The sequence below is a fragment of the Nonomuraea sp. NPDC004354 genome (assembly GCF_053602555.1).
In genome coordinates this window covers 115344-562951 of the sequence record NZ_JBSGDV010000001.1, presented here as the reverse complement: position 1 = coordinate 562951, position 447608 = coordinate 115344, and the positions used below count along the sequence as shown (strand labels likewise).

Below are 447608 nucleotides of genomic sequence, written 5' to 3'. Positions count from 1 at the left end.
TCCTCGACGGCCACGAGCACGACGGGTACGCCGTACGGCCGCTGGCCGGTCTGCACCTGGCTCGTGGCGAGGCGGAACGCGCCGCGACGGTACTCCGCCGCGGGCTGGCGGTGGACGGCCGGAGCGCCGAGAACCAGGGAGACCACGAGGACGGGGACCAAGGGGACCAGGGGGACCAAGGGGACCAAGGGGACCAGGGGGACCAGGAGGGCACAGACCAGGACGCGGACCAGGGGGACCACGAGGACGGCGGCCCCGAGGGCGAGACGTTGCGGGCGCCGCTGCTGGCGCTGCTGGTGGAGGCCGAGGCGGCGGCCGGGCACCTGGCGGCCGCCCGGCTGGTGTGCGCCCGGCTGCGCGCCCTGCCGGAAGCCGCCCGCACCCCGCTGACCAGGGCATTCACCGAGTATGCCGCCGCGCTCGCCGGCGAGGGCGAGGTCCGCGGCCATCTCGAGGCGGCTCTGGCGGGCTTCGTCGCGGCCGGCCTCCCGCTGGAGGAGGCCCGAGCCAGGCGGGCGCTGGCCGAGGCCCTGCGCCCGTCCGCGCCCGAGGTGGCGATCGCCGAGGCCCGGACGGCGCTGGCCGTCTCCGAACGGCTCGGCGCCCGCGCCGACGCCGACGCGGCGGCCGCGCTGCTGCGCTCGCTGGGGGTGCGCGGCAGGACCGGGCCCAAGCAGGTCGGCGTCCTGTCGAAGCGGGAGCGGGAAGTGCTCCACCTGATGGGGCTCGGGCTGTCCAATCCCGAGATCGCCGAGCGGCTGTTCATCAGCCGCAAGACCGCCTCCCACCATGTCAGCAACGTGCTGGCCAAGCTGGGCCTGCGCAACCGCGCCGAGGCCGCCGCCTACGCGACGGCCCGGGCGCGGGGCGAGGATCTCGACAGACCCACTTCAGGTAAGTAGCTTCATCTCAGTAAGGGCGCCGCCCTCGCGTCCGGAGGGCACACTCCACCGGGAGACGACCATGAACCACAGCCCCGCGGCGTGCCGGGCCCGCGAGATCCTCGACCGCGTGGGCGGGAAGTGGTCGCTGTCGGTGATCCATCAGCTCGGCTCGGGCACCAAGCGCTTCACCGAGCTCAACCGCGGCATCGACGGCATCAGCCACCGCATGCTGGCCGTCACGCTGCGGGAGCTGGAGCGTGACGGCATCGTCTCCCGCACCGTCCGCGCGGTCATGCCGCCGCATGTCGAGTACACGCTCACCGCCATGGGCCGCGCCCTGCTCGACACCATGGGCGGCCTGGTCGTGTGGGCGGAGGACCACCTCGGCGAGATCGACGCCGCCCGCGCCGCCTTCGACGCCCGGACGGCGACCGGGGGTGACCGTCCCTGAGCCAGGGGCCGGCGGACGCCGTCCACGAAGGTGATCCCGTTCGGTGCGTTCGTCGGGGTGGCGGATGGGGTCGAGGGGCTGGTCCATGCCTCGGAGTTCCCTCTCGACGTAATGACATCAGAACAAGAAGGATCTTGCGGAGAGAAGCCGCGCGGTGAGAACTGCGCTACTGCGCGACGCTCAGGCACGCCGGCCTGTCCGCCTCCTGGAAGGGGCAGCCGACACATTGTCGATCAACAGGAGCCCTCAATACACTGCTGGTCATTTGGGGCTGCGGCCGAGAGAAGGCGGAGCCTGGGCGGACCCACCCTGGTCGTTGGAGGGGCGTTGAAGCTGGGCTATTGGATGCTGGGCATCGGGGCAGTGGTGCTACTGGTCTGGCTTGTGGTGTCGAAGGACGCGCAGGAGCCCAGGTGCGGCGGCGAGAGGATGAGCAGCGGCGATTATTGCTCGAACCGCCGGACGGGGCCCGACAGCTATGAGGAGAAGAAGGAGGATGCCGCGGCGGTCGCCTTCGGGATGGGGCTGGTCGGCGGGACCCTCGTGGTGGGTGGCGCCCTCCTGGTGGTCGGCGAACGCGCGACGCGTAGCTTCCGAGACGGCAGCAGACAATGGGCCAGGATCCAAAGGCGGCGGGCTCAACTGGTGTTGGACATTCGCGCCACTGAACTCCCGCTCGTATCGGGGCGGGGCTACAACCAGCGAGAAGTCGATGCCTACATCGAACGGATCATTGCGGGCCTCGAAGGAAGGGAGCCCGCCGTTCGCAGGGAGAAGAACCATCCGAGCGGGATCTCGATCCTCCATGGCTTCTCGATGGCCTCACCCGGATACGACATACGTCACGTCGACGCCTTCCTAGACCATCTCTACGGCCTGCTGGACCGGGTTGACGGCAATTGACCTGGGCCAGCCAACCCCTCGCGTTCGAGGAACGTCGTCACGGCCGCGACCTAGTTGTCGTTGACGACAGCAACAGCCAACCCCCTCCCCTGGGCACGCTCCATGACGTCAGCCGCGCCGTACCGGGCCCCTTCGTCTCCATCTCGACGAGCGTGCTCAGGGCAAGCCGCCGTACGTCCGCCCTCCTGTGCCACGAGGTGCAGGAAGTCTGCCGCCCGCACGTCGACCAGCTGGACCGCAGCCCCGCCCACCGCGCCGGCCGCCGGCGTGGCACGCCGCCTCCGGCCGCGCACCGAACCGGGTCCCCATCCCGCCCATATCACTCCGCTAGCCAGGAAGAGCAGTGAGCGATCGCGACCACGGGTACCGGGGGAGCACAGCCGACCGGGAACCGGCGGAAGACAGGCCCCAGGCCCTCAGACTGCCCGACGACGTGGATGACGACGCCGGGCCAAGGGCGATGGCTGAGGGCGGCGGCCGAGATCAGGGCGTACGGCGGGAAAGGGCTACGGCCAGGGCGCCGATGAGGCAGCAGAGGGCGGCTGTCAGGTAGGCCAGGTGGTAGCCGTGCAGGCGATCGTGTTGCCCGCCGGTGGCGGTCGCGACCATGACGAGGACGGCGACGCCGACGCTTACATACGGCTCGAACAAGGGCAGAGCAGGAACGCCTCCGACGGCGTGCTCGACGCGCTCGCCCGCGCGCTGCGGCTGGACGAGACCGCGCGCCTCTACAGCCTGGCGAGGCCGACCAAGGCGCGGCGCAAGAAGATCCGCCCCGAGCGGCTCCGCCCCGGTCTCGCGGTCATGATCGAGTCGTTCGGGATGGTGCCGGCGTACGTCATCGGGCGCAGGAGCGATGTGCTCGGCTGGAACCGGATGGCGCACGCCCTCCTCGCGGGGCATCTCGACTTCGACGCGCCGCGGCTCGCGGAGGACAGGCCGAACATCCCCGCCGACGCGGGCCGGCGGCTGGTCGTGATCAATGCGAGGCCGGGCTCCTCTTCGGCCGCCGCCCTTCGTCTGCTGGCCGACCTGCACCCCCTACCTCCGGAACGCTCTTCCTGGTCTCCGAAGCCCGGCATGCCCCGGTCTGCTCCGGACGAAGCCTCGGGGAGAACCCCGCCCGGGGTAGACGGCCGCCGCCTGCCCCGGGGTCGAGGAACGCAGGAACAGCCATGAGCGGTGAGAAAGATCTTGCAAGTCAACGACGAAGGGCGTCGCTTCCGCGGAGGACGCCCTTGAGGCGGGTCAGGGGCCGTCCACGTAGGCGCGGAAGTCGAGGATGGACAGCGGTGGCACCGGCTCGTCCTCCGTGCCCGGCGCGGGGCTGCGTTCCAGCAGCTGGGTGCCGACCACGGAGCCGCCGAACACCGCGTGCAGCCGTACCGTGCCGCCCGACAGGTTGCGGAACCCGTGGGACACGCCGGGCGGCACGAGGATGACCGACCCGGGCCCCACCGGCTGCCATTCCCCGTCGTAGAACGCCTCCGCCTCGCCGTCGTCGATGATGAGGACCTCCTCGCTGGTGTGGAAGTGCACGGGGATGATCTCGTCCGGCGCGAGCTTCTCGAAGTTCAGCACCAGGTTCTTCACGTAACGACCGTCGGGACGGGCCGGGTCGAGCACCAGGGAGTGGCGCGAGTTCGGCTTGTGGTTGTGCGGGTCCGGAGGGAAGGGCTGGTAGTCCATGCGAGTCACGATGCTCATGGCAGCAGTCTGGTTCCGCGTGCCCGGCGCAGGAAGATCGCACTTTTCGGGAACCCGGTGACCCCGAGGTAACCGCCGAGCCCGCGCGGCTATCGCATCCGCAACGCGAGCAGGAAGTCCACCCGCTGGTCCCAGGAGTTCAGCGACCGCCCGGTCAGCTCCTCGATCCGCTTCAACCGGTAGCGCAGCGTGTTGACGTGCACGTGCAGCCGGTCCGCCGTCGCCGACCACGACCCCGACTCCTCCAGGAACGTCTCCAGCGTCTCCAGCAGGTCCGTCTGGTTCGTGGCGTCGTAGGACTCCAGCCGTCCCAGGAGGCGCGCCCTGAACGAGCGCCGCAGCGGGTCGGGGATCGCCGCCAGCAGCGTCCGGTGCGAGCTGACGTCGTCGCCGGTCACCACGCTGACCCGCTCGGCGCCGAGGGAGGCGAGCGAGCGGGCGTGCCTGGCCTCCTCGATCAGCCCGCTCAACCCGGCGGGCCCGGTGGTCACGCTGCTGACGCCGAGCGCGATCCGCTCGTCGCCCAGCCCCGCCTCGAGGATGCGGGCGCCCTTCACCAGATGGTCGGTCAGCTCAGCCGCGCTGTTGCCCGCCAGCGGGACCAGCGCGACGGCCTCCTCCCCCGCCGCGGTCACGATGCCGGGCGCGAGCGGGCGCAGCAGCTCGTCGAGGACGGCGACGCCGACCTCGGGCCCCGCGGCCGTCAGGGCGACGACCAGCAGACCGTGCTCGGTCTCCACGTGGAGGGTGTGCAGGCGGGAGACGAGCCCCGGCAGGGACGCGTCGCCCGACTCCAGCAGGCGCAGCAACTGGTCGAGGACGCGGCGTTCGATGCGCTGGGCGGCCTCCAGGCGCGAGCGTTCGAGCGCGACGAGAGCGGCCAGCTCGACCAGGACGTCCTCGCTGTCGCCCTGCGCGCCCTCCCCCTGGTAGGCGAGGAACCAGTTGGCGATCCGGTGCGGGGCGCCCTTGCTGATCGGGAAGACCGACAGGCGGTCGACCATGCCGGGCAGGAAGCGCGCGGTGAGGAAGGTGTGGGCGAGGCGCGCCCTGGAGTCCTCGTCGAGCGGTTGCGAGCCGACGATCACCCGTCCGGTCGCCGACATCACCCAGCACGGCACGTCGAGCTCACCCGCGACCGTGTCGACCAGCTTGGTGAGGCTGCCGCCGTCCACCAGGGTGCTGGCCAGGCGCCGGCGTCCGCCGGGCGGCCGGCGGGGCGCGGCGCCCAGCTCGGCGATCAGCGCCCGCAGCACCTGCTCGGTGACCTGGCTGAACGGCACGTCCACCGGCAGCGTGAGCAGCGGCAGCCCCGCGGCGGCGCAGGCGTCGATGAGGTCGGACGGCGGGACCTTGAGCGCGGTGCCGCACACGAGCGCCGCCACATCGCCCAGGCCGCGCACGAAGGCGGTCGCGGACTCGGCGCCGGTGTGCCAGGTCAGCTCGGTCAGCACCAGCTCGCCCGGCTTGACGAAACGGGACGGGTCCGGCAGGTCGGTGGTGGCGACGCCGCGCACCCTGCGGTCGAGCAGGTCGTGGCCGGTCAGCACCTTCAGCGCGAGGTGGTCGTCGTGGACGAGGTCCCTCAGCCGCATGGCCAGCTCTCCTGGCGCCAGGCCGCGTCCCAGTACATCCACTCGAACCGGGCGGTGGTGATCGCCCGCTCCACCAGCCGCTCCCGCTCGTCGGCGGTCAGCGTCAGGCCGTCGAGCAGGTCGAGCACGCCCGCGACGGTGTCCTGGTAGTCCTCGCCGCCGTAGGTCTCGATCCACCACGCGTAGAGCGGGTCGGGCGACGACTCGGCCAGCAGCTTCTCCCCGACGCGGGCGTAGATCCAGTAGCAGGGCACGATCGCGCCCAGCGCCTCCGGGAAGGTGCCCAGCGAGCAGGTCCGCACCAGGTACGACGCGTAACCCACTGTGGTCGGTCCGGCGGGCGACTTCAGCGCCTCCGCCTCGTCGAGCCCGAACGCCGCCAGCAGCTCCAGGACGAGGCTGTGCTCGACCTCGACGGTCCTGGCGGCGTCGGCGGCGAACCTGTGCACGGCTGACGGCTGCGGCGACCTGGCGGCGCAGGCGGCCAGCGCCCTGGCGTAGTCGGGCAGGAAGTGCGCCTCCTGCATGACGTAGTGGCGGAAGGCCTCGCGCGGGAGCGAGCCGTCGGTGAGCCCTTCGAGGAAGGGATGCCGCAGGATCTGGCGATAGACACCGTCCATCGCCCGCCACAGTTCGTCGCGAAACCTCACACTACGGGACGGTACATCACTATCCGTGGCGCGAGTTCGATGCCGAGCTCCCGCTCGTGCCGGACGATGGCGCGCAGCTCCGGCCCCGGGTCGTCCATGACGGCGAAACCGTGCCGCTCGTACCACGGCCCGTTCCACGGCACGTCGCGGAACGTGGTCAAGGTCACCCCCGGCGCGCCCACGGCCAGCGCGTGGTCGGCCACGGCCGCCACGAGCCTGCCGCCGATGCCCTGCCGCATGCTGTCAGGATGGACGGCCAGCTGGTCGAGATGGACGTTGCCGTCGACCATGCTGATCATGGCGAAGCCCCTGCCCTCCACCAGCACCCTGCCCGGGTCGTCACACTCCTCGACCATCGTGGTGCCCGGCGGGAAAACGATTCCGACCTGCGCGAACAGGCCATCGGCCGCACGCTCGACATCGGCCAGCCCCGCCAGCTCGTCCTTGTCCGCCCAACGCACCATCGACACGCACGCACCTTTCCCTGGATGGTGTGCACTGGCATTAGTGTGATGATCGTGTGCCGGCTGTGCGGAGCCGGAACCCCTCCACAGAATGTGCCCATGCTTCGGCATGGGCACATTCATTTTCACGGGTGGAGCCGGGTCGAGCCGGTTGGCGCCGGTGGTTCGAGCCGGTCACGCCGACGGGTCGCGCCGGCGGTTCGCCGGTTGGCGCCGGTGGCTCGGGCCGGCTACAGGTCGAGCAGGGCCTCCAGGCCCACCGTGAGCCCCGACAACTCGCCCACCCTGCGCACGCCGAGCAGCACGCCCGGCGTGAACGAGGCGCGGTTCATCGTGTCGTGCCTGATCGTCAGGATCTCGCCGGCGCCGCCGAGCAGCACCTCCTGGTGGGCGATCAGCCCGGCCAGCCGTACGGAGTGGACGTGGACGCCGCCGACGTCGGCGCCGCGCGCCCCGTCGAGCGCTGAGCTGGTCGCGTCGGGCATCGCCGCCATGCCCGCCTTGGCCCGCGCCTCCGCCACCAGCTCCGCCGTCCGGCGGGCGGTGCCCGAAGGGGCGTCGGCCTTGTTCGGGTGGTGCAGCTCCACGATCTCGACCGAGTCGAAGTATCGGGCCGCCTGCTGGGCGAAGTGCATCATCAGCACCGCGCCGATGCCGAAGTTCGGGGCGATCAGGCAGTTGGTGCCGGGAAAGCGCTCCAGCCAGCCACGCACCGTGGCCAGCCGCTCCTCGTCGAACCCCGTGGTGCCCACCACCGGGTGGATCCCGTGGGAGATGGCCCACTCGAGGTTGCCCATGACCACGTCGGGATGGGTGAAGTCGACGACCACCTGCGCGCCCTCGAGCGACTCGATCGGATCGTCCTTGTCGACGGCCGCCACGAGCTCCATGTCGGTCGCCGCCTCGACGGCCCTGCACACCTCGACGCCGACCTTGCCGCGCGCCCCGAGCACACCCACTCTCATCACGCCCCCACCCTATCGGGCCGCCTCCGCCCGTACGGCCCCGGCGCGTCCTTCTCCCCGTACGGCAAGCGGGCCCACGCCCACCCCAGGCACGGGGCCGGTCCCTGTCCAGGGTGACGCCACTCCAGCGCACGGGGCCGGCCACCGTTACGCGACACCCCCGACCGACCCACGGGGCCGGAGCCATGGGCCTCACGGGCCCGAGGGTCCGCCGTCACAGCATCCACCGCCCCGCAGCCACGGCCAGGGCCCCACGCGCCCCACAGGCGCGGCGGCGCGGCGGGCAGTGCCGGCCCGCTGGAGTGGCCAGACAAGCGAAAAGGCCACCGAGTGACCCCGGTGGCCTTGACCCCGCTGTGCCGTCAGGAGATCGCCGAGGAGAAGTCCTTGTCCGCGTACGGGCCGATGACCGCCAGGGTCAGCGGGCGGTTCAGCACGTCCTTGGCGACCGCCGCGATCTCCTCGGGGGTGACCGCGTCGATACGTCCCAGCACTTCGTCCACCGACATCAACTCGTCGTAGACCAGCTCGTTCTTGCCGATCCGCGACATCCGCGAGCCGGTGTCCTCCAGCCCCAGCACCAGCCCGCCGCGCATCTGGCCCTTGCCGCGCAGGATCTCCTCCTCGGTGATCCCGTCGGAGACCACCCTGGCCACCTCGTCGCGGCAGATCCGCAGCACGTCGTCGATCTTCGAGGGCAGGCAGCCCACGTAGATCCCGAACTGCCCCGTGTCGGCGTAGGCGGAGGTGTAGCTGTAGGCGGAGTAGGCCAGGCCGCGCTTCTCCCTGATCTCCTGGAACAACCGGGACGACATGCCGCCGCCCAGCGCCGCGTTGAGCACGCCGAGGGCGAAGCGCCGGTCGTCGGTGCGCGACATGCCGGTGGTGCCCAGCACGAGGTTGGCCTGCTCGGTGGGCCGGTCGAGCACCCTGACCTCCGACCGGCTCGGCGCACCGGGACCGCTGGTGCGCGGCGGCGCGCACTCGCGGGGTCCCTCCAGCGCGCCCGCCCGCTCGTAGGCCCGCGCCACCAGCTCCACCACGTGCTCGTGCTGGATGTTGCCGGCGACGGAGACGACGGTGCGCGGCGGCCGGTAGTAGGTGCGGTAGTACTCGACGATCCGGTCACGCCCGAGGGCGTTGATGGACTCGACCGTGCCGAGGATCGGCCGCCCGATCGGCGAGTCGCCGTACAGGGCGGCCGAGAACTGCTCGTGCACCACGTCGGAGGGGTCGTCGTCGTGCATGGCGATCTCTTCGAGGATCACGCCACGCTCGGACTCGACGTCCTCCTCGGTGACGAGCGAGGAGGTGACGACGTCGGCCAGCACGTCGACGGCCAGCGGCAGGTCCTCGTCGAGCACCCGCGCGTAGTAGCAGGTGTACTCCTTGGCGGTGAAGGCGTTGATCTCGCCGCCGATGCCCTCGATGGATGCGGAGATCTGCATGGCGTCACGCGTCGGCGTGCCCTTGAACAGCAGGTGCTCGAGGAAGTGCGTGGCCCCCATGTGCTCGGGGGCCTCGTCACGCGAGCCGATGCCGACCCACATGCCGACCGCGACGGAGCGCACGGTCGGCATGGTCTCGGTCACCACACGCAGCCCACCGGGGAGGACGGTGCGCCTGACCACCCCGGCACCGTCCCTACCAGGATGCAGCGTGACAGTAGTCACGAGGCCTCCTTCGTCGGCCCCGTGACCACGGTGCTGTGTCTACTGGTGCCCTCGCTTCGCTCGGTCACGAGTTCCGGTCTTCTCCGTCGGTCGCGGCGGGCTTGCGGACCCTGGTGCGGGTACGGCGGGGCTTGTCCTCGCGCGGCTTGTCCTCGGCGGGGGCGGCGGCGGCCGGAGCGGCCTCCTCTTCCGGCGCGGCGGCAGCGGTGGCCTCCTTGGCGGCGGCCTCCTTCTCGATGACCTCGACCGGCACCAGCGACAGCTTGCCCCGCGAGTCGATCTCGGCGATCTCCACCTGGATCTTCTCGCCGACGCCCATGACGTCCTCGACGTTCTCGATGCGCTTGCCGCCGTGCAGCTTGCGGATCTGCGAGACGTGGAGCAGGCCGTCCTTGCCCGGCATCAGCGAGATGAAGGCGCCGAAGGCGGCGATCTTCACGACCGTGCCCAGGTAGCGCTCGCCCACCTCGGGCATGTGCGGGTTGGCGATGGCGTTGATCGCACTGCGGGCGGCCTCGGCCGAGGGGCCGTCGGTCGCGCCGATGTAGATCGTGCCGTCGTCCTCGATGGTGATCTCGGCGCCCGAGTCGTCCTGGATCTGGTTGATCATCTTGCCCTTGGGGCCGATGACCTCGCCGATCTTGTCGACCGGGACCTTGATGGTGATGATGCGCGGCGCGGTCGGGTTCATCTCCGCCGGGGAGTCGATCGCCTCCTGCATCACGTCGAGGATCGCCAGGCGGGCGCCCTTGGCCTGCTTCAGCGCGGCGGCCAGCACGGAGGCCGGGATGCCGTCGAGCTTGGTGTCGAGCTGGAGGGCCGTGATGAGGTCCTTGGTGCCGGCGACCTTGAAGTCCATGTCGCCCATGGCGTCCTCGGCGCCCAGGATGTCGGTCAGGGTGACGTAGGTGTCGCCCTCGCCGATCAGGCCCATGGCGATGCCCGCGACCATCTCCTTGAGCGGGACACCGGCGTCCAGCAGCGCCATCGTGCTGGCGCAGACCGAACCCATCGAGGTGGAGCCGTTGGAGCCGAGCGCCTCGGAGACCTGGCGGATGGCGTAGGGGAACTCCTCGCGCGACGGCAGGACCGGGATCAGCGCCCGCTCGGCCAGCGCGCCGTGGCCGATCTCGCGGCGCTTGGGCGAGCCGACGCGGCCCGTCTCACCCGTGCTGTAGGGCGGGAAGTTGTAGTTGTGCATGTAGCGCTTGGTGCGCTCGGGGTTGAGCGTGTCGACGACCTGCTCCATGCGCAGCATGTTCAGCGTGGTGATGCCCAGGATCTGGGTCTCGCCGCGCTCGAACAGCGCCGAGCCGTGCACCCGCGGGACCACGTGGACCTCGGCGTTGAGCGCGCGGATGTCCTTCGGACCACGCCCGTCGATGCGGACGCCCTCCTTGATGACCCGCTCGCGCATGAGCTTCTTGGTCAGGCTGCGGAAGGCGGCGCTCAGCTCCTTCTCGCGACCCTCGAAGTCGGGCAGCAGCTTCTCGGCCACCAGGCCCTTGACCCTGTCGAGCTCGGCCTCGCGCTCCTGCTTGCCGGCGATCGTCAGCGCCGCGGCGAGCTCGGACTTGACCGCGCCCTCGACGGCCTCGAGCGCGTCGTCCTGGTAGTCGAGGAAGACGGGGAACTCGGCCGTCTCCTTGGCCGCGACCTTGGCGACCTTGGCCTGCGCCTCGCACAGCACCTTGATGAACGGCTTGGCCGCCTCGAGGCCCTGCGCGACGCTCTCCTCGGTCGGGGCGGCGGCGCCCTCGCCGACCAGCTTGAGCGTGTGGTTGGTCGACTCGGCCTCGACCATCATGATCGCGACGTCGCCGTCGTCGAGGACGCGACCGGCCACGACCATGTCGAAGGTCGCGCGCTCCAGCTCGGGGTGGGTCGGGAAGGCGACCCACTGGCCGTCGATCAGCGCGACGCGGACGCCGCCGATCGGGCCGGAGAAGGGCAGCCCCGCCAGCTGGGTCGACAGCGAGGCGGCGTTGATCGCGATCACGTCGTAGAGGTGGTCGGGGTGCAGCGCCATGACGGTCGCCACGACCTGGACCTCGTTGCGCAGGCCCTTGACGAAGGACGGGCGCAGCGGCCGGTCGATCAGGCGGCAGGTGAGGATGGCGTCCTCGGAGGGACGGCCCTCACGGCGGAAGAACGAGCCGGGGATGCGGCCCGCGGCGTACATGCGCTCCTCGACGTCGACCGTCAGCGGGAAGAAGTCGAGGTTGTCCTTGGGACTCTTGGACGCGGTGGTGGCGGACAGGACCATCGTCTCGCCGTCGAGGTAGGCGACGGCGGAGCCGGCCGCCTGCCGGGCGAGCCGGCCGGTCTCGAACCTGATCGTGCGCGTGCCGAACGAGCCGTTGTCTATGACGGCTTCGGCGGTGTGGACACCCTCCACGGGGGACCTCCTTGATGGTTGGTCACCCGCGCCCTCTTTCACCGGCACCCTTCGTAAGGTGCAGCGCCGGTCTTCGATCGAAGCGCCCGGTCACGATGACCGGAAGCCACTACCGAGGACCGGCCCGCAGGCGTCGCGGGTCGCATGGTGCTGTAGCGGACGCGGGGGCTTTCAGTGTGTCTCGGATATTCAGTTGTCCGACACTAGGCGCGCCGGATGCCATATGCGAAGGGAGCGGCGCCGAGCGCCGCTCCCTTCCTACTCTATCGGCGCAGGCCCAGCCGCTCGATGAGCGAACGGTAACGCGCGATGTCGTTGTTCTGCAGGTACTTCAGCAGGCGACGCCGGCGACCGACGAGCAGCAGCAGGCCACGACGGCTGTGGTGGTCGTGCTTGTGCGTCTTGAGGTGCTCGGTGAGCTCGCTGATGCGCTTGCTGAGCAGCGCGATCTGCACCTCGGGCGACCCGGTGTCGCCCTCGGCCGTCGCGTACTCGGCGATGATTGCCTTCTTGGCAGCGGTGTCGAGGGACACGGCTCTCCTTCGATCTACGGACACGCGTCGATGAGATGAGATTGCGAGCGACCGTGCGTGCCTACAGTCGCCGCGAGAAGGCACTTCAGGGCAGCGCACAGCGCCACCGTTACAGAGCCGACATGCAAGGTTACCATTGCGGTCCGCTCCCTGACACATCGTTCTTGCCGGGCCGCGGCCGAACCGTCCGTACGCCGCCCGTGGCGATCACCCCCGTCGCCAGTGTCCCGGGCGGCTGAGCGACGGCGGGATGCGCGTGGCCGCGTCTCCCCTGGCGGCGTCGAGCTGCGACTGGGTGAGGAACAGGCAGCCGCGCAGGTCGGCGCCGCTCAGGTCGGCGTTCCTGAAGTCGGCGCCGATCACGTCGGCTCCGCGCAGGTCCGCGCCCCGCAGGTCGGCGCCGATCAGGTAGCCGCCCCGCAGGCTCGCGCGGCGCAGGTCGGCCCCCTTGAGCCTGGCGCCCATGAGATCCGGCTTCATCGTGCGCCCGAGCCGCTGCCCGCCGTGGCCGCGCACCAGCTCGCCGGCCTGCCGCAGCAGGGGCGCGACCGCCGCGCGCAGCGCCCCCGTGTCGGCCTTCACCAGGACGTCGGCGTCACCGCCGATGAGCTCCTCGATCTCGTCGGCGGCCCGGCCCAGCTCCCCGTGGACGGCCTCGGCCGCCGGCCAGCCCAGCGCCTCGGTGACGTAGTAGAGCAGCTCGTGCAGGTCGCGCATGACGGGGAAGACCTCGCCTGCCCGGCCCGCCAGACCCGCCTGGGTGACCTGCTGGCCGGCGCCGAAGCAGTCGTAGACGGTGCAGCCGGGGAAGCCCTTGTCCCGCAGCTGGGCGTGGATGCCGCAGCGGTGGTCGGCGCGCAGGTTCGGGCACGCCGTTCCGGCAGGCTTGTCGATCGCGAAGTCGGCCGAGGCCGCGAACGCCGGCACGACGCAGCACAGGCCGGCGCAGCTCGCGCAGTCGGCACGCAACGACGCCAGGGCCCGGCGGCCGCCGGCTCCCTCGTCCACATGGTGTCCCACAGATGTTCCTCAGGTGCTCAGGCGGGGTGCGGCCGTCCGCCGGTCAGGCGGCGGACCTCGGCCACGTCGGCATGGATCTGGTCGATGAGCGCCTCGATGGAGTCGAACCTGGTGTTGCCGCGCAGGCGCGCGCCGAAGTCGACGGCCACGTGCATGCCGTACAGGTCGAGGTCGTCCCGGTCGAGCGCGTAGGCCTCCACCGTCCGCGGCACGCCCTCGAAGGTGGGGTTGGTGCCGACCGAGATGGCGGCGGGCCAGACGCAGCCGTCGTAGCCGGCCGGCAGGTTGCCGACCGCGACGCACCGCAGCCAGCCCGCGTAGACGCCGTCGGCGGGGATGGCGGTGTTGGGCGCGGTCTCGACGTTGGCCGTGGGGAAGCCGAGCTGGCGACCGCGCTGGTAGCCGCGCACGACGACGCCCTCCACCCGGTGCGGGCGGCCCAGCGCCTCGGCCGCGGACTCGACGTCGCCCGCGGCGACGAGCTCGCGGACCAGAGTGGATGAAACACCGGACACCAGGGGGATCTCCTCGACCGTGAAGTCGTACTTGTCGCCCAGCTCGCGCAGGGTCGCGGGGTCACCGGCGGCCTTGTGGCCGAAGGCGAAGTTCGCGCCGACCACGACCGCCGCCGCGCGCAGCCGTTCGGCGAGCACGCTCTGGGCGAAGTCGGCGGGGCTGAGGCGCGACAGCTCCATCGTGAACGGCACCACAAGCACCTCGTCGACGCCCAGCGCGGCCAGCAGCTCGGCCCGCTGCCGCGCGGTGGTCAGCCGGGGCGGCTGGGTGCCGGGCCTGACGACCTCGGCGGGATGCGGCTCGAACGTCAGCGCCACGCACGGCAGGCCGAGCGAGCGGGCGACGGCCACGGCGCGCTCGACCACCCGCCGGTGACCGAGGTGCACGCCGTCGAACACGCCGACCGTGACGACGGATCTTCCCGACTCCTGCACGCCCGCGCCCCATTCGCTCTCGTGGCGGATCAACCACCCTCAAGCGTGCCATGCCTCGCGGGGTGTTTCGCAACGGGGTGACGGCGGGTGCCGGTGTTCCGACCGGGAGCAGGCGAAACAGCCCAGGCGGTACCATCCGCTGCATGTCCCGATACGCCTTGTTGATCCTGCCCGCCTTCAACCGGGTCTACGGCGAGAGTGCCGTCCGCCTGACACGCAGCGAGCTGGAGGTCTTCGCGGCCGTCTCCGATGTGGAGGAGACGCGGATCGGCGGCGTGCCGTACGTGACGTTCGAGGCCGACGAGCCCGACCTCGGGCTGCTGTCGAACCTGTCGTCCGTCTACGCGATCTTCGGTATCGAGGGCGACCTGCTGCGGCCCCTGCAGATGCGCCCGCTCGACCGGCTCTCCAGCGACCTCATCACCATCCAGAAGTACGCGGGCAAGACCAACGAGCACTTCACCAAGCTGCTGCTCAACGTCACCGTGCTGGCCTCCGACTTCCCGCTGGACGGCCATCTGTCGGTGTTCGACCCGATGTGCGGCCGTGGCACCACGCTCAACCAGGCCCTCATGTACGGCTACGACGCCTACGGCATCGACGTCGACGGCAAGGACTTCGACGCCTACAGCGGCTTCCTCAAGACGTGGCTGAAGAACAAGCGGCTCAAGCACACCGCCGAGACCGTGCCGGTCAGGCGGGAGCGGGCGCTGATCGGCCGGCGGCTCAACGTGTCGTTCGGGCTGTCGAAGGAGGCGTTCAAGGCGGGCGAGACGCAGCAGGTGGCCGTGGTCAACGCCGACACCCTGCGCGGCCGCGAGTTCTTCAGGCCGCGCTCGTTCGACGTCGTCGTGACCGACGCGCCGTACGGCGTGCAGCACGGCAGCAAGGGCGCGACGGGCCTGTCCCGCAGCCCGCTCCAGCTGATCGCCAAGGCGGTGCCGGTGTGGGCGGAGCTGCTACGGCCGGGCGGCGCGATCGGCATCGCCTGGAACACCTACGGCGGGTCGCGCGACGACCTCGCCGCCATCCTGGCCGCGCACGGGCTCGAGGTGTGCGACTACCCCGACTTCGCCCACTGGGTGGACCAGGCGATCGTCCGCGACATCATGGTCGCCCGCAAGCCGTAGCCCCGCCGGGGCCGCCCGCCCGCCGGAGAGCGGGCCAGCCGAGGTACAGGCCCAAGCCGGGCAGTTGGTCAGCCGGCTGCCGGGGAGCCGGTCAGCCGGCGAAGACCGCCAGGGGGCGAGCGGTGCGCCCCTGCTCCTCCACCAGCGCCAGCAGCTCCCCGTCCGGCCCGAACACCCCGATCGGCCCCTTGCCGAGCCCGGCCGACGGCAGCCGCCCGCCGTGCGAGATCACCCGCGCCTCCTCGGCGGTCACGTCCCGCCGGGGGAAGGCCGCCGACACGGCCGCGCCGATCGGCAGCACCACGCATTCACCGGCCAGCTCCTCGATCGTCCTGGCGAGGGACAGGTCGTACGGCCCCACCCTGGTGCGCCGCAGCGACGTCAGGTGACCGCCGACCCCGAGCGCCGCCCCCAGGTCCCTGGCCAGGGCCCTGATGTAGGTCCCGCTGGAACACCTGATCGTCGCCCTGATGTCGGGCCCGTCGATGGACTCGACGGCGAAGTCGTACACGGTGACCGGCCGGGCGGCCAGTTCGACCTCCTCGCCGGCCCGCGCCCGCTTGTAGGCGCGCTCGCCGTTCACCTTGATCGCCGACACCTGCGGAGGCACCTGCATGATCCGTCCGGTCAGCGCCTCGATGCCCTTGCGCACGGCCTCGGCCGTCACACCGTCCGTCGCCGCGGTGGCGATGACCTCGCCCTCGGCGTCGTCGGTGTTGGTGGTGACGCCCAGCCTGATCGTCGCCTCGTAGACCTTCTCGGTCAGCGCGAGGTGTCCCAGCAGCCGGGTCGCCTTCTCCACGCCGATCACCAGCACGCCGGTGGCCATCGGGTCGAGCGTGCCGGCGTGCCCGACCCGCCGGGTGCCCGCGATGCGCCGCATCTTGCCGACCACGTCGTGGGAGGTCCAGTCGGCGGGCTTGTCCACGATGATCAGACCGCTCTCGGCCATCTACTCTTCCTCAGCAGTTCTCGAAACCGGTCCATCGTCACGTCAACGCCGTCGTGGGAGGTGAATCCCGCCGCGTACCGGTGGCCGCCGCCGCCGAGCGCCGTGCAGATCGCGCCGACGTCGACCCCGCCCTTGGAACGGGTGGACACCTGCCACACACCGTCGTCGTCCTGTTTCAGCACCACCGCGACGTCGGCCTCGTCGGTGCGGCGGATCACGTCGATGATCGCCTCCACCTCGGAGTACGGCAGGCCGTAGGCGGCCCTGTCGGTGTGGGTGACGTACGTCCACACCAGGTCGTCGTCCAGCACCACGCGGTCGAGGGCCGCGCCGAGCACCTTCAGGTACCCGAACGGGGAACGGTCCCACAGCTCGCGGGCGATCTCGTCGGTGCGCAGCCCGGCCGCCACGAGCCTGGCCGCCATCAGGTGCGCGGCAGGCGTCGTCGAGGAGTGGCGGAACGAGCCGGTGTCGGTCACCAGCCCGACGTACAGCAGCGTCGCCATGTCGCGGTCGAGCGGCTGCCCGAGGCGCCGGATCAGCTCCTCGGTGAGGACGGCCGTCGCCGCCACGCCGGGATCGATGAGGCTCACGGTGCCGAAGCCGTGGTTGGAGGCGTGGTGGTCGACGACGATCACCTCCCGCGCCTTGCCCGCGTTGGCCGCCAGCAGCCCGAGCCGGTCGAGCGTCGAGGAGTCGAAGGTGATCATCACCTCGGGCTCGGCGGGGAAGGCGGAGGGGACCGTGAGCAGATCCTGCGCGGGCAGGAACCGCAGCAGCCTGGGAACCGCGAACCTGCGCTCGCCGAAGGAGGCGACCACCCGCTTGCCCATCGCGACCAGCGCCTTGGCCGCGGCCAGCATCGAGCCGAGCGCGTCGCCGTCGGGCGAGATGTGGCAGGCCAGCGCCACCTCGTCGGCGTCGCGGATCAGCTCGAGCGCCCGGTCCCACACCGTTTCGGGGATCGCCTGCGGTGCTCCCGCGACCGGACCGCCCGCCTGCGTGCTCAGGCCCGCACGTTCGGGGGCGCCGGCGGACGCGGGGCGCGCCGAACCGCCGCCCGCCGTACCCGGAGGAGGTCCGGCGGACCGGCGGCGGGTCTCGTCACGCACGTCCGGCGTCACGTCGCGGAGTATCCCGCGCGATCGGAGACTTCGTCCTCGTCCTCGTCCTCGTCGAGCTCCGGCTTCTTGTACGGGTCGGCCTCACCCGCGTAGGCGGCGCCCTCGGCCCGCCTGGCCACCTCCGCGTCACGCTCCTTCGCCGCCGCGAACAGTTCGTCCATCTGGCGGGCGCTGTCGGGCAGCGGGTCGTGCTTGAACGTCAGCGTCGGAGTGAAGCGGACGCCGGTCTGCCTGCCCACCTCCGAGCGGATGATCCCCTTCGCGCTCTCCAGCGCCGCGGCGCTGTCGGCGCGCTCGGCCTCGGAGCCGAACACCGTGTAGAAGACCGTCGCCTCCCGCAGGTCAGCGGTGATACGTGTGTCGGTCACGGTCACGAAGCCCAGGCGCGGGTCCTTGATCCGGCGCTCCAGCATCTCGGCGACGACCTGCTGGATGCGGTCGGCGAGCTTGCGTGCCCGTGCGGCGTCCACCATCTTGATCCCCCTAGTGTTCGGTCAGTCTTCGTCGTTGTAGAGCCGCTGCCTGGCCGACAGCAACTCGATATCGGGGCGGTAGGCCACCAGCCGCTCGCAGGCGTCCATCACCTCGCCGCAGTTGCCCGCGGTGGCGGAGACGACGGCGATGCCGATCTCCGCCCTGCGGTGCAGGTCGAGATGGCCGGTCTCGGCGACGGCGACGCTGGGGAAGCGCCGCTGCACCTCGGCGACGATGGGACGCACCACGGATCGCTTCTGCTTCAGCGAGTGCACGTCGCCGAGCAGGATGTCCAGGGTCAGGGCACCGACATACATCGTTGGCAACCACCGCAGGTCCGATGTCCGGTCGCGGGCGAGGCCGTCCGGGCGGGCCGCGGTGGAGAGCCCTGTCCGGTTCCTCGCACGCTCCGCGCGCCCGGGCCGTCCCCTGGCGTGCGGCGGTGCCGTCCGTGCGGACACGATCGGCACCAGTATCGACAACGTACCCGTACGAGCGGTTAGTCCGGTTCGTAGGGGTGAGACTGCACACCTCGCCGGCTCGTCCGGCTTCCGCCCTCGGGCGACGCCCGCCGCGGAGCGCGGCGGCCGCGTCGGGTCCGTCTGCGGCCCGGCGGCACCGAGCACGGCGGCCCGGACCCGGGCCGCACCCTGCCGGCGGGCAAGCCCCGCGGCCGGCCCCGGAGGGGACCGCCGCGCGGCCCCGGGAAACGCTCGTCCACGACGGCCGCTCAGGGCCGTGGCGCCCGGGAACAGGTCCCGGGGCCAGGGTGGGAGAGCCGCACGAACGCCGGCGTGCGAGGGGCGCCCGGCGAAGGCCTCGCCGGGCGCCCTACCGTGCGTCACACGCGCGGCTTCTCCCGCATCTCGTACGTCTCGATGACGTCGTCGAGCTTGATGTCGTTGTACCCGACACCGATACCGCACTCGAAGCCCTCGCGGACCTCGGTCGCGTCGTCCTTGAAGCGACGCAGCGACGACACGGTGAGGTTGTCGGCGATGACGACACCGTCCCGGATGAGCCGGGCCTTGCTGTTGCGCACGATCGTGCCCGTGCGGACCAGCGAACCGGCGACGTTGCCGATCTTCGGCACCTTGAAGACCTCGCGGACTTCGGCGGTGCCCATCTGGACCTCTTCGAACTCGGGCTTGAGCATGCCCTTGAGCGCCGCTTCGATCTCCTCGATCGCCTGGTAGATGACCGAGTAGTAGCGGATGTCGACGCCCTCGCGCTCGGCCAGGTCGCGGGCCCGGGGCTCGGGCCTGACGTTGAAGCCGATGATGACCGCGTTGTCGTCGGCGACGGCCAGGTTGACGTCGTACTCGGTGATCGCACCGACGGCGCGGTGCAGGACACGGAGCCTGACCTCGTCGCCGACGTCGATCTTGAGCAGGGCGTCTTCCAGGGCCTCGACCGAACCGGACACGTCACCCTTGATGATGAGCTTGAGCTCGTCGACGCGGCCCTTCTCGAGGTCGCTGAACAGCTCCTCGAGGGTGCGGCGACGGCTCGACTTCGCCATGTCGGCGCTGCGCTTGCGCGCCGCGCGCTGCTGGGCGATCTGCCTGGCCATCCGGTCGTCGGAGACGACGATGAAGTTGTCTCCGGCGCTCGGCACGGCCGTCAGACCCATCACCAGGACGGGGAAGGACGGCGTGGCCTCGTCCACCGGGTCGCCGTTGTCGTCGAGCATCGCCCGGACGCGGCCGAAGGCCTCGCCACAGACGATCGAGTCGCCGACGCGCAGCGTGCCGCGCTGGACCAGGACGGTCGCGACGGGGCCGCGGCCCTTGTCCAGGCGCGCCTCGATGGTGATGCCCTGGGCGTCCATCGACGGGTTGGCCCGCAGGTCGAGCTCGGCGTCCGCGGTGAGCAGGATGGCCTCGAGCAGGTTCTCGATGCCGGTCCCGTTCTTGGCGGAGATGTCGACGAACAGGGTCGAGCCGCCGTACTCCTCGGCCACCAGGCCGTACTCGGTGAGCTGGGCCCTGACCTTGTTGGGGTCGGCGCCCTCCTTGTCGACCTTGTTGACCGCGACCACGACGGGCACGTCGGCCGCCTGGGCGTGGTTGAGCGCCTCGATGGTCTGCGGCTTCACACCGTCGTCGGCCGCCACCACCAGGACAGCGATGTCGGTGGCCTTGGCACCACGGGCACGCATGGCGGTGAACGCCTCGTGACCGGGGGTGTCGATGAAGGTGATGCGCCGGTCTTCGCCCTCGTGCTCGGTGGCGACCTGGTAGGCACCGATGTGCTGGGTGATGCCACCGGCCTCGCGCGCCACCACGTTGGTGTTGCGGATGGCGTCGAGCAGCTTGGTCTTACCGTGGTCGACGTGACCCATGACGGTCACCACCGGCGGACGCGCCGCGAGGTCGCCCTCGTCGCCCTCGTCCTCGCCGAACTCGATGTCGAAGGCCTCGAGAAGCTCGCGGTCCTCCTCCTCCGGGCTGACGACCTGGATGTTGTAGTCGAGCTCGGCGCCCAGCAGCTGCAGGGTCTCCTCGTTGACCGACTGCGTGGCGGTCACCATCTCGCCGAGGTGCAGCATGATCTGCACCAGCGACGCGGGGTTGGCGCCGATGCGGTCGGCGAAGTCGGACAGCGACGCACCACGCGGAAGCCTGATCGTCGCGCCGTTGCCGCGCGGAACCTGCACGCCGCCGATCGACGGCGCCGACATGTTGTCGAACTCCTGGCGCCTCTGGCGCTTGGACTTGCGACCACGCGCCGGACGGCCGCCGGGACGGCCGAACGCGCCTGCGGTACCGCCGCCGCGACCGCGACCGCCACCACCGGGACGGCCGGCGAAACCACCGCCGCCACCGCCACCACCGGTGCCGGTGCGCGGGCCTGCGCCGCCGCCACCACCGGGACGACCGGCGAAACCACCGCCGCCACCGCCGCCGGGACGACCACCGCCGCCACCGGGACGGCCGGCGAAGCCGCCGCCACCACCGGGACGCCCGCCACCGCCGCCGGGACGGCCCGCGCCGCCACCGGGAGCGGCAGGACGGCCCTGCGGCATCATCATCGGGTTGGGACGCGGACCACCGGGACGGGGACCACCCGCACCGGGACCGGGACGCGGACCACCGGCACCAGGACCGGGACGCGGTCCGCCGGCGCCGGGAGCGCCCTGGCCACGACCGGCGGGCGGACGCGGCATCGCGCCGTCGCGCGGACCGCCGTCACGCGGGCCACCGGGACGCGGGCCGCCCTCGCGGGGACCGCCGTCACGCGGGCCACCCGGACGCGGCGGGCGCTGGCCCATGCCGGTCGCGTTGGACGAGAACGGGTTGTTGCCGGGACGGGGGCCGGGACGCGGACCGGGCTTGGGACCGGGACGCGGGCCACCGTCACGCTGGCCGCCGGGACCGGACTGACCGCCCGGACGCGGCGCGCCCTGCTGCTGGCCACCAGGACCGGCGGGACGGCCGCCCTGCTGGCCGGGACGCGGACCGGGACGCGCGGCGGGGCCGGGACGAGGACCGGGCGTGGGGCGCGGACCCTCGAAGCGAGGCGCCTGCGGGGCCTCGCGCGGCTGCTCGGTGCGCGCGGCCTCCGGCTGCGTCTGGTGAGGCATCGGAACCGGCGGACGCGGGGTGCCGCCGGCGGGACCGGGGCGCGGCCCCGGCTTCGGAATCGGGCCCGGACGCGGGCTCGACGAGACAGGCGCCTCAGGGGCGCCACTGCCGGCCTGGGCGTCGCCCGGCCGGGGGGCAGCCCTCGGCGGCTGCGGCTTGGACGGCGAACCGCCGCCCTTCGTGGGCTTGGATACGCCCAAAGCTTCGGTGAGCCTGCGGACTACCGGCGCTTCTATGGTCGAGGACGCCGAACGGACGAACTCTCCCATCTCCTGGAGCTTGGCCATCACGACCTTGCTCTCGACGCCGAACTCCTTAGCGAGCTCGTATACCCGGACCTTCGCCACTGCACTCCCTTACTCGGCCCGGGAGGCTGGCAGTGCCGTCCGGACCGTCGTTACCTTGACGTCTTCATCGCCGCGTGCTCATCAGGCGCTCATAGCAATCTGACTCCGCCCATCAACTCGGCGTCCTACATGACATGTGGTTCTCCCTCCAGGTGCGCTCGCAGTCGCGAGACGTCAAGCGGCCCCGGCACGCGAAAAGCGCGCGGAAACGCTCGGCGACGCTCGGCGAGCTCCAGACAGCTCAGGTCAGGATGCAGCGATGCACCCCGGCCAGGGAGCTGTCCGCGCAGGTCAGGGACCACATGGCCCTTGACCAGCACCAGACGGAGCAGCTCGGACTTAGCCGTGCGAACCCTGCAGCCCACGCACGTTCTCAGCGGGGCCGCCTGGCCACCATATTCCAGCTTACCGCTTGGACGCATCTACGGAACCGGCGGGATCATCCGCCTGGGGTCCGGACGGATGTCGATCCGCCATCCCGTCAGCCGTGCGGCGAGCCGGGCGTTCTGCCCTTCCTTGCCGATGGCCAGGGAGAGCTGGTAGTCGGGCACGGTGACCCGCGCCACCCTGCCGTCCAGGTCGAGAACCTCGACATGAGAAACGCGCGCCGGCGACAGGGCATTCCCGACGAAGTCCGCGGGGTCCTCCGACCAGTCGATGATGTCGATCTTCTCGCCGTGCAGCTCGGTCATCACGTTGCGCACGCGTGAGCCCATCGGACCGATGCACGCGCCCTTGGCGTTGACGCCCGACTTGCGGGAACGCACCGCGATCTTGGTGCGGTGTCCCGCCTCGCGGGCGACCGCCGCGATCTCGACGGTGCCGTCGGCGATCTCGGGCACCTCCAGCGCGAAGAGCTTCTTCACCAGGCCGGGGTGGGTGCGCGACAGCGTCACCGAGGGGCCCTTGTGACCCTTCTTCACCTGCACCACGTAGGCGCGGATGCGCTCGCCGTGGACGTAGTCCTCCCCTGGCACCTGCTCGTTGTGGGGCAGCACGGCCTCGATCTTGCCGAGGTCGACGAGCACCACGCGCGGGTCCTGGCCCTGCTGGATCACGCCGGAGACCAGCTCGCCCTCGCGGCTGGCGAACTCGCCGAAGTTGATCTCGTCTTCGGCGTCGCGCAGCTGCTGCAGGATGACCTGCTTGGCGGTGGTGGCCGCGATGCGGCTGAAGTTGCCGGGGGTGTCGTCGTACTCCCTGACGATGTCGCCGTCGTCGTCGAGCTCGGCGGCGTAGATCGTGACGTGCCCGGTGGCACGGTCGAGCTCGGCCCTGGCCTTCGCCGCGGCGCCCTCCGTGCGGAAGTAGGCGATCAGCAGCGCGTCCTCGATCGCCTTCACGACCAGGTCGAAGGAGATGTCCTTCTCCCGCTCAAGGCTGCGCAGGACGCTCATGTCGATGTCCACGAGGCTCCCCCTTAGCCCTCGTCGCCGTCGTCGTCGAGGTCGTCTTCCTCGTCCTCGAACCGGCGGAATTCCACCTGCACCCGTCCTCGGGCCAGGTCCTGATAGTCGATCCTGCGCAGCGCGCCCGCGACGTCGATCTCCACACCGTCGTCGTCGGCGCCGAGGACGCGGCCCTCGACCAGGCCGCCGTCCCGCAGCTCCGCCTTGACCAGGCGTTTGGCCGCGCGGCGCCAGTGGCGCGGCTCGGTGAGCGGGCGGTCGACGCCCGGCGAGGAGACCTCGAGCGTGTAGGGCGCCTGGCCCATCGTGTCGTCGCCGTCGAGCGTGTCGGACACGGCCTGGCTGACCTCGGCGATGTCGTCGAGCGTCACCCCGCCGTCCTTGTCGACGACCACGCGCAGCACGCTTCGCCTGCCCGCGCGGGTGACCGTCACGTCCTCCAGGTCGAGACCTGCGGTGGCGACGACGGGCTCCAGGAGCTTCATCAGGTGGTCGCGGGATGATGCGCTGCCCATATCGACCTCCCTATTGTGTTGCGATCCATGACCGCCCGTGGTGGCGGCCGCTCAGTCGACGACTGCTCATACCCTATCCGCACCAGGGCACGGAAAGAGCGCCACTCGACACGCTCGAGCGGCGCGGGCTCACGAGAGCGAGACCCTACCGCACCTCGGCATCACACCTCGGCATCGCATCACGGCACGACAGGCGGAACGCGCCAACGGCCCGCCCCACCCCTTACGATGCACTGTGCCTTCCTCATCCGACCGGAGGTCGTCCTCACCTCCCCTGTCCCGGCGCGCCGTGCTCGCCGGGAGCGCGGCGATGGCGGCGCTCTCCGGCTGTACGGCCGGCACCCCCGAGCCGGCCGCCCCGAAGGCGCCCGACCCTGAGCATCTCCTGCTGCGCGAGCTGATCGCCGGCAAGGAGCGCACGATCGATCTCTACACCGTCCTGGTGAAGGCCGGCGAGACGAAGCTGGCGCCGTTCCTGGCCCGGCACGAGGAGCACCTGGTCGAGCTGCGCAGGCGGCTGCCCGCCGAGCCGGCGCCCGCCGTCTCGGCCACCCCTTCGGCGCCGCCGTCGCCGTCGAAGAAACCGGCCAGGGTGTCGCTGAGCAGGCTGCGCGAGGCCGAGCGGAAGGCGGCCGCCACGCGCGCCCGCCAGCTCGGCACCGCCTCCCCCGCCCTGGCCCAGCTGATCGCCAGCATCGGCGCCTGCGAGGCGCTGCACGCGCAGGCGCTGCCGAGGTCGCTGTGAGCGCCGCCGGATCCCCCGGAGGCCCCGTCCCCGGCGCGGCGGGGCGCATGCGGGCTCCGCAGGCGGGGCGCACGGGGCCTCTTCCGGCGGGGCTCACGGGGCCTTTTCCGGCTAGGCACACGAGGGCTCCGCAGGCGAGGCGCACGGAGGCTCTTCAGGTGGGGCTCATGGGGACGGCAGGCGAGGCCGGAGGGAGTCCGCGGTGACAGACGTGCAGGCCGTGAACAAGGCGCTGGCCGCCGAGCACGCGGCCGTCTACGCCTATGGCCTGATGGGCGCGCGCACGACGGGCGACCTGCGTGACAAGGTGACGGCCGCCTTCGACGCCCACCGGGCCAGGCGCGACCAGTTGCGCGCGCTCGTCTCGGCCGCGGGTGGCAAGCCCGCCGAGCCGGAGGCGGCCTACACGCTGCCCTCCGTGCCCGGCTCCGCGGCGGCGGCCGTCCGGCTGGCCGTCCAGGTGGAGGCGGGGATCACGGCAGCCTACCTGGAGCTGGCCGCCGCAAGCGAGCCGGCGACGCGCCGCCTGGCGGCGCTGGCCATGCAGGAGTCGGCCGTCAGGTCGTACGGCTTCCGCCCCGCGGTCAGCACGGCCTTCCCCGGCATGCCCCCGCGCGCCGGTGCGCCGCAGGCGACCCCGGCGCCGGCGCCGAGCCGCTGACACCCCGCTCGCCCCGGGCGGGCGGGTGGCCCTCTCACCCTCGGGACAGGTTGGAAACGATCGTCATGGGTAGCCGAGGCGGGTCATATTCCCCCCGATGGAGGCATTCATGGGCTGGAGCTTCAAGAAGTCCATCAACATAGGCCCGTTCCGACTCAACCTGTCCCGTGGCGGGGTCGGCCACAGCTGGGGCACCAGGGCCTTCCGCCTGACGAGGACCGCCGACGGGCGGCGGACCTTGTCGGTGAACCTGCCGGGCGGCTTCCACTGGCGCAAGACCCTGGGGCGCAGTGGTCACCGCTGACCTGGGAACTCTGCCGTGGTGCCGGTCGTTTTCCCGGCACCACGGACTTTTCCCCTAGGAGGATCGATGGGCTGGCACTACCGCAAGTCGATCAAGGTGGGACCGTTCAGGATCCACCTGTCTCGGCACGGGGTCGGGCACAGCTTCGGCAACCACAGGTTCCACGTGAGCACCACTCCTGACGGCCGCCGCCACCTCACGCTCCGGCTGCCGGGCGGCTTCCACCTCAGCAAGTCCCTCGGCGGTCGCCGGCACCGCCACTACCGCTACTAGCGCGGCAGGCGGGCCAGGAAGTCGCGGGAGAGGGCGACGATCTCCGTCAGGTTCGTCTCCAGCGCCCAGTGCCCGCCTTCCAGCAGGTGTAGCTCGGCGTCGGGCAGGTCGCGCAGGTAGGCGCGGGCCGCGCCCTCGGGCATGTAGCCGTCCTGCGGCCCCCAGACGATCAGCGTCGGGGGCCGGTGCTCCCCGAGATAGGCCTGGTAGCGGGGGAACCATTCGAGGCTCTCCTTCAGCCCCTCCATGAGCCCCACGGCGATCTCGCGCCGTGTGGGCGTGTCCATCAGCGGCCACGACAGCCGCCACAGGTCGGGGCTGATCCGCTCGACCAGGTGGTCGGCCACCTCGCCGACGAACTCGTCCATGAACCCCTCCTGGCTGACCGCCTGGCTGAGGCGGGCGCGGCCGGCTGGGGTGGGGTTGGCCCAGTGGTCCTGGAGCGGCTTGTACTTGGGGCCGAACTCGTCCTCGTAGATGTCGCCGTTCTGGATGATCAGACCAGTGACGCGCCCGGGCGCCGTCATGGCCAGCCGCAGGCCGATCTGCGAGCCGTAGTCGTGCAGGTAGAGGGCGTAGCGCCGGAGGTCCAGGAGGGTGGCGAACCGGTCGAGGAAGGCCGCGTAGCCGTCGAAGGTGTACGGGAAGTCCGCGGGCGTGGCGCTGTAGCCGAAGCCGGGATAGTCGGGCGCGACCAGCCGCCACCGGTCGGCCAGCGCGGGCATGAAGTGCCGGTACTGGAACGAGGACGACGGGTAGCCGTGCGGGAGGAGCACGACAGGGGCGTCCTCGGGGCCGTCCTCGCGGTAGAAGGTCCGCACCCCGTCCACGTCGATGTGTCGATGCTTCACGGGGACACAGCTGCCCGTGAGGCGGTGATGTAACGGCGGACGCCGAACTCGCGCCAGGGCGGGCGAGCCGGACAGGCGGCCACCGGTGGTACGGCGGGCGGCCGCCCGCCGTACCGTCAGGGGCGGCTCAGCCGCGGCAGGCGGCGAGCACGCGCTCGGCGGCCTCGGCCAGCGGGATCTCCTCCTTGGTCCCCGACGCGCGGTCGCGCAGCTCGACGACGCCCTGGGACAGGCCGCGGCCGATGACCAGGATGGTGGGCAGGCCGAGCAGTTCGGCGTCCTTGAACTTGACGCCGGGCGAGACCGAGGGCCGGTCGTCGACCAGGACGCGCAGCCCCCGCGACTCGAGCTCCTCGGCGAGCTGGACGGCCACCTCGACCTGGTTCTCCTTGCCCGTGCCGACGATGTGGACGTCGGCGGGGGCCACCTCGCGCGGCCAGACCAGGCCGAGCTCGTCGTACTTCTGCTCGGCGATCACGGCCACGGCGCGCGAGACGCCGATGCCGTAGGAGCCCATCGTGATCCTGATCGGCTTGCCGTCGGGGCCGAGGGCGTCGAGCCCGGCGGCGTCGGCGTACTTGCGGCCCAGCTGGAAGATGTGGCCGATCTCGATGCCGCGGTCGATGGACAGCTCGTTGCCGCAGCGGGGGCAGGCGTCGCCCGCGCGGACCTCGGCGGCCTCGATGGTGCCGTCGGGGAAGAAGTCACGGCCGGCCACGACGTTGGCGGCGTGCCTGCCCTGCTCGTTGGCGCCGGTCACCCAGGAGGTGCCGGTGACCACGCGCGGGTCGACGAGGTAGCGGATGCCGAGGTCCTTGAGCACCTGCGGGCCGATGTAGCCGCGCACCAGGCCGGGGTGCCTGGCGAAGTCGTCGGCTTCGAAGATGGCGGGCTCGCCGGGGGCCAGGGCGGCCTCCAGGCGCTTGAAGTCGACCTCGCGGTCGCCGGGCACGCCGATGATCAGCGTCTCGGCCTTGTCGGAGCCGGGGGTGGTGACCTTGACGACGACGTTCTTGAGGGTGTCGGCCGCGGTGATGCCGAGGCCGTGCTCGGCGTTGACGAACGACACCAGCGTCTCGATGGTCGGGGTGTCGGGGGTGTCGAGCACCTGCAGCGCGGGCTGTCCCTCGAGCGGCCTGACGGCGGGCGCGGGCGTGACGACGGCCTCGGCGTTGGCCGCGTAGCCGCAGTGGTGGCAGTTGACGAAGGTGTCCTCGCCGGTGGGCGTGGGCGCCAGGAACTCCTCCGACGCCGAGCCGCCCATCGCACCCGAGGTGGCGAAGCAGATCTTGTAGTCGATGCCGAGGCGGTCGAAGGTGCGGATGTAGGTCTCGCGGTGCTGCTCGTAGGAGCGCTTGAGGCCGTCGTCGTCGAGGTCGAAGGAGTAGGAGTCCTTCATGAGGAACTCGCGGCCGCGCAGGATGCCCGCCCTGGGCCTGGCCTCGTCGCGGTACTTCGTCTGGATCTGGTAGAGCGTGACGGGGTAGTCCTTGTAGGAGGAGTACTCGCCCTTCACCATGTCGGTGAACAGCTCCTCGTGGGTGGGGCCGAGCAGGTAGTCGCCGCCCTTGCGGTCCTTGAGGCGGAAGAGCGTGTCGCCGTACTCGGTCCAGCGGCCCGTCGACTCGTAGAACTCGCGGGGCAGCAGGGCGGGGAAGAGCACCTCCTGGCCGCCCATGCGGTTCATCTCCTCGCGGACGACGCGGGTGACGTTCTCCAGGACGATCTTGCCCAGCGGGAGCCAGGAGTAGATCCCGGGCGCCACGCGGCGGACGTAGCCGGCACGGACGAGGAGCTTGTGGCTCGGGACCTCCGCGTCTGCCGGGTCGTCCCGCAGGGTGCGAAGCAACAACGACGACATGCGCAGCAACACGGCTACTCCTCGTTAGGGACTGGAGGTGAAGACCTACAGGCTACCGACTTTCCCCCGCTACAGGGCCAGGAGCGCGCCCGCCAAGGCTCCCGTGACCACGCAGGCGACCACGGCGGCGCGCAGCCTGCCGGCAGTGGTGCGCCGGAGCGCGATGAGGCTGAGGAGGGCGAGGCCGGCGAGGCCGAGGGCGGGAGCGGGCCAGAAGCCGGCGTGCCAGTCGAGCCCGCCGGGGGTGGCACGGTCGATGATGTCGCCGAGCAGCAGTCCCGAGATGATGCCGGTGGCCAGGTCGCCCCACAGGTCGCGCCTGCGGGTGACGTAGGCGAGCAGGCCGAGCACCACCAGGTGGGCGACCAGGATGTTGAGCCCCACGGCGGTGTCGCCGATGGCGTCGAAGCCCAGGTCGCCGCGCAGCGCGCTGCCTCCCATGGCCGCCACCAGGGTGGTGACGACGGCGAGGAAGGTGGCCAGCAGAGCCCACCCGAACCCGCTCGCGGTCGCGCCCACCAGGATGGGCAGCGCGAAGTAGACGTAGGGGTCGTAGATCCCCGGGTCGATGGGCGCGACGAGCGCGCCGATGAAGCCGACCACCACTCCCCCGAGGAAGGCGGCCAGCACGTGGCGCTGAATGGCGCGCTGTCGCCGGTCATATTCGGCGAAATCAGCGTAATCAAGAACAAACTTCTCCATAGTGCACTAATCAGACTATGCGGACTTACAGCCAAAGTAAATTTCGGTCAACCAGAGGTCACTGGCATAGCAAGCAATTGCTTGGTTAGCATCGGCTTTCGTGAGCCTTTCCGAGCTGCGGGCGACCGTCCGGTCCTTTCTCGCCGCCCATCCGCACGCGCCGTGGGCGCGCTTCGCGGGCGAACTCGGGACGGCGGGGCTCGCCGTCCCCGAGACGTACGGCGGAGCGGGATGCGGCATCCGCGAGCTGGCCGTCGTGGCCGAGGAGATCGGCAGAGCGCTGTCGCCGCACCCCTTCCTCCAGACGGCCGTCATGGCCGCCGCCGCCACCGACGATCCGGCGCTGCTCGGGGCGATCGCGGAGGGGACGCGCACGGCCACCGTCGTGCTGCCCGGCGAGCACTCCTGCGTCCTTGAGGGCGAGCGGCTCACCGGCCGGGCGCCCTACGTGCTCGACGCCGAGACCGTGCTCGTCTACGTGGGAGGGCGGCTGGTCGAGGCCGAGCCGTCGGAGCGCGTGCCGTACGCGACGATGGACGAGAGCCGCCCGCTCACCGCGCTGTCCTTCGACCACGTCCCCGTACGGCGGGCAGGCGACGGCGCGACCTGGGAGCGGGTCCGCGACCTGGGGGTCGTCGCGCTGGCCGCCGAGCAGGTGGGCGGAGCGAGCAGGTGCCTGGAGGAGGCCACCGCCTACGCCAAGCTGCGCCACCAGTTCGGCCGCCCCATCGGCTCCTTCCAGGCGATCAAGCACCGGCTGGCCGACCTGCTGCTGGTGGTGGAGTCGGCGCGGTCGGCGGCGTGGGCGGCGGCGCGGGAGCCGACGAGGGAGAACGCGGCGATCGCGGGCTCCTACTGTTCGGAGGCCTACCTGAAGGCGGCCGGCGACAGCATCCAGATCCACGGCGGGATCGGCATCACGTGGGAGCACGCGGCCCACCGCTACTTCAAGCGCGCCACCTCCGACGCCCAGCTGTTCGGCCCGCCCCGCGCGCACCGGGCGCGCCTGGAGATCGGCTAGCCGCCGAGCAGTTCCTCCCACGGCCGCCTGGCGTTGCCGCTGCGGGTGGTGTCGAGCGCCTCGGCCAGCCGCCAGAACTGCGGCCGCGCACCGGCCCTCGACCTGCCGAGCGGATCGACGGCGCGCAGCTCGAAGCGCACCCCCATCACCTCGAGCACGGCCGAGGAGCGGGCGCCGGTACCGGCCGGGCCGACCAGGTCTCCGGCGCGGCCGTAGGCACCCAGATGCTCGGCCACGTCCTCGCCCACGTCCTCACCCACATGCTCGGCCAGGAGCGCGGCGACCTCGCCGGCGTAGGGGCCGTCGCGCCAGGAGATGTGCCAGCTGTGGTCGGCGCCGCGCCACCAGGTGAGGTCGCGGCACGACTCGATGAACTCCGCCTCGCTCGCCAGCGCCGCCATCACCCTGCCGAACGCCTCGAACCTGCGGGCCTCGACGAAGGCCGGCTCGTCGGAAGCCTCTCGGGCGCGACGCGTTCTCATCTCCGGGTGCGTGCCGTCCTTCGACCGCCTCAGCCCCTGCTTTCGCCGCTTCTCCGCGCTCACGGACACTCACTCTGATCTCCCCGCGCCCTTCCCGCAAGTCCGGGTCGGCTGCTACGCTCAACCAAGCGAGCGCTTGGTTATCAATCGGGAGGCGTGGATGCGGATCAGCCTGGGATACGAGCTGGAGGTCCGCGGGCGGACCCGCGAGGTCGAACAGCAGGCGTTCGAGAACGTGATCGAGCAGGTCGTCCTGGGTGACCGCCTGGGCTTCGACACCGCGTGGTTCGTCGAGCACCACTTCACCCGCGGCTTCTCCCACTCCTCGGCGCCCGACCTGGTCCTGGCGGCGATCTCCCAGCGCACCACCCGCATCCATCTGGGGCTCGGCGTGGTGCTGCTGCCGTTCCAGTCGCCGATCAGGACGGCCGAGCGCGTGGCCACCCTCGACGTGCTGAGCGGCGGCAGGGTGGAGTTCGGCACCGGACGCGGGGCCTCGCCGCTGGAGTACCAGGCCTTCCAGCGGCCGTTCGAGAAGTCGCGCCAGATCTGGGAGGACAGCCTGGCCGCGACGCTGGACATCTGGCGGGCCGACGGCGAGCCGATCAGCAGGTCGAACGAGTACTTCGAGATCCCCGACGTGGCGGTCTACCCGCGCCCCGCCCAGGTGCCGCACCCGCCGGTGTGGGTGGCGTCCACCTCGCTCGACGGCTATCTGGCCGCGGCCAGGCACGGCTACAACCTGCTCGGCATGACCATGCTCAAGGGCGTCGACGACGTGGCCGCCGACATCGCCCGCTACAAGGAGTGCCTGGCCGACAACGGCTTCGACCCCGCCACGCGGCGCGTGGCGCTGATGATCCCGTGGTACGTCGGCACCGCGCGCGACGAGGCCGCCGACGCGGTCCTGTGGTACATCCGCCGCCAGGTCAACCTGGTCACCCCGCCCGACTACTACGACGCCCGGCACGCCACCCACCGCGTGCTCGGCCAGCTGGCGGCCGGGATGCCACCCGAGGAGGCCATGGCGACGCTGCGCGAGCACCTGATGGTCGTGGTCGACGACGTGGAGGGCTCACGCAAGGCCGTGGCCCGCATCGCCGAGGCGGGCGCGACCGACCTGATCCTGCAGTGCCAGGTGGGCGGGCTGGCCCACGAGCTGGTCTGCGACTCGATGAACGTCTTCATGACCGAGGTGATGCAGTGACCCGGTGGCTGACCCGCGACGACCTGGCGCCGCGGAGCGCCACAGGGCTGCTCCACCTCGCGCCCGACGCCTCCTTCGCCTTCCCGCTGCGGCCCGAGCTGACCGCGCAGGCGCTCAGGGCGGCGGGCGTGGGAGAGCGCGACAGGGTGGTGGTGGCGCTGGCCGAGCCCGCGGGCGGGCTGTGGGCCGCGGCCGCCGCCGGCGTGGCCGAGGCCGCCGCCTCGGTGGGGCCGCGCGGCAGGATGCGGCTGCACCACGCGCTGCAGGCGCTCGGGGCCACGGCGCTGGTGGCCACCCCCACGGGCGCGATGGACTTCCTGGCCAGGCTGCACCTGGAGTTCCTGCTGGACCCGCTCGACCTGGGCCTGCGGACCATCGTCCTGACCGGCGAGATCGCCGGCCGCCGGACGCTCGGCCACCTGGCCGCCGAGTTCGCCGCCGAGGTGAGCGAGGTCTACTCCAGCCCCTTCTCCGGCGGCGCGCTGGCCTGGCGGGCCGGCGAGGCCGAGCCGCTGGTCCCGCTCGCCGATGGCGTGCTGGCGTTCGGCGCGCTGGACAAGGACGCCACGGTGACCGCCGGCCGTGCCGAACTGGTCGTCCCGTACGGCGAGACCGCGGTCCGCACCGGGCACGTCACCGTCGGGGGACGGCTCGCCCACACCGTCGGCGACCACGTGCTGGTGCGCGGCGTCTGGGTCTCGCTGCCGCGCGTCGAGAAGGCGCTGTCGAAGGTCGACGGGGTGTCGGGCTGGGAGCTGGCCGTCAGCAGGCAGGGCACGCTCGACTCCGCCACGCTCACCGTGACCTTCGCGCGGCAGAGCCTCGTCGCCAACCCGATGTGGCGCGCCCGCATCCAGCAGGCCCTGGCGGCGCTCACCCCCGTCTCCATCGCCGTCGAGGTCTCGCCCGAGGCGGTGGAGACCGCGACGCCCGGGATCCTCACGGACCACCGCGGCCACCACCTCGGCAGGGACCGCGCCCTCGTCTAGCAGCACTCGTGTAGGAGCACGTCATGCAGTGGGAAACCATCCCCCGGATGCTGCGCGAGCGGGCGAGGGAGCGTCCCGACGCGCCCGTCACCCTCGAGTTCGGCATGGCCGCGCTGCGCGAGCGCGCCCGGACGGTGGCCCGCGCGCTCATCGCCCAGGGCGTGCGGGCGGGCGACAGGGTGGCCGTCTGGGGGCCGAACGACCTGTCGTGGGCGGTCCACGCCTTCGGCGTGTGGGACGCCGGCGCGGTCCTGGTGCCGATCTCGGCCCGCGCGAAACGGCTGGAGGCGGCCGAGCTGGCCCGCAGGACCGGGGTGTCGATGCTGATCGGCGAGGACCGTCTGCCCGACGTACGGCCCTTCGAGGGTGTCCGGGGCGCGCTGGCGAGCGTGGCGGAGACGGAGGCCAGGGCGCTGGCCGTCCGGGGGGACGACCTGTGCGAGATCATGTCCACGTCGGGCACGACGGGAACCCCCAAGGGCGTCATGCTCGACCACGCCCAGGTCCTGCGCGGCTACTGGGACTGGTCGGAGATCGTCACGCTGCGCGAAGGCGACCGCTACCCGGTGATCGCCCCCTTCGCCCACGGCTTCGGTCTCAACGCGGGGCTGCTGGCGTGCGTGATGCGCGGGGCGACGATGATGCCCGTCGCGGCCTTCAGCCCCGACGCCCTGACGACGCTCGTCGAGAGTGGCGGTATCACCATCCTGGCGGGGCCGCCGACGCTCTTCGCCCGCCTCCTGGAGGAGCTCGACCGGCGGCCGTGCGACGTGAAGTCGCTGCGGGTGGCCATCTGCGGGGCGGCGGCCGTGCCCGCCTCGCTTGTCACCCGGCTGGTCGAGCGCGTCGGTCTCGAACGCATGATCAACGCCTACGGCCTCATGGAGGGCACCGTCGTCTCGATGACCAGGCACGACGACCCCGTCGAGGTGATCGCGGGCTCGGCGGGACGGCCGGTGCCCGGCATCGAGGTGAAGATCGTGGACGCCATGGGCAAGGAGGTGCCGCAGGGCGAGCGCGGCGAGATCCTGCAGCGGGGCTACGGCGTGATGCGCGGCTACTGGGGCGAGCCCGACAAGACCGCCGAGGTGATCGACGCCGGAGGATGGCTGCACACCGGCGACATCGGGGTGCTCGACGCGGCGGGCAACCTGACGATCGTGGACAGGAAGAAGGAGCTCTACATCGTCAACGGGTTCAATGTCTCGCCCGCGGAGGTCGAGTCGCTGCTGCTGCACGAGGGGTCGCTGGCCCAGGCCGCGGTGATCGGCGTGCCGGACGACAGGTCGGGCGAGGCGGGGTGGGCCTACGTGGTGCCGAGGGCGGGCGCCGAGGTGAGCGAGGAGCGGTTACGCGCGTGGGCCAAGGCCAACATGGCCGATTACAAGGTGCCCCGCCGCGTGTTCGTCCTCGACGAGCTGCCGGTGAACGCCACCGGCAAGCTGGACAAGATCGCCCTGCGTGAGGCGGCACGGGGCGGGTAGGAATCTCGTGCGCCTTTTCGTCAGGAGTCGCCATGTTGCGCCTGCTGGCCGGGGAGGCCGCGCGCAGGTTCGGGGGGCGTGTGGCGGTCGACTCCGGCATCTCCCGACTGTCCTTCTCCGATCTCGACCGCCTCTCCGACCAGGTGGCCGCGGGCCTGGCCCACCGCGGGACACGCATCGGCGACGTGGTCGCCCTCGTGCTGCCCGACGGTCCCGAGTACGTCGTCTGTTACGTGGCCGCCGTCAAGATCGGCGCGGTCGCCGCGGGCGTCGACCCGCACCATCCCCTGAGGGTGCGCCTGCTCGCCCGGCTCGATCCGCTGATCGTCGTCACCGTTCCCGGCCTGCTGCCGGCCCTGCCGGGGCTCGACGTCGTGACGCTGGCCGGCACCGGGTTCGGCGGGCTGGCCAGGGACGAGGCGCCGCCGCCCCCGCTGCCGCCCGACCCCGGGCGGCCCGTCGTGATCACCCACACCTCGGGCAGGACCGGCCCGCCCAAGGCGGCGGTCTTCGGGGAGCGGCAACTGGAGGCGATCAGAGCCCACGGGGCGGGTGCCCGCTGGGGCCAGGGCGACTCCCGCCTGCTGTGGCACCCGATGGGCCACATGGCCTTCGCCACCCGGCTGCCGGCGTTCCTGCAGACCGGCAGGACGACGCACGTGCTGCCGCGCTGGGACCCCGAGGCGGCGCTGCGCCTGATGTGCGAGCGGCGGCTGCGGGTGCTGCACGGCACGCCCGAGCAGCTGGCCGCCATCCTGGAGGTGCCGGGCGAGCCGCCCTCGCTCGACCTGGTCCTGTCCAGCGGGGGACCCGCCGAGCCCGAGCTGATCAGGCGGTTGCGGACGCGCTTCGGCGTGCCCGTCTGCAACCGCTACCTGTGCACGGAGGCGGGGCTCGGGCTCGGCACCCGCCCCGACGACCCGCCGCAGGACGCCGAGCTGACCGTCGGCAGGCCGCGCCCCGGCGTGGACGTGTCCGTCCGCGACCCCGCGGGCCACCCGCTTCCCGCCGGGGAGAAGGGCGAGGTGCTGCTGCGGTCGCAGGCGGTCATGAGCGGGTACGTCGGAGACGGGGACGCGAGGGTGTTCGCCAAGGACGGGTTCGTCAGGACGGGCGATACGGGATTCCTGGACGAGCTTGGCCGCCTGCGTCTGGTCGGTACACAATCACGAACATAGCGTCGCCACCGAGGAGGCAGCGTGTCGTTGCGCGTGGCAGTCGTCGGATCGGGCCCCGCCGGCATCTACACGGCGGAGGCGCTGGTGAAGCAGTCGAGGGAACCGGTCGAGGTCGACGTGCTCGAGCGGCTGCCCACGCCGTTCGGGTTGGTGAGATACGGCGTCGCGCCCGACCACACCTCGATCAAGTCGATCGCCAACTACCTCAGGCGGGTCCTCGAGGACCCGCGTATCCGGTTTCTCGGCGGGCTGACGCTCGGCGCCGAGGTCTCCGTCGAGGACCTGCTGGCCTGCTACGACGCCGTCGTCTACTGCACGGGCGCGATGGTCGACAGGAAGATGGGCATCCCGGGCGAGCACCTGCGCGGCAGCGTCGCCGCCACCGACTTCGTGAACTGGTACTGCGGCCATCCCGACGTCTCGCCCGACATGTTCGAGCTCGACAGCCCCGAGGTCGCCGTGATCGGCGTGGGCAACGTGGCCGTGGACGTGGTGCGTGTCCTGGCCAAGACGGCCGACGAGCTCAGCAGTACCGACGTGCCCGACGAGGTGCTGGCCCGGCTGGCCGACAGCCAGGTCAAGGCGATCCACATGATCGGACGGCGCGGGCCCGAGCACGCCAAGTTCACCCTGAAGGAGCTGCGGGAGCTGGGCGAGGTCGGCAACGCCGACGTGTGCGTGCGGCCGGACGAGGCGGTGGTGCTGGGCGCCGACTTCCCTCGCCAGATCAGGGGCAACATCGAGGTGCTGCGGTCGTGGTCGGAGCGCCCGCCGGTGGGCCGCCCCCGCAGGCTGGACGTGCGCTTCTGGCTGCGTCCCGTCGAGATCCTGGGCACCAGCCGGGTGGAGGGCCTGCGCCTGGAGCGCACGCGCCTGTCCGAGGAGGGCAGAGTGGTGGGCACGGGCGAGTTCGAGACGCTGCCGGTCGGGATGGTGCTGCGCTCGGTCGGCTACCAGAGCGTGCCGCTGCCGGGCGTGCCGTTCTCCACCGAGACGATGACCGTGCCGAACGTCGCCGGCCGGGTGCACGAGCGCGAGTACGTGGCGGGCTGGCTCAAGCGCGGGCCGACCGGCGTCATCGGCACCAACAAGTCCGACGCCGCCGAGACCGTCCGTACGCTGCTGGCCGACGCCCCGTCGGGCGCGGTCGCCCGCATCGACGACCTGCTGGCCGAGCGCGGCGTCAGGCCCGTCACCTACGAGGACTGGCTGGCCATCGAGGCGGCCGAGGTCGCCCTCGCCAGGACGCTCGGCAGGGGGGAACGGGTCAAGCTGGTCGGCCTGGAGGCGATGCTGGCCGCCTGCGGCCGGTCGGCCCCCGTACCGCCGTGACCATGACGCTCGGCGCTCGGTAGCGTGTGACGATGCGCATCACCGTCGCCGGTTTCGCGGACGTCCACCGGGTCCAGCAGGCCCGCTATCCCGCGCCGAAGCCGGGCTGGCAGCCCGTGCACACGGTCTACGTCCCCGCCGACCTGTTCTCCTCCTCGACGCCCTCCTCGTGGGGCGGCCAGGCGCTCGACCTGATGAAGGACCACCTGCCCGACGCCGCCGCCATGGCCGAGGTGTTCGGGCTGCCCCCGGCGCTGGCGGCCGACGTGCACGCGCGGGTGGCCGCCAAGCTGGCCGCCGAGCCCGTCGAGGACCTGCGCGTCGACTTCGAGGACGGCTACGGCGTGCGGCCGGGGGCCGAGGACGGCGACGCGGTCGCGGCCGCGGCGGCGCTGGCCCGCCTGCACGCCGAGGGCGGCCTGCCGCGCCGGTGGGGGCTGCGGGTCAAGTCGTTCGCCGACGGCGACCCCGACCGCTCGATCCGCACGCTGGAGCTGTTCCTCGCCGAGCTGCTCGACCGGGCCGGCGAGCTGCCGCCCGGCTTCACGGTCACCTTCCCCAAGGTGCTGATGGAGGAGTACCTGCGGCAGTTCGCGCAGGTGCTGGCCGCTCTGGAGAGCGAGCTCGGCCTCGCCGCCCCCCTGCGCTTCGAGATCCAGGTGGAGGCCCCGCAGACCGTGCTGTTCCTGCGCTCCGACCTGGCCGAGTCGCTCGGCGGACGGCTCGCGGCGGCCCACTTCGGCGTCTTCGACTACACCGCCGCGCTCGGTCTGCCGCCGCACGAGCAGCGCCTGGACCATCCCGCCTGCGACCACGCCCGCCACGTCATGCAGACCGCGTTCGCGGGGACGGGGGTCGAGCTGTCGGACGGCTCGCTGGCCGCCTCGCCCGCCTCGGCCGCGACGGCGGACGTGCACGCGCTGTGGCGCAGGCACGCGGCCCTGGTCAGGCACTCGCTGGCGCACGGCTACTACCAGGGGTGGGACATGCACCCCTCGCACCTGGTGTCCCGGTTCGCCACCGTCCATGCCTTCCACCTGGCGCACTACGACGCGTACGCCGCCCGGGTGCGGGCCTGGGAGGAGCGCAGCGCGGCCGGCGGCGGCGTGATGGACGAGCCGGCCACGATCAAGACCCTGGTCGCCGCCCTGCACCGGGCGGACTCGGCGCTCGGCTGACCGGCGCCGCCGTCAGCGGTCCCTGTCGAGTCAGCGGGTCCTGTGGGTTCAGAGGTCCCTGTCGATGTGGGAGCGCCACTGGGCGACGCGGCGGGCCTCGACGGGGGCGGTCCACGAGGGGCGCACCGCGCTGCCCACGTGGAAGGCGCGCACGCCGTAGTCGAGCAGCGTGGGGATGTGGGGCAGCTTGAGCCCGCCGCCGGCGAGGATCAGGCCGGCGTCGCCGGCCTCCGCGCGCGCCTTGAGCACGGGCAGCCCCTCGGCGACGCCGGCGGGCACGCCCGAGGTCAGTACGGTCGCCAGGTTCGGCAGCAGCCGTACGGCCCGCCAGGCGGCCTGCACGTCGGCGGCGTGGTCGACGGCCCGGTGGAAGGTCCACGGCAGCGGCGAGACCGCGTGGATGAGCGCCTCGGTCGCCTCCAGGTCCACGGCGCCCTTGGCGGTCAGGAAGCCGAAGACGAACCCGGCCGCGCCCGCTTCGGCCAGTTCCTTCACCTTGGGGACGAGCTTGTCGAGCGACTCGGAGGTGAAGTTCGGGTCGGTGCGCAGCATGACCATCTGGGGCAGCGAGCACGCTCTGGCGATCGCCGCGACCGTCTCCGTCGCGGGGGTGAGACCGTCGGCCGCCATGTCGGCGACGACCTCGACACGGTCGGCGCCACCTTCTTCCGCGGCCACGGCGTCGCGCGCGTCGAGCGCGATCACCTCGAGCAAGGATCCGGTCATGAAAGAGAGGTTATCGCCTAATCTGCCCTCCTCTTGGCACAGAGGAGGGCAGCGGTCATATCTGACAAATCATGTCAGGCATCGACAAGATCCAGGGTCCGGAACAGGTCGTCGGCGACGCTGGTGCGCATGCCGGCGGGACGCTGGAACAGCGCGCCCGATGCCCGGTGCGGCAGGTCCACCGTGCGGAGGTGGCGGAAGCCGCGCCGCCGGTAGTACTGCTGGAGCCGCGGGTTGCCCTTCGCGCAGTCGAGCCTCAGCCAGTGCCGCCCCGACGCCGCGACGGCGCTTCCCGCCCAGTCGAGGAGCGCGTCGCCGAGACCCGTTCCCGCGGCGGCGCGGGAGACGGCGAGCTTGTGGACGTAGAGGGCCGAGCCGGGATCGTCGGCCGGGGTCCAGAACTCCTCGTCCGCGTGACCGTCGAGGGCGATGGTCGCGACGGTTTCCCCGAAGTGGCCTTCTAGCAGGTAGAGGACCTCTTCCTCGATCAGCGGCACGATCCGCTCGGGGCCGAAGCCGCCGCGCGGCCACTGCCGTACGCCCTGCGCGTGGAGCCACTCGGCGGTGTCGGCGAGGAGGGAGAGGACGCCGGGAAGGTCGTCGGGTACAGCACGCCGGAGGGTCAGCGGGGGAAGCAGGGTGTTGGAGTGCATGTTTCTGCCCTTCGTTCCGATGGGTGACGGAGTGAACACGGAGCGTGTTCGCCCGGTGGCGCACGGCTTTCATGGCGATATTTCAGGGAAAAATGCAATTTGGGGGAGTATGCACAACTCCACCGTGCCCAGCGCGGAACGACGACCCGCGCCGCACGGACGGGATCACCCCCAAGCGAGCGTGGTCCTAGCGGAGGCCCAGCTCGTAGCGAATCAGGTGCTTGTCGGCCGGGAGCACCGAGACGGCCACGCGCACCGGCGTGTCGGCGCTGTCGTAGCCGACCCTGATGTAGACGACGACCGGGGTCCCCAGCTCCAGCTGGAGGCGCTCGGCCTCCTCCTGGTTCGGCATCCGCGCCATGATGTCGTCGACCACCCGCACCTGCTTGTGGCCGAGCTCCTCGAGCACCCTGTTGGCCCCGCGGGCGATGTCTCCCGGCCTGGCGATCTCGGAGTCCTGCACCAGCGTCCGCGGGAAGTAGGAGTCGTTGGTGTTGTACGGCTGGCCGTCGACGAAGCGCAGCCGGCGCCTGACGACCGCCAGGTCGCGGTCGCCCAGCTGCAGCCGGCTGGCGATCTCCTCGACCGGGCTCACGATCTGCACCTCGATCGTCTGGCTCGGCTCGCGGCCCTCCTGGGAGACGGCGTAGGCGAAGGCCTCGCGCACCTCGCCGCGCGGCTGCGCGGCGAGCTCCCGCTGCGGATACATCAGCAGCGGACGGCGGTCGCGGACGATCGTGCCGCGCCGGGGCGCGCGCGTGACGAGGCCCTCGTTCACCAGCTCGCCGAGGGCCAGCCTGACGGTGTTGCGGCTTACGCCGTACTGGTCCTGAAGGTGGGCTTCTGTGGGCAATTGCGCCCCGGGGCCGAGGTCGCCGGAGTAGATGGCCCTTCGCAGATCCGAAGCCACCTGCTGATACAGCGACGACCGAGCCACTTTCACCCCTTTTGTTCCAACAATTTAGACGATCTGGTTCTATCTAGCTACAACCCCTTGACCGGACGGCATTGACAGCCGCATCATCCATTCGTTGGTACAAATCCATCGAAAGGTCGGGCGAGGGGGTGACGGCCGGTGCTGCCGGTCCGCGCGGGTACGCCGTACCTGCCCTGGCACGACCCCCGCGAGGCAACACGTTTACTGCGTTACGCGTTGCACCGCCAGGGGTTCACCCACACCTACCAGAGCAATGGGAATGGCATGTCCGTGCTGTCCGTACTGACCGAGTTGACCGTGTGGTGCAGGGACGGCTCGTTCGAATGGCACGAGGAGGGATCGACCGTCACGCACCCCATCGACGACCCGGTAGGCGCGGCACTCCGCATCGCCGAGCGCTACCGGCACCCCACGACAGACGGTCACTCCCCCACCGGCTCCGTGCGCGAGCACTCGGCGTAGGACCCCATCCCTCGCCGGGGTCCTGGGTCGACGCGCACGGTACGGAGGCGCGTCCTGGCGGGTCCCCCACGCCCGCCAGGGCGCGCTCTCTTGGTAAGAGCGCGCTCTCGTCGTCAGGCGGGGTCCGCCTCCCGCCACGCCGCCCACGCGGTCGGCGTCCCCTCAGGCGGTCCACTCGATCAGCGGCCCGTCCGCGAACAGCGCCCGCACCCGCTGTCCCCGCCGCGGCTCTCCCTCGCCCCGCCAGCTCCCGTACAGCACGCACCGCGGCGCCTCGGCCAGCCGTACGCGCACGACCGTGAAGGGCGCCGCGGCCCGCCAGTGGCTCACGATCCAGCTCTCCACCAGCCCCTCGGGCGCCACGGCCGTCCACGACCACCCCTCGGTACGGCACGCCGCGCAGAACGCCCTGGCCGGGAACCTGGCCAGGCCGCACGAGGAGCAGCGCTGCACCGCCAGAACGCCCTTGGCCACCAGGTCCCACCACTCGGCCGAGTCCCTGTCCACGCTCATCCCTTCCGCAGGATCAGTGCCGACGTGGCGGCCAGGATGTGCCCCGGCTGGGCGGTCGACAGCGCCACCTCGGCGCCCGGAACCTGCCGCTCCCCCGCCTCGCCGCGCAGCTGGGAGACGGCCTCGGCGACGTGGTTGAGCCCGTGGACGTACCCCTCGGACAGGAAACCGCCGTGGGTGTTGACCGGCGGCCCCTCGCCCGAGGCCGCGAAGGGCCCGCCCTCTCCCTTGGCGCAGAAGCCGTAGTCCTCCAGCTGGACGATCACCGAGTAGGTGAAGCAGTCGTAGAGCTCGGCCACGTCGATGTCGGCGGGGCCGACGCCGGCCATGCCGTACAGGCGGGGGGCGAGGGCGGCGGCGGCGGTCACGGTCGGCTCGCCTGGCGCCAGGAAGGAGTCGCCGCCGCCCCAGGCGGCGCCCGAGATCAGCACGGGCGGCCTGCGCAGGTCGCGGGCGCGTTCGGCGGTGGTGACGACCACCGCACAGGCGCCGTCGGTCTCCAGGCAGCAGTCGAGCAGCCGCAGCGGCTCGGCGATCGGGCGGCTGCCCAGGTAGTCGTCGAGGGTGATGGGGGTGCGCATCAGCGCGCGCGGGTTGGCCGCCGCGTAGGAGCGCTGCCGGACCGCCACCTGCCCGAAGTGCTCGGGCAGGGTGCCGTATTTCAGCATGTGGGTCCTGGCGTACATGGCGAACTGCTGGACCGGGGCGCCGTAGCCGTACGGGGCCAGGTACTGGGTCTCGGGGCTCGGGTTCGGCGCGGTCCCCATGCGGAACTCGGACCTGGCGTTGATCGCGCGGTAGCACACCACCGTCTCGGCCAGGCCCGCCGCGACGGCGAGGGCCGCCTGCCCGACGACCGCGTGCGAGACGCTGCCGCCGCCGAAGTGGTCGAGGTACCAGGTGGGCGCGGCGATCCCGAGCGCGGGGCCGACCACGGAGGGCACGGCCGAGTCGCCCACCCGGTGGGTGGCCAGGCCGTCCACGTCGTCGGCGGTGAGGCCCGCGTCCTCGAGCGCGGCCAGTACGGCCCGGCACGCCAGGGTCAGCGTGCTGACGCCCGAGTCCTTGGAGAACGGCGTGTAGCCGACGCCCGCGACGGCCGCGGCGTCCCTGAAATCAAGCAAGCGCTTGGCCACACAAACGACGCTATGCCGGGCCGGAAACGGCTGTCAACGCGTTGACAGCCTTCCGGGGAGACGCCTACCGTCCAAGCAAGCGCTTGGTAAGATAGAGTGGTGGACGAGGAGGCGCCCATGAGCACACACGCTGCCCGGCTGATCGCGCCGGACGGCTGTGACGGCAGGCCGCATGTCGCGCCGTACCAGCCCGGCACCGCCAACGGCACCCGCGAGCACCCCGCCGACCACGGAGCCGACCACGGAGCCGACCACCCCGCCGGCAACGCCGCCAAGCACTTCAGGTCGGTCCTGAGCAGGTTCGCCACGGGCGTCGTGGCCATCACCGCCCTGGACCCCGACAGCGGCGCGCCGAGCGGCCTGGCGGCCAACTCCTTCACCTCCGTCTCGCTCGACCCGCCGCTCGTGGCCTTCTGCGTCGCGCACACCAGCACCAGCTGGCCCCGCCTCCGGGCGGCCGAAACGCTGACCGTCAACGTACTGGCCGAGCACCAGCAGCAGGTCTGCGCGCAGCTCGCGGCCAGGGGCGGCGACAAGTTCGCGGGCCTGGCCTGGAGCCGTTCCCCCGGCGGCAACCCGTTACTCGAGGGCGCGCTGGCCTGGCTCGAGTGCTCGATCGAGGCCGAGCACCCCGCGGGCGACCACGTGATCGTCGTGGCGCGGGTGCACCAGCTCGACGCCCACGCCGACGGCGGGCCGCTGCTCTTCTTCCGCGGCGGCTACGGGCGATTCGCCTCATGACGCTCAGGCACGAGATCAGGGACTGGCTGGAGTCGGCGCTGTCGGGCGAGTTCGCGCACGCCCGCGGGCTGGGCGGCCCCGGCCGCGAGCACGAGGGCCACGACGTACGGCACGCGTGGGAGCGCCACCTCGGCAGGGCGGGCTGGACGTGCCTGGCCTGGCCGAAGGAGTACGGAGGCCGCGACGCCTCCCTCGAAGACCAGATCGCCTTCCACGAGGAGTACGCGAAGGCGGACGCCCCCGCCCGGGTCGGCCACATCGGCGAGGGGCTGATCGGTCCCACGATCCTCGACTTCGGGACGCGGGAGCAGAAGGACCGCTTCCTTCCGCCCATCCGGCGCGGCGACGAGTTGTGGTGCCAGGGCTACTCCGAGCCCGAGGCCGGCTCCGATCTGGCTAACGTCCAGACCAGGGCCGTGCTCGACGGCGACGCGTGGGTCGTCACGGGGCAGAAGGTGTGGACGTCGCTGGCCCACGTGGCCGACTGGTGTTTCGTGCTGTGCCGTACCGAGGAGGGCTCCCAGCGGCACCGGGGCCTGTCCTACCTGCTGGTGCCGATGCGGCAGGCCGGTGTGGAGGTGCGCCCGATCCGGCAGCTCACCGGCACCGCCGAGTTCAACGAGGTGTTCTTCGACGGCGCGAGGACCGCGAAGGGCAACATCCTCGGCGCGCCGGGCGAGGGCTGGAAGGTGGCGATGGCGACGCTCGGCCACGAGCGCGGCGCCTCCACACTCGGCCAGCAGATCGGTTTCCAGCGCGAGCTGGCCAAGGTCGTCGCGGCCGCGCGGCGGACGGGCGCGCTCGACGACCCGCTGATCAGGGACGAGCTGGCACGGTCGTGGCTGGAGCTGCGGATCATGCGGTTCAACGCGCTGCGGCCCGGCGCCGAGCCCTCCGTCGCCAAGCTCTACTGGTCGCAGTGGCACCAGCGGCTGGGCGAGCTGGCCCAGGCGGTGCTGGGCAAGGAGGGGCTGGTGGGCGAGCTCGGCGACCTGCAACGGCTCTACCTGTTCAGCCGCGCCGACACCATCTACGCGGGATCGAGCGAGATCCAGCGCACCATCATCGCCGAACGCACCCTGGGGCTGCCCAAGTGAAGTCACACGGCCTGCTCGAAGGAAAGGTCACGCTGGTCACCGCCGCCGCGGGCACCGGCATCGGCTACGCGACCGCCCGGCGGTGCGCCGAGGAGGGCGCGACCGTGGTCGTCTCCGACCGGCACGAGCGGCGGCTGCGGGAGGCGGCCGAGGCGCTGGCCGCGCTGACCGGGGTCGAGCCGCTGGCCGTACCGTGCGACGTCACCTCGGAGGACCAGGTGCGCGCGCTGGTCGAGGCGACAGTGAACGCGCACGGGCGGCTCGACGTGCTGGTCAACAACGCGGGCCTGGGCGGCACCGCGGAGCTGGCCGAGATGACCGACGAGCAGTGGCACGCGGTGCTCGACGTGACGCTGACCGGCACGATGCGCTGCACGCGCGCGGCGCTGCGGCACATGATCCCGCGTGGCGCGGGCGTGGTGGTCAACAACGCCTCGGTGGTGGGCTGGCGGGCGCAGCGCGGGCAGTCGCACTACGCCGCGGCCAAGGCCGGAGTGATGGCGCTGACCAGGTGCGCCGCCGTCGAGGCCGCCGAGCACGGGATCAGGGTCAACGCCGTCGCGCCCTCGCTGGCCATGCACCCGTTCCTGTCCAAGGTCACCACCGAGCAGGTGCTGGCCGAGCTGGTGGAGCGGGAGGCGTTCGGCAGGGCGGCGGAGCCGTGGGAGGTGGCCAACGTGATCGTCTTCCTGGCCAGCGAGTACTCCGGCTACATGACGGGAGAGGTCGTCTCGGTCTCGAGCCAGCGCGCCTGATATCTTGTCAGGCATGTTATGTTGAGTTCATGAATATGACGGAGCCCATGTTCCTGGCTCTGACGGCACTTCTCGACGAGCCGCGCCACGGCTACGGCATCGTCCAGGAAGTGGAGCGCCTGTCCGAGGGCAAGGTGCAGCTGAAGATCGGCACGCTGTACGGCGTGCTCGACCGGCTCGCCGCCGAGGACCTGGTCGAGCTCGACCACGAGGAGGTGCAGTCGGGGCGGCTGCGCCGCTACTACCGCCTCACCGACGCCGGCGAGGGCGCGCTCCAGACGGAGGTCGCCAGGCTGTCCGGCACCCTCCAGGCCGCCACCGCACGGCTCGACGCCCGCAGGCGCGCCTTCACCCCCCGACCGTCGGCCGCCGGAGGTCTCGCATGACCCTGCTGGAGCAGCGCTACCGCTTCGTGCTCAGGATGCTGCCCGCCTCCTACCGGGCCGAGCGCGAGGAGGAGATGGTCGACGCCTATCTCGACAGCGCCGGCCAGGTCCCGGACGAGGACAACCCGCGGCCGAGCTGGCGCGAGGTCGCCTCCGTGGCCGCGCTGGCGGTCAGGGCCAGGGCCGGCGGGCTGGGCGCCGCTCCCCGCTACCGGGCGATGGGCGACGCGGTCCGGCTGGTCGCCCTGCTCGGCCTGGGCTTCCATGCCGTGCTGGGCTGGTACGGCCTCGTCGGCACGCTGTTCTCCCTCGGTGTCGTCGGCTCACTCCCCGCCGAGTTCCTGATCACCGATCCGGCCGGGCGGGCGTGGCAGCTCGTGTCCGCGGCGGCGGATCTCGTCGGGATCGCGGCCTTCGCCACGCTCGCGCTCGGCCGCGTGCGGGCGGCGAGGATCCTCACCTACGCCGGCCTGCTGTTCCTCGGGGTCACGCTCGCGCAGGAGCTGTTCGTCTGGGAGCGGCCGGCCGTCGACGAGCTGTCCTACCTGCTGGTGACGGCGGTCCCCGCCGTGGCGCTCCTGCTCGGCCAGCACCGGGACGCGCCGGTGCGCCGCTCGTCGCTGCTCGCGGTCCTGCCGCTGGGGCTGGTCGTCCTGTACGTCGCCGCCGGATTCGGTATCACCCGGGACCTGGCCTTCTACACCGGCGCCGGTCTGGACTGGATGGCCGGGTGGATCGACCCGCACGGCCTGAGCGCGGTCGCGACCGTGGTGGCGGGCGTGGTCTGCCTCGCCCGGAAGGCCCCGCCGGCCTGGAGCCTGGCCCTGGCCGTCGTCGCGGCGCTGCTGGGCGTGCTGCGGGCGCCTGTCCGCTACGACGTCGAGGGCGTCTTCACGCAGCCCCTGGTAGCCACCTGGGCCGGTCAGGCCGCGGGGCTGCTGCTGCTGGCCGCCGCGCTCGCCGTCGTCAGCGTGCGGGCGCTGCCGCGCGCGACCTAGCCTGGAGGGGCGCGCGGGACTACGGTGAACTATGGCGACACAGAGCCGCGCGTCACACCTCCTCGAGGTGCTGACCACCGAGTTCGGCCCCTCCATCGAGCGTGACCCCGCCGCGTTCCTGCGTAAGTTCAGGAAGATGGCGGGGTCGGCGTTCGCCTTCTACCGCGGCAGCGCGGCCGTCTTCTACGCCGACATGACCGGCGACTTCGCCGACGACTCCTACCTCGACGGGCCCACCCGCCGGGTCTGGATCCACGGCGACCTGCACGCCGAGAACTTCGGCACCTACATGAACGCCTCCGGCGCCCTCGTCTTCAACGTCAACGACTTCGACGAGGCCTACGTCGGGCCCTACACCTGGGACCTGAAGCGCTTCGCGGCCAGCGTCGCCCTCATCGGGTACGGCAAGGCCCTGTCCGACGAGGCGATCTCCCGCCTGGTGAGCGACTTCGGCACCGCCTACCTGACCGAGCTGACCGCCATCGCCAAGGGCGGCGACGACGCGATCGGCTCGCTGACGCTGGGCACCACCACGGGCGTGCTCCACCGGGTGTTGCAGTCGGCGCGGTTGCACACGCGCGTGGCCCTGCTCGACGTCGAGACCGTGGTCGACGACTACGACCGGCGCTTCGCGCTCATCGACGGACGCGAGCCGGTCTCGGAAGGGACCAGGGCGGCGGTGGTGGCCGCCTTCGACGACTACCTCACCACGCTGCCCGGCCTCGCCGGCCCCGTGGAGCACGTCATCAAGGACGTGGCGCTGCGCAAGGGCGTCGGCATCGGCTCGGCGGGGCTGCCGTCCTACAACCTTCTGCTGGAGGGCCGCACCCAGGCGCTGGAGAACGACGTCATCCTCTACATGAAGCAGGCCCAGGTGCCCGCCGTGGCCAGGCACATCCACGACGAGAAGATCGCCGCCTACTTCAGGCACCAGGGGCACAGGACCGCCGAGTCGCAGCGCGCCCTGCAGGCCTACGCCGATCCGTGGCTCGGCTACACCACGCTCGACGGGATAGGGCAGCTGGTGGCGGAGGTCTCGCCGTACTCGGCCGACCTCGACTGGGACGACGTCAACGAGCCCGGCGAACTGCGCTCGATCGTGCGCGATCTCGGGCGGGCGGTGGCCAGGATGCACTCGGTCGCCGACGACGAGTCCGCGCACGACCTGGTCGACTTCTCCACCGAGGAGGCGATCGTGTCGGCCATCGACGGTGACACGACCGGGTTCGTCAGGATGCTGGTGGACTTCGCCCACGCCTACGGCGCGCAGGCCCGCCAGGACCACCAGACGTTCGTCGACCTGTTCAGGAACGGCCGCATCCCCGGCCTGTGACCACCCTGGAAACCGACTGGTCGGTATGGCATGCTTCCCCACCATGACGCTGTTCTCGGTGGAAGGCAAGAAGGTCGTCGTCACGGGCGGCTCCAGGGGCATCGGGCGGATGATCGCGGCGGGGTTCGTCGCGGCCGGAGCCACGGTCCACATCTCCGCGCGCAAGACGGCCGAGGTCGCCAAGGCCGCCGACGAGCTGGGCTGCGTGGCCGTGCCGGCCGACCTGTCGACGCCCGAGGGCGTCGACAGGCTGGCCGAGGCGGTCGAGGGGCCGCTGCACGTGCTGGTCAACAACGCGGGGGCGACCTGGGGCGCCCCGCTGGAGGAGTATCCCGAGCACGCCTTCGACAAGCTCTGGGGCATCAACGTGAAGGGCGCCTTCTTCCTCACTCAGCGCTTCCTCCCCCAGTTGCGCGCGGCGGCGGACGCCGACGACCCGGCCCGGGTGATCAACATCGGCTCCGTCGACGGCATCAGGGTTCCGGCGATGGAGAACTACGCCTACTCCGCGGCGAAGGCGGGAGTCCACATGCTGACCAGGCACCTGGCCAGGCAGCTCGCCCCCCAGCACATCACGGTCAACGCGATCGCCCCAGGCCCGTTCGACTCCAGGATGATGGCCTTCGCCCTCGACGATCCCGCCACCCGCGAGCTGGTCGCCGCCGGCGTGCCGCTGGGCCGGATCGGCCGCCCCGACGACATGGCCGGGGCGGCGATCTTCCTGTCCTCGCGGGCGGGCGCCTACCTGACGGGCGCGGTGATCCCGGTGGACGGGGGCATCACCGCCTGAGGCTCAGAGGCGGGCGAACCAGTCGAGCGGGAAGGGCGGCTGCGCGAGCGGGGCGACGGCCAGGCGCATCAGCGTGAGCGGGTTGTCGTCGCCCGCGATGCGGTTGGCGTCGAGCTCGCCGCAGAAGGTGCAGCGGTGGATGATCTGCCACTCGCCGCCCTGGCGGACGTGGATGGCGATGGGCGCCATCCCCGCCGCGCAGTCGGCGGCGCGGTCGCCGGGGGTCCTGTCGACGTGGCGGGACCACAGGCAGGTCGGGCAGTGGTTGCGGTGACGGGTGCCGGGCGCGTCCATGGGGACGTCGAGCCGGCAGTTGACGCAGCGGAACGAACTCTTACGAGGCAACGGAGTAGCACTTTCGAGGCGTTGCGGACGGGACACCTGTGCCGCCGTCACGCCAGGCGGGATCAGCCCCGCGGGCCGCTCCGGCCAGGGGATGAGTCCGCTCGAGGGCGCGCGACGGCGACCTCGGTGGCCGCGGGCATCAACATTCCCCCTCGCGTCGCTCGTGTTCCTGCTCGTCGTGCGCAGTCAACCAACCCGCCGCCGCACCGCGCAACGGGTTTTCCGCCCCTCAGAGCAGCTCGGTGAGCGCTTGGGCGAGCCGGTCGGCCGCGCCGTCCATGTGGCTCAGATAGAGGTAGGGCTCGGTGAGCTCCAGCTCCATCAGGGCGGGGCTGCCGTCCGGGAGCCTGATCAGGTCGACCCTGGCGTAGAGCAGGTCGCCCGGCACCGCCGCGAGCACCTTCTCGGCCAGCTCGACCAGGTCGGGGGCCGGCGTGCGCGGGTCGGCGCGGCCGTTGTCGGCGAGGGTCTGCCCGCCGGCGAGCATCGCGTTGCGCCGGACGGCGTGGCTGAAGGTCCTGTTGAAATAGAGCAGCGACGTCTCGCCCTCGGCCTCGACCATGTCGAGGTACGGCTGGACCATCGGCGTACGGCCCGCGTCCACCAGCGCCTGCGCGTGCGCCCTCGCCACCGCCCTGTCGGTGGTCCTGATCGTGTCGCGCGCTCCCGCCGAGACCGCCGGCTTGACGACGTACTCGGCCCAGTCCGGCAGGTCGTCGGCCGACCAGTGCGTCGGCACGGCCGGCAGGCCCAACTCGCGCAGGTAGGTCTTGTCGGTGTTGGCGTCGAGGATCGGCGCCGGGTTGAGCAGCCGGGTCACGCCGGCGGTCGCCTTCGCCCACGCCAGGAACTCCGGGCGCCTGTCGACGTAGTCCCATACGGAACGGACCACGGCGGCGTCGAACACGCTCCAGTCGACACCGGGATCGTCCCACCGGACCGCCCTGCCCTCGATGCCTGCCGCGCGCCAGGCGGCCAGCACCGGATCACGCTCGTCGTCGCGGGACTCAGCGCTATCACATGTCACATATGCACAGATCGTCACCCGACGGATGTTACGCAACAGGCGCGAGCCGGGTCGTCGCCGACCCGGCTCGCACGCTGATGAGGCCGACTAGTCGACCCAGAACCTGACGCCGACGCCGCTGCGGTTGGTGGCGGTGATGGCGTTGCCGTTGATGTTGTTGACGTTGGTCGCGCCACGGGTGCCGAAGTTGCCCGCGAACACGTTGCCGAAGTTGTTGCCCGACTGGACGGCCCCGTGGTTGTGGCTGCTGTTGCGGATGTAGGTGTCGGCGCTGGCGGGGGCGCTCATGAGGGTGGCGCCCGCGGCGGCGACGACGATTCCGGTGACGCAGAGCTTCTTGAGCATGTCGGCTACCTTCCAGGTCAGGTTGTTGTGGAACGTTCCATCCGTGGGGGAGGACGTGGTGGCTAGTAGAAGATGTACGTCACCACGATGCTGCCGTTGGAGGCCGTGTTCGCGATGCCGTTGATGTTGTTGACGTTCGTGGACCGACCGGCGCCGACGTTGGCGGCCCGCACGTTCCCGAAGGTGTTGCCCGACAGCCAGGCGTCGCTGTTGTGGCTCCAGTTGCTCGTCCACGTGTCGGCGTGTGCGGGGGGCGCCAGCAGCGTGGCGCCCGCGGCCGCTGCCACGAGGGCACCGGTTGCGCACAGCTTCTTGATCACTTCAGCTCCTTCGCCAGTTGGGGTCGCGGACGGCGGCACGCATGGGCCCGTAGCGCGCGGCCATCCCGTTGACTCCGCTTGACCGGGTGGGTCAAAGCCAAAGCGATCATATAGCTGAGTGCAGTTGATGGGTAGCTCTTAGTAATCAGAAGATTGTTCTGCTCACGAGCCGTAGACCGGCTCGGGTTCGGGCGCCTGGGCCAGCAGAGCGTCGACCGCCGGGCCCACTTCGGCGGGATCCCACCGGCCGCCCTTCTCGACCGCGGGCCCGTGCCGCCAGCCGGTGGCCAGTCCGATCCGCCCGCCCTCCACCTCGAAGACCCGGCCGGTCACGTGGCCGGAGGCGACCGAGCCGAGCCAGGCCACCAGCGGGGCCACGTTGGCCGGGTCCATGGGGTCGAATCCGTGCTCCGGCCTGGCCATCGTGGCCGTGAACACCTCCTCGGTCATCCTGGTCCTGGCGGCGGGCGCGATGGCGTTGACCGTCACCCCGTAGCGGGCCAGTTCCGCTGCCGCGACCTGGGTGAGGGTGGCGATGCCGCCCTTGGCCGCCGCGTAGTTGCCCTGCCCGACGCTGCCGAGCAGGCCCGCCCCCGACGAGGTGTGCACGACGCGGGCCGCGACCCGATCGCCGGCCTTCGACCGCTCCCGCCAGTGGGCGGCGGCGTGCCGTAAGGGGAGGAAGTGGCCCTTGAGATGGACCCTGATCACCTCGTCCCACTCGTGCTCGGTCATCGAGACGAGCATCCGGTCGCGCAGGAAGCCCGCGTTGCTGACCAGCACGTCCAGCCTGCCGAAGGCGCTGACCGCCATCTTGACCAGCCTGGCCGCGCCGTCCCAGTCGGCCACGTCGTCACAGTTGGCCACGGCCTGGCCGCCCAGGTCGCGGATCTCCTCGACCACCTCGAGGGCGGGGGCGCCCGACCTGCCGCCGCCGTCGCGCCCCGTGCCGAGGTCGTTGACGACGACCTTGGCACCCTGCCGGGCGAACTCCAGCGCGTGCGCCCTGCCGATGCCGCGCCCGGCACCCGTCACGATCACGACCCGGCCTTCACAGATCCTCGCCACGCGACCTCCTTGGGTTATCGGGAGATTTCATCAGATGCCAGCCACTTCCAGGCAGGGGTCTCGCCGCCCCCGTGCACGAGAACCTGCGCCCCCGTGACGTAACGGGCACCCGCCAGCCAGAGGCACACCTCGCCGACGTCGTCCGGCTCGGCCATCCGCCCGGCCGGGATGGTCGCGCTGAGGAGCTCGATCCTGTCCCTGTAGTGCTCGCCGGCGTTCTCGGTCCTGGCCAGGCCGACCACGATCGTGTTCACCCTGACCTCGGGGGCCCACTCGGCGGCCAGGCAGGCGGCCAGATGGTGCAGGCCCGCCTTGGCCGCGCCGTACGCGGAGGTTCCAGGGGACGGGCGGGTGCCGCTCGTGCTGCCGATCATGATCACCGCGCCGCTCGTGGCGGCGAGCAGCGCGTGCGCCCGCTGGGACACCAGGAGCGGCGCGGTCAGGTTGAGCTCGATGACGCGGGCGTGCAGGCGGGGCGAGGTGCCGGCGACCATCGCGTACGGCGCGCCGCCGGCGTTGTTGACCACCACGTCCAGCCGGTCGAGCCCGCCGAACAGCCGTTCCAGGTCCTCGGGGTCGCGCACGTCCGCCCGGACGAACCGGACACCGGCCCCGTCGACGGGTTCGTCCGGCGGGGTCCTGGCACAGACGACCACCTCGGCGCCCGCCGACCGGAAGGCGCGGGCGATCCCCCGCCCGAGCCCCTTGGTGCCGCCCGTCACCAGGACCACCTTGCCGGTGTAGTCGTAGGAGATCACGGATGCTACGGTACCAAGCAAGCGTTAGGTAACAACAGGAGCGTCATGGGAATCACGCTGCGGGCGGGACCGATCGCCGAGGTGGTCGTCGACGTCCCCCCGGTCAACGCGCTGCGAGTGCGGGACTGGCACGACCTGGCGCGGGCCGTCCACGCCGCGGGGCAGGACCCCGGGACCAGGGTCGTGGTGCTGAGAGCCGAGGGCCGCGGGTTCAACGCGGGCGTGGACATCAAGGAGATGCAGCGGAGCGCGGGCCACTCCGCGCTCGTCGGCGCCAACAGGGGCTGCTACGAGGCGTTCGCCGCCGTGTACGACTGCGCGGTGCCGGTGGTCGCCGCGGTGCACGGCTTCTGCCTCGGCGGCGGCGTCGGCCTGGCCGGCAACGCCGACATCGTGGTCGCCAGCGACGACGCCTACTTCGGCCTGCCCGAGGTCGACAGGGGCGCGCTCGGCGCGGCCACCCACCTGGCCCGGCTGGTGCCGCAGCACCTCGTGCGCGCCATGGTCTACACGTGCAGGAACGTCACCGCGCAGGAGCTGCACGCCTTCGGCTCCGTGCTGCGGGTGACGGCCCGCGACAAGCTGCTCGAGGCCGCCATGGAGGTGGCCGACGTGATCGCCGGCAAGGATCCCTACGTCATCAGGCGCGCCAAGGAGTCGCTCAACGGCATCGACCCGGTGGACGTCAAGCACAGCTACCGCTTCGAGCAGGGCCTCACCTTCGAGCTGAATCTGATGGGCACGGGCGACGAACACAGGGAGAGGTTCCTGCGGTGAGCAAGGTGATGACGGCCGACGAGGTCGCGGCCAGGATCGAGAGCGGCATGACGGTCGGCGTCGGCGGATGGGGGTCGCGCCGCAAGCCGATGGCGCTGGTCGGCGCCCTGCTCAGAGCACCCGCCACCGACCTGACGATCATCTCGTACGGCGGCGCCGACGTCGGCATGCTGTGCGCCGCCGGCAAGGTGCGCAAGGTCGTGGCCCCCTTCGTGACGCTCGACACCATCCCCCTCGAACCGCACTTCAGGACCGCCCGCCAGCAGGGCGCGATCGAGTTCACCGAGTACGACGAGGGCATGTTCATGTTCGGCCTGCTCGCCGCCGCGCACCGGCTGCCCTTCCTGCCGACCAGGGCGGGGCTCGGCTCCGACGTCATGCGCGTCAACCCCGAGCTGCGGACCGTGCGCTCGCCGTACACGGAGGAGGACCTGGTCGCGGCGCCCGCGCTGACCATGGACGTGGCGCTGGTGCACCTCAACAGGGCCGACAGGCGCGGCAACGCGCAGTATCTCGGCCCCGACCCCTACTTCGACGACCTCTACGCCAAGGCCGCCACGAGCTGCTACGTCTCCTGCGAGCGGCTCGTCGACAGCGCCGACCTGCTGAAGGAGGGGCCGGTGCAGTCGCTGCTGATCAGCAGGTCGTTCGTGACCGGCGTGGTCGAGGCGCCAGGAGGCGCGGGATTCACCTCGTGCGAGCCCGACTACGGCAGGGACGAGACCGAGCAGCGCCGTTACGCGACGACCCCGTGGCAGGAGTATCACCATGAGCAGGGCTGATGTGTGCGTGGTCGCCTGCGCCGAGGCGTTCAGGGGCGACGGCGAGATCGTGGCTGCCGGGATCGGCGGGCCGATCACGATGCTGGCCGCGCGCCTGGCCAGGATGACGTTCGAGCCCGACCTGATCACGACCGACGGCGTGTGCCTGCTGACCGGCGACGCGCCCGGCGTGGTGGAGGGCTGGCTGCCCGTCCGCGACCACCTGTGGCTGGTGCTGAACGGCAGGCGGCACGTGTTCCTCGGCGCCTCGCAGATCGACAGGCACGGCAACACCAACATCTCCTGCATCGGCCCGTGGGAGCGGCCGAAGGCCCAGCTCCTGGGCGTGCGGGGGGCGCCCGGCAACACCGTCTGCTGCCCCACCAGCTACTGGATCCCCCGGCACGGCCCGCGGGTGTTCGTCGAGAAGGTCGACATGGTCTCCGGCGTGGGCTGCCCGATGGTCCGCAGAGTGGTGACGAACCTGGCGGTGCTCGACCTGGGCGCCCCCGACGGGTCGATGCGGCTGATCTCGGTCCATCCGGGCGTCAGCGTGGCCGAGGTGGTGGCGGCGACCGGCTTCGAGCTGGCCGTTCCGCCCGACGTGCCGACGACCCGCCTGCCGACCGACGAGGAGCGCCGCATCCTGGAGACGCTCGACCCCGGCGGCCTGCGCGGCGAGTCGCTGTGAGAACCGCGCTCACCGACCTGGTCGGCTGCCGGTACCCGATCGTGCAGACCGGCATGGGCTACGTGGCGGGTGCCCGGCTGGCCGCGGCCACCTCGGCGGCGGGCGGCCTCGGCGTCATCGCCGCCTCCACCATGTCCCTGGGCCAGATGACGACCGCGATCCGCGAGGTGAAGGAGCGCACCGACGCGCCCTTCGGCGTCAACATCCGCTCCGACGCCGCCGACGCGGACGAACGCGTCGAGGTCATGATCCGCGAGGGTGTCAGGGTCGCCTCCTTCGCCCTCGCCCCGCGCCGGGAGCTGATCGCCAGACTGAAGGAGGCGGGCGTCGTCACCGTCCCGTCCGTCGGCGCGCGCCGCCACGCCGAGAAGGTCGCCGCGTGGGGGGTGGACGCGGTGATCGTCCAGGGTGGCGAGGGCGGCGGGCACACCGGGCCGATCCCCACCACCCTGCTGCTGCCCCAGGTCGTCGACTCCGTCGACATCCCCGTCGTCGCCGCGGGCGGCTTCTTCGACGGCCGCGGCCTGGTGGCGGCCATGGCGTACGGCGCGGCGGGCATCGCCATGGGCACCCGATTCCTGCTCACCTCCGACTCCCCGGTACCCGACCAGGTGAAGCGGCTCTACCTGGAGGCCACCGACACGCTCGTGACCCGCAAGGTCGACGGGGTGCCGCACCGGGTGCTCGCCACGCCGTTCGTCGCCTCGCTCGAACGCGCCCGCCTGCTGCGCGCGGTCGTCAACGCCGCCCGCTTCAAGCGGCTGTCGGGGCTGTCCTGGCCGCACCTGCTGGCCGAGGGCCGCGGGATGCGGAAGGGCAGGGACCTGACCTGGTCCCAGGTGCTGCAGGCGGCCAACACCCCGATGCTGTTGCGGGCGGCCATGGTCGACGGCCGTACCGATCTCGGCGTCATGGCGGCGGGGCAGGTGGTCGGCGTGCTCGACGACCTGCCCTCGTGCGAGGAGCTGATCGGGCGGATCATGGCCGAGGCGGACGAGACGCTGCGGCGGCTCACACCGCGCTGAGCCGGCACGGGCTCACGCCATCCGGTGCCGGGGGCGGGCTCGCACCACGGTGAGCTCGCACGGGCGCATGCCATCCGGTGCCGGGGGCGGGCTCACACCACGGTGAGGCCGCGTGCGGCGAGGATCGCGTTGGCCTGCGCCTGGTTGATGATCGCCCCGGACAGGGCGCGCAGCTTGGCGTCGTCGGGCTGGCCGAGGTCGGCGCCGCGCAGGTCGGCCTTGGCGAAGACGGTCTGGAGCACCCTCGTGCCGACCAGGCGGCAGTCGCTGAGGACGGCCTCGGTGAAGTCGCACCCCGACAGGTCGGCGTCGTCGAACCTGATGCCGTCGAGCCGCTGACCGCGCAGGGAGCAGCCGCCCAGGTTGGCCATGGTCAGGTTCGAGCGGGCGAGGGTGAACCCGGTGCCCCTCGAGCCGGTGAGCGACGCGCCGATCATCCGGCAGCCGGTGAAGGCGGCGTCGGTGAGCAGCGCGCCGCCGAAGTGCGCCGAGGACAGGTCGACGTCGGTGAAGACGGCGTCGAGCAGGTCGGCGTCGGCGAACCTGGTCCGCAGCCCTCCCCCACCGGTGAACACCGCGCCGTCCAGGTCGGCCTTGCGGAAGTCGGTCTGCTCCAGCACGCACGACTCGAACCTGGCCCCGGCCAGCGACGCGCCCCAGAAGTCGGTCGCGGTGAGGTCGCAGTCACGGAAGACGTGCGGCTCGTCCGCGGGGAGGCGGTCGGTCATCGAGAGGTGGGAGAGGTCCTCGCCGTCGAAGTCCACGACGTCAGAGGGTACCGGTGATCACCTCCGCGGCGGCCTGGCCGCAGACCCTGGCCGAGCCGTACGTCGCGATGTGGACCGCGCCGAGGTCGGCGCGTTCGGGCAGGCCCATCTCCACCACCACCGCGTCGGCACGGGCGGTGAGCAGGTGGCTGATCGCCTCGGCCTGCCACGGGTGGCGGTGGGCGTCGCGGGCGACGATCACCAGCGGGCGGTCCGTGGCGGCCCTGATCAGGTTCTCGAGGACGGCGGCGCGCGACTCCTCGGCGGTGAGCCTGGTGACGGTGGTGCCGGGCAGGAGCTTGCTCAGCGGCTCGCCCACGCCCCACGGCGTGCCCTTGTCGATGGCCAGGTTCATCTCCGGGGAGAACTCGACGACCTGCGGCGCGACGGTCAGCGGCAGGACCCGCGCGGCCGTCCTGCGGGTGACCCTGACGGCGCGGCGGGCGGCGATGAGGCCGATCTCGCCCTCGACCGCGTGCCCTTCCTCGGCCCCACTGCGGGCGCGCTGCGCCGCCCTGGTCGCGGCCGACCACGCGCCGAGGCCCGTGACCCTACGCGCGGCCTCGGCGAGGCGGTCCTCGGGCAGCCTGCCCTCCAGGACGGCGTGGGCGATCGCGTCGCGCACCTCGACGGCCGTCGCCTCGTCCGACCGTTCCCCGCCGACGCAGATGGCGTCGGCGCCCGCGGCGATCGCCATGGCCGACGCGCCGCCGACGCCGTACGCGCCGGAGACGGCCGCCATCTCGATCCCGTCGGTGATGACCACGCCGTCGAAGCCGAGTTCCTCGCGCAGGAGAGCGGTCAGCACGTGGGGGCTGAGCGTGGCGGGCCGCTGGTCGTCGTAGCGGGGGACGAGCAGGTGGCCCGTCATGATCGCCCGCACGCCCTCGTCGATGGCGGCGCGGAAGGGCGACAGGTGCTCCTCGATCTCTCCGGCCACGACCGGCACGCCGTAATGGGAGTCGACGGCGGTGTCGCCGTGGCCGGGGAAGTGCTTGGCGCAGGCGGCCACGCCGGTGGCCTGCAGCCCTCTGACGAAGGCCCGGGTGTGCCTGGCCACCAGCTCGGGGTCAGCGCCGAAGGCGCGCAGGCCGATGACGGGGTTGCCGGGGTTGGAGTTCACGTCGGCCGAGGGGGCGAAATCGATCGTGATCCCCGCCGCGGCGAGGTCACGCCCGAGGTCGCGGGCCAGTTCCTCGGTGAGCGCGACGTCGTCGACCACGCCGAGCGCGTAGCTGCCAGGCCGGCTGCTCCCCTGGGCGACCTCGAGCCTGGTCACCTCGCCGGACTCCTCGTCCACGCCCACCAGCGCCGCGGGGTTCTCGGCGTGCAGCGCCGACGTCAGCGCCGCCACCTGGGCGGGGTCGGCGATGTTGCGGGAGAAGAGCACGACCCCGGCCAGGCCGCCGGACAGCCGGCGGCGGAGCCAGTCGGGGGGCGTCGTCCCCACGAATCCGGGGAGGATGACGGAGTCGGCAAGGCGAAGCAAGTCGCGGCCAGGGTTGGGCATGACTCGAAATCTAATAGGAAAGTTTCCTATTTTCTAGAGTCATTTTCGGACGTCAGCACGCCCGGCCCCACGACCCTCGGTAACGAACCCGGCAAGTGTACGGACCACTTCCGGCCGGCGGGATCCGCCCCTGTCGAACGCGGCAACCCTGCGCGCAGGCCTCACGCCGCGACGGTCTCCTTCCGGCGCTGCCACAGGCCGTCGGCCGCGAGCACTCCCCCGCCGGTGAACGCCAGCGCGAGGCAGGCCGCGCCGAGGACGAGCGGGAGCTCGATGCCGCCCTTGTCGGCGAAGAAGCCGTTGGGCAGGTGGACGAAGACGATCGCGCCGACCATGTCGAGGGCCAGCAGGACCCCCACCACCGGCAGCGCGGCGCCGGCGATGAGCGCGACGCCGCCCGCCACCTCCAGCAGGGCCACGGCCGGGGCGGCCAGGGCCGGCAGCGGGACACCGGCCTGTTCGAACATGGCGCTGACACCCGAGATGCCGATGGAGGTGAACTTCGCCCAGCCGTGCAGCAGGAAGGTGACCCCGATGGCCAGCCTGGCGAGGAGCAGCGTGATCGATCGGGCCATGGTGGATGCCTCCGTCATTGTTGTTCGGATTTGAACAATCCCATCCTAAGCAGTCGTTCAAATCCGAACAACTCATAGACTGGCGAACGTGAGCGAAACACGATGGCTGAAGGCGAAGGAGATGGCCGCCTGGAAGGCCTTCCTGGTCGCCTCGCACCTGCTGGAGAGGCGCATCGAGGAGCAGCTGAAGAGCGCGGCGGGCCTCACGCATCCGCAGTACGAGATCCTCACCCTGCTGGCAGCCACCCCCGAGCGGCGGATGCGGATGACGGAGCTGGCGCGCGGGGTGGTGGTGTCGAAGAGCGGGCTGACCTACCAGATCGCCCAGCTGGAGAAGCGCGGCCTGGTGGAGCGCACCACCTGCCCCGCCGACGAGAGGGGCGTGCTCGCGGTGCTCACCGAGGCGGGCGCGGGGCTGCTCGAGGAGATCGCGCCAGGACACGTCGAGGTGGTGCGCAGGTTCCTCATCGACCTGCTCACCCCCGAGGAGCTGGAGGCGATGACGGCGGCCATGGGCAAGGCCCGCCAGGCGATGCGCGGGCCCTCCCTGCCCTCCTAGAGGCGCTCGACGATGGCGACGTTGGCCTGGCCGCCGCCCTCGCACATGGTCTGCAGGCCGTAGCGTCCGCCGGTGCGCTCCAGCTCGTGCAGCAGCTTCACCGCCAGCACCGCGCCCGTGGCGCCCAGCGGGTGACCGAGGGCGATGGCGCCGCCGTTGGGGTTGACGATCGCGGGGTCGGCGCCGGTCGCCTTCAGCCAGGCCAGCACCACGGAGGCGAACGCCTCGTTGATCTCGACCGCGTCGAAGTCGCCGATGGACATGCCCGCCCTGGCCAGCGCGTGCTCGGTGGCGGGGATGGGCGCGTCGAGCATGACGACGGGGTTGGCGCCGCGTACCGACAGGTGGTGGACGCGGGCGCGTGGCCGCAGCCCGTGCTCGCGTACGGCCCGCTCGGAGGCGACCAGCAGCGCGGCGGCCCCGTCGGAGATCTGCGAGGACAGGGCGGCCGTCAGTGACCCGTCGGGCAGCAGCGGGCGCAGCGCCGCCATCTTCTCGGGCGAGGTGTCCCTGCGCGGGCCCTCGTCCACAGCGACGCCCTCGTACGGGACGATCTGCCCGGCGAACCGTCCGGTGTCGATGGCGCGCAGGGCCCGCTCGTGCGAGGTGAGGGCGAAGGCCTCCATCTCCTGGCGGGTGATGCCCCACGAGGCGGCGATCCGCTCGGCGCCGGCGAACTGGGAGATCTCCTGCGAGCCGTACCGCGCCGCCCAGCCCTTCGAGCCGGAGAACGGCGTGTCGAATCCGGGGAAGGTCATGGCCGATGAGATCGGGACCATGCTCATGTTCTGCACGCCGCCCGCCACCACCAGGTCGGCCGTGCCCGAGAGCACCGCCTGGGCCGCGAAGTGCAGCGCCTGCTGCGAGGAACCGCACTGCCGGTCGACGGTCACCCCCGGCACCTCCTCCGGCAGACCGGCCGCGAGCCAGCAGGTGCGGGCGATGTCGCCGGCCTGGGGGCCGACCGTGTCGACGCAGCCGAAGATCACGTCGTCGACCGCCGCGGGGTCGACGCCGGACAGGACCGCGGTGATGACGTGGGCGCCGAGGTCGGCGGGATGCGCCCCGGCCAGGCCGCCGTTCTTGCGCCCCACGGGGGTCCTGACCGCGCCGACGATGTAGGCCTCGCTCATGGCAGAATCCTAGCAAGCGCTTGGTTCGCATAGGAACCGCCGGTGAGCTGCGGGTGTTCGGTGAACAAGCGATTGCGCAAAGGCCCATAATGGAGGCGTGACAACGCGAAAGAACCCGACCGCCGCGCCGCCGAAGACCAAGCGCGCCGCCGCGTCGGGATCGGCCTCCGAGCGCCGTGACCACCTCGTGAAGCTCGCCGCGGAGATCTTCGCACGCAAGGGCTTCCAGGCGACGACCGTTCGCGAGATCGCCAACGAGGCCGGCATCCTCTCAGGAAGTCTCTACCACCACTTCGACTCCAAGGAGACGATCGTCGACGAGGTGCTGTCCACCTTCCTCGACGACCTGATCGCCCGCTACCGGGCGGCCCAGGAGAGCGGCGGCGACCCGCGCACGGTGCTGTCGGAGATGGTCCGCATCGGGTTCGGCACGCTGGAGCCGCACCGGGCCGCGATCACCGTGATGCAGAACGACTGGAACTACCTGCGCCAGTTCCCCCGCTTCAACTACCTCGTCAAGGCCGAGGACGACGTGGAGCAGATGTGGGTGCGGCAGATCAAGGCGGGGCAGGCGGCCGGGCAGTTCCGCGCCGACGTCGACCCGAAGCTGACCTACCGCATGATCCGCGACACGATCTGGGTGGCGGTGCGCTGGTTCCGGCCTGGGGGCAGGCTCAACACCACGGGCCTGGCCGAGCACTACATCACCGTGCTCTTCGACGGCCTGGCCACCGGCGAGCGGACCACCCAGTCCAAGGCATGAGCCTCGCCAAGGCGGTACGGCTGGCGCTGCGGGAGATCGCCGAGCCGGACAAGGCTCCGGCCATGCAGGCGTACATGAAGTCGGAGATGCCCTTCCTCGGCGTGCAGTCCGTGCCGAGGAAGGCAGCGCTGAAGCGGGTCTTCGCCGAGCACCGCGTCGAGAGCGCGCCCGAGTGGCGGCGCGCGGTGCTGGAGCTGTGGCGGGAGGCGGAGTTCCGCGAGGAGCGCTACGCGGCGATCGAGCTGTCGGGCTCCCGCCACTACCGGGAGTACCAGACCCTCTACACCGTCCCGATGTACGAGGAGATGGTCGTCTCGGGGGCGTGGTGGGACCTGGTCGACGAGATCGCCACCCACCGGGTGGGCGGGCTGCTGGCCGCCTACCCCGGCGCGATGCGGTCGCTACTGCTGGAGTGGGCGCACACGGAGAACCTGTGGAAGCGCCGCACCGCGATCCTGGCCCAGAACAGGTTCAAGGAACGCACCGACACGGCGCTGCTCTACGCCTGCATCGAGCCGAGCCTGTCCGACATCGACTTCTTCGCCCGCAAGGCGATCGGCTGGGCGCTGCGCGAGTACGCCAAGACCAACCCCCGTGAGGTCGTCCGTTACGTCGAGGCCAAGGGCATCAGCGGCCTGAGCCGGCGCGAGGCGTTGAAGAACGTCACCGCGTCCACAACGCCTGCTGCACCGCCTGGACGAGGGCCATCAGCTCCGGCGTGACCGCCTCCCCCGCCCACGCCAGCGTGTAGGTCAGGCGCAGCTCCCCCGCCTCCAGCGGGACGAACCTGATGTCGTCGCGGCGCACGGTCCTGGCGACCAGTTGCGGGATGGGCAGCAGCCCCGCTCCCGCGGCGACCAGGTCGAGCGCCGCGGCGAAGTCGTCGTCGGCCACCTGCCGGTGCCTGCCCGGCAGTCCCGTCCAGCGCCCGCCGGGGATCAGCACGTCACGGCCGCCCAGCTCGGCGGCCGTGACCCTGGACCGCCACGCGTGGTCCACCGGTACGGCCAGCCGGTCGACGCTGACGTGGAACCGGGCGCCCGTGACGAACCTGGGCGGCGCGGGAACGGCCACGATGGCCGCCGACGCCTCGCCCGCGTCCAGCGCCTTCGCCGCCGCGCCGCGCCCGGCCGCCAGGAGCTCGACCGCGATCCCGCGTCCCGCGAGCCTCCGGGCGATGCGCGCCACGAGCGGCCCCGCCAGCGGTGGATAAGCCAGATGGATGACCGGCCTGGCCAGCCGGGCCGCCTCATGGCCGAACGACCGTACGCTGTCGAGCACCTGATGCGCGGGGCCGAGCAGCGCCGTGCCCTCGGGAGTCAGCCGTACCGCCCGGGCCGACCGGTCGAACAGCCGCATGTTCAGCGCCTTCTCCAGGCGGGTGACGGCCTGGCTGACCGCGGGCTGCGACATCCCCAGCTCGGCGCCCGCACGGGAGAAGCTCCGCAGCGCGGCGACGCGCTCGAAACACTGGATCTCCCGAAGCATAAGCAGCATCAATTCATGATGCACCCGGGCCGGCCGCCCGTGTTCGGTGGGCCCATGACTTCTTTTCCTTCGTCCACCGTCCTGGGCTATCCGCGGATCGGGCCGAACCGCGAGCTGAAGCGGGCCCTCGAGGCGTACTGGGACGGGCGCACCGGCCGCGCGGAGCTGGAGCGGGTGGGCGCCGACCTGCGCGAGCGGACGTGGCGGCGGCTGGCCGAGCTCGGGCTGGAAGGGCTGCCCTCCAACACCTTCTCGCTGTACGACCAGGTGCTCGACACGGCGGTGCTGCTCGGCGCGGTGCCCGAGCGCTACAGGGACGCCGAGGACCCCTATTTCGCGATGGCCCGCGGCACCCGGGACCTGGCGCCGCTGCGGATGACCAAGTGGTTCGACACCAACTACCACTACATCGTGCCGGAGATCGGGCCCGGCACCGTCTTCAAGCTGGACGCCGCCAAGCCGCTCGGCGAGGTACGGCAGGCCAGGGCGCTCGGGTTCGAGACGCGGCCCGTGGTGGTCGGCCCGGTGACCTTCCTGCTGCTGGCCGGCGCGCTCGACCGGCTCGACGAGGTGCTGGACTGCTACGAGGAGCTGCTGTCGGCGCTGGCCGCCGAAGGGGTGGCGTGGGCGCAGCTCGACGAGCCGGCGCTGGTCGGCGACCGGACTCCGGCCGAGCTGGCGGCGGTGCGGGCCGCCTACGACCGCCTCGGGTCGACGGCGGCCAGGCCTGGCCTGCTGGTGGCGAGCTACTTCGGCGACCTCGGCGAGGCGCTGCCCGTGCTGGCGGCCACGCCCGTCGAGGCGATCGGGGTGGACCTGGTACGCGGCGGCCGGGTGCCCGCGCTGCCGGGCAAGACGGTCGTGGCCGGCGTGGTGTCGGGGCGTGACGTGTGGCGGACCGCTCCCGCTGGGGCGCTGGAGGCGCTGCGTGCCGTACGGGCGGAGCGGGTGGTGGTGAGCACCTCGTGCTCGCTGCAGCACGTGCCGTACACGGTGGCGGTGGAGGACGAGCTGGCGCCCGAGCTGCGCGAGCGGCTGGCGTTCGCCGAGGAGAAGGTGGCCGAGGTGGTCACGCTGGCGCGGCTGTTCGCCGAGGGCGCCACCCCGGCGGCCGAGGAGAAGGCGGCGCCGCCGCGCCGGGAGAGCGCCCCGCCGCCCGCCCGCAGCCCCTACCCGGTGCGGGCCAGGGCACAGGCCGAGCATCTCGGCCTGCCGCCGCTGCCGGTCACCACGATCGGCTCCTTCCCCCAGACCGGCGAGCTGCGGGCGGCCCGCGCCGACCGGACGCTGCCGGTGGCCGACTACGAGGCACTGGTGGAGAAGGAGATCGAGCGCGCGATCAGGCTCCAGGAACGGCTCGGCCTCGACGTGCTCGTCCACGGCGAGCCCGAGCGCAACGACATGGTGCAGTACTTCGCCGAGCACCTCGACGGGTTCGCCGTCACCAGGCACGGGTGGGTCCAGTCGTACGGCTCGCGCTGCACCAGGCCGCCGTTGCTGCACGGCGACGTGCGCCGGCCCGCCCCCATCACCGTGCGGTGGGCGGGCTACGCGCAGTCGCTGACCGGCAAGCCGGTCAAGGGCATGCTGACCGGGCCGGTCACGATCGTGGCGTGGTCGTTCGTCCGCGACGACCTGCCGCTGCGCGAGGTGACCTGGCAGGTCGCCGACGCCATCGCCGAGGAGGTGCGCGACCTGGAGGCGGCGGGCATCTCCGTCATCCAGGTGGACGAGCCGGCGCTGCGCGAGCTGCTGCCGCTGCGCGCGAGCGGCCAGGCGGACTACCTGGAGTGGGCGGTGGCCGCCTACCGCAGGGCCACCTGTGTGGCCGCCGACCGCACCCAGATCCACACCCACCTGTGCTACTCGGACGCCGACCAGATCCTGGCCGCGATCGACGGCCTGGACGCCGACGTGACCACGATCGAGTCGGCCAGGTCGGGAGCGCGCATCCTGGGCGGCGTGGGTGGCTACTCCCGCGGCCTGGGGCCGGGCGTGTACGACATCCACTCCCCTCGCGTGCCGGCCGAGGACGAGGTGGCCGCGCTGCTCAGGGCCGCGCTCGACGTGCTGCCCGCCGAGCGGCTGTGGGTGAACCCGGACTGCGGCCTGAAGACCCGCACCTACGAGCAGGTCGAGGCGTCGCTGGCCAACGTGGTCAGCGCGGCCCGCGCGCTGCGCCGGACCGGGTGACCGGCAGCGGCCCGACCACGTCGAGCCGCGAGACCGCCCGGGTGAGGGCCACGTAGAGGCGGTTCAGGCCGCGCGGCTCCGCGGCGACGATGGCCTCGGGGCCGACGACCACCACGTGGTCGTACTCCAGCCCCTTGGCCATGCTCGCCGGCACCGCCGTAACCCTCGCGCCGGGCTCGTCGACCGGCGCGAGGTCCACGCCCGCCGCGCGCAGCCGCGTCACCAGGCCGGGCAGGTCTCGGTCGGCCGCGATCACCCCGATCGAGCCCTCGTGCGCCATGGCCGCGGTGACGGCCGCCGCCGCCTGGCCGGCCGGCCGCAGCAGGAGCTGTCCCTCCGTCCGGAAGGAGCGGGTGCGCGGCACGTCGGCGCCCAGGTCGTCGAGCAGCCCGTTGGCCAGCTCGACGACCGCGGCGGGCACCCGGAACCCGGTCGTCAGCGCGATCACCGTGGCGTCCGGCTTGCCCAGGTTCTTCAGCTGGTCGGCCCAGTCGGCCGCGGCCCACGGCGTGGTGCCCTGGGCCAGGTCGCCGAGCACGGTCAGCGAGCCGTACTCGCTCCTGCGGGCGATGGCGCGGCACTGCATCGGCGACAGGTCCTGCGCCTCGTCCACGATCACGTGCCCGTAGCCCTTCGGACGGTCGAGCAATCCGTCGAGCTCGTCGATCAGCACCGCGTCCGCCGCCGTCCAGCGCGTGCGCGCGCGGGTGATGACCTGCTGCTCCCCGGCGGTGAGGATGCCGTCGGCGGGGCCGCTCGGGTCGGCGAGCAGCCCGGCCAGCACCTCCTCGGCCTTCACGTTCGGCCACACGGCGTCGATCGCGGCCGTCACCCCTCTGGTCATCGCGCGCGTCCAGGCCGCGGTCGCGGTGCGGCCGCGCAGCTCGGCCTGGCGTCTGACCAGCGCGACCGTCTGCGACAGCACCCGCTCCCGCCCCGTCCGGTACGGCAGCGCCGCCCGCCGCGCGTCGTCGACGATCCGCCGCAGGTCCTCCTGCTGGACCCGCCACACGAAGGCCCCGTCGCGCACCGCCACCGGCTCGGCCGGCTTGGCGATCCGCCCGTACAGCGCCTTCCTGAGCACCGCCGCCATGCGCTCGTCGTGCTTGACGGTCGCGGCCTCGACGGAGTCCGTGCCCGTCACGCGGACCCGCTGGAGCAGGTCGTCCACCGTCGTCTGCTCGACGTCGACCTCGCCGAGGGCGGGCAGCACCGCGCCGATGTAGCCGAGAAAGGCCCTGTTGGGGCCGAGGACGAGCACGCCGTGCCGGTCGAGCCGCTGCCGGTGGGCGTAGAGCAGGTAGGCGGCCCGGTGCAGGCCGACGGCCGTCTTGCCGGTGCCAGGGGCGCCCTGCACGCAGATCGACCGGTCCAGCTCGGCCCTGACCAGCTCGTCCTGCTCGGGCTGGATGGTGGCGACGATGTCACGCATCGGCCCGACCCTGGGCCGCTCGATCTCGGCGGCGAGGATCGCGCTGGCGGCCTGGGGGCGGCCGTCGAGGTGCTCGTCCTCGAAGCCGGTGAGGGTCAGGTCGGCCCAGCCGTACCTGCGGCGCATGCGGACGCCGCGCCTGTCGCCCGCATGCGCGCGGTAGAAGGCGGTGGAGACCGGCGCCCGCCAGTCGATCACGAGCGGCGGGTGGCCGGTCTCCCCCGAGATGTGGCGGCGGCCGATGTGGTGGCGGCGGCCGTCCTCGAGGTCGAGGCGGCCGAAGAAGGGAGGTCCGTCGGGGGCCTCGCTCAGCTCCTTGGCCAGGCTCTTGAGGTGGCGGCCCAGCCGCTCGGCGCTGTAGCGGTCGCCCGCGACGGTCTCTCCCACGATGACGGTGTCGCGGGCGCCCTCAAGCATCCGCTGGAGCCCTTTCCTGCAGTCGCCGACATAGGCGCGCTCGGTCTCGAGTTCGGTCATCCCATAAGTGTAACTCAGTTACATTTTTAACTCGGTCACGGTAGCCAGGGGCCGCCCTGCGGAAGCGAGAGGAGCGTGAAGGCCTGTGCCGGGGCGAGCCCGAAGGAGCGGAAGAAACGGAGAACCATGCCCTCCAGGCTTCCGCCGAACCGCACAGGGCGTCCAACACCTTTGCCGTCCGGATTAACGCCTTTCTGTGGTTAATCTTGGGCGGTGGACATCAACCCCCGGCTCCTGCGGGTGTTCGTCGCGGTCGCCGAGGAGCTCCATTTCGGCCGTGCCGCGGCCCGGCTCTACCTGGCGCAGCAGGCGCTCAGCCGCGACGTCCGCCGCCTGGAGGAGCACCTGGGCGTGGTGCTGTTCACCCGGTCGACCCGGCAGGTCCAGCTGACCGAGGCGGGCGTCAGGCTGACGCCGCTGGCCAGGCGGCTGCTGGCCGTCCACGACGAGCTGGTCAGCGCGATGCGCGGGGCCGCGGGGCCGCTGCTCGTCGACCTCAACAGCCCCGGCGCGGCGCTGCCTCGCTACCTGGTCAGGGCGCGCGAGCTGGCGCCCGAGGCGGAGATCGTGGCGCGCTTCCACGGCGGGCTGTCCGCCGGGGCGGCGGCGATCCTGGCGGGCGCCGCCGACGTGTCGTTCGGCCGCTTCGCGGGGCTGGCGGCCGAGACGCGGGCGCGCCTGGTCCAGGTGCCCGTCAGGCTGCACCCGATGGCGGTGATCCTGCCCGAGGGGCACCCGCTGGCGCGGCTGGAGCAGGTGCCGCTCGGCGTGCTGGCCGGCTACCCGCTCGACGTCATGGGCGGCAACCCCAACACCACCGAGTGGACCGACCTGGGCAGGCTGCTGGCCGAGGAGTTCGGCCTGACGGTCGCCGATCCGCACGCGCCCCCGATCGGGCTCGAAGAACTGCTGGTCTACATGCGGCGGCACGGCGAGGCGGTGCTGACCAGCATGGGATGGGGCGAGATCGACGGCGTCACGGTCCGGCCGCTGGTCGACCCCGTGCCGCTGTCGCTGGTCAGCCTGGTGCACCGGCCTGGGCTGCGGCATCCGGGGCTGACCGCGCTCTTCCGGGCCGTCGCCGAGGAGGAGGGGTGGATGCACCGCCCGGCGGGCTCCTGGCTGCCCGCCGCCGACGAGGCGCTGCTCGGCGCAGGGCGGTGAGCGGCGCGGGGCGGTGAGCGGCGCGGGGCGGTGAGCGGCGCGGGGCGGTGAGCGGCGCGCTCCTCTGGATCGCGCCGAACGCCTGTCAAGGCGGCGCGAAGGCGATCACACTGGGGAGCGGCTCCCGGCGGGGAGCCTTCCCCTGCCAGGACCGTCAGGAGCGCACATGGACCTCAAGCTCGAACTGATCCCCGTCCCCGTCTCGGACGTCGACCGTGCCAAGGCGTTCTACGTGGAGAAGGCCGGGTTCGTCTGCGACCTCGACTTCTCGCCGAGCGATGAGTTCAGGGTCGTGCAACTCACGCCGCCGGGTTCGGCCTGCTCCATCGCGATCGGGACCGGCCTGGTCGACACCGCGCCCGGCGTGGTGCGCGGGCTGCACCTGGTGGTCTCCGACATCCACGCCGCGCGGGCCGCGCTGGTGTCCAGAGGGCTGGAGATCGGCGAGGTGGAGGACATGACCGCGCCGGGCAAGCCGACGGTCTCCTACGCCTGGTTCAGCGACCCCGACGGCAACACCTGGACGCTGCAGCAACTGCCGTCCTGAATCCGCGTCGGGGTGATGGTGTTTCATCCGGTTGGTGGGTAGCTGCACCGTCATGAGCGAGACACCTGATCCCAGGTACACGGGGGAAGAGGCGGCCGAGCGCGTGGACCGGGCGCTGAACGACGACGACTACCCGGACGAGGTGGACCAGCGCGACGCCCAGGTCGTGGCCGAGGCCGAGGCGGCGCCCGTCCGCCCCGGTCACGGCGAGGGGGCCGCCGAGGGCGACCCCGAGCAGGCCGCGCACCGGGAACGGCTGTGGGACGGATCGACCGCGCAGTCACGCGTGGACGAGCAGATCGAGCCGCCGGACTGAGCGCGGCGCGGCACCGCTACTTGAGCGCGCCCGCGGTCAGGCCGGTCTGGATCTGCCGTTGGAAGACGGTGTAGACGACGAGCATGGGGAGGATGGCGAGGGTCAGCGCGGCGAACAGCGCCGACCAGTCCTGGTCGTAGCCGGCGGCCGTGGAGATGTCGGCGATGCCCTGGGTGAGGACCCACTTGTCGCGCTCCTGCAGCAGGACCAGCGGGAGCTGGTACTGGTTCCACTGGCCGAGCACGTTGAAGATCGTGACGCTCACGATTCCCGGCCTGGCCATCGGCAGCATGATCTGGAAGAAGACCCGCGTGTGCGAGGCGCCGTCCACCAGCGCCGCCTCCGCGACCGCGGTCGGCAGGGTGCGGAAGAAGGCGGCCAGGAAGAACACGGTGAACGGCAGCGAGTAGGCGATGTACACCAGCGCCAGGCCCGCGTGCGTGTTCAGGCCGACGAAGGGGATGACCCGGCCCATGTTCTGCACCACGAAGAACAGCGGGGTCAGCGCCAGGTAGACCGGAAAGGCCAGGCCGGAGACGAACAGCAGGTAGAAGGCGCGGTTGCCGCGGAAGGGGTAGCGGGCCAGCACGTAGGCCGCCATGGACCCCAGCAGCATCGTGCCGAAGGTGCTGAACGACACCACGATGACGCTGTTGAGCATGTACTGGCCGATGTGGGCCTGCTCCCACGCCCTGGCGAAGTTGTCCCACCGGACGGCGGCCGGAAGCGACCACGCGTCACCGAAGATCTCGTCCTCGCTCTTGACCGACGCCAGGAAGGTCCACAGGATCGGCACCACCACCAGGACCGTCCAGACCAGCAGGGCCACGTGCGTGAGCACCGACAGCGGCCCGAGCCTGCGGCGCCGCTCGACCGCGAGACGCTTGCGCGAGAGGTACATCAGTACTCGATTCGTTCCCGACGCGAGAGGCGCAGGGCCAGGATCGCGAAGCCGATGGTGAAGAAGAACATGACGACGCCGAGCGCGGAGGCGTAGCCGAAGCGGAAGTACTGGAAGGCGTTGCGGTAGATCTCGGCGGCCATGACGGTGGTCGAGAAGTCGGGCCCGCCGTGCTGGTCGGTCATCACCCAGACGATGGCGAAGACGTCGAGGGCCAGGATGCCCAGGTACACCCACGCGACCTGGACGGTGTCCCACAGCAGCGGCAGCGTGATGCGGAAGAACAGCGAGAGGCGTCCCGCGCCGTCGATCTGGGCGGCCTCGAACATGTCGCCGGGGATCGAGGCCAGCCCGGCGGAGAACAGCACCACGTAGAAGCCGACCGCCTGCCAGACCATGACGCCCAGCACCGACCAGAACGCGATCGACGGGTCGGACAGGAAGCCCACCGGCGGCAGGCCGAGCGCCATCAGCGGGCCGTTCAGCATGCCGCTGCCGTCCGGCCGGAAGACCTGCTGGAACAGCACCGCGACCACGGCCACGGCCAGCACCTGCGGGAAGAAGAACACCACGCGGTAGACCTTCGACCCGGCCACTCCTGTGATGCCCTTGCCGCCCACGTTCAGCAGGAAGGCGAAGAACAGCGCCACGACGATCGTGATGAGCGGCAGCAGCACCAGCAGCAGCGCGTTGTGCGACACGGCCTTCCAGAAGATCCCGTCGTCGAGCAGCCGCCGGAAGTTGTCGAGGCCGACGAACCGCGGCGCGGCGGACACGCCGCGCCAGTCGGTCATCGCGATGTAGAAGGCCTGCAGGTACGGCGCGATCACGTAGACGAGGTAGAGCGTGACCGGCGCCGCGAGGAAGGAGGCGATGAAGAGGCGACGGCGCAGCATGTCAGCGCGAGTACTTCTTGATCGAGGAGTCCTTCTTGATCTCGTCGGCCTTCTTCTGGATGCGCTCCAGGTACTTGTCGGCGGTCAGCCCGCCGCTCATCAGCTGCCCCGTGGCGGCGATGGCCTCGTCCTTGAGCTGGGCGTACCAGCGCTCCCAGCGCCAGTAGACGGTGTTGGCGCCCGCGGCGGCCACGGCGTCGGAGGCGCTCCTGACGCCCGGCGACAGCGCCCGGCCCTCGCCGGCGCCCTTGACCACCGAGACGGTCCTGACCAGCTCGCTGAAGTCGCCGGCGGCCTTCTTCGACAGCATGGCCCTCAGGTATTCCATGCCGCCCTGCGGGTTGGCCCCCTTGGCGGGCACGATGAAGTTCTCGCCCGGCTGGGAGTGCAGCGTGCCGTACGGCATCTTGTCGGAGCCCTTGACGTCGGGGATGGCGAACATCTGGTAGGCGAAGTCGGCCGGTGTGGTGTCCTTCTGCTCGTTCTCCAGCCAGGAGCCGGAGGGCAGCATGGCGACCTCGTACTTGTTCTGCGCGGTCTGCGTCTGCACGTGGTCGAGGCCCGCGGTGCCCTCCATGAGGTACTTGGCGCCCACCTCGGCCCACCGGGTGGCCGACTGCTTCATGGCGTCGGTGGTCCACGCGCCGTCCTCGAGGTTGTCGATGTTGACCAGGACCTCGTTGCCGCCGATCTTGGCCGCCATGGTCAGCAACGCCTCGTACAGGTACTGGGGGAACTTGCCCGCGTAGGTGAAGGGCGCCATCTTGCCGGACTTCTTGATGGCCTCGCAGAGCGCGACGAACTCCTCCCACGTCTTCGGCGCCTGCCAGCCGTTCTCGTCGAAGGCCTTCTTGGAGTACCAGATGCCGAAGATGTAGTTCACATAGCCGAGCACACTGAACTTGCCGTCATAGGTGCCGATGTCGATCACGGCGGGGTCGATGGCGTCGCGCACCTTGACCGCGGGGTCGTCCCATGTGGGCGCGTCGAGCAGCGGGGTCAGGTCGAGGAGCTGGCCGTCCTGGGCGAGGGCGCCGAAGTCCATGGCGTTCGCGCCCGAGTTGTCGATGACGTCGGGCGGGTTGCCGCCGGCGAAACGGGGCTGGAGGACCTTGGTGATCTCTTTGGTGGTGTTGTGCTTGATCTGCGCCTTGGGGTACTTGGCGGCGAACAGCGGCTGGTGGATGTCCTTGGCGTACGCGCTGCCGAAACCGCCGTCGAAGATCCAGACTTCCAGCGGCTTGTCGGCCGCGACCCCGAACGGGTTGGCGGCGCTGGTGGGCACGGCCGCGGCGGGGGCCGAGGTGGCGGCCGGCGGGGCGGGCGTGGCGCAGGCGGCCAGCGCGCCCGCGGCGGGGACGAGGACGGCACTGCGGAGAAGCTGACGGCGAGTGATCTGGGGGGTGTTCTGGGAGGTGAACTGGGGGGTGTTCGGCATGGGCTACTCCAGTCGATGACTCTCCACGGCCTTGATGGTCAGTTCGAAGGCCTGATTGGTGCGTTCGTAGGTCTGCTGGGCGACCGCCACGTAGACGGCGTCCAGCACGAACAGCTGCGAGTGCACGGCGGCCAGGCCGCCGAGACGGAACGTGGTCTCCCTGCTGGCCGTGGTGAGCACCAGGTCGGCCAGCTCGGCCAGGGGTGAGCGGGCGAAGGAGGTGACCGCGACGCAGATCGCGCCGTGGGTACGGGCCTCGGCCAGGGCCTCCATGACCTCGCGGGTGCGGCCCCGGTGCGAGATGCCGATCGCGACGTCGCCCTGCCCGAGCAGCGCCGCGTCCGACAGGGAGACGTGCGCGTCGCCCGAGCTCCAGCACGGAACGCCGATGCGGCGCAGCCGTCCCTCGAACATCGTGGCCACCGCGCCGCTGGTGGAGACGCCCACGAGCAGCACCCGGCGGGCGGCGACGATCGCGTCGGCGACCTGGCCGACGACGGCCAGGTCGAGCTGGGCGGCGGTGTCCTGGATCAGGCGTGCGTCGGCGGCGGCCATCACCTCGACGGCGGCGTCGAGCGGATCGTCGGGGCCGATGTCCTGGCCGACCCCGGCACCCCAGCCGGCCTGGGCGGCCCTGCCCGTCTCGGTCGCGAGCACGACGCGGAGCTCGGCGTAGCCGGAGAAGCCGAACGCCCGGCAGAACCTGGTCACGGTGGCGGGCGAGCTGCCCGCCCGCTCGGCCAGCTCGACGATCGTGGACCTGGCGGCCTCGGCGGGATCGTCCAGAATCACCTCGCCCACCCTGCGCAGGGCTTCCGGCAGACCGGGCAGTTCCGTCTCGACGCGGCCGAGGGCACCAGATGGCACGAATATTCCTTCCGAATACCGGACCTTGCGGCGAAAATTATTCTTGCAATGAGGTCGCGTCAAGACCCAGGATGTGACACGTGCGTAACGGCTTCCTGTGACGAAGTCCTGACCGGTGCCCGATGGCGGCGAGAGCGAGTAGGTGGGTGGGCCGTGAAACACGGTGACGTGGTGGTCGGTGTCGACGCGGGCGCGACGTCCTCCCGGGTGGCCGTGCACACGCTCGACGGCACCAGGCTGGGCTACGGCAAGGCGGGCGGCGGCAACCCCAGCGCCCACGGCGTCGAGGCCGCGGCGGCCGCGATCGGGGCGGCGCTCGCCGAGGCCCTGGAAGGCGTCGACCCCGCGCGGGTGTCGCGCTCGCTGGCGGGCGTGGCGGGCAACGTCACCGACTTCGGCGCCGCCCTCGGCAAGCTGTGGGCCGGCCACGGGATCACCGCGGGTCCCCGGCTCGTCAACGACGTGCCGATCGCCTACGCGGCCGGCTCGGCGGCGCCGTCCGGCACGCTGCTGCTGTCCGGCACCGGAGCGGTCGCCGCGCGCGTGACCGGGCACGAGCTCGACGCGCTGTCCGACGGGCTCGGCTGGCTGCTCGGTGACGCGGGCTCCGGCTTCTGGATCGGCAGGCAGGCGGCCAAGGCCGTCGTCCACGCGCTCGACCGCGGCGACCGGGGCGGGCTGCTGTCCGAGCTGGTCGTGGCCCGCTTCCTCGGCGACGACCGCGGGCCCACCCCCCGCAGGGAGGCCGAGCGCCTCGTCAGGCTCGCCCAGGCCGACCGCACCTCGCTCGGCCCGCTGTCGGCCCTGGTCAGCCAGGCCGCGAGCGCGGGCGACCCGATGGCCGTCGAGATCGCCGAGCGGGCCGCCGCGCACCTCGCCGAGACCGTGGCCAGGGTCTACGACGGCGGGCCCATCGTGCTGGCGGGCTCGGTGCTGACCAGCGAAGGCCCGGTACGGCACGCGGTACGGGCGGAGCTGGAGCGGCGGTGGGACGCCGAGATCAGCACGGCCCGCGACGGGGCGGGAGCCGCCGCATGGCTGGCCGCCCTGCCGCTGCTGTCGGCCGCCGAGGCCGCCGACCGGCACGCCGCCTTCACCGGCTGATCCGCCCCACGCCCTGTTCCGCCCCGTACCCTGGTACGCCCCCGCCCTGCCTTGGTCCGTGCCCGGTTTCCGGCCCGGACACCCCCTGTCCGTGTCGGGAGACGCCCAGCATTTCAGCCGGCCCGTGCGGGGCCGGTCAGGCGGTGAGGAGGGCGGCGCTGCCGTACGAGCCGCCGAACCCGGTCACCAGCGCGACCTCCGCGCCCGCCCGCACCTCCCGGACGGCCTGGGCCACGTTGTTGAGCCCGTGGACGTACCCCTCCGACAGCAGCCCGCCGTGCGGGTTGACCCACGCGTGCCGCCCGGCCAGCAAGTAGGCGCCGAGGTCGGGCCGTCCCACCAGGCCGAAGTCCTCCAGCTGGCGCGGCACCAGCCACGAGTAGGCGTCGTAGAGCAACGCCGCCTGCACATCGGCGGGCCGCATGCCGGACGCGGCCCAGAGCATGGGGGCCACGTACGCGGAGAAGACGGCCGTGACGTCCGGCGAGCGGTCCATCGCCGAGCAGCCGGGCCCGCCGCCGCGCACCACGGCGTGGACGCGCGGCCCCGGCAGCGCCGCGCTGACGACCAGCGCGCAGGCGCCGTCGGTCTCCTGGCAGCAGTCGACCGTCCGCAGCGGGCTGCAGACGAGCGGCGCGTCCAGGTACGCCTCGAACGTGAGCGGGTCGCGGCGCAGCGCCCGCTCGTTGGCGGCGGCGTTCCCGCGGGACTGGGCGACGACGGCGTGCAGGTGCTCCGCCGCGAGACCCGTGTCGTGCAGGTAGCGGGTGGCGGCCATGGCGAACATGGGGATGGGGCCGGCCATGCCGTAGGGGATGGTGAAGCGCTCCTGCGGGCCGGTCGAGACGGTGTTCATGCGCCTGCCCGAGCGGCCGTTGAGCGCGCGGTAGACCAGCACGTGTCGCGCCAGCCCCGACTCGATGAGCATCGCCGCGTCGCCGAGGACGGAGGCGGCCTGGGTACCGCCGCCGGAGATGTCGTTGTGCCAGCCGAGGCGGTCGATCCTGAGCGCCCTGGCGACCTGCACCACGGGCGCGGAGTCGTTGAGGTGGTAGCTCAGGAGGGCGTCGATCTCGCGGGGGTCGAGTCCCGCGTCGGCGCAGGCCAGCTCGGCCGCCTCGACCGCCAGCGCCAGCTCCGTCCGGCCGGAGGCCCGGCTGAGGGACGTCATCCCGATCCCGGCGATCCTGCCGCGCATGCTCCTCCCGATCTGCCGTGGCCCGTCGCGTGACCCGCCGCCGTGACCCGTCGCCTTGGCCCGCCGCCGCGTCCTCCCGCCGTGCTCCGCGCCCGCCGTGCTCCGCGCCCACCGCGCCCCGCCGCCGGCGCCCCGGTCGGCGGGGAATGCCGCCCGCCGGCGGGGCGCGATCCGGACGGCGGGCGGCGGTCCCGTGGTCCGGTCGCGGGTGGCGTCGCGACGGGAGATCGCCCCGCCCGTCACGCTAGTGCGGCCCACCAAGTTAGGCAAGCGCTTGTTAGGTTCACCGGACAGGAGGTGAGACGCCGCCCCGATCCGGGCATGATGGGAACGGATGTGGCCATGTTGGGTAGTAGTACTATCCAAGTATGCGGATGTCCCAGCTGAGCGCCGAGTCGGGCGTGCCCATCGCCACCATCAAGTACTACCTGCGGGAAGGCCTCCTCCACCCGGGCGAGCAGGTGGCGGCCACCCGCGCCGAGTACGACGAGTCGCACCTGCGCAGGCTGCGGCTGATCAGAGCGCTGCTGGAGGTGGGCCGCCTGCCGATCACCTCGATCAAGAAGGTGATCGACGCGGTCGACGACGAGAGCCTGCCCGTGCACTACATGCTCGGCACCGCGCACTACGCGATCAGCCCCACCGTCGAGGCGGGCGAGGGCGAGGAGTGGAGCGCCGCCCGCGAGCAGGCCGACCGCATGATCGACGACCTCGGCTGGCAGGTGTCCATGACCGCCCCCGGCCGCGACGAGCTGGCCCAGACCCTCGTCAAGCTCCGCCAGCTCGGCCTCAGCACCGACCTGAGCCCCTACGCCCGCGCCGCGCACCAGCTGGTCACCGAGGTCGAGCTCGACACCATCCCGCTGGACGGCCCGCGCGACGCGGCCGTGGAGGCCCTGGTCCTCGGCACCGTGCTGTACGGCAAGGCCTTCGACGTGCTGCGCCGCCTGGCGCAGGAGTCGGAGTCGGCCCGCCGGCTGAAGGTCAGTCCCCCAGCACCAAAGGGCGCTTGAGCAGCCACAGCGCCGCCCGCTTGAGCAGCGTGCGGTGCACCTCGTTGTCGTAGGAGCGGGTGTCGTGGCCGAGGGCGTCGTAGACGACCCGGCCGCGCCGTACCGGGCGGGCCCAGACCATCGGCTGGCCCAGCGCGGAGGCCAGCGGGTGGACGTCGGGCAGCACCTCCAGGTCGCTGTAGACCTCGTCCACCAGGTCGAAGTCGCGCAGCCCCTCGACGATCGGGTGACCGCCGAGGACCCGGACGCTCTGCCAGCCGAGCGGCGGGTGGTGCGAGGCGCCCCAGACCCACCGGGCGCCGAGCACGCGCGGCCAGCCCTGCCAGTCGTCGAAGCAGACGGAGGCGGCGTGCATGCACAGCAGGCCGCCGCCCCGCTCCAGGTGGTCGAGCAGCGTGGTGCGAGCCTCGGCGGGCAGCGTGAAGCCCTTCTGCCGCCAGCGCAGGGCGTTGACCGTGATGAGCTGGTACTCCGACGGCTCGCCCAGCGCCCCCGCGATGTCGTCGGTGATGTCGGACTCCACCCCGACGTCGGCCAGCACTCCGGCGAGCGCGGCCGACGTGGCGTCGAAGTCGTGGAACAGGCCTCCTGAGAGAATCAGATTTCTCGCCACATCACGACTTCATCACGGATCGCCGAGGGAAATCCATGGCCGTTCGCTGGCCGGGGGAAAACTCGATCTTGGGCACCATCCCGGCATGAGATTCGTCAAGATCGCGGCACTCGCCACCGCCGCCCTGATCGCCACCTCCGCGACCGCCTCGGCCGCGCCCGCCTCGTCCTCGCGAGCGCTCTTCATCGTCCAGGTCACCGTCCCCAACGGATGGACCCGCGTGGTGAGCCTGACCTGCGCCCCGGAGGGCGGCGCCCATCCGCAGGCCGCCACCTCCTGCGCCCTGCTGGAGACCGTCGAGGGCGACCTGGCCCACCATCCCGCCGAGCAGGGCATGTGCACCAGGGAGTACGACCCGCGCGTGGCCGAGCTGACCGGGTGGTGGGAGGGCTCGTCGGTCCACTTCGAGCGGACCTTCGGCAACCGCTGCGAGATGCTCCTGGCCACGGGGTCGGTGTTCGACCTGTAGCCGAGGGCCTGCCTTCGCGCGCAGGATCGGCGCCCCCGTCGCCCGCGCCTCCGGGCACCTCCGGGGAGACGATCCGCGTAGGGACGGCCCGTGATGGCCGGACGGCCGCGGAGAGACGACCCGGCATGATTCGAACCGTGGATTTCGCGACATACCGCCCGATGCTGCTGGGGCTCGCCTACCGCCTGCTCGGCAGCATGTGGGACGCCGAGGACATCGTCCAGGAAGCCTGGCTGCGCTGGAGCGGCACCGACCAGAGCAGGGTCGAGGAGCCGCGCGCCTTCCTCGTGACCATCGTGTCCCGGCTGGCGCTCGACCAGCTCAGGTCCGCGCGGGTCAGACGGGAGGCCTACACCGGTCCGTGGCTGCCGGAGCCCGCGCCGACCGCCGAGGTGGGCCCGCTGGACACGGCCGAGCTGCGCGACACCCTCTCGTACGCCACCATGCACCTGATGGAGCGCCTGTCCCCGCCGGAGCGGGCGGTGTTCGTGCTCAGGGAGGCGTTCGACCTGCCCTACGAGGAGATCGCGGAGATCGTCGGCGCCAGCCGGGCCAACTGCCGTCAGATGCACCACCGCGCCTCCGTACGGCTGGCCGAGGGCCGCGGACGCTTCCAGCCGAGCACCGAGGAGCACGCCAGGCTGCTGCGCCGCCTCCTCGACGCCGCGCAGGGCGGCGACCTGTCCGCGCTCACCTCGATGCTCAGCGACGACGTGGCGATCTGGACCGACGGCGGCGGCAGGGTCCGCGCCGCGCTCAGGCCGATCCACGGCCGCGACAAGGTGCTGGCCTTCCTCACCGGGCTCACCGACCGGTACGCCTTCGAGGGCGGGATCGTCGAGGCCAACGGCGCTCCCGCGCTCCGGCTCACGGTCGGGGGACGGGACCAGGTGGCCTTCGTCGACGTCCGCGACGGCCTGGTCCACGGCATCTACACCGTGATGAACCCCGACAAGCTCCGCGGTTTCCCACAGGGCGACCAGGAGGAAAACCGCATTATCGGGGCACCACCTCCTTCCCTACCGTCTTCCACATGATCTCTTTGATGAACCTGCTGATGGCGGCTGTGGTGACCCTCCCTGGTGCGGCGGTGCAGGAGCGGCTGGAGGCGTTGCCGAAGACGGCCGCCCTCGTGCGGCTGAGCGACGAGCGCACCGCGTGGGCGGGCGCCGCCGGAGTGCGCGACCTCAGGTCCGGACGGCCCGCCGCCCCCGAGGGCCACTTCAGGATCGGCAGCGTCACCAAGACCTTCGTGGCCACGGTGATCCTGCAGCTGGTGGACGAGGGGAAGGTCGCGCTGGACGACCCGATCGACCGGTACCTGCCGGGTCAGGTGCCTGACGGCGGGCGGATCACCGTGCGGCAGATCCTCGACCACACCAGCCACCTCCACGACTACATGAGCGAGCCCGGGTACTCCACCAACCGCTGGCGCGGGAAGGACCGCTTCCGCCACTACTCCCCCGCCGCGCTGCTGAAGGTGGCCTTCGCCAGGAAGCTGCCCGACGACGGCAGATGGCACTACTCCAACACCAACTACGTCGTGGCCGGGCTGCTGGTGGAGAAAGTGACCGGCCGGCCGTACGGGGAGGAGGTCGCGCGCAGGATCCTGCGGCCGCTCGGGCTGCGGCAGACCAGCGTGCCAGGCGACCGGCCGGGCCTGCCGGAGCCGCACGCCCGCGGCTACGAGCCGCTGCCGGGCGGCGACCTGGTCGACGCCACGCTCATGAACCCCTCGCTCGACTGGGCGGCCGGCGAGATGATCTCCACGGCGCGTGACCTGGACCGCTTCTTCGACGCGCTGCTCACCGGCAAGCTCACCAGCGCCGCCTCCCTGGCCGCGATGCGCACCGCGGTGCCCACGGGCGCCGGCTTCGACTACGGCCTCGGCCTGCAGGCCTACCGGCTGCCGTGCGGCACGAAAGTCTGGGGGCACAGCGGCGAGCTGATCGGCTACCTCACCTTCGCCTTCCGCTCGGACGACGGCCGCTCGCTCACGCTGTCGATCAATCCAGCGGCCCGCAACCCGTCGACCGAGCAGGTGATGGAGATCGCGGCGACCCAGTTCTGCGATCGGTAGTCTCGCTGTCATGGATCTCGGCATCTCGGGCAAGGTCGCACTGGTCACCGGTGGTAGCGCGGGCATCGGGCTGGCCGCCGCCAAGGCGCTGGCGCGGGAGGGCTGCGACGTGTGCGTCTGCGCGCGCAGCCCCGAACGGCTCGCCGACGCGGTGGTGGCGCTGCAGGAGTTCGGCCACGTGGTGCACGCCGTCCTCGCCGACGTCGAGGACCCCGCCGCGGCCGAGCGGGTGGTGGCCGAGACGCGCGAGGTGCTGGGGCCGATCGACATCCTGGTCGCCAACGCGGGCGGGCCGCCCGCGGGCACCTTCGTCGAGGTGAGCCTGGCCGACTGGGAGGTGGCCGTGCAGCGCAACCTGCTGGGCACGGTGCGCCTGATGCGGGCGGTGCTGCCCGACATGCGCTCGCGCGGCTGGGGCCGCATCGTCGCCGTGACGAGCAGGTCGGTGCGCGAGGTGATCGACGGGCTGGCGCTGTCCAACGCCACCCGCACGGCGGTCGCCGGCGTGGTGCGGTCCCTGGCCAGGGAGGTCGGCGAGGACGGCGTCCTGGTGAACAACGTGTGCCCGGGCCCGATCGACACCGAGCGGCTGCGCTCGCTCGGCCACACCGGCAGCACGCCCCTCGGCCGCATCGGCCGCCCCGAGGAGGTCGGCGACGTGATCGCGTTCCTGGCCAGCGACAGGGCGTCCTTCGTCAACGGCGTGTCCCTGCTGGTCGACGGCGGGGAGAGCAGGGTGGTGGCCTGACGGCAGATCCAGCACCCGCCAACCCATGACATCCTTCGTGTAGAAGCGAAAGGGAAGGACGGGGGCATGGACAAGCCGGTCATCGTGACGGTCGACGACGACCCGGGCGTGTCGAGGGCGGTCGCCCGCGACCTTCGGAAGAAGTACGGCCAGCAGTACCGCATCGTGCGCGCAGAGACGGCCGAGCAGGGCATCGAGGCGGTCCGCGAGATGCGCCTGCGCGGCGACGAAGTGGCCGCGATCCTCGCCGACTACCGGATGCCGCAGATGAACGGCGTGCAGTTCCTCGAGGCGGCGATGGACATGTTCCCGTTCGCGCGCCGGGTGCTGCTGACCGCCTACGCCGACACCGACGCCGCCATCCAGGCGATCAACGTGGTCGACCTCGACCACTACCTGCTCAAGCCGTGGGATCCGCCGGAGGAGAAGTTCTACCCGGTGATCGACGGCCAGCTCGACGCGTGGCAGCGCACCGACCGGCAGGTCAAGGCCGAGCTGCAGGTCGTGGGCGACCGCTGGTCGGCCCACTCCTACCGGGTGCGTGACTTCCTGTCCCGCAACCACGTCCCCTACCAGTGGATGCTCGCCGAAGACCCCGAGGGGCAGCAGCTGGTGGCGGCCGTCGGCGGCGACTGCCACCTGCCGCTGGTGATCACCGCGGAGGGCGAGCAGCTGCAGGCGCCCGACCAGTCGACGCTGGCCTCGGCCGTGGGCCTGTCCACGACGCCGTCCACCGACTTCTACGACCTCATCGTGATCGGCGGCGGGCCCGCGGGCCTCGGCGCCGCCGTCTACGGCGCGTCGGAGGGGTTGCGCACGGTGCTGGTCGAGGCGCACGCCTCGGGCGGCCAGGCGGGGCAGAGCTCGCGCATCGAGAACTACCTGGGCTTCCCCGACGGCGTCTCCGGCGCCCAGCTGGCCGACCGGGCCCGCAGGCAGGCGCTGAAGTTCGGCGCGGAGCTGCTGACCGCGCGCAAGGTCATGAGCCTGGAGGCCAAGGGCCAGGCCAGGGTCGTCGGCTTCAGGGACGGCGGCCAGATCGCGGCGCACGCGGTCATCCTCGCCACCGGCGTCACCTACCGCAGGCTGGAGGCGCCGGGGCTCGACGACTTCGTCGGCAGGGGCGTCTACTACGGCGCCGCGCTCACCGAGGCGCCCTCCTGCCGCGACAGCGAGGTCTTCATCGTCGGCGCGGCCAACTCGGCCGGGCAGGCGGCCGTCTACCTGGCGGGATTCGCCAGCAAGGTCCACTTGTTGGTGAGGGGTGACGGTTTGGAGAAGTCCATGTCCCACTACCTCATCGAGCAGATCGCCGCGATCCCCACCATCGAGGTCCACTACGAGACCGAGGTGACCGCCGGCTCCGGAGACGACCACCTCGAACGGCTGACGCTGACCACCAGGGGCGAGGAGTGGTCGGCCGACGCGCAGTGGCTGTTCGTCTTCATCGGTGCCGAGCCGTACACGACCTGGCTGGGCGACGGCATCGAGCGCGACGCCAAGGGGTTCGTCATCACCGGGCCTGATCTGGTGGCGTCCGGCGAGCGGCCGCGCAACTGGCCGCTGCGGCGCCAGCCGTACTTCCTGGAGACCAACGTCCCCGGCGTGTTCGCCGCGGGTGACGTGCGCGCGGACTCGATCAAGCGGGTCGCCTCCGCCGTGGGCGAGGGCGCGATGGCCGTCGCTCTGGTGCACCGCTACATGGAGAAGCAATGATCGACATAGACGAACTGCGCAAGCTCTTCCTCTTCGAGCGGCTGACCGACGAGCAGCTGACCCTGCTGGCCACCAAGGGCGAGGTCCGCTCCTACGACAGGGACTCCTTCGTCCTGCGGCAGGGCGAGCCGTCCGAGCACTTCTTCGTCCTCATCGAGGGCGAGGTGCAGATGCTGACCGACACCAGCGCGGGGCCGGTCGCCCAGCCGCGCACCTCCCAGCCCGGCGTCTACGCCGGTGCCGTCCAGGCCTACCTGGGCAACCGCGCGCCCGACGTCTACCAGCACTCGCTGCGCGCCACCGCGCCGTCTCGCCTGTTCGTGCTGCCGGCCAAGAAGTTCGGCCACATCGTCACCGAGTGGTTCCCCATGGCCTTCCACCTGCTGGAGGGCATGACGTACGGCGGGCGGGCGGCGCGCGAGATCATCGACAGGCGCCAGCGGCTCACCGCGCTCGGCACGATCACCGCGGGCCTCACGCACGAGCTGAACAACCCCGCGGCGGCCGCCGTGCGCGCCGTGAGCGAGCTGCGGACCAGCATCAGGGCCTCCCGCGTCCAGCTGGCCGAGCTGGCGGCCCACGGGATACCGCCGCAGAAGCTGCTGCACCTGGTCGAGCTGTCCGACGCCTGCGCGCAGGCGGTCGGCACGCTGCCCCCTCGGTCCCCGCTGGAGATCTCCGACGCCGAGGACACCGTGGGTGAGGCGCTGGAGGAGATGGGCGTCGACGACGCGTGGGAGCTGGCTCCCTCGCTGGTGAACGCCGGGTTCACGCTCGACACGCTGGACAAGATCCGCACCAAGGTGGGCGACGAGCACGCCGGCGTGGCGCTGCGCTGGCTGTCGCAGGCCACGGAGATCTCGCAGATGCTGAGCGAGGTGACCGAGGCCACCGAGCGGATCACATCGCTGCTCGACTCCGCCAAGCAGTACTCCCAGATGGACCGCGCGCCGTACAGCGTGCTGAACGTGCACGACCTGCTCGACAGCACGCTGGCGATCTTCAGGGGGAAGATCCCGCCCGGCGTGTCCGTGGTCACCGACTACGACCGGACCCTGCCGGACATCCCCGCCTACGGCGGCGAGCTCAACCAGGTGTGGACGAACCTGATCCACAACGCGCTCGACGCCATGGGCGAGGAGGGCACGCTCACGATCCGCACCGCCCACGACGAGGACGAGGCCATCATCGAGATCGGCGACACCGGTCCCGGCGTGCCCGACGAGATCAAGGAGCGCATCTTCGAGCCGTTCTTCACCACCAAGACGGTGGGCAAGGGCACTGGGCTCGGGCTGGACATCTCCTACCGGATCGTGGCGGGCCGCCACAACGGCGAGCTGAAGGTGCGATCGGTGCCCGGCGACACCTGGTTCGAGGTACGGCTACCGCTCCGCGAGACCCCCGCCTAGCCCTGGCACCGACCGGCGATCATGTCCGTCAGCCGCGGCACCACGCGGTCGGCGGCGACCCTGAAGCCGTCGTGCTCGAACTCGTTGGTCACCCACGCGCGCGTGTTGCCGACCCGGCTTGCCGTCTCCAGCGACAGGCCGGCGTCGACGTACATGTCGTCGTGGTAGACGACGGCGGCGACGGGCACCTGGTTGCCGGCCAGCCGCTCCGGGTCGTAGAGGGCGGGCCAGTCGGTGTAGGACGCGAGCCGCTCGGCCGCCTCCTTGAACGGCCGCAGCGAGCGGATCTCGTCGAACATCCAGGGGTAGATCATCTCGCCGGTGAACATCTCGGGGGCGGCGAAGTCCTCCGGCATCACCCTGGCCGCGGCCCACGAGGTGGCGGCGCCCTGGGCGTAGATCGGCTCGTGCAGGACCGCGTACAGCGGGTTGCCCACGAAGCCCGTCGCGGTCATGACCTCGTACAGGAAGGCGTCGGACAGCCGGCCGCCGGCCCAGGCGTCGTCGAGCAGCCAGTGCAGCGAGGCGGCGCCGTCGCCGGTGCCGAGGCGCAGGCCGAGCGTCCTGAAGCGCCTGGAGGTGAGGCGGTCGCCGTCCGGCAGCAGCACCTCGGACTCGTCGAGGTGGGCGACGATCCGCCGCACCTTCTCGGCGTCCTCGGGGAAGCTCCGGTAGTAGCGGGTGACCTTGTCGCGCACCCGCGCGTAGGTGCGGGTGTAGACCTCGTCGGCGGTCGCCTCCAGCCCCGGCAGGCCCCCGGTGATGTGGCAGGCCCTGAGCGCGGCGGGCGCCTGCGACAGGTAGGTGAGGGTCACGAAGCCGCCGTAGCTCTGCCCCCACGTCTCCCACTGCTCGATGCCGAGCTGGGCGCGGATGTGCTCGCAGTCGGCGACGATGGCGTCGGCGCGGAAGTGCCTGAGATAGGCGGCCAGGTCGTCGGGCTTCTCGGGTGAGGAGGCGTCGGCGGGGGTGCTGCGGCCGGTGCCGCGCTGGTCGAGGAGGAGCACCCGGTGGGTCTTCAGGATGTGCGCGAAGTGCGCGGGCCCGGTGGGCCTGGGCGACCGGCCGCCGGGCCCGCCCTGCAGGAACAGCGCCCACGGCAGGCCCGAGCGGGCCGGATCGGCGATCTCGCGGGCGAAGACCGTGATGGTGGGGCCGTCCGGGTCCGCGTGGTCGAGCGGGACGGTGAACTCGTGATCGGTGGCTCGCAGGCCCGGCAGAGTGACATTCACTCCCCTATGATCACATTTCATGGATGAGGCTCCCCCTGGCATCAACCCTCACATTCCCAGCGTGGCCCGCATGTACGACTACTACCTCGGCGGCAAGGACAACTTCCGGGCCGACCGGGAGGCCGCCGAGAAGGTGCTCGCCGTCGTCCCGGAGACGCGGCAGGCCGCCAGGGAGAACCGCGCGTTCATGCAGCGCGCCGTCCGGTTCCTGGCCGGGCGGGGCATCAGGCAGTTCCTGGACATCGGCACCGGCCTGCCGACCCAGGGCAACGTGCACGAGGTGGCAGGGCCGGACGCTCGCGTGGTCTACGTGGACAACGACCCCATCGTGCTGACCCATGCCAGGGCCATCCTGTCGGGCGCCGAGGGGGTCGACGTCGTGCAGGGCGACCTGCGCCTGCCCGAGGCCGTCCTCGACAGCCCCGAGGCGCGCCGGCTGCTCGACTTCGACGAGCCGGTCGCGATCCTGGTCGTGGCCGTGCTCCATTTCGTGCAGGACACCGACGACCCCGAGCGCATCATCGGCAGGTTGAAGGAGCGGATGGCGCCCGGCAGCTACCTGGTGCTCTCGCATGCCTGCCCCAACCGTCCGGTGGAGTCGGAGGACATCGCCTCGGTCTACGACCTGGCCACCGCGGGCATCAGGCTGCGCGACCGCGCCGAGGTCACGCCGTTCTTCGACGGCCTGGAGCTGGTCGAGCCCGGACTGGTCAACGTGGCCGAATGGCGGCCGGAGGTGGCCGAGCTGGCGCCGCTGCAGGGCGTGGGCGACTACCTGCTCGGCGGGGTGGGCCGCAAGGGCTGACCACCCGCCGGCGAGCGCCGAGGCGCCCGCCGGCGGAGACGTCAGCCGTCCAGGGCCGTCAGGTCGAGCCGCTGGAGCCGCTCGGGGTCGGACAGCACGTCGATGGCCACGATCCGCCCGCCCGTGACGGTGAAGCCCATGACGGACAGCGGCCGGCCGTTGGCGGCGACCACGACGCCGGCCGTCCCGTTGACCAGCGCCGGGCGGGCGAACGGCGACAGCTTCCCGAACGTGACCGCCTGCTCGGCGACGGTCCGCGCGCCGGTGAACACGACGGTGTGGCGGGCCCGCGCGAGGCCGCCGTCGGAGCGCAGCACGACGTCGGGGTGGAGCACGGCGACGAGCGCCTCGAAGTCGCCGTCGCGGGCGGCGGCGAAGAAGGCGTCGACGACGTCACGCTGGCGGCCGAGGTCGGGGTCGGGAGCCGGGGCCTGCCCCTGGACGCGGCGGCGGGCGCGGCTCGCGAGCTGCCGTGCCGCCGCCGGCGACCGTTCGATCATCGGGGCGATCTCCTCGAACGGCACGGCGAACATGTCGTGCAGCACGAACGCCAGCCGCTCGGCCGGTGACAGCGTCTCCAGGACCACCAGCAGCGCCAGCCCGACCGAGTCGGCCAGCATCGCCTGCCGTTCCGGGTCGATCACGGACGCGGAGCCGATGATCGGGTCGGGCATGGACACGTCGAGGGGGTCCTCACGGCGCTGCTCACGCGAGCGCAGCACGTTCAGGCACACGCGCGCCGCCACCGTCGTCAGCCACGCGCCGAGGTTCTCCACATCGCCGGTGTCGGCGCGGCTGAACCGCAGCCAGGTGTCCTGGACGGCGTCGTCGGCCTCGCTCACCGAGCCGAGCATCCGGTAGGCCACCGCTCGCAGCCGAGGCCGGTGCTCCTCGAACCGCTCGCTCAGCCGTTCGCGCTCGTCCACCGTGTCACGTTCCTTCCATGCGGGGTGTCGTAACGGTAGACCCCTGGAACCCGGTGGATGTGACCGGGGCTCGTCGCGCGCCTTCCTATCGGGCGGGGCGGGAAGCTGGTACGCTCCCAAGCGAGCGCTTGGTTTATCAGCCGAAGGGCGGACGCATGAGGTTCTCCACCTTCCATCTCTTCCACCGGTTCGACGGGCAGAGCTTCAAGGACGTCTACGACTACCACCTTGAGCTCATCGAGCTGGCCGAGGAGCTGGGCTTCCACGGAGTACGGCTGGCCGAGCACCACTTCCGCGACTACGGCGTGGTCCCGAACCTGTTCACGCTGCTCGCCCACGCCGCCGCCCGCACCGAGCGGATCCGCCTGGGCACCGGCATCGTCGTGCTGCCGCTGCACAACCCGGTCCACGTCGCCGAGGAGGCGGCCCTCGTCGACGTGCTGTCGGGCGGCAGGCTCGACCTGGGCATCGGCCGCGGCTACCAGAGCTTCGAGTTCGAGGGCTTCGGCATCGACCTGGCCGAGGCGCGCGATCGCTTCAACGAGGCGCTGGAGGTGATCCTGGGCCTGTGGACCCAGGAGTCCTTCCAGCACGAGGGCAAGTTCTACCGGACGGGCGAGGTCTCGCTGACGCCCAGGCCGCTGCAGACGCCGCACCCGCCGATCCACGTCGCCGCCGTCTCCCCCGAGACCGTCACCATGTACGGCGAGCGCGGCCTGCCGATCCTGGCCGACCCCGCCGCGCCGTTCCGCAAGGTCGTGAAGGCGGCCGAGACCTGGCGCGAGTCGGCCGGAACGGCGACGGCCGACCTGGTCGTCGCCCGCAGCGTCTACGTGGCGCCGACCGTCGAGCAGGCGCGCGAGGACCAGGCGAGGTTCGAGGCGGCCTTCGACCGCTCGCGGATCTTCAACGAGCGCAGCGCGCCCATCGACCCGAAGACCGGCAAGGCCGCCCAGGGCTTCGAGTACTACCAGGACCGCTACCTCAAGGGCGGCTCGGTCTCCAACGACTTCCGCTGGGAGCAGCTGGAGGTCATCGGCGATCCCGCGCGGGTGATCGAGCAGATCGGCGTGCTGAAGGCGGCCGGGTTCTCCACCCTGCTGTGCGACTTCGGCAGCACGCGCCCGATGCCGCTGGAGGAGATGAAGAAGGTCATGCGGTTCTTCGCGACCGAGGTGATACCCGCGTTCCAGGAGGCGTGATGATCCACTCGCTGACACTCTCCGACGTCCTGGCCGAGCACGCCCGCAGCCGCCCGCAGGTGACGGCGGTGGTCGACGGCGAGGTCCGGCTCACCTATCCCGAGCTCGACGCGCGGGTCTCCCGCCTGGCCGGCGCGCTGGCGGGCAGGGGTGTGACGGCGGGCGAGCGGGTGCTGTGGCTCGGCCAGAACTCGCACGCCGTCCTGGAACTGCTGCTGGCCTGTTCCCGCCTCGGAGCGGTCTTCTGCCCCGCCAACTGGCGCCAGTCCACCGACGAGCTGCGGTTCGTCGTCGAGGACCTCGCGCCCGCCGTGGTGGTGTGGGAACGATCGGAGGCCGCCGCGCCGCTGGCCACCGAGGCGTGGGTCGAGGACTACGCCGCGCTCGTCGAGGAGGGCGCCGCCCTCGACGGGCTCCCGCCGGTCGACGACACGGTCCCCGCCCTGGCCCTCTACACCGCCGCCTTCGCCGGCCGTCCCAGCGCGGCCCTGCTCAGCAGCGCCGCGCTGCTCGCGCACGGCACTTCCCTGCTGGTGGTCAGGCAGATGGAACCGGGCTTCACCTTCCTCAACAGCGGGCCGCTCTTCCACGTCGGCACGATGATGTTCTGCCTGGCGACGCTGCAGATCGGCGGCACCAACGTCTTCACGCCCTCCTTCGAGGCCGAGGAGGTCTGCCGCCTGGTCGACGCCGAGAAGGTGACGCAGGCGTTCCTGTTCGGCCAGATGATCGACGCGGTGGTGGCGGCGAACGCGGAGCGCAAGTACGACCTGTCGTCGCTGCGGTTCGTCTCGCACTCGGCGGAGTGGGACGAGATGACCACGCCCGACGACTCGCCGTGGTGCAGGTCGAAGATGGGCGGCTACGGGCAGACCGAGGTCGGTGGCATGCTCACCTTCCTGGGCCTCGCACCCGGCGCGGCCGGGTTCGCCGGCCGGCCCTCGCCGCTGGTCCAGGTGCGCATCCTGGCCGCCGACGGGAGCGAGGTGCCCGCCGGCGAGGTGGGCGAGATCTGCGCCCGCGGCAAGACCCTCTTCTCCGGATACTTCGCCCGGCCCGAGCTCAACGCCCAGAAATCCCTGTACGGCTGGCACCACACCGGCGACCTGGGCAGGCGCGAGCCCGACGGCACGATCACGTTCATCGGCCCCAAGCTCCGGATGATCAAGTCGGGCAACGAGAACGTCTATCCGGCGGAGGTGGAGCGGGCGCTCAGATCGCATCCCGCGGTGGCCGACGCCGCGGTCATCGGGGTGCCCGACGCCCGATGGCACCAGGCGGTGAAGGCCGTGGTGGCGTTGAAGGGCGAGGCGTCGGCGGACGAGCTGATCGAGCACGTCAGGGGGCAGCTGGCGGGCTACAAGCGGCCCCGGCACGTCGACTTCGTGGAATCCATCCCGAAGAAGGGCTTCACGCCCGACTACGACGCCCTGGACGCCGCCCACGGAGGGGGCAACTACCCGGGGAGCTGAATCACGCGGCGGGCGGGCCCTCGTGGCCCGCGGCCGAACACCCGGGGTACCGACGCACGCCGCGCGCAGGCGGTCTCGTGATCCTTGGCCGAACACCCGGGGTACCGACTCACGCCGCACGCAGGCCCTCGTGGCCCGCGGCCGAACACCCAGGGTGCCGACGCACGCCGCGCGCAGGCGGTCCTCGTGGTCCGTGGCCGACTCCCGCATGCCCGCCGCGATCACCGCGTGGAACGCGGCCTGCTCGGAGACGTTCCGGTAGCCCGAGCCGAGTCGCGCATCAGCGCGTCATAACCGGCGGCGCCAGCGGCGGCGAGGTCGCCGACCGCCGCCTCGACCCCGGAGGGGGCCTTCGACGGATCGCGCTCGAGGACCCTGCCATCCTGCCTGGTAGGGAGAGGCGAGCGGGGCGGAGAGGAGACGGCACCGGTCGCGCCGGTGATGAGAATCGTCACGCGAAGCGCGATATAGTAAGCATCAGTGACCAAAGGAGCCTCGTTGAGCCGCGCCGAACGCAAGCAGGCCGACCCCGATCTCGGTGTCATGGCAGGTCAGGTGCTGTTCTCCCTCCAGAAAGAGCTGTTCGGCACCCTGGCCGAGCAGGGCCACCCCCGGCTGCGCCCGCGGCACGGCGCCGTCATGGCCTACCTCGACGAGGCCGGTAGCAGGGCCACCGACCTGGCCCAACTGTCCGGCCAGCACAAGCAGGTGATCGGGACGCTGGTGGACGAGCTGGTCGAGCTGGGATACGTGCGGCGGGAACCCGACCCACGCGACCGCAGGGCCAAGCTCGTCGTGCCGACCGAGCTCGGCCTCGACCAGATGGCCAGGTCCGACCGGATCGTGGCCGACATCGAGCGGCGGCACGCCGAGGCCGTCGGCGAGCAGGAGTACGCCGCGTTCAGGCGTGTCTTCCGGCGGGTGGCCGAGGGCCAGCGCAGCGGACTACGTTGATCGGATGTGCCCTCCTTAGCCTGGCGCCCGCTCGCCTTCGTCGCCGCCCTGCTGTCGGCGCTCCTGCTCGTGCTCAGCCCGCTGTACGGCTACCACCGTGACGAGCTGTACTTCCGCCTGCTGGCCGAGCACCCCGCATGGGGCTACGTCGACCAGCCGCCGCTCACCCCGATGCTCGCCAAGGTCTCGATCGCGCTGTTCGGCGACACGCCGACGGGGCTCAGGGTCCCGGCCGCGCTGTCGGCCGCGGCGCTGGTCCTCCTGGTCGGGCTGATCACCAGGGAACTGGGCGGCGACCGCAAGGCCCAGGTGCTGGCCGCCGCGGGGATCGGCACGGGCGCGTTCGCGCTGGTCGCGGGCCACTCACTGCTGACGCTCAGCGCGGACCTGCCGCTGTGGTCGGCGGCGATCCTGTTCGTGCTGCGCGTGCTCCGCACCGGAGACGGCCGCTGGTGGCTCGCGGCCGGCGCGGTCATCGGCGCGGCGACCTACAACAAGCACCTGATCGCGCTCCTGGTCATCGGGCTGGCCGCGGGCGTCCTCGCGGTGGGCCCGCGCAGGATCCTGCGCGACCCGTGGCTGTGGGCGGGCGTCGCGGTGGCGGCGCTGATCGCCGCGCCGAACCTGATCTTCCAGGCCACGAACGGCTGGCCGCAGCTGGCGATGGCGGCCGCGCTCAGCGAGACCAAGGGTGCCGAGATGCGCGCGCTGTTCGTCCCGATGCAGATCGTGCTGTTCGGCCCCGTCGTGGCCTTCGTCGCGGCGCGCGGCTGGCTGCGGCTGTGGCGCGACGAGCGGCTGCGCTGCCTGGCCGTCGCCTACCCCGTGGCGGCGGCGCTGACGCTGCTCAGCGGCGGCCGGTTCGACTACACGGCCGGGCTGGTCATCCTGCTGTTCTGCGCGGGGGTGACCGAGGGCCTCGCGCCCGCGCTGGCGATCAACGGCGCGTTCTGCGCGCTCGTCGCGCTCCCCTTGATCCCCGTCTCGCTGGTGGGGATGACGCCGGTCCCTCGGGTCAACGAGGTCGCCAGGGAGTCGATCGGCTGGCCGGAGTTCACCGCGGCGGTCGGCGCGGCCGTACGGACGCTGACACCCGAGGAGCGGGCCAGGGCGGTGCTGCTGGCGGGCAGCTACGGCGAGGCGGGCGCGCTGCACCTGGCGGGCGGCCTGCCGCCGGTCTACAGCGGCCACAACCAGCTCCACCTGTACGGCCCGCCGCCCGAGGGCGCCGACGTGGCGGTGGCGGTGAAGTACCCGCGCCGGGGGCTGGAGACGGTGTTCCGGTCCTGCGTCGAGCACGGCAGGGTCGACAACGCGGCCGGCGTGGACAACGAGTTCCGCGGCCTGCCCGTGCTCGTGTGCAGGGGGCTCAGGATGCCCTGGAGCGAGGCCTGGCCGCGCTTCCAGGAGTACAGCTGATATTTGACAGACCGTTCCAGAAAGATCTAGCGTCGGGCGCATGGCCAGGACGAAGGAGTTCGATCCCGACGAGGCGCTGCAGAAGGCCATGGAGCTGTTCTGGCGGCGGGGCTACGAGGCCACCTCCATGTCCGACCTGGTCGAGCACCTCGGCATCGGCAGGGCGAGCATCTACGCGACCTTCGGCGGCAAGCGGGAGCTCTACCTGCGCGCCTACGACCGCTATCTCGAGCAGGGCGTCGACTTCGAGGGTCTGCTGTCGGGGCCGGGGCCGGTACTGCCCGCCGTACGGGATCTGGTCCTGAGGTTCGCCGACGAGGCCGCGCACGACGCCGACCACCGCGGCTGCCTGGTCGTCAACACCGCGGTCGAGCTGGCCCCGCACGACGAGGAGCTGGCGCGGCGGGTGGCGGCCAACTGGGACTTCGTCGAGGCCACCCTCGCCGCCGCGCTGACCAGGGCCCGCGAGCGGGGCGAGCTGGACGGCAGCCAGGACCCCCGGGCGCTCGCCCGGTTCCTGCTGACCGTGCTGCAGGGGCTGCGGCTGGTCGGCAAGGGGGCGACCGATCCGGCCCGGCTGCGCGACACCGCGACGCAGGCGCTGCGCGTCCTCGGCCTCACAGGATCGCCAGCGGGTTGACCGGGCTGCTGGTTCCCCCCTCGATCTTCAGCGGCGCGGCCACGAAGACGAACTCGGCGGGCCCGGCCGCGGCCAGCTCCTCCAGCCACAGCATCTCGACCAGGTGGATGCCATGGCGGTGGAGCAGGATCAGGTGCAGGTCGTCGGCCGGGCCCTCGTCGGCGAGCTGGCGGGCGTTCAGTCCCCCGATGGCGGCGTTGTCGCCGGCGACCGCCGCGACGTCGCGCGCGGCCAGCCAGCGGCCCGCCTCCGGCGACAGCCCCGGCTGCCCGGTCCAGTAGGTGTCCGGCCAGGTCAGCGGCCAGCCCGTACGGATCACGGCCACGTCGCCCGGCCGGACGTCCGCGTGGATCTCCTCAAGCAGCGCCGGCTCGATCCTGAAGTGGGCGGGCAGGTGCGGCATGCCGAGGTGGCCGGGGACGTCGAAGAGGATCCCGCGCGCCACGACGCCCCCTGCGTGCTCGATGCCGCAGCGGGTCGCGCCGTAGGAACGGACCCGCGCCGCGGGATGGCCGTTGTAGAGCTCCTCGCCCTCCCACATGTGGCAGAGGGCGTCCATGTGCGTCGTGGTGCCGTGGGGGGTGACGACCAGCGCGTCGTCGGCCACGCGCAGGCCCGCGCCGATCCCCCGGGCGCCGGCCGCGTAGTCGCCGCCGTCGACCGACATGAAGTGCTGGGGCAGCGGTCGGCCGCGCAGGTGGGGGACGGTGGTCGGGGCGGGCGACGACGTGGCGCCCCTGATCGGCATCGACAGGCTGAGCACCCTGCCGGTCGTGGCACTGGCCAGCGCGCGCAGCACGACCTCAGGCGTGAGCAGGTTGAGCGTGCCGCGCTGGTCGTCTGGGCCGAAGCGGCCCCAGTTGTTAGGCTCGGTAACCAAGCAAGCGCTTCCTTTCTTCCGGAGGGTGTCCATGCGGCTTGACGAGGTTTTCTCGCGCCACACCGAGCTCGGCGCGGCGTTCGCCGTCCACGTGGACGGGGAACTGGTGGCCGACCTGTGGGGCGGCGTCGCCGACCGCCGTACCGGGCGCCCGTGGGCCGCGGACACGCCCGTGCTGACCTACTCCTGCACCAAGGCGATCACGGCGACGGTCACCCTGCTGCTGGTCGAACGGGGACAGCTCGCCCTCTCCACGCCGGTGAAGGAGATCTGGCCCGAATTCTCGGCCGCCGGGGTCACCGTCGAGCACCTGCTCACTCACCAGGCGGGACTGCCGGTCATCGAGGAGCAGGTGCCGGTCGAGGAGTACGGCGACCACGCCGCCATCGCCGCCCGGCTGGCCCGCCAGTCGCCGCTGTGGGAGCCGGGCACCGCCCACGGCTACCACGCGCTGACCTACGGGTTCCTGATCGGGGAGGTGGTGCGCAGGGTCACGGGCAAATCGGTGGCCGATCTGGTCGCCGCGGAGATCGCCGGGCCGCTCGGCCTGGACATGTGGCTCGGCGCGCCCGACGAGGTCCTCCCGGCGGTGGCCAGGCTCTCGGCGGGCGACCCTGCCCCCTCTCCATCCGACACGCCACCCGCCCGGCCCTCCGACCCGGCCGCCCCGCGCCCCCGCCCGGCCGTACCGCCCGCAGGTCCGGCCGCCGCGCTGAGTGCCGCCGAGCGGGCGGCGCGCGACCCGTACAGCCTCATGAACAGGGCGCTCGGCAACCCCGGCGTGCACCGGCTCAAGGGCGGCGCCAACCACCCCACCGTCCTGCGTGCGGGCTGGCCCGCCATGGGGCTGGTGAGCACCGCGAGAGCGCTGTCCGGCTTCTACCGCGCCCTGATCGCGGGCGAGATCCTGCGGCCCGACACGCTGGCCGATGCCGTCCGGCCCAGGGTCGCGGGCCCCGACCGGGTGCTCCGCATCGGCACCGCGTTCGGGCTCGGCTTCATGACCTCCTCCGAGAGCTTCGCCCCGTTCGCCCCCACCGCGTTCGGGCACACCGGCCTGGGCGGCTTCCTCGGACTCGGCGACCCCGCGCGCGGGGTGGCCATCGCCTACACCATGAACATGCTCTCCGCCACCTTCGCCGCCACCACACCCGCGTGGGAGCTGGCCGCCGCCGTCTACGACGCGCTCTGAGCCGCCACCGCCGCCCCCACCACCGCTCCCACCGGCACCCTCACCGACACCCTCACTGACAGCCTCACCGGCACCCTCACCGGCACCCGCGGCGCCACCGCCGCGGCCGACGACACGCGCGGCGCTCACTGCATGGTCACCCCGCCGCTGACCGACAGCGTCTGGCCGGTGATGTAGGCCGCCCTGTCGGTGCACAGGTACGCCACCAGGCCCGCCACGTCCCCCGGCGCGCCCAGCCTGCGCAGCGGGATCCCCTTCGCGATCCTGTCGACCAGGCCCGGCTTCTCGGCGTCGACCCTGCGCAGCATCGGGGTGTCCGTCGGGCCCGGGCAGACCACGTTCGAGGTCACCTGCCCCCTCGCCGCCTCCCTCGCCAGCGTCTTGGCCAGCCCGAACAGGCCCGCCTTCGTCGCCGCGTAGGCTCCCTCGCCGCCCGAGCCCGCCCTGGCCCCGTCGGAGGAGACGAACACCAGCCGCCCCCAGCCGCGCTCGACCATGCCGGGCAGCAGCAGCTTCGTCATCAGCATGGGCGCGCGCAGGTTGACCAGCCACATCAGGTCCCAGTGAGCCGGATCGCCCGCGGTGAACGGCTCGACGATGGAGACTCCCGCGTTGTTGACCAGGATGTCCACCGGCCCGGCGGACCCGCAGAACGCCGTGATGGAATCCGGGTCGGCGAGGTCGACGCGGCCGGCCGTACCGGATCCCCCGGGCAGCGACCGCGCCACCTCGGCCGCGCCCTCCTCGTTCACGTCGGCGACCACCACCCGCGCGCCGAGGGCGACCAGATCCGCGCAGATCGCGGCGCCGATCGCGCCCGCTCCCCCTGTCACCACGGCCGTCCTGCCGTCCAGCCGCATGCCCTCCATCACCGGCCGCCCTCCCAGACGCGCGCGGCCGTGACCCTGGTCGCCAGCAGGCCGATGGTGTGGTCGAGGACGGCCTGCGCGTACTCCTCGGGGATGCCTGCCACGGCGTCGGTCACCACCGTGACCCGGTAGCCAAGGGCGGCCGCCTCGATGGCGAGGCCCTGGATGCCGAGGTTCAGGGACACCCCGAGGGCCACGACCCGCGCCACGCCCAGCGAGCGCAGGGTCATGTCCAGGCTGGTGCCGGTGAACGGCGAGAACCCGTGGAAGCGGCGGCTCTCCAGGTCACCGGGGTCCCATAACTCCGGCAGCACCTCGACGGCCGGGGTGCCGTCGAGCATGTGGGCCGGGTCCTTGAGCAGGTGGGCGAGGAAGGGCGTGGTGCGGGCGTGGGAGCCCGCCCGGTCGGCACGGAAGGCGGCCGTGCAGTGGATCACCGGGATGCCGGAGTTCCGCGCGCCCCGCAGGACGTGGGCGGCGTTACGGAAGACGTCGCGTTTCTCGCACGCGGCCACCAGGTCGGGAAATCGCGCGATGTCTCCGACGACGCCCCTCTGCATCTCCATCACCAGGACGGCCGTGCGATCCACCCGCCACCTCCGCTCGATCGAGCGCTTGCTTGGTAGACGGAGGTTAACATTTCCCGGCCCGGGTTATAAAGCATCCTCATGGATCTCCAGCGCAAGGTGAGCGCCGCCTGACCTCAGGGTGGCAGGAGCCCCCGGACCGCCGGGTCCGGGGGCTCCTTCATGTGCGGTGTCTCACTCCAGCGTGGTGATGACCTTGTCGGCGTCCCTGGTCAGGACCTGGCGGACGTCGGCCCTCGGCACCAGCCGCACGTCCGCCACCAGCTTCTTGAAGTCCTGCAGGTGCCGGACGGCCTTGGCGTCCCTGCCGGACGCCTCCGCCTTCCGCGCCTGGGTCAGCTCCCGGGTGAGCGACTGCGCCGCCGGCCCCGACAGCCAGCTCGTCGCCCTGAAGCGGTCGACGAGGTTCTGCATGTCCCGCAGCGACGTGGTCACCGCGTAGCGGACGTTCGTGGTGATCGCGTTGCCCGCGTTGTCGCCGGCCGTGACGGAGACGGTGTGCGCGGCCAGCGTCTGCGGGAACAGCGGCACCACCGAGTCGGGCGTGAGGGCCGAGCCGTCCAGCGTGCCCATGGTGGCCTTGACGCCAGAGGTGGTGTCGACGGCCTGCCAGGTGATGCGCAGGTCCTGGGCGTCGCCGTACACCTCGCCGTCGGAGACGCCCGAGACCATGAGCGTGGGCTTGGTGCCGTCGATCTTCAGGACGGCGGCCTTCTCCTGCTCGGTGGTGCCCGCCGTGTCGGTCGAGCGGTAGCGCAGCTCGTGCGGTCCGTCGCCGCTGACGACCACGGGCCGGCCGGCGTAGGCCGTCCAGGCGCCCTCGTCGAGGGAGTACTCCGTCTTCGACACCCCCGAGGTGGTGTCGGTGGCGGACAGCGTGACGGGGATGTCGCCGTCGTTCCAGCCCTCGGCGTTGGGCGGGGCGAAGGCGGCGGTGGTCACGGGCGCGGTGGCGTCGAGCTTGAGGTCGAGCGCCTTGGGCTCCTCCACGTTGCCCGCGGCGTCACGCGAACGGAACTCCACCTTCCTGGTGCCGTCCCCGCTGACCAGGACGGGCTCGGTGTAGGGCGTCCAGGCGCCGCCGTCGAGACGCCATTCGGTGGCGGCGACCTCCGACGCCTCGTCCGTGGCCGTCAGCGTGACCTCGACGGGCGCGGTGGTGTGCCATCCGGCCGCGTTCGGCTGGGCGGCCTTGGCGGTGGTGACCGGCGGCGTCCGGTCGGCGCCGGCGGCGGAGGTGAAGCGGAAGCGCTGGTTGGGGGCGTTCGCGCAGGTCCACTGGATCACCGCCGCGTTGTCGGCCTGGGAGACGCCGTTGACGTCGACGCACAGGCCGCTGGCCGCGGCCGTGACGATGTGGTCGTCGCCGGCGGAGGTGATGAAGAAGCGCTGGTGGACCTGGTGGGCGGCGCCGTCGGGGTGGCAGGTCCACTGGACGAGCTGGGTGCCCGCGGTGGTCGATCCGCCCGGCACGTCCAGGCACTTGCCGCTCTTGACGTTCTTGAGCTGGTAGCCGCCCGCGGTGGCGGGGATCGCCTCCCACTTCTGCTCGTCGCCCTGGGTGGCGCCCAGTTGCACGATCTTGGCGTCGTCGAGCAGGGACACCGGGGTGACGTTCTTGCCGCTGTGCTGGGCGGTGACGGTGTAGACGCCGGGCTCGAGCCCGCCGCCCGCGTCCTCGCCGGCGAACTGGACGGCGTCCAGGTCGAACCCGTTGTCACGGCTGTTCTTGAACACCGCGTAGACGGTCTTGGTGCGCACGTCGTTCTTCACCGGGACGGCGCTGGTCATCTGGTAGACGTCCCAGTCGCCGGTGTTCTGGACCGGGGCCGTGGCCAGGAGCGTGCCGTTGGGGGCGTCGGCGCGCAGCTCGATCATGCCGCCGCCGTACGGGCTGGAGACCCTGAAGGAGACGGACGTGACGCCGTTGAGGTCGAGCGGGGTGAAGGCGATCCAGTCGTTGTCGCTGATGTCGCCGATGCGCTTGCCGCTCTCGGCGCCCGCCTGGTCGATCACCCTGACGCCCGAGGAGGTCTTGAAGTACTCGGCCTGCTTCCGCCTCGGCTGCAGGACGACCTTGGCGTAACCGGTGAGCGGCTGCTCTCCCTTGTCGGTGTAGTGGGCGTTGATGACGTAGTAGAGGTTGGCGCCCGCGGGGTGCCCGCCGATGTCGCTGGTGGAGATGGTGCCCTCGCAGCCGGGGAGCTCGACGGTCTCGTGCTCGTGGTCGTCGTGGCCGAGCGCGGGGTTGGCGAAGACCTTCGTGCAGTCGACCGTCCCGTCCTCGGGATCGGTCACCTTGATCTTGTACGGCACGTCCTGGCCGAACTCGATCGTGCTGCCGTCGATCGGCGCCTCGAGGGTCACCACCGGCTTGGTGTTGCCGGCCGTGATGACGACGTTGGAGAAGCCCTCCTTGCCGGTGCTGTCCTTGACCTTGAGCTGCGCGGTGTACTGGCCCTTGGCCTCGTAGACGTGCGTGGCCTTGGCCGCGGTGGAGTCGAAGGTGCCGTCGCCGTCGAAGTCCCACGAGAACTCGATCGGGTCGCCGTCGGGGTCGAAGCTGCCCGCGCTGTCGAACTCCACGCTGAGCGGCGCCGGACCGTCGGTGCGCGAAGTGGTGATCTTGGCGATCGGCGCGCGGGCGCCGGCGGAGTAGTCGATCCGGTACAGGCCCGAGTCGTTGTTGCCGCCACCGAAGGAGCTGCCCCATTCCAGCAGGTACAGCGAGCCGTCCCGGCCGAAGGTCATGTCCATGGGCTTGACGAACGTGCCGAGGAAGGGGTCGATCTTGAGGAGCTTGTCCTGGTCGTCGAGGTGGATGGTCTTCACGTAGTGGCGCGACCACTCGTAGAAGAAGTTCGTGCCGTCGAAGTAGGCGGGGAACTTCGTGGTGGAGGTGGAGGCCGCGTCGTAGCGGTAGACCGGGCCGCTCATCGGGGCCGAGCCGCCGGAGCCGAGCTCGGGGAAGGAGGGCGAGGTGCCGTAGCCGTACCACATGATGGGCGGCTCGATCGGGGGCAGCTCGGTCAGGCCCGTGTTGTTCGGCGAGTCGTTGACCGGGTTCGCGCAGTCGAACTTGGGCCCGACGACCTTGGTGTCGGGGTTGTACGGGGCGTAGGCCTGGTTGTCACCGTGGCAGAACGGCCAGCCGTAGTTGCCCGCCTTCTTGATGACGTTGTACTCGACCAGCCCTTCGGGGCCGCGGTCGGTGGTCGGGCCGCCCCGGTCCGGCCCGTAGTCCGAGACGTGGACGTAGCCGGTCTTCTGGTCGACGGTGAAGCGGAACGGGTTGCGGAAGCCCATCGCGTAGACCTCCGGCCTGGTCTTGGCCGTGCCGGGCGCGAACAGGTTCCCCGAGGGGATGTCGTAGCCGCCGTCGGCCTTCGGCTTGATCCGCAGGATCTTGCCGCGCAGGTCGTTGGTGTTGCCCGCGGTGCGGGCCGCGTCCAGCATGTGCTGGCCTGGCCGCCAGTCGATGGGTGCGTAGCCCTGCCAGTCCGGCGACAGGTTGGGCGGCACGTCGTCGCCGGTGCTGAGGTAGAGGGTGCCGTCGGGGCCGAACTCCACGGCGCCGCCGGTGTGGCCGGGCTCGGGGTAGGTGCGCTGCCGGTAGGCGGGCACGTCGATGATCTTCTTCTCGGACGCGAGGTCGATGCTGTCGCCCGTCACGGTGAAGCGGGAGAGCCTGTTGACGTCCTCGGCGCTGGAGGCGGGCGAGTAGTAGAGGTAGATCCAGCCGTTCTCCGCGAAGGCCGGGTCGAGTTCCATGCCGACCAGGCCGTCCTCGCCTCCGGTGTAGACGTCGAGGGTGGCCGCGGTGACCGTGGTGTGCGTGTCGGGCTTGAAGATCTTGATCTCGCCCTTGCGCTGCACGTAGAAGACGCGGCCGTCGGCGGCCACGTCCAGTTCCATGGGGTCGGCGGTGTTGTCGTCGAGAGTGATCTTCTCGAAGCTGCTGTTCACCGTTCCGCCGCAGTCACCCGCCGCGGCGCCCGCGGCCCAGTTGATCCCGCCGAGGACGTGCGTGCGGAAGGCGGGCTCGGTGTAGGAGGCGGTGTCGTGTCCCATGGCGGTCGCCCACACCTTGCCGCCTTCGGCGTTGCGGCACCAGGAGATGGGGTGGTCCGGTCCCATGGCCGAGGGGCCCGGGTTGTAGGTCTTCTCGTCGGCCGACACCAGCACGTGCACGTTGCCGCGCGGGTTGGGCGCGAAGTTGTACCACTCCTCGGGCCGCTCCCAGCGCAGGGGCAGTTCCTTGGTCGACGGGTGGACCCGGTCGGTGACCTTGGCCGTGCCCTGCAGCACGCCAGGGGAGTGGGCGGGCATGTGCGCGCCGCCGTTGACCAGGTCGTCCCACCAGGGGAAGTCGTTCTCGATGCCCATGTCGAGCGCGTTGTGGACGGCGACGACGCCCTTGCCCGAGCGGACGTACTTCTGCAGGGCCTGGCGCTGGGCGTCGTTCTCCCAGACCATGCCGGAGTTCTGCAGCATGATCAGCACGTCGTAGCCGGCCAGGTCGGTGTCGTTGAACACCGAGGAGTCGTCGGTCTGCACGACCGCGAAGTGGTTGGCCGCGCCCAGGTCCTTGACCATCTGGATGCCGGCCGGGATGGAGCCGTGGACGTAGCCGACGGCCTTGGTGAAGAGAAGCGCGCGGAAGGTCTCGTGGGCGGTGGCGTTCGCCGTGCCCGGTAACAACAGCAGGAAGGGGAGAATCAGGGCAGCGCAAAGACGACGCATGGCGGTGACTCCGGTGACAGAGGGGAAGAGTCAGAGGGTGCGGAGGAAGGCCAGCCCGTCGACGGCGAGAGCGTCCTGGCTGGATGCGAGCGGCCGCCAGATGGAGGCCGCGGTGGCGATCGTCCGGTTGTGGGCGGTGAAGGACTCGATGACGAGCGGCCCCTGGTAGGAGGCCGCGCGCAGGGCCGTCGTGAAGCCCGGCCAGTCGAAGCGGTCCTGCCCGGGGGTCCCCCGGTCGGTGCCGCACACCTGGACATGCGCGATCCTGCCGGCGGCCGCGCGGACGGCGGCGGCGGGATCCTTCTCCTCGATGTTCAGGTGGTAGACGTCGAGCGCCAGGTCGGCGCCCTCCGGCAGGGCTTCGAGCGCCTGCTCCACAGTGTTGAGCAGGCTGGTCTCGTAGCGGTTGAGCGGTTCGACGGCCAGCCGTACCGGGCTGTGGTCGATGACGGGCCTGAGGTTCTCGCGCAGCTCGGCGTAGGCGGCCGCGCGCTCCTCCCCCGACATCCGCCACGTACGGCCGACCGCGCTGTAGGCGGGTCCGGCGATGACGGGAGACCCGACGATCTCGGCCACGTCCATGCAGTGCATGAGGTAGTCCTGGGTCTCCTTGACCGTGCCGGAGGCGACCAGGTCCCGGCCCGGCGGCATGACCAGCACCACCGTGGCGGCCAGGCCGAGCTCGGCGAGCAGGTCGGCCGCCCTGGCGGGGTCCCAGTCGCCGGGCTGCTCCACGGGCAGTTCGATGACGTCGAACCCCCACCCCGCGACCTTGGGCGCGAGCGCCGCCAGGTCGCGGTCGGTGAGCGGCGAGGTCCACACCCAGGTGTTGACCCCGAGGTTCACTTCTTGCCGCCCCAGGTCTCGGGGAAGCCGGGCAGGGTCTCGCACCCGCACAGCGCGTAGTGCAGCGGCGGCATGTTCGGCTGCAGGTAGGTGTCCAGCGTGTCAGCGGTGATCTTCGGCTGGGGCAGCTTCCAGGTCTTCGGCACCTCCTCACCCTTGAGGATCTTGAGAGCGGCGATGACGGGCGTGCGCCACTGGTAGGTGGGGTAGGTGGGCGCGACGGCGGTCAGGTTGTTCTGCTTCCACTTCTGCAGGAAGTCCTGCTGGTCCTCGCCGACCATGGCGGGGACGGGCACGCCCGCGTCCTCGAAGGCCTCGACGGCGGCGACGGCCGTCGCGCCGGCGTCCATCCAGACCCCGTCGAGCTTGCCGTGGCGGGCCAGGTAGTCGCTGACGATGCTCTTGGTCTTGGCCGCGTCGCCGTCGGTGAACTCCACGCCGACGACCTGCAGCGCGCTCTTGTCGAAGGTCACCTTGGCGGCGGACCAGCGGGTCTCGAGCACGTCGACGCCGGGCAGGATGCGCAGGGCGAGGATCTTCCCGCCCGCGGGGACCTTCTCGACGAGGAACTCGGCGCCGTCGGCGCCGAAGGCGTAGCCGCCGATCGGGTTGATCATGGTGACGGGGCAGTCGGTCTCCACGCCCCGGTCGAAGACGATCACCGGCAGCTTCCCGCAGGCCGCCTTGACCGCGGGGGTGAGGGTGGCGGTGGTGTTCGGCGAGACGATCAGCGCGTCACAGCCCTTGCCGGTCAGCTCGGCGATGTCGGAGATCTGCTTGTCGTCCTTGCCCTCGGCGTCGAGAGCGGTGAACGTGGTGATCTCCTTGTGCAGCGCCACCTCGGCCTGCATGCTCTTCCAGCCGACCTGCCGCCACGGGTTGTTGACCGCCGCGTTGGAGAAGCACAGGTGGTACCCGCCGGCCTTCTTGTACTGGGTGGTGCTCACCATCTGCGGGTCGATGGCCTGCTCCCACGGTTTGTCCGCCGGGCCCTGCGCGGTCTTGGCGCGCATGGCGAGCTGTGCGTCGTAGTCGGCCTGGACGAAGAACGCCGACTGCCGGCCGGTGCCCGCGGCCGTGGTCCCGGAGGCTGTGGTCTCGGCGGCCGGGGCGGAGGAGGCGGGGCCCGACGACCGCGCGGCGGTGGCCGTGTCCGTCGGCTTGTCGCTGGTGCAGCCCGCGACGAGCAGCGCGACCGCCGTCACCGCGAGCATGAGGGGTTTACGACGCGACATGGGCGTCTCCTTTGAACTTCCGGGGGGTGTTTCGGGGGGTGTTTCGGAAGGTGAGGGAGAAAGGCAGTCGTACGGCTCCCGCCGCCACGGCGGCGATGATGATGACGCCCTGCACGGTGAACTCCAGGGCCCCCGAGATCCCGTACAGGTTGAGCAGGGTGAACAGCGCCTCCAGGGTGAACGCCCCGGCCATGGCGGCCACGACCGACCCCCTGCCGCCGCCGAGCGCCACGCCGCCGAGGACGACCGCGGTGATGGCGGAGAACTCCAGGCCCTGCCCGACCTGCGCCGACACGCCCGCGAACCCGCCGAGCAGGACGCCCGCGACCGCGGCGGCCAGGCCCGAGACGGCGAAGGCGAAGATCTTGACCCTGGTGACCCTGACACCCGACAGCGCGGCCGTCCGGGCGTTGTCGCCCGTCGCGATGAGCGTGCGGCCGACGTCGGCGCGCATGAGCAGGACCGCCGCGGCCCCGACGGCGGCGAGGATCAGCACCGACCAGAGGGTGTCGCGCCCGAACACCCTGAAGGCCTGCGAGAGCGCGCCGCGCGGCGCGCCGCCCGTCCAGAGGAACACCGCGCCCGACAGCACGAGCATCATGCCGAGCGTGGTGATGAACGACGGCACCCGCAGCAGCGTCGTCACCGCCCCGTTGACCAGGCCGACCAGCAGGCCGATGACGACCACCAGGGCGAGGACGGGCCAGGTGGCCGCCTCGTTCCCGTCGATCAGCCGGGCGGCGACGACCACCTCGACGGTGACCAGCGAGCCGACCGAGAGGTCGAACTCGCCCGAGACGATCACGAAGTACTGCCCCGCCGCCAGGATCACCAGCGGCGCGGCCCGCTTGACGAAGGCGAGGAAGCCGGCGGGTTCGAGGAAGAACGGGTTGGCCAGCGCGATCGCCGCCAGCAGGACGGCCAGGACCGCGAAGATCGGGAGCGCGCGCTTCACGAGGTGCTCCTCTTCCTGGCGTAGACGGCCACGGCCACCACGATGACCACGCCCCGCACGACGTCCTTGACGAAGGAGTTGACCTCGAGCTGGTTGAAGACGCTGTCGAGCACGGCCAGCAGCAGCACGCCGCCGACGGTGCCGGCGACGCCGCCCCTGCCGCCGGCCAGCGCCGTGCCGCCGAGGACGACCGCGGCGATCGACTCCAGGTCGTAACCGCCGTCGGTGCCCACGGTGGGGACTCCGGCGCCGAGCCGGCTGGCCAGCAGCAGGCCCGCGATGCCGGCGCACAGCGAGCACAGGACGTGCGTCACGATGATCACCCGGTCGGTGCGGACGCCGGACAGGCGGGCCACGTCGGGGTCGCCGCCGACGGCGTGGACGCGGTAGCCGTACCTGGTCCTGGCGAGCAGGAACCAGGCGGTCAGGGCCACGGCCGCCCACAGCATCGCGGAGACGGGGACGGGGCCGACGCGGTCGTAGCCGAGGTGCTGGAACGACTCGGGGACGCGCCCGGCGGGGCCGTCGTAGAGGTGGTCCAGGACGCCCTTGATGATCAGGGCGACGCCGAGGGTGGCGATGAAGGCGTGGACCTTCAGCTTGGTGATCACCACACCGTTGACCAGGCCCACGAGGGCGCTGACGGCGATGACGGCGGCGACGCCCCCCGGGACGCTGCCCGCCTGCATGATCTCGGCGGCGACCAGCGAGGACAGGCTGATGAGGTAGGCGACCGACAGGTCGAGCGAGCCCGCCAGGATGGCCAGGGTCTGGCCGACGGCCACGATGCCGAGGGCGGCGCTGCGCTGCTGGACGCCGACGACGCTCTCCATGGTCAGCAGGTTCCCGCCGTCGGCGGCCACGAGGATCGAGCCGATCACGATCGTGGCCGCGAGCGCGACGAACACCGCCCTGGTCGGGCCCAGGTTCGCCCATCGGCGCCGCGCCGCGCCCGCCCCGCGCCTGCGGGGGACGGCCGCCTCCCGTGGGGCCTCGAGCCGGGAAGGGGGCGCGTCGTTCATGCCGCCTCCTCGCCGGCCGCCAGCCGCATGACGGCCTCCTCCGACGCGCCCGCCGGCAGGGTGCCCGCGATGCGCCCGTCGCGCAGGACGACGACGCGGTCGCTCATGCCGATCAGCTCCGGCAGCTCGGAGGAGATCATCATGATCGCCGTCCCGTCCTCGGCCAGCTCCCGCATGAGGTCGTGGATCGCGGCCTTGGCCCCGACGTCGACCCCGCGGGTCGGCTCGTCGAAGAGCAGGACGTCGGGGGCGAGCGTCATCCACTTGGCGAGGACGACCTTCTGCTGGTTGCCGCCCGACAGGTAGCGCACCTCCTGCGAGGGGCGGGGCGGCGAGAGCCGTACGCGGTCGAGGAGGTCGCGCACGGAGCCGCCGCGGCGGCCGACCGCGCGCGCGACCAGCAGCGCGTTGTCCCGAACGGACTGGCGCAGGGCCAGTCCTTCGGCCTTGCGGTCCTCGGTGACCAGCCCGATGCCGGCGGCGACGGCCTCGCGGACCGAGCGGGGCCGGATCGGGGTCATCGTGCCCGTGGTGAAGGGGGCGGCGCCGAACAGCGCCTTGGCCAGGGAGGAGCGGCCGGAGCCCTGCAGGCCCGCGATGCCGACGATCTCGCCCGCCCGCAGCTCCAGCGAGATGTCCGACAGGCGGGCGTTGCCGCCGCCGGTGACGCGCAGCCGCACCTCTCCGGTCGACGCGGCGCGCGGCGGGTAGTAGGTGCCCAGGTCGCGGCCCACCATCAGGCGGACCAGGTCGTCGGCGGTGACCTCGGCGGCGGCGACGGTGGTGACGAGGCGGCCGTCCTTCAGCACCGTGACCCGGGAGGCGAGGTCGAAGACCTCGCGCAGGCGGTGCGAGATGTACAGCACCGCGATCCCGCGTTGCTGTAATCGCCTGACCAGCCGGTACAGCAGCTCCACCTCGTGGTCGGCGAGCGCGGCCGTCGGCTCGTCCATCACCACGATGCGCGCGTCGAGCGAGAGCGCCTTGACGATCTCCACGACCTGCTGCTGCGCGACCGAGAGCCGCTTGACCGGGTCGCGGGGTCCGAAGGAGTCCTCGCCGAGCTCGGTGAGAAGCGCGGCGGTCGCGGCGTCCATCGCGGCCCGGTCCACCAGGCCGCGGCGCAGCGGCTCCCTGCCGAGGAAGACGTTCTCGGCGACGCTGCGCTCGGGCAGCAGCGTGAACTCCTGGTAGATGATCGCCACCCCGGCCCGCTGGGCGTCGAGCGGGTGGCTGAAGGAGACCGGCCGCCCGTCGATGGTGATCGTCCCCGCGTCGGGCGCGTGCACCCCGGCCAGGATCTTCATGAGCGTGGACTTGCCCGCGCCGTTCTCGCCGACGACGGCGTGCACCTGGCCGGCCTCGACCGCCAGGTCCACCTCCGACAGCACCCGCACGCCGAGGAAGCTCTTGCCGATCCCGGTCATGCTCAGCACTCGACCCACCCCCCTGACGCCGCCGAGGCGAGCACCGCGTCGCAGACGCGCGCGGCTCGGGCGCCGTCGTCGAAGGTGGGCAGGCCGTCGCGGCGCTCGCCGCGCAGCGCGGCGTAGCTGTCGGCGACGAAGGCCTCGAAGCACTCGTGGTAGCCCTGCGCGTGCCCGGAGGGCAGCGGCGAGTACGGCAGGGCGGCGGCGGTCAGCGTCTGGGGGTCGCGCACCAGCGCCATCGACCCCTCGCGCCTGCCCAGCCACAGCTTCTCGGGTTGCTCCTGGTCGAAGGCCAGGCTCTGCTCGGTGCCCGTCACCTCGAGGAAGAGCCGGTTCTTGCGCCCCGGTGAGACCTGGCTGGTGGTGAGGGAACCGAGCGCGCCGCCTGCCGTACGGAACTGGACGGTGACGACGTCCTCGGTCAGCACGGGGGCGTGGCCGGCGCGTTCCCGCTGGACGACGCCTGTCTGCGCGGACACCGCGCTGATGCGCTCGCCCGTGACGAACTCGGCCAGGTCGCACCAGTGCGAGCCGATGTCGGCGAACGTCCGGCTGGGCCCGCCGATCTCGGGGTCGACCCGCCAGTTGTCGTCCTCGGGGCGTAACAGCCAGTCCTGTAAGTAGCTGCCGTGGATCAGGGTGACCCTGCCGACGTCCCCGCGCGCCACGCGCTGCCTGGCCTCGCGGGCCATCGCGTGGAAGCGGTAGACGAACGGGACCGTGGCCACCAGGCCCGCCTCGTCGGCGCGGGCGGCCATGAGCGCCGCGGTCTCCGCGTCGGTGGCCAGCGGCTTCTCGCAGATGACCGCCACCCCGGCGGCGATGGCCTTGAGGGCGAGCGGCGCGTGCAGGTGGTTGGGGGTGCAGATGTGGACGAGGTCGATCGCGCCCGACTCGATCAGCTCGTCCGCCGAGGCGTAGGGGCCCTGCGACCTGTCGGGTCTGGACCCTGCGACGCCGACGATCGTGGCGCCTGCGAGGCGGGCGGAGCGGGCGTGTACACGGCCCATGAAGCCGGTCCCGATGATGCCCACTCGGGGATTATCAGCCGATTCCCGGCTTATGTCCTCCATGTTTCGTGATCGTAGATTCGACTTATGATGACGGTCAAGCAAAAGTCAGGCCTTTACTTCACAAGTCCCCCGGCTTATATACCGATCTATGGCTATTGGTGTTTGGCTCATCGGCGCCAGGGGCTCGGTCGCCACGACCGTCATGGTCGGGGCGGCGGCCATCAAGGCTGGACTGCTGCCCGCCGCGGGCTGCGTGGCGGAACGGCTGCCCCCGTGTGGCTTACCCGGTATCGCCGACCTCGTGTTCGGCGGTCATGACATCGCCTCCATCTCTCTGAGGAAGCGGGCCGAGCGGCTGGCCGAGGCAGGGGTGATCCCCGCCGCGCTCCCCGCCCTGCTGTCCGGCGACCTGGACGAGGCCGAGGCGGAGATCAGGCCAGGCCACGCGCACGAAGGCGACCAGGCCGACGCCGCCGCCCGGCTGGCCCGCGACATCACCGCCTTCCGCGAGCGCAAGGGTCTGGCGCGCGTCGTGGTGGTGGACCTGTCCTCCACCGAGCCGCCCGTGCCGTGGCGGCCCGAGTTCGCCGATCTCGAGGCGCTGGAGGCGGCGCTGGCCACCGGGGCGTCGGTCCTGCCGGCCAGCTCGCTGTACGCCTACGCGGCCTTCCACGCCGGGTGCGGCTACGTGGCGTTCACCCCGTCGACGGGGCCCACGCTTCCCGCGCTGGCGCAGCTGGCGGCGGCCGAGGGCCTGCCGTACGCGGGACGCGACGGCAAGACGGGCGAGACGCTGGTGAAGAGCGCGCTCGCGCCGATGTTCGAGGGGCGGGGGCTGGCCGTGCGCTCCTGGTCGGGCCTGAACCTGCTCGGCGGCGGCGACGGCGCCACCCTGGCCGACCCCGCGGCGAGGGCGAGCAAGCAGACCTCGAAGGACAGGGCGGTCGAGGGCATCCTCGGCGGCAGGGTCGAGGGGCACACGCACATCGACTACGTGGCCGACCTCGGCGAGTGGAAGACCGCGTGGGACCACGTCACCTTCGAGGGGTTCATGGGCGTGCGGATGACCATGCAGTTCACCTGGCAGGGGTGCGACTCGGCGCTGGCCGCGCCCCTGGTGCTGGATCTGGCCAGGCTGGTGGCCCGCGCCCACGAGCGGGGCCGGCGGGGCGGGCTCGCCGAGCTCGGCTACTTCTTCAAGGACCCCCTCGGCGCCGCCGAGCACGCCCTGCCCGCCCAGGACGCCATGCTGCGGGCCTTCGCGGAGTCGCTCGCATGAGAGCGCTGCTCGAACTGGTCAGGGCACCCGCCGCGCTGTCGGTGCCGGGCGACACGATGGCCGGCGCCGCCGCCGCGGGCTCGCCCGCCCGCCCGGGGACGGCGGTGGCCTCCACGTTGCTGTACTGGGCCGGCATGGCGCTCAACGACTGGTCGGACCGTCACCAGGACGCCGTCGACCGGCCCGAACGCCCCGTCCCGTCCGGCCGGATCAGCCCCGCCACGGCGCTCGCCACGGCGGTGGGCTGCACGGGCGCGGGCCTGCTCACCGCCTTCGTCGCGGGCGGCAGGCGAGGGCTCGGGCTCGCCGGCCTGCTCGCGGGCGCGGTGTGGGCCTACGACCTGGCGCTCAAGCGCACGCCGGCCGGTCCCGCCGCCATGGCCGCGTGCCGGGCGCTCGACGTCATGCTCGGCGCGGGCGGCGCGGCGCGGGCCGTTCCCACCGCGCTGGCCATCGGCGCGCACACCTACGGCATCAGCGTCCTCGGCCGCGCCGAGACCACGGGCGCCACCGGCGCGACCGTCGGGGGCGCGGTGGCCGCCTGCGCCACCGCCGCCGCGCTCGTCGCCTGGACCTGCCCCGGCGCGCCGCTGGCCGGCTACGTCACCACCGCCGGGCGAGCCCTGGCCGGCCTGCGCGCCGACCCCGATCCCGCCCGGGTACGGCAGGCCGTCCGGCTGAGCATCGTGGCGCTCATCCCCCTGCAGGCCGCCGCCGTCGCCGGCCACGGCCGTCCCGTCCAGTCCGCGGCGCTGCTGGCCGCCGCGCCCTTCGGCGGCCGGCTGTCGAGGCTGGTGGCCACCTCGTGAACTGGTCCTACTGCACCAACGGCTTCCGCGACCACCGGCTGCCCGAGGCGCTGGCCGTCCTGGCCGACCTCGGCTACACCGGGGCCGCGATCACCCTCGACCACGGCCACCTCGACCCCTACGCCCCCGGCCTCGCCCGTGACGTGGCGGCGACCGCCAAGCTGCTCGGCGAGCTCGGCATGACCGCGGTCGTGGAGACGGGTGGCCGCTACACCCTCGACCCGTGGCGCAAGCACCACCCGACGCTGCTCGGCGAGGGAGACTGGCGCAGGGCCGACTACCTGCGCAGGGCCATGCGGATCGCCGTGGACCTCGGCGCGCCCGTGGTGCACCTGTGGAGCGGGGCCCTGCCGGACGGCGTCGGCGAGCAGGAGGCGTGGGCCAGGCTGGCCGGATGGTGCGAGCGGCTGCTCGGCGACGCCGACGAGCTGGGCGTCACGCTCGCCTTCGAGCCGGAACCCGGGATGCTGGTCGCCGACCTGGCGGGCTACGAACGGCTGCGGGACCTGCTCGGCGGCCATCCCCGTTTCGGGCTCACGCTGGACATCGGGCACTGCAGGTGCCTGGAACCGCAGGACGTGCCGGACTGCGTCCGGCGGGCGCTGCCGTACCTGGCGCACGTGCAGATCGAGGACATGCGCAGGGGCGTCCACGAGCACCTGGAGTTCGGGGCGGGCGAGATCGGTTTCCCGCCCGTCATCGCCGCGCTCGCGGGTTACCGCGGCCAGGTGGCGGTCGAGCTGGCCAGGCACGGCCACGCCGCCCCCGAGGTCGCCCGCCGGTCGATCGACTTCCTGAGGAGGGCACATGGACGACTGGACGGCTGAGGCCGTGGCACAGGTGAAGGCCGACCAGCAGGCCGCGCACCGCCTGTTCCCGGTGGCGGCGCGCAGGGGCGGCCCCTCCGCCAGAGCCGCCCTGCTCGGCCACGTCGACGCCGCGACGGTCGCCGCCCTGTACCGCGACGGCGACGCCGGCGAGCGCCTGGCCGTGCTGGACGCGCTGGACCGGCTCGACCTCGGCGACGCGGCGCTGCCGCTGGTGGAGGACGCGCTGCGCACCAACGACGCCAGGCTCGTCGCCGCGGCCCTCGGCCCGTACGGCGCGCGGGTCCTCGACGACCACGCCTACCGCCAGGGCGTGCTGAAGTGCGTGTTCATGGCGATCCCGCTCGAGCGGGTCGCCGGCCTCGACGAACGCTTCGACCCCGAGCTGGCCAGGATGCTGGCCGCCTACGCCGACGAACGGAGGGCGGCCGGCAGGACCGTGCCCCCCGACGTGCTGGAGAGGATCTGATGCGCATCTTCGACCCCCACGTCCACATGATCTCCAGGACCACCGACGACTACGAGCGGATGCACGGGGCGGGAGTGCGCGCCGTCGTCGAACCGGCCTTCTGGCTGGGGCAGCCGCGCACCAACGTGGGCAGCTTCCTCGACTACTTCGACGCGCTGCTGGGCTGGGAGCCGTACCGGGCGGCGCAGCACGGCATCCGCCACCTGTGCGCGCTGGCGCTCAACCCCAAGGAGGCCAACGACCCGCGCTGCGCGGGCGTGCTCGGCGAGCTGCCCCGCTACCTGCTGAAGGAGGCGGTCGTGGCGGTCGGCGAGATCGGCTACGACTCGATGACACCGGCGGAGGACAGGGCGTTCGAGGCGCAGCTCGCCATGGCCGCCGAGCACGACCTGCCCGTCCTGGTGCACACCCCGCACCGGGACAAGGCCGCCGGCACCCGGCGCACGCTGGACGTCGTCAAGGGCCTGCCGCCCGAGCGCGTGCTGGTCGACCACCTCAACGAGGTGACGGTGGGCATGGTCGCCGACTCCGGCTGCTGGATGGGCTTCTCGATCTACCCCGACACCAAGATGGACCCTGGCCGGATGGTGGCGATCCTCCAGGAGTACGGCACCGAGCGGATGCTGGTGAACTCGGCCGCCGACTGGGGCCGCAGCGATCCGTTGCGCACCAGGGCCGTCGGCGAGGCGATGCTCGCCGCCGGTTTCACCGAGGACGACGTCGACAGGGTGCTGTGGCGCAACCCGTCCGCCTTCTACGGCGTCGATCCCGCCGCGCCCGCGCCGGGCGACGACTACGCGGGCAACACGATCAGGCGGGGTGGCTGATGCGCCTGCTGCACCCCGGCGGTCCGGTCGTGCACCTGGCCTACTGCACCAACGTCCACCCCGCCGAGGACCTGCCGGGCATCCACGCCCAGCTGTCCGGCTCCTGCGCCCGCGTCCGCGCGCTGCTCGGCGTGCCGCGCCTCGGCGTGGGGCTGTGGCTGCCCGCCGGAGCCGCCCGCGCGCTGCTGGCCGACCGCCGGGAGCTGGTACGGCTGCGCGCCGCGCTCGACGACAACGGCCTGGAAGTCGTCACGCTGAACGGCTTCCCCTACGGCGGCTTCCAGCGGGAGGTGGTGAAACACCGCGTCTACTCCCCCGACTGGTCCTCGCCCGCGCGGCTGTCCTACACCCTCGACCTGGCCGCGATCCTCGCCGCCCTGCTCCCGGACGACGTGGCCGAGGGCTCGATCTCGACGCTGCCGCTGGCCTGGCGCACCAGGGGCGCGCCGACCGCCCTGCTGGGCAGCCTGGTCGAGGGGCTGCGCGAGGTCGGCGAGCGGACCGGCAAGACCATCAGGGTCGGCTTCGAGCCCGAACCCGGCTGCGTCATCGAGACCACCGCCCAGGCCGCGAAGCTGCTGCCGCGCGACGACCTCCTCGGCGTCTGCCTGGACGCCTGCCACCTCGCCGTCGGCTTCGAGGGGCTCGACTTCGGCGACCTGCCGATCGTGAAGCTGCAGGCGTCGTGCGCGCTGGAGACGCCGCCGGGGGCGCAGCGGGCGCTCGAGAGGTTCCACGAGGCGCGCTTCCTGCACCAGACCAGGTGCGCCTCCGGCTACGCCGACGACCTGGACGAGGCGCTGGCGCGCCTGCCGTACGGGGAGAGGTGGCGGACCCATTTCCACATGCCCCTGCACGCCGCCCCTCCGCCGCCGCTGACCACCACCGCCGGGTACCTCGGCGAGCTGCTGCGCGCCGTGCTGGCCGCGCCGCTCACCAGGCACATCGAGGTCGAGACCTACACCTGGACGGTGCTGCCCGACCAGGACGTGCTCGGCGGCATCGCCGCCGAGCTCACCTGGATGCGGCGCGAGCTGGCCGCCCTCGGACTGAAGGAGCTGTGATGCCGCCGATCGTGGTGATCAACGTGGTGGGGCTGACCCCGCGCCTGCTCGCGCACATGCCCGGAGTGTCCAAGGTCGGCGCGGCGGCGGCGCTGCGCCCGATCCTGCCTGCCGTGACCTGCTCGATGCAGGCCACCCTGCTGACCGGCGCGCCACCGCGCCGGCACGGGATCGTCGGCAACGGCTGGTACTTCAGGGACCTGGGCGAGGTCTTCCTGTGGCGGCAGCACAACGCGCTCATCCAGGGCGGCCAGCTGTGGGACTCGGTCCCCGGCCTGCGCACCGCCAACGTCTGCTGGTGGTACGCCATGGGGGCGGCCGCCGACCTGCTCGTCACCCCGCGCCCGATCTACCACGCCGACGGCCGCAAGTCGCCGGACTGCTACACGCGACCGCCCTCCCTGCACGACGAGCTGCCGCCGTTCCCCCTCTTCAGCTACTGGGGGCCGGGCGCGGGCATCGCCTCGACCGAGTGGATCGTCGGCGCGTCCGTCCACATCCTGCGCGCCCACCGGCCCGACCTGATGCTCGTCTACGTCCCGCACCTCGACTACGACCTGCAACGGTACGGCCCCGACGGTCCGCAGGCGGTCGCCGCGGCCCAGGCCGTCGAGACCGCCCTCGCGCCCCTGCTGGCCGAGGACGCCACGTTCGTCGTGCTGTCGGAGTACGGCATCACGCCCGCCTCCAGGCCCGTCGACGTCAACAGGGCGCTGCGCGCGGCCGGGCTGCTGGAGGTGTACACGCAGGCCGGCATGGAGTACCTCGACCCGTGGACCTCGCGGGCCTTCGCCGTCGCCGACCACCAGCTGGCCCACGTCTACGTCCGCGACCCCGCCGACCTGCCGAGGGTGCGGTCGGTGGTGTCCGAGCTGCCCGGCGTGGACGAGGTGCTGGACGAGACGGGCAAGGCCGTCCACGGTCTCGACCACGAGCGCTCGGGCGAGCTCGTCGCGGTCGCCGAGCCCGACGCGTGGTTCACCTACTACTACTGGCTGGACGACGCCCGCGCCCCCGACTTCGCCCGGCTGGTCGAGATCCACCGCAAGCCCGGCTACGACCCGGCCGAGCTGTTCATGGATCCCGCCGATCCGTTCGTCAAGGTGCGCGCGGGCCTGGCGCTGGCCCGCAAGAGGCTCGGCCTGCGCTACACGATGCCGGTGGTGCCGCTGGACCCGTCGCCCGTGCGGGGCAGCCACGGCCGGCTGCCCGACAGCGCCGACGACGGTCCCGTCCTGCTCGGCCCCTTCGACGGGGACGCCTACCCGGCCACGGCGGTCAAGGGCCTGCTCGAAGGGCTCATCTCCAGGCGCGCAGGCTGAGGTCGTCGCAGTAGCCCTGGCCCGCTTCCTTCCGCCAGCAGAAGATCGTCGCCTTGGTCATGCCCTTGCCGGTGGTGAAGGTCATCGAGTAGTAGGCGTACTTCTTTCCGCGGTGCACCCTCCACCCGCCCCGGTGCGGGTCGGCGGTCTTGACGCCCAGCATGGTCCGCCTGCCGTCGGAGCGCACCCATCCGCTCAGGGTGTACCTGGTGTTGGGGCGCAGGTCGGTCAGCACCTGCTCGGCGGCGGCGTCCATGCCGGGGGTGGCGGCCAGCCAGACCGCGCCCCAGCCGCTGTGCTGGTCGCTGGTGACCTGCTTGACGGTGCCCCTGGGGTACCAGGGCGCCAGGTCGGCGTCGTTGAACCCGGCGTTCGCCAGGAGGTTGCGGTTGGTGAGGCGGAGCTTCCTGACCGGGCTCGGGACGGCGGTCGGGCTCGGGGAGGGGCTGGGCGTCTTCTTCCTCTTGGTCTTCGGCGTACGGCTGGGCAGCGGCGTGGACCAGGTGCCGGTGGAGGGGACGGCCACGGGCAGCGTGCTCGGCTGGGGATCGCGGGCCTGCGCTCGGGCCGTGCCCTGCGCCGTGGCGCCGTCCCTGGTGAGCAGGACGGCGGTCGTCGCGCCACCGAGCACGACGACGGCGGCGGCCGCCAGCACGGCGATCAGCCGCCGCCTGCCCGCCGGCCGCGAGCTTTCCCGCCCCGCGGCGCCGGGAGGGGGCGGCTGAACCATGGCCCCCGGCAATCCGGTGATGGTCGCCTGCGGCGGGATGGTCGCCCCCACGGGCCCGGCGGCCGGAACCGTGGGCCCGAGGGGCGGAACCGCAGGCCCGGCGGGCGGAACCGCAGGCCCGGCGGGCGGGACCGTCGTCCCCGTGAGCGCGGCGGGCGGCGGCTGCGGCGGGATCGTCGTCCCGGGAAGTCCCGCGAGCGGCGGCTGCGGGGGGAGCGTCGTCCCGTGCAGTCCGTGGAGGGGCGGCTGCTGGGCTGCCGGGGCGGCGGGCGGGGTGCCCGGGTGAGTCGGCTGTGGCCCCGGCGGCGCGACCTGCCCCGGATGGGGAGGCGCGACCGGCACCGGATGGTGGGACGCGGCCGGCGCCGGATGGTGCGGCGCGACGGGCGCGGGATGGTGGGGCGGCGGCGCGGCGAAGGGCGGGACGGGCTGCGGCGCGCCGACGGGCTGGGCGGGCCGAGCGGGCTGGGGCGGCACCGGAGAGACGGGCTGGGGCGGCACCGGGGTGCGGGCCCCGCTCAGGTGGGCCACGAGCTGTTCGGCGGTCGGCCGCCGCACCGGGTCCTTGACCAGGCAGAGCGACACCAGATCCCGCAACGCTCCGGCGAGCACCCCGAGGTCGGGCTCCTCGTACATGATCGAGTGCAGCAGCCCCGGCAGGGTCTCGGTGACGAACGCCGGCCGCCCGTTGGCCGCGAACACCATCGTCATCGCCCACGCGAACACGTCCGCGGCCGGGCCGACCGGCGTCTCGGCGAACTGCTCGGGCGCCATGTACCTGGGCGTGCCGAAGACCTGCCCCTGGTGCGTCATCCCGGACAGCTCGCTGTCCAGCGCCCTGGCGATGCCGAAGTCGATCACCACGGGACCGTCGGGCCCCAGCAGGATGTTGGCGGGCTTGAAGTCGCGGTGCAGCACGCCCGCCCGGTGGATGGCCGCCAGCGCCATCGCGGTGTTGAGCGCCAGCCGTTCGAGCGCGGCTCCCGTGCGGGCACCCGTCTCCCGTACGGACTCCTCGAGCGAGGGGCCGGAGACGTACTCGCTGACGATGTAGGGGCTGTCGCCGACCAGGCCGGTCTCCAGGATCTGGGCGGTGCAGAACCTGGCCACGCTGGTGGCGATCCGTACCTCGCGGACGAAACGCTCGCGCGCCTCCGCGTTGGCGATCAGGTGGGCCTGCAGGACCTTCACGGCGACGCGCTGCCCGTCCGGCGCCTCGCCGAGATAGACGATGCCTTGTCCGCCCTCGCCTAACCTGCCGAGGATGCGGTGTCCCCCGACAGCCGCAGGATCCCCGGGAATGAGCGGTCTCAACTCGACCACGGTGCCCCTTTTCCCCCGTTAACTCCCCTAGAGAGGGCACCTGTATATCACCGAACCGGAACCCCGGTTCGGCGACTGCGCATACCCGTGCGTCCGCGCACGTCAGAGCCCGCGACCGAGGTCGGCGACGAACCTGGCCAGCCCCGCCCGCCGCCGGAACAGCTCGTGCACCTCGGGTGTCGGCTCGTCGGCCAGGCGATCGAGCGGCAGGGTCGTCCACGCGGCGACCAGCACGAGCGTGGCGGCGTAGCCGTAGGCGACCTCGTCGGCGGAGAAGCCGGACCCCTCGACGTAGGCCGCCTCGATCGCCTCGTGGACGGCGGGCAGCTCGGCCGGCGTCAGCTCGCCCGAGTGTGCCCGGCCGACCAGGAGCTGGCACAGGTCGAAACCCGCGCAGGTGGCATACGGCCAGCTCCAGTCGATGGCCACGAAGCGCGCCGAGCCGTCGGCGGGCACGAGCAGGTTGCCCGGGGAGGCGTCCCCGTGCGAGAGCGTGTGCGGCAGCTCGGCGACCGCCGCGACCAGCGGCTCGATCCTGGCGGCGAGCGCCAGCAGGTCGGAGCGCAGCAGCGGGTCGGCGTAGGCGGCGACGAGCGGGTGCCGCCACAGGTCCGGATCGCGCAGCGCGGGCAGGAACACGTGCTCGACCGGCCCGCCGAGGTAGTGGCGCAGCCCCTCGTTGGGCCCGGCGGCCGGATGCATGGCGGCCAGCTCGCCCAGGAGCCGGGCGGCGGACCGGTACCTGTCGAGGTCCCAGGGCGCGTCGGCGGTCCTGATGTCCTCCAGCCACATCACGTAGCGGTCGCCGCCCAGGTCCTCCACGTGGTGCAGGCGGGGCAGGCGCAGGCCGTCCGGCAGCGCGAAGCCCGCCAGGTAGGTGTCGAGGTCGACCCGCCACGGGAAGTGCGCCGCCAGCTCCTCCATGCCCGGACGGCGCCGCGGCGACTCGATCGACTTGACGACGAACGACCAGGGCAGGCCCGCCGTCGTGGTGCCGTGGAGCCTGCGCAGCGAGATGGTGGACAGCGCGCCCGACCCGTGCGCGGGCACGTCCTCGCTGCGCTGCTCGGCGATCTCGGCCGACGGGTCGCCGAGGCTGCGCCGTACCAGGTCCCTCAAGTCCATGGCCACAGCCTGCTCTCCCGGGAATGCCCTCGCATGAGTACGGGCTACTCAAATAGCCTTCCAGGGTGGCACGCGGGTGGCCCTTCGCGGGCCGGACGGCTGAGCTGGAGGAGATCAGGTCCGCCGCGGGCGGCCTGGTCGTCGTGGGCGCGCCCGGGGTGGGCAAGAGCAGTCTGGTGGCGCACGCCGTACGCGATCTCGACGGCGTGGCCTGGGTGCGGGCCACGGCCGCCGCCGCGGAGCTGCCGCTGGGCGCCTTCGGCCCGCTGCTGCCCTCCACGCCGCCCGCGGGCAACCCGCTGGGCTGGGCGGCCGACGCCGTGCGGGCGCCCGTCCTGGTGGTGGACGACGCGCACGTGCTCGACGCGGCCTCCGCCGCGCTCGTCCACCACCTGGTGGTGCGCGGCCGTACCCGGGTGATCGCGACCTTACGCACGCAGACGCCGGCGCCCGACGCCGTGCGGGCGTTGTGGAAGGACGGCCTGCTGCCGCGCATGGAGCTGGCGCCGCTGACGGTGGAGGAGACCAGGCGGCTGCTCGAACAGGCGCTGGGCGGCCGGGTGGAGCCGGGCACGGTGACGCGGCTGTGGGAGGCCAGCCGCGGCAACGCCCTGTATCTGCGGGAGCTGGTGCTGGCCGGGATGCTGGCCGAGCGCGCGGGCGTGTGGCGGTGGCGCGGGCCGCTGGCGATCACCCCGTCGTTGCGCGAGACGATCGCGGGCCGCATCGGCGAGCTGACGCCCGACGAGCGCGAGGTCCTGGAGCTCCTGGCGTACGGCGAGCCGCTCGGCGCCGACCTGCTGGGCGCGCTGGCCACCGCCGCCGCGGTCGAGCGCCTGGAGGACCGCCGGCTGGTCACCGTCGACGTGGAGGGCCGCCGCCTGCAGGTACGGCTCGGCCACCCGCTCTACGGCGAGGTCATCAGGCGCGGCTGCGGCACCCTGCGGGCCCGCAAGCTCCAGCGCAAGCTGGCCGACGCCGTGGCGGAGGCGGGCCTGCGCCGCCGCGAGGACGCGCTGCGGGTGGCCGTCTGGCGGCTGGACAGCGGCGCCGACAGCGATCCCGAGCTGCTGCTCGCCGCCTGCGACCTGGCCCGGACGGTGCGCGACCTCGTGCTGGCCGAGCGCCTGGCCCGCGCGGCCGGCGACGGTGTCCCGGCCAGGCTCGCGCTGGGCAGCATCCTGTTCTACGTCGACCGCTACGCGGAGTCGGAGGAGGTGTTCGCCGCCGCCGGCCGGCTGCCGATGGACGGGCACACGCGCGTGGAGTGGGCGTCCTACCGGGCCTTCAACCTGTTCTGGGGGCTGGGCAGGCTCGAGGAGGCGCTGGAGCTGATGACGGTGGCCGAGGAATCGGCCACCGATCTCGACTCGCGGCAGGGGGCGCGAGTCACCAGGGCCTCGGTGGAGGTCTTCGCCGGCGATCTGGAGGGCGCGAGGGCGTCGCTGCGTGCGGCTTCCGACATGGGCCCGACCACGCATCCGCGCAGCGTACGGGCGTCCGGCACGACCGAGGCCGGCATCCTGGCCGCGGAGGGCAGGGCGGCGGAGTCCCTGCGGCTGGTCGCCCGCACGCTCGACCTGGTGCCGGACACGTTGCCGAGTCTCATGGCCGCGCTGCTGGAGGCCGCCACGGACGCCGCGCTCTATCTGGGCGATCTGGCGGCGGCCGAACGTCATGCCGAGCGGGGGCGCGGCCTGGACGGCGAGCTCGGCATGTGGGCCAGGACCACCATCGTCTTCGGCAGCCGCACGGCGCGGGCGCTCAGGCTGCGCGGCAGGGTGGCCGACGCGCTGGCCTGGTGCAGGGAGACGGTCGCCCATCTGCCCGAGCGCAGCGTGTGGGCGGGCCTGTGCCTGGGCGAGCTGGCCCACGCCCACGCGCTGCTCGGCGAGGTCGGCGCGGCGGAGGAGGCGATCGCGCGCGCCGAGCGGACCTGGCTGCCGGTCGGCCCGCCTGTCGTGGTCCCGCTCCAGCAGGCGAAGGTGTGGACGCGGGCGGCGCGCGGCGACGTGCCGGGCGCCGTCGCGACCGCGCTGGCCGCGGCCGAGCGGGCGCTGCCCGTCCAGGTGCCGTTCGTCCTGCACGACGTCGTACGGCTCGGCCACCCCGCGCTGGTCGCCGACCGCCTGACCGGTGAGGGCCCGTTGGTCGCGCTCTTCGCCCGGCACGCCGCCGCCCGCACGGGCCCGGAGTTCGACGCCGTCTCGGTCGGTTTCGAGGGTCTCGGCCTGACCGTGCACGCCGCGGAGGCGGCGGCTCACGCGGCCCGCCGCTACCGCGATGACGGGCTGACCCGTGCGGCCAGGGCCGCGGAGACCAGGGCGTGGGCGCTGTCGCGCCGCTGCCAGGGCGTCCGCACTCCCGCGCTGCTCGACCTGGACGTGCCCGCGCTCACCCCTCGCCAGCGTGAGATCGCCCTGCTGGCCGCCCAGGGCCTGACCAACAGGGAGATCGCGACCAGGCTCGTGGTCTCCATCAGGACCGTCGCCAACACCCTCTACGCCGTCTACGAGAAGACCGGTGTGAGCGACCGCGCCGACCTGGCCGACCTGCTCGGCTGAACCGATCCCGGGGAGTTGACGCGTTTCCGCACGGCTTCTATGGTTCATTACAAGAGTAATGAACCACAGAAGCGAGTAACCATGTTCGACGACCGGAGCCCCATCTACCGGCAGATCGCGGACCGCATCAAGGCCGAGGTCATGAGCGGGGCACTGAAGGGAGACGAGCAGGTCATGTCGACCAACCAGTACGCCGCCTTCTACCGCATCAACCCCGCGACGGCGCAGAAGGCGTTCCAGCAACTGGTCGACGAAGGCGTCCTCTACAAGAAACGAGGTATCGGCATGTTCGTCAGCCCTGCCGCCCGGGACACGCTCCGCGCGGAGCGCAGGGAGGGCTTCTTCACCGAGGTGGTCGACCCGATGGTGGCCGAGGCCAAGGCCATCGGCATCCCGCTCGACGACGTGATCGACCGCATCAGGAACAGCCGATGAGGATCGACATCGACGACCTGCGCGTGAGCTACGGGGACGTCCACGCCGTCGAGGGCCTGTCGCTCACGCTCGAGCCGGGCAAGATCTACGGCCTGCTCGGCCGCAATGGCGCGGGCAAGACGAGCCTGCTGTCGGTCCTGGCAGGCTTCCGCAGGCCGAGCGGCGGCAGCGCGCTGGCCGACGGCCGCCCGATCTTCGAGAACACGGCGATCACCAGGGACATCTCGCTGATCCGCGACGCCGGCGAGACGATCGACCTGGGCACCGTGGAGGACGCGTTCTACTTCGCCGAGCACCTGCGCCCCCGATGGGACGCCGCCTACGCGAAGGAGCTCATCGACCTGTTCGAGCTCGACCCCAAGAAGAACGTCAAAACCATGTCCAAGGGCCAGCGCTCGGCCGTCGGCGTGGTCATGGGCCTGGCCTCGCGGGCCCCGCTGACCATGTTCGACGAGTCATATCTCGGCATGGACGCCCCCAGCCGGCAGGCCTTCTACGACGCGCTGCTGGCCGACTTCATGGCCCACCCCCGCACGCTGATCCTCTCCACCCACCTCATCGAGGAGGTCAGCGCCCTGTTCGAGGAGGTCGTCATCATCGACAAGGGCCGCCTCGTCGTCCACTCCCCCGCCGACGACCTGCTGTCCATGGGCACCTCCGTCACCGGCCCGACGGCCCAGGTCGAGGAGTTCACCAAGGAGCTGACCGTGCTCGGCGTCAAGCGGCTCGGCCCCACCAGCTCCGCCATGGTGTACGGCAGGCTCGACCACGCCGAGGCCCGCCGCGCCGGCCTGGAGACCGGCCCCATCGCGATGCAGGAGCTGTTCATCCACCTGACCGGAGGCCCGGCCTCATGAGATTCCCCAGCCGCCTCCTCGGCGCCAACATCTGGCTCGCCTCCTTCGCGTGGCTGGCCTATCTCGTGCTCATCACGCTGGTCACCGTCGGCATCGCCATCTGGGGCAACCTGGACGAGAGCGTGTGGGAGAAGGCCGTCCAGCTGACCCGCTGGTACGCGCTCTTCGCCGGGATCGCCCTGGTCAACGAGTTCCTGCCGCTCTACATCGCCCACGGGCAGAGCCGCCGCCAGTTCGGCTTCCAGGCGGCGGTCACCATCGCGCTGTTCGCGCCGTTCCTGGCGGCCCTGCTGGTGATCAGCTTCCTGCTGGAGTCGCTGCTGTACGGCGTGACGGGATGGACGTGGGCGCTCGGCCAGGCCCACCTGTTCACCGCGCCCACGCAGGTCCCGCTGATCTTCCTCGAGTACACGGTGATGTTCCTGGCCTGGCTGGTGACCGGCGCGTTCGGCGCGGCCGCCTTCTACCGGTGGCAGGGCGGCGGGCTGCTGGCCGTACCGGTCGGCGTCCTCATGGTCCTGGTGGCGCAGAGCGCGATCGGCGACAGGATGCCGCTGCCGTTCATCACCGACCGGCTCGGCTTCGACCTCCCGCAGTCGGTGCCGCTGGCGCTGGCCGCGGGGCTGGGCACGTTCGCCGTCGGCCTCGGCCTCAGCTGGCTGATCATCCGCGACGTCCCGCTGCGGAACCAGCGGTGAGCGGGTGCGGCCATGCCGCTCGGGGCGTCGTCCGGCACCGCCGGGCCGCCGAGGTCGCATGGCGCCCCCGGTGAGGCGGACGCCGTGACGCCGCCGGTCATGGACGCCGTTCGTCAGCTGGGCGGCGCCGGGGCGAGCAGGCGGTCGAGCTCGGCGGCCACCGCGGCGGGGCGCTCCAGGTGGAGGTCGTGTCCCGCGCCGGGCACGGTGACGAACCGGGCGTCGGGCCGCAGCCGCCGCATCTCGGCCACCTCCTCCGCCGGCAGGACGCCCCGCTCGCCGAGGACGACGGTCGTCGGGCAGGCGATGCCCGCCCAGTCGTCCCAGTTCGAGCGGCGGGCGTGCGCGGCGATGACGTCGACGACGACCTCGCGCTCGAACGTCGGGCGCAGGCCGTCGGCCGCGGCGACCAGCCCGGAGGCCCAGCCCTCGCCGACCGGCCCGCCGCCGAAGAACCGCACCGCGTCCTCATGGGCGGCGAAGGGAACCGGCCAGGAGCCCAGCCAGCCGTCGATCTCCGCGGGCGTCTCGTCGTCACCCGCCGCCGCGCCCGCCTCGACCAGCAGCAGCGCCCGCACCAGGTCGGGACGCGCGGCGGCGGCCTGGATCGCGGTGACGCCGCCCAGCGACTGCCCGGCCAGGATCACCGGCCCGGCGGCGAGCTCCGCGATGACGGCGACCGCGTCGGCGGCGAAGGCGGCCCTGGAGGTGTCGCCCGGGCGGGGTTCGCTGCCCCCGTGGCCGCGCTGGTCGAGCGCCAGCAGCCGGTAACGGCCGCCGAGGTGCGCGCCGAGCGCCTCCCACTCGCGGGACTGTCCGGCCAGGCCGTGCAGGAGCAGGACGGCGGGCCCCGGGCCGCCGCTGTCGCGGCAGACCAGTCGCACGCCGTCACGTCGCACGGTCGTCGTTCTCATGTCGTCTTCCCCATCGCCGGGACACTCTACGCAGCCGCCGGCATGCGCAGGTGCGCGCGTGCTGGGTAGAGGACGCGTATGTCGAGCCTCATGGACAAGGTGCGCGCGTATCTGCGCAGCCCGGAAGGCAAGCAAACGATCGACAAGGCCAAGCGCATGGCCAGCGACCCGCACAACCAGGCGAAGGCGAGGAGGTTCCTGGACAGACTGCGCCCGAAGCGCCACTGAGCCGCCCGGTGCGGACGGCCGAGGGCGCGCGGGTGCCGTCCGAGCCCGTGGCTCCGGCGGCACCCGCGCGCGCCGCGTTCAGGGGGCTGGCGGCCGGCGGAAGTGTCGGTCGCGCCTCCTAGAGTGGGCGCGTGCTTCCAGATCTACGTGAGCCCGTCATCAGGCAGCTCGCCGAGTCCGACCTGGCCCGCCACCACTGGCGGGCCGACGACGGCGACGGCGGCGTGTGGCTGTTCGAGAGCGTCGAGGGCGACGGCGAGCACTGGGCGATCAGGCAGATCGAGATCCGCGCCGACCGCTCCGTCCACCGCTACTGGTGGCGCCACCTGCAGGACGAACACGGCTTCCTCACCGACCAGCCGCTGGAGATCTGGGAGCTGGCCGAGATCAGCCAGGAGGCGTTCGCGTCGGTGTGGGAGCTGGCGGGCTGATCAGCTCTCGCCGGGCGGCACCGCGACGGAGATCTCGCCGCCCAGCTTGTGCCCCAGCAGCAGGTCGAGGTCGTCGCCGCTCCAGAACCGTCCGGGGTCGTACCAGTTGGGCCTGCGGCCGACCGGCAGCAGGCCCATCTCCTCGTAGGTGACGGCGACGACCTCGGCGCAGTAGGCGCGCTCCAGCGTCCGCTCCCCCACCTCGCGCCGCAGCCGGGGGATCCTGCCGCGCAGCCATCGCCCCGCCAGGCGCGCGGTAGAGGGGAACGGCGTGCCGTCGAGCCTGGCGACCGTGCGCAGCGCCGCGTCCTCCATCTCGGCGGTGGCCTGCGGTTCGAGCTGGCGCAACCAGCCGCGCTGGCCGTACCGCCGGCCCCAGACGGTGACCGCCTCGCGCAGGTCGTGCAGCTGCACCCCGCGCTGGTGGGTGCCCGACCACAGGTCGAGCAGCGACTTGCCGAGCTCGGCGTGCCACATCATGGGTGGCATGTCCTCGATGACGATCGACATGCCCACGTGGTTGACCGGGCTGTTGGTCACTGTCTGGATCGCCCGGTCCGGCACCGAGCGTCCCCTGAACACCCAGAGGTCCCCGGTACGGGTGAGATCTACGGCCTCGTCGAGAGTCAGCACGCCACTACCCTAGGCACATGCGGACGAAATGGTGGAAGATTCTCGGCCTGGCGGGCGTGGCAGGAGTCGCCGCGACCGGCGTGGTCATGGCCCGCGCCGAACGGCGGCGCCGCGCCTACACGCCGGAGGAGATCAGGTCGCGGCTCCGCGAGCGCGTCGAGGCCGAGGTCGAGCAGGGCTGACCTCAGCCGACCGGCCGCAGTTCGTGGACGAAGACCACGTCCGGATAGGCCGGGTTGTCGTTGTAGCCCTGGATACCGCTCAGGTAGGCCCGCTGGTAGTTGACCACCCACGGCACCGCGGCCGCCGCCTGGACGTCGAGCAGCCTCCTGTCGAGCTTGGCGTAGGCCTCCTGCGCCGCCGCCCGGTTGGTGACGGTGAGCTCGGGCAGCGTGTCGATCAGCGCGTCGGCCTCGCGGTCCTTGAGGTAGGTCAGGTTGAACTGAACGCCTTCCGCGCTCCTGAAGACGTTGGTGAACCACGAGTAGGCGTCGGCGTAGTCGGGCCACCAGTACATGAGGAAGATGTCCTGACCGCGCCGCTTGCCGCGGGCCCACTGCTCCTCCCACGGCAGCGCCTTGGCCACCAGCGTGATGTTGAGCGGTTCGAGGGTGGCGGCCAGGCGCCGGACGAAGACCCGCTGGTCCTCGTCGCCCTGGGCGTAGGTGAGGGTGAGGCGCAGCGGCAGGCGGCCGGGGCCGTAGCCCGCCCTGGCCAGCAGGTCCGCCGCGCCCTGGAGGTCCTGCCTGGGCGTACGGCCGGCCGAGTGGCCGAACAGCCCTTCGGGGATCACGCCCGTCGAGGGAGAGGCGGCGCCCCGCAACACGCGCAGCGTGCCCGAGTAGTCGATCGTCTTGCGCAGCGCCCTGCGGATCCGCACGTCCGCCAGCGGTCCGGCGGAGGTGTTGAAGAGCAGCATCGCGGTCTGGAACGACGGCATGGCGGCGGTCCGCACGCCCGCCGTCCTGCTCGCCCTGCGGTAGAGGGACGGGTTGAGCCGGTGCACGAAGCTGACCTCGCCGCGCATCAGGCGCCGCCAGGCCTCCTCGATGTCGGGCTCGACCACGTACTTGACCGTGGTGTAGTGGGGCCGGTCCCAGCCGCCCCAGTAGGCCTGGTAGGCCTTGAGCGTGAGCTCGTCGCTCTTGCCCTTCCGCCAGCCGGCGACGGTGTACGGGCCGGTGCCGGCGTCCCGGCCGGCGGCGAACCACGCCTTGAGGTCGGGTGCGGCCGCCGTGTCGTAGATGTAGGCGGCGTACCCGGAGGAGGCGACGAGGTCGAGCGGCACGGCGTACTTCAGCGTGAACGTCACCGTGAGCGGGTCGTCGGCCCTGATGGACTCGACCGCGCCCCAGATGTAGGAGGGCCCGCTCTTGGAGCGCATGGTGCGCTCGATCGACGCCTTGACCGCGGCGGCGTCCATGGGCCTGCCGGTGTGGAAGGTGACGCCGGAGCGCAGGGTGAAGGTCCAGGTCCGGCCGTCCGCGGAGGCGCGCCAGGAGGTGGCCAGGCGCGGGCTCGCCTTCTTGGTGACCGGGTTGTAGATCGTCAGCGACTCGTAGATGTTCTGCATCGCGATGATCTCGTTGGAGTAGGAGCTGGCCGGGTCCCAGTCGGTGACCACGCCGAGGTTCTCCACGTAGACGAACGTGGAGTCCTTCGCGGGTGGCCGCTGCTCCTGCCGTGCCTGCGGGGCGGTCGAGCAGCCCGCGAGGAGGAGCGCGAGCGCGGCCGCGATCAGCCGACGGCGCATCTGCCTCCCTCTACTCCCCGATCGTCCTGGGAAACCTACTGCAAGATCACGAAATGATGCTCAAAATCCCGAAAAATCGGGAAATTGCGAGGTGCAGTTGCTAGGCTCTCACCTGTCCCAAATCCGGGGTTCCGATGCTAGGGACCGACCGGAGTGAGGTGCCATGGGCCGAAGCCGCACGATCAGAGTGAAGATCGTCGGCCTGCTGCTAGTTCCGCTGGTGTCGATGATGACCCTGTGGGGTGTCATCGTCGCGGTGACCGCGGGCGAGAGCCTGGAGCTGCGCTCCTACAAGGAGCGCTGGACCAATCTACGCCAGCCCGCGAGCAAACTGATCGGCGAGCTGCAGCGCGAGCGCCTGTCCTCGGCCCGGCTGGTGGTCCACCGGCACGCTCCGGCCGACCAGAGCGCCGCCTACGAGCAGCGGGCCAGGACCGACGCGGCCAGGGAGCTCTTCCGCCAGCTGTCGGACCGCTCGCGCGGCTCGACCACCGAGGCGGTGCGCCGCCAGATCGACGCGGTCCTCACCCAGCTGGTGCACCTCGAGGCGATCAGGGGCGAGGTCGACGCCGGCCTGTCGCCCCGGCTGCCCACCATCGAGGCCTACAACGCGATCTCCGACGCGCTGTTCGGCCTGCAGCGCAGCGTCGCGCTGATCGACGACATCCCGATCTACGAGCAGTCGCGCCTGGTCATCAACCTCGGCTACGCCAAGGAGTTGCTGACCAGGGAGCAGGCCATCGCCGTCGGCAACCCGGGTGACGAGGAGCGCAAGCTCTTCACCCAGCTCGTCGGCAACCGCCGCTTCCTCATCGACCAGGCGCTCGCCGAGCTGGACGCGCCGCTGCGCGAGATCCAGGTCGGCATCATCACCACCCCGGCCTACCAGCGGCTGCGGATCATGGAGGAGCAGATCATCGCGGGCCGTGCGCCCGCCGACTGGCCCTCCACCTCCACGGCGCTGGCCAACGCCATCCAGAACGCGCAGAACGAGGCGGGCGTCATGCTCACCGAGCGCGCCGAGCCCGTGGCCGACGCGGTGCTCGTGCGCGCCCTCGTGCTGGCGGGCACCGGCCTGCTCGTCGTGGTCGTCTCCCTCATGATCTCCCTGCGGATGGGCAACCGGCTGTCCAAGGAGCTGGCCACGCTGCGCGAGGCCGCGCTCGAGGTGGCCGAGACCCGCCTGCCGCAGGTCGTCCGCAAGCTGCGCCAGGGCGAGGAGGTCGAGGTGCCCGAGCTGTCCGTGCCGGGCAGGACGACCGAGATCGCCGATGTCGGCAAGGCCTTCGCCACCGTCCAGCAGACCGCCGTCGAGGCGGCCGTCGGCGAGGCGAAGCTGCGCGCGGGCGTCGGCCAGGTCTTCCGCAACCTGGCCCGGCGCAGCCAGACGCTGCTGCACCGCCAGCGCATCCAGCTGGACGGCATGCAGCGCACCGCCACCGACCCGCAGGCCCTGGACGACCTGTTCCGCCTCGACCACCTGACCACCCGCATGCGCCGCCACGCCGAGGGCCTGATCATCCTGTCGGGCGCCACTCCCGGACGTGGCTGGCGCAAGCCGGTGCCGCTGCACGACGTGGTGCGCGGCGCCGCGGCCGAGGTGGAGGACTACACCAGGGTGACCGTCTCGCCCATGCCCGCCCACTCGCTGGCCGGGCCCGTGGTCGGCGACGTCATCCACCTGATCGCCGAACTGATCGAGAACGCCACCGTCTTCTCCCCTCCGCACACCACGGTGACCGTGCGGGGCGAGCTCGCCGCGCACGGTTTCGTCGTGGAGGTGGAGGACAGGGGACTCGGACTCAGCGAAGAGGAGCTGGCCGAGCTCAACGAACGGCTGGCCAACCCGCCCGAGTTCGATCTCGCCGACAGCGACAGGCTCGGCCTGTTCGTCGTCGCCCGCCTGGCCGCCAGGCATGACATCCGCGTGACGTTGCGCGGTTCGCCATATGGAGGGACCACCGCCATCGTGCTGATCCCCGCAGAGCTCGTCGTCGCACCCGAGGAGCAGGAGCAGGAACCCGTGAGGAAGATGCGGGTGGTGACCAGTGAGTGAGGAGCGCTGGCTGGACGAGGACGCAGGTCCGATCGTTCCCGCCTACCTGCTGACCCGCGGTCGCACCGTGCCCGCCAGCGAGGCCATCGACCTCATCGCCGTGATCATCACGGCGGGCGGTCTCGCCATGCCCGTGGGCCTCGGCCCCGAACACCTGATCATCCTTCAGCAGTGCACCAAACCCACCCGTCTGGTGGACGTGGCCGCCGAGCTGAACCTGCCGATCGGCGTGGTGCGCGTGCTGGTCGGTGACCTGCACGCGCAGAAGCTGGTGGAGGTCGAGAAGCCACCGCCCGCGCCCGACGCCAAGGTGATGCTCGAGGTGATCAACGGGCTGCGCGCCCTGTGATCACCGCGCGGCCAGCCCTGTGAGCACCAGCTCGGCCCGGTGGCAGGCGACCGTCCTGCCCGCCACCTCGCGCGGCTGCGGGGCGGTCTCGCACTCCGGTACGGCCAGCGGGCACCGCAGCCGGAACGGGCATCCGGTGTCCGCGGGCGCCGACTCGGTTCCGCCCCTGGCCACCGGCGGCCGGCCGCCCAGCTTGGGCACGGCGTCACGCAGCGCCAGCGTGTAGGGGTGGGCGGGCCGCCGCAGCAGGTCCTCCGTCGGCCCCGACTCGACGATCCGCCCGGCGAACAGCACGTGAGAGGTACGGCACAGCCGCCCCACGACCGCCAGGTTGTGGGTGATGAGCAGCCGCTCGGTCCCCAGGCCCGCCAGCAGGTCGAGGATCCTGGCCTGCACGGTCACGTCGAGCGCGCTCGTCGGCTCGTCGAGGACGAGCAGCCTGGGACGCACGGCCAGGGCCCTGGCGATGACCACCCGCTGGCGCTGCCCGCCGGAGAGCTGGTGCGGCTTGCGTCCGGCCAGCGCCGGGTCCAGGCCGACCTGCTCCATCAGCGCGGGCACCGCCGCCCTGTCACGGCTGCCCTCGGCGATCGAGCGGCCGACCGACATCCTGGGGTCGAGCGACTCGGCCTGGAACACCGGCTGGACGGCCTTCCTGAAGACCTTCCTGTCGACCTTGGACAGGTCCTGCCCGCCGTAGGTGACGCGGCCCTTGACGGGTCGGAGCAGGCCGAGGAAGGCGCGGGCGAGCGTGGTCTTGCCCGAGCCCGACTCGCCGATGAGGCCGACGCCGCCTTCGGTGATGTCGAGGGTGACGTCGTGGACGACGGGCGTCCTGCCGTAGGCGAGGGTGACGCCGTCGGCGCGCATGATCATGGGAGCGCCTCCAGCAGCTCGCGGGTGTAGGGGTGGCCGGGACTGGACAGCACCTGGTGGGCCGGGCCTGACTCCACGACCTCGCCGTCCTTCATGACCAGCACGCGGTCGGCGATCGTGGAGACCAGGGGGAGGTCGTGGGAGACGATCAGCAGGGCGAGCCCCCGCTCCTCGCGCAGCCTGCGCAGCACGCCGACCACCTCGGCCTGGACGGTGACGTCGAGGGCGCTGGTGGGCTCGTCGGCGAGGATCACCTCGGCGCCGAGCGCGATGGCCAGGGCGATGGCGAACCGCTGGGCCTGGCCGCCGGAGATCTCGTGCGGGTAGCGGCGCAGGATGGCCGGGTCGAGCATCACGGCCTCGCACGCCCGCGCCATCACCGCCTCGATCCCGCCCCGCCGCTGAGCGTCCGCGCGCCCGGCGCCGCCCGCGGGTTCCCCGTCGGGGAGCACCCCGGCGTTCCCGTCGGGCAGGGCGGCGGACGGCCCGGAGGAGGGGGTGCCGGTGATGCCGTGGCGCTTGAGTGCCCTGCGCATGAGCACGCCGAGCCGCGTCGTCGGCGACAGCGCCGCCTGCGGCGACTGGATGACCAGCGCCGCCTTCGCCCCCCTGATCGCGCGCAGCGCGCGGGGCCTGGCCCGCAGCACGTCCACCCCGCACACGCTCACCTCCCCCGACACCGTGGCCCCCTCGGCGAGCCCCAGCGCGGCCAGCAGCGTCGTGGACTTGCCCGAGCCGCTCTCCCCGACGACGGCCACGCACTCCCCCGCCGCCACGTCGAGGACGGGCACGTGCGCCACCACCCTGGACCCGTAGGCGACCCGCAGGTCCCTGATGCTGATCACCGGACCGTCCTCCGCGGGTCGAGCGCGCCGCGCAGTCCCTCGCCGAGCACGTTGAACGCGAACGCCGTCAGCAGGATCGCCAGCCCGGGGAAGGTGACCACCCACCAGTTCGTGGTGAAGAGCGTCTGCCCCTGGTACACCATCAACCCCCATTCGGCGGTCGGCTCCTGCGCGCCGAGCCCCAGGTAGGACAGGGCCGCCGCGGTCAGGATGACGCCGCCCGCGTCCAGCGAGAGCTGCACCAGGACGGGCGTGAGCGAGTTCGGCAGCACGTGCCGCAGCACGATCAGCGGGGCCGGCACGCCCAGGCAGCGGGCCGCGTCCACGTAGCTCCTGGTGGAGACGGAGGCGGCCACCGAGGCCGACAGGCGGGCGTACCAGGGCCACCAGGTCACCGCGATCGACAGGATCACCGTGGTCACGCTCGGCCGCAGCACCACGGCGAGCGCCAGGGCGAGCAGCAGGGCGGGGAAGGCGAGGAAGACGTCGGTGACCCGCATGATCACGTCGCGGGCCCAGCCGCCCGCGTAGCCCGCGACGAGGCCGAGCGTGACCCCGGCCGTCGCCGACACCGCCAGCACGGCGACGGCGATCGCCAGCGAGGTGCGCCCGCCGTACAGGACCTGGGTGAGGATGTCGCGGCCGACCTGGTCGGTGCCGAACCAGTGCGCGGCACCGGGCGGCAGCAGCGCGCGCAGCGGCTGCGTGTCGTTCTCCGGGTACGGCGCCAGCCACGGCGCGCAGATCGCCGACAGCACGATGAGCACGAGCAGCACCGCGCCGAAGGCCGCGAAGCGGTCAGGGACGCGGGGCAATCGCCGGCGCGGCTCGACGGCGGTCATCGCGCCCTCGCTCTCGGGTCGACGACACCCTGGAGCAGGTCGACGACCAGGTTGGCCAGCACGTAGACCACGGCGACCAGCACGGTGACGCCCGCGATGCCCGGCGTGTCCGCCGAGGTGATCGCGTTGAACGCGTAACGGCCGAGGCCGGGCCAGTTGAAGACCGCCTCGACCAGGAAGCCGTTGACCAGGGAGTAGGCGAAGACGAGCGCGATCAGCGACAGCACGGGGTTGAGCGCGGGCCGCAGCGCGAAGCGCGTCAGGATGGCGGTCTCGCCGAAGCCCATGGCCCGTTCGAACCGCACGTGGTCCTGCCCCGACTCCTCGATGAGCGCGGCGCGGGTGAGCTGGGCGATCACGCCCGCGGGGTAGGCGGCCACGACGAGCGCGGGCAGCACGAGGTGCTCGGCCGTGCTGGTGAAGATCGGCCAGTTGCCCGTGATGAGCGCGTCCACGATCGTGATGTTGGTCCACAGGGTGAGCGGGCTGGTGGTGTCGAGCGTGGTGTCGTACTCGCCCGCCACGGGGAACCAGCCGAGATGGGTGGCGAAGACCAGCTGGAGGGTGAGCGCCAGCCAGAACACCGGCACCGAGACGGCAAGCATGGAGCCCAGCCGTACCGAGAGGTCCGGCAGTCTCCTCTTGTGGCGGGCGGCGAGCACGCCGACCGGCACCCCCACCAGGATCGCGACGACCAGGGCCGCGCCCACCAGTTCCAGCGTCGCGGGGAAGGCGTTGAGCAGATCCTCCATGACCGGTCTGCGGGTGCGCAGGCTGACGCCCCAGTCGCCGGTGACCAGATCCCTGGCGTAGTTCCAGAGCTGGACGTGGAGCGGCCGCTCCAGCCCGAACTGCTCGCGCGCCGCCGCGAGCTGCTCGGGCGTCGCCTTCGGCCCCGCGTACGCCACGGCGGGATCGCCAGGCACCAGCCGCATGATGACGAACGTGAGCGTGACCACGCCGGCCACGACCAGGAGAGCCTGGCCGAGCCGGCGAGCCAGGTAACGCGTCACCCGGTGGGCTTCAGGTCGTAGAAGGAGACCACGTTCGGGTAGGCGGGGTTGTCGACGTAGCCCTCCACGCCAGCCGACAGCGCCCGCTGGTAGGTCTGCACGTACGGCACCGCCACCGCGGCCTTCTCCTCGATGATCTTCCGCTGCAGCTCCGCGTAGGACCGCTCGGCGGCCGTCCTGTCGGTCGCGGTCAGCTCGGGCAGCGCGTCGATCTCCTTGTCGATGGCCTCGTCCTTCAGGTACGACAGGTTGAAGGAGACGGGGTCGGCGCTGCGGAAGACGTTGACGAACCACGAGTACGGGTCGGCGTAGTCCGGGAACCAGTACATGACGAAGATGTCCTGGCCCTTCTTCTTGCCGAGGTCCCACTGCGGGTTCCACTGCATCGGCTTGGCCTGCAGGGAGACGTTGAGCTTCTTCAGCTCCGCCGTCAGCAGCGTGACCAGCAGCTGCTGGTCGGCGTCGCCCTGGGCGTAGGTCAGGCTGAGCTTCAGCTCGTTGAGGTCGGGCCCGTAGTCGGCGGCGGCCAGCAGCTCGGCGGCCTCGGCGAGGTCCTGCTTGGGCTCCAGGCCGGGCGTGAAGCCGAGCAGGCCCTGCGGCACCAGACCCGAGCCCTTCTGCCCCGCGCCCTTCAGCGCGGCGACCAGGCCGTCGTAGTCGAGGACCTTCTGCAGCGCCTGCCGTACGCGGACGTCCTTGAGCGGGCCGCTGTCGGTGTTGAACAGCAGCATCAGGTTCTGGAAGGACGCCGTCTGCGACGCCTGCACGCCGGCGGTGCCGCCGGCCTGCGCGAACAGCTGCGGGTTCAGCCGCTGGACGAAGTTGACCTCACCCTTCTGCAGCAGTTGCCACGCCGTGTTCAGCTCGGGCGTGACGCGGAAGGCGACCTTCTTGTACTGCTCGGGCCTCCAGCCGCCCCAGTAGCCGTCGAAGGCCTTGAGCGTGAGCTCGGTCTCCTTGCCCTTCTCCCACGTGTCGACCGTGTACGGGCCGGTGCCCGCGTCGGCCTTGCCGTCCTTGACCTGCTCGACCACGCTGGTGTCGTAGATGTAGGAGGCGTAGCCCGAGGAGGCCACCAGGTCGAGCGGGCTGGCGTAGGACAGGGTGAACTTCAGCGTGTGCTCGTCGGGGGTCTCGATCTTCTTGACCGCGTCCCAGACGTAGGCGGCGCCGCCCTTCAGCTTCATCGTGCGCTCGATCGCCTTCTTGGCGGCCTCGGCGGTCACGGGGTTGCCGCTGTGGAACTTCACGTTCTCCCGGAGCTTGAACGTCCACTCCTTGCCGCCGGCCGCCGAGCTCCACTCGGTGGCCAGGCGCGGCTCCGGCTTCTGGGTCGCGACGTTGTAGCGGGTCAGCGACTCGTAGATGTTCTGCATCGCGATGTTCTCGTTGGAGTACGAGGTCGCGGGGTCCCAGTCGGTCACCACGTCGAGGTTGGGCGCGTAGACGAACGTCTTGTCGTTCTCCGTCGCCGCGTTCGCCGTCGGGGAGGCGGTGGATCCGGTGGCGGGCGCTGAGGGGGGCTGGCTGGCACCGCGCACCTGTCCGCCCGCGCACGCGGATGCGGTCATGGTCACGGCCCCGACGACCCCTGCGGCGAGCAGACGCTTGTGCCAGCGCATGGGGAGTTCCTTTCGTAAGCCACTCTGACGGGATCCGCGCCTTTCGCCCGGCTTTCGCCCCGCCGGGCAAGATCGTAGCGACTTACGCCTCTCCCTTCCCCGGCATCACCACAACAACAGGCCCACCCCCGCGATGGCGAGAGACGCGAAGCTCACCAGCCCCCTCAGCGTGTTCCACCGCCGCCAGCGGGCGGAGTAGGCGGCCCACAGCCGCTCCGGCTCCCCCCGGCCCGCCTCCAGCGCGTTGTTCATCGGTACGTTGACCGCCGCGGTCACCGCGAACGCGCCGAGGACGTACAGGCCGCCCGCGACGAGGAAGGCGGTCCCCGCGGCCGGCACGTCCTGGACGAGGAGCAGCACGCCGGCCGCGACCGGGGCGACAGGCGCCGCCAGGTACATCAGCAGGAAGACCGGGTTCAGGATCTTCCTGTTCGCGCTGCGCATCGCCGCCACCGCCTGGTCGGGCCTGATCGCGTCGAGCCCGGGCATGACCGAGATCGTGAACCCGTAGAACAGGCCGGCCATCGCGCCCAGCAGAACCAGGCTGAGCACCGCGATCACCTGGGTCAGCGTCGTCATCGTCCGCCACCTCGCACCCCGGCGCACCGGGCCTTGACGAAGGGCCGGCCGCCCTCGCCCGCCGACGGGCCGCCGTCCCCCGAGGACAGCACGCCCGCACCCCTGGACTCCCGCACGGGAAGGCCGACCTCGCGCGCCGGCCCGCTCATGTTCACCGCCACCCAGGCCGCGTTCTCCGAGACCGAGGCCGCGTCGCCCGCGACACGGGCCACGTTGCGGCCGGTCCTCCCCGTGCCGCCCAGAACCAGGTTCGTCATGCCCTCAGCCTGGCCGCGACCCCCGGACGGCGGCCATCGTCGAGAAGCTCGCCCGCATCATCCAGCGTCTAGGCTTCGTCGCATGGACGCTCTCGCAGGACTCCTCGACGGGCCGCGAGCTCGTGGCGCCTTCCTGCTCCGCTCGATCATGACGCCCCCGTGGTCGGTGCGCATCCTCGACCGGGCCCCGCTGACGCTCGTCTCGATGCTGTGCGGTGAGGCGTGGGTGATCCCCGACGGCGGCGCCCCCGTACGGCTGACGCCCGGCGACGTGGCGATCATGCGCGGCCCCGAGGCGTACAACGTGGCCGACGACCCCGCCACCGAGCCCACCATCCTCATCCACCCGGGCGAGCGCAGCACCACCGTCGACGGCGTTGAGCTGTGCGCGTCGATGGACCTGGGCGTGCGCACCTGGGGCGACAGCCTGGACGGCCCCGCCGTCATGCTCAGCGGCACCTACCAGCTGCGCGGCGAGATCAGCAGGCGGCTGCTGAACGCCCTGCCGTCCGCGCTGGTGGTTCCCTCACTCGACACGCCCCTGCTCGCCCTGCTCGGCGACGAGATCGCCAAGGACCAGCCGGGTCAGGAGGTCTTCCTCGACCGGCTGCTCGACCTGCTGCTCATCGCCACGCTGCGCGCCTGGTTCTCCCGGCCCGAAGCCGGGGCGCCCGCCTGGTACCAGGCGCACAGCGACCCCGTCGTCGGCCGCGCGCTACGCGTCCTGCACAACGAGCCCGCCAGCCCGTGGACGGTCTCCGCGCTGGCCGACCGCGTGGGAGTCTCCCGCGCCGCCCTGGCGCGCCGCTTCACCGAACTGGTGGGCGAGCCGCCCATGTCCTACCTGACCAGCTGGCGGCTCACCATGGCCGCCGACCTGCTGCGCGAACCCGAGGCGACCGTGGCCTCCGTGGCACACAAGGTGGGGTACGGCAGCGCGTTCGCGTTGAGCACGGCGTTCAAGCGGGAGCGCGGGCTCAGCCCCCAGGAACACCGCATGGCCCCCGCCTGACCCGTTCCCTGGCTTGCCCCGAAGCGCCGACCAGACCCTCCACAACCCGGACACCCCCACCCGTCGACCTTCCGCCAGGAGAACGTCCACCCCGCGAGGCCCCGCCCGACGACGTCCAGCCCGCAGAACATCCACCCGCCCAGACCAGTCATGGTCGCGGCGAGGCCGCGTCCAGGAGAGCACGTCCAGCTTTGGTGAGCTCGTGCGTGGCCGTGCGACCGGCCCGGCTGCTGTCGATCAACCCGGCGTCTCGCAGGATCGTCAGGTGTTCGCTGGCCGTCGGGACGGTGACGCTCACCAGCCTGGCCACGATGGACGTCTGCAGCGGAGTGGTGAGCGCGGCCAGGATCCTCGACCGAGTCGTCCCCAGAAGCCGGTCAAGGGATCTCGGAGTGGGAGGTGCCGCCCAGAGGTACCGCCCGGATGCCGGGTAGTAGATCGCCGGAGTCCAGTGGTCTGAGGTGGTGCACTGCACCCGGTCGGTGATGAACAGCGACGGAATGAGAATGAGTCCCTCGGGGCAGTCGACGTCGAGGGCGGCGGACGACTTGACGGTGATGGTGTCGCCTTCGCACGCCGCGGAGTGGTGCAGGCGCGGAAGGACGGTGCGCAGCCCCTCGCGGTTGACCTGGATGGCCCGGTCCAGCATCTCGGCACGCAGCGCCTGCCGCATGGACGGCCACTCCGGTTCCATGGCCGCCGTCCAGAGGCGGCGCACCGCTTCGGCGGCCTCCGACCTGGCTCGGTCGGGGTCATCGAGCAGTCGGCGGCCTATTTCTGCCCCCCGCCCGATGCCGGCGTCGGCCAACTCGGCGTAGACCTGGTCCGCCGGGGTGGAGAGGAGGGCCTCCATGCCTTCTTCGAAGGTCGGCTCACTGGACATCGGCGATGGGTCGAGGAAGTCGGGCCGATACGCGCCATCGGCCATGAAGACCGTGAGCGCGCTCAGGTCCAGGCCGGAAAGGCGGTGGTGGCGACGGCGAAGCCACGGGTGGAACATCGGGTGACGCTGCGGTTCTGTCAACAGCCGGGCGAGACTGACCACTTCGTGGATCGGCGACATGGCCCATCGCACGCTCGCAGCGCCGGCACCCAATCGGAAGCGGATCACTCTCCCTATTGTTAGGCCACCGCCGAAGTGAGCGCGAGCGCGGCGGCGAAGCCCCGAGACTCGGGCCATGACCGAGACGAAGCCGACGGACTGGTTCCGCGGGCGACCCGAGCGCGCCGGAAAGACGCGAACGATCCAGCTAGGTGCCGGCGGATCGACCATCGAAGTCCTCGCCGCCCCGGCGGAGACCGGCGGGATCGTCAGCATCTACCGGTGGCGCATGTCGCCCTCCAGCCGGGGACCTGTCCCGCACTTTCACACGACCTTCAGCGAGACCTTCATCGTTGAAGAAGGCGAAGTCGACTACTTCGACGGGCGGGCGTGGCGAACACTGCTGCCCGGCGACACCGCGCATGCCGCGATGGGTGACGTCCACGCGCTTCGGAAGGAGCGCGCCGACCCTGCCACCCTCCTCATGGCACTCTCGCCAGGCGTACCCCGGGAGGAGTATTTCGCGCAGCTCGCCACCGTGACCGATCGGGACCTGAGCCGGCTTCACGAAGCCCACGACAACCACTTCGTCGACGACCACGAACGGTGATAGCGCCCCGCTGTCTGGAATGCGCTCGTACAACTGCTCCCGAAAGGGCGAGACACACCCATGCTCACCACCATCGCCACCGTGCTCGCCGGACTCATCGGCGCGGGCGTCATCGTCATGGGCACCAGCTTCTTCTGGGCGCCGCAGGCCGCGGTCGGCTTCGGGATCCCCGACACGCCGACCGAGGGCCGGAGCTTCCATGCCTGGCTGTCCGTCAAGGGCGTGCGCGACATCGCCTCAGGACTTTTCATCCTCATCGTGCTGGCCGGCGGGACAACCCACCTGCTGGGCTGGTTCATGCTGGCCGCCGGCGCCATCCCCGTCGGCGACGCGGTGATCGTGCTGCGCAGCAACGGGCCCAAGGCGGCCGCCTACGGCATTCACGGCGCCACCGCCGTGGTGATGCTGGCGATCAGCGCGCTCCTGCTCATCGCGTAAGCCACGTGGTCCGGCGGCCGGAGCTCTTCGACGCGTCCCGCCATCGCCTCACCAGCGATCCAGCAGCCGGTCGACGTCGGGCCAGAACAGCGCGGTCAGGCCGCGCCGTACCTCGGCTCGGCGAGAACCCGCTGAAGCAGCAGCGTGTTGACGTGCACCAGCGCGGACCGCCGCAGGTGCAGGCATCGAGGTTTCGGCGTGGTCCTTGTCCGGGCGGTCAGGGCGCCGTCCTTCCCGTAGTGCAGCACGGTATTCCTTCGCATTTTCTGAGAACTCGAAAAAGGGAGACGACGATGACGATCAACGATCTGCGCGGTGTCCTCAAGGGGCGCGTGCTCCTGGCCGATGACGACGGCTTCGAACAGGCGGCCACCGCGTGGAATCTGACCGTCAGGCAGCCGGTGGCGGCCGTGGCGGAGGCCGCGGACGCCGATGACGTGGCGGCGCTCGTGCGTTACGCGCGGCGGGCGGGTTTGACGGTGGCCGCTCAGCCGAGCGGGCATGGCGCCTCGGGTGATGTGGAAGGCCTGATCCTGCTGCGTACCGGCCTGCTGAACGAGGTGGAGGTACGCGCGGAGGAGCGCGTGGTCCGGGTGGGCGCGGGCGTGAAGTGGGGGCAGGTGCTGGCGGCGGCCGGTCCGCTGGGTCTGACCGGCCTGGCCGGCAGCGCGCCGGGGGTCAGCGTGACCGGCTACACCCTGGGCGGTGGGGTCGGCTGGTTCAGCCGCAAGTACGGCTTCGCCTCCGACAGCGTGCGGGCCATCGACATCGTGGACGCCGAGGGCGAGCCGGGCCGGGTGACCGCCGAGTCCGATCCCGAGCTGTTCTGGGCGCTGCGCGGCGGTGGCGGGGACTTCGCGGTGGTGACCGCCCTCGAACTCGAGCTGTATCCCGCGCCAGTCCTGTACGGCGGGCGCGTGATCTGGCCGGAGCACCGGACCAGGGAGGTGTACGACGCGTTCCTGGAGATCACCGCCGAGGCGCCGCGTGAACTCAGTGTCTGGATCAACCGGCTCCAGCCACCCGGCGCGCCGCCGATGGTGACGCTGGATCTGGCCTACCTAGGGGAGGCGGCTCAGGGGCAGGACCTGCTGGCGCGCATCGACAAGATCGAGGGCGCGATCTCCGACAGCCGCGGCGTCGTCCCGGTCACCGACCTGGGTCACATCGCCGCCGAGCCCACTGATCCGGCCCCATCCATCGCTCGTGCGGAGCTGCTCACCGGCCTGGACGCGGACGCGGTGGAGCTCCTGCTGGCCAAGCCGGTCGAACCGCTCATCAACCTGCAGATCAGGCACCTGGGCGGGGCGCTCGCCGAGCCGGGCGGCGGGGCCGGTGCGAGCGGCGCGGTGGCCGAGCCGTACCTGCTCGGCCTGGTGGGTCTCGGCCTGCCGCACGCGGCCGATGCGACGCGCGCCAAGCAGGCCGAGGTCGTGGCCGACCTGGAGGCCTACATCAGCGGCCGCAAGCCGTACACCGTGCTGTCTCCCGGCGACACGGCGGCGAAGTCCTTCTCCGGCAGCACGCTCGCGCGGCTGCGGGAGATCAAGCGGGCCCGTGACCCGCACAACGTGTTCCGCGCGAACTACCCGGTGCTCGGATAGATCGGTTCCCAGCAGGTCACGGCCCCGCTGGTCGCGGTCTGCCGTCGTGGTCGCGCAGCATGCGCAGGACACTCGCGGCCGAGGGGTGACGGCCCCTTTTTCGCGCCGCTGGTGATGACGAGGCGGGCGGCGATGTCGCGCAGGCTGAGGTCTTGCTCGCGCAGGTGCAGGGCCATGGGGACTGCAGAGAATGCGCCGGGCGCAGTCAGATGGCCTCACCCAACTGCTCGGCCAGCCGCTCCAGACCCCCTTGATGAGCCGCCCGTACTCGTCGTCGCCCAGCGCGCCGATCCCGGCCCGCGCCTGCTGGAGGTGCTCACGGGCGCGGCCGAGATCGCCCAGCTTGCGATGGCACTCACTCAAGTTCAGGTGCAACGACGGATACAGGCCGGCCACCGAAAGCGCCACCCCGGCTTGGGCCACCCGCTCATCGGTGACCAGATCGGCGGCGGCGAGCGCTCGCAGATCCCACATCAGCTCCTGCTGCACGTCGTCCTGCACGTCGGCCATCGCGTGGGCAAGGACGCAAACATGCAGCGGGTCGCCTTGCTCGCCGCCGATGTCGTCCCAGATCTGCGCGAACAAGTCGCGAGCGGCTTCACGCTGACCTCGGTGGTGATGCAACTCCACCTCCTGCCCGATCCGGGTCATCGTCGGGTCGGTGGTCATCAGCGGCTCCTTCGCCGTCGCGCGCTGCCGCCGTCAGCCTACTTGCCCGACGTGGCTCAGCGATCTTCAAACGGCCGATCAGCGAGTGCGGTCAGTTCTCGCGAACAAGACCACCCGCTCGATGAAGAACGTTTTCGCCTCGCTGTAACCAGCTCGATCGTTTCGGAACCGTGTGGCCAGGTCTTTCTTCAGCTCGCCGTAGGCGTTCGCGGTCTGCGGGTGTTCGCGAAGGAAGTCCCGGAAGGCGAGGTGGCGTGCGAGTTCCGGGTTGTCGACCGCGCAGACGTAGAGATGGTGCGAAGGCGTATCCGCAGGGCTGGTGAACGCCTCTCGCCCCGGTATGTTCCCGTTTCCTTCGTGGTGGTAGCCGAGGAGACGCAGGTTCTTGATGACCGCGGGCAGGTCGTCACGGGTGCTGATGACCACGTCGATGTCGATGATGGGCTTGGCCGGCAGGCCTGGGACTGCGGTGCTGCCGACATGTTCGATTCGCTGGGCGAGCGAGCCGAGTCTGCGGGCGATCGGGTCGCGGATTGCCGCGAACATCTCGGGCCAGCGCGGGTCGTAGGGGACGATCTCGATGGGCGTGCTCAATCAGGGTGCTCCTCGTCCGGTCGTGTGCTGGCGGCGGCTTGGTTGTGATCGCCGGTCGATTCGGTTCCATTCGGCCGTCTGATCGCCTATCTTGCTCCGCTCGTCTCTTTTCGTCCGGGACGGAAAGACCCGTGCCTCCGCCTTGCCGTGGGTGGGCGGTGCTTTGGGCCGGGCGGCTCGGATCAGGCGGCTGGGGAACCGGCTGCGGCAGGAGGTGTGCCGCGTATCGCTGTTGCGGTTGTTGCGGTTGTTGCCACTTCGATTCCGCAGCTCTCAGGGGGTGCGGGAGCGAACCGTGCGGGGGCAGCATCGGTCCAAGACGATCACCGATTCGTGATCGTCGTCATCTCGTTCGACCCCCTGGAAAGGACCCCTATGTCCACACGATCCGCTCTCGCACGCCTGGTGCCGGCGGTGGTCTTCACCACCGGACTCGTGGCCGCCTCTCTCGCCCCGGCCGCAACCGCCCACGCAGCGTCCCAGGGCGCCACCTGCAGCGGTGAGCGCATCGGCCGCGTCCCGATCACAGCCACGACCGAAGACAGAAGCGCTTCGATGAAGGGCGCCTTCCTGCACATCTACCGCAACGGCGGCCAGGTGTGTGCTTTCACCAACACCAGCCTCGCAGCCGAGCGCTATCGCAAGGCCTTGATGGTCGAGCTCTATGCCTGCGGGCGCACCGCCGGCCAGTGCCGGCAGGACCCGGATCTCGTCCTGCTGTCCGACTCCTCGAACAACGACCCGGAAGAAAGGGGAAGCACCCTCAACCGGACCGGCGCGGCCACCGTCAACGCCGGCGGACTGTGCATCTGGGCCTGGGGTGCCGTGCTTTTCAACGACTCGCGCGGCAGGCGGTTCGAGGGGAAGGCTAGGAGCGCGATCTCCTGCCCGGGGTGAACCCATCCGAGGCCAGGCGAGAAGTGCGCCGCCTGGCGTGCGTGACGTAGGTGCTGCCGATCCGGTCGACGAGATCCATGCCGTCCTCGCCAGGCGGCGCTGGTGCCTGTCCCCAGCAGCGTCGGGCGGAGAGACCTTCACCGTCTGATCAAGCGGTGCAGGTTTCCAGCCTGCACACGCGAAAGGGGCCCTGGCCACCATGACCGGTGAAGCCGGGCCCCTTAGGCGCTGCAGCAGGTGGGTGTCGGCCCCTCAGGGATCAGGAGCAGACGCGCTTCAGGCTGGCGTACTTGCCCCAGCCGAGCGTGTATCCCTTCGGCCCCCTGTCCCAGAACTTGACGGAGGTGACGCGGTCGCCGGTGTAGATGGTGTGCCAGCCCTCCTTGTCGATCTCGTTGATCCCCGCGTTGGTGCCCCAGGTTCCGTGTCCCTCGTTGGTGATCCCCTCCACCCAGAAGTCGATGTAGCCCGTGGCCTGCCTGTCGGGCACGTAGAACTGGTAGGCGCAGTGCGCGGCGGTGAACGCCACCTTGTACTGGACCTCGATGCAGGCGTGGTCGCCGTTGGTGTAGGTCCACTCGATGGGCCGCTGCGTGTCCCAGCCGCTGAAGTACTGGTCGTTGCCGGGGCATGCGGTGGTGTTGCGCTCCAGCGTGGTGACGTAGGGGGTGAACGTCTCCTCGGCGGGATCGGCGACGGCGGGCGAGCCGGTCAAGGCGAGCGCGGGCAGGACGAGGGCCGCTGCTGCGACGGCCCGGGCGGCGATGCGCTGAACAGATCTCACTGCGTGACTCCTGTCGGGTCGAGATGGTGTGCCGTGATGGCACAAGATCACTTTCGGAAAACCGGTGGCGCGTCCACGCCTGTGGACAGCGCATGCCGGCGACGAGCGGACACCTGCCAGGTCTGGACGGCGGCTGACCAAGCGAGGAGATGATCCGATCGCCGAGGAAGAACGTGGACACCGGCGAGGCCTGGGGAGGACCCGGTGGCCGCGTTCATCGCCCGGTTACGGGCGCTGCATCAGTGGCAAGGGGGGCTCGTCACTGTCCGGACCTTGCGCACTTTCTGACCTGCTTGCGGATGTCATCGCCGGTGTTGACCCACGCGTCGGTCAGCACCGTCTGCGTGCCGTAACCGCTGGAGCTGTAGCCGCCGCCCAGGGAGATCCAGGCGGTGGTCGAACCGTACGGGCCGGTGACCTTCGGGCCCTCCATCCAGCACACCGGATGGACCGTTTCGCCGTAGGCGTACCACCGCACGGGGCGCTTGTTGAAGTCGATCCGGTACACCTCCTCATCGGCGGTCCCGCCGATGAGGGTCGCCTCGAACGTGGCGAGCCCCGCCGTGTTGACCACCTTTCCGGTGAGTGCCTGCCCGGTCGCTGCCGCGCCCGGCAGGGCCGTCATCCCTACCGCCAGGAGCCCGCCCGCGACCAGCGCGCCGATCTTCTTCATCGTCTGTTCCCTTCGTCGTCTCGAGCACTGCGAGATCACTTTCGGAGGGCCGGCACGGTGTCCACCACCCGTGGACAGCACCTGCGGACGACGACCGGACACCCGCCCGGTCTGGACAGCGGCTGACCAGCGAGGACACGAGACCGAAGGCGCGTGCCCGTTCGTGATGACCCGGTGTCCGAGCGTGGATGAGGACACCAACCGGGGAGCAGACGCGCGGCGAGACGACGCCGGCGGATGGACGGCTTCCGCCGGGCATGAGGCCGGCCCCCGCGTCGAGGCGATGCGAGGGTCAGCGTGATGGCCGTTGCTTCCCGGAGCCCCGGACTTCCGGCCGGGCACGCATTCGCAAAGCGCCTTTGCAAACACCCTTTGCGAACGGTACGGTGCTCTCGTGGATCTCGTCCCGCAGGAGATAACCGATGTCGAAGCGCTGAAGCTCCTGGCGCACCCCATGCGACAGCGGATCGAGCGGCAGTTGCGCAACGGTCCTGCCAACTCCGCGACTCTCGCCCGAGCCCTGGGCCAGAGCACTGGCCTGACCAGCTATCACCTGCGCCAGATGGCCAAGCACGGGTTCATCGAAGAGGTGCCCGAGCTGTCGAAGGGACGAGAACGCTGGTGGCGCCAGGTGCCTGCTGATCGCAGGATCCCGCCCTACAGCCGCCAGACCCCCGAGATGCGGGCGGCGGTCGAGGAGATGAACCGGCTCGACTTCGCCGACGAGCTCGAGCAACTCACCCGCTTCCAACTCGAACGCGACGACCTCGGTGAATGGGCCGACGCCCTGGTCTGGTCGCGCTCGGCGATGCGCCTCACCCTCGACGAGCTCAAAGAGTTCCTCGAGGAGTACGTGAAACTGCTCTACCGCTACAAAAGGCCGGACGAGGCGACGCCACCCGGAGCGCGCACTGTGCTCGCCCGGATGCTCGCGTTCCCCGCCCCCACATCCGCCGACGACGGCGAATGAAGTGGGCCGCCGGGTGCCAGCCCGACGGCCCAGAGACGAAATCCGCATCACCACGCCCCGCCAAGGGCGTGTCTTCACGTGCACGGATTCCCATAGAAAGGAGAGCACCTCATGCTGCTCTCACGCAAACGCTGGACGGGGTCGCTGCTGCCCGTCATACTCGCGATCGCCTTGTGCGCCCTACCCGTACCCGCACACGCCGACGCGCTGGTCACCAGCGACGTCACCTTCACCGGCGACGGCGGCGTGACCTTGCACGGAACGGTCGTGGCGCCAAAATCGGCGAAAGGCCGCAGGCCCGGCATCGTCATGGTGCACGGCGCCGGGCCCGTCACCCGGGAGGAATTCCGGGACGAGGCCGAGGCCTACGCCAAGCGCGGCATCGTGACCCTGATATACGACAAGCGCACCATCGGCTACTCCACCCTGCGGCGGAACTACGAGACGCTCGCCGGTGACGCGCTCGCGGCGGTACGCACACTGCGGGCCCGCGCCGAGGTGAACCCGGCGATGATCGGCATCTGGGGACTGTCGGAGGGAGCGTGGGTGGCGCCGATCGCGGCCGCCCGATCCTCGGACGTGGCCTTCCTCGTCGTCGCCGGTGCGGTCGGAACGACGCCCGCCAGGCAACAGGCATGGGCGTACGGCGAGCGGCTCCGGCACGCGGGCGTGCACGGGTCGCTGACCCACATGCTGCAGCAGCGCGCCATCAGGTTCGGGATCGGGAGCGGCCTGTTCGGCGAAGAGGACCGCGACCCCATGCGCAGCTGGGAACACGTCCGCCAGCCGGTCCTCGCGCTGTGGGGAACCCTCGACCGGGAGGCGATGCCCGCCGAGAGCTCCCAGATCATCCGGCAAGGCCTGGAACGCGGCGGCAACACCCACTCCACCATCCACTTCATCACCGGCGTCCGCCATAACCTCAACCGCACGTTCGACGACGGCTTCGACCGTCCCGACAGTCTCCCTGCCGACTTCGCCGAGTTCGAGGCCGCCTGGATCACCAGCCTGAGCGATGGCCCGCCGAAGGCCGGCGCGGACCAGCCGCCGTCCCAGGATCTGCTGAGCCGCCCGGTGGACGGACCGTTCGCCTGGTACGAGTCACCCTGGCTGCAACTCGCGGCTTTCACGATCTTCCTGGCCGCCTCCCTCGGCTACGCGCTGGCCGCGATCGTCAGGCGGCTGCGGCGACGCCGCGGCGCACCCCCAGCCTCACGACCGGCTCGCTGGCTCGTCATCGCCCTCATGGCCTCCACACTCGGCTTCCTCGGCTACTTCTGCGTCCTGGTGCTCACCGGCGCCTACCTGATCGGGCCCGTGGTCCTCGGCCGCCCCTTGCCATGGCTGACGCTTCAGCTTCTCGCCGTGGCCACGGTCGTCGCCGCGGTCGCCACGGCCACCGCTACCTGGCGCCACCGCCGCGACCTATCCCCCGGAAACCGGATACGGCTGGGAATGACCCTGGCAGCAGCCGCGGTGTTCGTGCCGTGGGCGGCCTACTGGGGCGTGCTCATTCCCTGAAACCGATGAGCTGGAACGCCCGGCTGCCCGGCGCGAGCGCGCCGGGCCAGCTCGGGCCCTTCGGCCCGTACGGAGACGATGCCGAGCACGATGTCGAGTCCGACTTTGCAACGTCACTCACAGCTACTCGGTGGGCTGGAGCGGGGCGGGGCTGGACGGGGTGGTGGGTGGTTCGTCGTTCTCCAGCGCTCGATACCGGGTGGAGCGGCCGACGCCGAGGTGCTTGGCGATGGCGGTGATGGATTCGCCACGGGCCTGCCGGGCGCGGGCGGCGGCCAGCTTGTCCTCATCCAGCGCCGGGGGCGGCCTCCGGCGCGGGCGGCGGCCAGGCCGTCCAGGGTGCGCTCGCTGATCAGCTCGCGTTCCATCTCGGCGGCCAGGCCGGCGAGCATGAACAGCATCCGGTCGGCGATCGTCTGCCCGCTGGGCCGTGCAGGCCGGCGCAGATGCCGGACAGGATCTGAAGGTTGATGCCGCGCGGGGCGAGGGTGTCTTCGAGGAAGATCAGCAGTTCCTTGACCGAGCGGGCGATGCGGTCGGGCTTGTAGATGACCGTCGGAGCCCGACATGAAGGATTTGTACGTCGTTCTGGAGACATGGACCCATCACTGCCCGCAATGCCGTAAGGAGTGGCGCTACACCTACGAGGCGTGGCACGGCGACAACGGGTGCGGGAGATGCGCCGTCACGTGGCGCCACCGCGGCCAACTCGTGCCCACGCCGTGGTCGGGGCCCGCGTGCCCCGACTGCTCGACACCGGCGAGAGCGACCGTGCCTCACTGAGCCCGCGTGCCGCCGTCGTTCTGCCCGAACGGCGGCGGCACCCCGCCCCCGACCCGCGCACGAGCACCTGACCGTCCCTTCCGATCGACGCCGCGACCCGCGCACGAGCGCCTGACCGTCCCTTCCAACTGCCGCCGCGACCCGCGCATGAGCACCTGACCGTCCCTCCGATCACCACCGTGACGCGCGCACGAGCACCTCACCATCCCCTCCGATCACCACCATGACCCCGCGCACGAGCTTCCCCCTTCCCCTCCGATCACCACCGCGCGCGACCCCCAGATCTCCCCCCAACCACCACTGCGCGCGTGACCGCCTGCCCTCTCCTCGAACCGGCGCGGCGCGTCCCACCGTCGGCGGCCGGGCGAGCGGAAAATGTCGGTGCGGGGGTCTAGGGTTTCGGGTTCAGGCTCGCCGTGACGGCGGGGACCGAAGTCCTGCTGGGCGCGCGCCCTCGGCGGACGGGACCATGCGGGGACGGAGGTGCCAGGCCGGCTTGCCGTACGGGAGAAACCCCTCCTGAGCGGGAAAGACGCAGCCGGCGAGCGCACCCGCCCCGCGGGTCCGGCACAATTGGGCGGCGGACCATCGAAAGGCGAATCAGTGCTCTCTATTCACCAGCGCATCGCGGAAGAGCTGGGCGTACGCGAGGGGCAGGTGCAAGCGGCGGTCGACTTGCTCGACGGCGGCGCCACCGTGCCGTTCATCGCGCGTTACCGCAAGGAGGTCACCGGCGCGCTCGACGACGCGCAGCTGCGCACGCTGGAGGAGCGGCTGCGCTACCTGCGTGAGCTCGAGGAGCGGCGCGCGGCGATCCTGGAGTCGATCGAGACGCAGGGCAAGCTCACCGACGAGCTGAGGGAGCAGATCCTCGCGGCCGACACCAAGGCCCGTCTCGAGGACATCTACCTCCCCTACAAGCCGAAGCGCCGCACCAAGGCCATGATCGCCCGAGAGCTCGGGCTGGAGCCGCTGGCCGACGCGCTGCTGGGCGACCCGACGCTCGACCCGCTCGCCACCGCCGAGCCGTACGTCGTGGAGGGGCTGGCCGACTCGGCCGCCGCCCTGGAGGGCGCCCGCGCCATCCTGATCGAGCGTTTCGCCGAGGACGCCGACCTGATCGGCACGCTGCGCGAGCGCATGTGGTCGCACGGCAGGGCGGTCTCGACCGTGCGCGAGGGCAAGGAGGAGGCGGGGGCCAAGTTCTCCGACTACTTCGGCTTCAGCGAGCCGTTCACCAAGCTGCCCTCCCACCGGATCCTCGCGATGTTCCGCGGCGAGAAGGAGGAGATCCTCTCGGTGACGCTCGAGCCCGAGGAGGGGCCCGAGTACGAGATGCGCATCGCCGCCCGCTTCGGCGTCTCCGACCAGGGCAGGCCGGCCGACAAGTGGCTCGCCGACACGGTTCGCTGGGCGTGGCGCACGCGCATCCTCGTCCATCTCGGCCTCGACCTGCGCATGCGGTTGTGGCAGGCGGCCGAGGACGAGGCGGTGCGGGTGTTCGCCGCCAACCTGCGCGACCTGCTGCTGGCCGCGCCCGCCGGCACGCGCGCCACGATGGGTCTCGACCCGGGCCTGCGCACCGGCGTCAAGGTCGCCGTGGTCGACGCGACGGGCAAGGTCGTCGAAACCGCCACCATCTACCCGCACGAGCCCAAGCGCCAGTGGGACCAGTCGCTCGCCGTGCTCGGCGCGCTCGCCCAGAAGCACGGCGTCGAGCTGATCGCGATCGGCAACGGCACCGCCTCCCGCGAGACCGACAAGCTCGCCGGCGAACTGGTCAAGCACATGCCGGGGCTGACCAAGATCGTGGTGTCGGAGGCCGGCGCGTCGGTCTACTCCGCCTCCGCCTACGCCTCGCAGGAGCTTCCCGGCCTCGATGTCTCGCTGCGCGGCGCGGTCTCCATCGCCCGCCGCCTGCAGGATCCGCTGGCCGAGCTGGTCAAGATCGACCCGAAGTCCATCGGCGTCGGCCAGTACCAGCACGACCTGGCCGAGACCAAGCTGTCGCGCTCGCTCGACGCGGTGGTCGAAGACTGCGTCAACGCGGTCGGCGTCGACGTCAACACCGCCTCCGCGCCGCTGCTGACCCGCGTGTCCGGCATCGGGGCGACGCTGGCCGACAACATCGTCCAGCACCGCGACACCCACGGGCCGTTCAGGTCGCGCAGCGCGCTGAAGGAGGTGGCGCGCCTCGGGCCCAAGGCGTTCGAGCAGTGCGCGGGCTTCCTGCGCATCCCCGGCGGCGACGACCCGCTCGACGCCTCCAGCGTGCACCCCGAGGCCTACCCCGTGGTGCGGCGCATCCTGAGCGCGGTCGGCGCCGACCTCAAGTCGCTCATCGGCAACACCGCGACGCTGCGCTCCCTCAAGCCCGCCGAGTTCGTCGACGACACCTTCGGCCTGCCGACGGTCACCGACATCCTGGGCGAGCTGGAGAAGCCGGGTCGTGACCCGCGTCCGGCGTTCAAGACGGCGACGTTCAAGGAGGGCGTGGAGAAGCTCTCCGACCTCGCGTCCGGGATGATCCTCGAAGGGGTCGTCACGAACGTCGCGGCGTTCGGGGCGTTCGTCGACATCGGCGTGCACCAGGACGGGCTGGTCCACGTGTCGGCGATGTCGCGCACGTTCGTCAAGGATCCGCGCGACGTGGTGAAGCCCGGCGACATCGTCAAGGTGAAGGTGCTCGAGGTCGACATCCCGCGCAAACGCATCTCGCTCACGCTCCGGTTGGAGGACGAGACCGCGGCGGGCGCCAGGCAGGGGCGTGGACGCTCGGCCGAGGGCCGTGGCGCAGACGGCCAGCCGGGCGGCGGACGCTCCGGAGAAGGGCGCGGCGGCGGCCGTTCGGGTGGCCGCGGGGAAGGCCGCGCCGACGGCGGCCGCGGTGGCAACACGCGTGACGGCGGCCGGGGGAATGGCGGCGGCAACGGGCGTGACGGTGGCCGTGGCCGTGACGGCGGCAACGGGCGTGAGGGTGGCAACGGGCGTGAGGGTGGCAACGGGCGTGAGGGTGGCCGCCAGGGCGGGCAGCGCCGTCCCGCGCCGACCGGCGCCCTCGCCGAGGCCCTGCGCAAGGCCGGCCTGGCGGGCGACGACTACTGATCGCTCGCGGGGTGCGGGGTCCCGGTGGCCCCGCACCCCGCGCGGTTCAGCGCCGAGCGGACGGGCGCCTGCCGCACCCCTCCGACTGGGTACGGTCATGGGGTGGGTGCCATGGACGAGACCAGTGACCTCTATCGCGACGCCGTACGGCAGGCTCGCGACCTGCTCCGGTGGCGGTCGCCGTTGCGAGCCGAACTGTGGGCGAGCAGGCTGGCCGCCAGCTGGCGGGACGACGAGCAGGCGGCCCGATCGTTCCTGGCGCGCGTCGCCCGGGACGACACCCCCGAGGCGCGCCTCATCCTGACCGCCCTCGCCTCCCTCTCCCAACTCCCGGAGGCCGACGAGCCGCCCACCGCCCACGGCGCGGACACCGGCGAGCCCACCGTCCCCGGAGAGGACGCCGGCCAGCCCACCACCCACCGTGGAGACGCCGGTGTAACTCCCACCGCCCACGGCGAACCCACCGTCCCCGGAGAGGACGCCGGCCAGCCCACCACCCACCGTGGAGATGCCGGTGTAACTCCCACCGCCCACGGCGCGGACACCGGCGAACCCGCTGTCCACCGTGGGGACGCCGATGCGACGCCCGGCGCCTACGCGTCGACGCGCGATGTCGCCGCGGCCGGGGTTCCGCGCTGGATGGAGCTCATGGGGCGGGCCCGACCCGAATCCGCGTGGTACGGCACCGCCGACCCCTACGGCGAGCAGGCCCTGGCGGTCATCTCCTTCGTCTATCCCAACGAGAAGGAGCCCCACCTGGCCGTCGTCGCCATCGACCAGGCCAACGGCGGCTTCGCGGTCGACGCGGTCATCGAGGAGCCGAAGTTCCTGGAGGACCTCGACGTCCGCCCCGCCGATCCGGTGCGGGTGGCGGGCCGGATCATCGACGCGTTCGACCTCACCGACGCGGTGCTGGGCGCCCCGGTCGCCGAGACGCTCCCGCCGGCCCGCGCGATCGTCCTGGCCCGCGCCCACGCCACCGAGAACCCCGTCCTCGGCACGAAGAGCCCCGCGGACAGCGTGGAGAGCCCAGCACCCGCCCACGCCGCCGAGGTCCCTGCAGTCAGCGCGGAGCGCGCCTCGGAGGGTGTCAGGGGTGGGCGGCGGTCGCCGGATGACACCGTGGACCGCTTCGACGATCTCCCGGACGTGCCGGGCGCGAATGAGGCGTTCGCCACTCTTGTGGAGTTCTTGGGTGATCGTCCGTCCTGGTGGAGCCCGGCGCGCGTCACTCAGTTCCTGGCCTCGTGGCTGCCGAGGGAAGCGATCATGAGCGAGGCCGCCGTCGCCGCGATGCCCCAGGTTCTACGGGCTTGGACACGTCACCTGGGAGATCATCCCGAGGTGGTCGAGCGGGTCGAGACCGACTCCCGCGACCTGCCGTTGCTCATGGCCGACGGGTTGCGCTTCAGTCTCGGCAAGCGGTTGAGGCTCGCCGAGAGGGAGCACCGGGGGACGGACCGCTGACCACTGCGGCTATGCTGCGCAGTGACCTTTTCTGCGGCCCATTGAGGGAGAGCAACAGCATGTACAAGGAGTTCGCGGCCGAGGCTGTCGTCTGGGTGGTCCCGATCGTGGTCCTCATCGGCCTCGCCCTCATGATCACCGCCTGATCTCCGGGCGTTCATGATCTCAGCCCGCGAGACGGCCCTTCCCGCAGGAGCCGTCCGTGGGCTTTCGCGCGTTCCCCCACTGCCGAGCACGCGAGGGTTCCTGCCCGGTCAGCGGCAGGAGAAGTGACGGACGGAGGTGCGCGCCGAGACGTACCAGCGCCCGACCGCGCCATAAGATCAGCACACCGCGGCCGCCGCTGTCGATACCTGATCAGGAAGCCCAGGCCGGCAACGGCCCGCCCTCGCGCAGCCTCCGCAACGCCTGCCGCTCCAGCTGCCTGATCCGTTCCCTGGTGAGTCCGAGCCGGTCGGCGATCTCCTGGTAGGTGAGCACCTTGCCGCCCGCCAGGCCGTACCGGCGTCTGATGATGAACGCCTCGCGCACCGGCAGTTCCCGCACCTGCCCGCGGATCTCGGCCGCCAGCGCGCGCAGTTCCATCAGCTCGGCCACCTGCGGGGCGTCGTCATCGGCGATCAGGTCGCCGAGGCTGGCCTCGCCGTTCTCGCCGACGGGCGTGTCGAGGCTGATCGTCTCCCGCGCGATCCTGCGCAGGCCATTGATCTGCTCGACGGTACGGCCGGCCGCCGTGGCCAGTTCGGCCTCGCCGGGTTCCCTGCCCAGGTCGGCGGCCAGCCGCAGGGTGATGCGTGACAGGCGGGTGACCTCCTCGGCCATGTGGGCGGGCAGCCGCACGGTTCTGCTCTTGTCGTTGATGCCGCGCTCGATCGCCTGCCTGATCCACCACATGCCGTAGGTGGAGAACTTGTATCCGCGCTTGTAGTCGAACTTCTCCACCGCTCGGATCAACCCCAGGTTGCCTTCCTGGATGACGTCGAGCAGGGGGAGCCCGCGGTGGGCGTAGCGTCTGGCGGCGGCGACGACCAGGCGCAGGTTGGCCCTGATCAGCCGGTCTCTGGCCTGTCCGCCGTCCCGCACGAGCGCCGGCAGTTCGGGCCGGTCGTCGCCGTGGGCCAGGAGGTGCGCGGCGTAGAGTCCCGCCTCCACCCGACGGGCGAGGTCGACCTCGTCCTCGGCGGTGAGCAGCGGGATCCCGCCGATCTCCTTGAGGTAGTCGCCTAACAGGTCCGCCATGCCGCCCGACTACCCGGCGAACGGCGGAGAATGCCCGGATTCGGAGAGTTCGGCGATGGCGAGTTCGGCGGTGGGCCTGATGTCGAAGAACTTGTCGAGCGCGGTGATCGCGAACAGGTGCTTGCAGCGCCCGTTGAGCCCGGACAGGAGCAGCCGCCCGCCGGAGGCGGTGACCGCCTTGTGGAGGTAGACCAGCACGGACAGCCCCGAGGAGTCGCAGACCTCGACGGCCTGCATGTCGATGACGATCATCGGAGGCTGGCTGAGATCGAGTGCCTTGGTGACCCGATCACGGACCTCCGCCGCCGATCCGAAGTCGAAGTCGCCTGTCAGCCTCGCGATGACACACGGACCTTGTAGTCCGAGGCTGATTGACAAGGCCTGCTCCGCAGTCACCCAGCTCCACCTACCCGTGTAGCACGCTTCGATCCCGCTACCATACCGAAGATCGTGGGCAACGCCTCGCCCACCCGGCGGGGGGCGAGTGGGGCGAGCCGCGGAGAGCGGGTCAGGAGAAGTAGCGCGCGGGGGTGCCGACCAGCATCTGGTCGATCTGCTCCTGGGTCACGCCGCGCGAGCGCAGCGCGGGCAGCACGTCGTCGTGGATGTGGTCGTAGCGCCAGTTCGGCGCCACCAGCGGCACGCCTTCGTCCCAGTCGCCGGCGAAGTAGTCCATGAAGCAGGCGGCGTCGTGACTGAGCACCATGCGGTCGGCGTAACCCTGCTCGCACAGCGCGGCGATGGTGGCCACGCGCTGCTCGGTCGGGTTGTAGATGTCGAGCCCGAACCTGTCCATGCCCAGGATGGCCCCCGTGTCGGCGAGCCTGCGCAGGTAGTCGAGGTCGTTGCTGTCCCCCGCGTGCCCGACGACCACCTTGCGAAGGTCGACGCCCTCCTTGGCGAACAGGTCGAGCGCGAGCAATCCCGACCGGGTGGCCGCGTCGGTGTGGACGGTGATGGGCGCGCCGGTGCGCACGTGTGCCTGGGCGGCGGCGCGGCACATGCGCTCGACCCCCTCGGTCAGGCCCCGCCTGTCGACCACGCACTTGACGAACGCGGCCTGGACCCCGGTGTCGGCGATGCCCTCGGTGAGGTCGCGGACCATGTCGTCGATCATCGGGTCCGGCATGTCCATGAGCAGCCCCGGCCCGCGGTGCTCGTAGGGGTGCGGCGGCAGGTCGTGGAAGTAGAGGCCGGTGGCGACGATGATGGTGAGCTCGGGCACCTCCGCGGCGATGCGCTGGATGCGGGGGATGTAGCGGCCGAGCCCCCACACGGTCGGGTCGACGATCGTCCGGACGCCCTTGGCCGCCACCGCCTTCAGCTTGCCGATCGCGTCGGCAACCCTGAACTCCTCGTCCCACCAGCCGCCCGCGCCGTAGTTGTCCTTGTGCTCGGTCGACAGGGCGAAGATGTGCTCGTGCATCAGGGTCTGGCCGAGCTCGGCGACGTCGACCTGGCCGCGGACGGTGGGAACGGTGGGCATGCGGAGCCTCCCATACCGACTGGTGCGTCCGCGCCAACGTACGTCAAAGGATCCGGGGGAACAACGCCGGCATCATGTCAGCCCGGCCAGCTTGTACAGCACCAGCGAACCGGCCACGGCCACGTTGAGGCTGGTGCCCCTGCCGACCATGGGGATCTCGACCACGGCGTCCATGAGGTCGAGCGCCTCCTCGGGGACTCCGTCCGACTCGTGGCCGAGGACCACAACCGTGGGCCGCCGCGCGGCCGGCAGGTCGGCCAGGCGGATCGCCCGGTCCGCCGGCTCGACGGCGATCACGTCGTCTCCGTCGCTCTTCCTTTCCGTCAGCCAGCGCATCGGCCGTACCCAGTGGACGCAGGTACGGCTGCGCAGCGTGTTGCCTTTGGCGAGGGCGTCGGGCACCCACGGCAGCCGCGGTACGGCCATGCACGCGCCGACGGCGTCGCAGGTGCGCAGGAGGGTTCCGAGGTTGACACCGTGCAGGGGCCACAGCGGCGCGACGGTGAGATGGCCGAAACAGCGGGGACGCTTGTTCATGCGAAGGCGCTTCAGCGGTGCGCCCGGACCATCGACGGGGATTCCACCCCTATCGTGCCCTGCGGTCCCGGCAGCGCGCCAGGTGACCCCGGCAGCGCACCAGATCGTCCCGGCAGCGCGCCAGGTGGCCCCGGCAGCGCGCCAGGAGGTGCCGGCTCACGGGCGGCGGCGCAGCACCCACCACAGGCCGCCCGCCGCGAACACCGCCAGCCCGGCCGCCACCGACGCGGCCGGCAGGGTGACCGCCAGCACCACGCACAGCGCCAGCCCCACCACCGGCACCGCCCGCGGCGGCGCGCCCTCGTCGCGGGTCAGGGTGAGCGCCGCCGCGTTGGCCACCGCGTAGTAGACGAGCACCCCGAACGACGAGAACCCGATGGCTCCCCGCAGGTCGACCGCCAGCACCAGCACGATCACCGCCGCGGCCACCGCGAGCTCCGCCCGGTACGGCACCTGCCGCACGGGATGCACGGCGTCGAGGAATCCGGGCAGGTCACGCTCCCTCGCCATCGCGAAGGTGGTCCGCGACACCCCGAGGATCAGCGCGAGCAACGCGCCGAGGGCCGCCACCGCCGCGCCGGCCCTGACCACCGGCGCGAGCCATCCGGCGCCCGCCCCGATCACGGTGTCGACCAGCGGGGCGTGGGACGTACCGAGCCTGGCAGGACCGAGCACGCGCAACGTGGCCAGCGCGACAAGCGTGTAGACGACGAGGGTGATGCCGAGGGCGATCGGGACGGCCCTGGGAATGGTCCGCTCGGGATCGCGCACCTCCTCGCCCAGCGTGGCGATGCGGGCGTAGCCGGCGAAGGCGAAGAACAGCAGCCCGGCGGCCTGCAGCACCTCCCAGGGGGCCACGGGGGCCTGCGGGACGGCAGGCAACGCGGTCGACGGCGCCTTGCCGCCGGTCAGGCCGGCGACCACCACGGCCGCCAGCACGGCGAGGACCAGCGCCACCATGATCCGTGCCGCCATGGCCGAGCGCTGGACGCCGAGGAGGTTGAGCACCGTCAACGCCACCACCGCGCCGACCGCCAGCGGGACGGGCAGGCCGGGCGCGACGTACGCGCCGAAGGTCAGCGCCATCGCCGCGCACGACGCCGTCTTGCCGACCACGAAGCCCCACCCGGCCAGGTATCCCCAGAACGGGCCGAGCCGCCGCCTGCCGTACACGTAGGTGCCGCCGGACTCGGGGTGGCGGGCGGCGAGCCTGGCCGAGGAGGTCGCGTTGCAGTAGGCGACGACGGCGGCGAGCGCGAGCGCGAGCAGCAGCAGGGGGCCCGCGGCGGAGGCGGCGGGCGCGAAGGCGGCGAAGACCCCCGCGCCGATCATGGCGCTGAGCCCCACGACGACCGCGTCGCCGGTGCCCAGCCGCCGCGCCAGTCCTGACGTCATCCGCCGTCCCTTCCGCAGAGCCCGCGACAGCACCCGAGGTCCGGGCGGGAACCACTGTGCCTCATCGCGTCTCACCGCCCCGGAGGCGGGGCGGGGTCAGGCCGTGGTCCCCGGGGGCTCCGCCGACGACACGCCGGACTTCGGGGACTCCGCCGACGGCACGCCGCTCTCCCGGGACTCCGCCGACGGCACGCCGCTCTCCGCGCCCTCCGGGGACGGAACGATCAGCACGGGCCGTCCGGCGTGGTGCAGCACCCGGTCGGAGGTGCTGCCCAGCAGCAGCGACCGCACCCCGCCCAGCCCCCTGGTCCCGGTCACGATCAACGTGGCGTCCAGTTCCTGCGCCACGTCCACGATCGTCGACCACACCGCCGGCGAGTCGGGCTCGCAGCGCGCGGTGGCCTCCAGCCCCGCCTGTCTGGCCAGCTGCGCCCCCTGCTCGGCCAGTTCCCTGGTGGCCTCCTGGATCGCCGCGTCCTCGGCCGTGGTGTCGATCGGCACCATCATCCCCGCCGAACCCCTCATCGAGGCGAGCGCCAGCCGTTCCCACACGCTGAGCACGACGGCCCGCTGCCCCTTCAGCAGGCTGCCCGCGTAGGCGATGGCCGCCTTGGCGTCGTCCGAACCGTCGTAGGCCACCAGAATGGTCATGTCCGTCTCCTCCCCATGTGGATCTCCACTCCTCCTATCCCGCGCTCCCCCTTTCACGCGCACGGCGGGCGTTCGTTTCAGGCGTGGTCGGGGGGTAGGCGACCTCCATGACCGTGACACAGTTCCGCGACCTCCCCCTCGCCGACCGCGACAGGGAATGGGACGCCGACGAGGCCGACAAGCGCGTCCGCGCCTGGGCGAAGGCCGAGGACGAGCCGAACGCGCAGTACCGCCAGGCCTTCGTCTGGTACGACGGGGACAACGCCGACGAGTTCGGCGCCTACAAGCTGCCCGTCGCCGACGTCATCGGTGGCTCGCTGAAGGCCGTCCCCAGGGCGGTCATGGCGGCCGGCGCCGTCGTCCAGGGTGCCAGGGGCGGGGTGAAGATACCGAAGGGCGAGGTGGACCGGGTCAAGTCACACCTCGCCAAGTACTACGCCTCGATGGGGGAGACGCCCCCGTGGGAGCGCTGACCACCTACGCGGCCAGCGACCGCGACGTCTGGACGGGAGCCGGCGCCGCCGGAGCGGCGTGCTGGACGGACACCAGCCGGTGAGCGCGGTGGCCGGTCGCGTGCGGCAGCCGTACCAGGTGGAGGCTCAGGAGCAGCAGCAGGCCGACCTCGGAGACCACCACGAGCCGCTGGGTGAGCCCGGCGGGGATCTCGGCGTTGCTCAGCGGGATCCCGAGCGTCCTGACCACGTAGGGGATGACGACCAGCACCAGCGCGGCCAGCGCGACGCCGCTGAGCGCCTTCATCGCCCGCGGGTAGCACACCTTGGCCCTGGCCAGCAGCAGGCCCGCCGCCGGCATCACGAGGAAGGCGACGAATCCCGCGTAGCGGTGGATCCCGCCGGACAGGGACAGCGGCAGTCCCGGCCGGTCGGTCGGGAAGACACCGATGAGGAACATGCACACGCCCCATGCCGCCACCAGGGCCACGACCCTGCGGTCGGCGCCCGACCTGCGCAGCGCGGCGGCGACGAAGGCCGCCCCCACGGCGAACAGCGTCAGCGACGCGGGGAGCAGCCACCCGATCGGGTGGAAGGCGTACTCGCTGATCAAGGTGTGCATCGGGTCGAGCCCGGCCTCGGTCTGCAGCGTGAGCATCGCGCCGGCGCCCGTGCCGAGCGCCGCGAATCCACCGATGAGCAATCCCTTCATGCCCTTTACGCTCGCGGAACACGGCTCCGCCGAGTATCGGAGATCGGCCCCACGCGGCCCCTGAACCGACCCTTACGACCGAGGGAGGATCATCCCCCGCATCACCCCGATGACCTGGTGCGAGGCGACCCTGGGTAGGGTCCGCCCCCTCAGGGTGGGTACAGCCGGCCACCGGCGGTTTGACTTCGAGCGCACTCGAAGGGCGACCCTGGAGTCATGACGGCGCCGCCTCCCGGATCGCCGAGCTGACCCAGGACCTCGAGGTCCTGGACTACAAGATCAACCTCTACCAGGAGATGTCATGACCTCCAGGATCGGGCTCGGCTGCATGGGCATGTCCGAGTTCTACGGCACGGCCGACGACGACGAGTCGATCGCCGTCATCCACCGCGCCCTCGACCTTGACGTGAACTTTCTCGACACCGCCGACATGTACGGCATGGGGCACAACGAGGAGCTCGTCGGCCGAGCCATCAAGGGCCGCCGCGACGAGGTGTTCCTCGGCACCAAGTTCGGCGTCAGGCGCGAGGGCGGCACGCGCAGCATCGACAACACCCCCGCCTACATCCGCCAGGCCTGCGACGCGTCGCTGCGGCGTCTCGGAGTCGACCACATCGACCTCTACTACATGCACCGCCGTCACCCGGACGTCCCGATCGAGGAGTCGGTCGGCGCCATGGCGGAGCTGGTCGAGCAGGGCAAGGTGCGCCGTCTGGGCCTGTCGGAGGTGACGGCCGACACCCTGCGCAGGGCGCACGCCACGCACCCGATCCACGCCCTGCAGAGCGAGTACTCCCTGTTCACCAGGGGCATCGAGGCGGAGATCCTGCCCACCGCGCGCGAGCTGGGCGTCAAGCTGGTGGCCTACTCCCCCATCAGCCGCGGCCTGCTGAGCGGCGCGCTGCCGCCCGCCGACCAGCTCGCCGCCGACGACTTCCGCAGGGTCAACCCCCGGACCTCGGGCGAGGCCGCCGCGCACAACGCGCGGCTGGTCGAGCGCGTCGCCGCGGTCGCCGCCGAGGTGGGCTGCACGCCCGCGCAGCTCTCGCTCGCCTGGCTGCTGGCCCAGGGCGAGGACGTCATCCCCATCCCCGGCACCAAGCGGCTGAGGTATCTGGAGGAGAACGCCGCGGCGGCGGCCGTCACGCTCACCGCCGGCCAGATCGACGCGCTGTCGGGTCTGGCGGAGGCCGTCGAGGGCGCCCGTTATGCCGATATGTCATCGGTAGAGAACTAATGTCCGTCTAGCGGGTGATGTCGGCCCCTGGAGCAGCGCCTTACAGTCGGGACCCATGAGGCTCGACTGGGCGATCGCCGCCATTGTGGCCGTGTTCTCGCTGGCCGAGGAGATCGGCGGCCGTACCGGCGAGCCCGACCGCACCCACCCGGCGCTGTGGATCGGGCTCGCCCTCGCGAGCGCGGTCCTGGTGGGCGTACGGCGCCGCATCCCGTTCACCGCGCTGGCCGTCTATAGCGTGGCCGGCGGCCTGGCCATCCCGCTGTCACAGGAGATGCTCGGCGCCTGGCAGTTCTACGTGGAGCTGGTGCTGCTCTTCACCGTGATGGCGGAGGTCCCGCGCGCGAACTGGCGCGCGCCCGCGGCGCTCGCGCTGGCGCTCGGCTTCCTCAGCCTCATGGTCTTCGCCGACACCGCGCCCGTCGGTCCAGGCGATGTGGCCATCGCCCTGGTGATGACCGGCGTGGCGGCGGGAGCGGGCGTGGCCGTCCAGCGTTACCGGGAGGTCGCCGCCCAGGCACAGGAGCGCGGGGCCCTGCTGGCCAGGGAGGCGGTCAACGAGGAGCGCAACAGGATCGCCCGCGAGCTGCACGACATCGTCGCCCACAGCGTCAGCGTCATGGTGATGCAGTCGGGTGCGGTACGCCGCCGCCTGCTCGAGGAGCAGGCGCGCGAGCGGGAGGCGCTGACGGCCGTCGAGGAGGCCGGTCGCGAGGCCGTCCACGAACTGCGACGCATGCTGGACGTGCTGCGGTCGGGCCCCGAGAGCGCGGTCAACGTCCCGCAGCCCAGCCTCGCCCGGCTGGAGGAGCTGGTGGAGCAGGTTCGCGTGGCGGGCCTCGACGTGAAGCTCGACGTGCGCGGCGCGCCGGTGCCGCTGTCGGCGGGGCTCGAGCTGTCGGCCTACCGGATCATCCAGGAGGCGCTGACCAACACGCTCAAGCACGCCGGACCGACCAGGGTGCTGGTCGCGGTCGCGCACCGGCGCGGGGAGCTGGCCCTCGAGGTCACCGACGAGGGGCCGGCGCCGGGCCACGAGCCGCCCGAGCGGCGCGGGCTCGGTCAGGGGCTCATCGGCATGCGGGAGCGGGTGGCGCTGTTCGACGGGCGGCTGGAGGCTCGTCCGGTGCCCGGCGGCGGGTTCACCGTCCGGGCCACGCTGCCCGCCTGATCAGGCTCGTCGCCGCCACCAGCCCGGCTGTGACGGCCGCGATCAGCGGCACGGCGACGGGGGTGGCCGCGGCCAGGAGCACCAGGACCGCGGCCAGGAGGAAGGCGGCGCTGTCGGCGCGGCCGTAGCGGTGCGGGCGGATGTGCAGCGCCCACACCGCGATCAGGAAGATCGCGACGGGGACGGCCATCGCCAGGCCGGCCTGCGTGCGGGTCAGCGCGCTCTCGCCGGTGACGAAGGCGACCATCACCTCGATGCCCCCGCCGACGGCCCCCACCGAGGCGAAGATCACGTAGTGGCCGTAGCCCCAGCGGAGCGCCGCCTTGCTGGAGGTGAGGATCTCGTGGGTCTCGGGCTCGAAGTAGATCCACCACAGCGAGAAGACGATCACCAGCGCGGCGGCGGCCACCACGATCAGCGACGGCTTGGCGCCCTCGTGGGACAGCGCGTTCTGCACCGAGACGGTGGCACCCAGGACGTTCTCGCCCATCATGATGATCGTGAACAGGCCGTAGCGCTCGGCGATGTGGTGCGGGTGCCAGGAGGTGCGGGTCCCCCGCTCGCCCCACACCGGTACGGCCAGCTCGATCACCACACCGAGCGCGAACACCGGCAGCACCAGCGTCGCGGGCGTCACGAACAGGACGGCCCAGTAGACCATCGCCAGGCAGATGCCGAGCGCGTAGCGCCGCGCCGCCCGCCGGTGCGGAAGGTCGCCGGCGGCCGCGCGCAGCCACTGGCAGGCCATGGCCGCCCGCATGATCAGATAGCCGAACCAGACGATCCGGTAGTCGTGCCGCTCGAAGGCCGCCGGTACACCGGCCGCCAGCACCAGCACGCCCGACATCTGCACCAGCGTCATGACGCGGTAGACCCAGTCGTCGGTGTCGTAGGCGGAGGCGAACCAGGTGAAGTTCATCCACGCCCACCAGATGGCGAAGAACGCCGTCAGGTAGCCGGTGAGCGCCTCGCCCAGGTGCCCGGCCGACAGCGCGTGCGCCAGCTCGCTGACCGCGAAGGAGACCGCGACGACGAAGAACAGGTCGAAGAACAGCTCCAGCGGGGTGGCGACGCGGTGCGGCTCGTCGGTCGCGCGTCCTCGCATGGAGCGCAGCAGGATCATGCCGCCGCCCTACCAGGTCACCCCGGCCGGTCGAAATAGGCGCGTACCACGGTCGCGCCCTCGCGCGTGTGGATGCGGACCAGGTCGCTGAGCAGGTTGACGATCAGCAGGCCGCGCGAGCCGGGGGTGCTGGGATCCACGGGCCGCCGGCCGGCGAGCGGGTCGGTGATGTGCCCCGCGTCGCTGACCTCGCAGACCATGCGGCCCTCTTCGTGCCACAGCCGCAGCACGCCCGCGCCGCCCCCGTGGTCGAGACTGTTGGCGCCCAGCTCGGAGACCGTCAGCTGGACGTCGTCGAGGCGGGTGCCGGTCAGGCCGGCCGCCGTCGCCCACTCGTTGGCCAGGTGCCGTACCTGGCCCAGGTTGGTGCTGTCGAAGCTGAGCGCGACGGCGGCGGGCGGCTCGTAGAGCGGCACGTTGTAGCCCTCGATCACGCGCATGGGGGCGTAGGCGGTGCTCGCCCGCTCCCCTTCGGCGTCCTGGAGCAGGGGGTGGGTGAGCGCGGCGTCGTCGAGGATCTCGGGCTCGAGCCGCTTGGCGTCGTAGGGGCAGACGATGGTGGCGCGGCGCCCCTGGAAGGCCAGGTTGATCAGCGCCTCGTGCTGGGCGCAGGCGGGGTACTCGGTGCCGGTGCGGCCCGCCCAGATGGGCTCGCCGACGATCCGTACGTGCCGGTCCGGATAGTGGTCGGCGAACTCGCGCAGCACCCCGGGAATGATCCGGCCCGGATTGCGCCCCACGACGGTCATGTCCAGCATGCGCACCCGCTGCGCCTCGTCGCCCAGCTCGTCCCTGATCAGCTCGAGGTTGGGGCCAGGTACGGAGACCGCGACCGGCTCACCGGCCGCCAGCCCAGCGCGGATGAACGGTACGGTGCCCGAGAGGTACTCCCGGTCGTCCTCGTAGAAGAACGCCGGGTGCACGAACGCCATACCTGTGACGTTACCGCGAGAGGGTGAGTTACACCTGATCATCGGGTAATACAGTGGTACGTCCCACTGGAAGGATTCCACTAGGTGAAGAAGCTCCAGCTGGTCCCCCGGCCGCGGCCCCCACGCCGCCCCCTCCCCCTCGACCTGCGCACTCCCTCCGGCAGGCCCCTCCCCTTCTGACCCCCGAGCGATCCGATGACCGATCGACGGATACGCGCGCCCGACGCCGGTCGCGAGCGGGTCGCGCGTGGCGGTCGCGGTCAGCGCGGCCGGCACGAGCGCGAGGGGGAATGACCGCCATGTCACGGCGTCCAGCCGTGGCGTAAGTCGGTGTGACGGGTGATGTAAGCGCGATGTAAGTGAATATCAAGTCTGCCCCCATAATGTCCCTTCTGCTGGTCATCCAACGAAGGGCACAGAATGCGTTTCCTCAAGCGGGCCATCACCGTTTCCGCGGCCACGCTGACCCTCGCGGGGCTCACCGCCTGCGGCGCCGTGGGCACCGCCGTGGACTGCACCACGGCGTCGAACGAGGCCACCAAGATCATGAACGAGTGGTCCGGCAGCCTCGCCAAGGCCGTCACCGACCCGGCCGCCATGGAGAAGGCGTCCACCGAGGCCGCCGACAAGACCAAGGCGCTCGCGGCCAAGTACGACGGCGAACTCGCGTCGGCCCTCAACGACCTGGCCTCCAGCTTCGACAGCATCAAGGGGCTCCAGGACGCCTCGAAGCTCACCGAGTTCACCACCAAGATCAACGGCTTCAGCACCAAGATCCAGAGCGCCTGCTCCTGATGAAGCTCCCGGCCGCCGCACCGCCTGCGGGGGGCAGTGCGGCGCGGCGGCCGCGGTCCGGCGCCCTGCTTGTCTACCCTTGTCCGCTGTGCTGTCCCTTGTGCGCCTGACGACCCCTCCCCGCCTGTGGCTGTCCCTGCTCTGCGCGGCCGCGGCCGCCGCCTACTCCCTGCTCGGACTGGTCAGGCTCGCCACCTTCCACGCCACCACGTTCGACCTGGTCATCGTGGACCAGGCGGTGCGCGGCTACTCCCGTCTCGGCCCGCCGTACATCCCCGCGGTGGGCAGCTTCCACGGCCGCGGCCTCGACTACCTGCAGCTCGCCGACCACTTCTCGCCGATCTACGCGCTGCTGGCGCCGCTGTACTGGATCCATGACGGCCCGGCCACGCTGATCATCGCCCAGGCCGTCCTGTTCGCCGCCGCCATCCCCTTCCTGTGGATGTTCACCCGCAGGGTCCTCGGGACGGTTCCCGCCTACCTCGTCGCCTTCGCCTACGCCGTGTCGTGGCCGATCGCCCAGGCCGCCGCGTTCGACGCGCACGAGGTGATGTTCGTCCCGCTGCTGACCGCGATCATGATCGAGCGCTACCACGCGGGCCGGCCGCTGCCCGCGTTCCTGGCGCTGCTGGCCCTCCTGCTGGTCAAGGAGGACATGGGCCTGGTGGCCATCGGCGCCGGCCTGTGCCTGGTGGTGCTCGGCGACCGGCTGCGCGGCCTGCTGTGCGTCACGGTCGGCCTGGCCTGGACCGTGCTGGTGCGCGGCGTGCTGATCCGGCTGGTCGGCGGCGACACCGGCGACTTCTGGGCCTACGGGCACCTGGGGCCCGACGTGCCGAGCGCCCTGCTGCACATGCTGGGCGACCCGCTCGGCACGCTGGCGCTGCCGTTCAGCGAGGAGGCCAAGGTCGACACGCTCCTCCTGCTGGCCTGGCCGACGCTCATGCTGTGCCTGCTGTCGCCGATCTCGCTCATGGCGCTGCCGCACATCCTCGAACGCATGCTGTCCGACAGGTCGCCGTGGTGGCAGGCCGACTTCCAGTACAGCGCCTTCACCGTGATCATCCTCTTCTGCGCCGGCGTCGACGGGCTCTCCCGGCTGCTGCGCTGGATCAAGGGCCCGGACGCGCTGAAACTCGCGTGGTCGGTCGGCGTCGCCGCCGTCGCCCTCACCCTGGTCCCCCGCTTCGCCCTGGACCAGCTCGCCCGCCCGGCCTTCTACCGCGCCGACCCCGAACACGTGCGGGCCGCCGCCGAGGCCGTCTCCCGGGTGCCGTCGGGCGTGGTCGTCGAGGCCGCCAACTCGCTCGGCCCCGCCCTGACCTCGCGGGCCACCGTCCTGCTGTGGGACCACCAGCCCCGCTGGGCGCCGTGGGTGGTGGCCGACGTGGCCCGCTGGGAGTATCCCCACGGCTCCCCCGCCGCCCAGGCCGAGCGCGTCGCGCTGCTGCTGTCGTCGGGCTACGAGAAGGTCTTCGAGCGCAACGGCTTCGTCGTGCTGCGCAAGACGGACGGCACTCAGCCGATGGCCGACGAGTAGCAGCGCTCGAAGCCCTCCAGGATCAGCGGCCACGATCCGGCCGTGGGCGGCGTGGAGCGGTTGTGCTCGGCGATGGACTCGCGCAGTGCGGTGTCGGTCGACAGGCGGACCACGGCCGACACCAGGTCGTCGAAGGAGCGGCCGAGCAGCCCTTCCTTGCCGTGCTTGACGAAGTCGGCCACGCCGCTCTGGCTGCGCGCCACCACGGGCAGGCCCGCCGCCCGCGCCTCCAGGGCGGCGATCCCGAACGACTCGCGGGGCGCGGGGGCGATGAACAGGTCGGCCGAGGCGAGTACCTTGGCGATCTGCGCGCGGGTGTGACGGCCGGGCAGCGAGACCCAGGTGTTCATGCGGTTCGCGGCGAGGAAACGCTCCATGGAGCCGCGCGCCGGGCCCTCGCCGATGACCGTGGCCCGCATCGGGACGTGGGCGGGCACCCTGGCGCGCGCCTCCCGCAGCAGCCTCAGCAGGCGGACGGGCTGCTTGCGGGGCGCGAACCTGCCGACCGCCACGATGTGCACCTCGCCGTCCTGCGGCGGGCCGCCGCCCACGGGGCGCCAGCCCGAGACGTCGAGCCCGTTGGAGACGACGTGGACGGGCGTGCCCCGCCCCGCCACCGCGCGGATCGGGGCGGCCGCCGCGTTGCTGACGGTGGTGGCGACCAGCCCCCACCGATGCCACTCGAAGACGAACCTGAGCGCGGTGTAGAGGGCGCGGGTGGCCGGGTCCCACATGCTGTGCACCGTCACCACGACGGGCAGGCCCGCCCTGACGGCCGCGCGCACCCCCATCCACGCGAACGGCGAGACGGCGCCGGCGTGCACGTGCACCACGTCCGGCCGGCTCGCCGTCATGAGCCTGGTGAGCTTGCCCACACCTCGAGGGTGCACGGGCAGGTCGAACGGCATCCTCGCGACGATCCTGTGGACGCCGGGAAGCGCCTCCCCCCTGGTCGCGGTGGCCACCTCGACGGTGTCGCCGGCCTCGCGCTGCATCCTGACGAGGTCCGCGACCTGCACCTCGATGCCCCCGAGCCGTGGAAGGTAACAGTCGCTGACGTGAAGGATCCGCACCCGTCCCACACTAATCTGACCTTGTGCCACCACGTACCGCTGTGTTCTTCCACGCACACCCCGACGACGAGGCCCTGCTGACAGCAGGCACGATGGCGATGCTCGCGGCCGAGGGCCACCGGGTGGTGCTGGTCGTGGCCACCGCCGGAGAGCGCGGCCTGGCCGACACCGAGAAGGGCGAAGCGCTCGGCGAGAGGCGGATCAAGGAGCTGTACGAGTCCGCCGCGGTGCTCGGCTGCGCCCGCGTGGTGTGCCTCGGCTACGGCGACTCGGGGCTGAGCCCCACGGGCGGCATCGCCGAGGAACGCCCCGACAACGCCTTCATCGACGCCGACTCCGAGGCGGCCGCCGAGGCACTGGCCGCCGTGCTGGAGGAGGAGAAGGCCGACCTGCTGTCGATCTACGACCCGGCGGGCGGCTACGGCCATCCCGACCACGTGCAGGTGCACCGAGTGGGCAGGCGGGCCGCGCAGATCGCGGGCACGCCCATCGTGCTGGAGGCCACCGTCAACAGGGACCCGCTCCTTCGGGCGCTGCGGCTGGCCGGCAAGGTCTACACCTTCCCTCCCGAGTTCGACCTCAGGACCTTCGAGAGCGCCTACACCGCGGGCGACCAGATCACCCACCGGGTCAACGTCAGGAAGTTCGCCCGGCAGAAGAGGGCCAGCATGACCGCCCACGCCTCGCAGGCCAGCGGCGGCGACGGCGACAGGACGCTGGCCGTCCTGCTGAAGATCCCCGGGCCGCTCTACCGGCTGGTCTTCGGCACCGAGTGGTTCGTCCGCCGCGACCTGCCTCCGGGCACCCGGCTCAAGCACCCCTTCGACGAGGCACCGTGAGAGACGAAGCATCGTGAGAATCGCCCGTTTCCTCCTTCAGGACGACGCTCAGCACCCGCGAGCCGGGGCAGGGTGGTATCGATGAAGAACTCATGGCTCCGGATCACCCTGTCGGTCGTCTCGCTGGGGCTGGCGGCGACGCTCGTCGTCTACCTGCCGCAGATCGTCCAGACGCTCACCGGCAAGAAGGTCTCGTGGGCGGAGATCGGCGCGATCTTCGCGGCGATGCACCCCGGTGTGATCGCGCTGATGGCCGCGGTGTGGCTGGCGAGCCTGTTCGCCTACACCTTCGTGCTGACGAACTCGCTGCCCGGCCTGAACAACCTGCAGGGCCTCACGCTCAACGCCGCGGGCAGCGCGGTCAGCAACCTGCTGCCCTTCGGCGGGGCCGCGGGGGTGGCGCTGACCTTCGCCATGGCCAGGAGCTGGGGTTTCGGCAACCGGGCCATCGTGGTGATGACGCTGGTCAGCGGCATCTGGAACACCATGTTCAGGTTCGTGCTGCCCGCCGTCGGCATCATCGCGCTGCTGATCGCGGGCGAGGCGCCCAACCCGACCGTGGCCAACGCCGGGTGGATCGGCGCTCTGTCGATCCTCTCCCTCGTCGCGGTCGTGGCGGCCGCGCTGTACTGGGATCGCGCCGCCGCGCGGCTCGGCCGCGCCCTCGACGCGCTGGTACGGCCGACTCACCTCAAGTTCTCGGCGTCCGCCGCGCTGGAGCGGCTCCGCAGGGACACCGCGGGCGTCGTCAGGACCCGGTGGGCGCGCCTGTCAGCCGGCATGACCGCCTTCCTGGTGCTGCAGTGGCTGATCATGATCTGCTGTATGCAGGCCACCGGCGCGTATCCTGGTCTTGCACAATCGATCGCAGTCTTCGCGCTGTCCCGGGTTCTCACCGCGGTCCTGGTCACACCCAGTGGCGCGGGGCTCATGGAGGGGGGTGTCGTGTTGCTGCTGACGACCGCCTTCGGCGTGGACGTCGCCGCCGCCACGGCCACCGCGCTGCTGTTCGGTTTCTGGACGTACACTGTCGAAATCCCTTTCGGCGGGCTGGCTCTCGGCGCATGGGCACTGCTGGGCAGGAACCGCAGGACTCGTCAGGAGAGCCGACACACGAACATGGAAACGCAGCCGTGACCATCGCGAACATGACAAAGACCTTGTGCGTGATTCGGAAGCACACATAGCGTGGCGGCTGACATGGTGGCGTTCCGGGTTCTGGGGCCAGTCGAGGCGTACGAAAGCACCAGCGACGACGAACTCGACCTCGGCGGGTTGCGGCAGCGGGCCGTACTCGCCCGCCTTCTCGTGGCCAGAGGGCAGGTCGTGCCTGTTGACACCCTGCTCTACGACCTGTGGGACGACGACGCGGCCAAGGGCGCGCAGTCGGGCCTGCAGGTCTACATCTCCCGCCTGCGCAGGGTGCTCGAGCCGGGCAGGCCGCGCGGCGGGCCCAACAGGCTGCTGGTGACCGTCGCCTCGGGCTACGCGCTGCGGGTGGCGCCCGAGCAGGTCGACGCGCTGCGCTTCGAGCAGCTGGTCAGGGCGGCGGGCGAGTATCTCGACACCGACGACCCGCAGTCGGCCAGGGCCAGCCTCGGCAAGGCGCTCGGGCTGTGGCGCGGCACGCCGTACTCCGACTTCGCCGACCAGCCGTGGGCGGAGGCCGAGGTCAACAGGCTGACCGAGCTGCGGCTGGTGGCGCGCGAGCGCTACGCCGACACGGGCCTGCGCCTGGGCATGCACGCCGAGACGGTGCCGGACCTGGAGGCGATGACCGGCGAGAACCCGCTGCGCGAGGAGGGCTGGCGGCTGCTCGCCCTCGGCCTCTACCGGTGCGGCCGGCAGGGTGACGCGCTGGCGGCGCTGCGCAGGGCGCGTGGCATCCTCGCCGACGAGCTGGGCATCGACCCGGGTCCCGCGCTGCGCAAGCTGGAGTCCGACATCCTGGCCCAGGCGCCCGACCTCGAACTGGCCGCCGTGCCGCGGCCCGCCAGGCAACCGGCGCCGGTCGCCGACACGTGGCCGCCGCGGGCGACCACGGCGGTCGAGCCGCCCCCGCTGGAGCCCGAGCCGTTCATCGGCCGTGACGCCGAGCTGTCCAGGCTGACCGGCGCGGCCGCCAGGACCGGGCGCTTCGAGGTGGCGATCGTCGCCGGCGACGCGGGCGCGGGCAAGACGACGCTGCTGCGCCAGCTGGAGAGCAAGCTCAAGGGCGACGGCTGGACCACCGCGTCGGGCGCCTGTCCCGACTCCAGCGCGACCCCGCCCGGCTGGGCGTGGGTGGAGATCCTGCGCAGCCTGGTCGAGGAGAACGGCGCCGGCGAGTACGGCCAGCTCCTCGCGCCGCTGCTCGACGACAGCGAGAGCGACCCCGACGAGGACGAGGCGTCGGGCGGGTTCCGGCTGCACCGCGCGGTCGGCGGCTACATCGCGGGCGTGGCTCGCCGCTCGCCCGTGCTGCTCACGGTGGAGGACCTCCACTGGGCCGACGACCAGACGCTCGCGCTGCTCAGGGCGCTGCCGAGCCTGCTGGCCACCAGCAGGGTGCTGCTGGTGGTGACCTGCCGCGACAGCGAACTCGACGACCGGCAGTCCGACGTGCTGGCCGCGCTGGCCCGGCTGGGGCCGGTCAGGGTGAGCCTGTCGGGTCTCGACCCGAAGGCGGTGGCCGAGCTGGTGCGGGCCACCTGCATACGCGAGGTCGACGAGGACGCCGTCGAGTCGATCGTCGAGCGCACCAGGGGCAACCCGTTCTTCGTGCGTGAGACCGTGCGGCTGCTCGACGCCGAGGCGGTCGGCGAGCGCGCGACCGCCGCCGAGGTGGCCTCCCAGGTTCCCTCGGGCGTGCGCGACGTGCTGCGGCGGCGCATCTCGCGGCTGCCGGAGCGGGCTCAGCAGATCCTGCTGCAGGCCGCGGTGATCGGCCGCGACGTGGACGTCGACGTGCTCGTGGAGGTGTCGGGCGACGAGGACGCGGTCGTCGACGCCGTCGAGGCGGCGCTGCTGGCCGGCCTGGTCACCGAGCCGGGCCCCGGGATGCTGCGCTTCGACCACGACCTGGTGCGCGACACCGTCTACTCCGACGCCTCCCGGCTGCGCCGCACCAGGCTGCACGCCGCCGTCGCCAACGTCATCGAGCAGCGCAGGCCCGCCGAGGTGGCGGCGCTGGCGCACCACTTCTTCGTCGCCGACGTCGCCGACAAGGCCGTCCACTACGCGGGGCTGGCCGCCGAGCAGGCGGAGCGGCGCTACGCCCACCGCGAGGCCGCGACGCTGTGGGAGCAGGCCATCGCCGCCTTCGACCGCACCGGCAGTCGCGACACGGCCGAGCGGCTCAAGCTGATGCTCGCCCAGATCAAGGCGCTGGCGCTGTGCGGCGACATGACGGCGGCCAGGCTGAAGCGGCGCGAGGCGATGGACCTGGCGCTGCCGCTGAACAACCCGGTGCTGACGGCCAAGGTGGCCGCGGCGCTGGCCGTACCGCACAAGGGCATGGCCCGCGACTTCACCCGGACGGCGTGGGAGATCGTCGACGTCACCGAGCGGGCGCTGATCGAGCTGCCGGAGGGCGAGCAGACGCTGCGCGCCAGCCTGCTGACCACCCTCGCGCTGGAGCTCGAGGGATCGTCGGCGCCCGAGCGCGGCCGGCAGGCGTCGCTGGAGGCCCTGGAGCTGGCCAGGCAGAGCGGCGACCCGACGCTGCTGGCCGCGGCGCTGAGCGGCCGGCTGCGCCAGTCCTACGACATCCCCGCGGTCGACACCCGCGAGAGCATCGGCCGCGAGCTGCTGGAGGTCGCCCAGCGCTCGGGGCAGATGGCGGTGCAGGCGCTGGCCCACCTGGTGCTGCTGGAGTGCGCCGCGGCGCGCGGCGAGTTCTCGGTCTCCGACGAGCACGCGCGGGCCGCCGAACGGCTGGCCAAGCAGTACGACCTGTCCGCTCCGGCCGCGGTCGTGGCCTGGTACGAAGGGCAGCGGCTGATGATCGCCGGCGACTACGCCGGCGCCGAGCGGGCCTACCGCGAGGCGGCCAGGATGACGGCGCGGGCCGGCATGCTGGAGGGCCGCCAGGACCTGCCGCTGATCACCACGTTCTGCCTGCACCTGGTCGACGGCAGGGCCGCGGAGACGGTCGACCTCCTCGGCGAGGCCCACCAGCGCGGCGCCAAGTGGACCCTCGACGCCTACGCGCTGGCCCTGGCTTCGGCGGGCCATCTCAAGGACGCCAAGGCGGTGGCCGCGACCAAGCCGCCGGTGCGGCCCGACTTCCTGTACGAGCTGGCCATGACCTGGCGGGCGCTGGCGGGCATGCTGCTCGACGACCGCGAGCGGATGGTCGACTGCTACGACAAGCTGAAGCCGTTCGCCGACCGCATCGCGGGCGCCGGCACGGGCGTGGTGGCCCTGTGGCCGGTGGCGCTGACCCTCGGCGACCTGGCGGTCAGGCTCGACCATCCCGCCGCGGCCCGCGACCACTACCACAAGGCCCTGGAGGTGGCCAGGAGGGTCGGGGTGCAGCGGTGGGTGGAGGCGGCGCAGCGGGCCGTCAGCAACTCACCAGGATCCGATCCGACCTGATCGGCCGTTCCGTGCCGGCGACGCGCAGCTCGATGCGGTACCAGCCCGGGTTGTCCTGGACGCTGAGCTGCCACTTGACGGTCCTGCGCGCGCCGGCGAAGCCGGCGTGCTCGGCCTGGTAGGTCCTCCACGACCTGGTGGCCGCGCTCCATCTGGTCAGCCGCCAGTGGTACATGAGGGTGCGGCCCGCCTCGGGGTTGATCACCACGGAGCGGGCCAGGAAGTCCCTGTCGCAGGCGGCGCCCCTGCCGCTGAGCGGGCTGACGGTGATGGTGCCCGCCTCGGGATCGGCCTGCTCGACGATCGGCAGGACGGTGGCCGAGAGGGCCACGGTGGTCGTGGGTCGCGGCGTGGAGTTCGCGATGCCGTAGGCCGATGCGCCGGCGTAGGCGGCGGTGAAGGCGAGCGCGCCCACCAGGAGCCTGGCCGCCGTGGAGGATCCGGTTCCCAGGACCGCCTTGCTTCGCGTCCCCATGATCGCACCTCTTCTCGTTCAACCCTTTTGTACGGGAGAAGGGTTGAGATCGACTTGATGGCGGCTTGCAGGTGTCAGGGCGCTCCCCCTCGGCAGGTCCAGGGCGCGAGCCCGGGTAGCGTGGGAGGCGGGTGGCGCGGGTCGGCCAGATGACCTAAGGTTAGGCTGGCCTAAGAAATCTTTCGGGTGGTGGTGTCTGGTTATGCGGCAGATTGCGATCGCCATCCCCGACCCGACCCGCGCCTCGCTGTTCGGCCTGCCGTACTGGCTGATCGTGGTGGTCGGGGCGGTCGCGCTGTTCGGCGCGTTCCAGGCCTACTACTGGATCGGATTCAAGCTCGGCGACAAGCTGTACGAGTCGAGGTTCGGCGCGAAGCTTCCCCGCGAGCGCATCCGCGCCGTCGAGAGGGTCGTCGAGAAGTGGGGGGCGCTCGCCGTCTACGCATGCTTCTGGGTCCCCGTCCTGCGCCACACCCTGCCCTGGGTGGCGGGGGTGTTGCGCATTTCCTATCCCTGGTACGTCGTGGCCAGCGCGCTGGGCTGCCTGACCTGGGTGCCGGTGACCTCGTTCGCGCTCTACTCGGTGATCTGGGGCTGGCTGGAACTGGCCACGCACTCTCCCCTCGCCGCCGCCGTCGCCGCGGTGATCGTGGTGAGCGCCGTCACGGCCTTCGTCATGTGGCGCAGGCGCCGCAGGAGCGAGAAGGCCCTCGCCGCCTGACGAGGGCCGGGCGCTCAGACCGCGGCGAGCGTCGTGTCGTCCACCGTCGCGTCGGGGGCGTTCTTGCGGACCGACTCGATGCCGTTGATGCAGGCCGCCTTGGTGGTGTAGCCCTCGCTGACCGCGATGGTCTGGCCGTTGCCCGCGACCAGCTTGAAGCGGAACTCCCCGCGCCCGTCCTTGGTGATGACGAACTTGCCTGCCATGGCGATCTCCCCCGATATGACGGTTCTAGGGGTCAATTACCCGCGTCTCCGACCGCGTTTTCCCGCCATAGGGTCAAGTTCCGCATATCAACCGGTGATCACCTGTCACGATGTCTGTCATGCGTATAGGGGGTATTCGACTACTGACCGCCGCCGCGGCGCTCACCCTGCTCGTGGGGTTCTCCCCGCCGACTCAGGCGGCGACACGTGCGGCCGGCGCGCCGCAGGTGAAGGCACGGATCGGCTACGTCGTGGACTCGGCGGGGACCGTCCACGTCGCCAAGCGGGAGACCCGCAGGGTGCCCGTCGCCAGCCTGGTCAAGGTCATGACCGCCTACGTCGTCCTGCGCGAGGGCGACCTGGGCGACGTGGTCACCATCACCAAGGCCGACGTACGGCACGCCGCCGACAACGGCGCCACCAGCGCGAGGCTGCGCACCGGCGAGAAGGTGACGGTCAGGGACCTGCTCTACGGGTTGATGCTGCCCTCGGGGGCCGACGCCGCCAACGCGCTCGCCCGCACCTACGGCCCCGGCACGGCCGCCTTCGTCGCCAAGATGAACGCCGCCGCCCGCGGCCTGGGCCTGGCCGACACCCTCTACACCAACGCCGACGGCCTGCCGGCGCCCAGGAACGGCGGCTACTCCACCGCCGTCGACCAGGCCAGGCTCGCGAAGGTCGCGCTGGAAAACGCGACGTTCAGGACCGTCGTGTCCCAGAAGACCTACAAGCTCGCCAAGACCGCCGTCCATCGCGCCCACACCTGGACGAACACCAACAAGCTGCTGGGTGAGAGCGAGGCTGTGATCGGCGTGAAGACCGGCTACACCGCCAAGGCCGGCTTCTGCCTGCTGTTCGCCGCCGAACGCCAGGGCCGGCGCGTCATCGGCGTGCTCCTGGGCGACCAGGACTCCCGCCGCTTCGCCACGGCGGCCTCGCTGCTCGACTACGCGAGCGAGCAGATCGCCACCACCAGCCCCTGACGGATGACGGCGCGGCGGCGGCACGGAGCGGGTCGCCGCCGCGCCGGGACCTCCACGGGCGATCGTCATGCCGAGCGACCGCCGCGACGGCACCCGGCGCCATAATCTGGAGACAGCTCAAGCGCACGCCATCGGGATCCTGGAGACGCGGCCGGAGGAAGACGTGCCATGTTGGGACCGCGGAAGCAGTCGCCGAGGAGCTCGGGATGGAGCGCTCCCCGCAGGCAGTGGCCGGACCGGGTGGCCGCTGTCGTGATCTCACCCTTCAGCGTCATCTGGATCTCACGGGGCCCGTCACGGCGGGTGCGGCTGGGGCGCTTCCTCGTCGTCCTCTACATCACCAACGTGATGTGGAAGGTCTGGGAGATCTACCAGAGCAACCCGGCGGGGTTCATGCCGTACGTGCGGGGAGAGAGGGACGTGCTGCCGCTCCTCTATCTCCCGCCGCCGCTGGTCACGAAGTCAAACTTATCGCCCTGGATCGACCGGCCGCTGCTGGCGATCATGCTCGTGGTCCTCTTCTGGGCGGTCGGTCCGCACAACGTGCTGAAGGTGGCCCTCTATCTGCTGATCGTGCTCGGCATCGCGATGGCCGCGCCGATCAGCCGCGTGTCGGTCAACGCCGCCGTCGAGTCGGCGATGGCGTGGTGGCTCCAGACCGCGTGGCCGTGGCTCGCGCAGGCCGCCGTGAGTTCCTGGACGGCGCTCGCCCTCGGCCTGCTGCTGGCGGCCGCCTGCCTGGTGGGCTTCACCGCCACCTGCCTCGCGGTCGTCCACCTGGCCAGGGAGCTGATCGCGGACGAGATGCACCCGCGGGACGTGGCGCGGTGTTTCGGCGTCGTCGTCGCGGGCGCGATCGCCGCCGGTGTCATCGTCGAGCTGGCCGCCTGGTCGGTGCACCTCATGCGGCACGTCTACGCCTTTCCCGACTGGCTGCCCTTCCTCTGGACCGTCTTCCTGGCGGGCCTGGCCGCCACCACCGCCGTGACCGCGGACATGGTCGCCGGCCAGGGGCCCGGCGACGGCGACCGTTCCGCCGGCGCCGCGACCCCCGCCCGGCGTCGCCGCGCATGAGCCCGTGGCGGGGTGTCCGCCTTCCTGATCTCTTTCGACCGCGCTAGCCGGAAACGCCGGCCCGGCCGTTCTCGAGGTGACCCATCAGCCGGCGGTGAAAGGACGGGTCCTCGGCGACGGTCAGCCGCAGGTCGTACCAGCCTGACGTGGTGTCCCAGGAGATGACCGTCCGCTCTCCCGGCGCGACCGCCGCGTCCCGCCGACCGGCGTCGTAGGCGAGCGCTTCGAGGGTGAACGTCAGCGGGGCAGGGCCCGGGTTGCGGATCGTCATCGTGAGCCGGTGCCCGTCACCGCGGGAGGACACCGCCACGTCGGCGGCCGGGCCCGCGCCCGACCCGGCGAACTCGCGCCGGAACCCGTTCGGGCCGGTGAGAAGCAGCCGGTAGGCGCCGCTCTCGACGGGGACGGTGAGGGACAGCGTGCCGAGCACGTCGCAGTGGCGCGGGAACCGGAACTCCCCGGCGTACGGGTAGAGGGCGAAATGGCTGCCCCGCTCGCCGGCGTCGGTCATGGTGACGATCAGCTCGTCCCCCGCCAGGACGGCGGACGCCTCCGGCCGGTAGGGCAGCGGCCGGGCAGGCCGGGTGCCGGGCTCCTGCGTGGCGAGCCGTGCCACGGTGGGCGGCGTGGCAGGCCAGCGCACCCGGAACGGTGGCACGACGACTCCCGCACCCGCCTGCGGCGCTTCCCCGGCCGCGCCGGCTTCCGGCAGGACGGCCTGCGGCACCCCCGCGCCGGTGCCCGCGTCCGGTGTGGCGGGCGCGGGCGCGTCGAAGTCGAAGGCCGAGGTGAGGTCGCCGGCGACGCGGCGTCGCCACGAGGTGATGTTGGGCTCCGCGACGCCGAGCCAGCGTTCCACGAAACGGATCGTGGACGTGTGGTCGAACACCTCCGAGCAGACGTGCCCGCCGATCGTCCACGGTGACACGACCGTCATCGGCACCCGGTAGCCGAGCCCGATCGGAAGCCCGTCGACGAACTCGTCCTCGGTGCCCTCAGGGGGCAACGGTGGCGGCACGTGGTCGAAGAAGCCGTCGTTCTCGTCGAAGGTGAGGAAGAGCGCGGTCCGCTCCCACACCGAGGGATGCGAGGCGAGCGCGTCCAGGATGTCGTAGACGAGGTCGGCGCTGTGGGCCGGGCTGGACGGGTCCGGGTGCTCGGAGTACGCCTCCGGCGCGACGATGTAGGAGACCTGCGGGAGCCGTCCCTCGGCCACGTCCGCGCGGAAGGAGGCGGCGAGCCGCCCGGGCTCGACCCTGGACAGCCCCCGCTCGTAGGCGTCGAGGTCGGCAGGGGACAGCTCCGCGACCCCCTTCCGCAACGCCCCGAGCATCTCCTCCCGATCGGTCGCGGGGAGCCGGAGCAGGGAGGTGTAGAAGGAGTGCAGGCTCCGGTGGGGTGTGTGCGCCAGGGCCCTGCGCGCGACCTCCTTGAAGGAGACGAAGTAGTCCAGCGAGTTGCACTGGTAGTTGTCCCACTCCTGGTAGACCCGCCAGGTACGGCCCGCCGCCGTCAGCCTCTCCGGGTAGGACGTGTGCGTGTAGCCGGGATGGGTGTCCTCCTCGCAGGCGTCGTTGCCGGTGGTGCGCCGCCCTGACGGCTCGATCCCCGCGGTGCCTGACCAGTGGTAGAGCCGGTTGGGGTTCGTCGGCCCGAACATCGAGCAGTGGTAGGCGTCGCACAGGGTGAAGGCGTCGGCCAACTCGAACTGGAACGGCAGATCGCCGCGGTCGAAGTGGACCATCGCGCCGGGCCCCTTGCCCGCGATCCAGCCGTCCTGCCAGCCGCCGCCCCGCGTCCGCTGCCCCGTGTCCCACTCGTGGTCGACGCCCTGCACGTACTGGAGGTCGCCCTCGGTCAGGTCCCGGCCGCCGGTCCCGGCGCGCACCGGGAAGGGCAGCACGCCGGACTGGTCGAACACCGGTCGGCCGTCCGGCAGCGTGATGGCGTTACGGTCACCGAACCCGCGCACTCCACGCAGTGTGCCGAAATAGTGGTCGAAGGAGCGGTTCTCCTGCATGAAGAACACGACGTGCTGGAGGGAGCCGAGCCCGCCGGGCGGCACCGGCCGGGCCAGCGCCGCCCGCAGGGAGGGGGGAAGAGCGGACAAGGGACAGCGGCCTTTCAGAGTTTGCGGCAGTACAGGGCGTCCGGCGTGCCGTAGCGTCCGACGCTGTAGGAGAATGCGATCCCGGCGGCGTACTCGTCGGAGGCGCACTGCGCCTTGCGGTAGCCGTAAGCGTAGTCGCCGCCCTCACCGGAGGCGGGACGGCTGTCGCCCCGGTCGTCCCACAGCGTCCGTCCTGCCCCGGCGAGCGGGACCCGCCCGGGAGCGCAGAGGACAGCCGAGACCCGGTCGCCGCGCAGGCTGTAGCCGTTCATGAACTGGCCCGCGGGGCACTGGTACTTGGTGAACCCCGACGCCCAGTCGGTCGTGACGTTCTCACTGGTCACCACGGTCGCCGGGCCGGAGGCCCACAGGTCCGCCGCTCCGGCGTCGGTGCACAGGCCGCCCTGGCCCTTCTGGCTGACGCCGATCAGGCGCTGGTCGTCAGGGCATGACAGCTTGCGCGCGCCCGTGTCCCAGTCCCCCTGGGCCCGCATCCGCGCCGACTGGTTCGCGTCGTCGTGGATGGCCCGCAGCATGGACCAGGTGCGGACAGGGGCGACCGGCCCAGTGCGCCCTGCGGCGGCGATCAGGCGACGCCAGTGCGCGCCCCGCCAGTCGCCGGTGTCGAGCACGCTGCGCAGCCCGCCGTCGGCCGAGTAGCGGACGAGGCCCCAGGTGTTGCCCTGGTCGTTCTCCTGGAAGCCGACCATCGGCCAGTACGCGAACTCCACGTCGGTGTCGATGAGGAAGTCGACCATGGCGGCGAACCAGGCCTTGTCCTTGTCGGTGGCGGACTTGCCGACGCCGAACTCGCTGATCCACACGGGGGCGGTGAAATGCCGGTCCGGCGTGGTCGCCACGTAGGTGGCGGTGTCGCGCATGACGGCGAACAGGTCGGAGCGGCTCAGATCGCGGTAGCGGGGGTCGTGGGTCTCCCCGAGGCCTTCGGCGCCGGTGTGCTGCGGGCCGGTGTAGCCGTAGAAGTGCGCGGCGTAGACCAGTTTGTGCGAGCGGACGAGGGTCTGCGAGAGCGTGCTGACCGGCTTGAGGAGCGGTCTGTCGTGCCAGACCCCGTCGAGCGGGATCCCCGACCAGTTGATCCCTTCGATCATGATGAGCAGATCCGGGTTGGCCTCGGCGAGGATGCGATCACCGGCCCGCTGGGCGGCGGCGGCCCAGTCGTGGTCGTCGCCCGAGCCCCAGTTGGGATTGTCCCAGGTGTCCCGGCGCACCTCGTTGCGCAGGTCGGCGCCGACGACCCGGTTGTTGGCACGGTACCGCCTGGCCATGAACACCCAGTCGTCCAGCCACTTCTGGGTGCTCTGGCTGCTGTTCCACCGCTCGTTGCCGTCGACGCCGCAGCACCAGCGGGTGGTGGTCGTGTGGTTGTTGAGGATGACGGCGAGCCCGTCGGCGGTGAGCGCCTCGACGACCTTGTCGTAGACCTGGAGCGGGGTGAGGCCGCGCAGGTCCGGGTTGGCCGCCACGCCGGCGTCGGTGACGGGTCGCGCGTCGTTGATCATCGCGTTGGAGAACGGCAGGCGGACGCTGTTGACGCCGAGCGCGCGGAAGTCCGCGATCAGCCTGCTCATCGGGACGCGGTCCAGGCCGAGCGGGACCCGGTGGGAGGTCTCGGAGGCGTAGTTGTTGGCGGGGTCCTCGTCGTCGCCGCTGCCGGTCCAGGTGCCGCTGGCGCCGTGCCAGTTGCCGGACCGCAGCTTGAACCGCTTGCCCGTGGCGTCCACGATGTAGCGGCCCCGGGTGCTGAGCGGTCCCTCCCAGGACGCCGCGAGGGGAACCGGCTCGGCGGCGGACGCGGAGGAGGGGATCACGGCCAGGCCGCTGACAGCGGTGGCGAGGACGGCTAACAGTGCTCTGATTCTCATGAGGCACCTCGGAGGGGAGAGTGACGCGCGAGGACCGCGGCGTCGCGGGGGGTGGAGGGGGCTCGCTAGTCCTTCATGCCGGTGGCGGCGATGCCCTGGACGATGTGACGTTGCGCGATGAGGAAGACCACGATCAGCGGGAGGATCGTGACGACGGCCCCGGCGAACAGCGCCGGCAGGTTGATCGTCTGCGAGGTGAGGAAGGTGGACAGCGCGATCTGGGCGGTCCACGACTCGGGGTCCTGGCCGATGACGAGGGGCCAGAGGAAGGCGTTCCAGCTCTCCAGGAACGACAGCGCGCCCAGCGAGGCGAGCATGGCGCCCGAGTTGGGCAGCGCGACCCGCCAGTACACGCCCAGATGGCCCAGGCCGTCCAGGCGGCCCGCCTCCTCGATCTCCTGGGGGAACTTCAGGTAGAAGTTGCGGAACAGCAGCACCGAGAACGCGTTGAACAGGCCCGGCGCGATGACGCCCCACTGCGTGTCGACCCCGCCCATCGCGCTGACCAGCACGAAGGTCGGCACGAACGTGGCCGAGGTGGGGATCATCAGCGTGACGACGATGAAGGTCATGACCACGCCGCGGCCGGGCACGGGAATGCGGGCCAGGGCGTAGCCGGCCATGGAGCCGAGCATGGTCGAGACCGGCGCGGTGACGATCGCGATGAGGAAGGAGTTCCAGAGCGCGTTGCCCATCGGCACCGACGGGTCGTCGAACACGTCCTTGAAGCCCTGCAGGCTGAAGGGGTCGGGCAGCCAGTGCCAGTCCAGGTCGGTGATCTGCGTGCCGGACATCAGGGCGGCGCGCAGCATGAAGTAGAACGGGGCGAGGAACAGCGCGGCTGCGACGCCCAGGGCCAGGTACGCCAGGGCCGTCCCGAGGTTCTTGCGCATGTCAGTCCCTCCGGCCGAACCCGACGAGGCGGCCCTGCAGCAGGGTCACCAGGACGATCAGCAGGGTCAGCAGGAACGCCCCCGCCGAGCCCACGCCGTAGTTCTGGTCCTTGAGCGCGGAGTCGTACAGGAAGACCAGCGGCGGCCGCACCGGGGCGGCGGAGCTTCCGGCGGCGGTGACGAAGATGTTGTAGAACTCGTCGAAGGCCTGGAACGCGGCGATGAGGATGAGCATGAGTATCGCCACCGAGGTGTTGCGCAGCATCGGCAGGGTGACGTGCCGGAACTGGCGCCACCGGGACGCGCCGTCCAGCGCGGCCGCTTCGTACAGGTGGCCCGGGATGGCCTGCAGGCCCGCCAGGAAGAGGATCATGTAGAGCCCCACCTGGAGCCAGAGCCGCAGGGTGACGATCACGATCCAGTACAGGGGCGGGTCGCTGCTGGCGATCCAGGGTCGGACGTCCCAGCCGAAGAGCCCGCCGATGGTGTTGGCGACGCCGGACGGCAGGCCGTTGAACAGGCTCATCTTCCAGATCAGGGCGGCGACGACGTAGGAGACGGCGGCCGGGAGGAGGAAGGTCGTGCGGAAGAAGGCCCGGCCACGGCGCAGCCCGTTCAGCAGGACGGCGAGCCCGAGCGAGATGCCGAAGGTCACCGGCACGATGAAGATCGTGAACAGCACGATCCCGGCCATCGAGGACCGGAACGCCTCGTCCTCCAGCAGGAACGCGTAGTTGTCCAGGCCGACCCACGAGCCCAGGTCGACGGAGCCGCGCGCGTCGCTGAAGCTCAGCAGGAAGCTCCAGCCGATGGCGATGTACTTGAACAGGCCGAGGCCGACCAGCATGGGCGCGGTCAGCAGGGCGAACGCCCCGAAGGCCGACCAGTCGGTCCGCCGCGCGCGGCGGACCGGCCGGGCCTCAGCCGGCCGCGAGGCGGTGGCCGCGCGCCCGGTCGTGACGGTGTCGGGCATCGTCAGGCCAGCTGCTTGTCGAGTTCGGCCTGGCACTTGGCGGCGGCCTGGTCGAGCAGCGTCTTGGCGTCGCCGCCGTTCTTGGCGACCTCACGTACGGCCTGCGCGAACGCCGAGTCCATCGCGGTGTTCCACAGGTTCGGGTACGCCCTGCCGGTGTTCGCCAGGATGTCGGCGGCGTCCTTGGCCGGGCCCGAACCGAACTCGGTGGTCTGCGCGGCGACGCTCTTCCGCGCCGGGACGTGGAACCCGTAGCTGACGCACCAGTCCTTCTGCAGGTCCGCCTGCTTGATCCAGAGCCATTCGATGAACTTCTTGGCCTCGTCGACGTGCTTGCCCCTGGCGCCGGCGACGGCGAACCAGCCGCCCACGCGGGAGACGGCCTGGCCGGTGTCGCCGAACTTCGGCCACGCGACGACGCCGAAGTCGTCGCCGAGCGCCTTCTTGATGGCGGGCATGGCCCACAGGCCGCACCACTGCATGGCGGTGGCGCCCTGGATGAACGCGCCCGGGTCGTACCAGTCGGTGGTGAAGTCCTGCAGCAGCGACTTGTCGTCGTGCAGTTGCTTGAGGCCGGCGATCGCGGCGACGCCTTCGGCCGAGTTGAAGGCGACCTTCCTGCCTTCGGGGTCGAGCAGGTCGCCGCCGTTCGACCACAGCAGCAGGTAGGGGGCGTTGCCGAGGCCGTCGGAGCCGACGAACAGACCCTTGCGCTCGCGGCTGGTGAGCTTCTTGGCCGCGGCGGCCAGCTCGGTGAACGTGGTGGGCGGCGTGACCCCGGCCTGCTGCAGGACGCTCTTGCGGTAGTACAGGACCATCGCGTCGTCCATCATCTTCAGGCCGTAGAGCTTGCCGTCGGAGGAGGCGGAGTCCAGCGCCACCTTGGTGTACTCACCCTGCTGGCCCTTGACGATGTCGTCGAGCGGCGCGAACAGGCCGTTCTTCACATCGATGTACTGGAAGTCGCCGATCTCGAACAGGTCGGGCGCCTGCGGGGTGAGCAGCGTCGAGTGCAGCTTCGCCGAGTAGTCACCCGCGATCCAGGTGACCTTGATGGCGACGTCCGGGTTGGCCTTGGTGTACTCCTTGGCGTATCGGATCGCGGCCTGCTGGGTGCCGGCCTCGCCGTAGGCGTGGTACCACTGCTCCAGCATGATCTTGGCTCCGGCCTTGGCGGCGTCGTCCTTGCCGCAGGCCGCCAGCGCCATGCCGCCGACGAAGAGGAGCGACCCGCCCAGGAAGGCGCGGCGGGAGGTGGTGAAGGTGTTCATCGGGGGGGTGGTTCCTTTCTGCAGGGCTGCAGGGGCGGAGGCGCCCTGTCGGCCACGGGGTGGGCCTTCTCTTGGCGGCCGCGGGGTGGGCCCTTCTCCGGGGACCGCGGTGTGGGCCTTTTCTGGGGTACGGCTTCTGGGGTACGGCGCTAGCCGGCGGGGGTGACGAGGGACTGGACGGCGACGGCCGCCGCGCCGCGCGCCCACTCCTCGAACGGCAGCGGGCGGATGATCAGGCTGCACCGCCCCGCGCTGCCGTAGGCCTGGGCCGCGAACGCCTCGCGGATCGACTCCTCGAGCAGGTCGTAGGCGTCGAGCCCTTCGCCTGAGACCACGAGACGTTCGGGGCCGAAGAGGTTGGCCACCACGGCCAGCCCGAGCCCGATGGCCTGGCCGACGGTGCCGAAGACCTTGCGGAGCACCTGGTCGCCGGAGCGGGCCCGCTCGACCGCCTGGCTGATCGTGAGATCCTCGACGCCGGTGGCCCGGCGGGCTTCGGTGATCAGGGCCTGGGTGGAGGCCAGCGCCTCCAGGCAGCCCATCGCGCCGCAGTGGCACTGCGGCCCCTCGATCCCGATCGGCACGTGACCGATCTCGCCGGACACGCCGAACGCGCCGGAGATGAGACCGCCGTTGGCGACGAACGCGCTGCCGATTCCGGTGCCGACGGTGACCAGGGCGAAGGAGGAGGCGCCGATGCCCTCGCCGAACCACTGCTCGGCGACCGCGAGGGCCTTGACGTCGTTCTCCAGGGTCGTGGTGAGCCCGGTGGCCTCCTCGAGGAGGGCGGCGAGCGGGACGTCCCGCCAGCCGAGGAACGGTGAGTAGCGGACGGTGCCGGTGTCGCGGTCGGCGTCGCCGGGGATGGCGACGCCGAGCCTGTGGGCCCGCTGCCGGAAGTCGGGGTGCTGGTCCAGCAGCTCCGTGACGAGCGCGGCGATGGCCGCGACGACGTCGGCGGGTTCCATGGGGGCGCCCGGGGCGTCGGTCCGCACGTCGAAGCCGGGGACGGGGTGGTGACGGGCGGCCACGACCCGGGCGCCGAGGTCGGTGACCACGCCGATGAGATCGTCACCGGTGATCTTGATGCCGACGAAGTACTCGCGTTCCGGCACGATCGCCAGAGGGCTGGCGGGCCTGCCCGCTCCGGGGGCGGTCCGCTCGACGGGCGCCAGTTCCTTCAGATAGCCCGCGTCGATCAGCGGCCGCGCGGTCTTGGTCACCGCGGCCGGTGACAGACCGGCCAGCCGGGCGAGGTCCACCCTGCTCACCGGGCCGAGGGTGAGGACCATGGTGAAGATCGCTGCGGCGGTGGGGCCGGTGATGGGCGTCCCGGGGTCCTGGCTTCTCGGCATGCCGGTCACCGTAGAGTCAACTAATTAATGTCGTCAAGAATTTAATTCCGAGCGTTCACGCCCTACACTTCCCGCATCGTCGCCGATCGTGCGAGGAACGCCCCGTCATGCCCGAGTACGCCGCCCGGGTTACGGTTGTTGCCCACCTGGACGGATGGAGGTGCCGCGCATGAGCCCGTGGCAGGCGATCGCCGCGGCGGCCACCACGTTCAGCGAGTCCACCCCCGCCTCCATCGCGGCCGGGCTCATCGGGATGCACACCTGCTCGTCGGCCTCCCGCAGCCAGCGCGAGGACAGCCCGTCCCCCTCCGACCCGAGCAGCAGCGCCACCCGATCACGCATCTCGACAGCATCTATAGGTGTGACCTTCTGATCAGGAGTCAACGCCAGCGTCTGGTAGCCCGCCGCGCGGATCTCCTCCAGCCCTTCGTACCAGTTGTCCATGCGGGCGTAGGGGATGGCGAAGACGGCGCCCATCGACACCTTGACCGACCTTCTATAGAGAGGGTCAGCACAGCGCGGCGAGAGGATGATCGCGTCAACCCCGAGAGCGGCCGCGCACCGGAAGATCGCCCCGACGTTTCCGTGGTCGACCAGATCCTCCAGGACCACGATCCGCGACGCGCCCGTGAGCGTCTCGGCCACCGGCGCCACGGGCAGCCGCTCCATCGAGGCCAGCGCTCCCCTGTGCACCTGGAAGCCGGCCACACCCTGCATGACCTCCTCGGAGACCACGTAGACGGTCGCGCCGCCGAGCACGTCGGCCAGCGACTCGAGCCAGCGTTCGGTGGTGAGGACGGAGCGCACGGGATAGCCCGCGCCGATCGCCCTCCTGATCACCTTCTCCCCTTCGGCGACGAACAGGCCCTGCTCGGCCTCCAGGCTCTTGCGCAGTTCCACGTCGCGCAGGCCGGTGAAGTCGGACAGGCGGGGGTCGTGGGCGTCGGATACGTACTCAGGCACCGTCGAATACTGCCATGAGCCGCCTGAGCTGCCAGATCCCGGCATAGACGATGAGCACCAGGCACGACCCGACGAGCGTTCCCGCGCCGAGTCTGGTGACCAGGGAGGCCAGCCCGCCGTCCGGCGGGTTCAGCAGGGGCCAGCAGACCGCGCCCGCCACGGACCCGGCCACGCCCGCCCACAGCACCGCCCGCCGTACCCGCTCGGGCAGGACCAGCCCCTCGGGCGGGGGCACGTCGGCCATCCGCGACAGGCCGCGCCACGCCCACCAGGTCACGAAGGCCAGGCCGACGGCCGAGGAGATGTACTGCAGCAGCCGGAAGACGGTGACCACGCCCAGCACCTCGTGGTCGAGCCACGTCCACCCCCAGATCGCCGAGCTGTAGGAGTGGGTGAAGGAGTCCCAGAACACGTGGGTCGCCGCCCCGGCCGCCGCGCCCGCCACGAGGGGCAGGATCCGCGGGGCGGGGCGCAGCGAGGCGGCCCTGCCCACCAGGTCCGGCGGCAGCAGCGCGACGAGCGGCAGCCGGAACAGGCCCGCGAAGGCGGCCACCAGCACGCACACCACGAGCGGGTCGACCGTGACGACCCAGGCCGGGGAGTGCCAGAGCGAGTAGTCGGGAAGGAAGGGCAGGAAGATCGGCAGGTCGGGCACCATCGCGCCGAGCGCGAGCGCCCACGGATCGAGCCACCGCACCCTGAACAGCGGGACGACGGCGGCGACATGGCTCGGTGTGAACGGCACGGACACTCCCCTGTGATGTTTGACCGAGCTTTGCACAGAAACTCCACCATAACGGAGGGTAGTGAGTAGTGTACGGAGCGCTGTCATTGACCGCGTGATAGGGAGATCATGGTGCCTGACTGTCTGGTTTCCGCACCGGCCCCGTCAGCCGCCTGGCTCCGCGACGCGGCGCGGGCCCGCGCCCTGTCGGTCGTCACGCTGGTGTGGCTCGGCCTGGAGAGCACGCTCGGCCTGGCGGCCGGGCTGTCCGCGCACTCCGTCGCGCTGATCGGATGGGGGCTGTCCTCCCTCGTCGAGGCGCTGGCCAGCCTGATCGTGGTGTGGCGTTTCACCGGCTCGCGGACGCTGTCGCCCCATGCGGAGGAGCGGGCCAGGCGCGCGGTGGCGGTGAGCTTCTGGCTGCTGGCGCCGTACCTGGTCGCGCACGTGCTGTACGACCTCGACGCGGGCCACCGCGCGGCGCCGACGGTGCTCGGCGTCGTGGTCACGTCGGTGAGCCTGGTGAGCATGCCCGTGCTGGGGCTGGCCAAGCGACGGCTGGGCGCCCGGCTGCGTTCGCCGGCCACCCGCGGGGAGGGCGCCCAGAACCTCATCTGCGCGGCGATGGCCGCCGGTGTCCTGGCGGGTCTGTGGCTCAACACCTTCGGCGTCTGGTGGGCCGATCCCGCGGTGGCGACGGCTCTCGCGGTGGTCGCGGTGCGCGAGGGAACGCGCGCGTGGCGTGGTCACGACTGCTGCCACTGACCGGCACGCTGGGTAATCGATGCACCACATCACTGGTTTTGCCACACCAAGCGCACCGAGTATCGTTCGGTCAGCGCCGCGGAGTTTCTCCCGGTATGGTGACCCGAACTTATCGACACCAAAGAGGGCAACGTGGGGCGACACCGTACAGACGAGCTCGATGACGGCTACACCTCCCCGCGCCGGCGCCCCAGCAGAGGGCGCGGCAGAGTACTGGTCCCCCTGGCGGGTGCCGTGGCACTCGCCGTCCTGCTGGGTGTCGCCGCCTTCGTCCTGTTCACCAGGGAGCGTGGCTGTTCGGGCGATCCGCTCGCGCTGCGCGTCGTGGCCACCCCTGACATCGCGCCCGCACTGAACAAGATCGCCGGTTCGTTCAACGAGACGGGCAAGGCCGTGGACGGCAAGTGCGTCGGCGTGACCGTCGTCAAGGAGTCGGCCGCCAAGTCGGCCAACAGCTTCGCCAACGGCAAGCTCGACGCCGACATGTGGATCGCCGACTCCAGCCTGCTGGTCGACATGCTGCGCGAGGCAGAGTCGGGCGTCACGTTGCCCGCGCCCACCGGATCGGTCGCCAGTTCCCCCATCGTGCTGGTCGCCGCCAAGAGCGCCGCCGCCAACCTGACCAAGAGCCTGAAGCCGAGCTGGCAGAGCCTCATCAGCGTGACGAACGTGGCCAACGCCGACGGCGTCGCCAAGAAGATCCGTGTCCTGGCGCTCGATCCGGCCAAGAACTCGGCCGGGCTGGGCGCGCTCGTGGCCGCCGCGGGCGCGGCGAAGAAGGCGGGGCTGGGCGACGAGCAGCTCGTCGGCGCGCTGAAGAAGCTGTCGGAGCAGATCGCCGCCGACCCGAGCGCGCTGCTGGCCAGCCTGACCGTCAAGTCGGGCAGCAGGGTGCCGATCGGCGTCGCCTCCGAGCAGAGCATCTGGGCGCACAACAACAAGAAGTCCGCCTCACCCGTCGTCCCGCTCTATCCCGAGGACGGCACGCTGAGCCTCGACTACCCCGTCGTCGTCACCGCGAAGGACGCCGCCACGCAGAAGGCCGCCGCCGCCTTCACCCAGCAGCTCGCCACGGACCCCGCCAAGAAGACCCTGCGCGACCACGGCTTCCGCACGCCCGACGGCAAGGGCGGCGGCGCGCTGGCCGCCGACAAGGGCTTCGAGCAGGCCGCTCCCCAGGCGCTGCCCTCGCCCGACACCAGGAACGTGGCGAGCATGCGGCAGACCTGGTCGCGCCTCAACCTGGGCACCAGGATGCTGGCGCTGCTCGACGTCTCCGGCACCATGGCGCTGCCCGTCCCGGGCGCGGGCATGACCCGCATGCAGGCGATCACCAAGATCGCCGGCGAGGGTCTCGCGCTGTTCCCCGCCGACAGCGAGATCGGCGTCTGGAGCTTCTCGACACTGCTCGACGGCCAGAAGGACTACAAGGAGCTGGTGTCGGTCGGACCGCTGAGCGAGATGGTCGACGGCGTGCCCCGCAAGCAGATCCTCGGCCAGCAGCTGGCCACGGTGCAGGCCAAGGCCACCGGCGACACCGGCCTCAACGACACGCTGATGGCCGCCTACCAGGAGATGAAGGACACCTACGAGCGCGACAAGATCAACACGATCCTGATCCTGACCGACGGCGCCGGCAACGACGACCCGACGGGCAAGGTCACCAACGCGCAGATGGTGGAGTTCCTGGAGAAGGAGTACGACCCCAAGCGCCCGGTCAACCTGCTGATCATCGCCTTCGGGCCGGACGCGCCCAAGGGCAGGAAGCAGATGGACGCGCTGGCCGCGGCCAGCGGCGGCGAGGCCTACATCGCGGAGAACATCCTCGATGTCCGCAAGTTCTTCGTGCAGGGCATGAAGCGGCGCCTGTGCGCGCCCGACTGCCGCTGACACAGGCACCGATACCCGGTCGTTATGCCAGGGCAACCCCCCTTCAGGAGGGGACGTCCTACCCGCGTGGGGCTGTGAGAAGGAGCTCGCCCGCGGGGAGGAAGATCCGTGCCCGGATGGCCTACTGTCGACCGCGCCGACGATCACCGGCTGGTGATGGCGCTGCGCCGGGCCGACCCCGACGCTCCCGCCCACCTCTACGACGCCTACGCCGAGCGGCTCCACGACTACGCCTGCTCGCTGACCGGCGACCGCACCGCCGCCGCCGACGCCGTGCACGACGCGCTGGTGACCGCGCAGGGCCGTACCGACCAGCTGAAGGAGAGCGGCAGGCTGCGGGCATGGCTGTACGCCCTGACCCGCTTCCAGAGCGTGGCCAAGACCCCCCGGACGCCTGGCACCCCGCCCCCAGTGCTCGACGACCCGGAGGACCCCGAGCTGACCGAGCTGGTGCACGAGGCGCTCGGCGAGCTGAGCAGGGGCGAGCGTGAGGTCCTCGAGCTCTCGTCGCGGCACGGGCTGACCCCATCGGAGGTGGGGGCGGTGCTCGGGCTGACCTCCAGGCAGGCCGCGACCAGGCTGGGCAGGGCGCGCGACCATCTGGAGAACGCGGCCGCGGCGGTCGTGCTGGCCAGGACGGGACGCGCCCACTGCCCCGACCTGTCGGCGATGGTCGACTCGTGGGAGGGGCCGCTCACGCCGATCCTGCGCCGCCGCCTGTCGGGGCACATCGGCGGCTGCGAGGTCTGCACCGAGGGCAGGCACCGGCACGTCTCGGCGGGCAGGCTCCTCGACATGGTGCCCGTCGCCTTCCCGCCGATCTCGCTGCGCCGCAGGGTGATCGAGACCTGCACCAGCCCGGAGCGCGACCAGACCCGCACGTTGATCACCGAGCGCGGCGACAGCTTCGACAGGACGGGTTTCCCCGTGATGGCCGAGCGCCGCTCCCGCCGCAGGCCGCGCCGCCTGGCGCCGGTCCTGACCGTCGGGGCGTGCGTGCTGGCCGCCACCGGGGCGATGATCGTGATGAACGGCCAGGCCGAGCCCGCCGCCCTGCGCATCGCGCCCACCACCGCCCTTTCCGCCGATCCCTCCGCCGCTCCCTCCGCCGACGAGCCGGCGCCTGCCGACCCCTCGGCTGAGCCGCTGGCCGAACCCGAAGCGCTGGGCGACGGCGAGGAGACGGTCGAGCCGACGCCCTCGGCGGGCCGTACGGAGGAGCGGGCGCCCCGGTCGCGGACGGCGGCCAGGCCGGTGCGAACCCCCGCCGCCCTGCCGTCGGCCCGGCGCCCGGCTCCGTCGGTCACCCGCACCAGGCCGCCCGCGCCCGCGGCCAGGCTGTCGGTCACCTGCCTGGGAACGGTCGCGGGAGCGGGCACGGTACGGCTGGCCGCGCGCGACGCCGCCGTCACCTGGACCGCGGGCGCGTCGGACGGGCTCGACGTCTTCCCCTCCGGCGGGTCGATCAAGGCGGGCCGGTCGGTGTCGATCTGGGTGACGGTCAACGATCCCGGCTCCGGCGGCGCGGGAACCGTCACGATCAGGTCCAACGGCGGCGGTGGTTCCTGCGCCGTCTCCTGGAGCGGGCAGGACGGTCATGTCCCCGAGCCGACCGACGATCCGCCCTCTTCTGTACCGTCCGAAACACCGGACCCAGGTGTGGCGCACAGCACGGCGACGCATGAGGCGCAAGGTGATTAAGAGCTCAATTTGGCGACAATGACCAACAAACCCGACTTCGCGCGCGGATGATCTCCCGCGATAGGGCAAGCTAGTGGGCCTGGGGGCCACGCAGTGTGGGACGCTCTTGACAGTGTGTTGAACAACACATTGGAATCTTGGCATGTCCGGTAAACCTGGAGCTGCCGTCAGACGTCGGCATTGACGAGCCCGAGACATGGTTGATCCCATGAACTATGTGATCAGTCACGTCTACGCCAGCTAGCAACCGGGAGTGGGGAGATGATCAGCAAGTGGAGGGCGCTCACGTGGGTGCTCGCGGCCGCGTGCATCGCGGGGGCGGTGATCGCGCTCGCCGATATCCAGACGCCATTGCGTCCACTTCTGATCTCTTTGTTCCTCTTGGTCGTTCCTGGTGCTGCGGTAGTCGGACTGTTGCGTGATCGTGACCCTCTTGCCGCACTATCAGTAGGAGCCGCGGCGAGTCTCGTCCTTAACGTTCTCCTTGCCCAAGCCATGCTTCTGTTCGACGCATGGTCCCCACGGGCCGGCGTTGCGACAGTCGCCGTGCTCGCTGGGTTCATGTACGTACTGCGCGTGTTGTATCGGGGGAAGAACATGCAAAGCGATCTGGGGGCGAGGTCACGGTGAGAATCTCGATCGTTCGCCCCGGCGAACTCGGCGACCCCGAGCGGGTTCGATGGCGGGAGCTGCAGAAGGCGGACCCCTCGCTGGACAACCCCTTCCTGTCGATCGAGTTCGCGCTCGCCATGGATCGCCTGCGTGACTACGTGAGAGTGGCCGTCATCCACGACGGCGACTCGATCGCCGGTTTCTTCCCCTACGAACGGCACAGCTTCGGCATCGGCAAGCCGCTCGGCGGCTTCCTCACCACGTGTCATGGCCTGATCTCGGCCCCCGGGCTGAAGATGGACACGAAGGCCCTCCTACGGGCCGCCAAGCTGAGCGTCTTCGACTTCGACCACATGGTCGCCGGTCAGCCGACGTTCGCGCCGTACGAGACCGACGTCCGGCCCGCTCCGATCATGGACTTCTCCGGCGGCTTCGACGCCTGGATCGAGCAGGTCAAGAGCAACTCGCCGAAGAACCTGAAGACCGTGCGCTACAAGGAGCGCAAGCTCGGCAGGGAGCAGGGCGAACTGCGCTTCGAGTACGGCACGGCCGATCCCGAGGTGCTGCGCGTGCTTCTGAACTGGAAGTCCGACCAGTACCGCAGGACCGGCAGGGTCGACAGGTTCGCCCAGCCGTGGATCGTGGAGCTCATCGACCTGATGCACGCCGAGCGTTCCGCCGACTTCTCCGGTGTCCTCACCATGCTCTACGCCGGTGACACTCCGGTGGCAGGTCATTTCGGACTGCGCACGGCGACCACCCTGGTCGGCTGGTTCCCCGCCTACGACACCGAGTTCGCCCGCTACTCCCCCGGCATCGTGCACCACCTGCAGATGGCCGAGCACGCGGCGCGAGCCGGACTGCTCGCCGTGGACATGGGCAAGGGCGGCAAGGAGTACAAGGACTGGCTGAAGAGCGGAGTCCTCTACGTCTCCGAGGGACGGGTGTCCCGCCCGTCCGCCGCCGCCGCCGTCCACTGGATCGGCAGGACTCCCGTGAACAAGGCGCGAACAATCGTGCTGGACCGACCGTCTCTCTATAAGGTGGCCGATCGCGTACTGAAGGGATTCGGGCGGGTGCGCACGACTCTGCAGTCCGATTCGTCATCGGAACGAGTGGCCAAGGAACCCACGGGAGCGCGCTGAGCGCTCTCGTCCCTCGGCAGCACAGCACCACCAGCACGAGCACCAGCACCATTTGCACCATCAGCACCACTGGCACCACCAGCAGCACCATTGGCACCCTCACTCCACTTGGACCCTTCATGCACCGTTCGTCACTTCTGCCATTCCTGACGATCCGTGTGATCGCGGATGGCCCCGGGTCCGTACGGCAGCGACAGGTCCCGGAAGGAACTAGCGCACCATGAGTCCCGACATCATCAAGACCAACGGCCACAAGGTCCAGGGCGCGGCCCTGCGATCGATGCCGCCGATCGAGCGGTTCACACCGCTCACGCCTCACCTGGCCATCTCCCCGACCGTCAGCGTGGTGGTGCCCGCGATGAACGAGGCGGAGAACCTGCCGCACGTCTTCGCCACCATCCCGCAGTGGATCGACGAGATCGTGCTCGTCGACGGCAACTCCGTCGACGACACCGTGGCCGTGGCCCGCAGGCTCAGGCCGAACGTCAAGATCGTCACCCAGACCGGCAAGGGCAAGGGCGACGCCCTGGCGGCCGGGTTCGCCGCGTGCACCAGCGACATCATCGTGATGATCGACGCCGACGGCTCCACCGACGGCCACGAGATCATCTCGTTCGTGGGCGCGCTCGTCACCGGGGCCGACTTCGTCAAGGGCTCGCGCTACATCTCCGGCGGCGGCAGCGACGACCTGACCTTCAGCCGCTACTTCGGCAACAAGGTGCTGACCACGCTGGTCAACGTCTTCTACCGGACCAAGTACACCGACCTGTGCTACGGCTACAACGCCTTCTGGACCCGTCACCTGCCGGTGCTCGACCTCGACTGCGACGGCTTCGAGGTGGAGACGCTGATGAACGTGCGCGCCGCCAAGGCGGGCCTGCGCGTGCACGAGGTGCCCAGTCACGAGCGCTGCCGGATCCACGGTGAGAGCAACCTGCACGCCGTCCGCGACGGCATCAGGGTGCTGAAGACCATCCTGCGCGAGCGGCGCCGCCGTCCCGCGCGGCCCGTGCCCGAGCCCGCCACTCGCCCGGCGGCTGATCGGGGCGTCGCGTAAAGGTCCGTCATGAAAAGTTCGGTCGTCATCTGCGTCTACACCGAGGACCGCTGGGAGGACATCAGGGAAGCGGTGGAGTCCGTCGAACGCCAGCGGCGTCCCGCGCATGAGCTGATCCTGGTCGTCGACTACAACCCGGATCTGCTGCTCAAGCTGAAGCGGGCCTATCCACGCGCCATCGTGGTGGAGAACGCCCACGACAAGGGGTTGTCGGGCGGCAAGAACACCGGGGCCGACGTGGCGACCGGCGACATCGTCGCCTATCTCGACGACGACGCCGTGGCCGACGCGGGGTGGTTGGAGGCTTTGGAGGAGGGCTTCCAGGACCCCGCGGTGGTCGGCGTGGGAGGCAGGACCGACCCGCTCTGGCAGACCGGCAGGCGCCCCGGCTGGTTCCCCCACGAGTTCGACTGGACCGTGGGGTGCAGCTACCGGGGCATGCCCGCCGTACGGTCGCCCATCCGCAACGTCATGGGCGGCAACGCCGCGTTCAGGCGTCAGGCCGTCGGCGAGGTCGGCGGCTTCCACAGCGGCATCGGCCGCAGCGTGCAGGGCCGCAAGAGCCGCCCGCTGGGCTGCGAGGAGACCGAGTTCTGCATCAGGCTCGCCCAGCGCAGACCCGGTTCCGTCATGCTGTACGAGCCCGCCGCGGTGATCGGCCACAAGGTGCCGGCCCAGCGGGCCACCTTCGCCTACTTCCGTTCCCGCTGCTACGCCGAGGGCCTGTCCAAGGCCCTGGTCACGCAGAGCGTCGGCACGCAGGACGGGCTGAAGAGCGAGCGCGCGCACGCGCTGAAGGCGCTGCCGCTTGGCGCGCTGCGCGGCCTGGGCGACGCGGTGCGCGGTGACGCGTCCGGGCTCGGCAGGGCCTTCGCGATCGTGATCGGGCTGGCCTGGACGACCTGGGGTTACGTGGTCGGCTCGGCCCGGCTGAAGGCGGTGCGCGCATGATCAGGGTGCCGATCCTGATGTACCACTCGATCACCGAGCGGCCCAACCAGGACACCAGGCCGCACGCGGTGCGCACCTCCGACTTCGCCGAGCAGGTCGACTACCTGTCGACGCGGGGCTTCACCCCGCTGACGGTGGCCGACCTGGTCGCCGCCGTCCACAAGAACAACGGCCGGTCGCTGCCCGACAAGCCGGTCGTGCTCACCTTCGACGACGGCTACGCCGACTTCCACGCCAACGCACTGCCGATCCTCGAGCAGTACGACTTCCCCGCCACGGTCTTCCTGACCAGCGGCTGGGTCGCCGACGCGGGCAAGGACGCCGCGGGCCGCCCGCTCGACGACATGCTCACCTGGGGCCAGGCGCGCGAGATCGCGCAGTCCGGCATCGAGATCGGCGGCCACAGCCACAGCCACCCCCAGCTCGACCAGCTGCCCGACGCCGAGCTGCGGCAGGAGCTGCGCAGGAACAAGGGGCTGCTCGAAGACAGGATCGGCGCGCCGGTCGCCACGATGGCCTACCCCTACGGCTACTCCAGCGCCAGGGTGCGCCGCGAGGTGCGCAGGGCGGGCTACTGGGCGGCCTGCGCGGTCAACAACGCGCTGGCCGCCGACCGCCACGACCTGCTGGCCATCCCGCGGCTCACCGTGGGCAGGCAGACGTCGATGAGCATGTTCAGGCGCGCCGTCGAGGGCTCCGCGGTGCCGTTGATCTACCTGCGGGAAAGGGTGCTCACCAAGGGCTACGCCGTGGTGCGGCGGACCAGATACGGGCTGCAGCGGGTACGCGGGAATGTCTGAGCGAACGGTCCTGCACAAGCTCCTGCAGGACCTGCGCAACCCGCTGTTCCGCAACGGCTACGCGCTCATGGCCAACACGGCGATCACCGCCACCCTCGGCATGGGCTACTGGCTGCTGGCCACCCGCTTCTACACCCCCGAGGAGTTCGGCAGGGGCCAGGCGCTCATCACCGCGATGCGGCTGTTCGCCTCGCTGACCGCGCTCGGCTTCGTGGGCGCGCTGGCCAGGTACATCCCCGTCGCGGGCCGCGGCACCGGCGCCGTCATCCTGCGCGGGTACGGCATGGCGGCCGCCACGGGCGGCGCCGCCGCCGTCGGCTTCCTGCTGACGCTGCCGGTGTGGGGCGACATCTACGCGGTGCTCGGCACTCCCGCCATGAGCCTGTTCTTCCTCGGCTCGGTGCTGGTGTGGTCGGTGTTCACCCTGCAGGACGTGGCGCTCACCGGGCTGCGCCAGGCCACCTGGGTGCCGGTGAACAACCTGGTCTTCGGCGTGGTCAAGATGGCCCTGCTGGCGGTTCTGGCGAGCCGGCTGCCCGACGGCGGCATCTTCGTCTCCTGGATGATCCCGACGGCGATCGCGCTCGTCCCGATCAACTTCCTGATCTTCGGCATCCAGGTGCCGCGGCACATCCGCGCGACGGCCGAGCAGAACGCCGATCCGCCGCGGCTGCGCGAGATGGGCAGGTTCCTGGCCGGCGACTTCCCCGGCACGCTGTCGATGCTGGCGATCGTCTACCTGGTGCCCGTGCTGGTCGCGGCCAGGCTGGGCGAGGCCGCCTTCGGGCGCTTCTCCATGGCGCACACGCTGGGCTGCATGATCGAGCTGCTGGCGATGAACATGGCGGTCTCGCTGACGGTGGAGGGCTCGTTCGACCGTTCGAGCCTGGCGGCCAACGCCAGGAGGTCGCTGAAGCGCGCCCTGATGATCATCGGACCGATCATCGGCGTGGCGCTGGTCGCCGCCCCGCTCATCCTGACCATCTTCGGCTCGGAGTTCGCCGTCGAGGGCACCACGCTGCTGCGGCTGATGGCGCTGGCGGTCCTGCCGAGGGTGCTCATCGAGGTCTACCTGAGCTCGTTGCGCGCGCTCGGGCGGGCGCGGAAGCTGGCGGTGGTGCAGATCGGGTTGGCGGTGCTCGTGCTCGCCTCGATCATGGCGCTCTTCCCGGTCGCAGGCGTGAACGCCGTGGGATACGGTCTTCTCTTCAGCGAGATTTTGGTAGCGTTGTTGATCTTCAGAAGTCTCCGTAAAATTCTCAGACATGGCGATACCGGGCAACCACGCGTCACGCAAGCGTCGCCTGAGGTCGCATGATGGTCAACGTGAGGCAACCGGCGGGCGAGGCGATGGCAAGGGACACGACCGGCACGTCCGCGGCTTCTGACGCCGCGGAGGTGGAGGAGAGCGACGTGTCGGAGGAGCCCGGCTTCGACCCCGACGCCACCGGCGTGATCCCCCGGATCACGATCCCCCTGGACGACCCCGCCACTCCCGAGGCCGGTGCCCGTGAGCCGGGCGCCCAGGACGAGGACGCCGCCCCGCCACCCGGCGACCCGGAGGCCGACGACCCGGAGATCGCCGAGGACGAGGCCACCCAGGAGAGCGCCCTCCCGCAGGCGGCGCAGGCCTCCGACGACGAGACCACCGGGGAGAGCGCCCTGCCGCAGGCGGCGCAGGACGACGACGAGGACGACGTCACCCTGGAGACCGCCCTGCCCGGGCGGGACGAGGGCGGCGGCGACGAGACCAATCCCGTCATCCGGCCGCCCGAGCCGGAGCCGGAGCTCGACGACGTCACCGAGGTCACCCAGGTCGTACGCCTGCCCTCGCCTGCGCCCCGGACCGGCGCGCAGCCCGAGGAGGCCGCTGACGAGCAGGAGGACGGCACCGAGGCCACGACCGTCGCCAAGCGCGTCCCCGTCGCCGAGTTCGCGCACGTCGGCCGCGCCCCCGAAGCCCCCGAAGCCCTAGAAGCCCCCGAAGCCCCTGAAGCCCCTGAAGCCCCCGGAGTCCCCGAAGCTCCAGACGCGCCCAGGACGCCTGCCGTACCGCAGCGGAAGCCCGCCGCCCCGGGGTGGGGCGCGCGGCTGGCGGCGCTGGCGCAGAGCGCGCCCCGCTGGCTGCCGGTCGTGCTGGTCATCGAGGGCCTGCTCATGTACGTCCTGGCGCTGCGGGTCTCGCCGGGGCCGCTGCGGGGCGTCGACCCCGCCGACATCAGCGGACTCGGGCTGATCTCCGCGATGCCGTTGAGCGCGTTCTTCGCGATCATCCTCATGATCGTCTCGTTCTTCATGACGGTCACGCAGAGCACCGACCGCAAGTTCCTGCTGCTGTTCCAGATCGCCGCGATCACGTTCGCCCTGCACGGAGCGGGGGCGATCGTGGCCGAGGCGCCACGCTTCCCCACCGCGTACGTGCACGCCGGCTTCGTCGACTTCATCTCCAGGACCGGCGAGACGGCCATCTCCCTCGACGCCCGGATGGCCTGGCCCGGCTTCTTCGCGCTCTTCGCGTTCGTCGGCAAGGCGGCGGGCATCACCGACTTCACGACGATCCTCAACTGGACGCCGCTGCTGTCGAACCTGCTCTACCTGCTGCCCTTCGTGCTGATCCTGCGCCAGGTGGTGGCGACCACGCGGGCCAGGTGGTTCGCGGCGCTGCTGTTCATCCTCGTGCAGTGGATCGGCCAGGACTACTTCTCGCCCCAGGGCTTCACCTTCGCCCTCTATCTGGCCTTCGTGGCGATCCTGCTGCGCTGGTTCGGCAAGGTGGAGACGCGCGCCAGGCCGCTGCCGGCCAAGGGCCGCATCCGCAGGCTGCTGGCCAAGCTCGACACGATGCTGCCCGGCGAGCTGGCCTACACCGGCACCTTCAGGGCCGACAAGCTGCTGATGCTGCTCATGCTGATCGCGCTGTTCTTCGCCGCGACGGCCTCGCACCAGATCACCCCGTTCATGATGCTGGGCGTGCTGACCGCCTTCCTGCTGGTCAAGCGGACCTCGCTGACGTGGGCGCTGCCGTTCTTCTTCGGCCTGGTGGTGCTGGCGTGGATCAGCTACCAGACGGTCGGGTTCTGGCAGGGCAACATGGACGCCATCTTCGGCGGCATCGGCCGGCTGCTGGAGAACCTGCAGCGCGGCACCGGTGACCGGATCGCGGGTAGCGACCCCATCCACGCCTTGGTCCTCAAGACGCGTCTCGGCATCTGCGCGGTCGTGCTGCTGCTGGCGGCGGCGGGTCTGTTCAGGCGGCTGCGCCGGGGCGTGTTCGACAGGGCGGCGCTCGTCCTGCTGTGCGTGCCGGTGCTGGCCATGGGCCTGCAGAGCTACGGCGGCGAGATGGGCCTGCGGGTCTACATGTTCATGCTGCCCGGCGCCTGCCTGCTGGCCGCCTACGCCTTCTTCCCCAACCTGCCCGCCGACGGCGAGGACGCCTCCGACGAGACGGTGCCCTTCCGCAAGCGCAACGTCAGGTTCCACCCGCGGACCACCAGGATCGTCTCGATCGTGCTGGCCGCGTGCGTGGCGGTCGCCCTGTCGATGGCCTTCCTCATCGCCCGCTACGGCAACGAGAAGTTCGAGCGGGTGACCGCGGGCGAGGTCGCCGCGATGCGCTACGTCTACGAGCACGACCAGCCGAGCGCCAGGGTGCTCTACCTGACGCCCAAGCTCGGCCCCGAGGTCACGCCGATCCTGCCGTGGGGCGAGAAGGACTTCGAGAAGGTCGACTTCACCCAGCAGGCGCTGGTCCACAAGGACCCGACCGACATCAAGGGCGTGGTCGACAAGCTCAAGAGCAGCGAGCGCAACACCTTCCTGGCCGTCACCCGGGGGCAGGCCGCCTACCTGCAGCTGAACGAGGGCTACCCGGACGACTGGTACCAGCGGTTCGTGGCCGCGCTCGACGGCTCCAAGGAGATCAAGAAGGTTTACTCCAACGAGAGCGCCGCGCTCTACACGTGGAAGAAGTTCGTCAAGGGCACCGAGATCCCGTCGCCCCGTTACGCCAGCGGCCGTCCCGGCGATCCTGGCTCTCCTTGGAGCGTCGTCGGCGTGCTGGCCCTGGCCGTCACCTGGCTGGCCCTGTTCTCCTACGAGGTGATCCGCCTGCACGGCAGGGACAAGGCGCCGCGAGCCCGCCGCAGGCTGCTGTGGGTGGCGGTGCCGGCGTTCGTGATCGCGCTCGCCGTGATCGTGGAGCGATTCCTCTACATCGGTCTAAATATGTTCCACTAAATTCTGAAAAGTCACAGCAAACCCTTAGGTTGCGAGATGATGTCCCCTTGATGTGGACATCATCTCGCGCGTCCGGAGACCGGATCGCCGCCGTCGACGCGCTGCGTGGCTTCGCGCTGCTCGGCATCCTTGCCGTCAACATCGCCTTCCTCGGCTCCGGCTACCGGATGGCGGGCCTGCCGGAACCAGGGTTCGACGGCCCCCTCGACTGGGGGGTGCGCTGGTTCGTCACCATGTTCCTGGAGAACAAGTTCTACCTGCTGTTCTCCTTCCTGTTCGGCTACAGCCTCACCCTGCAACTCGACTCGGCCGCCAGGCGCGGCGCGGCGTTCTCGCCGATGTTCCTGCGCCGGCTGGCCGGGCTGTTCCTGTTAGGCCTCGCGCACGGCGTGCTGCTGTTCCCCGGTGACATCCTGGCCACCTACGCCGTGGTCGGGCTCGCGCTGCTGGCGTTACGGACGCTCCCGGCGCGGACCGCGCTGATCGCGGCCGTCACGCTGACGTCGTTGCTCGCCGTCGCCTTCGTCCTCGCCGCCGTGGCGGCCGGCCTCGGCTTCCACGTGCCGGGCACGGGTTCGGGCGGAGTGGCCGAGGCGCTCAGGACCGACATGCTGCTGCGCGGAGGACCCGGAATGATCATCGCCGAGCACCTGCACGAGCTGTCGATGATCGCCGTACTGCGCGTGCTGTTCCAGGGGCCCGCCGTCCTGGCCGCGTGCCTGGTCGGGCTCGCCCTCGGCAAGCAGGGCGCGTTGCGCGCGCCGAACCCGGCGACGCTGCGCACGCTCCAGCGCTACGGCTTCACGGTGGGGATCGCCGGCCAGGCCATCCACGCCTACTCGACCTGGGGCGGCTCGAGCGGGGTGCTGCGCCTGCTCGGCCAGGCGGTCGACCTCGTCACCGCGCCCCTGCTGGCCGCCGCCTACGCGGCCACGCTGCTGCGCCTGCTGCCGCACCTGCCGCGCCTGGGCCGGCTGCTGGCCGCTCCCGGCCGGATGGCGCTGACCAACTACCTCGGGCAGTCGGCCATCTGCTCGCTGATCTTCACCGGGTACGGCCTGGCGCTCGTCGACCGGGTCAGCCCGCCCGCCGAGATGCTCGTCGCGCTCGCCGTCTTCGCCTTCCAGGCGGCCGCCAGCCACTGGTGGCTGCACCGCCATCGCTACGGCCCCGTGGAGTGGCTCCTGCGCGCGCTCACCTACTGGAAGATTCCCGCGAAAAAAGTGCAACCGACCTGAGGGGGCCGGTGTTTCAGGGGATGTATCGACATTCACTGAAAGGTTCACTCATGGATCTGCAGCTCTCCGGCCGCGTGGCCGTCGTCACCGGGGCCTCCAAGGGCATCGGCCTCGCCACCGTCGCCACCCTCCTGCAGGAGGGGGCGAAGGTCGTGGCCGTCTCCCGCAAGAGCAACCCCGAGCTCGACGCGCTGGCCGGACCCAACCTGACGCACGCCGCCATCGACCTGATGGACCCCGACGGGCCCGCCGCCGCGGTGCAGCGTGCCGTCGAGGTCTACGGCGGGCTCGACATCCTGGTGAACAACGCCGGCGGCCCGCCGCCCGGCGTGAAGCTCCCCCGTTTCAGCTTCCTGGCGCCGACGGACGCCGACTGGCGGGAGATGTTCGAGTTCAACCTGTTCGCGGTCGTGCGGGCCGTACGGGCGGCGATCCCGCACCTGCTGGAGCGCGGCGGCGGCGCGATCGTGAACGTCACCACCGGCGCGGTGCGGCAGCCCGGCGCGATGAACGTCGACTACCAGGCGGCCAAGGCGGGCCTGCTGAACGTGTCGAAGGCGCTGTCGGAGGAGTACGCGCCGCAGGGCATCAGGGTCAACACCGTGGCCCCCGGCCCGGTCAGGACCGCGTGGTGGACGGAGGAGGGCGGCGCCGCCGACATCCTCGCCGGAGTCACGGGCGCCGACCGTGACAGCGTGATGGACACGGTGGCGCCGCAGATGATGAACCTGGCGACGGGCCGGCTCGTCGAGCCGCAGGAGGTCGCCGACGTGATCGCCCTGCTGGCCTCACCCCGCTCGGCCAGCACGACGGGCGCGGAGTTCGTCGTCGACGGCGGGTTCCTCAAGGCCGTCTAGCCGGTGCTGCCGCGCTGGCTCCACTTGATCTCGTAGGGCCCGAAGGTGAACTGCTGCCCGTCCACCGTCGCCGTCAGCTGCGCATCGGTGGTGTTGACCATCACCATCTGCTGCGGCTGGGCGAGCACGCGCACCTTCGGGTCGCTCGAGGTCACCTGCTCGAGCCGCACGTCCGCGGGGAACCACTTGACGAACCCGCTCAGCAGGCCCGCCATCGGCATCTCCTCGCCGGTGCCGGGCACCCACAGGCAGGCGTGGCACGCGCCGGCGTCCTTCTTGTGCGGGTTCCAGTAGAGCGCGGTGGTCACGCCGCTCTTGGCGAACTCCATCATCGCGGTGGCCTGCACCGCGGCGGTCCGCTCCTCGGTCCAGCCGGTGTTCTCCGGCTCCATGTAGTACTCGGCCCACCAGACGGGCAGGTCGGGGGCCTGCTGCCGCAACCACGCGGTGATCGCGGTGAACTTGGCCGTCGCGCTGAACTCGTCGGGGGTGGGCGGCTGGTCCCTGGTCATGGTGGCGCCGTCGATGACGACGAAGTCGGCGCCCTTCTTGTTCTTGATCCAGTACTCGATGGCGCCGAGCACCCGCCGGTCGACGGTGCCCCACGGGCCGGTGACGGGCGATTCGCCCGCCGTCGGCGCGTGATGGTCGATCGGCACGTACGGCCCGCCGACCTTGATCTCGGGGTTGACCTGCTTCAGCGCGTCGTAGACCTTGTTGTAGAGGTCGGTGTAGGACTCGGCGTCCCAGGTGTTGGTGGTCTGGTTCCAGAAGCCCTTGAACTCGTTCCAGACCATGAAGTGCTTGACGGTCGGGTAGCGCTTGGCGACGGTCGCGGCCAGCTTGGCGTAGTCGTCGAAGTGCTCGCGCCGGGGGGCGGTGGTGGCGTTCTTCGTCCAGTCGGTACGGCCCGGCGTGCCGCCCCTCATCCAGTCGGGGGCGCAGCACAGCGTGATGATCGGGATGCCCCGCGTCTCGGAGATCAGCTTCATCCGCCGGTCGAGGTCACGGAAGTCGTACCGGCCGGGGCTCGGTTCCGGGTTGCCCGCTCCCCAGCCCATGACGTGCTGGTTCTGCAGCATCGGCTCGCGGCCGAGCACGTTGGCCGCGCCGTTCTTGCCCTCGTCGGTGTCCTGGTCGGCGCTGTACTGGGTGTGGGTGACGCCCCAGCGCGGCCAGCCCTCCGTGACGGGCGGCGCCGCCAGGGTGGGCGCCGCCTGCGACGGCGGGATGGTGGCCGGTTCGCCCGAGGCGCCCCTGGTCCTGGTTCCCGCGTAGATCATGATGCCGGCGACGAGGATCACCGCGACGACTCCGGCGGCCAGGGCGATCGGCCACGGGGAGCGCCGTTGCGCGTGACGGCCGTTCGTCGGTATCACCGGGGTCCTCCTGAAGCGTTCCAACATGACGGAGCCGGGTCGATGTGCCCGGCTTTCCACCAAAGGTAACCGGCTCGGTTACAGAACGCTTGAATGTTGCTCTACCGATTAGCTGGGAGTCGGCGGCCGCTGCCCTCCGGCGGGCCCCGGCACGCCAGCATATCGGTAGGGCACCGGCGGCCTGCCTGGCTGGACGATCAGCAGGGTACCGGGGTCATTGGTGTAGAAGGCCGCTTCCACGGCGCCCGCGACGTCCTCCGCCGTGAGCAGCGGGAAGCCCGCGCCGACGAACATGTCGCGCTGCCCGGCGACGAGCGGGGTGTCGGTGAAGCCGGGACACACCGCGCTGATCCTGATCCCCGTCCTGGCCAGCCGTTCGGCCAGCGCCCTGACCAGGCCGACGACGGCGTGCTTGGTCATCGTGTAGACGGGGTCGCCGTCGTAGCCGACCAGGCCGGCCAGCGAGGCGGTGACGACGATCGCGCCGCCGCCCGAGCCCGCCAGCACGGGCACGGCGGCGTTGACGCCGAAGACGACACCGTCGACGTTGACGCCCATGGCGCGGCGGTAGCGCTCCAGGTCGAAGGCGGCCAGGTCGACGCCGCCGGCGATGCCCGCGTTGAGGTGGACGAGGTCGAGCCTGCCGTACCTCTCGACGGCCAGGTCCACCGCGCGCCGCGAGGTCTCGGGGTCGCTGACGTCGCCGGCCAGCCACGCCCCGCCGACCTCCTTGGCGACGCGTTCGACGCCCGCCTCGTCGAGGTCGACGAGGAGGCATCGCGCCCCTCCCGCCGCCATCCTGCGCGCCACCGCGGCGCCGATGCCGCTGGCGGCTCCGGTGATGAGGACAACGCTGCTCATCGGATCTCCTTCGCTGTCGCTGGTGCGCCCTGCCCGGGCCGGATCACGAGATGCCGTGGTCGAGCGTGCGGTGGTCGAGCGTGCGGTGGGCGCGGGCGAGCAGGAGGGGCACGGCGTCGCCGATGCGGTCGAACCCCTCCCCCACGGTCTTACCCTGCCGGAACCTGGCGTGGATACCCTGCACGATGACCGCGAGCTTGAAGTTGCCGAACGCCACGTAGAAGTCCAGGTCGGCGAGGTCCCTGCCGGACACCTTGGCGTAGTGGGCGGCGAACTCGGCGGCGCCGAGGAAGCCGGGGGCGAGCGTGACGTCGCCCGCCACCGGGATCGAGGCGCGCTCGTCGTCCCCGTGGTCGTGCCAGTATGTGAGTGTGAGACCCAGGTCGGCCAGCGGGTCGCCGAGCGTCGACATCTCCCAGTCGACGACCGCGCGGATCTCCGGTGGGGCGAGCCGTACCAGCGTGTTGTCGAGGCGGTAGTCGCCGTGCACGAGCGTGGCGGCCGAGGTGGCGGGCATGCGCTCGCGCAGGCGGGCCACGAGGCGGTCGTAGACGGGGTCCTCGCGGTCCGCGGAACGGGCCCACTGCTGGCACCAGCGATCGAGCTGCCTGGCCAGGTAGCCGTCGGGGCGGCCGAAGTCGCCGAGGCCCACGGCCGTGTAGTCGACCGCGTGGATCTCGGCCAGCACCTCGGCCAGCCGCTGCGACAGCCGCCTGGTCTCCTCCACCCCCGGGGCGCCCAGCTCGTCCCTGTCGCGGACGGCCGCGCCGTCGACGTGGCCCATGAGGTAGAACGGCGCCCCGATCACGTCCTCGTCGGGGCAGAAGGCGAGCGGCGGGGGGACCGGTACCGGCGTGCCGTCCAGGGCGGAGATGACCCGCCACTCGCGGCGCATGTCGTGCGCGGTCGGCAGGACGTGGCCGAGCGGAGGGCGGCGCAGCACCACCCGCTGTTCGGTCGCCTCGACCAGATAGGTCAGGTTGGACCTGCCGCCGGAGATCAGCGACACCGAGACGGGCGCGCCCGCCGCCGGCACGTGCTCGCCCATCCACGCGGCCAGACGCGGCCAGTCAATGCCAGGTACCGTCATGGAACCACATTAGAACCTGGTTCTGTTCACGCCACCAACATGAGAACTCCCTAAATTTGCCAGCAGTGGCGGCCCACCACTCCCCCATATCCCTTAACGTTTGCTGTGAACCGCCATGCATGGTCTGCTCAGGAAGTACCCCCGACACCCGACCATGCCGCACGGCGGGCGGGGACCGCACACCCCAGTAGGAGCCCATGCGCATCACTCTTGTTCACCCCCGTGACCTGGGGCGCCCGGAAGTGGACCGATGGAGGGCCTTGCAGGAGGCCGACCCGTCCTTCGACAATCCCTTCCTCTCGCCGGAGTTCACGATCGCGGTAGGCGAGTCGCGCGACCAGACACGCGTCGCCGTCCTCGAGGACGGAACCGACGTGGTCGGATTCTTCCCCTTCGAGCGGCATCCGCTCGGCATCGGCAGGCCGGTGGCCGCCGGCCTGACCGACGCCCAGGGCATGGTCATGCACACCAAGGCGGAGATCGACGCGCAGAAGCTGATCAAGAGCTGCGGGCTGGGCGTCTTCGAGTTCGACCATCTGGTGGCCGGGCAGCCGATGCTGGCCGAACGACACGAGCTGCACCCCTCGCCGGTCATCGACCTGAGCGACGGCTGGGCGCCGTACACCGACTACCTCATGGCCAACTCCGGCAAGACGTACAAGAGCACGCTGGCCAAGTCGCGCAAGCTCCAGCGCGACGTCGGGCCGCTGCGCCACGACTACGCCGTCACCGATCCGGCGCCCCTCCACACGCTGCTGGCCTGGAAGACCGACCAGTACCGCCGCACGGGCCGCACCGACAGGTTCGCCACCCGCTGGATCGTCGAGCTGGTCGAGCGGCTGCTCGCCACACAGACCGAGGCGTTCGCCGGCGTGCTCGACATGGTCTACGTCGACGGCGTCCCGATGGCGGGCCATTTCGGCCTGCGCACCAGGCACACGCTCGTGGGCTGGTTCCCCGCCTACGACACCGCCTACGCCAAGTCGTCGCCCGGTCTGATCCACCACCTGGCCATGGCCGAGGCCGCGGCGGCCGCCGGGATCAGGCTCATCGACATGGGCCGGGGGCCCAAGGAGTACAAGGAGAAGCTCAAGACCGGCGACCTCCACGTCGCCGAGGGCAGGGTCGCGCGCGCCAGCGCGGGGGCCGGCGTCCACTGGATGATCAGGGTTCCGGTGCGCAAGGCGCGCGGCGCGGTCATGGCCAACCCGCTCCTGCTCAAGACCGCCGACCGCGCGCTGAAGACCTACGGCCGCCTGCGCACGGCCCTGCAGGCGTGAGCGCCGTCCGGGCGCTCGAGGAGCGCACCGGCCGACACTGTCTCGCGCTGCCGTCCAACCGGCTGGGCCTCTACCTCGCGCTGCGCCACTTCTGCGCGCCGGGGCAGCGGCTGCTGATGTCGCCGATCTCCGCCGACGAGATCCTCTTCCTCGTCCTCGCGGCGGGGCTGGTGCCGGTGATCGCGCCGCTGTCGCGCCGTACCGGCAACATCGACCCGGCCCGCGCGGACCTGTCCGGCGTCGACGCCGTGCTCACCACCAACCTGTACGGCCTGCCCGACGATCTGCCCGCCTTCGACGGCAAGCTCCTCATCGAGGACGTCGCCCACGCGATGGAGACCACGGTCGGCGGCCGGCCGCTCGGGACGTTCGGCGCGGCGGGGGTCTACAGCCTCTCCAAGCACGCGGGCGCGGGCTCGGGCGGCGTGCTGGCCGTCGCGGACGCCGCCGACGCCAAGGCGCTGGCGCAGGCGCGCGACCTGCTGCTGCAGCCCGGATCCTGGCGTGCCGAGCTGCTGAGCGTGGCCAGCTCGATGGCCCGCCAGGCGGCCCTCACCTTCGACCTGGTCCGTCCCGCGCTGAGGCTGATGCGCGCCCTCGGCATGGAGGAGGAGCGCGAAGGCTATCGCATCGCGCTGCGCGCCCCCGAGCTGCGGGCGGCCATGGCGGGCGGCCCCGCGCTGCCGCCCTTCGACCCGTGGGTGCGCGCCGACCTCCACTCCTACCGCACCAGGCGCGGCGGGCCGGCCCGGTGGTACCAGGGCCGCAAGGTGGCCAAGGTGGCGCGCGTGCGGCCACGGCGGCTGGCCGGGGTGCGGCGGCTGGCCGAGCTGCCGAGCGTGGCCGAGGGCGTCCTCGACCACCTGGACCAGCCCCTGTTCAGGGTGCCGCTGCTGGTGGAGGAGCGGGATCGGGCCATCGCCGCGCTCGAACGCCGCGGCGTGGCCACCGGCTACCTCTACGCGCCGCCCTACGACGACTACGCCCCCGGGTTCACGACCCCCTCGCCCGCTCCCGCCGACGCCCGCTGGTGGGCCGAGCACGTGCTGCCCGTCGATCCGGTCTACGCCGACCGCGCCCTGCCCGTGCTGAGGGAGCTCACTCCAGCCCGCGGATGAGGTCGGCCAGGATCTGGCAGCCGCGCCGCACGTCGGCGAGCGAGGCGGAGCCGTACCCGATGACCAGGCCGTGCACCCGTGGCGCCCCGTGGTGGTGGCGGGCGGTGGTGTCGAGCAGGACGCCCGCCGCGGCCGCCGCCGTCACGACACCGGCCACCGCCGAGGGTCGCAGCTCGGCCAGGACGTGCAGGCCCGCCGTGTCGCCGTGCAGGCGGCAGACCGGGCCGAGGAGCTCCACCACGGCCGCGCGGCGGCGGGCGTACTCCAGGCGCATCCTGCGCAGGTGCCGGTCGAGGTCGCCGCGCTCCAGCAGGGTGGCGACGGCCTGCTGGACCGGGCCGCTGGTGCGATCGGACAGGTCGTTCCTGATGGCGGCGATCCGCCGCAGCAGCTCCGGTTCGCCGACCAGCCAGCCCACCCCCACGTCGGGGGCCAGCGACTTCGACAGCGTGCCGAGCAGCACCACGCGGGCCGGGTCGAGGCCGTACAGGGCGGGCAGCGGGGCCACGTCGTAGCGGAACTCCGCGTCGTAGTCGTCCTCCACGACCGTCGCCCCGGTGCGCCGCGCCCAGGCCAGCAGCCGTTCCCTGCGCGGGATCGGCAGGCGCCCGCCCATCGGGTACTGGTGGGCGGGAGTGGTGTAGAGGACGCGCAGATCGCCGGGCAGGTCGTCGACGATCACGCCGTCCTCGTCCACGGGGCACGGCACGATCGCCGCGCCCCTGGCGGCGAAGACGGCGCGGGCCACCCGGTAGCCGGGCTCCTCGACGCCCGCCCGCGCCCCGTGGCCGAGCAGGGCCATGGCGACCAGGTCGAGGCCGTTGCCGGTGCCCCTGGTGACCAGGACGTTCTCCGGGCCCACCGCGATCGCCCGCGTCCTGCGCAGGTGCTCGGCCAGCAGCTCCCGCAGGAACGGCAGGCCGTAGGGGTCGGGGTCGGCGCCCGGTGGCAGGTCGGCGGCCCTGCGCCAGGCCCGCTTCCACGCCGCCGCGTCGTAGTCCTTGACCCACGGCTCGCCGGGGGTGAGGTCGATCAGCGGGGCGGCCCGCCGTACCGGGGGGACCACGGCGGGGGCGGGCGCGGGTGCGGGGCGGGGCGTCTCCTGCGACAGGTCGGCCACGTAGGTGCCCGAGCCGTGGCGGCCGTCGAGCCAGCCCTCGGCGTAGAGCTGCTGGTAGGCCTCCGTGACCACGGTACGGCTGACGCCGAGCTGCGCGGCCAGCCCCCGCGAGGACGGCAGGCGGATCCCGGCGGTGAGGGCGCCCGCGCGCATGGCGTCGCGCAGCCAGTCGCCGAGCTGCACGGACAGCGGCACCGCCGAATCCCTGGTCAGGACGACGGGCAGGTCGACGAGGGTGCGCACGGAAGTGGTCTCCAAGAAGCGGTTATTAGTGGACATTAACGACAGGTCCACTATCTCAATAGCGTGACGGCATGCTCTCCACCACACCCCGCACGACGCTCGGACGCGAGAAGCACCGCGGCAGCACCGACAGGAACGACCTCTACGAGGTGCTCGACTCCGGCCTCATCTGCCATCTGGGCGTGGTGGTGAACGGTCACCCCATGGTCGTGCCCACCGGCTACGGCCGCATCGGCGACACCCTCTACCTGCACGGCTCCACCGGCGCCCGCTCGCTGCGGGCGGGGTCGGGCGAGCAGGTCTGCGTCACCGTCACCCACCTCGACGGCCTGGTGCTGGCCCGCTCGGTCTTCAACCACTCCGTCAACTACCGATCGGCGATCATCTACGGCGCGGCCAGGCTGGTCACCGACGAGGAGGAGCGCATGGCCGGCCTGCGGGCGCTGACCGAGCAGCTCGCCCCCGGCCAGTGGGACTACGCCAGGCAGCCGACCCGCAAGGAACTGGCTGCCACGGCGGTGCTCGCGCTGTCGCTGGAGGAGGCGTCGGTCAAGGTGCGCGGCGGTGCGCCCGTCGACGAGGACGAGGACTACGCGCTGCCGGTCTGGGCCGGGGTGCTCCCGCTGGTCACCTCGTGGGGGGCGCCCGTGCCGGACCCGGTGCTGCCCGAGGGGATCGACACACCGGGCCATATCAAGGAGCGTTGACCGCCAACCAGAACGGCGGATCGTACGTCTCATCAGGTGGGCCAGACTCCTGATGGGAGAGCGCCATGGTTTGGAGCGCCCCCGGCTACACCGAGATACGGCAACTCGGGGCGGGCGGAAGCGGCAGGGTCGTGCTCGCCGTGCACGACGACACGGGCGTCAGCGTCGCCGTCAAGTACCTGTCGGAGCGGGTGCGCCACGAGCCCGGGGCGCTGGCCGCCTTCAGGGCCGAGGCCGAGGTGCTGACCACGCTGGTGGATCCGCACATCGCCAGGATGTGGGAGTACATCCAGGAGCCCGACGGCGCCGCCATCGTCATGGAGCTGGTCAACGGCGTGTCGCTGCGGGCGCTGCTGCGCGAGCACGGCACGACCGGGCCCGAGGCGGCGCTGGTGGTGCTCAAGGGTTCCCTCCTCGGCCTGGAGCGGGCGCACGCGGCCCACCTGGTCCACCGTGACTACAAGCCGGAGAACGTCATCGTCAGGGACGACGGCGTCAGCAAGCTGGTCGACTTCGGCATCGCCGTACGGCACGGCACCGCCACGCGGGCGACAGGCACCCCGCCGTACATGGCCCCCGAGCTGTGGTCGGGCCGGCCCGCCTCTCCCGCGACCGACGTCTACGCGGCCACCGTGGTGTTCTACGAATGCCTGACCGGGCACCGGCCGTACCGCTCGACGGAGTCGCACGTCCTCGGCTACCAGCACCTGCACGCGCCCGTCCCCCTCCACGACGCGCCAGAGGGCGTGCGGGAGCTGATGGCGCGCGGCCTGGCCAAGGACCCCGCCGACCGCCCGCCGAGCGCGGCCGCGTTCGTGGGCGAGGTGGAGCGGGCGGCGCTGGCCGCCTACGGCGAGGAATGGGAGGAGGACGGCAGGCGCCGGCTGGCCGCCCTGGTGGGGCTGCTGGCGCTGCTGCTGCCACAGCCGGCGACCCCGCCGCCCGCCACGAGCTCGTCCTTCTTCCGGACCGTCTTCAGGAACACCGCACGTACGGCCCGGCGGCACGGCAAGCGGCTGCTGATCGGCACCACGGCGGTCGCGGTGGCCGCGGGCGTGACCGGCTACGTGCTGGCCGGCAGGGACCGGCCGCCCGCGGCGACGATCGACGTGGTGGCGTCCGAACCCTCGACCGCGGCCGTGCCGCCGAGCCCGGCGACGCTGGCGACCGGCACGCCGGAGGCCGGCGGCGAGCCGACCGGCGAGCCGGACGTCGGCGCCGGATCGAACACCGGCCAGGAGACGCAGGCCCCGCCCTCTCCCACCGGTTCACCGGCGGGGCCGCCCTCCGCCTCACCGTCGCCGAAGCCGCCCACAACGACTCCCACGCCGCGGCCGTCCACCCCGACCCCGACACCGACACCGACGCCGACCCGCACTCCGACACCCACGCCCTCCCCCACTCCCACACCGACGCCGACGCCCGGCACCCCGACGCCGCGGCCGGTGACGAACGTGTCGGCGCTGAACGTCGGCGCCCTGTCGGTCGACGCGGCCGGGCGGGCCGCCGCCACCGTCTCCCTGCGCACCACGGGCACCGGGCCCGTCACGCTCACCACCCGCCTGGCCGTCGACGGCCAGGTCGTGCGCACCGCACGCAACCGGGTCAGCGGCGCGACCACCTACACCCACCCCGTCGGCCACGACCTCGGCGAGCGGCGCTGCGGCAGGATCGTCACGCTCACGGTCACCACCTCACCCGCCGCGCCAGGCGGCGCGAAGACCGTCAGCGCGCCGCTGCCCGCGTGCCCGACGACCGTCACCGGGCTGCGGGTCTCCCTCGCCGTGGCGCAGGCGCCCGGACGGGCCGCGCGCGCCAGGATCGCCGTCGAGACCAGCGGCACGGGCGAGGTGCCCGTCACCGCCACGATGGCGCTCGACGGCGACCAGGTCGCCGCCAAGACGCTCTCGCTGTCGGGGGACACCTCCTACACCGGCGCGTTCGACCACACCTTCGGCGAGCGGCCCTGCGGCGGGACGGTCACGGTGACCGTACGGGCGGGCGACAGGCAGGACAGCGCCAGCGCCGGCGTGCCGTGCCCCGCCGCGGTGCGGCAGGTCTCGATCGCCAGGGCCGCGCTGAACGCGCGCGGCCGTGCCACCGCGATCGTCACCGTCGCCGCCGCGAACACCCAGCCGGTACGGCTGAGCGTCGCCTTCGGCGTCGCCGGCCAGGTCCGGCACACCGAGTCGGTCGAGCTGTCCGGCCAGACCGCCTACACCGCGACGGTCGGCTTCACCGTCCCCGACCTGCCCTGCGGATCGTCCTGGACGGTGACGGCGGGCACCAGCCCGGCCGCCGCGAACGGCACCGCCTCCGCCGGCGGCAAGACGCCCACGTGCGAACCGCCGGCCGAGACGCCCACTCCACAGCCGGGCGAGAGTGATGATCACTCCTCATGAGAATCGTGGCCACTGGTCCGCCGATACGGCGCTGAGCTGCGAAAAGAAATGGCCGGAAGTCCGATAGCCACGTTTCTCCTGAGTAAGCTACGATCCGTTCTGATGTGGGTGGGGGCCCAGAGGATTCAGAGGTGATCTGATGGACCGGTGGGGGGTCCCCGGCTACACCGAGGTGCGCGAGCTCGGCTCCGGCGCCTCGGGACGGGTGATGCTGGCCAGGCGTGACCACGACGGTGTCGAGGTCGCGATCAAGTACCTGTCCGACCGGCTGCGTGACGACGTCGGGTTCGTGGCCAGGTTCCGGCACGAGGCCCGGATGCTCGGCAGCATGCGCAGCCCGTACAACGTCCGCCTGCTCGGCTACGTCGAGGACGGCCAGGGCGCGGCGATCATCATGGAGCTCGTCGACGGCGTCTCGCTTCGGGCGCTGCTCGACTCCGAGGGGCCGACGGGGCCTGAGGCGGCCCTGGCCGTGCTCAAGGGGGCGCTGAAGGGTCTGGCCGCGGCGCACGCGATCGGCGTCGTGCACCGCGACTTCAAGCCCGAGAACGTGATGGTGCAGGGCGACGGCAGCAGCAAGCTGGTCGACTTCGGCATCGCCGTCCGGCAGGGCGAGGGCGCCAACTCCGCGGGGACCCCCGCCTACATGGCCCCCGAGCAGTGGTCGGGCGGGCCCGCCACCGCCGCGAGCGACGTCTACGCGGCCACGATCGTCTTCTTCGAGTGCCTGACCGGCATGCGGCCCTTCCGCGCCGCCACGGTCGCCGCGCTGGCCCGGCAGCACCACGCCACCCCGCCACCGGTCGACGAGGTGCCCGAGGCGCTCCAGCCGCTGGTGGAGCGCGGGCTGTCCAAGCACCCGGTCGAGCGTCCGGCCTCGGCCGACGACTTCCTCGACGAGCTGGAGGTCGTGGCCGCCCGCGCCTACGGCCCCGACTGGGAGGAGCGGGGCAGGCGCCGCCTGGCCAGGCTCGCGGGCCTGCTGCTGGTGCTCTTCCCCGGCACCGGCGAGGAGACGCTGGAGACCAGCACGACGCTGGCCGAGAGCGAGTTCGCCGAGCCGCGCGGGATCGTCTCGAGGCTGGGCGTGAAGACGCTGGTGTGCGTCGGCGTCGTCGTCGTGATCGGCACGGTCACCACCATGCTGCTCACCTCGGGCGACGACGACCCGGCGCTGAGGGCGCAGACCTCGCCCGCGACGCCGACGATGTCGCTGATCGAGGCGCCGTCGCCGACGGGGTCCGCCACGGAGGAGCCCACGACCGAGGAACCGTCCGCCGAGGAGACGGTCGCGCCGGCCACCACCTCGACGGCGACGCCCTCGCCGACCGTCGCCGCGCCCAAGAAGACCACCGCGACGCCGAAGCCGCCGAAGCCGTCGAAGCAGCCGGTGCGCCGGTCCACGCCGCCGCCCCCGCCGCCCACCGCGAGCAAGAAGCCGACGCCCACTCCTGAGCTAGACGTGACACTGCGCGGCAGGTCCGACAACGACCCCGCGCCGTCGCGGACGCCCTCGCAGTCGGCGACCACGTCCGCGCCGCCGCCTCCGCAGAACACCCCGTCGGAGACACCCAGGGAGACGACCTCCTCCGAGCCGTCCCCGTCCAACTCCGACGACGGCGGGGAGACGCCCAGGGTCACCGAGACCCCGTCGGCGACGGCGGTCCCGGGGCTGCTGGCGATCGGCCTGATGACGTCCGGCGCGGTACCGGTCACACTTGCGGTGAAGCGCCGTGTCGCTGGACGGCACAGGAAGCAGAGGTAGCGGGGGCGAGGCACCGGGGGAACTGATGAGCATGATCGCCGGCTTCCTGCTCACGGACCGGAAACGGATCACCGAGCTCGGTACGTGGATCGAGGCGACGGGCCCCGGCGGCAGCCGCGGCGGGGCCCTGCGGTTCGACTCCCGGCTCGTGTCCGTGCCCGGCGCCCGCGAGCGCCTGGTCGAGGCCGTGCTGGCCGACCGCGGGCTGGCCGCAGGCGGGATGACGGGGCTCGTCCCGGTCGCCGACCTGGTCACCGCCGGGCCCGAGGTGTGGCTGCTGACCGGCCACGGGATCTCGCCCGTCCTGTCGGACCTGCTGACCACGCCCGCGATGGACGCGGCCGGCGCCGCCGCCGTCCTCGTCGAGACGGCGCAGACCCTCGCCGCGCTCCACGCGGCGGGACTGGCCCACGGCTCGCTCCATCCCGGCACCGTGGTGATCGCGGAGGACGGGGCGGCGCTGCTGTCCGAGCGCGGGCTCTCCGACGCCGTCCGGGGCCTGCCGCCCGCCCCCGACCGGGACGTCGCGGCCTGGGCCGCGCTGGCCCGCGGCCTGGCCGCCACGTGGGCCGCGGCCTCCCCCGGCGCGGCGGACCTGCTGGAGAGGGTCGCGACCACCGCCACCACGCACGGGCTGGCCGCGGCCAGAGACACCCTGCTCGCCGGACGGGACGCCCTGCCCGGCGGGCTGATCAGCCGCGACGTGCTCGCCGAGACCGCACGCCGCTGGGCGACCCCGGCGACACCGGGCACGTCCCCGGTCAGGGACGAAGGCGAGATCGTCACCATGCTGCGGGTCCCCGGGCCGACTCACGAGCCGGCCCGTTTCGGCCCCGGTGTCACCTCCTCCGGCACCCACGGCCAGACCACCGCGGAGAAGATCTGGCGGGACGGCAACCGCCCCGGCCCTCCCACGTACGGCGAGCGGGCGCGCAAGGCCGCCCGGGCACGCCGCCGCAGGACAGTGGTGTCGGCGGCGGTGCTCGCGCTGGTCATCGCGGGCGCCGTGCTGGCGTGGTTCTCCGTGCGCTCCCCCGCCGACCTGGTCGTGCAGTCCGCGACGGTGAGCGCGCCCAAGACGCTGGGCTGCCGCAAGACCGCCACCATCACAGGAAACCTGGTCACCAACGGCTCGGGCGGCAGCGTCAGGTTCCAGTGGCTGCGCAGCGACAGGAAGGAGCCGATCGAGCAGACCGAGACCGTCCCGTCGGGCAAGACGACCCACACGGTGTTGCTGAAGTGGACGGTCAAGGGAGAGGCGACGGCCAAGCTGACGGCCCGGCTGCGGGTCCTGTCTCCCGTGCCCCAGGGACAGAAGATCGAGGATAAGGCGACATTCACCTACAAGTGCTGATCTACCCACTGCCAAGCGGTTGTCATTAGTCTGGCGGCCATGACCACGCAGACCCCCGCAGGCTGGTATCCCGACCCCTACGGCTCGCCGCAGCTGCGGTGGTGGGACGGCACCCAGTGGACCGACGCCACACACCCGACCGAGCCCGGCGCGCGTCCTCAGGCGCACGGCGGCGGCCCTACCCAGACGGCCGGGCCGGGTCCCATCGTGGGAAGCACGCCGTACCACGGGGCGGACGGGCCGGGTGCCGGGCAGCCCGACAGCGGCCCCGGACCGGCGTACCAGGCGCCCTCCGGGGGGCATGAGGCGGGGCAGGGAGCGTGGGATACGCCCGGCGGTGGTCCTGCTGCCGGCGTGGACCAGGGTTCCGGTCCGTGGGCGCCGCCTCAGGGGCCGGGCGCGGGTCCCGCGGCGCAGCCGTACCAGGGGCCGGGAGCGGGCCCTGACGCGGGGCCTGAGCACGGGCAGGGCTTCGGCCCGCAGTACCAGCCGCCAGGACCGGGCCCGCAGTTCCAGCCGCCGGGATCCGGCCCTCAGTACCAGGCGCCCGGCCCCGGTCCGGGCCCGCAGTACCAGCCGCCGGGATCGGGCCCGCAGTACCAGCCGCCAGGACCGGGCGCGCAGTTCCAGGCGCCCGGATCAGGTCCGGGCCCGCAGTTCCAGGGGCCGGGACCGGGCGCGCAGTACCAGCAGCCGCCGGGTCACGGTGCGCAGTACCAGGGGCCGGGACCGGGTGGGCAGTACCAGGGGCCGGGGCAGCAGTACGGGCAGCAGCCCTACGGCGGCGCCACGATGCGGCTGCCCGCGCCCGACTTCGGGCCGCCGCCGAAGTCGGGCGGCGCGATGCCGTGGATCCTCGGCGGCATCGGCGCGGTGCTGGTGATCGCGCTGATCGCGACGGCGGCGATCTTCATCGCCAACCGGGGCGGCCAGACGACGACCATGCCGAGCCCCACCCCCACGAGCGAGCCGCCGACCGCCGAGACACCCACCGAGTCCCCCACTGAGTCCCCTACTGAGTCGCCTACCGGGTCACCCACGGACTCGCCCACCCAGGGGGCCGGCGCCGACCTGCCCACCCCGGCCGACGGGCGCATCACCGACCCCACGACCGGGCTGTCCTACCCGGCGCCGGGCGAGCCGTGGAGCGTGCCCTCGTCCGCCGAGATCAACCCCAACCCGAACGCCCAGCAGTGGTCGGCCGGGATGAGCGCCGTCTCGCAGGAGAAGTACGACGGCGAGAGCGACTGGACGGGCAGCCTCTACTCCGGCGAGCTCGACGAGAGCTACCCCTACCAGGGTGAGGCCGACCTGCGCTCGGCCATGGGCACGGTCTTCATCGACTTCGCCCGCTTCTACCCGATCAAGCACGAGCGGAAGATCCTCCAGGACAAGGCGATCACCGTCGACGGCCACGCGGGCCGCGTTCTGGAGTTCGAGATGGACTTCAGCGCCGAGTCGGCCAAGAAGAGCTACCAGTGGAAGAAGGAACGCGCGGCCATCGTCCTCGTCGACAGGGGCGAGGGCAAGCGCCCCGCGCTGCTCTACGTCTCGGTGCCGGACAATCTGGATACCGGTCTCGTCACTCAGACACTGAACTCTCTCAAGCTCTCCTGACCTGGGCACTACGCTGGAGTCAATGAGCAAGCGGGCGGGTAGCTCCGAGCCGCTGGGCGAGGAGATTGATCGTATGAGTGAGTTGCTGGTCTGGATCGACTGTGAGATGACGGGGCTCGACCTCGGGCGCGATGCGCTCATCGAGGTGGCCTGTGTCGTCACCGACAGCGAGCTCCGGCAGCTGGACGAAGGCGTCGACGTGGTCATCAAGCCGCCGTCCGAAGCGTTGGAGCAGATGTCGGAAGTGGTCCGCGAGATGCACACCGCCTCGGGTCTGCTGCCGGAGCTGGCCGAGGGGGTCACGCTCGCGGAGGCCGAGTCGCTCGTGCTCGACTACATCCGCGGCCACATCCCCGAGCCGAAGAAGGCGCCGTTGTGCGGCAACTCCATCGGCACGGACCGCACGTTCATCTCCCGTGACATGCCGGCCGTGGACGCCTACCTGCACTACCGGATGATCGACGTGTCCTCGATCAAGGAGCTGGTCCGCCGCTGGTACCCGCGTGTCTACTTCGCGGCGCCCGAGAAGCAGGGCGGGCACCGGGCGCTGGCCGACATCACCGAGAGCGTCAGGGAGCTCCGCTACTACCGCGCGGCGGTGTTCGTGGGCCAGCCCGGACCCGACTCGGCGACCGCGAGGACCCTCGCGGACAGTGTGTCACTCGGCTGAGTGGCGCAAAGGGTCCCGAAGACCGCTACACTTTTCCATGTGCTGCCGCGGCAGTGCGCATGGTGGGTGTAGCTCAGTTGGCAGAGCGCCAGGTTGTGGTCCTGGATGTCGGGGGTTCAAGTCCCCTCACTCACCCCACATCAGAAAGGCCGGTCCCGTACGGGATCGGCCTTCTGCTTTTCTCCGATGACTTTGGCCCCAAATCAGGACAATGCGAGTTATGCTCGCTGTCAACCGCTGACGCCGGGAGCACGGGGGCCAATCGGCGATCTGACCGACTTCGCTGTTCCGGAGGCCGGATGAGAGTCGACCACGTCGCACGCTTGAGCAAGCGTGAGGCTGAGGTGATGGACCTGATCGCGACCGGTCAGTCCAACGGGGAGATCGCGCAACGACTGTTTCTCAGTGAGAAGACGGTCAAGAACCACGTCAACAGGATCTACGCCAAGCTCGGCGCCGACTGCCGGGTCACCGCCATAGGTTTATGGCTCAACAGGGACACGTAGGGGCTCGGCCTGTTGCGGGACCGGCGTTTCCCGCTGCCGGGAAGCGCCGGTGATCACGCGGCTCGCCGTACGGTGACGAACATCACAGCAAGCCGCCGGGCCGGATGTCGCCGTGCCGTTCCACACCGCATTCGCAAGGCGTGCCGCCCGTTCCCGGCCTCGCGATGTCGTGCAGGGGCCCGCCGAAGGGCGGGGGTTACTCCGCGGCGATCCGCGCCAGGATCTCGTCCTGATAGGCGAACGCCGCGAAATGCCCGCCGGGCACGAATCGCGCGGTCCCGCCGGGCAGCCGGTCGGCCAGCCGGCGCGCCAGCGTGACCGGCACCTTCGGGTCCTCCAGCCCGTGCCACAGGTGCACGGGCCCCCGCACGCCGGCCGGGTCGAACCCCCACGGCCGCAGGTAGTCCAGCAGGTCGCCGGCCATGGCCGCCCCACCCTGCCCGCAGCTCTCCTTGACGTCCGCGACGAAGGCCGCCTTGGCGGCGTCTCCCCCGTCGGCGAGCAGCCGGCGGAAGACGCGCAGGTCCGCCGGGATCAGCGACCGCTCGACCCGCCCGACGAGCCGGTCGGCGTCGCCGCGGGCGCCTGCCGACATCGTCGTGGCCGCCAGCGAGCACAGCCGGCGCAGCAGCCGCGGAGCCCGCCGTGCCAGCCGCCAGTAGAAGGCGTCGGCCCGGCTGTCGGGGGCCCAGCGGCCCACGCCGTCCACGGGGGCCATCCCGCCCAGGATCGTCGTGCTGGTAACGAGGTCGGGTCGCTTGGCCGCCAGCGCCAGGACGGGCCCCGCCCCCATCGACACGCCGATCGTCGCGACCCGGTCGAGCCCCAGGTGGCCGGCGAGCGCCGCGGCGTCGTCGGCCCACCCGGGGAAGCCCGCCCCCGGAGCGGCCGTGGACCTGCCGTACCCGGGCCGGTCCACGGAGACGACCCGCAGGCCGTGGCGGCGCAGCACGGTGTCGGACAGCGCCCACCCGGCCACCCACCTGGACGAGCCGTATCCGTGGACGAGCAGGCACGACCGCCCCGCCGGGTCGCCGAAGACGGCGTAGCCGATCCGCCTGCCGTCCGCGAGGGTGAGGCTCTCCTCCGCGGTCGTGCCCATCGCCGCCCTCAGCTCCTCGGTCATGAAGCCGCCGCCTCGCCGGTGGCGGGCCAGGTCCCCACGACGTCGATCGCCCATGCGGCCCAGGAGATCATCGCCTCCAGCCGCCGCACGCCCGCCTCGAGGCCGAGCAGCGACGCCCGGTCGGCGGGCCGGCTGAGGTCGAGCCCCTTCATCAGGGCCCGCATGCCCCGCAGCCGCGCCCGGTGATACTCCATCTCCTCCCGGAGGAAGGCCTGGGCCTCCTCCGGTTCGACCAGCCACAGCGCGAAGGACCTGAGCACCGTCTCGTTGCGCTGGCTGTGGTCGGCCGACGTGCTCGTCAGCCACTCCCGCAGCAGCCGCTCACCCTCCTCGGTGATCTCGTACGGCCGGCGACCGCGCGCCCCTTCGCCTTGCTCCCTGATGAGCCCCTCGGACGCCAGCCGCTTGAGCTCGGGATAGACCTGGGTGGGTTTGGCGTGCCAGACGAACTTCAGGACGCCGTCGAACTCCTGCCCGATGTCGTAACCGCTGCGCGGCGCCCCCGCGATCAGGGTGAGCAGCGCCATGCGAAGCGACATGCCGATCTCCCTCCTTCACCAGACGAAGGTTACAGTAGCACACTAAAAAATTTTAGTGTCACAAGCCAGGTGAAAGGAGGACACGACGGGCGGTCGGCCGGAGGAGGGTGTCAGAGCGGGCGGGAGAGCGCGTGGCCGATGGCGGCCAGGCCGTGTTCGAGATCCTCGTCGGGGATGTTGAGCGCGGGCCTGAGCCGTACCGACCGCTCGCCGCACGGCAGCACCACGACGCCCTCCTCCTCGCGCAGCCGGGTGATCAGCGCGCTCCTGCGCGCGCCGTCGGGCAGGTCGAAGGCGCACATGAAGCCGCGCCCGCGCACGTTCGACACCAGCGCCGGATGCTCGGCCTGGAGCTTGCCCAGCCCTTCGACCAGCCGGGCGCCGGCCTCGGCGGTGCGTGGGATGAGCCCGTCGCGCTCGATGATCTCCAGCATGGCGCGCGAGCGGACCATGTCGACGAGCCCGCCGCCCCAGGTGGAGTTGATGCGCCCGCTGACGGTGAAGACGTTGTCGGGGACGAGGTCCACCCGCCGGCCCGCCATGATGCCGCCGACCTGCACCTTCTTGGCGAAGGCGACGATGTCGGGGGCCAGGCCGAGCTGCTGGTAGGCCCAGGGGGTGCCGGTGGTGCCGCCGCCGGTCTGCACCTCGTCGAGGACGAACAGGGCGTCGTGCTCGTGGCAGAGGTCCTGCATGGCCTGGAGGAACTCGGCGCGCATGTGGTTGTCGCCGCCCTCGCCCTGGATGGGCTCGGCGATGAAGCAGGCGATGTCGTGGGGATGGCGTTCGAAGGCGGCGACGGCCTGGGCGAGCGCCCTGGCCTCGAGGTCCTCGACGTCGCCCAGGTGGGTGGCCGGCACCTCGATGCGTGGCCAGTCGAACAGGGGGAAGCGCTCCGTCTTGAGCGGCTCGGTGTTGGTGAGGGACAGGGTGTAGCCGGAGCGGCCGTGGAAAGCCCTGGTCAGGTGCATGACGCGGCTGCCGAGCTCGCGGGGGCGCCCCTCCGCCTCGTTGCGGCGGCTCTTCCAGTCGAAGGCGGTCTTGAGCGCGTTCTCGACGGCGAGGGCGCCGCCTTCGACGAAGAACAGCCGCGGCAGGTCGGGGTCGCCGAGGACGCGGGTGAAGGTCTCGACGAAGTCGGCCAGGTGCTCGCTGTACATGTCGGGGTTGGCCGGCTTGTTGAGCGCGATCCTGCCGAGGAGTTCCTGGTCGAGCGGCGGGTTCACGCCGAGCGGCGCGGAGGCGAAGAAGGTGTAGAAGTCCAGGTAGCGGCGGCCGGTGCGGGCGTCGACGAGCCAGGATCCCTGGCTTCTGTCGAGATCCAGAACCAGCCGGTAGCCGTCGACGAGTAGGTGGCGGGCGAGCCGGTCATGGACGTCCATGTGCCCTCCTCTGTGAGCTGGATCACGACATACATTCCCCATATTTATGTGCCTATGTAAAGACTTTCCGCCCACGAGGCTTGATCACACAAGGTTCTCCGGATCCGCGGCCGAATAGGACGGCGGCCTCACGCGAGGCTCTTCACCTTGACCGACAGGATGATGATCGCGATCCCGTAGATGATCGCGAAGGCGCCGATCAGCCAGGTCAACGCCACCGCGCCGGAGGCCGGCCAGATCAGCAGCAGCACACCGAACACCACCGACAGCAGACCGCCGATGATCAGCATCCACTCGTTGTCGATGAGCTTGCGCAGCCGGATCCCCGCGATCACCTCCGCGATGCCCGTGAAGATGGCCCAGAACGCGATGATGTACAGCAGGGCGAGCGTCGTGACCCCCGGCCAGACGAAGGTGACGATTCCGGCCAGGATCCCGAGCACGCCGGACAGAATGAGCCATGCCCGGGACTCGACGTTGTGCCGGAAGGCGGAGATCAGCGAGAAGATGCCGTTGACGAGCGCGTAGGCACCGAAGAAGATCACAAGCACGAGGACCGTCATCCCCGGCCAGATGATCGCCAGGATGCCGAAGATCACCGCACAGATGCCCCGAATGAGGATGAGCCACCAGGTGCTTGCCAATTGCTCCATACCTGGTCTGCTATCCCAAAGCCTGGCGAATACAGACCAGGCCGGAGTCAAATATCGGTGATCCGGACACCGACCGTGCCGGTGCGGCCCCTGCGCAGCAGGCTGCCGAGGATCACCAGCCTGCCCTGCAGGCCGTACTTGGCCCGCAGCAATCCCCTGACGCGCTCGGTCTGCCCGGCGGAGAGGATCTCGGCGCGGCCCCGCACCGGCTCGCCGCGCAGCCGGCCGCGCACGTCGCAGGGGGTGACGGTCACCGCCGGGTTGGCCCGCATGCGTTTGACCTTGCCGGAGTCGGCGACGGTCCAGATCACGACGGCGTCGCCGTCCTGCGCCGCCCAGACGGGGGTGGGCACGGGGGTGCCGTCCTTGCGATAGGTCGTCACGGAGACGTACTGCTCATGGCCGAGGTTCACGTCTGCGAGTAGACCACGATCGAGACGGCGATGTACTGCACCAGGTAGGCGGCGATCGTGAAGGCGTGGAAGACCTCGTGGAAGCCGAACCACCGAGGGGACGGGTCGGGCCTGCGCAGGCCGTACACGACGGCCCCGGCGCTGTAGAGGACGCCGCCGACGGCCACGAGCGCGACGGCCACCGGGCCGGCGCCCCGCAGGAGCTGGGGCATCACGAAGATCGCGGTCCAGCCCAGCGCCAGGTACAGGACGGTGTAGAGCCAGCGGGGCGCCGACATCCACAGCACCCGGAACAGCACGCCCGCCAGCGCGCCGCCCCAGGTGACGGCCAGCACGAGGATCCTGGGCAGCCCGTCGAGGGCCAGCAGCGCGAAGGGGGTGTAGGTGCCCGCGATGATCAGGTAGATGTTCGCGTGGTCGAACCGGCGCAGGACCTCGGCCACACGCGGGCCGAGCGTGCTGCGGTGGTAGGTGGCCGAGATGCCGAACAGCAGGCCCGAGGTGATCGCGTAGACGGCCGAGGCGAGCCTGGCCTGGACGGTCGGACCGAGGGCGACCAGGACGAAACCGGCGATCAGCGCCACGGGCAGGGCGCCGGTGTGCAGCCAGCCGCGGAGCCGAGGCTTGGGGAAGGTGGCGACACTCGTCATGAAACCTACGGTAGCGTAGGTTAGAGCGCCCCGAGGAAGCGGGCGGCTATGGGAACGGCCGCTTTCGCCCCGGATCCGCCGTTCCTGACGAAGACGCAGAAGGCCAGATCGCCCTGGTAGCCGACGAACCAGGCGTGCGGCCTGCCCCTGGGCACTTCGGCCGTGCCGGTCTTGCCCGCGACGTCGGCGGCGAGCCCGGCGTCCTTGGCGGTGCCCTCGCTGACCACCTGCCGCATCATCGAGCGCAGGTCCTGGACGATCCGCTGGTCCAGGGTGACCTCGGCGGGCGGCGTCTCGTCGAGGCTCCTGGCGGCCTTGGCGGTCACCAGGCGCGGCGTCCGCCAGGTGCCGCTGTCGACGGCGGCGGCCAGCGCCGCCATGCACAGCGGCGAGGCCTCGACCGTGCCCTGGCCGATGGAGTTGAGCGCCAGCACGCTCCGGTCGGCCCCCGGCTCCAGCCGTCCGCAACGCCCGCCCACGCCGGTCGCGAGGTTCCTGCCGTCGAACCCCCAGTCGCGCGCCGCCTGCTCCAGCCGCGTGGCGCCCAGCCTGTCCAGCGCCTGCTGGACGAAGGTGGTGTTGCAGGAGACCGCGAACGCGCCGGCGAGGGTGGTGGCCGTCTGGTCGCCCGAGTTGACGATGCCCGCGTGGCTCGGCGGGCAGCTGATCGGGCTGGAGGCCGTCATCCCCGCCTTGAGCAGTCCCGCCGCCGTCACCACCTTGAACGTCGAGCCCGGCGGGAACAGCCGCTCGAAGGCGCCCGCCGCGTCCAGCCGGTCGGCCACGGCCAGGATCTCCCCGGTGCTCGCCTTGACCGCGATGATCGCGGCCTGCTCGGGCACCCCGTCCAGCGCCCTGGCCGCCGCCGCCTGCACCGGGCGCGAGAGCGTGACGTGCACCTGCCGCGCGGGCGGCGGCTGGAAGACGACCAACGGCCTGGGTGCCGCGCCCCGCGCGGTCGCCTTGATCGTCCAGCCGGTGTTCGTCTCGTCGAGCCGTTCCTTGAGCCGGTCGAGGTACGGCTCGGCGGCGCTGTCGCGCGGTAACGCCGCCCCCGACCTGGTGACCAGCTCGACGCCGGACACCTCGGTCTCCTCCAGCGACAGCACGCCGCCGTCGCGCAGCGCGGGGTGCAGGGTCTCGGGCCCCCAGAGCACCTTCCACGCGCCGTTCCGCACGGCCAGCCGCAGCGTCCCGGTGAACGCCCACGGCCCCATCCCCGTCAGCTCCCTGGTGCCGCTGAACGGCAGTTCGGCCGTCTCCTCGCCGGTGACCCTGAGACCGCCGGGCCGGAGGGTGAGCGCGTTGACCTTGAACTGCTCGCTGAAGGCGAGGTGCCGGTCGGCGAAGTCGGCGGGCGGGTCGGCCACCAGTCCTTCCATGGAGGTGACGTCGCTGCGCTGCCAGGCGGCCAGGTAGGCGTCGGCGGTGGCCATGGCGCTGCCGTGCACCCCTGAGGAGGCCACGAACGCGAAGGCGCCCGCGCCCCCCACCGCGCCCAGTGCGACGAGCAGCCCGACCAGCCTTCGCCTACGCATACGGTTCTCCCAGGGACAACTTCCACCTCGATATACCAGACAGGGAGCCGAACGTGACACGTGGACCGCGGGAGCCGATGCCCGGCCGCTATCCGGTGACCTTCGGCGAAGTCGAACTGTTGAAAGATCTGGACCGGCCGAACGGATGGATACTGTCCAAGGATGGCGTACCGCAGTCGTATGTGGATCTAGAAGATCCGACATATTTGGATTTTGAGTATGTACGGCTCATGGCGGATGTCATCGACGTCCTGCCGGAAGGGCCGCTGAACTGCGTGCACGTCGGAGGCGGGGCCTGTACGGTCCCCCGCTACGTCAGCGCCACCCGCCCCGGCTCCCGGCACATCGTCATCGAGCCCGACGCGGCGCTGGTCGAGCTCGTGCGTTCCCAGCTCGACCTGCGCTCGGTGCCCAAGCTGAAGGTGCGACCGCAGGGCGGCCGCGAGGGGACGGCGGACATCTGGGACGGTTCCACCGACCTGTTCGTGCTCGACGCCTTCTCCGGCGCCGCGATGCCCGTCGAACTGGCGACGGCCGAGTACATCGCCGACGTCGCCCGCGTGCTGCGCGCGACGGGCACGCTGCTGGTCAACCTGGCCGACGGCAAGGGTCTGGCCTTCGCCAGGCGGGTGGTGGCGACCGTCCGCGACGCGTTCGGGCACGTCGCGCTGCTGGCCGACCCCGGTGTCATGCGCGGCCGCAGGTTCGGCAACCTGATCATCGCCGCCTCTCCCGTCGAGCTGCCCCTCGACCTGCTGACCAGGCGCGCGGCGGGCGGCCTCACCCAGGCACGCTGCGTGTACGGCGAGGCGCTGACCAACTTCGTCGCCGGCGCCTCCCCCATCCACGACGGCGACGCGGTTCTCGCCCCGGCCCCTCCCCCTGCGGTCTTCGGGCTGGAATAGTTGAATCCTAAACTTGGTTAGGGCAGTCGAACACCGCAGGAAAGGAGCGCGACATGCCCGCCGTCACCGTAGAGAACCTGCTCACACTGCCCCGCCTGCCCCAGCCCGACGTGACCGTGCCCGAGCGCAAGGTCCTGACGGTCGCCACCGCGCCCAGCGGGTTCGAGGGCGAGGGCTTCCCGGTGCGCAAGGCCCTGGCGACGATCAAGCCGGCCTACCTCGACCCGTTCGTGATGATGGATCAGATGGGCGAGGTGGACTACGCCCCTGGCGAGCCGAAGGGCACGCCGTGGCACCCGCACCGCGGCTTCGAGACCGTCACATACATGATCGACGGGGTCATGGACCACACCGACTCCCACGGCGGCGGCGGCACCATCACCGACGGCGACACCCAGTGGATGACGGCGGGCAGCGGCATCCTGCACAAGGAGGCCCCGCCCGAGTGGCTGGTCCAGAAGGGCGGCCTGTTCCACGGCATCCAGCTGTGGGTCAACCTGCCCGGCAAGGACAAGATGATGGCGCCGAAGTACCAGGACATCGGACGCTCCAACGTGGTCCTGCTGAGCAGCCACGACGGCGGCGCGCTGGTCCGCCTCATCGCCGGCGACGTGGCGGGGAACGTCGGTCCCGGCAGCACGCACACCCCGATCACGCTCCTGCACGCGACCGTCAGCCCCGGTGCGCAGCTCACGCTGCCGTGGCGCAAGGACTTCAACGCCCTCGCCTACGTCCTGTCCGGACGCGGCACGGCAGGCGCCGACCGGCAGCCGATCACCAGCGGCCAGCTGGCTGTGTTCGACGGCTTCGGCGCCAGGCCGGGGCTGACCACCGACGGCGAGTGGCTGCGGATCGCCGCGCGGCCGAAGGACACGCTGGAGGTCATCGTGCTGGGCGGGCAGCCGATCGGCGAGCCGGTGGCGCACTACGGCCCGTTCGTGATGAACACCCGCGCCGAACTGGTCCAGGCCTTCGAGGACTACCAGTCCGGCAGGTTCGGCAGCATCCCCGCCGGTCACTGACCGCCCCGCCGCACGCGGCCCCCGGGTCGCGTCCGGCGAGCACGGCCCCGCGCCACGCGAAAGCGCGGGGCCGCGGCTTCCGCGGCTCTGCCGATCCTGCGGCTTGCGCCGATTCTGCGGCTACGGCGTGGAACCGTGCCGTCAGTCGGGGAAGTGGCAGGCCACCTCCCTGTCCCGGTGGATCCGCAGCAGCGGGCGTTCGGCCGAGCACACCTCCTGGGCCTTCGGGCAGCGCGGGTGGAACGAGCAGCCCGGGGGCGGCGCGGCCGGGGACGGCGGGTCGCCCCTGAGCACGATCCGCTCCCGCTTGCGCTCCACCCGGGGGTCCGGCACCGGCACGGCCGACAGCAACGCCTGGGTGTAGGGGTGGGCCGGGCTCTCGTAGAGGTGCCGCCGGTCGCCGATCTCCACGATCCTGCCGAGGTACATCACCGCGACGCGGTCGCTGACCCTGCGCACCACCGACAGGTCGTGGGCGATGAAGACGTAGGTCAGGCCGAGCTCGCGCTGGAGCTCCTCCAGCAGGTTGACGATCTGCGCCTGCACGGAGACGTCGAGCGCGGACACCGGCTCGTCGGCGATGACCAGCTTGGGCCGGGTGGCCAGGGCGCGGGCGATGCCGATCCGCTGGGCCTGCCCGCCGGAGAACTCGTGCGGGTAGCGGTCGGCGTGCTCGGGGATCAGGCCGACCATGTCGAGCAGCTCGCCCACCTTCGCCTTGACCCCGTCGACGCCCTGGACGACCAGCGGGTTGGCGATGATCTGCCCCACGGTCTGGCGCGGGTTCAGCGACGAGTAGGGGTCCTGGAAGATCATCTGAAGGTCGCGGCGCAGCGGGCGCATCTCACTCTGGCTGATGTGGGTGATGTCCCGGCCGTCGAACGTCATCGATCCCGCGGTCGGTTCGAGCAACCGGACGATCATGCGCCCCGTGGTCGACTTCCCGCAGCCGGACTCGCCCACCAGGCCGAGCGTCTCGCCGCTGCCGACGGTGAACGACACCCCGTCCACGGCACGCACGGCCACGCCGCGCCGTACCTTGAACCGCATCTCCAGATCGGACACCGTCAGCATCAGGAACCTCCCAGGTGGCAGGCGGCGAGGTGGCCGGGAAGCGGCTCGGTCAGGGGCGGCAGGGTCGTCTCGCAGACGTCCATCCGGTGCGGGCACCTCGGGTGGAAGGGGCAGCCGGGCGGCGGCGCGAGCAGCGAGGGCGGCGAACCCGGGATCGTCCACATGGGGGCGTCGTCCGCCTCGTCCAGCCGGGGCAGCGAGTCGAGCAGGCCGCGGGTGTAGGGGTGGCGGGAGGCGTCGAAGAGCGCGTCGGCGCCGGCCCGCTCGGCCACCCGCCCGCCGTACATGACCAGCACCTCGTCGGCCACGCGGGCGATCACGCCCAGGTCGTGCGTGACCATGATCACCGCCAGGCCGCGGTCCGCCTGAAGCCGGCTGATCAGCTCGAGGATCTGGGCCTGGACGGTCACGTCGAGCGCGGTCGTCGGCTCGTCGGCGATGAGCAGGTCGGGCTCGCAGGCCAGGGCCATGGCGATCATGACGCGCTGGCGCATGCCGCCGGAGAACCGGTGCGGGTGGTCCCCGGCCCGCTCGCGCGGGGAGGGGATGCCGACCTCGGCCAGCGTCTCGACCGCGCGCGCCGCCGCCACCCTCCTGGAGGCCCCGAAGTGCAGCCGGTACGCCTCGGCGATCTGCTCGCCCACCGTGTAGTACGGGTGCAGCGACGACAGCGGGTCCTGGAAGATCATCGCCATCCGGCGGCCGCGCAGCCGCCGCAGCGTCTCCTCCTGCGCTCCCACCAGTTCCTGCCCGTCGAAGACGACGGACCCGGTCACCTCGGCGCCCAGGTGCAGGCCCATCAGGGCGAGGCTGGTGACCGACTTGCCGGAGCCGGACTCGCCCACGATGCCGAGGGTCCGGCCCCGGTCCAGGCTGAAGCCGACATCCTGGACGGCGCGCAGGCCCCCGAAGGACACGCCGAGTCCTCTGACGTCAAGAAGCATGGCGCACCCTCGGGTCCACGACGCCGTAGAGCAGGTCCACGACCAGGTTGGCGATGACGATGAAGAACGCGGCCAGCAGCGTGGTGCCGAGGATCACCGGGTAGTCCTGGCCCGTGATGCTGGACGCGGTGATCTTGCCGATGCCGGGGAGGCTGAAGATGCTCTCGGTGATGATCGCGCCACCGAGCAGCGCGCCCAGGTCCATCCCGAAGATGGTGACGATCGGCGTCAGCGCGGCGCGCAGGCCGTGCTTGACCACGACGGTACGGCGGCGCAGCCCCTTGGCCCTGGCGGTGCGGATGTACGGCTCCGCCATCGTCTCGATCATCGAGGAACGGCTCTGCCTGGCGTACATGGCGGCCGACAGCATGGCCAGCGCGATCCAGGCGAGCAGCAGGTTCTGCGCCCACAGCAGCGGGTCCTCGCTGAAGGCCACGTAGGTCGGGTAGGGGATGAGCTCGAGCCAGCGCACCGTGACGAACAGCAGCATGGGCCCGACGAAGTAGATCGGCAGGGCGGCGGTGATCACGGTCGAGCCGACCAGCAGCCGGTCCGCGACGGTGTCCTTGCGCAGCGCCGAGATCACGCCGACGGCCAGCCCGCCGACGAGCCAGAGCGCGGCGGCGCCGATCGCCAGCGAGAAGGTGATGGGCAGGCCCTCCAGCAGGATGTCCCAGACGAGCTGGCCGGTCTGCCAGGAGTAGCCCAGGCAGGGGAAGCCGCACTCGATCGCGTACTGCCCGCTGCCCATCGACCGTCCGGCGAAGATGCCGGTGACGTAGTCGGTGAACTGCGCCAGGACCGGCTGGTTCAGGCCCATCTGGTTGCTGATCTCGGCCAGCCGTTCGGCCGTGCAGCTCTTGCCGCAGGCGATGAGCGCCGGGTTGCTGGGCAGCAGGGTGAAGATGACGAAGGTCACCATGCAGATCACCAGCAGGACGGCCGCCGCCGCGGCCAGCCGCCGCAGGATGTAGAGGATCATGTCCGCGCGCCCTTGGGGTCGATGGCGTCCCGCAGCCCGTCACCCAGCAGGCTGAAGCCGAGGATGACGAGGAACAGGCAGAGGCTGGGGATGGCGAAGTAGGTCGGGACGATGTCGTAGTAGAGGACCGCGTCGGACAGGATCTGCCCCCACGACGGGGTGGGCGGGCGGATGCCCACCCCGAGGAACGACAGCGCGGCCTCGGCGCTGATCAGCCCGGGGATCAGCAGCGCGCCGAAGGCGATGATCGGCCCCGACACGTTCGGCAGGATCTCCCGCAGCAGGATGCGGCCGGGACGGGCACCGCTGGTGCGGGCCGCGTCGACGAACTCCCGGTGCCTGACCGACAGGGTCTCACCCCGGACGATGCGGGCGATGCCCGGCCAGCCGAAGAACCCGATGACCGAGATCAGCATGACGACCCGGTTGACGTCCGGGGTCACCGACATGATCGCGATCATGAAGATCAGGCCGGGGAACGACATCAGCAGGTCCATGAACCGGCTGATCAGCACGTCCACCCAGCCGCCGAAGTAGCCGGCGGCGATCCCGAACAGCACGCCGAGCGTCAGCACCACCGTGGCGCCGGCGAAGGCGATGAACATCGAGACCTGGGTGCCCATCACGACCCGGGAGAACAGGTCCCGGCCGCTGACCGGCTCGACGCCGAACCAGTGCTCGGCGCCGATCCCGCCCCAGGACCCCCGGGGGATCCCCGCCAGGGCGGCGTCGACGGCCGTGGGGTCGCGCTGGGCGGGGTCCCAGCCGTTGAGCAGCACCAGCAGCGGGGCCGTCAGCGCCACCAGGACGAAGAAGATCACCAGGCCGAGGCCGACCATCGCGGACCTGTTGCGGCGGAGCCGGGCGAAGGCCTGCCGCCAGGGGCCGCGTGCCGCCGGGGTGGCCGGATCGGCCGCCCCGGTCTGTCGCGTGATCGTGCTCACCTGGCGATGCTCGGGTCCTTGAGCCCGATCTCGGCGAAGTCGGGGTTGCCCTCCCACACCGGGTGGCCCTTGACGTTGGCCACGTTGGAGCCGAAGAGGTTGTTCTGCTTGTTGAGCTGGAACGGGATGTAGGCACCGGTGGCCATGACCTGGGACTCCAGGGTCAGCCAGCCCTGGTCGGAGGCGATGGGGTCGACGAGCGCCTCGATCTCGTCGATCTTGGCGTCGATCGCGGGGTCCTTGAGCAGCGCCGCGTTGCCGCCGTGGTAGCCCTCGCCGATCAGCCGGCTGTCGGTGATCAGCGGCAGGAACGTGGAGCCGGACGGGTAGTCGGGGCACCAGCCGCCGATCTGCAGTTCGGGCATCTTGGACGGCGTGCCGTTGATGCCGCCCACCGCTGAGGCGTCGATCGTGTCGACCTGGAGCTCGAAGCCGGCCCGCTTGAGGCCGGCCTGCAGGGCCTCGGCCTGCGGCTTGCCGCCGGGCGTGGTGACGAGGCGGATCTTCACGGGGAGCGGGACGCCCGACTCGGCCAGCAGCGCCTTGGCCTTCGCCACGTCGCCGGTCTGCGGGATCTTCAGGATGTCGCGCGGCACGCCGCCGGTGAGGCTGGGCGGCAGGATCGCGCCGACGATCTCGGCCACCTGCGGGCCGCCGCCCGCGGTCTGCATGGCGACCTTGTCCACCGCGTACTGCGCCGCCATGCGGACCTTCTGGTTGTCGAAGGGCGGCTTGGCGGTGTTGAGGTAGACGATGCCGGTGCAGCCGTCGACCATGCTGCTCATCCGCGCCTTGACCTTCGGGTTGGTGAAGATCTTCGGCAGGACGGCGAGCGAGACGTCGATGTACCCGAGGGCGGAGCGGTCGGCGCCCTGGTCGGCGATGAGCCGGGTGTCGGTCGTGGCGCTCCCGGCGGCCATCTTCACCACGATCCTGTCGGGGTAGGCCTTGCGGACGGAGTCGGTGGCCGGGTCCCAGTGCTCGTTGCGGACCAGGACCATCTCGGTCTTGCGCTGGTACTTCTCGATCTTGTAGGGGCCGGAGGAGAACGGCCGGTCGTCGTACCTGACGCCCGCCTCCTTGGCCTCCGGGACCGGGGCGAAGGTCGGCAGCGTCACGGTCTGCGCGAACTCGGCGACCGGCCGCTTGAGGCGGAAGATGATCGTCTTGTCGTCCGGCGTCTCGATCGAGTCCAGGTGCTTGCCGGACAGCGGGCCCTCGTACTTGTCGCTGACGAGGTACTTGCGAGCGTAGTCCGGGCCGCCGGTGAGGTCGGGCGAGAACGAGCGCTCGACGTTGTACTTGATGTCCTGTGCCCTGACGGGGGTGCCGTCCTCGTACTTGAGGCCGACCTTGAGGGTGAACTTCCACGTCTTGCCGTTGTCGGAAGGCGTGCCCAGATCCGTGGCCAGGTCGGGGACGATCTCCGAGCTGTTGGCCTTGAAGGTGGTGAGCGTCCGGTAGAGGAGCCGGGCGCCGAAGCCCATGTCCCGCATGGTCCAGTTGCGGGCCGGATCGAGATGGTTGAAGTCGGCGCTGTTGAAGACGGTGAGGGTACCGCCCTTCACCGGCCCGCCGCCGGCCGTGGCCGCGGCGCCGGGCGGGGGCGACGATCCCCCACCGCCGCAGGCGGTCAGCCCTGCCACAAGCGTCGCGCATAACGCGAGCACGCCCTTGTTCCTCTTCATATGGCCCTCCGAGCGCGAATGGTCCAAGTCGCCCCGTAACTTAAATGTGTGACATAGCACTGACAACCCCTCGTTACCGAGCTGTTGTCTACTCGCTGGCCGACTGAAGTTGACCGTTCAAATGACTCAAAGGTGGACCTTTCGCTGATGCATGAAATATGACACATTATGCGCCGATCTTTCTCTCGGAAGGAAGGCCACTCATGCGCACGCTGTCCGCCGTGCTCGCGGCCGGGCTGACCCTGGCGTTATCGCCGGGGCTCGCCGCGGCCGATCCCGCCCCGTCCCCCGCCACGAGCGCCTCCCCCGTGGCCGGCCCCGCGCCCGGCCCTGTCAAGAGCGGCCCCGCCGAGGACGGCCGCCGGGAGCAGCCCGTCAACCCCATCGCCGCCGAGCAACGCGCGTTACGCACCAAGGCCATGGAGCAGGTTCTCGCCGCAGGACCGCAGGCGCGCGGCCGCGGCGGCAAGCCCCGGGTCGGCAGGCAGTACGTCGAGCTGGCCTTAGAAAGAAAAGACCGGATATTCACCGTCCTGTCCGAATTCGGCGACCGCATTGACAACACCACGACGCACAACGGCCAGATCAGGTACGGCGGGACGCCCGGCCCGCTGCACAACACCATTCCCCGGCCGGATCCGCGCCACGACAACCACACCCTGTGGCGGAAGGACTTCGACCGGGCCTACTACCAGGACACCTACTTCGGGTCCGGCAACTCCCTGCGCAGCTTCTACCACCTCCAGTCCTCCGGCCGGTACGACATCGACGGCTACGTCTCCGACTGGGTGAAGGTGCCGTACAACGAGGCCCGGTACGGCACGCCGCGCTGCTCGGGCGGGCTGGACTGCGACACCCCGCTCTTCGACTTCGTCCGCGACTCGGTCGGCGCCTGGTACGAGGGCGAGCGGGCCAGGGGCCGCAGCGTCGCCGACATCACCGCCCAGCTCAAGACCTTCGACGTCTGGGACCGTGACGACTTCGACAACGACGGCGACTTCGACGAGCCGGACGGCTACCTCGACCGGTTCCAGGTGATCCACGCCGGCGTCGACGAGACCTGGGGCGGCGGCGCGCAGGGCGCCGACGCGCTGTGGGCGGTCAGCCACGACGCCTACTGGAACCTGCGCGGCCAGGCGGGACCGCCCGGCAACCCGCGCGGCGGCGTGCAGATCGGCGACACGGGGATCTGGGTCGGCAAGTTCCTCACCGCGGGCGAGAACAGCGGCGTCGGCCTCATCGCCCACGAGTACGGCCACGACCTGGGCCTGCCCGACCTCTACGCGTACGGCACGGGCGGCGACAACGGCGTGAAGTTCTGGTCGCTGATGTCGGACGCCTCCTACCTGGGCGACAGGGACGGGCCGACCGCCGAGTACCCCGGTGACCTCGACGCCTGGAGCAAGCTGCGGCTGGGCTGGCTCAGCCACGACCGGGCCAGGGCCGCCACCGACTCCACCCACACCCTGGGCGTCAGCTCGTACAACACCGACGACCCGCAGGCCGTCCTGGTCGACCTGCCGCCGCGCACGGTCAGCACGGAGCTGACCGACCCGGCGCAGGGCGCCTTCCAGTGGTGGAGCGGGAAGGGCGACTATCTCAACGAGACGCTCACCCGGCAGCTCGACCTCACCTCGGTGTCGTCGGCCGTGCTGACCGCCAAGGTCTGGTACCGGATCGAGCAGGACTTCGACTACCTCTACACCGAGGTGTCCGAGGACGGCACGACGTGGACCCGCGTCGGCCCGAGCCTGACCGGCACCTCGGACTGGACCGACCTGCGCGTGGACCTGGGCGCCTACACCGGGAAGAAGATCTGGTTCCGGTTCCGGTACTCCACCGACACCAACACGGTCGAGAACGGGTTCCTGGTGGACGCCATCGACCTGCCGGGCGTGTTCTCCGATGGCGCGGAGAACGGCGACAACGGGTGGACCGCGGTGGGCTTCAGCCGCGTCGGCCGGGTCGGCACCAAGGACCACCCGCGGGCCTACCTCGTGGAGAACCGGCGTTACGTGGGCTACGGGTCGTACCTGAAGACCGGCCCGTACAGCGCGGGCTTCCGCAACGACCCGAAGCGGGCGGAGATCTACGAGCGGTTCCCCTACCAGGACGGCGTGCTGGTCTGGCTCTGGGACACCTTCTACACCGACAACAACACCCAGCAGCATCTCGGCGAGGGCATGATCCTGCCGATCGACGCCCGCGCCGTCCCCCTCCAGTGGAACGACCACACCCGCGTGGGCGGGCGCACCCAGGTCTTCGACGCCACCTTCGGGCTCACCGCGACCGACCGCCTGCGCCTGCACAAGGACGGCGCCGCCACGGTCTTCCCGTCCGTGCCCGGCGTCCCCGCCTTCGACGACCGCACCGGCGTCTACTGGTACAGCACCTATCCGACCCTCGGTGTCCGTCCGCCGGACACCAACACCAGGATCGAGGTGACCGGGCAGGCCCGGCGCGGCCTGCGGACCACGATCCACGTGGGACCCGCCTCCTGACCGACCCGCGGGATGCCGCATCGGTCCTCGGTGCCGGAGATCGATGCGGCATCTCTACCAGGAGCAAAAATATGATATGTCACACTGTGTGGCAGACCTAACTCTTCTCTCTCGCACCGGCCGTTTCACCTACGGCTCGCCCCGGGCGCTGACCGCCTTCGCGGACCGGGTCCTCTTCCTGCGGTCGACGGGCCCCGAGGACCCGGTCGAACGCCTGTGGTCCCTCGACCTCCCCAGCGGCGAGGAACGCCTGCTGGCCGACCCCACCGCCCTCACCGGCCGCCCCCTCGACCTCCCGGCGGAGGAGCGCGCGCTGCGTGAACGGCTGCGCCTGTGGGCTCCGGGGATCGGCTCCTACGACTCCGACGGCGTCCACGCGGTCTTCGCCCTCGGCGGCGAGCTGTTCCGCACCGACCTGGCCACCGGCGTCACCGAGGAGCTCGCGACCGCGAGCCCCGCCTTCGACCCGCGGGTCAAGGACGACAAGGTCGCCTACGTCTCCTCCGGCCGCCTCCACGTCCTGGACGGCGCCACGACCAGGGTCCTGGCCACCGAACCCGGCATCTCCTGGGGCACCGCCGAGTTCGTGGCCGCCGAGGAGCTGGGCCGTACCAGGGGGCACTGGTGGTCCCCCGGCGGCGACGCGCTGCTGGTCACCAGGGTCGACGAGCGACTGGTGCCGCGCCGCCGCCTGGCCGACCCCGCCGACCCCGAACGCGAGGCCGAGCCCCTGGCCTACCCCCAGGCCGGCGGCCACAACGCGATCGTCGAGCTGCACCTGCTCGGGCTGGACGGCACCCGCAGGCAGATCATGCGGGACGACCGCCGCTTCCCCTACCTGTCCGCCGTGGACTGGGCCGAGCGTGACCGGCCGGTGATCACCGTGCTGGACCGGCTGCAGCAGCACGGCCGGCTGCTCGCGGTCGACCCGGCCACCGGCGCCACCACGGAGCTGCACGCGTTCGCCCACCCCCAGTGGATCGAGAACGCGCCCTTCCTGCACGAGGGCCGGATCCTGGAGATCGTCGAGGTGGACGACACCCAGGCCCTGGCCATCGACGGCGTCGTCGTCACCCCGACGTCGCTGTACGTCCGGCGGGTGGCCGGCTCCCACGGCGACGACCTCCTCCTCGAGGCCGCCGAGGAAGAACCGGCCGAGCAGCACGTCTACCGCCTGGCCCGCGACGGCGCCCTGACCAGGATCACCGGCGAGCCCGGCGTGCACAGCGCCCTGACCGGCGGCCCGACGATGGTGCTGACCAGCGGCACCGTGGAGACCATGCGGACCCGCCGGATCGTCGGCGATCTCGAGCTGCGCGACCTGTCGGCGGCCGTGCCGTACCGCCCCCGCCCGGTCCTGGACCGCGTCACCGAGCACCGGCTCCCCTCCTCCGTGCTCTACCCGACCGGCCACGTTCCCGGCGAGAAGCTGCCCGTGCTGCTCGACGTGTACGGCGGGCCCGGGTACCAGGCGGTCGCCCTCGAGCCGGGACGGTGGATCCGCCGCCAGTGGTGGGCCGACCAGGGCTTCGCCGTCGTCACGGTCGACAACAGGGGCACGCCCCACGTGTCGGCCTCCTTCGGCCGGGCGATCTTCCGGCGCTTCTCCCAGGTGGCGCTGGACGACCAGGTGGCGGCCCTGCGCGAGCTGGCGGGCAAGCACCCCGACCTCGACCTGTCCCGGGTGGGCGTGCGCGGCTGGTCCTACGGCGGCTACTTCGCCGCGCTGGCCGTCCTGCGGCGGCCCGACGTCTTCCACGCGGCCTGCGCGGGCGCCCCGCCCACCGACTTCCGCTGGTACGACACCGCCTACACCGAGCGTTACCTGGGCCTGCCGGAGGACAACCCCGACGGCTACGCGGCGGACTCGCTGATCCCCGACGCGCCGGGGCTGGAGCGGCCGCTGCTCCTGCTGCACGGCCTGGCCGACGACAACGTCTACCCCCTGCACACCCTTCGCCTGTCGGCGGCGCTGACCCGTGCCGGGCGGCCGCACGCCACCGTGCTGCTGCCCGGCGTGAGCCACATGACCCCGGACGGCGTCGCCGAGAACCTCATGGCGATGGAGCTGGACTTTCTCCGGCGCGAGCTCCAGAGGGGGTGATCGAGGCGGGCTCCCCGGAAGGGCGCCGGCGGTCGGCGCCCCAGCGATTTGAACGCTCAAATTCGCTCTCCGTTCGCCCGCAACTAACGATCTTGAAAGGTTCGCCCGGCGAAATGGGAACCCCGGGCAGCCCGCCCGGGACCCAAGGGAGGGGAACCATGAGAAAGATCGTCATCGGCGCGGCGCTCGCCGGCGTGTTCGCCGTCGCCGCCCCCGTGGCCGCCTCGGCCTCGACCACCACGACGCTCACCACGTGCAGCGCCTGGAAGCCGGTGGGCAACCGCTACTTCCAGTCCTGCATCGACGTCACCGGCACCCAGGTCACCACGTACGGCCTGGTCAGCTCGGCCGGCGCCACCGCGCCGAGCGACACCGGCGTCGGCCTCACCAGCCGCGACGAGAACGGCGGCGGCGGGCACCTGGGCCGCAAGGAGGGAACGGTCCACGTCGACAACAACACGGTGCGCTTCGACGGGTACACCACCACGGTCACGGCGGGCGCCCGGGTCCGTTCCACCGTGTACGTCCCCGGCGTGATCGGCACCGGCACCCTGGTCGGCACCGACGGCGCCACGTTCTACGACTCCGACGTCCCGCAGGGCCCCAGCGGCCCGGTGGGACCCGGCGGCTACCCGACCCCGACACACCAGGCCCAGATCACCACCTGGGTCACCGTCGCGGGCTGACGTTCCCTGACCGGATCGCCCGGACCAACCGGTCCGGGCGATCCCGGCAGTCCGGGCGCGGCGGTGCAGGCTGTCCAGGTGGCCCGGACCGACCCGGCGATCCTGGTGGTCTGGACTGTCCCGGCGATCCCGTTGATCCGGCGAGACCCCGCGACCAGGGCGATCCCTGCGGTCCGGGTGGACCCGGCAGTGCGGGCCGGCCGGGTGTCAGGCCCTCGTCGGGGCGGCACCCGTGCGGGCGGGTGCGGCAGCCGACGTACCGCGGCCTTCGTCCATGAGGACGGACCGCTCGGCGGCACGGCAGGCGGCCCGCGATGGCCGTGGCCGTGCCGCCGCCGTACGGGTGGATCACTTGAGGGTGAGGCAGGCGACGCGGCCACCCGCGGTGCCGTCGGGCGCGGTGGCCTTCTCGTGAATGACCAGGGAGTGCGGCACCCGGTCGGGCGACAGCGCCCACGGCTGGCGCGCGGTCGACGTGGCCGCTCCCGAGCCGTCGGTCTTGATGTCGAGCCACACCTCGTTGGACGCGTTGACGGTGCCGTGGGTGTGCTGGAAGTGCGGGCCCGAGTCGTCCGGCTTGGACCCGCATGGGTTGGCGTGCAGGTGCACGCCGTAGGCCCGGTTGGGCAGCAGCCCCTCCGCGACGAAGGACGACCGGGTCTGCCCGTCGGCCGACTCGACCGTGACGCTGGCCTTCGCCCCCTCGGGCACCAGCTTGGTGTTGTAGACGATGGCCGAGGGGTCCTTGGCACTGAACTCGCCGCCGCCGGACAGCCGCACCCCGATCTGGGGCGTCGGCGTCGGCGCGACGGCGGTGGTGGGCGCGGCACAGGCCCCGGCGGTCAGCAGGGCGAGAAGGAGTGCTGGCAGGCGCATGACGAACTCTCCAGAAGCGAGCGGCGGAGGCCCACTCTACTGAGTAGTCGTACGCTTACGCGCCGTGTTCGCGAGCGATGTCGTCGATGATGGCCGCCAGAGTATGGTCGAGTTCGGTGAGATGGCCCGCGTCGTGCGTGGTCAGCGCGAGATGCAGGGTCCGCCAGCGGATGTCGATGTCGGGGTGGTGGTTGAGTTCCTCGGCCTTGACCGCGATCGCGTCGACGATGCGGATGGCCGTGGGGAAGTCCGGCGCGACGATGCTGCGCCGGAGCACCTCCCCCTCTTGCTTCCAGTCGCTCATACGGGCCACGTTACTTCAGGGCGCCCGCCCCGAGCCCCGACTGGATCTGGCGCTGGAAGATGATGTAGATCACCAGGACCGGGATGATCGCCAGGTTCAGGGCGGCGAACAGGGCGGGCCAGTCGGCCTCGTAGCCCGCGATGGTGGAGATGTCCGCGATCCCCTGCGTGATGACCCACTTCTCCTTGTCGCCCGGCACCAGCGCCAGCGGCAGCAGGTACTGGTTCCACTGGCCCAGCACGTTGAAGATCGTGATGCTGACGATGCCCGGCCTGGCCATCGGCAGCATGACCTGGAAGAACGTGCGGGTGTGCGAGGCGCCGTCGATCCGCGCGGCCTCGGCGACGGCCTCGGGCAGCGTCCTGAAGAACGCCGCGAGGAAGAAGACCGTGAAGGGCAGCGAGTAGGCGATGTAGACGATGACCAGGCCGACGTGCGAGTCGAGCAGGCCGAACTGCTTGACGATGAAGAACAGCGGGCCGATGGCAAGGAACACGGGGAAGGCCATGCCCGCCACGAACAGCAGGTAGATCAGGCGCCGGCCGGGGAAGGTGTAGCGGGCCAGGACGTAGGCGGCCATGGAGCCGAACAGCATGGTGCCCGCCGTACCGAAGAACACCACGATGGCGGTGTTGATCATGTAGGTGCCGACGCGGGCCTTGTCCCACGCCCGCGCCCAGTTGTCCCAGCGCACCGCGCCGGGGAGCTGGAGCGCGTCGCCGAAGATCTCGGTGTTGTTCTTGAAGGCCGCCAGGAACGTCCACAGCAGCGGCAGGACGATCAGCAGGGCCCAGATGGCGAGCGCGAGGTGCGAAAGCCCGCTGAAGACGTTGCGCCCGCCGCGGACGGCCTGGCGAGCAGACGTCGAGGGGCGGGCCTGCGACGAGCGCATCGGCTCCTGCACGGTCTTGTTCGGCATGTCAGAGCTCGATCTTCTCGCGCCTGGAGACGCGCAGGGTCAGCACCGCGAAGGTGATGGTCAGGAAGAACAGCGCGACGCCCATCGCGGAGGCGTAGCCGACCTTGTTGTAGGAGAAGGCGGTCTTGTAGATCTCCACGGGAAGCACGGTGGTGGCGCCGTCAGGGCCGCCCGCGTCCACCGACAGCACCTGGACGAGCGCGAAGCAGTCGAACGCGGCGATCCCGAGATAGACCCAGCCGACCTGGATGGTGTCGCGCAGCAGCGGCAGCGTGATGGAGAAGAACAGCCGCAGGCGGCCGGCCCCGTCGAGCGCGGCGGCCTCGAAGTAGTCCTTCGGGATGGCCGCCATGCCGGCGGAGAACAGCACCACGTAGAAGCCGACCGCCTGCCAGATCATCACCGCCAGCAGGGACCAGAGGGCCAGGCTGGGCTCGGTGAGCCAGCCGACGGGGTCGACGCCCATCTTGATCAACGCGCCGTTGACGACGCCGCTCTCGTCCGGCCGGTAGATCGCCTTCCAGAGCACGCCGACGACGGCGACCGCGAGGACCTGGGGGGCGAAGAAGACCACCTTGTAGAAGGTCGACCCCCACACCCCCCTCATGCCCGCCCCGCGCGACCCGCCGCCCAGGTTGATCAGGAAGGCGAACAGCAGCGCGAGGGCGATCGTCACGAGCGGCAGCACGAGCAGGATCACCGCGTGGTTGCGTATCGCCTGCCAGAAGATCTCGTCGTCGAACAGCCGGCCGAAGTTGGCCAGGCCGATGTAGGCCGGGTTCCGCTGGTAGCCGTTCCAGTTCGTCAGCGAGAGCTGGAACGCCTGGATGTACGGACTGATCACGAAGACCAGGTAGAGGGCCAGGGGGACGACGAGGAACCCGGCGACGAACCCGTACTTGCGCAACCGCTCCGTGTTCATTGGCCGCCCACCGCTCCTCTCTCGCCACGTCGGGTTCGCTCCGTGCCCATGAGTCCTAGACGTTCCTCGTCTGCTTCGCGATGGAGGAGTCGGCCTTGACCGCGTCGGCCTTCTTCTGGACCCGGTCCAGGTACTCGTCGACGGTCAGCCGACCGGCCATCAGCGTGTTCTGCTGCTGCCAGGCGTAGTCGAACAGCTGCTTGTACCAGCCCTCGAAGCGCGCGTCGGTGATGATGTCCTGGCCCGCGGCGTCCTGCGCCTTCGCCGCGCTGACCAGGCCGGGGGTCAGGTCGAGGCCCTCCGCGGCGCCGTTGACGACGGTGAGGTTCTTGGTCTTCTCGGTGAAGCCCCTCGCGCCTTCCTTGGAGAGCATGAGGCGGAAGTACTCCAGGCCGCCCTGCGGGTTCTTGCCCTTGGCGGCGACGACGAAGTTCTCGCCCACGCCGACCTGGATCGCCCCGTAGGGCATCTTGTCGGAGGCGGTCACGCTTGGAAAGGGCGCGATGGCGTACTCGAAGGTCTTGGGCTTGTCCTTGGCCATCTCGTTCTCGAGCCAGGAGCCGCACGGGTAGAACAGCACCTTGTGCTGCAGGTGCTTGATCTGCGTCTGGGTGTGGTCGAGGCCCAGGTAGGCCTTGTCGCCGTAGGCCGTCTGGATCTCCAGCCACGCGGTGACCGACGCCTTGACCGCCGGGGACTTCCACGCGTTGTCGACGAGGTTGTCTATGTCGATGATGACCTGGTTCCCGCCGATCTTGGCGGCGGTGTAGAGCATGTTCCAGAGCTGGTAGTACGGACCCTTCTGGCCCGGGTAGGCGAACAGGACGATGCCTTCCTTCTTCGCCGTCTCGCCGAGCGCCTTGAACTCCTCCCAGGTGGTCGGCAGCGTCCAGCCCTTCTCGGCGAAGAGCTTGGCGTCGTACCAGAGGGCGCGGTGCGACACCGTGTAGTTCAGCACCAGGTCCTGGCCGTTGAGCTTGGCGTTCTCGATGGCCGCGGGGGTGATGGTGTCGCGGACCTTCTTGTTCGGGTCGTCGACCGACGGGGCGTCCCACAGCGCGGTCAGGTCGGCCAGATGTCCCTCCGCGGCGAGGGCGGCCAGGTCGAGCGCCTCGGGTCCGGAGTTGTTGACCACGTCGGGCACCTCGCCGCTGAGGAAGCGGGGACGCAGCTGGGTGCCGATGTTCTGGGTGCCGACGTGCTTGATCTGGGCGCCGGCGTGCGCCTTGACGTAGAGGCCCTCGTGGATGTCCTTGGCGTAGGAGTCGCCGTAACCGCCGCTGAAGATGACCACTTCGAGAGGCTTCTTGGCGTCCACGCCCAGCGGGTTGGCGGCCGACACCAGGTTGGAGGCGGCCGCGCTCGCACCGGCCGACGCGGCGGGCTCGGCGCCGCCGCCGGTCGCGCAGGCGGACAGGAGGCCCGCGCCGGGGCCTGCGGCGAGAGCGGTGATGCCGATCCGGCGCAGGAGCTGGCGCCTGGTGATCTCTCCCGGGTGGGTCATGAGGTCTCCCGTGGATCAATTAGGAAAGTTTCCTAAACGTTTGCCTGAAGGTACGGACGGCCGGCGACCTGGGTCAAGACCTCGAGACGCAGCTGTGACCTTGAGAGGCCACACCGTGATTTCCGGGGGCGGCGCAGCATCCGCGATCGAGGGCGTACGGCAGGGCGGCGGGGTTGCCAGCATCCTCGACAACGGCATGGACGGCAAGGGTGTCGGGACGATCTTCGACAGCCGGCCAGGCCTCTTGTGGGCCGGCCCAACCGCCCGCCAGGGAAGCCGGGCGGAATGGGCATCGAGCCGAAGCCGGTCACCGGAGGCGCCCGTCCTGGGACACCGGCCCGACGGGCAGCCACCGGGGCGGACGGCGCGTGCTCAAGAGCGGTGCACGAAGGGGCCCGTGCGGTGGCGACCTGCGGGGTCCTTTCGGGCGCGGCCTGGCGACGCCCCAGAAGCGAAAGGTCGCGCGGGGTGCGGGGGCGGGGGTGCGCGTTACCCGGTGCGGCTTGCGCGGGGGCGGGGGTGCGGCGTGCGGGTTGCATGGGGGGTGCGCGCGGGGCGGCGGTGCGGGTGGCGGGTTGCGCGGGGCGGCCGGGGAGGGCCGCCCCGCGCCGGGTCGTCAGCCGCCGAAGTGGGCGCGGGTCTCGGCGAAGGCCCGGTCGGTGCCCTCCAGGGCGCGGGCCACGTCGGCCTCGGTGTGGGCCGCCGACATGAACCAGTTGTGCCACGGGTGCAGGTAGACGCCGTTGCGCAGGCAGGCGTCGCTCCAGTGCACCGCCACCGACAGGTCGGCGTCGCCCTCGAAGCTCAGCCACGGGATGGTCACAGGCCCGGTCTGGTTGACGGTGAAGCCGTGGGCGCCGGCCTGGGCGTACAGGCCCTCGCGCAGCAGGGTCCCCGACGTGACCATGGTCGCGATGCCGTCGGTGTCGCGCAACGTCTCGATCGTCGCCTTCGCGGCGGCCATCGCGACCGCCGAGAACCAGAACGAGCCGGTGGAGTACAGCGTCTGGGCGGGCCCGCGCAGCGCGTCGGTGCCGGTGACGGCGGCGATCGGGTAGCCGTTGCCCATGGCCTTCGACCAGGCCGTCAGGTCGGGGCGGACGCCGTACTGCTCCCACGAGCCGCGCAGGTCGATGCGGAAGCCGGCCCGCACGTCGTCGATGACCAGGGCGGCGCCGAGGCGGTCGGCGAGGGCGCGGGCGCCGCGGGCGAAGGCGGGCTCGACGAGTTCCTGGTCCTCGAAGGAGTCGTGCTTGAACGGGGTGACGATGATCGCGGCCACGTCACCGTCGACGGTGGCGGCGGCGGCCTCCAGCGACTCCAGCGAGTTGTAGGTGAACTCGACCAGGTCGGCCCGCTCGTTGGGCGTCGTGCCGGCGGGCGAGGGCGTGCACCAGGGGTCGGCGCCGTGGTAGGCGCCGTGCGCCATCAGCACCTTGGTACGGCCGGTCGCCGCGCGGGCCACCATGAGCGCCTGGGTGGTGGCGTCGGTGCCGTTCTTGGAGAACATCGCCCAGTCGGCGCTCGGGATGGTGTCGACGAGCAGTTCGGCCAGCTCGACCATGACGGGGCCGGGGCCGTTGAGGCAGTCGCCGAGGGCGAGCTGGCGGGCGGCGGCCGACTCGACGGCGGGATGCCGGTGGCCCAGCACGACCGGGCCCCACGAGCACATGAGGTCGACGTACTCGCGGCCGTCCACGTCCCACTGCCGGCAGCCTTCGGCGCGGGCGAAGAACTGGGGGTAGCCGGGGGCGAAGATGGCGGCGTTGAGGTGGCCGTACATGCCGCCGGGGATGACCTGCTGGGCGCGCTTGCGCAGCTCGGCGTCCTTCACGACAGTCCTTTCAGGGTCGAGTCGAGGTCGGTGAGCCCGGCGTCGGAGCCGAGGCCGGTGGCGACGCGGGCGGCGGCGGCCGTGCCCCAGCGGGCGGCGGTGGGGACGTCCTGGCCGTGCAGGAGGCCGGTGAGGAATCCGGCGCAGTAGGCGTCGCCGCATCCCGTGGTGTCGCTGACCTCCACGGGCAGGGCAGGGACGCGGGTCGCGCCGTCGGCGGTGACGACCAGGCTGCCCTCCGCCCCGAGCGTCACCAGCACGCCGGTGGCCCCGTCGGCCAGGAGCGCCGCGGCGGCGGCCTCGACGGTGCCGGCGCCGGTCATGGCGAGGGTCTGGGCGGCGTTGGGCAGCACGTAGTCGACGTGCGGCACGAACGCCCGCGCCATGGCCAGCAGGTCGGGCAGCTCGGACAGCAGGTCCATGGTGACGACGGTGCCGCCCTGCCGCAGCTCGTCGAGGAGGGCGAAGAAGGCGGGCTCGCCCAGCGCGAAGGTGACGTCCATGCCGCCCAGGTGGACGGCCCTCGCGCGGCGCAGCACCTCGAGGTCGAGGTCGGCGAGGGTGACGCTCAGGTTGGCGCCCGGCACGTGGAAGCTGGGCCGGCCGCCGTCCGGCCTGATGGGCAGGATGGAGGCGGCGGTCTGCTCCCCCGTACGGCGGGCGAGCCCCGACACGTCCACGCCGTGCCTCGCCATGATCATGAGGAGGAAGTCGCCCAGCTCGTCGTCGCCGATCGCGCCCATGGAGGTGACCTCGTTGCCGAGCTTCACCAGGTCGACGGCGGTGCCGGCGGCCGAGCCCGCGGCCGTGAGACGGATCTGGTCGACCAGGACGGTGTCCTGCCCGGCGGGGATGGCCTCGACCGGCCGGGTCAGGACGTCCACGATGTGCACACCGACGGTCACAACGGTCATGGCCGGTAGTAGACAGACGTCCGACTAAAAAGTCAATATGCTGGAGGCATGCCGAAGATCGTTGACCACGACGAGCGCCGCCGCGAGGTGCTGTCCGCCGCGAGCACCGTCATCGTGCGCGACGGGATCGACGCCGCCACCAGCCGCGCCATCGCGAAGGAGGCGGGGCTGTCCAACGGCGTGCTCGGCCACTACTTCACCGACAAGGACGAGATCCTGCTGTCGGCGCTGCGCCACTCGCACCAGCGCATCCGCGAGCGCATCACCCGCCGGGTCGAGGGCCTGACCGGCCTGGCGGCGCTGCGCGAGGTGCTGCTGGACAACCTGCCCCTCGACGACGAGCGCGACCAGGAGACGCGGCTCGAGATCAGCTTCTGGAGCCGGAGCCTGGCGGTGGACCGGCTGGCCGAGGTGCAGCGCGCCGAGGCGGCCGAGCTGCGCGCCGCCGTACGGCTTCTGCTGGAACAGGCGCGCGATGAGGGTGAGATCGGCGCGGACGGCGACCTCGACGTGGCCGCGGAGCGGCTGCTGGCCCTGGTCGACGGGCTGAGCCTGCGGGCGCTGCTCTACCCTGATCAACTGGGCCGGGCCGAGATGGAGCGCATCATGATCACGACGCTGGAGGCATTGTGAGCGCCGTCGACCTCCTCAGGCGGGAGATCTGCGAGTACGGCAGGCGAGCCGTCGAGCTCGGCCTGGTGCTCGGCACGTCGGGCAACCTGAGCGCCCGCGACGGCGATCTGGTGGCGGTCACCCCCGCGGGTGCCGCGCTCGACCGGCTGACCCCGGAGATGTGCCCGGTCGTGGACGTCGAGGGTCACCTGGTGGAGGGTGACCAGCAGCCGTCGTCCGAGACGCCCATGCATCTGGCGATCTACGACTCGACCGCGGCGCGGGCCGTCGTGCACACGCACTCGGTGTTCGGGACCGTGGTGGCGACCACGATGACCGAGCTGCCGCCCGTCCACTACAACGCGCTGCTGCTGGGCGGCGCGGTGAAGGTCGCCGAGTACGCCACCTACGGCACGCCCGAGCTGGCCGCCAACATCAGGGCCGCGATGGAGGGCAGGCAGGCGGCGCTGATGGCCAACCACGGAGGGGTGACCATCGGCGCCACGATGGAGCAGGCCTTCGAGGCGGCCCGGCTGCTGGAGTGGCTGTGCGAGGTCTACGTGCGCGGGCTGTCGGTCGGCAAGCCCGTGGTGCTCACCGACGAGCAGCTCGCGGCGGTGGTCGAGCGCTCGCTCAACCCCCCGACGTTCCCGCGCCGCCCTCGCTGACGGGAGCGGCGGTCACGGGCCGCGCTCACCGGCACGGACGGCGGTCCCGCGCCGCCCTCGCCGACGGGAGCGGCGGTCACGGGCTCGCCGTGACCGCCGCCGTCGCCTCACGCCCGTCCGAGCGCGGCCTTCTCCGCCAGTCCGAGCGGCAGGCTGCCCGAGCCCGCGATCCGGTCGTGGAACTCCTTCAGCGAGCCGGTGAACGCGCCACTGATCCGGTCGATCTCCAGCGCGCCCGTCAGGTAGGAGGGCGCCTGCGTGGGCCAGGCGCAGTAGCGGTTGACCTCGCCCTTGGCCGTCTCGGGCGAGAGCGAGGAGTTGGCCAGCATGTACGCCTCGGCGTCGGCGATCGACATGTCCTCGCAGTGGAGGGCGGTGTCGACGACCATGCGGGCGGCGCGGAAGATGCGCGCGTCGAGGAAGCCCAGCTCGGTGGCCGGGGTGTCGAAGTACCCCTGCTCACTGATCATCTTCTCGACGTAGAGGCCCCAGCCCTCGTTGAAGTAGGGCGTGCTGAACACCTTGCGGATGGTCCTGGGGTTGCCCGCCTTGTGCGCCAGGTGCCAGTGGTGTCCCGGGTAGGCCTCGTGCACGGAGATCGCGGGCATCTGGAAGCGGCTGTTGGTGCGCAGGCGCTGCCGTACCTGCTCGTCGGTGAAGCCGTCGGGGGTGTAGGGCACGAAGAAGTAGCCGCGCCGCGAGCTGGTCAGCGGCGGCGGCGCGATGTAGTGGGCGACGGACAGGATCGGCCTGTTGTACTCCGCCGAGGGCAGTACCAGGCACTCCTCGCCTTCGGGGAAGGTGACGAGATCGCGCTCGCGCACGAACTCCCTGGCCCTCTGGGTCTCCGCCTCGTACTCGGCGCGCATGGCCTCCAGGGTCGGCGGGTGGTCGTCGGCGAGGATCGCCAGCGCGGCGCGCCAGTCGGCGGAACCGTCGAACCTGCGCGCCGCCTCCTGCATCTGGCCGTCCAGCAGCGCGACCTGCTGCCTGCCGCGCTCGTGCAGCCCCGCGGCGCCGTACCCGAGCAGCTCCTTCTCGGTCAGCAGCGTGGAGTAGAGCTTCTCCCCCATGCGCCAGGTGCCGCCCGCGGTGAAGTTCTCCAGGAAGGTGACGAAGGCGTCGAAGGCGTCGGCGGCGGGCTCGGCCGCCGCGAGGAACCTGGCGCGCGCCGCCTCGTCGGCGATCATCGCGGGGATGGTGCGGGTGACCAGCCCCCTGGCCGTGCGCGCCTGGCCGAGGGCGCGCTGCACCTGCAGGTCGGAGGCCAGGTCGGGGTCGAGGTTGGTACGGCAGGCCGCCAGCACGCCCGGCACCTCGCCGAGCTGCGCCACCGCGGCCTCGACCAGCTCGTGCTCGGGCTTGAGCGCGCGCTGGAACGGCACGAACAGCGAGGAGAAGATCCCGCCGAGGTAGGCGGTGGGGTCGCGGCGCCACCACGGCCAGGTGGCCAGCGCCAGCTCGCCGCGCAGGTGGGAGGCGGCCAGGTCGCGGTCGATCTCGTCGTCGAGCGTGGGGGTCTCCCACGTCGCGAGCCGTTCGAGCCACGCCGCCTGCTCGCGCTCGTAGGCGAGCAGGCCCTGCTCGGTGTAGTCGCCGAGCGTCCGGTCGTGGCCCTCGGCGCCGAGAAGGGTGGCGGAGACGGGGTTACGGTTGAAGTACCAGGTCAGAAACTCGTCCACGCTCGCACCATATCCTGGTCAAATGCCGCTACAGATCACCGGCGCCCTCGGCGACCCCGACCTCATCAGACTCCCGTGGGAGCTGCCGCTCGCGGAGTGGCCCGCCCGTCACCTGGTGGACCTGCCGCGCGGCATCTCCCGCCATGTCGTGCGCTTCGCCCGGCTGGGCGGGAAGGTGTACGCGATCAAGGAGATCAGCGAGCGGTACGCCAAGCGGGAGTACAGGCTGCTGTGGGACCTGGCCAGGCTCGACGCTCCGGCCGTCGAGCCCGTGGCGTACGTCACGGGCAGGGATGAGGGGCTCGATTCCGCGCTCATCACCCGGCACCTGCAGTTCTCGCTGCCCTACCGGGCCGTCATGTCGGGGACGCTGCGCCCCGACACGCTCACCAGGCTGCTCGACGCGCTGGCCGTGCTGCTGGTGCGGCTGCACCTCAACGGCTTCTACTGGGGCGACTGCTCGCTGTCGAACACGCTGTTCCGCAGGGACGCGGGCGCCTTCGCCGCCTACCTGGTCGACGCGGAGACCGGCGAGATGCACCCGATGATCAGCGAGGGGCAGCGGCTACAGGACATCGAGGTCGCCTACACCAATCTGTTCGGCGAGATGCTCGACCTGGAGGCGGGCGGGTTGCTGCACCCGTCGATCGACCCGTACGACACCGCCGAGCAGATCACCTCGCGCTACCACCGGCTCTGGGAGGAGATCACACAGGACGAGATCATCGAGGAGGTCGACTGGCACAAGGTGGAGAACCGCATCCGCCGGCTCAACCTGCTCGGCTTCGACGTGGCCGAAATGATGGTGCGCCGCAAGGTCGGCACCGGGCGGCTGATCGTCCGGCCCAAGGTCGTGGACGCCGGTCACCACCAGCGCAGGCTGCTGCGCCTGACCGGGCTCGACACCGAGGAGAACCAGGCCCGGCGGCTGCTGAACGATCTCGACGGCTTCCGCGTGGCCAAGGGCCTGCGCCACGAGGACGAGGCGATCGTGGCCCACAGGTGGCTGGCCGAGGTCTTCCAGCCGACGATAGAGGCCATTCCCGACGAGTTGCGGCGCAAGCTGGAGCCCGCGCAGCTCTTCCACGAGGTGCTCGACCACCGCTGGTTCCTGTCGGAGAAGGCCGGGAGCGACATGGGGCTCCCGGCCGCCGTCCGTTCGTACGTCGAGACCGTCCTGGTCCACAAGCCCGACGAGAAGGCGTTGCTGCCCGACGAGCCTCAGTACTGATGAGAAACGTGGCCATCAGACTGCCGAGCCGCTCTTTTCGCAGGTCAGCGCCGTATCGGCAGTCCAGCGGCCACGTTTTTCATCAGTAGGCGACGGTGAACCTGCGCCGCACGTGCTCGGCCTTCTCGATCTCGTCGGCGACGGCCACGGCGTAGTCCTCAGCGCTGATGACGCTGTTGCCCTGCTCGTCGGCGAGCAGCCGGTCGCCGCCGAGGCGGAAGGTGCCGGTGCGCTCCCCCGGCTGGATGATCGCGGCGGGGGCGACGTAGGTCCAGTCGAGGTCGGTGACCTCCCGGTAGAGCCCGAGCGCGGCCCGCTGGGACAGCGCCTCCTTCTTGTAGATCTGCGGGAAGTCGGGCGTGTCGACGAGATCGAGGCCGGGCGCCACCTCGAGGCCGCCGGCGCCGCCCACGGTGATCAGGCGCCGGACGCCGGCCTCGCGGACACCGTCGATCAGGGCCCTGGTGGCGGCGAGGAAGGGCGCCTCGGGCTCGGTGCCGTCGCGCGGCGGGGCGATCGCCGAGATCACCACGTCGTGGCCGGCGGCGAGCTCGGCCGCCTGCGTGACGTTGCCCTTGACCGGGCCCGACCTGCTCACTCCGGTGACGTCGTGGCCGCGGTTGACGAGTTCGGTGACGATGCGCTGACCGATCATGCCGGTGGCGCCGAAAACCAGGATCTTCTTCATGACATCGATAGTATCCATTGGATACTGGTTACTTCATCGTGCTATAGGTACCTTATGGATACTGGCGACGCCTTCGACCCCAACTGCCCGACCCGACTGGTCCTCGACCGCATCGGCGACAAGTGGTCGGTCCTCGTCCTGCTGAGCCTGTCCCGCGGGCCGATGCGCTTCACCGAGCTGCGCGATCGCATCGGCGGCGTCACCCCGAAGGTGCTGACCCAGACACTGCGGGCCATGGAGTACGACGGGCTGCTGACCAGGAAGGTCTACGCCGAGGTGCCGCCCAGGGTGGAGTACACGCTCACCGACCTGGGCCACTCGCTGCACCAGCCGCTCGCCGAGGTCACCCGCTGGGCGGAGAGGAACGTCCACCTCATCCTCAACAGCAGGGAGGCAGCCGATCACGCGGTGTGATCCTTACTCCCCGGAGAAAACTTTCTCCGCCCGGGATGAAGATATCCACCACCGGTCTCTTCCCGTACGGCCCGCGCCTTCATAGCCTGACTCGGTGCGTCCGCTGGAAAGCCTCCTCACCGGGCTGGCGGGGGTGTGCTCGTCCGGCGCCCTGCGCGTGGGCGGCTCCGGGGTGGTCTACCTGCTCGAGGGCAAGGTGACCTACATGGAGAGCGCCGAGACGCCCGGCATCGAGGAGCTGCTCACCGGCGGCGGGCGGGTGAGCCCGGCCGACGTGGACCGGGCGGTGACCCGGCGCGAGGGCGGCGAGCCGCTGTTCGGCGAAGGCCTGCTGAGCCGCGACGAACTGGCCGAGCAGCTGCGCAGGGCGGTGCTCGACGCCGCGCTCGTGCTCTTCGGCACCGACGCCGCCCGGCCCACCTTCCAGCCGAGCGAGCGCCACTGGCTGGGCCCGCACTGGCACTTCGAGGTCGACGAGCTCATCGCCGAATGCGTCCGCAGGAGCACCCGGCTGGACGAGGTCTGGCCGTCGGACGAGCTCGACGCCGCGCCCGTGGTCCCGGTCTCCCGCCTGCCGGGCGATCGCGTCACGCTGAGCGCCCGGCAGTGGGAGGTGCTGGTCCACGCCGACGGCACCGCGACACCGCTGCAACTGGCCAGGCGGCTGGACGCCACGGCCTACACGGTGCTGCTCGCCGTACGGGAACTGGCGGCGGCCGACCTGCTCGTCAAGCCCAGGAGGGCGCCCGCGCTGCCCAAGCGGGTCCCCGCGCCGCCCGGCACCGAGATGCGGCACGAACCGGCGGACCTCAGCCTGCTGCGGCGGCTGCGGAGCGCGCTTGAAGATCTGTGATCGCGTCCATGACCTGCTCCCACAGCGGGCGGGGCAGGTCGTGGCCCATGCCCTCGAAGGTCATCAGCCGCGCGCCGGGGATCGCGGCGGCGGTGGCCCGGCCGCCGGAGACCTGGACCAGCGGGTCGGCCTCGCCGTGGACCACCAGGGTGGGCACCCGCACGCCCGCCAATCCCTCGCTACGGTCGCCTGAGGCGAGGATGGCGGCCAGTTGCCTGGTGGTCCCGGCGGGATCGTGGTCGCGGTCGAAGGCCAGGCCCGCCAGCCGGGCGACGCGCTCGCGGTCGAGGGGGTAGCCGGGCGAACCGATCACCGACCAGACCTCCAGGGCCCGCTCGATCGCGCCCTGCCGGTCGGCGGCGGGCGGGCCGAACAGCGCGGCCATCGCCTCGGGGGTGGGCGGCCCGGCCTCGGGGCTGGGCGTCGACATGATGGAGGTCAGCGTCAGCACCCTGCCGGGGTGCCCGATGGCGAGCGCCTGGGCGATCATGCCGCCCATCGAGATGCCCACCACGTGCGCGGCGGGCCAGCCGAGCGCGTCCATCAGGCCCGCCGCGTCGCCGGCCATGTCGCTCAGCAGGTACGGCGCCGCCGCGCCGGGGGTGAGGTCGGGCACGCCCGCCTCGCGGAAGTGGGTGGAGAGCCCCACGTCGCGGTTGTCGAAGCGGACGACGTGGTGGCCCCTCCTGGAGAGCAGTTCGCAGAACTCGTCGTCCCAGTGGACGAGCTGGGAGCCGAGCCCCATGATCAGCAGAAGGGGCCTGTCTTGGGGGTCACCGATGGGGTCGTAGGCGATGTCGATGCCGTTGGCGCGCGCCATGAGCGTCATGCGAAGCAGAATCTCATTCTGTTTCGCATGACGACAAGAGGGAGATCAGCGGGAGACGACCTTGCGCAGGTGGTCGCGGCCCAGGTAGCCGACGCCGCCGACGATCGCGAGACCGCCGATGAGGGCCAGCGCGGTGCCGGTGTGGCTGTCGTCCTCGGTCGCGCTCCGGGCGGCGGTGGTGCGCACCGGGCCGTCGAAGGAGGCGGGCCTGACCGACGCGGCGGCGGCCGTCGTCCCCTTGGACTCCTGCTCGTCCGCCTCACGGGCGGCGACCAGCTCGGCCTTCTTGGCGGCCTGCGCCTTCTTGGCGGCCTCGGCCTTCTTCTTCTCGGCCAGGGCCAGGTAGTCGACCGGCGGCTTGGCCGGGTTGTGGTCCATACGACCCCACGCGCCGGTGGAGAAGGCGACGGGGTGGTTCTTCTTGCCCACGCCGTCACCCCACTTGGTGATGACGTACTGGACCTTGATGTGGCCCTGACCGCCGTTGCCGTTCACCATCAGCGTGTCGGAGTTGAACTCGCCGCCGGTGAGGTAGGCGAAGGTCTTGGCGTCGAGGTCGAGCATGACGCCGCTGCTGGAGGGCACGCCAGGACCACGGTCACCCACGAAGAAGGGGGCCTTCTTACCCTTGTAGACGACGTAGCCTTCGGTCATGAGGGGCCAGCTCGGGCTGGCTGCCAGGCCCTTGCGCATCGGGATGCCGCTCGCGGGCAGGCCGGTGTCGCCGGCGCGGCCGGAGGAGTCGTCCCAGAAGTAGGAGGCGGTGGTGCCTCCCTGGAGGAGGGTCCGCTGCTGGGTGGTCCGGGCGAGGTCGGGCTCCGTGGGCTCGGCGAGAGCGGCGGCGGCGCCGGAACCGACGGCGAGGGCGGTGGTGACGAGCAGGGCGGAAGCGCGCATGCCAAAGCGGCGGGTCATGAAAGTCCTTTGTGCGAGGGATAGGAAATCCGCGCTCACATGAAGATCAGGCAAAGGCGTAGCCGGGCATGGGCCTAGCAGTCGCTACGCGAAAAGACAGAGCGCGAAAGGAAGCGGGGGGGAAGCGCCGCTCAGTTCGGGGGGCTGTCGTACAAGGGTGGTGTCCTCTCCATCTCGCCTACCGGGTTAGCTGACGGGTTCGGGCGTGGAGATGCCCTACCGGCACGAGGCCGGATTCACCCCAAAGAGATGGGTCCCCGGTTCCCGCAGTCGCGGGATTCGGCGCCGACCGGCCGACTCTTCCCTGGTGAAGAGCACGGTCACCGCTCGGTAACGCAAAGGACTCTATGGGCAAATCACCCCAAAGGCAAAAGCAAACCCATGAATCGGAAAGAGGATCTACCCTTTATCGTCACGATTCAGCAGGCGCGGAGAGCGCGGAAACCCCTGAAAAACAACGGGTTGCGCGGGCGCGGCAGGAAAGCCGATCAAGGGGATAAAAATCATGAAATCGGCAGCGGCGCCGGGGTAAAGCCGGAGTACACACGGCTGAAGAAGGCGCGGGCCGGTCGTACGGCACGCCCCGTGCCCGCCGCGCCGCGGACACGGGGCGTGGTCCGTCAGACCTCGAGCTTCTCCTCGATGCCGCGCAGCTGGTGGCGCGCCAGCGCCAGGTTCGCCCTGGTGCGGTCCAGCGCCAGGTAAAGGAAGAGTCCCTTGCCGCCCCTGCCGGTCATCGGCCTGATGATGTGGTACTGACCGGTCAGCGTGATGAGGATGTCCTCGATGACCTCCTTGAGGCCGAGCGACTCCATCGTGCGCATCTTCGCCTTGACGACCTCGGTGTTGCCCGCGGCGGCCACCTGCAGGTCCAGGTCCTTGGAGCCGCCGAGGGCGCCGAGCGCCATGCCGCTGCCGTAGTCGACCACGACGGCCCCGAGCGCGCCGTCGATCGCCATCATCTCCTTGAGCGAGACGTCCATGCTGGCCATGCGTTTCCTCCGTGTGAATGCGAGTCACTTTCGCGATGCGATGGCGGCGACGCTCGCCGCCGTCTTGCGACCCTCCAGCCGCAGCAGCCCGAGATTGGTGCCGGGCTCGGCCAGGACTGTGAGGACGATCGTGGGGCCGGCCGTGTAGAAGGCGGCGAAGCCCGCGCTGCCCGAGATGAGGGTCTCCTCCAGGGCACCCTTGCCGGCCATGACGGCCATGCGTCTGCTGAGGGCCAGCAGCGCCGCCGACAGCGCGGCGGTCTGCTCGACGTTGCCGCCCGTCAGGTCGCTGGCGATGGTCAGCCCGTCCACGCTGCAGGCGATGCTTCCGCTGACGTCGGGCGTACGCTCGCGCAACAGGATCATCTCCTTCAGCACCTCGTCCCGCAGCTCCACCGGTGGCCTCCTTCTGAGTGAGGGGAACCTCACGACAGCTCCTCCAGCGCCTTCTTCAGCCGCAACAGCAGGTTCACGTCGGTCGGGTCCGCGGTCACCACGGGCCCCAGGGGCAGAGCAGGAGCGTCGGGGTCGTGGCGCGGCCCGGCCTCCGGAACCCGGTCGACCCGTCGCGGCAGCGGCGGCGCCGTACCCTCCGGACGGGTGAGCAGCCCCGCCGCCGCCAGCCGCCGTACGGCCAGCAGCGTCGCGTAGCCGGGCCGGCCGAGCCTCATGGCCAGCTCCAGGGGGGTGGCCGCGCGGTCGGCGTGGACGAGGATCTCCCACTGCAGGTCGCTCAGCACGACACGGTGGCCCGGCGGCCGCCTGACCGGCGCGACCGGGGCGGTGTCCACGTCCGCCGACGGCCAGACGCGCTCCAGCTGGGCCCGCCTCCTGCCGCACTCGCGGACGATCTCCTCGACCTCGAAGAACCAGTGGGAGCCGAGCCAGTGCCGCTCCCCGGGCCGGAACTTGGGCCTGGTCCCGGTGACCGGCAGGAGGAAGTACGCCGCGTCGAGGACCGCGCCGAGCACGCAGTGCTGCAGCTCGCCCTTGGTGAGCATGCCGTAGTCGACCAGGCGCGCGCCGCCCTCGCGCTGGGCCCTGCGCAGGGCGGGCGCCGAGACCCTGCCGCTGGCCATCAGCACGTCCTCGGCCCTCGGCGTGTCCGCGCACTCCATGTAGGTGACCCGGCCGGCGTCCATGAAGATCGCGCCGGCCCGCCCCACCCGCAGGGCGCCCGTCGAGCGTTCTCTCGCCAGCCCGGCGAGCAGCGTGTCCAGTGCCGGCATGTCACGAGGTCAACTGTCCTGAGATGGCCTGCAGGCGGTAGCGGGCCAGCGCGAGGTTGGCCCGCTCCTTGTCCAGCCGCACGTAGATGACCAGCGGGCCCTCGAACGGCGTCACCACGTGGCGCACGAGATGGTGGCCCTTGTCGGTGGTGACGAGCATCTCGTCGATCCGGATCGTTCCATCGGGGGAGGTCTGGGCGAGCCCGTCCGTGGTGTGGCGCAGTGCCTCGCTCAGCGCCGCCGCGGAGCGCTCGGCGTCCAGGCCCTCGCTCCCGTTCGCGACCACCGCCATGCCGCTCGTGTGCTCGACCACCATCGCGTCGAGCGCTCCGGGTATGGCCATGACCTCGGCCAGGCAGTCATCGAGTCCCAGCACGAGACCTCCCTCACCGTCGCGCTGACCGGGACAGCGTAGGAGGCGGAGGAGCCCCCAAAAAGACGGAGAAGACGGCGGTTATGGATATTTATAGCTAGAGGAGCGAAAAAGCTCTCCAGAGTGGCAAGGCTATTCCGCCAGGCGCTATTGAGAATGTTTCTCACATTCTCCCACCAGCCGCATCTCCGCAGCTCAGCGCCACAATGCGGGAAAAAGAAGGGAGGGTACGGCAGGTGCCGTACCCTCCCTTCGACGTCGTGGCGTCAGCCGCCGCTCTTACGACGGAAGGTCCGCTTGTTCGAGGCGGGACCGTGGGCACCGTGAATCTTCGAGGGGCCTTTCCCCTGCCCGCCCGCGACCGAGTCTGCGTGCGCGTTGTTCTTGCGCTCGAGCGCCTCGCGGAACTTCCGCTTCAGCTCATCCTCGGGAGCCTCGATCGGCTCGGGTTCCGCCGGTGTTTCAGCCATCAGGACCTCCTGGTCTTGGGGACACTGACAGCTTCGCACGACCCCGCGCACCACGTGAAACCGGTCTACGCTTTACCCATGAGCAGCCCCCTGCCCGACCGTGGCCCCCAGGACATGCGCGCCGCCGACCTCGACCGCGAACGCACCGCCGAGATCCTCCGCGCCGCCGCGGGAGACGGGCGGCTGGGCATGGAGGAGTTCCACGAGCGCCTCGACCAGGTCTACTCCGCCAAGACCTACGCGGAGCTCGACCTCCTCACCCACGACCTGCCCACCCCCGTCCACTCCCCCGCCGCCTCGACGGCGCCGGGCAAGGAGAGCGGGGTGGCGATCGCCGTCATGGGCGGATACCACCGCAAAGGCATCTGGCGGGCGCCCCGGCTGTTCACCACGGTGGCCTTCTGGGGCGGCGGCAAGATCGACCTGCGCGAGGCCGTGCTGACCGGCGGGGAGATCACGATCAGGGCGTTCGCCGTGATGGGCGGGGTCGAGATCGTCGTGCCCGACGACGCCGACGTCGACGTGACCGGCATCGGCATCATGGGCGGCTTCGACCACGCCGCCAGCGGCGCCGGAGCACCGGGCGCGCCGCGGATCAGGGTCACCGGGTTCGCGTTCTGGGGCGGCGTCGACGTCCGCCGCAAGCGCCGCAAGCAGCGATAGCCACCGCCCTCAACCCGGTCACCGCAAGTCACCGACCAGTGCCGCGAGGAGCCGCTCCTCCATCACAGCCCGCCCGGCAGCCGTCATGCCACAAGCGCGTCACGCCACCTGCTTCTCCGCTCAAGCCACGACCCTCCGTCACCGAAGTCCGCGTCGTTCGATCGGAGGGCTCCCCGTTGCTTCGCGTGGAGCGATCCGGCCCGAGATCCGGGACGCCTGGCGGTCCGCTCAGACTACAGAGACATAGGCCAGAACCTGGGCGGATTCATCGCAGGGTCGATCGTCTGAAGCCGACTCGCCACCGTGGGATCGACTCCTCGCAACGTGATCAAGCGCGGTCCGCCGGCCTCTTCCAGCAACGCCAGCGCACTCGGCAACCCCGCGGTGACCGTCGCGATCGCGACGCCCATCCCGAGCAGCCCCGGGTGCTTGTGCGGGTATTCGATCCGGTGCAGGCCAGAGGCCGCGATCGCGGCCACTTCCCGAGGTCGCTGCATCTGACGGCCGTCATTGGTGACAACAACATGGAACCCCTCGGCCGCGGCGCGCGGATACAGAGTCTCATCCCGCGTACCCGACCAACCTGGAAGATCCAGTAGATGGACAATGTGGTGGTTCAGCACGAAGCTGGTCAGAACCTGTTGCAAGGGACGGGGGACGTTCTCATCCAGCAGCAGCCTCACGCTGCTCCCTGGGGGGTTCGTAACTGTCGACGTAGTCGGCGAAATCGGCCGCATCCAAGGCCGCGGTGGCCGACACGCTCGGGTAGTAGTCCGCGATCCGCTCGGCCAGAACGCCGTCCCGCAACAGCGCCGCGATCTCGTCGTACGGCACGCGGGTTCCTTCGATCACCGGCATACCGCCGCGGACTGCGGGGTCGACCGTGACGTGCTCCCGGGGACGCAGTAGATCCGGAATGTGCCGTCCATCACGATAGAACGGCCGCAGCACCTCGACCAGTTCATGGATGATGACGTTGGCCTTGCGATGCACCAGGTCGGTGGCCTGCCCCTGCTCGACCAGAAAGATCGTCGACCCGTCGGTCACCAACTGGTAAGCCGACAGATGCTCGCGCTCCTGCAGATCGTCGCGGAGCGTGTCCAACGCTCGGCGGATCCTCTGCAAGGAAGCGTCATTGCGCAGCTTCACACACGTGCGCAAGGCGACCAGGTCCCGAAACGAGTACAGCACCGGCCGTACCGGTGAGATCTCCGGCACCAGCACGGCGCCACGGCCGGAACTGGCCTTACGCCAGTGCGCGAGCTGGCGAAGCGTGGCACCCGACAGCGCCGCCGCCAACTTCGGACTGTAGGACACCAGCCTCACCTCCCTCGACCTGACCCGGCCCCCTTCATCATCGCAAACATCCCCATGATTCACTCACCGTTACCCCATCTTGATCGGAGAGTCGCCCTGCCCGTCACCGGTCACATCCACGGAACTACACCGCGCACGTCGACAGCTACTCATCCGCGTATCTGGGCGGCATCCCGCTCCGTGACCTGTCCATCCGCGACGTGCAGCGCATGTCCGCCACGATCCCGCCACCCGCGCCCACTTCGGCGACCATGCTCACCCGCCTGCACGCCACCCTGCGCGCCGCACTCGACGCCGCCGTCCGTCCGCCGCACCATCGCGCTCGATCACGCCACCGTCACCGCACTACGCCGCCACCGCGACCACCAGCAGGCCGAACTCGCCCTCCTCGGTGAAGACGGCGGTGGCTACGTCTTCAACGCCCAACGCGGCCGCCCGATGACTCCCGACGTCCTGACCCGAACCTTCGGCACGTTGATCGGCCGAAAGCGGACTTCCGCCCATTCGTCTGCATGATCTGCGACATGGAGCCGCCAGTCTCGCGCTTCAGGCTGGCGCAAATTATCCATCCAGGACCGGCTCGGTCATTCCAGCATCGTGCTGATGGCCGATATCTACGTGACGGTCGTTCCGCAGGTCGCCCGTCATACCGCGGACGCCGTGGCCCTGTCTCATCCGCGAGGCTGGACGCCGGCCACCTCGGAACAACCAGACCCGTCGCCAGAGTGTCCTCGTCCGGAAACGGAGACAAGTCGCAGGCCGACGGAAGAAGGGGAAGCTTCTGCTCGCTGATGCGCTCATTCTGGCCCCAACGCAAATCTGGCCCGGCCTCCGTGTGGAGGCCGGGCCAGATTTTCAGCTGTGCGCCGCCAGGGACTCGAACCCCGGACCCGCTGATTAAGAGTCAGCTGCTCTAACCAACTGAGCTAGCGGCGCCTGCGGGAAGAAACATACCCGACTTCACGACACAGGTCGAATCAGCGGCGGTCCAGCGGTCCGGCCGCCCGCCGCCCGGTGATGAGCTTGGCGAAGACCACCGTGTTGTCGAGGTAGTGCCTCGTGGTGGTGTTGAACGCCCCGGCACAGGTGATCAACCGGAGGGCCGGATGCCCGGGATCGCCGTACACCTCCCGCGCGGGGAACTCGTCCTTCGGATAGGTGGCGACCTTGGTGACGACGAAGCGCAGCCGGCGCCCGTCCTTGCGGGTCACGAAGACGCGTTTGCCGGGGGTGAGCTCGCTGATCCGGTAGAAGACGGCCGGGCCCGTGGTGTTGTCGTAGTGCCCGACCATCACCGCCGCGCCGGGCGCGCCCGGCCTGGGCCCCATCTTGAACCAGCCGACCTTGTCGGAGACGCTGAGCGGCGGGGCGCCGATCCTGCCGTCCTCGTCGACGCCGACCCGCATGACGGCGGCGGCGATGTCGAGGCTGGGGATCTGGAGGTTCAGGGGAGGCGAGTCGATCCCTTTGGCTCCGGTGGGCCCGACAGCCGCCGTCCGGGGTGGCTTGACCGGGAACGGCCTGGCGCGGGCGGGCACCTCCGCCGGAGCGGCCTGGAGACTTCCGGCCCTGCGAGCCTCGGACGTCCCGGCCCGACGGGACTCGGACGTCTCATCCCGGCCAGGTCTGGGGGTCTCGGTCCGACGGGGTGTGGAGGTCTCAGCCCGGCGAGGTTCCGATGTCCCGGCCCGACGGGGCTCGGACGTCTCAGCCCGACGGGGTGCGGAGGTCTCGGCACGGCGGGGCTCCGAGGTCTCGGCACGGCGGGGCTCGGACGTCTCAGCACGGCGGGGTGTGGAGGTTTCGGCACCGCCGGGCCTGGCGCGGTCGGCTCGGACCTGCTGCGGCGGCCTGGGGGTCGTCTCCACTCGCGCCGGCGCGGGCGCGGCAGTGTGGACCTGCTTGACCGGCCGGGAGACCGGCTCGCCTCGTACTGGCGCGGGCGCGACGGCACGGGCCTGCCCGGGCCTCTCAGCCCGGCCCGGCGTGTCGGCCTTTCCCGGGCCTGGTGTGCGGGTCCGGACCGGCTTGGGCGGGCTCGACGGCGCAGGTGGAACCGACGGCTTCGAGCGGGCGACCGGCTTCGGCGGACTGGGCGGCGCAGGCGAAGTCACCGGCTTGGAACGACTGACCGGCTTCGACGGGCTGGGCGGCGCGGGCGGGGTCATGGGCTTGGAGCGGGCGGCCGGCTTGGGCGGGCTCGACGGCGCAGGTGGGTGGGGTGACTGGGGTGGGGTGGGCGCCTTGGGCGGAGACACGTCGGGCGCCTGGCGCGCTCCGGGACGGGCGCGTTCGGAAGTCTCGGGTCCGGTGGGATCGGGGGCCTTGGACGTGCGAGGCCCGGAGGGGTCGGGAGCCTTGGGCGTGCGAGGCCCCGCGGGGTCGGAGGCCTTGGGCGTGCGGGGCCCGGAGGGGTCGGGGGTCTTGGGCGTGCGAGGTCCGGCGGGGTCGGGGGACTCGGCCCTGCCGGTGGCCGCGTTCGCGGGCGCCGGTGTGAGGGTCAGGGCCATGAGGGAGGCCGCCACGCACAGGGCGTGGCGGCCGATTGCGTGACGGATCATCACTTGCGGACGGTCGCCTTGGCCATGCCGCCGCCGCCGGTGTGGGGGCCGGGACCCCAGCCCGGGCCCCAGCCGCCGCAGCGGGGGCCGCCCCACCATCCGCCGCCGCCACCACCGCAGCCGTGGCCGCCCTTGAACCCGTGGCCACCCTTGAAGTCGTGGCCGTCCTTGAACCCGTCGCCCTTGAAGTCGTGGCCGCCCTTGAAGCCGGGGTCACCCTTGAATCCGGGGTTGCCCTTGAAGTCGTGGCCGATCTTGCCGAAGTTTCCCTTGCCGAAGTCGATCTTGCCGAGGCCGCCCTTACGGCCGTTCATCCTGCCGAGGTCGTCGTCGAGGTCCTCGTCGAAGCGCCTGGGACCGAAGTCGTCGTCGGGATCGGCGGCGAGGACCGCGCGGCCGGGCAGGCTCTGCGCCGCGACGGAGGTCGCCATGGAGGCGAGACCGAATCCGGAGAGCAGGATCAGGCCGGTGGCGGCTACTGCGATACGCATCGCTTTTTCCTCTCTGAGTGACTGTGAAGTCGAAGCGGGAAATCCCCTCATGTCGCATCCGCCGAACCGACACAATCCGCTTCTTGCCATGGCCATTACTGCAATAAGGCAGAAGACCGTTTATCGCCATTTCTCTTAACGCCACAGAACCCGTCAATTCGGACTTATTGTTGGCCCCTGCTAGAATAAAGTTCGGCCCCCCGCCCGACAGGAGCATCGATGTTCAACTCGCCCGCCGACGTGAGCGAGCGCCTCGCCGCCGTTGACTACCTCTCCGACGACTCCATCGCCACCTCGGTGTTCCTGGCCGCCGCACTCGGCAAGCCGCTGCTCGCCGAAGGACCGGCGGGGGTCGGCAAGACGCAGCTGGCCAAGGCGGTCGCGAAGGCGACCGGGGCCCGCCTGATCAGGCTGCAGTGCTACGAGGGGCTCGACGAGGCCAGGGCGCTGTACGAGTGGAACTACAAGAAGCAGTTGCTGCGCATCCAGGCGACCAGCTCGGACGACGACATCTTCTCCGAGGAGTTCCTGCTGGAGCGGCCCCTGCTCAAGGCGATCAGGAGCGCCGAGCCGGCCGTCCTGCTGATCGACGAGACGGACAAGGCGGACGTCGAGGTCGAGGGCCTGCTGCTGGAGCTGCTGTCGGACTTCCAGGTGACGATCCCCGAGCTGGGCACGATCGAGGCGACGCTGCGGCCGTTCGTCGTGCTCACCTCCAACGCCACGCGGGAGCTGTCGGAGGCGCTCAAACGGCGCTGCCTCTACCTGCACATCGAGTACCCGACCCCGGAGCGTGAGCGCGACATCGTGCTGTCGCAGGTGCCGACCCTGCCCGCGGACCTGGCCGAACAGCTCGCCAGGACGGTGGCCACGCTGCGGGCGCTCGAGCTGAAGAAGGCCCCCTCGGTCGCCGAGACCGTCGACTGGGCGCGCACGCTGCTGGCGCTCGGCCGTGCGGAGCTCGACGAGGAGACCGTCTCCGGCACGCTCGGCGTGGTGCTCAAGCACGCCTCCGACCAGGCGCGCGCCCGCAAGGAGCTGGGCCTGTGAGCCTGGTGGACCGGCATGTCGGCTTCGTGCACGCGCTGCGCGAAGCGGGGCTGCCCGTGTCGCTGGCGGAGGGTCTCGACGCGGCCAGGGCGCTGCGCGTGATCGACCTGACCGAGCGGGAGTCGCTGCGGGCCGCCTACGCGGCGACGCTGGTCAAGAAGCCCGCCTACCGGCCGGGCTTCGACATGCTGTTCGACCTGTGGTTCCCGTCGTCCACCACCGGGCTGTCCGGTACGGCAGGCAGCCCAGGCGAGCACCCGGCCGACCCGCCCGACGACCCCCGCGAGCGCCTGGCCGAGCTGCTGCACGGTTCGACGGAGGCCGAGATGAGGCAGTTCGCCCGCGCGATGGTCGACCGGTTCGGCCGCCAGCCCGCCGCGGAGGGCAGGCAGAACTGGTTCTCCTACAGCGTCATGCGGGCCCTGTCCCCCGAGACCCTGATCGCGCGCCTGCTGCGGGGTGTCCCGCGGGGCGGCCTGGAGGAGAGGACCGCCAGGCAACGGATCACCACCAATATCAGGCGCTTCGAGGAGGCCGTGGCCGCCGACGTCCGGCGGCGGATCGCCGAGGACTCCGGCATCGAGCGCATCGCCCGCTCCGCCGTACGGCCGCCGGTGGACCAGCTGGACTTCCTGCGGATCACCAGGGCGGACCTGGCCAGGCTGCGCAGAGAGGTGTATCCGCTGGCCCGCCGCCTGGCCACGCGCCTGACGATCAAGCACAGGCACGGCAGGCGCGGGCGGCTCGACTTCCGCAGGACGGTGCGGGCGTCGCTGTCCACGGGCGGCGTGCCCGTGGAGCCGAGGTTCCGGCCGCCGCGCCCGCACAAGCCGGAGCTGGTCATCCTGTGCGACACGAGCGACTCGGTCTCGTCCTTCGCCCATTTCACGCTGCTGCTCACGTATGCGCTGAGGGAGCAGTTCACCAAGGTGCGCGCATTCGGTTTCGTCGACACCGTGGATGAAATCACGCGGTTCTTCACCCCGGGTGGAGATGTGGGCGAGGCACTGACCCGACTCGCAACAGAAGCTCATATGTCGCGGTTCGGCCGGACGAATTATGGGCGGGCATTCGAGGAGTTCGCCGAAAAGGACGCCGTCGGGCCCAGGACCAGCCTGCTGATTCTCGGCGACGCGCGTTCCAATTACCAGCCGCCCGCGCTCGACACGCTGCGCCGGCTGGCCAAGGGCGCCCGGCGCGCGTACTGGCTCAACCCCGAGCCGAGGCGGCAGTGGGACAGCGGCGACTCCCTCGCCACCGCCTACGGCTCGATCGTGCCGATGCGCGAGTGCCGCAACGTCACCCAGCTGGCGGAGTTCATCGAGCGACTGGCCTAGCCAGCTCCCGCGCCGCCGTACGGGCGATCAGCTCGATCTGCTCCTCGGTCAGCACCACCCGGCCCGCCCTCTTGATGACCTTGGCCACCAGCGAGGGCTTGAGCAGCGTGATGCCCTCGCCACTCACGATGCCACCGCGCGGCAGCCGGCCGCAGTGGACGGCGAGCATCGGCTCGATGGACAGCGCGATGCCGGTCTCCCTGCTGAGCAGTGCGGCGAAGGCGTCGGCGGTGTCGACCAGCGGCTTGGCCACGTGGGAGCCGAACTTCTCGCCGAAGAACAGCCGCCCGCCGTAGGCCGCGATGTCGGTGTCGGGCGACCACGCCTCGTTGTCGACGATCCAGGCCCCGGCGGGGCCGATGATCAGATGGTCGATGGAGGCCTGGCCGCGGATGGCCCGGCCCTGCAGGATGCGGTAGCCGGACTTGTTGAGGCCGCGTTTGAGCTTGCGCTGGGTGATCACCTCGCCGCGGCGGCGGCCGCGCCAGACGGAGGTGGCGTTGAAGTTGTACCAGACGATGCCCCAGTCGAGGGCGGCGACGAGACCGGCGAACAGCAGCCCGAAGACGGGGATCCAGGGCAGGTCGAAGCGGAAGGCCAGCCCCAGCCCCGCGACGAACCCGACTGCCGCCTTGATCGCCCTCGACCGTTGCCGGTTCTTGGCGTCCTCGCGCCAGAACTTCTCGTACCACCACTGCGGGGACGAACCTGTGAACTTCTCGTCCTGCTGCACGTAGATCGAGCCACCGGGCACGGCAAACTCCCCGAGTTCAGTAGGTCCACCTTGGATCTGCCACGCCGAAGATCCCTCGCTGGTCATCAGATACCCAAGGTAAGCCTAACTTAGCCGTGACGAGGCCCTTCCGGACACTCAACCGACCAGTCGGTATGCTGTTGACCATGGCACAGGATGAACCGGTCAGGCAGCGGCTGTTGTCGGAGGCGACGAGGCTGTTCGCCGACCGCGGCTTCGAGAGCACGTCGGTGCAGGAGATCGTGGTCGCGGCCGGGGTCACCAAGGGCGCGATGTACCACTACTTCGACTCCAAGGACGACCTGCTGCACGAGATCTACGGTCGCGTGCTGCGGATGCAGATGGACAGGCTGACCAGGATCGCCGACGGCCCGGGGACCGTGGCGGAGCGCCTGCACGCCGCGGCGGCCGACGTCGTGGAGACAACGGCGGACAACCTCGACGACTCCAAGATCTTCTTCAGGTCGATGCACCTGCTGGCCCCCGAGACGCAGAAGACGGTCAGGGCCGATCGCCGGCGCTACCACGAACGCTTCCGCGACCTGGTGGCCGAGGGGCAGCGCGAGGGCGTGTTCCGTGCGGACGTGCCCGCCGAGATCGTGGTCGACTACTTCTTCGGCTCGGTCCACCATCTCGGCACCTGGTACCACGCCGACGGCCGGCTGTCGGGCGCCCAGGTCGGGGCGCACTTCGCCGACCTGCTGATCAGGTCGTTGCGACCGTAGGGGTGCGCGCGACGCCCCTGGTGACCATCCGGCTCACCAGGGCCAGCAGCCGGCGCGGCCGGCGCGGCATGAGGTGGGCCATCGCGAAGTTGCTCGCCCCCGGCACCACGTAGCCGCGGTCGCGGTCGAGGCCGCGCAGCGCCGCGGCGACCACCTGCCGGGGCGTCGACATCTTGCCGCCGATCGCCGCGTCTCTCGTGCCGAGCACGTCGAAGAAGGGGGTCTCGACCGGCCCCGGGGTCACGGCGAGCACCTTGACGCCGGTGCCGCGCAGCTCGCTCCACAGGGCCAGGCTGAAGTTGAGGACGAAGGCCTTGGACGCGCCGTAGGTGGCGAAGTAGGGCGCGACGTTGAAACCCGCGGTGGAGCCGACGTTGACCACCGCCCCCTCCCCTCTCGCCAGCATGCCCGGCACGAGCGCGTGGGTCAGGCCGACGAGCGCGACCACGTTGACCATGAGCTCGTCGTGCTCGCGCTCCGGCGAGAGGTCCTGGAAGCGGCCCGCCGTACCGAAACCCGCGTTGTTGACCAGCAGGTCGATCCGGCGTCCCTGGACGCGCTCGGCCACCCTGGCGGCGGCGTCGGGGGCGGACAGGTCCTGGCCGATCACCTCGACGGCGACGCCGTGCCGGTCGGCCAGCTCGGCGGCCAGCGCCTCCATCTTCTCCACGGAGCGGGCCACGAGCACGAGGTCGTGACCCCGGGCGGCGAGCTGCCGGGCGAACTCGGCGCCGATCCCGGAGGAGGCCCCGGTGACGAGAGCAGTCTTGTTCATGAGAGCGAATGTAGCAGCTTGGCAGATAACTGCAACACTTTGTCTCAGTTAGGTGCTGTAGCGTCGGCGCATGACAGTCAGGCGGTTGCGGGCGGACGCCGAGCGCAGCGTGCGAGCGATCATGGCGGCCGCCGAGCGGCTGTTCCGCGAGAACCCCTCGGCCACGATGGAGCAGATCGCCGAGGCGGCGGGGGTCGCGCGGGCCACGATCCACCGGCGCTTCGCCAGCCGTGAGGCGCTCATCGAGGCGATGGAGCTGGCCGCGTGGCGCGAGCTCGACGCGATCGTCGAGGCCGCGCGCCCGCAGACCGCTCCCCCACTGGTCGCCCTCCACCAGGCGACGGCGGCGATCCTCGAGGTCAAACCGGGATGGCGGTTCACCCTGGCCGGCCCCGTGCCGATGGGCGCCGAGGCCAGGCAGGTGCAGGAGAGCGTGATGGGCAAGTGCGACGCGGTGTTCGCCAGGGCGCGGGACACCGGGCTGCTGCGCCCCGAGACGGACGTGGCCTGGGTACGGCAGGCCTACCTGGCGCTGCTGACCGAGACCGCGCACACGGCGCCCGACGACGCCGACCCCGACGCCCTGGCCGCCCGCCTGCTCGACACCCTCCTGTACGGCGTCGCGGCGCGTTGACGATCAGGCGGGAGCCGGCAGATCTGCGAGCCCGGCCAGCGCGTCCCTGTGGTCACCCGGCGTGCCGAGCGCGATCTCGGTGGACTTGGCGCGCTTGAGGTACAGGTGGATGGGATGCTCCCAGGTCATCCCGATGCCGCCGTGCAGTTGCACCGCCTCCTCCGCCGCGTGCACCGCCACGCCCGCGTTCCAGGCCTGCACGACCGCGGCCGACACCGGGTCGGCGGCGGTGGCCGCGCGGGCCGCGGCCCTGGCCCTGACGACGTCCAGCCACAGGTCGGCGAGCCGGTGCTTGATCGCCTGGAAGGACCCGACGGGCCTGGCGAACTGGTAGCGCTCCTTGACGTAGGCGAGCGTCGTCTCCAGGCACCACTCGGCCACGCCGAGCTGCTCGGAGGCCAGCAGCCCCGCCCCGAAGCGCAGCGTCTCCGCCAGGTCGAACGCGCCCAGCGGTTCGGCCGCGGCGCCGTCCAGGGTGACGTTCGAGAGCGGCCTGGTCAGGTCGAGCGACGGCACCACCTCGACGCGGGCGCCGGCCGCGCGGACCGCGTGCAGGACGCCACCGGCCGGCACCAGCAGCACGTCGGCCACGTCGGCGCCGGCCACGCCGCGGACCTGCCCGCTCAGCCTCCCGCCGCTCAGGGTGACCCCGGAGGGGACCTCCCGGTACGGCGTGGCCGCGAACGGCACGGCGAGGGCCGCGGTGCTCTCGCCTTCCGCCATCGCGCCCAGCGGGCCGGCGGCGCCCACCTGGAGGAGGGCGTGGGTGGCCAGCACCGCGCTGGTGAAGAACGGGACCGGCGCCACCGCCCTGCCCAGTTCCTCCAGCACGACCGCGGCCTCCCTCGCGGAGGCGCCCGCTCCGCCGTACTGCTCGGGGATCAGCAGCCCGGCCACGCCGATGTCTCGCGCCAGCGTCTTCCACAGCCCGAGGTCGCAGGGCTCGCCCTCCACCCTGGCCGGCGCCGCGGACGACGGGCAGCGGTCGGCGAGCACGGCGCGGACGGTGGCCCGCAGCTCGTCCTCGACGTCGGTGTAGAGCAGCGTCATCGCGGCAGGTCCTTCCAGGGCACGTCCTTGTCGGCGCGGGGTTCGGAGGGCAGGCCGAGCACGCGCTCGGCGATGATGTTGCGCAGGATCTCCGAGGTGCCGCCCTCGATCGAGTTGCCCTTGGCCCGCAGGTAGCGGTAGCCGGGGCCGCGGCCGAGGAAGTCGACCGAGTCGGAGCGGCGGAAGGCCCAGTCGTCGTAGCCGAGGTCGCGGTGGAACTCCACCTCGAATCCGGTCAGCGCCTGGTTGAGCCTGGCGAACGACAGTTTCATGCCCGAGCCCTCCGGGCCGGGCTGTCCCGCGGCGAGCTGCTCGCGCAGCCGTACCCCTGACAGGCGGGTGACCTCGGCCTCCACCCACAGCGCGAGCAGGCGCTGGTGCAGGTCGTGGGTGCGCAGCCCGGGGTGTTCGCGCCAGGCGTCGGCGACCAGCCCGATCATGCCGCCGCCCTGGCGGACGGGTCCGCCGCCGATGGCCACGCGCTCGTTCATGAGCGTGGTCTGGGCGACCCGCCAGCCGTCGCCGACCTCGCCGAGGCGCAGGTCGTCGGAGAGCCGCACCCCGGTGAGGAAGACCTCGTTGAACTCGGCCTCTCCGGTGATCTGCCGCAGCGGGCGCACCTCGACGCCGGGGGCGCGCATGTCGCAGATGAAGTACGTCAGGCCGCGGTGCTTGGGCAGGTCGGGGTCGGTCCTGGCGACGAGGATGGCCCAGCGGGCGTGGTGAGCGCCCGAGGTCCACACCTTCTGACCGTCGACGACCCATTCGTCGCCGTCCTTGACGGCTCGCGTCGCGAGCGTGGCCAGGTCCGAGCCCGCGCCGGGCTCGCTGAACAGCTGGCACCAGATCTCCTCGCCCGTCCACAACGGGCGCAGGAAGCGCTTCTTCTGCTCCTCGGTGCCGAAGGCGAGGATGGTCGGGGCGGCCATGCCCAGGCCGATCGCCTGCACGCCGGTGTCGAGCTGCGGGGTGTGCGCGAGCGCGCGTTCAACCTCCTGCTGCGTCTCGCGGGGCGCGCCGAGCCCGCCCAGCCCGACGGGGAAGTGCACCCACGCCAGCCCCGCGTCGAATCTGGCGCGCAGGAACTCCAGGCGGTCGGAGGGAGCGTTCGCGAGGAACCTGTCGACTACATCCACTTCTTCAGCTCCCTGTGGGCGAGCGAACGCTTGTGCACCTCGTCGGGCCCGTCGGCGAAGCGCAGCGAGCGCACGCCCGCCCAGAGCCCGGCCAGCGGGAAGTCCTGGCTGACCCCGCCGGCGCCGTGCACCTGGATGGCCTTGTCGAGGATCCACTCCACGTCACGAGGAGTGGCGATCTTGATCGCCTGGATCTCGGTGTGGGCGCCCTTGTTGCCGACGGTGTCCATCAGCCAGGCGGTCTTCAGCACCAGCAGCCTGAGCTGCTCGACGCGCACCCTGGACTCGGCGATCCAGTCCTGGACCACCCCCTGCTCGGCGATGGTCCTGCCGAAGGCCGTACGGCTCAGCGAGCGCCTGCACATCAGCTCGATCGCCCGCTCGGCCATGCCGATCATGCGCATGCAGTGGTGGATACGGCCGGGGCCGAGCCTGGCCTGCGCGATCGCGAAGCCGCCGGCCTCCTCGCCGATCAGGTTCCCGGCAGGCACGCGCACGTCCTCGAAGACCACCTCGGCGTGGCCGCCGTGGTCGGCGTCGCTGTAGCCGAAGACGTGCATGCCGCGCTCGATGCGCAGGCCGGGAGTGTCGCGGGGAACGAGCACCATGCTCTGCCGGCGGTGCTTGGGCGCGTCGGGGTCGGTCTTGCCCATGACGATGAAGATCTTGCAGTCCGGGTTCATCGCGCCGGAGATGAACCACTTGCGGCCGTTGATGACGTACTCCGCGCCGTCCTTGACGATCCGGGTGGCGATGTTGGTCGCGTCGGAGGAGGCGACCTCGGGCTCGGTCATCGCGAACGCCGAGCGGATCTCGCCGTCGAGCAGCGGCTGCAGCCACTCCTTGCGCTGCCACTCGCTGCCGAACATCGACAGCACTTCCATGTTCCCCGTGTCGGGCGCGGCGCAGTTGGTCGCGGTCGGCGCGATGCGTGGGCTGCGGCCCATGATCTCGGCCAGCGGCGCGTACTGCAGGTTGGTGAGGCCGGCACCGTGCTCGCCGGGCAGGAAGAGGTTCCACAGCCCTCGCCTGCGGGCCTCCTCCTTCAGATCGGACATCAGCGGCGGGCTGCTCCAGCCGCCGGCCGCCGCCTGCTCCTCGAAGGCCTCCTCGGCCGGATAGACGAACTCGTCCATGAAGCGCAGCAGCCGCTCGCGCAGGTCCTCGGTGACGGTGTCGAAGGCGAAGTCCATGACCTGACCCTACCGACCGGCCGGTATGGGTGTCGACAAGTGGTCGCGAGGAAAACCGGCCGGGTGGCCATGACCGCAGGTGGGCGCCGCTCTGTACGGTGTGCCGCATGACCGTCAAGATGCCGACCGCCATCGTCCACGAGAACTCCGTCGTACGGCTCGAGCCGCTCACCCTCGGCCACATACCCGACCTGTTCGAGGCGGGCGGCGGTGACGACGAGGTGTGGCGCTGGCTGTCCGTCCCGACGCCGCGCACGCCGGACGAGCTCGCCGCGATCGCCGCCGAGATCATCGGCAGCGACAAGTACGCGGCGCACGCGGTCATCCCCCGGCACACCGGCAAGGCCGTCGGCTGGACGACCTACATCGACGTGCCCGGCTTCGACCAGAGCATCGAGATCGGCTGGACCTGGTACGGCCGGACGGTCTGGCGCACGGCGGTGAACACCAGCTGCAAGGTGCTGCTGATCGACCACGCCTTCGACGTGCTCGGCCACAACAGGGTGCAGCTGAAGACCGACCACCTGAACCTCAGGTCGCAGGCGGCGATCAGGCGGATCGGCGGGGTGCACGAAGGGACACTGCGGCGGAACAGGCAGCGGCCGGACGGGACGTGGCGGGACGCCGTGGTGTTCGGCGTCCCGCCCGAGGAGTGGCCCGAGCACCGGGCCCGCCTCGTGTCCTCCTCCGCCTGAGCGCGCCGGTCACCACGGCCCGGGTGACACCGACCGCGGTCACCCCCGTCACCCCTCCATGCCGCCGCCGGGGTCAGGGGGCGAGCGCTCAGGACAGCATGCCGGACAGGAACTCGCCGATCCCCGCCCGCAGGTCCTCCGGCGTCGGCGTCGTACCGGCCCCCGCGATGGCGTCGAACATGACGCCCTCGCCGTAGGCGACCAGTTGCCGCCCGTGCCGTTCCGGATCCGGCGATCCCGCCGCGGCCAGCAGGGCGACGGCGGGGGCCCGGAAGCGGGCGCCCGCCCTGTCGTAGATCTCCCGCAGCTCGGGACGGCGGGTCGCCTCCAGGGCCAGCTCGTAGCGGGCGAGGGTCCTGCGGCGGTCGGCGAACAGGCCCCAGAGCACCTCGGCGATCACGCCCGCCAGATCGTCGCGATCCAGCGGCTCCTCCGCCGCGGACTCGGTGAGCCGACCTTCACCCGGCCACTCCACCGGCAGGGCGGCCGCCGGGGACATCGCCGTCGACTCCAGCTCGGTCAGGCGTTGCAACGTCAGCTCCAGCAGCGCCGCCCTGGTCCGCGCCAGGTTGGAGGTCGACCCCGGAGGAAGGCCGGCGAACTCGTCCACCGCGCGGTGGGTCAGCCCGCGCATGCCGCGCTCGGCGAGCAGGGTGATCGCCGCCTCCGCGACGGCCTCCGAACGTCTCATGTGACCGAGACTACACTTGTAGTTGAAACTACGGCTGTAGTACCGTCCGAACTACAGCCGTAGTGAGGAGTGCACATGTCGAAGGCGGTCGTGATCGGCGCGGGGATCGGCGGCCTGGCCGCGGCCATCGCGCTGGAGCAACGCGGATGGGACGTCACCGTCCTGGAACGCGCGAAAGCGCTCGAACCGGTGGGCTCAGGGCTGGCGATCGCGGCCAACGCCCTCAAGGCACTCGACACCGTCGGTCTCGGCGACGAGGTCCGCCGGCTGTCACGGATCCAGGGCAAGGGCGGCATCAGGACGCCGAGCGGCCGCTGGCTGGTCCACACCACCGAGGAACGGGCCACCGCCAGGTACGGCGACTCGGTGGTCGTCATGCTGCGGGCCACGCTCATGGACCTGCTCGCCGACCGGGTGAAGGATCTGCGGCTCGGCACGGCCGTCACCGCCGTCGACGCCGGCACCGGCGAGGTCCGCGCCGAAAGCACCCCGGCCGGCCCCGCCTCCGGGGCCACGGGCACGGACGGCATCGCGTTCGAGGCCGACCTGGTGATCGGGGCGGACGGCATCCACTCGGCCACGCGCACCACGCTCTTCCCCGGCCACCCCGCCCCCGTCTACTCGGGCGTGACCGCCTGGCGGGCCCTGATGCCCCATCCGGGCGGCACCGTCCAGAGCGCCGAGACGTGGGGAAGGGGCCAGATCGTGGGCGTCCTCCCGCTGGCCGGCGACCTGGTCTACCTCTACGCCACCGACCTGTCGCCCGCGGGAGCCGTCCATGGGGACGAGCGCGCGGAGCTGCTGCGCAGGTTCGGAAGCTGGCACGAGCCGGTGCCCGCGCTGCTGGAGTCCGTCGCCCCGGAGAAGGTGATCCGCAACGACGTCTTCTTCCTCGACACCCCGCTGCCCGCCATGCACCGCGGCCGGGTGGCGCTCGTCGGCGACGCCGCGCATCCCATGACGCCGAACCTCGGCCAGGGCGCCTGCCAGGCGATCGAGGACGCGGTCGTCCTGGCGGCCAACACCGGCGACCTCGCCGCCTACACCGCGGCCAGGCTGGAGCGCACCTCGATGGTGGTGGCCCGGTCGATGAAGCTCTGCCGCATGACCAAGCTCCGCCACCCGCTCGCCGTACGGCTGCGCGACACGGGCATGTCGCTGGCGGCCAGGTTCAGCTCCGATCTGATGCTGCGGTCGATGGATGAGGTACTGGGATGGACACCTCAGGACTCGGCCGGGAGTGGTCGGGGGCCAGCCGTCCCAGCGTGATCGTCCCCGCGATGGTCAGCGCCGCGGCCAGCAGCGCGGGCACGGCCGTCGACGGCGAGGTGGGCAGCGGCTCGCCGAGCAGGATCGCCCCCGCGAGCACCGAGGTGACCGGGTCGATGACCTGCACGCCCGCGTAGGCGACGCCGAAGTAGCCGACCGCGTAGGAGCGCTGGAGCAGCACCACCGCGAAGACCAGCATCACCGGGATGACCAGCGTGAACCAGTGGAGGAGCCGGGAGAGGTCGCCGTGCAGACCGGCGCCGACCACCCGCACGAACGTCGACACGCTGGCGGTCACCACCCCCGCCCCGACCGACAGCAGCAGCGCCTTGGTGGCGCCCTGTGATCTGGCCGCGGCCGCGTTCGAGACCAGCACGATCAGCCCGATCACCGCGAGGAAGCCCAGCGCGGCGGGGGTGGACAGTTCGGGGGTCACGTTGGTGTGCGGGACCAGCAGCGTCAGCCAGAGCAGGCCGACCGCGACGGCGATGGATCCGAGGATCTCGGCCCGGTACGGCTTGCGGCCGTACAGGTAGGCGGCCAGCGGCACGGCGAACACGAGTGTCGCCACGGACACCGGCTGCACGACCACCAGCGGCGCGAAGCTCAGCGCCACGGCGTGCAGGCTGGCGCCGGTGAAGCCGATGACGCCGCCGATCCACCAGCGGGGCCGCTTGACCAGCTTGAGCGAGGCGCCGGCGGCGACGGCCTCGAACTGCTGCAGCGCCGCTCCGATCGCGTATCCCAGTGCCCCAGCGAGGGCGATGATCAGGCCGACCCAGGTCATGGGCGCCCACGCAGGGGCATGTTCACGAGCATTCCTCCAGCTTAGGGCGCCCGCCGCGGCCCTTGAATCAGACTTTAGGAGGACCTCTCCGGACATACACAGAACAGATGCCCCTCGGGGTCCTGCATGACGACCCATCCGTCACCGGGTTGGAAGTCGGGCCTGGTGGCGCCCATGGCCTCGTACTCCTCGACCGCCTTGGCCACGTCCGGAACCCTGAAGTCGAGGTGGAACTGCTTGTCGTCGCTGGGCCATGCGGGGGCCCGGTATCCCGGGATGCGGCCGAAGTAGATGGTCGTGGCGCCGTCGCTCACGGCGGAGTACTCGGGTTCGGCGACCTGGATGTCGAGACCGGTGACCTGGCTCCAGAACTCGGCCATGCGGACGGGGTCATCGCAGTCGATGGTGAACGCGATGAGGTTTGCCTTCGTTGTCATGCGCTCAGTCTTCACGTCATACCTGTCAGCTCGTGTCAGGTACACGAGGATTCGTCCCGAGGTCGCTCATGTGCTGCCGGCGGCAGCACATGACCAGGTCCACGGCCTGCCGCATCGCACGCCGTACTCCTTCGGGAGAGTCGCCACGCGCCAGAGCGGCCAGCGTCGCGGCGCTCACCGCACCGATCACGCCACCCACCAGCGCGGCGGCACCGATCGGGTCAAGCTGGTCCGGGTAGGCCTCGTGCAGCGCTCCGGCCACCTCGTCCTGCGCGGCGAGGTAGCGCTGGAGCACGCGCGCCTGCAGCACCGGAGACGAGGCGGCCAGGCGGACTCGTAGCGCCGCGAGCCCGCTGGCCAGATCACCGTCCCAGCTGTTGGCGATCATCCGCTCCGTCGCCCGCAGGAGGACGTCGGGATACCCCTCGGCTGGACCGCGCTCGGCGATCACCCGCAGGGCGAGGTCGATCCGCACGTCGGCGTCGGCGAAGAGCACGTCCTCCTTCGCCTGGAAGTGGAGGAAGAAGGTGCGCGTGGACACCTCGGCCGCCTCGGCGATCTCGGCCACGGTGACGTCCTCGTAGCCCTTGTCCTCGAACAGGTGGACCGCCGCGTCGATCAGGGCCTGCCGCGTGCGCAGCTTCTTGCGCTCCCGCAACCCGAGGCTCTCGTTCATGGCGCCATCCTATTGCATTTCATGTATTGCTTCATGCTATGTATTGATGCATCGAATGTAGCGAACTGGAGGTCACCCATGGGACACCTGGACGGACGCGTCGTGCTCATCACCGGCGCCGGGCGGGGCATCGGGCGAGAGGAGGCGCTGCACTTCGCCGCCGAGGGCGCCAAGGTCGTGGTCAACGACCCCGGCGTGGCCATCGACGGCTCCGGTGGCGACTCCGGCGTGGCGGCCGCGGTGGTCGAGGAGATCGTCGCCCGCGGCGGGCAGGCCGTGGCCAGCACCGACAGCGTCGCCGACTGGGACGGCGCGCGGCGCATGGTGGACACGGCCCTGCAGGTCTTCGGCGACCTCCACGTCGTCGTCAACAACGCGACCATCGAGCGCAACCGGGCGCTCGCCGACCTGACGGAGGAGGAGTTCGACGACGTCGTCGCCGTGAAGCTGAAGGGCACGTTCGCGGTCACGCGGTGGGCGGCCCGCTACTGGCGCGAACGATTCGAGGCCGGGGTCCGCGTCGACCGGGCCGTCGTCAACACCTCCTCGGGCTCCGGCCTGCTCAACCCGCTGCCCACCCAGGCCTCCTACGCGGCCGGCAACGCGGGCGTCGCGGCACTGACCATCGTGGGAGCGCTCGAACTCGGCCGGTACGGCGTGCGAGTCAACTGCCTGTCCCCCTCCATGGCCCGCACCCGGCTCACCCTCGACGTCCCCGGCATGCGCGAGGAATCGCCCGCGGACGGCTTCGACCCGTTGCACCCCTCCACCAGCGCGCCCGTCGCCGCCTACCTGGCAAGCGCCGCGTGCCCGCTCACCGGTCAGGTGCTCTCGGTCCGCGGCGGGTCGGTCGCGGTCAACCACGGATGGTCGCGCGGCGGGCACGTGCGAAAGGAGGGCCGGTGGACCGTCGGCGAACTGGCCGAGAAGCTGCCGGCGGTGCCGATGGACGACCCCTTCGGCAAGCTCGCCGACGCCCTCGGCGGCGCCCTCGGCCCGGACGGGCGCGCCAGGATCCAGGAGATGATCGACGCGCTGCTCGACCAGGAGGGCAGGCGGTAGGGTGAGTCCCGTGCCGTTCTTCATCATCTCTCCGCCCGCCGCGCGCTAGCGGGCGGCCTCTCTCCTGATCTCTCCGGATCTACGGGAACCACGGGATCCGGCGGTGGTTGCTGCCCGCGTACGGGCCGAACGTCGACAACCACTCCATCCGGAGAAATCAATGACGCAAGTTTCCGTACGGCGCGGCGTGCTTTACGTCTCCGTGGCCGCGGCCGCCTGGGGCACCGGCGGCGCGGCGGGCTCCCTGCTCTTCCAGTCCGCCGGGATGGGGCCGATCGGGGTGTCGCTCTGGCGCTACCTGCTCGGCGCGCTCTTCCTGCTCTTCCTCATCCGGCGCCGGCCCCGCCCGCACGGCAGGCTCCTGCTCGTGGGAGCGGGGATGGCGGTGTACCAGACCGCCTACTTCGCGGCGATCTCCTCCTCGGGCGTGGCCGTCGCGACGGTCGTCACGATGGGCGCGACCCCGCTGTTCACCGCGCTCGGCGGGCGGCTGTTCCTCGGCGAACGGCTCGACCGGGTGGGCGCCGTCTGCGTGGGCGCCGCCCTGACGGGGCTGGTCATGCTGACCGGCGAGACGGCGCTGAACGGCACGACCGCCCAGACCGGGGCGGGGGCGCAGACGCCGGCCGGGATCGGGTTCGCCCTGCTCTCGGCCGCCGGATACGCCGCGGTCACCCTCCACTCCCGGCGGCACCACGACGACCCGTACGGCACCGCGGTCGGCGGGTTCGCCGTCGGCGCGCTCTGCCTGGCCCCCTTCGCCCTGGTCGACGGGGTGCTGCCGCAGGTCACGCTGCCCACCGTCGGCCTGCTCCTCTACCTCGGCGCGGTGCCGACCGCCCTGGCGTACGGGCTGTACTTCAGGAGCCTGTCGGCGCTCAGGGCGACCACCGTCTCGGTGATCTCCCTCGGCGAGGCGGTCGGCGCGGCGACCCTCGGCGTGCTGGTGTTCGGCGAGCGGCTGACCGTGCTCACCACGGCGGGCTGCATCGTCCTGCTCGCCGCGGTGATCACACTGACCGTTCACGAACGCGGATGAGCTAGTGTCCGGTACGGCGGCGTCCGCCGTACCGGACAGGTCCGGGAACCGGTGCCGACCGAGCGCTCGTTGGAGGATTCGTGGCGTCGTTTTCCGGGTTTTTCAGGAACATCCTGGACCGGCCAGGTGGCCTGAACCTGTCCCCGTACAGGAAGATCGTCGATGCGGCGGGCAAGCTGTCCTATCCCGGCGAGCTGCCCCGGCCGAGGACGGACAACCTGGCCGAGTTCTGCGCCGTGGCGCGCGAGGCGGCCGACCGGACGCTGGGGCTCAGGCCGTACGACGTGCAGCTGCTCGGCACCGTGGCGCTGCTCCACGGTCACGTGGCCGAGATGGCCACCGGCGAGGGCAAGACGCTGTCGGGCGCGATGGCCGCGGCCGGATACGCGCTGCAGGGCAAGCGGGTCCACGTGATCTCGGTCAACGACTACCTGGCACGGCGTGACGCCGAGTGGATGGCGCCGTTCTACGACGCGCTCGGCGTCACGGTCGGCTGGATCGACCAGAACTCCACGCACGAGGAGCGCCGCGAGGCCTACGCCAAGGACGTCTGCTACGGCCCGGTCAGCGAGATCGGGTTCGACGTGCTGCGCGACCGGATGCGCACCGACCCCGCCGACATCATCATGCCCGCGCCCGAGGTGGCGCTGGTCGACGAGGCCGACTCCGTCCTGGTGGACGAGGCGCGGGTGCCGCTGGTGCTGGCCGGCGCGGCCGACGCCGGCGACGCCGTACCGGAGATGGCGGAGCTGGTGCGCACCCTGGTCAGGGGCTACCACTACGAGATCGACGAGCAGGCCAGGAACGTCTTCCTGACGTCCAAGGGCGCCGACAGCGTGGAGTCGATCCTCGGCGTCGAGCTCTACGACGAGCACGAGCCCGGCACGCTCATCGAGCTGAACCTGGCGCTGCACGCGCACGCGCTGCTGACGCGCGACGTCGACTACATCGTCCGCGACGGCAAGGTCCAGCTCATCAACCCCTCGCGCGGCCGGGTGGCGCTGCTGCAGCGCTGGCCCGACGGGTTGCAGGCGGCGGTGGAGGCCAAGGAGGCGCTCTCGCCGACCGAGAAGGGCGAGATCCTCGACCAGCTCACCGTGCAGGGGCTGATCAGACGCTACCCGCAGGTGTGCGGCATGACCGGCACGGCGGTGGCGGTCAGCGAGCAGCTCGGCGAGTTCTACGACCTCAAGGTCGCCGTCATCCCGCCCAACAAGCCGTGCGTCAGGGAGGACGAGCCCGACCGCCTCTACCCGACCGAGCCCGACAGGGACGCGGCGCTGGTGGAGGAGATCCAGGCGATGCACGCCACGGGCCGGCCGATCCTCATCGGCACCCTCGACGTGGCCGCGTCGGAGCACCTCGCCAAGCTGCTGCAGCGGCGCGGCCTCGACCCCGTCGTCCTCAACGCCAAGAACGACGCGGAGGAGGCGGCGATCATCGCGCGCGCCGGCGAGCGCGAGGCCATCACCGTCTCCACCCAGATGGCCGGGCGCGGCACCGACATCCGTCTCGGCGAGGGCGTGGCGGAGCTGGGCGGCCTGTACGTGATCGGCTCCGGCAAGCACGTCAGCAGCCGGCTCGACGACCAGCTGCGCGGCCGCGCGGGACGCCAGGGCGACCCCGGCGGCTCGGTCTTCTTCGCCAGCATGGCCGACGACCTGGTCACCCAGTTCGTCCCCGGCGAGCGCCCGCCGCCCGCCGACCCCGACGGCGTGGTACGGCACCGCCGCGGCGCCTACCTCGTCGGCCACGCGCAGCGGGTCGCCGAAGGCGTCAACCTGGAGATCCACCGCAACACCTGGCGCTACACCCGCCTGCTCGAGCACCAGCGCGAGCTCATCCTGGAGTGGCGCGACAAGGTCCTGCACGGCGACTCCGCCGCCAAGGCGCTCGCCGAGGCCGATTCGGAGCGCTGGGCCGCCCTCGACGAGGAGATCCGCGACGAGACCGCCCGGCAGATCGTGCTGCACGCCATCGACACCTGCTGGACCGAGCACCTGGCCTTCCTGAGCGACCTGCGCGAGGGCATCCACCTGCGGGCGCTCGGCCGGATGAGCCCGGTGGACGAGTTCCAGCGCGAGGCCGTGGCGGAGTACAGGACGTTGCTGGCCGAGGTCGAGCGCCGCTCGCTGGAGTCCTTCGAGGCCCCGGCGCGCGACCTGAAGCGCCCGTCGGCGACGTGGACGTACATGGTGCAGGAGAACCCGTTCGGCACCGAGCTGGACCGCCTGCTGAAGCGGGTCACCTCGGCCCTGCGGCACGGCTGAGCGCCGGACCGGATTGACCCTCACTTCCGCGGGTAGAGGGGGCGGGCCCGAGAAAGACGAGCAGAAGAGAGGGAGAGAGCACCGATGGAGCTCTGGAACTATCGTCCTGACGTCTACGACCGCAACCAGAGCCTGGACCTGGCGGGATACCACGTCCACGCGACGGACGGGAAGATCGGGAAAGTCGACGAGGCCACCTACGAAGTGGGCGAGAGCTACGTGGTCATCGACACCGGTCCGTGGATCTTCGGTAAGAAGGTCATGCTGCCGGCTTCGGTGATCACGCGCATCGACCCGCAGGAGAGCATCGTCTACGTCTCCAGGACGAAGGAAGAGATCAAGGACGCGCCCGAGTTCGACGAGGGCACGTTCAAGGAGCCGGAGTACCGGCAGCGGCTGGGCGACTACTACGGCCGCTTCCCGCAGTCCTTCTGACCCAGGAGGCAGGAAGGGCCGCGCCCTGGGGGCGCGGCCCTTCTCATGTCCAGCCGTGGGTGGGTTCAGGGCCAGGAGACGCTCATCCCCTTCTCCACCGGCTTCTCGATCACCCCCAGCCGCTCCAGCAGCGTCAGGAACGTCGACGCGTAGGGCGACGCCTCGACCACCGCCGCCACGCGGCTCCAGTCGACCTGCTCGCGCATGGCCCTGACCTGGGGCAGCAGCCCGCCGTAGTCGCACGAGTGCTCGGACAGCGGCAGCAGCCAGGAGATCACCAGATCCGTCGCCTCCAGGACCGGCACGATCACCGCCGCCGCCACCAGCGGCTCGGCCCGTTCCAGCAGCCCCTCGGTGACCGGCCGGTAGGCCACCCTGAAGATCAGGTCCACCAGCCGTCCCTCGTCGTACGCCTTGACCAGCCAGTCCTCGGGCGGCCGCACCGTGTCGAACCCGGCGCGCGTCAGGGCGTCCAGCGCCGCGGGCGCGTCCTTCTCCAGGATCACGAAGTCCACGTCGTGCAGGGACGGCGCCGCCCCTCGCGCGTAGGCGGCGCAACCTCCGGCGAGCGCGTATCTGACGCCCGCGTCCTTGAGGCCGGAGCTGGCGCGTTTCAGGGTTTCCAGGATCGCGTCGGTGACCTCGTGACTGTGGCTGCCCATGGCACGGCACTACCCGATCGATCGGCGACTAGACCTGGCGGCAAGGGGTAGCGGGCCCCCATGACCGAGATCTCCGAGGGGTACGGCCGCCCGCTGAGCGGCTACGTCAAGATCATGGCGGCGTACGGCACAGCCGTGGCCGCCGCGGCCGCGCTGGCCGCGCTGAACGGCAAGCGCCCGCCCGACCGGCTCGGTCTGCTCGATCTCTTCCTGATGGGGGTGTGCACCCACCGCCTGTCGCGCACGCTGGCCAAGGATCCCGTGACGAGCCCGTTGCGCGCGCCGTTCACCACGTTCCAGGGTGTCAGCGGCCCGGCCGAGCTCAAGGAGGAGCCGCGCGACGCGATCGGCGAGCTGATGGCCTGCCCGTTCTGCCTGGCGCAGTGGGTGGCGACGGGCTACGCCGCCGGGCTCGTGCTCGCGCCCCGGCTGACCAGGCTGGTCGGCGCGACCATGACGGCGGTGGCCGTCTCCGACTGGCTGCAGTTCGGTTACGTGAAGCTCATGAAGGAGGCCGAGTGAGGCGGGAACGTCCGGAGCCCGGTGAGAGCCACAAGGAACGGGTGGACCGGGAGCTCGCCGAACTGTTACAGGGTCTGCGGGTGGCGGTCACGGGCGTGCAGGTGCTCTTCGCGTTCCTGCTGACGCTGCCGTTCCAGGCCGGCTTCCCCAAGGTCGACGCCGTGGGCAGGTGGTTGTTCTTCGTGTCGCTGATCGCGTCGGCGTTCGCCTCGGTCTGCTTCATCACGCCCGCCGCCCAGCACCGGTTGATCTTCAGGACCGGGTTGAAGGAGCGAATGCTGCAACGCGCCAACGGGCTGGGCGTGGCGGGCGCGATCCTCCTGCTGGTCGCCATGTCGAGCGCGGTCGCGCTGGTGACCGAAACCGTGATCGACAGCTGGCAGGCCGCGCTGTTCGGCGGTGCGGTGGCAGTGGCCGGCGGATGGTTCTGGCTGCTGCAGCCGCTCCTGGACCTCTACCGCACCCGGGGGTCGTCATAACCGAGCCCCTTCCCGGGCCGTTCGACGTTAGACGGCCTTCCTCAGGGGCAGCTTGGATGCCATGGCTACATTGCTTTGGATCATCGCAGTCATCCTCGTCATCGCCGGGATCTACGTGATCCTGGCCCGTCGCGACATCCTCTGGGGGATCGTCCTCATCGTCCTCGGATTCCTGGTCGGCCCCGGTGGTGTGAGCATCTTCAACGTCTGACCCTCGGGGCGGGACTCCGGTCCATGCCGCCCCGAGGCGACGCCTGTGATAGCCCCTGACGGGGCCGGTTCCCGGACCGTGACGGCCGGCTGAGGCCGTCCGGGCCAGGGCGCCGACCGTCGCCGGCGCGCGTCAGGGACGAGACGGCCGCGGAGCCGACCGGCTCCGCGGCCATGACCTGTCCGGGGGGGTTGGACGACCCGTTCTTCGACCGTCAGCGGGCTGGGGGCGCCGTCAGGAAGGCGCCTCAGCGCGCCGGTGGTGCCGTGGTCGCCTCCCACGTGCGCAGGTAGGCCTCGGCGCCGGAGGCGAGGTCGTCCACGAGCGGCTGGCCGCCCAGCTGTCTCAGGTCCTCGATCCAGTCGGGAACCAGGCCGTAGTGGGCGACGCCGTCCACGTTGTAGTCCCACACCCGCTCGCCGGTGCGTGGCCGGTCCAGCGTGAGGGAGCCGTCGGCGGTGGTGAACGGATAGGTCACGGTGCTTCCCGCCCGTGGCGCGGGAAGCGGGCCGAGCCCGTTGGCGTCCAGGCCGTAGCCGTAGCCGGGGCGGCCGATCTCCTGGCGCAGCGGCTGGGTGCGCCGCCACTCCGCGGCGAACTCCTCGGCGGCGTGGCCGTACTGGGTGACCATGCCGCCCAGACGGTAGATGCGCGGCAGGTAGGCCGGGTCGGCCCAGCTGTGGGAGGAGATGACGCCGGGATAGCGGGCGGCTTCGAGCAGGTCGAGCGTCTGGTCGGCGGCCTTGACGCTCATGTGGTCGATCTCGATCATCATGCCGCGCCGCATCATGCCCTCGACCATGTGGCGGCCGAGCGCGGTCAGCCCCTTGGGGTTGCAGTGCGGGGCGGGCGGGTAGACCGGCAGGCCGATGCCCGGTGGCAGCCAGCGCGCCAGGTCAGGAGGCAGGACGGCGGGCGAGATCGGGTTGTCGTGCTCGGGCCCGGTGCACTTCTCGACCTTCCAGAAGCTCCCCGACGACAGCAGGTTGCCCAGGTTGACGATCGCGCCCTGGGTGCCGGAGTCGAAGCGCACGCCGCACAGCGCGTTGTCGTACTTGTGGCAGACGAACATGCTGCGCACGCCCAGCGCGTACATCTCGTCGAGCCCGCGGTCGATCTGCGCCTTGGTGCAGTGCGGGACGCCGAGCGTGGTGCGGCAGCCGAACGGCTCGGAGGTCTCGATGCCGAGCACCACGGCCAGCTTGCCGGCCGTGATGACCTCGCGCGCCTCGGCGGGGCTCCTGACCACCCGGAACCAGCCGCGTCCCGGGCCGCCCGCCAGCGTGTCGATGTGGTCCTGCAGCTCGAACGTGCGCTGGGCCTCGCGCCTGATCGCCCACATCTCGTCGCACGGGTTGGTCTTCAGCGGGTAGATCTCGCACAGCTGCCGGTTGGCGACGAGATCGTTGACCATGACGCGCAGGCCGCCGCGCCAGGCGCGCTCGATCCATTCGTAGTAGGCCTGCTGGTGGGTGAGCGAGTCGTTGGCCGGCCAGTCCTTGAAGGTCGGCCAGCCGGTCGGGTCATGGGTGCCGGTCGGCGAGCCCGTCCTGGTGAAGTTCTCGAACCAGGCGGCTTCGCCGTTGGGGTAGTGGTCGAGGCAGTCGAGCAGGGCACGGGCGACGCCCCCGGGGTCGAACGGCTTGCCGCACAGCAGCTTGCCGCCGAACGCCTCGTAGGACATCAGGTGACTGTGCCCGTCGACGAACCCGCGGACGGGAGCGGAGGGCTGAGTGGGCGCGGCCATCGCGACCACGCACAGCAGGGCGAGTGAAGCCAGGACACGGCGTACGACCATGCACCGACATCAACACCAAGCTACCGCTCGGTCAAGACCTAACATGAGTCGGACTCACTAAGACAGTAAACCCCGTAGGCCCTGCCCAGCACGGGCAGCGCGACGTTGCGGACCCTGATGCCGCCCGGCGTCATGCCCTTCTCCGCCCCCTTGTGCGCGTGACCATGGAGGATGAGGTCGGCGCCCGCGATGTCGACCGCCTCGGCCAGCAGGTAGCTGCCGAGGAAGGGGTAGATCTCCAGCGGCTCCCCCTCCAGCGTCTCCTTGACCGGGGAGTAGTGCGACAGCACGACCTTGAGATCGGTGTCGAGCCCCTTCAGCTCGGACTGCCAGCTGTCGGCGATGCCGCGGGTGTGCCGGACGAAGTCCTTGATCTCCCGCTCGCCGAAGTCGCTCGCGCACTTGCCGGCGAACCCGCCGCCGAAGCCCTTGCCGCCGACGACGCCGAGCCGCCTGCCGTGCAGGGTGAGGACGGCCGAGTCGTCGTCGAGCACGACGATGCCGTGGTCGCGCAGCTCGCCGGCGATCTCGTACTGCAGGTCGGAGTGGTAGTCGTGGTTGCCCAGGACGGCGACGACCGGAACCGGCAGGTCGCGGAACTCCTGGGCGACCAGCCTGCCCTCGTCCAGGGTCCCGTGCCTGGTGAGGTCACCGGCGAGCATCAGCACGTCGGCCCGCTGCTCGATGCCCTCCAGCCGCTCGCGGTACCTGCCGCGGACGTCCTCGCCCAGATGCACGTCGCCGACGGCGGCGATACGCAGCTCAGTCAAGATGCTCATCCTCCCCCGGCTCACGGACCTGCACGACCTGCAGCTCGTTGTGCACGTGCAGCCCCGGGGCGGCCTCCTTCGCCACCTGCTCCATCTGGCGCCTGTGCTCCTCGCCGGTGACCCGGCCGCGCAGGAACAACTGGTCACCGCGCACGTCGACGCGGATGCCGAGCTCGTGGGACCTGTCGTCCTCGGCCAGCGCCCGCTGGACGCGCGCCGCGACGTACTGCGGAGCCTCCATCGCTTCCTCCTTCGTCAGATCACCCCGATGCCCGTGCGGTTACCGGTCAAACAGCTCTGATCAGGTCGATGACCGCGCGTTCCACGTCGCCGCCGGTGCCGACGGTCCTGCCCCGCTCGAACGCCTCGATCACGCGGGGGTCGACGTAGGAGGCCCGCGCCACCGCGGGGGTGTTGCCGAGGTAGTCGGCCACCCGGCGCATGACCTCCGGGACGTCCGGCGTCGTCGCCAGGCCCACGGCCGCCAGGACGGTGCCGTGCCAGGTGCGGAAGTCCTTCGCGGTGGCCTCGCAGCCGAGCGTCTCCCGCACGTAGGTGTTGATCTCGTCGCTGCGCACGTCCGTCCAGCCGTCGGCGCCCTTGTAACGCAGCAACTCGCCCTCGTGACCGAGCGCCTTCAGCGCCCTGACGACCCTGCACGCGGAACGGTCGGTGACCTCCACCTCGCGCGGGACGTCGCCCTTGGCGGGATAGCAGAACAGGACCGAGCCGTTCGCGCAGGTCACGTGTTCCATCCTGAGCGTCGCCAGGCCGTACGACTCGTACTCCTCGCCGCCCACCCTGAAGTATCCGACGTCGAGCAGGCGCGCCGCGGTGGCCAGCACCCGCTCCCTGGTCAGCCCCCTGGTCTCCAGCTGCTCCTGGACCTTCTTCCGGAAGGCGGGCAGCCGCTCGGCCATCTCGAGCACCCGGTCGAACTTGAGCCTGTCCTGCTGGGCCCGCCACTCCTCGTGGTAGCGGTACTGCCGCCGCCCCGCCGCGTCGGTGCCCGCGGCCTGCAGGTGCCCGTCGGGCGAGCAGCAGATCCACACGTCCTTCCAGGCGGGCGGTACGGCCAGCGCCCTGATCCGGTCGAGCGTGGCGGCGTCGCGCACGGGACGGCCGTCGGGGTAGGTGTAGCTGAATCCCCGCCCCCTGCGCCTGCGCCTGATGCCCGGTTCGTTCTGGTCACTGGGGTGCACGTGACCTGGCTACCCTGCGCGTTATGCGGCAAACGGCCCGGGCAGGGGGGTGGGTATGCGTGAAGATGACTACCGTCCGGAGCAGCGGTCCGCGTCCGGCAAGCCCATGGTTCCTTCGACGCCGCGTGATGTCGTCCACATCAGGGTGGGGTCGTTCATTCTGATCTTCCTCCTGGCGATCGGCGCGATCAGCGTCATCGCGGGGATCGGCTGGCTCGCCGTCGTGGCAGGCGTGCTGGCCCTGGCCACGATCGCCGACATCGTGCTCGCCGTACGCCGGCAGAGAGAGCGAGGAGCGGGAGAGGCGGGCTGATGCGCCCTTCCCGTGTGGTGGTGGTGACGGGTGCCAGTGGGGGTGTCGGCAGAGCGGTGGTGCGCGAGCTCGGCGCGCGCGGCGACACGGTGGCGCTGATCGCGCGCGGGACGGCGGGCCTGGGGGCCGCGGCCGTCGACGTCGGCTCCGCGGGCGGCTCCGGCGTCGTCTACCCGGCCGACGTCTCCTCCTACGAGGAGGTACGGCAGGCCGCGCGACGCGCCGAGGAGGATCTCGGCCCCATCGACGTGTGGATGAACGTGGCCTTCTCGGCGGTGTTCGCCCCCTTCACCGAGGTGAGTCCCGAGGAGTTCGAGCGGGCCACCGCGGTGACCTACCTCGGTTACGTGTGGGGCACCAAGGTGGCGCTGGAGCTGATGCGGCCCCGCGACAGCGGGGTGATCGTGCAGGCCGGCTCGGCATTGTCCTACCGGGGGATCCCGCTGCAGTCGGCCTACTGCGGCGCCAAGCACGCGATCAAGGGCTTCACCGAGTCGGTGCGGACGGAGCTGATGGCCGAGGGCAGCGGGGTGCGGGTCACCATGGTCCAGCTGCCCGCCGTGAACACCCCGCAGTTCGACTGGGTGCTGTCGCGCCTGCGCCGGCATCCGCAGCCGGTGCCGCCGATCTTCCAGCCCGAGGTGGCGGCGCGGGCGCTGGTCCACGCCGCCGACCATCCCGAGCGCAGGGAGTACTGGGTGGGCGCGTCGACCGCTCTCACGCTGGTCGGCGAGCGCGTCGCACCCGGGCTGCTCGACCGCTACCTGGCCAGAACCGGTCAGCAGTCGCAGCTCACCGCCGACAGACCGCCGACGGGCGTGGCGAACCTGTGGGCGCCCGCCGACGAGTACCGCGACCACGGGGCGCACGGGACCTTCGACTCCCGCGCCCACGGCAGGAGCCCGCAGGCCTGGCTGTCCCGGCACCGCCGGTCCGTGCTGGTCGCGCTCGGCGCCGTGGCCGCGGGCGCGACGGTGGCCACCCGCGCCCTGCGCCGCACATAGCGACCGCGGGGCTGGGTAGGCGGCGGGAGACCCTAGGAGGACCGATGCCCGAGCGCGATGTTCATTACCTGTGCGAGCTGGCGGCGCAGCTGCGGGTGGACTCGGTGCGAAGCTCCGCGGCGGCGGGTTCAGGCCACCCGACCTCGTCCATGTCCGCGGCGGACCTGATGGCCGTGCTGTTCGCCCACCATCTGAGATACGACTTCGACGACCCCGGCAATCCCGCCAACGACCACCTCATCTTCTCCAAGGGGCACGCCTCTCCCTTGCTGTACGCGCTGTTCAAGGCGGCGGGGGCCATCACGGACGAGGAGATGCTGAGCTTCAGGAAGCGCGGCAGCCGCCTGGAGGGCCATCCGACGCCGCGGCTGCCGTGGGTCGACGTGGCGACGGGCTCGCTCGGTCAGGGACTGCCGGTCGGCGTGGGAGTGGCGCTGGCGGGGCGGCGCCTCGACCGGCTGCCGTACCACGTGTGGGTGCTGTGCGGGGACAGCGAGCTGGCCGAGGGCTCGATATGGGAGGCCGCCGAGCACGCCGCCGACGAGGGCCTGGCCAACATCACCGCGATCGTCGACGTGAACAGGCTCGGCCAGCGCGGCCCGACCCGGCACGGCTGGGACACCGGCGCCTACGCGCGCAGGTTCGGCGCCTTCGGCTGGCACACGATCGAGGTGGACGGCCACGACCCCGGCGAGATCGACTACGCGCTCGGCGACGCGCGCAACACGCGCAGGCGCCCGACCGTGATCCTGGCCCGCACCCGCAAGGGTGAAGGCGTCAGCGCGGTGGACAACCGCGAGGGCGCCCACGGCAAGCCGCTGAAGGACCCCGAGCAGGCCATCCGCGAGCTGGGCGGCGACCGGGGCGTGACCGTCAAGGTCAGCCCGCCGGACAACGATCGCCCGCCGCACGTCTTCGACAGCGGCCCCACCGAATGGCCGGTCTTCGAGGTCGGCACGAAGGCCGCCACCAGGACCGCGTTCGGCGAGGCGCTGAGAACCCTGGGCGAGGCCCGCGGCGACGTGGTGGTGGTGGACGGCGAGGTGGCCGACTCCACCAGGACCGAGGCCTTCGCGCACGCCTTCCCCGAGCGGTTCTTCGAGTGCTACATCGCCGAGCAGGAGATGGTCGCCACCGGCGTCGGCCTGCAGATCCGGGGCTGGGTGCCGTACGTGTCGACCTTCGCCGCCTTCCTCACCAGGGCGCACGACTTCCTCAGGATGGCCGGGGTCAGCGGCGCGAACCTGCGCGTCGTGGGCTCGCACGCGGGCGTGTCGATCGGCGAGGACGGCCCCTCGCAGATGGGGCTGGAGGACCTGGCCATGCTGCGCGCCGTCCACGGCAGCACGGTGCTCTACCCCTGTGACGCCAACCAGACCGCGGCGCTGGTCAACGAGATGGCCGACATCCGGGGTGTCTCCTACCTGCGCACCACGCGCGGGGACACGCCCGTCATCTACGATCCCGGCGAGCCGTTCACCGTCGGCGGTTCACGGGTGCTGCGGCACTCGCCCGACGACCGGGCGACCATCATCGCGGCGGGGATCACCGTCCACGAGGCGCTGGCCGCGGCCGACACGCTCAAGGGTGAGGGCGTTCCCGTCGGCGTCGTCGACATGTACTCGATCAAGCCCGTCGACCAGGCCGTGCTGAACGAGGCCGCCACCACGACGGGGAACCTCATCACCGTCGAGGACCACCGGCCGGAGGGCGGCCTCGGCGACGCGGTGCTCGACGCCGTCTCCGAGCTGGGGCCGCGGGTGATCAAGCTGGCGGTGCGGGGGATGCCGGGCTCGGCCACTCCCGCCGAGCAGCTGGCCGACGCGGGCATCGACCGGCGCGCCATCGTGGCGGCGGTCAGGCGCCTGCTGTGAGAGCCCGGGTACGCGAAAGGGGATCCCCGCGCCTGGGGATCCCCTTTCGCACTCGGTCAGCGTGATCTGGCCGTCTCCCGCCGGTTGGCCTTCTTGATCGCGTCGACGAGCTCGGACTTGGTCATCTTGGAGCGTCCCGTGACGCCGAGCCTGGCGGCCACGTCGTACAGGTGCTGCTTGCTGGCGTTGGCGTCGACGCCCTCGGCGGTCCGCCCGGAACGGTCGGTGGCGCCCTTGTCGGAGGGGCCCTTGCCGGACTTCGGCTCCCAGTGGTCGCCGACCTTCTCGAAGGAGTGCTTGAGCGCCGAGAAGGCGGTGCGGTGGGCGCGCTCGCCCTCGCCGTAGGTCTTCACCGCCGAGTCGTGCGCCTTGATCCAGGTCTCCTGCGCCTTCTTCGGCGAGCGCGCGATGGTCGAAGGCAGTTCCTCGCGTCCGGGCATGGCGAACCCCCTCTGTCAGATCTGCGGCGGGTCGGTGTAGCGCCGCTCCTCGTACACGGTCGTGCGCTCCCTGTCGGGCTCGACCGGCGACACGATCTCGCGCGTCACGCGGACCCGGTAGAGCCCGAACAGCAGTAAGGCGACTCCACCCAGCATGAGGATGACGCCCACGATGTTGATGTCCAGGCCGGCGATGTCCCATTCGACGGCCCATGTGAGCACGGCGCCGAGCATGATGAGGAAAATGCTTCCGGCGATGGTCATGGAATACCTCCCTAGAGCCAAGGAAACCTCTATCCCCATGTCGAGAAACAAACCCGTCGTCGTCATCGGGCTGATGGGGTCGGGCAAGAGCACCGTGGCCCTGCTGCTGGCGCAGGCGCTCGGCCTGCCGATGAGCGACAGCGACTCCTATCTCAGGCGCCGGTACGGCAGCAGCGCGGCCGAGATCGCCAGGACGGAGGGCGCCGACGTCCTGCACGAGCGGGAGGCCGAGCACGTGCTCGACGCGCTCGGCGAGGACCAGGTCGTGGCCGCGGCGGCGAGCACCGTGGAGCGCCCCGAGGTGCGCGCGGCGCTGCGGCAGGCGTTCGTGATCTGGCTGGACGCGACCCCCGAGGTGCTGGCGGAGCGGATGCGGTCGAGCGACCACCGCCCCGACTTCGACCCCGCCGTCATGAAGGCCAGGCGGGACCCGTACTTCAGGCAGGTCGCCGACCTGCGGGTCGACACGACGTCGACGCCGCCGCAGGAGGCGGCGGGACAGGCCCTGGACGCCATCCGATAGGAAGAGCGCATGTTCGTCACCAAACCCACCCTGACCGGGGAGCGGATCACGCTGCGCCCCGTCGGCGCCGAGCACGTCGACGGCCTGCTCGAACTGGCCTCCGACGAGGAGGTCAGACGGCTGACCGGATCGCGCGCGGGAGTGGACCGCGAGCGCGCCACGATGTGGTACGCCACCCGCAAGGACCACGACGACCGGCTCGACCTGGCGATCTGCCACGGCGACGAGTACGTCGGCGAGATCGTGCTCAACGAGCTCGACGCCGACAACCTCTCGTGCAACCTGCGGATCGCGCTGATCGGGTCGCGGGTGTTCGGCAAGGGCTTCGGCACCGAGGCGATCAGGCTGGTGCTCGGCCACGTCTTCGCCACGACCCCGATCAACCGGGTCAGCCTGGGCGTCTACGCCTTCAACGAGCGCGCCAGGCACGTCTACGAGAAGGCCGGCTTCGTCGTGGAGGGTGTGCTGCGCGACGCCCTGCTGTGGGAGGGCGTGTGGCACGACGAGATCGTCATGTCGGTGCTGCGCCGCGAATGGGTCACAACCAAATCCGGGATCGGCGCATCTAAGCTGCAGTGACGACGCGTTTGCTTCCCGACGATCCCGACCGGCTGGGCGGCTACTGGCTGGCGGGACGGCTCGGCTCCTGCTTCGACGCCTATGACCGCGGGGGCAGACGCTATGTGATCAAGATGGCGCGCGGCAGGGCGCCCGTGGTGGCGCCGCACTGCGTGGCCAGGGTGGTCGAGTCGGGGCCCGGCTACGTGGTCAGCGAGTTCGTCGAGGGGCCCAGCCTGCGGGAGGCGGTCGCGCATGCCGGCCCCTACGCGGGCGAGGCGCTGCACAGGATCGCGGTCGCGCTGGCCACCGCGCTGGTCGCGATCCACGACGCGGGCGCCGTCCACCTCCATCTGGGGCCCGGCTGCCTGCGGCTGGGCTCCGAGGGTCCCAGGGTCACCGGTGTCGGCACCGCCGACGCGCAGCGTCCCACCCCCGAGGTGTTCACCGGGGGCGCCGCGGGGCCGCCCGCGGACGTGTTCTCGTGGGGGGCGGCCGTCCTGTTCGCCGCGACGGGCCGCGACCCCTTCGCGGCCGAGAGCCTGGGCGAGCTGATGCACGCGGTGCTGACCGTCGATCCCGACGTGAGCGACCTGCCCGAACCGCTCAGGTCCCTGGCCGCCAGGGCGCTGTCCAAGGAGCCCGGCGACCGGCCCACGGCGCGCGAGCTGCTGATCGGCCTGACGGGCAGCGCCGAGCCGGCCGTCGGCGCCCACCTGGCCGCCGAGATCAGGCCGCCGGAGGGGCTGACGGGCCCGCCCGCGCTCGGCGACGTGGCCGAGCGCGTCTACCAGAGCCTGCCGCCCGAGCAGCAGTCGACGCTCCCGGAGATCCTGCTGCGGATGCGCGAGCCGGGCAGGCTCCCGCTGGCCGAGGTCGGCGACGACCCGGCGGTCGCCGCGCTGACCGAGGCGGGCCTCCTGGTACGGCGCAGCATCGCGGTGCCGCCCGCCGACCGGCCGGAGGGCAGGCTGGTCGCCGTCGCCGACGACTCGGTGGGCCCGGCCAGCCAAGCTCTGTTCCACGCGTGGCCGAGGCTGCGCACGTGGGCCGAGGACGTCACGCCCTTCCGGCGGCGCAGGCACAGACGCAGGATGCTGGTGGCGGGGCTGGCCGCGGCCGTGGCGGTGGCGCTGGCGGCGACGGTGGTGACCGTGACGGACGGGCTGTCCCGCCACCGGCAGGCGGGCACGAGCGACCTGGCCGGCGCGGCCCACGACCCCTCCCGCGACGCGGCGCGCGAACCGTCCCGCGGCACGTCCGGCGACGGCTCCAGCGACGCGGCCCACGAGAGCGCCAGGGAGGTGGCGGCGCGCGCCGAGAGCCTGCGCAGCGCGGACCCCATGACCGCGATGAAGCTGAGCGTGGCCGCGTGGACCCTGGCGCCGGTGCCGGAGGCCCGCAACGCCCTGCAGCGCTCGCTCGGCCAGAGCGACCTCGACACCTTCAGCGACCCCGAGCCGGTGGCCGGCACGGCCTACCGCCTCGCCGACGACGGCACCAGCCTGCTCGGCCGGCGGAACGACCGGCTGCGGCGCTGGGATCTGGCCACGAGGAAGCTGGCCGGCGAGTACCGACTGCCCGTGCCCGCCGACGGGTGGACCGCGCTGTCCGGTGACGGCAGGTTCTACGCCGCGGGCGACGCCGAGGCGGTCCGCGTGTGGGACCTGACCACCGGGGCACCCGTCCGGGGCACCTGGCCAGGCGGCAGGCCCGCGCTGTACGCGCGGGGCGGGCTCCTCGGCGTCACCACCGGCCACCGCACCCGGCTCTACTCGACCGAGGGCGGCCCCCCGCTCCTCGACGTCACCCAGGCGACCGTCGCCACCTCCCCCGACGGCAGGTGGGCCGCGGTCTCCGCCGCCTCGGGCCGGGTCCAGGTGTGGGACCTCACCCGGCGCGTGCGCCTCTACACCCACGCGGGCGAGCCGCTCGTCGGCGCGGCCGACGTCGAGCTGCCGCCGGTCACGGCCTTCAGCCCCGACGGGCGCCGCCTGATGATCGGCGGCACCCTGCTCGACACGGCCACCGGCACCGTCAAGGCGCGCCTGGCCGACCACGAGCGGGACGCCGGGGGGTGGTGGGGACCGCAGTCGTTCTCGCCCGACGGCCGCTTCCTGCTCGAACCGCTCGAACCCGGCGAGCTGGAACCGGGGCCCGCCGCCTGGACCGGGCCGGTGTCGGACCAGCCCTCCCAGCCGCCCCCCGAGACGAGCCGGACGTGGCCCGAGCCGGAGTTCGGGCAGACGGTCCGGTTGTGGCGGCTGTCCGACGGCCAGCTGCTCGGCACCTATCCGGCCGAGAAGGCGGCAGGAGAGTTCGCCTTCTCGGCCGACGGCAGGGCGATCCGCTACACGGTGGAGGGCGGCACCGTGCACTCCATCGACGTCTCCGACGTCCTGGCCGACGCGCCCCGCCGGCAGGAGACGATCGCGCTCAGCGCCGGCCGCCGGTTCTTCGCCGGCGCACCGCCGCAGCGGCTGCTCTCCCCCGACGGCAGCGTCGCCGCCGTCCAGCGGGGACAGCGGACCGACCTGCACGACACGGCGACGGGCGAGCTCATGGGCGGCCTCCCCGTGGCGGGCGAGCTCTCCTTCGACGGCGCGGCCAGGTTAGTGGCGGTGGGCGGGCAGGACACCACGGTCTGGGACGTGGCGAGCCGCGCCCAGGTCCTCGCGATCCCCACCGGCCCGGTCGACGACGTGGCGCTGTCGGCCGACGGCCGGCGGCTGGCCATCTCGGCCGCGGGCGAGCTGAGAATCTGGAGCGTGCCGGAGGGCGAGCCGATCATGGGCCCGCTCGCCACGATCGCCCGGCCGCTGGTCTTCTCCCCCGACGGCAGGCGGCTGTTCGCGGGACGCGACCTGGTGGACCTGTCGTCGGGCAAGGTCACCGAACTGGGCGGCAGCACTTTCGCCGGCGCTTTCGCTCCCGACGGCCGCACGGCCGCCTTCGTGATCGACGCCGACTTCTTCGCGGTGTGGAGGCTGAGCACCTGGCCCCCGCAGACGGTCAGGCGTGCGGTGCCGGGCGCCAGCATCAGGTTCTCGCCGGACGGCACGCTGCTGGCGCTGGGCGGCGACCACACCACGTTGTGGGACGCCACGACGCTGCGCGAGATCAGCAGGGTGCCGCTGGGCCAGGACATCGCCGACGTGGCCTTCAGCGCCGACGGCGCGAGGCTGATCGGCCTGCGGGAGGACGGCACCGTGCGGGAGAGCCCCGTCGACCCGGCGCTGGCCGCCAAGGCCGTCTGCGCGAAGGCGGGCGGCGCGCTGGACGAGGCGGGCTGGCGGCGGCTGTTCCCCGGCCGGCCGTACCCGGCCGGCATGTGCTCCTGACCGTCGCCCGCCCCGCTCTGGGATGTCGCGCGTGGATCCCGATGACGCCCGTCGCGGCGGGAGCGTGCCGACACCGCTGGTGCGGTTCGGTGATCAGGCTCATACTCTTGGTCACGTGTTGAGTAGTAACCGGCTGCGTGTCCTGCTTGAGGTGTTCAGGACGGGCAGCATCGCCGGTGCCGCGAGAGTGTTGAAGCTGTCGCCGTCCGCGGTGTCCCACCAGCTGTCCCGCCTGGAGCAGGAGGCGGGTGTCGGCCTGGTCGAGCGCAACGCGCAGAGCCTGCGGCTGACCGAGGCCGGACGCCGCCTCGCCATCCGCGCGCAGGAGGTGGTGGACATCATCGAGGCGGCGGAGAAGGACCTGCTCGCCCAGGCCAGGGTGGACGCCGGTGAGCTGCGCATCGGCTTCTTCGCCTCCGCGGGCTACCGGCTGCTGCCGCTGGCGCTGTCGCGGTTCGCCTCCCGGTATCCCAAGGTGGCGCTCGACCTGGTGGAGGGCCAGCCGTACGAGCTGCTGCCCGATCTGGAGCGCGGCGCGCTCGACGTGCTGGTGGTCTTCGAGCACGCCCTCGACCCGTGGCAGTGCCCCGAAGGGGTGGAGGTGGTGCACCTGTTCGACGAGCCGCAGCTCCTGGTCGTGCCGGCCGGCCACCCCGCCGCCCAGCGGCCCAGGGTACGGCTGGCCGACCTGGCCGACGAGCCGTGGATCACCACGTTCGGCGCCGAGCACCCGGTGTCGATCCTCGAGCGGGCCAGCACGCTGGAGGGCTTCTCGCCGCAGATCCGCTGCCGCAGCGACCACTACGAGGTGACGATCGGCCTGGTGCGGGCCGGGCTCGGCGTCGCGCTGGTGCCGAGCCTCGGCCTGCAGGGCGCGACGGGGCTGACCACCTGCCGCCTGGCCACGCCGAACCTGTTCCGCAGGATCGGCGTGGCCAGGCGGCCGACCAACCCGAACCCGGCCGCCCGGTCCTTCCTCGCCTACCTGCGCACGGCCTCGGCGCAGCTCAGGAACTCGCTGGAGCCCTCGTTGCGCTGAGGCGGGCCGCGATGTCCAGCCCCGCCTGCCGTACGGCGGACGCCAGCTCGTGCTCGCTGCCCGAGGGACCGTGGGCGAGCACGGCGTAGGCGATCCGCCCGTCCATGATCCCGACGTCGGACCTGACGCCGTCGTCGGTGCCGGTCTTGTTGGCCAGCCAGCCGCCTTCGGGATCGTGCCTGACCAGGGCGGGGACGAGGCTGTGGTCGGTGTTCTGCTGCATCCAGCCGCGCATGAGCACCTGCCAGCCGCCCGCACCCGCGACGAGCGCGGCCAGGCCGGAGAGCTCGGCGGCGGTGCCGATCGCGAACGTCGGCGGATCCTCGGGGCCGCGCGGCTCCCTGATGCGGTCGAGCAGCCGGGTTCTCGACAGGCCGAGGGCGGCGGCCGCCGCGTTGACCCGGTCCACGCCGACCCTGCGCAGCAGGGCGTTGGTGGCGGTGTTGTCGCTGATCGCGGCGGTCAGCAGGGCCAGGTCGCCGATCGTCCAGCTGCGCCCGGACAGCGACAGCAGCAGCCCCGAGCCGCCGCAGTAGTCGTCCTCGTGCAGCGTCACGGGCGTGTCGGGGTGGAGGATGCCGCCTTCGATGCTCATCGCCACCTCGGCCAGCAGGAGCAGCTTGCCGACGCTGGCCAGCGGCAGCTCGGCGTCCTCGTTGACGCCGTGGAACTCTCCCGTCACCAGATCGCGCGTCGCCACGGCGAGCGTGATGTCGTTCACCGCCCGATGATCCTTCCTGGTCTGTCTTCGGTGAGCGTGCCGTCTTCCACGGCGACCCGGCCCGCCACGACGACGGCCCGGATGCCGGTGGGCGGCAGCAGCGGATCGGCGTAGGTGGCGCCGTCGGCCACCGTCTCGGGGTCGAGCAGCACCAGGTCGGCGTGCGCGCCGTCGCGCACGACTCCCCTGCCGGTGAGCCCGAACCTGTCGGCCGCCATGCCGGTCATCTTGTGGACGGCGACCTCCAGCGGGAACAGGCCCTGGTCGCGGGAGTAGCGGCCGAGCACCCTGGGGAAGGTGCCGGCCAGGCGCGGGTGCGGATGACCTGGCTTGGGCACGCCGTCCGAGCCGATCATGGCGAACTCGCTGGCCAGAACCCGCTGGACGTCGTCCTCGCGCATCGAGTGGCTGATGATCGTCACCTCGCCCTCCTCGGCGAGGAGCAGCTCGGCGGCGGTGTCCACGGGGTCGCCGCCCAGCTCGGCGATGGTGCGGCCCTCGACCTCGGGATGGTTGACGGCGCAGGCGACGGAGATGCGATCCCATCCGCCGTTGCCGACCGTGTTCTCCCAGCCGGGCACGCCCTCCTCGATCGCCCGGCGCATCCGGTCGCGCTGGAGGGGGTCGCGCAGCCGTTCGAGCAACGCCTCGGTGCCGCCGTCGTTGGCCCACGGGGGGAACATCGCCGACAGCGACGTGCTGCCCTCGGTGTAGGGGTAGACGTCGCAGGTGACGTCCATGCCCTGGGCCCGCAGCTCGGCGATGCGCGGGAGCGTCCGCCGGGTTCTGCCCCAGGCGTGCCTGCCTGCGGTCTTGTGGTGGCTGACGTGCAGCGCGGCCCCGCTCCTGCGGGCGATCTCGACGGCCTCCTCCAGCGCCTGCTCGACGCGGGACATCTCGTCTCTCAGGTGGGTGACGTACGGCTTGCCGTACCTGGCCGCGACCCTGGCCAGCGCGACCACCTCGGCCGTGTCGCCGTAGGTGCCGGGGGTGTAGATGAGCCCCGTGGACAGGCCCGCCGCCCCGGCGGCCAGCGCGTCGTCCAGCAACGCGCACATGGTGTCGAGTTCGGCCGGGGTGGCAGGGCGGTCCTCGTAGCCGAGCACGCCGGCGCGGAGGGTGCCGTGGCCGACGAGGGAGGTCAGATGGTTGGACCGCGGGGCCCGCTCGTGCGCCTCCACGAACGCCCCGTAGTCCTGAAATATCGGGATGTCGCCGCCGAAGCCCGCCCTGCTGGACCGGCTCAGCGCCGGCACCCGCTCGGGCAGCGCGGGAAACAGGCTCGACCCGCAGTTGCCGCAGATCTCCACGGTGACACCCATGCGCACGGGGGCGGCGGCCAGCTGCCTGCCCGCCTCGCCGAGCAGGGACACCCCGTCGGAGTGAGTGTGGACGTCGATGAAGCCGGGAGCGACCACCAGCCCGGTGGCGTCGATCACCCGCGCTCCCCCGCCGTCGGCCGGGCCGCCCTTGGGCAGCAGGACGAGGCGGTCACCGGTGACGCCGACGTCGGCCCGGCGCAACGGCGCGCCCGTCCCGTCGGCCACCAGGCCACCGCTGATCAGTACGTCGAGGCTCACGGAGCCGAACCCTTCCCGAGGAGTGCGCCGTTCACAAGACCTGCCCGAGGAAGGCGCGGGTGCGTTCGTGACGCGGCTGGGACAGCACCTCGCGGGGCGGGCCCTCCTCCACGATCACGCCGTCGTCGATGAACACCAGGTGGTCGCCCGCCTCCCTGGCGAACCCCATCTCGTGGGTGACCACGATCATCGTCATCCCGCTGGCCGCCAGGTCGCGCATGACCTGCAACACCTCCTGCACCAGTTCGGGGTCGAGCGCGCTGGTCGGCTCGTCGAACAGCATGAGCTTCGGGTTCATGGCCAGGCTGCGCGCGATCGCGACCCGCTGCTGCTGGCCGCCCGACAGCTGCCGGGGGTAGTGCCCCGCCCTGTCGGCCAGGCCCACCCGGTCGAGCAACGCGAGCGCACGGGAGGTGGCCGCGGCCTTCGAGACGCGCTTGACCGTGCACGGGCCCTCCATGACGTTCTCCAGCGCGGTCATGTGCGGGAACAGGTGGAAGCGCTGGAAGACCATGCCGATCTCCTGCCGCTGCCGGCACAGCTCGTCGGGCCGCAGCAGGTGCAGCCTGCCGCCCTTCTCGGCGAAGCCCATGAGCTCGCCGTCCACCCACACCCGGCCCGCGTCGATCGTCTCCAGCCGGTTGACGCAGCGCAGCAGCGTCGACTTGCCGGAACCGGAGGGACCCACCACGCAGACCACCGAGCCGGCCGGCACGTCGAGGCTGACGCCCTTCAGCACCTCGAGCTGCCCGAAGCGCTTCCTGACCGACTCGATCTTCACCATGCTAGTGGCCACGGCTGAACCTCCTCTCCAGGAAGCGCTGGCCGACGGTGGCCACGCTGGTGAGCAGCAGGTACCACGTCGAGGCGACCACCAGCAGCGCGATGACCTCGAAGTTGTCCAGGTAGATCCGCTGGGAGACGGTCAGCAGCTCGGCGCCGGAGATGACGGAGACCATCGAGGTGGTCTTCAGCATCGAGATGAACTGGTTGCCGGTCGGCGGGATGATCACCCGCATCGCCTGGGGCAGCACGACCCTGCGCAGGATCTGCCGGTGCGTCATGCCGAGCGACTCGGCCGCCTCCCGCTGGCCGGGATCGACCGAGCGGATGCCGGCGCGGACGATCTCGGCCATGTAGGCGCCCTCGTTGATGGTCAGCCCGAGCAGCGCCGCCGTGAACGGCGTGATCAGCTCGTTGGCCGGCCACTGGAGGAACATCGGCCCGCCGAACGGGACGCCGATCCCGATCTCGGGGAAGACCAGGCCGATGTTGAACCAGAAGATGAGCTGCACCAGCAGCGGCGTGCCGCGGAAGAACCAGGTGTACAGGCCGGCCGCGCCGCGCAGCACGGGGCTGTCCGACAGCTGCATGACGGCGGCGAGCACGCCGAGGCCGACGCCGATGACCATGGACAGCGCGGTGAGCGCGATCGTGATCCACAGGCCGCCCAGGATGCGCCCGTCCAGCAGGAACTCGGCGATCACGTCCCAGTGCAGGTTGGGGTTGACGATGACGGTGTAGATCAGCCACGCCATCACCAGCGCCGCCAGCACCGCCGCGACGAGCCGTCCCGGCCTGGGCGGTTTCACCGCCTCGATCCGAAGCTCCGTCATGCGCCGGTGTTGATCGTGACCTTGGCCACGGCGTTCGCCGTCGTGCCGTACTTCTCCAGGATCTTGCCGTACTCGCCGCTGTCGATCAGCTCCTGCAGCGCCTTGGCGACGGCGTCGCGCAGGCCGGTCTGCTTCTTGTCGATCGCGATGCCCCACGGTCCGGCGTCGTACTGCTCGGCGAGGACCTCGTACTTGCCGGTCTCCTTGGCGTACATGGCGGCCACGGGCGAGTCGACGATCGTGGCGACCGTGCGGCCGGAGTCGATGGTGAGCAGGCCGGTCGGGGCGTCCTCGCTCTGCATGATCTCCATCTTCTGCGCGCACTTGTCGTTCTGGCGCTTGCCGATCTCCAGGTTGGAGCTGCCCTTGGCCAGGACGACCTTCTTGCCGCACAGGTCGGCGAGGGTCTTGATGCCTTCGGGGTTGCCCTTCCTGACCATGATCGAGCCGCCGGCGTTGAAGTAGTCGACGAAGTCGACGGCCTTGCGGCGCTGCTCCAGATCGCTGAGCGCGGCCATGGCGATGTCCCACCTGCCGCCCTGCAGCCCCGGGATGAGGCCGTCGAAGGAGGCGTTGATGATGCGGGTCCGCAACCCGAGCCGCGCCCCGACGGCGACGGCCAGGTCGGCGTCGACGCCGGTCATCTCCTGGGTGCCCGGCTTGTACATCTCCATCGGCGGGTAGCCCTCCGAGGTCGCCATCCGCAGCTCGCCCGACTTCCGCACGGCGTCGGGGACGAGGTCCTTGGCGCTCTTGCCGGTCGAGGAGGGCGGCGTGGGCGCCGCCGTACCCGAGGTGGACCTCCCGCATCCCGCGCCCAGCGCGCAGACCGCCGCCAGGGCGATGACCAGGTGTTTTCGCATGGCTCCACATCGTGGCCAGGCGGTCATGCGCCACCAAGCCTCGTGAAGGCATGCGACCCTCACCAACGAATCCATCGACGCTCCGCCCTGCGAGGCGTCGGGGTTGCTTACGCTCGCGCCTCATGAGCTTGGACATCTGGCCCCAGACCGCGACGTGGGACGGCGGGGAGCTGCATCTCGGCGGCATCGGCGCGGTCGAGCTGGCCCGTGTGTACGGCACGCCCGCCTACGTGCTGGACGAGGCCGACTTCACCGCCCGCGCGCGGGCGTGGCTGGACGCGCTGCCGGACGGTGACGTCCACTACGGCGGCAAGGCGTTCCTGTGCCCCGAGGTGGTGCGCTGGCTCGACCGGCTCGGCCTGTCCCTCGACGTCTGCACGGGCGGGGAGCTCGCGGTGGCCATGGCCGGCGGGATGCCGCCCGAGCGGGTCGTCTTCCACGGCAACAACAAGTCGCCCGCCGAGCTGCGCCGCGCCGTGGCGTGGGGCATCGGCTGCGTCGTCGTCGACTCCTTCACCGAGATCGCCAGGCTCGCCGCGATCGCCGCCTCGCTGGGCGTCCGGCAGCGGGTGATGATCAGGGTGACGCCGGGCGTCGACCCGCACACCCACGCCTTCATCGCCACCGGCGGCGAGGACTCCAAGTTCGGCTTCTCGCTGAGCGCCGGCGCGGCCGCGCTCGCGGTGGAGCGGGTGACCGCCGAGCCCTCGCTGGAGCTGTACGGCCTGCACTCCCACATCGGCTCGCAGATCACCGAACTGGACGGCTTCGGCGTCGCCGCCGCCCGCATGTCCGAGTTCGCCGCGTCCGTCGGCGTCACCAGGCTCGACCTGGGCGGCGGCCTCGGCATCGCCTACACGCCGGACGACCCCACCCCGCCGACGCCCGCCGAGCTGCTCACGGTGCTCAGGAAGGAGACGGTGGGCCTGCACCTGGCCGTCGAGCCCGGCAGGTCCATCGCGGGGCCGTCCACGGTGGCGCTCTACGAGATCGGCACGATCAAGGGCGGGTTCGTGAGCGTGAACGGCGGCATGAGCGACAACCCCCGCCCCGGCATGTACGGCGCCGCCTACACCGCCTCGCTGGCCAACCGCGCCTCCGACGCGCCGCTCAGCCCGTTCACCGTGGTAGGCAAGCACTGCGAGAGCGGCGACGTGCTGGTCAGGGATCTGCCGCTGCCTGACGACGTCCGGCCAGGCGACCTGCTGGCCGTACCGGTGTCGGGCGCCTACCAGCGCTCCATGGCCAGCAACTACAACCACGTGACCCGGCCGCCCGTCGTGGCGGTGCGGGACGGCGCGGCCCGCGCGATCGTCCGCCGCGAGACCGAGGACGACCTGCTGCGGCTCTACCTGTAGAGCGCGCCGGCCGCGGGCCGTACACGAAGTGCAGGGCCATCCTTTGCGGGCCGCTGGTGCGTCACTTCGGACAGGGAGGGCATATGCGGGCCATGGCTGAGTTCCTGACCGACATCAAGACCATCCGCGAGCGCGCCAGGGCCGAGATCGGCAAGGGCCCCATCACCGACGCCTACGGGGCGGACCTGGATCGGGTGATCCAGGTGTGCAACGAGGCGCTGGCGACCGAGATCGTCTGCGTGCTCCGCTACAAGCGCCACTACTACACCGCCACCGGCATCATGGCCGAGTCGGTCGCCGCCGAGTTCCTGGAGCACGCTGCCGAGGAGCAGGAGCACGCCGACAAGCTGGCCGCCAGGATCGTGCAGCTCGGCGGCCAGCCCGACCTCAACCCCGACACGCTCACCGCCCGCTCGCACTCGCAGTACGACGCCAGCCCCGGACTCACCGAGATGATCAAGGAGGATCTGGTCGCCGAACGCATCGCCATCGCCGCCTACACCGAGATCATCCAGTGGCTCGGCGACAAGGACGTCACCACGCGCCGCGTCTTCGAGGAGCTCCTGGCGAAGGAGGAGGAGCACGCCGACGACATGAAGAGCCTGCTGGAGCGGATGCCCGGTTAGTTGCGCGCCGCCCACATGCCCAGGCCCAGCGCCACCGTGTGCTGGGGCCGGTTCACCAAGTCGACCGGGATGCCCAGATCGCGGCGCAGCCTCCTGGGCAGCCCGCTCAGCAGCGCGCCGCCGCCCGTCAGCAGCAGGCCGCGCCTGGCCACGTCGGCGGCGATCTCCGGCGAGCACGACTCCAGCACCTCGCGCACCGCCTCGACGATCGCCCGCACCGCCGGGTCGAGCGCCTCGTGCACGCATTCCGCCGACACCATGGCCGACATCGGCGCACCGTGCCGCGGATGGGTACCGTTCACCTCCATCCGCCGGCCCGCGGACGGCTCGCAGGCCGAGCCGATCTGCTCCTTGAGCGTCTCGGCCGTCCGGTCGTCGATGACGATGCCGTGGGCGCGGCGGACCTCCAGCCTGATCGCCGCGTCCATCGCCTCGCCGCCCGTCCGCATCGACCGGACGGCCACCGCCCTGCCCATCGACACCGCGGCCACGTCCGTGGTGCCGCTGCCGACGTCCACGACGATGGCCGCCATCGGGTCGCCCAGCTCCAGGCCCGCGCCGAGCGCCGCGGCCAGCGGCTGCTCCATGAAGATGATCTGGCGGGCCTGCGCCTCGTAGGCCGCCTCCACCATCACCCTCCGCTCGATCGCGGTGATCCCGCCCGGGACCGCGATCGTCATCCTCGGCCTGGCGTACGGGTGGCCGTGCACCTTGTGCACGAAGTGGCGGAGCATCACGCGGGCCGCGTCGGGCTCGACGATCGCGCCGTTCCTGACCGGCCGTACGGTGACCACCCCGGCCCGCTGCCTGCCGGCCTCCGCGCCGAACGCGACGAACTGCCCGGTCTCGGAGTCGACGGCGACGAGGGACGGCTCGTTGAGCATGATGCCCTTGCCGCGCACGTGGATGCGGGTGGCGGCGGTGCCCAGATCGATGGCCAGGTCCCTGCTGAGGAACGGGAGCATCGATTCCAGTCGCCTGACACTCATCCCGTTCCTCATGGTTGTTCCGTTGCCCCCAGGCAGTCCACGCAAGACCAATCGCTCATCCCGACTCGGCAAACGAGGCGGGGGTGCGGGCCGGACGGCCCGCACCCCCGCCGGTCAGGTGGCGGCGTGGACCTCCATCTCCCACAGCGAGTAGCCGAAGCCCGTGGCCCGCCGTACCCCTTGCATGCGCACGAAGCGCGCGCTGTTCGGCGTGTCGATCCACAGCTCGTCCACCCCGCCGTCACCGGCGCTCACGTCGGCGACCGGCTGCCAGGTGGTGCCGTCGGCGGAGACCTCGACGCGGTAGGCGGCGGCGTGCGCGGTCTCCCAGCGCAGCACCACCTTGCCGATGTCGGTCGCCTGGGCCAGCTCCACCCGCAGCCATTCGCCGTCGGCGGCCTTGGACGACCAGCGGGTGCCGGCGTCGCCGTCCACCGCCTTGGCCGCCTCGAACGCCGTGCCGTTCTCGACGCTGGAGGCGGTGACGGGCCTGCCGAGCGCCAGGTTGGCCTGCGCCACCGGCCGGTGGACGGCCACCTTCACCTCGGTCTTCACCTCGCCGAAGCGCACCGTCACCGTCTCGGTACGGCCCGCCGCCCCGGCCGGCGGCGTGATCTCCAGCGGGACGGTGACCTGTCCGCCGCGGGGCACGGTGAGCCGCTTGTCCGCCGGGGCGACGGTCCAGCCGTCGGGCGCGCTCACCGCGAGCGTCCCCTCGACCGGCCTGGCCAGGCGCGACGTCAGCACGGCGGCCGCGCTCGCCTTCCCGCCCGCCGTGGCCGCCACAGCGGCGGGTGCGACCGTGAGGTCGACGGCCGGCACGTCGGCGTAGCGCGGGACGACCTCGGCGATCCGCGGCGCCGCGCTCCCCGCCGTCCAGGCCAGCCGTACGGCGTCGCCCCGCACGCCGGCGGCGTCCAGCTCGGTGTACGGCCCGGCCAGCGCGCCGATCCCCCGCCACTGGCCGTCCGTCCTGACCTGCACCTCGGCGGACCCGGTGCCGACGACGATCACCTTGTCGATCTGCCGCGTCCTGGACAGCGTCACCTGCAGGGCCTCGCCGCCGGCGGGAGCCGCCGACGCGGTGTAGACGGTGTCGAGGTCGCCGTCGACGGTGGCCGCCAGGTTGCCCGCGGGCGCGCCGCTCGCGGTGAGCCTGGTCTCGCCCTCGTCGAGCGTGGCGACCTCGAACTCGCGGACGACCAGCCAGTTGTCCTGCCCGCCGGTCGAGCGGTAGCGGACGTAGCGGGCCAGGGTGCCCTCCGGCGCCTTGGCCCTGACCTCGGCGGTTGTGCCGGTGGTCAGCTCGGTCCAGCCCACGCCGTCGAGGGAGTGCTCCAGGACGCCCGCGTGGATGTAGTCGTCCGGGCTCGAGCTCTTGCCCATCAGCACCGCGACGTCACCGATGGTCCTGGCCGAGCCGAGGTCCACGGTCACCGCGTCGCCGGGGCCGGGCGGGGCGGTGCTCCAGTAGAAGGTGCCGAGATCGCGGTCGGTCATGAACTCGGGCAGGTGCCCGGAGTAGACGGCGAGGGTGCTCGAGGCGATCGGGCGCCGGGCGTCGACCCCGACCCAGGCGTCGTGGGCCTTGAGGGCGTCGGTGACGAACCTGTCGATCACCCCGTCGCCGACCTTGGGGAAGGTGGTGGCGTGCGGCTGCCGTACATCCCTGATGGCCTTGGCGTCGGCGACGAGCCTGGCGATCTCGCCGCGCAGGGCCAGCGCGCGCCCGCCGTCGTCGGCGCGGACGGCGTCGGCCAGGTCGAGGGCCTTGACCATGGCCGTCGTCCACAGCCTGGCGGCGTCGAGCCACGACTTCGCCTCCTCCAGGAAGGCCCGGTCGGCCACCCCTCGGGCGATCAGGTCGGCGGCCTTGGCGTACCGCTCGGCGAGCGCGCGCAGCCCCTCGCCCTTGGCGATCGCGGCGGCCAGGACGGGCGCCTGCCTGGCGTGCAGCGTGCCGTCGAAGGTGTTGAGGTCGGCGAAGTCGCGCAGCGCCTGGACGGTCGCCTGGTCGCCGCCGGCCACCTCGGACAGCGCGCGCAGCCACGACCGCTCGGCGTCGTAGGCGCGGTCGTTCCATCCGAAGTCGCCGAAGGAGTAGAGGGCGACCTTGCTGACGGCCGCCTGGTTCATCGGGTTGGAGATGATGCCGGTCAGGCTCTCGGACAGGCCGTTCTCGCGGCCGGTGTAGGCGGCCATCGGCAGCCGCCCGGGGATGTAGTCGTTGACCGGGTAGTTGTCCCACACCAGGATCTTGTGGCCGTACACCGCCCGCGCCGCGGCGGCCTCGCGCTTGAGTATCGCGGCCGGGACCACGCCCCAGCCCGTCCAGTGGACGATCACCTCGGGGTCGAGGTTGTCCCTGAACGCCTTCTTGTAGGGCGTGTCGGTGGCGTCGTAGTACTCGGTCGGCACGGTCTGCAGCGGCGCCACGTCGCCCTTGCCCCGCGCCCAGCCCTGCACCGTGTTGAGCAGGTCGGTCTGCGCCCAGCCCGGCCCCTTGGCGCCGTACTTCGCGCGGTCGCCCTCGCAGTTCCACCGGTTGGGGTCGATGTCGTCCAGCGCGACGTTGAACGACCTGCCGCCGAGCGCGTAGATGGCGTCGAACTTGGCCAGCAGGCTGTTCACGTCGCCGGCCGAGGTGTAGCAGATGGACAGGCCCGGCGAGATCGCGAAGGTGAAGTCGACCCGGTTGGCGCGGGCCCGCGTGACCAGCTCGCCGAGCTGCGCCAGCTTGTCCTGCGGGTACGGCTCCCGCCACTTGTCGCGGTGGTAGGGGTCGTCCTTGGGCGCGTACTCGTAGGTGTTCATCCGGTGCGCGCCGAGGTGGTCGAGATGGTCCAGCCGGTCCTGGTGGGACCACGGCGTGCCGTAGAAGCCCTCGATAGAGCCCCGGTAGGCCATGGACGGCCAGTCGCGCACGACCACGCCGGGCACCCGGTCCGTACCGCGGCGCTTGCGGACGAGCTGGGCGAAGGTCAGCGCGGCGTAGTAGGTGCCGTCGGCGTCGACGCCGTCGAGCGCGATGTGCGTGCCACCGCCCGCGCCCTTGCCCGTCGCCAGCACGTAGCCCTCGGCGGGAAGCCCTTCGGGGCCCTTCACCCCCAGCCGGTCGCTGCCGCCGCCCAGCCAGAGCGTGACGGGCGTCTTCGGGTCCGCGCCGTCGGTCGTCTCGATCCGCCTGACCCCCGCCGCCTGCAGCGCCTTCCTGACGACGGTCTCGGCCTGCGGGTCGCTTCTGCTGGTACGGACCAGCCCCACGACGGGGGTGAGGGGGAAGTCGTCGCCGCCGGCCGTGACCTCCTGCGGAGTGGGGTAGAGCCGGTCGGCGAGATCGGTGGGAGCTGCCTGGGCAGGCATGACGGTGAGGAGAGAAGAGGCGGCTAGGGCTGTCACAAGGGTAATCAGAACGGGACGTTTGGGGGGCACGCGTCCTCCTTTGAGCATTCCACCCCACAAGGGTGCAGCTTTGGACACATAAGATCACCCACTCGCATCCCGGTCAATACCGGTACGGACCACCTTGAGAAAACGGCGGCTGGACACCCACTACACACATGTGTAGCCTCTTACATGAGCGAGTAGTGACCTATACACATGGATAGGACGGATGAGCGTGACCACCACCGGACCCGACCCCGAGGACCTCACCGCGCGCGCCCGCATCAGGGACGCCGCGATGCAGCACTTCGCCGAGCACGGGTTCGAACGGGCCACGATCAGAGGCATCGCCGAGACCGCCGGCGTGTCGTCAGGCCTGGTGCGCCACCACTTCGGCTCCAAGCAGGCGCTGCGTGAGGCCTGCGACGCGTACCTGACCAAGATGATCCGCAGGCTGAACGACGAGGTCAGATCGGGCTACGCGCTCGACAGATCCAACCCCGTCGCCACCGCCAACACCGCGATGGGCCCCTACCAGCGCTACCTGGCCCGCGCGCTGGTGGAAGGATCGGCCGAGGTCGTCTTCGACGAGATGGTCGAGCTCAGCGAGCAGTGGCTGGCCGACGCCGACGCGAGGCGTCCCGACGTCCCCGACATCGACAGGAAGGTCAGGGCCACCATCGGCACCGCCATGGCGCTGGCCGTCGCGGTCCTGCGCAAGCACGTCTCCAGGGGCATGGGCGTCGACCTGTCCACCCCCGAGGGCGACCTGCTGCTGGCCCGGGCCCTCATCGACCTCTACTCGCACCCCATGCTCAGCCTGGAGGAAGCCGCCGAGGCCAGAGCGGCGCTCGACCGGCTCCAGCCCGAGCGGACCACGACAGAGCGCGGAGCTCCCCAGAAAACGCTCCGCCAACACGAGGAGCATCACCATGACTGACGCCGTCTCGGTGGCGGGATTGGTCAAGACGTTCGGCTCCACCACGGCACTGGACGGCCTGGACCTCGCCGTACGCACCGGAGAGGTCCACGGCTTCCTGGGGCCCAACGGTGCCGGCAAGAGCACCACGATCCGGATCCTGCTGGGCCTGATGCGCGCCGACGCGGGGACCGCCCGCCTGCTCGGCGGCGACCCGTGGGCCGACGCCACGGCGCTGCACCGCAGGCTGGCCTACGTGCCCGGCGACGTCACGCTGTGGCCCAACCTCTCGGGCGGGGAGGTGATCGACCTGCTCGGCCGGCTGCGCGGCGGGCTGGACCCGCGCCGCCGCGCCGACCTGCTGGAGCGCTTCGACCTCGACCCCCGCAAGAAGGGGCGCGCCTACTCCAAGGGCAACCGGCAGAAGGTGGCGCTCGTGGCGGCCTTCGCCTCCGACGTCGACCTGCTCATCCTCGACGAGCCGACCTCCGGCCTGGACCCGCTGATGGAGGAGGTCTTCCGCGAGACCGTGAGGGAGGAGGTACGGCGCGGCGGCAGGACCGTGCTGCTGTCGAGCCACATCCTGTCCGAGGTCGAGGCGCTGTGCGACAGGGTCACCATCATCCGCGACGGCCGTACCGTCGAGACCGGCACGCTCTCCGAGCTGCGGCACCTGACCCGCACCACCATCCAGGCCGAGCTCGACGGCCCGCCGCACGGGCTGGCCGGCCTGCCGGGCGTCCACGACGTGCGCGCCGACGACGGCAGGATCCGCTTCGACGTCGACTCCGCCGCGCTCGGCCCGGCGCTGAGCCGCCTTTCCGCGGCCGGGGTGCGCAGCCTCGTCAGCCACCCGCCCACGCTGGAGGAGCTGTTCCTTCGGCACTACGACCGGGCCGCGGCGGGCAACGGAAAGCACTCGGGGGCGGCCCGATGACCGCCCTGACCGGTACGGCGCTGACCGGTACGGGGCGGTTGATCCGCCTCGCGGTGCGCCGCGACCGGTGGCTGCTACCGCTGTGGGTGCTGTTCCCCTGCATGGTCCCACCGGTGTTCGTGGCCGCCTTCAACGGCGCCTACCCCACCGCGCAGGCCCGCCATGAGTACATGGAGACGAGCCTGCACAACACCGCCTTCACCGTGGCGTACGGCCCGCTGCACGGCTCCACCCTCGGCGAGATGGTCACCTGGCGCTCCGGCTTCGTCCCCATCATGATCGGCCTCGTCGCCCTCCTGACCGTCGTCAGGCACACCAGGACCGAGGAGGAGGCCGGCAGACTCGAGCTGATCGGCTCGACCGCCGTCTCCCGGCACGCGACCATCGCCGCCGCTCTCCTCATGGCCTGCGGGGCCTGCCTAGCTCTGGGCGCGGTCTCGGCACTGGCCATGATCGGCCAGGGCCTGCCCGCGGCGGGATCGCTCGCCTACGGCTTCGAGCTGGCCACCGCCGGATGGGTGTTCGCCGCGATCGGCGCGGTGGCCGCCCAGCTCAGCGCGGGCGCGGGCACCGCCCGGGGCATCGCCGTCGTCGTCCTGGCCGTCGCCTTCCTGCTGCGCGGGATCGGCGACGTCAGCGGGCTGTCCGGCGGCCGGCTGGGCTGGCTGTCCTGGCTGTCGCCGATCGGCTGGGCGCACCGGCTGCAGCCCTTCCACGGCGAGCGCTGGTGGATCATCGCGCTCGCCGTGGGCGCCACCGTCGCGCTCACCGCGGCGGCCGTCGCCCTGTCCGGACGGCGAGACCTCGGCAACGGGCTGCTCGCGGCCAGGGTCGGCCCCGCCGTCGCCCCGCCGGGACTGCGTTCGCCCCTGGGGCTGGCCTGGCGGCTGCACCGCGGATCGCTGGCCGGCAGGACCGCGGGCCTGGCAGTGGTCGGTCTCGGCCTCGGCGGCATCGCCGAGAGCATCGGCGAGCTCATGAACAACGGCTCCCCCGCCGCACGCGAGGTCCTGGCCCGGCTGGGCGGCCCTGGCACGGTCGTCGACCAGTACCTGGTCGGCATGATGACCATGTTCGCCGTGATCAACGCCGGGTTCGCGATCCAGACCGCGCTGCGGCTCAGGGCGGAGGAGAGCGGCGGGCGCGCCGAACCCCTGCTCGCCGCGCCCGTCGACCGGCTGCGGTGGGCGGGCGGCCACCTCGTCTTCGTCCTGCTCGGCCCGGTGCTGGGGCTGGCCGCCTTCGGGGCGGCCGCCGGCTTCGCGCACGGGCTCAACACCGGCGATCTCGGCCGCGACCTGCCTCGGATCCTGGCCGCCGCGCTCGTCCAGCTGCCCGCGGTGTGGCTGTTCGCGGGGCTGGGGTTCGCGCTGTTCGGCCTGTGGCCCCGCCTGGCGGCGGGCGCGTTCGCGGTGCTGCTCGCCAGCCTGCTGCTCGGCTGGCTGGGCGGCGAGCTGCAGCTCAGCCGGTGGGTGCTGGACCTGTCGGTGTTCAACCACATCCCGCAGCTTCCCGGAGGGGAGTTCGCGGTGCCGCCGCTCGCCGTCCTGACGGTCATGGCCGCGGCGCTCGTGCTGCTCGGCCTCCTCGGCCTGCGCCGTCGCGACATCCCGGCCGGCTGAGGCCTCCTCCGTCACGTATCCGCCAAGTCTGGGAAGGAATGACATGTCAGGACCTTCGTCCCCCGAGCCGGCGCCGATGCCGGTCACCCGCGCCGCCGGCTGTCCCTTCGACCCGCCGAAGGAACTCGCCGGGCTGCGCCAGGACCATCCGATCAGCCCCATGACCTACCCCGACGGCCACGTCGGCTGGCTGGTCACCAGCCACGCCCTGGTGCGGGCCGTCCTGGCCGATCCCCGTTTCAGCCACCGGTCCGACCTCATCCACAACCCGCTGGCCGGCACCCGCGGGGGCCCGGCGCAACCCGCGCCGCCCGGGATCTTCACCTCGATGGACCCGCCCGAGCACACCCGCTACCGGCACCTGCTGACCGGCCAGTTCACCGTCCGCCGGATGCGCAGGCTGACCGGGCGGATCGAGGAGATCACCGCCGAGCACCTCGACGCCATGGACCGGCAGGGCCCGCCGGCCGAGCTGATGGAGGCGTTCGCGCTGCCCATCCCCGGCCTGGTCATCTGCGAGCTGCTCGGCGTGCCGACGGCGGCCCGTGCCGGTTTCCAGAGCGACATGTCCAAGCTGATGAGCCTGGAGGTCCCTACCGAGGAGAAGATCGCCACCTTCGGCGCGATCCAGTCCTTCATGGCGGAGCTGGTGCGCGCCAAGCGCGCCGAGCCCACCGACGACCTGCTCGGCGACCTGATCAGCGGCACCGACCTGACCGACGAGGAGCTGACCAACATCGGCGGCGTCCTGATGGGCGCCGGATTCGAGACCACCGCGAACATGCTGGCGCTCGGCGCCTACGCGCTCATGGACCACCCCGACCAGCTCGCCGCCCTGCGCGCGGACCCCGACCTCGCCGACAAGGCCGTCGAGGAGCTCCTGCGCTACCTGAGCATCGTCCCCGGCACTGTCAGGGCCGCCCTCGAGGACGTCGAGATCGGCGGGCAACTCGTCAAGGCGGGGCAGTCGGTCACGGTCTCCATCCCCGCCGCCAACCGCGATCCCGCGCACTTCGCCGACCCCGACACGCTCGACCTGGGCCGGGCCACCGCCGGTCACGTGGCCTTCGGCCACGGCATCCACCAGTGTCTCGGCCAGCAGCTGGCCAGGGTCGAGATGCGGGTCGGCCTGCCCGCGCTGTTCGCCAGGTTCCCGACGCTGCGGCTCGCCGTACCGCCGGAGGAGGTGCCGCTGCGCACCGACATGATGATCTACGGCGTGCACCGGCTCCCCGTGACCTGGGACGAGGAGTAGGCCATGCGGATCGACGTGGACAGGGAGCGCTGCTGCGGAGCGGGCATGTGCGCGCTCACCGTCGAGACGGTGTTCGACCAGAGCGAGGACGACGGCCGGGTGATCCTGCTCGAACCGGTGCCGCCGCCGGAACACGAGGCCGCCGTCCGCAGGGCGGCGACCCTCTGCCCGTCGGGGGCGATCACGCTCACCCCGGCCGGACAGCCCGTTCGGGCGGCGGACCCGGGCTAGGCGCGCGACAGGACGCGGTCGCTGACGAAGCAGAGCATGCCGTACTCCGTGGCCCGCCGGTGGGCGAAGTCGGCCAGCTCGTCGGTGTCGGCGTAGTCCAGCGCGTACAGGTCGAGGTCGTGCTCCAGGAGCCGTTCGGCCACCGCGGCGTGCACCTCCAGCACGTCGTCGGGCCACGGCGCGTAGGAGTGCTCGTCGACCCAGCGCGCGGAGAACGACTCGAACAGGATGCCGTCGACCAGCTCGGCCATCCGGGGCAGCAGCCCGAAGCCCCGGTTGGCCAGCAGGTAGTCGGGCCCTGCCTCCTCCCTGATCGCCGCGATGAGGGCGAGCAGGTGCGGCAGGTCCTCGGGGTAGGTCTGCTCCAGGTTGAGCGTGTCGAGGAACAGCCCGGTGAAGCCGGTCGCGATCGCCGCCTTGGCCTGGTCGACCACGTGGGCGACCCAGCCCGGATCGCCCACGTGGACGAACGCGCCGCCCCAGTCCGGGTTGCGCTCGGGCCGCTGCCACGGCGCGGGCGGCCCGACGTCCTCCGACAGCGACAGGTAGCCGAGCGTGTGCACGCCCTGGCGCTTCAGCACGTCGAGCTGCGCCGCGCCGTAGAAGCCGGTCTGCAGGACGACCTTGTCGTAGCCGGCGAGCCGGTCGAGCCGGCCGTCGCCGTAGTAGAAGCAGATGGGTTTCACGGGCGCTCCTTCTCAGCGGTAGTGCCAGACGTCCCCGAGGCCGCGCGACATGAGGGCCAGCAGGGCGGACAGGAACAGCAGGCAGGCCGCGAGGAACAGCAGCACGTCGGCGAGCACGTTCCCGGGCAGCAACAGGCCCAGGCCGGGGTGCAGCAGCAGCGCGGCGCCCTGGGCCAGGCAGAGTTCGGTCAGCCTGCCCTGGTTGGCCAGCAGGAAGGCCACGAAGTAGGCGCCGCCGAGCAGCACGTGCGCCGCGGCCATCACCACGACCGGCGGGCTCACCTGCGTGAAGGCCACCGGCACCGCGGTGAGGACGGCCAGCGCCGCCAGGCACCCGCCGAGCCCGCGCGCCAGCAGCCGGTGCCCCTGGGCGGTGAACTCGGCCGGGTAGCAGACCTGCCTGATCACGCGGCGCACCGCCCACTCGAACCGATGGGCCCGCCACTCCAGCACGCCCATCCCCAGCACGAGGCCCGCCCCGGTGATCGCCAGGTCGGGCCTGGCCACGACGTAGGCGGCCTCGGCCTGGAGCAGGAAGGCGGCGGTCAGCCCGCTGTAGAGGGCCGCGACGCCGAGCTCCCCGTCGAGGCGCGGCCGGCCGTCCGCCCGCGACGGCCTGGTCAGCAGGACCGCGGCGCACGCGACGGCCCCGATCGACACCGCGCCCAGCGCCACCGCCATCAGCGCCACCGGCGGGTGACCCACGGCCACGTAGAGGACCCCCGCTCCCGTGGCGGGCAGCATGAGGACGGCCAGCAGGCCCTCGCGGCGGTGGAACAGCAGGATCCCCGAGCCGATCTGGAACGTCAGCTGCGCGACGGCCACCAGGACGATCGCGGCGGGCCCGTCCCACAGCGTCGCCGTACCGCCCGCGAGGACCACGCCGGCGGCCAGCCCCCAGCGCAGCGTCCTGGCGGCCGAGCCCGGCGAGCCGCGCCCGGTCAGCCCGTAGGCCATCCGCGACAGCACCGAGCCGAGCACCCAGCCGATCCCGGTCGTGACGACCAGTCCGGGCATCAGCCAGCGGACGCCGACCAGCGCGCTCACCGCGGGCAGCAGGGCGGCGGGCATCGCGTAGAGCGGACCGTGCACGAGAGACCGCCACGCCGCGACGGGGAAGGCGGGCGCCGCGGGCTCGGGCTCGTCCCTGCTCAGCCGGGCATACACGGCTTCGGCCAGCGCGAAGACGTCCGGATGGCCGTAGCGCTCCCGCGCCACCTTGTCGTTGAGGCCCTCCGACTCCAGCGCGGCGGCCACCTGCAGAGGCTCCACCGCCTGGGAGAGGCGGGGGCGCAGGTGCTCGACCAGCTCGTCGAGCGGCGCAATGATGATCTTCATGCCATGACTTCCCGGTAGACGCCCCGGTAGTCGGCCAGCGACTGCCGCAGCGTGAACCTGTCCATGACGCGCAGCCGGGCCAGCGCGCCGAGCCTGCGCCTGAGCGGCCCGTCGGTCAGCAGCGTGAGCGCCGCCCCGGCCACGGCCAGGTGGTCGCGCGGCGCGACGACGAGGCCCGCGTCCGCCACCGCCTCGGCCACCCCGCCCACGTTCGTGCACACCACCGGCCTGCCGCAGGCCATCGCCTCCACCACGGTGTAGGGGAAACCCTCGGAGATGCTGGTCAGCGCCACCACGTGGCCGGCGTGGTAGGCCTCAAGCGGCAGCGTGACCCGGCCCTCGAAGACGACCGACGCCTCCAGGCCGAGCTCCTCGACCAGCGACACGCAGCCGGCGTGGTACGACTCGTTGCCCTCCGGCACCCCGCCGAAGATCCGTAAGCGCGCCTCGGGCAGCTTGTCGCGGACGACGGCGAAGGCGCGGATCAGCGTGTGGATGTCCTTGAGCGGGTCGATCCGGCCCATGAACACCAGCGTGGGCCGGTCGGGCTCGCCCGCGGCGACGGGGAAGTCGGCGGGGTCGACGCCGTTGTACATCACCCTGATCCGCTCGTGGTCGGCGCCGCCCCTGAGCTGCCAGCGCTTGTTGTAGGAGGAGTGCGGGGCGATCCGGTCGGCGATCGCGTACGACGCGCCGGCCAGGCGCCTGAAGAAGCTCAGCAGCAGCACCCGCACCGCGTGCGAGGCGGGCTCCGTGAGGTACTGCAGGTACCGCTCCCGCAGGTACACGCCGTGCTCGGACAGCACGATCGGCGTGCCGTACCGCCACTTGGCGGCCATCGCGACGAGCATCGACAGCCCGTTCATCGCCACGTGCGTCAGGTCGGAGCGGGCGGGCGGCTCGGTGAGCGGGCGGAGCATGTGGCCGAGCAGGTGGGCCGCGGTGATGGCGTCGGCCAGGTTGATGCCGTCCATGCGGTGGCCGTACCAGCGGTCCATCAGCAGGGTGAGCGCCCGCGAGCCGGTCAGCGCGCCGAGCAGGTCCTCGCAGCCGGACAGCTCGCGCAGGACCGCGAGGAACGCCCGGCTGCCCTCCCCCATCACCGCGGGGGTGAGGATGAGCCGCAGGAACTCCTCGTACGCCGGAGGCACCGGCGCGGGCCGCCTGGCCTGCGGGCGCCACAGCGGCACCGCGGTCACCTTGTCCAGATTGCTCGGCCTGTCCCACATCGGACGTTCCGCCCCGTCCACGGTGAGCGTCACGACGTCCCAGCGGTAGTCCGGCATGCCGCGGATGAGCTGGTCCATCCAGACGCTCACACCCCCCATGGCGAACGGGTAGGTGCCCTCGGAGACGAGCGTCACCCTCACGGGCGCACGCTCGCGGGAACCGTCACCGGCGCAACCGGCGTGAGCGTGATCCGCGCGATCCTGTCTGTCCCGTACGGCGTGGCGTTCGCGCCGGCGTTGGTCGCGAACACCGCTCCCGCCGCGGAGGAGGTGAAGGTGACCGTCGCCGCCTGCCTGTCGAACACGGCGTCCACCTGCTGGAGCGCGGCGAAGTGGGCGGTGCGCGCCTCGACGTGGCCGGCCAGCTCGGTCCAGGTCGGGGTGAGCACGGGCACCTTGTAGTAGCCCCTGTACTTCGTCATCACCGCGTTGAGCCAGTCGAAGACGAGGTTGGGCGTGCCTCTCAGGTTGCCCTGGTGGAAGGTGTGCGTGTAGACCGAGCCGGACATGACGTGCTGGAGCGCGACGTCGCTCTCATGTCCCACGATCTGGGTGTAGGTCTGGTTCGTCGGCCAGTAGGGGAACCTGCCGTTCGGGCCGTAGTAGGAGTTGTAGAACACGGTCTGCTCGGCGGGGGTCGTCACGTGGTAGGCCACGTTGGTCGGCCAGTCCGGCACGACCAGCAGCGACGGCTCGAGCGGGTGGCGGATCCCGCAGTTGAAGCAGGCCGGCCGGTGACTGGCGAACGACATGTTGCCGTGCAGGTACTTCACGCCCGCCGCCTTGGCCGCCTGGAGCAGGGCGGGGTTGGAGGCGGCCAGGCCGTGGTCGGTGGGCGGGTCGATGTCGTTGGCCGGGTCGGGATGGTAGACGCCGAGACCGGAGTACTCACCCGTCTTCAGCACGGTCCTGTCGACGGCCAGCCCCAGCTGCTGGGCCCTGGTGAGGTTGTCGACGATCTCCTTGTAACTGGTCTGGTAGTCGGTGGTGTTCATCTTCGGGTGGCTGAAGGTGTGGTTGATCCACGAGAACGCGCTCGCCCTGCACCTGGAGTAGCTGGTCAGCGGGTCGGGGCTGAGCAGGGTGAGGATGCACGTCTTGGGCGCGTTCGGGTTGGCGCCCTCGCCGTTGTAGGCCACGTTGAGCCGGAAGCCCGCCGCGAGCGGGTGGGCGGTGCGGAAGTTCTGCTGCTGGTTGTAGGTGCCGTCGGCGTCGTTGCGGCTGATCCTGAAGCCGGGGTCGTCGTCGACCGTCCCGTCGGTCCGCAGGTGCGAGGTGTGCGAAAACCAGTCGTCCACGTCGACGTTGAGGTAGTGGCGGCGCTCGCCCAGCATCACGCCGCGGGTCGCCCAGCGCAGCAGGCCGTAGGTGAGCAGGTCGGCCTGCGGCAGGTACTGGTTCGAGGTGAACGTCAGCGCCATCCGCTCGCGGCCGTCGGCCGAGTTGCTCCGGACCCCCACGACATCGCTGCCGACCGTGAGGATGGGCTCGGCCTGGCAGCCCTGCCCGATCACGGCGCGGTAGACGTAGGACTGGCTGATCGGGACCGTGCCCTTGAGATCGTCGAAGACGGCCGCGCCGGCCGGCGTGAGCGTGGCGGTCACGGGGGTCGCGCCGACCCCGCCCTCGCTGCCCGGCCGCAGGCAGTAGTCCTCGGGGAAGGCGCCGTAGGCGGTGTACAGCGAGACCTGCCTGACCTGGAAGTCGCGCTCGTAGGCCCACAGCGCGTTCCACTCGCCGGCGTCGAGCCCGCTGACGAACCCGCCGCCGTCGTCGTACAGCAGCGCGTTGTCGGTGAGCAGGACCGCGTCGTACCTGCCGGTGCCGTCCTCCCTGACCAGCGCGGGCAGCGGCTGCGACCGGCTCTCCACCACGTCGTACGGCATGCCGACCCGGTCGAGGACCGCCTTCCAGGTGGCCAGGCCGAAGTCGTCGCCGTCGACGCCGACGACCAGCGCCCTGAGCGCGACCTTCCCGCTCGCCGCGGCCAGCGCCCTGGCGGTGCCCTCGACCTCGATGGCGCTCGTGGGCGCCTTGGGAAGCGGGCGCGCCTTGCCCGGCCGGGGGCGGTCGACGTCGGCACGAAGGGGTGCGGCGTGAGCGTGCGGCTGCGGGGACACGGACGGCTGCTGCGCCGGGGACGGCTGCGGGGACTGCTCCCTTGGTGACGGCTGCGGGGATGCGGACGGCTGCTGTGCCCCGAACGGTTGCGGGGACACGGACGGCTGCGGGGACGGGGTGGCGGTCGCGGGGCGGGGTGCGGTGGTCGAGGAGGTGAGGTGGGCAAGATGGGCGGGGCGGGGTGCGGGGTGGGACGCGGGGTGGGACGCGGGGTGGGATGCGGCGGTCGACGGGGTGGGCAAGGCGGCGACGAGGCCGACCGCGACCGGCACTAACCAGGCCTTTTTCATGACATTCCCTCTCTTTGTGGGTTTAAAGCCCGCGAGGCCGGTGACTTCTCGCTTGAGTGTGGGTTCAGCGGATTTCTCTTCGGTTTCTCCTTCATTTCTCGATCCGCGCTTCTATCCTCCCTTCGTGGAAAAGCTCTTGAGCGCCATGGAATTTCGTATTCTGGGGGCGCTTGATGTCATCAAGGACGATCGCCCCTTACCGGTCAGGTCCGGCAAACAGCAGGCCCTGCTGGCCCTCCTGCTGTGCCAGGCGGGCAGGGTCGTCCACAGCGACGTGCTGATCGAATCGCTGTGGGGTCACGAGGCCGGCGACCACGGCGTCCGGCGCCTCCGGCTCCACCTGCACCGGCTACGGCGCACCCTCGGGGCCGCCGACGCCATCGTCCACCGCGTCCAGGGCTACGCCCTCGACATCCCGCCCGCCGCCCTCGACGCCCGCCGTTTCGAGACCCTGGCCCACCAGGGCAGGCAGGCGCTGGCGGCGGGCCGGGTCACCCAGGCCAGCGAGCTGCTGCACGCCGCGCTGTCGCTGTGGCGCGGGCCCGCCCTGTCGGGCCTCGACGACCTGCCGCCGCTCCACCAGGAGGCGACCAGGCTCAACGAGGAACGCCTCGCCGCGCTGGGCGACTGCATGGACGCCGACCTACGCCTGCGCCGCCACGCCGACCTCATCGGCAGGCTGTCGGTCCTGGTGGACGAGCACCCGCTGCAGGAGCGCTTCCGCGGGCAGCTTATGCTCGCCCTCTACCGTGCCGGACGCCAGGCCGAAGCGCTGGAGGTCTACCGCGCCGGCAGGCACATCCTCGCCCGCGACCTCGGCCTCGAACCAGGCGCGGAACTGCGCCGGCTCGAGCTCGCCATCCTCACCAGCGACGCCTCGCTGTCGCCGTGCGCGCCGCGGCCGGTCCACGCCCGGCGCCGCCGTACCCGCTGCCCGCACTGCTGATCTGTAGCGGGTGCGGGAATCGAACCCGCCTGGTGCGGCTTATGAAACCGCCGGGCACACCAGCACCCTCACCCGCTCGGACATTTCCGTACGGCTCGCGCACCGACGTCCTGATGTCGCGCGCGAGCCTTTTCCGCACTCGGCGGACGTTCACGGAGAAAGCATCCCGGGATTCACGAATTGTCGGCAACTCCTTTTTCTCATGGCCGGTGTCCGGGATATCAGGTGGCGCCCCCTTCGCCCGTTGTGGCACGGTGTGGGAGTGCTCCCCCGTACCCTCGACGCGGCCATCGCCGCGGAACAGGCCGGCCAGCCCCTTCGCCACCTGTACTTCTGGGGCCACCGGCCGGCCCGCGACGGCGGCATCGGCACCGGCTGCCTCAGCCAGTGGTGGCCCGTCACCTTCACCGAGGACAGCCACACGTTCGCCTCCGCAGAGCACTACATGATGGCGCACAAGGCATGGCTGTTCGGCGACGACGACGCCGCGGCGGCCGTCCTGTCCGCGGACCACCCAGCTGAGGCCAAGAAGCTCGGCCGGACCGTCAGGGGTTTCGACGAGGAGACGTGGAAGGCGCACCGGTTCGACATCGTCGTGCGCGGCTCGATCGCCAAGTTCGGCGGGGACGCCGCACTGAAGGAGTTCCTGCTCGGCACCTCCGGACGCGTGCTGGTCGAGGCCAGCCCGTACGACAGGATCTGGGGCATCGGGCTGACCGCCGACGACCCCAGAGCCGCCACCCCCTCGACCTGGCAGGGGTTGAACCTGCTCGGGTTCGCCCTCATGACCGCCCGGGACGCGCTGGCATGACCGCCCGGGACCATCAGGGCGCTTACACGACCGCTCACGACCACCACGGCGCCCGTACGACAACTCACGACACCAGGGCGCCCGCATGGACCAGAATTCTTGCCCGCCCGGGAGACGCTCCCATGACAGCCGCGGCCCGTGGCCGCTCGGAGGCTCTCACATGACGGCCGGGAGTCATGACCGCCCGGAAGGCGTTCCCGTGACCGTCAGGCGGGCGTCCGCGGTGGACGCCGGTCGGATCGCCGACGTCTTCCTGGCCGCCCGAGCCGGGATGGCCTACCTGCCGCGGCTGCACACCGACGAGGAGACTCGCCGGTGGATCACCGGCGTGGTCCTCCCCTCGCACGAGGTGTGGGTGGCCTGCGACGACGGCGGACGCGTCGTCGGATTCGCCGCACTGCGCGAGGAGTGGCTCGAACACCTCTACGTCGCACCCTCCGAGCAGAACGCAGGGGTCGGGACCGCGCTGCTTTCGCTGGCCAAGCGGGGCCGACCCAGGCTCGACCTGCACGTCTTCCAGGCGAACGGCGGTGCGATCAGCTTCTACGAGCGCCACGGGTTCAGCCTGGTCGCGACGGGCGACGACAACGAGGAAGGCCTTCCCGACGCCCACTACCGGTGGACGACCTGACACTTCCCCGTGGCCTGACGCTTCCCCGTGGGCTGCCTTCCACCGGCCGCCGGACGGCCCGACACTCCCTTCCTCGCGCCCGCCACCCCCGCACCCGTCATGCCACTGGACGGCCCCGACACTTCCTTCCCGTGCCCGCAATCCCGCCCGTCACGCCGCTGGACGGCCCGACACCACCGGTCGCCTTCCGATGGCGGGCCTGATGCCGGCGGCCGTCGCTCTCAGCTCGTCCTGGCCGAAACGCGCGCCGTCGATCCTCACGACGACCGCGACGCCCGGCTCGACCAACCGGTGCGCCGTGTCGCGGAAGTCGCCCTCCAGGTACTCCGACAGGAAGCCGCGCAACGCCCGGGGCGTCGACAGTCGCTCACCCCTGAGAACCAGCACCCGCAAATCCACCCGGAAACCGCCGCCGTCCAGCCGCCGCTCCCACACCCGCGCGGCGAAACGGACGTCCTCCTACTCGTAGGAGAAGTCCGACACCCGGTCGCCGACTCCGCGCGGCACATGACCGATCTCGAACCCGTCGAGCGGCCCACCGGCCAGCGCCAACACCATCAGCAACGTAGCGATCACCCACGGTCCATGCCCGCCGTCCACCGCGCCGACACCCCACCGCCCTGGGGGATGCACCTGCCTGCCGTACCCCATCGACGCCTCCCCAGGGGGACCTGGGGAGCATGCGCCCGAAGGCCGTACCCCGCCGGCGCCTCCCCCTCGCTGGTTCGGGAGGCGTTCCCCCAACCGTGGAGGCGCCGGCGGTGATCGGTCAGCAGCTCAGGTTGCCGCCGGCCGGCACGCCCAGGATCTGGGTGAAGCGCTGGTAGGCGTTGATCCGGCTCTGCACCTGCGCAGGGTTGCCGCCGTTGCACTCCAGGCTGCCGTTGATGCTGCGGATCGTCTCGCCGAAGCCGTACCCGTTGACCATGGCGTTGTGGGCGGTCATCGTGCCGGGGCCGTTCTGCGTCATCCAGTACCACAGCGCGGTCTTCCACGACACGGACGACTCCCGCTCGACCCGCCACGGGTCCTGCAGCAGGTTGAGCCCGAGCGCGTCGCCCGCCGCCTTGTAGTTGAAGTTCCAGCTCAGCTGGATCGGACCGCGACCGTAGTAGGCGGCCTGCCCGGCGGGGCACCCGTAGGGCTTGGCCGCGTCGCAATAGTGCGGGTAGTTGGCGGTGTTCTGCTCCACGATGTGGACGAGCCCGCCGGTCTCGTGGTTGACGTTGGCCAGGAAGGCGGCCGCCTCCTGCTTGCGCACCGTGTCGCTGCCGGTCGCGGCGAAGGCGGGGAAGGCGCTCATGGCGCTGGTCAGCCCGCTGTAGCTGTAGAAGGAGTTGCGGCTGGGGAACATCTGGCCGAACTGCGCCTCGGTCACGACGAATCCCGATGACGGCGGGTCGGTCGGGGTCGTCCCGCCGCAGGTGTAGGGCTCCCAGTACCAGGTGCTGATCGTCGGATCGTAGCCGGGGTTGTCGTGCTCGGCGCGGTAGTACCTGCCGTCGGTGTAGCGCACGATGCTGCCGGCCGGGTACCACTGCCCGGCGACCCAGTTCGGGTGGTTGCACGTGGACGGCGGCGGGGTGCTCCCGCCGCCACCGCAGGCGCCCTGGTCGGCCCACACCTCGGCGGTGCCGGGCGTCTCGTTCTGGGTCCACCATCTGGCCGACCAGTTGCGGCCGGCGTGGGAGACGGCCGCGCCGCCGTGGTAGACGGCCGACGAGCTCCACGCGGCGGCGCAGTCGGCGGCGGCCGCCGACGCCGTCGGAAGGACGGCGGTGAGCGCGGCGGCCAGCAGCGCGACGGCGGCCAGGGGCGCCATGATCCGTAGCCTGAGCACCTGACGATCACCCTTCTTACAAGAAAGTTTCCTAAGGATTGGCAAGATCGTAGAAGCGCGACACCCCCTTGACAAGGCCCAATTCCGGCAGTCAGGACAGCCGTCCCAAACCGGGGTGAGCCGACGATCACCTGAGCGCCCGCCGTACCGCCTGCCATCCTGGCCGGATCATGGTGGACCACGCAGCGGCGTCCGACGCCCTCCGACGAGTGACGGCCCTGGCCGCCGACCACCACACCGACCTCGACACCGCGGCCCGCCTCATGCAGGCCCACGCCTGGGTCGGCGGCGGCGCGTCGTCCTTCACCGCCGACCTCGCCCGGCACCGCGCCACCCTCCAGTCCGCGCTGCAGAGCGCCCTCGACTCCCTCGCTCACCTCGTCGTACGGCAAGGCGGCCCCCCACCGGCGATTCCCGCCCTCACCACGCGGGTGACGACGATGACCGCGCCCCCCGGCGGCTTCCAGGGCATCGACCCGAACGCGATGACCACCCTCCTGTCCACCCTCGACCACGGGAGCCACACCCTGGCCACCGCCGGCACCCGCCTGTCGGCCGAGCTGTCGGCCCACGGACTGTCACCCCGGCCAGGCCACACGATCGGCCAGGTCGCCGCCTGGGCCGCCACCCAGACGGCCGACCTGCGCCGCCGCCTCACCCGCATCCAGCAGACCGTCCCCGGGCCCGCCCTTTCGGCGGGCGTCACGGCCTACGACCTGTTCGGCGCGCACGCCACCGACCCCCTCGGCTCCGGAGCCCTCCTCACCCGCATCGCCGCAGGAGAGCAGGAGGCGCTCGCTGGACTGCTCGCCGTACAGCGCCGCGGACAGGACCCCGGCCTCGCCGCCCGCGTGAACGCCTGGTGGCAGACCCTCACCCCCGACCTGCGCCGGCGACTGACCGGCCTGGCCGGCGCCGGACTGCTCGACGGGCTCCCCGCGACCGTCCGCGACCAGTCCAACCGGCGGTGGCTGACCGCCGAGAAGGCACGGCTGACCCGCGAACTCGCCGCCAAGACCGCCGAACTCGCCCGCCTCAACCAGCCCGCCCTCCTCGGCGACTGGGAACGCACCGCCAACCAGCTGCGCCGCCTCGAACTCGTCGAGCACGCCCTGCGCCCCGTCCCCGGACACCCGGCCCCGCTCCTCCTGGCCTTCGACCTGACCGGACAGGGCCGGCTCATCGTCTCCTGGGGCGACCCCGACACCGCGGACACGACGGTGACCTCCGTCTCCGGCCTCACCTCAGGCCTGGACGGCGCCCTCGGCGACCTGGACCGCTCCCGCGCCCTCTGGAGCCAGGCGTCCAGGACGAGCGGCGACCACACCATCGCCTCCATCACGTGGCTCGGCTACGACGCGCCCCAGATCGACCCCGGCCTCTTCGACGCCGCGAAGTCCGTCGCCCTCGACAACGCGGCGATCAACGGCGCGACGGCCCTCGCGTCCTTCACCGACGGCCTGCGCGCCTCTCACACCCCCTCGGGTACGGCACGCTCCGTCGTCGTCGGCCACAGCTACGGCTCCCTCACGACCGGACACGCCGCCCGGCTCCGGCCCGGACGTTTCGCCGACGAGCTCATCTTCGTCGGCAGCCCCGGCGTCGGCGTGGACCACGCGGCACAGCTCGGCGTCAAGCCCGAACACGTCTGGGTCGGCGAAGCGGGCAACGATCCGGTCGCCACCCTGGGAAGTTTCGGCACCGACCCGGGAGAGGCGAGCTTCGGCGCCCGACGCTTCCCGGTCGGCCGCGTCCCCTACACCGCCGCCCACAGCTCCTATTGGGACCATGATTCCCCGTCACTGCGGAACATGGGCCGCATCATCAACGGCCAGTACCAAGCGCTCGAGCAGCCGACGCCGATCAACCAGCATCCACAGGTGCTGATGCCCGAACTCGCCCCTGACCTGTCCCTCGAACCGAACGGGTGAATCAGCGTGCTCCGAGCCTGCCTCGCCGTCCTTGTCCTCTTCTTGCCGGGATGCACCGTGAACCAGCCCACCATTACCCAGGCGCAGGCCATCAGCCGTGTCGACCAGCTCGTCCACGAGACCGCCGCGGCACTCGTCCCGAAGCCCCGCCTGGAGCTCATGCCATTCACCGTCCCGCCCAGCAGGTGCCTGCACGATGGAGACTCACAGGACAAGGTGGTGATCAACCGCGCCTACTGGCTGCGCGATGTACCGAAGACCAAGAACATGGAGATCGCCCGGCAGGTCCGCGCCTACTGGGAAGCCCAGGGCCACCGCATCGTGTCAACGGGTGGCTGGGAGGTCGGCCAGCCGAGCATCGGCGGTGAGTCACGCCCGGACGGGTTCATCCTCGCCCTCGTGTGGGCCGCAGGTGATGACCTCTATCTCGCGTCCACCTCTACTTGTGTCTGGCCGGACGGCACCCCCTCACCCAGCGCCCGCTGACGAGCGAACGTTCGGCGGGCCATCGGGGTGCGCCATCCAGACGTGGGCGGTCGAAGCCGTCCGGGTGGGCGAGTGGCAGGGTTCAGACCCAGATCGCGCAGGCGACGCCATCGCTGAAGGTTTGCGGTGGGTCGGGCATGGAACGGGCGTGGCCGGCGGCGACGCGCCGCGCGGTCCAGGCGGCGGCCGCCGCGTCGAGGATGTCGTCGACGCCCGCCATCGCGCCCGCCGTACCGAGTAGCCGGGGAACGTCGATGCCGGCGCCCTCCAGGAGCGCGTACCGGCGTTCCGCGCCCGCCCAGGTCGTCTTGCGGACCTGTAGCGGAGCCCCCGCGAGCTCGGCGAAGCAGACCTCGGGATGGACCTCGACGACCCTGAGGCTCGTCTCGCGTACCCACCGGTCGGCCTGCAGCAGCTTCTCCTTGAGCGCGTACGCCTGCCGGGAGATGCCTTCACCCGCCAGTTCCTGGTTGACCAGCGCTGCCGCGCCGTAGTCGGCGGTTTCCAGCGCGGCCCGCGTCGGCGTCATGAACACCGACGCCCAGCGCGGGCCCAGCGCCCGCCGCGCCAGGACATCGGCCTCGCGCCGGCCTCGATCGGGCAGGCCGATCGGCATGTCGACGGCGACGACGTCGAGCTCGCCGTCCTTCGCCGCCAGGGAGACGAGTTCGCCGAGCTCCGTCGCGAAGTAGGCGGCCACGGCTCCGGCGCCGACGGCGATGCCGACCCAGCCCCGCCTGCACCCGTCGACCCCGAGCACCCGCTTGTCATCGTCCATGACGTCATGCTCCTTCCCTACAAGCGGATGGAACACGAGCACAGGGAACGCCGAGAACGCGGTGTCGCGCCGGCAGGGGGCTGGCACGCGTGGCGATCAGGTCACCAGGTCCGTGCGGAGTTGTTCGATCACCGCCGTGGCCTGGGAGAAGGCACCCGACTCCGCCCACAGCTCCCGCCACTCCGAGTCCTCCGCGACCACCCGGTCCAGCGCCGCCACGGCCAGCGCCACGAGCTCGTCGTCGATCGCCACGCTGCCGCCCTCGACCAGGAAGTCCGGCGCGTAGGGCGAGGTGATCGGCGTTCCCGACCGCTGGGAGGCGACGATGGCGGCGGCCGCGATCGCCTCTCCTGCCTCGTCGCTGTCCAGGTAGTCGTCCTGACCGGCTACGGCGGCCAGCGTCTTCCGGATCAGCAGCGGGCGCTGCTCAGCGACCGCGTCCTGGAGGCCACCGCACCAGTCGGCGGCCGTGTCGTTGTCGAACGGACCGATGTCCCACGTTCCCATGCCGAGATTTCTACGGCACAGCACCGACAGATTTCCCCGGGGAGCGCGCGGCGACAACCGGCCGGGATCGGCCCCTCACCCACGAAGTCTCATCCACGAAGCCCCACCCGAAGCCGTACCGGGCGGGAGGGGTACGGCCCCTCTGGTGACGCAGAGCGGGACGTTCCGCCTCCGGTGACGTAGGGCGCACGGAGACGCGGGCCGCTCCGCGGCTGGTGGTGCATGCCGCGTGGCTGAGACCGTCCTGCTGTCTCCGCCGGGCGCATGGCGACCGGTTGGCGAGCCTCGCCGGTCTGCCGGCTCCTGCGGTCGCCGCCACCGGCGCCGCCCACGCCGGTCCGATGATCACCGTGCCACGATCCGCCTGAAACCGCCCGAAAGACGATCGTGAGGGTCGAGCCGTCCACCAGCGACTTCACCCGGACGGCACACAAAAAATCCCAGGCCAAACCATGTTTGACCTGGGATTCGCGCGGTGCGCCGCCAGGGACTCGAACCCCGGACCTGCTGATTAAGAGATAGTAGCTATCTGTGCCATCTCGTCCGTGTGGGTGCTGGAGCGTCCACCTACGGTCTGGATTGTCCGCGACTCCGCTGATTTTCATGCTGCCCCGTCCGCCCCGGTGCTTGTCCGTACCCTGACGTACGAGCACCCACCGAGCGCACGCGACCCCGCAACGCGTACTCCTCGATCGAGGACCGTGTCAGCAACTGCGCAACACAGATTGACATCGGATGGTCAGGTCAGCGCGGCTGTTGACATTATGCCTCCCAGATGGCGACAAATTGGGTCTAGATCTTCATTCGCCAACTCAGTAACGTTAACAAGGGCGTCATGATCGGTTACTAAATGTCACCGGAGCCTGGGAGAGCTGGGTGGGAAATCCTGCAAAGCAGCCAGACATACGCAGCCTCGCTGACATCTTGTCGATCGCACCATGGACCGACCTCGAGAAACATATCGACCACCTACGTGATCGGGTCGACGCGGCCGTCCTCGCCTCGCACGCTCGTCGCGAACAACTCCGTACGGAGATCCTCTCCGACAACCCCGGCTTGCGTGCACAAATCCGGCGTCCGCAACCGGAGAAGCTGGCGTGGGCCAAAAGCCTATTGCGCTCGGGAATTGTCGCAGCTTCCGACGGTACAGTGGCCGCGGTGCCCCTTCTGAGCGGTACCAAGATCCAGGTCGGAGTCGTGATCGTCACGAATACTGGCGAGGCTGTCCGCCTTGTGACAAGGGTCTTCGAGCATGAGCTTTCAGCCGGCGGGGATACCGCCAGGGAGTTCTTCGAGAACCTTCGCAAGGTGCACGGAAGTTCCAATTTGGCGAGTCGTGCCCTGATGTTGTTCGGTGAGCGCCAGATCCTGCTTGCACAGGAAGCCGATTGGCGGATGATTCACGGCGAGCTGATCCCCTACGAACTTCGCACAGGCGTGGGCAGGCCCGCAGAGAATCTTCCTCCAGTCTTCGACCTCGCCCGGCGATATATCAAGAACCAACAGTTCATCGCGGTCAGCGAGAGCCCCGAGGATCTCGAGGTGCTCAACGCCGGCATCATCCTGGAGCCGGGCGAGTTCATCGAGCTTCGAAACCTTCACGATGATCTGACCATCTTCCTCGATGGTGACGCTGACACCGGTACCTCCAAGGCAGGCTTCAACAACCTAGATCGAGCGACCTTCCGGAAGTTCATCGCTGAGGTCGGCCCCGAAGTGACCATCCTCCTAATGAAGGCCGGACATCGGCCCTTCCTCTTGGAGTGTCACAAAGATCGCGTCGAGGAGGCAGCCGCACTCTTCCTCGCCGATGCGCTCTGGACACGAGGGCTACCTGACGAAGGAGTTGCTGTGACGGCCCGGGGCTTTCCCTTCCACATCGACCTCGCAGACAACGTGGCTCGCACGATGTTCAAAGGTGGAGAGTTCCGTAACTTCATCGAAACCCGGCTTATGGAACTCGGCGTCGAACAAGGACTCGCCGACCTGGACCCACGGAGGACCCGCGGATGAGTACTGAGGAGACCGCAGCGCCGGAACCCAATGCCGATGAACCAGATGAGGTGAGTGAAGATCACCAAACCGACAAGGCGGGAGAGAATGCGCTACCCGAGCTCGAGTCCATCGAGCAGGAGATACTCTCGGGCGATATCGAGGCGGCCGAAACCAGCCTCACCCGGTCACTCGTTACTCTGGGCTTCGTCGCCTTCGACGGTCAAGGCACCGATAACACCAGCACCGGGGTTATGGTTTCGGAGCAGCTCAGGCGACACTTCCGTCGCGACGCCTATGTCGGCATTACCGATACCGAGCAAGGGATCACCTTCCTCGGCCGCGTCGTCGAAGGCCCCTTCCATAGCCCACACGAGATCGGTCCTGACTCAGCCATCAGCCGCACAACATTGCTCCACCCTGACCGCACGCAGTTTCGCCCCACCTACTACGCGTCGGGCACGATCGAGATCCTCGGTGAGGTCACTGACGCGGAAGTGGTCCTTCCCACATCCACACGGCCCCGGCCATACTCTCAAGCCTTTATCTACCCCAGCGACAGGCTTCGCCGGATGCTCGGGCTTGAGGGCGATATGCAGCTCGGGACGCTCCTGGGGTACGACGGGGTGCGTGTTGAGGCGGACTCCACAAACAAGGGATTCCTACCGCGTAACGTCGGTATCTTCGGCACGGTGGGCTCGGGTAAGTCAAACACGACCCAGGTGTTGATTGAGGAAGCCATCCGGGCCAGATGGGCAGTAGTAGCCATCGACGTCGAAGGCGAATACGTCCGGATGGATCAACGAAACGACGAACCCCACCTTGCGGCCCTTCTGGAAAAGCGATTCGGTGAGCGGCTACCGCGCGGACTTCCCGACTGCCGTGTCTACGTACCGAACGCGGGCATGACGGATGCTCCCCAGCCTGTGTTCTTCAAAGTCCCGATCTCGGACGTGCCTGAAGAAATCGTGGCCGACATCCTCGAACTGAGCGAGGCTCAGGTTCGCATGTGGGGAGCGATCACAGCCCAGGCTCGACGCGATTCGGCAAAGACGTCCAGGCCAAGCAAGATGGGATCACTTGGCCCCGCAACCACGCCGCCGCCCGAGCGCCCCTACACCCTCAGCACGCTGATCGACGGAGTCCAGGAGGATCCCACGGGGGCCATCCCCCTACTCACCGGCAAGATAGGAGTCCCAGAGAAGAACACCGCTTCGACGCTGCGCAACAAGCTCTTCAAGCTCGGCAGATCCGACATGCTCGACTGGGGTCCCACACAGAACACTCCTTACTTGAACGTGGATGATCTCCTGGTACCCGGTCGCCTGAGCGTTTTCGACGTCAGCGAAACTAACGACACGGCGCGCAACATCGCCATCTCGTTCTTGCTTCAAGCGTTGTTCGACCGAGTCATTGCTGTTCCTCGTGACCAACCACTCGGGCCAGGACTGCAGCCTCGCCCGCCTGTCCTCGTCGTGATCGAGGAGGTACACACCTTCGTGTCGCGAGCCAGCGCGGGACGCATGCGCGCCGTACTGGATCAGTTGCAAGTCATCAGTCGCCGTGGGCGCAAGCGATGGATGGGGCTCGCGCTGGTGTCGCAGCAGCCCGGCCACGTACCAGAGGAACTGTTCGAGCTAGCAAACACACGCTTCATCCATCAGCTGAAGTCAGCCGGAAACCTCGCCCCCGTCCGAGCCACCACAGGCGGAGTTCACGAAGCGCTCTGGGCGACCGTTCCTGCCCTCGGCCAGGGCCAATGCCTGCTCACCGGGTCGATATTCCGCAATCCTGTCTTCGTGCAGATGCGCCCGGCACGCTCCCGGCGAATGCATACCGCTTGATCACAATCCCCCGTAGAGTCTTCCTGCCCGGCGCCGTACAGGTCCTCCTGTATGGCGCCGCGACCCGGATGCAGGCGAAGGAGGCGTAATCCGTGTCAGAACTCTCGACCGATGCATCAGAGATCTCTTGGCGGTGGGGAATCGGTGAGCAACCAGCCTTCAGCCCACGGCGCACATCGGTTCCGGTCTTGGCACTCGAACGCCTCAAACGCGCCCGTGAGCATGTGGTGCTCGGCTGGTTTCATCGCTACCCGGCTCGATTCGCTGCAGACGTCGTGACAGGCATGCTCGCCCAGGTAGTAACCGAATCGCGTCGACCCGTCGCTTCGATTCTCGACCCATTCTGCGGGACCGCCGCCGTTGTCGCCGCCAGCCGCCAGCTCGGCCTTGCCGCACTGGGTGTGGAGTTGACCACTCTCGGAGTCACAGTGGGACGGCTAAGGCTCGATCCTCCTGCTAACCCATGGGATGCGGCGGCGTTCTGCGAGCGCATGGCGCGGCTCAAACCAGCCAAAAGTGCCCAAGTCGAGGACGCGTTAGCCGGATGGCTAGGTGACGATAACGCCCGCCTCCTCACGGCTTGGCGACCGGTGTTGGAAGATATCGACGACGTAAGGTTGCACCGATTCGTCACGGTCGCACTCTCCCAGTCACTGCGGCCATCCTCTCAATGGCTCGCAGGATCCGTTAAAGTAACCGCTGATCCTCTCCGCAATCCAATACCGCTACGGCACAGCCTGCCTCGCTGGGCGCGACAGCTAGCCCGCGACTGCATTACCGAACAAGACGCCCTAGCGGATATCAATGACATTTTCGGCAAACGGCTGCCTCCTGTCGCGGTCACGCTCGGCGACGCGAGGAAGTTGCCCCTGGCAGATGCCAGCGTTGACGCCATCGTGACATCTCCGCCATATTTCGTGACATATGACTACTTCGAGATCCAGCGGCTGTCCTATCTCGCTTTTGGCTGGCCAGTGAAGCGTCGTGATCAGATCGGCGCCAAGTATGGGCATGGGCCTCTCGGCGGGATCGTTAATCTGCCGCCTGCGTTCCAAACTTGGTACGAGTCGGACTTCGGCGCTGAAAGGACAACTCTGGGCCGAGCCCTCAGGACTTACATCGAAGACCTCCGAACGCACCTGAAGGATGCAGTTCGGGTTGTCGCGCCCGGCGGAGTAGTTGCATATTCGGTAGCCAACTCCGTTCGCGCTGGGAGAGTCTTCGACCTAGCGGCAGGGGTCGAGCAGCTACTGCTGGAGGCCGGATTTGCCGATGTGCGTTCCACACCACGCGAACAGGCCGGCCGCCGCATCCTGCCTCCAGGTCGAGATCCAGTAAGCGGACGTTTCTCGAGCGACAACCACAGTGCGGGGGTTCGCGAGTACGTCATCTCCGGACGTCGACCCTAGTGCGCTCGAATCGGGTATGCAGCTGGCCATCGTCCAAGACTCCCGACAAGCAACACCGTTGCATTGAGGAGACGAGGCTGGCGATGATCTTGGAGCATGGACCTTCACCGGAGCAAGACAGGCCTGAGCCTACGCTGATGATCCGAAAACTGCGGAGGCACTCCGCGCAAGGTCCTGGCCGACTTCCCGCGACTCGAGTCCTCTTCGGCCTCTCACAGAGGCCGAAGAGACGAGATCGCAGCCCATGTCGCACGCACCCCTGGCGCCGTTGCGGTGCCGTACTTTGGCGCCATAGGCCGAGAGTTCACCACCGTGACGGCCCATAGGGACTCATACCGTCCGGCAGATACGTCTTGAGATCGTCATGGCGCGGCTCGGGCACGGACGGCAGCGCAAGCCTTCCGGCCAGGGGGTCGATCCTGGCGCGGTACTCCTCAACCCACATGATCCAGGCCCGCGCGTCATCTTCTTGTTCCGCAGGAAGCGCCGCCGCGGTGGACCGAAGCGCCAACAGGTATTCATCCAGCTCCTGAGCAAACCGCCAGCGACTCACCTGGGCCTTGAGGACTTGCGCCCTGGCCTCCTCGACGAAGCGCATCTTCGCGGTGCGCATCGCCTCTTCCCAGGCACGCCGACGTGCCGCTTCCTGCCGTTCCCGCTCGACCCGCTGTTCCTCGGCGAAGGCCGCGCGTAGCTCGAGTTCCTGCATGATCTGCGCGAGATGGTCTTCTAGCGGCTTGGTTTCGGAGTCGGTCCAACTGCTCTGCCAGTATGGCCTGCCGTTCGTTAGCGAGATCGTGAGCCTGGAGCTGGGCAGGTGGTCGTGGCTGGGGATCCGATACCAGGTGTCCCTGGCCGCGCGGCGCTCCTCGGCGGGACTCGGCACGTGCGGGATGCGGTCGAGCACCTGCGAGAGGTCGACGCCAAAGCCGTGCCCCTCAATCGTGATGACGAACAGCCCCTTGTCCTCGCCGTGAGAATGCGAACGGGAGCGGTTTCTGCTCGCCGAATAGCCTCGGCGTTCCGTCTCGGCCACCAGGGCCTGGATTAGGCGCAGTCCCCGATTACGAACGGCCGCCGTCACATTGACTGCCTCATCGTCCTGCAACGCCTTGACCAGCTTGTTCGGGCTCCGCAGTGTGGCAGGTACGGGAACCGGCTCCAGCTTCACGGTCATCCACTCAGGCTTGTCCTGGAGCCTGACGACCCTCTTGGATCCCGATCGCCAGTCGCCGACCCTCTCAGTGATCAGAAGTTGGCCCTCGGGCACTCGCCCATGCTTGATCGCCGCGCGCACCCGCGCCTCATAGTTGACCTTGTCTGCTTTTTCATCGATCCAGAGCTCGCCGCCGTTGGCCACCAAATCAGCGATCAGTTGCTCGGTCACCGACAACACCTTGGACCTCGGCGTGCTGTCCGGCGACGTACGGGGCTGGACGGACCTCTTCCGCTCCCGAACCGGTGGCGTGCGCAGCGTACGCGGCCGACCTGACGCTGCCGGAGCATGCTCTCCGTGATCAAGATAGTGGCGGCCTGCGGTGGTCAGGTCCGCGTGCCAGATTCCGTCTCGGCGCACGACCTTCACCAGACGGCGACCTTCCAGCGCGCGGGCCGTCATCTTGTGGGCGTTGAGATCGACGACCTCTTGTGGACAGCCCTCCTCGACCCATTTCAGGACCGCGAGCTGTCGTTCGGTAAGGGGAGCACGGACATCCACCATGGGGCGAGTGGATCACAAGGATGCCGCAGCCGACAACCCACCGTCGCGAAGCGAACGCAATTGGTGACAGATCATCACGCTCCTGCCGCCAAGATGATATTCACATATCTGCACGTCAGCCGTATTAGTGATGAATCATGACGAGCTTCTGATCGGCTGAGCCGGAGGCATGACCGATGTCATCCTGAGCGGCGTCATGGTGGAGCAATCCGAACAGTACGCGGCGGCTCTGGCCGCTTTCCGTCGAGTCACCATGCTCGCCGACGAGCACGCGGGTGCTCTCGACCAAGCCCGGTGCGCCATGCAGAACCACGCGTGGGTCGGCGGCGGCGCGCCCCGGTTCGCCGCCGCCCTCGACGAGCGCCGACAAGCCGTCCACACGGCGTTCTCCGGAGCCCTACGCGCCGTCGCCGACCTGGTTGTACGGCAGAGCGGCCCGCCGCCCACGGTGCCCTACCACCCCTCGCCCGGCCCCGTCATGCGGGCGGTCCCCGGCCGATTCCAGGGCATCGAGCCGGATGCCATGCACGCTCTGATCACCAGCCTGAGCCACAGCGGCGACACCTTGGCAGGCGCCGGAGCCCGGCTGGCCGGCGAACTCTCTGCGCTCGGCCTGCCCTCTGGAGCCGGAGCGGCGGTCGGGCAGGTCGGCGAGTGGGCCGACACCCAGGGCCGTGACCTGCGCCGACGGCTGGGCATCATCCAACAGTCCGTGCCCGGCACGATGTCCGCAGGAACCGCAGGGTTCGGGCTCTTCGCCGCGTATGCCACCGGGGCGGGCACCGTCGAGGCCCTGCTGTCCAGGCTTGCGGCACGAGACGCCTCCGTGGTCGCGCAGCTCCTCCAACTCCAGGAGATCGGCGGCGACGCCACGCTCGCCGCCCGGATCAACACCTGGTGGCAGCAACTCGCGGCCGACCTCCAGGAGCAGCTGGCCACCCTGCCCGGGTTCGGGCTGCTGAACGGGATCCCGGCCGCCGTCCGCGATCGCGCCAACCGTCACTGGCTCGCCAGCGAGAAGCAGCGTCTCCAAGCCGCCTACGACGCCGCTGTCCAAGAGTTGATCACCTCCGGTGTGGAGCGCACTCTCGTCTCCGGCCAGCCCACGGGCGCGATCGGCGGCTTCGAGAAGCTCGGCAACCAGCTCCGCCGCATCGAACTCATCGAACGCGCGATCCAGCCCAGAGCCGGATATCCGCCGCCTCTGCTGCTCGGCTTGGACGTCACCGGTCAAGGCCGCCTGATCGTCTCCTGGGGGAACCCCGACACCGCTGACATCACCGTCACAAATGTCTCCGGACTGACCTCCGGTCTGGATGCTGCCCACGGTGACCTGCAGCGTTCCCGGGCACTGTGGCAGCAAGCCAGCAAGACCGCTGGGGATCGCTCCGTCGCCTCGATCACCTGGTTGGGTTACGACGCTCCGCAGCTCGACCCCGGCGTGTTTGATCCCGGCAAGTCCGTCGCCTTCGAAGGTGCCGCCGCCAAGGGCGGCCCGGCCCTCGCGTCATTTGCCGACGGGCTCCGCGCCACCCACGAGCCCTCCGCCACCGCCCGCTCGGTGGTGATCGGCCACAGCTACGGCTCCCTCACCAGCGGACACGCTGCCGTCCTCCGGCCGGAAGACTTCGCCGACGACCTGATCCTGGTCGGCAGCCCCGGCGTCGGTGTCGACCACGCCAGCCAACTCGGACTCGACCCGAAACATGTCTGGGTGGGCGAAGCGGGCGGCGATCCCGTTGCCGCGCTGGGCAGATTCAGGGCTGATCCTGGGCACGACGCTTTCGGCGCACAGCGGCTGCCCGTCGAGAAGACCGTCTGGACCAACGCCCATAGCAGCTACTGGGACAGAGGATCCGCGTCCTTGAAAAACATGGGATTCATCATCAATGGCCAAACGGACCAACTCGTCCAACCGCACCCACTGGACCAGAGCCCCCAACTGCTGATGCCAGAGATCGACCCCGAGTTGGCCCTCCAAGTAAGCAGGTCCACCCCATGAAGCGTGCGACCCTCCTCCTCGCCCTTCTCCTAACGGGATGCACCATGAACGACCAGACCATCACCCAGGAGCAAGCCGACGCTCGCGTGAACCAGTTGATCCGCGAAACAGCCGCGGTGCTCACGCCCAAGCCTCGGCTCGAACTGATTCCCTACGGCACCGGGCCCGACGGATGCCTCACCCCGGGCGAACCTGAGGGAAAGGTGACCATCAACCGCGCGTACTGGCTACGAGACATCCCCAAGAGCGAGAACATGAACATCTCCCGGCAGGTGAAGGCCTACTGGGAGGCTCAGGGCCACCGCATCGTCGCTACGGGGACCGGGAACAGCCCGAACCTGAACGCCGAGTCGAGTCCCGACCATTACATCCTGAGCCTGAGCTGGGCCGAGGGCGACAACCTCTTCCTCGAATCCACCTCCACCTGCGTGTGGCCAGACGGGAGAGCACCCGCCGAGACCAGGCGGTAACCGACGACTCCCAGCTCCAGGTGCCATTCCTGCGTGCTTCCCAAGTCCGTTGAGTCGCGGCGACTCGAAACAGCTGCATGGGCAGAGAAGGCCCGGAATCCTCTGCGGTAACCGCAGAGGAAGGCCTCTCCGCAGTCCAGGCTGCTCTTCAGGGAAGGGCATCTACGCAGGTCCGCGAGTTCAACACCGATTTCTCAGCGCGAACGCGTCACAGCCACTGTCCCCGCAGACTGCGTCCGAAATAGATGATCGACGATCGGCCCGGATACACACGAGCACACCACGAGCAGCACGAAGATCGACAACGTCGCAGACAGGCAAATAAGTTGAGACGGCAAACAAAGAAACCCCAGCTCAAACGCTTGAGCTGGGGTTTCTCGCTGTGCGCCGCCAGGGACTCGAACCCCGGACCCGCTGATTAAGAGTCAGCTGCTCTAACCAACTGAGCTAGCGGCGCTTGCGACAGGTGTAACTGTAGCAGCCGCCGACCACCACTCGCACATCACGCGATCGTCGCCGCCAGCCTCCCGTACGCCTCCATCATCAGCTTCCAGAACCGGTCGACGTCCAGCTCCACCGCCACCGAAGCGTTCGGCACCTTCCCGTCGAGCTGGAAGTCCGTGACCGTCATCCCGGACGTGTACGTCCCGACCGTCTCGACGTTCACCACCGCCGGGACCACCTTCAGCAGGCTCGGGTCGATGACGTGCGCCACGGCGACCGCGTCGTGGATGGCCGGTCCGCCGTCGGCCTCGACCACGCCGTAGAACTGGGAGATCGGCACGACCAGGTCGGCCAGCCGGCCCAGGGACCGCATCTGGTCCAGGATCGACTCGGTGACCACGGCGGTCAGGGTGACGTCGAGGCCGACCATGGTGACGTTCCATCCCGCGCCGAACACGATCGCCGCGGCCTCGGGGTCGGCCTTGATGTTGAACTCGGCGGCGGGCGTGTGGTTGCCGCGGGTGTAGGAGCCGCCCATGATCACGAAGTCGCGCACCCACTCGACGATCCGCGGCTCCCGCCGTACGGCGAGGGCGATGTTGGTGAGGGGGCCGACGGCGACGAGGGTGATCTCGCCGGGCGCCGAGCGGAGGGTCTCGATGATGAAGTCGACGGCGTGCCCGTCGGTGACCCCGTTGACCGGCGCGGGGAGGGTCACGCCGCCCAGGCCGGTGGCGCCGTGGACGGATTCGGCGCGTACTCCCACTCCGAGCAGAGCTTGGGCGCTGCCGGGCGTGACGGGGACGTCGTCGATCCGGTAGAACTCGCGCAGCGCGAGCGCGTTGGCGGTGGTCAGGTCGAGGTTGACGTTCCCTCCGACGGTGGTGATGCCGACGAGGTCGATCTCGGGGGAGCCGGCGGCCAGCGCGAGGGCCAGGGCGTCGTCGATGCCGGGGTCACAGTCAAGGAGGAGCTTTTTCACGACAAGACAGTACACATGAATCGGGACCGGGTGGTTTCCCCCAAAACCACCCGGCCCCGATCTACCGCGGTCCAGGCCGACACCTTCCCCCAAAGTGCCGGCGGTCCCGCTCAGCAGACGACGGTCCCCCTCCGCGTCCGCATCGGCAAAAGCTCTGCAAGTCAGTCGCAGCACCCTTGACCTGCTTCAACGTTACAGAGACGAATGCAACGGACGCGTCATACCAGGGTCGATTATCGCCCTAATCAGGCTAGGGGAGCTCCAAGCGGACCTCCGTACCCTCCCGGAGGGAACGGCTCACCGTGCAGTGCTTCTCCTCCACCCGTTCGGCCACCGCCCTGAACACCTGGTCGGCCTCGTCGGAGGGAACCTCCACATCGTAGGTCACCGTCAGCGGCCCGAGCAGGTTCGACTCGATCTTCTCCGCCTCGACCGTCATCGCCAGGCGCAGCAGGCGGTGCCCACGCTTGGCCGTGAGCGGCTCCACGGTCACGATGTTGCACCCGCCGACGGCCGCCAGGAGCAGTTCGACGGGGGTGAAGACGCCGTCCTGGTCGCCGCCGCCGATCTCGACTCGCGCGCCCCGGGCGTTGGTCGCCACGAAGCCGTCATCTGTCCGCTCAACACGCACGTTTGCCATGCCGGCAAACCTACCGGGAGTATCCGGACATCGCGCGCACCAGGCGTTCCGGACGACCCTCGCGTACGGCGTTCCGGACAGCCCTCGCGTACGGCGGTTCCGGACAGCCCTCGCGTACGGCGGTTCCGGACAGCCCTCGCGTACGGCGGTTCCGGACGACCCTCACGTACGGCAGGGCGCCAGGGAAGATCCCCCTTTACCGCAGGGCATGCGGGAAGATCCCGACGTTCGCGAGATCGGCTGCCGGGACCCCGGCGGCACCCCGGCACCGCGGCACGGCGCCACCCAGGGACCCCGCGGCACGCCATCGTGCTGCACGCGAGCGCCAGGGTCACGCCATGGCAGGCAGGACCAGGCGTACCAGCGTTCCCCCGTCCGGCGCCGGTACCGCCGACACCGTCCCTCCGTGGCTGTCCACGACCTGCCGGACGATCGCCAGCCCCAACCCCGATCCCGGCTTGGCCCGCGCCTCGTCGGCCCGGTAGAACCGGTCGAAGACGAACGGCAGGTCCGCGACGGGAATCCCCGGCCCGTGGTCCCTGACCTCCAGCACGCCTTCCCGCAGCGTCACCTCCACCGTGTCGTCGGGCGCGCCGTACTTGGCCGCGTTATCGAGCAGGTTGCCGACCGCCCGGGCGAGCCGGTCGGGCACCCCGCGCACCACGGTCGGCTCGACCGCCACCGTGAACGTGGTCACGGCCCAGTGCAGCCCGGCTCGGGCCACCTCGTGCGTGACGATCTCGTCCAGCCGTACGTCTTCCACCAGTGCCGCCGGCTCCTCGTCCCTGGCCAGCTCGACCAGGTCGGACACCAGCCCGCTCAGCTCCTCGAGCCCGTAGACCACGGCCCTCCCGACCTCGTCGCGCTCGGCGGCCGGCACGTCGCCGCGTACCAGCAGCTCCGCGTTGGTGCGCACGGCGGTCAGCGGGGAGCGCAGCTCGTGCGAGGCGTCGGCGACGAGCTGCTTCTGGGCTTTGGCGGAGCGTTCGAGCGCGTCGAGCATCGTGTTGAAGCTGGCCGCCAGTTTCCCGATCTCGTCGTCCCGCGTCACGTCGATGCGCAGCCCGAGGTCTCGGGTGCGGGCGATCTCGCCGGCCGTGGCGGTGAGTGTCGACAGGGGGCGCAGCGACGCGCGGGCCGCGAGCCAGCCGAAGACGGCCGCGATGACCAGCCCGCCCGCCGCCACCGCGAGGAACGGCCAGCCGAACTCGGCCTGCCATCGCCCGATCTGCCCCATGACGCTCTCGGCCCTGCGGCAGGTGACGTAGTAGGCGGCGCCGAGCACGAGCAGGACCGACAGCGCCGCCGCGATGCCCGCCGCGAGCGCGAGCCTGAGATGCAGCCTCATGTCTCCCTCAACACGTAGCCGAGTCCGTGAACCGTCTGGATCAGCCGCGGCTCCCCGTCGTGCTCGGTCTTGCGCCGCAGGTAGCGGATGTAGACCTCGAGCGAGTTGGAGCCGGGCGTGAAGTCGTATCCCCAGATCCGCTCCAGGATGACCTCCCTGGTGAGGACCTGGCCGGCGTTGCGCATGAGCAGTTCGAGCAGCGCCGCCTCGGTGCCGGTGAGGTCGAAGATCCGGCCGCCGCGCCGGGCCTGGCGGCTCTCGGTGTTCAGGGCGAGTCCGGCGAACTCCAGCGCTCCGCCCGTGGAGGAGGTACGGCGCAGCAGCGCGCGAACCCTGGCGAACAGCTCTTCGAGGGCGAACGGCTTGACCACGTAGTCGTCGGCCCCGGCGTCCAGTCCCTCCACCCTGTCGCCCACGCCGGACAGCGCCGTCAGCATGAGGACGGGTGTCCTGTCGCCTTCGGCGCGCAGGCGGCGGCAGACCTCGAGGCCGTCCATGCCGGGCATCATGACGTCGAGCACGATCAGGTCGGGCCGGTCGACGGCCGCCACGGCCAGCGCGGTCGGCCCGTCTGGGGCGCTGCTCACCTGGTAGCCCTGGACGCGCAGCGCCCTGGTGACGGCGTCGCGCACCGAGGGTTCGTCGTCCACCACCAGAACTTCGGATTTACCCATGTTTTATTCAGGCAACTCTCATGTAAGTCCCAGACCGTCGTTTCTATGACTACCAGTACGGTGCTCTTCTGGTCTGGCGCGATAGTGGGACACTTCGGAGCGGTTCACCCCGCATGGAGCTTCCCGTGGCTGCCGACCGCCCATGTCGGCGCCGCCGTCCTGGTGGGGCTCGGCCTGGTGGCGGCGCGCTGGAACCGTCGGGAGCGGCCGCATCCGAGCCTCAGGTGGGCGGCCTACCTGTCGGGCGCGCTGCTCGTCGCCTACCAGCTGGCCGCTCCCGCGACCGTGACGGGGCCGAGCCGCGTGGCCGCCTTCCTCCTGTACGGCGCGGCGCTGGCCGTGCTGCTGTGGGAGCGCAGGCCCGCCCCCAGCGGGTCGACGCTGCTGATCGCCGAAGGGGTCGGCGCGGCGGCGATCGCCGCGAGGGTCAAGGATCCGGCCAGCACGCTGGTTCTCTACCGGGCCCGCGACCCCCGCGAGGCCGAGCAGGCGCGGGAGTTGCGCGAGCTGGGCGTGCCGGTGGTGCTCGTGGAGGGGACCGAGCACGATCCCCGGGCGAAGGAGGCGGTCAGCGCCTCGGGCCTGCGCCGCCTGGTGCCGGACATCTCCCAGCGCACGGTCCAGGTGTACGGCCCGCGGGCCTTCGTCCGCTATGTCAGGGGCGCGCTGACCAAGCTCAGGTAAAGGGCTTAGCCGAGCGTTATCCGTGCCGTGGGACGGTGGCTGTATGACCTTTCCTGGCGCCACCCGAGTCCAGATGGTGATGAACCTGCCGGTGTGCGTGGACATCCGCACGGCGCTGCCCGAACGCGAGCTGACGCCCCTGCTGGACGACGCGTTCGCGTGGCTGCGCTGGGTGGAGGACACCTTCCATCCCGACGTGGACGGCAGCCAGATCGCCCGGCTGAACAGCGGGCGGACCATCGCGCAGATCCCCGAGGTGGTCGAGGTCCTGCACCGGTGCGAGGAGCTGAGGGAGGCGACCGGCGGCTGGTTCGACAGCCGCCGCGACGGGCGGCTGGACCCGATGGTCTACGTGCGGGGCTGGGCGGTGGAGCGGCTGTCCCGCGCCCTGGCCAGCGCGGGCGCGGTGGACCACCGGGTGACCGCGGGCAGCGGGACGCGGGTGCGCGGCTCGTCCTCGCCGGGACGCTCCTGGCGCGTGGGCGTGCGCGACCCCTACGACGGGGTCACCACCAGGGTGTTGTTCGCCCACGACGCGGCCGTGGCCACCGCGGGCGGCGAGGAGTACAGCGGGCCGGGAAGGTCGTGGGTGTGCGTGGTCGGCCCCGACCTGGCGGCCGCCGGGGCGTACGCCGGTGCCATGCACGCCATGGGGACGGCGCGGGCCAGGCGGTTCGCGGGGGAGCTCGCCGCGGCCCAGCCGTACCAGACCATGGTGGTCGGGGCGGATGGGCGCGCGACGACGACGCCCGGTTTCACCGGCCACGGCATGGAGACCAGTCTGGCCGGCTGACCGGGCTAGGCGTCGGGATGCTTCGACAGGTATTCGACGTAGAGCGGTTTCAGCGCCTCTCCCAGCTCACCCTGCCCTGAGGCCATGGCATCACTGAGCAGGGCGGACAGGTGGCTCAGGTCGTTGACGACCTCCCCATGGTGACCGGTGGCCGCCTCCGCGGCGGGGATCGCCTTGAGCAGGTCCCAGATGAACGCGAAGTCGCCGTGGCGTACGGCATAGCGGACCGCCCGCTCGTGCAGTTCGCTCGCCGTCAGCGTCTCGAGTTCTTCCGTGTCCATGTCACTCCCTCCACAGGAGGGGCCTTCCCCGCGATGTCACCTCGATAACGCTTCCCGAAGACTCCGTGGAGCGATCGACGGGCGCGTGGTGTCCGTGTCCGCCCGGACGCGGCGCCGGAGATCCTTTTCGGCCCGCCGGTGGGACCGGCCGTGCCGCGCCTGCTTGCGCCTCTATCGCATCGCCGATCAGAAAGTGCGAGGATCCTGTGGCGTGAAGCTCATCATCAAAGTTCTCGTCGTGGCCGCGTCCCTCTGGGTCGCCACGCAGCTCGTGAGCGGGGTGGCGATCACGACACCACCCGGCACGGCCCAGTACTGGGGCACGCTGCTGGTGGTGGCGCTGATCTTCGGCCTGATCAACGCCGTGATCAAGCCGATCATCGAGACCATCGGCTGTGCCTTCTACGTGGTGACGCTGGGGCTGTTCGCCCTTGTCGTCAATGCCGGTCTGATGCTTCTGACGAGCTGGATCTCCGACCAGCTCGACGTCCCCTTCCATGTCTCCGGATTCTGGCCCGCGTTCTGGGCCGCGATCGTGGTCTCCATCGTGAGCTGGGTGCTCAGCCTGATCCTGCCTGACTGATGGAGCTCGACGGCAGCGGTCTCACCTGCGCGCGGGTGGCCGCCGGCGGCCCGGTCTCGATCGCGTCACTCGATCGGGCCCGGGCCGCCTGGCGTACGGCCCAGTCGCTGACCGGGCCCGTGTACGGCCGGAGCACGGGGGTCGGTGCCAACAAGGAGATCTCGGTGGAGGAGGGCGGGCTCGCCCTGCTGCGCAGCCATGCCGGCGGGGCCGGGCCGCTCGTGCCGGCCGAGCGGGCCAGGGCGATGCTCGTCGTCCGGCTGAACCAGCTGCTGGCGGGCGGTTCCGGCGTGGATCCGGCGCTGCTGCCGGTTCTCGCCGAGGCGATCAACACCGGCCACACCCCTCCGGTGCGCACGTACGGCGCGATCGGCACCGGCGACCTGACCGCGCTGGCGACCACCGCGCTGTGCCTGCTCGGCGAGCGGGAATGGCGGGGGCCCGGCCCAGGGCCGCGTTTCGCGCTCTCGCCGGTGGACGCGCTGCCGTTCATCAGCTCGGGGGCGGCCACGCTGGCGGACGCGGCGCTCGCGTTGCACGAGGTGCGGCTGCTGCTGGAGGCGGCGGTCGGGGTGGCGGCGCGCACGTTCGCCGCGGTGGACGCCTCGGTGGAGCCGCTGGCGCCGGCCGTCCACGCGGCCAGGCCGCAGCCGCGGCAGGCGGAGGTGGCCGACCGGCTGCGCGGGCTGCTCGCGGCGCGTGAGGCGGCCAGGATCCAGGATCCGTACGGCTTTCGCGCCTTCGCCCAGGTGCACGGGGCGGCGCTCGACGCGCTGGCGCGGGCGGAACGAGCGGTCGAGGTCGACCTCAACGCGGCCACCGAGAACCCCCTGGTCGGCGCCGGGCGCGCCTGGCACAACGGCAACTTCCACTCCGCGCCGATCGCCCTGGCTCTCGACGCGATACGCGCGGCGCTGGTGCCCGCCGCGCAGCTGGCGACCGCCAGGCTGGCCACGCTCATGGAGCCCGCCTATACCGGGCTGCTTCCCTTCCTGTCCGGGCGGCTGGGCGAGTCGGGCGCGATGATCCTGGAGTACGTCGCCCAGGACGCCCTCGCCGAGCTGCGCCTGCTGTCGGCGCCCGTGACGTCCGGCACGGCGGTGATCTCGCGGGGCGCCGAGGACCACGCCGGTTTCGCCACGCAGGCGGCGCGGGCCGCGCTGCGCTGCGTGGAGCCGCTGGAGATCGTGCTGGCCTGCGAGCTGGTCGCCGCGGAGCGCGCGCTGGCGCAGCGCGCCGCGCCCGGCGAACCTGACCGGCCGCTCGACACCGACCTCGAGGCGGCCAGGGCGGAGCTCCGCCTGATCAGCCCGTGATCCGGCGCACCGAACCGCGTTCGCGCAGCGTGGGCTGCTGGACGACCCTGCGGCGGCGGACCGCGCCGTCGGCCGCCGCCGCCACCAGCCGGACGGCGGCGCGGACGATGCCGTCGAGGTCCCAGTCGACGGTGGTCAGGCCGGGGGTGAGCAGGCCCGACATGGGATGGTCGTCGTAGCCCATCACCGACACCTCGCCGGGCACCGCGATGCCCCGCTCGGCCGCGGCGGCGTAGACACCGTAGGCGATGGAGTCGGAGAAGCAGAACACGGCCGTGTGACGCCCGCCGGCCAGCACCTGGTGGGCCACCTCGGTGGCGCCGGCGAGCCCGTGGGGCGCGGTGGCCACCTCGATGTCGAGGCCGAGCCGGTCGGCCTCGGCGCTGGCGTGGACGTCGGCGGGCCGGTCGGGGGTGCGCGCGCCCGTGGGGGTGAGCACGGCGATGCTGCGGTGGCCGAGCTGCTTCAGGTGTTCGAGGGCGAGGGTGACGCCGTGCCGGTTGTCGAAGACCACCTCGCCCGCCGTGCCGGGCAGCCCGTCGCCGATGGCGATGACCGGCACCGACTCGCACAGGTCCGCCCAGAACGGCGCGGCGGGGTCGACGGGCTGCACGATGAGGCCGTCGACGCGCTGGTCGCGCAGCTGCTGGGCGAGCACCCGCTCGCGGCCCGGGTCGCCGACCGCGTCGAGGATCAGCGCGTAGCGGTCCTTCTCCCTGAGGCCCCTGCTGATGCCGACCGCGAGCGACTGCTGCCACAGGTCCTCGAGCGAGCCACAGAGCAGGCCGATCATGCCGGTACGGCCGCTGGCCAGCGCTCGGGCGATGGGGTCGGCCTCGTAGCCGAGCTCGGCCGCCACCGCGCGGACGCGTTCCATGGTCTCCTCGGAGACCTGGAGGCCGCGCAGCGCGTAGGAGACGGCGGCAGGTGACAGGCCGGTCGCCTGCGCGACCTCTTTGATGGTCGCTCGCTTTCTGGCCATTCGCCAAGCCTACTCAGCATTGACAGGAACGGGGGTGAAGCGGTTCACTGAATCGCATCACTGAATCGCTTCACAAGCAGGACCCAGGGTTTACCTGTATTCTCAGTAGGAAATAGAGGGAGGTGTGGCCGTGAGCATTGACGTGCACCAGCATCTGTGGACCCCGTCGTTCGTCGACGCGCTCCGCGCCCGCGCCACGCCTCCGTACCTCGACGGGTGGACGCTGATCCTCGACGGCGAGCCGCCCTACGAGGTGAACCCGGCCGACCACGCCGCGCGCGACACCGCGGGGCTCGAGCTCGCGCTCGTGTCCCTGTCCAGCCCGCTCGGCATCGAGTCGCTGCCGCCCGAGGAGGCATGGCCGCTCATCGACGCCTACCACGAGGGCGCGCTGGAGCTGCCGGAGCCGTTCGGCGCGTGGGCGGCGACCTGCCACAGCGAGATCGACCCCGACCGGCTGGCCGCCGACCTCGACCGCGGCTTCCACGGGCTGCAGATCCCGGCGACCGCCGCGCCCGACGACCGCCTGCTCGAGGTGCTGACCGCGCGCGACCTGCCGCTGTTCGTCCACCCTGGACCGGCGGCCGCCGAGCAGGACCGGCCCGGCTGGTGGCCCGCGCTGGTGCCGTACGTGCAGCAGATGCACGCCGCCTGGCACCACTTCCGCGCCGTGGTGCGCCCGCGGCACCCGCGCCTGCGCGTCTGCTTCGCGCTGCTGGCCGGGCTCGCGCCGCTGCACTCCGAGCGGCTCATCGCCAGGGGCGGCGGCCGCGGCCGGGTCGACCCCGACCTGTTCGTGGAGACCTCGTCCTACGGCCCGCGCGCGATCGACGCGATCATCCGCGAGCTCGGCATCGACGTGGTGGTGAACGGTTCGGACGCGCCGTACGCCACCGCCTTCCAGGACGGCCCCGGCATCGGGCTGGCGGCCGCCCACGCCATCAGGGTCACCAACCCGCGTCGCCTGCTGTCCGGAGACGCGTCGTCGGCCCCTTCGCCGCCTCCGGCCAGGAGAGCGGCAGCAGCCACGTTCTCACGAATGGGACGAGAGGAGTAAACGCCCGTGAGCACCAACCTTCCCGCCCGCACGCTCGATCGGCGGGAACTGCGCGATCTGGTCGACGACCTGGCCGCGAACCCTGCCCAATGGCAGGACCAGGTGGCGTTCCCGGCCGACGGCGGCCGGCACTACGCCTCGCTCTACCGCGACGCCTATGTCGATGTGTGGCTGCTCTGCTGGCGTCCCGAGGATGACACGGGCTGGCACGACCACGACATCTCCTCCGGAGCGGTGCACGTGGTGCGGGGCGGGCTCCTGGAGTGCAACCCGCGCATCGGCGGCGAGCACCTGGAGACCGTCGTCGCCGAGGGGCAGTCGTTCCACTTCGGGCCCGACCACATCCACCGGCTGACGGGGGCGGTGGACCGGAGCGTGTCCATCCACGCCTACTCCCCGCCGCTGTGGCGGCTCGGGCAGTACTCCATCGACGACACGGGCCTGATGCGCAGGGTCTCGGTGAGCTACGCGGACGAGCTGCGCCCCATCGACGAGACCCCGGCGAGCGGCGTCATGGAGGAGGTGGCCTGAGCTCAGGCCGCGCACGCCTCCCGCAGCACGCAGCACGTCGCGCACGGCTCGGCCTCAGGGAGCGTGACCCACAGGCAGCAGGTCCTGCGCCGGTAGCCGTCGGCGGTCTGTTCGAGCAGGCCGTCGACGGGCCGCCCGATCGCGCGCAGCAGGCCCATGTAGTCACCCTGGACCACCGCGGTCATCGGGTGCGCGAACGCCTCGGCCGTGGAGCCCCACAGCGTGCGCCTGCCCACCCTGGCCTGGACGCTGATCGCGTCGACCAGCGGCTCGTGCGCCTGCAGGAGCGCGGCCCCGATCGCCGCGGCGCTGCCGACGACCGACACCGAGGTGGCCGCGATCGTCACGCCCGCGTCGGAGGGCTTGAAGTAGGTGTCCTCGAACCGCATGACGGGCACCTGCCGGTTCAGCGCCCAGCCGACCGCCATCGGGAAGGTCAGCCAGTAGCCGAGCGCCTTCCACAGCAGCGCCGCGCCCACGTGCCTGGGGGCGCCGTAGCGGCCCGCGGTCTGCTCGACCAGCCCGCCCAGCAGGGTGTACGGCGCCCGCGTCAGCTCGCTGAGCGGCGTCCACGAGGCGTCGGGGTCGATGACGAGACCCGGCTCGACGCCCAGCACACCACCACGCTCGGCGGCGACACGCTCGAGCACCCCGGTCAACTCCGCGAGCGGCACGGCAAGGCCCTTCCTCGTAAAGGTAAGCCTTACCTAAGATAGCAGAGGCCGTCCCGCGCGGATCCCGACGGCCAGCTGGATCAGGCACGCGACGAGGCCGGCCAGCAACGGCAGGGTCCACCCTCCCGACGCCTGCCGGAGGAACCCGATCACCAGGGGGCCGAGCGCGGCCAGCACGTAGCCCACCGACTGGGCCACGGCCGACAGCGCGGTCACCGACGACGGGTCGGGCGCGCGCAGCGTGATGATGAGCAGCGCCAGCGCCAGCGAGGCGCCCTGACCGACACCGAGCACGATCATCCACAGCCACGGCACGGTGGTGGGCGCCAGCAGCACGCCGGCGTAACCGGCCGCGGTCAGCAGCGCGGCGGCGGCCACGTGCGGGGCCTGCGACGCCCGGCGCTCGGCGTGCACGGGGACGGCGAGCGTGGCGGCGACCTGGGAGAGGTTCGAGACGGCCAGCAGGAAGCCCGCCTGCTCGGCGGGGACGCCCGCCTCCTGGAAGATCGTGGGCAGCCAGGCGAGCATCGCGTAGAAGGTCAGCGACTGCAGGCCCATGAACACCGTCAGCTTCCAGGTGAGCGGGCTGCGCATCAGCGCCATGAACGGCCGCGGGCCGTTGGCGGGCGCCGCCCGCCCGCCGAGGGCCTGGGGCAGCCAGAGCGCCGCGGCGGCCAGGGCCGGCAGCGCGACCAGGGCGGAGACGCCGCGCCAGCCGTACCCGGTGAGGTGCTGGAGCGGGATCATCAGCGCGGAGGCCGCCGCGGCGCCGGCCACCAGGGCCGAGACGTAGACGGAGGTGAGCAGGCCGGCCTTCGCCGGGAAGTGCTGCTTGACCACGCCCGGCATGACCACGTTCATGATCGCGATGGCGGTGCCGGCGATCGCGGCGCCCGTGTAGAGGGCGGGCGCGCCGTCCAGGCTGCGCAGCAGCACGCCCGCGGCCAGGACGAGCAGGGCGACGAGCAGCGTGCGGTCCAGGCCGATCCGGCGGGCGAGCAGCGGGGCGACCGGACCGAACAGGCCCAGGCAGACCACCATGACGGTGGTGATCGCACCCCCGCCCGCGGGAGTGAGGCCCACATCGGTCATGATCTGGTCGAGGAGGGGGGAGACGCCTGCGATGGCGGGCCGCATGTTGAGCGCGGCCAGCACCAGCCCGGCGACGACGAGGGCGGATCTCAACGACATAGCGGGCCCCACTCTGTCATGCCGTCGCGGCCTGCCGGACGCGGGGCGGCTGACAACGTTGTCAAGCAGGCGTGCGTGGGAAAGGATCCCTGTGTGAGACCGACGATGAAGGATGTCGCGGCGGAGGCGGGGGTCGCGCTCAAGACCGTCTCCAGGGTCGTCAACAACGAGCCGGGCGTGAACACCGCCACCGCCGAGCGGGTACGCGCCGCGATCGAGCGGCTCGGCTACAGCCGCAACGAGAGCGCCAGGGTGCTGCGCCAGGGCAGGACGTCGAGCATCGGCCTGGTCATCGAGGACGTCGCCGACCCCTTCTACTCCGGGTTGACCCGGGCGGTCGAGGAGGTGGCGATCAAGCACGGCTCCCTGGTGCTCAGCGGCTCCTCCGGCGAGGACCCGGCCCGGGAGAAGGAGCTCGTGCTCACCTTCTGCGCCCGCCGGGTCGACGGCCTCATCGTCGTGCCCGCCGGGAACGACCACTCCTACCTGCGGGCCGAGCTCGACGCGGGCACGCCCGCCGTCTTCGTCGACCGGCCCGCCGGCCCTGGCCCGGAGGTCGACACGGTGCTGTGCGACAACGCGGGCGGGGCGCGGCTGGCCGTACGGCACCTGCTCGCGCACGGGCACCGGAGGGTGGCCTTCCTGGGCGACAGTCCGACGATCTTCACGGCGGACGAGCGGCAGCGCGGTTACCGGGAGGCGCTCGGCGACCTGGTGGACGAGCGGCTGGTCTCGATGGCCCACCCCTCTCCCGAGAGGGTGCGGGCGGTGCTCGACCGGTGGCTCGGGATGGACGACCCGCCGACCGCGCTGTTCACGGGCAACGGCCGGTGCACGGTCACGGCGCTGCGGGCGCTGGAGGGGCGGCGGATCGCGCTGGTGGGGTTCGACGACTTCGAGCTGGCGGACCTGCTGGATCCCGCGGTGACCGTGGTGGCGCAGGACCCGGCGGGGCTGGGGAGGATGGCGGCCGAGCTGCTGTTCAGGAGGATCGCGGGGAACGGGGGGCCGGTCGAGCGGGTCATCCAGCCGGTCCGGCTGATCGCGCGGGGATCGGGCGAGATCGGGCCGGGCGGGGGCTGACGGTGGAGGCCGGTGGGCGCCTTCTTCGTCAACGGTGGACGTGGGTGGATGCGGTCCGGGGTTCGGCAGGGCGGCGAAGGGTGCGGGACAGGGCGAGGGCGGCGAGGATGCCGGCCGCGCCCGAGGCGGCCATCGCGGCCCCTGGTCCGGCCACCTCGGCCAGCCCGCCGACCATCGCCGCCCCCAGTGCCTGGCCGGTCATCAGCCCGGCCGACTGCAGGCCGTACGCCTGGCCCCTGACCTGCTCCGGCACCGCCTCCAGGAAGTGCCGCTGCAGCCCCAGCTGGTAGGCCAGGCAGCCCGCCGACAGCGCCGCGAGCAGCGCGGTGACCGGCAGCCCCGGCTCCGCCACGAAGGCCAGCCACGGCACCCCCATCGCCGCCGCCAGCGGAAGCGACAGCCGCTCGCGCGTCGCGGGCGCGGCGAAGCGGCCCACGGCGAACTCTCCCACCGCCATTCCCGCCGCCGCCACCGCGAGGGCCAGCCCGGCCCCCGTCGCCGACCCCGCCGCGGTCAGGTACGGCACGACCATGGCCTCGGCGCCCGCCAGGCACATCGGCGGCACCCACATCGCCAGCAGCAGCCCCCGCACGCCACGCGACCCCAGCAGGGTCCGGTTGACCCGCAGCGTCGTGCGCACCGTGCCGCGCCCGGAGCCGCCCCGCGCCGGCGCGGCGGGCAGGCCGTACCTGAGGACGAGCGCCGCCACCGCCGAGATGGCCGCGGTGATCGCCAGCGCGCCCTCCGGCCCCGCCACGGCGAGGATCCCGCCGCCCAGCGACAGCCCGCCGATCTGCGCGCCCGCGCTGGTCATCCCCAGCAGCGACCGGCCCAGGACGAAGGCGTCGCCGGGCAGCACGTCCGGCAGCATGGCGTTGCGCGCCGCGCCGAAGACGGGCTGGACCAGCCCGGTGACCAGGATCAGCGCCAGCATCGCCCACACCGGCAGTCCGGCGTAGGCCAGCAGCAGGCACACCACGAGCCTGACCAGTTCGCCCGCCACCATGAGGCCGCGGGCCGGGAGCCTGTCGGCCAGCGATAGCAGGAACATGCCGCCCACGAGGTAGGGCAGCCAGCCCGCCATGTAGGCGGCCGCCGACAGCCCGGGCGAGCCGGTCCGTTCGAACACCAGCACCGACAGGGCCAGCATCTTGACCCCGTCGCCGACGATCAGCAGCGCGAAGCTGCCGAACAACACCCTGAACTCCCTGACCCTGAACACGTCACGGAATGTCGCCTGCTCCATGCGCTCACCCTGGGCACCGGCACGACAAATGACGATTTATTCGGGAATATCCGAAAGGTGATCAGGATCGAGGTCAGCCCGCAGGACATCGCCGCCAGCCGCTTCGCCATCTCGCCGCTCGTGGAAACCCTCCACGCCACCTGGGTGCTCGAAGGCAGGGAGAGCGCCGGGGCGCTGCAGGCGTGGGCCGCGCGGTGGCGGGAGCCGTACCGGCGGCTGGGGCAGCCGGGGCTGCCGCTGGTCCAGGCGATCTCCGGCAACCTCGGGCCGGCGAACGTGGACTTCATCGCGCCCCCGCCGACCGGCGTGAGCGTGCCGTTCGACACGGAGCTGGCCGCGCTCAGGGCCACCCCGCTCGCGCGCGCCCACGAGGAGATCGCGCGGATCCCAGTCCCGCGCGCGCTGCGGGCGGCCCTCACCGGCCCCGACGTCGTACGGCTGGTCGCCGACGCCCTCGAAGCGGTGTGGCGGGAGATCATCCTGCCCGAGTGGCCGCGCTTCCAGGCCGTGATGGAGCGCGACGTGGTGTGGCGGGCGGGCAGGCTGGCGACGTTCGGCTGGGCGGCCGCGCTCGACGACCTCAGCGCGCAGATCCGCTGGCGCGACGGCGGGCTCGACTGCGACCTGACCAGCGACTTCGTCAAACGCGACCTCAACGGCAGGGGGCTGCTGTTCCTGCCCTCGGTGTTCGGCTCGCGGGTCGGCGCCTACCTCGACGACGCCTGGCCGTACGCGCTGGTCTATCCCGCGCGCGGCGTGGGCGCGACCCAGGCCGGCGCGGGCCCGCGCCTGGAGAGGCTGACGCGCCTGATGGGCCGCACGCGCGCCCGCGTCCTGGCCGAGCTGGCCACGCCCGCCACCACGACGCACCTGGCCGCCGTCATGGGCCTGGCCCTCGGCACGGTCGGCGAGCACGTCGGGGCCCTGCGCGGGGCCGGCCTCGTCACCGGCGCCCGCGCGGGCCGCGGCGTGGTCTACGCGCGCACCCCCTTGGGCGACGCGCTGGTCTCCGGCGAGCTCACCCCTTGAGCGCGCCCGCCATCAACCCCCTCATGAAGAACCGCCCGAGCAGCAGGTAGATCAGCATCGTCGGGATCGAGGCGAGCAGCGCCGCGGCCATCTGCTGGCTGTACGGCGTGGCCTGCGCCCCGGCGATGTTGTTCAGCATCACGGTGGTCGGCCAGCTCGTCGGCCCGGTGAGGAAGACGGCGAACAGGAAGTCGTTCCACAGCGAGGTGAACTGCCAGATGATCACCACGGCGACGGCGGGTCCCGACACGGGCAGCACCACCGACCAGTAGGTCCGCAGCATGCCGGCGCCGTCCACCCGGGACGCCTCGACCAGCTCGTCGGGGATCGTCACGTAGTAGTTGCGGAAGATCAGCGTGCAGATCGGGATGCCGTAGACGACGTGCGCGAGCACCAGGCCGGGGATCCCGCCGTAGATGTCGAGGTTCACCATGAGCTGCACCAGCGGGATCATGACCCCCTGGTAGGGGATGAACATCCCGAACAGGAACAGCGTGAACAGCACGTCCGCGCCGGGGAAGCGCCATTTCGACAGCACGTAGCCGTTCATGGAACCCAGCGCGCACGACAGCAGCGATCCCGGCACCGCCAGCAGGACGCTGTTCCAGATGCCCGGCGCCAGCTTCTCCCACGCCACCCGCCAGGCCTCGAACGTCCACACCTGCGGCAGGTTCCACGCCTGCGCGGGATTGGCCTCGGTGAGCGGCTTGAAGCTGGTGACCAACAGCACGTAAATGGGGATCAGGAAGACGACCGCGAAGGCGATCAGCAACCCACGGCGGACGATCACGAGCGCCTCTCCTTGCGGACCGACCAGATCAGGTAAGGGATCACGAAGATCGCCACGCTGAGCACGATGTAGGAGGCGATGGTCGCGCCCTTGGCCGGGTCGTGGGAGTCGAAGACCGCCACCCACATGAAGACGGCGGGCACGTCGGTGATGATCTGCTTGCCCGACACGGCCATGACCAGGTCGAAGGTCTTCAGCGAGATGTGCCCGAGGATGATCAGCGCCGACAGCGTCACGGGCCGCAGCAGCGGCAGCACGATGTGCCGGTAGACGCCCCACTCGGTGCACCCGTCCACCCGGGCGGCCTCACGCAGCTCCTCGGGGATCCCGCGGAACCCGGCCAGGAAGAGCGCCATGACGTACCCGGCCATCTGCCAGATCGCCGGGACGGCCATGGCGGCCATGCCCCAGTCCTGGTCCCTGAACCAGGCCCACTGGGGCAGCCCGAGCACGTCGAACAACCGGTTCAGCCCGACCGCCCGCTCGCCCTCGGCCGAGTTCATCAGCCAGCGCCAGACGATGCCGGTCGCCACGAACGAGATCGCCATGGGGAACAGGTAGATCGCCCTGAACGTGCCCTCGCCCCTGATCCCCTTCTCCATCAGGAAGGCGAGGAACCAGCCGAGCAGCAGCGCCCCGCCGACGAACACGACTGTGAACAGGATCGCGTGGCTGACCGACAGGTGCCAGCGGGGCAGGTCCCAGATGTCGATGAAGTTGCGCAGGCCGACGAAAGAGCCCTCCGACACCTCGTCGTGCTTGTCGGTCATGGCCAGGCTGAAGTTCCAGCCGAGCATGCCGTACACGAACACGCCGATCAGGATGATCGAGGGGGCCACCAGCAGCAGGCCCGGCAACCAGGCGCGGGCCCGCCGCAGGGCGGGCCCGCCTTTTCTAGCCATCACGATGCCTCACGGGGCCTCATCACCAGGGCCTCACTGGGCGTTGGCGGCGGCGGCGTCGACGAGGCCCTTCTGCAGCGCGGCCACGTCCTTGCTGCCGATGAACAGGCCGACCGCCTCGTTGACGGCGGCGAGCCACGGCTGGTTGACGGCCACGCCGTGCTGGATGGATCCGGCCAGCTTGTCGGCCGACCAGTCCTTCAGCGCGTCACCGAGGTAGTCGGTGTAGAGGGAGGCGTCGGCGTCCTTGCGGGCCGGGATGGAGCCCTTCTTCGGGTTGAAGGCGTCCTGGCCCTCCTTGCTCGCCGCCACCTTGAGCCAGGCGATCGCGCCGTCCCTGTTCTTGGCGCCCTTGGGGAGGGTGAAGCTGTCCGACAGCCACAGGTAGGTGCCCCCGGTGCCGGGCGCGGGCGCCCAGTCGAAGTCGGTCTTCGACTTCTTGCCGAGACCGCCGTCCGGCGGGTTGTGGAAGTAGCCGTAGGCCCAGTCGCCCATGATGTTGAAGGCGGCCTTGCCCTCCGCCACCTGCGCGGCGGCCGGCTGCCAGTCGTCCTGCGGGTCACCCGCGTACGACAGGATCGTCTTGAAGTTCTCCAGCGCCTTGGTGACCTCGGGGGAGCCCCAGTCGGCGCCCGGCTTGAACAGCGCGTTGTAGCCGTCGGTGCCGAGGGAGCCGAGCAGCACGCTCTCCATCAGGTGGGTGACGGTCCACTCCGAGCCGATCGACAGCGGGATCTTGCCCTTGGCCTTGACCTTCTCCAGCGCGGCGACGAACTCCTCGATCGTCTTGGGCGCGCCCGCGACCCCGGCCTCCTTGAGGACGCTCGGGTTGAACCAGAGGATGTTCGAGCGGTGGATGTTGACGGGCACCGAGTAGATCTTGCCCTGGTAGCTGATCTGCTCGACCAGCTGTGCGGGGAAGACGTCCTTGAGCTTCAGCTCGTCGTAGAGGAAGGTCAGGTCCTCCAGGTCGCCCGCCTTGATGTAGCCCTGCAGTTCGGCGCCCGCGTGCCCCTGGAAGGTGTCAGGCGGGGTGTCCGCCTGGAGTTTGGACTGCAGCAGCGCCTTGGCCTTGTCGCCCGAGCCACCCGCGACCGCGGCGTCGAAGAAGGAGAAGCCGGCGTTCTGCTTCTCGAAGATCTCCTTCATGGCTTTCAGGCCGTCGGCCTCGCCGGGGCCGGTCCACCAGGAGAAGACCTCCACCTGCTTCTTCGCGTCGCCGCCCGCGCCGGAGGCCTGGCCCGACGGAGCCGCGGGGCCGCCTCCGCCCCCGCAGGCCGTCAGTCCGAGCACGGCCGCCATGGTGATCGTCGCTAACCACCGTCGTCTCATCGCACACCGCTCCTTTGCCACGGTCGGGTGACAACGTTGTCAGTAGGGCAATCAACCCACTTCGCACTCCGCGACGTCAAGGCATGTGCGGGTAACAGCTCGGCATAGTCGGGGAGCGCTCTCTCGGGCCGCGCCCGGTCCGTGCGGAACGCCGGGCGTTCAGGGAGGCTGTGCGGGCTCGAGCCCTGCGCGACTCGAGCCCGCTGCCGCGCCCGCCGGACCACGACCTCCACCCCTCCGAGGAGGCCGGACCCTCACGCGAACGCGACGTCCCGACGGATCGACCGGCGGCTCTCCCGCGTGTGGGTACACCCGGGAGCACCGGGCCGAGGCGTGTGCCGCCGGTCGATCACAGGGCAACGCTAGGCCGCGCGCGCCGCCGGCACATGCGCCGAGATGGCCATTCGGGCATGTATCCGGTGTGGGTCAACAATGTGTAGAGAATGTGCTCCGGCATGGTCAGGCACCGGCCCCCTGTGTACGCCCCCGGGCACCCGCGGCGCACCAGAACGGTCTGGCGGGAAAGCCGTAGGAAATTGTCGGTGCCACCGTTCACACTCCAGGTATGGCGGACGAGCCCCTCGAACTAGGCGAGATCTCCTTCTCCGACTGGCACGCCCACACCGACAAGATGGCCGAGGTCGGGTTCCTGACCATCGCCAGGCGGCTGCCCGCCCTCGTGGGGCAGGCGATGCGGATGGCATGGCGGGCCAGCCCCCGTGACACCGCGGCCACCGTCGGCTTCAACCTCGCGGGCGGCATCTTCACCGCCTTCGGGCTGCTGGCCACCACCGGCGTCCTCGAAGCACTGTTCAGCGAGGGGCCCACGCCCGAGCGGGTGTGGGCCGCGCTGCCGAGCCTCGCGGTGGTGGCGGGCGCCGCCGCGCTGCGCACGCTGACGCAGGCGGCCGCGGGCTGGGCGCAGTCCCGGCTCGACCCGCAGGTCTCCCGGCTCACCGAGGAGCGGCTGTACGGCCTGACCAGCCGGGTGCCGCTGGTGGCCTACGACGATCCCGACTTCCACGACGCGATGGAACGTGCCAGGGTGCGCGGCGTCGCCATGGCCGACGTGGTGGTGATGACGGCGATCGACGTGATGACCGCCGCCATCGGCATCGCCGCCGCGGCCGGCGTGCTGGGCATCCTGCACCCGGTTCTGCTGCCGCTCCTGGTCCTCGCCGTGCTGCCGGACGCGTGGGCGGCGGTGCGTTCGGCCAGGATGCGCTACTCGTACATGTACTCGCTGATCCCCGCCCGCAGGCGCAAGTGGATCATCGCCGAGCTGCTCGCCGACCGTTCCCCCGCCGCCGAGGTCCGCTCCTTCACCATGCGCGGCTTCCTGCTGCGGATGTACGACGCGGTGGCCAGGGCCGAGCAGGAGGTCCTGCTGCGGCTGGCCCGGAGGCAGACGATGGCCAGGCTGGTCGGCGAGGCGCTGGGCGGCCTCGGCACCGGCCTGGTCTACGTCGCGCTGGGCGTGCTGCTGGCCGTCGGGGCGCTGCCGCTGGCCGTGGCCGGCACCGCCGTCCTGGCGATCAGGCAGGGCCAGATGTCGCTGAGCAACCTCATGTACGCCACCAACCGCCTCTACGAGGAGGGCCTGTACTTCACCGACTTCCTCGACTTCTGCGCCGACGCCGAGCGGCGGATCGCCGACCCGAGGCCCACGCCCGCGCCCAGGTCGTTCGACGAGATCAGGGCCGAGGACATCACCTTCACCTATCCGGGCTCCGACAGCCCGGCGCTGCGCGGGGTGTCCATCAGGGTCGGCAAGGGCGAGGTCATCGCGTTCGTCGGCGAGAACGGCTCGGGCAAGACCACGCTCGCCAAGATCCTGTCGGGCCTCTACGAGCCGGACGGGGGCACCGTCAGCTGGGACGGGCTCGACGTGCGGGAGGTGCCGCCCGAGGAGCTGCGCCTGGCCACCGCCGTCATCGCACAGGACCACACCAGGTGGCCGCTGACGGCCCGCTACAACATCACGATGGGCACCGACAAGGGCGAGCCCGCGCTGGTCGCCGCGGCGGAGGTGGCCGGCGCCGACGAGGTCGTGGCCGAGCTGCCCCACGGCTACAGCACGCTGCTCGACCGGCGGTTCAAGGACGGCCAGGAGCTGTCGGGAGGGCAGTGGCAGCGCATCGCGGTGGCGCGCGGCTTCCACCGCGACGCGCCGCTGCTGATCTGCGACGAGCCCACCGCCGCGCTCGACGCCAGGGCCGAGCACGCGCTGTTCGAGCGCATCCGCCGGCACTCCGACGGGCGCACCGTGCTGCTGATCACGCACCGGCTGGCGAGCGTGCGCTACGCCGACCGGATCTACGTGCTCGACCACGGCAAGGTGGTGGAGGAGGGCACGCACGAGCAGCTGATGGCCGAGGACGGCCTCTACGCCGACCTCTACAACCTCCAGGCGCAGGCCTACCGCTGACCGACCGGGCCGCCCGTGCGGGTCGGGGCCGGGGCGGAGTACCGCAGGGGCGTGCGTGCCGGGGTCGCCGGGGCCAGGTATCGCCGGGGGCGTCGTGCCGGGCGGGTGTGCGGTGCGGGTGGTCAGGCCAGGAGGGCCTGCATGATGCGGCGGGCGATCGGGGCGGCCACGTCGCCGCCGGAGCCGGACCGCTCGACCACCACGCCCACCGCCACCCGCGGGCTGTCGGCCGGGGCGAAGGCCGTCAGCAGCGCGTGGTCCCGCGCTCCCGGCGCGTTCTCCGCCGTGCCCGTCTTGGCCGCGACCACCACGCCGGGCAGCGCCGCCGCCGTACCGGTGCCGCCCTCCTCGGTGACGTTGACCATCATCGCGGCGAGCTGCGCGGCCTCGCGCGGGCTCATCGCCGAGCGCCACTGCGACGGCTCGGCCGTGTCGATGACCGAGCCGTCGGGCAGGCGCACCTCGTCCACGAGATAGGGCCGCATCAGCGCGCCGCCGTTCGCCACGGCGGCCGACAGCATGGCGATCTGGAGGGGGGTGGCCTTGTCGTCGAACTGGCCGATGGCCGACAGCGCGGTCTGGGCCTGGTCGAGACCGCTGGGGTAGACGCTCATGGAGACCGGCATCGGGACGGTCAGCGTGTCGTCGTTGAACCCGAACGCCTCGGCCTGCTGGCGCAGCGCGTCCTGTCCCATGTCGAGGCCCATGGCGGCGAAGGCGGTGTTGCAGGAGATCTGGAAGGCGTAGGCCAGCGGGGGGCGCCCGTCGCCGCACGCCGCTCCCCCGGCGTTGCGCAGGTACGTCGAGGTGCCGGGCAGCAGCAGGCTGCTGGGCGCGTCGACGGGCGAGTCCGCCTCGTAGGTCCCCGAGTTCAGCGCGGCGGCGCTGGTGACGACCTTGAAGGTGGAGCCGGGCGGATAGTTCTGGTTGAGCACCCTGTTGAGCAGCGGCCGGCCCGGGTCGGCGTGCAGCAGCGCGTCGGCCTCCCTCAGCTTGGCCGGGTCGAAGGTGCTGTAGAGGTTGGGGTCGTAGGAGGGGTAGGAGACCATCGCCAGGATCGCCCCCGTCGTGGGGTTGACCGCCACCGCGGCGCCACGCCGTCCCGTCGCGGCCAGTCCTTCGTAGGCGGCCCGCTGCGCGCGCGGCTCGATGGTGGTCCGCACGTCGGCGCCCTCGCTGATGCCGTCCGTCACCAGGGCCCGCACCCGCGCCTTCGGGGCGCTGCCGGTCAGGGCGTCGTCCTCGGCCCGCTCCAGACCCGTGGTGGTGTACAGGGAGGCGTGGCCGGTGACGGTCGCGTACAGGTCGCCGCCGGGGTAGACGCGCCGGTAGGCATAGCTGGGGTCCTTCGTCCTGCGGCTGACGGCCATGACCGTGCCGTCACGGGCGAGGATCTTGCCGCGCGGATGCGCGAACTTGGAGATCACCGTGCGGTGGTTGCGCGGGTCGGCGTTGAGGCTCGCCGTCCTGAACCCCTGGATGAGGGTGACGTTGGCGAGGAGCGCGAACATCATCGCCGCGCACACCATCGCCGCGCGACGCAGCGGGATGTTCATCCGTCTCGCCCGGGGCCCGGCCATCAGACGCGCGCGGAGGGGACTGCCCGCTTCCGCTGACCGGGCACCGTGGAGAGGTGAACCCCGTGGCCCGGGCCGCGTTCCGAGGCGGCGGTCACGAGGCGCGCCCTGACGTGAGAACGGCGATCGGCGTCGTGCGGGCGGGGCTCGCCCTTCGGGAGGCTGCGGAAGCGGCTTGGCGAGAAGCCGCTCCCTTCAGGGAGCGGAGGAGTCACACCTCCCGGTTTAGCAACCGCAATCCCAAGCGGGGGCTAGAGCACGCTGCGGTAGTAGGAAATCTTGTGCTGGATGTAGCGCTGGCGCTCGATCAGGTTGTCGATCTGGCCGCGCACCCTGATGTCGTGCTCCTCCAGGAGCGCGATCCTGTCGGGAATGGTGTGGTCGCCCGCGCGCACCAGCTCGGCGAAGCGCAGCATCTGGGCGATCGGCATGCCCGTGTCGCGCAGGCACCGGATCGTGCCGAGCCAGCCGAGGTCGTCCTCGGAGAACCTGCGCTGCCCCGCGGCGTTACGGTCGACGGGGGCCAGCAGACCGATCTTCTCGTAGTAGCGAAGGGTGTCGAGGCTGAAGCCGGTCTCCTCGACCACCTCAGCGGGCGTGTAGACGGTCACACGGCCGATCCTTCCACCTGGAGTGCACTCCAGGTCAACCGCTTGACACGGAGCGCCCTCCAGGTCGGCGCCGTGCCCAAGCTGGACGACACGCTCACGGCGCGGCTGGACGCGCCGTGCTGAGGTGGCCGGCGAGGTAGCGGCGGACCAGCTGCTTGCACTCGGCGATGAGCTCGGGGTCGCCGTCGGGGCTCCTGCTGAAGGCCAGCTTCAGTACGGCGTCGGCGGCCTCGACGGCGACACGCAGCGCCAGGTCGAGCCGTTCGCCCTCCGGCTTGTCGTACAGGCCGACGACGAGGGCGCGCAGCCGCTCGGCCACGACGGCGCTGTTCTCGGTCGCCGCGTCGAGCATGTGGCTGGTGCCCGGCAGGGCCGGACCGCCGGGCGTGGGCAGCACCTCGCCGAAGTCGACCACCGCGAAACCCGCTGTGCTGCGCTTCATCGCCACGAACTCGTCGATCGCCAGGTCGGACAGCTCCGACCAGTGGGCGAGATCGGCCGTCGCGATGCGGTCGGTGACGCGGGTGAGGAACCTGTCGAGGTTCCGCATGGCCAGCGCCCTGACCAGACCCTGCTTGTCGGGGAAGAACTGGTAGAAGGTGCCGATGGGCACCTCGGCCCTGCGGGCGACCTCCTTGGTGGTCAACCCGTCGTAACCCACTTCGTCCAGGAGCGAGGCGCACTCGTCGAGCATCCGCTCGACCCGCTCGGCGCTGCGGCGTTGGGAGGGACGGCGGCGCAGAGTAGTCGTCATGCTCCCATCCTTGCCCATTCCGGCGGCCGTGCCGCGCGACTCCGGCTCCTTGATCGCCTAATATGACCGGTTATGTTCCTCTGGGGTACGGCCACCGCCGCCTACCAGATCGAGGGCGCCGTCCACGAGGACGGCCGCGGAACCTCCATCTGGGACACCTTCTCCCATGAGCCCGGCAGGACCCGTGACGGGCACACCGGCGACGTGGCCTGCGACCACTACCATCGCTGGCCCGAGGACCTCGACCTGATGAGCGACCTGGGCGTCAACGCCTACCGGTTCTCGATCGCGTGGCCGAGGATCCAGCCCGACGGCTCCGGCGCGGTCAACCCGAAGGGGCTCGACTTCTACGACCGGCTCGTGGACGGCCTGGGCGAGCGCGGCATCACCCCCGTGCCCACGCTGTTCCACTGGGACCTCCCCCAGGCGCTGGAGGACAGGGGCGGGTGGCTCGACAGGGACACCGCGTACCGCTTCGCCGACTACGCCGCGGTCGTGGCCGAGCGGCTCGCCGACCGCGTACCGATGTGGATCACGCTCAACGAGCCGTTCGTGCACATGGTGTTCGGCTACGCGATGGGGGTGCACGCGCCCGGCCGGGCGCTGATGCTCGACGCGTTGCCGGTGGCGCACCACCAGCTGCTCGGTCACGGGCTGGCCGTAGGGGCGCTGCGGGCGGCGGGCGCCCGGCAGGTGCTGGTGACCAACAACTGCACCCCCGTGTGGGCGCAGGACGCGGCGGCGGGCGACGCGTACGACGCCCTGCACAACCGCCTGTTCAACGATCCCGTGCTGCTGGGGCGCTACCCCGACCTGTCGGCCTACGGCGTCACCCTCGACTGCGTCCGCGACGGCGACCTGGAGATCATCTCCACCCCGCTCGACGGGCTCGGCATCAACTACTACAACCCCACACGGATCGGCGCCCCCACCGACGACACGCTGCCGTGGACCGACCTCGGCATCACCGGCTACCCCACCACCGCCTTCGGCTGGCCGGTGGTCCCCGACGGGCTGCGCGAGCTGCTGGTGGGCCTGCGCGACCGGTACGGCACGGCGCTGCCGCCGATCTACATCACCGAGAACGGCTGCTCCTATCCCGAGCAGGACGACCAGGCCAGGATCGCCTTCCTCGACGGCCACCTCGCCGCCCTCCGCGCCGCCCAGGACGAGGGGGTCGACGTGCGGGGCTACTTCGTGTGGTCGCTGCTGGACAACTTCGAGTGGGCCGAGGGCTACCACCAGCGCTTCGGCCTGGTCCACGTCGACTTCGCCACCGGCAGGCGCACGCCCCGCGCCTCCTACCACTGGCTGAAGGACCGGCTCTCCGGCACCGCGCACCCGTAGCCGACACGCGCCGGGGGCGGCCCGCATCCCGCCCGGCCCGAACCGGCTGGTCCCACGCGGTACGGCCCGCATCCCGCCCGGCCCGACGGGTGCCCGGTCCCGGCGGGTGCGGTCCACCTGCCGCCCGGCCCGCCCGGTCCCGCCGGGTGGGCCGCGGCGGGCGGCTCGAACGGATCAGGCGCGGCTCAGAACACCGACACGTGCACGTGGTCCCAGTGGTTGGCGGTCACGCCGCCGCGGTCGGACATCATGTCCCAGCCGCCGCCGGTGCGCACGTCGTAGTAGCGCTGCTTCCAGATGATGTACATGACTCCGAGCCGCGACCCGTTGGAGATCAGCCACTGGGCCAGCTCGTCGCCCCTGACCAGGTTGGCGCCGGTGGCCATGGTGCCGCCGGGGCTCATCATGAAGTCGCACGCCCGGCCCTTGCCGTGCTCGCCGGGGTCGCCGACGCGCAGGCAGCCGACGCCGTAGAACATCGGGAAGTTGCGCATCACCTCCTCGCGGACCGAGATCATGCGCGAGGTGAGGCCGTTGGCGTTGCCGGGCTGCTGGATGCCGTACTTGGCCAGCAGCTTCTCGATATCGCGTCGCTTGCTCTGCATCTTCTTGACGTCGCGCTCGAGGTCGTCGATCTTCGCGGCGGCCTCCTTCTTCGCCTTGTTGGCGTTGGCGACCATCTCCTTGATGCGGCCGAGTTTGGAGGTGCGTTCGGCCGACAGATAGGTCATGTTCGCCGCCTGCCCCAGCACCTGGTACGGCTCACCGGGGATGGAGAACAGGCTGGTGCCGTCGAACGGCCCCTGGATGTAGGTGGTCTGCGCGATCTGGCTGACCTCGACCTCGGCGGCGGCGAGCGCGGCCTTGAGGTTGCCCGCCCGGTCGGTGGCCTTCTTCGCGGCCAGCCTGGTGTCCTCGAGGCTCTCGAGGGTGCCGCGGTAGACCTTGTTGAGGTCGGCCGCCTGCTTGGTGAGCTGGCGCAGCTTGGTCCTGTTGTCGGGGTCGGCGGTCGCCGCGTGCGGCAGGGGGACGGCGACCAGCGCGACGAGGATGACGGCGAGCGCGGCAAGACGCCCTGATCTCACGCCCATCCTCCCCTCATAGACGCAGCGACTATAGAAGATGATCTTGATTGCTGCCACCCGAACCATGGAACTCGTGCGCCTTTGGCGAAGTATCTAGCACTTTGTCCGACAACAGGCCAACACTTGGGTCTTGCCGAGCCCCCGACGCCGGGTGACATTTCGAGCATTCCGTCTTCTGCAAAGGGGCAGAACTTGTCTCGTACTTTCACCCTCGTCACAGCCGTGACCGCCTGTCTGGCCACCTCCCTGGTGGCGGGGCAGGCCGTCGCGGCTGAGGACCCCGCCTTACCCCCGTCCGACCGGATCGAGCTCTACCAGGTGGACGGCCCGCCGGGCACCGGTCAGGCGCTCGCCGAGGACGGCGTCGACGTCGTGCAGAAGCAGGCCGTCGCCGGCAAGGAGCACATCGAGTTCACCGCCGACCAGGCCGACCTGGTCAGGATCACCAAGCTCGGGCACAAGCCGCAGCCTGTCCGCAACCCGCAGGGCCAGACACAGCTCGAGGCCGCCAAGGCGCAGGCCGCGGGCGGCTACACGGTCTGGCGCAGCTACTCCGAGCAGGGCGGCATCGCCGACCAGCTCAAGGCCATCGCCGACGCCAACAAGGACATCGTCAAACTGCAGTCGATCGGCAAGACGATCAAGGGGCAGGACATCCTGGCGGTCAAGGTGACCAAGCACGCCAGGATCCTGCCGGACGGCGCCAGGCCCGCCGCCCTCTACTCGGCGACCCAGCACGCCCGCGAGTGGATCGCGACAGAGGTCGACATGCGGCTGCTGAAGCACGTGGTGGCCAACAAGAAGGCGCTGGCCGACCTGCTGGGCTCGACCGAGCTGTGGTTCGTGCCCGTCGCCAACCCCGACGGCTACGACTACACCTTCACCGAGGGCAACCGCCTGTGGCGCAAGAACCTGCGGGACAACAACGGAGACGGGCAGATCACCGCGGGCGACGGCGTCGACCCCAACCGCAACTTCCCCACGAACTTCCACTATGACGAGGAAGGCGCCTCCAGCGTCCCGAGCAGCGAGACCTACCGGGGAACCGGCCCTGCCAGCGAGCCCGAGACCAGGGCGATGGACGGGCTGCTGCGCCGGATCAAGTTCAAGCTGCAGCTCAACTACCACTCCTTCGGTCCGCTGCTGCTGTACCCGATGGGCTGGCAGATGTACACGCAGACCGCCGACAACCCGGTCTACGAGGCCCTGACCGGCACCGACGCCAACCCCGCCGTCCCCGGCTTCAACCCGGGCCTCGCCGCGGGAGAGCTGTACATCACCAACGGCGACACCAACGACCGCGCGCACGCCCAGTACGGCACGCTGTCCTGGACGCCGGAGCTGAACGAGGGCTGTGACGGCTGCGGCTTCGTCTTCCCCGACGACGAGGCGCTGGTCCAGGCGGAGTTCGACAAGAACCTGCCCTTCGCCCTCGACATCGCCAGATCGGCGGCCAACCCGGTCGAACCGGTCAGCCACCTGGGCAACACCACGCCCGACTTCGTGGTCGACGACTTCGAGGTCAGCCACGGCACCGACCAGGTCGTGCAGGTCAACGCCAAGCGCAAGCTCGGCCCCGTGGTCGTGCAGTACCAGGTCAACGGCGGCCGCACCAGGACCGCGCTCACCACCGAATGGAAGGGCGGCGAGCGGTACGGCAAGGGCTACAACGTCTACTACCACCAGCTCCGCGGCAAGATCACCGGCACCAAGCCCGGCGACAGCGTCAAGGTCTGGTTCCGGTCGCTGACCAAGAAGAGCGCCGACTTCACCTACAAGGTGGCCGACGACATCGGCGGCAAGGTGCTCATCCTGGCGGCCGAGGACGTCACGGGCATCAGCCCCGCGCAGGGTGTGACGGAGTCGAAGTACGTCGACGACTACGCCAAGGCGATCTCCGAGGCCGGCTACACCTCCGACGTCTACGACATCGACAAGAACGGCCGCAAGGCGCCGCACCCGCTGGGCGTGCTCAGCCACTACCAGGCCGTGGTGTGGGAGACCGGTGACGACATCAACCCGCGCTCGGCCGGACAGGTGCCCGGCACCATCGCCAGGCACAGCGTCGAGACCGAGATCGCGGTGCGCGACTACCTCAACGAGGGTGGCAAGCTGCTGTCGGCAGGCAAGTACGCCCACTACGCGCGCAACGCCAACCAGGGCTTCTTCTTCCAGCCCGACCCCTCGCTCGGCGAGTGCGTGGTCGCGGCCACGCCGCCGTGCTTCGAGATCAACAACGACTTCCAGCAGTACTGGCTGGGGGCCTACATCTGGTTCGACAACGGCGGCACCAACCCGCAGACGCACGAGCCGTACGCGCTCAAGGGCAGGGTGGGCGCCTTCGACGGCTTCACCGGCACGCTGAACGGCGGCGACTCGGCAGGCAACCAGGACCACAACAACTCGTGGGTGGCCACCTCGGCGATCCTGCCGGTCGAGACCTTCCCGCAGTTCGAGAGCAGGGCGGGCATCTCCTGGGACCGGCCGGGCGGGCCGTTCGACCCGCACACGGGGTCGTGGGACGTGCAGAGCGGCATCGCCGACGCCTCCTGGAAGCGCCTGACCAGGACGATCGACCTGACCGGGAAGAGCAGCGGTGAGCTGACGTTCTGGGCCTCGCGCGACACCGAGGCGGACTGGGACTTCTTCACCGTCGAGGCGCACACCGTCGGCCAGGACGACTGGACGACGCTGCCGGACGCCAACGGGCACACCACCCAGTCCACCGGGTCGAGCTGCAACACGCCCAGCGGCCAGCACTGGCGGACCATCCACCCCTTCACCACCCGTTACCAGGGGCCGAACTGCGAGCCGACCGGCAGCAGCGGCGCGTGGCACGCGGCCAGCGGCAACTCGGCGGGCTGGCAGGAGTGGAAGATCGACCTGACGCCCTACGCGGGCAAGCAGGTCGAGATCTCGCTGTCGTCCATCACCGACTGGTCCACCCACCAGGCGGGCGTCTTCCTCGACGACGCGAAGGTCACGCTCGACGGCGCGGTGACCGAGCAGACCTCCTTCGAGTCCGACCTCGGCGGCTGGACGGCGGGTGGACCGCCGCCCGGCTCGGGCCCGCTGCTCAACACCTGGGCCCGCACGGACAAGGTCTTCGACGAGGGCGGCGGCATCGTCACCAAGGACACCGTCCTGCTCGGGTACGGCGTCGAAGGCGTCACTACGCAGGCACAGCGCACCGATCTGGTGAAGCGGTCGCTGGCGCACCTGCTGGGCGACTCCCGCTAGCGCACGGCGCTGAGGGGTACGGCTCTGTGGGCCGTACCCCTCTTGCGTGCCTTCACAGAACATGATTCGGTCTCCCAAAGGAAGCAAGCACTCGGTCACATGAGAAGGGTCACGACATGCGCCAGCACGACACGCTGTTCATCGGGGGCGAATGGGTGGCTCCGGCGGGCACCGGCATCATCGAGGTCGTCAACCCCCACACCGAGCAGGTCGTCGGCCGGGTCCCCGACGGGACGCCCGCCGACATGGACCGCGCTGTGGCCGCCGCCCGCGAGGCCTTCGACCACGGCCCTTGGCCCAGGCTCAGCTTCGGCGAGCGGGCCGCGGCGATCGGCAGGCTCGCCGACATCTACGCCGCGCGGCAGGGCGAGATGGCCGCCCTCATCACCGAGGAGATGGGCTCGCCGATCACCTTCTCGCAGCTGGCCCAGGCCCCCCAGCCGCTCGGGATGCTCCAGTACTACGCCGAGTACGGCAAGACCTTCCAGCAGGAGGAGGAGCGCCCCGGCCTGTTCGGCCCCACGACGGTGCGCAGGGAGCCCGTCGGCGTGGTCGCCGCCGTCGTGCCGTGGAACGTCCCGCAGTTCGTCTCCATGACGAAGATCGCCCCCGCGCTGCTCGCGGGGTGCACGATCGTGCTCAAGCCCGCCCCCGAGACCCCGCTCGACGCCTACCTGCTGGCCGAGATGGTGCAGGAGGCCGGCATCCCCGGCGGCGTGCTCAACATCGTCCCCGCCGGCCGCGAGACGGGCGAGCACCTGGTCTCCCACCCCGGCGTCGACAAGGTGGCCTTCACCGGCTCGACCGCCGCGGGCCGCCGCATCGCCGCGATCTGCGGCGAACAGCTCAAGCGGTGCAGCCTGGAGCTCGGCGGCAAGTCGGCGGCGATCGTGCTCGACGACGCCGACCTCGGCGCGAGCATGGGCATGCTCGCCATCGCCTCGCTCATGAACAACGGCCAGGCCTGCGTGGCCCAGACCCGCATCCTCGCCTCCCGCCGCCGCTACGACGAGGTCGTCGAGGCCGTGGCGGGCATGGTCACCTCGCAGGTCGTCGGCGACCCCGCCGATCCGGCCACCGGCATCGGCCCGCTGGTCGCCAAGCGGCAGCAGGAACGCGTCGAGGGCTACGTCAAGCTCGGCATGGACGAGGGCGCGAAAATCGTCGTGGGCGGCCTCGACCGGCCCTTCGACACGGGCTGGTACGTCGCGCCCACCGTCTTCTCCGGCGTCAGCAACGACATGCGCATCGCCCGCGAGGAGATCTTCGGCCCGGTCCTGGCCGTGATCCCCTACGAGGACGAGGCCGACGCCGTCCGCATCGCCAACGACAGCGACTACGGCCTGGCCGGCACGGTGTGGACGGCCGACACCGAGCACGGCATGGACATCGCGCGCCAGGTCCGCACCGGCACCTACGGCGTCAACTGCTTCATGCTGGAGTCCAACGTGCCCTTCGGCGGCTACAAGGCCAGCGGGGTCGGCCGCGAGCTCGGCCCCGAGGGGCTGTCCGCCTACCTGGAGTACAAGACCATCGCCCGGCTCGGCTGAGTCCCGGCGACGAAGTGCCCCGGTACGGCGTGCCGTACCGGGGCAGGGTGCGGGGCGGCACCCAGCGCGCCCCCGCGACGCTGGGCGTTCACCCGGCTACAGAAGTATGTCCCGCGTCTACCGCCGTGACGGCCGATGCGGCCGATGGCAGTCCCCCGGCGGGTTCCTTCCTTACGTCATAGGTAGACGCTCTTCATCCGGAAAAGGTTCGATCTAGTCCCGCGCGGTGTTCGTGGTGATCCACTTGCCGACGCGGCGGATGAGTTCGGGTGTCGCGGCCGACTCGGCGTGCCCGAAGCCGGGCTCGATCCACAGCTCCTTCGGCTCGCGGGCGCCGTCGAAGATCTGGTGGGCGTGCTCCAGCGGGAAGAAGGTGTCGGCGTCGCCGTGCACGACGAGCAGAGGCGTCGGCGAGATCAGCGCGGCGGCCTCGTACGGCGGCATCGGGATCGGGTCCCACTGGCCGCGGGCGATCCTGGTGCGCTTGACCACCCGCGCCGCCAGCCTGCCGAACGGCCGCTCGATCGCCCAGTGCACCTGGCGCATCGGCCTGGTGTCGCGGTAGTACCAGCGGGCGGGCCCGCTCACCGCGGCCACCGCGTCCACGCCGCGGTGCAGCGCCGCGTGCCGGACGGCCACCGCCGCCCCCATCGAGAAGCCGGCCACCGCCACCGAGGAGTAGCCGGCGACCCGCGCGTGCCGGACGGCCGCCTCCAGGTCGAGCACCTCCCTGTCACCCACGGTGCTCTCGCCGCCCGAGCGGCCGTGGCCGCGGAAGTCGAAGGCCAGCACGCCGCCGAACCCGCTCAGCACGTGGACGATCCTGCGGGCGGTGCGGTCGCGCCACGACCCGGTGAAGCCGTGCGCCACCACGATGCCGAGGTCGCCGCGGCCACGGGTGGGGGTGTGGGCGGCGTCGATCCGGACGCCGTCGGCGGTCCTGAGCATGACCGGGAAGCTGGTGGCGAAAGGCATGGAGCGAGCCTACTGACGGAGCTCGGCGCTCCCGATGACCTGCCTGATGCGGGAGTCCTCGGCGGCCTTGACGGCGTCGTCCGAGTCGGAGATCATGATGCGCGCGGCGCTCTGCCGGATGTGCTCGCCCACCTCGAAGCCGGCGGGCAGCACGGTGACGATGGCCCCCACGGCGATCGCGCCGTCCACCGCCGCGTTGAGATCCGCTCCCCGGGGCAGGCAGACGACCACCCGGTCGCCGGGGCGCAGCCCGCGGCGCCGGAGCAGGTCTTCTGTGCTCATGCGACTCAGGCTAGGGAGCACGCTTCGCCCGCACATGGGGCGTAATATGCAGACCGCTATGCAGAACCCAGGCCGTGCTCCACGGCCCAGAGCGCGATCTGCGCGCGCGAGGTGAAGCCGAGCTTCTCCATGATGTTGGCGATGTGCCGGGCGACGGTGGCGGGGCTGATGACCAGCTCGTCGGCGATGCCCTTGTTGGACAGCCCGCGGGTGAGCAGGCCGGCGATCTCCTGCTCGCGGGCGGTGAGCACCGGGTGCGGCACCTCGGCCACGGCCGGGGCCGGCAGGCTCCCCGCCGCTCCCCCGCCCTCCAGCACCAGGCGCGCGACCTCGACCGGGTCGAGCTGCCTGCCCCTCGACCACTGCAGCGCCGTACGGCCCTCGCCGAGCTTGTCGCGGGCGCGGGCGAGCAGGTCCTCGATCCGGCCCGAGCCGGTCGGCTCGCCCATCTCCTCGGCGAGCGCGGTCGCCGCCCCCGAGCACAGCACGGCCGACCCCAGGTCGCCCTCGACGTCGGCCAGCCGTGACAGCACCCGCAGCACGCGCGCGACGCCGAGCCGCTGACCCGTCCGCCGCGCCAGTTCCAGGCACTCGGCCAGCAGTTCCCTGGCCATGGCGTGGTCCCTGCGGCCCACCGCGGCCTTGGCGACCATGACCAGGCAGCGCTCCATCTCCACCCTGTTGTCGAGGTCGCCGAAGATCGCGGCGGCCTCGCGGTAGTGGCTCACCGCCGCCTCGGTGTCGCCGCGCCACTCGGCCACCGCGGCGAGCTGGCTGGTCGCCATCGCGACGTGCCACGGGTGGCCGTTCTCCCTGGCGACCGACAGCGCCTCGCCCGCGTGCCGTTGCGCCAGGCGCAGCTGGCCCCTGACGCCCGCGAGGACGGCGAGGCACGAGTGCGCGATGACCCTGTTGAAGGTGTCGTCGTGCGCTCTCGTGGTGGCCACGACCTCCTCGAAGTGCCGCTCCGCCCGGTCGAACTGGCCGGTGCGCAGCAGCAGCACCCCCGCCACGTTGAGCGTGACGCCCTTTCCGAGGCTGTGCGGGACCGTCTCCTGCTCCTTGAGCGCCTCCGCGACCACCCGCTCGCAGCCGGCCAGGTCGTCCCTCGCCTCGAGCCCGTAGGCGAGCGCGCCCTTGCTGAGCGCGATCACCTCGGGCGGCACGCCCGTCAGGTCGAGGCGCAGCAGCCGCTCGAACCAGTCGACGCCCTCGGCGATCTGCCCGTGGACGGCCAGCAGCGCCGAGGCCACGTACGCCAGGCGCAGCCCCAGCAGGGCGTTGCCCGACTCGACCGCCCAGCCCACGGCGGCCCTGCAGTCGTCGAGCAGGCTCCTGCCCCTGACGAAGAACGGCAGGCGCTCCGGCCACGGCGCCCGCGGCGCCGCCAGGCCCGACTCGAAGCACCGTTCCTGCACCTCGCAGATCACCCGCAGGTGGCGGTCACGGAACCAGGCGACCTCGCCGCTGTCGCGCAGGCGCTCGGCGGCGAACTGTTTGATCGTCTCCAGCAGGCGGTAGCGCCCCCCGTCAGCCAGCAGCAGCGACTTGTCGGCCAGGCCGGCCAGCAGGTCGAGCATCTGCTCCGCGGGCAGTTCCCGCTCGTCGGCGCACACCTGCTCGACCAGGTCGAGATCGAAGGGCCCGGCGAAGACCGCCAGCCGCCGCAGCAGCACCCGCTCCTTCGGGGTGAGCAGGTCGTGGCTCCACTCCACGGCGGCCAGCAGCGTCCGCTGCCTGGCGGGAGCCGTACGGTCACCGCTGGTCAGCAGCCGGAAGCGGTCGCCGATCCGGTCGGCGATCTGCGCGGGGCTGAGCACCCGGGTGCGGGCGGCGGCCAGCTCCAGGGCCAGGGGCAGCCCGTCGAGCGCCACGCACAGCCTGGCCACGTCGTCGAAGTCGACACCGGCCAGCCTGGTGCCCACCGCCATCGCCCGGTCGGTGAACAACAGCACGGCCTCGGCGTCGGGATGGCGGGCGTCCGGCAGGTCGAGCGGGGGCACCCGCCAGACCAGCTCGCCGGGAACGCGCAGCGCCTCCCTGGTCGTCAGGAGGATCCGCAGGTCGGGACAGCGCGCCAGCAGCTCCGACACCAGTTCGGCGCACCGCTCGACGACCTGCTCGCAGTTGTCGAGCACGAGCAGGGCCCGGGCGCCGCGCAGCCGTACGCGCAGGCCGTCGAGCGCGGGCCGCGACCGTTCCTCCCGCACGCCGAGCACGGTGGCGATCTCGTGCGCCACCAGGTCGGCGCTGGTGATCCTGGCCAGCTCGACCAGCCACACGCCGTCGGGGAAGTCGGGCACCACCCTGGCGGCCACGCGCAGCGCGAGGCGCGTCTTCCCGATGCCGCCCACGCCGCAGAGCGTGACCAGGCGCTGATCGCGCAGCAGTCCGCACAGCTCGTCCATGTCACGCGTGCGGCCGACGAAACGATTCGGTTCGACCGGGAGGTTATGCGATGTCATGCCTTCAACCGGAGTATTCAGGGCAGGCGTCACCGCGAGTGTGCATGCGATCACCCAGCTACACAAGCGGTTCGGAGGTCAATCAGCGGCGCGCTCTCATCTTCGCGCACATGCGGCTCCGTCTTCCGGAATTCGATCCGTTCCCGCCGGACCCGTGGTACGGACGTGGTGATCCACGGCGTCGCGGTCCTGCGTGCCGTTCCTCAGGCCAGGCGCGTCATGAGCTTCGGGAGCAGCGGGGCCAGCCATCCCAGTAGCCCCCACATCAGGAGGTAGGCGCCCGGATCCCAGCCGGGCACGGCGAGCGACACCGCCAGCCAGACCACGGCCAGCGCGGCGTTGACCGACACGACCCAGCTCACCCGCACCGCCCTGCGCAGCGGTCCGGCGCCCATCACGTACAGGGCGGTGGCCGGCACCGCCACGCCGAGGACGGCCGCGCCGAGCCGTACGGCCGCCGCGGGGTCGTCCAGCGGGAGCAGTCCGGGGGCCAGGGCGCCGAGCACGCCCGCCAGGCACAGGTACCTGGCGGGCCCGCCCACGTGGTGGCGCAGCCCCTCGTCGTCCAGCCCGGCGTGGAAGGCCCTGGAGGCGTCCCTGCGCGCCCGCGCCTCCGCCGGGACGTTCAGCCGTTCCCGCCTGGCCCCGACCGCCCAGGGCACGCCGTAGACCACCAGGATCACCGCGAGGTACACGGCCAGGTTCCAGTCGCCCGGCCCGGCGGCGCGTACCGGCTCGCCCAGCCACACCAGCGGCGCCACCAGCATGCCCAGCACGAGCAGCGTCACGATCTCCATGCCCCAGCCGTCCCACCACGGACGCCGGACCCCCCGGGGAACAGGGAGGCTGTTCCTCAGCGTTGTGTAGTCGCCACCCAGTTCCTCGGCGCGCCGCACCGCCTCCCCGTTCGGGCGGCCCTGGCGCTCGAGGATCAGTGCCCGCAGCAGCCACGGCTCCGGGTCGAGGGGCGAGTCCGAGATCAACCGGTCGACGTAGGCGTGCGCCCACGGGTAACGCCGCTCGTCCAGCAGCCTACGGACATGCCGCATGTGAGGGGACACAAGGTGAAGTCTGCCCTGTTGCTCCCACCACACCAAGGGTGTAACGGGATCAACTAAACTGGTTGCGCCGCATCGTCCCGCGGTCAGCCTCCACGAACACAGAGTGAGACCTCATCATGCCTTTGAACAGCCGCGACGACCTGCGGAACATCGCGATCATCGCGCACGTCGACCACGGCAAGACCACTCTCGTGGATGCCATGCTCTGGCAGTCCGGGGCCTTCCGCGCCAACCAGGACGTCGACGACCGTGTCATGGACTCCAACGACCTGGAGCGCGAGAAGGGCATCACCATTCTCGCCAAGAACACCGCCGTCAAGCACGGTGACATGACCCTCAACATCATCGACACCCCCGGCCACGCCGACTTCGGCGGCGAGGTCGAGCGCGGCCTGTCGATGGTCGACGGCGTGGTGCTGCTGGTCGACGCCTCCGAGGGGCCGCTGCCACAGACGAGGTTCGTGCTGCGCAAGGCGTTCGCCGCGAAGATGCCCGTCATCCTGTGCATCAACAAGGTCGACCGCCCCGACGCCCGCATCAAGGAGGTCGTCGACGAGGTCTACGAGCTGTTCATGGACCTCGACGCGACCGAGGAGCAGATCGACTTCCCGATCGTCTACGCCTCCGCGAAGGCCGGCAGGGCCTCGCTGGAGCGTCCCGAGGACGGCGGCATGCCCGCTTCCGAGGACCTCGAGCCGCTGTTCGACGTCATCAAGCGCACGATCCCGGCGCCGACCTACGACCCGAGCGCGCCGCTGCAGGCCCATGTCACCAACCTCGACGCCTCCTCCTACCTGGGCAGGATCGCGCTGTGCCGCATCCACCAGGGCACGATGAAGAAGGGCCAGCAGGTCGCCTGGTGCAGGACCGACGGCACCGTCCAGCGCGTCAAGATCACTGAGCTGCTCATGACCGAGGCGCTGGAGCGCAAGCCGGCCGAGCAGGCGGGCCCCGGCGACATCATCGCGATCGCCGGCATCCCCGACATCATGATCGGTGAGACGCTGGCCGACCCCGACGACCCCCGCCCGCTGCCGCTGATCACCGTCGACGAGCCCGCGATCTCGATGACGATCGGCACCAACACCAGCCCCCTCGTCGGCAAGGTGAAGGGCTCGAAGGTCACCGCCCGCATGGTGAAGGACCGCCTCGACAAGGAATTGGTCGGCAACGTGTCGCTGCGCGTGCTGCCCACCGACCGGCCCGACGCCTGGGAGGTGCAGGGCCGTGGCGAGCTGGCCCTGGCCATCCTGGTCGAGCAGATGCGCCGCGAGGGCTACGAGCTGACCGTCGGCAAGCCGCAGGTCGTCACCAAGACCATCGACGGCAAGATCCACGAGCCGGTCGAGCGTCTGACGGTCGACTGCCCCGAGGAGTACCTCGGCGCGGTGACGCAGCTGCTCGCCGTCCGCAAGGGCCGCATGGAGCACATGACCAACCACGGCACCGGCTGGATCCGCATGGAGTTCGTGGTCCCCGCCCGCGGCCTCATCGGCTTCCGCACCGAGTTCCTCACCGAGACTCGCGGCACCGGCCTGGTCCACCACGTCTTCGAGGCCTACGAGCCGTGGTTCGGCGAGCTGCGCACCCGCAACAACGGCTCCCTGGTCGCCGACCGCTCCGGCCCGGTGACCGCGTTCGCCATGACGAACCTGCAGGAGCGCGGCGTGCTGTTCGTCTCGCCGGGCACCGAGGTCTACGAGGGCATGATCGTGGGCGAGAACTCCAGGTCCGACGACATGGACGTCAACATCACCAAGGAGAAGAAGCTCACCAACATGCGCTCGTCCACGGCCGACGTGACCGAGACGCTGATCCCGCCGCGGGTGCTGTCGCTGGAGCAGGCGCTGGAGTTCATCCGCGAGGACGAGTGCGTGGAGATCACGCCGGAGACCGTACGGATCCGCAAGGTCGTCCTCGACGCCGCCACCCGCGGGCGCGCCGCCGCCCGCGCCAAGCGCACCAACTGACCCGGCGCCCCGCCCCCGTGGGCGGGGTCCGTCGGATCGGAGCCTCTCGGGCCCCCGCGCCGTCCGGTCTCTCTCGAGCACCGGACAGTGCGGGGGCCTTCGTGCTGCCCGGACTTTTCCGGCGAACCTGACATCCTTCGCGGCTTTCTTGTCATCGTGCTCCGGCTGGTGCCCTGCGGTGATCCCTCCGTTACCCAGCGGCGTGGATCATGCTGGTTGTGGGCCGGCTGAGGAGCATCGTCGCGTACGCGCTGGCCGCGATCTCCGTGGGAGCCATCGTCTGGTGCGTGGTCGAGGCCAGACCCGTCACCTACGCGGCGCCCACCCCCACCCCCCACACCCCCTCGCTGCTCGAGGTGTACGGCGCGCAGGACCACACCCCCCGCAGGCCACCCGAGCTGACCACCGAGGTGACGATCGCCGACGCCACCGACACCGACCTGGCGACGGTGCCGCAGGGCAGGATCGACGAGCGCGACCGGCAGCTGAAGATCACCGTGGTTCACCGCCTCGTCCTGGACCGCACCGACCTGCTGGCGACGCTCCTGCGTTCCGAGGGGCCCTTCCCCGACGACATCCAGGGCTTCACCGACCGCCGGCTCGGGGCGGTGAAGACCGACGACCGCGCGGCCGTCCTCATCCCCACCACGAGGCTCGCCCCCGTGCTCACCACGTCCGGCTCGCGGACCACGGCGCGCTTCACGATCACGATGCTGCGCCAGGTCGCCGACGACGCGCTGCCGCGGCTGGACTTCCTGCCCCCGACCGAGCAGGACGCGGCGGGCCTCGCACGCGAGATCACGCTGACCGCGCCCTCCTGGACGGTGATCAAGCTCGAGCGGGTGACACCCGAGACGGAACAGCCGGGCCGGCTGGCGTTCACCGCCTTCACCGCGCCGGTCTCGGTCCATCTCGCGCACCGGTCCTACGGCAGGCCCGACGCCGAGGAGACCGACCCGTTCTCCTGGACGCCCGTGCTGAGCGTCTTCACCGCGATCGCGCTGACCGTCTTCCTCGGCAAGGCGCTCGGCCCCTCGTGGTGGCGGCGGACGCCCAACCGCGAGCTGGCGATCGGCACCGTCCTGTGCGTGGTGGCGCTGCTGCTGGCCACGCTCCTGGCGGGCATGCCGTACCTGGGGCCGGTGATCCTGTTCGGCGCGCTGCCCATGCTGGCGCTGCGCCACGCGCGCCGGGTCGTGCCCGTCCGGCCGCCGTGGACCTCCACGGACGCGCTGCTCGTCACCGGCGTCGGCGTGCTGGTGGCCGGCGGCATGCTGTTCTGGTCGTTCGTCCACGGGCAGGTGCCGCCGCTGACGCTCGGCGCGGGCACCGCGACGGCGGCGCTGGCGGCGGCGGGCTCGGCCGTGGCCTTCAGCACCGACCTCGGCATCGCCGTCCTGGTGGCCAGGCTGGCCGCGGTCACGGCTGGCGTGGCGGTGGGCGCCCTGGCGCTGGCGCTGTGGGTGCGGGCGCTGATGAGCGGCGGCTACTTCCCTCCCGACAGCGTCCGGCTGGTGCTCGCGCTGTGCTGGTCGCTGATCGCGATCGGCGGGATCGCCGTCTCCACCCGGTCGTGGTCGCGCGTCGCGATCGTGGTGGCCGTGCTGGGCAGCCTGCTGCTGCTCGGCTGGCCGACCGAATGGCTCGACGCGGGCTCGTGGAGCGTCCAGCCGGACCAGATCGCCGACCGGACGCCGCCCCCGCTGGTCCTGGGACAGCCGCTCAACGAGGTCACGCGCGGCGCGCTCGGCCTGCTGCTGCTGACGTTCGCGCTGCTGGTGCTACGGCTGCGGCGGCTGGGTGCGTCACTCGACGCCATGGCCGACCCGGCGGTCGAGGCCACGGTGATCGTCTGCCTGATGGTCCTCTACCTCACCCCGCGCGCCGACCCCGACTCCACCGTGATCGAGCTGCCGCTGCCGTCGCTGGCCATCACCTCGCTCGTGGCGTGGGCGGCGGCCACCTGGCTGCTGTCAGGCCCGCGGCCCCAGATCGTCGAACCCTGCTCGCGGGCCGAGCACCGGGCGCTGGTCAGGGACGCGCTGCACCGGCGGGTGCTGCACGGATCCGAGCAGGAGCTCTACCGGCTGAGCAGGGGGAAACTGGGATCCGGCGAGCTCACGATGGAGGACTTCGAACGCCAGCGCCACGAACTCGACCACATGCTCACCGTCGAACCCCCGCACACCGAGACCGCCTTCGCCACCTCGGCGGCCTGCACGCCCTGGCAGAACGGCCTGGCGGCGTTCGTGGTGAGCCTGCTGCTGTCGCTGCCCTTCGCCCTCATCTACGGCTGGCCCGACGGGGTCGAGCTGACCAGCTGGGTGTTCGACTCCCGGTTCATGTTCACGCTGCCCGCCTTCGGGTTCCTCTACGGATACTTCTATCCGCGCCTGCGCGGCACGCAGCCGGTCACCAAGGCGCTCTTCGTGATGAGCGCGGCACTGGTCACCGAACTGTCGGCCTACGTCCCGTCGCTCGTCGACCCCGACATCGGCGGCCTGGACAAGTTGCAGGTGGTCGCGATCGTGGTCGGACAGGGCGCGCTGGTCTTCATCGGCCTCGGCCTCTACTGGGAGTGGCGGATCATGTTCACGGCCGGGGAGCCGTGGGCCAGGGTGCGCAACATCCGCAGCGTCCGCAGCCTCGCCACCCCGCTGGTCGCCGTCGTGATCGCGGCCGGCACGACGGCGGCCACCTCGGCGGCGACCAAGACGGTGGACCGGATCCTCAAGGGCGACTCCACCACCAGCCAGAACGCCCCCTGACCCGTTCGTCCGCCCGTCTGCGCCGCCCGTCTACCCGGCCCGTCTGCCCGTCTACCGGCCCGTCTGCCCGTCTGCCCGCCCGCTCGCCCGCTCGCCCGGAGCAAGCCAGGCCGCTTCCCGGCGGTCGCCGCCAGGAAGGTGAGGTCGCGCGCCCGGCGGTCGCCGCCATGAAGGCGAGGTCGCCTTCCCGGCAGTCGCGGCCAGGAAGGTGAGGTCGCGCGCCACGACGGTCGCCACCAGGAAAGCGAGGTCGCATGCCACGGCGGTCGCCGCCAGGGGACGCGAGGCCCGCTCGGGCGTTCTTCGTGGGATGGCGGGCGGGCGGATCCGGGCCCGGGGGGTGGTTTTCCGGACTCCCGGGACAGGCGTGCGGATCAGCGGGGCGGCAGCTCGCTACCCCTGACGTGGGCGCAGAGCCACTCGACCAGCGGCGCGTAGTCGCGCCACGTCGTGCGGACCCGGTCGGCGGCCTGGACGGTGTGCACCCACGGCTCGGGCTCGAAATGCCGCCCGAAGTAGAGCGAGCGATGCCGTAGCAGCTCGAGGCGCGGATGGTCCTCGGGCACCCCGCGCGGCCTGGTCTTGAGCCGGTCGCCCTCGGCGGCGTAGCCGGCCTTCGCCAGCGTGTCGGCGATGCGCTGCAACGGCTTGCCCGAGATGTCCGCGTCGACGGCGGCCCGGTAGCGGGCCACCTGGTCGGAGGCGGTCGAGTAGAAGCCGCCCGCCGTGTAGAGGCCGGAGGCGTCCAGCTGGACGTAGAGGCCGATGCCGGGCATGGCGTCGACGAAGGCGCCCTGGTGCGTCTTGTAGGGCGACTTGTCCTTGGCGAAGCGGACGTCGCGATACGGCCGGAACAGCTGGGCGGGGCCGAACTCGGCGGCCAGGTCCTCGACCAGGGCCAGCATGGGCGCCCTGACCGCCTCCTCGTAGAGCTGCTTGTGCCGCGTGAAATAGGCCTTGCTGTTGTCGGCCTCAAGGCCCTCGTAGAAGACGAAGGCCTCGTCGGGGAAGCCGGTGAATCCCATCCTCACAGGGTGCCATGCGGTACCGACAGCCACCGCACCGCCACCCGAACCGACGTCCCTGCGATCCCCAGCCTGCCCGTCCCATGCGACCGGCGCCCGGGCCGGACGCATCTCCTGGGGTGTGAAGCCATCGATCTGGGAGACCCATGAGCCTTGACGAGGAGTACACCGCCTACGTGAGTGGCCGGCTGTCCTGGTTGCGGAAGATCGCGGTGCAGACGGCGATCACGCGGCTGTACGTCAAGTGGCGCCAGGCGCGAGCCGCCGATGACCTCGACGCCTACGTACGGGTGATGCTGATCCGGGTCTTCCTCGCCGAACAGCGGAGGGGCCGGTTTCCCGGGTACGGCTGACGTCCGCGATCACGCGCTCGGCTGCTCCACCGGAACCGTCAAGAGCCAGACCGCTCGCGGCCTCGCCACCCTGCGCTCGATGCTCGGCGCGCCGGAGTCCCGTCTCGGACGTACGGAGGACCACTGATGGATGTCAAGCAGGTGTTCGACTCGCTGGCGACGCACGAGCCGCCGCCCACCGCGGTGGACGTGAACCAGGCCATGGCAGCAGGACGTGCCGTACGCAGACATCGTCGTGCCGCCGTCGCCGGGACCACGGGAGCCTTGTCTTCACCGGCGCGAAGGGGACGGCCCTGCAGCGGATCGCCCTGTGACGAGTCTTGATCTCTCACACCGCTGAGGGCCTGGCCGGCTTCTCGGCGCACCGCTGTTCAACGTCGTCGGTCGCTGGAACGGCTCGGCAAGACGGCCTGTACGTCGACCTGGAGCCCTGGAGCTGTTTGACCTTGACGCTGCGTCAACTTCTAGCATCGGGGCCATGTCGATCACTGTTCTTGACACCTACTCCGCCATGCGGCGGATCCTGCTGGCCCCGGTCGCGGACCGCGTTGACCTGCTGCGTTCGATGCTGGAGCCCACCATGGGCATGTACCGCTACCACCCCGGCGAGGTCGACCTGGTGGCCATGCACCTCGAAGCGTCCGGGTTCCCCATCGACCGCGACGAGGAGCGTTGCCTCGACGCGCTCGAAACCCTGGCGGCGGCCGGAGCCTGGGAGCGGATGCGACGCGCCCTCGACGACGCTCTCGCCGTACTGCTGGAGGCGACGCCGGGGCTGGGGGCCCCGGACATCACCGTGCTGTTCGTGCTCGGCGACCCGGGTGACGAGCACTTCATGGGGCCCTGCCAAGGAGTGACCGGGTTCGGCGGCATCTCGGGCCACATCGTGATCACGCTCTGGCCCTTCCCCGAGAACGTGGAACGGCTGGAGGCCACCGCCGTGCACGAACTCCACCACAACCTGCGGTTCGGCCCGGGCGGCGTTGTGTGGGACCCGATGACCGTCACAGTCGGCGATCACATCGTCTCCGAGGGCCTGGCCGACGCGTTCGCCCGACAGCTCTACGGCGACGAGCTCGGCCCCACCCGCATCGGCGTGCCGCACCTGCACGACGACGAGATCTTCGGCAAGGTGCTCACCGGGCTCGACGTGACAGGCATGCAGAACTTCACCGCCTGGGTGCACGGCGACCCCAGCGCCGAACGCTTCGGCCTCACCCCGGTCGGACTGCCGATGGGCGCCGGGTACGCCGCGGGCAACCGGCTGGTCGACACCTACCTGGCGGCGACCGGGCAGACGGCGGCGCAGGCCCTGCACGCCGACAGCTCGGAGATCATCGCCACCACGCTCCGCCGCGGGTAACACTGGGACGATGGAGTGGACGATCCAGGAACTCGCGACGAGGGCCGGCATCACCAGCCGCACCCTGCGTCACTACGACCGCTTCGGGCTCTTGGCTCCGTCCCGGGTCGGCGCGAACGGGTACCGCTACTACAACCCCGCCGCGGTCGCCCGGCTACAGCGGATCCTGCTCATGCGCCGGCTCGGCATGGGCTTGCCGGCCATCGCCAAGGTCCTGGCCGACGAGGTGGACACGTGCGACGGGCTCCGCGCCCACATCGCCGCGCTGGAAGAGGAACGGGATCGTATCGAACGGCAGATCCGGTCTGTGCGTCACACGCTCGAGGCCCTGCAGTCGGGGGCGGAACCGCGGATGGACGTCATGTTGGCGGGGTTCAACGACCGCTACAAGGACGAGGTGATCTCGCGCTGGGGCGAGCGCGCGTTCCAGGTGAGCAACGACTGGTGGCACGGCAAGACCCTTGACCAGCAGCGGGCCTGGAAGCATGCCGCCGAGGACCTCGTCGCCGCATGGGTCGCCGCAGTGAAGGCCGGGGTTTCTCCGACATCGGAACACGCTCAGTCCCTGGCTGCCCGGCACGTCGAGTGGCTGAGCCAGATCCCGGGTACCCCCACGGCCGAGGGCGACCGGGAGCGCTCGATCGACATGGTGAAGGGCCTGGGGGACATGTACGTCGACGACCCCCGCTTCGCCGGCATGTACGACGACGCCGCCGGGGCGACATTCGTCCGCGACGCCCTGCATGCGTACGCGCGGACCCGGATGTAGCTCGTCACGGACGGGCAGTGCAGGGCCGTACCCAGGGGTGTGCGGCTCGGCGGGGGTCAGCGTCGGCGGCGCCTGGCCGTGCCGAAGACCGAGCGGCTGATCTCCCGCCCCAGCGCGCTGGCCGCCGACCGCGCGAAGGACTTGAAGACCGCCGACCCGAGCACCGCCTCCAGCACCGAGGGCTGCTCCTGCGGCACCCGCGGAGCGCGCGGACCGGGAGCGGGGACGGGAGCGGGCGCAGGCGCGGGCGCGGGCGGGGGCGAGGCAGGCGGCGGCGGCGGGGCCATCCTGGCGGCCAGCAGCTCGTAGGCCGACTGCCTGTCGATCGGCCGGCCGTACCTGGGCAGCAGCGGCGAGGCCGCCACGATCCCCCCTACCAGGCCCGGGTCCGAGGGCGCCATCAGCGAGCGCGGCGCGAGCAGCCTGGTCCAGGCGACGGGTGTGGGCACGCCCGTGTCCGACAGCACGGTCACGACCGCCTCGCCGATGCCGAGCCGCGTGAGCAGCTCCTCCAGGTCGTAGTCGGAGTGCGGGAAGGTGGAGACCGTGGCCTTGAGCGCCTTGGCGTCCTGCGGGGTGAAGGCGCGCAGCGCGTGCTGGACCCTCGCCCCGAGCTGGGCCAGCACGTCGGCGGGCACGTCCTTGGGCGTCTGCGTGACGAAGAAGACGCCGATCCCCTTCGACCTGATCAGCCGCACCGTCTGGGTGATCGAGCGCAGGAACGCCTTGGAGGCGTCGGTGAACAGCAGGTGCGCCTCGTCGAAGAAGAACACGAGCTTGGGCCGGTCGGGATCGCCGACCTCGGGCAGGTCGGCGAACAGGTCGGCCAGCAGCCACATGAGGAAGGTGGAGAACAGGGCGGGCCGGTCCTGTACGGCCGGCAGCTCCAGGATCGACACCACGCCCCTGCCGTCCGGGGTGACCCGCATGAGGTCGCGGGTGTCGAACTCGGGCTCGCCGAAGAAGCGGTCGGCGCCCTCGGCCGACAGGTTGGTCAGCGCCCGCAGGATCACTCCCGCCGTCTGCTTCGACAACCCGCCGACGCCCTTCAGCACCTCCGGGTTGTCGACGAGGTACTGGATGACCGCCCGCAGGTCCTTCATGTCCAGCAGCGGCAGGCCGTGGGTGTCGGCGAAATGGAAGATCAGCCCGAGCGACGACTCCTGGGTGTCGTTGAGTTCGAGCACCTTGGCCAGCAGCGTGGGGCCGAAGGCGGTCATGGTGGCGCGCAGCGGCACCCCTTCGCCGAGCCCGCCGAGCGCGTAGAACTCCACCGGGCACGCGGCGCCCGACCAGTCCTGCCCGATCTCCCGTACCCGCCTCAGCAGGCCGTCCGAGGGCTGTCCCTGCGACGCCATGCCGGACAGGTCGCCCTTGATGTCGGCGAGGAAGACCGGCACGCCCTGGGCCGACAGCTGCTCGGCCATCAGCTGCAGCGTCTTGGTCTTGCCGGTGCCGGTCGCGCCCGCGACCAGCCCGTGCCGGTTGAACATCCGCAGCGGCATGCGGATCGGCGCCTGCGCCTGCGGCTCGCCGTCGGCGACGAGGACGCCGAGCTGGACGGTGGGGCCTTCGAAGTCGTAGCCGTGTGTCATAGTTCGGTGTACTTCCTGCCGGCCGCGGGCGTCGTGCCGTACAGCTCGGAGATGGTGACGAACCGGTAGCCCTTGTCGGCGAGGCTCTCGACCACGTCGGGCACGGCCTCGACCGTGGTGCGGTGGATGTCGTGCATCAGCACGATCGACCCGCCCGTGGCCTTGGCGGCGCGCCGGGCCACGACGGAGGGGACGCGGTCACGCCAGTCGAGGGTGTCGACGCTCCACAGGATCTGGGCCAGCCCCAGCCTGCGGGTCTCGGCCGCGACCCTGGCGTCCGTCGACCCGTACGGCGGGCGCATCACGGTCATCCGCACCCCGGCGACCTGCTCGACCACGTCCTGGGTACGGCCGAGCTCGCGCGCGATGCCCTCGTCGGACAGGCTGGGCAGTTCGGCGTGGCTCCACGAGTGGTTGCCGATCTCGTGCCCGGCGGCGACCATGCGGGGCAGCGTGTGGTCGCGGTCGGCGGCCACCATCTGTCCCACGACGAAGAACGTCGCCTTCACCTCGAGGTCGTCGAGCTCGTCGAGCAGCCAGGGGGTGTACCTGCCCGGGCCGTCGTCGAAGGTCAGCGCCACGCACTTGACCTCCCTGCAGTCGACCGTGAGGTCGGGATGCGGCCAGCCGGGCTGGACCGCCGTCAGGGACTTGGCCAGGGCGCCGGGGTCGACGCGGGCGGGGGCCCGCGCGCTGAGCCGTACGACGCCGCCGCCCTTGACCGCCGCAGGTGTGCCACATCCCGCCACCAGCATCATGGCCAGCAGCCCTGACCACACCCGCATGCTTCCCCCCGAAAGCGCGCTCGGGGGACCACGTCACGGATAGTCCTGGACCGAGCCCCCCCGTAGCCCCTTGGCCAGGTCATGCCACCAGACTGGGATATCAGCCTGGAGCTCGGTGTGGCGACGCGCCACTCTGATAGCACATCCAACCGGATCCGTACCCAAATGCCGACGTTTCACCGAACCCTCTTGCCATCGGTAGAACCCGTCGCGGTACCGCACGACAAGTCCTATCCACACCGAGAGAGTGGCGTCGTCGCCCACCTCGTAGGCGCTGGTCACACCCAGGCCTGTCAGCTCCGCGTGAAGCTTCTCGATCGCCGCACGGGACTCAGTCAACGCGCAACCCCCTGTCGAGGACGTGTCGCACATGGGGGATGTACCCAGCTTGGGGGCGATCGAGTGCCCGCAACGGACAACACATACCGTAATCATGGAACCACGGAGTGTTCCTGGAAAGCCGTTCGACGCTATTGGTATCGATCTACGCGCGGGGCCGTCCAACGCCGGAGCCCGCGCCCCTCGGGGACACGGGCTCGGGACAGGCCGCCGGTCGGGCGGCCACAGGCGGGCGGGCGGCGACGGCGTGATGCCGGTCGGGCGGCCAGGGGCGGGCGGTCCGGCGTGGTGCCGGTGCGCCCGCGCGGGAAGCTCTAGGCGGCCACGCGCTGTGCGGGCAGACGGAGGGCGCCCTCCTCGCGGGCGTACTCCTCCAGCATGCCGCGCAGCTGCCGGCGGCCGCGGTGCAGCCTGGACATCACGGTGCCGATGGGGGTGCCCATCCGCTCGGCGATCTCCTTGTAGGCGAAGCCTTCGACATCGGCCAGGTAGACGGCGACGCGGAAGTCCTCGGGCAGGGCGCGCAGCGCGTTCATCACCGCGCTGTCAGGCAGCTGCTCGAGCGCCTCGGTTTCGGCGGACTTCAGGCCGCTGGACATGTGCGACTCGGCCGCGTGCAGCTGCCAGTCCTCGATCTCCTCGGCGGCCGAGAGCTTCGGGGAGCGCTGCTTCTTGCGGTAGTCGTTGATGAAGTTGTTGGTCAGGATCCGGTGGAGCCAGGCCTTGAGGTTGGTGCCCTCACGGAACTGGTGGTACGACGTGTAGGCCTTGGCCACCGTCTCCTGAACCAGGTCCTCCGCGTCGGCGGTGTTACGGGTCAGACGCATCGCGGAGGCGAACAGCTGCGAGGTCACGGGCACGACGTCGCGCTCGAACCAGTCCTGGCGCTGCTCTTCGGTCATAGTGATCATGTACATTCCCCCTCCATGCTCTCCCCCCGGCGCCTGTCAGTCGCCCAGGCGTAACCATCCTCGCGAACCACACGTAAGGGTGGTGTTAGGAGTTCTACCTGGTCAGGGGGCCTATCGGTCCGTATGCTCGCGGCGTGCACCATCACGTCCACGGCCGGACAAGTCTCATTATCGTAACACTCTTTACTCAATTGCGCCCTAACTGTGGGCAGAGTCACATGAGATAGCGTATGGACCATGGAATACGTGGACCGTCACGACAGTCGGGTCCGGCGCTGGGTCGCCGAGGCCATCCGGAAGGTGGAGGCCGACACCAACCGCAGCTCTGACACTCACCTCCATGTGTTTCCGCTTCCCCCGCACTGGGGGGTAAACCTCTACCTGAAAGACGAGTCGGTACACCCCACCGGTTCACTCAAGCACCGCCTGGGCCGCTCGCTCTTCCTGTACGGCCTGGCCAACGGCTGGATCGGCCCCCTGACCACGATCGTCGAGGCGTCCAGCGGCTCCACCGCGGTCAGCGAGGCGTACTTCGCCAGGCTGCTCGGCCTGCCGTTCGTGGCGGTGATGCCCGCGACCACCTCGCCGGAGAAGATCTCCCTCATCGAGTTCTACGGCGGCAAGTGCCACCTGGTCGACGACCCCTCCGCGATCTACGCCGAGTCGCACCGGATCGCCGCCGAGACCGGCGGCCACTTCATGGACCAGTTCACCTATGCCGAGCGGGCCACCGACTGGCGCGGCAACAACAACATCGCCGAGTCGATCTACGCGCAGATGTCCATGGAGCCCTACCCCGAGCCTGAGTGGATCGTGGTGGGGGCCGGCACCGGCGGCACCTCCGCCACGATCGGGCGCTACATCCGCTACCGCCGCTACAGCACGCGGCTGGCGGTCGTCGACCCGGAGGGCTCGGCGTTCTACCCGTCGTGGGTGTCGGGCGCGGAGGAGGGCGCGCCGGGGTCGCGGATCGAGGGCATCGGGCGGCCGCGCGTGGAGCCGTCGTTCCTGCCCGGCGTGATCGACCGGATGATCAGGGTGCCCGACGCGGCCTCGATCGCCGCCATGCGGTGGGTGCGCCAGGTCACCGGGCGCGACGTGGGCGGCTCGACCGGCACCAACGTGGCGGCGGCCGTGCGGCTCATCACCGAGATGCGGGCCCAGGGCGAGCACGGCAGCCTGGTGACGCTGATCTGCGACAGCGGCGACCGCTACCGCGGCACCTACGGCGACGACGCGTGGCTGGCCGCCCAGGGCATCGACATCCAGCCGGACCTGGCCGCCTTCCGGGCGTTCCTGTCCTCCTGACGGGGGTCCCCGGAAAAACCTGACAGGGTCCCCGGAAGAGCGCGACCTGACCGGGTCCCCGGAAACCTGACGGGCCCCGGAAGAGCGCGACGGCCCCGCGCCGGAGGTGGCACGGGGCCGCGTGCGGGAGCGGAGGGTCAGGCGGACCGCGCCGGGTCCACGCCGAAGATCTTCGCGATGTCGTCCAGCATGGAGTGGGCGCCCTGGATGCCGACCGCGCTCATCCACGTGGTGTCGGCCACGTCGTGCTTCTTCCCCTTGAGCTTGCCCCACAGGGGGTTGTTCACGAACTGCTGCTTCGGCGCCTCGGCCGACGGGTCGGCGTAGGTGGAGACGAAGATGTGGTCGGCGTCGAACTCGGCGATGCGCTCCTGGCTGATGTCGACGGCGATCGCCTTGGGGTCCTTCGGCTGGTCGGCGGGACGGGTGAAGCCCACGTCCTTCAGCACGATCCCGGAGTAGGAGTTCTCGACGTACAGGCGGGTGGTCGGCTCGCCGGCGAAGCGGACGACGGAGACGGTCGGCAGCGCGCCGTCCTTCTTCTTGATCTCGTCGCCGATGGTGGCCGCGCGCTCCTCGAAGGCCTTGATCCTGGTGTCGGCGAGATCCTCCTTGCCGAGCGCCTGGCCCATGAGGCGGATGTTCTCCTTCCAGATGGCGCCGGTGGTCTCGCTGAACACGGTCGGCGCGATCTGCGACAGCTTGCTGTAGAGGGCCTCGTGCCTGACCTTGGCCGAGACGATCAGGTCGGGCTTGAGCGCCATGATCTTCTCGAGGCTCGGCTGCTCCAGCGTGCCGACGGGGGTGGCCTCCTTGCCGTACTGCTGGGCCACCTCGCCGAGGTAGTCGGGCAGCTTGTCGTCGATGGAGCGGTAGGTGGTGTAGCCGACGACCGGGGTCTCCAGCGTGAGCACCGCGTCGACGAAGCTCTGGTCCAGCGCGACGACGCGCTTGGGCTGGGCGGGGATCTTCGTCTCGCCCATGGCGTGCTTGATCACGCGGAAGGGAGCGGCCCCCGCCGACTGCGTGCCCGCGGGCTGGTCCGCCGGGGTGGTGGTCGAGCCGCAGGCGGCCATGCCCAGGCTCAGTACGGCTCCCGCCACGCCCATGGCCACAGCGCGCAACGCGTTCATCGAATCTCTCTCCAGGTTTAGGTTAGGCAAACCTCATTTAGATTAGCTATGCCTAAGCTGGCATACTTCACCGGGGCCGGCAACAAGGAAGGAAAGCCACGTGGGACGACGCAGTGCGGTGTTCTGCGGGCTTCTCGCCGTCGTCGCGGTCGCCGCCGTGATGAGCATCACGATCGGGTCCAAGCCGGTGCCGCCCGCCGACGCGTGGCACGCGCTGGTGTCCCCCACCGGCACCGAGAACGACATCGTGATCCGCTCGCTGCGCGTGCCGCGTACCGCGCTCGGCATCCTCGCCGGGATCGCGCTGGGCGTGGCGGGCGCGCTGATGCAGGGCCACACCCGCAACCCGCTGGCCGACCCCGGCCTGCTCGGCGTCACCCAGGGCGCGGCGTTCGCGATGGTGGCGAGCATCGTCTTCCTGGGCGCGACGAGCCTGTACGCCTACATCTGGTTCGGCCTGGCCGGGGCGCTGCTCGCCAGCGCGGGCGTGTTCGCGCTCGGCATGGTGGGCGGGCGCGGCGGCCCCACCCCGGTCACGCTCGCTCTCGCGGGCACCGCCGTCAGCGCCTTCCTCTACGCGCTCACCTCGGCGCTGGTCCTGGTGGACGAGCAGGCCATGGACGTCTTCCGGTTCTGGCAGTCCGGTTCGATCGCCGCCAGAGGGGCGGATGTCGTCTGGCAGGTCGTGCCGTTCATCCTCGTCGGCCTCGTGCTCGCGATGATCAACGCGCCGGGGCTCAACGCCCTCTCCCTCGGGGAGGACGTCGCCCGCAGCCTCGGCCAGAACATCGCCCTCACCAGGGGCGTCGGCATCGCCGCCGTCACCCTGCTGTCGGGCGCCACGGTCGCGGCCTGCGGCTCGCTGTCCTTCATCGGGCTCATCGTCCCCCATCTGGCCCGCCCGCTGTCGGGCACCGACCACCGGTGGCTGCTGCCGTTCTCCGGCCTGGTGGGGGCCGCGCTGCTGCTGGTGGCCGACGTGATCGGCCGGGTGGTCGCCCCGCCGGGCGAGCTGGAGGTGGGCGTGGTGCTCGCGCTGATGGGCGCCCCCTTCTTCGTCGCGCTGGTCCGGCGCAGGAAGCCGGTGCGGCTGTGACGTCTCTCGCGTTGAGGATCGGCGGCCTGTCCTGGCGGGTACGGCTGCGCGGCGCCGCCGTCAGCGTCGTCGGGCTGGCCCTGGTCCTGCTGGTCATGGCGCTGAACATGCGCATCGGCGACATCCCGATGACGCTGGCCGAGGTCGCCAGGGCGGTGGTCGACACCGGCAGCGCCAACCACTTCGTCGTCATGGACCTGCGCCTGCCCCGCGCGCTGACCGGCGCGCTCGTCGGCGCGGCGCTCGCCCTCGCCGGCGCGATCACACAGTCCATCGCCCGCAACCCGCTGGCCAGCCCCGAGATCCTGGGCGTCACCACCGGCGCCTCCGTCACCGTGGTGGCGGGCGTCGTGCTGTCGGGCAGTGCCTACGGCGGCGTCAGCGGCCTGCTGGCCAGCATCGGCATCCCGGCGCTCGCCCTGCTGGGCGGCCTGCTGGGCGCCTCGATCGTCTACGCCCTGGCGTGGCGGCGCGGCCTCGACGGCTACCGCCTGGTCCTGGTCGGCATCGGTGTGGCCGCGGTGTTCACGAACGTGAAGTTCTGGCTGCTGACGGTCGGCGACGTCAACGACACCGGCAGGGCCATGGTCTGGATCGCCGGCTCGCTCAACGGCCGCGGGTGGGAGCACGTCCATCCCGTCGCGATCGCGGTGGCGGTGCTGGTCCCGCTGACCCTGCTCGGCACCCGCTCTCTCGACGCGCTGCGCTACGGCGACGACACGATCACCTCGCTCGGCGTGCGGATGAACCTGGCACGCGGCCTGATGCTCCTGGCCGCCGTGCTGCTGGCCGCCGTCTCCACCGCCTCGGCCGGCCCCATCGCCTTCGTCGCGCTGGCGGCGCCGCAGATCGCCCTGCGCCTGGCCAGGTCGGCGCAGCCGCCGCTGGTGTCCTCGGCGGTCGTGGGCGCGCTGCTCACCGCAGCCGCCGACCTGATCGCCCGGGTCGCCTTCTCCCCCATCGAGCTGCCCGTCGGCGTCGTGACCGCGGTGCTGGGCGCGCCGTACCTGATCCACCTCATCTGGAGGGCACGCACATGAGGCTCCAGGCCGTGAACGTGAGGCTCGGCTACGGCGAGCGCGTCATCGTGGACGGGCTCGACCTCGGCGTCGAGACGGGCACCGTGACCACGATCATCGGGCCGAACGGCTGCGGCAAGTCCACCCTGCTGCGCGCCCTCGGCCGCCTGCTGAAGCCCTCGGGCGGTGAGGTGCTGCTCGACGGCAAGCGCATCGACCGGATGCCCACCCGCGAGGTCGCCAAGGTCCTCGGCATGCTGCCCCAGTCCCCCACCGCTCCGGAGGGCCTGACGGTCTCCGACCTGGTGGCCAGGGGCAGGCACCCACACCAGACGTGGTACCGCCAGTGGTCGTCCGACGACGAGTCGTCGGTCGCCAGGGCGCTGGCGATGACGGGCCTGGCCGACCTGGCCGAGCGCCCGCTGGACGAGCTGTCGGGCGGCCAGCGGCAGCGCGCGTGGATCTCCATGGCCCTGGCCCAGGGCACCGACCTGCTGCTGCTCGACGAGCCGACCACCTTCCTCGACCTGGCACACCAGGTGGAGGTGCTGGAGCTGGTACGGCACCTGCACACCGAGGCCGGCCGGACCATCGTCATGGTGCTGCACGACCTCAACCTGGCCGCCCGCTACACCGACCGCCTGGTCGCCATGCGCGCCGGACGGGTCGTCGCCGCCGGCACGCCGCACGAGGTGCTGACGGAGGACCTCCTGCGCGAGGTGTTCGAGCTGGACGCGATGGTGATCGACGACCCGGTCGCCGGCACCCCGCTCGTCGTCCCCATCGGCACCAGGGTGCCGGTCAGGGAGCGGCTGGCTCCAGAACCACGTTTCTGAGCGGCGACCTCGCCGCCGCCAGGGCGATCAGGAGGCTGACCGCTCCCGCGAACGCCATGAGCGCGTACGCGTCGTTCGCGGCCGACTCGAAGACCCCCGCGGTCAGCGCGGCCAGCGGGATGGCCAGGAAGGCGATCATGCGGGCGGTGCCCAGCACCCGTCCCAGCAGGTGGTCGGGGATGAGGCGCTGCCGTACGGTCATGACGGCCACGATGCCCACGCCCGCCGCGGCGAACTGCCCCATCCACGCCAGCCCGATCAGCAGCGGCCCGCGGGCCGGGATCAGCGCCAGGATGGACACGCCCTCCAGCAGCATGCCGGCGCTGATCAGGGTGACGGGCCTGACCCTGGGCAGCAGGCGGCCACCGAGCAGGGCGCCGAGCACCGCGCCGACGCCCTGGAAGGCGTAGACCACGCCGATCTGCCCGGGGCTGAAGTGGTGGTAGGCGGTCAGGTAGAACACCATGTCGGCCAGCAGCAGCCAGACCCCGAAGTTGCCCGCGAAAGCGAACACCGCCAGCGTCAGCACCGTCCGGTCCGCCCCGAACAGGTACCCGAACCCCTCCCTGAGGTCGGCGAGCACCGACCGGTAGGCCCTCGTCACGGCCGGAGCGGTCCTGATGAGCGCGATTAGCGCCGCCGACAGCAGGAAGGTGGCCGCGTCCACGTAGATCGCCACCTGGTGGCCGAAGGCGACGACCAGCGCGCCGCCCAGCATCGGGCCGAGCAGGTTGACCGCGTGCTCGCCGATGTGGATGCGCGCGTTGGCCGGCGCCAGCCGTTCGACGGGCACGAGCGACGGCACGAGCGCCCGGAAGGCGGGCTGGTAGAGGGGATCGACGCAGGCCAGCAGGAACGCCATCGCGTAGATCAGCCAGAGCGGCGGCGCGCCGAGCGTCACCACCACGGCCAGGGCGAGGGCCAGGGCACCCGCGGCGAGGTCGCCCGCCACGAGGATCACCTTGCGGCTGTGCCGGTCGGCCAGCACGCCGCCGAACATCGCCAGGGCGAGGTAGGGCAGGTACTCCAGCGCGTAGACCAGACCGGTGCCGAGCGCGGAGCCCGTCAGCTCCAGCACCAGCAGCGGCAGCGCCAGCCGGTAGATCCACGTCCCGAGCGAGGAGACCAGGAACCCGGACAGCAGAAGCCAGAACCCCGCGCCCATCGCTCTCACTCCCCCGACAGCGCCGCTCTGATGTCCTGGTCGTCGGGGGCCAGCTCGGCGGCCCTGCGCAGATCCGCCGTGGCCTGCTCGGTACGGCCCGCGGCCCGCATCGCCATCGCCCGGTTGAACAGCAGCTCGGGGTTCTCCTTCAACGCCACGGCCCGGTCGAGGTCGGCCGCCGCCTCGCCGTACCGGCCGAGGTCGAACTCCAGCGCCCCCCTGCTCGCCCACGCCTCGACCAGGCCGGGGTCGGCTTTCAGCGCCGCGTCGAAGGCCGCCCGCGCCTCGGCCGGTCTGCCCTCGGCCGCCTCGATCTGGCCCAGCACGCACAGCAGGTGCGCGTTGCCGGGATCGAGGCCGAGCCCTCGCTCGACGTCGCTCCTGGCCGGGCCGTACCGCCCGGTCGCCGCCCTGAGCCCGGCCCGGTTGACGTAGGCGGGGGCGAAGTCGGGATCGAGCTCCAGCGCGTGGTCGAGGTCGTGGAGCGCGCCGTCCAGGTCGCCGGCGGCGTAGCGCAGCTCCGCCCGGTTGTAGTAGGGCTCCGGCCACGGCGGGCCGAGCCGCATGGCGCTCTCGAAGTCGGCCAGCGCCTGCTCCGTCCGGCCGAGCCTGCGCAGCAGGTCTCCCCTGTCGAGGTAGTAGTCGGGATAGCTGGGGTCGATCTCGATGGCGCGGGTGTAGTCGGCCAGCGCCTGCTCCGGCTCGCTCGACATCGCCCTGAGCTGGGCCCTGTTGGCGTACAGCACGAGCCGGTGGATCGGGTGCACGTCGGCCAGATCCCGCTCGGCCAGGTCGATGGCCGCCTGGACCAGGCGCGCCGACTCGCCGAACCGTTTCCTGCGCACCTCGATCAGCGCCTTGGCGTTGAGGTCGAAGCCCAGGTGGAAGGCGCGCTCGCGCGGGTCGGCCAGCAGCGAGGTGATCGTGATGGCCTCGTTGATCCACGCCACGGCCGCCTCGGGATCGCGCGCGGCCTGGTCGTGGTGGCGCACCAGCAGGGTGGCCAGCGAGCAGGCCACCGACGCCCGGTGCCTGGGGTCGACGGTGTGCCGCCTGGCCTGCTCGTACAGGTCGGACGCCGCGTCCTCCCTGTCGATCGCCTCCAGGGCCCCGGCCGTCCGGTGGATGAGCGTCATCCACCGCTCGGGGTCGTCGTCGTGGCGCAGGTCCTCCAGCGCGGCCAGCCCCGCCTCGGCCATCGCGTGGTGGAACCCCTCGTCGCGGTAGCGGTCGAAGTCGGGCGGGACGGGGCCGCCCGGTCGTGAGGCGCCGGCGACGACGGTCAGCTCCGGCACCCGCCTGCGAAGGACCTCGACCAGTTCGGTGTCGGTCTGGTCGGCCGCTTCGAGGTTGTCGACGGTCACGGTGCGGCGCTCGCCGTCGAGGCAGGCCCGGACGAACTGGGCCAGCCCGTTGGCGATCCGCAACGTCCGGCGGGCGCCGGGGATGAGGATGCGCTCCGCCTGCGGGAGCGCCTCGGCCAGCGAGGACCTGCTCCTCGGGATCTTCAGGTGCGGCGCGGCGGCGGCGATCTCGATGTCGTGCGCGGCCACCAGGTCGGGCCGTCGCTCGAGGGCTTCGGGGACGAACAGGTCGAGGAGGGCGGCGGCGAGCGTGTAGGGCCCGTGGATGCGCCGGTCGGCGTCGATGACGGTCACGTGTACGCGATCCCCTTGAGGGTTTCCTGGGCGGTTTCGTGGTCCGGACAGCAGCGTGGCCGGCGTCCCGTCAGGGGGACGCCGGCCACCCGCCGATCAGCCCTTGTGCCGCGGAGCGGCGGAGCCTGCCGGCTTGACGGAGCCGCTCTTGTACACGACAACCTTCTTCATGTCCACCTTCTTCGTCGGACCCCACGAAGAGACCGCGGACGTTCGCGCAGCCGTCCGCGATCTCGTATTGACCGACTCATGTGAACACGGCTGATCATCGAGATCAAGAGAATGTCCGATAAGGGACATTTCCTCGCTTAAACGGACATGCCCCGTGCGGGAGCACGGGGCAGCCGAAAACATGTTTGAACGTCAGTCGCCCAGGATCGCGTCGACGAACACCTCGGGGTCGAACGGCGCCAGGTCGTCCGGGCCCTCGCCCAGGCCCACCAGCTTCACCGGCACGCCCAGCTCGCGCTGCACCGCGATGATGATGCCGCCCTTGGCCGTGCCGTCGAGCTTGGTCAGCGCGATGCCGGTGATGTTGACCACCTCGGCGAAGACCTGCGCCTGCCGCATGCCGTTCTGGCCCGTGGTGGCGTCGAGGACCAGCAGCACCTCGTCGACCGTGGCCTTCTTCTCGATGACCCGCTTGACCTTGCCGAGCTCGTCCATCAGGCCCGTCTTGGTGTGCAGGCGGCCCGCGGTGTCGACGATGACCACGTCCGCCTTGTCGTCGATGCCCTTGGAGACCGCGTCGAAGGCCACCGAGGCCGGGTCGCCGCCCTCGGGGCCGCGCACCACCTCGGCGCCGACCCGCTCGCCCCAGGTCTGCAGCTGGTCGGCCGCCGCGGCGCGGAAGGTGTCGGCCGCGCCGAGCACGACCTTCTTGCCGTCACCGACCAGGACGCGGGCCAGCTTGCCCGTCGTGGTGGTCTTGCCGGTGCCGTTGACGCCGACGACCAGCGCGACCGCCGGGCGCTCACCGTGCTTGCCCACCCGGAGGGTCCGGTCGAGCTCGGGGTCGATCTGCTTGAGCAGCTCCTCGCGCAGCAGCCCGCGCACCTCCTCCGGGGTGCGGGTGCCCAGGACCTTGACCTTGGTGCGCAGCTCCTCCACCATCACCTGGGTCGGCGCGATGCCGACGTCGGCGGTGATGAGGCTCTCCTCGATCTCGTCCCATACCTCGTCGTCGAGCCTGTCGCGGGAGAGCAGCTCCAGCAGGCTCTTGCCCAGGACGCTCTGCGAACGGGCGAGGCGTGAGCGCAGCCGTACCATCCGGCCCGCGGACGGTGGAGGGATCTCCACCTCGGGCTTCTTGATGAGCGGCTCAGCCGGCTTGACCGGAGGCGGCACCGTGGTCGTGGCGCCTTCCTCCTCGGGCTGCGCCCGCTCGGCCTCCGGCTCGGGGGCAGGCTTGACCTCGGGCGCCTCGACCGGCGGAGGCACGGCCTTACGCCCCGGTCTGTACAGGAAGAACATGCCGCCGACCGCCAGAACGGCGACGGCGATCACGATCACGATGATGCCGAGGTATTCACTCACAGCAACTCAGTTTTCCAGATCGTCCGGGATGGTCACGCCCCGCAATGCCACGTGCTGTACAAAATCAGACGTTCTCCCTCAGACGCTGAGAGACCACCTGGGTGACGCCGTCGCCGCGCATCGACACGCCGTACAGGGCGTCGGCGATCTCCATCGTCCGCTTGTTGTGCGTGATGACGATCAGCTGGGAATTCTCCCTCAGCTCCTCGAACAGCGTCAGCAGGCGTTGCGTGTTGGTGTCGTCGAGCGCCGCCTCGACCTCGTCCATCACGTAGAAGGGCGACGGCCGCGCCTTGAAGATGGAGACCAGGAACGCGACCGCCGTCAGCGACCGCTCGCCGCCCGACAGCAGCGACAGCCGCTTGACCTTCTTGCCCGGCGGCCTGGCCTCCACCTCGATGCCTGTGGTCAGCATGTCGCTGGGATCGGTCAGGATCAGCCGCCCCTCCCCGCCGGGGAAGACTCGGGTGAAGATCTGCTCGAACTCCCTGGCCACGTCCTCGTAGGCGGAGGCGAACATCTGCTCCACCCTGTTGTCGACCTCCTGCACGACGGTCATCAGCTCGCGCCGCGTCTTCTTGAGGTCCTCGAGCTGGGAGGTCAGGAACGCGTGGCGCTCCTCCAGCGCCGCGAACTCCTCCAGCGCCAGCGGGTTGACCTTGCCGAGCTGGTTCATCTGCCGCTCGGCGGCCTTCATCCGCTTCTCCTGCTCCTCGCGCACGTAGGGAACGGGCGGGTCGCCGGGGACCAGGGCGGCGGGGCCGTACTCGGCGATCAGCGCCTCGGAGGAGATGCCGAACTCCTCCAGCGCCCGCTCTTCCATCTGCTCGAGTCGCATCCGCTGCTCGGTGCGGGCCATCTCGCTGCCGTGCACCCTGTTGACCAGCTTGTCGAGCTCCTGGCCGAGCTCCCTGACGCGCAGCCGTACCTGCTTGAGCTCGGCGTCGACGGCCACCCGCGCCAGGTCGGCCTCGTCGCGCTCCCGCGCGGCCAGCTCGATCGAGGCTGCCAGGGCCCGCAGCACCTGCTTGGCGCCGCGCACCACCGAGTCGGCGACCGCCGCCTGCCGCCTGCGCCGCTCCCGCTGCGCGGCGGCCGTCAGCCGCTCCTGGCGCTCGCGCTGGGCGGCCTGCAGCAGCCCGTCGGCCCGGCCCGCGATGCCCTTGACCCGCTCCTCGGCCGTGCGGACCTGCAGGCGGGTCTCCATCTCGGCCTGTCTGGCCAGCTGGCAGGCGGTGGCCAGCTCGTCGCGCACCTCGGTGGTCGGCTCGGTCTCCAGCTCCTGGGCGTACTCGGCCTCGGCGAGCTCGATCTCCAGCTCCGACAGCTCGGCCAGCCCCTCCTCGCGCGCCTCCTGCGCCGCGCGCACGCCGGCCGCCAGGCGCTCGGACTCCTCGGCCGCCGCCGTGGCCGCGGCGCCCAGCTGGGCCAGCCGCCTGGCCGCCGCCGCGCCGGCCTGGTCGGCCTCGCGCTGGCGGGCCCTGACCCGGTCGAGCGCGCTCTGCGCGGCGCTCACCCCGGCCTGCGCGCTCCCGGCGGCGCTCTGCGCCTCGTTGACGTGGGACTGCGCGGCCTCCAGCGCGGCCTGCGCGGCCAGCTCGCCGGCCGCTGCCGCCTCCAGGTCGACCGCCGTGCGCTCGGCGCGCTCCCTCGCCTCCTCCAGGTCGGCGACGGCGTCGTCGAGCGCGGCCCGCACCTGCAGGACGGAGGTGCCGCCCTCGGATCCGCCGCTGGCCAGGTGGGCGCCGACGACGTCGCCGCCCCGCGTGACGGCCCGCACCGCCGGGTGCCGCTCGACGAGGAGGCGGGCCGCCTCGAGGTCGGTCACGACCGCGACGTCCGCCAGCAGATGGTCGACCGCCGCCCGCAGCTGCTCGGGCACGCCGACCAGCTCGGCCGCCCACCGGCCCGCGTCCGGCAGGACGGCCCGCCCGCCCGCCGAACCCGCGAGCCCGTCAGGGGCCGCCGCCACCAGCAACGTCGCCTGTCCCGCGTCCTTGGCCCGCAGGTGCTCCAGCGACTCCACCGCCGCGCCGAGCGACTCGACGGCGACCGCCTCGGCCACCTGCCCGAGGGCGGCCGCGACGGCCACCTCGAAGCCTGGCGTGACCGTCATCGTGGCGGCCAGCGGCCCGAGCACTCCCGGCAGGCCGGCCGCCACCAGCGCGGCCCCGCCGTCGGCGCCCTTGGCCAGGCCCAGCTCCAGCGCCTCACGACGGGCCTGGAGCGCCGCGACGGACCGCTGCGCCTCCTGGTCGGCGCCGCGTGCCGCGGCGGCCGCGGCCTTGGCGGCCTGCAGCTCCGCGCGCGGCACGGCCAGCGCCTCCTTGGCCCGCTCGACGGCCTCGCGCGCGGCGTCGGCCGCCGATGCGGCCTCCTCGACGGCCGCCTGGGCCGTCAGCAGCTCCTCGGTGAGCGCCGGATCGACGGCGGGCTCCTCGGCCTCCTGGGCCTGCAGCTCCTCGCGGGCGCGGGCGGCCCGCTCGTCGGCCTCCGCGACCGCCCTGCTCAGCCTGCCGATCTCGTCCTCGGCGGCGCGGGCCCTGCTGCGCGCGGAGTCGACCCGCCCGCGCAGCCTGGCCAGCCCTTCGCGCCGGTCGGCCGCCGCCCTGGCGGCCATCGCCAGGCGCTGCTCCTCCGCCTTCAGCGCGGCCTCGGCCTCCTCGCGCCTGCCCACGGCCGCCTCCAGCAGCTCCTGGGCCTGCTCCAGCGCCGCGGCCAGCTCCAGCTCCTGCTCGCGGACCTCGGCCGCCTCCCGCTCCAGCTCCTCGGGATCGCGGCCGCGCCGCTCGATCGAGGCGGCGTCGAGGGCGTGCCGGTGGCGCTCGGCCGCCAGGTGCTCCAGACCGGTGAAGCGTTCGCGCAGCGACGCGAGGCGGAAGAAGGTCTCCTGTGCGGCGGTGAGCCTGGGCTGCGCCTCGGCCTCGGCCGCCTCCAGCGCCTCCTCCCGCCGCTGCCCCTCGGCCAGCTCGGCCTCCACCTGCGCCCTGCGCGCCAGGATCGCCGCCTCGTCGGCCGCCTCCCTTTCGAGGGTCTCGCGCAGGATGCACACGTCGTCGGCCAGCAGGCGCAGCCGCGCGTCGCGCAGGTCCGCCTGGATCACGGCGGCCTTGCGGGCGATCTCGGCCTGCCGGCCGAGCGGCTTGAGCTGGCGGCGCAGCTCCGTGGCCAGGTCCTGGGCGCGGGTGAGGTTGGCCTGCATCGCGTCGAGCTTCCGCAGCGCCTTCTCCTTGCGCTTGCGGTGCTTGAGAACGCCGGCGGCCTCCTCGATGAAGGCCCGCCGGTCCTCGGGACCCGCGTGGAGAACCGCGTCGAGCTGCCCCTGGCCCACGATGACGTGCATCTCGCGGCCGATGCCCGAGTCGGACAGCAGCTCCTGGATGTCGAGCAGCCGGCAGGTGTCGCCGTTGATCGCGTACTCGCTCTGGCCCGACCTGAACATCAGGCGGCTGATCGTGACCTCGGTGTAGTCGATCGGGAGCGCGCCGTCGCTGTTGTCGATCGTCAGCGTCACCTCGGCCCGGCCCAGCGGCGGGCGGCTGGAGGTGCCGGCGAAGATGACGTCCTCCATCTTGCCCCCGCGCAGCGACTTGGCGCTGTGCTCGCCCATGACCCAGGCGAGGGCGTCGACGACGTTGGACTTGCCCGAGCCGTTGGGGCCGACCACGCAGGTGATGCCGGGTTCGAGGCGGAGGACGGTGGCCGAGGCGAAGGACTTGAAACCGCGCAGCGTGAGGGTCTTCAGATACACCGAACGCTGCCCTCCCCTGAAACGACTTCGGGAAAGCCTACTGGGCCGCGGACCCGGCCGCTGGTCACCGCGCGTTCCACACGGGACGGGCAGTAAAAACGCCGCCAAGAAAAGGCGGCGGAGAAAATAGCAAGGGACGTCTCTCCGAGACGTCCCTGATGTGGCGCTCCCGATCTCTCAGGTGAGAGCCGGCTCGCGCTCCTGCAGACGGCTGAATGCCTCGTCACGAGTCTGCGCCGCAAGAGCGTCGTTTTGTGCCTGGAGCCGGGTGAGTTCTGCCTCCAGGTCACGGATCCGCTGCTGCAACCGCCGCATCTCCGAGACCATCCGAGGATCAGGACCGCCGACGTGGCCGAGTAGAGCCTTCGCCATGGTAAAGGGTCCTCCACGCTGAGTGACCAGATTGGTTCGCGCACTTGTTGTTCTGCGGGAGGGGTGCGCGTGGTACTTAACAAGAGTCGCATCGGCAGTGTGGGCGGTCAAGTCGAACGCACCGCATGTCCCTTCCGATGGGCACTCCCGACATACAAATATACCCTATTTGGAGCGTTTGACGAAAGGCCTACCGTTCCACAAACCCACTCAAACTACCTCGTGCTTCACTCCAGCGCTCCACAACTCCATCGACTCTGCCCGGGGTGTCGCAACCCTTGAGCAGCTCGACCAGCTTGACGCCCGCCTCCCTGGACCCCTCGGCCACCACTTCCACCCGGCCGTCCGGGGTGTTACGGGCCCAGCCGACCAGCCCCAGCTCCAGCGCCCGCGCCCTGGTCCACCAGCGGAACCCCACACCCTGCACATGACCCCGCACCCACGCGGTCAACCGTACGTTCTCACTCATGACCCACTCCTGCCTGCTGGAAGGCGCGCACCGACGCCGTCTCCCCCTCCTTGCGCCAGACCAGGCCGAGCACCGAGTCGGGCAACCCCTCGACCGGCACGAACGTGATGTCGTCGCGCCCGTGGTAGGCCGCGGTCGGGGTGCAGAACAGCATGGCACCCCTGTTCAGCGCGACCAGCGTGAGCCCCTCCTGGCTCGTGGAGACCGTACCCGCCGAGGGGATCGGACGGCCGAGCGGCGTCGTCGCAGGCGCGGTCAGCTCGCGCCACCGGCGCGGCGCGGGGCCGTCGAGACCCACGAGCGGCAGCTCTGCCAGCTCCTCCGCCCCGATGCGCGCCCGGCCCGCCAGCGGGTGGCGCGGCGAGAGCGCCACCTTCAGCGGGACCTTGTTCAGCCCCGTCCCCGTCACCAGGTCGGGCTCGTCCACGGGCAGCAGCGTGAAACTCAGATCCACCCTGCCCTCGCGCAGCTTGCCGAACGGGTCGGCCATCGGCACCTCGACCAGTTCCACCGCACAGGCGGGATGGCGCCGCTCGAACTCCCTGACCGTGCCGGTGACGACGTCCGTGGGGGTGCCCAGGAAACCCACCCGCAGCACGCCCTCGACCCGGCGAGCGGCCGACCTGGCCCTGCCGACCGCGATCGCCAGGCCGTCATAGGCCGGGCGCAGGTCACCCAGGAAGCGCTCGCCCAGCGGCGTCAGCCGTACCCGCCTGCTGGTGCGGTCGAACAGCCGCGCCCCGATACGCGTCTCCAGCGCCCGTACGAGCTGGCTGACCCGGCCGGGCGACAGGTAGAGGCGTTCGGCGGCCCTGGCGAAGTGCAGTTCCTCGCTGAGCACGACGAAGCACTCCAGTTCCCTGAACTCCATCACGACTCCTTAGCCTGACTAAACCAAGGGTTCGATCCTCGTCATTGTTCCCGCACCCCCGGCCCCCGAAGGCTGTGACCATGACGACGATCGACACCGCCAGGGTGCCCTGGCTCGCCGTGTCCGCCGTGGCGGCGGGCACCTTCACCATCGTGACCAGCGAGATGTTGCCCGTCGGCCTGCTGACGCCCATGGCCGCGACCCTGGGCGTCTCCGCCGGCACGGCGGGGCTGACCATGACGGCGCCGGGCATCGTGGCCGCGCTCTCGGCGCCCCTGCTGACCGTGGTGGCCGGCCGGCTCGACCGGCGCGTGGTGCTGGTCGCGCTCATGGCCCTGCTCGTGGGCGCGAACCTGCTGGCCGCCGTAGCACCCGCCTACCCGGTGATGCTGGCCGCCAGGGTGCTGGTCGGGGTGAGCATCGGGGGGTTCTGGGCGTTCGCCGCCGGCCTGGCCGGACGGCTGGTGCCCGAACGGCACGTCGGCAGGGCCGCCGCCATGATCGCCGGTGGTGTCGCCGTGGCCTCGGTGCTCGGCGTGCCCGCGGGCACCCTGATCCTCTCGTGGGCGGGGTGGCGGGCGGCGTTCGTGGCGGTGGCGGTGCTCGCCGTCGCGGTCCTGGCCGCGCTCGTCCTGCTGCTGCCGCCGCTGCTGCCCACCCGCGCCGTACGGCCCGCCGAACTCGCCGGCGTCTGGCGCGACCCCGCCCTCAGGACCGTCCTGGTCGCCACCGCGCTCGTGGTGACCGGCCACTTCGCCGCCTACACCTACATCCGCCCGTTCCTCGAGCAGGTCTCGGGCGCCGGCCCCGCGCTGATCAGCGGCCTGCTCCTCGCGTACGGCATCGCCGGCGTCATCGGCAACGCAGGCGCCGGCAACCAGGCGGCCCGCCGCCCGCGAGAGGTCATGGTGGCGCTCGCCGCCCTCATCGCGGTCTCGACGGCCGGGCTGCCGCTCGCGGGCGCCCTGATGATCCTGCTGTGGGGCCTGTCCTACGGCGGCGTCTCGGTGACCGGCCAGCTCTGGGTCATCAGGGCAGACGGCGGCGAGGCGGGCATGGCCATGCTGTCGTCGATCTTCAACGCGGCCATCGCGCTGGGCGCGCTGCTCGGCGGCCGGCTCGTGGACGCCGCGTCGCCGAGCGCGGCCATGGCGTTCGGGGCCGCGCTCGCCCTGCTCACCGCGGCTTACGCTGGCATCTGGGGCAGGAGAAGGACGACCGGTTCATGAACGCGTCGCGCCTGATCGGCGTGCCGCACCGCGAGCAGGGCAGGTCACGCCTGCCGTAGGCCTCGAGCGAGCGGTCGAAGTAGCCGCTCTCCCCGTTGACGTTGACGTAGAGGCTGTCGAACGAGGTGCCGCCCTGCAGCAGGGCGGCGCTCATCACCTGGCGCACCGCCGCGAGCAGCTCGGCGATCTTGGCTTTGGAGAGCGTCTCCGTGGGACGCGCCCAGTGCAGCCGGGCCAGCCAGAGCGCCTCGTCGGCGTAGATGTTGCCGACGCCGCTGATCAGCGACTGGTCGAGCAGCGCCCGCTTGATCTCGGTGCGTCTGGCCCGCAGCCGGCGGGTGAACAGCTCCTCGTCGAAGGCCGGCTCGAACGGGTCGGGCGCGATGTGCGCGATGGGCTCAGGCACGCCGCCGGCCAGCGAGGTGAGCATCACGTGGCCGAAGGTCCGCTGGTCGACGAAGCGCAGGTCGTTGCCGCCGTCGGCGAACGACAGCCGCACCCTGAGATGCTTCTCCGGCGCGGTGTCCGGCGCGACCACCAGCAGCTGGCCGCTCATGCCGAGATGGGCCAGGATCGCCTCGTCGCCGTCGAGCGGCAGCCACAGGTACTTGCCGCGCCGCTCGGCGGAGACGATCACGCGGTCGGCGACGTCGAAGACGCCCGCCTGCCGGCGCACCGCCCGCGGGTGCAGCACGTCACTGGCTGCGATCGTCCGCCCGGCGACCCAGGTGGCCAGGCCCCGGCGGACGACTTCTACCTCGGGCAGCTCCGGCATCTAGCCCGCCGGCTGGCTCTCGCGCTGGTCCCGGCGCGCCCTGATGCGGGTCCACGCGGCCTCGGCCGCCTGCTGCTCGGCCTCCTTCTTGCTGCGGCCCTTGCCCGAGCCGTAGGACTCGCCACCGACCCGCACCTCGGCGGTGAAGGACTTGGCGTGGTCGGGACCGCTCTCCTCGACGTGGTACTCGGGCACGCCCAGCGCCTCGGAGGCGGTGAGCTCCTGCAGCGAGGTCTTCCAGTCGAGGCCCGCCCCGAGCGAGGCCGAGCGCGTGATGAGCGGGTCGAACAGCAGGTGGACGACCCTGAACGCCTCATCGAGACCGAGGTCGACGTAGATGGCGCCGATCAGCGCCTCGAGGGTGTCGGCGAGGATCGACGACTTGTCGCGACCCCCGGTGCCCTCCTCGCCCCTGCCCAGGCGCAGGAACTTGCCCAGACCGAGCTGGCGGGCCACGTCGGCCAGCGCCCGCATGTTGACCACCGCCGCCCTGAGCTTGGCCAGCTGGCCCTCGGGCAGGTCGGGGTGGTTGCGGTAGAGGGTGTCGGTGACGACCAGGCCCAGCACCGAGTCGCCGAGGAACTCCAGGCGCTCGTTGGTGGGCAGGCCGCCGTTCTCGTAGGCGTACGAGCGGTGCGTCAGCGCCCGCTCCAGGATGTCGGGGTCGAGCCTGACGGACAGCACCCGCTCAAGCTCGTCTCGCGCGACTTCGACGGCAACCGGCTTGGGACCTGTGCCCACGTTCTCTCCTCCTCAGAGCATCTCTCCTGAACGCGTGGGCGAGGGAACTGAGAGATGCCCGAAAACGTGGTGGGCGTCGGGGGCACTGCCCCGGCGTCCACCACGGCCGCGGGCGAACCGCCGCCGCACGCACCTGAGACGGTGACGCCGACCGGGCGCTGTCGCATCCGGTCGGCACTCCGTCAACAGCCGTGAAGAAGCACGACCGCGCCGTGCTCCTTGCTGGAATGTGCGATCAGGCGGACGGCTCGATGACCTGACGGCGGTTGTAGGTGCCGCAGGTCGGGCACGCGATGTGCGGCTGCTTGGGCGAACGGCACTGCGGGCAGCTCACCAGCGCGACAGCAGACGTCTTCCACTGGGCGCGGCGGGAGCGGGTGTTGCTCCGCGACATCTTCCGCTTCGGGACGGCCACGTCACTTCTCCTGATCGTTATCGTTCTCGGAAAACAGACCTTGCAACGACGCCCAGCGAGCGTCGATCTTCTCGTGCCCGTGGTCAGCGCCGACCTCGGCCAGCTTGACCCCGCACTCCACGCACAACCCCTGGCAGTCTTCACCGCAGACCGGGCTGAGCGGCAGTGCGAGCACCACCGCGTCGCGGAACGTCGGCTCGAGGTCGAGAAGGTCACCGTCGAGCAGTGAGTCCTCCTCCGAGGCGTCCTCGTCGGTGTAGAAGAACAGCTCCTGCACGCCGACCTCGATCTCCGAGGAGAGCGGGTCGAGGCACCGTACGCACTCCCCCGCGAGGGGCGCGCGTGCGGAACCCGTGACGAGCACGCCTTCCATCACTGCTTCAAGCCGGATGTCCAGCTCGACTTCGGCGTCCTTGGGGACACCGATCATGTCGACGCCGAGATTCGCCGGTGCCGGGAGGGACAGGGTCATCCGCCGCATCGAACCCGGCCGCCTGCCCAGGTCATGAGTGGAGATCACCCACGGGGCGCGGGGGTCGAGGTGCTGAGTCATCCTGCTCTCGCTAGGCATGGCGAAACCGTCGCCGTCGTACAAGGCCAGATAGAAACGATACCAGGCGCCGGTCAGCCCCTGAGCCGTTCGATCAAGAGCTTGTGCACGAGATCCGGGACGAGCCCCGAGACATCGCCGCCGTAGCGGGCGATCTCCTTCACCCGCGACGACGACAGGAACGAGTATTCCGGGTTCGTCGGCATGAAGAGCGTCTCCACGCCGGACAGCCGGTAGTTGAGCTGCGCCATCTGCAGTTCGTAGTCGAAGTCGCTGACCACGCGGATGCCCTTGACGATGGCGGGGATGTCGTTCTGCCGGCAGAAGTCGACGAGCAGGCCGTGGAACTTCTCGACCCTGACGTTGGGATACTCCTTGGTCACCGTCTGGAGGATGTCGATGCGCTCCTCCACGGTGAACAGGCTCTTCTTCTCGATGTTGATCAGAACGGCGACCGTCACCTCGTCGTACAGCCGGGCGGCCCGGCTGATGATGTCGAGGTGTCCGTTGGTGATGGGGTCGAACGACCCCGGGCACACTACGCGGCGCACATCGCCTCCCACGTTTACGGGTTCCCGGCGGCGCGACCGTACCAAACGGCCGCTTCGCCGTATCGACGGACCCTCTCCTCCTCGTAGCCCGGGGGCCACACCAGGTCTTTTCCCCTGCTCTCGCGTTCCACCGCGACCAGCGCGCCCGGCGCGAGCCACCCGTTGTCGCGCAGCGACTCCAGGACCCTCGTCACCTCCTCGCCGGTGACGGCGTAGGGCGGATCGGCGAAGACGATGTCGTACGGCTCGCCCGGCCTGGCCAGCAGCCGCTCCACCTTGTCGGCCACCACGCTCGCCGCCTCAAAACCCAGGTCCCTGACGTTCGCCTTGATCGTCCTGACCGCCCTCGGATCGGCCTCGACCAGCAGCGCGTGGGCCGCGCCCCTCGACAGCGCCTCGAGCCCGACCGCCCCCGAACCGGCGTACAGGTCGATCACCCGCGCGCCCTCCAGCCCGTGCAGCGCGTCGAGGGTCGAGAAAATCCCTTCTCTCGCCCTGTCACTGGTAGGCCGCGTCGTCCTGCCCTGCGGCACGGCCAACCGCCTGCCACCCGCGCTTCCCGCGATGATCCGCGTCATGCCGCCCATTCTTCCGCATGTCCGTGCAGGTCAAGAGTGGACAAGTGTCTGCCTCGACTGCGCAAGGGTCGTAGCCACACCCCGTGACGGCCAGCATGATGATGACTGCGACCTTCGAGGTGACCCACATGAAGGTCGACCGGCGTGATCGTGAGCCCTTCCGCACGCCGGTTCCCTCGGCACCTGACCCGAGGGTGGGCCCAGCCGGGGACGGCATTCGGGGGGAGGCCGTCCCCGGCGCTGGGCGCTTTCAGGGTCATCTTGTCCGGCGAAGCCGAGTTTCGGCCACCGCCGTCACGGGTGACCATCCGTGCTTCACGCCACTCCAGCTCACCGGCGCGCCCCGGGCCGCCGATCAGGTCTTCTCCAGGAAGTCGGCCTTCTCGTCGCCCAGGAGACGGTCGATCTCCGCCCGGAGCCCCCGGTGCGCCGACAGCGAGGGGTCGGCCTCCAGCAGGGCCGCCGCCTCCTGACGGGCGGCGACGATCACCTCCTCGTCACGCAGCAGCTGCAGCATCTTCAGCGACGAGCGCTTGCCCGACTGCGCTGCCCCCAGCACGTCGCCCTCGCGCCGCTGCTCCAGGTCGACACGCGACAGCTCGAACCCGTCGAGCGTGGCGGCCACCGCGTCGAGGCGCTCGCGGGCCGGCGTGCCCGTCGCGAACTCCGTCACCAGCAGGCACAGCCCCGGCAGCCCGCCCCGGCCGACCCGCCCTCTGAGCTGGTGGAGCTGGGAGACGCCGAACCGGTCGGCGTCCATGATGATCATGACGGAGGAGTTGGGGACGTCGACGCCCACCTCGATCACCGTCGTCGCCACCAGCACGTCGACCTCGCCACGGGAGAAGGCCCGCATGATCGCGTCCTTCTCCTCGGGCGGGAGCTTGCCGTGCAGCACCTCCACCCGCAGCCCGTGGAGCGGCCCTGAGGCGAGCATCTCGGCCACCTCGAGCACGGCGAGCGGCGGTCGCTTGTCGTCGTCGGAGGCGGCCAGGTCGCCCTCGTCGCCCTCCAGGTCGCCGATGCGCGGGCACACGATGTAGGCCTGGCGGCCCAGGCCGACCTCCTCCCGCACCCGCTCCCAGGTGCGCTCCAGGTAGTGGGGTTTCTCGGCGGCGGGGACGACGTGGGAGGTGATCGGCGCGCGGCCCGACGGGAGCTGCGAGAGCGTCGAGACCTCCAGGTCGCCGAAGACGGTCATCGCGACCGTGCGCGGGATCGGCGTGGCGGTCATGACCAGCACGTGGGGCCGCCCGCCGGAGACCTTCTCGCGCAGCGCGTCACGCTGCTCGACGCCGAACCTGTGCTGCTCGTCGACCACGACCAGGCCGAGGTCGGCGAACTGCACGTGTTCCTGCAGCAGCGCGTGGGTGCCGACGACGATGCCCGCCGTACCCGACGCGGCGTCGAGGAGGGCGACGCGGCGAGCGGCCGCGCCCATGGAGCCGGTGAGCAGCGCCACCGTGGTGCCGCCGAACATGCCGCCCGTGGCCAGGTCGCCCAGCATCGCGGTGATGGAGCGGTGGTGCTGCTGAGCCAGCACCTCGGTGGGCGCGAGCAGCACCGCCTGGCCGCCCCCGTCGACGACCTGCAGCATCGAACGCAGCGCCACCACCGTCTTGCCCGCGCCCACCTCGCCCTGCAGCAGCCGGTGCATCGGGTGCGCCTGGGCGAGGTCGGCGGCGATCTCCTCGCCGACCGCCGCCTGCCCCTCGGTCAGCGAGAACGGCAGGCGCTCGTCGAAGGAGTCGAGCAGGCCGCCCGCCACCCGCGGGCGCGCCTTGGCCGGCCAGGCGACCGCCGCCCGCCTGCGCTGCAGCAGGACGGACTGCAGGACGAACGCCTCGTCGAACTTCAGCCGCTTCTGCGCCCGCACCACGTCGCCGAAGTCCTTCGGCCGGTGGACCGCCTCCAGCGCGTCGGCCAGGTCCGGCAGCTTGTGGCGGCGGCGCAGCTCCAGCGGCAGCGGGTCGTCGAGCGGGCCGAGGGTGTCGAGGACGACTCCCACCGCCCTGCGGATCGCCCACGGGGTGACGTCCTTGCCCGCCGGGTAGATCGGCACCGGCGCCGCCGCGAACTCCTCCGCGCTCGCCTCGGCCTCGTCCTCGAACAGCTCGAACTCGGGGTGGCTGAGCTGCCAGCGCGGGGTGCCGCGCGCGCCGAACAGACCGACCTTGCCGGCGAACATGCCGCGCCGGCCGGTCCGCAGCCGCGACTCGGCCACGTGGGAGCCCTTGCCGAAGAACGACAGGTAGATCTTCTTGCCGGTGCCGTCGACGACCTCGACCTCGAGCCACGTGCCGCCCCTGTTGCGCATGGGCTTGCGCATCAGCCTGGTGACCTCGCCGACCACGGTGACGTGCTCGTCGACCTCGAGCGCGTCGAGCGAGGTGAGCTCGCCCCGCTCGGCATAGCGGCGGGGGTAGTGGCGCAGCAGGTCGCCGACGGTCTCCAGCTCCAGGACGCTCTCCAGGAGCTTGGCGGTCTTGGGATCGAGCGCCTTGGACAGCGGCTCGTCGAATCGACTCACGTCAACCAGTTCTACCGCCTGAGACCGACAGGATATTCACTCGACACCGATGAGCAACGGGTAGCCGCCCTGCTCGCCCTCGTGGACGGCGACCTCCACGTCGGGTCTGGTCCGCGCCAGGAAGCCGGTCACCGCTTCGGCGAGCCGTTCGGGCGCGTCGGCTCCGGTGACGAGCGTGACCAGCTCGCCGCCGCCGGCCACCATCCTGTCGACGATCCGCTCGGCGACCTCGGCCAGCGTGTCGCCGATGAGGGCCACGTCGCCGTCGATCATGCCCAGCACGTCGCCGGGCCTGCACAGGCCGGCGCTGGTGAGCACCCGCCGGTCGGCGACGGTCAGGTGGCCGTAGCGGGTGTGGCCGGCCGCGTCCGTCATGGCCACCACGTCGTCGTCGAAGCGGCGCAGCGGATCGTGGACGGCCAGCGCCGCCAGGCCCTGCACGGTCGCCTTGGTCGGCAGCACGCTCACCACCACGCCGTCCTCGCGCGCGATCTCCGCCGCCGCGACGGCGACCGCCCGCACGCCCTCGTCGTTCGGCAGCACCGCGACCTCGCTGCCCGATTCGCGGATCGCCGCCAGCATCACCGGCAGCGACGGGCTGGAGCCCGGCTCCCGCCGTACGACGACGGCGCCGCACTCCTCGAACAGGGCCGCGATGCCCGCGCCCGCGGCCACCGCCACCACTCCCCTGCCGCCCGCGGCCCGGTGCGTACGGCCGGGCGCGGCCAGGTAGGTCACCCTGATGCGGTGCGGCCTGCCCACCCGCAGCGCCGCCTCGATCGCCTGGCCGGCCTCGTCGACGTGCACGTGGACGTTCCACAGCCCGTCGCCGCCGACCACCACCAGGGAGTCGCCGAGCGCGTCGAGCTCGGCGCGCAGCTTGCCGACCGCCTCGTCGTCGGCGTCGAGCAGGTACATCACCTCGTAGCCTGCGCCCGACTCGGTCATCGGGGTCACGCGCCGTGTCGGCGCGGGCACCTCGTAGCGCTGGGTGTAGGAGTCGGTGACGACCTCGGCGAGCGCCTCCATGATGATCGCCACGCCGGCGCCGCCCGCGTCGACCACTCCGCTGCGGGCCAGCACGTCGAGCTGGTCAGGCGTACGGCGCAGCGCCGTCCGCGCCTGTGCCGCCGCCCGCCGCGCGGTCGCGTCGAGGTCGCCGTCTCCCGGGTCCGCGGCGACCGCCTCCAGCACGCTCAGCACGGTGCCCTCGACCGGTCTGGCCACCGCGCCCCTGGCCAGCTCCGCCGCCCTGGCCAGCGCCCCGCGCAGGTCGGCGGCGGTGCCCTCGCGGTCCTTCAGCACCTCGGCCATGCCCCTGAGCGCCTGGCTGACGATGACGCCCGAGTTGCCCCTGGCCCCGACCAGCGCGCCGTACGCGAGGGTCTGCCACACCACGGCGGCCCCGACGTCCTCCGGCAGCGCCTCGACCGCCTCGGCCGCCGAGATCATGGTGAGGTGCAGGTTGGTGCCGGTGTCGCCGTCGGCGACCGGGAAGACGTTGAGCGCGTCGATGTCGGCCCGCGCGGTTCCCAGCGCGTCGGCGGCCAGCCGTACCCAGCGGCGCACCGCGGGCGGGTCGAGAACCTCCATGTGTGCTCCCTCGCGGCCGCGATGCGCTAGCGTTTATTGCGGAGAATATCCCCGACATCCGCGTGTTGCCGCGTGAGTTCGCGGTCATGGGCCTGGATCGGATATCCTCGTCTGGCTGGCCGGTTGTCCCGGCATGCCCTCCGCCCGAAAGATCCAAGCGGACTGGGCTTATCGACTGAAAAGGAGCGATACCGTGGCTTCGGTCTGCGATGTCTGCCGTAAGGGCCCGACCTTCGGTAACAACGTGTCCCACTCCCACCGTCGCACCCGTCGTCGTTGGAACCCCAACATCCAGACGGTGCGCGCGGTCGTTGGCGGCACGCCGAAGAAGCTGAACGTGTGCACCTCGTGCATCAAGGCGGGCAAGGTCGCCCGCTAACCTTCACGACTTCCGGAAAGCCCGGCGCTCTTGAGCGCCGGGCTTTCGGCGTCTGTAGAGGGAGCTAGACCGCGGGTAGAGGTTTCTTACACCCGGACGAACATCTGCTCGAAGAGCGGTTTGCGTCACGCTCCGTGTGGTCTCTATGGTCAGCGCGTGACGATCACGCTAACCCCCCGCCACAATATGATCAAGAAGATAGGCGTCACCCTCCCCGGCGACCTCTACGCCTGGATGCAGGACATGGTCGAGCAGGGTCACGCCGACTCGGTCTCCGGTCTCATCATCGAGACGCTCGCCTCCCGGCGGCAGCTGGCCCAGCTGGCCATGCTGGTCGCCGACCTGAAGGAGGAGTTCGGCGAGCCGGGGCCCGAGGCGAAGGCCTGGACGCGGGAGGCCCTCGAACGGGCCAGGGCCGCGCGCGAAGGCAGGTTGCCGACCGACGGGCAGGAGTCGTGATGACACCGGAGCCGGCGGAGCGCTTCGTTCTCGACTCCGGCGCGCTGATCCAGCTCGAACGAGGCGACCAGCGGATGATCGAGCTGTTCAGCCAGGTCCTCGAAGGCCAGATCGTCGTCACGATCCCGCGCATGGCGCTGGCCGAGGTGCGCCGTACCGGCCTGCGGCACTCCAGGCTGGCGGCACTGGTGAAGCTCGCCGACGCGCCCGCCGCCACACGCGTGATGCTCGACGAGCTCACCCCTCAGCGCGCGAAGGAGATCGGCAAGAAGATCGGTGAGTGCGGCCACGACGACATCGTCGACGTCAACGTCGCCCTGTGCGGCAGGAGCCGGGTGAGCAAACGGGTCGACTGCACGGTCGTCACCGCCGATCGGGGCGGTCTGGTGCGCGTCGACCCCGAGCTGGCCCACGCCATCACCGACATCTGACCGCTACTGGCGCCACATCCACGCGTGGTCGACCGGACCGATGCCGTCGCCCAGGGGGAAGCCGCGGGCGATCGCGCCCGTGACGTACTCCTTGGCCTTGCCGACCGCGGTCGGCACGTCGTCGCCGAGCGCCAGCCGGGAGGCGACGGCCGAGGCCAGCGTGCAGCCCGTGCCGTGGGTGTGCCTGTTGTCCAGGCGCCGCGCGCTGAAGCGGTACTCCTCGGTGCCGTCGGTCAGCAGGTCGACCGGCTCGCCGGGCAGGTGGCCGCCCTTGATGAGGGCCCACGCGGGACCGAGCGCGAGGATGGAGTCGGCGGCGCGGCGCAGGCCGTCCTCGTCCTCCACCTTGACCGAGGTGAGCTGCTCGACCTCCCACAGGTTCGGGGTGACCACGGTCGCGATCGGCAGCAGCCGCGTCTTGATCGTGTCGATCGCCTCAGGGACGAGCAGCGGGTCGCCGTGCTTGGAGACCCCGACGGGGTCCACGACGACGGGCGCCCCCGCCGCGGCCAGCGCCTCGGAGACCGTCTCGACGAGGACCGGCGACGCCAGCATGCCGGTCTTGATCGCCTGCGCGCCGATGTCGCTGAGCACCGAGTCGAGCTGGGCGCGCACCGCTTCGGGCGGCAGCTCCCAGTACCCCTGCACACCCAGTGAGTTCTGCGCGGTCACGGCGGCGATGACGCTCATGCCATGGACGCCGAGCGCCAGCATGGTCTTGAGGTCCGCCTGGATGCCGGCGCCGCCACCGGAGTCGGATCCGGCGACGGTGAGTACGCGAGGAGGGGTCATGGCATCCATCCAACCACTCAGCCGACCGTGCACTCCCCGCCGACCAGACCGCAGGAGACCGGGGCGTCGCCGCTGCCGGTCGCGGTGAACGTGACCTCGACGGACTCACCGGCGGCCAGCGTGGTGCGCGGCTGGAGGACCAGCAGGCCGCCGTCCTGCACCCACTGCGCCCCCCGGACCGCGGAGACCAGGCCGTCCACGGGGATGCTGAGGGTCCAGTCGTTCAGCGACCTGGTCGAGTCGTTCACCACCTGCACCTCGGCGGTGTAACCGGCCAGGCGCTGCCGTACGACGTCGAACCTGACGTTGACGGCCGCGCCGCCGCTGCTGGTGGAGCTGGACTGGGAGCCGGACCCGGTGCCCGAGGTGGAGCTGGTCACGGGATCGGGGACACCGGGCTGGCCGGTGTTGTTCGCCTCCCGCATGTCGGACGGCTCGGCCGTGGGCGTGGGCTCCTCGGAGGGCTCGGGGTCCTCGGGCACGGCGGACCTGGTGGGCCGGTCGGACGGCCGCGGCGTGGTGGTACGGCGGGGCCCGCGCTCGGGAGCGGTCGAGGCCGACGGGCGCGGCCGGACCGCGGCCTTGGTCTCCGACGGCTGGTCCGTCGGCTCCTCCGTGGGCTCCTCGGCGGTCTCCTCAGCGGCGGGGTCGCTCTCCTCCGCGCTCGGGTCGGGCTCGGTGGCCTCGGAGGTCTCGGAGACGGGCGAGGCCGACTGGCTCGTCGTCCCCGCGCCCGCCTTGGACGCCTCGCCGGAGGAGCTCACCATCCGCACGCCCACGACGGTGCCGCCGAGCACGATGGCGACGGCGGCCACCGACAGGAGCGCGACCTTGCCCCTGCCGCCCTGCCCCGACTCGCGCGCCTCGGCGGCGGGGCGGCGCCTGCCGCGCCGCCCGCGGGACGACCGGTCCTCCCGCTCGTCCTCCCAGTCCGCGTTCTCGCTCCACTCGCCGCCGGAGAGGAAGGCCGTCTCGTTGGGCTCGGCGGCGTCCTCCCACGCGGCCACGGGCTGCCGCGGCGGGCCGGTGGCCACGAGCCTGTCGGTCGGCGAACTGGTGACGGGATGGGGGCCCGTGGCGGGACCTCCGGCGTCGTCGAGGCCCTGCCCGCCGTACGGTGCCCCGCCGGGGACCGGGTCGCCGAACGCGGGGTCGCCGAAGACGCGGTCGCCGAACACGGCGGTCTCCCCGTGCCCGGGTCCGCCGAAAGCGTCGTCGCCCTGCCCGCCGAATGCGGGGTCAGCGGGGCCACGGCCGCCGGGAGCCTGCTCCCCGAAGCCGGGCGCGGCCCGGCCCGCGTCACCGAACGCCGAACCGCCGTACGCCCGGTCGCCGAAGCCGGAGTCGGGACCAGGGCCGGGGTCGCCGAAGAAGGAGTCCGGGCGAGGTCCGCGGTCGCCGGAGCCGGGGCCGGGGTCGCCGAAGAAGGAAGAGCCGGCGCCCGAGGGGCCGCCGCCGAAGGCGGAGACGGGGTCGCCGAAGGCGTCACGGGCCGACATGGGCTCGGTCGCGGGACGGCCCAGCATGTCGGGCTGCTGCGGCGGCACAGCCCACTCCCCCGTCGAGGGACCGGCCTGGAACTGCTGGTCGATCTGGTCGGGCGGTGCGGGCCACCCTGCCTGATCGGCCACGGGCGCCATGAAGGCCCCCGTGGTGATGGGGTCGTCGGAGGAGCGAAAGTCCGCCTTACGGGGGTCTTCCGAGTCGCGTCCCCCTTGGTTCCACGCGTTCTCTGGTTCGCCGGTGCCGTGGCGGGCCATGTTTGCCCTTCCTGCCGGATACATGGGCCGCCCATCTTAATAACATCTTTAATACGCGTTTGTCACAACTTTCCCGAGGGTATCTTCTCGGAACGGCTCTTTCACGCTCTGAAGTGATCCCAGCCGCCGGGTCCCACCGCGCGTCCGGTGACCTGCACCTTCGCCCCCTCGGTCACGTGGCCGACGACGGTCCAGCGGGGCGGAAGCCGCACTTCCGCAGGGAAGACCGCGGCCAGAGAGTGATCTTCGCCACCCGTGAGCACCCAGTCGAGTGGATCGGTCCCGAGCTCCTTCGCGGCGGCTGAGACCGGCTCGCCGACGGGAAAGGCGGCGGGATCGAGGGTGATGCCCACACCGCTCGCCTCGGCCACGTGTCCGAGGTCCTGCAGCAGCCCGTCGCTGACGTCCAGCATCGCCGTGGCGCCCAGCCGAGCCGCCTCAGGACCTCGCTCGTACGGCGGTCGCGGCCGCCGGTGCGCCTCGACCGCCTCCAGCAGCGGCCCGGCCTCCGGAACGATCCCGGCGTCCAGCACGGCGAGCCCCGCGGCCGCGTAGCCCAGCCGCCCCGCGTAGGCGACCACCTGGCCGGGGCGCGCTCCCGCACGGGTGACGGGCGCCTGCCCCGCGAGGTCGCCCAGCGCGGTCACACCGATCACCACGCGCTCGGAGCGGGCGATGTCACCGCCGACCACGCTGGCGCCGACCAGCGCGCACTCGTCCCTGAACCCGTCGGCCAGCCCGTCGACCCACTCCACGGGAACGTCACCCGGCATGCCGAGCCCCACCACGAGCGAGGTGGGAACAGCCCCCATTGCGGCAATATCGGAAAGATTCTGTGCTGCGGCCTTCCTGCCTACGTCATACGCGCTGGACCAATCACGGCGAAAGTGCCTACCCTCGATCAACAAGTCCGTTGTCACTACGACCCGCCCATCGGGCGATTTCACCACCGCGGCGTCGTCACCAGGACCGAGCAGCACGCTCTCACCCTGTGGCAAGCGCCGAGCAATGCGTGCTACAACTCCGAACTCGCCGAGATCTCCGACTGTGATGACGCACCTCCTACTCATAAGAGACATGCCCACCAAAACGCCAGCCACCGTACGGCATGGACAGAACCCACGTTTCTCATGAGGTGGCACACAGGGTACGGTGGCCCTTCGGCGCTGATCCAATCGCCCGGGAGGACGTAATGGTGCAGGCGTACATCCTGATCCAGACCGAGGTCGGCAAGGCCGCCGCAGTGGCTCGCGAGATCTCCGGCATCATCGGGGTCACCCAGGCCGAGGACGTGACAGGTCCCTACGACGTGATCGTGCGCGCCGAGGCCCGCAACGTGGACGAGCTCGGCAAGCTGGTCGTCGCCCAGATCCAGGCGGTCGAGGGGATAACGCGTACGCTGACGTGCCCTATCGTCCACATATGAAGCGAGGCGTCGCCGTCCTGGCGCTGGTCCTGCTCGCCGGGTGCGGCGGCGCCGTCCAGGTCGAACCACCCGCCCCCCAGGGGGAGGCGGTGGCGGCGTGCACGAAACTCTCCAGCCTGCTGCCCCAGCAGGTCGACGGGGCGGGGCGGGTGGCGTCCACGCCCGAGTCGCCGTACGTCGCCGTCTGGGGCTCGGCCGAGATCGCGCTGCGCTGCGGCGTACCGCGGCCTGCCCGGATGGCCGCCACCGACCAGCTCCTCGAACTCGACGGGGTGGGCTGGTTCGCCGACCCCACGACGCCGACGCTGTTCACGGCGGTGACCGACACCGCCTACGTCGAGGTGACGATCGCGAAGACGCACGAGGCGTCCAGCGTGCTGATCGACCTGGCCGAGCCCGTCAAGAAGGCCACCGGCTGACCGGGGGGCCGGCCGGGGCAGGAGACGCGCCCCCGGACGCCGGCCCCGGGGAACAGCCCCCGAGCGCCGGTCAGGGGCGCGGAACGGCTCAGCGCAGCCCGGCGCGGCGGTTGAGCGCGAGCTGGATGAGCCGCTCCACCAGCTGCCCGTAGTCGAGCCCGGTGGCCGCCCACAGCTGCGGCGCCACCGACAGCGACGTGAACCCGGGCATGGTGTTGATCTCGTTGAGGATCAGCCGCCCGTCAGGGGTGTAGAAGAAGTCGACCCTGGACAGCCCCTCGCAGCCGAGCGCCTCGAAGGCTCGTACCGCCATCGCCCGCAGTTCCTCGGCCTTGCCGGCCGGGATGTCCGCGGGCACGTCGAGCGACATCTGGTCCGGGTAGTACTTGGCCTCGAAGTCGAAGAACTCCTGGCCGCCCTGCACGAGCACCTCGCCGGGCACGGAGGCGGCCGGCGGCTCGTCGCCGAGCGACTCCAGCACCGCGCACTCGATCTCGCGCCCGACGATCGCCGCCTCTACCAGCACCTTCGGGTCGTGCGCCCGGGCGTGCTCGACGGCCGCCTCCAGCGACGCCCGGTCGTGGGCCTTGGAGATGCCCTGGCTGGAGCCCGCGCGGGCGGGCTTGACGAACACCGGCCAGCCGAGCTCCTCCACCTCCTTGACCACGCGCTCCCTGTCGAGGCGCCAGTCGCGCTCGCGCACCACCACGTGGCGGCCGACGGGCAGCCCGGCGGCGGCGAGGATGGCCTTCATGTACGCCTTGTCCATGCCGACGGCGCTGGCCAGCACGCCGGAGCCGACGTAGCGCACGCCCGCCATCTCCAGCAGGCCCTGGATCGTGCCGTCCTCGGCGAAGGGGCCGTGCATGACGGGGAAGACGACGTCGACGGTGCCGAGCTCGACCGGGATGCTGCCCTGCTCGTAGGTCACCAGCGCACCCTCGCCCGACGGCAGGGCCAGCTCGGCGCCCGAGGTGTCGACCACGGGCAGCTCGCCGTCCTCGATGGCGAACCGCTGGTCACTCGCGGCGAGCACCCACCGGCCGTCCTGGGCGATCCCGATGGGGATCACCTCGTACTTGGACCTGTCGATCACTTCGAGTACGCTGCCCGCCCCCATGAGGGAGACGGCGTGCTCGGAGTTGCGACCACCGAAAACGACCGCGACGCGTGGCTTGCTCATGTCGCCCGAATCTACCCTGCTTGGGAGTCAAGGGCTCGTGTCACGTCCGCCACGAGATCTTCGACGTCCTCGAGCCCGATCGTGAAGCGTACGGCGGCGCCCTGCCTGACGGCGGAGGTGCTGCAGCCGATCAGCCGCAGCGACGTGACGAGGTCGTCGGCGTCGCCGCGCGGCGTGACGCTCACCCGCGGACCGAACCGCGTGCCCTCGGGTCCCGAGTCGAACAGCCGGCGGGCCAGGTGGTGCCCCGGATGGTGGGGCAGGCCCGGGTAGTCGACGGCGGCCACGCCGGGATGCTTGGCCACGGCCGCGACGAACTCCATGGCGGTCGCGCACCTGCGCCTGACCCGCAGCGTCAGCGTCTCCAGCGCGCCGAGCAGCGCGGCCTCGTCGGCGGGCGAGAGGGGCGCGCCGAGGTCGTCGGTGAGCCTGCGCATCAGGTCGTGGCGGCCGACGACGACGCCGCCCTCGCGGTCGCCGAGGAGCGTGCCGGTCGAGTGGATGACCAGGTCGGCGCCGTGTTCGAGCGGGCGGCAGACGATCGGCGTGGCCAGCGTGGAGTCGACCACGAGCATCGCGCCGGCCTCCCTGGCCAGGCGGTACAGCCCGCGCAGGTCGGCCACGGCGGTGTCGGAGAGCGTCTCGACGTATATGATCTTCGTGTTGCCGCGGACGGCCTGCCGTACGGCCGCCAGGTCACCCGTGTCGACGAAGTCGGCGCTGACGCCGAACCTGCCGAGCACGTTGGCGAGCACGCCGGCCCCCGGCGCGGGAGCGATCACGTGCGAGCCGCCGCGCAGGAACGTCAGCAGGACGGCGGCCAGGGCGGCATCGCCCGAGGCGAACGTCTTGCCTGCCACGTTCTCTGGCGCGGCCACGCCCTCGAGGGCGGCCACGGCCGTGGCGTACCCGCCCCCGGCGGGCGCACGGACGCACCGGGTGTTCTCTCTCACACGCCGTATCTCTCCGGCTTGGGGGTGCGCGACATCAGCAGCACCCCGGCTTCCTCGGGGGTCATGCCGTCGTGGACCACGCCCACCACCACCTCGGTGATCGGCATCTCCACGTCGTGCTTCCTGGCCAGCTCGAGCACCGACTCGCAGGACTTGACGCCCTCGGCCGTCTGCTTGGTGACCGCGACGACCTCGGCCAGCGTCATGCCCTTGCCGAGGTTCTCGCCGAACGTGCGGTTGCGCGACAGCGGCGAGGTGCAGGTGGCGACCAGGTCGCCCATACCGGCCAGGCCCGCGAACGTGTGCGGGTCGGCGCCGAGCGCCGCGCCCAGCCGGGAGATCTCGGCCAGCCCGCGGGTCATCAGCATGGCGGCCACGTTGTCGCCCATGCCCATGCCGACGGCGACGCCCACCGCCAGCGCGATCACGTTCTTGACCGCGCCGCCCAGCTCCACGCCCACGACGTCGGGGTTGGTGTACGGCCGGAACCACGGCGGCACGTGGCAGGCCTCCTGCAGGCGTTCGAGGGTGCGCTCGTCGGGGCAGGCGACGACGGTGGCCGCCGGCTGGCCCCTGACGATCTCACCGACCAGGTTGGGGCCGGAAACGACCGCGACCCGCTCCTGCGGCACCTCGGCCACCTCGCAGATGACCTCGCTCATCCGCTTGGTGGTGCCGAGCTCGATGCCCTTCATCAGGCTGACCAGCACCGCGTCGTCCGGCAGGTGGGACTTCCAGAGGGTGAGGTTCTCCCTGAGCGTCTGCGAGGGGACGCCGAGCACCACGAAGTCGGCGCCGTCCAGCGCCTTGGCCGGGTCGGTCGTCGCGCGCAGCGTCTCGGGCAGCAGGACGCCCGGCAGGTAGTCGGGGTTCTCGTGGCGGCGGTCGATCGCCTCGACGATCTCGGGGCGGCGGCCCCACAGCGTGGTCCGCACGCCGGCGCGCGCCAGGATCATGGCGAACGTGGTGCCCCACGAGCCGGTTCCGAAAACGGCGGCCTTGGTCATCTGATTCACCGCCCTGCCGGGTCGTAGGGGGTCTCCGGAGCTTTCTCTCCCCTGATTTCCGCCAGTTGAACGGTGATCGCGGCCATGATGTCGGCGGTCGCCTCACGCAGCACCGGACCTCGCAACGGCTGCCCCTCGTACTTCGACAGGTCGACGGGAGGTCCGACCCGTACGGTGAACGTCTTGCGAGGAAAGAGTCTCGGCTTCTTTTCCCCGTAGGGCAACAGCTCGTGCGCACCCCAGTGGGCGACAGGGATGACGGTCGCCCCCGTCTGCAGCGCCAGGCGGGCGACGCCGGTCTTGCCGACCATCGGCCACAGCCCGGGATCGCGGGTGACGGTCCCCTCGGGGTAGAACATGATCGCGCCCCCGTCGCGCAGCCGCTGCTCGGAGATCTCCAGCGACCGGGCGGCCTCGGCGGTGCCCCGGTCCACCGGGATCGCCTGCAGCGCGCGCACCGCGGCGCCCAGGAACGGCACCCTGAACAGCGACGCCTTGGCGAGAATGACCGGCCAGCGCCCGTGGTTGTAGAGGAAGTGCGCGATGAGAACGGGATCGGTCCACGACAGGTGATTGGTCGCGATGATGAGCCCGCCGGTCTTCGGGATCAGCTCGCCCCTGCGCCAGTCCTTCTTGACGAGCAGCCACGAGAGCGGTTTGACGATCACCACCGCGAAGGTCTCCCAGGGGCGGGATGGTCGGCCGGGGCGGCTCATGAACTCCTCCAAGACAGACGACTGCGCCCCAAGTCTCCCGGTTGGCCGCTCGGGATGTCGAGACGAGATGCTTAAGCCTATGAGCATCCGCTGGTCACTCGTCATCCCGGTGAAGACGCTGGTAGCGGCCAAGAGCCGGCTGGCCGCGGCGACCGGGCCGCACCGGACCGCGCTCGCGGTCGCGGTGGCCGGCGACACGCTGTCGGCGGCGCTGGCCGCCGCGCCCGTGGCCAGAGTCATCGTGGTCACGGCCGACCAGGGCGCCGCAGGGCCGCTCGCCGCGCTGGGGGCCGTGGTGGTCCCCGACCCCGACCGCGGTCTCAACACCGCGCTGCGCGCGGGTGCCGCCCATGCGGTACGGCTGGCGCCTGGCGACGCCGTCGGCGCCCTCCAGGCCGACCTGCCCGCCCTGCGCCCCGCAGAGCTGGCCACGGTGCTGGAGGCGGCGGCCGAGTTCGACCAGGCGTTCGTGCCGGACGCGCTCGACGTCGGCACGACCTTCTACGGCGTACGGCCCGGCGTGCCGTTCACCCCCCGTTTCGGCGGCGAGTCGAGGGCCAAGCACCTGGCCGGCGGAGCCAAGGAGCTGACCCTGGAGGGCATCGAGTCGGTCAGGCGTGACGTCGACACCCCCGACGACCTGCGCGCGGCCATCGCGCTGGGCCTCGGCCCGCACACCGCCGAGGTGGTCAGCCGGCTTCGGCTCGCAGACGCCTGATCCACGGCGACACGATGACCGGCAGGTGGGCCGTCGCCGTGCCGAGGCAGGCCACCCACAGCAGCACGCCCACGCTCACCCGCTCGGCCAGCAGGCCGCCGAGCAGGCCGCCGACCGGCATCGCGCTCCACATGAGGAAGCGCATGCTGGCGTTCATCCGGCCGCGCAGGTGGTCGGGGGTGACGGCCTGGCGGTAGCTGCTCTGGGCGACGTTGAAGACGACCGCGGCGACGAGCATCAGGAACAGCCCCAGCGGGTACAGCAGGACCCGCCATCCCTCGCCGGCGAATCCGCCGATCAGCGGGAACAGCCCGGCGAGGACGGCGCCGCCGTACATGGCGCCGCCGTTGCCGTACCTGGCGACGATCTTCGGGGCGAGCGCGCCGCCCAGCACGCCGCCGGCGCCCGCGGCCGAGACGATCAGGCCGTAGGCTCCGGCGCCGAGGTCGAGCTCGCGCACCAGGAACAGCGGCTGGACGATCGCCCACAGGCCGTTGGTGAGCATGTTCAGCGCGCCGACCAGGGCGACGCGGCGCAGCACCTGGTGGCCGAGCACGTATCTGAGCCCTTCGGCGACCTCGGCCTTGACGCTCCTGCGCTCCGCCGGGGCGGCAGGGGTCTCGTCGGCTTTGATCGTCGACAGGACCAGCGCCGAGCAGGCGTACGAGATCGCGTCGGCCAGCAGCGCGAAGGGCGCGGCGAGCACCTGGACCAGCCAGCCGCCGAAGCCGGGCCCGGCCAGCCAGGCGGCGTTGCGCAGCGTCTCCAGGGTGCCGATCCCGGTGGACAGGCCGTCCTTGCGGACGATCGAGGGCAGCAGGCTCATGTGGGCGACGTCGAAGAAGACGGTGCCGACCCCGATGACCAGCGCGACGGCGTAGAGCTGGGCGAGCGTCAGCACGTCGGCGAAGGCCGCCACCGGGACGCTGAACAGCGCCAGCGCGCGCACGCCGTCGGCGGCGACCAGGATGGGACGGCGGCGCATCCGGTCCGCCCACACGCCGGCCGGCAGGCCGATGACCAGGAAGGCGGCCATCTCCGCGGCGGTGAGCAGGCCGAGTTGGAACGGGGTCGCGTCCAGCACCAGCAGGGCGGTCAGCGGCAGGGCCACCAGCGTCACCTGGGTGCCGAACTGGCTGAGGACGTCGGCGCCGACCAGCCGCCGGAAGGCGGAGTTCCGCCAGACGCTTTGCGCAACGGGCACGAAGCGGGATCCTCACCGGTTCCCTGTGCGGGGGTCAAACGATTTACGCTGGGGCTCGTGCAGGCGACGGTGCGGAGTTTCGATCCGGAGACCCGTTCGGGGTCGGTGTTCCTCGACGACGGAAGTGTGCTGGAGTTCGGCGCGGAGGCGTTCGACGCGGGGCCGCTACGGCTGTTGCGTACGGGACAGCGCGTGAATCTCGGCGTCTCCGGAGAGGAGATCACCTATGTCACGCTGTCGACTTTCCCGGTGCCCGGCTGAGCGGCCCGCTTACGCAAATAGCACACCTGGATTTCGCAAATAAAACGCCCGGACCCCCTTATCGGGTGTCCGGGCGCTCCGTAGTTACTTACTTCTTCTTGGCGGCCTTCTTGCCTCCGGCGTTGACCAGCTCCTTGAAGTCCGAGCCAGGACGGAACTTCGGCCCCCAGCTCTCGGCCACCTTGATCTCAGCGCCGGTCGACGGGTTCCTGGCCGTGCGCTGCGGCTTGTGGACCATCTCGAACGCGCCGAAGCCCGTGATCGAGACCTTGTCGCCACTCGCGACGGCCTTCTGAATGGCGTCGAGAATGGCGTTCACGGCCTCGGTCGCCGTCTTCTTGTCGCCCACCCGGTCCGCGATGGCGTCGACGAGTTCCCGCTTGTTCATGTAGGTTTCGCTCCCCCTGTTACGGCTCGGGGTTCCAGCAACGAGTCCAACGGTCGAGAAACCCCTTACGGGTTGAATCTAAAGGGGGATTGCGAAGGAACTCAATCACCAGACGCGTTTTTTTGGGCACCCGGCGTGTCGGATTCGCTGTTCAGCTCGGCGAGGAAGGTCGCCAACCGGGTCGCCGCACGTTCGGGATCACGTTTGGCGAGATCACAGATGGCCAGGTATCGGCGCGCGAAACGTTCTCTGTGGGCCGTGGGCAGCAGGCGGACGCGGCGGTGCGCCTCGCGCAACCGCCGCGCCAGTTCGTCGTCCTCTAGACGGTCGTCGGCAGCCATGACTGCCGACCATTCTCGTACGTGGTGATGTCGTCGGCGTGACGCAGGGTCAGGCCGATGTCGTCCAGGCCCTCCATCAGGCGCCAGCGGGTGTAGTCGTCGATCTCGAAGGCCACGACCTCGCCGGCCCAGCGGACCTGCCGCTCGGCCAGGTCGACGGTGACGGGCAGGTTCGGGTCGGCCTCGACGGCCGCCTGCAGCGCCTCGACCCTGTCGCCCGGCAGGACGACGGGGAGCAGGCCCATCTTGGTGGAGTTGTTGCGGAAGATGTCGCCGAACCTGGCGGCGATCACGACGCGGAAGCCGTACTGCTGCAGCGCCCAGACGGCGTGCTCGCGCGAGGAGCCGGTGCCGAAGTCGGGGCCGGAGACCAGGATGCTGGCCCCCTGGTAGGCCGGGTCGTTCAGGACGAAGGAGGGGTCCTCGCGCCAGGCGGAGAACAGGCCCTTCTCGAAGCCGGTACGGCTGACCTGCTTGAGCCAGACGGCGGGGATGATCTGGTCGGTGTCGACGTTGCTGCGGCGCAGCGGCACCGCCGTGCCGGTGTGCGTGGTGAAAGCGTCCATCGTGGCTGTCCTTGAAGTCGTGTGGTGAGGCCGGAGAGGGTTACAGGTCCGCCGGAGCCGTCAGCCGGCCCGTCACGGCCGTGGCCGCGGCGACCGCGGGCGAGACCAGGTGGGTGCGGCCTCCCTTGCCCTGCCGGCCCTCGAAGTTGCGGTTGGAGGTCGAGGCGCTGCGCTCGCCCGGGGCGAGCGTGTCGGGGTTCATGCCGAGGCACATCGAGCACCCGGCCTGCCGCCACTCCGCGCCCGCGGCCTCGAACACCTCGTCCAGGCCCTCCTTCTCGGCCTGCAGCTTCACCAGCATCGAGCCGGGCACGATCAGCGTGCGGGTCTTGACCTGCCGGCCGCGCAGGATGTCGGCCGCGGCCCGCAGGTCCTCGATGCGCCCGTTGGTGCACGAGCCGACGAAGACGGTGTCGACCTCGATCTCGCGCAGCGGCGTGCCGGCCGTCAGACCCATGTACTCCAGCGCCCGCTCGGCCGCCGACCGCTCGACGGGGTCGGCGAAGGACTCGGGCGACGGTACGGCCGCGCCCAGCGGCAGCCCCTGTCCCGGGTTGGTCCCCCAGGTGACGAACGGCGTCAGCGTCGTGGCGTCGATCTCCACGACCTTGTCGAAGACGGCGTCGTCGTCGCTCCTGAGCGACTTCCAGTGCTCGACCGCCTGGTCCCACGCCTCGCCCTTCGGGGCGTGGGGGCGGTCTTTCAGGTAGGCGAACGTCGTCTCGTCGGGCGCGATCATGCCGGCGCGGGCGCCCGCCTCGATGGACATGTTGCAGATGGTCATCCTGCCCTCCATGGAGAGCTTGCGGATGGCCTCGCCGCGGTACTCGACGATGTAGCCCTGGCCGCCGCCGGTGCCGATCTTCGCGATGATCGCCAGGATCAGGTCCTTCGCCGTGACGCCCACCGGCAGCTCGCCGCCGACCTCGATGGCCATGGTCTTCGGGCGGTAGGCGGGCAGCGTCTGCGTGGCCAGCACGTGCTCCACCTCGGAGGTGCCGATGCCGAACGCGATGCCGCCGAAGGCGCCGTGGGTGGAGGTGTGAGAATCGCCACACACGATCGTCATGCCCGGCTGGGTCAGGCCGAACTGCGGGCCGATGATGTGGACCACGCCCTGGCCGGCGTCGCCCATGGGATGCAGCCTGACGCCGAACTCGGCGGCGTTCTTGCGCAGCGTCTCGACCTGCGTCTTGGAGACGGGGTCGGAGATCGGGCCGAGCACGGTCGGGACGTTGTGGTCCTCGGTGGCGATGGTGAGATCGGGCCTGCGCACCTTGCGTCCCGCCATGCGCAGGCCGTCGAAGGCCTGCGGGCTGGTGACCTCGTGAACGAGGTGCAGGTCGATGTAGAGCAGGTCGGGTTCGCCCTCGGCGCGGCGCACGACGTGCTGCTCCCAGACCTTCTCCGCGAGTGTGCGGCCCATTGATCTCCTCCTTGAGATTGCCCCGACTTGCCTTCTCATATGTCGAGACGGCAGTATCGGTGTATGGACAACTCTAGCGGAGTCGGCGTACTGGACAAGGCCGTTCTCGTGCTCAACGCCCTCGAAGCGGGCCCGGCCTCGCTCGCCCAGCTCGTGCAGGCCACCGGACTGGCCCGTCCCACGGCGCATCGGCTGGCCGTCGCGCTGGAGCATCACCGGATCGTCTCCCGCGACACGCAGGGCCGTTTCGTCCTCGGCCCGCGACTGTCGGAGTTGTCCACCGCGGCCGGCGAGGACCGGCTCCTCGCGGTCGCCTCGCCCGTCCTGACCCAGCTCAGGGACCTGACGGGCGAGAGCGCGCAGCTGTACCGCCGCCAGGGAGACGAGCGTGTCTGCGTCGCGGCGGCCGAGCGCACCAGCGGCCTGCGCGACACCGTCCCCGTGGGCTCGGCGTTGCCGATGACGGCGGGGTCCGCCGCGCAGATCCTGCTGGCCTGGGAGGAGCCCGACCGGCTGCACAGGGGTCTGCGCGGGGCCAAGTTCACCGCCGCGACCCTCGCCTCCGTACGGCGGCGCGGCTGGGCCCACAGCGTCGGCGAGCGCGAGCAGGGCGTCGCCAGCGTCTCGGCGGCCATCAGGGGCACGGGCGGCAAGGTGGTCGCGGCCGTCTCGGTATCCGGACCGATCGAGCGCCTGACCCGCACGCCCGGCAGGCTGCACGCGGTGCCGGTCATGGCCGCCGCCGAACGGATCACCGAGGCGATGCGCCGGGCCAACTGACCGCGCGTGCCGTACGGGATGACCGGTGTGGGAGCGGTTGGACGCGCTCCCACGCGCTCCGTCCCCCCGTTTCGCGACTTTTCGTGATCGGCGCTCCGTCGATTTCGTGGGCCGACCGCGGCCGGAGCGCACTAGCCTGAGTGGGTGACAGATCGCATCGAGCTTGCCGCCGATGAGCTGCGTCCCCTGCTCGAAGAGTTCATCGTGTGGGCACGGGAACACGCCCCGGCCAGCGACCCCGACCTGGTCGGCCCTGCCGCGCTGTGGCACCGGCTGTCCGCTTCCGACGACGTCGCCCGGTGGCGCCGCGCCGACCTCAGGACGGTGTTGCTCGACCGCATGCCCAAGGTCGTCGAGGATCCGGACGAGGCGGCCGACGGGATGATCGGCGCGGTGCGCGCCTATCTGACCTTCCTGTCGGACACCGACAAGCTGGCCAAGGGCTCCGACTCCCTCGATGATCTGCTCGACGAGCTCGACGATCTGGAGGACGACTTCGTCGAGGCCATGGAGGACCTCATCGACGACGACGAGGACGTGCGCGAGGAGACCGGCGACCTCGGCGACTTCGAGCCCTTCGCCGACGAGCTGGCCGACCTGCCCACGATCCGGCTGCGCCCCGACGCCGAGCTCGCCGCCGCGGCGCGGGCCGTCCCGCTCATCGCCAAGGCCCGCGACCTCGCGGTCTGGGTCGGCGACGCGCGCGAGGTGGGCGAGGACAGCCTGCTGTCCGACGCCGAGGTGGAGGAGGCGCTGGCCGTCATCGGCCTGCCCAGGCCGGCGACCGAGGGCTCGCTGTCCAAGGCCGTCCCCCAGCTGTGGAACATCTGGAACCTCGCGGTCGACCTGGAGTTCCTCGAACCCGACGGCGACGACACCGTCAGCGTCGACGACGACACCGCCGAGTGGCCCTTCGACGACGACGAGGACGTGCTCGACGCCTGGATGCTCGGCCTCCACTCCGTCGACTACGGCGACCCCGAGCTGGAGGACGACGACCTCACGATGGCGCTCGGCGGCCTCAGCCGCGGGCTGCTGGTCCGCCTGCTGCTGGGCGGCGGCTCGCGCGGGCTGGCCGCGCTGCGTGAGGAGCTCGCCGAGGCCGCCGCCGACATCGACGAGCTCGGCGCCGACGCCTGGGCCGCCGCCCGCGACCACTACGGCGACCCGCTGGCGCCGGTGCTCGACTGGCTCGTCGGGTACGGCATGCTCACCGTCACCGGCGACGAGGTCACGCTCACTCCCCTCGGCACCGAGGGCGTCGTGCACCTGGTCGACGACGCCGACATCGAGCTCGACGCCCGCCCGGCGATCGACGCGATGACCGCCCTCGAACTGCTGGCCTTCAGCGCCGAGCTGCCCGAGGACGAGGCCGACGCGGAGTTCGCGGCGTGGATGGAGCTGCGCGAGCCGGGCGAGGCCGCCCGCGAGCTGCTGGAGGCGGCCGGCGAGGACGACACCGACGCGCTGATCAGGGTCCAGGCGGCGAGCGTGGTCGGCACGCTCGGCGAGGACGCGATCCCGGCCTGGCAGGCGGCGCTGAAGGAGCCCTCGCTGCGTCCGTACGCGGCCACCCACCTGACGCAGCTGGAGGTGGAGGGCGCTCCCGAGCCCACCCAGGACGACACCCACTGGCTCATCCTGGACATGTGGACGATCTCCGCCGGTCTCGGGCGGGCGGAGTTCGTGAGCAGCCTGCGTGACATCGGGCCCGACCTGCTCAACAACCTGCTCGAGGTGATCTGGAAGATCCCGCACGCGCATGTGGAGGAGCTGCTGGAGCTGATCTCGCAGGTCCACCCGGACAAGCATGTGGCGAAGGCGGCCAAGCGAGCGCTCTTCAAGGCCCGTTCGACCTCCTGACCCTCCGCAGCCCCCCGCCGGTGCCCGGCGGGGGGCTTGCGCGTCTCCGAGTGGAGGATCACCTGCCTGGTCGCGGCGGCGAGGTGGCCGTGGCGACCGGTGGGGTCCGCGGGTGAGGGCCGGGCGCGGCCGGCGGGCCCTCACTCCTCCTTCAGGCGGGTGTGCGCCTCGGCCCAGTCCGCGGGCCGCTCGGCGGTCCAGAACTTGAACGTGGAGCCCGCCATCCGGTCGCGGTAGGCGCCGATGATGCTCCGGTGCGGCTGGCTGCGGGCGAAGGTGGACAGGGCCTCGTCGGACGTCCAGGCCGACAGGGTCCAGAACGTCCGGCGCAGGGGGGCGGCCTTCAGCGTGGCGCCGACCGCGCCGGGGCTCCGCCGGGCCTGCAGCAGGATGCGCATCGACTGGAACAGGAAGCCGGGCACGTGCCACAGGCTGCGCAGTTCGAAGCGCGACGCCATGACCTGCACGGGCTGGTCGTGGGCCGCGGCGGGGCCGGGAATCCACGGGGTGATGATCGCCATTCGGCACCTCCTGATTGGATAGTGACACTCTCCATTATTGGATAGCTTCACTATCCAGTCAACTGGCGGTTTCCCGTAACGAACGCGAAGGATTCTCGCCATGGTCGCGGGCAGGGCGCCGTCACTAGCGTCGGCGCATGCTCACAGCCGTCTTGACCGCGCTCTTCCTCGCCGCCCCGCCACCCGCCGTGGACATCACCCCCGCCCAGGTCGACGCCTACGTCGCCGATTACCAGGAGAGGACGGGCCTGCCGGGGGTGGCGGTCGCGATCACCCGGGGATCCAGGGTCGTCCACGCCACCGGGTACGGCAGGACCGCCTCGGGCGCCCCGTTGACCGCCGACACCCCCATGGCCGTCGCCTCGGTGAGCAAGTCGTTCACCTCGCTCGCCGTCATGCAGCTGGTGGAGAAGGGCACGATCCGGCTCGACCAGCCGGTGCGCGGCTACCTGCCCGAGTTCACGATGGCCGATCCACGAGCCGCGCGGATCACCGTTCGCCAGCTGCTGAACCAGACCTCGGGCATGGCCGACGCCACCTTCCGTGAGAAGAGCCTGCCCCAGCCGGACTCCCTCCAGGGCGCCGTGGCGCGACTGAAGGACGCCCGGCTCGCCACCGCGCCCGGCACCGCCTTCAGCTACCACAACACCAACTACCAGGTGGCCGCGCGACTGGTCGAGGTGGTCAGCGGGGAGCCGTTCGCGGCCTACCTCAAGACCCACGTGTTCACCCCCCTCGGCATGAGCCACAGCACCACGATCGACACCGAGCGCGACATGCCGGACAGCGCGCGCGGCCACCTCACCGTCCTCGGACAGGCGGTCGCCGTGCCCGAGCCGCCCGGCTTCGGCAACGGCTCCGGCGGCGTGATCAGCACGGCGAACGACATGGCCAGATGGCTGATCGCGCAACGCTCCGGGATCGTCTCGCCCGCGAGCACGGCGGAGCTGCGCACGCTGTCCCGGCAGAACGACACCTACGCGCTGGGCTGGTCGATCGGTAGGACCCCGCGCGGAAACCTGGCCATCGGGCACAGCGGCGAGCTGTTCACCTCGACCGCCGAGCAACTGCTCATGCCGGAGTCCGGCTACGGCATCGCGGTCATGGCCAACACCGGCATGGCCTTCGGCGACAGCTCCGCCCTCCTCGACGGTCTCGTCGCCATGATCGAGGGCGGCACCCCCGAGCCGCCGTCGGACCCTTACCTGGTCACCGACCTGGTGTTCCTGCTGCTGACGCTGGTGACCGTCGCCCTGGCGGCGCGCGGCCTGGCCCGCTCGCGGCGGTGGGCGGCCCGCCGTACGGGATGGGGACGGTTGTGGGTGCTGCCGCTCCTGGCGCCCCTGGCGCTGTGCGCGGCGGCGGCGCCCGTCTTCAGGTTCCTGGCCCGGGGGCGCGACGCCATGTGGATCCAGGTGTTCTACCTGTACCCCACGTTCATGCTCTGGCTGGTGACGGCCGCAGTCGCGGGCGTGGTGGTGACGGCCGTGCGGCTCAGCCGTTGAGATAGCGGAGGATGGCCAGGACCCTGCGGCTGTAGCCGGGCGTCGGCGCGAGCCCGAGCTTGTCGAAGACGGCGTTGACGTGCTTCTCGACCGTGCTCTGCGACACGTGCAACCGCTCGGCGATCGCGGTGTTCACCATGCCGGTGGCCAGGTGTTCGAGCACGGCCCGCTCGCGGGGGGACAGCGTGCCGAGCGGGGCGGCCGCCAGCAGCCGCCGGACGACGTCGGGGTCGAACACCGTGCCGCCCGACCCGACCCGCTCGACCGAGTCGAGGAACTCGGCCACCTCCGAGACCCTGTCCTTCAGCAGGTAGCCGAGGCCCTCCGAGGGCCCGGCCAGCAGCCGTGCCGCCGAGGCCTGCTCGACGTACTGCGAGAGCACGAGCACGCCCACCTCCGGCCACCTGCCGCGGATCTCCAGCGCCGCCCTCAGCCCCTCGTCGGTGTGGGAGGGCGGCATGCGCACGTCGATCACCGCCACGTCGGGCCGGTGCTCGGCCACGGCGGCCATGAGCGCGTCGGCGTCGCCCACCGCGGCCGTCACCTCGTGTCCGGCGTCCTGCAGGAGCCGGGCCAGCCCTTCCCTGAGCAGCACGGAGTCGTCGGCGAGGATCAGGCGCACGGCAGCCTCGCCGTCACCGTGGTCGGGCCGCCCGGTGGGCTGTCGACCGCGAAGCTGCCGTCCAGCGCGCGCACCCGCCGCTCCAGCCCCGACAGACCACCGCCCGGTACGGCGCCGCCCCTGCCGTCATCGGTGATCGTCACGGCCACCTCCCCCTCCCGCGCACGCACCTCGACCACGATCAGGCCTGCCTCCGCGTGCTTGTTCGCGTTCGTGACGGCCTCCCTGGCCACGAAGTAGACGGCGGTCTCGATCTCCGGCGCCGGCCGCCCGTCGACCGCGTACGCGACGCGCACCGGTACGGCCGAGCGGTCGGCCACCTCGGTCAGCGCCTCCCGCAGCCCCAGCGTGTCGAGCGCGGTGGGATAGACCCGCCAGGCCACGCTCCGCAACTCGTCGAGCAGTCTCCTGGACTCGACGTAGGCCTCGTCGAGCAGGGCGGGGTCGGCGGTGTGGCGGGCGCGGCCGAGCAGCATCGCCAGGGCCACGCCCCGCTGCTGGACCCCGTCGTGCAGGTCGCGCTCGATCCGCCTGCGCTCCTCGTCGACCGCGCGGACGATGCCGGAGCGGGAGACGGTCAGCTCCGCGATCCGGCGGGCCATGGCCTCGTTCGGATCGGGGCCGAGGAAGCGGTCGGCGAGGTGGCGCTCGACACCGATCACCGCGGCGCTCCAGGCACCGGTCAGCGCCAGGACGATCGCGCCGAGGACGAGCCCGTAGGCCCAGCTGCTGCCGATCAGGCGGAGGCCGGGGAACTCCAGCGGCAGCAGGTCCGCCTCCCCTGACGCCAACTGGGCGGCGCCGCCGTACAGGAGGAGGGCGGCGACGAACGCCCCCATGGCGGCCAGGTAGCCGCCCAGCAGGCCGGTCAGGCCGCGCAGCGCCAGGTAGGCGCGGCCGCCCCGGGCGCCGCCCGCGTGGTGGTCGTACCAGGCGGCCAGGCGGGCCCGCTCCAGGCGCACGAGGGTGGCGGTGACCGTGCGGGCGCGGCGCTCCCCCGCCACCCAGGCGAGGCCGCACCAGCCGAGCCCGGCCAGCCCGGTGGGAACGCCTGCGATCAGGCCGATCGCGCGCCGGGAAAGCGTCGTGGCCGATCGTCGCATGAGGCGGAGTCTAGCCAGGGCCGGTGATCCACCCGAAAACGCAGAAACCCGGATACCAGCAGGCATCCGGGTTTCTGCCGATGTAGTCCCGACCGGATTCGAACCGGCGCTACCGCCTTGAGAGGGCGGCGTCCTGGGCCACTAGACGACGGGACCGAAGCGGCTTGCGGCAGTGGTAGTCCCGACCGGATTCGAACCGGCGCTACCGCCTTGAGAGGGCGGCGTCCTGGGCCACTAGACGACGGGACCCTGTCCACAAGCGATGTGCCGGGTCTCCCCGGCAACGGATGTAACTGTACCGCACCTCGTGGAGCACAGCCAAACTGACGGCCTACCCACCAGGCATGTCGCGGAAACGCAAAAACGGATGTCCATGTGTGGACATCCGTTTACAGAGCTGGGGTACCAGGACTCGAACCTAGAATAACTGAACCAGAATCAGTCGTGTTGCCAATTACACCATACCCCACCGCGCTCACGTTCCCTGTCGGGATCCGCTCGCTGGCGACTCCGAAAGAATAGCCCACGTAGGGGGACAAGGCCAAAACGATTGCTCAACCAGCGCGTCCGCGGCTCGCTCGTGCCAAGCTGAAGAGGACAAAACACCACGTGGAGGAGCCCTAGCGTTGGCTGAGAACCCGTTCTTCGCCCCCAGCAGCCTGCCCTACCAGCTGCCCCGGTTCGAGGAGATCAGCGAGGAGCACTACCTGCCGGCCTTCGAGCGCGGCATGGCCGACCACCTGGCCGAGGTCGACGCGATCGCGAACAACCCCGAAGCGCCCACCTTCGACAACACCATCGCGGCGCTCGAGCGCTCGGGACAGATCCTCAACAGGACCGCGACCGTCTTCTTCAGCATCGCCGCGTCCAACTCGACCGACGGCATCATGGCCATCGAGACCGAGGTCTCCCCTCGGCTGACCAAGCACAGCGACGAGGTCAGGCTCAATCGCGCCCTGTGGGAGCGGATCAAACGGGTCACCACCGAGGACGCCGAGGAGGCGTGGCTGCTGGAGAAGTACCGTGAGGACTTCATCCGCGCCGGCGCCGACCTGGGCGAGCAGGAGCAGGCCAGGCTGAGGGAGCTCAACGAGGAGCTGTCCAGGCGCTCCACCGAGTTCTCGCAGAACCTGCTCAAGGCCTCCACCGAAGAAGCCCTGGTCGTGACGGACCCGAAGGAGCTCGACGGCTTCGACGAGGCCCAGATCGCGGCGATCCGCCAGGAGGACGGCCGCTACGTCCTGCCGCTGCTCAACTTCACCAACCAGCCGGGGCTCGCCCAGCTGACCGACAGGGAGACCAGGCGCAGGCTCTACACGCTCAGCGTGGAGCGGGCCCGGCCCAACCTGGAACTGGCCGTCAGGATGGCGACCCTGCGCGCCGAGCGCGCCGCCCTGCTCGGCTTCCCCTCCCACGCCGCCTACGTCGTGGCCGACCAGACGGCCAAGACCGTCGAGGCGGTCGAGGAGATGCTCGGCCAGCTCGTCGGGCCGGCCGTCCGCAACGCCAGGAAGGAGGCGGAGGCGCTGGCCGAGCAGGCCGGGTTCGCGATCGAGCCGTGGGACTGGTCGTTCTACGCCGAGAGGGTGCGCAAGGCGCGCTACGACTTCGACGCCGACGCGATGCGGCCCTACTTCGAGCTCAACAGGGTCTTCAGGGACGGCGTCTTCCACGCCGCGACCCAGCTGTACGGCGTGACCTTCACCGAGCGGCCCGACCTCAAGGGCTACCACGAGGACATGACGATCTTCGAGGTGTTCAACGAGGACGGCTCGCCGCTCGGCCTGTTCGCGCTCGACCCCTACGCCAGGGCCACCAAGCGCGGCGGCGCGTGGATGAACAACCTCGTCGACCAGTCGTACCTGTTCGGCGACAAGCCGGTGGTGATGAACAACCTCAACATCACCAAGCCCGCGAGCGGCCCGACCCTGCTCACCTACGACGAGGTCAACACCGCCTTCCACGAGTTCGGCCACGCCCTGCACGGCCTGTTCTCCGAGGTGCGCTACCCCCGGGTGTCGGGCACCCACGTGCCCCGCGACTTCGTGGAGTACCCCTCGCAGGTCAACGAGATGTGGACGACCTGGCCGGAGATCCTCGCCAACTACGCCAAGCACCACGAGACCGGCGAGCCCATGCCCGCCGAGCTGGTGGAGAAGATGAAGGCGGCGGAGAAGTTCAACCAGGGCTTCATGACGGTCGAGTACCTGGCCGCCACGCTGCTCGACTGGGCATGGCACAGGCTCGCGCCGGGCGAGAGCGTGGCGGACGCCGAGGCGTTCGAGGCGGCCGCGCTGGAGGCGGCCCAGATCGCCTTCCCGCTGGTCAGGCCGCGCTACCGGACCAACTACTTCGCCCACATCTTCGCCGGCGGCTACAGCGCCGGCTACTACTCCTACATCTGGAGCGAGGTGCTCGACGCCGAGAGCGTGGAGTGGTTCAAGGAGAACGGCGGCCTCGCCAGGGAGAACGGCGACCACTTCCGCAAGGAGCTGCTGTCGCGCGGTGGCGGGATGGACCCGCTGACCGCCTTCCGCAACTTCCGCGGGCGCGACCCGCGCATCGAGCCGCTGCTCAAGCGCCGCGGTCTCGACTAGCAGCCGCCGCCCGCGGTCCCGGCCGGGCGGCCGCCGCTCGCGCGTTGCTCGGCCCTCGCCGGCGGGCGGCTCCTGCTCACGGGTCGCCGCCCCGGCCGGAGCCCGTGAGCTCCGCGATGGTCGTCCTGAGCCAGTCGCGCTCGGCCGTGCCGGTGGCTCGGGCGATCAGCAGCATGCCGCGGTGGAACGGGTCGGGGGTCTCCTCGGCCCGTAGCGGCCTGCCGTCCTCGTAGAAGAAGCTCGTCGGCCTGTCCAGGAAGGCCAGACGCCTGCGCAGCACCTCGGCCTGGAGTGAAGGGTCCTCCAGCGCCGACAGGAACGTCAGCAGCGCGAAGAAGCGCGTCTGGTCGCTGATGTCCAGCTCGGCCGGTTCCCGCAGCCGCCGCATCAGCTCCTGCCGCCCTTCGGCGGTGATGGTGAGCACCTGCCTGCGCGCCGCGGCCGCGCCTTCCTCCTCGTGCCGTTCCAGCAGCCCCTTGCTCTCCATCCGCGCGATGGCCGGGTAGAGCGCGCCGTCACTGACCGGGCGCAGGTGCCCGGTGAGCGCGGCCAGCCGCGACTTGAGCTCGTAGCCGTGCATCGGCCGCTGGTTGAGGAATCCCAGGATCATCAGCGTCAGATCCCCGCCACTTGCCATGGGCGCATCGTATCGCTATACCTCTAAACGAGATACAGCGAATCGAGGTAAGCGTGATCCGTCTGGCCCTGCCCATCTACGTGGAGTTGCTCACCGCCGTCGTCGCGGTGAGCGTCATCGACCTGCTCTGGGTCTCCAGCCTCGGCGACGCCGCCGTCGCGGCGGTGACCGTGGCGACCACCACCGAGTACTTCGCCTACGGGCTGATCATGTCCCTCGTCACCGGCGTCACCGTGCTGGTCGGCCGCAGGGACGGCAAGGCTCCCATCGCGCCGCTGATCAGGTCGGGCTGGCGGCTGTGGCTGGTGGGTTCGGCCGCGGTCGCGGTTCCCGGCCTGCTGCTGCGCGAGCCGCTGGCGCGACTGCTCACCGCCGACGCCGCCTCGGCCGCGCTGACCGCCGACTTCTTCCTGATCTCGATGGCGGGCCTGCCGATCTACTTCGCGCAGTCGCTGGCCGACGGCGTGGTCAAGGGGCTCGGCAACACCAGGATCCCGATGCGCAACGCGCTGATCTGCAACGCGCTGGTCATCGTGCTCGACCCGGTGTTCATCCATGGCGCGGGCATGGGCGTCCAGGGCGCCGCGCTGGCCACCGTGCTCGCGCGCGCCATCACGCTGGCGGTCTCCCTGCGGACGCTCGCGAGGATGGCGCCCCGCGACGCCGAGGGCGGCGAAGGCGCCTGGGAGATCATCAGGACCGGCCTGCCGATCTCAGCGGACTTCCTGGCCCGCGCCCTGGTCGGGCTGCTCCTCATCGAGATCGTCGCCCGTTTCGGCGTCGCCGCGCAGGCCGGGTACGGCATCGGCATGAAGATCATGCTGGCGGGCGTGATGGCGTTCTACGCGCTGCGGCAGGCCGCCATGATCCGTACGGCCCGCTCGGAGGCGACCGGCTCGCCACTGGTGACGGGACTGGCCTGCGGCGCGCTGGTGGCGCTGGTGCTCAACGCCGTCGCCGAGCCCGCCGCGGCCCTCTTCACCGACGACCCGGCCGCCGCCGTCAGCTTCCTGCGCTGGATGACGCTCTACCTGGTGCCCTTCGGCGGCCTCGTCGCGGCCGGCGGGGTGGCCCAGGCGAGCGGAAGGGGCAGCCGACTGCTCGCCGCCACGCTGGCGGGCTTCGCCGTACAGCTGCCCCTCGCCTATCTGCTGAGCTCGTGGCTCGGTGTCACCGGGGTCTGGCTCGCGATGGCGGCCGGGACCACGCTCAGCCTCGCAGTCGCGCCAGTGCGGCGCGCAGGCGCTCGCGCGAGCGCTCCCGCCCCAGCACCTCGATCGACTCGAACAGCGGCAGGCCCACCGTCCGGCCGGTGATCGCCACGCGCACCGGGGCCTGGGTCTTGCTGAGCTTGAGCCCGCCCAGGGCGACGCCGACGTCCTCCAGCGCCTCCTTGAGCGACTCGGGGTCCCAGTTGACCGTCTCCAGCCGCTCCAGGTAGGCCTCGATGATCTCGGGGGCGTTCGCCTTCATCGCCTTGTCCCACGAGGCCTGGTCGAAGACCGGCTCCTCGACGAACAGGAACTCCACGTTCGACCTGATCTCCGACAGCACGGCGATGCGGGTCTGGGCCAGCACGGCGACCTTGCTGAACAGCTCGGCGTCCCACGAGGGGTCGAGGTACGGCAGGCAGCGCTCCTCGAAGGTCTCCAGCGGCAGGGCCCGGATGTACTCGCCGTTGAAGGCCCGCAGCTTCTTCTCGTCGAAGAAGGCGCTGGCGGAGTTGACGTCCTCCAGGCGGAACCTGGGCATCATGTCGGCCCACGGCATGATCTCGCGGTCCTCGCCGGTGCCCCAGCCGAGCAGCATGAGGTAGTTGACCATCGCCTCGGCGAGGTAACCCTCCTCGCGGTAGGACTCCAGCGCCACCTTGTCGCGCCGCTTCGACAGCTTCTTGCGCTGCTCGTTGACGATCACCGGCAGGTGCGCCCACACCGGCGGCCTGGCGCCGAGCGCGGGCCACAGCAGCATCTGCTTGGCGGCGTTGCCCAGGTGCTCCTCGCCCCGCACGACGTGGGTGATGTTCTGGGTGATGTCGTCGACCGCGTTGGCGATGACGTAGAGCGGCGAGCCGTCGGTGCGCGCGATGACGAAGTCCTCCTGCGCGCTGTTGGGGAACTCCACCCGGCCGCGGATGACGTCGTCGACGACCGTGACGCCCTCGTCGGGCGTGCGGAAGCGGACCGCGCCCGAGGTCAGGCCACGCTCACGGCAGAAGCCGTCGTAGCCCTTGTGCTCGGAGCCCGTGCGCGCGACCAGGTCCTCGCGGGTGCAGTCGCAGTAGTAGGCCCTGCCGTCGGCCAGCAGCTTGGCGACGGCCTCCCGGTGCTGCGGCTCGAAGGCCGACTGGAAGTAGGGGCCCTCGAAGACCGGGTTGGTGCCGTTGATGCCGATCCAGTCGAGCGCCGAGATGATGCCCTCGGTCCACTCGGGGCGGTTACGCGTGGCGTCGGTGTCCTCGATGCGCAGCACGAACCTGCCGCCGGACTGCTCGGCCAGCGCCCAGTTGAACAGCGCCGTGCGGGCGCCGCCGACGTGGAACATGCCAGTGGGAGACGGGGCGAAGCGCACCCGTACTTCAGTCACGAGAGACCACCTTGTTCGTCAGAGTGCCGATGCCTTCGATGCCGACGCTGACCTCGTCCCCGATCTCGAGCGGGCCCACACCCGCGGGGGTGCCGGTCAGGATGACGTCACCGGGAATCAGCGTCATGACCGCGCTGACATAGGCCACCAGCGCGGGGATGTCGTTGATGAGCTGGGAGGTGCGACCGCTCTGCCGGACCTCGCCGTTGACCGTGGTGGTCAGGGCCAGGTCGGCGGGGTCGAGGTCGGTCTGGATCCACGGCCCGATCGGGCAGAAGGTGTCGAACCCCTTCGCCCTGGTGAACTGCACGTCCTTCTTCTGCAGGTCGCGAGCGGTGACATCGTTCGCGCAGGTGTAGCCGAAGATGACGTCCTTGGCACGCTCGACCGGCACCTCGCGGCAGAGCCTGCCGATCACCACCGCCAGCTCGCCCTCGTAGTCGACCCGTTGCGACTGGGCGGTGGGGTAGGCGATCGCGTCGCCGTGGCCGATGACCGAGGTGGAGGGCTTCATGAAGATGAGCGGCTCCTCGGGCACCTCGTTGCCGAGCTCCTTGGCGTGCTCGGCGTAGTTTCTGCCGATGGCGATGACCTTGCTGGGCAGCATCGGGGCCAGCAGCCGTACATCGGCGAGCGGATAGCGCTCACCGGTGAACTGGACCTGGTTGAAGGGGTGCCCGGCGATCGCCGAGACGACATCGCCCTCGACCACGCCGAAGACGACCTCGTCGCCTGTGGAGAACCTCGCTATACGCACATGACAAGGCTAGTGCCGTCCACCCGATGCCTCGGCGGCTCCATTAATCGCCAAAACCCCCTTTAAACCGCGAATGGCCAACAATCACCCGGCAACAGGACAAGGGAGTCGTTTCCCGAGCGGGGGTGACCGATCGTGGCAGAAGCGATGCCCAGCAACAGCGGCAGTACGACGACCACCGTGCCGCGAGCGAGGACACAGAACGACACCCTCGTCACCGAGCAGGGCAGGACCACCATCGCCGACGGCGTGGTCGCGAAGATCGCCGGACTCGCCGCGCGCGAGGTGGCCGGCGTCTACGACATGGGCGGCGGCGCCGGGCGCGCCATCGGCGCCATGCGCGGCATGGTCGGCGCGGAGCGGAGCGTCACCCAGGGCGTGCAGGTGGAGGTCGGCGAGCGCCAGGCGGCGGTCGACCTCGACCTCATCGTGGAGTACGGCGCGGCCATCCCCGACCTGGCCGGCGCCGTCCGCAGGAACGTGATAGCAGCCATCGAGCGCATGACCGGCCTCGAGGTGACCGAGGTGAACGTCAACGTGAACGACGTCCACCTGCCCGAGTCGGCCAGGCTCCCCGACAGCTCGGGCCAGCGGGAGTCGCGAGTCCAATGACCGACGACGGGCTGGCCCACGCCATCGCCGAGCGGGTGCGGAACTGCCCGGGCGTGTCGGCGCTCTCGGGCGGCCCGTACGGCACCGTGGCGACGTACCTTCCCGGCGAGCGGCTGGCCGGTGTGGCCGTCCGCGACGACCAGGTGGAGATCGCCATCGTCGCCAAGGGCGGCCGTCCCCTGTACATCACCGCCGACGAGGTGCGCATGGCCGTCGCGCCGCTGGTCGGCAGCCGCCCCGTCAACGTGGCGATCGACGACCTGGAGGACTGATGAGCACCATCCACGTGCTGCCGATCATCGGCATGGCCGTCGGCATCATCCTCGGCCTCACCGCCGCCTTCGGCGGCCTGAGCGCGTTCTTGCTGGTCCTCGTGCTGGGCGGGCTCGGGCTCCTGGTCGGTCGCATGGCCGAGACCGGCGCGATCGACCTGTCGGGCTTCACCTCGAGGCGACGATGACCACGAGCGCCTCGATCGTCATCCCTGCCCAGCGGGTGCCCGCCGAGCAGCGGGGCCGTACCCGCATCGGCGAGCGGGTCGTCTCCGGAATCGCCCTGCAGGCCGCCTGCGAGGTGGACATGGTGCGCGCGGTCGCCCGCCGGCACGCCCCCGTGGCCAGGGTCGACGGCGACCTGACCATGATCTGGCTGGACGTGGCGCTCGAGTACCCCTCGCTCATCTCCGCCGTGGCCGCGGAGATCAGGGGGCACGTCGCGCGCAGGGTGCTGGAGCTGACCGGCCTCGAGGTGGCGCAGGTCGACGTGCGCGTGACGAGCCTGGAGGTCCGGCCATGACGCTGCCGGCCCTACCGGAGGAGGAGGGGTGGCCGACGGTCCCGCATCCCGCGGCGCCCGGAGCGCAGCCCGTCCCGCCGCCTTATCCGGCCGCCGACCGGGCGGCGCGGCACGCGTTCAGGTCGTGCAGGACGATCCCGGCGTCCCTGGCCGCGCTGGCGCTGGCGGCGGTCGGGTTCGTCGCGGCCGTCGAGATCGTCACGACGCTCACCGGGCGGCCGGTGAGCTGGCTCCCGCAGGGTGTCCTGCTGTCGTGGGCGACGACGACGCGATGGGACCAGCCCGCGGTCCTCGCCGGGGCCGCCGTGCTGGTGCTCGTCGGACTCGTGCTGCTGGTCCTGGCCCTGCGCGGCGGGCGCGTCCGCACGGTGCCCGTGCACACCGGCGACCCCGACCTGGTCATCGGGCTGCGCCCGAGAGGGTTCGCCGCCGCGCTCGCCCGCGCGGCGGAGGACGTGCCCGGCGTGCACTCGGCCAAGGCCACCGTACGGCGGGGCAGCGTGACCGTCGTCGCCCGCGCCTCCGGCTGGGACGACGCCAGACTGTCGGAGGCCGTGCTGCACGCGGTGACCGCCAGGATCGAGGCGCTCGACCCTGTCGCCGACCACCGCGTGTCCGTCTCGATGAAGGAGCGGCGATGACGACGGGGCGCGGCAACCGTACCGGGCTGGCCGTCCTCGGTCTGCTGCTCGTCGTCGGCGGTGGCCTGGCGCTGGCGCGCGGGCTGCGCGTGCTGCCGCAGGACTGGGCGCCGGCGGCCGAGCCGCTGGTCGGCCGGCCGGTCATCGACTTCTTCGCCAGGTACTCGCCGTGGATCTGGTGGGCGCTGGCCGTGCTCGCGGTGATCGTGGCGCTGGTCGGGATGCGCTGGCTGGTGGCGCAGGGCCGTACGGACACGCTGGGAGAGATCAGGGTGGACAGCGGCACGGAGGGCGAGACCACGGTCGCCGCCCAGTCGGTGGCCAAGGCCGCCTCGACCGAGCTGTGCGCGCTGCCGTCGGTGCAGGCGGCCCGCGCGACGCTGGCGGGCGACAGGGACCGGCCCCGGCTGCGGCTGCGCGTGACCGCCGACGACAGGGTGCCGATCAGCGTGCTGCGGCACCAGCTGGCCACGGTGACCGTGCCGCACGTCATGCAGGCGCTGGCGACCGACCTGCTGCCGGCGGTGGCGCGGGTCGACCTGGAACGGCCGGCGCCGCCGAAGCGGGTGGTGAAATGACGAGGCGGGGCCCGCGCGGGACCCCGCCTCCGTTCGGTTACAGCATTCGGTTACAGCGGGACGACCTGCTCGGCCTGCAGCCCCTTGGGGCCGCGAGTGGTCTCGAACGAGACCCGCTGGTTCTCCTCGAGCGAGCGGTAGCCGCTGGTGGTGATGGCCGAGTAGTGGACGAAAACGTCCGCGCTACCGTCGTCGGGCGCGATGAACCCGAAGCCCTTCTCGGCGTTGAACCACTTCACGGTGCCTTCAGACAACTGCTTCTCCTTCTGATGAGCCTCGCCACTGTGCGCGAGGCTGCGTTGCGGACCCTACCCCGCATTCCGCGAGGTGGCAGTCCAAAGTGTGAAGCTCAGCGCCAATGGTGGGCAAAAAGATGACGTATGGGAGGGTGGATCCCATGTCCGTAGTGAAGATCAACGTGCTGTCCGTCCCGGCGGAGATGCGCGAGGAGCTCGAACGCCGCTTCTCGGGGCGGGCCGGGATGGTCGAGTCCTCCGACGGCTTCGAGTGGTTCGAGCTGCTGCGCCCCGTCGAGGGCACCGACACCTACCTCGTCTACACCCGCTGGCGCAGCGAGGAGGACTTCCAGAACTGGCAGTCCAGCAGGGCCTTCGAGGCCGGGCACGCGCAGGCCCAGGCCGACGCGCAGGGGCAGGCGCAGGGCCAGGGCCACGGGCACGGCCAGGGGCAGGGTCACGGTCACGGCCAGGGCCCCGCCGCCACGGGCTCGGAGCTCTGGTCCTTCGAGGTCGTCCAGAGCACGGGCCCCAAGTCCTAGGGGTCTAGCGGTCCAGCGGGTTGGCCGCCACGCGGGCGGCGAACCCGCCGCGCACGAACGTCGCCGCCAGGCTGTCCGGCTTGCGCTCGGCCTGGCTCTCGAAGCAGGCGACGAACTCCTTCGCGAGGCCGAGCCGCGGGTAACGCGCCAGCACCTCGTCGCGCAGCCCGGCGGGGATGGCCTCGGTGCCGCGTCCGGAGACGTCCATGCCGGTGGACAGTTCGAGCAGGTGCCCTTCGGGGTCCTTCTCGACGTCCACCTCGGCCCACATGTGCCGGACGATCACCTCGGCCGCGCGCTGCCGCCGCTCGACGGGCCAGCCGGCGCCCGCGCCGAACACCCACGCCACGTGCCCTCCCGCCTCCTCGAAGGGCACGGAGTGGTTGTCGAAGGCCTTCGCGAGGCCCAGATCGTGCAGCATCGCCGACACGTAGAGCAGCTCGGCGTCGAAGGAGATGCCACGGTCCCGCGCGTAGGCGGCGGCCCAGACGTAGGCGCGGACGGAGTGGTTGAGCAGCGCCGGCGTATGGAAGGCAGTGGCGACTTCGAGCGACATACGGCAGGCCGTCGTGTCGGGAATCACGATGTTCATGCCGTCACGATAACGATGTCCCATCCCAGCTTGACCAGGTGATCTTATTCCGGACAACATGTTCCGCCCCCTCGGTTCGTTCCGGAAGGATCTGGCGTGCGCCGCCTCGCTCTCCCCCTTGCCCTCCTGCTCGCCCTTGGAGGGCTGGTCCACCCCGCGAGCGCGGCCGTGAAACGCACCGCCGAGTGCCAGGGCGACTGGCTGCCCGCCACGCCGACCGCCGGTGACGTGATGAAGGGCGAGATCTCCTTCCTCGACCTGCCGCCCGTCAAGATCGGCCAGGACGTCGACTGGCGCACCAACCCCTACCGCAACCGGTCCTGGGGCATGGTGTTCCACTCCCTGCGCTGGATGGGCCGCCTGGTCGCCGAGTACGAGGGCAACGGCGACGCGCGCTATCTCGCCAGGGCCACCGAGATCGCCAAGGACTGGGTCAAGGACAACCCCCGCCGCTCCCCCGCCAGCCCCTACGCGTGGGCCGAGCACCCCATCGCCCTGCGCACCCCGGCCCTGGTGTGCCTGAGCAAGCACGTCGACGCCCCGTGGCTCAAGCAGAGCCTGGTCGAGCACGCCAGGGTCCTGGGCGACGACCGCCTCTACGAGTGGGGCCACAACCACGGCATCGACCAGGACATCGCGCTGCTCGGCATCGGCTGCCGCCTCGGCGACAGGCGCTGGCAGGACCACGCGATCAAGCGGCTGACCAAGACCGTGCGGCTCGACATCGACTCGCAGGGCGCGCTGATGGAGCAGGCCCCCCGCTACGCCATCTACGTCCACGACCGGCTCAAGGTCGCGATGGACAACCTCAAGGACTGCGGTCGCAAGGTGCCGGGCGAGATCGCCGGACGCTGGGGCAGGCTGGGCACCTTCATCATGCACTCCACCAGGCCCAACGGCTACATGGTGCCGATCGGCGACGGCGGCGCCGACCACGAGCCCACCGGCTTCCCCAACCCGTCGGAGAAGGTCAAGGTCTTCAAGGCCGGCTACGTGTACGGCAGGACCGCCTGGAACAAGCCCGAAGCGGCGCACTACTCCATCAGGTTCGGTCCGGGCACCAAATTCCACGGCCACGAGGACCACCTCGGCCTCACCTACTTCGCCCACGGCAGGGACGTGCTGGTCGACGCGGGCTTCCACTCCTACGAGTCCACCCGCTACAGGTACTGGACCATGTCCCCCGAGGCGCACAACGTCCCGACCGTGGTCGGCGCCCGCTTCCGGCCCAGGACCGCCACCAGGCTGGCGAAGACCTCCTACGACAAGGACAGGCAGCGCTACCAGCTCACCGACAAGGCGTACGGCGTCAGCCGTACCAGGTCGGTGCTCGTCAACCACGACCAGGACGTGATGGCCGTGCTCGACACGGCGGGCGGCGGCAAGAAGGTCAGCAGCATCTGGCGCTTCGACTCGGCGCTCAAGCAGGTCTCCAACGCCGGCGGCAAGGTGGTGCTGGGCGACGGCAAGTTCAAGGTCAGCCTGGTGCAGCTGGCGGACTGCAAGCCGCTCGGCGGGCAGAAGGTCGAGCGGGGCGGCACCCTCGGCTGGGTGTCGCCGACGTACATGTCCAAGAACCCCGCCACCGCGGTCGTCTCGCCCGCCGCGCGGTCCGTCCTGACGGTGATCGTGCCGGGCACGGACCAGCCCAAGGTGTCGTGCGCAGGGGGGAAGGTGACCGTGCAGGCCGCTGACGGCCCGGTCACCTTCAAGGCCTCGATCTTCTAGCCGTCACCGGCCCACCCGGCATCCCGGTCGAGTCCGGCCGGGGTTGGGCCGGGGTGGGCCGGGACCGCGGGCCGGGTCCGGCGTCCCGGATCCGCCGGCGCCCGCGGGTTCGCAACAGCTCGCGGGATTCGCTACAGCTCGCGGGATTCGCTACAGCTCGCGGCCCGAGCGCAGCAGGCCGAAGGTGACCGCCTGCTCCAGCGCCTGCCAGCTGGCCTCGATGATGTTCTCGTCGACGCCCACGGTCGCCCACTCGCCGCTCTCGTCGCTGGAGGTGATGAGGACGCGGGTGATGGCGCCCGTGCCGTGCGAGCCCTCCAGGATGCGGACCTTGTAGTCGACCAGCTCCAGCTTGGCCAGCTCGGGGTAGAGCTTCTCCAGCGCCAGCCGGACCGCCTTGTCCAGCGCGTTGACCGGGCCGTTGCCCTCGCCGGTGGCGACGATGCGCTCACCCTTGGCGTGGACCTTGACGGTGGCCTCGCTGATCACCTCGCCGCCCTTGGTGCGCTCCACGATCACCCGCCACGACTCGACCTCGAAGTGGCGCCTGCGGGCGCCGTGGACGGTGTCGCGCAGCAGCAGCTCGAAGGAGGCGTCGGCGGCCTCGAAGGTGTAGCCCTTGGCCTCCAGGTCCTTCACCCTGCCCACGAGCGTCTTGGTGGACTCGGGGGTCAGCTCGTAACCCAGCTCACGGCCCTTGAGCTCGACCGAGGCGCGGCCGGCCATGTCGGAGACCAGCATGCGCATGTCGTTGCCGACCAGCGCGGGGTCGATGTGCTGGTAGAGGTTCGGGTCGACCTTGATGGCGCTGGCGTGCAGGCCCGCCTTGTGCGCGAAGGCCGAAGTGCCCACGTAGGGGGCGTGGGAGTTGGGGGTCACGTTGGTGACCTCGGTGATCGCGTGGGCGATGCGGGTCATGTCGGCCAGCGCCGCCGCCGGCACCAGGTCGAACCCGCGCTTGAGCTGCAGGTTGGCCACGACGGTGAAGAGGTTGGCGTTGCCGGAGCGCTCGCCGTAGCCGTTGGCGCAGCCCTGCACGTGCGTGGCGCCCGCCTTCACGGCGGCCAGCGTGTTGGCCACCGCGCAGCCCGTGTCGTCGTGGCAGTGGATGCCGACGCGGGCACCGGTCTGCACGGCCGCGTGCACCACGTCGGCGAGCTCGTCGGGCAGCATGCCGCCGTTGGTGTCGCACAGGGCGATGACGTCGGCCCCGGCCTCGGCGGCGGTCCTCAGCACCTCCAGCGCGTAGGCTGGGTTGGAGTTGTAGCCGTCGAAGAAGTGCTCGGCGTCGAGGAAGACACGCTGACCCTCCGCACGAAGGTGAGAAACCGTGTCGCGGATCATCGCGAGGTTCTCCTGGAGACTCGTACGGAGGGCCAGCTCCACGTGCCGGTCGTGACTCTTGGCGACAAGGGTCACGACCGGCGCGCCGGATTCGCGCAGAGCGGCCACCAATGGGTCGTCGGCTGCCTTCACACCGGCCCGGCGGGTCGCGCCGAACGCGGCTAGCTGCGCGTGGTTCAGGTCGAGCTCGGTTCGAGCGCGCCTGAAGAACTCGGTGTCCTTGGGGTTGGCGCCGGGCCAGCCCCCCTCGATGAAGCCGACGCCCAGCCCGTCCAGGTGACGCGCGACAGCGAGCTTGTCGGCGACGCTGAGGTTCAGGCCCTCCTGCTGTGCGCCATCTCGCAGCGTGGTGTCGTAGACGTGGAAGCGGTCGTCGGCCATCGAGATCTCCTGAGGAAAAGAAAAAGACCCCTCACGGACGTGAGAGGTCTGCGCGCTGGCTCTGTCCTTGTCAGCCAGCGCGCCTGCCGATAATGAGCAGACCGAAGTACATGGTGCTAGCGAGTCTGCCATACGGACTCACCATCTGGCACATCGATCTCACACTCCGAGACATCAGACCGACGTGCCCTGGTCGTCGAGGGCCGACAGGTCACGGATGGGCCGCCCGTCGAGCAGCAGCGTCGGCGTGCCGTCGATCCTGATCCTGGCGTTGTCCTCGAGGTGCTGGTCGGCGTGCCGCTGCGTGGTCACGCACTCGGCGAACGCCGAGTCGGTCACGCCCGCCTTCCTGCCCGCCTCGACGAGTTCCTCCACCGAGTAGCCCGACGCCTGGCCGTGCGGGGTCGGCTGGATGGCGTACAGCTGGGAGCGGAAGGCCAGCCAGCTGGCGGAGGGAACGCAGCGCGCGGCGGCCGCGGCCCTGATGGAGTTCGAGCGCGACGGCTCCTCCCTGAAGATCGTCACGGCGTGGAAGACGACCCTGAGCCTGCCCTCGTCGACCATCTGCTCGATCTTGGCCTCCGAGGTGTCGTGCAGCTGCTTGCAGTAGGGGCAGTCGAAGTCCTCGAACACGTCGAGCACCGGCGCCTCGACACCCGGCCTGGCCAGCAGCATGGATCCGTCCGCCTGCCGGACGAGCCTGACCTCCGCCGCGGCGCTCCCCTTCGGGAGAGCGGCGATGATCAGCAGTCCCGCCAGGACGGCCAGCGCCACGAAAGCGGCCATCAACCGGGGACGACCCCGCTTCTCCTCCGTCAACTCCACGTATGGCTCCGCCCATAAGATCCGTTTTCGACCGCGTGTCAGCCTATCCGGGTGGGAAGAATGGGCCTCATGAAGGCGTCGTACCTCTCACCCGCCGTCGGGCAGTACATCATGTCCCACTCCACCCCGCCCGACGACCTGCTGGACCAGCTTGCCGCCGAGACCAGGGAAGTCACCGGCAGCCACGCCGGTATGCAGATCTCACCCGACCAAGGTCGCTTCCTCACCATGATCACACAACTGGTGCGGCCATCCCTGGCCGTGGAGGTCGGCACGTTCACCGGATACTCCTCGCTCTGCATCGCGCGCGGGCTGTCCGGCGGGCGGCTGCGCTGCTTCGACGTGAGCGAGGAGTGGACGTCGATCGCCAGGCGCTACTGGGAGAAGGCCGGGGTCGCCGCACGCATCACGCTCACCATCGGGCCGGCGGCCGACGCGTTGCGCGAGCTGAAGGAGGAGATCGGCCTGGCCTTCATCGACGCCGACAAGGCGCAGTACCCGACGTACTACGAACTGGTGATGGAGCGGCTCGGCCCCGGCGGGGTGATCATGGTGGACAACACGCTGTGGAACGGGCACGTCGCCGACCCGTCCTACGAGGACGCGGCGACGCGGAGCATGCGCGAGTTCAACGACCTGGTCAGGAACGACCCTCGCGTGACATCGGTGATCCTGCCGGTCGCGGACGGGCTGACGATGATTCGAAAGAATTAGCCAAAAGTCAGTCAAGCCTTGGCTACGATCCGTCGTGCGCTGAACACGTTGCGCTCGACCTCCCGGAGGGGATGATGGTCCCATGGCCAAGGTTCTGGAACGACCGACCACAGAGAAGCCGACAATGCAGGAGGCCTACCAACAGATCTGCGACCTGCTCCCCGACCACCGTGTCGAGGTCGTCGACGGCCGGATCGTGGTGAGCGACGTGCCGACCTGGGACCACAGCAAGATCGTCTCTCGACTGCTCAAGCTGATTTTCAGCGTGATCACCGAACACGATTGGGAGTTCGGCGAGCTGGTCAAGCTCTTCCTCGGCCCGCAGGCCGACCGCTACATCCCTGACCTGACCGTCGTGCCCGGCGACCCGCGCACCTGGGGAGACGACCAGATCTACGCCCAGGACACCAACCTGGTCGTGGAGGTGGTGTCGCCGTCCAGCGTCAACGACGACCACGTGGTCAAACCCCGCGAGTACGCCAAGGCGGGCGTCCCGCTCTATCTCCTCATCGATCCCGCCCGGGCAGTCGTGGTCCTCTTCAGCCTGCCGGGCGCGAGCGGCTACGCCCAGCGAACCCAGATCGCCCTGGGCAAGCCGCTGGAGCTGCCGCAGCCATGGGCGCTGACCATCGACACCGGCAAGCTCGTCGATCCAGGCACGCCGAAAACCGGTTCGCCCGGGTGACCTGGCCCCGTAAGAATGCCCGGCGTGCACCTTGTTCTCGAGACCGAGCGGCTGATCCTGCGCCGCCTCACCCCTGACGACCTCGACAACCTCGTCGAACTCGACAACGACCCCGACGTCATGCGCTTCCTCAACGGCGGCAAGCCCGTCGCCCGCGAGGAGATCAGGGACGTCACACTGCCCAGGCTCCTGGCCTACTACGAGCGGCCCGGCGGCTTCGGCTTCTGGGCGGCCGAGGAGAAGGCCACGGGCGAGTTCATCGGCTGGTTCCACTTCAGGCCGCAGCGGGACGCCCCTCCTGGCGAGATCGAGCTCGGCTACCGGCTGCGGAGGCCGGCGTGGGGCAAGGGCTTCGGCACCGAGGGCTCGCGCGCGCTCATCGAGCGCGGCTTCACCGAACAGGGCGTGGAGCGGGTGACCGCCTTCACGATGTCGGTGAACACCGGATCCAGGCGCGTGATGGAGAAGTCGGGGCTGCGGTTCGTACGGACCTTCTTCCAGGACTGGCCGGAGAGCATCGACGGGTCCGAGGAGGGCGAGGTCGAATACGCCCTGACCAAGGCCGAATGGGAAGCCGGCCGCAATTCCAGCTCGGCCCGGTGACCGAAAACAGACCCGAACAGATGCGATAAATTTATTTCCGCCTGCTATGCTGAGAAATAGGCAGCGTATTTCTTGTTAGCCTTCCTCGCGAGTCGCCCAACTCCCACCGCGAGGAATTTCTCATGTGTTATGACGCCGCCGCCCTTCCCCCCGTGCCCGGCCCCGCCGTCACCCAGGTCGCCGAGGCCGGCCCGATGACGCTCACCGCCACCGACGGCGCCCTGGTCGGCGCCTATCTCGCCCGTCCCGAACGGCCGTCGGGGGCGGCCGTGCTGGTACTGCCCGACAACAAGGGCCTGTCCGTCTTTTATGAAACGCTCACCATCCGGCTCGCCGAACAAGGGCATACCGCGCTGGCCATCGACTATTTCGCCCGCACCGCCGGCGTCGATTACCGCAGTCGCGGTGCCGAATTCGACGACATGGCCGTCCTCATGCCGCATCTGGTCCGCCTCACCCCCGCGGGACTCGACGCCGACATCAATGCGGCGGCCGAGCACGTGCGGTCGATCGGGGCCCGGTCGCTCTTCTCGCTCGGTTTCTGTTTCGGCGGGCGCCAGGCCTTCCGTTCCGCCGCCGCGCGGTTCGGGCTGGCGGGCGCCGTCGGCTTCTACGGGTTCCCCGACGCGATCAACGGCGCGCCCGGCCCCACCCAGCTCGCCGCCGACCTGACCGCCCCCATACTGGCCCTCTGGGGCGGAGCGGACGAGGCCATCCCGCCCGCCACGGTCGACGCCTTCGCCGAGGCTCTGACCACGGCCGGATGCCCGCACGAGTTCGTCACCTACCCCGGCGCGCCGCACGGCTTCTTCGAGCTCGCCGCCCGCGACTTCGCGGACGCGACGGCCGACGCGTGGCGCCGGACGCTTGACTTCGTCGGCACGCACGCCGGTCTCACCAGCGAAACGTGACGGGCTCACCTCGCCGGACAGGAGTGAGGCAGCTGCGCCTGGGGCACGGTCACCTCGCCGGACAGGGGTGGGGCAGCTGCGCGTGAGGGCAGCAGACGACGCCGAGACACAGATAGCGGCCGCCCTGGAGCCAGATCCCCCACTGCACGTCCACCCCGCGCGCCAGCAGGTCGGCCGCCTCCTCCAGCCGGTACTCCACTCCGATCCGCGCCTCCTGGTCAGGCCGCAGGAACGACCCTTCCGCGTGCGCGTACTGGGCGCGCAGCCAGGCCAGCACCTGGCCCACCTCGTCGCCGGTGAGCGAGATCCGCGAGCGGGGCTTCAACAGCCAGTCGCCGGTCCGCATGGGCGGCAGGTGCGAGCGGCTGAACAGGGCCGGGTCAGGTTCGGGAAGCGGATGGGCGGTCCCCGGCGGCCGGCCCGTCCCCGGCACGGGGCGGCGCTCCGCCTCCCGCCACAGCTCGTCGCCCACCCCCACCCAGCTGTAACAGTGCCAGTGCATGAGCTCCCCCTCGGGCGGCGCCGCTCAAGACCATCGTCTCTCTGACCGCCGGGCGGAGCGTGCCTTCTCGTCTCCGAGGGAGATTCCCTGGCAACGGGTGGGCCTACGCGAGGCGGGGCTCCGGTCGACCCGAAGGACGGACCGGAGCCCCGCGGCGGCAGGCCTGTCTCCTCGTCAGGAGAGCTTGTGGATCCAGTTGTGGGTGTCGGGGCGGGTGCCGTACTGGATGCCGAGCAGTTCCTCGCGCACCTTCATGGTCACGGGGCCGGGGGTGCCGTCGCCGATCGTCCAGGCGCGGTCCGCGCCCTTGACCGACCCGACCGGCGTCACGACCGCCGCCGTGCCGCACGCGAACACCTCGGTGAGTTCGCCCGACTCGCAGCCCGCCTGCCATTCCTCGATGGACAGGCGGCCCTCCTCGGCTTCGAGGCCGAGGTCGGCGGCCAGGGAGAGGATGGAGTCGCGGGTGATGCCGGGCAGCAGGGTGCCGGTCAGCTCGGGGGTGAAGAGCTTGTTGCCGAAGACGAAGAACAGGTTCATCCCGCCCATCTCCTCGACGTACCTGTGCTCGTTGGAGTCGAGCCAGACCACCTGGTCGCAGCCCTGCTCGACGGCCTGACGCTGGGCGACGAAGGCGGCCGCGTAGTTGCCGCCGCACTTGGCGGCGCCGGTGCCGCCGGGGGCGGCGCGGGTGTACTCGGTGGACAGCCACACCGACACCGGCTTCACGCCGCCGCTGAAGTAGGAGGCGGCGGGGGAGGCGATGACCATGTACCGGTAGCTCTTGGACGGGTAGTTGACGCCCAGCCCCACCTGCGTCGCGATGATGAAGGGCCGCAGGTAGAGGCTGTGTCCCTCGGTGGTGGGCACCCAGTCGCGGTCGGCCTGGACGAGCAGGTCGAGCGACTCGACGAAGGTGTCCTCGGGCAGTTCCGGCATGGCCATGCGGACGCAGGAGGCGTTGAAGCGGCCGGCGTTCGCGTAGGGCCGGAACGTCACGATCGACCCGGTGGCCTGGCGGTAGGCCTTGAGCCCCTCGAACAGCTCCTGCGCGTAGTGGAAGACGGAGGTGGCGGGGTCGAGGACGAGCGGCCCGTACGGCGTGAGCCGCGCGTCGTGCCAGCCCCTGCCCTCGGTGTAGTCGATCGAGATCATGTGATCGGTGAAGGTCTGTCCGAACCCCGGGTTCGCCAGTACCTGCTCGCGCTCCGCAGCGGTGCGAGCGTGGTCGGAGAGCTGCACATCGAAGCTGAGCTTCTGAGCGGTGGTCATGACAGAAATCCTTCTCTTTCCGCGAGATTTGCCCTGAGTCCATTTTGCGATGAACCGGGTAACGGGAACTTACAGCAAACGCCTGGCGTTCTCGCGAGCCGCCAGGCGCTGATTGTGGTATCCAGGCGGCTACGCGCTCGCCGGATCCCGGACAGTATGGACCCGGCCGAAGGGCGCCAGGCCGCCTATGGTGCTGGAGTGGCAGGCGGTCAGGCGCCGCCGGCTACTCGTGCGGTGATGTCGTCACCGATCTCGTGCGTCGTACGGCCGGCCCGTCCGGTGAGGCGCTCCACGATGTCGTCGGCGACGGCCTGCTCGACGCGGGCCGCCTCCTCGGTCAGGCCGAGGTGGTCGAGCATCATGGCCACCGACAGGATCGTGGCGGTGGGGTCGGCCTTGCCCTGGCCGGCGATGTCGGGCGCGCTGCCGTGGACCGGCTCGAACATGCTGGGCGCGGTCCGGTCGGGGTTGATGTTGCCGCTGGCGGCCAGCCCGATGCCGCCGGCGATGGCGGCGCCGATGTCGGTGATGATGTCGCCGAAGAGGTTGTCGGTGACGATCACGTCGAAGCGCTCGGGCTGGCTGACGAAGAACATCGAGGCCGCGTCGATGTGCTGGTAGTCGGTCGTGACCTGGGGGAACTCGGCGGCCACCCGGTTGACGGTGCGCATCCACAGGTCGCCGGCGTAGGTCAGCACGTTGGTCTTGTGGACCAGCGTGAGCTTCTTGCGGGGGCGCTCGGCGGCCTTGGCGAAGGCGTAGCGGACCACGCGCTCGACGCCGAAGGCGGTGTTGAGCGACTCCTGGGTGGCGATCTCGTGCGGGGTGCCGCGACGCAGCACGCCGCCGGCGCCCGCGTAGAGGCTCTCGGTGCCCTCGCGCACGACGATCATGTCGATGTCTTCGGGGCGGGTGTCGGCCAGCGGGGTGGTCACGCCGGGGAAGAGCTTCACCGGACGCAGGTTGACGTAGTGGTCGAGCTCGAAGCGGAGCCGCAGCAGCAGGTCGCGCTCGAGGACGCCCGGCGGGACGCTGGGGTCGCCGATCGCGCCGAGCAGGATGGCGTCGTAGCCGCGCAGCTCCTGCAGGGTCTCGTCGGTCAGGGTTTCGCCGGTGGCGTTGTAGCGAGTGGCGCCCAGATCGTAGTGGGTGGTCTCGATCTTGGCGCCGACCGCCTCCAGGACCTTGAGCCCCTCGGCGACGACCTCGGTGCCGATCCCGTCACCGGGGATGACGGCCAGACGAATGTTGCGCGACTCCATGGCCGGTACCTTACCGGGTCGTCTCGGCTGGCGAACACCTGATCTCATTGTCCGGACACGGCGTTTTGTCGTGTTTGCGGTCTTTTGACCCTTTCGTTAGAGTCTCGGCCAGCCTAATCCGGTGCGACGTTCGCACGGAGCCGGGGACCCATTCCCCCTGGGGCGAATCGGCACCCCCATGCCGTAGGGCGGCTTCCACGCCCGAGCCCGTCAGCTAACCCGGTCGGCCCCGTGGAAGGACATTCCCCTGTCTCGCATCATCACGGCTGCCGTCGTCGGCGGCCTCCTCGCCACAGGTATCGCCGCCGCCTCCCCCGCGTCGGCCGCCCCCACCCCGGTCCTGAAGCAGCCGGTCACGGCCGAACCCGGCACCGACCGGCCCGTCCAGGACGACCCCGCTCGTACGGTGACCCTCACCGGAGCGGACATCAAGAAGGCCCAGCTCGAGAAGGCACCCAAGCCCGCATGGCAGATCGCGCTCGACTTCGCGATGGCCAAGCGGGGCACGCCGTACGTCTGGGGCGGCACCGGGCCGAACGGCTACGACTGCTCAGGACTGACGATGAAGGCCTACAAGAAGGCGGGGATCGAGCTTCCTCGCGTGGCCGCCGACCAGTACCAGGCGTACGACAAGAAGATCACGTGGAACAACCTGAAGCCCGGCGACCTGGTCTTCTTCAGCGGACTGGGCCACGTCGGGATGATCTCCAAGCCCGGCTACATGGTGCACGCGCCGCACAGCGGTGACGTGGTGAAGGAGGAGAAGCTCAGCGCGTGGCGGCGCCAGGCGTTCGTCGGCGCGGTACGGCCCGACCCCAAGGGCGTGAAGCAGCAGGCGCGACTCGTCGAGGCGAAGTCCTCGTCCGCGCCCGTGGGGCTACGAGCCACGTTCTGACCCGTCGGAGCGCGCGTCAGCCCGGGAACCGGAGGCGGTTTCCGGGCTGACGCGCGCCCGGAGGGGGATCCGGGGTCTCCCCGGTGGAGCAGGGGGACCTCCACCGGGTGGTCCCGCTCAACGGGGGAAGCCGGCCGGCGCCCCCAGGGGAAAAGGGTGGTCCCACCCAGCGGGGGAAGGGTGGTGTCCCGCCCAGCGGGGAAAGGGGCGGTCCCGCTCAGCCGGGGAAGGGGGAACCGCCGTTGTCCCTGCGGTCCAGGGCGGTCTGGAGGGCCTGCGCGGCCTCTTCCTCGTGGTCGTCGGCGCGGTTCCATGGATACATGTCGTACACGTGGCTCATCTCGTTTCGCGGACGCGAGTGAAATCGGACGTCGGATCCCGGTCGCGAATCCGACCGGGCCTGGTCTCGTGCGGTCCGGATCACGGACCGGACGAAAGGGGACTTAAGGCCGACGCAACGCCGCTCACCGCGACGGGTAGTCGACCTGCCCTAACAGGCCCCGTCGCGGCAGGTAATAAGTACGAGTACCCAGCGCATCCCTACCAAAGTACCTGGCACGGTCCAGGCTGTCTCGTTGGACGTCCGAATATCTCACGATGCGAGACGACAGCGGAAAGAAAGAACGCCCTCCCGCCGAGCGGCGGAAGGGCGTTCTCCATGGGAAGCGTCAATCGGACAGGTCGACCGAGCGCCCGCTGTCGGCGCCGATCTCCGCCACGATCTGGTCCATCACGTCCGACGGGATCGCCGAGTCGACGGTCAGCGCGATCAGCGCCTTGCCGCCCTTGACGTCCCGCGCCACCTGCATGGAGGCGATGTTGATGCCCTTCTCGCCGAGCAGGTGACCCACGACGCCGACGATGCCGGGCCGGTCGGTGTAGGTGAAGAAGGCCAGGTGGTCGGTCGGCTCGATCTCCATCTCGTAGCCGTTGACCTCGACGATCTTGGTGATCTGGCGCGGCCCCGACAGCGTGCCCGACACCGAGACGGTGCGGCCGTCGGCCAGCACACCGCGCACGCCGACGACGTTGCGCCAGTCGGGGCTCTCGGAGCTGGTGACCAGCTCGACGGTCAGGCTGCGCTCCTTGGCCAGCAGCGGCGCGTTGACGTAGGTGACGGCGTCCTCGACGATGTCGGTGAAGACGCCCTTGAGCGCGGCCAGCTCCAGCACCCGCACGTCCTGCGCGGCGATCTCGCCACGGACCTCGATGTCGAGCTTGGTGGCGGTCTCACCGGCGAGCGCGGTGAAGACGCGGCCCAGCTTCTCGGCCAGCGGCAGGCCCGGCTTGACGTCCTCGGCGACGACGCCGCCCTGGACGTTGACCGCGTCGGGCACGAACTCGCCGGCGAGGGCCAGCTTGACGCTGCGGGCGACCTGGGTGCCGGCCTTCTCCTGGGCCTCGTGGGTGGAGGCGCCGAGGTGCGGGGTGGCGACGACCTGGTCCAGCTCGAACAGCGGGCTGTCGGTGCAGGGCTCCTTGGCGAACACGTCCAGGCCCGCGCCTGCCACGCGCCCTTCCTTGATCGCGGAGTAGAGCGCGGCCTCGTCGACGATGCCGCCGCGGGCCACGTTGATGATGCGCACCGACGGCTTGACCTCGTGCAGCTCCTTGTCGCCGATGAGACCCAGGGTCTCCTTCGACTTCGGCAGGTGCACGGTGATGAAGTCGGCGGTCCTGATGACCTCCTCGAGGCTGACCAGCTTGACGCCCATCGCCGCGGCGCGGGCCGGCGGCAGGTAGGGATCGTAGGCGATCAGCTCGACGCCGAACGGCTGCAGCCGCTGGGCCACGAGCTGACCGATCTTGCCGAGGCCGAGGATGCCGACGATCTTCTCGTCGAGCTCGACGCCGGTGTACTTGGACCGCTTCCACTCGCCGTTCTTGAGCGCGGCGTGGGCCTGCGCGGTGTTGCGGGCGCTGGCGAGGATGAGTGCGATCGTCTGCTCGGCGGCGCTGGTGATGTTGGAGGTCGGCGCGTTCACGACCATGACGCCGGCCTTCGTCGCCGCCTCGACGTCGACGTTGTCGAGACCGACACCCGCGCGGGCGACGACGCGCAGTTTCGGCGCCGCGGCGATGGCCTCGGCGTCCACCTGGGTGGCGGAACGGACGATGAGCGCGTCCACGTCGGCGAGCGCGGGCAGGAACTGCGAGCGGTCGGCGCCATCGGTGTGACGGACCTCGAAGTCGGCGCCGAGCACCGCGAGACCTGCTTCCGACAGCTCCTCTGCGACCAGAACGACGGGCTTGTTCACTGTGATGGATCCTTCGGGCATGCGACGGGCTGAGGGACACGTCAGCGGGCCCCTCGGATCTCTCTGAGTCTATCTAGGCTTGTGAACGCATTCACGAGGGTCTCAGGATCTGGGCGAGCCCGGTACCCACCCCCCGGGAACTCATCCCGACCGCAGCCAACTTTGTCTTGATCGGGAGATTTCTTCGCTATTAGCCTGATAAGCCGTGGGCTACTACCTATCGTTCACCCTATGAGCATCGGGAACCCCGCTCTCGCCGACGTGCTCGTCCAGCACGGCAGTCCGCACCTGCTGCTGGCCGCACTCGCCGACAGGGGAATCCTGGTCGCCGTGCGCCCTGACCGCTCCGTCGTCCTGGGCACGACCCAGGTCGGTGACCGCGTCCTGCTCGGTTATACCGGGCCCCAAACCTACGCACGGCACCGGGGCGGCCATTCGCTGTCGGCCTGCGACGCCGACACCATCCTCGACATCCAGCGCGTCACCGGCGTGCGGGAGATCGTGATCGACGCCGCAGGCCCGGCCGCGGCAGCCGTACCGATCGAGGATCTCCAGCGTTTCCTCGTCTCGACGCGGACGGGGTCGCAGCCGGTGCTGTCCGGCGCGATGCCCACCGCGTACGCGACCGGGGCCATGGCCGCGGTCTCGACCGGCGGCTCGGTGCTGCAGAGCGCGCCGCCCGTGCAGGTCGCGCCCGCGCCGCAGTCGTGGATCCCCGCGCCGCGCCCCCACCTGTCGGGGCCCATGCAGCAGGTGGATCCCGGCTACCGCCGGTGCACCCACCCGATCCTGCCCGCGCTGCGCGGCGCGATCGTGCTGCTGCTGTCCGACTACCCGCTGGTCCACCACGTGTGGATCTCCGAGGCGCGGACGGCCTCGGGCGCCCCCGGCATCATGCTGCACGTCAAGGTCCACATGTCGGCCGCCGAGGACGTGGTCCGCGACCTGCACCGCGGGGTTCGCGCCAGGCTGCCGCAGCTGGCGGCCAGCGAGGCGCCGATCCTCATGGCCCGGGTGGCCGACGCGCGTAGCGAGCGCAGGATGGTGGAGCTGGGCGCGCACGTGGTGTGCGCGGACGTCACGGACTGATTGGGCCTACTGCGCAAGAGCACGGACGTCACGGACTGATTGGGCCTACCGAGCAAGAGCTCGGTCGGCTTGACTGGCGGCGTGATCGTCTCCACCGGCGTGCGGCTCGGGTACGGCGTGGGCTCGTTCTGCACGGCCACCTACGCCGCGGTGCCGGGACTGCTGCTGCTCTACTACATGACCAACTTCCTGGCCGTGCCCGCGTGGTTCGCCGGCCTGGTCGTGGCCGCGCCCAAGGCGTGGGACCTGGTCGTGAACCCGCTGGTGGGCCGGTGGTCCGACCGTACGGTGTCACGGATGGGACCGCGCAGGCCGTGGATGCTGGCGGGCGCCTGCACGCTCCCGCTCGCCTTCGCGGCGCTGTTCGCGGGCCCCCCGCTCACCGGCACGCCCGCCGCCGTCTACGTGGCGGCGGTCTTCCTGGTCGCGGCCACCGCCTACGCGCTGTTCGAGGTGCCGTACAAGGCGATGCCCGCCGAGATGACCGGCGACTACCACGAGCGGACCGCGTTGCTGCAGTGGCGGATGGTCTTCATCGGCGCGGCGACCGTGATCAGCGGCGTCGTTGCACCCGCCATCGTCAACAGCCAGGGCGACGGCGGCACGCCGGCCGGCTACCGGCTGATGGGCGTCACCATCGCGATCGTGATGCTGACCGCCATGCTCGGCGCCTTCTTCGGTACGGCCCGCGCCCCCATGACCGGCGCCCCCGAGCCCGACGGCGGCTCGCTGTGGTCGCAGTTCGCGGTGCTGCGCGGCAACGCGTCGTACGGCTGGCTGCTGGCGCTGAGCTGCACGCAGTTCCTCGCCGTCGGGGTGATGCTGGCGGCGGCGCCGTACTTCGCCACCTACGTTCTCGACGACCCCAAGGCGACCAGCACGCTGTTCGCCGCGCTGATCGGGCCGATCCTGCTCACGATGCCGCTGTGGCTGAAGCTGTCCAAGCGGTACGACAAGCGCGGGGCGATGCTCATCGCCGGCCTCGTCTTCGCCTGTGGTACGGCGGCGGCGGTCGCCACGCCCCTGTTCGGCGACCTGTTCGCGCACCTCATGCTGCTGGTGGTGGGCATCGGGTTCGCCGGCGTCCAGCTGCTG

Annotated in this window: 436 protein-coding genes, 7 tRNA genes, 1 pseudogene and 2 riboswitches (2 of these 446 cut by a window edge); of the genes and pseudogenes, 207 read left to right on the top strand and 237 right to left on the bottom strand. The window is 71.2% G+C overall.

All coding sequences use genetic code 11. The features are described 5' to 3' along the window. The 4 genes from ACWENQ_RS02665 to ACWENQ_RS02650 all read left to right on the top strand — a co-directional run. A protein-coding gene (locus ACWENQ_RS02665) for a LuxR C-terminal-related transcriptional regulator (protein WP_452412698.1) crosses the window boundary here: on the top strand, nt 1-902 show its 3' portion. 892 nt of this gene lie to the left of the window's left edge; only the last 902 of its 1794 coding nucleotides appear in the window; the start codon falls outside the window, past its left edge; the stop codon is at nt 900-902. 61 nt (nt 903-963) lie between these two features. Then, the gene (locus ACWENQ_RS02660; protein ID WP_452412697.1) at nt 964-1335 is read left to right on the top strand and encodes a winged helix-turn-helix transcriptional regulator; all 372 of its coding nucleotides are present in this window, start codon (nt 964-966) and stop codon (nt 1333-1335) included. A 327-nt stretch (nt 1336-1662) separates the two neighbouring features. Further along, on the top strand, nt 1663-2238 hold the full coding sequence (locus ACWENQ_RS02655; RefSeq protein WP_452412696.1) for a DivIVA domain-containing protein: 576 nt from the start codon (nt 1663-1665) through the stop codon (nt 2236-2238). A 567-nt stretch (nt 2239-2805) separates the two neighbouring features. Beyond that, nucleotides 2806-3417 carry an MmyB family transcriptional regulator gene (locus ACWENQ_RS02650; protein WP_452412695.1) on the top strand — a complete coding sequence of 204 codons (612 nt, stop codon included), beginning with the start codon at nt 2806-2808 and terminating at the stop codon, nt 3415-3417. 69 nt (nt 3418-3486) lie between these two features. Here the strand turns inward: ACWENQ_RS02650 and ACWENQ_RS02645 are convergent, their stop codons facing one another. The 10 genes from ACWENQ_RS02645 to ACWENQ_RS02600 all read right to left on the bottom strand — a co-directional run bounded on the left by ACWENQ_RS02645 (nt 3487) and on the right by ACWENQ_RS02600 (nt 14223). Beyond that, complete coding sequence (locus tag ACWENQ_RS02645; RefSeq protein ID WP_449916964.1) at nt 3487-3945, bottom strand: cupin domain-containing protein; 459 nt, start codon at nt 3943-3945, stop codon at nt 3487-3489. Between the two features lie 89 nt (nt 3946-4034). Further along, nucleotides 4035-5540 (bottom strand): PucR family transcriptional regulator, encoded by a 1506-nt coding sequence (locus ACWENQ_RS02640; RefSeq protein ID WP_452412694.1) that lies wholly within the window; start codon nt 5538-5540, stop codon nt 4035-4037. After that, nucleotides 5531-6190 carry a TenA family protein gene (locus ACWENQ_RS02635; RefSeq protein ID WP_354906728.1) on the bottom strand — a complete coding sequence of 220 codons (660 nt, stop codon included), beginning with the start codon at nt 6188-6190 and terminating at the stop codon, nt 5531-5533. The genes ACWENQ_RS02640 and ACWENQ_RS02635 overlap by 10 nt, the downstream gene beginning before the upstream one ends. Then, nucleotides 6187-6654 carry a GNAT family N-acetyltransferase gene (locus tag ACWENQ_RS02630; protein ID WP_354906843.1) on the bottom strand — a complete coding sequence of 156 codons (468 nt, stop codon included), beginning with the start codon at nt 6652-6654 and terminating at the stop codon, nt 6187-6189. The genes ACWENQ_RS02635 and ACWENQ_RS02630 overlap by 4 nt, the downstream gene beginning before the upstream one ends. 230 nt (nt 6655-6884) lie before the next feature. Then, nucleotides 6885-7622, bottom strand: coding sequence for a 4-hydroxy-tetrahydrodipicolinate reductase (gene dapB / locus ACWENQ_RS02625; RefSeq protein WP_452412693.1), 738 nt, complete (start codon nt 7620-7622; stop codon nt 6885-6887). Nucleotides 7623-7981: 359 nt separating this feature from the next. Next, entirely contained in the window at nt 7982-9292 is a 1311-nt protein-coding gene (locus tag ACWENQ_RS02620; protein WP_354906729.1) for a M16 family metallopeptidase, read from the bottom strand. 64 nt (nt 9293-9356) lie between these two features. Beyond that, nucleotides 9357-11690 (bottom strand): polyribonucleotide nucleotidyltransferase, encoded by a 2334-nt coding sequence (locus ACWENQ_RS02615; protein ID WP_452412692.1) that lies wholly within the window; start codon nt 11688-11690, stop codon nt 9357-9359. A 263-nt stretch (nt 11691-11953) separates the two neighbouring features. Then, entirely contained in the window at nt 11954-12223 is a 270-nt protein-coding gene (rpsO, locus tag ACWENQ_RS02610; protein ID WP_354906731.1) for a 30S ribosomal protein S15, read from the bottom strand. Between the two features lie 207 nt (nt 12224-12430). Next, nucleotides 12431-13243 (bottom strand): pentapeptide repeat-containing protein, encoded by an 813-nt coding sequence (locus ACWENQ_RS02605; protein ID WP_452412691.1) that lies wholly within the window; start codon nt 13241-13243, stop codon nt 12431-12433. Nucleotides 13244-13260: 17 nt separating this feature from the next. Continuing rightward, nucleotides 13261-14223, bottom strand: a complete 963-nt coding sequence (locus ACWENQ_RS02600) for a bifunctional riboflavin kinase/FAD synthetase (protein WP_354906845.1) — start codon at nt 14221-14223, stop codon at nt 13261-13263. A 113-nt stretch (nt 14224-14336) separates the two neighbouring features. Here ACWENQ_RS02600 and ACWENQ_RS02595 point away from each other — a divergent pair, with 113 nt between their 5' ends. Beyond that, nucleotides 14337-15323: a TRM11 family SAM-dependent methyltransferase gene (locus ACWENQ_RS02595; RefSeq protein WP_449916979.1), complete on the top strand. Its 987-nt coding sequence runs from the start codon at nt 14337-14339 to the stop codon at nt 15321-15323. Between the two features lie 91 nt (nt 15324-15414). On the opposite strand, the gene truB is transcribed toward ACWENQ_RS02595, so the two are convergent. The 8 genes from truB to rimP all read right to left on the bottom strand — a co-directional run bounded on the left by truB (nt 15415) and on the right by rimP (nt 23731). Next, nucleotides 15415-16275, bottom strand: a complete 861-nt coding sequence (gene truB / locus ACWENQ_RS02590; protein WP_449916982.1) for a tRNA pseudouridine(55) synthase TruB — start codon at nt 16273-16275, stop codon at nt 15415-15417. Beyond that, nucleotides 16257-17399 carry a DHH family phosphoesterase gene (locus tag ACWENQ_RS02585; protein ID WP_452412690.1) on the bottom strand — a complete coding sequence of 381 codons (1143 nt, stop codon included), beginning with the start codon at nt 17397-17399 and terminating at the stop codon, nt 16257-16259. Before ACWENQ_RS02585 ends, truB begins: the two co-directional genes overlap by 19 nt. Next, nucleotides 17396-17872 (bottom strand): 30S ribosome-binding factor RbfA, encoded by a 477-nt coding sequence (gene rbfA, locus ACWENQ_RS02580; protein ID WP_354906736.1) that lies wholly within the window; start codon nt 17870-17872, stop codon nt 17396-17398. The genes ACWENQ_RS02585 and rbfA overlap by 4 nt, the downstream gene beginning before the upstream one ends. A gap of 21 nt (nt 17873-17893) precedes the next feature. Then, nucleotides 17894-18190: a DUF503 domain-containing protein gene (locus tag ACWENQ_RS02575; protein WP_354906737.1), complete on the bottom strand. Its 297-nt coding sequence runs from the start codon at nt 18188-18190 to the stop codon at nt 17894-17896. A 524-nt stretch (nt 18191-18714) separates the two neighbouring features. Next, on the bottom strand, nt 18715-21807 hold the full coding sequence (gene infB / locus ACWENQ_RS02570) for a translation initiation factor IF-2 (protein WP_449916987.1): 3093 nt from the start codon (nt 21805-21807) through the stop codon (nt 18715-18717). A gap of 125 nt (nt 21808-21932) precedes the next feature. Continuing rightward, on the bottom strand, nt 21933-22229 hold the full coding sequence (locus ACWENQ_RS02565; RefSeq protein WP_449916990.1) for a YlxR family protein: 297 nt from the start codon (nt 22227-22229) through the stop codon (nt 21933-21935). Next, nucleotides 22230-23216, bottom strand: a complete 987-nt coding sequence (gene nusA / locus ACWENQ_RS02560; RefSeq protein ID WP_452412689.1) for a transcription termination factor NusA — start codon at nt 23214-23216, stop codon at nt 22230-22232. It lies immediately after the preceding gene. Nucleotides 23217-23227: 11 nt separating this feature from the next. Continuing rightward, entirely contained in the window at nt 23228-23731 is a 504-nt protein-coding gene (gene rimP, locus ACWENQ_RS02555) for a ribosome maturation factor RimP (RefSeq protein WP_449916993.1), read from the bottom strand. A gap of 310 nt (nt 23732-24041) precedes the next feature. On the opposite strand from rimP, the gene ACWENQ_RS02550 reads away from it, so the two are divergent. From ACWENQ_RS02550 to ACWENQ_RS02535, 4 genes are all read left to right on the top strand, one after another. Then, nucleotides 24042-24476, top strand: coding sequence for a hypothetical protein (locus ACWENQ_RS02550; protein ID WP_452412688.1), 435 nt, complete (start codon nt 24042-24044; stop codon nt 24474-24476). Nucleotides 24477-24678: 202 nt separating this feature from the next. Beyond that, on the top strand, nt 24679-25137 hold the full coding sequence (locus tag ACWENQ_RS02545) for a ferritin-like domain-containing protein (protein WP_449916998.1): 459 nt from the start codon (nt 24679-24681) through the stop codon (nt 25135-25137). A 97-nt stretch (nt 25138-25234) separates the two neighbouring features. Then, nucleotides 25235-25441 (top strand): DUF4236 domain-containing protein, encoded by a 207-nt coding sequence (locus ACWENQ_RS02540; RefSeq protein ID WP_452412687.1) that lies wholly within the window; start codon nt 25235-25237, stop codon nt 25439-25441. 66 nt (nt 25442-25507) lie between these two features. Further along, nucleotides 25508-25714 carry a DUF4236 domain-containing protein gene (locus ACWENQ_RS02535; protein WP_354906745.1) on the top strand — a complete coding sequence of 69 codons (207 nt, stop codon included), beginning with the start codon at nt 25508-25510 and terminating at the stop codon, nt 25712-25714. Here ACWENQ_RS02535 and ACWENQ_RS02530 read toward each other — a convergent pair. The 3 genes from ACWENQ_RS02530 to ACWENQ_RS02520 all read right to left on the bottom strand — a co-directional run bounded on the left by ACWENQ_RS02530 (nt 25711) and on the right by ACWENQ_RS02520 (nt 29128). Beyond that, on the bottom strand, nt 25711-26565 hold the full coding sequence (locus ACWENQ_RS02530) for an alpha/beta fold hydrolase (RefSeq protein WP_452412686.1): 855 nt from the start codon (nt 26563-26565) through the stop codon (nt 25711-25713). The genes ACWENQ_RS02535 and ACWENQ_RS02530 overlap by 4 nt on opposite strands. Nucleotides 26566-26692: 127 nt before the next feature. Then, nucleotides 26693-28438: a proline--tRNA ligase gene (locus tag ACWENQ_RS02525; protein ID WP_354906747.1), complete on the bottom strand. Its 1746-nt coding sequence runs from the start codon at nt 28436-28438 to the stop codon at nt 26693-26695. 57 nt (nt 28439-28495) lie between these two features. Beyond that, nucleotides 28496-29128 (bottom strand): hypothetical protein, encoded by a 633-nt coding sequence (locus ACWENQ_RS02520; RefSeq protein ID WP_452412685.1) that lies wholly within the window; start codon nt 29126-29128, stop codon nt 28496-28498. Nucleotides 29129-29228: 100 nt separating this feature from the next. Here ACWENQ_RS02520 and ACWENQ_RS02515 point away from each other — a divergent pair, with 100 nt between their 5' ends. Then, nucleotides 29229-30149: an acyl-CoA dehydrogenase family protein gene (locus ACWENQ_RS02515; RefSeq protein WP_452412684.1), complete on the top strand. Its 921-nt coding sequence runs from the start codon at nt 29229-29231 to the stop codon at nt 30147-30149. Here ACWENQ_RS02515 and ACWENQ_RS02510 read toward each other — a convergent pair. Further along, on the bottom strand, nt 30146-30631 hold the full coding sequence (locus ACWENQ_RS02510; RefSeq protein WP_452412683.1) for a hypothetical protein: 486 nt from the start codon (nt 30629-30631) through the stop codon (nt 30146-30148). The two genes, ACWENQ_RS02515 and ACWENQ_RS02510, sit on opposite strands and share 4 nt — an antisense overlap. 160 nt (nt 30632-30791) lie before the next feature. Here ACWENQ_RS02510 and ACWENQ_RS02505 point away from each other — a divergent pair, with 160 nt between their 5' ends. The 6 genes from ACWENQ_RS02505 to ACWENQ_RS02480 are packed head-to-tail and all read left to right on the top strand — an operon-like array spanning nt 30792 to nt 37999. Then, on the top strand, nt 30792-31838 hold the full coding sequence (locus ACWENQ_RS02505) for an LLM class flavin-dependent oxidoreductase (protein WP_452412682.1): 1047 nt from the start codon (nt 30792-30794) through the stop codon (nt 31836-31838). Then, nucleotides 31835-32827 (top strand): hypothetical protein, encoded by a 993-nt coding sequence (locus ACWENQ_RS02500; protein WP_452412681.1) that lies wholly within the window; start codon nt 31835-31837, stop codon nt 32825-32827. The genes ACWENQ_RS02505 and ACWENQ_RS02500 overlap by 4 nt, the downstream gene beginning before the upstream one ends. Before the next feature lie 23 nt (nt 32828-32850). Beyond that, nucleotides 32851-34311, top strand: a complete 1461-nt coding sequence (locus ACWENQ_RS02495; RefSeq protein WP_452412680.1) for an AMP-binding protein — start codon at nt 32851-32853, stop codon at nt 34309-34311. Between the two features lie 32 nt (nt 34312-34343). Then, the gene (locus tag ACWENQ_RS02490; protein WP_449917020.1) at nt 34344-35489 is read left to right on the top strand and encodes a class I adenylate-forming enzyme family protein; all 1146 of its coding nucleotides are present in this window, start codon (nt 34344-34346) and stop codon (nt 35487-35489) included. A 21-nt stretch (nt 35490-35510) separates the two neighbouring features. Next, the gene (locus tag ACWENQ_RS02485) at nt 35511-36821 is read left to right on the top strand and encodes an FAD-dependent oxidoreductase (RefSeq protein ID WP_449917023.1); all 1311 of its coding nucleotides are present in this window, start codon (nt 35511-35513) and stop codon (nt 36819-36821) included. A 32-nt stretch (nt 36822-36853) separates the two neighbouring features. Next, nucleotides 36854-37999, top strand: coding sequence for a DUF6986 family protein (locus ACWENQ_RS02480; RefSeq protein WP_452412679.1), 1146 nt, complete (start codon nt 36854-36856; stop codon nt 37997-37999). A 48-nt stretch (nt 38000-38047) separates the two neighbouring features. Here the strand turns inward: ACWENQ_RS02480 and ACWENQ_RS02475 are convergent, their stop codons facing one another. From ACWENQ_RS02475 to ACWENQ_RS02465, 3 genes are all read right to left on the bottom strand, one after another. Continuing rightward, nucleotides 38048-38725, bottom strand: coding sequence for a copper homeostasis protein CutC (locus tag ACWENQ_RS02475; protein ID WP_354906757.1), 678 nt, complete (start codon nt 38723-38725; stop codon nt 38048-38050). Between the two features lie 74 nt (nt 38726-38799). After that, nucleotides 38800-39378, bottom strand: coding sequence for a GNAT family N-acetyltransferase (locus tag ACWENQ_RS02470; protein WP_449917030.1), 579 nt, complete (start codon nt 39376-39378; stop codon nt 38800-38802). Nucleotides 39379-39565: 187 nt separating this feature from the next. Then, nucleotides 39566-40288 carry a GntR family transcriptional regulator gene (locus ACWENQ_RS02465; RefSeq protein WP_354906759.1) on the bottom strand — a complete coding sequence of 241 codons (723 nt, stop codon included), beginning with the start codon at nt 40286-40288 and terminating at the stop codon, nt 39566-39568. A gap of 291 nt (nt 40289-40579) precedes the next feature. Here ACWENQ_RS02465 and ACWENQ_RS02460 point away from each other — a divergent pair, with 291 nt between their 5' ends. Continuing rightward, nucleotides 40580-40777, top strand: coding sequence for a hypothetical protein (locus ACWENQ_RS02460; RefSeq protein WP_449917036.1), 198 nt, complete (start codon nt 40580-40582; stop codon nt 40775-40777). Nucleotides 40778-40939: 162 nt separating this feature from the next. On the opposite strand, the gene ACWENQ_RS02455 is transcribed toward ACWENQ_RS02460, so the two are convergent. Further along, nucleotides 40940-41290: a Zn-ribbon domain-containing OB-fold protein gene (locus ACWENQ_RS02455; RefSeq protein ID WP_452412678.1), complete on the bottom strand. Its 351-nt coding sequence runs from the start codon at nt 41288-41290 to the stop codon at nt 40940-40942. Further along, nucleotides 41287-42426 (bottom strand): thiolase C-terminal domain-containing protein, encoded by a 1140-nt coding sequence (locus ACWENQ_RS02450; RefSeq protein ID WP_452412677.1) that lies wholly within the window; start codon nt 42424-42426, stop codon nt 41287-41289. The genes ACWENQ_RS02455 and ACWENQ_RS02450 overlap by 4 nt, the downstream gene beginning before the upstream one ends. A 117-nt stretch (nt 42427-42543) precedes the next feature. On the opposite strand from ACWENQ_RS02450, the gene ACWENQ_RS02445 reads away from it, so the two are divergent. From ACWENQ_RS02445 to ACWENQ_RS02415, 7 genes are read left to right on the top strand one after another with little or no spacing between them, the layout of a single operon-like run. Further along, nucleotides 42544-43167 carry a flavin reductase family protein gene (locus ACWENQ_RS02445; protein WP_354906763.1) on the top strand — a complete coding sequence of 208 codons (624 nt, stop codon included), beginning with the start codon at nt 42544-42546 and terminating at the stop codon, nt 43165-43167. After that, complete coding sequence (locus ACWENQ_RS02440; RefSeq protein ID WP_452412676.1) at nt 43164-44264, top strand: acyl-CoA dehydrogenase family protein; 1101 nt, start codon at nt 43164-43166, stop codon at nt 44262-44264. The genes ACWENQ_RS02445 and ACWENQ_RS02440 overlap by 4 nt, the downstream gene beginning before the upstream one ends. Further along, nucleotides 44261-45019 carry an SDR family oxidoreductase gene (locus ACWENQ_RS02435; protein ID WP_452412675.1) on the top strand — a complete coding sequence of 253 codons (759 nt, stop codon included), beginning with the start codon at nt 44261-44263 and terminating at the stop codon, nt 45017-45019. Before ACWENQ_RS02440 ends, ACWENQ_RS02435 begins: the two co-directional genes overlap by 4 nt. 29 nt (nt 45020-45048) lie before the next feature. After that, on the top strand, nt 45049-45405 hold the full coding sequence (locus tag ACWENQ_RS02430; protein WP_354906766.1) for a PadR family transcriptional regulator: 357 nt from the start codon (nt 45049-45051) through the stop codon (nt 45403-45405). Further along, on the top strand, nt 45402-46403 hold the full coding sequence (locus ACWENQ_RS02425) for a hypothetical protein (RefSeq protein ID WP_452412674.1): 1002 nt from the start codon (nt 45402-45404) through the stop codon (nt 46401-46403). The genes ACWENQ_RS02430 and ACWENQ_RS02425 overlap by 4 nt, the downstream gene beginning before the upstream one ends. A 31-nt stretch (nt 46404-46434) precedes the next feature. Continuing rightward, nucleotides 46435-47736 (top strand): DUF2252 domain-containing protein, encoded by a 1302-nt coding sequence (locus tag ACWENQ_RS02420; RefSeq protein WP_452412673.1) that lies wholly within the window; start codon nt 46435-46437, stop codon nt 47734-47736. A 43-nt stretch (nt 47737-47779) separates the two neighbouring features. Further along, the gene (locus tag ACWENQ_RS02415) at nt 47780-48526 is read left to right on the top strand and encodes an SDR family oxidoreductase (protein ID WP_452412672.1); all 747 of its coding nucleotides are present in this window, start codon (nt 47780-47782) and stop codon (nt 48524-48526) included. 3 nt (nt 48527-48529) lie between these two features. Here the strand turns inward: ACWENQ_RS02415 and ACWENQ_RS02410 are convergent, their stop codons facing one another. From ACWENQ_RS02410 to ACWENQ_RS02385, 6 genes are all read right to left on the bottom strand, one after another. Beyond that, nucleotides 48530-48871: an RNHCP domain-containing protein gene (locus ACWENQ_RS02410; RefSeq protein WP_354906770.1), complete on the bottom strand. Its 342-nt coding sequence runs from the start codon at nt 48869-48871 to the stop codon at nt 48530-48532. Between the two features lie 229 nt (nt 48872-49100). Further along, nucleotides 49101-49898 (bottom strand): ATP-grasp domain-containing protein, encoded by a 798-nt coding sequence (locus ACWENQ_RS02405; protein WP_452412671.1) that lies wholly within the window; start codon nt 49896-49898, stop codon nt 49101-49103. Nucleotides 49899-49985: 87 nt separating this feature from the next. Next, nucleotides 49986-50243, bottom strand: coding sequence for a hypothetical protein (locus tag ACWENQ_RS02400; protein WP_354906772.1), 258 nt, complete (start codon nt 50241-50243; stop codon nt 49986-49988). A gap of 62 nt (nt 50244-50305) precedes the next feature. Continuing rightward, on the bottom strand, nt 50306-50563 hold the full coding sequence (locus tag ACWENQ_RS02395) for a hypothetical protein (protein WP_354906773.1): 258 nt from the start codon (nt 50561-50563) through the stop codon (nt 50306-50308). Between the two features lie 162 nt (nt 50564-50725). Beyond that, nucleotides 50726-51631, bottom strand: coding sequence for an SDR family oxidoreductase (locus tag ACWENQ_RS02390; RefSeq protein ID WP_449917059.1), 906 nt, complete (start codon nt 51629-51631; stop codon nt 50726-50728). Nucleotides 51632-51645: 14 nt separating this feature from the next. After that, nucleotides 51646-52389, bottom strand: a complete 744-nt coding sequence (locus ACWENQ_RS02385) for an SDR family oxidoreductase (protein ID WP_449917062.1) — start codon at nt 52387-52389, stop codon at nt 51646-51648. A 45-nt stretch (nt 52390-52434) separates the two neighbouring features. On the opposite strand from ACWENQ_RS02385, the gene ACWENQ_RS02380 reads away from it, so the two are divergent. Genes ACWENQ_RS02380 through ACWENQ_RS02365 form a run of 4 tightly spaced genes read left to right on the top strand, consistent with a single transcriptional unit; the run spans nt 52435 to nt 55643 of the window. Beyond that, the gene (locus ACWENQ_RS02380) at nt 52435-53166 is read left to right on the top strand and encodes an enoyl-CoA hydratase family protein (protein WP_452412670.1); all 732 of its coding nucleotides are present in this window, start codon (nt 52435-52437) and stop codon (nt 53164-53166) included. Nucleotides 53167-53174: 8 nt separating this feature from the next. Next, the gene (locus ACWENQ_RS02375; protein ID WP_452412982.1) at nt 53175-53948 is read left to right on the top strand and encodes a CoA transferase subunit A; all 774 of its coding nucleotides are present in this window, start codon (nt 53175-53177) and stop codon (nt 53946-53948) included. After that, entirely contained in the window at nt 53935-54618 is a 684-nt protein-coding gene (locus ACWENQ_RS02370; RefSeq protein ID WP_452412669.1) for a CoA-transferase subunit beta, read from the top strand. The genes ACWENQ_RS02375 and ACWENQ_RS02370 overlap by 14 nt, the downstream gene beginning before the upstream one ends. Beyond that, nucleotides 54615-55643 carry an NAD(P)H-dependent flavin oxidoreductase gene (locus ACWENQ_RS02365; RefSeq protein WP_449917069.1) on the top strand — a complete coding sequence of 343 codons (1029 nt, stop codon included), beginning with the start codon at nt 54615-54617 and terminating at the stop codon, nt 55641-55643. The genes ACWENQ_RS02370 and ACWENQ_RS02365 overlap by 4 nt, the downstream gene beginning before the upstream one ends. A gap of 92 nt (nt 55644-55735) precedes the next feature. Here the strand turns inward: ACWENQ_RS02365 and ACWENQ_RS02360 are convergent, their stop codons facing one another. The 3 genes from ACWENQ_RS02360 to ACWENQ_RS02350 all read right to left on the bottom strand — a co-directional run bounded on the left by ACWENQ_RS02360 (nt 55736) and on the right by ACWENQ_RS02350 (nt 58495). Next, the gene (locus ACWENQ_RS02360) at nt 55736-56407 is read right to left on the bottom strand and encodes a pentapeptide repeat-containing protein (RefSeq protein ID WP_449917072.1); all 672 of its coding nucleotides are present in this window, start codon (nt 56405-56407) and stop codon (nt 55736-55738) included. Nucleotides 56408-56411: 4 nt separating this feature from the next. Further along, nucleotides 56412-57920, bottom strand: a complete 1509-nt coding sequence (locus ACWENQ_RS02355) for a glycoside hydrolase family 3 protein (RefSeq protein WP_452412668.1) — start codon at nt 57918-57920, stop codon at nt 56412-56414. Between the two features lie 161 nt (nt 57921-58081). Beyond that, entirely contained in the window at nt 58082-58495 is a 414-nt protein-coding gene (locus ACWENQ_RS02350) for a DoxX family protein (RefSeq protein ID WP_449917076.1), read from the bottom strand. A gap of 88 nt (nt 58496-58583) precedes the next feature. On the opposite strand from ACWENQ_RS02350, the gene ACWENQ_RS02345 reads away from it, so the two are divergent. After that, complete coding sequence (locus ACWENQ_RS02345; protein WP_354906782.1) at nt 58584-59054, top strand: MarR family winged helix-turn-helix transcriptional regulator; 471 nt, start codon at nt 58584-58586, stop codon at nt 59052-59054. On the opposite strand, the gene ACWENQ_RS02340 is transcribed toward ACWENQ_RS02345, so the two are convergent. After that, complete coding sequence (locus ACWENQ_RS02340) at nt 59051-60187, bottom strand: acetyl-CoA C-acetyltransferase (protein WP_449917082.1); 1137 nt, start codon at nt 60185-60187, stop codon at nt 59051-59053. The genes ACWENQ_RS02345 and ACWENQ_RS02340 overlap by 4 nt on opposite strands. A gap of 97 nt (nt 60188-60284) precedes the next feature. Between ACWENQ_RS02340 and ACWENQ_RS02335 the strand changes: the two genes are divergently transcribed. Both ACWENQ_RS02335 and ACWENQ_RS02330 read left to right on the top strand, forming a co-directional pair. Then, nucleotides 60285-60950 carry a TetR/AcrR family transcriptional regulator gene (locus tag ACWENQ_RS02335; protein ID WP_452412667.1) on the top strand — a complete coding sequence of 222 codons (666 nt, stop codon included), beginning with the start codon at nt 60285-60287 and terminating at the stop codon, nt 60948-60950. Continuing rightward, nucleotides 60947-61672 (top strand): DNA alkylation repair protein, encoded by a 726-nt coding sequence (locus tag ACWENQ_RS02330; protein WP_452412666.1) that lies wholly within the window; start codon nt 60947-60949, stop codon nt 61670-61672. Before ACWENQ_RS02335 ends, ACWENQ_RS02330 begins: the two co-directional genes overlap by 4 nt. On the opposite strand, the gene ACWENQ_RS02325 is transcribed toward ACWENQ_RS02330, so the two are convergent. Continuing rightward, on the bottom strand, nt 61614-62447 hold the full coding sequence (locus ACWENQ_RS02325) for a LysR family transcriptional regulator (protein ID WP_354906786.1): 834 nt from the start codon (nt 62445-62447) through the stop codon (nt 61614-61616). The two genes, ACWENQ_RS02330 and ACWENQ_RS02325, sit on opposite strands and share 59 nt — an antisense overlap. A 45-nt stretch (nt 62448-62492) precedes the next feature. On the opposite strand from ACWENQ_RS02325, the gene metE reads away from it, so the two are divergent. Beyond that, nucleotides 62493-64631 (top strand): 5-methyltetrahydropteroyltriglutamate--homocysteine S-methyltransferase, encoded by a 2139-nt coding sequence (gene metE / locus ACWENQ_RS02320; protein WP_452412665.1) that lies wholly within the window; start codon nt 62493-62495, stop codon nt 64629-64631. On the opposite strand, the gene ACWENQ_RS02315 is transcribed toward metE, so the two are convergent. Continuing rightward, nucleotides 64597-66540, bottom strand: coding sequence for a HelD family protein (locus ACWENQ_RS02315; RefSeq protein WP_449917091.1), 1944 nt, complete (start codon nt 66538-66540; stop codon nt 64597-64599). The genes metE and ACWENQ_RS02315 overlap by 35 nt on opposite strands. A 213-nt stretch (nt 66541-66753) precedes the next feature. On the opposite strand from ACWENQ_RS02315, the gene ACWENQ_RS02310 reads away from it, so the two are divergent. The 3 genes from ACWENQ_RS02310 (at nt 66754) to ACWENQ_RS02300 (ending at nt 68567) form a co-directional block, all read left to right on the top strand. Next, a complete protein-coding gene (locus tag ACWENQ_RS02310; protein ID WP_452412664.1) occupies nt 66754-67704 on the top strand; it encodes a LysR family transcriptional regulator in 951 nt (316 codons plus the stop codon). A 166-nt stretch (nt 67705-67870) separates the two neighbouring features. Further along, entirely contained in the window at nt 67871-68251 is a 381-nt protein-coding gene (locus ACWENQ_RS02305; RefSeq protein ID WP_354906790.1) for a VOC family protein, read from the top strand. Nucleotides 68252-68303: 52 nt separating this feature from the next. After that, complete coding sequence (locus ACWENQ_RS02300; RefSeq protein ID WP_354906791.1) at nt 68304-68567, top strand: hypothetical protein; 264 nt, start codon at nt 68304-68306, stop codon at nt 68565-68567. Nucleotides 68568-68583: 16 nt separating this feature from the next. Here the strand turns inward: ACWENQ_RS02300 and ACWENQ_RS02295 are convergent, their stop codons facing one another. Genes ACWENQ_RS02295 through ACWENQ_RS02280 form a run of 4 tightly spaced genes read right to left on the bottom strand, consistent with a single transcriptional unit; the run spans nt 68584 to nt 72669 of the window. Then, a complete protein-coding gene (locus tag ACWENQ_RS02295; RefSeq protein WP_354906792.1) occupies nt 68584-69468 on the bottom strand; it encodes a carbohydrate ABC transporter permease in 885 nt (294 codons plus the stop codon). Further along, complete coding sequence (locus ACWENQ_RS02290) at nt 69468-70364, bottom strand: carbohydrate ABC transporter permease (protein ID WP_354906793.1); 897 nt, start codon at nt 70362-70364, stop codon at nt 69468-69470. Before ACWENQ_RS02290 ends, ACWENQ_RS02295 begins: the two co-directional genes overlap by 1 nt. Nucleotide 70365: 1 nt before the next feature. Continuing rightward, entirely contained in the window at nt 70366-71802 is a 1437-nt protein-coding gene (gene ngcE, locus ACWENQ_RS02285) for an N-acetylglucosamine/diacetylchitobiose ABC transporter substrate-binding protein (protein WP_452412663.1), read from the bottom strand. 3 nt (nt 71803-71805) lie between these two features. Beyond that, nucleotides 71806-72669 (bottom strand): MurR/RpiR family transcriptional regulator, encoded by an 864-nt coding sequence (locus ACWENQ_RS02280; protein ID WP_354906795.1) that lies wholly within the window; start codon nt 72667-72669, stop codon nt 71806-71808. Between the two features lie 153 nt (nt 72670-72822). On the opposite strand from ACWENQ_RS02280, the gene ACWENQ_RS02275 reads away from it, so the two are divergent. Beyond that, on the top strand, nt 72823-73773 hold the full coding sequence (locus ACWENQ_RS02275) for an N-acetylglucosamine kinase (protein ID WP_452412662.1): 951 nt from the start codon (nt 72823-72825) through the stop codon (nt 73771-73773). A 136-nt stretch (nt 73774-73909) separates the two neighbouring features. Here the strand turns inward: ACWENQ_RS02275 and ACWENQ_RS02270 are convergent, their stop codons facing one another. Then, nucleotides 73910-74971 (bottom strand): thiolase C-terminal domain-containing protein, encoded by a 1062-nt coding sequence (locus ACWENQ_RS02270; protein ID WP_452412981.1) that lies wholly within the window; start codon nt 74969-74971, stop codon nt 73910-73912. Nucleotides 74972-75339: 368 nt separating this feature from the next. Between ACWENQ_RS02270 and ACWENQ_RS02265 the strand changes: the two genes are divergently transcribed. Beyond that, a complete protein-coding gene (locus tag ACWENQ_RS02265) occupies nt 75340-75984 on the top strand; it encodes a MerR family transcriptional regulator (protein ID WP_452412661.1) in 645 nt (214 codons plus the stop codon). Here the strand turns inward: ACWENQ_RS02265 and ACWENQ_RS02260 are convergent. Continuing rightward, the gene (locus ACWENQ_RS02260; protein ID WP_354906799.1) at nt 75956-76597 is read right to left on the bottom strand and encodes a ThuA domain-containing protein; all 642 of its coding nucleotides are present in this window, start codon (nt 76595-76597) and stop codon (nt 75956-75958) included. The two genes, ACWENQ_RS02265 and ACWENQ_RS02260, sit on opposite strands and share 29 nt — an antisense overlap. Before the next feature lie 85 nt (nt 76598-76682). Between ACWENQ_RS02260 and ACWENQ_RS02255 the strand changes: the two genes are divergently transcribed. The 6 genes from ACWENQ_RS02255 (at nt 76683) to ACWENQ_RS02230 (ending at nt 83019) form a co-directional block, all read left to right on the top strand. Beyond that, nucleotides 76683-77066: an SSI family serine proteinase inhibitor gene (locus tag ACWENQ_RS02255; RefSeq protein WP_449917107.1), complete on the top strand. Its 384-nt coding sequence runs from the start codon at nt 76683-76685 to the stop codon at nt 77064-77066. A gap of 137 nt (nt 77067-77203) precedes the next feature. Beyond that, nucleotides 77204-78103: an RNA polymerase sigma-70 factor gene (locus ACWENQ_RS02250; RefSeq protein ID WP_452412660.1), complete on the top strand. Its 900-nt coding sequence runs from the start codon at nt 77204-77206 to the stop codon at nt 78101-78103. Further along, complete coding sequence (locus ACWENQ_RS02245; protein ID WP_452412659.1) at nt 78100-79146, top strand: serine hydrolase domain-containing protein; 1047 nt, start codon at nt 78100-78102, stop codon at nt 79144-79146. Before ACWENQ_RS02250 ends, ACWENQ_RS02245 begins: the two co-directional genes overlap by 4 nt. A gap of 10 nt (nt 79147-79156) precedes the next feature. After that, nucleotides 79157-79894, top strand: a complete 738-nt coding sequence (locus ACWENQ_RS02240) for an SDR family oxidoreductase (protein WP_452412658.1) — start codon at nt 79157-79159, stop codon at nt 79892-79894. Nucleotides 79895-79960: 66 nt separating this feature from the next. After that, complete coding sequence (locus ACWENQ_RS02235) at nt 79961-81610, top strand: FAD-dependent oxidoreductase (RefSeq protein WP_449917116.1); 1650 nt, start codon at nt 79961-79963, stop codon at nt 81608-81610. Then, entirely contained in the window at nt 81607-83019 is a 1413-nt protein-coding gene (locus ACWENQ_RS02230) for an ATP-binding protein (RefSeq protein ID WP_452412657.1), read from the top strand. Before ACWENQ_RS02235 ends, ACWENQ_RS02230 begins: the two co-directional genes overlap by 4 nt. Here the strand turns inward: ACWENQ_RS02230 and ACWENQ_RS02225 are convergent. Next, nucleotides 83016-84251, bottom strand: coding sequence for an alpha/beta fold hydrolase (locus ACWENQ_RS02225; RefSeq protein WP_452412656.1), 1236 nt, complete (start codon nt 84249-84251; stop codon nt 83016-83018). The two genes, ACWENQ_RS02230 and ACWENQ_RS02225, sit on opposite strands and share 4 nt — an antisense overlap. Before the next feature lie 19 nt (nt 84252-84270). On the opposite strand from ACWENQ_RS02225, the gene ACWENQ_RS02220 reads away from it, so the two are divergent. Continuing rightward, entirely contained in the window at nt 84271-85056 is a 786-nt protein-coding gene (locus tag ACWENQ_RS02220; protein ID WP_449917123.1) for an SAM-dependent methyltransferase, read from the top strand. A gap of 41 nt (nt 85057-85097) precedes the next feature. On the opposite strand, the gene sigJ is transcribed toward ACWENQ_RS02220, so the two are convergent. Continuing rightward, on the bottom strand, nt 85098-85982 hold the full coding sequence (gene sigJ, locus ACWENQ_RS02215; protein ID WP_449917124.1) for an RNA polymerase sigma factor SigJ: 885 nt from the start codon (nt 85980-85982) through the stop codon (nt 85098-85100). Between the two features lie 155 nt (nt 85983-86137). On the opposite strand from sigJ, the gene ACWENQ_RS02210 reads away from it, so the two are divergent. The 5 genes from ACWENQ_RS02210 (at nt 86138) to ACWENQ_RS02190 (ending at nt 91669) form a co-directional block, all read left to right on the top strand. After that, the gene (locus tag ACWENQ_RS02210; protein ID WP_449917126.1) at nt 86138-87184 is read left to right on the top strand and encodes an LLM class flavin-dependent oxidoreductase; all 1047 of its coding nucleotides are present in this window, start codon (nt 86138-86140) and stop codon (nt 87182-87184) included. Further along, a complete protein-coding gene (locus tag ACWENQ_RS02205) occupies nt 87184-88656 on the top strand; it encodes an AMP-binding protein (RefSeq protein WP_449917129.1) in 1473 nt (490 codons plus the stop codon). Before ACWENQ_RS02210 ends, ACWENQ_RS02205 begins: the two co-directional genes overlap by 1 nt. 498 nt (nt 88657-89154) lie before the next feature. After that, nucleotides 89155-89610, top strand: a complete 456-nt coding sequence (locus ACWENQ_RS02200) for a MarR family winged helix-turn-helix transcriptional regulator (protein ID WP_449917133.1) — start codon at nt 89155-89157, stop codon at nt 89608-89610. Nucleotides 89611-89616: 6 nt separating this feature from the next. Beyond that, nucleotides 89617-91029: a glycosyltransferase family 39 protein gene (locus ACWENQ_RS02195; protein WP_452412655.1), complete on the top strand. Its 1413-nt coding sequence runs from the start codon at nt 89617-89619 to the stop codon at nt 91027-91029. A gap of 40 nt (nt 91030-91069) precedes the next feature. Further along, on the top strand, nt 91070-91669 hold the full coding sequence (locus ACWENQ_RS02190) for a TetR/AcrR family transcriptional regulator (RefSeq protein ID WP_452412654.1): 600 nt from the start codon (nt 91070-91072) through the stop codon (nt 91667-91669). Here the strand turns inward: ACWENQ_RS02190 and ACWENQ_RS02185 are convergent. Then, nucleotides 91647-92549 (bottom strand): cyclase family protein, encoded by a 903-nt coding sequence (locus ACWENQ_RS02185; protein ID WP_452412653.1) that lies wholly within the window; start codon nt 92547-92549, stop codon nt 91647-91649. The genes ACWENQ_RS02190 and ACWENQ_RS02185 overlap by 23 nt on opposite strands. 31 nt (nt 92550-92580) lie before the next feature. On the opposite strand from ACWENQ_RS02185, the gene ACWENQ_RS02180 reads away from it, so the two are divergent. After that, nucleotides 92581-93741 carry a serine hydrolase domain-containing protein gene (locus tag ACWENQ_RS02180; protein ID WP_452412652.1) on the top strand — a complete coding sequence of 387 codons (1161 nt, stop codon included), beginning with the start codon at nt 92581-92583 and terminating at the stop codon, nt 93739-93741. A gap of 125 nt (nt 93742-93866) precedes the next feature. Here ACWENQ_RS02180 and ACWENQ_RS02175 read toward each other — a convergent pair whose 3' ends face one another. The 9 genes from ACWENQ_RS02175 to ACWENQ_RS02135 all read right to left on the bottom strand — a co-directional run bounded on the left by ACWENQ_RS02175 (nt 93867) and on the right by ACWENQ_RS02135 (nt 106462). Then, nucleotides 93867-94610 carry an SDR family NAD(P)-dependent oxidoreductase gene (locus ACWENQ_RS02175; RefSeq protein ID WP_452412980.1) on the bottom strand — a complete coding sequence of 248 codons (744 nt, stop codon included), beginning with the start codon at nt 94608-94610 and terminating at the stop codon, nt 93867-93869. Next, the gene (locus ACWENQ_RS02170) at nt 94610-95200 is read right to left on the bottom strand and encodes a cysteine hydrolase (protein ID WP_452412651.1); all 591 of its coding nucleotides are present in this window, start codon (nt 95198-95200) and stop codon (nt 94610-94612) included. Before ACWENQ_RS02170 ends, ACWENQ_RS02175 begins: the two co-directional genes overlap by 1 nt. A 171-nt stretch (nt 95201-95371) precedes the next feature. Next, nucleotides 95372-99940, bottom strand: a complete 4569-nt coding sequence (locus tag ACWENQ_RS02165; protein WP_452412650.1) for a ThuA domain-containing protein — start codon at nt 99938-99940, stop codon at nt 95372-95374. Nucleotides 99941-99970: 30 nt separating this feature from the next. Then, nucleotides 99971-100786 carry a sugar phosphate isomerase/epimerase family protein gene (locus ACWENQ_RS02160; protein ID WP_449917150.1) on the bottom strand — a complete coding sequence of 272 codons (816 nt, stop codon included), beginning with the start codon at nt 100784-100786 and terminating at the stop codon, nt 99971-99973. Then, entirely contained in the window at nt 100783-102021 is a 1239-nt protein-coding gene (locus ACWENQ_RS02155; RefSeq protein ID WP_449917153.1) for a substrate-binding domain-containing protein, read from the bottom strand. Before ACWENQ_RS02155 ends, ACWENQ_RS02160 begins: the two co-directional genes overlap by 4 nt. Then, nucleotides 102008-102976 carry an ABC transporter permease gene (locus ACWENQ_RS02150; RefSeq protein ID WP_452412649.1) on the bottom strand — a complete coding sequence of 323 codons (969 nt, stop codon included), beginning with the start codon at nt 102974-102976 and terminating at the stop codon, nt 102008-102010. Before ACWENQ_RS02150 ends, ACWENQ_RS02155 begins: the two co-directional genes overlap by 14 nt. Then, a complete protein-coding gene (locus ACWENQ_RS02145; protein WP_452412648.1) occupies nt 102973-103998 on the bottom strand; it encodes an ABC transporter permease in 1026 nt (341 codons plus the stop codon). The genes ACWENQ_RS02150 and ACWENQ_RS02145 overlap by 4 nt, the downstream gene beginning before the upstream one ends. Continuing rightward, the gene (locus tag ACWENQ_RS02140) at nt 103995-105425 is read right to left on the bottom strand and encodes a sugar ABC transporter ATP-binding protein (RefSeq protein WP_452412979.1); all 1431 of its coding nucleotides are present in this window, start codon (nt 105423-105425) and stop codon (nt 103995-103997) included. The genes ACWENQ_RS02145 and ACWENQ_RS02140 overlap by 4 nt, the downstream gene beginning before the upstream one ends. Nucleotides 105426-105427: 2 nt before the next feature. Further along, the gene (locus tag ACWENQ_RS02135; protein WP_449917161.1) at nt 105428-106462 is read right to left on the bottom strand and encodes a Gfo/Idh/MocA family protein; all 1035 of its coding nucleotides are present in this window, start codon (nt 106460-106462) and stop codon (nt 105428-105430) included. Between the two features lie 127 nt (nt 106463-106589). Between ACWENQ_RS02135 and ACWENQ_RS02130 the strand changes: the two genes are divergently transcribed. The 7 genes from ACWENQ_RS02130 to ACWENQ_RS02100 are packed head-to-tail and all read left to right on the top strand — an operon-like array spanning nt 106590 to nt 113038. Beyond that, nucleotides 106590-107720: an inositol-3-phosphate synthase gene (locus ACWENQ_RS02130; protein WP_452412647.1), complete on the top strand. Its 1131-nt coding sequence runs from the start codon at nt 106590-106592 to the stop codon at nt 107718-107720. Continuing rightward, nucleotides 107717-108529 carry an SCO3242 family prenyltransferase gene (locus tag ACWENQ_RS02125; RefSeq protein ID WP_449917167.1) on the top strand — a complete coding sequence of 271 codons (813 nt, stop codon included), beginning with the start codon at nt 107717-107719 and terminating at the stop codon, nt 108527-108529. The genes ACWENQ_RS02130 and ACWENQ_RS02125 overlap by 4 nt, the downstream gene beginning before the upstream one ends. Further along, entirely contained in the window at nt 108526-109356 is an 831-nt protein-coding gene (locus ACWENQ_RS02120; RefSeq protein WP_449917169.1) for a sugar phosphate isomerase/epimerase family protein, read from the top strand. Before ACWENQ_RS02125 ends, ACWENQ_RS02120 begins: the two co-directional genes overlap by 4 nt. After that, complete coding sequence (locus ACWENQ_RS02115; protein WP_452412646.1) at nt 109337-109825, top strand: EboA domain-containing protein; 489 nt, start codon at nt 109337-109339, stop codon at nt 109823-109825. The genes ACWENQ_RS02120 and ACWENQ_RS02115 overlap by 20 nt, the downstream gene beginning before the upstream one ends. Next, nucleotides 109825-110652 (top strand): TatD family hydrolase, encoded by an 828-nt coding sequence (locus tag ACWENQ_RS02110; RefSeq protein ID WP_452412645.1) that lies wholly within the window; start codon nt 109825-109827, stop codon nt 110650-110652. The genes ACWENQ_RS02115 and ACWENQ_RS02110 overlap by 1 nt, the downstream gene beginning before the upstream one ends. Then, on the top strand, nt 110652-111716 hold the full coding sequence (gene eboE, locus ACWENQ_RS02105) for a metabolite traffic protein EboE (protein ID WP_452412644.1): 1065 nt from the start codon (nt 110652-110654) through the stop codon (nt 111714-111716). Before ACWENQ_RS02110 ends, eboE begins: the two co-directional genes overlap by 1 nt. Beyond that, complete coding sequence (locus ACWENQ_RS02100) at nt 111716-113038, top strand: alkaline phosphatase family protein (RefSeq protein ID WP_449917180.1); 1323 nt, start codon at nt 111716-111718, stop codon at nt 113036-113038. Before eboE ends, ACWENQ_RS02100 begins: the two co-directional genes overlap by 1 nt. Here the strand turns inward: ACWENQ_RS02100 and ACWENQ_RS02095 are convergent. Beyond that, nucleotides 113016-115091 carry a protein kinase domain-containing protein gene (locus ACWENQ_RS02095; RefSeq protein ID WP_452412643.1) on the bottom strand — a complete coding sequence of 692 codons (2076 nt, stop codon included), beginning with the start codon at nt 115089-115091 and terminating at the stop codon, nt 113016-113018. The two genes, ACWENQ_RS02100 and ACWENQ_RS02095, sit on opposite strands and share 23 nt — an antisense overlap. Before the next feature lie 102 nt (nt 115092-115193). Further along, entirely contained in the window at nt 115194-116216 is a 1023-nt protein-coding gene (locus ACWENQ_RS02090; RefSeq protein WP_449917184.1) for a phosphotransferase, read from the bottom strand. Between the two features lie 65 nt (nt 116217-116281). Between ACWENQ_RS02090 and ACWENQ_RS02085 the strand changes: the two genes are divergently transcribed. The 4 genes from ACWENQ_RS02085 to ACWENQ_RS02070 all read left to right on the top strand — a co-directional run bounded on the left by ACWENQ_RS02085 (nt 116282) and on the right by ACWENQ_RS02070 (nt 120770). Further along, nucleotides 116282-118780 carry a LuxR C-terminal-related transcriptional regulator gene (locus ACWENQ_RS02085; RefSeq protein WP_452412642.1) on the top strand — a complete coding sequence of 833 codons (2499 nt, stop codon included), beginning with the start codon at nt 116282-116284 and terminating at the stop codon, nt 118778-118780. 81 nt (nt 118781-118861) lie between these two features. Further along, on the top strand, nt 118862-119215 hold the full coding sequence (locus tag ACWENQ_RS02080; RefSeq protein ID WP_354906833.1) for a GntR family transcriptional regulator: 354 nt from the start codon (nt 118862-118864) through the stop codon (nt 119213-119215). After that, entirely contained in the window at nt 119212-120072 is an 861-nt protein-coding gene (locus ACWENQ_RS02075) for an ABC transporter ATP-binding protein (RefSeq protein ID WP_452412641.1), read from the top strand. The genes ACWENQ_RS02080 and ACWENQ_RS02075 overlap by 4 nt, the downstream gene beginning before the upstream one ends. Further along, entirely contained in the window at nt 120069-120770 is a 702-nt protein-coding gene (locus ACWENQ_RS02070; protein ID WP_452412640.1) for a hypothetical protein, read from the top strand. Before ACWENQ_RS02075 ends, ACWENQ_RS02070 begins: the two co-directional genes overlap by 4 nt. A 113-nt stretch (nt 120771-120883) precedes the next feature. Here ACWENQ_RS02070 and ACWENQ_RS02065 read toward each other — a convergent pair whose 3' ends face one another. Continuing rightward, entirely contained in the window at nt 120884-121684 is an 801-nt protein-coding gene (locus ACWENQ_RS02065) for an alpha/beta fold hydrolase (RefSeq protein WP_452412639.1), read from the bottom strand. Between the two features lie 90 nt (nt 121685-121774). Here ACWENQ_RS02065 and ACWENQ_RS02060 point away from each other — a divergent pair, with 90 nt between their 5' ends. Further along, the gene (locus tag ACWENQ_RS02060) at nt 121775-121912 is read left to right on the top strand and encodes a hypothetical protein (protein ID WP_354906837.1); all 138 of its coding nucleotides are present in this window, start codon (nt 121775-121777) and stop codon (nt 121910-121912) included. A 131-nt stretch (nt 121913-122043) separates the two neighbouring features. Next, complete coding sequence (locus ACWENQ_RS02055; RefSeq protein ID WP_449917197.1) at nt 122044-122343, top strand: hypothetical protein; 300 nt, start codon at nt 122044-122046, stop codon at nt 122341-122343. Here the strand turns inward: ACWENQ_RS02055 and ACWENQ_RS02050 are convergent, their stop codons facing one another. Next, nucleotides 122344-122973: a hypothetical protein gene (locus tag ACWENQ_RS02050; RefSeq protein WP_354913829.1), complete on the bottom strand. Its 630-nt coding sequence runs from the start codon at nt 122971-122973 to the stop codon at nt 122344-122346. A 20-nt stretch (nt 122974-122993) separates the two neighbouring features. Between ACWENQ_RS02050 and ACWENQ_RS02045 the strand changes: the two genes are divergently transcribed. Then, the gene (locus tag ACWENQ_RS02045; RefSeq protein ID WP_354913835.1) at nt 122994-123158 is read left to right on the top strand and encodes a hypothetical protein; all 165 of its coding nucleotides are present in this window, start codon (nt 122994-122996) and stop codon (nt 123156-123158) included. 2 nt (nt 123159-123160) lie between these two features. On the opposite strand, the gene ACWENQ_RS02040 is transcribed toward ACWENQ_RS02045, so the two are convergent. Next, complete coding sequence (locus ACWENQ_RS02040; RefSeq protein WP_449917199.1) at nt 123161-124729, bottom strand: ABC transporter substrate-binding protein; 1569 nt, start codon at nt 124727-124729, stop codon at nt 123161-123163. Nucleotides 124730-124892: 163 nt separating this feature from the next. Here ACWENQ_RS02040 and ACWENQ_RS02035 point away from each other — a divergent pair, with 163 nt between their 5' ends. Next, on the top strand, nt 124893-126785 hold the full coding sequence (locus ACWENQ_RS02035) for a sensor histidine kinase (protein ID WP_354913506.1): 1893 nt from the start codon (nt 124893-124895) through the stop codon (nt 126783-126785). After that, nucleotides 126778-127134, top strand: coding sequence for a DUF742 domain-containing protein (locus ACWENQ_RS02030; protein ID WP_354913508.1), 357 nt, complete (start codon nt 126778-126780; stop codon nt 127132-127134). The genes ACWENQ_RS02035 and ACWENQ_RS02030 overlap by 8 nt, the downstream gene beginning before the upstream one ends. On the opposite strand, the gene ACWENQ_RS02025 is transcribed toward ACWENQ_RS02030, so the two are convergent. The 7 genes from ACWENQ_RS02025 to ACWENQ_RS01995 form a co-directional block, all read right to left on the bottom strand. Next, nucleotides 127135-128010, bottom strand: a complete 876-nt coding sequence (locus tag ACWENQ_RS02025; protein WP_354913510.1) for an ABC transporter ATP-binding protein — start codon at nt 128008-128010, stop codon at nt 127135-127137. After that, nucleotides 128007-128855, bottom strand: a complete 849-nt coding sequence (locus tag ACWENQ_RS02020) for an ATP-binding cassette domain-containing protein (protein WP_452412638.1) — start codon at nt 128853-128855, stop codon at nt 128007-128009. Before ACWENQ_RS02020 ends, ACWENQ_RS02025 begins: the two co-directional genes overlap by 4 nt. After that, on the bottom strand, nt 128852-129697 hold the full coding sequence (locus ACWENQ_RS02015; protein WP_452412637.1) for an ABC transporter permease: 846 nt from the start codon (nt 129695-129697) through the stop codon (nt 128852-128854). Before ACWENQ_RS02015 ends, ACWENQ_RS02020 begins: the two co-directional genes overlap by 4 nt. After that, the gene (locus ACWENQ_RS02010; protein WP_452412636.1) at nt 129694-130710 is read right to left on the bottom strand and encodes an ABC transporter permease; all 1017 of its coding nucleotides are present in this window, start codon (nt 130708-130710) and stop codon (nt 129694-129696) included. The genes ACWENQ_RS02015 and ACWENQ_RS02010 overlap by 4 nt, the downstream gene beginning before the upstream one ends. After that, a complete protein-coding gene (locus tag ACWENQ_RS02005) occupies nt 130707-132332 on the bottom strand; it encodes an ABC transporter substrate-binding protein (RefSeq protein WP_452412635.1) in 1626 nt (541 codons plus the stop codon). The genes ACWENQ_RS02010 and ACWENQ_RS02005 overlap by 4 nt, the downstream gene beginning before the upstream one ends. 105 nt (nt 132333-132437) lie before the next feature. Then, complete coding sequence (locus ACWENQ_RS02000) at nt 132438-132911, bottom strand: anthrone oxygenase family protein (protein WP_449917217.1); 474 nt, start codon at nt 132909-132911, stop codon at nt 132438-132440. Then, entirely contained in the window at nt 132908-133168 is a 261-nt protein-coding gene (locus ACWENQ_RS01995; protein ID WP_452412634.1) for a hypothetical protein, read from the bottom strand. The genes ACWENQ_RS02000 and ACWENQ_RS01995 overlap by 4 nt, the downstream gene beginning before the upstream one ends. Before the next feature lie 82 nt (nt 133169-133250). Between ACWENQ_RS01995 and ACWENQ_RS01990 the strand changes: the two genes are divergently transcribed. Next, nucleotides 133251-134180 (top strand): AraC family transcriptional regulator, encoded by a 930-nt coding sequence (locus ACWENQ_RS01990; RefSeq protein WP_452412633.1) that lies wholly within the window; start codon nt 133251-133253, stop codon nt 134178-134180. 148 nt (nt 134181-134328) lie between these two features. On the opposite strand, the gene ACWENQ_RS01985 is transcribed toward ACWENQ_RS01990, so the two are convergent. Further along, complete coding sequence (locus ACWENQ_RS01985; RefSeq protein WP_452412632.1) at nt 134329-135360, bottom strand: DUF5937 family protein; 1032 nt, start codon at nt 135358-135360, stop codon at nt 134329-134331. Here ACWENQ_RS01985 and ACWENQ_RS01980 point away from each other — a divergent pair. Then, nucleotides 135359-135832, top strand: coding sequence for a cupin domain-containing protein (locus tag ACWENQ_RS01980; protein ID WP_452412631.1), 474 nt, complete (start codon nt 135359-135361; stop codon nt 135830-135832). The two genes, ACWENQ_RS01985 and ACWENQ_RS01980, sit on opposite strands and share 2 nt — an antisense overlap. Nucleotides 135833-135892: 60 nt before the next feature. Then, nucleotides 135893-136270, top strand: a complete 378-nt coding sequence (locus ACWENQ_RS01975) for a DUF4267 domain-containing protein (RefSeq protein ID WP_452412630.1) — start codon at nt 135893-135895, stop codon at nt 136268-136270. Nucleotides 136271-136365: 95 nt separating this feature from the next. Here the strand turns inward: ACWENQ_RS01975 and ACWENQ_RS01970 are convergent, their stop codons facing one another. Beyond that, on the bottom strand, nt 136366-136518 hold the full coding sequence (locus tag ACWENQ_RS01970) for a hypothetical protein (RefSeq protein ID WP_452412629.1): 153 nt from the start codon (nt 136516-136518) through the stop codon (nt 136366-136368). Nucleotides 136519-136563: 45 nt separating this feature from the next. Between ACWENQ_RS01970 and ACWENQ_RS01965 the strand changes: the two genes are divergently transcribed. Continuing rightward, nucleotides 136564-137874, top strand: a complete 1311-nt coding sequence (locus ACWENQ_RS01965; RefSeq protein ID WP_452412628.1) for an FAD-binding protein — start codon at nt 136564-136566, stop codon at nt 137872-137874. A 747-nt stretch (nt 137875-138621) separates the two neighbouring features. On the opposite strand, the gene ACWENQ_RS01960 is transcribed toward ACWENQ_RS01965, so the two are convergent. Continuing rightward, nucleotides 138622-139137 (bottom strand): GrpB family protein, encoded by a 516-nt coding sequence (locus ACWENQ_RS01960; RefSeq protein ID WP_452412627.1) that lies wholly within the window; start codon nt 139135-139137, stop codon nt 138622-138624. A gap of 333 nt (nt 139138-139470) precedes the next feature. Here ACWENQ_RS01960 and ACWENQ_RS01955 point away from each other — a divergent pair, with 333 nt between their 5' ends. Next, nucleotides 139471-140034 (top strand): hypothetical protein, encoded by a 564-nt coding sequence (locus ACWENQ_RS01955; protein ID WP_452412626.1) that lies wholly within the window; start codon nt 139471-139473, stop codon nt 140032-140034. A 259-nt stretch (nt 140035-140293) separates the two neighbouring features. Here the strand turns inward: ACWENQ_RS01955 and ACWENQ_RS01950 are convergent, their stop codons facing one another. Next, complete coding sequence (locus ACWENQ_RS01950; protein ID WP_452412625.1) at nt 140294-140818, bottom strand: hypothetical protein; 525 nt, start codon at nt 140816-140818, stop codon at nt 140294-140296. A 259-nt stretch (nt 140819-141077) separates the two neighbouring features. Next, the gene (locus ACWENQ_RS01945; RefSeq protein ID WP_452412624.1) at nt 141078-141491 is read right to left on the bottom strand and encodes a hypothetical protein; all 414 of its coding nucleotides are present in this window, start codon (nt 141489-141491) and stop codon (nt 141078-141080) included. Nucleotides 141492-141885: 394 nt separating this feature from the next. Between ACWENQ_RS01945 and ACWENQ_RS01940 the strand changes: the two genes are divergently transcribed. After that, a complete protein-coding gene (locus tag ACWENQ_RS01940; RefSeq protein WP_452412623.1) occupies nt 141886-142461 on the top strand; it encodes an ArsR/SmtB family transcription factor in 576 nt (191 codons plus the stop codon). A 111-nt stretch (nt 142462-142572) separates the two neighbouring features. After that, nucleotides 142573-143982, top strand: a complete 1410-nt coding sequence (locus ACWENQ_RS01935) for an alpha/beta hydrolase family protein (protein WP_452412622.1) — start codon at nt 142573-142575, stop codon at nt 143980-143982. 123 nt (nt 143983-144105) lie between these two features. On the opposite strand, the gene ACWENQ_RS01930 is transcribed toward ACWENQ_RS01935, so the two are convergent. Together ACWENQ_RS01930 and ACWENQ_RS01925 are read right to left on the bottom strand one after the other, a co-directional pair. Continuing rightward, nucleotides 144106-144276: a helix-turn-helix domain-containing protein gene (locus ACWENQ_RS01930; RefSeq protein ID WP_449917581.1), complete on the bottom strand. Its 171-nt coding sequence runs from the start codon at nt 144274-144276 to the stop codon at nt 144106-144108. Nucleotides 144277-144296: 20 nt separating this feature from the next. After that, nucleotides 144297-144551 (bottom strand): annotated as a pseudogene (locus ACWENQ_RS01925) (hypothetical protein); the annotation flags it as partial. Between the two features lie 817 nt (nt 144552-145368). Here ACWENQ_RS01925 and ACWENQ_RS01920 point away from each other — a divergent pair. Together ACWENQ_RS01920 and ACWENQ_RS01915 are read left to right on the top strand one after the other, a co-directional pair. Beyond that, nucleotides 145369-147870, top strand: a complete 2502-nt coding sequence (locus ACWENQ_RS01920; protein ID WP_452412621.1) for a Tex family protein — start codon at nt 145369-145371, stop codon at nt 147868-147870. Nucleotides 147871-147981: 111 nt separating this feature from the next. Then, nucleotides 147982-149337, top strand: a complete 1356-nt coding sequence (locus ACWENQ_RS01915) for a hypothetical protein (RefSeq protein ID WP_452412620.1) — start codon at nt 147982-147984, stop codon at nt 149335-149337. A 357-nt stretch (nt 149338-149694) separates the two neighbouring features. Here ACWENQ_RS01915 and ACWENQ_RS01910 read toward each other — a convergent pair whose 3' ends face one another. The 6 genes from ACWENQ_RS01910 to ACWENQ_RS01885 all read right to left on the bottom strand — a co-directional run bounded on the left by ACWENQ_RS01910 (nt 149695) and on the right by ACWENQ_RS01885 (nt 154645). Then, complete coding sequence (locus ACWENQ_RS01910; RefSeq protein WP_452412619.1) at nt 149695-150576, bottom strand: sigma-70 family RNA polymerase sigma factor; 882 nt, start codon at nt 150574-150576, stop codon at nt 149695-149697. A gap of 9 nt (nt 150577-150585) precedes the next feature. Further along, on the bottom strand, nt 150586-150972 hold the full coding sequence (locus ACWENQ_RS01905) for an STAS domain-containing protein (protein WP_354913536.1): 387 nt from the start codon (nt 150970-150972) through the stop codon (nt 150586-150588). A gap of 112 nt (nt 150973-151084) precedes the next feature. Further along, nucleotides 151085-152062, bottom strand: a complete 978-nt coding sequence (locus tag ACWENQ_RS01900; protein ID WP_452412618.1) for a phosphotriesterase family protein — start codon at nt 152060-152062, stop codon at nt 151085-151087. A gap of 72 nt (nt 152063-152134) precedes the next feature. Further along, nucleotides 152135-152599 (bottom strand): TrmH family RNA methyltransferase, encoded by a 465-nt coding sequence (locus tag ACWENQ_RS01895; protein ID WP_452412617.1) that lies wholly within the window; start codon nt 152597-152599, stop codon nt 152135-152137. A 156-nt stretch (nt 152600-152755) separates the two neighbouring features. Next, nucleotides 152756-153994 (bottom strand): APC family permease, encoded by a 1239-nt coding sequence (locus ACWENQ_RS01890; RefSeq protein ID WP_452412616.1) that lies wholly within the window; start codon nt 153992-153994, stop codon nt 152756-152758. A 96-nt stretch (nt 153995-154090) separates the two neighbouring features. Beyond that, nucleotides 154091-154645: a universal stress protein gene (locus tag ACWENQ_RS01885; protein ID WP_452412615.1), complete on the bottom strand. Its 555-nt coding sequence runs from the start codon at nt 154643-154645 to the stop codon at nt 154091-154093. A 107-nt stretch (nt 154646-154752) separates the two neighbouring features. On the opposite strand from ACWENQ_RS01885, the gene ACWENQ_RS01880 reads away from it, so the two are divergent. Beyond that, nucleotides 154753-155118 carry a hypothetical protein gene (locus ACWENQ_RS01880; RefSeq protein WP_354913545.1) on the top strand — a complete coding sequence of 122 codons (366 nt, stop codon included), beginning with the start codon at nt 154753-154755 and terminating at the stop codon, nt 155116-155118. A 4-nt stretch (nt 155119-155122) separates the two neighbouring features. On the opposite strand, the gene ACWENQ_RS01875 is transcribed toward ACWENQ_RS01880, so the two are convergent. Beyond that, complete coding sequence (locus ACWENQ_RS01875; RefSeq protein ID WP_354913547.1) at nt 155123-155809, bottom strand: DUF998 domain-containing protein; 687 nt, start codon at nt 155807-155809, stop codon at nt 155123-155125. 179 nt (nt 155810-155988) lie between these two features. On the opposite strand from ACWENQ_RS01875, the gene ACWENQ_RS01870 reads away from it, so the two are divergent. From ACWENQ_RS01870 to ACWENQ_RS01860, 3 genes are read left to right on the top strand one after another with little or no spacing between them, the layout of a single operon-like run. Then, the gene (locus tag ACWENQ_RS01870; protein ID WP_452412614.1) at nt 155989-156114 is read left to right on the top strand and encodes a hypothetical protein; all 126 of its coding nucleotides are present in this window, start codon (nt 155989-155991) and stop codon (nt 156112-156114) included. Continuing rightward, nucleotides 156111-157046 carry an aldo/keto reductase gene (locus tag ACWENQ_RS01865; RefSeq protein WP_449917278.1) on the top strand — a complete coding sequence of 312 codons (936 nt, stop codon included), beginning with the start codon at nt 156111-156113 and terminating at the stop codon, nt 157044-157046. Before ACWENQ_RS01870 ends, ACWENQ_RS01865 begins: the two co-directional genes overlap by 4 nt. Before the next feature lie 55 nt (nt 157047-157101). Continuing rightward, nucleotides 157102-158217, top strand: a complete 1116-nt coding sequence (locus ACWENQ_RS01860; protein ID WP_452412613.1) for a sensor histidine kinase — start codon at nt 157102-157104, stop codon at nt 158215-158217. Here ACWENQ_RS01860 and ACWENQ_RS01855 read toward each other — a convergent pair. Both ACWENQ_RS01855 and ACWENQ_RS01850 read right to left on the bottom strand, forming a co-directional pair. After that, the gene (locus ACWENQ_RS01855) at nt 158189-159340 is read right to left on the bottom strand and encodes a low temperature requirement protein A (protein WP_452412612.1); all 1152 of its coding nucleotides are present in this window, start codon (nt 159338-159340) and stop codon (nt 158189-158191) included. The genes ACWENQ_RS01860 and ACWENQ_RS01855 overlap by 29 nt on opposite strands. Nucleotides 159341-159357: 17 nt before the next feature. Next, nucleotides 159358-160272: an anti-sigma factor RsbA family regulatory protein gene (locus ACWENQ_RS01850; RefSeq protein ID WP_449917285.1), complete on the bottom strand. Its 915-nt coding sequence runs from the start codon at nt 160270-160272 to the stop codon at nt 159358-159360. Between the two features lie 420 nt (nt 160273-160692). Between ACWENQ_RS01850 and ACWENQ_RS01845 the strand changes: the two genes are divergently transcribed. Both ACWENQ_RS01845 and ACWENQ_RS01840 read left to right on the top strand, forming a co-directional pair. After that, complete coding sequence (locus ACWENQ_RS01845) at nt 160693-161067, top strand: hypothetical protein (protein WP_354913559.1); 375 nt, start codon at nt 160693-160695, stop codon at nt 161065-161067. Nucleotides 161068-161155: 88 nt separating this feature from the next. After that, nucleotides 161156-162607 (top strand): DUF2079 domain-containing protein, encoded by a 1452-nt coding sequence (locus ACWENQ_RS01840; protein ID WP_452412611.1) that lies wholly within the window; start codon nt 161156-161158, stop codon nt 162605-162607. On the opposite strand, the gene ACWENQ_RS01835 is transcribed toward ACWENQ_RS01840, so the two are convergent. Continuing rightward, nucleotides 162586-163680, bottom strand: coding sequence for a glycosyltransferase family 4 protein (locus tag ACWENQ_RS01835; protein WP_449917290.1), 1095 nt, complete (start codon nt 163678-163680; stop codon nt 162586-162588). The two genes, ACWENQ_RS01840 and ACWENQ_RS01835, sit on opposite strands and share 22 nt — an antisense overlap. Nucleotides 163681-163703: 23 nt before the next feature. Between ACWENQ_RS01835 and ACWENQ_RS01830 the strand changes: the two genes are divergently transcribed. The 3 genes from ACWENQ_RS01830 (at nt 163704) to ACWENQ_RS01820 (ending at nt 169097) form a co-directional block, all read left to right on the top strand. Further along, a complete protein-coding gene (locus ACWENQ_RS01830; protein ID WP_354913565.1) occupies nt 163704-164519 on the top strand; it encodes a PIG-L deacetylase family protein in 816 nt (271 codons plus the stop codon). An 81-nt stretch (nt 164520-164600) separates the two neighbouring features. Continuing rightward, the gene (locus tag ACWENQ_RS01825; protein WP_452412610.1) at nt 164601-165656 is read left to right on the top strand and encodes a lysylphosphatidylglycerol synthase domain-containing protein; all 1056 of its coding nucleotides are present in this window, start codon (nt 164601-164603) and stop codon (nt 165654-165656) included. Between the two features lie 51 nt (nt 165657-165707). Continuing rightward, on the top strand, nt 165708-169097 hold the full coding sequence (locus tag ACWENQ_RS01820) for a BTAD domain-containing putative transcriptional regulator (protein WP_452412609.1): 3390 nt from the start codon (nt 165708-165710) through the stop codon (nt 169095-169097). On the opposite strand, the gene ACWENQ_RS01815 is transcribed toward ACWENQ_RS01820, so the two are convergent. Further along, the gene (locus ACWENQ_RS01815) at nt 169066-169572 is read right to left on the bottom strand and encodes a hypothetical protein (RefSeq protein WP_449917299.1); all 507 of its coding nucleotides are present in this window, start codon (nt 169570-169572) and stop codon (nt 169066-169068) included. The genes ACWENQ_RS01820 and ACWENQ_RS01815 overlap by 32 nt on opposite strands. A gap of 202 nt (nt 169573-169774) precedes the next feature. Between ACWENQ_RS01815 and ACWENQ_RS01810 the strand changes: the two genes are divergently transcribed. Then, nucleotides 169775-170293 carry a DedA family protein gene (locus ACWENQ_RS01810; RefSeq protein ID WP_354913573.1) on the top strand — a complete coding sequence of 173 codons (519 nt, stop codon included), beginning with the start codon at nt 169775-169777 and terminating at the stop codon, nt 170291-170293. Between the two features lie 14 nt (nt 170294-170307). Here the strand turns inward: ACWENQ_RS01810 and ACWENQ_RS01805 are convergent, their stop codons facing one another. After that, nucleotides 170308-170499, bottom strand: coding sequence for a YegP family protein (locus ACWENQ_RS01805; RefSeq protein ID WP_449917302.1), 192 nt, complete (start codon nt 170497-170499; stop codon nt 170308-170310). Between the two features lie 119 nt (nt 170500-170618). Here ACWENQ_RS01805 and ACWENQ_RS01800 point away from each other — a divergent pair, with 119 nt between their 5' ends. Together ACWENQ_RS01800 and ACWENQ_RS01795 are read left to right on the top strand one after the other, a co-directional pair. Then, complete coding sequence (locus ACWENQ_RS01800) at nt 170619-171482, top strand: D-alanyl-D-alanine carboxypeptidase family protein (protein WP_452412608.1); 864 nt, start codon at nt 170619-170621, stop codon at nt 171480-171482. Between the two features lie 168 nt (nt 171483-171650). After that, nucleotides 171651-172556 (top strand): hypothetical protein, encoded by a 906-nt coding sequence (locus tag ACWENQ_RS01795; RefSeq protein ID WP_452412607.1) that lies wholly within the window; start codon nt 171651-171653, stop codon nt 172554-172556. Nucleotides 172557-172599: 43 nt separating this feature from the next. Here ACWENQ_RS01795 and ACWENQ_RS01790 read toward each other — a convergent pair whose 3' ends face one another. From ACWENQ_RS01790 to ACWENQ_RS01755, 8 genes are all read right to left on the bottom strand, one after another. Continuing rightward, complete coding sequence (locus ACWENQ_RS01790; protein WP_452412606.1) at nt 172600-174666, bottom strand: phosphocholine-specific phospholipase C; 2067 nt, start codon at nt 174664-174666, stop codon at nt 172600-172602. 14 nt (nt 174667-174680) lie between these two features. Beyond that, on the bottom strand, nt 174681-176552 hold the full coding sequence (locus ACWENQ_RS01785) for a glycoside hydrolase family 5 protein (protein ID WP_452412605.1): 1872 nt from the start codon (nt 176550-176552) through the stop codon (nt 174681-174683). Between the two features lie 65 nt (nt 176553-176617). After that, the gene (locus ACWENQ_RS01780; RefSeq protein WP_452412604.1) at nt 176618-177445 is read right to left on the bottom strand and encodes a carbohydrate ABC transporter permease; all 828 of its coding nucleotides are present in this window, start codon (nt 177443-177445) and stop codon (nt 176618-176620) included. A gap of 1 nt (nt 177446) precedes the next feature. Then, a complete protein-coding gene (locus ACWENQ_RS01775; protein WP_449917314.1) occupies nt 177447-178418 on the bottom strand; it encodes a carbohydrate ABC transporter permease in 972 nt (323 codons plus the stop codon). 2 nt (nt 178419-178420) lie between these two features. Continuing rightward, nucleotides 178421-179689 (bottom strand): ABC transporter substrate-binding protein, encoded by a 1269-nt coding sequence (locus ACWENQ_RS01770; RefSeq protein WP_452412603.1) that lies wholly within the window; start codon nt 179687-179689, stop codon nt 178421-178423. 149 nt (nt 179690-179838) lie between these two features. Next, a complete protein-coding gene (locus tag ACWENQ_RS01765) occupies nt 179839-181044 on the bottom strand; it encodes an ROK family protein (RefSeq protein ID WP_449917320.1) in 1206 nt (401 codons plus the stop codon). A 129-nt stretch (nt 181045-181173) separates the two neighbouring features. Further along, a complete protein-coding gene (locus ACWENQ_RS01760; protein WP_452412602.1) occupies nt 181174-182052 on the bottom strand; it encodes a TrmH family RNA methyltransferase in 879 nt (292 codons plus the stop codon). Then, complete coding sequence (locus ACWENQ_RS01755; RefSeq protein ID WP_449917324.1) at nt 182000-182752, bottom strand: DUF4184 family protein; 753 nt, start codon at nt 182750-182752, stop codon at nt 182000-182002. Before ACWENQ_RS01755 ends, ACWENQ_RS01760 begins: the two co-directional genes overlap by 53 nt. A gap of 108 nt (nt 182753-182860) precedes the next feature. Here ACWENQ_RS01755 and ACWENQ_RS01750 point away from each other — a divergent pair, with 108 nt between their 5' ends. From ACWENQ_RS01750 to ACWENQ_RS01695, 12 genes are all read left to right on the top strand, one after another. Beyond that, nucleotides 182861-183496 carry a cation transporter gene (locus ACWENQ_RS01750; protein WP_452412601.1) on the top strand — a complete coding sequence of 212 codons (636 nt, stop codon included), beginning with the start codon at nt 182861-182863 and terminating at the stop codon, nt 183494-183496. Between the two features lie 132 nt (nt 183497-183628). Continuing rightward, nucleotides 183629-185386 carry a substrate-binding domain-containing protein gene (locus tag ACWENQ_RS01745; protein ID WP_449917327.1) on the top strand — a complete coding sequence of 586 codons (1758 nt, stop codon included), beginning with the start codon at nt 183629-183631 and terminating at the stop codon, nt 185384-185386. Nucleotides 185387-185494: 108 nt separating this feature from the next. Beyond that, nucleotides 185495-187087, top strand: a complete 1593-nt coding sequence (locus ACWENQ_RS01740; RefSeq protein ID WP_452412600.1) for a sigma-70 family RNA polymerase sigma factor — start codon at nt 185495-185497, stop codon at nt 187085-187087. Nucleotides 187088-187348: 261 nt separating this feature from the next. Beyond that, nucleotides 187349-187717: a hypothetical protein gene (locus ACWENQ_RS01735; RefSeq protein WP_354913599.1), complete on the top strand. Its 369-nt coding sequence runs from the start codon at nt 187349-187351 to the stop codon at nt 187715-187717. Further along, on the top strand, nt 187714-188844 hold the full coding sequence (locus ACWENQ_RS01730) for a GNAT family N-acetyltransferase (protein WP_452412599.1): 1131 nt from the start codon (nt 187714-187716) through the stop codon (nt 188842-188844). The genes ACWENQ_RS01735 and ACWENQ_RS01730 overlap by 4 nt, the downstream gene beginning before the upstream one ends. A gap of 220 nt (nt 188845-189064) precedes the next feature. Beyond that, nucleotides 189065-189901 (top strand): glycosyltransferase family 2 protein, encoded by an 837-nt coding sequence (locus ACWENQ_RS01725; RefSeq protein WP_354913602.1) that lies wholly within the window; start codon nt 189065-189067, stop codon nt 189899-189901. 9 nt (nt 189902-189910) lie between these two features. Next, nucleotides 189911-190852: a glycosyltransferase family 2 protein gene (locus ACWENQ_RS01720; RefSeq protein WP_449917332.1), complete on the top strand. Its 942-nt coding sequence runs from the start codon at nt 189911-189913 to the stop codon at nt 190850-190852. Continuing rightward, nucleotides 190849-191652, top strand: coding sequence for a polysaccharide deacetylase family protein (locus ACWENQ_RS01715; protein ID WP_449917334.1), 804 nt, complete (start codon nt 190849-190851; stop codon nt 191650-191652). The genes ACWENQ_RS01720 and ACWENQ_RS01715 overlap by 4 nt, the downstream gene beginning before the upstream one ends. Continuing rightward, nucleotides 191645-192970 carry a lipopolysaccharide biosynthesis protein gene (locus ACWENQ_RS01710; RefSeq protein WP_452412598.1) on the top strand — a complete coding sequence of 442 codons (1326 nt, stop codon included), beginning with the start codon at nt 191645-191647 and terminating at the stop codon, nt 192968-192970. The genes ACWENQ_RS01715 and ACWENQ_RS01710 overlap by 8 nt, the downstream gene beginning before the upstream one ends. Before the next feature lie 8 nt (nt 192971-192978). Further along, nucleotides 192979-195891: a hypothetical protein gene (locus tag ACWENQ_RS01705; RefSeq protein ID WP_452412597.1), complete on the top strand. Its 2913-nt coding sequence runs from the start codon at nt 192979-192981 to the stop codon at nt 195889-195891. A 50-nt stretch (nt 195892-195941) separates the two neighbouring features. Then, the gene (locus ACWENQ_RS01700; RefSeq protein WP_452412596.1) at nt 195942-197129 is read left to right on the top strand and encodes a DUF418 domain-containing protein; all 1188 of its coding nucleotides are present in this window, start codon (nt 195942-195944) and stop codon (nt 197127-197129) included. A 50-nt stretch (nt 197130-197179) separates the two neighbouring features. After that, a complete protein-coding gene (locus tag ACWENQ_RS01695; RefSeq protein ID WP_354913612.1) occupies nt 197180-197986 on the top strand; it encodes an SDR family NAD(P)-dependent oxidoreductase in 807 nt (268 codons plus the stop codon). Here the strand turns inward: ACWENQ_RS01695 and ACWENQ_RS01690 are convergent. The 3 genes from ACWENQ_RS01690 to ACWENQ_RS01680 all read right to left on the bottom strand — a co-directional run bounded on the left by ACWENQ_RS01690 (nt 197983) and on the right by ACWENQ_RS01680 (nt 201316). Further along, on the bottom strand, nt 197983-199365 hold the full coding sequence (locus tag ACWENQ_RS01690) for a GH39 family glycosyl hydrolase (RefSeq protein ID WP_452412595.1): 1383 nt from the start codon (nt 199363-199365) through the stop codon (nt 197983-197985). The two genes, ACWENQ_RS01695 and ACWENQ_RS01690, sit on opposite strands and share 4 nt — an antisense overlap. A 108-nt stretch (nt 199366-199473) precedes the next feature. Then, on the bottom strand, nt 199474-200226 hold the full coding sequence (locus tag ACWENQ_RS01685) for an SDR family oxidoreductase (RefSeq protein ID WP_452412594.1): 753 nt from the start codon (nt 200224-200226) through the stop codon (nt 199474-199476). Nucleotides 200227-200269: 43 nt separating this feature from the next. Continuing rightward, on the bottom strand, nt 200270-201316 hold the full coding sequence (locus ACWENQ_RS01680) for a phosphotransferase family protein (protein ID WP_452412593.1): 1047 nt from the start codon (nt 201314-201316) through the stop codon (nt 200270-200272). Nucleotides 201317-201576: 260 nt separating this feature from the next. Here ACWENQ_RS01680 and ACWENQ_RS01675 point away from each other — a divergent pair, with 260 nt between their 5' ends. Then, nucleotides 201577-202596 carry a GNAT family N-acetyltransferase gene (locus ACWENQ_RS01675; RefSeq protein ID WP_354913619.1) on the top strand — a complete coding sequence of 340 codons (1020 nt, stop codon included), beginning with the start codon at nt 201577-201579 and terminating at the stop codon, nt 202594-202596. Further along, nucleotides 202593-203714, top strand: a complete 1122-nt coding sequence (locus ACWENQ_RS01670) for a DegT/DnrJ/EryC1/StrS family aminotransferase (RefSeq protein ID WP_449917353.1) — start codon at nt 202593-202595, stop codon at nt 203712-203714. Before ACWENQ_RS01675 ends, ACWENQ_RS01670 begins: the two co-directional genes overlap by 4 nt. On the opposite strand, the gene pdxR is transcribed toward ACWENQ_RS01670, so the two are convergent. Beyond that, the gene (gene pdxR / locus ACWENQ_RS01665) at nt 203695-205092 is read right to left on the bottom strand and encodes a MocR-like pyridoxine biosynthesis transcription factor PdxR (protein WP_452412592.1); all 1398 of its coding nucleotides are present in this window, start codon (nt 205090-205092) and stop codon (nt 203695-203697) included. The two genes, ACWENQ_RS01670 and pdxR, sit on opposite strands and share 20 nt — an antisense overlap. Nucleotides 205093-205148: 56 nt before the next feature. Here pdxR and ACWENQ_RS01660 point away from each other — a divergent pair, with 56 nt between their 5' ends. From ACWENQ_RS01660 to ACWENQ_RS01625, 8 genes are all read left to right on the top strand, one after another. Next, a complete protein-coding gene (locus tag ACWENQ_RS01660; RefSeq protein WP_452412591.1) occupies nt 205149-205784 on the top strand; it encodes a pyridoxamine 5'-phosphate oxidase family protein in 636 nt (211 codons plus the stop codon). 65 nt (nt 205785-205849) lie between these two features. Continuing rightward, on the top strand, nt 205850-208186 hold the full coding sequence (locus ACWENQ_RS01655; RefSeq protein ID WP_452412590.1) for a protein kinase domain-containing protein: 2337 nt from the start codon (nt 205850-205852) through the stop codon (nt 208184-208186). A 139-nt stretch (nt 208187-208325) separates the two neighbouring features. After that, entirely contained in the window at nt 208326-209951 is a 1626-nt protein-coding gene (locus ACWENQ_RS01650; RefSeq protein WP_452412589.1) for a protein kinase domain-containing protein, read from the top strand. 25 nt (nt 209952-209976) lie between these two features. Continuing rightward, on the top strand, nt 209977-211305 hold the full coding sequence (locus ACWENQ_RS01645; RefSeq protein WP_449917365.1) for a hypothetical protein: 1329 nt from the start codon (nt 209977-209979) through the stop codon (nt 211303-211305). A gap of 39 nt (nt 211306-211344) precedes the next feature. After that, on the top strand, nt 211345-212922 hold the full coding sequence (locus ACWENQ_RS01640; protein WP_452412588.1) for a DUF2510 domain-containing protein: 1578 nt from the start codon (nt 211345-211347) through the stop codon (nt 212920-212922). Between the two features lie 73 nt (nt 212923-212995). Continuing rightward, nucleotides 212996-213592 (top strand): oligoribonuclease, encoded by a 597-nt coding sequence (gene orn, locus ACWENQ_RS01635; protein WP_354913630.1) that lies wholly within the window; start codon nt 212996-212998, stop codon nt 213590-213592. A gap of 62 nt (nt 213593-213654) precedes the next feature. Then, a tRNA-His gene (locus ACWENQ_RS01630) sits at nt 213655-213730 on the top strand. Between the two features lie 161 nt (nt 213731-213891). Continuing rightward, on the top strand, nt 213892-214098 hold the full coding sequence (locus ACWENQ_RS01625) for a helix-turn-helix domain-containing protein (protein WP_449917370.1): 207 nt from the start codon (nt 213892-213894) through the stop codon (nt 214096-214098). 196 nt (nt 214099-214294) lie between these two features. Here ACWENQ_RS01625 and ACWENQ_RS01620 read toward each other — a convergent pair whose 3' ends face one another. The 7 genes from ACWENQ_RS01620 to ACWENQ_RS01590 all read right to left on the bottom strand — a co-directional run bounded on the left by ACWENQ_RS01620 (nt 214295) and on the right by ACWENQ_RS01590 (nt 220399). Continuing rightward, nucleotides 214295-215224, bottom strand: a complete 930-nt coding sequence (locus tag ACWENQ_RS01620; protein WP_452412587.1) for an alpha/beta fold hydrolase — start codon at nt 215222-215224, stop codon at nt 214295-214297. After that, entirely contained in the window at nt 215221-215763 is a 543-nt protein-coding gene (locus tag ACWENQ_RS01615) for a PadR family transcriptional regulator (RefSeq protein WP_452412586.1), read from the bottom strand. Before ACWENQ_RS01615 ends, ACWENQ_RS01620 begins: the two co-directional genes overlap by 4 nt. Before the next feature lie 110 nt (nt 215764-215873). After that, nucleotides 215874-217145 (bottom strand): L-lysine 6-transaminase, encoded by a 1272-nt coding sequence (lat, locus tag ACWENQ_RS01610; protein WP_449917379.1) that lies wholly within the window; start codon nt 217143-217145, stop codon nt 215874-215876. 128 nt (nt 217146-217273) lie between these two features. Next, complete coding sequence (locus ACWENQ_RS01605; protein WP_449917381.1) at nt 217274-217798, bottom strand: HdeD family acid-resistance protein; 525 nt, start codon at nt 217796-217798, stop codon at nt 217274-217276. Between the two features lie 47 nt (nt 217799-217845). After that, nucleotides 217846-218211 (bottom strand): PPOX class F420-dependent oxidoreductase, encoded by a 366-nt coding sequence (locus tag ACWENQ_RS01600; RefSeq protein WP_449917383.1) that lies wholly within the window; start codon nt 218209-218211, stop codon nt 217846-217848. Then, nucleotides 218208-218861, bottom strand: coding sequence for a PAQR family membrane homeostasis protein TrhA (trhA, locus tag ACWENQ_RS01595; protein ID WP_452412585.1), 654 nt, complete (start codon nt 218859-218861; stop codon nt 218208-218210). Before trhA ends, ACWENQ_RS01600 begins: the two co-directional genes overlap by 4 nt. Nucleotides 218862-218881: 20 nt before the next feature. After that, complete coding sequence (locus ACWENQ_RS01590; protein ID WP_452412584.1) at nt 218882-220399, bottom strand: penicillin-binding transpeptidase domain-containing protein; 1518 nt, start codon at nt 220397-220399, stop codon at nt 218882-218884. A gap of 77 nt (nt 220400-220476) precedes the next feature. On the opposite strand from ACWENQ_RS01590, the gene ACWENQ_RS01585 reads away from it, so the two are divergent. Then, nucleotides 220477-221304, top strand: a complete 828-nt coding sequence (locus ACWENQ_RS01585) for a spermidine synthase (protein WP_452412978.1) — start codon at nt 220477-220479, stop codon at nt 221302-221304. Nucleotides 221305-221357: 53 nt separating this feature from the next. After that, nucleotides 221358-222326 (top strand): pirin family protein, encoded by a 969-nt coding sequence (locus ACWENQ_RS01580; RefSeq protein ID WP_452412583.1) that lies wholly within the window; start codon nt 221358-221360, stop codon nt 222324-222326. Between the two features lie 141 nt (nt 222327-222467). Here ACWENQ_RS01580 and ACWENQ_RS01575 read toward each other — a convergent pair whose 3' ends face one another. The 5 genes from ACWENQ_RS01575 to ACWENQ_RS01555 are packed head-to-tail and all read right to left on the bottom strand — an operon-like array spanning nt 222468 to nt 227958. Beyond that, complete coding sequence (locus ACWENQ_RS01575; protein WP_452412582.1) at nt 222468-223400, bottom strand: ABC transporter ATP-binding protein; 933 nt, start codon at nt 223398-223400, stop codon at nt 222468-222470. Further along, nucleotides 223400-224344, bottom strand: coding sequence for an ABC transporter ATP-binding protein (locus tag ACWENQ_RS01570; RefSeq protein ID WP_452412581.1), 945 nt, complete (start codon nt 224342-224344; stop codon nt 223400-223402). Before ACWENQ_RS01570 ends, ACWENQ_RS01575 begins: the two co-directional genes overlap by 1 nt. Then, nucleotides 224334-225326 carry an ABC transporter permease gene (locus ACWENQ_RS01565; protein WP_449917392.1) on the bottom strand — a complete coding sequence of 331 codons (993 nt, stop codon included), beginning with the start codon at nt 225324-225326 and terminating at the stop codon, nt 224334-224336. The genes ACWENQ_RS01570 and ACWENQ_RS01565 overlap by 11 nt, the downstream gene beginning before the upstream one ends. Then, nucleotides 225323-226270 carry an ABC transporter permease gene (locus ACWENQ_RS01560; RefSeq protein WP_354913651.1) on the bottom strand — a complete coding sequence of 316 codons (948 nt, stop codon included), beginning with the start codon at nt 226268-226270 and terminating at the stop codon, nt 225323-225325. Before ACWENQ_RS01560 ends, ACWENQ_RS01565 begins: the two co-directional genes overlap by 4 nt. Then, complete coding sequence (locus tag ACWENQ_RS01555; RefSeq protein WP_452412580.1) at nt 226267-227958, bottom strand: ABC transporter substrate-binding protein; 1692 nt, start codon at nt 227956-227958, stop codon at nt 226267-226269. Before ACWENQ_RS01555 ends, ACWENQ_RS01560 begins: the two co-directional genes overlap by 4 nt. A gap of 203 nt (nt 227959-228161) precedes the next feature. On the opposite strand from ACWENQ_RS01555, the gene ACWENQ_RS01550 reads away from it, so the two are divergent. The 3 genes from ACWENQ_RS01550 to ACWENQ_RS01540 all read left to right on the top strand — a co-directional run bounded on the left by ACWENQ_RS01550 (nt 228162) and on the right by ACWENQ_RS01540 (nt 233249). Beyond that, nucleotides 228162-230459, top strand: a complete 2298-nt coding sequence (locus tag ACWENQ_RS01550; RefSeq protein ID WP_452412579.1) for an immune inhibitor A domain-containing protein — start codon at nt 228162-228164, stop codon at nt 230457-230459. An 88-nt stretch (nt 230460-230547) separates the two neighbouring features. Continuing rightward, nucleotides 230548-232563, top strand: coding sequence for a prolyl oligopeptidase family serine peptidase (locus tag ACWENQ_RS01545; RefSeq protein ID WP_452412578.1), 2016 nt, complete (start codon nt 230548-230550; stop codon nt 232561-232563). A 158-nt stretch (nt 232564-232721) separates the two neighbouring features. Further along, the gene (locus ACWENQ_RS01540) at nt 232722-233249 is read left to right on the top strand and encodes a hypothetical protein (protein WP_354913659.1); all 528 of its coding nucleotides are present in this window, start codon (nt 232722-232724) and stop codon (nt 233247-233249) included. A gap of 348 nt (nt 233250-233597) precedes the next feature. On the opposite strand, the gene ACWENQ_RS01535 is transcribed toward ACWENQ_RS01540, so the two are convergent. The 7 genes from ACWENQ_RS01535 to ACWENQ_RS01505 all read right to left on the bottom strand — a co-directional run bounded on the left by ACWENQ_RS01535 (nt 233598) and on the right by ACWENQ_RS01505 (nt 240522). After that, the gene (locus tag ACWENQ_RS01535; RefSeq protein ID WP_452412577.1) at nt 233598-234125 is read right to left on the bottom strand and encodes a superoxide dismutase family protein; all 528 of its coding nucleotides are present in this window, start codon (nt 234123-234125) and stop codon (nt 233598-233600) included. A gap of 55 nt (nt 234126-234180) precedes the next feature. Next, nucleotides 234181-234429 (bottom strand): 4a-hydroxytetrahydrobiopterin dehydratase, encoded by a 249-nt coding sequence (locus tag ACWENQ_RS01530; RefSeq protein WP_354913662.1) that lies wholly within the window; start codon nt 234427-234429, stop codon nt 234181-234183. A gap of 10 nt (nt 234430-234439) precedes the next feature. Beyond that, nucleotides 234440-235348, bottom strand: a complete 909-nt coding sequence (locus tag ACWENQ_RS01525; protein ID WP_452412576.1) for a carbohydrate ABC transporter permease — start codon at nt 235346-235348, stop codon at nt 234440-234442. A 1-nt stretch (nt 235349) separates the two neighbouring features. Continuing rightward, a complete protein-coding gene (locus ACWENQ_RS01520) occupies nt 235350-236270 on the bottom strand; it encodes a carbohydrate ABC transporter permease (RefSeq protein WP_354913666.1) in 921 nt (306 codons plus the stop codon). Nucleotides 236271-236325: 55 nt separating this feature from the next. Continuing rightward, nucleotides 236326-237774: an N-acetylglucosamine/diacetylchitobiose ABC transporter substrate-binding protein gene (gene ngcE / locus ACWENQ_RS01515; RefSeq protein ID WP_449917411.1), complete on the bottom strand. Its 1449-nt coding sequence runs from the start codon at nt 237772-237774 to the stop codon at nt 236326-236328. Between the two features lie 616 nt (nt 237775-238390). Next, nucleotides 238391-239608, bottom strand: coding sequence for an aminotransferase class III-fold pyridoxal phosphate-dependent enzyme (locus tag ACWENQ_RS01510; RefSeq protein ID WP_354913670.1), 1218 nt, complete (start codon nt 239606-239608; stop codon nt 238391-238393). After that, entirely contained in the window at nt 239605-240522 is a 918-nt protein-coding gene (locus tag ACWENQ_RS01505; protein WP_452412575.1) for a carbohydrate kinase family protein, read from the bottom strand. Before ACWENQ_RS01505 ends, ACWENQ_RS01510 begins: the two co-directional genes overlap by 4 nt. 48 nt (nt 240523-240570) lie before the next feature. On the opposite strand from ACWENQ_RS01505, the gene ACWENQ_RS01500 reads away from it, so the two are divergent. Both ACWENQ_RS01500 and ACWENQ_RS01495 read left to right on the top strand, forming a co-directional pair. Next, the gene (locus tag ACWENQ_RS01500; protein ID WP_452412574.1) at nt 240571-241155 is read left to right on the top strand and encodes a TetR/AcrR family transcriptional regulator; all 585 of its coding nucleotides are present in this window, start codon (nt 240571-240573) and stop codon (nt 241153-241155) included. After that, on the top strand, nt 241152-241802 hold the full coding sequence (locus ACWENQ_RS01495; RefSeq protein ID WP_452412573.1) for a class II aldolase/adducin family protein: 651 nt from the start codon (nt 241152-241154) through the stop codon (nt 241800-241802). Before ACWENQ_RS01500 ends, ACWENQ_RS01495 begins: the two co-directional genes overlap by 4 nt. Before the next feature lie 107 nt (nt 241803-241909). Here the strand turns inward: ACWENQ_RS01495 and ACWENQ_RS01490 are convergent, their stop codons facing one another. Further along, nucleotides 241910-243484, bottom strand: coding sequence for a DUF885 domain-containing protein (locus tag ACWENQ_RS01490; RefSeq protein ID WP_452412572.1), 1575 nt, complete (start codon nt 243482-243484; stop codon nt 241910-241912). Nucleotides 243485-243506: 22 nt separating this feature from the next. Between ACWENQ_RS01490 and ACWENQ_RS01485 the strand changes: the two genes are divergently transcribed. Continuing rightward, on the top strand, nt 243507-244715 hold the full coding sequence (locus tag ACWENQ_RS01485; protein ID WP_449917422.1) for a DUF4032 domain-containing protein: 1209 nt from the start codon (nt 243507-243509) through the stop codon (nt 244713-244715). Nucleotides 244716-244797: 82 nt separating this feature from the next. Here ACWENQ_RS01485 and ACWENQ_RS01480 read toward each other — a convergent pair whose 3' ends face one another. After that, complete coding sequence (locus ACWENQ_RS01480; protein WP_452412571.1) at nt 244798-245403, bottom strand: NAD(P)-dependent oxidoreductase; 606 nt, start codon at nt 245401-245403, stop codon at nt 244798-244800. Nucleotides 245404-245457: 54 nt separating this feature from the next. On the opposite strand from ACWENQ_RS01480, the gene ACWENQ_RS01475 reads away from it, so the two are divergent. Both ACWENQ_RS01475 and ACWENQ_RS01470 read left to right on the top strand, forming a co-directional pair. Beyond that, nucleotides 245458-245817 (top strand): winged helix-turn-helix transcriptional regulator, encoded by a 360-nt coding sequence (locus ACWENQ_RS01475; RefSeq protein WP_354913683.1) that lies wholly within the window; start codon nt 245458-245460, stop codon nt 245815-245817. 94 nt (nt 245818-245911) lie between these two features. Next, complete coding sequence (locus tag ACWENQ_RS01470) at nt 245912-246670, top strand: hypothetical protein (RefSeq protein ID WP_452412570.1); 759 nt, start codon at nt 245912-245914, stop codon at nt 246668-246670. Here ACWENQ_RS01470 and ACWENQ_RS01465 read toward each other — a convergent pair. From ACWENQ_RS01465 to ACWENQ_RS01435, 7 genes are all read right to left on the bottom strand, one after another. Then, nucleotides 246627-247499, bottom strand: a complete 873-nt coding sequence (locus tag ACWENQ_RS01465) for an alpha/beta hydrolase (protein ID WP_449917429.1) — start codon at nt 247497-247499, stop codon at nt 246627-246629. The genes ACWENQ_RS01470 and ACWENQ_RS01465 overlap by 44 nt on opposite strands. 45 nt (nt 247500-247544) lie before the next feature. Continuing rightward, nucleotides 247545-248414 carry a hypothetical protein gene (locus ACWENQ_RS01460; protein ID WP_452412569.1) on the bottom strand — a complete coding sequence of 290 codons (870 nt, stop codon included), beginning with the start codon at nt 248412-248414 and terminating at the stop codon, nt 247545-247547. Between the two features lie 160 nt (nt 248415-248574). Further along, nucleotides 248575-248709: riboswitch (cyclic di-AMP (ydaO/yuaA leader) on the bottom strand. A gap of 325 nt (nt 248710-249034) precedes the next feature. Beyond that, nucleotides 249035-249406, bottom strand: coding sequence for a hypothetical protein (locus tag ACWENQ_RS01455; RefSeq protein WP_449917434.1), 372 nt, complete (start codon nt 249404-249406; stop codon nt 249035-249037). A 24-nt stretch (nt 249407-249430) separates the two neighbouring features. After that, a complete protein-coding gene (locus tag ACWENQ_RS01450; RefSeq protein ID WP_354913693.1) occupies nt 249431-249802 on the bottom strand; it encodes a roadblock/LC7 domain-containing protein in 372 nt (123 codons plus the stop codon). A gap of 29 nt (nt 249803-249831) precedes the next feature. Next, nucleotides 249832-250635 (bottom strand): hypothetical protein, encoded by an 804-nt coding sequence (locus ACWENQ_RS01445; RefSeq protein WP_452412568.1) that lies wholly within the window; start codon nt 250633-250635, stop codon nt 249832-249834. A gap of 1 nt (nt 250636) precedes the next feature. Then, complete coding sequence (locus ACWENQ_RS01440; RefSeq protein ID WP_449917440.1) at nt 250637-251011, bottom strand: roadblock/LC7 domain-containing protein; 375 nt, start codon at nt 251009-251011, stop codon at nt 250637-250639. 263 nt (nt 251012-251274) lie between these two features. Then, nucleotides 251275-251478 (bottom strand): DUF5302 domain-containing protein, encoded by a 204-nt coding sequence (locus ACWENQ_RS01435; protein ID WP_354913699.1) that lies wholly within the window; start codon nt 251476-251478, stop codon nt 251275-251277. Between the two features lie 78 nt (nt 251479-251556). Here ACWENQ_RS01435 and ACWENQ_RS01430 point away from each other — a divergent pair, with 78 nt between their 5' ends. After that, nucleotides 251557-252141, top strand: coding sequence for a DUF1707 SHOCT-like domain-containing protein (locus ACWENQ_RS01430; RefSeq protein WP_449917443.1), 585 nt, complete (start codon nt 251557-251559; stop codon nt 252139-252141). Nucleotides 252142-252374: 233 nt separating this feature from the next. Here the strand turns inward: ACWENQ_RS01430 and ACWENQ_RS01425 are convergent, their stop codons facing one another. From ACWENQ_RS01425 to ACWENQ_RS01405, 5 genes are all read right to left on the bottom strand, one after another. Further along, nucleotides 252375-252824, bottom strand: coding sequence for a PIN-like domain-containing protein (locus ACWENQ_RS01425; RefSeq protein WP_449917445.1), 450 nt, complete (start codon nt 252822-252824; stop codon nt 252375-252377). Beyond that, entirely contained in the window at nt 252805-253440 is a 636-nt protein-coding gene (locus ACWENQ_RS01420) for a DUF433 domain-containing protein (protein ID WP_452412567.1), read from the bottom strand. The genes ACWENQ_RS01425 and ACWENQ_RS01420 overlap by 20 nt, the downstream gene beginning before the upstream one ends. 880 nt (nt 253441-254320) lie before the next feature. Beyond that, nucleotides 254321-254394 (bottom strand) — tRNA-Lys (locus tag ACWENQ_RS01415). Nucleotides 254395-254435: 41 nt separating this feature from the next. Continuing rightward, nucleotides 254436-254996, bottom strand: a complete 561-nt coding sequence (locus tag ACWENQ_RS01410; protein ID WP_452412566.1) for a class F sortase — start codon at nt 254994-254996, stop codon at nt 254436-254438. A gap of 1022 nt (nt 254997-256018) precedes the next feature. Then, a complete protein-coding gene (locus ACWENQ_RS01405; RefSeq protein WP_354913712.1) occupies nt 256019-256510 on the bottom strand; it encodes a hypothetical protein in 492 nt (163 codons plus the stop codon). 219 nt (nt 256511-256729) lie between these two features. Here ACWENQ_RS01405 and ACWENQ_RS01400 point away from each other — a divergent pair, with 219 nt between their 5' ends. Both ACWENQ_RS01400 and ACWENQ_RS01395 read left to right on the top strand, forming a co-directional pair. Then, the gene (locus ACWENQ_RS01400) at nt 256730-257560 is read left to right on the top strand and encodes an AAA family ATPase (RefSeq protein WP_452412565.1); all 831 of its coding nucleotides are present in this window, start codon (nt 256730-256732) and stop codon (nt 257558-257560) included. Beyond that, nucleotides 257557-258897, top strand: coding sequence for a vWA domain-containing protein (locus tag ACWENQ_RS01395; RefSeq protein WP_452412564.1), 1341 nt, complete (start codon nt 257557-257559; stop codon nt 258895-258897). The genes ACWENQ_RS01400 and ACWENQ_RS01395 overlap by 4 nt, the downstream gene beginning before the upstream one ends. On the opposite strand, the gene ACWENQ_RS01390 is transcribed toward ACWENQ_RS01395, so the two are convergent. Beyond that, nucleotides 258878-259651, bottom strand: a complete 774-nt coding sequence (locus ACWENQ_RS01390; RefSeq protein WP_452412563.1) for a nuclease-related domain-containing protein — start codon at nt 259649-259651, stop codon at nt 258878-258880. The genes ACWENQ_RS01395 and ACWENQ_RS01390 overlap by 20 nt on opposite strands. A gap of 146 nt (nt 259652-259797) precedes the next feature. On the opposite strand from ACWENQ_RS01390, the gene ACWENQ_RS01385 reads away from it, so the two are divergent. Next, complete coding sequence (locus ACWENQ_RS01385) at nt 259798-260376, top strand: TetR/AcrR family transcriptional regulator (RefSeq protein ID WP_354913720.1); 579 nt, start codon at nt 259798-259800, stop codon at nt 260374-260376. On the opposite strand, the gene ACWENQ_RS01380 is transcribed toward ACWENQ_RS01385, so the two are convergent. Next, complete coding sequence (locus ACWENQ_RS01380; RefSeq protein WP_452412562.1) at nt 260357-261151, bottom strand: SDR family NAD(P)-dependent oxidoreductase; 795 nt, start codon at nt 261149-261151, stop codon at nt 260357-260359. The two genes, ACWENQ_RS01385 and ACWENQ_RS01380, sit on opposite strands and share 20 nt — an antisense overlap. Before the next feature lie 70 nt (nt 261152-261221). On the opposite strand from ACWENQ_RS01380, the gene ACWENQ_RS01375 reads away from it, so the two are divergent. Then, nucleotides 261222-261785 carry a TetR/AcrR family transcriptional regulator gene (locus tag ACWENQ_RS01375; RefSeq protein ID WP_452412561.1) on the top strand — a complete coding sequence of 188 codons (564 nt, stop codon included), beginning with the start codon at nt 261222-261224 and terminating at the stop codon, nt 261783-261785. Between the two features lie 3 nt (nt 261786-261788). On the opposite strand, the gene ACWENQ_RS01370 is transcribed toward ACWENQ_RS01375, so the two are convergent. The 3 genes from ACWENQ_RS01370 to ACWENQ_RS01360 are packed head-to-tail and all read right to left on the bottom strand — an operon-like array spanning nt 261789 to nt 265164. Continuing rightward, a complete protein-coding gene (locus ACWENQ_RS01370; RefSeq protein WP_452412560.1) occupies nt 261789-262835 on the bottom strand; it encodes an acyl-CoA dehydrogenase family protein in 1047 nt (348 codons plus the stop codon). After that, nucleotides 262832-263971: an acyl-CoA dehydrogenase family protein gene (locus ACWENQ_RS01365; RefSeq protein WP_452412559.1), complete on the bottom strand. Its 1140-nt coding sequence runs from the start codon at nt 263969-263971 to the stop codon at nt 262832-262834. Before ACWENQ_RS01365 ends, ACWENQ_RS01370 begins: the two co-directional genes overlap by 4 nt. Further along, nucleotides 263962-265164 (bottom strand): acyl-CoA dehydrogenase family protein, encoded by a 1203-nt coding sequence (locus tag ACWENQ_RS01360; protein WP_452412558.1) that lies wholly within the window; start codon nt 265162-265164, stop codon nt 263962-263964. Before ACWENQ_RS01360 ends, ACWENQ_RS01365 begins: the two co-directional genes overlap by 10 nt. Before the next feature lie 107 nt (nt 265165-265271). On the opposite strand from ACWENQ_RS01360, the gene ACWENQ_RS01355 reads away from it, so the two are divergent. After that, complete coding sequence (locus tag ACWENQ_RS01355; protein ID WP_452412557.1) at nt 265272-265859, top strand: GNAT family N-acetyltransferase; 588 nt, start codon at nt 265272-265274, stop codon at nt 265857-265859. An 88-nt stretch (nt 265860-265947) separates the two neighbouring features. Here ACWENQ_RS01355 and ACWENQ_RS01350 read toward each other — a convergent pair whose 3' ends face one another. Next, nucleotides 265948-266550 (bottom strand): TetR/AcrR family transcriptional regulator, encoded by a 603-nt coding sequence (locus tag ACWENQ_RS01350; protein WP_452412556.1) that lies wholly within the window; start codon nt 266548-266550, stop codon nt 265948-265950. Nucleotides 266551-266625: 75 nt separating this feature from the next. Here ACWENQ_RS01350 and ACWENQ_RS01345 point away from each other — a divergent pair, with 75 nt between their 5' ends. Further along, entirely contained in the window at nt 266626-267819 is a 1194-nt protein-coding gene (locus ACWENQ_RS01345) for an FAD-dependent oxidoreductase (protein WP_452412555.1), read from the top strand. On the opposite strand, the gene ACWENQ_RS01340 is transcribed toward ACWENQ_RS01345, so the two are convergent. The 3 genes from ACWENQ_RS01340 to ACWENQ_RS01330 form a co-directional block, all read right to left on the bottom strand. Then, entirely contained in the window at nt 267722-268606 is an 885-nt protein-coding gene (locus ACWENQ_RS01340) for a hypothetical protein (protein WP_452412554.1), read from the bottom strand. The genes ACWENQ_RS01345 and ACWENQ_RS01340 overlap by 98 nt on opposite strands. A gap of 74 nt (nt 268607-268680) precedes the next feature. Continuing rightward, nucleotides 268681-269043 carry a VOC family protein gene (locus tag ACWENQ_RS01335; protein ID WP_449917488.1) on the bottom strand — a complete coding sequence of 121 codons (363 nt, stop codon included), beginning with the start codon at nt 269041-269043 and terminating at the stop codon, nt 268681-268683. 25 nt (nt 269044-269068) lie between these two features. Then, complete coding sequence (locus ACWENQ_RS01330; RefSeq protein ID WP_452412553.1) at nt 269069-269719, bottom strand: TetR/AcrR family transcriptional regulator; 651 nt, start codon at nt 269717-269719, stop codon at nt 269069-269071. 78 nt (nt 269720-269797) lie between these two features. Here ACWENQ_RS01330 and ACWENQ_RS01325 point away from each other — a divergent pair, with 78 nt between their 5' ends. From ACWENQ_RS01325 to ACWENQ_RS01310, 4 genes are all read left to right on the top strand, one after another. Next, nucleotides 269798-270781, top strand: coding sequence for an SDR family NAD(P)-dependent oxidoreductase (locus ACWENQ_RS01325; RefSeq protein ID WP_452412552.1), 984 nt, complete (start codon nt 269798-269800; stop codon nt 270779-270781). A 160-nt stretch (nt 270782-270941) separates the two neighbouring features. Beyond that, nucleotides 270942-271820 (top strand): DMT family transporter, encoded by an 879-nt coding sequence (locus ACWENQ_RS01320; protein WP_452412551.1) that lies wholly within the window; start codon nt 270942-270944, stop codon nt 271818-271820. An 80-nt stretch (nt 271821-271900) separates the two neighbouring features. After that, complete coding sequence (secA2, locus tag ACWENQ_RS01315) at nt 271901-274090, top strand: accessory Sec system translocase SecA2 (RefSeq protein ID WP_452412550.1); 2190 nt, start codon at nt 271901-271903, stop codon at nt 274088-274090. Between the two features lie 84 nt (nt 274091-274174). Further along, on the top strand, nt 274175-274525 hold the full coding sequence (locus ACWENQ_RS01310; RefSeq protein ID WP_354913749.1) for a PRC-barrel domain containing protein: 351 nt from the start codon (nt 274175-274177) through the stop codon (nt 274523-274525). 65 nt (nt 274526-274590) lie between these two features. Here ACWENQ_RS01310 and ACWENQ_RS01305 read toward each other — a convergent pair whose 3' ends face one another. Then, on the bottom strand, nt 274591-275187 hold the full coding sequence (locus tag ACWENQ_RS01305) for a nucleotidyltransferase family protein (RefSeq protein WP_354913751.1): 597 nt from the start codon (nt 275185-275187) through the stop codon (nt 274591-274593). Nucleotides 275188-275247: 60 nt separating this feature from the next. On the opposite strand from ACWENQ_RS01305, the gene ACWENQ_RS01300 reads away from it, so the two are divergent. The 3 genes from ACWENQ_RS01300 to ACWENQ_RS01290 all read left to right on the top strand — a co-directional run bounded on the left by ACWENQ_RS01300 (nt 275248) and on the right by ACWENQ_RS01290 (nt 276399). Continuing rightward, nucleotides 275248-275709, top strand: coding sequence for a DUF1360 domain-containing protein (locus ACWENQ_RS01300; RefSeq protein WP_354913753.1), 462 nt, complete (start codon nt 275248-275250; stop codon nt 275707-275709). Further along, nucleotides 275706-276188 carry a DUF6328 family protein gene (locus ACWENQ_RS01295; RefSeq protein WP_449917500.1) on the top strand — a complete coding sequence of 161 codons (483 nt, stop codon included), beginning with the start codon at nt 275706-275708 and terminating at the stop codon, nt 276186-276188. The genes ACWENQ_RS01300 and ACWENQ_RS01295 overlap by 4 nt, the downstream gene beginning before the upstream one ends. A gap of 61 nt (nt 276189-276249) precedes the next feature. Continuing rightward, on the top strand, nt 276250-276399 hold the full coding sequence (locus ACWENQ_RS01290; RefSeq protein ID WP_164903902.1) for a GPGG-motif small membrane protein: 150 nt from the start codon (nt 276250-276252) through the stop codon (nt 276397-276399). Between the two features lie 247 nt (nt 276400-276646). Here the strand turns inward: ACWENQ_RS01290 and ACWENQ_RS01285 are convergent, their stop codons facing one another. The 4 genes from ACWENQ_RS01285 to ACWENQ_RS01270 are packed head-to-tail and all read right to left on the bottom strand — an operon-like array spanning nt 276647 to nt 280169. Then, a complete protein-coding gene (locus ACWENQ_RS01285) occupies nt 276647-278197 on the bottom strand; it encodes a membrane dipeptidase (RefSeq protein WP_449917504.1) in 1551 nt (516 codons plus the stop codon). A gap of 38 nt (nt 278198-278235) precedes the next feature. Then, nucleotides 278236-278976, bottom strand: coding sequence for a metallophosphoesterase family protein (locus ACWENQ_RS01280; protein ID WP_452412549.1), 741 nt, complete (start codon nt 278974-278976; stop codon nt 278236-278238). Next, a complete protein-coding gene (locus tag ACWENQ_RS01275) occupies nt 278960-279208 on the bottom strand; it encodes a BON domain-containing protein (RefSeq protein ID WP_354913760.1) in 249 nt (82 codons plus the stop codon). Before ACWENQ_RS01275 ends, ACWENQ_RS01280 begins: the two co-directional genes overlap by 17 nt. Before the next feature lie 46 nt (nt 279209-279254). Continuing rightward, nucleotides 279255-280169: a DNA topoisomerase IB gene (locus ACWENQ_RS01270; RefSeq protein ID WP_452412548.1), complete on the bottom strand. Its 915-nt coding sequence runs from the start codon at nt 280167-280169 to the stop codon at nt 279255-279257. A gap of 55 nt (nt 280170-280224) precedes the next feature. Between ACWENQ_RS01270 and ACWENQ_RS01265 the strand changes: the two genes are divergently transcribed. From ACWENQ_RS01265 to ACWENQ_RS01255, 3 genes are read left to right on the top strand one after another with little or no spacing between them, the layout of a single operon-like run. Further along, on the top strand, nt 280225-280482 hold the full coding sequence (locus tag ACWENQ_RS01265) for a hypothetical protein (protein WP_449917514.1): 258 nt from the start codon (nt 280225-280227) through the stop codon (nt 280480-280482). Then, nucleotides 280482-281486, top strand: coding sequence for an SDR family oxidoreductase (locus ACWENQ_RS01260; RefSeq protein WP_449917517.1), 1005 nt, complete (start codon nt 280482-280484; stop codon nt 281484-281486). Before ACWENQ_RS01265 ends, ACWENQ_RS01260 begins: the two co-directional genes overlap by 1 nt. Before the next feature lie 44 nt (nt 281487-281530). Then, entirely contained in the window at nt 281531-283360 is a 1830-nt protein-coding gene (locus tag ACWENQ_RS01255) for a transketolase (protein WP_449917519.1), read from the top strand. Nucleotides 283361-283416: 56 nt separating this feature from the next. Here ACWENQ_RS01255 and ACWENQ_RS01250 read toward each other — a convergent pair whose 3' ends face one another. Together ACWENQ_RS01250 and ACWENQ_RS01245 are read right to left on the bottom strand one after the other, a co-directional pair. After that, the gene (locus ACWENQ_RS01250) at nt 283417-283800 is read right to left on the bottom strand and encodes a ChaB family protein (protein WP_449917521.1); all 384 of its coding nucleotides are present in this window, start codon (nt 283798-283800) and stop codon (nt 283417-283419) included. Between the two features lie 15 nt (nt 283801-283815). Beyond that, nucleotides 283816-284064: a DUF6458 family protein gene (locus ACWENQ_RS01245; RefSeq protein WP_354913772.1), complete on the bottom strand. Its 249-nt coding sequence runs from the start codon at nt 284062-284064 to the stop codon at nt 283816-283818. A gap of 37 nt (nt 284065-284101) precedes the next feature. Here ACWENQ_RS01245 and ACWENQ_RS01240 point away from each other — a divergent pair, with 37 nt between their 5' ends. The 4 genes from ACWENQ_RS01240 (at nt 284102) to ACWENQ_RS01225 (ending at nt 289525) form a co-directional block, all read left to right on the top strand. Further along, the gene (locus ACWENQ_RS01240; RefSeq protein WP_452412547.1) at nt 284102-284587 is read left to right on the top strand and encodes a shikimate kinase; all 486 of its coding nucleotides are present in this window, start codon (nt 284102-284104) and stop codon (nt 284585-284587) included. Nucleotides 284588-284596: 9 nt separating this feature from the next. Next, nucleotides 284597-285166: a GNAT family N-acetyltransferase gene (locus ACWENQ_RS01235; protein WP_354913775.1), complete on the top strand. Its 570-nt coding sequence runs from the start codon at nt 284597-284599 to the stop codon at nt 285164-285166. After that, on the top strand, nt 285163-288486 hold the full coding sequence (locus tag ACWENQ_RS01230) for an nSTAND1 domain-containing NTPase (protein WP_452412546.1): 3324 nt from the start codon (nt 285163-285165) through the stop codon (nt 288484-288486). The genes ACWENQ_RS01235 and ACWENQ_RS01230 overlap by 4 nt, the downstream gene beginning before the upstream one ends. 115 nt (nt 288487-288601) lie before the next feature. Then, nucleotides 288602-289525, top strand: coding sequence for a LysR family transcriptional regulator (locus tag ACWENQ_RS01225; protein ID WP_354913779.1), 924 nt, complete (start codon nt 288602-288604; stop codon nt 289523-289525). Here ACWENQ_RS01225 and ACWENQ_RS01220 read toward each other — a convergent pair. From ACWENQ_RS01220 to ACWENQ_RS01200, 5 genes are read right to left on the bottom strand one after another with little or no spacing between them, the layout of a single operon-like run. After that, a complete protein-coding gene (locus ACWENQ_RS01220; RefSeq protein ID WP_452412545.1) occupies nt 289494-290246 on the bottom strand; it encodes a serine hydrolase in 753 nt (250 codons plus the stop codon). The two genes, ACWENQ_RS01225 and ACWENQ_RS01220, sit on opposite strands and share 32 nt — an antisense overlap. Then, entirely contained in the window at nt 290243-291826 is a 1584-nt protein-coding gene (locus ACWENQ_RS01215; RefSeq protein WP_452412544.1) for an N-acyl-D-amino-acid deacylase family protein, read from the bottom strand. The genes ACWENQ_RS01220 and ACWENQ_RS01215 overlap by 4 nt, the downstream gene beginning before the upstream one ends. A 31-nt stretch (nt 291827-291857) precedes the next feature. After that, nucleotides 291858-292610 (bottom strand): amino acid ABC transporter ATP-binding protein, encoded by a 753-nt coding sequence (locus ACWENQ_RS01210; RefSeq protein WP_449917586.1) that lies wholly within the window; start codon nt 292608-292610, stop codon nt 291858-291860. Between the two features lies 1 nt (nt 292611). Then, on the bottom strand, nt 292612-293442 hold the full coding sequence (locus ACWENQ_RS01205; protein ID WP_452412543.1) for an amino acid ABC transporter permease: 831 nt from the start codon (nt 293440-293442) through the stop codon (nt 292612-292614). Beyond that, nucleotides 293439-294305, bottom strand: a complete 867-nt coding sequence (locus tag ACWENQ_RS01200) for an ABC transporter substrate-binding protein (RefSeq protein ID WP_449917539.1) — start codon at nt 294303-294305, stop codon at nt 293439-293441. The genes ACWENQ_RS01205 and ACWENQ_RS01200 overlap by 4 nt, the downstream gene beginning before the upstream one ends. 122 nt (nt 294306-294427) lie before the next feature. Here ACWENQ_RS01200 and lysA point away from each other — a divergent pair, with 122 nt between their 5' ends. After that, the gene (lysA, locus tag ACWENQ_RS01195; RefSeq protein WP_452412542.1) at nt 294428-295663 is read left to right on the top strand and encodes a diaminopimelate decarboxylase; all 1236 of its coding nucleotides are present in this window, start codon (nt 294428-294430) and stop codon (nt 295661-295663) included. Nucleotides 295664-295755: 92 nt separating this feature from the next. Further along, nucleotides 295756-296289 carry a ferritin-like domain-containing protein gene (locus ACWENQ_RS01190; protein ID WP_449917544.1) on the top strand — a complete coding sequence of 178 codons (534 nt, stop codon included), beginning with the start codon at nt 295756-295758 and terminating at the stop codon, nt 296287-296289. Here ACWENQ_RS01190 and mreB read toward each other — a convergent pair. Both mreB and ACWENQ_RS01180 read right to left on the bottom strand, forming a co-directional pair. Then, complete coding sequence (gene mreB, locus ACWENQ_RS01185; RefSeq protein WP_452412541.1) at nt 296286-297278, bottom strand: rod shape-determining protein MreB; 993 nt, start codon at nt 297276-297278, stop codon at nt 296286-296288. The two genes, ACWENQ_RS01190 and mreB, sit on opposite strands and share 4 nt — an antisense overlap. A 114-nt stretch (nt 297279-297392) precedes the next feature. After that, complete coding sequence (locus tag ACWENQ_RS01180; RefSeq protein WP_449929427.1) at nt 297393-300641, bottom strand: beta-N-acetylglucosaminidase domain-containing protein; 3249 nt, start codon at nt 300639-300641, stop codon at nt 297393-297395. Between the two features lie 250 nt (nt 300642-300891). Between ACWENQ_RS01180 and ACWENQ_RS01175 the strand changes: the two genes are divergently transcribed. The 5 genes from ACWENQ_RS01175 to ACWENQ_RS01155 are packed head-to-tail and all read left to right on the top strand — an operon-like array spanning nt 300892 to nt 305626. After that, nucleotides 300892-301602, top strand: a complete 711-nt coding sequence (locus tag ACWENQ_RS01175) for a TetR/AcrR family transcriptional regulator (protein ID WP_452412540.1) — start codon at nt 300892-300894, stop codon at nt 301600-301602. After that, nucleotides 301595-302518, top strand: coding sequence for an ABC transporter ATP-binding protein (locus ACWENQ_RS01170; protein WP_452412539.1), 924 nt, complete (start codon nt 301595-301597; stop codon nt 302516-302518). Before ACWENQ_RS01175 ends, ACWENQ_RS01170 begins: the two co-directional genes overlap by 8 nt. Then, the gene (locus ACWENQ_RS01165; protein WP_452412538.1) at nt 302515-304140 is read left to right on the top strand and encodes an ABC transporter permease; all 1626 of its coding nucleotides are present in this window, start codon (nt 302515-302517) and stop codon (nt 304138-304140) included. The genes ACWENQ_RS01170 and ACWENQ_RS01165 overlap by 4 nt, the downstream gene beginning before the upstream one ends. Nucleotides 304141-304183: 43 nt before the next feature. Then, a complete protein-coding gene (locus ACWENQ_RS01160) occupies nt 304184-305395 on the top strand; it encodes a cytochrome P450 (RefSeq protein WP_452412537.1) in 1212 nt (403 codons plus the stop codon). A 3-nt stretch (nt 305396-305398) separates the two neighbouring features. Continuing rightward, nucleotides 305399-305626 (top strand): ferredoxin, encoded by a 228-nt coding sequence (locus ACWENQ_RS01155; RefSeq protein ID WP_452412535.1) that lies wholly within the window; start codon nt 305399-305401, stop codon nt 305624-305626. Here ACWENQ_RS01155 and ACWENQ_RS01150 read toward each other — a convergent pair. Genes ACWENQ_RS01150 through ACWENQ_RS01135 form a run of 4 tightly spaced genes read right to left on the bottom strand, consistent with a single transcriptional unit; the run spans nt 305623 to nt 310999 of the window. Continuing rightward, nucleotides 305623-306312 carry a hypothetical protein gene (locus ACWENQ_RS01150; protein ID WP_449929415.1) on the bottom strand — a complete coding sequence of 230 codons (690 nt, stop codon included), beginning with the start codon at nt 306310-306312 and terminating at the stop codon, nt 305623-305625. The two genes, ACWENQ_RS01155 and ACWENQ_RS01150, sit on opposite strands and share 4 nt — an antisense overlap. Nucleotides 306313-306324: 12 nt before the next feature. Further along, nucleotides 306325-307650 (bottom strand): hypothetical protein, encoded by a 1326-nt coding sequence (locus ACWENQ_RS01145; RefSeq protein ID WP_449929413.1) that lies wholly within the window; start codon nt 307648-307650, stop codon nt 306325-306327. Continuing rightward, nucleotides 307647-309020 (bottom strand): GT4 family glycosyltransferase PelF, encoded by a 1374-nt coding sequence (pelF, locus tag ACWENQ_RS01140; RefSeq protein ID WP_452412533.1) that lies wholly within the window; start codon nt 309018-309020, stop codon nt 307647-307649. Before pelF ends, ACWENQ_RS01145 begins: the two co-directional genes overlap by 4 nt. Further along, a complete protein-coding gene (locus ACWENQ_RS01135; protein ID WP_452412532.1) occupies nt 309017-310999 on the bottom strand; it encodes an Agd3-related carbohydrate deacetylase in 1983 nt (660 codons plus the stop codon). The genes pelF and ACWENQ_RS01135 overlap by 4 nt, the downstream gene beginning before the upstream one ends. A 415-nt stretch (nt 311000-311414) precedes the next feature. Here ACWENQ_RS01135 and ACWENQ_RS01130 point away from each other — a divergent pair, with 415 nt between their 5' ends. Further along, nucleotides 311415-312236, top strand: a complete 822-nt coding sequence (locus tag ACWENQ_RS01130; protein ID WP_354913813.1) for an AfsR/SARP family transcriptional regulator — start codon at nt 311415-311417, stop codon at nt 312234-312236. 4 nt (nt 312237-312240) lie between these two features. On the opposite strand, the gene ACWENQ_RS01125 is transcribed toward ACWENQ_RS01130, so the two are convergent. Then, nucleotides 312241-312313 (bottom strand) — tRNA-Met (locus ACWENQ_RS01125). Nucleotides 312314-312498: 185 nt separating this feature from the next. Here ACWENQ_RS01125 and ACWENQ_RS01120 point away from each other — a divergent pair. Beyond that, complete coding sequence (locus ACWENQ_RS01120) at nt 312499-313047, top strand: NADAR family protein (RefSeq protein WP_452412531.1); 549 nt, start codon at nt 312499-312501, stop codon at nt 313045-313047. A gap of 199 nt (nt 313048-313246) precedes the next feature. Continuing rightward, on the top strand, nt 313247-313678 hold the full coding sequence (locus ACWENQ_RS01115; protein ID WP_452412529.1) for an N-acetyltransferase family protein: 432 nt from the start codon (nt 313247-313249) through the stop codon (nt 313676-313678). A 150-nt stretch (nt 313679-313828) separates the two neighbouring features. Here the strand turns inward: ACWENQ_RS01115 and ACWENQ_RS01110 are convergent, their stop codons facing one another. Both ACWENQ_RS01110 and ACWENQ_RS01105 read right to left on the bottom strand, forming a co-directional pair. Further along, the gene (locus ACWENQ_RS01110; RefSeq protein ID WP_452412528.1) at nt 313829-314065 is read right to left on the bottom strand and encodes a hypothetical protein; all 237 of its coding nucleotides are present in this window, start codon (nt 314063-314065) and stop codon (nt 313829-313831) included. Nucleotides 314066-314447: 382 nt separating this feature from the next. Next, entirely contained in the window at nt 314448-315518 is a 1071-nt protein-coding gene (locus ACWENQ_RS01105; RefSeq protein ID WP_449929400.1) for a glycoside hydrolase family 19 protein, read from the bottom strand. A 170-nt stretch (nt 315519-315688) separates the two neighbouring features. Here ACWENQ_RS01105 and ACWENQ_RS01100 point away from each other — a divergent pair, with 170 nt between their 5' ends. Together ACWENQ_RS01100 and ACWENQ_RS01095 are read left to right on the top strand one after the other, a co-directional pair. Next, nucleotides 315689-317449 carry an alpha/beta hydrolase gene (locus ACWENQ_RS01100; protein WP_452412527.1) on the top strand — a complete coding sequence of 587 codons (1761 nt, stop codon included), beginning with the start codon at nt 315689-315691 and terminating at the stop codon, nt 317447-317449. A gap of 57 nt (nt 317450-317506) precedes the next feature. Continuing rightward, a complete protein-coding gene (locus tag ACWENQ_RS01095; protein ID WP_452412526.1) occupies nt 317507-317935 on the top strand; it encodes a hypothetical protein in 429 nt (142 codons plus the stop codon). A gap of 82 nt (nt 317936-318017) precedes the next feature. On the opposite strand, the gene ACWENQ_RS01090 is transcribed toward ACWENQ_RS01095, so the two are convergent. Together ACWENQ_RS01090 and ACWENQ_RS01085 are read right to left on the bottom strand one after the other, a co-directional pair. Continuing rightward, nucleotides 318018-318713 (bottom strand): DUF429 domain-containing protein, encoded by a 696-nt coding sequence (locus tag ACWENQ_RS01090; RefSeq protein ID WP_452412525.1) that lies wholly within the window; start codon nt 318711-318713, stop codon nt 318018-318020. A gap of 96 nt (nt 318714-318809) precedes the next feature. Then, complete coding sequence (locus ACWENQ_RS01085) at nt 318810-319220, bottom strand: DUF4259 domain-containing protein (protein WP_452412524.1); 411 nt, start codon at nt 319218-319220, stop codon at nt 318810-318812. Between the two features lie 876 nt (nt 319221-320096). Between ACWENQ_RS01085 and ACWENQ_RS01080 the strand changes: the two genes are divergently transcribed. The 3 genes from ACWENQ_RS01080 to ACWENQ_RS01070 all read left to right on the top strand — a co-directional run bounded on the left by ACWENQ_RS01080 (nt 320097) and on the right by ACWENQ_RS01070 (nt 324465). Next, entirely contained in the window at nt 320097-321233 is a 1137-nt protein-coding gene (locus ACWENQ_RS01080) for a hypothetical protein (RefSeq protein ID WP_452412523.1), read from the top strand. After that, the gene (locus ACWENQ_RS01075; RefSeq protein WP_452412522.1) at nt 321230-323056 is read left to right on the top strand and encodes an ATP-binding protein; all 1827 of its coding nucleotides are present in this window, start codon (nt 321230-321232) and stop codon (nt 323054-323056) included. Before ACWENQ_RS01080 ends, ACWENQ_RS01075 begins: the two co-directional genes overlap by 4 nt. A gap of 92 nt (nt 323057-323148) precedes the next feature. Next, the gene (locus ACWENQ_RS01070; protein WP_452412520.1) at nt 323149-324465 is read left to right on the top strand and encodes a hypothetical protein; all 1317 of its coding nucleotides are present in this window, start codon (nt 323149-323151) and stop codon (nt 324463-324465) included. 304 nt (nt 324466-324769) lie between these two features. On the opposite strand, the gene ACWENQ_RS01065 is transcribed toward ACWENQ_RS01070, so the two are convergent. Then, nucleotides 324770-325852, bottom strand: a complete 1083-nt coding sequence (locus ACWENQ_RS01065; protein ID WP_452412518.1) for a hypothetical protein — start codon at nt 325850-325852, stop codon at nt 324770-324772. A gap of 126 nt (nt 325853-325978) precedes the next feature. On the opposite strand from ACWENQ_RS01065, the gene ACWENQ_RS01060 reads away from it, so the two are divergent. Genes ACWENQ_RS01060 through ACWENQ_RS01050 form a run of 3 tightly spaced genes read left to right on the top strand, consistent with a single transcriptional unit; the run spans nt 325979 to nt 328657 of the window. Beyond that, on the top strand, nt 325979-326326 hold the full coding sequence (locus ACWENQ_RS01060; RefSeq protein WP_452412516.1) for a hypothetical protein: 348 nt from the start codon (nt 325979-325981) through the stop codon (nt 326324-326326). 28 nt (nt 326327-326354) lie between these two features. After that, on the top strand, nt 326355-328187 hold the full coding sequence (locus ACWENQ_RS01055; protein ID WP_452412515.1) for an alpha/beta hydrolase: 1833 nt from the start codon (nt 326355-326357) through the stop codon (nt 328185-328187). Nucleotides 328188-328231: 44 nt separating this feature from the next. Beyond that, a complete protein-coding gene (locus ACWENQ_RS01050; protein ID WP_452412513.1) occupies nt 328232-328657 on the top strand; it encodes a hypothetical protein in 426 nt (141 codons plus the stop codon). Between the two features lie 383 nt (nt 328658-329040). Here ACWENQ_RS01050 and ACWENQ_RS01045 read toward each other — a convergent pair. From ACWENQ_RS01045 to ACWENQ_RS01025, 5 genes are all read right to left on the bottom strand, one after another. Further along, nucleotides 329041-329114, bottom strand: a tRNA-Lys gene (locus ACWENQ_RS01045). A 45-nt stretch (nt 329115-329159) separates the two neighbouring features. Then, nucleotides 329160-330083, bottom strand: a complete 924-nt coding sequence (locus tag ACWENQ_RS01040) for a nucleoside hydrolase (protein ID WP_452412511.1) — start codon at nt 330081-330083, stop codon at nt 329160-329162. A 250-nt stretch (nt 330084-330333) separates the two neighbouring features. Then, nucleotides 330334-330723: an OsmC family protein gene (locus ACWENQ_RS01035; RefSeq protein ID WP_354921898.1), complete on the bottom strand. Its 390-nt coding sequence runs from the start codon at nt 330721-330723 to the stop codon at nt 330334-330336. A gap of 331 nt (nt 330724-331054) precedes the next feature. Further along, complete coding sequence (locus ACWENQ_RS01030) at nt 331055-332071, bottom strand: sensor histidine kinase (protein WP_354921901.1); 1017 nt, start codon at nt 332069-332071, stop codon at nt 331055-331057. Next, nucleotides 332068-332745 (bottom strand): response regulator transcription factor, encoded by a 678-nt coding sequence (locus ACWENQ_RS01025; RefSeq protein ID WP_452412509.1) that lies wholly within the window; start codon nt 332743-332745, stop codon nt 332068-332070. Before ACWENQ_RS01025 ends, ACWENQ_RS01030 begins: the two co-directional genes overlap by 4 nt. 45 nt (nt 332746-332790) lie before the next feature. Here ACWENQ_RS01025 and ACWENQ_RS01020 point away from each other — a divergent pair, with 45 nt between their 5' ends. Together ACWENQ_RS01020 and ACWENQ_RS01015 are read left to right on the top strand one after the other, a co-directional pair. After that, complete coding sequence (locus ACWENQ_RS01020) at nt 332791-333429, top strand: hypothetical protein (RefSeq protein ID WP_452412507.1); 639 nt, start codon at nt 332791-332793, stop codon at nt 333427-333429. A 43-nt stretch (nt 333430-333472) separates the two neighbouring features. Next, a complete protein-coding gene (locus ACWENQ_RS01015) occupies nt 333473-334222 on the top strand; it encodes an FAD:protein FMN transferase (protein WP_452412506.1) in 750 nt (249 codons plus the stop codon). 5 nt (nt 334223-334227) lie between these two features. Here ACWENQ_RS01015 and ACWENQ_RS01010 read toward each other — a convergent pair whose 3' ends face one another. Next, nucleotides 334228-334503: a hypothetical protein gene (locus ACWENQ_RS01010; protein WP_354921913.1), complete on the bottom strand. Its 276-nt coding sequence runs from the start codon at nt 334501-334503 to the stop codon at nt 334228-334230. Nucleotides 334504-334714: 211 nt separating this feature from the next. Between ACWENQ_RS01010 and ACWENQ_RS01005 the strand changes: the two genes are divergently transcribed. Both ACWENQ_RS01005 and ACWENQ_RS01000 read left to right on the top strand, forming a co-directional pair. Further along, entirely contained in the window at nt 334715-335086 is a 372-nt protein-coding gene (locus ACWENQ_RS01005) for a phage holin family protein (RefSeq protein ID WP_354921916.1), read from the top strand. Continuing rightward, on the top strand, nt 335086-336402 hold the full coding sequence (locus ACWENQ_RS01000; RefSeq protein WP_452412505.1) for an aromatic amino acid lyase: 1317 nt from the start codon (nt 335086-335088) through the stop codon (nt 336400-336402). The genes ACWENQ_RS01005 and ACWENQ_RS01000 overlap by 1 nt, the downstream gene beginning before the upstream one ends. On the opposite strand, the gene ACWENQ_RS00995 is transcribed toward ACWENQ_RS01000, so the two are convergent. Beyond that, entirely contained in the window at nt 336392-337384 is a 993-nt protein-coding gene (locus ACWENQ_RS00995) for a LacI family DNA-binding transcriptional regulator (RefSeq protein WP_449929379.1), read from the bottom strand. The genes ACWENQ_RS01000 and ACWENQ_RS00995 overlap by 11 nt on opposite strands. A gap of 130 nt (nt 337385-337514) precedes the next feature. Between ACWENQ_RS00995 and ACWENQ_RS00990 the strand changes: the two genes are divergently transcribed. Together ACWENQ_RS00990 and ACWENQ_RS00985 are read left to right on the top strand one after the other, a co-directional pair. Further along, nucleotides 337515-338441 (top strand): amidohydrolase family protein, encoded by a 927-nt coding sequence (locus ACWENQ_RS00990; protein ID WP_452412504.1) that lies wholly within the window; start codon nt 337515-337517, stop codon nt 338439-338441. Between the two features lie 6 nt (nt 338442-338447). Continuing rightward, the gene (locus ACWENQ_RS00985) at nt 338448-338972 is read left to right on the top strand and encodes a cysteine dioxygenase (RefSeq protein WP_449929375.1); all 525 of its coding nucleotides are present in this window, start codon (nt 338448-338450) and stop codon (nt 338970-338972) included. 2 nt (nt 338973-338974) lie between these two features. Here the strand turns inward: ACWENQ_RS00985 and ACWENQ_RS00980 are convergent, their stop codons facing one another. After that, the gene (locus tag ACWENQ_RS00980) at nt 338975-339646 is read right to left on the bottom strand and encodes a hypothetical protein (RefSeq protein WP_452412503.1); all 672 of its coding nucleotides are present in this window, start codon (nt 339644-339646) and stop codon (nt 338975-338977) included. Between the two features lie 33 nt (nt 339647-339679). Then, nucleotides 339680-340837, bottom strand: coding sequence for an MFS transporter (locus ACWENQ_RS00975; RefSeq protein WP_452412501.1), 1158 nt, complete (start codon nt 340835-340837; stop codon nt 339680-339682). Between the two features lie 93 nt (nt 340838-340930). Between ACWENQ_RS00975 and ACWENQ_RS00970 the strand changes: the two genes are divergently transcribed. Further along, nucleotides 340931-341920: a LacI family DNA-binding transcriptional regulator gene (locus ACWENQ_RS00970; protein WP_452412500.1), complete on the top strand. Its 990-nt coding sequence runs from the start codon at nt 340931-340933 to the stop codon at nt 341918-341920. 28 nt (nt 341921-341948) lie between these two features. Here the strand turns inward: ACWENQ_RS00970 and ACWENQ_RS00965 are convergent, their stop codons facing one another. Next, the gene (locus tag ACWENQ_RS00965) at nt 341949-343166 is read right to left on the bottom strand and encodes an MFS transporter (RefSeq protein WP_449929368.1); all 1218 of its coding nucleotides are present in this window, start codon (nt 343164-343166) and stop codon (nt 341949-341951) included. Between the two features lie 57 nt (nt 343167-343223). Here ACWENQ_RS00965 and ACWENQ_RS00960 point away from each other — a divergent pair, with 57 nt between their 5' ends. Further along, nucleotides 343224-344195, top strand: coding sequence for a winged helix-turn-helix domain-containing protein (locus ACWENQ_RS00960; protein ID WP_354921938.1), 972 nt, complete (start codon nt 343224-343226; stop codon nt 344193-344195). Here the strand turns inward: ACWENQ_RS00960 and ACWENQ_RS00955 are convergent. From ACWENQ_RS00955 to ACWENQ_RS00945, 3 genes are read right to left on the bottom strand one after another with little or no spacing between them, the layout of a single operon-like run. After that, nucleotides 344185-344982, bottom strand: coding sequence for a carbohydrate ABC transporter permease (locus ACWENQ_RS00955; protein ID WP_354922019.1), 798 nt, complete (start codon nt 344980-344982; stop codon nt 344185-344187). The genes ACWENQ_RS00960 and ACWENQ_RS00955 overlap by 11 nt on opposite strands. After that, entirely contained in the window at nt 344982-345887 is a 906-nt protein-coding gene (locus tag ACWENQ_RS00950) for a carbohydrate ABC transporter permease (RefSeq protein ID WP_452412499.1), read from the bottom strand. Before ACWENQ_RS00950 ends, ACWENQ_RS00955 begins: the two co-directional genes overlap by 1 nt. 33 nt (nt 345888-345920) lie before the next feature. Beyond that, nucleotides 345921-347219 carry an extracellular solute-binding protein gene (locus tag ACWENQ_RS00945; protein WP_449929364.1) on the bottom strand — a complete coding sequence of 433 codons (1299 nt, stop codon included), beginning with the start codon at nt 347217-347219 and terminating at the stop codon, nt 345921-345923. A 565-nt stretch (nt 347220-347784) separates the two neighbouring features. Here ACWENQ_RS00945 and ACWENQ_RS00940 point away from each other — a divergent pair. Beyond that, on the top strand, nt 347785-349647 hold the full coding sequence (locus ACWENQ_RS00940; RefSeq protein WP_354921943.1) for an ABC transporter ATP-binding protein: 1863 nt from the start codon (nt 347785-347787) through the stop codon (nt 349645-349647). Between the two features lie 122 nt (nt 349648-349769). Here ACWENQ_RS00940 and ACWENQ_RS00935 read toward each other — a convergent pair whose 3' ends face one another. From ACWENQ_RS00935 to ACWENQ_RS00925, 3 genes are all read right to left on the bottom strand, one after another. After that, the gene (locus ACWENQ_RS00935; RefSeq protein ID WP_452412497.1) at nt 349770-351203 is read right to left on the bottom strand and encodes a peptidoglycan D,D-transpeptidase FtsI family protein; all 1434 of its coding nucleotides are present in this window, start codon (nt 351201-351203) and stop codon (nt 349770-349772) included. 272 nt (nt 351204-351475) lie between these two features. Further along, nucleotides 351476-351835, bottom strand: a complete 360-nt coding sequence (locus ACWENQ_RS00930; RefSeq protein ID WP_354921949.1) for a MerR family transcriptional regulator — start codon at nt 351833-351835, stop codon at nt 351476-351478. Nucleotides 351836-351929: 94 nt separating this feature from the next. Next, the gene (locus tag ACWENQ_RS00925; protein WP_449929359.1) at nt 351930-352589 is read right to left on the bottom strand and encodes a TetR family transcriptional regulator; all 660 of its coding nucleotides are present in this window, start codon (nt 352587-352589) and stop codon (nt 351930-351932) included. A 72-nt stretch (nt 352590-352661) separates the two neighbouring features. On the opposite strand from ACWENQ_RS00925, the gene ACWENQ_RS00920 reads away from it, so the two are divergent. After that, nucleotides 352662-353936 (top strand): GH1 family beta-glucosidase, encoded by a 1275-nt coding sequence (locus tag ACWENQ_RS00920; RefSeq protein WP_449929357.1) that lies wholly within the window; start codon nt 352662-352664, stop codon nt 353934-353936. Between the two features lie 185 nt (nt 353937-354121). Here the strand turns inward: ACWENQ_RS00920 and ACWENQ_RS00915 are convergent, their stop codons facing one another. After that, nucleotides 354122-355027, bottom strand: a complete 906-nt coding sequence (locus ACWENQ_RS00915; protein ID WP_449929433.1) for a coiled-coil domain-containing protein — start codon at nt 355025-355027, stop codon at nt 354122-354124. Between the two features lie 186 nt (nt 355028-355213). Here ACWENQ_RS00915 and ACWENQ_RS00910 point away from each other — a divergent pair, with 186 nt between their 5' ends. Then, on the top strand, nt 355214-358261 hold the full coding sequence (locus tag ACWENQ_RS00910; RefSeq protein ID WP_449929355.1) for a M14 family zinc carboxypeptidase: 3048 nt from the start codon (nt 355214-355216) through the stop codon (nt 358259-358261). Nucleotides 358262-358377: 116 nt separating this feature from the next. Beyond that, nucleotides 358378-359811 (top strand): aldehyde dehydrogenase, encoded by a 1434-nt coding sequence (locus tag ACWENQ_RS00905; RefSeq protein WP_449929353.1) that lies wholly within the window; start codon nt 358378-358380, stop codon nt 359809-359811. Between the two features lie 213 nt (nt 359812-360024). On the opposite strand, the gene ACWENQ_RS00900 is transcribed toward ACWENQ_RS00905, so the two are convergent. From ACWENQ_RS00900 to ACWENQ_RS00885, 4 genes are all read right to left on the bottom strand, one after another. Beyond that, the gene (locus tag ACWENQ_RS00900; protein ID WP_449929351.1) at nt 360025-360786 is read right to left on the bottom strand and encodes an alpha/beta hydrolase; all 762 of its coding nucleotides are present in this window, start codon (nt 360784-360786) and stop codon (nt 360025-360027) included. Nucleotides 360787-360795: 9 nt separating this feature from the next. Then, the gene (locus ACWENQ_RS00895) at nt 360796-361068 is read right to left on the bottom strand and encodes an AMP-binding protein (RefSeq protein WP_449929349.1); all 273 of its coding nucleotides are present in this window, start codon (nt 361066-361068) and stop codon (nt 360796-360798) included. Between the two features lie 56 nt (nt 361069-361124). Then, nucleotides 361125-363533 (bottom strand): LuxR C-terminal-related transcriptional regulator, encoded by a 2409-nt coding sequence (locus ACWENQ_RS00890; RefSeq protein ID WP_452412495.1) that lies wholly within the window; start codon nt 363531-363533, stop codon nt 361125-361127. Between the two features lie 203 nt (nt 363534-363736). Then, on the bottom strand, nt 363737-364582 hold the full coding sequence (locus tag ACWENQ_RS00885; protein WP_452412494.1) for a hypothetical protein: 846 nt from the start codon (nt 364580-364582) through the stop codon (nt 363737-363739). Between the two features lie 128 nt (nt 364583-364710). On the opposite strand from ACWENQ_RS00885, the gene typA reads away from it, so the two are divergent. Together typA and ACWENQ_RS00875 are read left to right on the top strand one after the other, a co-directional pair. Further along, nucleotides 364711-366564: a translational GTPase TypA gene (gene typA / locus ACWENQ_RS00880; RefSeq protein ID WP_449929343.1), complete on the top strand. Its 1854-nt coding sequence runs from the start codon at nt 364711-364713 to the stop codon at nt 366562-366564. Nucleotides 366565-366782: 218 nt separating this feature from the next. After that, nucleotides 366783-369332: a hypothetical protein gene (locus tag ACWENQ_RS00875; protein WP_452412493.1), complete on the top strand. Its 2550-nt coding sequence runs from the start codon at nt 366783-366785 to the stop codon at nt 369330-369332. Between the two features lie 374 nt (nt 369333-369706). Here the strand turns inward: ACWENQ_RS00875 and ACWENQ_RS00870 are convergent, their stop codons facing one another. Then, nucleotides 369707-370357, bottom strand: a complete 651-nt coding sequence (locus ACWENQ_RS00870) for a DUF2461 domain-containing protein (protein ID WP_354921982.1) — start codon at nt 370355-370357, stop codon at nt 369707-369709. Nucleotides 370358-370503: 146 nt separating this feature from the next. Here ACWENQ_RS00870 and ACWENQ_RS00865 point away from each other — a divergent pair, with 146 nt between their 5' ends. The 3 genes from ACWENQ_RS00865 (at nt 370504) to ACWENQ_RS00855 (ending at nt 372842) form a co-directional block, all read left to right on the top strand. Further along, nucleotides 370504-370710: a hypothetical protein gene (locus ACWENQ_RS00865; RefSeq protein ID WP_452412492.1), complete on the top strand. Its 207-nt coding sequence runs from the start codon at nt 370504-370506 to the stop codon at nt 370708-370710. A 478-nt stretch (nt 370711-371188) separates the two neighbouring features. Beyond that, on the top strand, nt 371189-372073 hold the full coding sequence (locus ACWENQ_RS00860; RefSeq protein ID WP_449929339.1) for a DUF2268 domain-containing protein: 885 nt from the start codon (nt 371189-371191) through the stop codon (nt 372071-372073). A gap of 10 nt (nt 372074-372083) precedes the next feature. After that, a complete protein-coding gene (locus ACWENQ_RS00855; protein ID WP_452412491.1) occupies nt 372084-372842 on the top strand; it encodes a MerR family transcriptional regulator in 759 nt (252 codons plus the stop codon). A gap of 56 nt (nt 372843-372898) precedes the next feature. Here ACWENQ_RS00855 and ACWENQ_RS00850 read toward each other — a convergent pair whose 3' ends face one another. The 3 genes from ACWENQ_RS00850 to ACWENQ_RS00840 all read right to left on the bottom strand — a co-directional run bounded on the left by ACWENQ_RS00850 (nt 372899) and on the right by ACWENQ_RS00840 (nt 376472). Next, on the bottom strand, nt 372899-374437 hold the full coding sequence (locus ACWENQ_RS00850) for a helicase HerA-like domain-containing protein (RefSeq protein ID WP_452412489.1): 1539 nt from the start codon (nt 374435-374437) through the stop codon (nt 372899-372901). Next, a complete protein-coding gene (locus ACWENQ_RS00845) occupies nt 374434-375222 on the bottom strand; it encodes a polysaccharide deacetylase family protein (RefSeq protein WP_449929333.1) in 789 nt (262 codons plus the stop codon). Before ACWENQ_RS00845 ends, ACWENQ_RS00850 begins: the two co-directional genes overlap by 4 nt. A gap of 653 nt (nt 375223-375875) precedes the next feature. Beyond that, a complete protein-coding gene (locus tag ACWENQ_RS00840; protein ID WP_354922027.1) occupies nt 375876-376472 on the bottom strand; it encodes a sigma-70 family RNA polymerase sigma factor in 597 nt (198 codons plus the stop codon). Nucleotides 376473-376709: 237 nt separating this feature from the next. Here ACWENQ_RS00840 and ACWENQ_RS00835 point away from each other — a divergent pair, with 237 nt between their 5' ends. Beyond that, entirely contained in the window at nt 376710-377780 is a 1071-nt protein-coding gene (locus ACWENQ_RS00835; RefSeq protein ID WP_452412487.1) for a PLP-dependent cysteine synthase family protein, read from the top strand. Between the two features lie 137 nt (nt 377781-377917). Here ACWENQ_RS00835 and ACWENQ_RS00830 read toward each other — a convergent pair whose 3' ends face one another. Continuing rightward, a complete protein-coding gene (locus ACWENQ_RS00830; protein ID WP_449929329.1) occupies nt 377918-378913 on the bottom strand; it encodes an ABC transporter substrate-binding protein in 996 nt (331 codons plus the stop codon). 100 nt (nt 378914-379013) lie between these two features. On the opposite strand from ACWENQ_RS00830, the gene ACWENQ_RS00825 reads away from it, so the two are divergent. From ACWENQ_RS00825 to ACWENQ_RS00815, 3 genes are read left to right on the top strand one after another with little or no spacing between them, the layout of a single operon-like run. Further along, nucleotides 379014-380009, top strand: a complete 996-nt coding sequence (locus ACWENQ_RS00825; protein ID WP_449929327.1) for a FecCD family ABC transporter permease — start codon at nt 379014-379016, stop codon at nt 380007-380009. Further along, nucleotides 380006-381049, top strand: a complete 1044-nt coding sequence (locus ACWENQ_RS00820; RefSeq protein WP_354922004.1) for a FecCD family ABC transporter permease — start codon at nt 380006-380008, stop codon at nt 381047-381049. Before ACWENQ_RS00825 ends, ACWENQ_RS00820 begins: the two co-directional genes overlap by 4 nt. Then, a complete protein-coding gene (locus ACWENQ_RS00815; protein WP_354922007.1) occupies nt 381046-381864 on the top strand; it encodes an ABC transporter ATP-binding protein in 819 nt (272 codons plus the stop codon). The genes ACWENQ_RS00820 and ACWENQ_RS00815 overlap by 4 nt, the downstream gene beginning before the upstream one ends. On the opposite strand, the gene ACWENQ_RS00810 is transcribed toward ACWENQ_RS00815, so the two are convergent. The 7 genes from ACWENQ_RS00810 to ACWENQ_RS00780 form a co-directional block, all read right to left on the bottom strand. Next, nucleotides 381830-383029 carry an MFS transporter gene (locus ACWENQ_RS00810; protein ID WP_452412485.1) on the bottom strand — a complete coding sequence of 400 codons (1200 nt, stop codon included), beginning with the start codon at nt 383027-383029 and terminating at the stop codon, nt 381830-381832. The genes ACWENQ_RS00815 and ACWENQ_RS00810 overlap by 35 nt on opposite strands. Before the next feature lie 5 nt (nt 383030-383034). Further along, on the bottom strand, nt 383035-384687 hold the full coding sequence (locus ACWENQ_RS00805) for a tetratricopeptide repeat protein (RefSeq protein WP_452412484.1): 1653 nt from the start codon (nt 384685-384687) through the stop codon (nt 383035-383037). Between the two features lie 363 nt (nt 384688-385050). After that, complete coding sequence (ftsY, locus tag ACWENQ_RS00800) at nt 385051-386223, bottom strand: signal recognition particle-docking protein FtsY (RefSeq protein ID WP_449929318.1); 1173 nt, start codon at nt 386221-386223, stop codon at nt 385051-385053. A gap of 64 nt (nt 386224-386287) precedes the next feature. Then, nucleotides 386288-389974, bottom strand: a complete 3687-nt coding sequence (smc, locus tag ACWENQ_RS00795) for a chromosome segregation protein SMC (protein WP_452412482.1) — start codon at nt 389972-389974, stop codon at nt 386288-386290. Between the two features lie 177 nt (nt 389975-390151). After that, complete coding sequence (locus ACWENQ_RS00790; RefSeq protein WP_183656443.1) at nt 390152-390346, bottom strand: hypothetical protein; 195 nt, start codon at nt 390344-390346, stop codon at nt 390152-390154. Between the two features lie 190 nt (nt 390347-390536). Continuing rightward, a complete protein-coding gene (locus ACWENQ_RS00785; protein ID WP_354909542.1) occupies nt 390537-390815 on the bottom strand; it encodes an acylphosphatase in 279 nt (92 codons plus the stop codon). Next, a complete protein-coding gene (locus tag ACWENQ_RS00780) occupies nt 390808-391686 on the bottom strand; it encodes a LysR substrate-binding domain-containing protein (RefSeq protein ID WP_449929313.1) in 879 nt (292 codons plus the stop codon). The genes ACWENQ_RS00785 and ACWENQ_RS00780 overlap by 8 nt, the downstream gene beginning before the upstream one ends. 80 nt (nt 391687-391766) lie before the next feature. Here ACWENQ_RS00780 and ACWENQ_RS00775 point away from each other — a divergent pair, with 80 nt between their 5' ends. Further along, a complete protein-coding gene (locus ACWENQ_RS00775; protein ID WP_452412480.1) occupies nt 391767-392915 on the top strand; it encodes an MFS transporter in 1149 nt (382 codons plus the stop codon). On the opposite strand, the gene mutM is transcribed toward ACWENQ_RS00775, so the two are convergent. The 8 genes from mutM to ACWENQ_RS00735 all read right to left on the bottom strand — a co-directional run bounded on the left by mutM (nt 392863) and on the right by ACWENQ_RS00735 (nt 400648). After that, nucleotides 392863-393690: a bifunctional DNA-formamidopyrimidine glycosylase/DNA-(apurinic or apyrimidinic site) lyase gene (gene mutM, locus ACWENQ_RS00770; protein WP_354909548.1), complete on the bottom strand. Its 828-nt coding sequence runs from the start codon at nt 393688-393690 to the stop codon at nt 392863-392865. The genes ACWENQ_RS00775 and mutM overlap by 53 nt on opposite strands. Further along, nucleotides 393691-394431 (bottom strand): ribonuclease III, encoded by a 741-nt coding sequence (gene rnc / locus ACWENQ_RS00765; protein WP_449929308.1) that lies wholly within the window; start codon nt 394429-394431, stop codon nt 393691-393693. It abuts the gene before it with no gap. A 235-nt stretch (nt 394432-394666) separates the two neighbouring features. Continuing rightward, entirely contained in the window at nt 394667-394846 is a 180-nt protein-coding gene (gene rpmF, locus ACWENQ_RS00760) for a 50S ribosomal protein L32 (RefSeq protein WP_183656428.1), read from the bottom strand. 1 nt (nt 394847) lies between these two features. Beyond that, entirely contained in the window at nt 394848-395417 is a 570-nt protein-coding gene (locus tag ACWENQ_RS00755; RefSeq protein ID WP_452412977.1) for a YceD family protein, read from the bottom strand. Nucleotides 395418-395470: 53 nt separating this feature from the next. Beyond that, nucleotides 395471-395947, bottom strand: a complete 477-nt coding sequence (gene coaD, locus ACWENQ_RS00750) for a pantetheine-phosphate adenylyltransferase (RefSeq protein ID WP_354909550.1) — start codon at nt 395945-395947, stop codon at nt 395471-395473. A 14-nt stretch (nt 395948-395961) separates the two neighbouring features. Further along, on the bottom strand, nt 395962-396525 hold the full coding sequence (gene rsmD, locus ACWENQ_RS00745) for a 16S rRNA (guanine(966)-N(2))-methyltransferase RsmD (RefSeq protein ID WP_354909553.1): 564 nt from the start codon (nt 396523-396525) through the stop codon (nt 395962-395964). 355 nt (nt 396526-396880) lie between these two features. Further along, nucleotides 396881-399055: an ATP-dependent DNA helicase RecG gene (gene recG / locus ACWENQ_RS00740; protein ID WP_449929302.1), complete on the bottom strand. Its 2175-nt coding sequence runs from the start codon at nt 399053-399055 to the stop codon at nt 396881-396883. A gap of 36 nt (nt 399056-399091) precedes the next feature. After that, a complete protein-coding gene (locus ACWENQ_RS00735) occupies nt 399092-400648 on the bottom strand; it encodes a DAK2 domain-containing protein (protein WP_452412479.1) in 1557 nt (518 codons plus the stop codon). A 193-nt stretch (nt 400649-400841) separates the two neighbouring features. Here ACWENQ_RS00735 and rpmB point away from each other — a divergent pair, with 193 nt between their 5' ends. The 3 genes from rpmB to ACWENQ_RS00720 all read left to right on the top strand — a co-directional run bounded on the left by rpmB (nt 400842) and on the right by ACWENQ_RS00720 (nt 401917). Beyond that, on the top strand, nt 400842-401027 hold the full coding sequence (gene rpmB / locus ACWENQ_RS00730) for a 50S ribosomal protein L28 (protein WP_354909561.1): 186 nt from the start codon (nt 400842-400844) through the stop codon (nt 401025-401027). Between the two features lie 156 nt (nt 401028-401183). Then, nucleotides 401184-401486 (top strand): hypothetical protein, encoded by a 303-nt coding sequence (locus tag ACWENQ_RS00725; protein ID WP_354909563.1) that lies wholly within the window; start codon nt 401184-401186, stop codon nt 401484-401486. After that, complete coding sequence (locus ACWENQ_RS00720) at nt 401486-401917, top strand: hypothetical protein (protein WP_449929298.1); 432 nt, start codon at nt 401486-401488, stop codon at nt 401915-401917. The genes ACWENQ_RS00725 and ACWENQ_RS00720 overlap by 1 nt, the downstream gene beginning before the upstream one ends. A gap of 3 nt (nt 401918-401920) precedes the next feature. Here the strand turns inward: ACWENQ_RS00720 and thiD are convergent, their stop codons facing one another. From thiD to ACWENQ_RS00705, 3 genes are all read right to left on the bottom strand, one after another. Continuing rightward, nucleotides 401921-402709 (bottom strand): bifunctional hydroxymethylpyrimidine kinase/phosphomethylpyrimidine kinase, encoded by a 789-nt coding sequence (gene thiD / locus ACWENQ_RS00715; RefSeq protein WP_449929296.1) that lies wholly within the window; start codon nt 402707-402709, stop codon nt 401921-401923. 17 nt (nt 402710-402726) lie between these two features. Next, entirely contained in the window at nt 402727-404340 is a 1614-nt protein-coding gene (locus ACWENQ_RS00710; RefSeq protein WP_452412478.1) for a cellulose binding domain-containing protein, read from the bottom strand. Nucleotides 404341-404570: 230 nt separating this feature from the next. Continuing rightward, on the bottom strand, nt 404571-405539 hold the full coding sequence (locus ACWENQ_RS00705) for a thiamine-phosphate kinase (protein WP_452412976.1): 969 nt from the start codon (nt 405537-405539) through the stop codon (nt 404571-404573). A gap of 122 nt (nt 405540-405661) precedes the next feature. Between ACWENQ_RS00705 and ACWENQ_RS00700 the strand changes: the two genes are divergently transcribed. After that, nucleotides 405662-405895, top strand: coding sequence for an Lrp/AsnC family transcriptional regulator (locus ACWENQ_RS00700; RefSeq protein ID WP_449929292.1), 234 nt, complete (start codon nt 405662-405664; stop codon nt 405893-405895). Next, nucleotides 405892-406314 carry a DUF3515 family protein gene (locus ACWENQ_RS00695; RefSeq protein WP_452412476.1) on the top strand — a complete coding sequence of 141 codons (423 nt, stop codon included), beginning with the start codon at nt 405892-405894 and terminating at the stop codon, nt 406312-406314. The genes ACWENQ_RS00700 and ACWENQ_RS00695 overlap by 4 nt, the downstream gene beginning before the upstream one ends. A gap of 88 nt (nt 406315-406402) precedes the next feature. Here ACWENQ_RS00695 and ACWENQ_RS00690 read toward each other — a convergent pair whose 3' ends face one another. Genes ACWENQ_RS00690 through ACWENQ_RS00675 form a run of 4 tightly spaced genes read right to left on the bottom strand, consistent with a single transcriptional unit; the run spans nt 406403 to nt 410173 of the window. After that, nucleotides 406403-407497: a D-alanine--D-alanine ligase family protein gene (locus ACWENQ_RS00690; protein ID WP_449929290.1), complete on the bottom strand. Its 1095-nt coding sequence runs from the start codon at nt 407495-407497 to the stop codon at nt 406403-406405. Nucleotides 407498-407508: 11 nt separating this feature from the next. Further along, a complete protein-coding gene (locus ACWENQ_RS00685) occupies nt 407509-408450 on the bottom strand; it encodes a trans-sulfuration enzyme family protein (protein WP_449929288.1) in 942 nt (313 codons plus the stop codon). After that, the gene (locus ACWENQ_RS00680) at nt 408447-409457 is read right to left on the bottom strand and encodes an NAD(P)H-dependent glycerol-3-phosphate dehydrogenase (RefSeq protein ID WP_452412474.1); all 1011 of its coding nucleotides are present in this window, start codon (nt 409455-409457) and stop codon (nt 408447-408449) included. The genes ACWENQ_RS00685 and ACWENQ_RS00680 overlap by 4 nt, the downstream gene beginning before the upstream one ends. 5 nt (nt 409458-409462) lie before the next feature. Continuing rightward, nucleotides 409463-410173: a lysophospholipid acyltransferase family protein gene (locus tag ACWENQ_RS00675; protein ID WP_354909587.1), complete on the bottom strand. Its 711-nt coding sequence runs from the start codon at nt 410171-410173 to the stop codon at nt 409463-409465. A 79-nt stretch (nt 410174-410252) separates the two neighbouring features. Here ACWENQ_RS00675 and cofC point away from each other — a divergent pair, with 79 nt between their 5' ends. Continuing rightward, entirely contained in the window at nt 410253-410891 is a 639-nt protein-coding gene (gene cofC / locus ACWENQ_RS00670; RefSeq protein ID WP_354909589.1) for a 2-phospho-L-lactate guanylyltransferase, read from the top strand. Here the strand turns inward: cofC and ACWENQ_RS00665 are convergent. Further along, a complete protein-coding gene (locus ACWENQ_RS00665) occupies nt 410863-412095 on the bottom strand; it encodes an MFS transporter (protein WP_452412472.1) in 1233 nt (410 codons plus the stop codon). The genes cofC and ACWENQ_RS00665 overlap by 29 nt on opposite strands. Nucleotides 412096-412152: 57 nt before the next feature. Between ACWENQ_RS00665 and ACWENQ_RS00660 the strand changes: the two genes are divergently transcribed. Continuing rightward, nucleotides 412153-412356, top strand: coding sequence for a hypothetical protein (locus ACWENQ_RS00660; protein WP_354909594.1), 204 nt, complete (start codon nt 412153-412155; stop codon nt 412354-412356). Between the two features lie 88 nt (nt 412357-412444). On the opposite strand, the gene ACWENQ_RS00655 is transcribed toward ACWENQ_RS00660, so the two are convergent. From ACWENQ_RS00655 to leuC, 4 genes are all read right to left on the bottom strand, one after another. Continuing rightward, nucleotides 412445-412744: an HU family DNA-binding protein gene (locus ACWENQ_RS00655; RefSeq protein ID WP_354909596.1), complete on the bottom strand. Its 300-nt coding sequence runs from the start codon at nt 412742-412744 to the stop codon at nt 412445-412447. Between the two features lie 101 nt (nt 412745-412845). After that, nucleotides 412846-413085, bottom strand: coding sequence for an SCO5555 family protein (locus tag ACWENQ_RS00650; protein ID WP_354909598.1), 240 nt, complete (start codon nt 413083-413085; stop codon nt 412846-412848). After that, nucleotides 413064-413651, bottom strand: coding sequence for a 3-isopropylmalate dehydratase small subunit (leuD, locus tag ACWENQ_RS00645; protein WP_354909601.1), 588 nt, complete (start codon nt 413649-413651; stop codon nt 413064-413066). The genes ACWENQ_RS00650 and leuD overlap by 22 nt, the downstream gene beginning before the upstream one ends. A gap of 40 nt (nt 413652-413691) precedes the next feature. Then, complete coding sequence (leuC, locus tag ACWENQ_RS00640) at nt 413692-415077, bottom strand: 3-isopropylmalate dehydratase large subunit (protein WP_449929280.1); 1386 nt, start codon at nt 415075-415077, stop codon at nt 413692-413694. Between the two features lie 63 nt (nt 415078-415140). On the opposite strand from leuC, the gene ACWENQ_RS00635 reads away from it, so the two are divergent. Beyond that, nucleotides 415141-415857: an IclR family transcriptional regulator gene (locus ACWENQ_RS00635; RefSeq protein ID WP_354909607.1), complete on the top strand. Its 717-nt coding sequence runs from the start codon at nt 415141-415143 to the stop codon at nt 415855-415857. Between the two features lie 144 nt (nt 415858-416001). Next, the gene (locus tag ACWENQ_RS00630; RefSeq protein ID WP_449929278.1) at nt 416002-417720 is read left to right on the top strand and encodes a hypothetical protein; all 1719 of its coding nucleotides are present in this window, start codon (nt 416002-416004) and stop codon (nt 417718-417720) included. A 140-nt stretch (nt 417721-417860) separates the two neighbouring features. Here the strand turns inward: ACWENQ_RS00630 and ACWENQ_RS00625 are convergent, their stop codons facing one another. Next, the gene (locus tag ACWENQ_RS00625; RefSeq protein WP_452412471.1) at nt 417861-418241 is read right to left on the bottom strand and encodes a hypothetical protein; all 381 of its coding nucleotides are present in this window, start codon (nt 418239-418241) and stop codon (nt 417861-417863) included. A gap of 137 nt (nt 418242-418378) precedes the next feature. On the opposite strand from ACWENQ_RS00625, the gene ACWENQ_RS00620 reads away from it, so the two are divergent. Then, nucleotides 418379-419746: a serine hydrolase domain-containing protein gene (locus ACWENQ_RS00620; protein ID WP_452412470.1), complete on the top strand. Its 1368-nt coding sequence runs from the start codon at nt 418379-418381 to the stop codon at nt 419744-419746. Here the strand turns inward: ACWENQ_RS00620 and ACWENQ_RS00615 are convergent. The 5 genes from ACWENQ_RS00615 to ACWENQ_RS00595 all read right to left on the bottom strand — a co-directional run bounded on the left by ACWENQ_RS00615 (nt 419736) and on the right by ACWENQ_RS00595 (nt 421940). Continuing rightward, entirely contained in the window at nt 419736-420368 is a 633-nt protein-coding gene (locus ACWENQ_RS00615) for a response regulator transcription factor (protein ID WP_452412469.1), read from the bottom strand. The two genes, ACWENQ_RS00620 and ACWENQ_RS00615, sit on opposite strands and share 11 nt — an antisense overlap. Then, nucleotides 420359-421471 (bottom strand): sensor histidine kinase, encoded by a 1113-nt coding sequence (locus tag ACWENQ_RS00610; protein ID WP_452412467.1) that lies wholly within the window; start codon nt 421469-421471, stop codon nt 420359-420361. The genes ACWENQ_RS00615 and ACWENQ_RS00610 overlap by 10 nt, the downstream gene beginning before the upstream one ends. An 83-nt stretch (nt 421472-421554) precedes the next feature. Then, a tRNA-Glu gene (locus ACWENQ_RS00605) sits at nt 421555-421627 on the bottom strand. A 17-nt stretch (nt 421628-421644) separates the two neighbouring features. After that, nucleotides 421645-421720 (bottom strand) — tRNA-Glu (locus ACWENQ_RS00600). A gap of 148 nt (nt 421721-421868) precedes the next feature. Then, nucleotides 421869-421940 (bottom strand) — tRNA-Gln (locus tag ACWENQ_RS00595). A gap of 157 nt (nt 421941-422097) precedes the next feature. Between ACWENQ_RS00595 and ACWENQ_RS00590 the strand changes: the two genes are divergently transcribed. Then, nucleotides 422098-424068: a M3 family metallopeptidase gene (locus ACWENQ_RS00590; RefSeq protein WP_449928714.1), complete on the top strand. Its 1971-nt coding sequence runs from the start codon at nt 422098-422100 to the stop codon at nt 424066-424068. A 76-nt stretch (nt 424069-424144) separates the two neighbouring features. Here ACWENQ_RS00590 and ACWENQ_RS00585 read toward each other — a convergent pair whose 3' ends face one another. After that, nucleotides 424145-424705: a PadR family transcriptional regulator gene (locus ACWENQ_RS00585; protein WP_449928716.1), complete on the bottom strand. Its 561-nt coding sequence runs from the start codon at nt 424703-424705 to the stop codon at nt 424145-424147. Nucleotides 424706-424758: 53 nt separating this feature from the next. Between ACWENQ_RS00585 and ACWENQ_RS00580 the strand changes: the two genes are divergently transcribed. Beyond that, on the top strand, nt 424759-426021 hold the full coding sequence (locus ACWENQ_RS00580) for an MATE family efflux transporter (protein WP_452412465.1): 1263 nt from the start codon (nt 424759-424761) through the stop codon (nt 426019-426021). Here ACWENQ_RS00580 and gltX read toward each other — a convergent pair. Together gltX and ACWENQ_RS00570 are read right to left on the bottom strand one after the other, a co-directional pair. Continuing rightward, nucleotides 425915-427291, bottom strand: coding sequence for a glutamate--tRNA ligase (gltX, locus tag ACWENQ_RS00575; RefSeq protein WP_449928720.1), 1377 nt, complete (start codon nt 427289-427291; stop codon nt 425915-425917). The two genes, ACWENQ_RS00580 and gltX, sit on opposite strands and share 107 nt — an antisense overlap. Further along, nucleotides 427284-428048 (bottom strand): fumarylacetoacetate hydrolase family protein, encoded by a 765-nt coding sequence (locus ACWENQ_RS00570; protein ID WP_354909632.1) that lies wholly within the window; start codon nt 428046-428048, stop codon nt 427284-427286. Before ACWENQ_RS00570 ends, gltX begins: the two co-directional genes overlap by 8 nt. A gap of 147 nt (nt 428049-428195) precedes the next feature. On the opposite strand from ACWENQ_RS00570, the gene ACWENQ_RS00565 reads away from it, so the two are divergent. The 6 genes from ACWENQ_RS00565 to ACWENQ_RS00540 are packed head-to-tail and all read left to right on the top strand — an operon-like array spanning nt 428196 to nt 430674. Then, nucleotides 428196-428660: an Asp23/Gls24 family envelope stress response protein gene (locus ACWENQ_RS00565; RefSeq protein ID WP_452412975.1), complete on the top strand. Its 465-nt coding sequence runs from the start codon at nt 428196-428198 to the stop codon at nt 428658-428660. Next, nucleotides 428657-428932 carry a hypothetical protein gene (locus tag ACWENQ_RS00560; RefSeq protein ID WP_354909634.1) on the top strand — a complete coding sequence of 92 codons (276 nt, stop codon included), beginning with the start codon at nt 428657-428659 and terminating at the stop codon, nt 428930-428932. Before ACWENQ_RS00565 ends, ACWENQ_RS00560 begins: the two co-directional genes overlap by 4 nt. Then, the gene (locus tag ACWENQ_RS00555; RefSeq protein WP_449928724.1) at nt 428932-429120 is read left to right on the top strand and encodes a DUF2273 domain-containing protein; all 189 of its coding nucleotides are present in this window, start codon (nt 428932-428934) and stop codon (nt 429118-429120) included. The genes ACWENQ_RS00560 and ACWENQ_RS00555 overlap by 1 nt, the downstream gene beginning before the upstream one ends. Next, nucleotides 429117-429455 (top strand): Asp23/Gls24 family envelope stress response protein, encoded by a 339-nt coding sequence (locus ACWENQ_RS00550; protein WP_449928726.1) that lies wholly within the window; start codon nt 429117-429119, stop codon nt 429453-429455. The genes ACWENQ_RS00555 and ACWENQ_RS00550 overlap by 4 nt, the downstream gene beginning before the upstream one ends. Continuing rightward, nucleotides 429452-430096: a DUF6286 domain-containing protein gene (locus ACWENQ_RS00545; RefSeq protein WP_452412463.1), complete on the top strand. Its 645-nt coding sequence runs from the start codon at nt 429452-429454 to the stop codon at nt 430094-430096. The genes ACWENQ_RS00550 and ACWENQ_RS00545 overlap by 4 nt, the downstream gene beginning before the upstream one ends. Continuing rightward, nucleotides 430093-430674, top strand: coding sequence for a hypothetical protein (locus tag ACWENQ_RS00540; protein ID WP_452412462.1), 582 nt, complete (start codon nt 430093-430095; stop codon nt 430672-430674). The genes ACWENQ_RS00545 and ACWENQ_RS00540 overlap by 4 nt, the downstream gene beginning before the upstream one ends. Before the next feature lie 50 nt (nt 430675-430724). Here the strand turns inward: ACWENQ_RS00540 and ACWENQ_RS00535 are convergent, their stop codons facing one another. Then, a complete protein-coding gene (locus tag ACWENQ_RS00535; protein WP_449928732.1) occupies nt 430725-430928 on the bottom strand; it encodes a cold-shock protein in 204 nt (67 codons plus the stop codon). Between the two features lie 143 nt (nt 430929-431071). On the opposite strand from ACWENQ_RS00535, the gene ACWENQ_RS00530 reads away from it, so the two are divergent. Further along, nucleotides 431072-431452 (top strand): antibiotic biosynthesis monooxygenase family protein, encoded by a 381-nt coding sequence (locus tag ACWENQ_RS00530; RefSeq protein WP_449928734.1) that lies wholly within the window; start codon nt 431072-431074, stop codon nt 431450-431452. Between the two features lie 4 nt (nt 431453-431456). Here ACWENQ_RS00530 and ACWENQ_RS00525 read toward each other — a convergent pair whose 3' ends face one another. Beyond that, nucleotides 431457-432044: an HD domain-containing protein gene (locus ACWENQ_RS00525; RefSeq protein WP_452412460.1), complete on the bottom strand. Its 588-nt coding sequence runs from the start codon at nt 432042-432044 to the stop codon at nt 431457-431459. A gap of 96 nt (nt 432045-432140) precedes the next feature. On the opposite strand from ACWENQ_RS00525, the gene ACWENQ_RS00520 reads away from it, so the two are divergent. After that, nucleotides 432141-433772 (top strand): heparinase II/III family protein, encoded by a 1632-nt coding sequence (locus ACWENQ_RS00520; protein WP_452412458.1) that lies wholly within the window; start codon nt 432141-432143, stop codon nt 433770-433772. A gap of 150 nt (nt 433773-433922) precedes the next feature. On the opposite strand, the gene cimA is transcribed toward ACWENQ_RS00520, so the two are convergent. After that, the gene (cimA, locus tag ACWENQ_RS00515) at nt 433923-435497 is read right to left on the bottom strand and encodes a citramalate synthase (RefSeq protein ID WP_354909650.1); all 1575 of its coding nucleotides are present in this window, start codon (nt 435495-435497) and stop codon (nt 433923-433925) included. 174 nt (nt 435498-435671) lie between these two features. Further along, nucleotides 435672-436322 carry a DsbA family protein gene (locus tag ACWENQ_RS00510; protein ID WP_449928741.1) on the bottom strand — a complete coding sequence of 217 codons (651 nt, stop codon included), beginning with the start codon at nt 436320-436322 and terminating at the stop codon, nt 435672-435674. A gap of 69 nt (nt 436323-436391) precedes the next feature. On the opposite strand from ACWENQ_RS00510, the gene ACWENQ_RS00505 reads away from it, so the two are divergent. The 4 genes from ACWENQ_RS00505 to ACWENQ_RS00490 all read left to right on the top strand — a co-directional run bounded on the left by ACWENQ_RS00505 (nt 436392) and on the right by ACWENQ_RS00490 (nt 439235). Continuing rightward, nucleotides 436392-437036 carry an O-methyltransferase gene (locus tag ACWENQ_RS00505; RefSeq protein ID WP_452412456.1) on the top strand — a complete coding sequence of 215 codons (645 nt, stop codon included), beginning with the start codon at nt 436392-436394 and terminating at the stop codon, nt 437034-437036. Nucleotides 437037-437160: 124 nt separating this feature from the next. Beyond that, the gene (locus ACWENQ_RS00500) at nt 437161-437721 is read left to right on the top strand and encodes a Uma2 family endonuclease (RefSeq protein ID WP_449928745.1); all 561 of its coding nucleotides are present in this window, start codon (nt 437161-437163) and stop codon (nt 437719-437721) included. Between the two features lie 15 nt (nt 437722-437736). Continuing rightward, a complete protein-coding gene (locus tag ACWENQ_RS00495) occupies nt 437737-438324 on the top strand; it encodes a GNAT family N-acetyltransferase (protein WP_452412455.1) in 588 nt (195 codons plus the stop codon). A 122-nt stretch (nt 438325-438446) separates the two neighbouring features. Further along, a complete protein-coding gene (locus tag ACWENQ_RS00490) occupies nt 438447-439235 on the top strand; it encodes a dienelactone hydrolase family protein (RefSeq protein ID WP_452412453.1) in 789 nt (262 codons plus the stop codon). A 49-nt stretch (nt 439236-439284) separates the two neighbouring features. Here the strand turns inward: ACWENQ_RS00490 and ACWENQ_RS00485 are convergent, their stop codons facing one another. From ACWENQ_RS00485 to ACWENQ_RS00475, 3 genes are all read right to left on the bottom strand, one after another. Then, complete coding sequence (locus ACWENQ_RS00485) at nt 439285-439737, bottom strand: hypothetical protein (protein ID WP_452412451.1); 453 nt, start codon at nt 439735-439737, stop codon at nt 439285-439287. Nucleotides 439738-439911: 174 nt separating this feature from the next. Further along, on the bottom strand, nt 439912-441009 hold the full coding sequence (locus ACWENQ_RS00480) for a branched-chain amino acid aminotransferase (protein ID WP_449928753.1): 1098 nt from the start codon (nt 441007-441009) through the stop codon (nt 439912-439914). A 209-nt stretch (nt 441010-441218) separates the two neighbouring features. Continuing rightward, nucleotides 441219-442271 (bottom strand): 3-isopropylmalate dehydrogenase, encoded by a 1053-nt coding sequence (locus ACWENQ_RS00475; RefSeq protein WP_354909669.1) that lies wholly within the window; start codon nt 442269-442271, stop codon nt 441219-441221. 100 nt (nt 442272-442371) lie between these two features. After that, nucleotides 442372-442515, top strand: a riboswitch (cyclic di-AMP (ydaO/yuaA leader). Nucleotides 442516-442677: 162 nt separating this feature from the next. On the opposite strand from ACWENQ_RS00475, the gene ACWENQ_RS00470 reads away from it, so the two are divergent. Further along, entirely contained in the window at nt 442678-443166 is a 489-nt protein-coding gene (locus ACWENQ_RS00470) for a C40 family peptidase (RefSeq protein ID WP_354909672.1), read from the top strand. Between the two features lie 217 nt (nt 443167-443383). Here the strand turns inward: ACWENQ_RS00470 and ACWENQ_RS00465 are convergent, their stop codons facing one another. Continuing rightward, nucleotides 443384-443506 (bottom strand): hypothetical protein, encoded by a 123-nt coding sequence (locus ACWENQ_RS00465; RefSeq protein WP_354909674.1) that lies wholly within the window; start codon nt 443504-443506, stop codon nt 443384-443386. A 328-nt stretch (nt 443507-443834) separates the two neighbouring features. Further along, nucleotides 443835-445424, bottom strand: a complete 1590-nt coding sequence (gene serA / locus ACWENQ_RS00460) for a phosphoglycerate dehydrogenase (protein WP_449928757.1) — start codon at nt 445422-445424, stop codon at nt 443835-443837. Nucleotides 445425-445655: 231 nt separating this feature from the next. On the opposite strand from serA, the gene ACWENQ_RS00455 reads away from it, so the two are divergent. Both ACWENQ_RS00455 and ACWENQ_RS00450 read left to right on the top strand, forming a co-directional pair. Next, entirely contained in the window at nt 445656-446513 is an 858-nt protein-coding gene (locus ACWENQ_RS00455) for a hypothetical protein (RefSeq protein WP_449928759.1), read from the top strand. 81 nt (nt 446514-446594) lie between these two features. After that, nucleotides 446595-447608, top strand: partial view of an MFS transporter gene (locus ACWENQ_RS00450; RefSeq protein ID WP_452412449.1) — the 5' portion only. The gene runs 357 nt beyond the window's last position; the window shows 1014 of its 1371 coding nt (coding positions 1-1014); it begins with the start codon at nt 446595-446597; its stop codon lies off the right edge, out of view.

Bases quoted from the DNA above. Each gene is read 5' to 3' on its own strand.
- ACWENQ_RS01155 (WP_452412535.1), top strand. From the start codon at position 305,399: ATGCGGATCGACGTGGACAGGGAGCGCTGCTGCGGAGCGGGCATGTGC.
- ACWENQ_RS01325 (WP_452412552.1), top strand. From the start codon at position 269,798: ATGGGACACCTGGACGGACGCGTCGTGCTCATCACCGGCGCCGGGCGG.
- ACWENQ_RS01540 (WP_354913659.1), top strand. From the start codon at position 232,722: ATGAGAAAGATCGTCATCGGCGCGGCGCTCGCCGGCGTGTTCGCCGTC.
- ACWENQ_RS02375 (WP_452412982.1), top strand. From the start codon at position 53,175: ATGACGGCCGACGAGGTCGCGGCCAGGATCGAGAGCGGCATGACGGTC.
- ACWENQ_RS02235 (WP_449917116.1), top strand. From the start codon at position 79,961: ATGGACAAGCCGGTCATCGTGACGGTCGACGACGACCCGGGCGTGTCG.
- ACWENQ_RS01865 (WP_449917278.1), top strand. From the start codon at position 156,111: ATGACCTCCAGGATCGGGCTCGGCTGCATGGGCATGTCCGAGTTCTAC.
- ACWENQ_RS02220 (WP_449917123.1), top strand. From the start codon at position 84,271: ATGGATGAGGCTCCCCCTGGCATCAACCCTCACATTCCCAGCGTGGCC.
- ACWENQ_RS01780 (WP_452412604.1), bottom strand. From the start codon at position 177,445: ATGCGCAAGAACCTCGGGACGGCCCTGGCGTACCTGGCCCTGGGCGTC.
- ACWENQ_RS00500 (WP_449928745.1), top strand. From the start codon at position 437,161: ATGCAGGAGGCCTACCAACAGATCTGCGACCTGCTCCCCGACCACCGT.
- ACWENQ_RS01760 (WP_452412602.1), bottom strand. From the start codon at position 182,052: ATGCCGGGATCTGGCAGCTCAGGCGGCTCATGGCAGTATTCGACGGTG.
- ACWENQ_RS01180 (WP_449929427.1), bottom strand. From the start codon at position 300,641: ATGCCTGCCCAGGCAGCTCCCACCGATCTCGCCGACCGGCTCTACCCC.
- ACWENQ_RS01260 (WP_449917517.1), top strand. From the start codon at position 280,482: ATGCGCCCTTCCCGTGTGGTGGTGGTGACGGGTGCCAGTGGGGGTGTC.
- ACWENQ_RS01345 (WP_452412555.1), top strand. From the start codon at position 266,626: ATGTCGAAGGCGGTCGTGATCGGCGCGGGGATCGGCGGCCTGGCCGCG.
- ACWENQ_RS01335 (WP_449917488.1), bottom strand. From the start codon at position 269,043: ATGACAACGAAGGCAAACCTCATCGCGTTCACCATCGACTGCGATGAC.
- ACWENQ_RS00830 (WP_449929329.1), bottom strand. From the start codon at position 378,913: ATGAACGCGTTGCGCGCTGTGGCCATGGGCGTGGCGGGAGCCGTACTG.
- ACWENQ_RS00550 (WP_449928726.1), top strand. From the start codon at position 429,117: ATGACCACGAGCGCCTCGATCGTCATCCCTGCCCAGCGGGTGCCCGCC.
- ACWENQ_RS02350 (WP_449917076.1), bottom strand. From the start codon at position 58,495: ATGGCCCGATCGATCACGCTGCTCCTCGCCAGGCTGGCCATCGGGGTC.
- ACWENQ_RS02270 (WP_452412981.1), bottom strand. From the start codon at position 74,971: ATGCGCGGCAGGATCGCCGGGATCGGGATGACGTCCCTCAGCCGGGCC.
- ACWENQ_RS01700 (WP_452412596.1), top strand. From the start codon at position 195,942: ATGTGGACATCATCTCGCGCGTCCGGAGACCGGATCGCCGCCGTCGAC.
- ACWENQ_RS02180 (WP_452412652.1), top strand. From the start codon at position 92,581: ATGCGGCTTGACGAGGTTTTCTCGCGCCACACCGAGCTCGGCGCGGCG.
- ACWENQ_RS00755 (WP_452412977.1), bottom strand. From the start codon at position 395,417: ATGCCTAGCGAGAGCAGGATGACTCAGCACCTCGACCCCCGCGCCCCG.
- ACWENQ_RS01435 (WP_354913699.1), bottom strand. From the start codon at position 251,478: ATGGCTGAAACACCGGCGGAACCCGAGCCGATCGAGGCTCCCGAGGAT.
- ACWENQ_RS00585 (WP_449928716.1), bottom strand. From the start codon at position 424,705: ATGGCAAGTGGCGGGGATCTGACGCTGATGATCCTGGGATTCCTCAAC.
- ACWENQ_RS01850 (WP_449917285.1), bottom strand. From the start codon at position 160,272: ATGGCGTTCGTGCACCCGGCGTTCTTCTACGAGGACGACCGGGAGTAC.
- ACWENQ_RS01085 (WP_452412524.1), bottom strand. From the start codon at position 319,220: ATGGGAACGTGGGACATCGGTCCGTTCGACAACGACACGGCCGCCGAC.
- ACWENQ_RS02520 (WP_452412685.1), bottom strand. From the start codon at position 29,128: ATGGAGAAGTTTGTTCTTGATTACGCTGATTTCGCCGAATATGACCGG.
- ACWENQ_RS02045 (WP_354913835.1), top strand. From the start codon at position 122,994: ATGCGGACGAAATGGTGGAAGATTCTCGGCCTGGCGGGCGTGGCAGGA.
- ACWENQ_RS02380 (WP_452412670.1), top strand. From the start codon at position 52,435: ATGGGAATCACGCTGCGGGCGGGACCGATCGCCGAGGTGGTCGTCGAC.
- ngcE (WP_449917411.1), bottom strand. From the start codon at position 237,774: ATGACCCACCCGGGAGAGATCACCAGGCGCCAGCTCCTGCGCCGGATC.
- ACWENQ_RS00890 (WP_452412495.1), bottom strand. From the start codon at position 363,533: ATGACATCGCATAACCTCCCGGTCGAACCGAATCGTTTCGTCGGCCGC.
- ACWENQ_RS01400 (WP_452412565.1), top strand. From the start codon at position 256,730: ATGTTCAACTCGCCCGCCGACGTGAGCGAGCGCCTCGCCGCCGTTGAC.
- ACWENQ_RS01855 (WP_452412612.1), bottom strand. From the start codon at position 159,340: ATGATCCTGCTGCGCTCCATGCGAGGACGCGCGACCGACGAGCCGCAC.
- ACWENQ_RS02535 (WP_354906745.1), top strand. From the start codon at position 25,508: ATGGGCTGGCACTACCGCAAGTCGATCAAGGTGGGACCGTTCAGGATC.
- ACWENQ_RS00620 (WP_452412470.1), top strand. From the start codon at position 418,379: ATGCTCACAGCCGTCTTGACCGCGCTCTTCCTCGCCGCCCCGCCACCC.
- ACWENQ_RS01165 (WP_452412538.1), top strand. From the start codon at position 302,515: ATGACCGCCCTGACCGGTACGGCGCTGACCGGTACGGGGCGGTTGATC.
- ACWENQ_RS02300 (WP_354906791.1), top strand. From the start codon at position 68,304: ATGAGCGAGACACCTGATCCCAGGTACACGGGGGAAGAGGCGGCCGAG.
- ACWENQ_RS02420 (WP_452412673.1), top strand. From the start codon at position 46,435: ATGGCGACACAGAGCCGCGCGTCACACCTCCTCGAGGTGCTGACCACC.
- ACWENQ_RS00975 (WP_452412501.1), bottom strand. From the start codon at position 340,837: ATGTCGTTGAGATCCGCCCTCGTCGTCGCCGGGCTGGTGCTGGCCGCG.
- ACWENQ_RS00540 (WP_452412462.1), top strand. From the start codon at position 430,093: ATGACGACGGGGCGCGGCAACCGTACCGGGCTGGCCGTCCTCGGTCTG.
- ACWENQ_RS01765 (WP_449917320.1), bottom strand. From the start codon at position 181,044: ATGCCGAGAAGCCAGGACCCCGGGACGCCCATCACCGGCCCCACCGCC.
- ACWENQ_RS02090 (WP_449917184.1), bottom strand. From the start codon at position 116,216: ATGGACTTGAGGGACCTGGTACGGCGCAGCCTCGGCGACCCGTCGGCC.
- ACWENQ_RS01975 (WP_452412630.1), top strand. From the start codon at position 135,893: ATGCTCACCACCATCGCCACCGTGCTCGCCGGACTCATCGGCGCGGGC.
- ACWENQ_RS01680 (WP_452412593.1), bottom strand. From the start codon at position 201,316: ATGACGGTACCTGGCATTGACTGGCCGCGTCTGGCCGCGTGGATGGGC.
- ACWENQ_RS00815 (WP_354922007.1), top strand. From the start codon at position 381,046: ATGAGGCTCCAGGCCGTGAACGTGAGGCTCGGCTACGGCGAGCGCGTC.
- ACWENQ_RS01010 (WP_354921913.1), bottom strand. From the start codon at position 334,503: ATGGACACGGAAGAACTCGAGACGCTGACGGCGAGCGAACTGCACGAG.
- ACWENQ_RS02355 (WP_452412668.1), bottom strand. From the start codon at position 57,920: ATGCCCAACCCTGGCCGCGACTTGCTTCGCCTTGCCGACTCCGTCATC.
- ACWENQ_RS01660 (WP_452412591.1), top strand. From the start codon at position 205,149: ATGCTCTCCACCACACCCCGCACGACGCTCGGACGCGAGAAGCACCGC.
- ACWENQ_RS01810 (WP_354913573.1), top strand. From the start codon at position 169,775: ATGCGGCAGATTGCGATCGCCATCCCCGACCCGACCCGCGCCTCGCTG.
- ACWENQ_RS02425 (WP_452412674.1), top strand. From the start codon at position 45,402: ATGACCCTGCTGGAGCAGCGCTACCGCTTCGTGCTCAGGATGCTGCCC.
- ACWENQ_RS01615 (WP_452412586.1), bottom strand. From the start codon at position 215,763: ATGTCGCTTCGCATGGCGCTGCTCACCCTGATCGCGGGGGCGCCGCGC.
- ACWENQ_RS01825 (WP_452412610.1), top strand. From the start codon at position 164,601: ATGAAGAACTCATGGCTCCGGATCACCCTGTCGGTCGTCTCGCTGGGG.
- ACWENQ_RS01860 (WP_452412613.1), top strand. From the start codon at position 157,102: ATGAGGCTCGACTGGGCGATCGCCGCCATTGTGGCCGTGTTCTCGCTG.
- ACWENQ_RS01255 (WP_449917519.1), top strand. From the start codon at position 281,531: ATGCCCGAGCGCGATGTTCATTACCTGTGCGAGCTGGCGGCGCAGCTG.
- mutM (WP_354909548.1), bottom strand. From the start codon at position 393,690: ATGCCGGAGCTGCCCGAGGTAGAAGTCGTCCGCCGGGGCCTGGCCACC.
- ACWENQ_RS00850 (WP_452412489.1), bottom strand. From the start codon at position 374,437: ATGACACACGGCTACGACTTCGAAGGCCCCACCGTCCAGCTCGGCGTC.
- ACWENQ_RS01800 (WP_452412608.1), top strand. From the start codon at position 170,619: ATGCGTATAGGGGGTATTCGACTACTGACCGCCGCCGCGGCGCTCACC.
- ACWENQ_RS01075 (WP_452412522.1), top strand. From the start codon at position 321,230: ATGAGTACTGAGGAGACCGCAGCGCCGGAACCCAATGCCGATGAACCA.
- ACWENQ_RS00720 (WP_449929298.1), top strand. From the start codon at position 401,486: ATGACACCGGAGCCGGCGGAGCGCTTCGTTCTCGACTCCGGCGCGCTG.
- metE (WP_452412665.1), top strand. From the start codon at position 62,493: ATGACTTCTTTTCCTTCGTCCACCGTCCTGGGCTATCCGCGGATCGGG.
- ACWENQ_RS02505 (WP_452412682.1), top strand. From the start codon at position 30,792: ATGCGGATCAGCCTGGGATACGAGCTGGAGGTCCGCGGGCGGACCCGC.
- ACWENQ_RS01965 (WP_452412628.1), top strand. From the start codon at position 136,564: ATGACGATCAACGATCTGCGCGGTGTCCTCAAGGGGCGCGTGCTCCTG.
- ACWENQ_RS02255 (WP_449917107.1), top strand. From the start codon at position 76,683: ATGAGATTCGTCAAGATCGCGGCACTCGCCACCGCCGCCCTGATCGCC.
- ACWENQ_RS01715 (WP_449917334.1), top strand. From the start codon at position 190,849: ATGATCAGGGTGCCGATCCTGATGTACCACTCGATCACCGAGCGGCCC.
- ACWENQ_RS00560 (WP_354909634.1), top strand. From the start codon at position 428,657: ATGACCGACGACGGGCTGGCCCACGCCATCGCCGAGCGGGTGCGGAAC.
- ACWENQ_RS01330 (WP_452412553.1), bottom strand. From the start codon at position 269,719: ATGAACGAGAGCCTCGGGTTGCGGGAGCGCAAGAAGCTGCGCACGCGG.
- ACWENQ_RS01525 (WP_452412576.1), bottom strand. From the start codon at position 235,348: ATGCCGAACAAGACCGTGCAGGAGCCGATGCGCTCGTCGCAGGCCCGC.
- ACWENQ_RS01785 (WP_452412605.1), bottom strand. From the start codon at position 176,552: ATGAGAATCAGAGCACTGTTAGCCGTCCTCGCCACCGCTGTCAGCGGC.
- ACWENQ_RS02070 (WP_452412640.1), top strand. From the start codon at position 120,069: ATGAGATTCCCCAGCCGCCTCCTCGGCGCCAACATCTGGCTCGCCTCC.
- ACWENQ_RS01750 (WP_452412601.1), top strand. From the start codon at position 182,861: ATGGTGCCTGACTGTCTGGTTTCCGCACCGGCCCCGTCAGCCGCCTGG.
- ACWENQ_RS00735 (WP_452412479.1), bottom strand. From the start codon at position 400,648: ATGGAGGTTCTCGACCCGCCCGCGGTGCGCCGCTGGGTACGGCTGGCC.
- ACWENQ_RS01775 (WP_449917314.1), bottom strand. From the start codon at position 178,418: ATGCCCGACACCGTCACGACCGGGCGCGCGGCCACCGCCTCGCGGCCG.
- ACWENQ_RS02175 (WP_452412980.1), bottom strand. From the start codon at position 94,610: ATGGAGGGCATGCGGCTGGACGGCAGGACGGCCGTGGTGACAGGGGGA.
- ACWENQ_RS00475 (WP_354909669.1), bottom strand. From the start codon at position 442,271: ATGGAGTCGCGCAACATTCGTCTGGCCGTCATCCCCGGTGACGGGATC.
- ACWENQ_RS00895 (WP_449929349.1), bottom strand. From the start codon at position 361,068: ATGAGCACAGAAGACCTGCTCCGGCGCCGCGGGCTGCGCCCCGGCGAC.
- ACWENQ_RS01890 (WP_452412616.1), bottom strand. From the start codon at position 153,994: ATGACGTCAGGACTGGCGCGGCGGCTGGGCACCGGCGACGCGGTCGTC.
- ACWENQ_RS02240 (WP_452412658.1), top strand. From the start codon at position 79,157: ATGGATCTCGGCATCTCGGGCAAGGTCGCACTGGTCACCGGTGGTAGC.
- ACWENQ_RS01090 (WP_452412525.1), bottom strand. From the start codon at position 318,713: ATGGACGATGACAAGCGGGTGCTCGGGGTCGACGGGTGCAGGCGGGGC.
- ACWENQ_RS00950 (WP_452412499.1), bottom strand. From the start codon at position 345,887: ATGGCTAGAAAAGGCGGGCCCGCCCTGCGGCGGGCCCGCGCCTGGTTG.
- ACWENQ_RS00885 (WP_452412494.1), bottom strand. From the start codon at position 364,582: ATGCGGCATGTCCGTAGGCTGCTGGACGAGCGGCGTTACCCGTGGGCG.
- ACWENQ_RS02490 (WP_449917020.1), top strand. From the start codon at position 34,344: ATGTTGCGCCTGCTGGCCGGGGAGGCCGCGCGCAGGTTCGGGGGGCGT.
- ACWENQ_RS02495 (WP_452412680.1), top strand. From the start codon at position 32,851: ATGCAGTGGGAAACCATCCCCCGGATGCTGCGCGAGCGGGCGAGGGAG.
- ACWENQ_RS00700 (WP_449929292.1), top strand. From the start codon at position 405,662: ATGGTGCAGGCGTACATCCTGATCCAGACCGAGGTCGGCAAGGCCGCC.
- mreB (WP_452412541.1), bottom strand. From the start codon at position 297,278: ATGAGTGTCAGGCGACTGGAATCGATGCTCCCGTTCCTCAGCAGGGAC.
- ACWENQ_RS02510 (WP_452412683.1), bottom strand. From the start codon at position 30,631: ATGAGAACGCGTCGCGCCCGAGAGGCTTCCGACGAGCCGGCCTTCGTC.
- ACWENQ_RS01980 (WP_452412631.1), top strand. From the start codon at position 135,359: ATGACCGAGACGAAGCCGACGGACTGGTTCCGCGGGCGACCCGAGCGC.
- ACWENQ_RS00625 (WP_452412471.1), bottom strand. From the start codon at position 418,241: ATGGCGATCATCACCCCGTGGATTCCCGGCCCCGCCGCGGCCCACGAC.
- ACWENQ_RS00455 (WP_449928759.1), top strand. From the start codon at position 445,656: ATGAGCATCGGGAACCCCGCTCTCGCCGACGTGCTCGTCCAGCACGGC.
- ACWENQ_RS00900 (WP_449929351.1), bottom strand. From the start codon at position 360,786: ATGCCTTTCGCCACCAGCTTCCCGGTCATGCTCAGGACCGCCGACGGC.
- lat (WP_449917379.1), bottom strand. From the start codon at position 217,145: ATGGACGTCCATGACCGGCTCGCCCGCCACCTACTCGTCGACGGCTAC.
- ACWENQ_RS00480 (WP_449928753.1), bottom strand. From the start codon at position 441,009: ATGACCACCGCTCAGAAGCTCAGCTTCGATGTGCAGCTCTCCGACCAC.
- ACWENQ_RS01385 (WP_354913720.1), top strand. From the start codon at position 259,798: ATGGCACAGGATGAACCGGTCAGGCAGCGGCTGTTGTCGGAGGCGACG.
- ACWENQ_RS01570 (WP_452412581.1), bottom strand. From the start codon at position 224,344: ATGCTTCTTGACGTCAGAGGACTCGGCGTGTCCTTCGGGGGCCTGCGC.
- ACWENQ_RS02305 (WP_354906790.1), top strand. From the start codon at position 67,871: ATGGACCTCAAGCTCGAACTGATCCCCGTCCCCGTCTCGGACGTCGAC.
- ACWENQ_RS02400 (WP_354906772.1), bottom strand. From the start codon at position 50,243: ATGCTCAAGAAGCTCTGCGTCACCGGAATCGTCGTCGCCGCCGCGGGC.
- truB (WP_449916982.1), bottom strand. From the start codon at position 16,275: ATGGCCGAGAGCGGTCTGATCATCGTGGACAAGCCCGCCGACTGGACC.
- ACWENQ_RS00690 (WP_449929290.1), bottom strand. From the start codon at position 407,497: ATGAGCAAGCCACGCGTCGCGGTCGTTTTCGGTGGTCGCAACTCCGAG.
- ACWENQ_RS01695 (WP_354913612.1), top strand. From the start codon at position 197,180: ATGGATCTGCAGCTCTCCGGCCGCGTGGCCGTCGTCACCGGGGCCTCC.
- orn (WP_354913630.1), top strand. From the start codon at position 212,996: ATGAGTGAGTTGCTGGTCTGGATCGACTGTGAGATGACGGGGCTCGAC.
- ACWENQ_RS02455 (WP_452412678.1), bottom strand. From the start codon at position 41,290: ATGAGCGTGGACAGGGACTCGGCCGAGTGGTGGGACCTGGTGGCCAAG.
- ACWENQ_RS01900 (WP_452412618.1), bottom strand. From the start codon at position 152,062: ATGCCCACCGTTCCCACCGTCCGCGGCCAGGTCGACGTCGCCGAGCTC.
- ACWENQ_RS01310 (WP_354913749.1), top strand. From the start codon at position 274,175: ATGGAGCTCTGGAACTATCGTCCTGACGTCTACGACCGCAACCAGAGC.
- leuC (WP_449929280.1), bottom strand. From the start codon at position 415,077: ATGGGCCGCACACTCGCGGAGAAGGTCTGGGAGCAGCACGTCGTGCGC.
- ACWENQ_RS00505 (WP_452412456.1), top strand. From the start codon at position 436,392: ATGAAGGCGTCGTACCTCTCACCCGCCGTCGGGCAGTACATCATGTCC.
- ACWENQ_RS01370 (WP_452412560.1), bottom strand. From the start codon at position 262,835: ATGACGCTGCTCTACACCGACGTCGAGGACGAGCTGCGGGCCACCGTC.
- ACWENQ_RS02340 (WP_449917082.1), bottom strand. From the start codon at position 60,187: ATGAGCGAGGCCTACATCGTCGGCGCGGTCAGGACCCCCGTGGGGCGC.
- ACWENQ_RS01885 (WP_452412615.1), bottom strand. From the start codon at position 154,645: ATGACCATTCTGGTGGCCTACGACGGTTCGGACGACGCCAAGGCGGCC.
- ACWENQ_RS00925 (WP_449929359.1), bottom strand. From the start codon at position 352,589: ATGACGACTACTCTGCGCCGCCGTCCCTCCCAACGCCGCAGCGCCGAG.
- ACWENQ_RS00775 (WP_452412480.1), top strand. From the start codon at position 391,767: ATGACGACGATCGACACCGCCAGGGTGCCCTGGCTCGCCGTGTCCGCC.
- ACWENQ_RS01170 (WP_452412539.1), top strand. From the start codon at position 301,595: ATGACTGACGCCGTCTCGGTGGCGGGATTGGTCAAGACGTTCGGCTCC.
- ACWENQ_RS01880 (WP_354913545.1), top strand. From the start codon at position 154,753: ATGACCGTGACACAGTTCCGCGACCTCCCCCTCGCCGACCGCGACAGG.
- ACWENQ_RS00490 (WP_452412453.1), top strand. From the start codon at position 438,447: ATGTGTTATGACGCCGCCGCCCTTCCCCCCGTGCCCGGCCCCGCCGTC.
- ACWENQ_RS01300 (WP_354913753.1), top strand. From the start codon at position 275,248: ATGACCGAGATCTCCGAGGGGTACGGCCGCCCGCTGAGCGGCTACGTC.
- typA (WP_449929343.1), top strand. From the start codon at position 364,711: ATGCCTTTGAACAGCCGCGACGACCTGCGGAACATCGCGATCATCGCG.
- ACWENQ_RS01465 (WP_449917429.1), bottom strand. From the start codon at position 247,499: ATGACGCTCATGGCGCGCGCCAACGGCATCGACATCGCCTACGACCCC.
- ACWENQ_RS01530 (WP_354913662.1), bottom strand. From the start codon at position 234,429: ATGAGCGACTGGAAGCAAGAGGGGGAGGTGCTCCGGCGCAGCATCGTC.
- ACWENQ_RS00680 (WP_452412474.1), bottom strand. From the start codon at position 409,457: ATGACCAAGGCCGCCGTTTTCGGAACCGGCTCGTGGGGCACCACGTTC.
- ACWENQ_RS01355 (WP_452412557.1), top strand. From the start codon at position 265,272: ATGACCGTCAAGATGCCGACCGCCATCGTCCACGAGAACTCCGTCGTA.
- ACWENQ_RS01235 (WP_354913775.1), top strand. From the start codon at position 284,597: ATGTTCGTCACCAAACCCACCCTGACCGGGGAGCGGATCACGCTGCGC.
- ACWENQ_RS02035 (WP_354913506.1), top strand. From the start codon at position 124,893: ATGGGCCGAAGCCGCACGATCAGAGTGAAGATCGTCGGCCTGCTGCTA.
- ACWENQ_RS01985 (WP_452412632.1), bottom strand. From the start codon at position 135,360: ATGGCCCGAGTCTCGGGGCTTCGCCGCCGCGCTCGCGCTCACTTCGGC.
- ACWENQ_RS01320 (WP_452412551.1), top strand. From the start codon at position 270,942: ATGACGCAAGTTTCCGTACGGCGCGGCGTGCTTTACGTCTCCGTGGCC.
- ACWENQ_RS01585 (WP_452412978.1), top strand. From the start codon at position 220,477: ATGCCCGGCCGCTATCCGGTGACCTTCGGCGAAGTCGAACTGTTGAAA.
- ACWENQ_RS01405 (WP_354913712.1), bottom strand. From the start codon at position 256,510: ATGCGTATCGCAGTAGCCGCCACCGGCCTGATCCTGCTCTCCGGATTC.
- ACWENQ_RS01725 (WP_354913602.1), top strand. From the start codon at position 189,065: ATGAGTCCCGACATCATCAAGACCAACGGCCACAAGGTCCAGGGCGCG.
- ACWENQ_RS01305 (WP_354913751.1), bottom strand. From the start codon at position 275,187: ATGGGCAGCCACAGTCACGAGGTCACCGACGCGATCCTGGAAACCCTG.
- ACWENQ_RS02230 (WP_452412657.1), top strand. From the start codon at position 81,607: ATGATCGACATAGACGAACTGCGCAAGCTCTTCCTCTTCGAGCGGCTG.
- ACWENQ_RS02660 (WP_452412697.1), top strand. From the start codon at position 964: ATGAACCACAGCCCCGCGGCGTGCCGGGCCCGCGAGATCCTCGACCGC.
- ACWENQ_RS00865 (WP_452412492.1), top strand. From the start codon at position 370,504: ATGAGCCTTGACGAGGAGTACACCGCCTACGTGAGTGGCCGGCTGTCC.
- ACWENQ_RS02080 (WP_354906833.1), top strand. From the start codon at position 118,862: ATGTTCGACGACCGGAGCCCCATCTACCGGCAGATCGCGGACCGCATC.
- ACWENQ_RS02460 (WP_449917036.1), top strand. From the start codon at position 40,580: ATGTCCGTGCTGTCCGTACTGACCGAGTTGACCGTGTGGTGCAGGGAC.
- ACWENQ_RS02205 (WP_449917129.1), top strand. From the start codon at position 87,184: ATGATCCACTCGCTGACACTCTCCGACGTCCTGGCCGAGCACGCCCGC.
- ACWENQ_RS02325 (WP_354906786.1), bottom strand. From the start codon at position 62,447: ATGCTGCTTATGCTTCGGGAGATCCAGTGTTTCGAGCGCGTCGCCGCG.
- ACWENQ_RS00995 (WP_449929379.1), bottom strand. From the start codon at position 337,384: ATGGCCAGAAAGCGAGCGACCATCAAAGAGGTCGCGCAGGCGACCGGC.
- ACWENQ_RS01030 (WP_354921901.1), bottom strand. From the start codon at position 332,071: ATGAGGCTGCATCTCAGGCTCGCGCTCGCGGCGGGCATCGCGGCGGCG.
- leuD (WP_354909601.1), bottom strand. From the start codon at position 413,651: ATGGACGCTTTCACCACGCACACCGGCACGGCGGTGCCGCTGCGCCGC.
- ACWENQ_RS02645 (WP_449916964.1), bottom strand. From the start codon at position 3,945: ATGAGCATCGTGACTCGCATGGACTACCAGCCCTTCCCTCCGGACCCG.
- ACWENQ_RS00785 (WP_354909542.1), bottom strand. From the start codon at position 390,815: ATGAGTGAGAACGTACGGTTGACCGCGTGGGTGCGGGGTCATGTGCAG.
- ACWENQ_RS02315 (WP_449917091.1), bottom strand. From the start codon at position 66,540: ATGACCGAACTCGAGACCGAGCGCGCCTATGTCGGCGACTGCAGGAAA.
- ACWENQ_RS00655 (WP_354909596.1), bottom strand. From the start codon at position 412,744: ATGAACAAGCGGGAACTCGTCGACGCCATCGCGGACCGGGTGGGCGAC.
- ACWENQ_RS02100 (WP_449917180.1), top strand. From the start codon at position 111,716: ATGCCGCCGATCGTGGTGATCAACGTGGTGGGGCTGACCCCGCGCCTG.
- ACWENQ_RS01625 (WP_449917370.1), top strand. From the start codon at position 213,892: ATGAGAGTCGACCACGTCGCACGCTTGAGCAAGCGTGAGGCTGAGGTG.
- ACWENQ_RS01455 (WP_449917434.1), bottom strand. From the start codon at position 249,406: ATGGCCAGCATGGACGTCTCGCTCAAGGAGATGATGGCGATCGACGGC.
- ACWENQ_RS01485 (WP_449917422.1), top strand. From the start codon at position 243,507: ATGCCGCTACAGATCACCGGCGCCCTCGGCGACCCCGACCTCATCAGA.
- lysA (WP_452412542.1), top strand. From the start codon at position 294,428: ATGAGCTTGGACATCTGGCCCCAGACCGCGACGTGGGACGGCGGGGAG.
- ACWENQ_RS02430 (WP_354906766.1), top strand. From the start codon at position 45,049: ATGAATATGACGGAGCCCATGTTCCTGGCTCTGACGGCACTTCTCGAC.
- ngcE (WP_452412663.1), bottom strand. From the start codon at position 71,802: ATGCCGAACACCCCCCAGTTCACCTCCCAGAACACCCCCCAGATCACT.
- ACWENQ_RS01895 (WP_452412617.1), bottom strand. From the start codon at position 152,599: ATGAACAAGCGTCCCCGCTGTTTCGGCCATCTCACCGTCGCGCCGCTG.
- ACWENQ_RS00525 (WP_452412460.1), bottom strand. From the start codon at position 432,044: ATGAACATCGTGATTCCCGACACGACGGCCTGCCGTATGTCGCTCGAA.
- cimA (WP_354909650.1), bottom strand. From the start codon at position 435,497: ATGGCCGACGACCGCTTCCACGTCTACGACACCACGCTGCGAGATGGC.
- ACWENQ_RS01910 (WP_452412619.1), bottom strand. From the start codon at position 150,576: ATGGCGGACCTGTTAGGCGACTACCTCAAGGAGATCGGCGGGATCCCG.
- ACWENQ_RS01650 (WP_452412589.1), top strand. From the start codon at position 208,326: ATGGACCGGTGGGGGGTCCCCGGCTACACCGAGGTGCGCGAGCTCGGC.
- rbfA (WP_354906736.1), bottom strand. From the start codon at position 17,872: ATGGTGGACGCCGCACGGGCACGCAAGCTCGCCGACCGCATCCAGCAG.
- ACWENQ_RS02125 (WP_449917167.1), top strand. From the start codon at position 107,717: ATGAGAGCGCTGCTCGAACTGGTCAGGGCACCCGCCGCGCTGTCGGTG.
- ACWENQ_RS01805 (WP_449917302.1), bottom strand. From the start codon at position 170,499: ATGGCAGGCAAGTTCGTCATCACCAAGGACGGGCGCGGGGAGTTCCGC.
- ACWENQ_RS02065 (WP_452412639.1), bottom strand. From the start codon at position 121,684: ATGAGAACGACGACCGTGCGACGTGACGGCGTGCGACTGGTCTGCCGC.
- ACWENQ_RS01550 (WP_452412579.1), top strand. From the start codon at position 228,162: ATGCGCACGCTGTCCGCCGTGCTCGCGGCCGGGCTGACCCTGGCGTTA.
- ACWENQ_RS02015 (WP_452412637.1), bottom strand. From the start codon at position 129,697: ATGACCGCCGTCGAGCCGCGCCGGCGATTGCCCCGCGTCCCTGACCGC.
- ACWENQ_RS01380 (WP_452412562.1), bottom strand. From the start codon at position 261,151: ATGAACAAGACTGCTCTCGTCACCGGGGCCTCCTCCGGGATCGGCGCC.
- ACWENQ_RS01475 (WP_354913683.1), top strand. From the start codon at position 245,458: ATGGATACTGGCGACGCCTTCGACCCCAACTGCCCGACCCGACTGGTC.
- ACWENQ_RS01915 (WP_452412620.1), top strand. From the start codon at position 147,982: ATGGACGAGACCAGTGACCTCTATCGCGACGCCGTACGGCAGGCTCGC.
- ACWENQ_RS00635 (WP_354909607.1), top strand. From the start codon at position 415,141: ATGGACAACTCTAGCGGAGTCGGCGTACTGGACAAGGCCGTTCTCGTG.
- ACWENQ_RS01640 (WP_452412588.1), top strand. From the start codon at position 211,345: ATGACCACGCAGACCCCCGCAGGCTGGTATCCCGACCCCTACGGCTCG.
- rimP (WP_449916993.1), bottom strand. From the start codon at position 23,731: ATGGGCAGCGCATCATCCCGCGACCACCTGATGAAGCTCCTGGAGCCC.
- ACWENQ_RS02540 (WP_452412687.1), top strand. From the start codon at position 25,235: ATGGAGGCATTCATGGGCTGGAGCTTCAAGAAGTCCATCAACATAGGC.
- ACWENQ_RS02440 (WP_452412676.1), top strand. From the start codon at position 43,164: ATGACGCTCAGGCACGAGATCAGGGACTGGCTGGAGTCGGCGCTGTCG.
- ACWENQ_RS00940 (WP_354921943.1), top strand. From the start codon at position 347,785: ATGGCGGACGAGCCCCTCGAACTAGGCGAGATCTCCTTCTCCGACTGG.
- ACWENQ_RS01190 (WP_449917544.1), top strand. From the start codon at position 295,756: ATGGCTGAGTTCCTGACCGACATCAAGACCATCCGCGAGCGCGCCAGG.
- ACWENQ_RS00565 (WP_452412975.1), top strand. From the start codon at position 428,196: ATGCCCAGCAACAGCGGCAGTACGACGACCACCGTGCCGCGAGCGAGG.
- ACWENQ_RS02155 (WP_449917153.1), bottom strand. From the start codon at position 102,021: ATGTCGCGTCGTAAACCCCTCATGCTCGCGGTGACGGCGGTCGCGCTG.
- ACWENQ_RS01245 (WP_354913772.1), bottom strand. From the start codon at position 284,064: ATGACCATCGCCGGAAGCATTTTCCTCATCATGCTCGGCGCCGTGCTC.
- ACWENQ_RS00780 (WP_449929313.1), bottom strand. From the start codon at position 391,686: ATGGAGTTCAGGGAACTGGAGTGCTTCGTCGTGCTCAGCGAGGAACTG.
- ACWENQ_RS01360 (WP_452412558.1), bottom strand. From the start codon at position 265,164: ATGGACTTCGCCTTCGACACCGTCACCGAGGACCTGCGCGAGCGGCTG.
- ACWENQ_RS01735 (WP_354913599.1), top strand. From the start codon at position 187,349: ATGATCAGCAAGTGGAGGGCGCTCACGTGGGTGCTCGCGGCCGCGTGC.
- ACWENQ_RS02115 (WP_452412646.1), top strand. From the start codon at position 109,337: ATGGACGACTGGACGGCTGAGGCCGTGGCACAGGTGAAGGCCGACCAG.
- ACWENQ_RS01025 (WP_452412509.1), bottom strand. From the start codon at position 332,745: ATGGGTAAATCCGAAGTTCTGGTGGTGGACGACGAACCCTCGGTGCGC.
- ACWENQ_RS01575 (WP_452412582.1), bottom strand. From the start codon at position 223,400: ATGCTGACGGTGTCCGATCTGGAGATGCGGTTCAAGGTACGGCGCGGC.
- ACWENQ_RS02060 (WP_354906837.1), top strand. From the start codon at position 121,775: ATGGACAAGGTGCGCGCGTATCTGCGCAGCCCGGAAGGCAAGCAAACG.
- ACWENQ_RS02550 (WP_452412688.1), top strand. From the start codon at position 24,042: ATGGCGGCGCTCTCCGGCTGTACGGCCGGCACCCCCGAGCCGGCCGCC.
- ACWENQ_RS01480 (WP_452412571.1), bottom strand. From the start codon at position 245,403: ATGAAGAAGATCCTGGTTTTCGGCGCCACCGGCATGATCGGTCAGCGC.
- ACWENQ_RS00530 (WP_449928734.1), top strand. From the start codon at position 431,072: ATGTCCGTAGTGAAGATCAACGTGCTGTCCGTCCCGGCGGAGATGCGC.
- ACWENQ_RS02595 (WP_449916979.1), top strand. From the start codon at position 14,337: ATGTCCCGATACGCCTTGTTGATCCTGCCCGCCTTCAACCGGGTCTAC.
- ACWENQ_RS02145 (WP_452412648.1), bottom strand. From the start codon at position 103,998: ATGAACGACGCGCCCCCTTCCCGGCTCGAGGCCCCACGGGAGGCGGCC.
- ACWENQ_RS01285 (WP_449917504.1), bottom strand. From the start codon at position 278,197: ATGGTCGTACGCCGTGTCCTGGCTTCACTCGCCCTGCTGTGCGTGGTC.
- ACWENQ_RS00905 (WP_449929353.1), top strand. From the start codon at position 358,378: ATGCGCCAGCACGACACGCTGTTCATCGGGGGCGAATGGGTGGCTCCG.
- ACWENQ_RS01050 (WP_452412513.1), top strand. From the start codon at position 328,232: ATGAACGACCAGACCATCACCCAGGAGCAAGCCGACGCTCGCGTGAAC.
- ACWENQ_RS00610 (WP_452412467.1), bottom strand. From the start codon at position 421,471: ATGCGACGATCGGCCACGACGCTTTCCCGGCGCGCGATCGGCCTGATC.
- ACWENQ_RS01000 (WP_452412505.1), top strand. From the start codon at position 335,086: ATGGAGCTCGACGGCAGCGGTCTCACCTGCGCGCGGGTGGCCGCCGGC.
- ACWENQ_RS02475 (WP_354906757.1), bottom strand. From the start codon at position 38,725: ATGACCGGATCCTTGCTCGAGGTGATCGCGCTCGACGCGCGCGACGCC.
- rsmD (WP_354909553.1), bottom strand. From the start codon at position 396,525: ATGACGCGGATCATCGCGGGAAGCGCGGGTGGCAGGCGGTTGGCCGTG.
- ACWENQ_RS00855 (WP_452412491.1), top strand. From the start codon at position 372,084: ATGGAGTGGACGATCCAGGAACTCGCGACGAGGGCCGGCATCACCAGC.
- ACWENQ_RS01505 (WP_452412575.1), bottom strand. From the start codon at position 240,522: ATGACCGTTGTGACCGTCGGTGTGCACATCGTGGACGTCCTGACCCGG.
- ACWENQ_RS01275 (WP_354913760.1), bottom strand. From the start codon at position 279,208: ATGGAGGCTCCGCAGTACGTCGCGGCGCGCGTCCAGCGGGCGCTGGCC.
- ACWENQ_RS02110 (WP_452412645.1), top strand. From the start codon at position 109,825: ATGCGCATCTTCGACCCCCACGTCCACATGATCTCCAGGACCACCGAC.
- ACWENQ_RS01430 (WP_449917443.1), top strand. From the start codon at position 251,557: ATGAGCAGCCCCCTGCCCGACCGTGGCCCCCAGGACATGCGCGCCGCC.
- ACWENQ_RS01020 (WP_452412507.1), top strand. From the start codon at position 332,791: ATGACTACCAGTACGGTGCTCTTCTGGTCTGGCGCGATAGTGGGACAC.
- thiD (WP_449929296.1), bottom strand. From the start codon at position 402,709: ATGACCCCTCCTCGCGTACTCACCGTCGCCGGATCCGACTCCGGTGGC.
- ACWENQ_RS01710 (WP_452412598.1), top strand. From the start codon at position 191,645: ATGTCTGAGCGAACGGTCCTGCACAAGCTCCTGCAGGACCTGCGCAAC.
- ACWENQ_RS01340 (WP_452412554.1), bottom strand. From the start codon at position 268,606: ATGACCTGGGTCGGCCTGATCATCGCCCTCGCTGGGGCACTGGGATAC.
- ACWENQ_RS01250 (WP_449917521.1), bottom strand. From the start codon at position 283,800: ATGCCCGGACGCGAGGAACTGCCTTCGACCATCGCGCGCTCGCCGAAG.
- ACWENQ_RS00485 (WP_452412451.1), bottom strand. From the start codon at position 439,737: ATGCACTGGCACTGTTACAGCTGGGTGGGGGTGGGCGACGAGCTGTGG.
- ACWENQ_RS00650 (WP_354909598.1), bottom strand. From the start codon at position 413,085: ATGGCTGCCGACGACCGTCTAGAGGACGACGAACTGGCGCGGCGGTTG.
- eboE (WP_452412644.1), top strand. From the start codon at position 110,652: ATGCGCCTGCTGCACCCCGGCGGTCCGGTCGTGCACCTGGCCTACTGC.
- ACWENQ_RS01460 (WP_452412569.1), bottom strand. From the start codon at position 248,414: ATGACCCGCCGCTTTGGCATGCGCGCTTCCGCCCTGCTCGTCACCACC.
- ACWENQ_RS02040 (WP_449917199.1), bottom strand. From the start codon at position 124,729: ATGCGCCGTCGGCTGATCGCGGCCGCGCTCGCGCTCCTCCTCGCGGGC.
- ACWENQ_RS02630 (WP_354906843.1), bottom strand. From the start codon at position 6,654: ATGGTGCGTTGGGCGGACAAGGACGAGCTGGCGGGGCTGGCCGATGTC.
- ACWENQ_RS00835 (WP_452412487.1), top strand. From the start codon at position 376,710: ATGGAATACGTGGACCGTCACGACAGTCGGGTCCGGCGCTGGGTCGCC.
- ACWENQ_RS01240 (WP_452412547.1), top strand. From the start codon at position 284,102: ATGTCGAGAAACAAACCCGTCGTCGTCATCGGGCTGATGGGGTCGGGC.
- ACWENQ_RS01375 (WP_452412561.1), top strand. From the start codon at position 261,222: ATGACAGTCAGGCGGTTGCGGGCGGACGCCGAGCGCAGCGTGCGAGCG.
- ACWENQ_RS00810 (WP_452412485.1), bottom strand. From the start codon at position 383,029: ATGGGCGCGGGGTTCTGGCTTCTGCTGTCCGGGTTCCTGGTCTCCTCG.
- ACWENQ_RS01815 (WP_449917299.1), bottom strand. From the start codon at position 169,572: ATGGGGACGCGAAGCAAGGCGGTCCTGGGAACCGGATCCTCCACGGCG.
- ACWENQ_RS00495 (WP_452412455.1), top strand. From the start codon at position 437,737: ATGCCCGGCGTGCACCTTGTTCTCGAGACCGAGCGGCTGATCCTGCGC.
- ACWENQ_RS00545 (WP_452412463.1), top strand. From the start codon at position 429,452: ATGACGCTGCCGGCCCTACCGGAGGAGGAGGGGTGGCCGACGGTCCCG.
- ACWENQ_RS01685 (WP_452412594.1), bottom strand. From the start codon at position 200,226: ATGAGCAGCGTTGTCCTCATCACCGGAGCCGCCAGCGGCATCGGCGCC.
- ACWENQ_RS00845 (WP_449929333.1), bottom strand. From the start codon at position 375,222: ATGCGGGTGTGGTCAGGGCTGCTGGCCATGATGCTGGTGGCGGGATGT.
- ACWENQ_RS02295 (WP_354906792.1), bottom strand. From the start codon at position 69,468: ATGTACCTCTCGCGCAAGCGTCTCGCGGTCGAGCGGCGCCGCAGGCTC.
- ACWENQ_RS01795 (WP_452412607.1), top strand. From the start codon at position 171,651: ATGTTGGGACCGCGGAAGCAGTCGCCGAGGAGCTCGGGATGGAGCGCT.
- trhA (WP_452412585.1), bottom strand. From the start codon at position 218,861: ATGACGAGTGTCGCCACCTTCCCCAAGCCTCGGCTCCGCGGCTGGCTG.
- ACWENQ_RS01280 (WP_452412549.1), bottom strand. From the start codon at position 278,976: ATGAGCATCTTGACTGAGCTGCGTATCGCCGCCGTCGGCGACGTGCAT.
- ACWENQ_RS01145 (WP_449929413.1), bottom strand. From the start codon at position 307,650: ATGAAGATCATCATTGCGCCGCTCGACGAGCTGGTCGAGCACCTGCGC.
- ACWENQ_RS02000 (WP_449917217.1), bottom strand. From the start codon at position 132,911: ATGACGACGCTGACCCAGGTGATCGCGGTGCTCAGCCTGGTTCTGCTG.
- ACWENQ_RS01580 (WP_452412583.1), top strand. From the start codon at position 221,358: ATGCCCGCCGTCACCGTAGAGAACCTGCTCACACTGCCCCGCCTGCCC.
- ACWENQ_RS01605 (WP_449917381.1), bottom strand. From the start codon at position 217,798: ATGGAGCAATTGGCAAGCACCTGGTGGCTCATCCTCATTCGGGGCATC.
- ACWENQ_RS01935 (WP_452412622.1), top strand. From the start codon at position 142,573: ATGCTGCTCTCACGCAAACGCTGGACGGGGTCGCTGCTGCCCGTCATA.
- ACWENQ_RS00465 (WP_354909674.1), bottom strand. From the start codon at position 443,506: ATGAGCCACGTGTACGACATGTATCCATGGAACCGCGCCGACGACCAC.
- ACWENQ_RS00555 (WP_449928724.1), top strand. From the start codon at position 428,932: ATGAGCACCATCCACGTGCTGCCGATCATCGGCATGGCCGTCGGCATC.
- ACWENQ_RS01015 (WP_452412506.1), top strand. From the start codon at position 333,473: ATGACCTTTCCTGGCGCCACCCGAGTCCAGATGGTGATGAACCTGCCG.
- ACWENQ_RS00675 (WP_354909587.1), bottom strand. From the start codon at position 410,173: ATGAGCCGCCCCGGCCGACCATCCCGCCCCTGGGAGACCTTCGCGGTG.
- ACWENQ_RS00860 (WP_449929339.1), top strand. From the start codon at position 371,189: ATGTCGATCACTGTTCTTGACACCTACTCCGCCATGCGGCGGATCCTG.
- ACWENQ_RS02415 (WP_452412672.1), top strand. From the start codon at position 47,780: ATGACGCTGTTCTCGGTGGAAGGCAAGAAGGTCGTCGTCACGGGCGGC.
- ACWENQ_RS00840 (WP_354922027.1), bottom strand. From the start codon at position 376,472: ATGATCACTATGACCGAAGAGCAGCGCCAGGACTGGTTCGAGCGCGAC.
- ACWENQ_RS01520 (WP_354913666.1), bottom strand. From the start codon at position 236,270: ATGAACACGGAGCGGTTGCGCAAGTACGGGTTCGTCGCCGGGTTCCTC.
- cofC (WP_354909589.1), top strand. From the start codon at position 410,253: ATGAGCATCCGCTGGTCACTCGTCATCCCGGTGAAGACGCTGGTAGCG.
- ACWENQ_RS01445 (WP_452412568.1), bottom strand. From the start codon at position 250,635: ATGCCGGCACTGGACACGCTGCTCGCCGGGCTGGCGAGAGAACGCTCG.
- ACWENQ_RS01565 (WP_449917392.1), bottom strand. From the start codon at position 225,326: ATGATCCTCTACATCCTGCGGCGGCTGGCCGCGGCGGCGGCCGTCCTG.
- ACWENQ_RS01100 (WP_452412527.1), top strand. From the start codon at position 315,689: ATGGTGGACCACGCAGCGGCGTCCGACGCCCTCCGACGAGTGACGGCC.
- ACWENQ_RS02005 (WP_452412635.1), bottom strand. From the start codon at position 132,332: ATGCGCTGGCACAAGCGTCTGCTCGCCGCAGGGGTCGTCGGGGCCGTG.
- ACWENQ_RS00915 (WP_449929433.1), bottom strand. From the start codon at position 355,027: ATGGGCGTGAGATCAGGGCGTCTTGCCGCGCTCGCCGTCATCCTCGTC.
- ACWENQ_RS00705 (WP_452412976.1), bottom strand. From the start codon at position 405,539: ATGAGTAGGAGGTGCGTCATCACAGTCGGAGATCTCGGCGAGTTCGGA.
- ACWENQ_RS01205 (WP_452412543.1), bottom strand. From the start codon at position 293,442: ATGACGGAGCTTCGGATCGAGGCGGTGAAACCGCCCAGGCCGGGACGG.
- ACWENQ_RS01645 (WP_449917365.1), top strand. From the start codon at position 209,977: ATGAGCATGATCGCCGGCTTCCTGCTCACGGACCGGAAACGGATCACC.
- ACWENQ_RS01945 (WP_452412624.1), bottom strand. From the start codon at position 141,491: ATGAAGAAGATCGGCGCGCTGGTCGCGGGCGGGCTCCTGGCGGTAGGG.
- ACWENQ_RS00935 (WP_452412497.1), bottom strand. From the start codon at position 351,203: ATGAACATCCCGCTGCGTCGCGCGGCGATGGTGTGCGCGGCGATGATG.
- ACWENQ_RS01845 (WP_354913559.1), top strand. From the start codon at position 160,693: ATGCGTTTCCTCAAGCGGGCCATCACCGTTTCCGCGGCCACGCTGACC.
- ACWENQ_RS01555 (WP_452412580.1), bottom strand. From the start codon at position 227,958: ATGAAGAGGAACAAGGGCGTGCTCGCGTTATGCGCGACGCTTGTGGCA.
- ACWENQ_RS02480 (WP_452412679.1), top strand. From the start codon at position 36,854: ATGCGCATCACCGTCGCCGGTTTCGCGGACGTCCACCGGGTCCAGCAG.
- ACWENQ_RS01770 (WP_452412603.1), bottom strand. From the start codon at position 179,689: ATGAACACCTTCACCACCTCCCGCCGCGCCTTCCTGGGCGGGTCGCTC.
- ACWENQ_RS01500 (WP_452412574.1), top strand. From the start codon at position 240,571: ATGCCGAAGATCGTTGACCACGACGAGCGCCGCCGCGAGGTGCTGTCC.
- ACWENQ_RS02075 (WP_452412641.1), top strand. From the start codon at position 119,212: ATGAGGATCGACATCGACGACCTGCGCGTGAGCTACGGGGACGTCCAC.
- ACWENQ_RS02640 (WP_452412694.1), bottom strand. From the start codon at position 5,540: ATGCGGCTGAGGGACCTCGTCCACGACGACCACCTCGCGCTGAAGGTG.
- ACWENQ_RS01655 (WP_452412590.1), top strand. From the start codon at position 205,850: ATGGTTTGGAGCGCCCCCGGCTACACCGAGATACGGCAACTCGGGGCG.
- ACWENQ_RS02130 (WP_452412647.1), top strand. From the start codon at position 106,590: ATGGCTATTGGTGTTTGGCTCATCGGCGCCAGGGGCTCGGTCGCCACG.
- ACWENQ_RS02210 (WP_449917126.1), top strand. From the start codon at position 86,138: ATGAGGTTCTCCACCTTCCATCTCTTCCACCGGTTCGACGGGCAGAGC.
- ACWENQ_RS01990 (WP_452412633.1), top strand. From the start codon at position 133,251: ATGGACGCTCTCGCAGGACTCCTCGACGGGCCGCGAGCTCGTGGCGCC.
- ACWENQ_RS01995 (WP_452412634.1), bottom strand. From the start codon at position 133,168: ATGACGAACCTGGTTCTGGGCGGCACGGGGAGGACCGGCCGCAACGTG.
- ACWENQ_RS02470 (WP_449917030.1), bottom strand. From the start codon at position 39,378: ATGCACTCCAACACCCTGCTTCCCCCGCTGACCCTCCGGCGTGCTGTA.
- ACWENQ_RS02290 (WP_354906793.1), bottom strand. From the start codon at position 70,364: ATGCTGCGCCGTCGCCTCTTCATCGCCTCCTTCCTCGCGGCGCCGGTC.
- ACWENQ_RS02445 (WP_354906763.1), top strand. From the start codon at position 42,544: ATGAGCACACACGCTGCCCGGCTGATCGCGCCGGACGGCTGTGACGGC.
- ACWENQ_RS01350 (WP_452412556.1), bottom strand. From the start codon at position 266,550: ATGAGACGTTCGGAGGCCGTCGCGGAGGCGGCGATCACCCTGCTCGCC.
- ACWENQ_RS02370 (WP_452412669.1), top strand. From the start codon at position 53,935: ATGAGCAGGGCTGATGTGTGCGTGGTCGCCTGCGCCGAGGCGTTCAGG.
- ACWENQ_RS01175 (WP_452412540.1), top strand. From the start codon at position 300,892: ATGAGCGTGACCACCACCGGACCCGACCCCGAGGACCTCACCGCGCGC.
- ACWENQ_RS00870 (WP_354921982.1), bottom strand. From the start codon at position 370,357: ATGGGATTCACCGGCTTCCCCGACGAGGCCTTCGTCTTCTACGAGGGC.
- ACWENQ_RS00945 (WP_449929364.1), bottom strand. From the start codon at position 347,219: ATGAGACGACGGTGGTTAGCGACGATCACCATGGCGGCCGTGCTCGGA.
- ACWENQ_RS00695 (WP_452412476.1), top strand. From the start codon at position 405,892: ATGAAGCGAGGCGTCGCCGTCCTGGCGCTGGTCCTGCTCGCCGGGTGC.
- ACWENQ_RS01620 (WP_452412587.1), bottom strand. From the start codon at position 215,224: ATGACCGAGGAGCTGAGGGCGGCGATGGGCACGACCGCGGAGGAGAGC.
- ACWENQ_RS01035 (WP_354921898.1), bottom strand. From the start codon at position 330,723: ATGGCAAACGTGCGTGTTGAGCGGACAGATGACGGCTTCGTGGCGACC.
- ACWENQ_RS01290 (WP_164903902.1), top strand. From the start codon at position 276,250: ATGGCTACATTGCTTTGGATCATCGCAGTCATCCTCGTCATCGCCGGG.
- ACWENQ_RS01210 (WP_449917586.1), bottom strand. From the start codon at position 292,610: ATGGTGAAGATCGAGTCGGTCAGGAAGCGCTTCGGGCAGCTCGAGGTG.
- ACWENQ_RS02140 (WP_452412979.1), bottom strand. From the start codon at position 105,425: ATGACCGGGATCGGCAAGAGCTTCCTCGGCGTGCGGGTGCTGTCGGAG.
- ACWENQ_RS01535 (WP_452412577.1), bottom strand. From the start codon at position 234,125: ATGCGCCTGCCAGCACTCCTTCTCGCCCTGCTGACCGCCGGGGCCTGT.
- ACWENQ_RS02565 (WP_449916990.1), bottom strand. From the start codon at position 22,229: ATGCGTCCAAGCGGTAAGCTGGAATATGGTGGCCAGGCGGCCCCGCTG.
- ACWENQ_RS01160 (WP_452412537.1), top strand. From the start codon at position 304,184: ATGTCAGGACCTTCGTCCCCCGAGCCGGCGCCGATGCCGGTCACCCGC.
- ACWENQ_RS00965 (WP_449929368.1), bottom strand. From the start codon at position 343,166: ATGGAGCAGGCGACATTCCGTGACGTGTTCAGGGTCAGGGAGTTCAGG.
- ACWENQ_RS02330 (WP_452412666.1), top strand. From the start codon at position 60,947: ATGAGCCTCGCCAAGGCGGTACGGCTGGCGCTGCGGGAGATCGCCGAG.
- ACWENQ_RS02165 (WP_452412650.1), bottom strand. From the start codon at position 99,940: ATGCGTCGTCTTTGCGCTGCCCTGATTCTCCCCTTCCTGCTGTTGTTA.
- ACWENQ_RS02245 (WP_452412659.1), top strand. From the start codon at position 78,100: ATGATCTCTTTGATGAACCTGCTGATGGCGGCTGTGGTGACCCTCCCT.
- ACWENQ_RS02265 (WP_452412661.1), top strand. From the start codon at position 75,340: ATGCGGATGTCCCAGCTGAGCGCCGAGTCGGGCGTGCCCATCGCCACC.
- ACWENQ_RS01055 (WP_452412515.1), top strand. From the start codon at position 326,355: ATGACCGATGTCATCCTGAGCGGCGTCATGGTGGAGCAATCCGAACAG.
- ACWENQ_RS01590 (WP_452412584.1), bottom strand. From the start codon at position 220,399: ATGCGTAGGCGAAGGCTGGTCGGGCTGCTCGTCGCACTGGGCGCGGTG.
- ACWENQ_RS01265 (WP_449917514.1), top strand. From the start codon at position 280,225: ATGCGTGAAGATGACTACCGTCCGGAGCAGCGGTCCGCGTCCGGCAAG.
- ACWENQ_RS02190 (WP_452412654.1), top strand. From the start codon at position 91,070: ATGGCCAGGACGAAGGAGTTCGATCCCGACGAGGCGCTGCAGAAGGCC.
- ACWENQ_RS02575 (WP_354906737.1), bottom strand. From the start codon at position 18,190: ATGTATGTCGGTGCCCTGACCCTGGACATCCTGCTCGGCGACGTGCAC.
- ACWENQ_RS01720 (WP_449917332.1), top strand. From the start codon at position 189,911: ATGAAAAGTTCGGTCGTCATCTGCGTCTACACCGAGGACCGCTGGGAG.
- ACWENQ_RS00920 (WP_449929357.1), top strand. From the start codon at position 352,662: ATGTTCCTCTGGGGTACGGCCACCGCCGCCTACCAGATCGAGGGCGCC.
- ACWENQ_RS02025 (WP_354913510.1), bottom strand. From the start codon at position 128,010: ATGATCATGCGCGCCGACGGCGTCACCCTCGCCTACGGCAGGACGCCC.
- ACWENQ_RS00790 (WP_183656443.1), bottom strand. From the start codon at position 390,346: ATGGCGAAGGCTCTACTCGGCCACGTCGGCGGTCCTGATCCTCGGATG.
- ACWENQ_RS01200 (WP_449917539.1), bottom strand. From the start codon at position 294,305: ATGCGAAAACACCTGGTCATCGCCCTGGCGGCGGTCTGCGCGCTGGGC.
- ACWENQ_RS01875 (WP_354913547.1), bottom strand. From the start codon at position 155,809: ATGAAGGGATTGCTCATCGGTGGATTCGCGGCGCTCGGCACGGGCGCC.